This is a genomic window from Bacteroides fragilis NCTC 9343, from assembly GCF_000025985.1.
Lineage (GTDB): Bacteria > Bacteroidota > Bacteroidia > Bacteroidales > Bacteroidaceae > Bacteroides > Bacteroides fragilis.
Genome location: NC_003228.3, coordinates 1,903,157 through 2,364,529, shown reverse-complemented (window position 1 = coordinate 2,364,529; position 461,373 = coordinate 1,903,157). Strand labels below are relative to the sequence as shown.

The window sequence follows — 461,373 nt, the reverse complement described above, 5'->3', positions numbered from 1 at the left end:
ATCGGAGCTCCCCTTGATGCAGCGAATATGCTAATGGATAATAAACATATAGGCAAAATTGGAGATGGATTGTCGCTTATTTCTATTATAGATGAGGTAGGTAATGGTGAATATTGGTCAGCTGCCGGAGACATTTTACTGTTTGCAGCCGGAAAAACAAAATTAAGTCCCTATATGACTGTCATAAGTTTAGGCACATGGATGTATGAGACGGACTTGATGCAATGGAGATTAGCATGTATAAATTATAGCGATTACAAAAAAACACTAATAAAATATCGAGAATTACAAAAAAAATTTGAAAGTGGAGACAAATCTGTAGAGGAAAAGATGAATGAATGTCACAAAATACTGAATTCACATTATATAGAGATGCAAAAAAATTTAGGTAATCTAGGAGTTAAATTCTAAAATAATGAATATAAGAAATTTATTTTTTTTAGGTAGTATATTACTTTTATTGAGCTGCAAAAATAGTAAACAGCAGGAAGGGTATAATTCTATTAATATTATTAAATATATTAATATTTATAATGAAAACAACAGGATTCTAACTGCACAAGGTACTGAATATGACTATCTCTATTTTGGAGACAATAAAGATAAAGAGATCTTGGCGAATGTAAATAATTTTACAAAGACATATAGTTATGATAATGATTCTTCCTGCTATACTGTAGAGGAACCCTTGTCGGAATCATTGCTAAAAACAATGAGATACACTGAAAATACCATAGAAGAACTTGTATTGGAAAATAATAAAGACACATTTAGTTATACTTTTTCTACCTATTATGATAAGAATAAGCCTAAGTATAATAAAAGTATTATAATATTAGGAGATGAACCCTCTTCTGACTCAAGATATGAGGAATACTACTACTATGATAATAATGGAAATAATACGAAGAAAATCCATCATGATTTAAACACCGGGCAAAGAGAAGAAACCTATAAATTTAATGATACAGATTATAAAGAAGCTGTTAATCTTGTCCCTTCTTCCGATTACAAACAAAATATCGAGTGTTCATTGAAACAAACTGTTAATGATACCTTAATCACTCGGATTACCTTAAACGGTGTACTTAATAGAGTGATGAAGGAATACATTGATGGAAAAAAGAAAATTAAGGAAGAGTTGGACAATGATATGACTTTAGTCAATAAAAAAACAGAGTATGAAGAAAACGGACTGAAAGTAAACGTCAATCATACTATAAGAAGTACAGGCTACTCAACCGACAGTATCTATTATAAAGGGAACAAAAAAGTTAAGCATATCTACAATTCCGACTACAATGGTACCATAACACTTGAAATCTCAGAATATGATGAGCAAGGAAATATAGTAAAGAAAACAAAAAAACTCAGATGGCCATCAGATAAATAAAAATATTCGTTGGATGCAAACCTATTTATACTTACATAAAGAGAATATCGACCTTCCTCACGGTGTGTATCGGGGGAAATATCCGCTGAAACACTTTGATTACGGATTGAGCCGTAATGTGGGGCGTAAAGGTGAAATCACTTCCGGCGTATGCGGCGGAGAAATACGAATCGTCATTGATGGATTTGCTGACGCTACCCTGCTGGGATGGCTCTTTGACACCTTCCGTAAAGAAGATGGAGCGATTGTTACACTGGATGAACACGAAACGACCTTTGCCAAACTGCAATTTTCGGGCGCATCGGTAAGGAGCTATCGTATGAACTACGATTCGCGGGTTAAAAAAGGTGTGGTGACTATCATTGTGATAGAAGCCAAAGAGATTGTAACGGACAATGACTTATTTTTTAAAAACAAATAACTATGGGCTTTTTCGACAGGCTGTTTAAAGGAAAAGAAGTGTTTGCGGATAGACGCAATCCGGATATGGTATGCGAGATAACGCTTTGCGGGCAGTCGCACATCTTGTCCGAGTTTGATATTGCCTATGAGCCGGATAATTCCTCGAAAGAATATATGGAAGCATACGCCGTATTTTCAGAGCCGGTGAATGCGGAGGTAGAAAACTGGATAATGAGAGCGGACAGGAAAGAAAACGGGACAGTCCGATTCTATCTCAACAGCGATGCTATGGACGAAGGTGCACTGTTCGAGATAAATTTCAGTAATGCGAGCTGCGTGCATTATCACAATGTATCGCAGGGAGACACATCGGTAAAGACCATTGTGATGACTTTTCCGTCTGTCCGGATGGGAGGTGATGAATTTGAACTAAAACGATAATACTATGGCTATATACTCACTACATGAAATGGCAGGACTACTCAAAACGGGTCTTTGGCAAGGCGGTGAAGTCGAGAAGCTCGGATACATCGGGACGGCAGTTCCCCATGCTTCCCCCGCACCGGCTTGCGGGCTGACGGGAGTATATATCAGTTATGATACCATGCTGGAGAGATGCGAAGTCTCGATGCAAGGCGGCGGGTGTGAATTGTTCATTTCACAATACCACCCCTATACCGGAACTTATATGACCTATGTTCTGGAAAGCAATCTTTCCGACAGGAGATTGCTTCTGGCTAAGCTGGAGGATATACTCGCAGACCGGAGGAATCCCTACCTATGGTCGCACAACTTGTACAAAAGAAATTCATTCGGCATTGAGCGCCGGTATGACACAGGACATAGCAGTATGTGGGGCGGTAGAATAGCCGCACCACGACAAAGTAAATTCTTTGGAAGATGAAACAGAAATACTATAAACTACCGGTACGTTTGGAAAAGCTCTTCGAAGGAGATATCCGGCAACTGGAAAGATGTTCCGAACTGGAATCCATCGACCAGCACATCGAACTGTTGCTGACCACCTGTCCGGGTGAGCACCGTTTCGACCCCAAATACGGTTGTCGGATTTGGGAGTTGGACTTTGAGCGCATTGTTTCTACCGAACAATGGAAAGAACTGTTTACCGGATACGTGATGCAGGCGATTTCCACTTATGAGAAACGCATTTCCGACATCACTCTCTCGGTAAACCTACAAGAAGTCGTCAGGGAAGAAGTTCTGGATAACCGGATGATACGTAAGCGGGTAGATATTACAGTACTCGCCACATTGAATTCCACCGGTGCTCCCTGCGGTTTCGGTTACAAATTATACATGGGACCTTTATCAAACGAATAATCAGGCAGTTGAAATATAAAATTAAAACGTATGGCAAATCTATTCACAAAAGAAAGCATTAAAGCCCGGATGTTCAAACAGGCGGCAACCCTATATGACATACGAAATATAGATGGCATGGACCCCCTTATCCGACTGCTGATTGAAGCCTTGTCGGGCGAAATTTTCAAGCTGTCCGGTGATATGCACGCCATTGAAAGCCGATTGTTGGAGAAAGTCGCTTCCGCCCTTACTCCACACACGGCATTGGTTGCCAAACCCGCCCATGCTATTGCTGCTGCCCGACCATATACACCGCAAGCTACTGTATCTCCCACAGACCTGTTTTCTTATAAAAGCACGGAGATAGTGAAGAAGTATAAGATGAAAAATCTCTTCTTTACTCCGCTGCATGAAACCCGCATAATCAATGCCGAACTGAAGTATCTCGTGACGGCGGATGAATTTTGCACCATCACTCCCGAAGGAGAACGTGACGCCACTGCCCGCTTTCGTTCCGATGTGCCGGTAATGGGTCGGAAAATCAGTATCGGGATGAAAATAGGCAACAATGTAACTACTCTCAACGACTTGCCGTTATATATAGATATACCGCTTGTAGCAGATAAAAGCAGTTATCTGAAATTACTGCCGTACTGCCATTGCACGATTGCCGGTATTCCTGTAGAAATTAAAGGGGGAATCGAGTACGACCCCACACGTTCGGTCAGTGAGAAATACGATCTTGGCAGGTTGATTACGGAAGAAATAACCAGCAAATATGCTTCCCATTACCTGACATTGAAAGCTCACGGATTAAAAGTCAGAGATTTGTCACGTAGCAGAGTGCCCGAAGAAATCTCTTTCCTGCTGCCAAGTGATTTCATTGCCGAATGTGATGCGGATACTGTTTGGATAGATATAGAATTTCCCACCGCTTTTTCAAAAGAAATACTGGAACAGGTAAAGGTGCAGATGAACACTTTTATCGTAGTAAACAAATATCCGGCAAAGATTACCAGAAAGGTAGATTCCGTCTCGGCCATTCTCCCTTTGGAAAAGACGGAATTTGAATATTTCCTGTTTGTGGATTCGATTACCGATAACCACGGAGACCGGCTTAGGGAAATTTCCGGCACACAGGATGAAGGCAGAGCCGGCTGTTATTCGGTCAGAAGGGGCGGTTGCGAACGCTTCAATGCGATGGATGCCAAAGATTTTCTGAACCGCCTGACAGACCTGCTATATGACGAAAGCATGGCCTTCTCTTCGACAGACAAAGACGGGATGAAAGAGGTGATCGAGCAGATAGAGGAACGGGTAAACCAATTGGGAGATAAAAATAAAGACGGAGTCGGAGGACAGGAAATGTTGTCATATGTAGTCATTGACCAACGTTATGACAAGGATACCCGGTTAACTGTGGATTATACTCTTACTAATGGCGAATTTGCCAATGACATCTATGCGGGAGAGCCATTAAATGACTGCGCCAACTCCGATATAGACGGAGATACACTGCGGTTTGTCACTTCTGCCCGTGGAGGAAAGCCGTCCCCATCCGTAAAGCGCCGGATGGATATGTACCGATTCATGCTATTGTCACACGGCAGGATATACACGAAAGAGGATATACGCAACTTCTGCATGGCAAGGTATGGCGACAGCATTCGCTCTGTGGAGGTAAAGCTGGGGTATGTAGCCGGTAAAAAAGAAAGCGAAGGTTTCATAAGGACGCTGGACGTGTATCTACGGTTATCGGAGGGGATGCAAGGATTGGACAGGGAAGAGTTCGTTGTCAATTTGGACAGTGAGCTCAGGCGGTTGTCTCCGGAGACCTATAACTACCGTGTTTTTATTAACTCATAGTATTCACCCATAAAACATATAAACTATGGCATCGACAAACTTGGACGCTGTAAGCGTGGAGATAAAAGTAGCAGGAAAAGTCTGCGATTATGTGACAATGGAACTTTTTCAGTCGGTCAGTACACATCACCGTTTCAAAATCAAAGTGAACTACCGTCCGGACAAACCAAGCGTGTGGGCTATCGGTCCCGATGTGATATTCAAGCAACTGGGTGAGAAGGTATCCATCATCATGACCCACCATGAGAGTGGAGAAAAAACGGAATTTCACGGACTGATTTCTGATATTCATGTTGAAGGTTTCGACGGTAATCAGGGATTTGTCATACTGGAAGGGGGAAGCCCTACCATCCTGCTGGACAGAGACCCCGCTATGGACTGCTATGTAGAGCAAAACCTGAATACGATAGTCAGCGACATACTTGATAAGAGCGGGGTGAAAATGAATGTGACCAACAATCCCAAACATACGGACATCATCCCTTATGTTGCCCGCTATAAAGAGACAAGCTACGGATTCCTATCCCGTCTGCTCCGCTCTTATGGCGAGTGGTTCTATTACAACGGGGAAACGCTACAGATAGGAGACCCAGAAATAGATACGGAAAGCCGTGCAGGGTATGATGTAGACCTGACGGGAGTCAGCATCAATGCCACTATCCGTTCTCTGAATCACAGCACCTATGAGTTCGACCCCGTCAATGATAAGTTCTATTACGACTACAGTGGAACACCTAAGGGTGCTACTCTTGGTTCCCGTTCGGCTGAGAAATGCAGTGAACCTATCTTCCCTACCGAGGCAAAACTACCCTCGATAAGACCTGCGTATAGCGCAATGGATTTGGAACACTACGGGGATGCCGGATTTCACCGCAACTATTCCCAATTGTCTCAAATCAAGGCTTCAAGCCGTTACTGCGGCATACGACTGGGAGAATTGGTGGTTACCCGTGTACCCGAAAGTTTCCCAGGAGTTAAGATTACCGATTTGGGACGTTACCGCATCACGGAGATTACCCATACGGTAAACTATAAAGGACAATATAGCAACACCTTCTGTGGCGTACCGGGTGGTACGCCCATCATGCCGTGGGGAGATGCCGTGATGCCGGTAGCCTATCCGGAAATGGCGAGAGTAGTGAGCAATGACGACCCTAAAAATCAGGGACGTGTCAAAGTACAGTTCATGTGGCAGGAGGTAGATGGCGGTGAGAGCTACTGGATGCGAGTGCAAAGCCCCGATGCAGGCAAGAGCGAGCAAGTTGCCAAAAACCGTGGTTTTGTGTTTATCCCCGAGCCGGGTGATTTGGTGATGGTAGGCTTCGAACAAGGCAATCCAGACCGTCCTTATGTGACAGGCAGCCTTTTCTATAAGGCTAATTCAGAGGGAGCGGCAACGGATAATACTGTTAAGAGTATGCGGACACGCAGCGGGCATACGCTGGAGTTCAAGGATGATGAGGGTGGAGACTGGGGTATTACCCTTCGAGACATTAACGGAAATGTTATACATCTGAATAGTAAAGACAAGAATATTGATATTACTGCCCCAGAAACCATCACATTGACAGCAAAAAATGTTTGCATCAATACTGAAGAGAATGTGCAGATTACAGCTAAAAAGAACATTGATATGACGGTTGAAGCGGATATTAACAGCTCAGCTAAAGGCAATCTACTATTGCAGGCTGACAAAGATGTATTGACTGCTGCAAAAGGAAATGTCGGCATCGAGGCAAAATCAGATATCAACATGGTTGGAAAGAATATTGCAGTGGAGGGTAATTCCAAGATTACACTAAACGGGGGACAGACACAAGTCGCCGGACAACAGACGACAATACAAGGAGCTGCCAATAAAATAGAGATTATGTAAACGAAAAAAGCATACTATATTATGAAACAAATCGTTACTATAAATTTAAATCATATTTGCCCGATGGTAACAGGGGTGACACCTCATATTGGAGGGCCTATTATCGGTCCAGGATGCCCCGGTGTAATGGTTAATGGAGTTCCTATATCTGTTATGGGTGATATGTGTGTATGTTGTGGTCCGCCCGACACTATTGTACAAGGAGAACCGGGAATCTTGGTTAATGGTAAACCTATCGTATTACAAGGCTGTATGACTGCTCACGGAGGAATTATCCCTGCGGGAGTACCCGGAGTAACAGTAAGCAGTGCCAGTCCTATAGAACCAATCACGATGAATCATGTATCACCGAAAAGGAATAGATTTTTGGCTGCGATTTCTGGCAATAACTTGCAAGAAGCCATCGAAAATCAGAATGCTCTGCAAAAAAAAATGTTAGAGGAGGAACCTATGATATTTAATGTGCATTGGGAAAAAGAAGATATACATATCGCAGAAAGTCATATCAATAAAAAAGTTACAGTAAACGCTGATACTATAGGATTTAAGGATGGAGAAACTGTGAAATTTGTAATTACCCCTGAGGCTATAGATACAGCGAATGGAGAACAGGTCGAGGATATTGAGTTAACAGGAACTGTTAACAATAACCATGTTACTGTCGAATGGATTGTAGAATTAAAAAAATGAGAAGATGAAAGATGACATGATTGCTATATTTGGCTTAAAAGCATCTGGCAAAGGCAAGGAAGCACAAGGAAATAATCTATATGCCGTGGATTATGTGAGACTCTATTTATCATTATATGGAGTCTACAGCAAAAGTACCCATAAAAGTGGGATATTGGCTCCTTTAGAAGGTAATGATGTTAGTTCTTTTCCTGCTCCCAAAGGATTTCCCGATATGAAGTATGGATATTCATATCAGAGAATCCCCTTACGGAAGGGATATATCTATGCTTATTTTGAGAAACATAACACGGCAGGAATCTTTAAAGAGTATGAAGTAACCAACGAGGGAGGAATAGTCAACTTGGTATGGTCCGATATGGAAAATCCTCGTATTTCATGGGAAACGCCCAAAAAAGACAGAATGACAAATTACATTGTCCTGCGAAAACAGTATGATAAAAAAGTTTGGCTGGTCTTTTCACCCATCAGATGGTCAAAACAGTATGCAGAAAAGGTTTTGGGTAACGAGGAAGAAAGAAATAAGCGCATGCAATCACTGGAATGTGAAACTTGTTTTAAAGGAGAATACGATAATCATGGCTTTGCTGTAGAAGAGGCCAAAAGTATATTGGTTAGCCCTCCGTGGGATTATCTTACTGAATTTTCTGACAAAGTGAAGGCCGGGAATTATTTGGAATGGGAAAATGCATCATATAAGGCATATTTTGACCGATATAAAGGACAATATGAGAAAAATTGCGCTCTAAAAAAGGGCGATGCAGACAATCATGATTTTTATTTCTCTTTGTTTGACCCACAGGGAATAGCTGATATACTCTGCGCTGATATAGCCATAGAAACTCGAAATCTTCTGGTAATGGTAGAATCGATGAAGACCGGAGACATTACCAAAGCCTATAAAAAAGTGGATGCTAATGCTTTGGACGGAAACTATGACAATCCTGAGCTGGTGGCACTTATTGATATGGGTATTTTGTTATACCGTATGTCGGATGTCAAAACTGGTGTTTTCACAAAATACAAATCACATATTTCTACAGATTTATTAAAGACAATACTTTTGGTCGAACCCCGTGCAAAGTTACGCCAGAAAATTCATTATATCCGTGAGTTACTTTCTGAAATTATCATGTGCGAGGCTTACCAATTGTCAATACAAGATTACCTCGTTGAAAAAATGCCAACCGTTAACAAAGGAAAATCAAGTTTGTCGAAACACCTTAGCGGATTAGCAAATGCTCCTGAAAAAATTGATGGCTATTTGGACCAGCCTATTGGCCATTCTAAAAACCTATCAGTAACCGAAAAGAAGATTGGTAATTGTATAAACAATGTTTTGTCCAGTGAAAGTAATACTGGGAAATTGCTCAGAAAAGAGTGGAACCTTGATGAAATAGTGGATAGTGTTTCTTTAATCACTGATACACAGGATTCTGTCGGTGACATCGCAGATGCTCTGCTCGGTTATATTAGATATATCAGGGCTAATCAAAAGCTGAATTTCATATCTGAAGTTTTTCGATTTGTAACTAAGGATGGACAAATTTTTGTTAAAATTCCAGAAGGTATGTTTACTGCTGAATTAAAAAACAAGATAGATTTTTCACACCTACGTACAACAACATTGAAAGGCAAAGGTAAAGGCTTTCTTATTAAACTCAGCGATGTGACGGATGTAGATGGTAATCCTATATCCGGTTCTTTGTCGAAATTCAAAAGGACTAATTCTTCTGTTTCCGTATCTTTGGATAAATTGATGCCCGAATGGCAGAAGCAATTGGCCAAAGCTGACAATAAGGGTGAGAAGTGGGCAAAAGGATTTAAGAAGTTTGTTGATAATCCTCAATTCACGAGAGCGATGATTGGCATCACCATTTTGAAAACTTCTCTTACCGTTAAAAAAGAAGATAAAAATATAGAAGATTCTTTGGAACTTATCGGTAGTGTGCTTTTTCTTGCCGACTTGAAACAGGAATATCTTGCACGTCTTGCTCCGGCTTTAATGAAAAAAATAGGGAGAACATTAAGTATTACAACTGTTGTTGCTCTAAATGCAGCCTCCACTGTTGACGGAATATATCTTATTAAAGAAAATCAAACAGCGGCTGGTACTATAGCTATCATTTCAGGGGTATCCGGAGGTGTAGGTGGTGTGGCAATAATATTGGGCTTTTCCAATCCATACACAATAGCTTTAATTATTCTGTCTCTCTCTTCTACGATTATTCTTGAGGCTATCCGTGATACTTCGTTGCAATCGTTATTGAAAAATTGCGCATATGGTAATAATTACAAACTTAATGCTAAATCAGGGATAGAACTTTTGAATAAAGCCTTGAAGACAGAAGTAAGAAGCGATAAACTAAAATCTTTTTTATATGAACAACAAAAAACGCTAAACCAACTGTTGTATATCGAACAGCATGCTATCAGAACTGAATTAACTTTATATTATAGCTACAAAACAATAAACAGTTATCCTCATACGATACACGAATCGACAGAATTGAATTATCTTGAAATCACTATACGGATTTGGTGTATGCCTCTGTTGGACGGTGAAATTGAGGTATATTTATATGATATTGATGGGAGTGATTCCAACCCACCGGTCGAATCGTTATTTTCCGAGACTAATATCGTACAGATAGATGCCCTACAGGGCGTGGCAGTAGTCCGTTTTGAAGTGGAAGATCCTGTAAATAACACCCGCAAATTTAGAGGTGGTACGCTAAAAATTATGGTGCGGATTAAAAATTCAGAAGGCCAGTATTTACCAACTATTAACGGCATTCCACACGGTATAGCCTCCTATTTTCCGTATCAAAATAGTTTCAAAACAATAGTTACAGAAATAAAAGCAGGCGGTCAGACTCGTTATAACAAGAAGCATAAAGAGATAATTAAATATGATAAATTATATACATCGCCACCAGCAGACAGGGAAGAATTGGAAATTATGGAACAAAAAACAAAAAACAATGAAAGGTCATAAACATTCTCTTAATAAGTATCATCAATGGGCTGATGAGGTTCAAGTAGGAAAAGAGGCAGAACAAAGGGAAGAACGGAAATGGAAAAAGATTTTTTTCATTATGGCATTATGCGTTAGTTTATCATTTTGTGCTGTATTTTTTGTCACCTGTTCTCTTTTTGAAACGGCAACAATCACTAATCTTGCTCTTTCGGTAGTAATGATGTTAGTTATTACTTCTGCTTGGCTTATTATGATACTTTATTTAATAATCCCCAAGATATATCCTAAAATTCCTCTTATCAATAACGTCCAACTTAAGTATTATGGTTGTTTCGATTTCGGAAATAAATGGGTTAGTGAAAATATAGAGGTATTTAAGCAGTTTGATGACAAGAAAATCATCATAGATGCAACCTCCCCGACTCGAAATGGTGCAGCAATTTTGTATATTGCAATTTTGATAACATTGGCATTATTTGATTTCTATCCTAAAGTATATGACAACCTATTAGATGGAGATATCTGGGGGACTACTCAAGCTTATACTGTTTATCACAGAATTCTGGATGAGCGAGGTGTATTATTTACAAATAATGATAACGTCATGATAAATAAACTCTCGTTTGCAAGCAATATGGCATTAGCATCTGTTTATGCAATTTTCATTCTATTAGCACTACTTTCCGTTTTATCCCCCCGACGAACAGTTATCTTCGACCGGGAAAAGAAAACAATCACCATTCCTCCGCGTTGGAGGATACACAAAGCGGAAACTATACCGTTTTATGATGCCGTTATTACATTTGGTGCTAAAGTAGATAAAAAATCATTTAAGGGAGATGAGGAAATAGTAATAGCTAATTACAAACACCTCGTCAAGGGAGTTTCTTTGCAGTTTGCTGGTCGTACAAACGGGTATTGTTTTGCTCGTTTGATTCAAGCTTATATGACTGAAGACGATTTATCAAATCATCCTGAATTTGAAGCTTTCAAACAGATACAAGAGGAAATGAGAATAAACAAACTACGGAAAGAGGCTGAAAAGCAATAATACAATGAAAAGCCATAAAGAATATAAAAATGAATATCAACGTTGGACTGAGGAGATTCAAGCGTTAAATGAAGCAGTACAATGTGATACGAAGAAATGGAAAATTATTGGATGCTTCTTTGCCTTGTTTGCAAGTCTATCATTTTGTGGCTCATTTTTTGCGGCTTGCTTTATCTGTGAGATAGCAACAATAACTAACTTGACTTTATCAGTATGTATTACAATATTGGGATTTTGTTTTTGGTTAGTTCTGATATTTTACAAAGTAACTCCTAAAGTTTTTCCTAAAATTCCCCTCACAAACAATGATAAACTTTGGAGGTATAGTTATTTTAATTTCCGAGACAAATGGGTGTATAAATACATTGATGAATTTAAACAGTTCGATGAAAAGAGAATCGTAATAGATGCCACCAATCCTACAAGGAGAGGAGCACCAATATTTTTCCTTCTTATCGTGATTATATTGCCTTTATTGGGCATATATTCTTTTCAAGGAGGAAATAATAATTTTGCTGAAAACTACACAATCATTTTGATTAATTGTGTTTTAATATTATCAGGAATATTTAAATTCTTATCCCCCCGAAGGACAATTGTCTTTGACCGAGAAAAGAAGACAATCACTATTCCTCGCCGTTGGCTAATCCATAAAGAAGAAACGATACCATTTCAAAAGGCGGTGATTTCCTTTGGACAGGATGCTCTCCGAGGAATTGATGGCGTAGTCATAGCCAATTACCAGCATCTTGTTGGTGAAGTTTCTTTGCAGTTTGCTGGGCGTACAAACGGGTATTGTTTTGCTCGTTTGATTCAAGCTTATATGACTGAAGACGATTTATCAAATCATCCTGAATTTGAAACTTTCAAGCAGATACAAAAGGAAATAAGAATAAACAAACTACGGAAAAAGACTGAAAAGTAATGAGAGAACAAACATTTCAAATTATAAAATCATGTCTACAGAATAGAATAAGTAGATTTATTTTTCATAATAACATGCCTAAAAGTAATGATGTGATAAAACTGAAAATAGTTAATTTAAAAACAAAAGTCGAAATATGAATTCATTCTTCCAAACCCTCGCCTTCACCTACCTGCTCTACCCGATACTGGGATTGTTACTGGTAGGCTTAGGCATTTTCATAGCAAAGAAAAACGCTCTGCTGAACAACAAGCGGCTGGTAGGCTATACTATTGGTGCAATCACACTCTTGACACTCCCTGCCTTACTGGGATTCCTTGATTACGGTTTCATGCCCTACGGCTACATCTTCCTTACCATGCTGTATCTTCTTCTGGGCAGTTATAACATACGAATGATTTCATGGGTGTATAAGGACGACTACAAGTATCGCCACGAAATCATACTCACCGGTTTTATACTGGTGGTATCCATGTTGTTCTTCACCCTTGTCTTCAATCTCTGCAATGAATTAAAATACGGTCTGTGGGCATCCACCTGCCTGCTTCCATTCGTCATTGTCTCGGTATTTATCCGCACCTACCGTATCTTTATCGCCATTCCGATTCCCGTGTATGAAGTATGGAGATACACAGACGATACCGAGCAGGACGGATATTTTGACCCGGGCAGCCTGCAAGTCCTGCAAATAGAGCTATACAAACAAGAAAGTGACCGGGAACCGGTCAAGCTCAGTGTGAAAGCACCCGACGAAATGCAATTCGGCACATGGTTCCACCGGATGATTGACGACTATAATCTGAAGTCTCCACAAGCCCGGATAGACGACTATGCAGCAAAAGAGGGAGGATGGATTTTCTACCGGAAACCCACCTTGCTATCTCCCCGACATTACATAGACTTCAACCTTACCGTAAAGGATAACCGCATCCGCAGCCGTGATGTAATTGTTGCTAAACGGGTAATGGAACATAATGAGAACTAAGAATATAAAAATAAAACTACATACTATATGGCAAAGAAAAATTTAGTAAACTGGTCGGACTGTATGCCGCTGTCAGCCGCCATCTTCAACCAACATGACGATTACTTTCTGGATAGCATTCGCGATAGCATAGAAGTACGAACCAACAGTTATAACTACGGGCTGTTGCCCGCACGGCAAAACAGGGATGGCGAAAACGGCATCCGTATCAGCCAGCACGTGACCGGACACATCGAAGTGCGGCTGAAATACTGCGATGCGGTCACCGCTTCGGGTATCCGCATCCAATTTGATGCCACCGAAACGGGAAGCGAATTAGTGAAGAACTATTCTGTAGAATCGGATACCCGTAAGAATATCACGCAATGGGACATTATCCTCTCCGTGGATCCGTTCCACCGGGTAGGCTCGGGTGACCCCAATCCGGAGGAAGTTCCACCCCGCCATCCGAACGCCTTGCCCTCCTATCGGTTGTTTGTGATGCCCAAAGGAGAAATCAATATCAGTGAACTGGGTTCCCATTACCTGACCATCGGACGTATCCGCAAGGATGCCGAACGATTCATGGTAGATGCCGACTTTATCCCGCCCTGTACGACGATGAAAAGCCACCCTGAACTGCAAGAGTATCATGCCAAGTTCGGAAATATGTTCCGCTCACTGGAGAATTACAGCAAAATTATCATAGCCAAAATACATAATAGGGATAATCGCGGCGAACTGGGTGTGCACATCTCTCTGATATGTCGGGAGATGCTCCGCTACCTCGCCACCCTGCAATTCACTTATACCAATAAAGGGCTGTACAATGCTCCTATTGATGTACTGGATTCCGTATCGAGTCTGGCACATATCATGTATGTAAGTTTCAGCTACCTATCAGGGACGCAAAAGGAGGAAACGCAGAAATATTTCTACGAGTGGAGCGACGTAACGCCCGGTTCGTTCGACGAGCAACTCGCCGATACGTTGGAGATGCTGTACGAACATACGGATATCCGGGCTTCGATGGTTCGTGCCTATTCGTTTATGTACACACTTACCGAATTGTGGCAACGGCTCAGTACGCTGGAATATATCGGTCAGCATAAGGAGAATATTGTGGTATCGGAACGCACTACGGGGAACAATACTACGGGACAGAACAAAACATGGAGCATAATGGATTGATATGGAACATCGCTTACCCAAAGAGATAAAGGGGTTTCTTCCGCCCAATACAATGGACACCGACTTCAAGGCAGAGCTATACGGAGCCTTGCTGTCGGAAGCCGGGTTCGACACCGCTCAAATTATGATGGTGCGTGACGGTAATAACCTGAGCAATGTTTCGAAAGATATCCGATCGGTGAAGCATAGGAATCATGTCGGCATAGCGGAGGGGGCATACATAGAACTAAAGACCAACCGCCGGGGGATTTATGATTCGCTGCCGGAGGGATTGTTCCATGAGGCGCTCTTTCCCGGCAAGGTGAAAGATTTGGGACTTATTCTGGAAGAGATGCAGCAACATCGTAACGAAGAGTTCTTTATCCGACGTTTTTTCAGCCTGCTGGAGAGCGAAGTGGACAGAGAAGGGATACAGGCACAATTGCTCGAATTGCGGTATGATAAAAAGAACAAATATTCTGATTATGCGAAACTCTTTGCCGCTTGCTGGCCGGTCATTCATATTTTGTCCAGACAGGGGGCGTTGCTGTTCATCAAGTTCATGCCGCATATCCATTCGATCCGGGGCAGACTGGAAGAGGTAAGCGACGCACTGTCGCAGATTCTGGAAGCTCCGGTAAAGGTACGCCCCAAAATGGTGCAACGGACAATAAGGGCACAAAAACCGAACCGGCTGGGGAACATGAGACTGGGAGCAAACAGTGTGAATGTGGGGGTGCTTAATAGTGCTGAGGCTGATTTGCATATACACATAGGCGACCTGCCAACTCGGGAAGTCGAAAGGTTCCTGCCCGGCAACCGCTCCCGCAAAGCCCTTGAAATGCTGGCGGATATTTTTCTTGGCGCGTGGCAGGAGTTCGATGTGACGGTCAGCGTTAGCCCTGACGAACGCAAGACTTATTTAAAACCGACGGGTGACGCCAGTCCGTGTTACCTCAGGATAAACACTTATTTATAAGAATTATGAAAGCAAAGAACAGTGAGAAAATCATCCGTGGATATTTGGAGTTTGCCGGCGGACTGTTAATCAGTACGGCTTTGAGCATGGCACTGCTCACAGGCTTTATCCATACGAATGGAAGCGAATATAAGCTAATGGAATCCAAAACACAAGAATACGATAAGATTTACGCCAGACAGATTGCCCTGGTGGATAAGGTGGATTCGCTGTATAACTACTTGGTGCTGATGGGCAGTAACGACCGGCTGAATCAGGTGGTGCTCCAAAAAGTTATCAGTACACGCAAGATGGAACTTATCGAGGAACTGCAAATAATGGATAGCAAGGATGTACTTCTGTACAAAAAACTGGCTTCGCAAATCAACGTGTTTCTGGACACCAAAGAAGCCATACGTAAAGCGGTTATTGAAGAAAGCCTTGTGAGAAAAGACCTGATGCGGTGCATTCAGGACAATAAACAGGCTACCCGAAAGCTGACATTGGGAAACATTAGTGTAGAAAAGTAAAATAGGAAAGATATGAGCATAACCCCTAAAAATAAAAGCAGCAAAACCGTTAGCGAGCGTGAACGCTTTATCGGATTTGTATATGTGCTTACCCTGTTTATTGTTATCACAGGAGCCTGTGGATTTATTCTTTTCAAGTATGCAGGGACACGCCACATCTTCTCCAATAAAATAATGGTCATTAAAAAGATGGAGCGGCAAAAGGAATTTCAAAATATACAATCAGTACAGATTGTGAGCGCAGATACCCTATTTTCACGTATTGAACAGTTTGAGCCGGGCGTCAATGCCTCTTATGAGGAAAATGATATCAAGTTCCTGATAAACGACCTTGCCAAACAATGGGAAAGAAACAGTTTTGACAAGCGCAATAAGATGTTCTGGCATCTCGCTTCGGTATATGAAATGTGGTTTGCCGACAAGAAAGAACTATGGAGCAAGCAGGATAACATAATAAAATTCAAGAAAAATCTGGAGGAGTGCGAAGTCGGACTCCAGAAGAAGGAAGGCGAACTTAAAAATAAAGGAGGCAAGCCATGATGAATAAATTCCTAAATACGAAGGTTCTCTATATCTTTATCTCCGTTATCATACTTATTATGTTTTTTCTGCTGGTAATGAGAGCTTGCTCGCAGAAGCAGCCGATTCAGGCTACTGTAACTCCGTCTGACCCTGTCGTGGGGGAAGAAATATTTTTTTCCGATTCCACGTCGGGAGCGAGAATCTGGTACTGGGAGTTCGGAAACAACGAGACATCCACACAACGCAGCGGATACCATCGGTTCAAGCAAAAAGGGGTGTACAAAATACGACTGACCGTCAACGGAAATCTGGAACGCTACTTTGATGTGAGAGTAAAAGAGAAGACCAATGCGGAAGACCTGCATCTGGTTCATATCATAGCTCCCAAGGAAGCCATTCAGGGAGAAAATATCATCTTCCGTGGCGAAGGACACGACGAACAATGGCGCTGGGAGTTCGGAGAGACGGGGATGATTGATTCCCGTGAAAAAACGGCTCTTTATGCTTATACCGAACCCGGAGAGTACGAAGTATTGCTTAATACGGAGAATACCCGGTATCCCATCAGACACCGGATAAACATTCTGCCCTACTATTCGGAGAATGATTCTACCGATGTAATGGTGCTCATCGGTTTAGACATCAAAGAGAAGTTGCAGAACATTGCAGACGGTAAACCCTTTAATGTAAACTACAACTATGTCGTGGACAAGTATTTTAATAATAACCCGAACACGCTGGTTATTGTCAACAACAATAAATATAACGACTTTTATTCTTATTGCCAAGGACTGCACCATATCGGCAGAAAAGAAACGATTATCCAGAATGTCATCGTAGAGACGGAGGATGAAGAGAGCGGATATATTACCCAAATAACGGTTATGCAAATCGAAAAAAAGAAATGAAATGAGAAAGTTATTTGTCCTATTGATTTCTATCGTCGTTTTATCGGCTTGTGCTCCCGTACACCGCTTCACTCAACTGCGGAAGCTTCCTCGTGAATATTCTGAAAATTATTCCATAGAGGGGATAAAGGCACCCAGAAGCGCTGCCCACCGCAAACCGTGGATTGTCTATTCGGACAGGGTGGAGAATGCCGCCTATGTCAATCCGGGAGGCAGGGTAAAGTCTGCCGAGGTAGGATTACTGGATACGTTCTTAGTTATCAAGACCAAAGGAGATTATTTGCGGTTGATTAAATATAACCCCACAAATATCAAGCACAACCGTATGACCCAACGCAAAAAGGCGGAATATGTGGGCTGGATGCACCGCTCCCGACTGATACTTTCACCTTCTTCCATTACCGATGTACAGTCGGGACTGCATGACAAATTGTTGACTGCGATTACCGACACCACGGCAATCATGCAATCCGCAACTTATTTTACAACCGCCGATTCATTGAAAGTGTTTGGCGATCCGGAGCTACAGAATCAAACCGGCGTGGTGGGTATCCACGCTATTATATACGCGCTCAAGTATTCTGTTGACAGACGCAGTGTATTGGTATCGAAAACTCCTTCTCTCTCTGCCGATAAAATCGGTGAGCAGGTTATCGGATGGATTCCCGCCGTCATGCTGCAAGAAATCGGACATCAGGTGTTCACAGGAACGGCGTTTTCCAGAGTGCCGGCTTTGCAAAAGACGCTGAAATATGCTCCTATGATATATCCTTACCATACCGATTCCACCTGCTCGTTCGTCAGCGGAACATTAGAACCGGTTATTGACAAGAAGGACAACCACGTGTTCAACATCGACGGAAAGAGAATCTCTTATACCCGTGGAAATCAAATCAAGCAAGAATTGAAGCGAATAAATATCCTGTTCGCAATGGAACAGTCTTCCCGGCTACCGGAACAATACCCAATGCTGTTGAATGCCATACAGAATCTGGGACCGTTTTTTGCAGGTTCCGGTGAATCGTTCTCCTATCAATTCGGAGCGGCGGTAGCTACCCACCGGGGCATGGAGACAATTCCACTGACTGCTGATTACGAGATACTTATAGACCGATTGGTGAAAATGGCGTCACATGTAGCTGACACAGAAAATACTCCTTTGCCTGCATGGAAGGCAATGAGAAGTGCATTGGAACTTATCGGCAATACACCTGAAGCGGTTAATCTGATTATATCAGTCGGTGAAACGGGAGAACAGCAAGAGAATGCTCCCTCTTCCATTGTGAAAACCCTGAATGAAAAGAACTGTCGCCTGCTCGGTTGGCAACTGTACGCCTCGAACGACGATAAGTACAACAACTATGTGCTTCAACTTTCAAACATGATTGAACATTACGCCGAGTACCGCACTAAAAACAAGCGGAATATGATTCTGTATGCCGACCAGCTTTGCCGCAGCAACCTGCTGCGGGAAGCAGGCCCGAATTTTCTCATGCTCGACTATCCCTATGCCAGCATGACACAAGGCGGTTTCCTGTTTCCGGAGAAAGGTGAAACCCTGCCAATGGAATTGTTTGCCGGAGCGGTGGATTCCATCGTAACACAGATAAAAGCGGATCACCAACTGCTCTCTGAAAGCATAGACCGTGCATTTGCCACGGTTGGCAACGGTAAAGACCGTTTAGACAGTCTTCTGATTGCAACCTATCATCTGCCTCAAGGGGTAAAACCGAATAAGGAGTTTAAAAAAATATTTGGTGATGTTGCTCCGATATGGTATAGGAAAACAGAAAGAATTACCGTTCCGGACAGTTTGATGCGCTATTACCTGCTACTCTCCGACCCGGAACTGAAACAGACAATAGAACGCTTGGAAACACTCTGTGCCATAGAAGTGGATGTGAAGGACATGAATAAGCCAAAGAAAGGTAAAGTTAAACAGTTGTGCCGCTATTTAAGGGAAAGGGTACGCCCCGATAAGGTAGAAACTCTCGGCGCATCACCCGCAAATCCCGAAAGCAAAGCAGATACGGTGTATGTATCTACCGGAAAAATACGCCGCCACCTTTATCGCTTTTATATGTCAGAACTGCGCAACTGCCGGATCTGCAAAAATAAGCGAAAGGAAATCAGGCGATATTCTCTTTCTTATGCACACAGTCAGATATTTGGAGTTCCGGCCAACAGCCCTGTGCTTGATGACATAACGGTGAAGGATCTCAAAAAGAAAAAACAGTTAACCGACAAAGAGTTGGACGGACTTATTCAATATTTTAAAGAGAGGAAAGAAAATATGGCTAAGAAATACGGAGAAGAAAAAATAACGATGGAAGGACAAAGCTATTACTACATAGCTTCAGAACTGTTACCGTAGGAGAAAAAGTATTTTCCAAAGAAAAATAGCGTAATAAATTGTGATACGAAAAAATCATAAGCCGGCGTTTTGTGATGAAAATCCAATAGATTGCCATTTTGATGTGAAAAGCTATCCTGCCGGAACAACGGTGCATAACAACGATACGAATATCATTTACCTGATATTCTGCATGAAAGGGCATGCACGGATTACCAGCACATTCTTCCACGATGAAATTTTGTGTGCGGGAGAGGTGATGTTCGTCCCTCACGGGAGTGAATACAGCGGCGTGGCGTTAAGTGATGTTACGCTGCTGGTTCATAAATTCAATAACACAGTCTGCCGGGCAGAGAACTGTATCCTTTCCTATCTTTATTCGCACAAGAATATTGATTCCAAAATTTATTGTTGCCAAAGAAGAACGTAAGAAACATGTATATAGTTTAGTTCTTGTCACAATACTGATTAAGTTTTATTGCAAATACAAAACTTAAGCAAAAAACAGCTACACAAACTTAGTAATCTTGTAATCCAACACCACTTTATTATACTAATTTTTCACGATTAAAATAGTCTAATTCGGCCATAATGTAACGTTAAACCACAAGATTACTTTTTATTATGATTATATTACTTTATCATACCGACCATGGCAGCCACCATTGCAGCGATAGAGGCAATAGAAGTATTCATTCCTGCAACGTCCCTCGGCACAGTCTTTTTCCTATTTTCTTTGCTTGGTACTATTATTTCACATCCTGGTTCAATTGCACAAACCGCACTCTTTCTCAGACGAGACACCATTCCGTTCATATATACTACATAAATATGTCGCTTCAGTGCCCGGTTTCCGAAGCCGCCGGCCTGTTCAATGTAATAGTCAAGATTACTCCCCTTTTGATAAAGTATTGTATTAGGATACATCACGGCCCCACTGATTGTTACCGTACTGACATATTTGGGAATAAATAGTACATCTCCTTCACGCAAGACCATATCTTCGTCAGAACCCGGATTTATTAACGCTTTCTCGAGTTCTATGCCTACCGGATAAGTAGAACCGGTTTCCAAAGCGACCGGAGATATAGAATTTTCTTCACTCCCCTTGACCAACAAACGTACTACATCCTGTTTCCGCCTTATCTCATCCGCTGTCATTCTACGTATCAGACGTGCTCCTCTCACATAAGCTTCTTTCGATAATCCTCCGGCTCTTGCTATCAGACTACTCAGCCTTTCATTGCTTTTGGTTAATGCGTAATTACCGGTGAAAACCACTTCTCCTTCAACTGTTACATTGGCCTGTTTGCGATACCCCGGACTTCGACGAACGAAAACGATATCATAAGGTTCCAGTTCAAATCCTTTATCCTCCCCTATCAACAATCCGTTTGCAAGCTCAACCGTAAAACTCTTTCCAATAACATTGGAGGATAGTATACTTCCAGGATCTTTGATTCGACGCGACACATCGATCCGGACCATAGAAGCAGATTCCGGCAATCCTCCCGCTTTTACAATCAAATCCTGTATAGTCGTATTTTTAACATAAGGAAACTCACCCGGTACCCTTACATCACCATAAATGGACAAAGTTCCTTCTTTCTCAATATCTTTCACACTGGGAATGTAGAGGACATCATTCTTCTGCAAACATAGGTCGGCGGATGTGTCATCCATCATTTTTTTCAAATCGACAGGAATCATTTCATGTGTCAGATCTTCCTGTTGGCGTCTCAACAAAGCCCTGTTAAGAAAAGCGTCTCCCCGAAGTCCTTCCGCTTTGCTAATCAACTGCCTGACAGTTCCTGTTACACTATCATCCAATTGATATATGCCCGCACGATATACAGCGCCACGAATTTCGACCTTGTTTGAGAAACGTTCCAATACCGCTTCAACGGATAATTTATCACCATCGGCCAGAAGATAAGACTGATAATCGTCCTGCGCCACATTGTATACCTGTTTTGCTTTTCCGCCCATACGAAACAAACGTATGGCACTCCGATAAGCATCTCCCGTAAAACCTCCCGCATAACTCAACAAAGTAGCTACGGTTTCCCCACTTTTCATTTCATACTTCATCGGACGTTTTACCTTTCCGGAAATACTTACCAGATTCTGATAAGGAGGAACTAAAATGACATCGCCTTCCGATAAACGGATATTATCCGTCAATTTACCTTTCATAATATAATCATATACATCGACACGGGCGATCTCCTTTCCATCTCTCACAACACGAATATCACGCAGGCTTCCGATATCACTGATTCCACCGGCACGATACAAAGCATGAAATACCGATGCAAATGCCGACAACCGATAAATACCGGGTACTTTTACTTCACCCATGACATTGATCATGATGGTACGGATTCTCCCCAACGATAACTCTATATGGACCGTTTTTTGAGGAATAGCAGCATAAATCTTACTAAACTCACGTCTCAAACTTCGTTCGGCATCCTGTATATTCATTCCACTCAGGAAAATGGGACCTATACCTGCCACATGAATAGTACCTTCAGGAGAAATTATTTCCCTGACTGTATTTTCAGAAGCACCCCATACGTCTATTATCAATTCATCTCCAGAACCTAATACATAATTTTCAGGAGTAGGAATACCCAGGCTAGGCTCAAAAGATAAATTTCTGGCAGTAAATATATTACGCCCAAAAACAGCAACCTGCTTACCACGAATGACATGATCATCTTTCCTATGTTGTCTTGCTCTGCTGCCTCCTGCCAATAAAATAAACAGAGCAAATAACAATGCTCCCTTATCGTTTGTTTTTTTTAATATCATATCCTTCAGACAGCTTACTTTTTTTGCGACACAAGACACAAATCGCACAAATATTTCACTTTTCATAAGGGAGCAAAAATTTGAAACCTCTTCCCCGTAACATGACTTCCGACTCACGCACTTCTTCTACATACAGCCTATGTATACCTTCTGTTATCTGCGGTTTCAAGGATCCATGGCGAAGTATATTTAAATCGATAGAGTCACCCTGTACGGGATTCATGATAGGAGCTATTTTTATATAAGAACTATTATACATCACTCCCCCACCATAAGGGCGGGCACTATTTACAATCCATGTACCTACTCCTTTTCTTTTGACTACCATGTTATTATTTTGGATCAGATAGTATGAACTTGAGTTGGTGCTATACCACCCCGGAATTTCCAGTTTTCCTTCCGGTCTCACTTTAACATGAATAACCTTCTTCTCTTTTGCGTCTTCTGAAATAGCGATAACCCGGGCTTCTCCCTCATATTTGGGATATATCTCCAGCATCCCCGTAGAACCGTCCCATTTCATATCCATAATATCTGCGGGATCGTCCTCTTCCAGCTTAGTCAATTCTCCTCCTCCGGAAATACTTATGAATTTACTTCTAAATCGGGGAAGAAGCTGCACTACGGAATGACTTATTCCGAGTTCCGGAAAGACTACGTTGATTTTCAACCTTATGCGCTTATCATGAGAAATGATGGTAGCAAACGTTTCACCTTCCAACCAACCTTTTACTTTAAGGGTATCCATACTTATATCAGCAGTGGCTATTTGTGCGTTCTCCACATTAACTATATATTTCCCGTTTCCACCTGACAAAAGAAGTCTCTTCTCTGTCTGTTTATTCAACGACAACTCATCAACGACTCCTTCTTTTCCTATACGGATATCGGGAAATTCTTCTTTTTGTTTTTCACATGCAAAAAAGCAAATAAGACAAAAAGCAATATACAATTGGGTTATTACAGTCTTTATCATTGGCTTGTTTCCTGTTTAATTCAATTTCTATTTTTCATTTCTTTTTACGCCCAAATGAGGATACAGAATCTCCCATTCACGACCTTCTCCCTCATCAATATAAACTTCCAGGCAAAATCGTTTATAAAATCCTTCGAACTCCGGAAACTCTAAAGTATTATCTTTGGGTTCAATAGTTACTCCGTCCAATTTATAAGATACCTTGGCGTTCGGATTGGCCAGTTCATTATAATAAAGTTTCAAAAAACGTCCCTCGCAACTCCCGTCAGGAAGGATGGTACGCAAATAAGGAATACGATCTTCGGAATTTTCCGCTTCACGCATTCTTTCTGTCGCACCTCTTCGTTCGGCATATGGCGAGAACTCCTTACCCTTTACCGCTCTTACTTTAATATGATGGGTACTTCCCGGTTTGAGCTTTGTCTTTACATATGAGTTTCCGGACGTGATTGTTTCGACTTGGTCATCAAACACGACTTCCCATTTAATGGTTTCGTCTGCTACCTTGTTCCAGGAAATCTCCATTTCATTCTGATATGCTTTCATTCTTAAATTATCGGGAGCTTCCGGAACGGGAGATATGTCCGGCCCGCTCTCTTTGAGTACCATTGACATATCATCGAACAGCATATAGCCCTGATAGCTCTGTGTCCTTATCCCCATCCCCATACTATAGATATTCTCCGGTATTGTTACAGTACTTTCCACTCTTCTCCACTCATCTTTAACCGTTCTTATCGAAAGTATTTTTTCTCTGCTTTTTATACTCCCGTTATCATACCAAAACAGAGTTACTACTATTTCACGATTTCCCACACTTCCTTTGTTCCAAAAAGAGAGTGTATATTGTTTTCCTGCTTTTACCGATACGGGTTGAGCCAAGAAAACAGATCCTCCGTTAAGCCATATTTTAAGTGCATACACACCTGTACTCTCCGGACGTCTTTCCTGTACCCGCTCCGGATTTAAGCTACTTACTATACGCCAACCGGTAGGCTGTCCCGTATCTTGCCACTTTTCAAACCCTCCGTTAGGAATCACATCGATACCTGCTGTACCTTGAGCTTTAACCTGAATTATTGCCATCATGAATATGATTGCCGGTAAAAGCAATTTATGTATCTTTCTCATCTCTTATTTTTTAATATCCTCCGGTGAAACATCAAACTTCTCTCCAATACGCACCGCCAGATTGTATAACGCTCCCTCGGTCTGCTCTCTCCCTAACAAGCGTTCTTTATCCCATAAACCATCCCCTTTCTCCAATTCATGCAACAAAATCCCGGTTTCTTCGTTTGTTAGAAATGATTTTCCTTCCATATTGCGTGCAAACTGTGCAGCATAGATCAAGCCGTAAGCCTGAGAAAGAAGACGGAACGCCCGCCTGGGATTTTCCTTTAAGTTGGCCAATGTATTCGGACCGACCAGCAGATGCATAGCCCTTACCGCAACTACACGTGACAGTTCTTGCCTGATGGTATCAGCTTGCAACCGCATTTCATCATATTGGGAAGTCGTCATCAAAGCGCGCCCTTTGACAAAGGAGCGGGAGATACGCAGATGACAATCTTTTAAGGCCGGTAAGCCATCGGACTGGGCCAATGTTTTCCAGAAGTCGTAATATCCATATGCCAGATCCCAATGATGTTCCAGCTCCGTATAGTTGTGACCGGGTAAGAGCTGGGTCAGATCATTCCGTACAAGTACCTCGTTATTTTCCAATATTTGCTCACTCAAATGTATGTTGAGTATCTTGTCCAGATATATTGCTCCCATAATAGCATATTTATAAACTTCAGCTACAGCAATCCCCCTTTCATCCACATAACAGATATCTTTGTCTCCTATACCATTTCCTACATATCCTGTCAAGCCTTTCACGGCTTCCCTGTTTCTATGTTCGTAAGAAGGGATATTCGCTCCCAAGCCGGCAATACGTGCGGAAGTTTCAAACCAAGCATCAATATCTTTCAGAATCTTATCTCTATCCTTCAGATGTTTAGAAGAAGCAGAAACCTCTTTTTGTGGTTTTAACCCGAAGTTCCCTTCATGATAAATCCGGAGTGCCTCGTCATAATCCCTTTTTGTACTCATACGCGCTTCGTTCATGTATTCCGAAAAAATTCTATCGATAGGAGATTTCAAAAATCCACACTCAAGTACATTTACAGAACTCTCTCCGTTCCTTGAGAATTTATACGAAGGTTCCGGCAATACCGGGAGCTGATACGCACTTATCACTGTTTCATTTATTCCGTCGGTACATGCCACAACACTTATCAACAGACAGGACAAGAATAGACATTTCAATAAATAATTCATCTTTTTTCTATTTTTTCTTAAGGTAAAATCAAATATTCACAATACGGATACCTCAGTGGATTAATCCCCTCCTCATTTTGATATTGCTCTGTCTGCAGACTGGGAATTTCGATCAGTCCATCAGTGGAGACAGCTGTGATACTTGCTCTTATATTGGATGATCTGGGTCCCTCACCGGAAACACTCAGATACAGAGGAAAACCCGAATGTACATTAAAAGAAATTTCCAACTTCTCGCCGTTAAACATTACATTGGGTCTTAATCCGTCAGCATCCTCTCCGGCATTTCCTATATTTCTCTTTCCACAACTGATCGTCACCAATTCTTTTTTTTCATTAATATATTTCACTTTGTACTGAGCACTGACATCTTTAGTAAGATTACCATCCCAGCGTTTTTCCTGAAACGAACACATCAGGGTTATTTTATATTGGTCAGCACCATTCGGAGTTTCTGTACCGGGATATTTATAGTTCTCCAATGCCTGATCGGGATCACACAATTGTACAAGCAACTCTCCGCGCTTGTTTTCAGGTTTCTCTATCTCTTTGGATGGAAACAACTTCTCATAATCTTCATTTACTACAAAATCTTCTCTTACTGTGTTGCAGCTGCATACAAACAGCAGACAACTTATTATCCATACATGTTTCATATTTATCCTGTTGTTTTCTAATTTAAATTTCATCCCGGATTTCAGCTATAACTCCACTCTCTTCGCCATAGGGAGCAAGATGCTTGCTGACCCAATGTGTTTTTTTGCTGTAAGGGTCAACTACTTTCACAAGTTCGCAAACAAATCTCTCTCCTTCTCTACGAAAATCATAGAAGATATACGTTTCACTATAACGTATACCGGGCTTGAAAGTCAGACCGTCGGCTGTTCCCACATACCCCGAGCCCAATCCTTTTACTTTATTTCCCAACCATCCCTGAGAAGCAAAATAATCTCTCGCAAGAAACAGACGATAACGCTGATATACTTCTGGAGGTTGCTTTCCATTCACACTTCCATCCCCTCCATAAGTGACATTCATCTGTACATCGCTATGGAAATAAACTCGTCCCGCCCTACGAATGATTAGCTGAGGATTTTTCATCTTCTCAAAGAACAATTTATTGTCATATGATTTTTGGATGTCCTCCTGCCAACTTTCATCATTCTTCAATTTTGTAAAAATGATATATTCCCTTGCAGGCTCTATATATGAAGATGTTTTAAATATCAGGTTGCCATCAACATCTTTTCCCGTATAAAGGAAATCCGAAGAGCCGGTAAAGCGGTCATTCACCAAAGAATGCAGATAGGTATAAGTAGTAAAACTTAACTGCATAAATGTGTTTTGGCTCACTTCAAACTCACTTTGCAACTTTTTCGTCAGGCTCTCCTCATTATAGTCGGCCACCGTCTCTACGATCCCATTTTCGGAAAACTTCATTAAGAAATAGTGTCCACCATATCCATATTTGTTCTTGTCTTCAAATATCCCTTTGGGAAGAGTTATCAATTCATTCACATTTGTAAACAACAGAGAATCCGTCCGGGGAAAATAGGTGACAGCCCAGCCATAAGGAGCATTTACAAGTTTCTTTCTCAGTTCGCCGATATGGTTTGCATTGCGCTCTGAAGGAGACGAGTCGAAAACCTTTTCATCTTTACAGGAGAAGCAAAACACCATTAGGATAAGTATTTGAAATCCTAGTTTCATTCTTTCTTATTTTTTATTAATAAATTCCTTTACTTGCTTCATGCTTATTAATTGAAGGTAGTTAAGCGAAATCTTAATTTCTTTACTAAAGTAGTCTTCTACAAATGCTTGCTTTTCTACCAATTCTTTATATGCCTGAAGCGCTTGTTCATCATATTCTTTTTGAAGATCTTTATCCGATCCGGCATTGTAAGGAGTCTTGGCTCTGTCCAAAGCCTGAAGTAAATCCTTAGGTCCATATGTCAACTTCAAACTGATTATCTCCGCAAAATCTTTTTCAGGTGAAAGGAGAGAATGAAAGGTAAAGAAACCTTTCTTATTCGGATAACCAGCCAGAATAAACCCTCTGCGCCCTTGCGTCTCTCCTTTGAAAATCCATGCAATAGATTTAGTCGATTCGATATACTTGTTTCTGCTGATGGATAGGAATTTGCTTCTGTCATAGGGGAAAAGTTCCATAAGATGTCTGGCAAACTGGTGATGTACGCTTCGCATCAGAATGAAGACCTTATCCTCATCTTGGGGATTAAAATCGTTGACGTTATATAGAAACATCTCATTAGTCGTTGCTTCAAGATTATCTAATAGTTCCATTCCGTTTCCATCTACGTTTCTTCCTCCATACATGTATATTTTAAGAGGATTTTTTCCCAACAGAAACTTATCTCCTCCCAATTCAGGAGCTGTATAGAGGTCAATCCATAGAGTTTTGATGGTATTGAGCACACTTTTTACATTGGCAACTTCCGGCGGGTAGATATAGCTTCCATTCTGCACTGCATTCTTGTCCCACCGATATTCCACCTCAATCCCGTAAGGACGGGTGAATGTATCCAGTATCCATTTATCCAACTCTGTCTTCTCACGCTCTGTCTCACCCGCCTCCACCACACTCCGGGCAGATAGGGATGCCTCCTCTTCACAGCCCGCCAATAGGAAAGAAATAACGAGCAAATACAGACTTCTTCGAAAAAAGTATCTGAAATTCACTTTTCTAATAATTGTTTTCATATGCTTGATTTTATTCTTGAATCATCTTCTATAATACTCTATCGGGGATTAGGAACCAGTCCCCGGTTAATGGCTTCTGCCGGTATTTGCAAAAGTTTTCTGGAATCTTCTTTTTCCAATGGTCTGTAGAATTTATACTTTGAAGTGCGTTTTACCGATATATAAAAGCGGCGTATATCAAACCATCTCAAACCCTCATGTAAGAACTCCTGTCTCCTGAAACCTAAAAGTATTTTCACCAACGCCAGTTGGTTGATACTCATTCCGTAAAATGGGGTATAGATTTGATAGTTTTCACTGCTTGTCTGCGTATAAGTCGAACGGCCGCAAGAGGGATACACTCCATATTTGACAGACAAGTAAACCAACAGATTATCTATTGCTTTATCATACTCTCCGAGCATTGTATACGCTTCCATCCGGTTGAGCATCACTTCGTCAGTGGAGAATAAAACATTGGTAACATATAACCCTCTGGGACGTATCCCCGTATAGCCGGATAATGAAAGCTCGTCAAATTTGGCTATATATTGCCCGTCATCTATACGTCCGTCGTTATAGTTAAACAGAAAGAATGACTGCATCTTCATTTTCCGGAAGTTAAAGCATCCGTCTATCCCGTGTTCATTATACACCTTTTCGGCACTTTGAATGGTCACTCCATATTTTTCCGAAGGAATATTACGTGCCACTCTTGACTCCGTAGTAGTCAATAAAAGGTTGGCAGGTTCATCAACACTTGCGTATCGAATATAGAGATATTTATGATTAGAATTAAATTCTTTTTTGTACTTCTGCCAGTTTCTTAAGACCGGCTTTGGGTCAACACCGAGCACATAATCGGAGTATGAGACCACCAGGTCCCATTCTCCCTTAATCAGGTAAAAACGCGAAGCAAAAGCGTAGGCCGCTTTTTTATTGAAATGAAATTTTGGTTTAACATAATAATCGTCATTCACCAACGAAAGACCCAGTTTCAGATCTTTTTCAATCTTTTCATACACTTCCTTCACCGTTCCTCGTTCATAGTCCACCAACGCATTTTTTTCGGGCCGGGTTAAATAAGGAATACCCGGGGCTGTTGCCGATTTGGTAGTTCCATAAGGCTCAGCCCAGATGTTTACCAACATGAAATGCAGATAAGCACGCAAGAGAAACGCTTCTCCATACAAAGCTTTTACCCGGTCACTTTTAGGGTATTTACTAAGTAACTCTAACGCCTGATTAGCCTGAGCGATTCCGGCATAACATGCATTCCAATAGTTTAGCGGAGTATCCAAATCTTCCTGATCGTAATCTTCCCAATAATACATAGCTTCATTCAGTCGCGAATGAATGCCGTTAGTCCTTTCTCCCACATTGTCCGTACGCGCTTCTAAAAAAGCAAAATAACTGGCCTCGGGATATGCTCCGGCAAGCAGTTCGGCAATTTTGTCCTCACTGTCTATTTGTACATCAAAAGTAGAGTCCGGATTTGTTTCCAGATAATCCTGACACGCTGTCAGCAATAAGATTATAGTACTTAAAAAGATTGTCTTTTTCATTTTTACCCAATTAAAATTCAACATTCAATGTCATCGTATATTGTTTGGGAGTAGGCAATGAAACCCCTCCTGATCTATAAAATTCCGGATCTTGCCCATTCAGTTTCCTGTCTGAATAGATAAGGAACGGATTCGTCACATTCACCTTTACGTTCATCTGTTTGATTTTAAGATGTGAAAGGAATCTTTGAGGTAAACGATATCCCAACGAGATATTTTTCATACGCACAAAACTACCGTCAGCCACCCTGTTTTGTGAATAGTTATAAGTGTTGTAGGCTTTTTCTATATTTTCTTTTCCGATATTGCGTATCAGATCTTGAGAAGGAATTACGGGAATATTGGTTTTCCGCTCGTCACCGGGATTCAACCAACGGTTGTAGTACTCCTTGGAAAATACATTAAGATCGGCAAATGCCGGATCAAAAGAAGGATTCATCCGAATTTTATTACCTGCCTGCATGGTAACAAAACACGAGAATTCCCAATTTTTATACTTAAAAGTATTGGATATACCTCCTATATATTGGGGTTCAATAGGGCCATGGTAAATAAGGTATGATTTTGAATATTGTGCATCCAAAAAGTCAGCTCCCGAAATCTCGCTATTTGCTCCTTTGTTGGAGGGGTACAGTCCGAAATCGAAGGTCGGCAGACCATTGCTGTTAAGTCCCTGAAAATTGAAGGAGAACAGAGATCCACGTGGAAAACCCACTATGTTACCACGCCCGGTTCCGGCCACCATATCAAAAGTGTTAGGGGTATTCAGTAACCGGGTTATTTTCTGCTTCATACCGCTGATAGTGACTGTAGTAGACCAACTGAATTTGTCAGTCAATATATTTTGTGTCTGTATGGCCAGTTCCACTCCACGCGTACGCATATCTCCGAAATTAGCGTATTTGTAATACTGACCTCCCACACCGGAGGTACGAATAAGGTCTATCAGATCAAACGAGTTTCGTTGGTACACATCGAATGTCGCACTGATACGATTGCCAAACAGTCCGAGCTCAAGACCGAAGTTCAGCTCATACATTTTTTCCCATGTCAGATCGCGATTTTCCAAATGTAAAATACGCAATGCATTCTCCCTATCTTTCAAAAGAGTACGGTTGACCATCACATGCTTGAAAACTGTGGTAGAGTTAACAGCTTGTTCATTCATTTTAGCGGTTAACCCGTAACTCGTACGCAGGGCGAGCCTTGAAATGGTAGTGTGTTTTCTCATAAACTTCTCCTGATCCAGATTCCATTTGGCTCCTATATTCCAGGTTGGCAGCCAGCGGGAACGGCTATATTTACCTGCAGTATTAGCCCCTTCGTAATTGAATACTCCATTGAAAATGTATTTCTCGGCATATCCGTATGTAGCGCTGCCCGATAATGTCACTCCCCTTTCATAACGTTCGGTTAAAGAAAAATAAGTATCTCCTTCATTGGCCAGCTTTTCAAAAATCAGGGGATTGGAAAAGACCTGATTACCTCTGTCGTATTGTATTCCATAGCCTTGAAAAGGATTCATGCTGCGATCGGCATATCGTATTTCAGTAAATCCGAAAGCGCGTATGTTATGTTCACTCAGTTGCCTGTTATAATCCAAAGCCAAACGTCCCAGATAGCTTCGCAAGGAAGTTTCCGTTTTATTGAATATCCCCCCATGTGTCAATGCTACCCCGGGCAGTTGCATCGGATCGTCTTTATTCTTCAATAGATAAATGTTTTCTCTGGCTACGTAAGGAGTCTCATTGGCACGAAAAGCCTGTACCACATTGGATGCTTCAGCAATAAAATGTGAACTCTTGGTTACGGCGTGACGCACCATTGCCAAGCCTTTTACTTCAATATGATCATTGAGCCTGTATGAAAGTTCACCCTGTAATTTCAGATCCAGCACTTCTGTTTTCAGGTAATTGTTTTCATATTCATTCAGAATGTTAAACGGAGCCCAGTTATTCCGATAGAACTCTCGTTTTCCATCCGCATTATGGGGCCGTAAAGTGCGGCTTGTGCTTAAAGCGTAACTAAAAGGATTGATATCGAAATCACGTTCGAATGTTCCGATAACAGTATTTCTACGTTGAGGAATTGTTCCCGGCGAGTTCTGGTTACGTAGATTTCCTTGTGCGGATATAGTAGCCTTTATCTTATCTTCGTTCCAGTAAAAAGAGTTCTTGATGTTGGCCGTAATTCTTTTAACATGGTCGGCCAGAGTCCATCCTCTGTCATCATAAAAACCGATGGAAGCATACATTGCAGAGTTCTCCCCTCCCCCTGAAAAGGTCACAGTATGTGTATGGATAGGCCTATGTGTAAACAGTTCTTTAAACCAATTGGTGTTAGCATACTCTCTTTCACGCATGAATGCCCTTTTGACATCATCCGTATTCTCCAGATAATATTGACCGGTAGCCGGATCAATGGTATTAAGTGCCTTATACATCTGATAATATACTCCGCTGCGACGACCATATAGCGTATTTTGCAAAGAGAAATATCCCTTTCTGCCCATCTCTTGATAAACAGACATACTCTCTTGAGAATTAAGCAAATCGAAATTTGTATAAGAAGGAATAGATCGCATACTTAACTCATAAGAATAAGAAAATCTGTTCGGTGCATTTCTTTTACCGGACCGGGTGGTAATTACGATCACTCCGTTCAATGCCCGGGCACCATAGATGGAAGTTGCCGAGGCGTCTTTCAATACCTGAATATCTTCTATATCAGATGCATTCAGTCCGGCAACAGCCGAACTGATAAGGGTTACCGCATCACCGGAAGCCAATTGATCAAGTGTAAGTGAAACAAGATCCTCGTATACTGCCCCGTCTATGACCCACAACGGTTGTACATTTCCCATAATGGAAGCACCACCCCGGATATTAATCCGGGGCGCGGCACCAAAGCTACCTGTCACATTCTGTATGGAGAGACCTGCAATACGCCCTTCGAGCATACGCGACACATCCGACACACCGTTCAACTTGATTTCATCCAGCTTTACCGAAGCTGCCGCTCCCGTAAAGACCCTGTTTTTAATTTGTTGATAGCCGGTGACTACCACTCCCTCTATCTCCTGCACATTATCCTGAAGTATGATGTTCATAATGCCGGATGAGGCTTTAATCAGACGAGGTTTCATTCCTACAAAACTCACCTTCAGCATCTGTCCTTTTCGGGCCTTGAGAGTAAACCTCCCTTCTACATCTGTAATAACTCCTCGTGCAGTTCCTTCCACTATCACCGTAGCTCCCGGCAAACTTTCTCCGGTTACAGAGCGTACTGTACCTTTTATCTCTACTGCCACTTGTGCCGGACAAGTCTGAGAAAAAATTGCCATCAGCAAACTACTGATTACTATTCTTATCATTGATGAAGTATTCATTGTTTTATTCTCTATATTTCTTCGTTTTATGGTTTATCACAATTAAATTTTATAGTCAGAACTGTACATTAGCTCCTGCATAGATCCCAAAAGGATGTCCCGCTCTCAAACCCGCAGGATGGCGGGATGTAAGGTAAACCCTATTGGTCAGGTTGATTGCATTTAATCTTACTGTCAAGTATTTATTCACAAAAACATTGAGCGAAGCATCAAATATAAGGTTTGCCGGTACTTTTTCTCTCTCCGCAATCGTCCCCTGCCCGGGTGAAGTACGCATATCACTGTTATAGCGTGTACCGATATTGGCATAAAACCATTTACATTCTATACCCAACTGCATGTTCAGAGCATGCTTGAAGATGTAAGGTATTTCATCACCTCTAACCACATTACCCCATGAATGGCTTTCAAACGAATTTCTAATTTCAGTATCCGTATAAGTATAGGATACCTGCAACGGCAACCTCACATTACAGTTCTTCGGAAGAGGCTGATATTGTACCAGAAACTCCGCACCTTTTACCCGGGCCTCCCCTACATTAAACTGTTCAAGTGTTCCGGCCCCACCCGAAGCAGCCAGATCACTTCCCAGCATATTACTGTAATTATTGTAGAACCCGATTAGTTCCGCCCTAAAATTCCCGATAGCAACACGTGTACCCAGTTCCATATTCACACTGCTTTCAGGCTTTTGATATAATTCCGCGCTTGGAGGGGCAAAGCCTTTATGAATCCCGAAGAAAACAGAAGCAGCCGGCATCAATTGATAATGTAATCCTACCCCCGGAATCAGTACACGCGCATGATTCGGAGTTTCAATACGTACCTTACCCGACCGTGCCAAATCTTCTTTCGTATAGTCTTTTTTCAGTAAGTCTACATCCTCATATCGCAGCCCGGCAGTGACAGTCCACGCGTCATATCTTAATTTAGCAAGCAGGTAACCGGCTAACGCATTGGCAGAAGTAACACGGTTAGCATTCGTACCATGAATACCCTCCATAAACAGTACCATTTTCTTATTTTTCATGGAGTAAGAATCATCCCACTGAAAACGATCTTCCTCATCGGCATGATAACGAAGTCCGAACTCCAGATCGAAGAAAAACTCGTTCAGGTTGAAACGGTATTCGGCCCTGGTTTGTATACCTCTGGAACGGTAAGTTCTGTTATTGGCTCTTACCAACAGTGCTTCCTCTTCCCGATCTGTTTTCCCCGTCAAAATGTCGAAGTAACGGATATTCGTTTCCGGATCCACAAGTACATCGGCGATGGATCTCTTCTCTTTTGAAGTGATTCCTGCGCGCACATCATTCAGTTTGTACCAATTTCGGTGGAAATAGTTGTAATAGGCGTTGGTCGTTATTTTCAACTTGTTGGAAAAAGTCAGCAGATAAGTTGCTACCCACTGCCGATGATCGGTCTTAAGTTTATCCATTTGCGAACCTGCATACCTGAGAAAAGGAGTCTTCTTAAAATCATCTGCAGAGAGTCCCACATACGTTTCATCCGAATTTTCGTCTGCGTATCCGAATTTCAGTTCCAAAGCATGATTCACTCCTTTTACATGATCCGTTTTAACCCTTATTTTAGCTATAATATCATTTCTTTTAAATCCTTTGGCAGCATGATCTTCGTATTTCTTAAAACCATCTGACTGATAACGCAAATATTCTACCATATACCCGAAATGCTTCCAACTGCTTCCGACAGATGTATGCGACTTAAACGTATTTTTGCTTCCGTAAGAAATGTTCGCTTTACCGGAAAAACTGTTCGGAATAGGAGTCGATACCAAATTAATAGCTCCTCCCGTAGTGAACGGACCGTATTGTACCTGGCTACTTCCTTTCAGCACTTCGATGGCCTCCATCCGGGCTACATTGGGGAAATAATAAGCTGCCGGAGCGGAATAAGGAGCCGGTGCCGCCAGTACACCGTCCTCCATAATCGAGATGCGTTCACTTCGCTCGGCTTTCGTTCCTCTCAAACTAATGTTCGGGCGAAGACCGAAACCGTCTTCTTCATACATATTAACTCCGGGAACGGCCTTCAACATACGATTAATATCCGTATATCCCAACCTGCGAATTTCCTCAGGCGAAATATAATATGCCGATCCTGTGCGGTTTCTTGCTTTAAACTTACTCCCAAGTATCTGTTGGGACGATACCACTATCTCTTGCAATTGGTAGACAGAGTCTTTCTTCACCTGCTGTTCCTGTGAGTATATTCCTGAATATCCCAAAGAAAAGAGGATGATAAATAAAGGTTTTCTATTTGTCATATTAATATAATTGTAACATTGTCAGGGGGCTTCTATTCGATTTACCTCCACAAGAGATGCGCTTTACAGAAATCAAGCTACGGATAGCGGTATTACCTGCTTACTTAACACCCATATCGACTCTTTTTGAAAAGTTGTAGTGCCTGCATGGATAGGAAAAAAAGGAAAGCAAAACTCTAATGTTTTTAGGGTTATAGAAACTGTATTCCTTAAATCTGGTTTAGTTGTTTGTTTATTTACGGCGGCAAAGATAAAGACACTAAAATTAACCCACAATCACTATATTTAGGTATTTGTATAAATCAAAAGTTATATTAATATTGCATAAAAGCACTTGCTTATATAAAGAGTATAAGCATTATATGGCATTCAATTTATAGTGTTACGCTGGCAGTAGGATAATAGCCAATTAAGTAATATTTGTATGTTGCACCGGATCACATAAAATTGAACTTACAGTTCAAAAACGGCTTTTATCACTTAAAAAAACAGGATGACGGATGGCTCACTACAGAGATAAATCTTGTACCATTTCTCTCAGTAAAGTTCTTAACTGCACTCTTGTTTATACAGAAACTTTTCTACTTTCAGGAATTAATATTGTCGAATGGATGCAAAGCACTAAAAACTCAAAGCAATTAAGAGCATCATCAGATGGAACAAAAAAATGAAGGATCAGAGTTAGCAAGCCTCCCAACGAAAGCCCAATAGCCCCAATTAACTGTATAACAAAGCATTGCCAAGATAAAAAGCCGGAATAGGATAGCCCCCTAATCCGGCCTTTATATGATTCTTCGCTATAAATACGTATATCAGTACTCCAAATCAGGAGCAACCTTCTTACTTTCTGTTCTCAATTTGCTGGGAGTCATTCCAAATAATCTCTTACAGTAGGAAGTGAAATGAGCTTGCGAATTGAAATCAAAATCCATTGCGATCTCTTGAAAAGGAGTATCCGACTCACTTATTTTTTCTCTGATCAACTCCGCCTTCTTTTTTTGCATCCACTGATAAGGACTTTCTTTAAAACAATTTTGGAACTTACGATTAAAAGAGCGCTCAGAAGTACAATACAAACCGGCAAATTCCTTTACACTCTTTACTTTCCTATAATTATTCATTACAAAATCTTCAAAATGCCCTGTATTCCCCAATATAGAAGAAAAAAAAGTAAATAATTCTTTCTTCGTATAATATCCTCTCAAAACCAACAAAACCTCTTGTTGTTTGATAAGATGCATATGTTTACACTGCATCTTAGCATATAAATATGCGACAACGGAGTTTAAAACAGCTTGCAAAGGATCTCTTATAGGAAGCACACACATCTCTTTTTTTCTTTCCTTATAAGAAGAAAGAGAGTTCATATATACTTTGTCACACACCCTTATGTCTTTATTCCAAAATAGTAAAAGACATTTTGCATCATATATAACTTCAATTTTATTATCTACATGTTGCGGAATAAGAACCATTTTATCTTTCTCAATATGTACATTCTGATACTCACCACTATCAATAGACACCTCTCCATCAAGAAGGAAAAGAATACAAGGAGAAGCACTATTATCTATTTTACTTACACTATCTTTCTCTAAATTATAATAAACGAAACCTGTATTAACATTTATTTGATAGTTTATGCATGACAGATGTTCTTTAAAATAAAGTAATTTCATAACATCATTTTATTTAATATATAAAATTAAGCTATTAGAGGTTACTTATCATACAATAACCTTTTACATAAATTCGCCAATTATGTCTATAATTATTCATAAGATAATCTTCTTTAGCATTTCTTTTTCATAAAGTTCTAAAAGCTAGTTAGTTTTAGGCCAGATGATGATTAATCCTTCAACATTCTATTATTTCTTCAAATCATTTCATTCTATATCAAAACAACGGAACAAAAAAGGCAACAAAAACAGAATTGTTCTTGCCGCCTTTATGTTTTATACAAAATTAATGTAATACATTATTCTTCATTCGTTAACCAACCCCAATAATCTGAATTCGTCACTCTCTCAATGGACACCTTTCGATCACCCATCCTGACTTTATCCGGACCTGAAGCCGGCACCGAACTAGCATGATATCCGACTCCGCGCCATTTCAACATATGTTGAGGTACTTGTCGTTTCAGCAATGCACTATACACAGCTTTAGCGCGGCGTTTCGACAAATCTATGTTATAATTGTCGCTTCCTCTTGCATCTGTATACCCGGTTATCAAGAAATTGTTATCCGGATAACTTTTCAACAGATCTGCAATCTTATCCAAAGTGATTTCAGATTCGGAAGTAATCACATCCTTATCAAACGCAAAATGAATGTTATCGAATAAATCACAAACATGACTTTCCACCACAGCCGGCACTTCAATTCTCTTTTCAACAATTCGTTCTACAATCCTATCAACCGGACGGTCTATATATTGCACAACCGGCATAGGACGTTTTGTACTTCCACCCAAACGGAACATAATACGCATCGAAGCCTGAACAAAACGCGTTTGTTTTTTATCGACAGGCATGATGTATTCTCCCTGTAATCCTACTCCCCAATGATCGTTAAGCCAAGCTTGTACTCCGGCTCCGAAGGATAAGGGGAAATAGGATTGTTTAGATCCTATTTTCTCTTTGTTCCAAGGATTGGATGATGTCCATTCTGCTTCTCCTATAGGATCATTTTCAAACTTTCCTGCATTAATTGCATAAAAATCATGATGGAGGTAGTTAACACCTACGCGTAAATAAGGTTCTACATATTTTGATTTAAACAATGGGGTTAACCGGAATTGAAGTCCCGGACCGGCCATATACATGAAATCAAACTTACGCCCGCCTGTTTCAACTTGTTTTCTTGCCAGTCCCAATGTCCCCTGCAAATCAAGATAAAACCAAGGATTCAATTCACGAGCTGCATAGAGTTGGATACCGCCAAAAAGATGATCGATATTCATTCGATACAGATAGTTCCCATCGACCTGACGAAAATCCGAGAAAGTCACTCTGTCCCAGTTGATAAGAGCTCCACCTACCCCTATTTCCCAGGCTTTGGTTCTATGTGCTGTTTGTCTCTCCACTTTATCGTTTTGAGCATAAGTATAGAAGGGAAAGACAGTAAAAGCCAATGCTCCTATAAGAAGTCTATTTATTATTACACTGAAATTCATCTTGCTTATATTTTATTTATCTTTATAAGTTACACTAATTGCAGGCATATTTTTATATGTATTTTCAACATAATATGTACCATCATCTACTTTCTTCTTGAGAACTCCTAAAGATACACCACTGCCAGAGTTAGAGTAGATGAAAGCACTATTCGCCCCTACCGAATAGATTGTAGCTCCCAGATACGGACTAAGAGCAGCATACTCAGGTTTATTATAACTTGACTTATTATGCTCGCTTGTAGCTGTTTGCACTCCCAACGGAGAGGTATAAGTAAACTTAACATAACAAAGTAGAAGTCCCTTCGCTTCTTCCAGGGTATAATATTCAGGTTCAATGTAATCTATTCCGTTCTGTTTCACTGTTTTTACCAATTCACGCTTAGATATGATATTGAAATCAATAGTCGAAAAGTCAAATTCCCCCTGGGCTTTATTCAAGAATACATCATCTCCACTTTCAGCAGATGCCTTTGTTAAGGCTAGAGTTTTAAGTGTAGGAGGTATCTGATAAGGTGCCATCTTACATACTCCATTCCAATAAATCGTTTCTCCATAATAAGGGGTATCTTTTACTATTGAGAAATAGTTGTCTTTTCCATCCCAAAAGTCAGTTATTCCATTTTTTATACCGGCAGGGTTCTCTTTAACATATCTATTAGGATTAATAGACATTGATGTACTACTCATATTAGGTGTAGTACTTTCTATTTTTTTCGTTTTATCAAGAGATGTCGGGTCTTCCGGATTTGTAACCTGATATGCCGTAAATCCGGCATTGACATTAGGCAAATAGCTGGGCAATGTTTTCCATTCCGCACCAGGATCTGTCTTTCTCTCTACTCTAAACTGCAGGTTATGTTCATAATCAAGATATGGAGAGGTACCAATATAAATCATTCTAATCTGCATTCTGTTAGGAACATAAGTGTTTTCTGCAGATTCCTTTGTCACCTTATTAATAGTTACCTCCTTAACTTTCCCCCATCGGGCATCTATATCGTCAATTTGAGGAAGATCTTCTTTCGGAATAATAAATTCTCCCTCTTCATTAGCTGTATAAGTTTTAGCCGGATCCAAACCGGGAATTCCCTTAACCACAGCCTTCGGAGCCTTATTGCCAGATTCGTCATACACACGATAAGCTACTCCTCCATCGGTTGTACGAACATACTCTCCAAATTCTTGTTGTGAATAAAGTGCAATCACATTAGGTACTCCTTTGATAATAGTAACTTCAGCACCCGGTTTTCCCGGAACACCGGGTTTTCCATCCTTACCGTCCGCACCATCTTTACCATCCGCACCTCTCAAGAACTCCCAAAAATCACTTAAAGTTGTTTTACCACAATCCCAATCCAAAGACGGATTATGAGGATTTTTCACTTTAGGGCCAGTATTGTTACAACCCGCCTCAACACTCTCTACCCACAATTCATAGGCACTTTTCCCATTAGCACCATCTTTACCGTTAGCGCCGTCTTTTCCAGCAGCCCCGTCCTTACCGTTAATACCATCTTTTCCGTTGGCACCATCCTTTCCGTTAATGCCATCCTTACCATTGGCACCATCCTTACCGTTAATGCCATCCTTACCATTGGCACCATCTTTACCGTTAATGCCATCTTTACCATATGCACGAATACCGGTATCTTTCCCATTAATATACCAGTTCCCATTGGTACCGATTATTACCTCTGGCGATCTTCCATCTTTACCTATCGCAGCCTTTCCGGTATCTTTTCCATTGATTACCCAATTTCCATTTTCTCCAATTGTAACAGTAGGTGTTGTTCCTGCAACTCCTTCTTCACCTCTGGAAGGTTTTCCTGTATCTACTCCATCAATCAACCAATTACCATTATCCCCGATCGTAACTACCGGTGGAACAGCATCTTCTCCATTCTGTCCATCCCTACCCTGAGCACGTATTCCGGTATCCTTATTGCCAATCCACCAATTCATATTATTACCAATATGAGGTGTTTGCCCATTCTCGCCACTCGCTCCTGTCAGATAATACCAAAAATCTCTAAGATTATTCTGGGATACAGGCCACATACTTCCCGGGCGGTGAGGATTATCCAGAGCACCAGTAGCTACTTCTTCCTTCCACAGTTCAAAAGCACTTTTTCCATCCAGACCGTCCTTACCTTTTAAATACTTAAAAAAATCAGTTATTTCAGTCTCTTTCTTAGGCCAAGAAATCACTCCATTCTCTACATTCTCTTTCCAAAATTCATAAGCTGACATTCCTCTATCACCTTTCGGTCCTTTGGGCATCGTAATATCCACTTCTGTACAAGACTGCCCTAAAATAATGGTTAAGATGTAAACCATTAAATGTAATAATTTAGCATTGTTCATTTTGTTATATCAATAAATTACACAAAAGAATTATACAAACAACAGTCTAGAACACATCTATAAGTCCAAAAAAAATCATATTCAGAACTGCGTTTGACAAGTACGTACTTTTCGATGCAAAGGTAATGCCCCACAAACACATATATTTACATAAAGAAGAATACTATTTATATGTATCAGACAATTTCAGAACACGAGTCCCTGCAGCCGGTTACATATCAAATAGACACAGACCGCCTCGAAAAAAGTCAAATAAAAGACTCCGCAAAAGAACAGTATAAATCAGTTACCAACCTCTACTTACCACGAAACGACAAAAACTGTATATGCACGTCAGTCCCGAACGTTAATACCCAAGAAGCCAAGCCTGGCAGATAAAATCCTAAGAAATGAGGATTGCCAACTCTAGGGACATGCCCTACCTTTGCCGCAAACCCTAAAATATGATAAAAAGATTATTTTTCCTCCTACCTTTCTCTACGATAGTCTCGGCCAATGAGCCCGATACAATACAGGTTAAGCGTATCGATCTGGATGAAGTTACAATAGTAGCTTTTAAACAAAACACACCTAATCGTGAGCCACTTTCTATCTCTACCTTAGATAATCGCTTCCTGAAAGAGAATGAAATATCGGGAGCTAAAGACTTAAGTTCCTTACTTCCTAATTTCTATATGCCCGATTATGGGTCCAAGCAGAATTCTCCGGTTTATATTCGGGGGATAGGAGCCAAAAAGGATGCTCCATCAGTAGGCTTTTACGTAGATGGCATTCCCTATTTTGAAACGTCCGCTTTCGATATTGACTTGTCGGATATAAGTAGTATAGAAGTACTTCGTGGACCGCAAGGCACACTCTACGGACGTAATTCTATTGGTGGAACCATCAATGTATATACCCATTCGCCCCTCGATTATCAAGGTACGTATTTCCGGTTGGGATATGGCAGTTACAATGATATGCGATTAATAGCTTCGAACTATACGAAGGTGAACGAGCAGTTAGGTTTATCCTTTAGCGGTAATTATCATCACAATGATGGCTTTTTTACCAATTTGCATACCCATAAAAAGGCAGATAAACTTGATAACGGAGCCGGACGAATCGGGCTCACATGGAAACCCGCAACCCATTGGACTACCCGCTTCATAACCTCCTACGAATATTCCAATCAAGGAGGATATCCATACGGATTGTATAATGCCGACAAGGGAACAACAGAAGCCGTAAACTACAACAATGAAGGATTATACCGACGAAATCTGCTAACCTCCGGAATCAACATACGGTATAACGGCCCCCATATCAGCTTCAACAGCCAAACATCCTATCAATATATACAGGACAAGATGGGAATCGATCAAGATTTCTCGCCTCGCAATATATTCTATGGTCAAAATAAGATACGGCAACATATGTATTGCCAGGAATTTACGGTTAAATCGGTCAATAAGAGCCGCTATCATTGGATAACGGGTGCGTTTGTTTTCCGACAGACCATAAACAGGAAAGTTGACCTTAGTCGTTTTACAGATACCACCCGACACCTTACTAATAGTGGAATTCCCACACAAGGGATCGCATTTTATCATCAATCTACACTCGATCTGTTGCAAGGACTGTCTTGTTCTGTAGGGTTACGTTACGATTATGAACACGCCCGATGCGATTTTTCCAAAGTACAGCAGCCATTAAATGGAAATGGGGAAACAAAATCGCTTGAACAATTCAACCGATCGCTTCACTTCGGGCAGTTTACTCCTAGGTTCAGTATGCAGTACCTCTCTTCTCACAATCAATTGTTCTATGCCTCCGTATCCAAAGGATATAAAGCCGGAGGATTCAATGTCTCTTTCCTCAACAATGACGACTACCTTTATTCCCCCGAATATAACTGGAATTACGAAATAGGTACCAAACTATCATTCCTGAACAATCGGCTATCAGCTGATTTGAGCCTGTTCTATATAGATTGGCGCAATCAGCAGATAACCAATACTATTCCAACCGTAGGTAACGTAATCCGAAATGCCGGTCGCTCTCGTAATAAAGGCATCGAAGCCAGTTTTCAAGCTCGTCCGACGAAATCATGGATGATGTATATGAATTATGGATATACAGATGCACGATTTGTTCACTATCAAAAAGAAGAACGCGGTATCCTAAAAGATTATGGAGGTAACTATCTGCCTATGGTTCCCCGCCACACTTTCTCTTTGACAACCGGATATTCATTTTATGACATCTGTTCCTGGATCGACCGCCTTACCCTCAACGCCGGCGTATCGGTAACAGGTCCCATTTATTGGTATGAAGATAACCAAGCCAAACAAAGCCCGTATGCATTGGTCAATCTAAGAATTAGCATAAACAAAGGATGCTTTACATGGGAAGTCTGGAGCAAGAATCTCACAAATACCGACTACCTGAGCTACTACTTCGTAACCAGTAAAGCCTATGCTCAAAAGGGAAAACCCATTACCTTAGGTACATCAGTCAGCATCAGTCTCTAATCAAACGATATGAATCACATGTGTATAAACAAGCCTTCACCGCTTTCCCGGAAAACACTGAACCTCAGTACATTTTTCTGCCTATACATTGCACAAGCCATCCCGATGAGTTTCTTCTCTACAGCCATACAAGTACTAATGAGGCAAGCCGATTACTCTCTTTCTTCCATCGCCTTATTACAACTCATCAAACTCCCCTGGATATTGAAGTTTCTTTGGGCACCGCTTGTCGACCGGCATTGTATCACCCTAAAAGACTATAAACGCTGTATCATTACATCCGAAATCGTATATGCATTACTGATCCTGATGGTAGGCCTGCTCGATATCCAAACAGATCTTTACCTTATCATTGGATTAGTATTTCTATCATTGATAGCCTCAGCTACACAAGATATAGCTACAGACACACTTGCAGTGCTCTCCTTTGGTAAGTCGGATAAAAGTTTGGTCAACAGTATGCAATCAATGGGTAGCTTCGGAGGTACATTGATAGGAACAGGTATATTACTCCTCGTTCTTCAGCACTATGGCTGGCATGTGGTGATACCATGCTTATGCATTTTTGTACTATTGGCAATTATTCCGTTATTGAAAAACAAACATATGAAAATAATACCCAAAGAACCTTCGAAACGGGCACAATTCACTGATTTTATCTGGTTCTTTGCCCGTCGTAACATCTGGAAACAAATAGGATTCCTATTACTATATTATGCCAGTATTATCGGAATTTTATCGGTGTTACGCTCTTATCTGGTCGATTTGGGTTATTCAATGAAAGAGATAGGCATTATGATAGGTATCGGAGGTACCGGAGCTGCCTTCGCATCATCTTTCCTGGCCGGATTACTGGTTCGTAAAATCGGGCGATATCATTCCAGAATACTATTTGCAATATTCATCCTGCTTACTACACTCTATTTTATGTGTATTTCATGGACAGTCCCTTCATTTTCAATGCTTTGTTTAGGGATCGTCCTGCTATGGAGTGCCTATGGAATGGCAACTATTGTAGTGTATACCACTTCTATGGATTGTGTACGCAAAGGATGTGAAGGAACCGACTTTACCATCCAAACAGTACTCACACACTTAAGCGGCTTACTAATAGCCTTTCTTAGCGGGGTGGTAGCCGATAGAACCGGTTACCACGGTCTCTTTATTTTCGAAGTTATATTGGCTTCCATATCACTGATCTATATATTTTATTTCTTCAGAAAAGAATCTCAACCCATTCATTCTTAACATATATGTATACTGAAATAATCAATAAATACAATGTACCGGTACCTCGATACACCAGTTATCCACCGGCCAATTATTTTGAGCCATTTACCAACGCCCGCTACCTGGAGGCTGTACAGCAGTCGAATCAGGCTTCAGAGCGCGCATTATCGTTTTACCTGCATATCCCGTTTTGTCGGCACTTATGCCACTATTGCGGATGCAATTCGTATCCCATGGCACGTCCCGAGATTATTGAGTCATATGTAGAAGCTTTGCATCAAGAGATAGATCTGATTCTTCCCCTGTTAGATAAGGATCGGTCGATCGCGCAGATACATTATGGTGGTGGAAGCCCCACAGCCATTCCCGTTGCTTTAATCAAAGAATTGAATGCTCACTTATTATCATCATTCCCAGCCATCGACCGCCCTGAAATAGCCATTGAATGTCACCCAGGCTATCTCTCAGAAAAAGACTGGTTGCAACTTACCGAATGCGGCTTTAACCGTCTCAGTATTGGTGTGCAGGACTTTAATATCGAGGTACTGAAAACAGTCAATCGCCGCCCTTCTTTATTACCGATGGAAGATATATTTATCCTGCTACGCGAAAAGGGAATAAGTATCAACCTTGATTTTCTTTATGGTTTACCCAAACAAACTGTGGAGAACTTCACCCGCAACATAGAGCAGGCTATTCTTTTATCACCCGACAGACTGGTTATGTTCAGTTATGCCCACGTGCCTTGGATTAATAAGCGACAGTTGCTCCTGGAGAAATCAGGCCTACCCGACAACCATGAAAAACAGACAATGTTTGACACTGCTGCCGGACTATTGCATAAATCCGGTTATCAATCTATCGGAATGGATCATTTTGTACGCCCCAATGACGAGCTGAGCATCGCCATGCAAACTAAAAAATTACATCGTAATTTTCAAGGCTACTGCACCCGGCGTACTACCGCACAGGTATATGGTTTGGGCATAACCGCTATCAGTCAGCTTGAATCGGCTTATGCTCAAAATACGAAAGATATTCCCCATTACATCAAGACTATCAGTAAAGGCGAACTAAGTATTACCAAAGGTTATGCCCTTTCTCCAACCGAACAGCTCACCAGAGAGGTTATCGAAACCCTAATGTGCAATGGCTGTATCGATTGGAGAAATCTTTCAAAGTGCCTGCATGTATCGGTATCCACTTTAAAGGCTGCCACTGCCTACGATGAAAAAAAACTATCTGGCTTTGCCGATGACGGACTGATTTATTATACAGACGACTATCTTGAGATGACAACCGCAGGTTCGGCATTTGTACGCAACGTAGCGGCTTCACTTGACAAACTGATGCTCCACTCTCCACATTCATATTCAAAACCTTTATAACAATGAACCAGACAGTAACAGAAAATCATCGTTTGCGAGATACCATCATCATCGGTGCAGGTCTAACAGGTCTGACTACCGCCTATTGCCTTACCCGTAAGGGATGTGATATCGAGGTAATTGAACAGAGCCCCTGCGTAGGCGGCCAGATACGTACCTACCACGAAAATGGTTTTACGTTTGAAAGTGGGCCCAATACCGGTGTAATCTCCCACCCTGAAGTAGCCGAACTCTTGGCGGAACTATCCCCCACCTGCCGTTTAGAAACGGCCCGTGAAGCGTCCAGGCAACGCCTTATATGGAAAGGAGATCGCTTTCATTCTCTCCCCTCAGGACTGTTCAGTGCAATCACCACCCCATTATTCAGTACAAAAGATAAATTCAATATACTGGGTGAGCCCTTCCGTTCAAAAGGAAACAATCCCGATGAAACGATTGGTGAACTGATACAGCGGCGCCTGGGTATCTCTTATCTACATTATGCAGTAGACCCATTCATTTCCGGGGTTTATGCCGGTGACCCTATGCGATTGGTTACCCGTCATGCCCTGCCTAAACTTTATCAACTAGAACAAACTTATGGCAGTTTCATTCTCGGTGGTATTGCAAAATCATTTTCACATCGAAGTGAACGCGACCGGTTGGCTACACGAAAAGTTTTCTCTACTTATGGGGGACTTAGTAACCTGACAAAAGCATTGGAACAGGCCATTGGAATCAAACGATTCTCCCTGGGAGCTACTTCCACTTCCCTAATGCCATGTGAACAAGGATGGGTAGTTTCTTTCACAGATTCCTGTGGAATAGTTAACCGAATCCACTGCCGAAAGGTGATAACCACCGCACCTGCCTTTGCCCTCCCTTCACTTCTCCCTTTCGTCCCTGACAAACAGATGAATCGGATAAGTAATCTTACCTATGCCCCTGTGATGCAAGTCTCCGTGGGATTGCGTAATACTTATGGAAAAGAGTTTCATGCCTTTGGCGGATTGGTCCCTTCCTGTGAACAAAAACCAGTTTTAGGTATTCTGTTTCCATCGGCCTGTTTCGATAACCGTTCCCCCGAAGGAGGTGCATTATATTCATACTTCTTAGGCGGGACGAGACACCCTGAACTTCTAGAGAAAAGTGACGACGAAATTATCAGGTTGATAACCACCGGCCTGAATGAAATGTTAGATTATCCTGCCGGAATAGTACCTGATCTTATACGTATCTTCCGGCATAAGAAAGCCATTCCCCAATACGAAAGCAGCAGTACCGACAGATTTGCTGCGATCAATGAACTGCAAAAACAGTATCCCGGATTGGTGGTAGCAGGAAATCTCAAAGGAGGAATCGGCATGGCCGACCGCATCAAACAGGCTGTTGAAATCGCCCGAGAAAGATGAACGCTCACTTTCATCGGGCACCTACATCTATAACAGCCAGAAAGGATTCACTCCTCTCTTATAAGATTCTATCGTTTTCTTCGTAACATTTCATATTTGGATTCAGAGTGCTTTTACCATGTGGAAAGGTGCATCTTGATACAAGCCCGACTGATCTAATGCATTGTCTATATGTTCATATCCGTATTTTTCATACATACTAACAGCATTTCCAAACTGATGATAAGAAACAATATACATATACACATATCCGGCACTAACAGCACGCTGCTCTATGAATTGAAGTAAACGTTTTCCAATACCTCTCCCTCTAAGCTCCGGTCTAAAATGAAATTTCGATAACTCAGCATAACCATGTGGTAAACCTTTGGTCGGATAAAAGCCACCTCCGCCTAATATTACACCATTACTTTCCACTATCCAGTATTCTGCACCTTTAATATTAAAAGTCTGAAACATTCTATCCGTATGCGGATCATCATAAAAAGTACCGACCTTAGGAGCTCCATGCTCCTCTACTGACGCACGAAGCACCGATGCTATTGAAGCATTATCTGATTCTTCTATCGGTCGTATAACAATTGGCTCATTATTATCAACGGTAAGACCGGTCTCCACACTATTTATTATCTTATAAATAGAATCCATACAATGAACCAATCTTTGTAGTTGACGATCTTCTAAGTGTGAGAATATCCTTTCAATAGATTGATTTGCAGCAGTATTCAAGCGGTAATAAACCTCACATCCTTTTTCTGTGAGATTTACCAACCCCATACGATTATCCTTTTCCGTGCTTTTTCGAAATATATACTCTTTCTGTTCCAATTGTTTTAATAAGCGGGATAACAAGCCTTTATCCATGTTTAATTCATTGGATATATCTTTAGAACTCCTGTCAGGGTGTAAATAAACATCCTGAATAATACGCACCTCCGGAAGTCCCAATTCACTTCCTAAATAGTATTTGTTGAGTATACCTAATATTTTCGTATAATATCTGTTGAAAGACCTTATACGACTTATATATTCTTGCTTCATGGCACAAAGATAAGTCTCTTTGTTGACTTTATCAACAAAAAGACTGCATATCATAGAAGATTTTCTTTCGCATCAGGGGCATGCTGAAAAATAGCACCTACTATCTGACAATCATCCAGCTCCTTACAATCGCCACAGGTATTATATCCCTTCTCATTTACACATTTTCGAATTGAACAATAATCATTGCAATACGCAAATTTCGCTCCGTCCGTGCGACACCCCATACAATTTATGGTTGCCGGTGTAATTTCCGGTGCATTGTTCATTATGCTCCACTTTTGGGCGGTTTTCTCTCTTAATTCATTATCATCTCGGACAGTGGCTATACGGGCATCGCAATTTTCGCAATCTAATCCGCAACATGCAATTAATTGTTTCATCATTTCGGGTTTCATTATTCGACAAAAATAAGAATAAAAAACAAGAATATGAGCAGATAAGAGGCATTTGATTACCTTCTACTACGCATGATATAGATACGCACATGATCACCGCCACAATGGAAGGTAATGCTGCAGCACAGGACTTTCTCTCACATCTCCCTCTGAAAGCGACATTACCCTTTATACCCCGTGGAGTAGCGTTGCAATTTTCTGCTTTCCTTGCTCCTACGCATCTATCTTCCGAAAAGTTCGTTGCAGTCGTACTCATGACCAATTCCTTTGTTACGGTCTGCGAATGGCAGTAAACCGATAATACATAACAGCCCATCCATGACCGCCATGACCAGTATCAGCAGGGGGAGGTAAGTGATGCCTCGCAATACCATTTGTACAAAAGTATCTTGATGAAGAATCGGCACAAGCAATTCATAAGTAAACGGATTTTGGTTTATCAATTGACATGAAGTAAGCAATAGATAGATATCTCGATAAAAAAGTTCTCAAAAGTCCTTTCTTGCTGACTCCACATTTTTACAAAAAATGCAAAACAGGGATCAACCAATTGTCTTTATGCAAGAATAATGTATATTTATAAGAAATAAAGTAGAAGGAGGCAATAGGAAGTTAATATCGTAGAGACAAGAAACGAACTCACTGACAAGAGATAATTAATATCCTGAAAGCAGGAAGTTAACTTCCTGCTTTCAGGATATTAATTTCACGGAACGAAACTACATTAAATTGAAAAACAGAGAAAGAATCCAATAAAAAAGAAAGCTTTTTCTTCTGGAGTTCATTTACACACGTTTATTCTTTAAATAGCATTTTGCAATCAAATCGATTCTTCGATTTAACTTGATCACAAAAAACAGTCTAAATCCTTTCTTAAAGAACACAATCTTTAAAAAAAACAAAACGCACGAATCATGCTATTGCAAAATCCATGCGTTTTTATTCTATTCCAATCTTTCAGGCCGGAAAAAATCGTTTCTCCGCATTTTCAAAATACAAAATGACAAATCGATTACTTATCCGTTATTCCACTCATGATTTTCAATGCTGCATTCAATAAAGTTTCATTCGTATTGCCAAAAGGCAAATAAGTACTCAGATAAGAATCTTCATTGTATTCGTATGTAGGTTTGAAACCGGTGGCATAATCTGACTTTTCTTCTGCATTGTATACATTGCAAACAACCAGATTCAATATAAACCGATCCGTTGGATGAACAAAAGGCTTTGTAGCAACATATTCCCCCGCCGTTTTAGTACCTATCAATACAACCTTCATATAAGGATTAAGACAATTGATAACCATCTCCGCCGCCCCTCTGGTAGCATTGGTAGTCAGTACATAAACAGTAGACAGGTTAAGATTGGCACCGGATTGGATAAGCTCCGGATTGAATGTCAAATCCTGATTTGCTTCCACGCGTTTATCACTGTATCTCAATAGAGCCAACAATTGATTCATCTTATCAGCCGGAGCAAGCATCGTACAGAGCAACTGGGCACAATCTAAACTGCCTCCGGTGTTATAGCGTAAATCTAATACAAACTCATTTACCCCTCCTGTCTGGAAATCCCGGAAGGCCCTACGCAAATCATCATTATAAGCCTGACTGTCTGTCGTCGGCCCTGCCTTAAATTCATTATACATCAAATAGCCTACCTTTTTCCCATTCCATGGAATAATCTCAAAACGGTGAACAGGCTTATCCACCAAAGAACGTGAAGCGGGCATTGTCGTCTCTCCTATCGGCACCACCCCACCGGTTACCTCACCATCTTCACCGACAACTTCTTTATAAACACCTATCTGAAGTTGACGGGTACTTCCCTGCAGTAATTCCGATTCAACCTTTTTAGTGATATAATCTCCATTCATCATCATAATCCAATGACCACGCTGCAATCCAGCTTCTTCGGCAGGCGATCCGGGCACCACATAAGAGATTAAAGCGTTATACGCTGTATCATTATCAAGCACTTTATATAAAGTATAATCAAAACCATAGCTCGGAATAGGTTCATCCAGCAAGGAGTCGATCTTACTAAAGCCATTATCCATGGAAGCGACGGCTTTTTTCAGAAACGCTTCCGGTTTCTGAAAATAGTCCGGAGCAGCAGGTGATGGCATATCTCTATACCACAGATACTCCTGACGCATCACACTGTCTATCCAAATATCGCGTCCCGTCTCCGGATAATATTCCGGCCAGCGGTCTACACCACAGGAAAAAAGACTTGTCAGTATAAGAGTTCCCAGTAAGGGAAGTATCAATCGTTTTCCTCTTTTCATAATTTATAGGCAATCTTAATCTGCGCAAATGTAGTGAATACTTAGCTTTCATACCACAATTACGATATAAAAAGATATAAAGGAGTTTCGAAAAAAGTACTCTTCTTATCACACCAGATATAGAAGGTACTACACACAAACAAAACAAATAATAATCCCTATCTTCACAGATGGGAATTATTGAGACTCCTTTTCCAATTTCTGTTATACAAATTTTATCGGTAGGATTAAACTTTCTTCTTTTTATTGATACAATATTCTTCTAAAGAATAAAACCAATCAGTCCCTTTAATAAAAAGGGGCTGTCCCAAAAGCCAAATCCTTACTTGTTTAACTTACAATCCGTAAGTATTCAATGAAATATCATCCAATAAACTTGAGATTATTACTTTTCCTAATTAAGGAACAAGGGTGATTTCACATTTTTTACTGTTAAACAGTAAGTAGCAGTAAAAGGCTATCCGACTTTTTGGATAGCCCCATGAAAGAAACGAAATATTACTACTATCTTCACAGACCATAGTCAACATAGTAAAGTTTAGTATCCGGTACTAATCTATATCCTTGATACAACGGACATGTACTCCATAACGTGTAGAATGTGTAGTACGAACACGTATACCAGAATTGTCAGTCTTTAGTTCCAACAAGTAAGGATTAGTTCCTCCTGCATCTTCTTTTATCGTACTCCAATATGTTGTGTAAGATTCTACTTGAGCAAGACCTGTTGAGTTCAGATCTCTGTATCCACCTTTAGATGGCATAAATAAGTAATCATCTTGTTTTTCTGCGGTAGGCAATGTCACAGTTCCAAACCAATAGCCTGCTACACCATTCTTTAATCCATATACATATCCGGCACTAACCAAATTATCAAAATCCGCTTTTGATGGTGTTTTCCAACCAATCGGACATGGATCATTTAAAGGATTCCATCCGGTATAAATTTCTTCCTTATCAATATCCAAAGGATCCTTACAATTCCAATTATAATAGTCTCCTCCATTCCAAACTTTACTTATGTACTCCTGTGTAGTGGCAAATTTACCAGAGCATAAATTTCCAGACGCCCAGATTGAATTGCCTACCCAATATCCCTTTACCCAAATAGCCTTAGCCACCAAATCTGAAGTTATGTTATTGACCAATCCTCCTAAAGCATACTCTTTACCATTAATGCTCCAGCCCACATGAACCCGTCCAGAAGCTTCCAATCTGGTACCAGAAAGTTGAACAGAACCATTCTGCTCCACATGCTGTCTTAATAATTTAGTTCCTTTCGGAATAATAATATCCCTTCCTTCCTGCTTATTCACATCATATGAAAGCGTATATATCGGAGTTACAGGTTCTGGAGAATCATCGACAACACACCGAACAGTCCTAAACCAATATCTACCCGAATTAGGGGAAATAAGAAAATCTCCTCTCCCCCCTACTATAGCTACACAGGCATTAGTTGCCGTTGCAGAAGAGGAATTATAATATGCCCCAAAAGATAAATTAGTCAATCTACCGTTACTATTATCTCTCAAACCGGATACAGGAAAATAAATATTTAATAAAGTTGTACCTGCCGGTACTTCGTATTGTCCCCATTGATGAGACTTGGAATTATCCTCTCCATAGGGACCTATCGTTGTAAGTAAATCGTGATTGTTCTCTAAAGTTTTCAATTCATATCCCGATGGGGTCTTCCACTTCTTTCCAAGAGGTGCCCATCCTCTTGCAGTCATATATCTACAAATATCTCCAATTCCTTTCGAATAGTCATCAATATTCAATCCGGATAAATTATCCTCTCTATTGCTTTGATTCAATGGCGGGACTATTTCATTAATAGCATAAGGGATATTTCTAATATCATATACTTCACTAGTCGGATTAAAAGTAACCTCCGGAGTGGAGGCATCTCCTCCTAATGCAAATAAAGATCCATATCTAAAATAAAGCCCCTGATAACGTTCATGAGGTGCTCTCTGCCCCTCACTCGGGGTATCATCAAAAGTCAGTTTTGTTCCGTCCCAATAAATATTCGACCCGGCAAATTGAGGTAACGATGTTTTTAATTCGATCAAACGGGTATTCCCCACACTATTATACGCACAGATTTTTAGATCCTGATTTCCAATGCGTCTTCGATAAAACAAATATAAATCAGTACCTCCTTCTAAAGATGTCTCTATCTCAGTTCGTCTATCCAAAGAATTGACCATGGTAGCTAAACCTACGTTTCCATTGCCGGATTGGGTATCAGACTGAATATATGCACTAACAATATGTTCTCCAATTAGTACTCCATTATTACCGGATTCATAGTTGGAAAGAAAAACATTCTGTTTAGTCACAGATATATCTTTCACCAAATTACCAATTGTAACTCTAACAGTTCCTTCAGCCGAAACAGAATTAGTAAAGTTAACCTTAATATCTGTTGAGTTAGAGTTTATTGTTTGTCCGGCTACCAGTTCCATCCCTCTTGCGTTAAGCAATTCGATGGACGACGAAGGTGCCACATTCCCTCTATCATAAGCATTCGTAGTGACTGTAGTCACTATAATATCATTTTGTTCTCCGTCCGCATAAAAACAAAACTCTGAATTCGACAGGCCTAAATAATATTGGCCGTTAGCCACTAATTCATGAAAATCATCCAGCAAAGTAACCCGGCATACAACCCCTGTACCCGGTTGATAATTCACTAAAGCCTCCTCAATAGTAGCATATCCCCTATTCTCCACTGACTCTACATTGATTTTATAGCTGACATTGGGCTTATTTAATTGTGCACTACTTTTAGGACCACCAAGCTTCACGTAAAAATATCTATCAATATTATTACCAAAATGTCCTGACAAAATGATCCCATACTCTCCACCTCTATTATCTCCGGTCAAGAATGGATATACATAAACCGGACGGTCAGAAACATCCGACTTAGTAGTATTTCCCACAATATCACTAATTATCAGTCCTGAAAGACGAGTAGCAGTATCATCTTTCGTCCCATAATCAACAACCTCCTGAGGCGTCACCCTATCAATTGGAAGCATATTATCAAAATATCCCACTGACGGGACATCGACAACTGTGAATCCTGTCAATATAAAACTATTTTTCTGATTCGCTTTTGTCGCATCAATGTATAGTTTAGAAACTATTCTGCTCAAATTCACCACTTGTTCCAATGACATATTTTTCTCTATTTTATCGACCCGAATCATTGAAGTCATTGGAATCTTCTCATTAACAAAAGGAATTCTTCCCTGCGGATTGGAAAGTGGAGTCAATCCTGCACCTCCCGATGAAACCGGATCACCAAATGTCAGCAGACCGGCTATCTCATCATATGTTTTCCCACTGAAAGACTCCTTTTTACTCATAATCATTGCATCCGCATTCGCAACAAAATACAACACATGCGGTTCATTACTTACTGATAGCTGCACAATCATCTGACCGGCTATTTGTTTAGTCGGTACAGCCTCCACAAAAACAGCATCCGAAGTTGTTGCTCCTCCGGCCGGCAGTTTAAATGATAATACCCATGGATTATCAAAATCACCATCATTGTGAATTGTTGCTTTGGTAACCGGTTTATTGAAAGAACCCGATTGAAACTTTACAGCAATATTAGCTTTCCCTTCAGGTGCTTCAGGTATACGTCCTGAAGCATCATTAATAATATTTTCGTCCGTACATGCATATAAAAACATAAACAGAACGAACAGTATACTTATATAGTTCATAGATTTCTTTTTATACATAAAACAAGGACGTAATTCAATTTATACTACGGGGAGCCCATTTAGGCCTGACAACCAGATCTTTATTCACATTAGAAATAACAGCCCCTAACATATACTCTTTTCCATCCACAACCCAACCGGTATGGAGTCTACCGTCTGAAGAAGTTAAAACCTGATCAGAAAGTGTTATGCTGTTGCCAGCATCGACATATTGTTTTTTGATAAATATATTTCCTGAACTCACAGTTGTACGGGCATGTGCTTCATCTATATTATAAGTCAACATATATAAAGGCTTGATCGATTCAGGACTGTCATCTACCACACAACGAACAGGCATCAAATTCGCATCTCTAAGCACTCCAGCATGAATGAATGGAATATCATTCTGCTCTTGCTGAAACGTATATATCCGTTCTCCGCTTTTAGGGGAACTACACATATATCGGATATAACAACCTTTCTGAAAATATCCACCGCTCACACTTGCAGAGCCACTGGCGGGGAAAAAATATCGATTGTCAATTCTGATACCTTGTTCCAAGGAAGTATTTCCACTCCAATCTGAGTTTTCACCGATATCGGTCCAAATTCCTTCTGTTTTCTTTACATCAGCAGAAATAATAGCCCGCCAATCTTCCTTGGTAGGCGTTCTCCATTTCATTCCTTTCTCTGATCCGGGTGCAATACCCCTTCTTGATAAAAATATACAGATATCCCCTATATCATTATTAGGAGAGAAAGGCATATTTGACATAGACTCCGGATAATCCATATCAGTAAGATATGGAATATCACTGCTTACTGTATATCTGGCACCTGAAGCGTTCCAGATAATCTCTGATAATTGGTTATTACTTCCTCCCGAACGGGCAACTATTCCACCATACTTGAAATATACACCTTGATAATGTTCATGAGGTGCTTTTTCCCCTTTCTGAGGTACATTATCAAATGTCAATTGCTGTTTTAATTCATCCCAATAAACATTGGAACCTGCTATTCCAAGCCCATTCACTATAATCGTTCTGCGAAGTCCGGCTGCATAAATCAGTAAAGTATCCGAAGTCACGGCTGCTGTTTTACGTTTTATTGTCAGAATCCCATTTCCCCTTCCGGTTGTCTTATCATAAGAATATGTCAGTTTTGTCTTACGCATATCAAACTTAGAACTCACATTTACCACTGTACCATCCGATGAATACAAACCATCTGATAAACGAATGTTTTCTTCCGCAATATTTTTTGTTACAAAATGAACATTACTCTCTGTTTCATAAGAATAAGGAACTTCTACCTTAGAAAATTGAATCTCAACGCCGGAAACATCAATGTTGTCAGTAGCATTTCCCCAAGGCAAAGCAACAATATTATCAATCACGACCCCACTCGTAGTGATAGTGCCCATTAATTGATAATATTTATTCCTTTGAGATTGACCGATTGATAATTTATGAGTTTCCGGTACGCCATCACGAAGAAAAGTCACCTTAATATAACAAGGTATTCCTCTCCCCAGTAATTCTCCTATCAAATAATTGGAGCGTATGACAGTGTAATTCTCCGTACCATCATCAACAGATAATATCTCTATATCCCTATTTATCATTTGGTCGTATCCTAAAATTAGTCCGTCGTAATTCAATGGATATAAATAAGAAAAAGACGGATAAGAATAAAAGGTAGCCGCTTTCAAAAGAATTCTGTTTTTCGCATTACTTCTTCTCAACTTCAATTGAAGTTTAGCAGCAAGACGCTCCAACTCGACATCAATCACATTTTTCCATAATACACCATTATCAAAAGATACAGTTCCATATGAACTATTGTCTTCTCTTACCTTTACTATTACTCCCTCTCTGATCCAGGCTAATGGTAACCCTCTCTCCGATTTCCCGTAAATACTGGGTATTTGAACTCGGTTAACTTCGTCTTTTGTAGAAGCATCATTCAATTGTTGTGTCATCTCTACTGTTTCATTGGCAACAGCATACAAAGTATAATTACCAGGAATAATGGAAAAAGTAAAATTCCTATCTACCGGGTTATCGATCATCTGATTTATGACAACCTTACCTAAAGCAGACACTGCAATAAAACGGAATTTAGAAATAGTAACTCCACCCTCTACAAAAGAACGTGTGGAAAGCTCTATTTGAACAGGATTACTATTCTGAATCTGATCCATAAACTCATCTTTATCCGCAATACAACTATATATTAGTTGCAACAGAAATAATAATGGGAGAATTCTTTTTATAGCTTTTCTCATACTCTCTTTACAAACTATTTTATAATGATTAGACCTCCGGATTGATAGAAATAATTTCCCAACCATTAATCTTCATCGAGACCAAAGTCAACCCATCAAACTTGAGTTCAATTTCATAATAATCTTCTCTATCAAGATCCATCTGTTGATTATATTTAGGAGATTTCATTATCTCCTCAATAATATTCAACCCTTCGAATTCTGGTATAATATTATTTCCACGGTTATCCAAAAAATGTAAAGAAACCCAGCGGTCCTCCATTAAACGCAATATATTATATGTAAATATTTTCCCCTCACTTCTAGTATTAGAAGACAACGGAACATATATTCTTTCCAAAGCATCATTGGGTATGGCATTTCTGTAATTATACCTTCCGTTATCCGCTGAGAGAACAGGAGTATACTCCATATGCTCCAAGCCCAATACACGAAGTTCCACACGATTTGTATTCTTTGTAAAATCAATCATGTAATTAAACTCTTTTCCCGACCTCACCTCTACATTTTCTACCATTCCCACAAACAAGTCTTTTAAAGAGTCCGGAAACAAAGTGCCTTGCCTGACAGATACAACTTTCAGCCGAAAATCATTTAAGGATGTTATGAAAGGCTCAAGTCCGGATTTAAAGAACTCTTCAGCCGTACTATCGAATGTTCCGATATGATAATCAGCCAAATCCCCACCGATAGCTACAATATCATATCTGCCATCAGGCAGATTAAGTTTCATAATATTTCCGCCCGAAAGATTATATCCGGAATCAACTTTCATCGTAACAAATTTCTTTTCGGAATCGAAAACATATACTGTTACAACATCCACAGAAGAAGAAAATAAATCTTCGTTGGCAGGATTCAACACATATCTGAACTTCAAGAAAGTTCCCTGTGAACAATCATCGGTATTCTCCGAAATACACCCTGATAATAAAAAGAAAAAGAGAAAACAGATAATCTGAAACTTTATTTTCTTATCTTCCATCGCTACTAATATCTTGATGAATTAATTTTAGAAGAAGGGGCATTTTAAGATACCCCTTCAATTTAGAAATGGTTTATACTTCCGGTTTGATAAACACAAGTTCCCAACCTTTCACTGTAACTGTTACATCAACATTAACTGCATCCGGATCCGGATCAACAGTAACAGGAGGTACAGGAACATCCATAATTTTTTTAATATCAGCTAAATCCAGTTGGTATACTTTTCCATTAGCAAATTCTCCAATGTATGATGAGGAAGTATTATCTTTTAAAGCTACTACGTTCAACCAACCTGTTTTCGAAAGAGCTCCAACTCCATTCATTTTATATTCAACTTCCATAATCACATGAGGATGATATTTAGCAGCCTCTTCTTTAGTTGTCGCAGCGGCAGATAAAGAGGCAATATGGAAATCCTGTGGAAAAAAATTATAGCCATCAGCTTTGCCAGAATCAAACTTAGTAATAGGAGTCCCGATAAATGTATTGTATAAATTTGATTTAGTACCACCAGCAGTATACGCAGTCGTCCAATCAGGAGCCGAAGCTTTGGTTGTTTTTACAACAGCAGCATCTGCTCTTTTCTGTTTTACATTATTCAAATAGATTCCTTTAACCTTAAGTTCTGCCAGATTTGTGAATGAACTTCCTAAATCTCCTTTAACTTCAACACGAGCCATCTCCGGTGCTACTTCTATAGAACAGGTAGAAGTAGATCCCCCAGTAACAATTGCAGCACCTCCAACCACACGTACTGCATCAGATGTCACACCTCCCTGACGAGAATTGACATCATCAGTCTTTGTGGCAGAACCATCAATATTACCCTCTACTTCGATATAAGTAGCTGCACCGGAAATCTCAACCGTTTTACTTCCTGTTCCTGTATCCAATCCTGTAAAATCAGAAACTTGAAGTGTCAAAGTATTGACAACTCCACCATCTTGAGCAGTCTTCGCATACAACTTTACAGTTCCACTCATAGTCACCATATCTCCAGAATTAGCAATATTATCAATTGCCCTGGTATGAGCCATAGCCGGTAAATTAAGTACTACAGAAACCTTCTTAGACATTGAAACGGGAACTATTTCCTCGTTAGAACACGATGTAATCACCAGAGCAGTACATGCTACTGCCAGCATAGAATTCACTTTCATCATAAAAATAAAATTAAAAATTACTATTGTTTATTTAGTTCGTAATACACTTTTATATATCCCGCATAACGGAGTTTAGGAAAAAAGTGCTCTTTGATATAGCGATACGGTTTACCGCTTTTCAAATCCATCAGTTTACGTTCTCTACCATCTTTTATACTTATATGATCGATGATATCCAACACCTCTCTTTTATAACTTATATCAGACTTCAAAATCATCGTTCTCAATTCACTCCAATTTTCTCCTCCATTATAAAGTTCTAACTGTTCATCTTGGATAGCTGTATTCTCTTTTAAAAAATCACAAAGACCCTGGATACGGTTAGCAGCTAGCTGCTTATTATAATCGTATTTCCCCTCAATAGAAGCAAATCCTCCAATAAGTACTTTTACAACTTTCGAATCATCAGCAGCATTAAGCTTATTAATAATATCTATTATTTTAGCACAAACCTCTCTGTTATTCATGTAACCGCTATCCACTTTTGCACTGTTCCAAGGGAAATAAATCAAAAGACTATTAGCCACTTCTCCATTAGCAAGTTTTTCCTTATCTCGGATAATATCCGATTTAGAGAAAGGTTGTACAAATTTCTCCTTCTGGGAAATTTCCTGCGCAACTGTCATCGCAGCTCTCTCTGAAATAATATCATTTTCTCTGATATTCTCGGCTATTAAGGGCAAAGTATTATCAACGATATCCAATACCAATTCTCCTCTTTTCAAGGCCAATACCTTTCCACAACCACAATCATCTCCACGTAACTCCAGTCTTGCATTTCGCATCCATTCCTGAGCAGGTAAAACGGCTGAATATTGTACTGTTCTTTGTTTTTCCGGGCCATAACCTTTCAATACGAGAAAATATTGTTCTTTTTGCTCTTTCAAAGCTACCTTGCGATACTCTTTCGAAGAAACGTACCTTTGATAAGCTTTGTATTCCATCCGTCCTTTTAAAAGTATTTTGGGTAACTTTGCAACACTATCTTCACCATGCTCATAAGATATAAGTACCGGAGTATATTCAACTGAGTGATTAGTACTTACTTTGACATTTTCAATATCTATTGTCATAGTTAAGCGTACCGAATCACCATCCAATTCCATTTGGCAATCAGGTACGGATATTCGATTGTACTCTGCTTCCATAGCTCCAATATCAAAAGAGCTCCATATGATAAGCCCTAAAACAAAATATCTTTTCATATATTTTTCCATATTACACTCTACTTAATTACATAAATCAAAGACAGTCCTACCTTTGTTGGTCCGACAAAATGTTTATTACCTGAATTTATTTTCTCACTACAACGGTAACAAGGATACTTGTCATATTTTGCATAAGCATATCCCAAGCCTACCGTCACCTCCAGATTCCACCGATTAGATAAAATCCACTGATACCCATAAGAAACTCCGGTTCCAGCAAGCCATCCCTGATAACGATTATTCTTAATAAAATTTGTTTTTATTCCCCAAGGAAGAGTCCCGCTCAGATTATAAAAAGCATAATGTGTATGTAAACCAATAAAATGTCCTCTATATCTCTGGCAGGTCCAGTATCTGACTTCAGGTTGCACCATCCAGTGCTTTATTTTATGATTATCAGAGAATGTCCACGGATTATAATTCCCGGATAAATCCAAAGTCCATTTGGGACCTAATCCGAATTCCATTCCCAAGTTGATAGTAGAGGTCATGTCATACAATATGTTGGTCTTTGCAACGATATTTTGAGCATAAAGAAGGTTACACTGCCCTAACAGGACACTAATTAAAAAAGACCATATTACTTTCTTATTCATGATTATCTGAACTAATTTATTTATATATTGATATCTATCTTTTTATTTCCGGAAACCCAATGTGACCGATTCACGGATATTTCTGGGAGTATCTCCTACATAACGTTTACAGTAATTACAAAAATTCGCATATGTAGAAAATCCAAATTCATCCAATATCACTTTTATAGGAATATCTCTATCCAATAGTCGCGCTTTTACGTGTTGTGCTTTTTGTTTCATCAACCATTTGCTGGGTACTTCCGAAAAACAACTGTAAAAAAGCCGTTGAAAAGTCTTCAATCCATACCCACATTTATCTGCAAGTTCCTGCACGGTTCTGGCCTCCAAATAAACTCCCATAACTTTATCTTTAAAAGTAAGCGAAGCAGCTATCGAATGATAAAAAAAATTCACTTTTTCCTCTTTGGTATAATAAGCCCGAAGAATGAGAAATAACTCCTTTTGTTTCAATTCGTGCATGTGCTGACAGCTCATACCTGAATCCAAATACTTGACTAATAATTTTAGAAAAGTATCCAATGGAACACGAATATCAAGTGATTTAAACTCATATTTAAAATCAGTGATAAACGCTCCTAATTGTGACAAAGAAAGTTTATCACACAACTGAACGGGTATTCCATAAGAAAGAATTATTAAGTCTGCACTTTCCTTGGCGAAAATTTTGAAATCAGCAGATCTTGGCAAATAAATCATTTCTCCTTTACCAACCTCGTAACCAACACATTCATTAAAATCAACTATTAAAGCACCTTCCAACAGAAAAAAAAAATAGTTATTTTTAGCAGAAAGTTCGCACCAAGTTTTTCCCTTTTGCAATGTTAAGTGCCTGAAACCGATCTCCGGATTTCCATTATAAAAAAGACAATTCAAATGTTCATCTAAATAATTAACCCTTTTTGCTTGCCTCATTTGTTGTTTCATTATATATATCTTCATAAAACTGTTTTTAGGGAGGGGGGGGATGACGACGCACATATGTCGAATAATCAATAAAATTCTACTCTATCCACAAAACACACTTTAACACCTCATCACAGACTCCTAAACAACAGAATATATCAGTAACCCAATATATCCTGCATTTTTTTGCAAAGAAACGCAACAATAAGCTACCACCTGTTACCCGAACAAGACCTTTTATTCACTCTATAAGACACTCTAAAAAATAAAATATGCAACTCTCTATAAAACAATAATTTATATAAAAAAAGAAAAGAAGAAAAAATAGAAATCATATTTTGAATAATAATTGAAAAGAAAATAAATGAAAATTATATCGACATCAGTAAAACAAACCATTTGTCAGAAAATAAAAAAAGACACTACTTCTCTTCTCAAAAACATCTTTTCAGATTAGCTAACATAATAACACAAAAAAAACACTGAAGTATATTGGTCATAAGGTTATCATATCATCTGAATTCATAAAAAGCTTTGTTCTGCAATGACTCCTGCACAAATTAGACTAGACTGATAACCAGTAAATATACCGATACCTCCTGTAACATTTGAATATAATGAATAAAATTCTTTCCACTATCAATGGTATGTTTTTCCCAAAACAAGTAATGATGATATTTAATCGAAGTATTGGCATTAGCATTAGCCTCAAAAGCAGAATCCTCAGTTATTATTTTCAGATTCAGAACTTTATTTTGAAAACGTTGCCGGACGTAAAATATGAAAAATCCTCGCACAGTATTATCTATTTCAACGTTAATCCATGCTCTCACCGATTTTCCCGACCTATTTTCATATCATTCTTATATAATCTCCATTCACCACCTACATTTTTGCATTCCAAATTAAAAGGCTCAAACACCAACTGAATTGCTAAATCTAAATCATCGACCGGGAATATACCGGTAAAGCGCAAACTGTCACAATATCTGTTACATAACACGGTTATTCCGTATACTTCTTGGAGTTTTTTGATCACATCATTTAATGGTATATTTTCATATACACATTGTTTTCTTACCCATACCGGTTCTAATTCTTTTTGGATATTCAAAGATACTTTTCCGAGAACAACAGAAATATTCTGATTAGCTGTTAAAATCTGTCCACTGTTTAGTTTACCGTTTTCCACTTTAATCTTTCCTTGAAAACAATATGCTTTAAATTGACCGTTCTTTTGACTAACGCTGAAACGTGTACCAAGAACGGAAACCTTATATGGATCCGCATTCACAACAAAATGGCTTCCCTTATACACATCAAAATATGCCTCTCCCTTTAACTTCACTTCTCTGAAAAAACGGAATCCCCAACGATTATAGTGAAGTGAGGTATTCCTATTGAGACATGCAACAGAGTGATCTGGAAGTTCAACCAATATTCCTTCTTTTTCCGCAGAAAAAACAGTCAATTGCCCCATAGAATACCATCCCAAGACAACCACTACGACACATGCACATATAGCCACTGCAGACCAAATTCTTTTCTTTTGAACTTTTCTTTTTTTCTTCTTGATAATCTGCGAAAAGGTAGAAGTCATTTCCTGACGTTCCTCATTACTCAGATGTATCTCATTGAGTGTAACATCTTCCAACAATTCTTTTAAATCTGAATTTTGCATTCTGGTTACTTGCTCTTTTTCCATCATAGCCTGTCAATTATAAATAATACAAACAGAGAAACGGCTTCTTCTATTTTATGTTTTCTCATTATTTTCAATGCTGATGAAAGAAGATTATAAATAGATTGTTTATTGATTCCAATGGTAGTTACAATTTCTTCTATATCCATATCACGAAAATAGCGCAAATAAATAATTTCTCTTTGTCTTGGACTAAGTTTATCTAACATTTTCTGAACAAAACTACTTTTTTTCGCAATTTCAATATTATCTGAACTCTGAACCTGCTTGACTGCCAATAAAAACTCTTCTTCGCTAATTTCCTCTATAGACAGATGAGGGGCTTTTTTCAGTTGATCCAAAAGTTTGTAACGTACTGCCCGACATAAATATGCCCGTACGTTCATCAAATCATCCAAAGAGTTCCGCTTTTCATATAGAGATATAAAAACCTCTTGTATCACATCCTTTACAACACAGCTATCCCGATTAATTTTCATTCCATAAGAATACAAAAAATCTACGTGTTCAGAAAACAATAAACTCCATTCTTGTTCATCTCCACTTTTTATTTTTCTCCAGTCTATATTTTTTTTCATAAACAAAACGTATTAGAATATTATATTCCAATTATTTTCAAAATAATATATTGTTATAGAAACAACATATTACATACAGAAGTAACAGGTTAGCACATCACAATATCAAAATTTTGGTTTTAAACAAAAGAAGGCAAAGAAAGTTCTGAAAGTCGAGACGTTATTTATCCCGTATCCAATAAATCAATCTGTTCTCATTATATCCTTGATCAATATGAAAAATGGGAAATATGATTTTCATACACCATATCTCCCACTCCATATCTAATAATTATTACCTTGCCTATTCAACAATAACAGCCCGATTCAATTTAGGTCCCCCAAAACGATTATTCGTATCACCCTCAGCTTTTTTAATAAGACGATTAGCGGATATACCATATTTATTAATCAGCAAATTATACACATAATCTATTCTCTTTTCACTTAATCACTGGTTTAGTTCCTTACTACCGGTATCTTTATCTGCTGAACCAATTAAAATAAATGTTTTGTTCCGGTCTGTCTTCATTGCATTTTTCACGTAGAATTTCAAATTTACTAATTCTTTTGAGTCCAAAACCGTTTTACCTATTTCGAAGAATAAAGCTACGGGTGAAGCAACGGGCCTTAATTCTACAACCACTTCCAGATCAGCTTTTCTGGCATTTTCTAATTCTGTAATCAGATGTTGTACCTTTAAATCCAACTCTTCATTCTGAATACGAAGTTCATTTATATAATTGTTGTAACGGCTATAGTCCGCAGTTGCAACTTTACTCACAGGAGTAAAAGTTGTTTTACCCAGTTTAAAGTTTAATCCTAATGTAACAGAACTCATACCTTCTCCCTTACATCCACCGACGACTCCATCAAAATTCTGATTAACAAACATTTGTCTCGTCCCCAGTGTTAAATCAATTCTTTTATTTAGACGGAAAGTATTTAATATACCCAGTGCAGCAGCAATTTCATCATTATGCTGATTACTACCATAGGAACGTGCCCATCCAAATCCCACAATAAGGAATAAAATTCCTTGTATCCGGCAAAAGCATTCGACCAGTTCCACATAAGGTCTGTATGTATATTTAAAATTCCGAATTTTTCCTTATAGTAATTCCGGCATTGCTTTTTGGCATACCCACTTTGAGTAGTTGTCAGACCTTTAGCCTGAAGTCCAGCATATTGTAAACGCACTCCATAAGCAGGAGTTATCCATTTACCTACCGATATGTCTAATGCGGGAGACAAACGATTTCCCAAAGTTACCTTATGGTCATACTCTCCTTCATAAACATTAATACCCCCGGCTATATTTACAAACCAATTATCAAAAAAACGATTAGTTTCGTAAGTCTTATGATGCAAAATACCAGATTCTTGGTTATCCGTTTTTCTGTTGAGCTATACCACATACAGACAACAGACTTAAAGCTATTGAAATAATTTCTCTTTTCATTTATTATCCATATTAATTAAAAACATATAAAACTGCTATTCATTACTCTTTATCAGTTAGCTTCATCTTGTATCCCGGAGTAAATTTCACCACTTTTCTAGCGGGAATCACCATATTCTCCCCGGTAGATGGATTCAACACATTTCGTGCTTTACGCATTTTTATAGAAAATGTACCAAATCCAACTAAAGTCACACTCTCTTCACGAAGTATAGCCTCAACCATAGCATTCATAACAACCTCTACAATAGCAGAAGCTTCTTTTGCATTCAGGTTACCCCTCAATGCCACTTTTTTAATCAAATCATGCTTATTCATTTTAAACAAATTAAATATTGACCATAAAAATAAAGATGATATTATAATTTGGCTGCAAATTAAAGGATATAAACAATATCCGCTATTACTTAATTCCCCCAATTGATTCACTTTATGCGACACAATATGATAACAAGAAATTTTAATGTAGTTTTATCAACGATTAAAGTACTATGATAACTAAAAAAACTATCTTTGTTTTCATTCAATAACCAGATATAAATAAAACACCTTATTACTATGATCGTACAGGATTTAAATTTTGATCAAACAGTCGCCATGGCAAAAGCCAAAGCGGAAAGCATGATACAAAACGGACTTTATTCACGTTTCGGGTTATCCGAAAAAGAGAGACTGGACAAAGCCCTTCTAGGCTGTATCGGAGAGTTGGCATTCCAAAAACACCTGAAAAATCTGGGAATCCCATTCGAATTGGACCAGACAGATTTCCAATCCCATCACTCCGATGAATTTGACGTAAAAGTAAACGGTGCCAAAATTGATATCAAAGTAGCAAAGAAAACAACTGCCAACCCTCCAACCGACAATTGGACCTATGGTTATCCACAAGAGCAGCACCCCGAAACCAAAGATTACGTCGTTGTAGGTTGGGTAGACTTCAACAGAAAAGAAGTTGGCTTTTATGGTTGGATCAGAGGAAAGCAAATAATGGAATTTAAAGTTGTCACCCAAAATTCTTATGCCAAGTATCCCTATCTGACACCTAACCATGAATTCAAATGGGGATGTCTCACCAAGGATTTGAATGAGATTTTGAAGTAAAACGATTAAATTATCCTTGAAAAAGACTCTTCATTGAAGTTTTTTCATTTTTCTTCAGAAATTCGTAGGGTATTCTCCGTTTGAACGATCTTATATACAGAAAGCAAACTATTATTCACCCTTTAAACTCTGAAAAAGATGAAAACGCAATGGATAAGATCAATCGGATGTATACTGGCAGTTTTGATTCTGTCGGGCATCATGCCACTGGCTGCACAGGACAATGCGGAAAGATACACCACGATCAGTGGAGTAGTCAAAGACAAACTCAACAAAAAGAAACTGGAGTATGTCAATGTATCGATACCGGGAAGCAGTGTCGGTACCGTCACCAACGCAGACGGTGAGTTTACTCTAAAGATTCCCGAGTCGGTTCAGGCCAAAGACATTGAAGCCTCACATGTAGGTTATCTCAATTCCCGTATCCCTTTAAAAGAAGAAAATCCCACAGAACGGATTGTCTGGCTCACTCCTTATGCCAACCTGCTTAGTGAAATCCTGGTAAGAGCCAGAGATCCACGCAGCATTGTGGAAGAAGCACTTCGCAAGATTCCGGCCAATTATAGTCCCCAGAGCAACATGCTCACAGGATTCTACAGGGAGTTGGCTCAAAAAGGGCGTCGCTATATCAATATTTCAGAGGCTGTAATCAATATTTATAAAACGCCCTACAATGAAACTGCCGAACACGATCGGGTTCAGATTTACAGAGGACGCAGACTGTTGAGCCAAAAACAGAGTGACACACTGGCTGTAAAATTACTCGGAGGCCCCAATATGGCCATTTATATGGATATAGTAAAGAACCCGGACTGCCTGTTGGCTCAAGAAGACCTATTGTTCTACGAATTTCGAATGGAAGACCCGACCAGCATTGACGACCGATCCCAGTATGTCATCAGCTTCCGTCCAAGAGTAAAATTATCCTATCCCTTATGCTATGGTACACTCTACATCGATAAAGAGCGACTGTCATTCACACGCGCCGAGTTTAACCTCAGCATGGATGATAAGAATAAAGCCACTCAAGCTATCTTAAGAAAAAAACCTTTCGGACTGCGTTTCAAACCGGTAGAAGTATCATACCTGATATCATACAAAAACCTGGGAGGGATCACTTACCTGAGTTATATCCGGAACAATATCCGCTTTAAGTGTGACTGGAAGCGTAAACTGTTTTCTACCAACTATACCATCTTATCGGAAATGGTGGTTACGGACAGGAAAGAAAACAATATTACAGCTATTCCATATAAAGCAGCATTCAAACAAAATCATGTATTCTCAGACAAAGTGGATAACTTTACCAGTGACAACTTTTGGGGAGGCTATAATATCATAGAGCCTACAGAGTCATTGGAGCATGCAGTAAACAAATTAAAAAAGCAGCAGAAGCAGTAATCACTTTTTATAGTATCTTTGACGAACTCTAACTCCCGATATATCCCCCAATATGCTGAACGACGTATTTATACTTACTCAAATAAAAGAAGGCAATATAAAGGCGTTTGAAACATTATTCCGCCAATATTATACTCCGCTTCGCCTATACGCCGCCAGCATAACGGGTGTACCGGACGTAGCCGAAGAAATCGTCGAAGAATTGTTCTATGTATTCTGGAAGGATCGGGAAAAACTTGAGATTTTTCATTCTGTCAAGAACTATCTCTATCGGTCTGTACGTAACCGCTCTATCCAATATTGCGAACATCAGGATGTCAAAAGGCGCTATCAGGATGCGATTTTATCCGTTCCGGTAAATATAGCTTCACCCGATCCGCAAGAGCAGATTGAGTACAAAGAACTGCAACAAATTATAAACCGAACCCTTGAGAAACTACCGGAGCGCCGTTTGCATATCTTCCGACTACACCACACAGAAGGAAAAAAGTATTCAGAAATAGCCTCTCTCCTCTCACTATCGGTAAAAACAGTAGAGAAAGAAATGACCCGTGCACTCCGGACTTTACGAAAAGAAATTGAGAATTATATCCAGATATCATGAATCGAATCGAAAAAAACAAGACCCAAACCGATCAGGCGTGGAATAAATTACACAATCGCCTGGAGACAGACGGACTGTTACCAACGGTGACAGAACGTCGTTTTGCCACACGTCCGACCGCATGGATCGGCATAGCAGCCATTGCAGCTATTATAAGCCTATGTGTTTACCTGCCTACGGTGTTACGGACCGACCGCCATCTTTCCGGCGGTGAACTATTAGTCAAAGCAAACAAAGAAGAGAGCATACTGGTCACCACGCTTGAGGATGGTTCCGTTGTCTATCTGTCAGAGCAGACTTCACTGGAATATCCCAAACATTTTTCTAAAAAAAGAAGAGAAGTGAGTTTGAAAGGAAACGCCCTTTTTGACATAGCGGGCAATCGTGCACGTCCTTTCTTCATCGAAACCGGAAAAGTACAGATCGAGGTGATAGGTACCGCCTTTCATGTGAGAAACAGTGGCAACTCTCCATTCGAATTAGCAGTTCAGAGAGGTGAGGTAAAAGTTACTCAAAAGCAGAATGGCCAGGAAATACATGTCAAGGCCGGAGAGACCGCTACTTTATTGGGCGATGAATGGCAGTTGACTGTGACCGAGAATTCCGAACAGTTTACCCGATACATGCAAAATATGCGTTTCAAAGACGAACAGTTGGATCACATCCTGCATGCCATCAACCTTCGCCAGACGGAAATACATCTGCAAAGTTCCCCGGAACTGGGGAAACATGTACTGACGGTTTCGTTCTCAGAGGATTCTCCTGAGAAAATGGCCGAGCTAATCGGCCTTGCACTGAACCTGAAGTGCACACGCAATCAAAACATAATCACCCTCTCCGAGTAATCCCGGAATCAAAACCCCAAAACAATGAAAGCCTCGAAAAGTCTCTGCCTGCAATGCCTGTTCACCTGTCTGCTATTATTCATAGCAGCCCGGGTAAAGGCGGATGACTCCGGTATACTCGATCGTATCATCCGGTTACCGAAAAGTGAAATGACCGTTTATAAACTACTTTCTAAAATAACGGAAGAGACAGGATACCTGTTCATCTACGACAGCAAACTGGTTGACAATGAACGTACGGTAAAGTTGAAAGGTGGAAAACAGACCGTACGCCAAGCCATTTACAGTATAATTGGTAATGACAACCTTAAACTACGTTCGGTAGACAAACACATCATCATTTATCGACCGGAAACGGCATTAAGTATAAGTAAGGAAGAAGGTTTATGCAGAGACAGCACACTCTCATTCACTCTTGAAGGAACATTAATAGACCAACTATCCAGAGAGCCGATCCCCTATGCTACCGTAGGTGCCGAGGGTTCCTCCATCGGTAGTGTCACCAATCAAAACGGGAGTTTCAGGCTTCATCTGCCCGATTCCCTCCGAAACGGCCGGATTCGCTTTTCACATCTGGGCTACGTACCGCAAACCACGGATGCATCCCTACTTGCCGGACGAAACGGAACTTTTGCTCTGGAGCCTAAGGTAATTCCCCTGCAAGAGGTTATTGTACGCATTGTCAATCCGGTGCGTCTATTGAGAGAGATGCTGCAATTCAGAAAAAAGAATTATTCCAAAGTCCCTGTCTATCTGACCTCTTTCTATAGGGAGGGTATCGAGCAAAAGAACCGGTTTGTCAGCCTGACTGAGGGAATATTCAAGATATATAAGGCTTCGTCAAGTACCCCGGAAAAGACCGACCAAGTAAAGTTGTTGAAAATGCGCCGTATCACTAACCAAGCTGTAAAGGATACCTTAATTGCTAAAATGAAATCGGGTATTCATGCCAGCATCGAGTTAGACCTAATCAAAAGTTTGCCGGATTTTCTGCTTCCGGACTCCAAAGAATGTGTCTATGTCTACACTTCCAGCGACCTTGCTGTTATCGATAACCGGCTTGCCCATGTAGTCTCCTTTGAACAGCGTCCAAGTATCAAGTATCCCTATTATTGCGGTGAACTCTACATCGACTCGGAAAACAGCGCCCTGCTCCGGGCACGATTCGAGTTGACTCCGCGGTATATACATAAAGCAGCCAACATGCTGGTTGAGAAAAGAAGCCGCAACATCCGGATTATTCCCCAAAAGGTGGTTTATACCGTATCCTATAAACCTTGGAAACAGACATATTACATCCACCATGTACGCGGAGACTTACACTTTAAAATAAAACAAAAGAACAAATGGCTCAACAATACCATCCTACATACATGGTTTGAAATGGTCACCTGCAAGATAGAAACGGATAATGTCAGCCGTTTCGACCATAATGAGCGGTTGTCCGTACATACCATCTTTGCGGAAACTCCATTTGTATACGACAAAAGCTTTTGGGAAGATTTCAATGTAATTCCTCCTGAAAAAGAGTTGAGTGAAGCCATAGAGAAGATTTCATCGAAAATCGAAGAGACAGAAAATTAAAGCAATTGCCGACACTGTTTATTTCTTCAAGTTCACTCCCCTTTCGGCAATATATACTCCGCTCAGAATCAGTGCCGATCCCAATAAAGCAACTATTGTGATGGTTTCGTCGATCACAATGGCAGAGGTCAGCAAAGTAATAAGGGGAACTACATAAATATAACTGGTGGCACAAACCACTCCCAATTGTTTCACTGCCGTATTCCACATAATATAGCACAGCATCGAGGCAATCACCCCCAGAAAAAGCAGATTTAGAGCGACAACGGGCCGGAACAGGATATGTATATCCGTCTGTAAAGGATACACTAAGAATAGGGGTAAAAGAGTCACCAAACCATAAAAGAAAACTTTCCGTGTAATGAACAATGTCGGATAATGAGTATTCATCCTCCTGAGAAGCAAGCAATAAAAAGCCCACATTAATGCAGCTATCAGGGTCAGAATATCACCGGCCGGACTAAGCTGCAAAATGAAACTACCATTAAACACAACCAGTCCCACTCCGATAAGCGCCATCAAAGAACCGCCTATCAGACGTGCTTTTAATTTATCACCCTTATAGAAAAAGGGTGCCAACAGTGCAGTCAGAATAGGAGTCGTACAGATAATTAACGATACATTGGAAGCAAGCGTCATACCCAATGCCGTATTTTCGGCTACAAAATAGAGCGAACCTCCACATAGTCCGAGTCCTACAAACCGCAGTTCGTCCTGCCAACTCTTAGCCAGCAACACACGAGGAGAGAAAAACCAGATGCAAATATATGCCAATAAAAAACGGTAGAATAAAATATCGACAGGTGACAGGCCATATTTTATTAAAACTTTAGTAGCAACGAAAGTTGTTCCCCATATCATTACTGTCACCGCTGCCATCACATGATACCATCCGGCCGTTCTCTGAGTTGTTTTCATATTCTTCTATAAATTTTCTCCGCAAAGATAAGGATTGCAGCCGGAAGAAAGTCGTATCTTTGCCACTCATTTCTTATTAAATAATATCATGCAAGGAATCAAGAATCTGACTCAAGGTCCTATCAATAAACAATTGTTTAACCTGGCGATGCCCATTATGGCCACCTCGTTTATCCAAATGGCATATAGTCTGACAGATATGGCTTGGGTAGGGCGTTTGGGGAGTGAAGCCGTCGCCGCCGTCGGTTCGGTAGGTATCCTGACCTGGATGTCGGGTTCCATTTCCTTACTGAACAAAGTAGGTTCCGAGGTCAGTGTAGGTCAGTCCATCGGAGCACAAAATCATGAAGATGCCCGTAATTTCGCCTCACACAACATTACTATCGCCCTTATTATTTCACTTTGCTGGGGTGGACTGCTTTTCCTGCTTGCACGTCCCATCATCGGTATCTACGAACTGGAAGCACATATCACCGAAAATGCAATCGCTTATCTGCGCATAATCTCTACCGGATTACCTTTCATTTTTCTTTCGGCAGCCTTTACCGGTATTTATAATGCCGCCGGAAGAAGTAAGATACCATTCTACATCAGTGGTACCGGATTGGTATTGAATATCCTCCTCGATCCCCTTTTCATCTTCGGTTTCGGGCTGGGTACCAACGGAGCAGCCTATGCTACTTGGATTTCGCAAGCAGCAGTATTCGGCATTTTTATCTATCAATTACGTTGCAGAGACGCTTTACTGGGACGATTCTCTTTCTTTACCCGGTTAAAGAAAAAATATACCCATCGTATCCTTAAATTAGGTTTACCGGTAGCTACCCTTAACACCTTGTTTGCATTCGTCAATATGTTCCTTTGCCGTACAGCATCCGAACAAGGAGGGCATATCGGATTGATGACCTTTACCACCGGAGGGCAAATTGAGGCTATCACCTGGAATACATCACAAGGATTCTCTACTGCCTTAAGCGCATTCATTGCCCAGAACTATGCAGCCGGACGAACAGACCGTGTGATCAAATCGTGGCATACGACTTTGTTGATGACTTCAATTTTCGGTACGCTCTGCACCCTGCTTTTTGTATTTTTCGGAAACGAAATCTTTGCTCTCTTTGTTCCCGAACAAGCCGCTTATGAAGCAGGAGGCGTGTTTCTCCGCATCGACGGTTATTCACAACTCTTTATGATGCTCGAGATCACGACACAAGGTGTATTCTACGGTATCGGACGCACCATTCCACCTGCCATTATCAGCATCACCTGCAACTACATGCGTATTCCGCTCGCCATTCTGTTTGTCCGCATGGGCATGGGAGTAGAAGGTATCTGGTGGGCTGTTTGCGTCACTACTGTTGCCAAAGGGCTTATTCTGGCCGGTTGGTTTGCATTGATTAAACGGAAAGTGTTGTCGCGCCCGATACTCTGAAAAGAAAAAGCACAGCTTAGACAACAAAAGCACATATCTTCTTGTTTTTTTTACAAGGTAAATGACAGGCAAAACAAATAATCTGTATATTTGCCACGTTTTTATAAAATGGAAGTATCCATTTAATTATTAACTATATAAAAAGAGCTTAATTATGAAGAAAATTAAATTTATGGCTTTGTTTCTAAGCATGGCGCTTGTTTTCGGAAGTTGCGGAAGCATGAATAATACAGCTAAGGGTGGTGTCATCGGCGGTGGTTCGGGAGCGGCCTTGGGAGCTATTATCGGTGGTATTGCCGGTAAAGGAAAAGGTGCTGCTATCGGTGCTGCAGTAGGTACTGCCGTAGGTGCCGGAGCAGGTGTTCTCATTGGTCGTAAGATGGACAAGAAAGCTGCTGAGGCTGCAAAGATCAAAGACGCACAAGTAGAACAAGTTACTGATAACAATGGTCTGGCTGCCGTAAAGGTAACTTTCCCCTCAGGTATACTTTTTGCATTCAACTCTTCTGCACTAAGTGCAGCATCTAAACAATCGTTGGCTGAATTTGCCAATATCCTGAAAGAAGATCCGACAGTCGATGTAGCCATTATCGGTCATACCGATAAAGTAGGCAGCTACGAAGCTAACCAGAAAGTATCGGCCAACCGTGCATACGCCGTTGAAAATTATCTTCAGGCATGTGGCGTTAAACCTTACCAATTCAAAAAGGTGGAAGGTGTAGGCTACTCACAATACAACGAGTCGGAAACACCGGAACAAAACCGTCGTGTAGAAATATTTATGTACGCCAGTGAACAGATGATTAAAAACGCTGAAGCCGGTAAATAACGATTTCATAATACACCCCCAGGTGTTTTATGCCATGTGCCAATATACTGTTTACTCCTTCATACAAAAAGGATGGTAAGTCAGTATATTGGCACATTCGTATAACCAACAAGATCACACACAATGAAACTCCGGAAACCCTTTCGCATTCTGCGCAATCTGATCCTTTTTTTCTTTATCTCCTCGATCGGTGCCGTCATTTTCTATCGATTCGTGCCGGTATATGTCACTCCACTTATGATTATCCGCTCTGTCCAGCAACTCGTTTCGGGAGAAAAAGTGGTATGCAAGCATACGTGGGTACCATTTGATAAAATCTCTCCCAGCCTGCCCATGGCGGTGATTGCTTCGGAGGATAACCGCTTTGCCTCTCACAACGGATTCGACATGATAGAAATCAAAAAAGCGATGAAGGAAAACGAAACCCGGAAAAAGAAACGGGGTGCCAGTACCATCAGCCAGCAGACAGCGAAAAACGTCTTTCTTTGGCCACAATCTTCGTGGATACGAAAAGGATTTGAGGTCTACTTTACATTTCTGATTGAAACTTGCTGGTCGAAAGAACGGATTATGGAAGTATATCTAAACTCCATCGAGATGGGTAAAGGTATTTACGGTGCTCAGGCAACCGCTAAATATAAATTTAAAACGACAGCTGCCAAACTGACCCGGGGACAGTGTGCCCTGATCGCAGCAACTTTACCAAATCCAATACGATTCGACTCGGCACACCCCTCACCTTATATCAAACGACGCCAAGGACAAATTCTGCGACTGATGAATCTGGTTCCGAAGTTCCCTCCTGTTGATAAGGAAAAAGCGAAAGGACAAGATACAAAAAAACAAAAGAATAAGAAAAAGAAGAAATAACAACTTCGCCAAACCGCCCCGATAATGTGAGGATAATATAGAAAAAAGAGGCCACTTCTGCAAAAATCAGAAGCAGCCCCGGAGATTTATGTAAAACAGAAAATTACTGTTGAGGACCTGTACCAAAAGCCGGTGCCTCTTTATCATACCAAACACGTTCTTTGCTTAACGTCACAGGTGAATTACTCATCTCACCTTCATACGTATAGCCCTGTGCCTGATAGGCTGCAATTGTAATGTCACGGAGCAAATCAGAATCAAGAGGTTTGCTTACCGGGAAACGTCGAGGAATGACGTACTGGTCACCCAATAACGGATCAAAATCCTGATATGGCAACAAGGTACTGTTCTTCATTGGCACTCCCGAACGACGGGCGGTAACAAACATGTCCATCGGAAGCATCAGATAGTGAATATATTGCTGAATATAAACTTTCTCAAGGTCTTTACTCAAATCACCTGTCAGATGGTATGCATCATGTGACAGCATTTCATCAATCATGCCTTCTTTCAGGCTGATTGTCTTATCGTGTACATCGCCTGTGTAGGTTTTATCATAATAAGGAATATGATTCTTAGCGGAAACAAAATCATAACCACGAACAGACATCTCGACACCTGCACTCAAATACTGTTGTGCGGTCATCGGCAGATTGGCACCCAATAATTTGAATTCCGCCAGCAGGAGGTTGGTTTCACCTGCAGAGAAGTACAGTCCGTACCAGCCGTATTCTTCTTTATCCTGTACGGGAGCTACATCGGGAACATCGGGAAATGTGTAAATCAACAGACCTTTAATATTTTCGGTATTCCGGTAGGCAATCGGAGTATAGGTCTTTTTCGCACCGTCTTTGCTCAGCAAATAGAACAACTCGTTATTGGGGTCGAAATAGTCTTTGTACTCTTCCTTTTTATTGATATCCACTTGACAAGGAACTCCATAATAGCGTACCCAAGGCTCTCCGGGAGCTTTCCAGCTCTCAAAGTGTTTCTTTCCGTCCGCATCGACCGTATAGTTCACATTGGCTTCTACATAAGACGGTAAAGCTCTTTTTTGATCAAAGAAACCTTGAACTACATTAGAGTTGTAATCGTTCTTCTGGAAAAAGTAAAACAAACGAGGGTCACGATTGCTCACCATAAAATCGATTAACTGCTTAGTTCCCGCACCAACGGAAATATCATTGTTCCAGTTATTGTCTCTTTTACCTTTATTGAAAACAAAATCATCGTCGAGAGTTAAAATAAGACCGGCCGGATTCTGGGCAGCCTCATTCACAATGGCAATCGCACGAGCCTTGTCTTTATTAATCAGGCGTGCAGCAATTCTGAGTTTCAATGAGTTTGCCAGTTTAGCCCATTTATCAAGTTTTCCTCTATAAATAAAATCCTGCGCACCAAGCACGTCTTGCGGATTGTTCTCTCTCAGATAGTTAATTGTCTCGTCAAGCTGTTTCAGCCAGAGTTCGAACAATTCTTCCTGCGTATCGTATTTCGGAGTCAGAGTCCCACCATAACGGGCCATTTCTGCCTCTGAATATTGACGGGATCCATACATATCCGAGTCTTCAAGTCCCAAGTACACCAGCATCGGATTACATAAATAAGCAATATATTCGTATTTTGCTTTTTCATCATCCGACATCAGACTGATCTGATGCTTTATTTCATTCGTATAACGAAGCACCTCGTTGACCTGATAGCCACAGCCGGTCTGAGTTACCATATTCAATTTGCTCGAGTTTCCACCTCCTGAGGCAGTTGCCTGCACCCAGGTAGACATTGCATCGAAACCAGCAAACCACTGAAGATAATCGGCCGGCTGAAAACTCATGGCACATTGAGTAAATAAATAGCGTACGTTCGGTTTTGAGACTGTGGAGGGATTGGTATTCTGTCCGGCAAATTCGTCTTTACAAGACGACATCAGGAAGCCTGTACCTACAACAGCCACAGCTGCCATATATAGATATTTTTTCATCATTTGTTTCATACTAAATATCACATTAAAGGTTTAGAAATCTACATTAATAGTCATCATATAATTAGCTGTGTAAGGTTCATAGCCACGGATACGGAACTCAGAAGCCGTATTACCACGAACACTCTCAGGATTCAGATGGTTAGGCAACGAGTTATACAGATATCCCAGATTACGTGCAGAGAAGCTCAATCCCAATCCCTGGGCACCAAACTTACTTGCCACTGATTTCGGGAAGCGATACGATAAGGTGATCTCGCGCAAAGCAATATAGTTCAACTCGTGTACCCAAGTGTCGAATATCGTATTCTGTCCCCAGGCCGCACGGTTTACATGATAAGTTCCGGCATGTGTGGGTTCCAGTTTCCCTTCTGCCACCAACTGTTTGTAGGACATACCGCTTACATCCATTTTCGTTCCGTCTACAAGTGTTGCGAACGTACCATTCTTAAATACTCCGTCGGGGATAACACCATCACCATAAGAGATTCCTTTACTGTCACCGTACTGGCTGGTCCAAGACAAACCACCATGTTCGGGATCACGCCATTTTAAAGAACTCTTGATCCATCCGGCCTGTGTACCATACAAGTTAGAGTAAGAAGCTACCAATCCTCCAAAACGCATGTCAGTAGCAATATGCAGGCTCAAATTTTTCCAAGACAGAGTAGTAGATAAAGAGCCTAAAAAGTCGGGAGTCATTTTACCCACTTCCTGTACTTTTCCGCTACGTGCTTCGTAAGCTCCCCGCCAACTGTCGTCCCACTCCAACAATGTTTCTCCTTTTTCATTTTTAGCCGGAAGAATGTCGGACATCAATAATCCGTAGTCGCCACCTACTTTGGCAACCGAACCGATATGGTAATCGTAATCATTAGCATAGCCGCTCAATGCGATGTAGTCTGCTACATTTTCATGTAATGAGATAATAGTATTTTTATTCTTTGTATATGTCATTGCGACATCCCACTGCCAGTCTTTATTTTTGTACGGAGTGGCGTTTACAGCAATTTCAATACCTTTATTCTGAATATTACCAGCATTTATCAACTGAGTGTTCACACCCGAAATAGCAGGAACTTCAATCGACATGATCTGGTCTCTCGTATTTTCTTTATAATAAGTAAAGTCAAAGTTCAAACGGCTGTCAAACAAACGTAAATCCAAACCAACTTCCCAGGCATTCTTACGCTCCGGTTTCAGCTTCAAACTCTTCATTGTCTTATCGAGAGTGTTCACATAGATATTGCCATCATACATTTCTTTAGTTTCAAAGCCATATACCGAGTTCACATAATAGGGATCGGTATCGTTACCGACCTGTGCCCACGATCCGCGTACTTTAGCAAATGTAATCCAATGCGGCAAATCGAATGTTTCATTGAGCAGCCATGAACCGGATACTGACGGGTAGAAGTAAGAATATGTACCCATCCCGTTTTGATATACCAGAGAAGACGACCAGTCATTACGTCCTGTTACATCTAAATAAACCTGATTTTTCCATCCCAGATTCAAAGCAAAGACAGCAGACATCATTCTCTTTGTATTTGAAATGCTCGCTTCCGACTTTTTAGGGTTCTTTGAGTTGTCGACAAACCATTGTCCCGGTACTACCATACCGCCATCTGTATATACTTTATATGCTTCCGAACGACTTGTATAGTATTCATATCGTGCGAAACCACCTACGCTAAAATCTTGTATCTGCTTATTGACAGTAAATGTTCCGCCAAAGGTAGCCTGCTCTTTTGTGGTTTGCCCCATAGTATACTTACCGCCTTCATTTGCATATCCACTACCCAGTTGTTTTTCTTCAAACTTAGTGTAATAGTAATTCATATTGGCATCGGCTTTAAATCTCAGCCAATCCAGAATCTGCACATTCACTTCCATTTGGGGACGAACCACAGTCTCTTTCTGGGAATAATCGTATTTATCGATCATAAAAAACAAATCACGTCCCGGAACTGAACCATACTTGTCACCATAACTTGTAGATGCCAGTCCACCATGCTCACCCAGATATTTATCGCGGAAATAATTCACATCCAGCATCGGAGTCATAATGGTTCCGTTCGGATTGACAAAACGCTCTCCTACTGTTCGCGGAGAATTCTTCGGATTTGAGTTGGTGAAACTCATAGCAGCCGAAACTTCCACCCGATCACTGATTTTATGCGAACCTTTCAATAAAAACGAATAACGCTCAAATGTATTCTTTTCGCTGGTAGATCTTGCTTTCTTATAAGAAAGAGAAGTGTAATACGATGTTTTATCATTGCCACCGCGAATAGCCACATTCGTATTGGAGTTCAGCCCCAATTGATACAAATCCAGCATGTTGTTTTTATGGGGCGAATAATTGGTCCAGGTACCATCATAGTTGCGGATCGGCTGACCATCGTATTTAGGTCCCCATCCATAACTGCCTGCGCCTATTAGTGTCCGGTCTCCTTTATCATCGAGTTTGAACTGAAAAGGATCCCATACAGAACCATTGTTGTCCGTGTCTTTCCAGCCAGGCATCAACCCCACCCCATATTCAGTCTGGATATCCGGTGTCCGGTACGCATGATCGATACCAAATGTTTGTGATACAGAAACCCCGAAGCCTTTGAAGCCTTTTCCCGATTTGGTGGTAATCACCACAGCTCCGTTCAGACCACGTGAACCGTAAAGGGCAGTCGCAGCAGCACCTTTCAGGACCGAAACTGTCTCAAAGTCATCCGGATTGAGGTTCTTCAGTTCATTACCATAGTCATTGGCATTATTGTTTCCGGCATCCCAGTCCATTGTGGTATTTCCCGAAGTCGAGTTATCGAGAATAACTCCGTCGATCACATAAATCGGCTGATTGTTTCCTTTCAAAGTAGAAGCACCACGAATCTGAATCTTCGTCGCTCCGAACATACCTCCGTCTGACTGACGGATCTCGACACCCGCTACTTTTCCTTGTAAGGCGGCTACCGGAGAAATCGTATTGGCAGCTTTCAGGTCATCGCCTTTGACCTCGGTCACTGCATACCCCAAAGCTTTCTGTTCACGCTTCAACCCTAAGGCTGTCACCACTACTTCGTCCAGTATCTGGGTATCTTCTTGAAGCACAACATTAATAACAGTTTTACCGCTTACTTTTACATCCTGTTTCTTCATGCCGATGTAAGAAAACTCCAGAACTCCGTCTGCAGGAACATTAGATAAAGTGTAATTGCCATCAACATCTGTCACTGTACCGATCGATGAACCTTTAACAAGTACACTCCCTCCGATAATCGGTTCACCGGTTCCATCTTTTACAATTCCTTTCACTGTTATATTCTGCGCAAAAGCAGTAACAGACAAAAAAGATAGAACAAGCACTAACACCTTTTTCATCAATCTCACATTGATAATTTTCGAGTTATTCATTCATTTTTCTTTTTTAGTTAAACAATATGTGTTAATTTAGGTTATAATAATGGCTATAGTTCTCTTAGAACTCAGTTCTAAAACGCATTACAAGCACTTTTAAAGGGATTCTGAGAGGTGGTGAATAGCGAAGAAAAAAAAGTAGAAATTAGCATTTAAAAATATTATAGTATATTTATTGTATTTTGATACTTTATATCTATCTTTACTCCGCGAAATAAGATTGGCAACTCCTTATTTTAAAATATACAACTAAATCTGATTGACAAATGTAAAATTACAGCGTAATAAAGTGTTTAATATTGTATATAATTTACATTTTTCAAGAATAACTAAGTTCTAAGAGAACTTGGTTAATCTGTTTATATATCCATTCCAAAGGGATTTGAAAGATATGTGTCATTTCTCAAATTAACTATATACACGAGGTTTGATCACTATTTACAAGTAAAAGTTCCATCCAGATTTAGAAAACCAGAAACAATTTCTTATCCTTTTCTGAATATAAAACCAATATTTATTTACTATCTACGAAAAAGAGTCGGTAGATTTCTACCGAAACAAGATATTACAAATGTCATATACAAACCAAGCCTTATATGATAACTGCGGTGGCAGTCGAAATAAAAAGAAAAGCAAATAAGACGGGGAACGAAGCACCGGGATAAAAATAGCGGAAAGCCGGGCTTCAGGAAGCAGAGAACCGGACTTAGGAATGGCGCTAAAAAACAAAGACCGCTCCGGTTTACACCGGAAACGGCCTTTATCCACTCTATAACAATACAACTTTTAAAACGTTATGCCGGTTCTTCACATCTTTCTACATAAGCCAAAGCATCACCTTTATTGACCAAAGCACCTTGCTTGGCACATACCTCAATGATGCGTCCACTAAAATTAGCCAATACTCTATCATAAGTGTTCCATGGAGTGGCAATATAACAAAATACATCATCCGGTTCATATTTATGCCCTACTTCCGGAGGCATGGAGGGCGATTCAACATCTATTTCCCAGATAATCCTACCCTTTTCCATCGCAGTGATTGGCTCTGCCTTGGCACGCTTCATCCTTTTCACATCTTCTTCTGAGAAACCTTGTTTGGCCAATGCCGCATCCTTGGCACGTTGCAGGTCTTCTTCAAACCTCTTCTTGGCTACTCCCGATTTATAATCACGATACTGCCTGTCATGCATGGCCAGTTCAAACAGTTCTTCATCATCGGGTCCGGACTCCCAACCATTCTCCTGCATCTCTTTACGATATTCATCAAGCTGGTCGGGATAGTTCTTCTGCGGATCTTCATCTGTAAATTCGTACCCCTTCTCTTTGGCCAATGCTACAATTTCCGGATCCAACGGACCGGGTAAACGACCGCTTTTACCCAGAATCATCCCCCAGGTATTATTGTCTATCATGCTCCAGCGTTCCTCACCTTTCACACGTGCCATTACATTCATTAATGCCACATTTTTCACATACTGGCTGAATGGAGTTACCAGTGGAGGATAACCTAACTTAGGCCATACGTATTCCACTTCATCGAACAACATCACAAGCAGATCGTCAATGCTGAGTTCAGGCTGATTATTACTCTTTAATATCATATTAATACCGGCATGCACACCTTTCAAATCGGCCATCATAGACCCCATCATTCCTCCGGGCAAGCCACATTTCAGCAATAAGGAAGACATATGTTTGTTGGTCGGGTCCATAAAGTAACCAAGGAAATCATCGATGAACTCCTGTGTCATGGCACGCGCCTTCATATAGGCTTTCATATTAATTTCAGGTACACGAAAACCGGCATCTTTCAACATGGCCTGTACAGAGATCACGTCCGGATGAACTTTTCCCCAGGACATAGGTTCCATGGCTACATCAATAATATCAGCACCATTCTCACAAACTTCAAGAATGGAAGCCATTGACAATCCGGGCCCGCTATGGCCATGATATTGAATCAACACTTCGGGATGACGTTCCTTAATGGCTTTTGTCAATTGTCCTAACATGGCAGGACGTCCGACACCTGCCATATCCTTCAGACAAATCTCGGGAGCACCGGCCTCAATCAGCTTATCAGCAATAGCCGTATAATATTCTACTGTATGTACCGGTGAAAAGGTGATGCACAAAGTTGCCTGCGGAATCATTCCTCCTTCAAGTGCATAGTGTATGGAAGGAATAATATTCCTTACTTCATTCAGCCCACAAAAGATACGGGTGATATCTACTCCCTGGGCATGCTTGACTTTGTACATCAACCGACGGACATCGGCAGGAACGGGATACATCCGTAAACCATTCAGTCCCCGGTCAAGCATGTGGGTTTGTATTCCGGCATCATTGAAAGGTTTGGTAAAAGCCCGCACTGCTTTATTGGGGTTTTCACCATACAATAAATTGACTTGCTCGAACGCTCCGCCATTGGTCTCCACACGGGCAAAGCATCCCATTTCAATAATCAAAGGGGCAATTCGCACTAACTGGTCGACACGGGGTTGATACTTACCGGACGACTGCCACATATCCCGATATACGAGACTGAATTTAATTTCCTTTTTCATTGCCGTAAGTTATAAGTGATTTCACATTCATAGGTTAACTTGCTATATTACAAATATAGTGAGATATTTGACATAAAGACAAATCAGACCATCAAAAAGTTCCCATAAAAGATATGTTATATATCATATTGTCACAAAAGTAAAGGAGCAAGGAGGGGGTCCCTCACTTACTCCTTCTTTTGCACAACTAAAAAATTACACTAAATCACTACCTAAAATCAATCTTTTTATTAATGAAAAATACCTAATCAAACAAAGTCCTTCAGTTCCTGTTGCAATCTCTGACGGGTAAAAAAGATACGGCTCTTGACAGTGCCGAGTGGCAATTCTAATTTTTCGGCTATTTCACGGTATTTAAATCCGGAAACATGCATTGAAAATGGAACTTTATATTCTTTGGGCAACGCATTTACTACACGGTGCATTTCTTTCAGGTCATAGGCTCCTTCGGTACTTTCAAAACCGGAGTCCTGCGGAAGATTCAGATGGAAAAGATTATCGGTTTGGTCTACATAAGTTTGATCACGCACAATTTTACGGTAATTATTAATAAAGATGTTGCGCATGATAGTATACATCCAGCCCTTAAAATTAGTGTCTGGCATAAATTTATCTTCATTATCTAATGCTTTTAATGAGGTCTCTTGTAACAGGTCATTTGCTTCTTCGCGATTAGCAGTCAATTTATAAGCGAAGCGGAGCAACTCTTCTTGCACTCCTATTAAATCTTTTCTAAAACTTAAACTTTTCATACGTTGCGGTTTTTAAGCGGTTAATATTTCGTTTCTTTCTCGATATTGCAAGTTTAAGGCTTATTTTAGATTTCAGTAGGGTAATTTTCACCAATCTTTGGGGTAAAAACTATCAAATGATAGTTTTTGGGTGCTATTTGATAGTTTTTGGGTGTTATTTCTTAAAGAGTTAGACAGCTTTTGATAGGTTTGTTTGATAATTAATGTTTTTTATTATGTGCTTTTTGTAAATAGAGACTGAATCACATACCTTTGGATCAAGTTTAATAACGTTAAGAATCAAAAGAATTATGAACTTACTGATCATCCTGGGGATTATAATCATCCTCGCCATTATCATTGCTTCCATGTATAACTCATTGGTAAAATTGAGAAATAATCGCGAAAACGCATTTGCCGACATTGATGTACAACTGAAGCAGCGTCACGACCTTATTCCACAATTGGTAGATACAGTAAAAGGATATGCAGCTCACGAAAAAGAAACACTTGAGCGCGTCATCCAAGCCCGCAACGGAGCTGTCAGTGCCCGGACAATCGATGAAAAAATTACAGCTGAAAATCAACTTAGTTCCGCCCTCGCAGGATTGAAGATTACATTGGAAGCTTATCCGGACCTGAAGGCCAACCAAAACTTCCTTCAGCTACAGGAAGAGATTTCGGACGTAGAAAATAAGCTGGCTGCCGTACGCCGCTACTTTAATTCGGCCACAAAGGAACTGAACAATGCTGTACAGACATTCCCTTCTAACCTGATTGCCAACATGTTTGGCTTTCATAAAGAAATGATGTTCGACTTGGGCACAGAACAACGTGCCAATTTAGAAGAGGCTCCGAAAATAAAATTTTAATCCTCAGGAAAGTAAAGACACATGCAATACGTCGGAATACAGACACAACAGAGCCGGAACAATCTCCGTTCCGGTATCTTACTCATTCTCTTTCCATGCCTGGTGGCGGTATTGACTTACCTGTTCTGCTATCTGCTTATCACTTTTACCGTGGAAGACGATTATGGGCAGTACAATACACTGGCAATGACCAATCAAATGTTTATCAACCTGATTCCTTATATTATAGGAGGTGTTCTGGTTTGGTTTATCATAGCTTACTTTACCAATTCCAGTATTATCAAAGCTGCCACAGGCGCGCGTCCGCTTGAACGTAAAGAGAATAAACGTATCTACAATTTGGTAGAGAATCTCTGTATGTCGCAAGGTATGAAAATGCCCAAAATCAACATTATCGATGATGATTCACTAAACGCATACGCCAGTGGAATCAATGAACAGACCTATACAGTTACCCTATCCAAAGGTATCATTGAAAAGCTTAACGATGAAGAACTCGAAGGAGTCATCGCACATGAACTGACACATATCCGCAATCATGATGTCCGGTTATTGATTATCTCGATTGTATTTGTCGGTATCTTCTCTATGCTGGCACAAATAGCATTGCGTTCCGTCTATTACTCTTCGTGGACACGCAGTAGAAATGATAAGAATAATGGAGCCATACTTATTCTGGTTTTGGCAATGATTGTAGCTGCCATCGGTTATTTCTTCGCCACTTTGATGCGTTTCGCCATCTCACGAAAACGTGAATATATGGCTGATGCAGGTGCAGCAGAAATGACAAAGAACCCGTTGGCGCTGGCCAGTGCTCTAAGAAAAATATCCGCAGATCCCGATATAGAAGCTGTAGAACGCGAGGATGTGGCACAGTTATTCATTCAGCATCCGGGCAAACAAGCCAAAAGTGCCCTGAGCGGATTAAGCGGATTATTCGCCACCCATCCTCCTATCGAAAAGCGAATAGCTATCCTGGAACAATTCTAATAGTGCATGGCCTTTGCTGTACAAGAAAGAACACCAAAGGCCTGTCACTGCAAAATACACAGGTCTACACTACATCAAAAGTAAACAACCGACTATCTATAAAGATGAGTTGTGTAAATCTGTGCAATCTATAGTAAAAAAGAGTTTTGAAACTCTCTCTTTTATTCTTTGTGAAATCTGCTCCGACAAACACGAAATAATATTAAATCATTTGTACGCTTTGTACATTTTATCTCTTCCGATCGTTATCTTTATGTAAATATTCTCCTAAATAATCATTGATATGAAAACAAATAGACGTATCATGCTTCTGATATTGTTCATTGCAGGAACAGGTATCTTCACACTTCAGGCTCAAAACCGGGAAGAAAGGAAAGAGCTGAAGGAACAGACTGTAAAAGAGAAGATTGAATCGGAAAACTATCGGATCGACATAAATACGGCATACCCGCGTAGGGGACGTATGATTCCATTGACATCAATCTATTCCGTAACAATTCGGAATGATTCTGTCTTTTCACAACTACCTTACTTCGGACGCGCTTACTCTATCCCTTACGGAGGAGGACAGGGATTGATGTTTAATGCCCCAATCGATCAATACACCATGTCCATGGGAAAACGCGGAGCAGCAAAAATCAACTTTACCGCCAAAAGTCCCGAAGATCAGTTCAAATTCAGGATAACAATCTATTCCAACGGTTCATCCAGCATAGATGTCGATATGCAAAACCGTGAATCGATCAGTTTTTCAGGTGACTTGATATTGCCGGAATAAAGTCGTACCGACTTTATTCCCCCTTCAAGATAGGCAGGCAAATTTGGTATTTTACAGCCAAAGCGCGTACTACAAAAATGCAGCAGCCACTAATGACCTGCGTCAAGGCGGCATCTACCCCAAAACGATCGAGCCCCCAATAAATGACTCCACCGATAACACATGCCATGGCATAAATCTCCTTACGAAAGATCAACGGAATCTCGTTGATAAATACATCACGGATAACTCCACCAGCCGCACCGGTCATGGTTCCCATAATAATGGCTACCCAAAAGGCATATCCCAAATCGATCGTCTTGCTGATACCAACTACTGTAAACAACGCAAGACCAATGCTATCGAAAATAAAAAACGTATTGTGCATGTGGATCAAATGCTTCCGAAAAAAGATAACCCACAGCAGGGCCAGCGCCGAGCAAATTAAATAAATAGGATTCGTCATCCAGAATGGAGTGACATCCAATAAAACATCACGTATGGTACCACCGCCAATGGCTACAGCCACACCGGCTACATAAGCGCCAAACCAATCGAATTGTTTGGCAGATGCAAGACGAATACCACTAATGGCAAAAGCGAATGTTCCGATAAACTCCAGAATCTGGATAAAAGTCGGAATCTGAAAGATAGTTGGCATATATTAAGTTTTTTGTGTGCAAAGAAACAAATAATTCCGCAAGAAAGTGTAAATTTGTTCCTTGAAAATTGTAAGAATACAAAGATGAAGATAACGATTGTTGCCGGGGCTCGCCCTAATTTTATGAAAATCGCCCCTATCACCCGGGCTATCGATGCCGCAAAGGCACAGGGTAAACGTATTTCTTATCGCCTGGTATACACGGGAGTAGAGAATGATAACAGTTTGGACGCCTCCTTATTTGCAGATCTGCACATGAAAGCTCCCGATGCCTATTTGGGAGTAAACGGCAATAACCCGACAGAACTGACTGCGGGAATCATGATCGCTTTCGAACGTGAATTGACAGAAAACCCTACGCATGTAGTCCTGGTGGTCGATGACCTCACAGCAACCATGAGTTGTGCCATCGTAGCCAAGAAACAAAACATAAAAGTAGCACATCTCGTAGCCGGTACCCGTTCATTCGACATGTCTATGCCCAAAGAGATCAACCGTATGATTACAGATGGCTTGTCCGACTACCTCTTCACAGCCGGCATGGTAGCCAACCGTAACCTAAACCAGACAGGTACGGAAAACGAAACAGTCTATTATGTAGGGAATATCCTGATCGATACGATACGTTATAATCGCAATCGCCTGATAAAACCGGTATGGTTCTCTGTGCTGGGGCTGAAAGAACATGAATACATTCTGCTGACCCTCAATCGTCACGTACTGTTAAACAATAAGGAGAACTTACAGGAATTGATGGAAACATTGCTTAAAAAAGCAAATGGCATGCCCATTGTCGCACCGCTGCATACTTATGTACGCGACGCAATCAAAGCATTGGGGATCACCGCTCCCAACCTGCACATCATGCCTACACAGAGTTATCTCTCTTTCGGTTATCTGATGAATCAGGCAAAAGCCATCGTGACTGACTCGGGCAATGTAGCCGAAGAAGCCACTTTCCTGGGAATTCCCTGCATCACGCTCAATACGTTTGCCGAACATCCGGAGACCTGGCGAACAGGCACTAATGAACTGGTCGGTGAAGACCCGGCCGCATTGGGAGCCTGTATGGACAAACTGATGAACGGAGAGTGGAAACAAGGAACTTTACCCGAACGTTGGGACGGACGAACCGCAGAGCGAATTGTACAAATATTATTGGGGGAATAATACCATATTCCCCCTCCTTACAGGAGTCAAAAGATACACAAAAAAGGTTATATAGTCCTTTCAATCAAAAGGAATTTATTACCTTTGCAGTCTCACGATGAGATGAAGTGTGTATGAAACAACAATATTCTAAACTATTATTAGTAATCTTCCTTCTACTCTCTGCGCCACAGGCTTTCGCACAGTTAAAGGGAGTAATCACCGATTCTATTTCACATGAACCATTAATGTACATTTCCGTTTTCTATGAAGGGAAAGGAGTAGGTGGCATATCCAACGCTAACGGAGAATATAAGGTGGAAACCCGCAAAGGCTGGAATGAGCTGACCTTTTCTGCGGTGGGATATATCACCAAGAAAGTGAAGATTCCGGCGGGTGCCAAAGAACTCAATGTAGTACTCTCACCGGATGATGTAATGCTGGAAGAGGTGGTTGTAAAACCTAAAAAGGAGAAATATTCCCGAAAAAACAATCCGGCAGTAGAGTTTATGCGGAAGGTAATCGACCATAAAAAAGCTCAGAAGCTGGAAACCAATGACTATTACCAATACAGCAAATATCAGAAAATGAAGATGTCACTCAATGACGTGACACCCGAGAGTCTTGAGAAAGGGATCTATAAAAAGTTTTCTTTCCTAAAAGACCAGGTCGAGGTTTCGCCCGAGACTAACAAACTGATTTTGCCCATCTCCGTACAGGAAACATCTTCAAAAACCATCTACAGAAAAGATCCGGAAAGTAAAAAGACCATCATCGAAGGTATGAACTCAAATGGTGTAGAGGAATTCTTCTCTACCGGTGATATGTTGGGTACTATCCTTAACGATGTATTTGCCGATATCAATATCTACGATGATGATATCCGTCTGTTGCAACGCCGTTTTGTAAGTCCCATCGGAAGCGGGGCCATCTCTTTCTATAAGTTCTACCTGATGGATACCGTGATGGTAGACAAAAACAAATGTGTACACCTCACGTTTGTTCCACAGAACCCTCAGGACTTCGGATTCACCGGACACCTGTATGTGCTGGATGATTCAACCTACGCTGTAAAAAAGTGCACCATGAATTTGCCTAAAAAAACAGGGGTAAACTTTGTGGAGAATCTGGATGTCGTGCAGCAGTACGAACAACTCCCCAATGGCAACTGGGTACTGACTGATGATGATATGACCGTAGATCTTTTAGTAATGAAAGCTATCCAGGGGATTCAGGTAAAGCGGACTACGAAATATAGCAACTATGTCTTCGAACCCATCGAGCCACGACTCTTCCGACTAAAAGGCAATGTTATCAAAGAAGCGGACATGCTCACCAAAAGTGACGAATACTGGGCCGGAGTGCGCCAAGTACCGTTAACAAAAACCGAGAGTAGCATGGATCTTTTCATGAACCGGCTGGAGCAAATTCCCGGATTCAAATATGTCATATTCGGCGCAAAAGCATTGATAGAAAATTATGTGGAAACCGGAACCAAAAAACATCCGAGCAAATTCGATTTCGGTCCGATCAATACCATGATATCGAGTAACTATGTGGACGGCACCCGATTCCGCCTCAGTGGTATGACTACAGCCAAACTGAATCCTCATTGGTTCTTTAATGGATATGGAGCCTACGGACTTAAAGACAAAAAATGGAAATATGAGGGCAATGTAACCTACTCTTTCCGTAAATGTGAATTCTTCCCCTGGGAGTTCCCGAAACACTATATCTCCGCTTCTTACCGTTATGATGTCATGTCACCGATGGATAAATTTCTCGACACGGATAAGGATAACGTATTCGTGGCCTGGAAAACCACTACTGTCGACCAGATGTCGTACGTACGGGATGCTACATTGAGATATGAAATGGAAACTCTTTCAGGCTTCTCGGTCGCAGCTATGGCACGACACCGGAAAGACACTCCGGCCGGTAAACTTCAATACATCCGTAACGATGCTGCCAAAACAATTGTTCCGGACATTACCACCGCCGAATTGGGACTGACCTTGCGTTATGCTCCGGGTGAGACTTTTGTAAACACGAAACAGCGTCGGCGTCCGGTGTCGCTGGATGCTCCCATCTTCACCCTTTCTCACACCACCGGATTCAAAGGTGTATTGGGAGGAGAGTATAATTTCAATTTGACGGAAGCAAGTATCTGGAAGCGCTTCTGGCTTTCGTCTTGGGGCAAAGTAGACGTCACCCTGAAAGGTGGGGCGCAATGGAATACCGTTCCATTCCCGTTACTCATTCTGCCGGCTGCCAACCTTTCATATATTACCCAAAAAGAAACTTTCAACCTGATCAACAATATGGAGTTCCTCAACGACCGCTATGCATCGTTGGCACTGACATATGACATGAATGGCAAACTTTTCAATCGTATTCCACTAATCAAAAAATTGAAGTGGAGAGAAGTGTTCCGTTTCCGTGCCCTGTATGGTAACCTGACCGAAAAGAATAACCCGTTTAAGAGCAATAATCCGGAACTGTTCGATTTTCCGCAACGGGACGGTAGTTACACCAGTTATGTAATGGACCCGAAAGTACCCTATCTGGAAGCCAGTGTAGGTATCTACAACATCTTTAAATTGTTACATATTGAATACGTACGCCGTCTGACCTATCTGAATCACCCCGGAATCAACAAGCAAGGTATCCGGTTTATGATTCAAGTGGTATTTTGATCTGATATCATTTACACAAATAAAAGCTAAATACGATGAATTTCACTTTACATACCCTCAATGGCATAAAGCTGTGGTTGGTACTTCTTTTACTTAGTGGCGCAATCAATGTTTGCCGGGCAGATTCTCCACGACAAACCATCAACTTTAACCGGGGATGGAAATATTGTCAGGGGGATTTCGATCATGCTGCCCGACCGGGGTTCGACGATTCAGAATGGGAGAAAATAGGACTTCCCCACTCTTTCAGTACTCCATATTTCATGTCGAAGGACTTTTATGTAGGCTACGGATGGTACCGTAAAGCTTTTCCGGTAAAAAAAGAGATTCTTGGCAAGAAAAGTTTTCTTGAATTCGATGGCGTATTTCAAGAAGCAGAGATTTTCGTCAACGGACACTTGGCAGGCACTCACAAAGGAGGATATACCGGATTTTCCATCGACATATCAGCTTACCTGAAAGAAGGGAAAAACCTGGTAGCCGTCCGGGTAAACAACTGTTGGCGCCCTGACCTTGCCCCGCGTGCAGGCGAACATGTATTTAGCGGAGGTATCTACCGGAACGTACGTCTGGTAATAAAGCCCCCCACTTACATCGATTGGTATGGCACCTGGATCACAACCCCGGACCTGGCAGAGAACAAAGGTAAATCGGGAAGCGTCCACATACGGACAGACGTATGTAATGCTTCAGGAAAAACAGACACTTACCGACTCCTGACCACCGTCGTCGATGCACAAGGCAAAGAAGTGTCTTCGGTTTCCACATCCCAAGTACTGCCGGACAATGCAACTTACACATTTGAACAACAAACCAAAGAAATTCAGGCACCTCAACTGTGGCATCCCAATCATCCGGCACTATATAAAGTGATAAGCTCACTCTATCACGGACAAGAATTAATAGACCGTTACGAAACAGCATTCGGATTCCGCTGGTTTGAATGGACTGCAGACCGGGGATTTTTCCTGAATGGGGAGCACCTTTATTTTAAGGGAGCCAATGTTCACCAGGATCATGCCGGATGGGGAGACGCTGTAACCGAGACCGGAATGCGAAGAGATATCCGGTTAGTGAAAGAAGCCGGCTTCGATTTAATAAGAGGCTCGCACTACCCCCATTCACCGGCTTTTTCACAAGCATGCGATGAAATAGGAATGTTATTCTGGGCAGAAAACGCATTTTGGGGAATCGGAGGACACAAAGGAGACGGTTATTGGAATGCCAGTGCATACCCTGTAAACGAATCCGACAGGGCAGAATTCGAAAACAGCGTAAAAGCCCAACTGAAAGAGCTGATTCGCATCCACCGCAACCATCCTTCCATCATCGTATGGAGCATGAGTAACGAGCCTTTTTTCACAGCACCCGAGACAATCAATCCGATGCGTAAACTACTGGAAGAAACCGTCAAACTTTCCAAACAACTTGATCCTACCCGCCCGGCAGCTGTCGGTGGTGCGCAGCGTCCGCTGGGAGAGAAACGAATCGATAAGTTGGGCGACATAGCCGGATATAACGGTGACGGCAGCTACATTCCGGAGTTTCAGCAACCGGGCATGCCAACAGTAGTTTCGGAATATGGCAGTACTACAGCCGATCGTCCGGGAGAATATGATCCGGGATGGGGAGACCTGGCTAAGAATAATGCACAGAACGGTTTTCCATGGCGTAGCGGACAAGCCATCTGGTGCGCATTCGACCACGGAAGCATTGCCGGCAGTGCCCTTGGCAAAATGGGCATCATCGATTACTTCCGGATTCCCAAGCGTGCCTGGTACTGGTACCGGAATGCCTACAAAGGGATTACCCCTCCGGAATGGCCGCAAGAAGGAACACCTGCCCGCATCAGCCTGGTTGCCGACCGGACTGATAACATAAAAGCGGACGGAACGGACGATGTTATGTTATCAATAACCATCCTGGATGCAAGCGGAAAGCCGGTCAGCAATTCTCCGGCAGTTAAGCTCGACATTCTATCCGGCCCGGGAGAGTTTCCCACCGGAACCTCAATCCTGTTTGAAAAAGAGAGTGATATCCGTATACTCGACGGAAAAGCGGCTATTGAATTCCGGTCATATTATGCCGGAGAAACTGTTATCCGTGCTACTTCACCGGGACTGGAACCGGCCGAAGTAAAAATCCGATTCACCGGAAGCACTCCCTATACAGAGGCCTTCAAAGTAAAAGAACGTCCCTATACACGCTTCGAAACTCCGACAAAAACGGATAATCTGCAAACCTTCGGACCTAACAACCCGACTTTCTGCAGTTCGTCTGCCAACGGACATTCATCCGCTTTTGCAGCCGACGGAGACGAATCTACATACTGGCAAGCTTCAGAGAACGACCCGGAACGTTCCTGGACACTGGATACCGAAAAAGGATTGTCGATACGTCACATCCGAATCGCATTTCCGGATTTAACCCCTTATCAATACAAAGTAGAGGTATCCATGGACAGAGAACACTGGTCGCTCATACCGGATCAAACCAATAATAAGCAGAACGAGAACATTCGGATGATTCAGGTTGTTCCCGGTATACAAGGACGTTTCGTACGTATCAGTTTCACAGGAGAGAAAGCTGCTATTACAGACGTACAGGTCATCGGAACGGTAATTGACTAAAATAACAGATTTATTACAAATATATGCAGCCATTAGCGGAAAGACTTCGCCCAAAGACATTAGATGATTATATCGGTCAGAAACACCTTGTGGGACCGGGTGCTATCCTGCGCAAAATGATTGACGCAGGGCGTATCTCTTCATTTATTCTTTGGGGACCTCCGGGAGTGGGTAAGACCACACTGGCCCAGATCATTGCCAATAAGCTGGAAACTCCCTTCTACACTTTGAGTGCTGTTACCTCCGGGGTGAAAGATGTGCGCGAAGTGATAGATCGCGCCAAGAGCAATAAGTTTTTCACTCAATCCAGCCCTATCCTGTTTATCGATGAAATACACAGGTTCAGCAAATCCCAACAAGATTCGTTACTGGGAGCCGTCGAACATGGCACAGTCACGCTGATAGGTGCCACCACCGAAAATCCGTCTTTCGAAGTTATCCGTCCGCTCCTTTCCCGCTGTCAGCTCTACACACTGAAATCTCTGGAAAAAGAAGATTTACTGGAATTGCTGCAACGTGCCATTACTACCGACGTAGTGCTGAAAGAACGGAAAATCGAATTGAAAGAGACCGGTGCCATGCTTCGCTTTTCGGGAGGCGATGCCCGCAAATTACTGAACATACTGGAACTCGTGGTAGAATCGGAAACAGAAGAAACCGTAATCATCACTGATGACCTGGTAACAGAACGCTTGCAGCAAAACCCGCTCGCATACGATAAGGACGGTGAAATGCATTATGACATTATTTCGGCGTTTATCAAATCGATACGGGGAAGTGACCCTGATGGCGCCATCTATTGGCTGGCCCGTATGGTAGAAGGAGGCGAAGATCCGGCATTCATCGCCAGGCGCCTGGTCATCTCTGCCGCAGAAGATATCGGCCTGGCCAATCCGAACGCATTGTTATTGGCTAATGCCTGTTTTGACACATTGATGAAAATCGGCTGGCCGGAAGGAAGAATTCCACTGGCAGAAACAACGATTTATCTGGCAACAAGCCCTAAAAGCAATTCGGCCTACAATGCCGTCAACGATGCACTGGCGCTGGTACGCGAAACCGGTAATCTGCCTGTTCCCCTACACTTGCGCAACGCTCCCACCAAGCTGATGAAGCAGTTGGGATATGGCCAGGAGTACAAATATGCACATAATTACGAAGGCAACTTTGTAAAACAACAGTTCTTACCGGATGAAATCAAGGCCAAACAACTATGGCAACCCCAACACAATCCGGCAGAACAAAAACATGCCGAGCGAATGAAGCAACTATGGGGAAATGAAAAGAACTATTAACCATCTGCAATTGTTTTATCAGATAAAAAGTTATTCATTCAGTATTCAAGTATCTAAACTGAATACTTAACACCTAATAATTTATGAAGATAGTAGTTTTAGACGGTTATGCCGCCAACCCCGGAGATCTGAACTGGGACGAATTGAGAACTTTGGGTGAGTGTGAAATCTATGACCGCACGGCTCCCGACGAGGTACTTGAACGCTCGAAAGATGCAGAAGCGATTCTTACCAACAAGGTGGTGATCACGGCAGAACACATGGCATCCTTGCCCAACCTGAAGTATATTGGCGTAATAGCCACCGGATATAACATCATTGATGTTGCCGCAGCCAAAGAGCGTGGCATTACCGTAACCAATATCCCTGCCTACAGCACTCCCTCCGTCGGACAAATGGTTTTTGCCCATATCCTGAACATCACTCAGCGAGTACAGCATTATGCCGACGAGGTTCGTGAAGGACGCTGGACTCAGAGTCAGGATTTTTGTTACTGGGATACTCCGCTTATCGAGCTGTTGGGAAAGAAGATAGGTCTTATCGGCCTGGGACAAACCGGATACAACACAGCCCGTATCGCTATCGGATTTGGTATGAAAGTGTGGGCTTATACATCTAAATCACGTCTCCAACTGCCTCCTGAAATCCGAAAAGCAGAACTCGACCAGATTTTCCGCGAATGTGATATTGTCAGCCTGCATTGCCCACTGACGGAATCAACACGTGACCTGGTTAACACCCGTCGCCTAGAACTGATGAAGCCCAATGCCATTTTAATCAATACCAGCCGTGGTCCGCTGGTCAACGAGCATGACCTGGCAGAAGCTCTGAATAATTACAAAATCTATGCCGCCGGACTGGATGTGCTCTCCACCGAGCCACCCCGTGCCGACAATCCTTTGCTGACTGCCAGAAACTGCTTCATCACCCCACATATAGCCTGGGCTACTTCGGCTGCCCGCGAGCGCCTGATGGCTATCCTGGTCGACAACCTGAAAGCCTATATCGGCGGCAAGCCTGTGAACAACGTGGCCAAATAAAGTCAGATATCAAAAAATACAGGAATACTATCGGGGTTCAGAACATATCCCGATAGTTTCCTCAACTTTTCTTCCGCATCCATCACGGCACAAGAATAGCCGGCTACGGACATCATCGGCCAATCATGCATCGTATTGCCTACTACCAAAACCTCCCTAAGAGAAATCCCCAATCGAGCACACAGAGTAATCAGACCGTTCTTCTTACTGGCTTTACTGTCTACCACCGTCAGCAATCGTCCCTCCTGATACAATTGATACGCCTCTTCATCCAATTCGGTCAGCCACCGGACAGCTTCCCGGGTATTCGGTGCAAGCACAGCATATTTAAAGACTTTCCCCTCCCGGGTATAACGGGTCACCCTGCAACCCGGAAAACCGGCAGTCATAGGATTTGCAATCGGAACACATTCGATAGTTTCCCCGTAGCATAACAGACCTCCGTCCGCAAAAACTCCGCCCGAGAACAGGCCGAACACATTGCCAAGCCGTTTTTTAGCATGCGACACCGGTAAAGCAGTACTCAGATATAAAGGCAAACGCTTAGCCATATACTCCAATACCGAAACCGTACGGTCCGGAATCCGTCCCTGAGCATCCGTCAGCGTACCATCCACATCAAAGAAGACAGCTTCCACCTTCTTCCTTTCCGGTATGCGCCACAAAGCCCCATCCCCCATCATTCTCCTCAAGGGCGTATCGCACAAATTACTGAAAGCAATGTAACAATCACAAACTTTACGAAGGCAGAAGGGCTGAAAATCCGAAGTGGAGTCATCGTAAAAGTTTCCCATCCGTATCCCACTTCTCGGGCAAGCATACATATCCCCTTTCCGGTCGATAAAAAGTGTTTCCCTACCTCCCACACAGCCGTCCAAGCACGCCTTTGCATTTCTCCGGTCATAATCGAACAGATTGTCTATTTCACCAAAGAAACGGATATCCTCTTCCGACAGCGGCTTCCGCAATCCCTGCATGGCATTCACAAACAGGTAAACCGACGGATCCAGCAGCTGTCTCAGTTTCCGGATTTGTTCCTTTGCCGAAGGATCACCGACTGCCCCTGCACATACCCCGATGCCGGCCGCACGAAGCATCTCTACTTTGGATGCAAACTCCCCTACCCCAACCATCTCCGGGTGATAGCTCGCCCAAAACCTGAACTTAGACACATCTGCCTGCTCCGCCTCAGCCTCATCTAAAAAACGGGATACCGAAAAGGACAAATTGGTCTGGCAAGAGACTCCAATCACATGGGGCATAGCGGCCAGGCGCATGATGCCCTCTCTATAGTAGCGATGTATCATCGCTTCCCCATAAGGAATAATCAGGATACGTAATGAACCGTATTTCCACCCGCCGATACGGGAAATAAAGCGGTCCAATGCTTCCTGATCTTCTGTCGTATCGGCAGACACAGACTTTCTGCCGAACGGACAATACGAACACGTATAATTGCAATGCTCCAGACTACCTCTATAATAGATACTCCGGACAGTACTCAAAGAGGACATCGTTCTATTCGGATCAGGGATATACATATTCGGACATCAGTTTCCTCACGGCAGGTGAAATAAATGCCTGTCCGATGTAATCGGAATAAGCCATTCCTTCCTCCGTGAGACGCACTATCCGGCCAGTCTCTTCAATCCATCCACGATCTGTGAACTCCCGGAAAAGATTCCGGTCCGGCTTCTCACCAAAACGTTTTTCATACTCCGCCAAGTCCACTCCCCGGTGATACATCAGGTTCTTTATAATGAATCTGATTTGCATCTCTTCTGTGGAAAGCAAGAAACCATTAGCGGCAGTCATAAAATCGGTAGTCCGGATATAATGGTCTATTTCATCGGCTATTGCCTGCTGACGTACAGCATAGGGAGTGGCATAGTGTAAGTTTCCCAAATAACTCCGGCCTCCCGCCCCGCAGGAAAGCATCACTTCGTCACCACACGAAAATTCCGTTTCCGTTGTTTCGCGCCTGACAAAACGGCGCATGGACGTTTGTACAAATCCTTGCCCTACCAGTAACTCACGGGCAGATTTGTAGATAGCATAACCTATGTCATCCGTCGAACGTACATCGATGCGTGTACCCGGCCGGACATAAAGAGGATAAATAAACAACTCGTTGGGCCGATAAGTAAGTGCAGTGTTCAGAGAGCGCATAAAGCTCTCTACCGTCTGTCCCTCGATACCATAAATCAGGTCGAGGTTAAACTGAGGAAAACCTGCCTCCACAATATTTTCGAGTGCACCGACTACTGTACCGAGTCCGGGTCTTCTTTTCAGTTTCTTCAACTCCGTCTCATTGAAACTCTGCACCCCCATGCTCAACCGCTCCACTCCTCTCGCCCGCAACTGCCTCAAAACACTCTTTTGCGTATATTCCGGTGAAGTCTCGACAGAAGTAAACACCCGGGAAGGATGCACACCGAACAGTTCGGCCAGGCAGAACAACTCTTCCAACTGTCCTTCATCCAAAATAAGCGGAGTACCCCCTCCGACGGCAAACGAAGTAAACTTCAGGCCTTGTGCCGCCACAGACAGCTGTTCGGCCTGGCGGCGCATCGTGTGGAGATACAATGAAATGCGCTCCGCATCGCAACACTGCTGTGAAAAAAGATTGCAATAGCCACACTTATGGGCACAGAAAGGTATGTGGAAATATAAACTAGCCTCCCTTCCTTCCAGCCGTTCAAGATAAGGAGAAAGAGAGACCGGAGGAGTCAACGTACGGTAAGCCGTCTTATGCGGATAACTGTACATATAGCTGACATATCGTGAAATCTGCTGTTGTTCGTTCATTTTCTGAGAATAAAGTGTTTATAAGGCACCGTATATACTTTTTCGTGAGAAATGCAATGATACTCGTAACCATCTTCACCGTAACAGGTCCCGTGATCGGACAGGGCAATGACCAACGTGTCCGAGCGCCTCCTGAAAGCCTCGAACAGGCGGGGCAGCTGACTGTCGACATACCGTAGGGCTGCCGCATGCGACTCTTTATCGTCTTTCTTTTTTCCCTCCACGTAGTGGCAGTTCGGATAATGAATCGCCGAAAAATTGATATACATAAATACTTTCCGGTCCGCCGGATACTTTTCCAGTTTGTCGACGGCAAAGTCCACCTGATTGGCAGCACTGTTCTTATCCGTGCAACCGAAAGTCGGCAACCAATAACTCTTATTGAAATAGCCGGGAAATACCCTTCCTATATCATTCCGCTTACTGAAAAAGTTGACTCCTCCGATGCAGATTGTTTCATAACCTACCTGAGCCAGACTCTGTACGAACGTAGCCTCTTTGAAAGCATAGCTGCCTTCGGGAGGTATACGTCCCGTACCGGCCTGAAAGGGAAAAAAGAGCCACTTTCGGTTACGCAACATATGCGGCTCGGCGGGTGACGGCAAGAATCCTGCGAAAATAGCGAAGTGAGACGGATAAGTGAAATTACCGGGAGCATGCCGTTTCTCCCAACCGTTGCCACAGCTATTCAGTACAGGAGTCCCCCCGGAGGCTTCTTCGGCCACGCTGACGTCATAACGCAAAGTATCGAAACAGAGCATCAGTATATCATGCGTACCCACAATTTCATTCATATCTATGTCCGGCTTCTGATCCTGCGTGCCGGAGGGTAATTCATCTATTTCCATTGAAAAGTGATTCTATCGTTTTTATCTGATTGGCATATATCTTATTTTCCGTAAACATATCCTGATAGATATGGTCTCCCTGCCCATTGACCTCTATAATATAAGGTGTGTCCGTATTCCGGGCTATCAACACGTCTATGCCCGCATATCGCAGCCCCAAGGCCTTCATGGCAGTGATGCTCCGGCAGAAAAGCTCTTCACGAACGGAAGGAGCCAACGAAAGTTCTTCGAACAGCCTCGCTTTATTGTTCAGGTGAAGATTAGTTATGGCACCGTCACTGCAACGCACCACTACATAATCGACTTCATCCCCCCTGCAGACAACACGCAAGTCATAATTCTCACCTTCCAGCTTTTCCTTTGCCATCCATTCTTCAAGGACAGCCCCACACCGTATGACCTCTTCCGCCAATGTGGCAATCTCTTTCCGGTTCGTCAGCCTGCAGATACGTTTCGCATTACAAACGCGCCCTCCTTCCCAGGACATCGTCGTATAAGCCACCCATTCATCCCGGCGATGATTATACCTGACAGCCATAATCCCACCGGCCCCGGAACCATAACGGGGCTTCAGAAATCCTCCCCTCTTCTGCCGGCAAAGTATGGCGGCCAAATCATCAAATGTGCTAAGCGCATCCGAAAGCAACGGAGTTGTTTTCAGGCCGGCCCCGGTCAGTTTCCGCTGAGTATACACTTTATCGAGTGCACAAAGAATTGCAGCCGGTTCATTCAGAAAGTGTACACTTTCCGACTTATCCGTATCGGCCAGTCGGGACAACAGACTTCTATACTCCTCGCAGAGCAAATTGTATTTCCGAAAGTCCGCCTCCCGAAACACCGGAGGCTCCAGCTTTACAACCGTATCGCGACAATCGGGAAGAACGGCCGACAACTCGTCATAAGTGACAAAGCAGGTGTCCGCCCCAAGGCTTCTACCCGCTTTGATAAAATAGTCCGTACGCTTGGAAGTCGAGTTACTGGCAACAAGTATTCTCATCCGCTCACTCCGTAATCATCGGGTAACTGTAATCGTCATCGTATTCCTGTGAGTCGGAAACATCTATCTTCATGGGCAGCGATTTCTGCAACTCTTTCTTCATCTCGTCGCTCAGATAATTGTATTTCATATTGATAAACTTCAGATGCTTGATTTTATCCACATGATCCAGCAATAGCCGTGCCCCTTCATCCGTCAACACACCGGCGGAAATATCCATTGTTTCCAGTTGCGGCAGGATATCCGATTCAAGAAACATCTCTACAACCACATTCTGCTCTTCGGCATCGACAATGCCCAGCCATTTCAGGTTAGGGAAACGGTCTTTAGAGAACAGAGGTCTGAATACATTCATATCGCCATCAAACCCATAATCCTCCACTCCTACATAGAGAACCAGCTTTTCAAGATTCGGCAGATCGGAACCCAGGATATCTTCCACCACCGAATCGGGCAGGCCGCCACTGATAATTTCAAGTGACTTCAAGTTCGGACGCGGTTTCTTACCAATGCTCAGATTATTCGTTCCTTTGATTTTAAGGTTATTCAGCAGAGGCATCGCATCCAGCACCGGGCTCAAATCGACTTGCTCAATCCAGGAAATCTCCTGTTCCTCAAAATCTATATCCCCCCAAAACAGACCTTCGAAATGGGCGAACTTCTCTTTATTCTCCACAATGCCATCGGCAATGTCCGAGCAGTCTTCCCCTTCATATCCCCAGCAGCCTATCGTGATCTGCTTGAGTGACGGCAGTTTTTTGTCTTTCAATATCTTGTCCATCAAGTTTACGCCCTCTTCCGCTTCGTCATAGCTCAACGCATACTTTTTGGCTTCCACTTTCATTTCTTTGGCAACCTCTTCCAAGGTCTCCACATATCCTTTTTTCGTTTTTTCCGCTATCAGCTTACCGGCAGCTTTTTCGGCTTCCCCTGCCGACGAAAAATTCTTCACCTGTGTTTGTCCATCCGTCCCCAACTTACCGTAATTCACTATTACGTCAGTGCCCCGGACATCGATGCTCCAAAATTTCTGGGACTTAAAGTCCTGAAATACAAATACTCGTTTCATAGTATGTCTGTTTAATTACTGATATAAAAAATGCTTATCTGCCTTTGTTTCTCCAAAAACAGATAAGCATTACTGCAAAAATAATAAAATTCTGATACCTTATACCTTTATCCGACAAGAATCTCAATAAGCATGTCCGCCTTCGTCCATTTCCTTGGCATCGATCTTCCGGTTGTCGATGCTGCGCCAAGCATAGAAAATGTAGGCGATGACAAACGGAACGAGGATAGAAACATAGGCCATGGTCTTGAGCGTGAACTGGCTGGAACAACTATTGGCAAGGGTCAGCGAACTTTGTATGTCCGTATTCGACGGATAATAAGCCGTATTGTTATATCCGGCTGTCAGCAGCAGTGCCAGAACAGTCAGCACCGTACCGATACCCACAAACCAGATTCCTTTATCAAACGTTTTTTTCAGCAGGGTTTTGCCAATGCCAAACAACACCAGCACGACTCCCACAAGGAACACGATAAGCACCACCGGCATTTCAATAAAATTATTGAAGTATTTATAAGGCTCCATGTAGATCTCTTTTGTTTCCGGATTGACAGCATATCCATCGGCCAGCAAAGTGCGAATCACGAATGCCAGGAAGAACACCAGGAACAGGACCGTATTGGCTATCAACGAACGACGACATTTGGCGACCAACTCTTTATCAGCGATATTATTGATAAAGTAAAGAGCTCCCAAAACACGCGCCAGGAAGAACACGGCCAATCCCAGAATCACATTCCAGATATTGGTCAGCGCATCCAGTCCGTGCCAACCGTTGCCCCAATGACTGATCACAGGCATCACTTCGTTCACCATATTCCCCTTATTGATATAGAAATCCGAACCGGTAAAGAAAGTGGCCACAGCGCCTCCCAAGAGCAAGGGTCCCACCACACCGTTAATCACCAGAAAAGTCTGGTAGGTCTTCTTTCCCAACAAGTTGCCCGCTTTACTCTGAAATTCATAACTGACAGCTTGCAACACAAAACTGAAAAGAATAATCATCCACAGCCAGTAGGCCCCCCCGAAACTGGTACTATAAAACAGAGGAAACGAAGCAAAGAAAGCGCCACCGAAAGTGACCAGCGTGGTAAATGTAAATTCCCATTTGCGTCCGGTAGAGTTTACCATCATCTTACGATGCTCTTCGGTTTTGCCCAAACAAAACAGCAGAGAGTTGCCACCCTGCACAAACAGTAAAAATACGAGTATGGCCCCGAGTAGTGAGACTACCAGCCACCAATATTGTTGTAGAAAAATGTATGTACCCATAGTTTAAATAATTATTGGTTCGTGACTAATGATTAACCGTCGGTCCTTTCTTGATCTCACGGACCATAATGCCAATTTCAGCAATCAACATCACGGTAAACAAAACGAGGAAAATAAAGAAAGTGGTCTGCACAGAGCCCACATCGAGCTTAGAGATAGACACAGACGTAGGAAGCATATCCCGTATCGCCCACGGCTGACGACCACATTCGGCCACCACCCAACCGGCTTGTCCGGCAATATAAGCCAACGGAATGGTCCACAGAGCAACGTACTGCATCCATCTTATCTTCGACAAATCTTTCTTATAGGCAAAGAAAAGCACCAGGATGAAAAACAGAATGAAATATCCGCCCAGGATCACCATCACGCGAAAAGCGTAAAAGTTAAGCGGTACATTAGGTACCAACTGATTTACATCTTTAATATAGCCATAACCAAAATAAGGCACATTTTCCTGCAAAGTGGTATAAGCCTCCTTGGCGGCAGCTTCATCACCTTCTTTTTTAGCCGTACGATAAGTGGCCAGGGCAGCAATCGCTTTCTTGCCTTTTTCTATCTTCTCGGCAGCCGAAAGAGCTTTTGTACCGTCTTTCAGTTCATATCCTCCCTCAATAATATTTTTTATACCCGGCACAAAGGCATCCACCTTACGTTCGGCCAGCAGCGAAAGCATTTTCGGAATCTCGATACGGAAGAGGAACGGGTCCTGACCGTCATCATAGGTTTTCTTCTCCGGGTTCAAAAGTCCGACAGCCACCAGTCCGGCACCATTTTGTCCTTCGTAATAGCCCTCCACAGCAGCCAGTTTCATCGGCTGTGTCTGTGCGATGGCATAACCGGAACCATCACCGGTCCACACCGTCAGCAAAGAAGCCACCAGCCCGAAGACTGCACCTATCTTGATGCTCGCCACCGCAAATTCCTTATCACGCTTCTTCAGCAGGAACCAGCAACTGATGCCAATCACAAAAACAGCTCCGAGCACCCAACTTGAAAGTACCGTATGAAAGAACTTATTAACAGCCACCGGCGAAAACGCAACAGCCATAAAGTCGACCATCTCGTTGCGTACGGTGTCAGGATTGAACTGCATGCCTACCGGATGCTGCATCCACGCATTGGCAACCAGAATCCACCAAGCAGAAATCGTAGCTCCCAAGCCCGTGAGCCAGGTTGAAATGAGGTGGAATCTCTTGCTCACCTTGTCCCATCCAAAGAACATGACAGCAATAAACGTGGCCTCCATAAAGAAAGCCAAAATACCTTCAATTGCAAGAGGTGCACCGAAAATATCGCCTACAAACCAGGAATAGTTACTCCAATTGGTTCCGAACTCAAACTCCAGGATCAGCCCGGTGGCCACTCCCACGGCAAAATTGATACCGAAAAGTTTCATCCAGAATTTAGCCGTTCGTTTCCAGAATTCATTGCCTGTTTTATAATAAAGGGTCTCCATAATGGCCATAACAACCGCCAAACCAAGCGTGAGAGGCACGAAGATCCAGTGATACATGGCTGTCAGAGCAAATTGGGCTCTCGACCAGTCAATCAGTGAAGTGTCAATACTTTCAATCATATCATTAGTAGTTAGAGTTAAACGTCAGTCGTCTATTGCCCGCGTTCTATAAGTTCGCCCGCAACGTATTCTCCCTTGTCCTTATCGGTGGGCTGGCTGCTCAGAAAGTTGGGGAAGAAAAACAGGCGGAGAATGAAGAACATGATAAAGAGTTTCACAAGTATAATGAGCCACAGGGTACGTCCCAGGGTCATGCTTCGAAAGCCTTCTACATAGAAATTCCAGATGTGGAGCAGTGTATTCTTCATAATACAGGGTTTATAACATCTCAAAATTAGCGTTTATGTAATAAATAACAAAGATAGTCTTAAAAATGTTGATGAAACGAATAAAATAAACTATTCTTATGCCCCCGAAGCTTGCTTACACCCTTTATACCTTATATATATAAATTAAAATATGAAACTGCCATAATACACTCTTTGCATAGGTATATCCACTAATCGGATTTTAAGTATGGGAAGGTGTAGCCACAGAGACCTTAGGGTGTAGCCTTAAGGAGCAAAGGGTGTAGCCATCCGGCCGGGATAGCTATACCCTATTTTCGTCCGATCGTTCAGTTCATAGGCAATATCGGCAGCTCCACTTATCGACATAAAACCTGCCTTTAGCGACAAAACCTCCCCTCCCGTCTATCGCTTTTGCACATCTTTCTATTGCAGCGTACTTTTGTTTCTATAAAATAAAAAGAAGCAAGAGTATGACGAACGTAAAAAGAATCACCCTAATAACAGTCTGCCTGGCAGCTATCTTGCCCGGCAACGGATTGTGGGCACAACAGACGGAAGCTACCGGAACAACGCAAACCGCCGACTCGGTATCCATGCCCGCGCAATGGGATCTGCAGAGCTGCATCGACTATGCCTTGCAGCAAAACATCAGCATCCGTCGTAACCGGATCAATGCGCAGAGCACACAGGTGGACGTAAAGACAGCCAAAGCGGCCCTCTTCCCCAGCCTCTCGTTCTCCAGCAGCCAAAATCTGGTGAACCGTCCCTACCAAGAGTCCAGCAGCATTATCAGTGGCTCGGAAGTACTGAAGAGCAGCAACAAGACCACCTACAACGGAAACTACGGACTGAACGCGCAATGGACCGTATATAACGGCAGTAAACGCCTGAAAACAATCGAACAGGAGAAGCTTAACAACCGCGTGGCAGACCTCGATGTAGCCACTTCGGAAAATGATATCGAGCAATCGATCGCCCAGGTATATATTCAGATTCTCTATGCTGCCGAATCAGTCAAGGTGAACGAAAACACCCTGCAAGTATCCGAAGCCCAACGGGACCGTGGCAAACAACTGCTGGATGCGGGAAGCATTGCCCGGAGCGACTATGCCCAGTTGGAAGCCCAAGTCAGCACCGACCGCTATCAACTGGTGACCGCACAGGCCACACTTCAGGACTATAAGTTGCAACTGAAGCAACTCCTCGAACTGGACGGCGAACAGGAAATGCAGGTCTATCTGCCTGCATTGGGTGACGAAAATGTACTGTCGCCCCTCCCCACCAAAACGGATGTCTTTCGTTCCGCTGTGGCCCTCCGCCCGGAAATAGAGGCAAGCAAGCTCAGTGTAGAGGCATCGGAACTGGGGATCGGAATCGCCAAATCGGGATATCTGCCCAGCGTCAGCCTGACAGCCGGTATCGGTACCAACCATACCAGCGGAAGCGACTTCACCTTCGGCGAGCAAGTGAAAAACGGATGGAACAACTCCATCGGACTCAGCATCAGTGTCCCAATCTTTAACAACCGACAGACCAAAAGTGCCGTAGAAAAAGCCAAACTTCAGTATCAGACCAGTCAACTGACTCTGCTCGACGAACAGAAAACATTGTATAAAACCATCGAAGGACTATGGCTCGACGCCAACAGCGCCCAGCAGCGATATGCGGCAGCCATAGAGAAATTGCACAGCACACAGACCAGCTATGAACTGGTCAGCGAGCAATTTAATGTCGGAATGAAAAATACCGTGGAGCTTCTGACCGAAAAAAACAATCTGCTACAGGCACAGCAAGAGCTGTTACAGTCTAAGTACATGGCTATTCTGAATACACAATTGCTGAAGTTCTACCAGGGAGATAAGATAACACTGTAGACAATAAAGGAATAAAACATTTAACGTTATAACGATATGAAGAAGAAAAAGATCATTCTTATTGCCGTAAGCCTCGCCATACTGGCAGGCGGAGGGGTTTGGCTCTTTGGCGGTTCTACGGCCAAGCACAAAGTGACCTATGCCACGGCAACCGTAAGCAAAGGCGAGATATCGGAGTCGGTAACCGCCACAGGAACTATCGAACCGGTAACAGAAGTAGAAGTCGGTACACAGGTATCCGGAATTATCGACAAAATCTATGTGGACTATAACGCGGCAGTGACCAAGGGACAACTTATCGCTGAGATGGACCGTGTGACACTGCAAAGTGAACTCGCCTCTCAACGTGCCACCTACAGTGGTGCAAAGGCGGAATACGAATACCAAAAGAAGAACTATGAGCGCAACAAAGGGTTGCACGAAAAGGGGCTGATCAGCGATACCGATTACGAGCAATCGCTCTACAACTACGAGAAGGCCAAAAGCTCGTTCGAAAGCAGCCAGGCTTCACTGGCCAAGGCAGAACGCAACCTGTCCTATGCCACCATTACTTCTCCGATCGATGGCGTTGTCATCAGCCGGGATGTGGAAGAAGGACAAACGGTGGCTTCCGGATTCGAGACACCGACTTTGTTTACCATCGCAGCCGACCTGACCCAGATGCAGGTAGTGGCCGACGTAGATGAAGCCGATATAGGCGGCGTGGAAGAAGGACAACGGGCCACATTTACCGTAGATGCCTATCCGAACGATGTTTTCGAAGGAATAGTGACCCAAATCCGTCTGGGAGACGCAAGCAGTACCAGCACCAGCAGCTCGTCTACTACCGTAGTCACATACGAAGTAGTGATCTCCGCCCATAACCCGGACCTGAAACTGAAACCCCGCCTGACGGCTAATGTCACGATCTACACACTGGACAGAAAGGACGTGCTCTCTGTACCGGCACGTGCACTCCGCTTCACACCGGAGAAACCCCTGATCGGCGATAATGACATAGTGAAGGACTGTGAGGGCGAACATAAAATATGGACACGTGAAGGAAATACTTTCACGGCACACCCCGTGCAGATAGGGATCACTAACGGCATCAATACGGAAATCACCCAAGGTGCTTCCGAAGGCATGGTAGTTGTCACCGAAGCCACCATTGGAAATATGCCGGGCGGCAATGTATCGCCTGAAGGCGGACAGGAAGGCGGAGGAGAACAAAGTCCGTTTATGCCTAGCCATCCGGGCAGCAAGAAGAAAGGAAAATAAGTATGAACAAAACAGTCATCGAACTTCAGAATATCAAACGTAACTTCCAGGTGGGAGACGAAACCGTTCACGCATTGCGCGGGGTTTCGTTCACCATCACCGAAGGAGAGTTTGTCACCATTATGGGTACGTCCGGTTCGGGCAAATCAACGCTACTGAATACGCTGGGTTGCCTCGACACACCTACCAGCGGAGAATATCTGCTGGATGGAATCTCGGTACGTACCATGAGCAAACCTCAGCGTGCCATATTGCGCAACCGAAAGATAGGCTTTGTCTTCCAAAGTTACAATCTGCTGCCAAAGACGACTGCTGTGGAAAATGTAGAACTCCCGCTGATGTATAATTCGGGAGTCAGCGCTTCCGAACGGCGGCGGCGCGCCATTGAGGCGCTGCAAGCCGTAGGACTGGGCGAACGGTTGGAACACAAATCCAATCAGATGTCCGGCGGACAGATGCAACGTGTAGCCATCGCCCGTGCGTTGGTCAATAATCCGGCAGTCATCCTTGCGGACGAGGCAACCGGTAACCTGGATACACGCACTTCGTTCGAGATCCTGGTACTGTTTCAGAAACTGCATGCCGAAGGCCGCACAATCATATTTGTAACGCACAATCCGGAAATAGCCCAATACAGCAGCCGTAACATCGTGTTGCGCGACGGACAAGTCAAGGAAGACAGCACTAACCCGGACATTCTTTCCGCAGCCGAAGCACTGGCCGCTCTGCCGGTACAAGAAGAATAACAGACAGATTATTATGAACGGAACCAATTTATTTAAAATAGCTTTGCGCGCCTTGAATAACAACAAGTTGCGCGCGTTCCTTACGATGCTGGGGATCATCATCGGTGTGGCATCCGTCATCACCATGCTCGCCATCGGCCAGGGATCAAAGAAAAGTATCCAGGCACAAATCTCCGAGATGGGCTCCAATATGATTATGATTCATCCGGGAGCAGACATGCGCGGAGGTGTTCGCCAGGACCCCAGTGCCATGCAGACACTGAAACTGACCGACTACGAAACATTGCGGGATGAAACCAGCTTTCTGGCTGCGGTCAGTCCTAATGTTTCCAGTTCCGGGCAGTTGATTGCAGGCAACAACAACTATCCGTCATCCGTGAATGGCGTGGGAACGGAGTATCTGGAAATTCGACAGCTCTCGATAGACAATGGAGAGATGTTCAGCGAAGCCGATATCCAGTCGAGCGCCAAGGTATGCGTGATAGGAAAAACCATTGTAGACAATCTTTTCCCCGATGGAGAAGATCCTGTAGGACGCATTGTCCGGTTCAGCAAAATACCGTTCCGTGTAGTAGGCGTACTGAAATCCAAGGGATACAACTCTATGGGTATGGACCAGGACGACATCGTACTGGCACCCTACACCACCGTGATGAAGCGTCTGCTGGCACAGACCTATCTGCAAGGTATCTACGCTTCTGCCCTTTCGGAAGACATGACGGACAATGCTACGGAAGAGATTACCGAACTTCTCCGCCGCAATCACAAGTTGAAAGAGGCGGATGACGATGATTTCACCATCCGGAGCCAGCAGGAATTGAGCAGCATGCTCAACTCTACCACCGACCTGATGACCACACTGCTCGCCTGCATTGCCGGCATATCGCTCGTAGTAGGCGGCATCGGCATCATGAATATCATGTACGTCAGCGTCACAGAGCGTACCCGTGAGATCGGTCTGCGCATGTCGGTCGGTGCACGTGGCGTCGACATCCTGAGCCAATTCCTGATAGAAGCCATCCTGATCAGCATCACCGGAGGCCTTATCGGAGTAATCATCGGCTGCGGTGCCAGCTGGGTTGTGAAAAGTGTCGCCCATTGGCCCATCTTCATCCAACCCTGGAGCGTATTCCTGTCGTTTGCGGTTTGTACCGTCACCGGAGTATTCTTCGGATGGTATCCGGCCAAGAAAGCCGCCGACCTCGATCCGATCGAGGCAATCCGATACGAATAAGCCATCATCAGTTTACTTGTTCACCACAGAGAGCACAGAGGCAGAAAGAATTCCTTGATGTATACCGGATAGGATGACAGAAACTCTGTCTCTGTGCCCTTGTGGTAAACTAAAATTATTATCTTTGTTCCCATGAAACAATCTCTGACATCAGCCCGCCGTCCTCTGGAAATCCTGATACACATCATCAGTTGGGGGATTGTGTTCGGTTTCCCGTTCTTCTTCATCGATCGTACAGGAGACAGTATCAATTGGCATGCCTATCTGCGTCATTCTGCCGTACCCCTCTCTTTTGTCACCGTATTCTATTTAAACTATTTCCTCCTCGTTCCTCATCTCCTCTTCCGGGAACAGAAGAATAAATACATCATCTACAACATCTTATTGGTCTGCCTCATCGGACTGCTGCTGCATATCTGGCAAAGCCTGAATGCCCCGGCTCCCACTCTTAAGAAGCCGCACATGCCTCCCGGATGGATTTTTTTCGTAAGAGACATTCTAAGCCTCATCTTCACCATCGGACTGAGTGCGGCCATCCGCATGAGTGCCCGTTGGGGACAAGCTGAAGCCGCCCGTCGTGAAGCGGAGAAAAGTCGCACCGAAGCAGAGTTGAAGAACTTGCGAAACCAACTTAACCCGCATTTCCTGCTCAACACGCTGAATAATATTTATGCACTCATCGCCTTTGACAGCGACAAGGCGCAGCAGGCCGTGCAGGAGCTCAGCAAGTTGCTACGCTATGTGCTCTATGACAATCAGCAGAACTATGTACCCCTTTGTAAAGAGGTAGACTTCATTCGCAACTACATCGAACTGATGCGCATCCGTCTTTCGGGAAATGTAGAGGTCATTACACAATTCGACATACAGCCGGATAGCCGGACGGAGATTGCTCCACTGATCTTCATTTCACTGATAGAGAATGCCTTTAAACACGGCATCTCCCCCACCGAACTGAGTTTCATCCACATCCTCATCTCTGAAAACAAAGAGGAGATCCGGTGTGAGATACGCAATAGTTATCATCCCAAAACCAACACGGATAAAAGCGGATCGGGTATCGGGCTCGAACAGGTAAGGAAGCGCCTCGAACTCTCTTATCCCGGACGTTATCAATGGGATAAAGCCATCTCCCCGGATGGCAAAGAATATATATCGAAATTATTAATATTTAATCATCCATAGCCGTGAAATTACGTTGCGCCATAGTCGACGACGAACCTCTGGCACTCAGTCTGCTGGAGAGTTATGTCAACAAAACACCTTTTCTCGAACTGGCGGGAAAGTATTCCAGTGCCGTACAGGCCATGAAAGAACTTCCCGGGAACCAGATCGACCTGTTGTTCCTTGACATTCAGATGCCGGAACTCAACGGTCTGGAATTCTCTAAAATGGTAGCCCCTCGTACCCGTATTGTGTTCACTACTGCTTTCGGTCAATATGCCATCGACGGATACCGGGTCAACGCACTCGACTACCTACTCAAACCCATCTCGTATGTTGACTTCCTGCAGGCAGCCAACAAGGCGTTGCAATGGTTCGAACTGGTCCAGAAGCCCGAAGAAGTAGACAGTATTTTTGTCAAAAGTGACTATAAACTGGTGCAGGTAGAACTCAAAAAGATATTATATATAGAGGGTTTGAAGGATTACATCAAAATCTACACCGAAGATGCCCCCAAACCCATTTTGTCACTTATGAGCATGAAGTCCATGGAAGAGTTGCTTCCCCCCGCCCGCTTTATGCGTGTACATCGTTCTTTCATCGTCCAGAAAGACAAAATACGCATCATCGACCGCGGGCGTATCGTATTTGATAAGACCTATATCCCCGTCAGCGATAGCTACAAGCAGACTTTCCAAACATTCCTCGATGAGCGAAGTTGAAAGGATTTGTAGCTGATTTATCGGTAAAATGTGAGTATTTGTCGATTATTATTTATACATAAACAAAAAATATCTATCTTTGTAACAAACAGAACGGAAGTTGTGAAACTTCCAAGAATAGAATAGTTTAGTTAAGTCTAGTTTAGTTTTTGTGTTGAAGGGCTTCTACCTCAGAGGAGGATTTAGAAGCCCTTTCTATTTATCCCTTATAATTCTAATAAGGGACATCTACACTTGTTTGAGCGTATTCATCATTCTCTCTATAAATGGTTTTTCATATGTTAAAGCTTCAAGGAACACATCTGGTAAAATTCCAGTGTTAATTGTACCCAATGTTGCCAATAATGTACTATATTTAGGTCTTAATAGTTCACACCCTTTATTATAGCAGCTATTTACGTATTCTTGCCAACGCCTAACCAACATATGCCCCTGTTGTCTCTCCAAATTTGGTATACTCCAGTTATCTCCACACCCCAAATGAGTAGCAGTAGCAGGCATACCTGAAGCTTCCATAAAAATACTACACGGAATGCACGAACCAATCTTAGAAGTTCCGGAACTCAAAGCAAACTCAACACACATCTCCTGCCCTTTATTCATAGTATTTCCAAATTGCATTATAGCCTGAGTCATCCCATGATTACTTTTGAATAAAAACTTTCCATCTAAAATACCTAAAGATTCTAAGAGTTCTTTAGTAACAGTATCTGGAGTTTTTTCGCCACTTAAATATCCTGCAGGGATGTAGTGCCTTAATGACTTAAATTGTTCACCTACTTTTCTTATGCACTCTAAAGATTGATTAGTAGTTTTAGCCGCATCTTTGTAAGCAGTACTAATTTTTTCTTGTTCGTAAGTGTCAATTTCTCTATAATGGGGAGGATAGATTTCTAATTTTGAAGCTCCTATAAAAGATATAGTTTTCTCTACTATCTTATATAGCCCTCCTATATATGCTCCACGAAGAGGAGTTCCAGCAACTTTTTGTAATTGATCTACAACAACCTTAAAGTCTTTTGCCCATTGACTGAACTCATCTATCGTCATTCCACCATGTTTAGCACCGATAAAAGGCAATTGAGATTGCGGAAGTGCTTCTTTTATATCTACATGACATCCCACTTTAGCCAATAGTGTTTGGATTTCCTTATGTTCTTGAACGGTTTTCGCATTTTTACAACTAATTTGTGCATTTTCTTTAGTGATCCTCTGTCTTTCTGACATAGGCATCTCCTCACTTTCTTGAGCTAACGTTTTTTGTTCATATATAAGCTGCGTCCTTTGCGGGTTTCTTTTAACAATTGATTGGTGAATAAAACCTACTGCAATGGTAGTACATAGAACATCCGCATTGTTTGAATTTAAGATAGCCATAATATTCCTGTTTTTTTAATTAAAGTTAATGTAAGCTTACGATACAAAAGTATGCAATAAGAAAGCTGGAAGCAATTATAAATTCCTGATAAGCACATCAATCTTCCTAAGACTGGGAGATTTCTCTTGAATGGAAAAAGGAGAAAGACAAAACGCTTAAAAAATCTAACCTCACGAATCAAATAGTCCGGTTGTTTGTTCATAAGCACCTATAAAATGAAAAAATGTTATGAAGAGAATTGAAATACATAAGATTGACGTATCCAGCAGTTTGCCGATCCCATACGCCGATGAAGGTATACGGGCCGGTTTCCCGTCACCGGCACAAGACTATATGGAGCAAGCCATAGATCTGAATAAAGAGCTAATCAAACATCCGGCCAGTACATTCTTTGGACGTGTAGTAGGCGATTCGATGCGGGATGAAGGCATAGAAGAAGGAGACATTCTGGTCATCGACAAATCACTGGAATTACAGGATGACGACCTTGCCGTGTGTTTTATTGATGGAGATTTTACTGTAAAGCGGGTACGAATTGAACCTAATGCCGTCTGGTTAATACCGGCGAATCCGAAATACTCCTTGATTAAAGTAACAAAGGAGAATGAATTTATCGTCTGGGGAATAGTGACCTATACCATCAAAAAGAACAGGAGAAAAAGATAATGTTTGGACTAATGGACTGCAATAACTTCTACGCAAGTTGCGAGAGAGTGTTCAATCCGGCTTTGAACGGTAAGCCGATCGTTGTTTTAAGTAATAACGACGGATGTGTTATTGCCAGAAGTAACGAAGCGAAAGCATTGGGGATTAAAATGGGAGTTCCGGCTTATCAGATCAAAGATGATATTCAGAAATATGGTATATCTGTCTTTTCATCGAACTATACGCTATACGGCGGCATGTCCGGACGCGTGATGTCCATACTGGCAGAACAAGTGCCGGAAATGGAAGTATACAGTATAGACGAAGCATTTCTTAACCTGGAAGGGATTCGGGATATTCAGTCACTCGGAACAGACATCATAAACAAAGTAATCCGCGGAACCGGCATACCTGTTAGTTTGGGTATCGCCCCAACCAAAACACTCGCAAAGGTCGCCAATAAATTTGCAAAGAAATATCCTGCTTACAATCGTTTATGTATCATCGATACAGAAGAAAAGCGCACCAAGGCTCTGCAGCTTACTGAAATTGGAGACATCTGGGGGATCGGTCACCGGCAAGTTGCCAAGTTAGAAAAGCAGGGAGTCAAAACAGCCTATGACTTTACCGAGTTGCCCGAATCTTGGGTGCGTAAGAACATGACTGTAGTCGGAGAAAGGACCTGGAAAGAACTTCAAGGCATTTCCTGTATTGATATGGAAACCACACCACCGGCCAAAAAGCAGATATGTACAAGTCGGTCATTCGGCAAGATGGTGGAGGACATCGATACAATGTCGGAAGCAATCGCCACTCACGCTTCTACATGCGCAAAGAAACTCCGACAACAGAAAGGCTATGCAATGTCACTAATGGTATTCATCCATACAAATAACTTCCGTAAAGATTCACCACAATATTGGAGGAATACAGTTGTACATCTTCCAGTACCGACCAATGACACATTAGAAATTGTACATTATGCACTGGCCGGGCTAAAAACGATTTTCATGCAAGGCTATCAATATAAGAAAGCCGGAGTTATTATCACCGAAATAACCGATAGCACCCAATTGGGACTGTTTGATTCAGTAGATCGCGAGAAACGTAAACGTCTTCAACAAACAATAGATAAGATAAACGGTAAACACAGCCGACTCGTCAAATTAGCGATTCAAGGTACAGGGAGGAATTGGAAGCTTAAACAAAAACAGCTATCAGGGCATTATACCACTGACATCAATCAGATTATAAGCATTAATTGTACTTACCCAACTGCATGTCAACGAAAACAATATAGCTGAACTTTCGTAAGACGGAACAAGCACTTTAGATAGAATCCGATACATAACCTACCTGGAAAATTGTACTGTTCCGCATATAATTTGAGAGAAATATTGTGAAAGAAAAAGGCTGCTTAACGTATCGTCTCATCCATCCAAAAAGAAGAGTCATTCATGATATGAAAGAGTTTCCCTCTTTTCTGAAAATAGTCCGGATGCGACAATATCTTCTCTCTTAACTCATCAGCGCTATCCAAGCTTTCTATCTGATTATCAAAAAGCATATTAGCAGACACATAAGTTTTGACACAGAGATAATCCAACTCTTTTATTACGACACCAAAGAAAATTCCGGTCTTAGTATACCCGACAAAACCCTCATGTCCTTTATTAGAGCCTTCTCTGAAATCAAAAGTAAAGAGACCGCTATTTAAAAAGAAATATTTTATTTGTTCATCAAAAGAAATCCCTTCTAAGCCGTTGGGTATTAGCTGACGCTCCCGATACCTTTTCCAAAAATGAGGTTTAAAGTCAATTATAGACAGATTACTATATATATTTTTAGGATAAATAATTCCCATACCCCAATTTTCATATTTAAGGTAAGGGACAATACCGGGACATTTTCTCTCATTACGATAACGAGCCAACATTATCACATTCCACATATTACCCGATGACGATTTCCATGAAAACTGATGTATAACCGGAAATAGGACAGCTTTAATAAACTTTCGGTAGTTACTAGCCTTATTATCCAACATTTTTTCATAAAAAGCCGGATAGTCATTCTTTATTTCTTTACACACCTCTTCGGTGGTCATGGTTGGGACAAGCATCGCATACAAATTTGGACAAAGATAAAAATTAAAATTCGTTCTTATACATTTTTTCACATTTTTCTTATCACTTTTTTTAATCATAGCCACCCATATGTTTTACCTTAAAAAAACACCAACAATAAAAAAGCAATAATAGTAAAGAAGATGAATTATAATCAGAAACAGACCTTTAATCATTATTCATGGTTATTACTTATTTAGACAACGGATTAGCTAAAAAATATTGGGTAACTTTACTTTTATTATAAAACTGCAGAATCTTATTATCATTCAGTTTATCAGGGTCAATTCCACCATCACGATATTTCGCGTTTTCCGGCTTATGAAAACCTAACAGATTCCGATCCGTATATGGCAGCCAATCATTCCCTCTCAAATAAGTATGTAGTTGCCACATGAACTCGGTCCATCCCACTCCACCGGAAGCATAAGTCATGTTACTAGAATGACCATATCCCATACAGTGCATAAATTCATGTGTAATTGATTCCCAACCGCTAAAAGAAGCATAATGACCATAATAATTCCAGTGAGTTACTCCCCACACGTTTCCTCCGCCCAAACCGCCAACAGAGGGTTTAGATCGTCCACAAACAAAGTTATGCGGTTGTTTGAAACGTTTTTCTTCTGATAAATACTTTTCCGGTGTGAACTTAACACGGTTATTATCATAAAGTTCTCCACCAAATATCTTACTAAAATTTCTCATGATAAAAGCATACTCGGGAGTAGTCATCATATAGGCATAATTTGTAATAATGACCACCCACTCACGTGCATAGATGGCACTCAACTCTCGCCATGAACCACTTTCATACCCCGGTTTCCAATCATAATTTGAAAAAGAAATATTCCACTCCGCATCTATTTTAGAAAGCATTTCAAAATGCTTATCATCGCTAAGTAAACGAAATTTCATTCTCTTTTCGTTCAGGCTCGAAAGGGACAGAGTATCCACACCGTTATCCTTTTTATATATGAAATTTCCATTGATCAACGATGGCTTAAACTCAAATTGTGAGAATCCCGGTATGGAGTCCAGATAAGCAATAGGAACATACTGGGAACCACCTTCTACATAGACTTCAAGTGTGAGATCATAAACCGTCTTGGCGGAATAGCTGGTAATTGAAAGCAATTGATCATTTGCTTTTCTAATTTGAAAAAGCTCATTCACTCTGAAAGAGCGCTTGCTCTTATCAGTTACAACTGAAGTAGGTTCTTCAAGAGACAATATTTTCCGGGCATATTCAGCCGGAATTTTATCGTACGTAACTGTATCGATCTTAAAACCGGGACCATCTGATGTCATCAGATTACGCGTAACGGAAGTTGGAGGACCTTGGTCAATATCCATTTCATCGCAAGAGAAGACAACACACAATAAACATAACGAGAAAAAACTAATAATACATTCAGAAAAATTTAAAATCATTTTCATACTCAATTGTTTTTAAAGATAAATATATAATTAAAGGTCTGTTTTTTTAAAATCCGAACATTCTTACACTTTTAATTCCTTTATACTATAAAAACATTTGAAGCAAGGGGCATACTAACCCAAAAGAGGTTAAATAAAAAGGTAAAAAAATAAATAATTTTATCAGTAGTTTTAAAATAAGATACAATCATGAAGTGGTTGTAAATCAGCATTATCTTACTACTGATAAAAATGAAATCTAATATATAATTGGATGGAAACCTTGTAATCTAAAGAATATTATAAAAAGAAAGGCGGCCTGATAAGCCGCCATATCCGTTTTACAACGGTACTAGAAACATCGATACCGCTATTATATCCTATTTAGCTTCTCAGGATTTACTTCTGAAAACACTGAACAGGCCCCCGGTAATCCATACGGAAAAGACAAATGGTGCCGTTAAAGTCACTATGCCCATATGCATACCCGTTAACTGCAGAACGATAGACAGTATGATAGAAAATATCGCTTTGACTACTCCTATGCCTGTCTTATCTCCCAAGGCTATGGCACAAAGTACTCCGTTATATCCTAATAATCCCAAATTCCATGCAGCAAGATCAGTATGTGGATATAAAATCATAAATAAAGGAAGTATTGCACCGGTCAGTGTATACAGAGCATTCATACGAGAATTAATCAGGATCCCTAAAAGAAAAAATAATCCCGAAAGTATATTTCCCTGAAACATCACCTGACCGATATTTAAGCAGAATGAACGGAAAATATCCATTGTTAGTTCAGGCTTTTCCAACGATGAAGATAACAGTAAAGAAGGGTATAGATAATGACACCCAACAAGCAGAAGCCATACAACAAAAATAAAGGGTGCTGTCAGTCCCGATACTCTGTTCTGATAACGAAAACAACGCGCAACCCATGTGGAGAAAGCAGAGCCTGAGATAAGCAATAATATAGATGTAACATTGATTTCCATAAAGACTCCAATTGCAATACCAACCAATGTCCCATTAAAACCATACAATCCGTTACGAATATCCTCCTTATCATATCCGGATAATGAAGCTGTCAAAGTGCTAACGACTGTACCGAGTACAGATAAAACTGCGAGTTGCCATGAATTAAAAGCAATTCCTAATAACATCAACCCACCGGAGAGAGCATTATTCTGAAACATCACTTGCCCAATTCCACGACCTAATATTAAAATGTTTTTATACATATGTAATTGTTTTTATGCTGCAAATGTATATAATGTCAGCCGAAAAACAAAACAGGGATATTTATCACGGAAATAACATTTTAAGAATCAATATCTTACAAATAGAGGCAGCCTTATCGGGGCCGCCTCTGTTCATAAATACAAAGTACATTCGAATCTTTTATTCCGTCTTTAATCCTTTCTTGTCCAGATAGGCTTTAAACTGATGCAGATATTCGTCTGATGGTCCGTCAAAGAATGAAACACCGGATGCACCGTTATCAAATGCTTCATCCAATGCTTTCTCAAAATCGTTCTTTATATCGGGAAACATCAGTCCGGCATACACTTTCGCACGTCCGTCAACGGTCTTAACACTCTCTTGAACCGAACGCCCGATCCATTCCGGTCCTTCGTAATAAAAACCATTATAGATCATCGGGAAATAAGCATCCAGCGACCAGTTACCCCAATCCTGACGCACCATTTTCTTGGCCATAGAAGGACCGGGGAATACAGCAGCAGAAATTGCTTTCCCATCGGCTTTCACCGCTTTTGTAATTTGGTCGACAACACGACTGATCGCATCCAAGCGGAAATTGATCCATGACTGATCTTCCATCGGGTACTTTAACTCCAACGGATCACGCCCTGTTTGTTCTTTAAATTTAGTACGGCAAACATCACAATAGCAATAATCATATTCAGGATGTTCACTTGTCTGTTCTATTCCATAATTTTTCCACAAGCTGACAGGTAGAACTACATCCGGGAAACGAACATAGTCCAAATGTACTCCATCTACATAGGGTAAATGAGCTATCTTCACATAATCATCTGCCAAATATTGGGCCACTCCTTCATGGTTGGGACAAAGAAAACGGTAATAATTCACATAAGCAGGCTTATCATGCGTAGACTCCCCCTTACGATTCACCGCAAACCAATCGGGATGTACATTGAGCAATTCGGCACGATTCATTGTCCACTTCCAGAAATGAGCTTCAAGACCGGCTTCCTTACACATGCGGTATAGGTTTTCATCATATCCTTCAAACATCACCCCGCTGATGCCGCACTCTTTAAGCAGGGCAAACCATTGGCGGTAATCCGCTTCACTTTTACTCTTATTTATACGTGTCCACACCCAGTTCTTCACTTGACGCGGAGCAACCTTTTCTGTCCAAAACCGTCCCTCATTATTTATGATGTAACGTCTGCCTTCACCCGGAACAGTAATGGCTATTTGATATGTATTCCGAGTGGCTTCAACCGAGATTTGCGCACCTTGCGGGAGACCCTTCAATTCGGCATCTGTCAGGAAGAAATCCTGTTCCGTACGCAGATAATTTTTCTCTTTCGCATACCTTTCCTGTTGTACATAGAACATAGCCCAAAGCAGTTTATACACAGAAGCATTATACGGTAATGCAAAAGTATGTTCGGGTGTTCCTACTTTCTCGTCAGCAAAAAACAAATATCCCCAACGATCCGGCATATGCATATCAACTTTTCCGGTAGGTGTCCAAACCCAATTTTCTTCAGGTCCTCCTGCCTTCAGCCATTGTACACGTGAAAAATTAATTCGCCAGCAATTACCAGCTTTCAATGGATTATTGAAATTCATAGTCAATGCTTTATGTGGAATAGCCATCTCCACACTCCAATATTTATCTTTGTCCTTCGACTTATTCAGCGTACCTTCGCGATGAATGGCCAACTTTAATCCCGGACAATCCCATTGTACCATAAAGTTTCCACCGGACCGATAAGGCCTGTCCAGCATTAGGTCGAATATGACCCCACGCGCATTGGTTTCTATTTCAAAATAGTTGTGCCCGTCCCAGTCAGGATCTATGAAAACCTCAAAATCATTATCATAATAAATAATAGTATCCCGCTGTGTAAGGCGTGCCTTGATATCATCCTCCTGCAACACCGCCCCTATATAAAGATATTCATCGTCCCACAGCATCTTGGCCGTAGTTTCATATTTAGGTGTAGGAAACCCCTCCCCGCTGATATCTACAAACGGAGCTGTCGGTTTTGCCTTCTGCCACGAAGCTTCATCCAGTTTGCCATCTATTTTCAGTTTACCATCCGTACGATAACACACATATGAACGAGGTTCAGTCAGGAAACGCCCGTATTTCTGAAAAATACTTTGTGCACCGACAGGCAAACTAAAAAAGAAGAAAATAAGAAAAGAAAACTTCATAGCTAAAAAAACAGGTTGTATTTGCTTCATTATTGATTAATTTTAGTTACAGTTTCAAAGATATGAATTATTCTGAAACCTATAAAGAATTCAACCTATAATTATAATTGCAATGAAGCGAATCATAAAACATAGAACACAATGCTTTTATTTCATAGCCAAAAGATTTCTCAAAAGCCGGAAAATTATAAAGAAATGTCCCTCGAACACATCTCCCTGGCTTTTTGTACTGATGAAACTAAAACGCCCCGACTCTTTCGAGTCGGGGCCTGACATAAATTAAGTTGTGTGCTTTCTTCAAAGATTGGGAAACTATCTATTCAGTATATTCCCTCTTTCATTCAAGAATACAGCCTGTTCATGAAAATCACTCGACAATATAATCACTTTGTAGAGTTTACCCTCCGAACGACTATAAGCAATAAAAGCTTCTTTAATCAGTGCTCCTTCGCAGGATAACTCATCAATCACCGCTTCAGGAAGATTATTAACCTCAATAGGTGTAAAGTCCTCCCGCGAATCTCTTTGTTCCACTTTCGGGGACTTTTTCTTTAGAGGTTCATCTGCTTTTGCTACTGAAAATCCCAATCCCATTACTATTACCAATGCTACTAATACCTTTTTCATAATTCTTGAAAACTTAATTGTTCTAGATCTACTAACTATAACTAAACATCTGAATATTGTTATGCAATGCACATGCCAGACTTGTGTAGATCCGGATTAGATCTTCATTTTCAAAGAATTATATTATAACAGCCTTTATTGAAATAGTGGAATACGAAGAAATATTCCACATTTTCTGTAGAATTTTTCCACAGAAATCAAGTGGGTTACGTACTTTTGCGAAGTTACTTAGGCATCCCCGTATCTCATTTCTCCTCCAGCTTCTCCCTGATACGATAAAGACGAGTTATAGCCGGATTGTAGAAAGCATCGGGATAATGGGCCCTGATACACGATAAATCAGATTCTATACAAAGTTTTACATCAAAAATACGCTCCGCTTTACTCAGTTCAAGTTCCTGAGGCAACTGTGCAGTCTGTGCCCATTCCATTAATTCTTTCACACTCTGTTCGTCAAACTTATATTCCATCTTACTCTTGTTTTTCCGCAAATTTACAACTTAAAGGGCATAAAACAAAGCTCCCTCCTCATTTCCTCCCGATTCAATCCCTACTTATAGTGATTGCCTTCTTCACAATACCTAAATCAAGTGATTGCCCCGCAACACAGAACCAGCTATCTTTGCCAATACATTAATTAGTCATAATTATTACGTAAGTCACATTTAAGTGAGATAAGCCAATCCGGCCGAAGTGATTCTCCCGGATTCCATTTTGTTGAGTTGTTATTTTAATTATCATACTGTTTAATTGTTGTATGTAAATAACGTATTCAAATAGAACGAAAAACGTCCGGCCTGTGAAGGTCGGACGTTTTTTTTATTTCTTATCCGCGAATGACTTTTTCAGCAGCTGCATTATCCATAAATAGTTCCACGTTATCGGCATGATGCGCTATATAGGCGGCCGGTCCGGTATCTCCCGAATAAAAGATATCTTCTACAACCGGACTTTTCACCCTTCCTGTTATCAGGAAGATGATCCTTCGGGCATTCAAAATCGGAAGTCCTGTCAAAGCTATTCTCTTTTGACCGTTATTCGGATTAAAATTCGCCTCATATATATGATCAGTTGAAAGCAATTCCTCCTGTCCGGGAAAGATAGACGACGTATGTCCGTCATTACCCGCTCCCAGCAGCACTACGTCAAATACCGGGAACTCATTCTCCACCGGCACTTCTTTCATCACCAGCTTCGAATAGCGGGCAGCCTCCTTCTTCGGATTCTTCTCCCCCTGTATTCGAAACACATTCTCGTACGGAATAGGTACAATACTCAGCAACAACGACCGCATCATGCCATAATTACTGTCCGAATTTTCGGGAGGCACACAACGTTCATCTACCCAAAACACTTTCAGTCGTTCCCAAGGAGTGATATCCGTATATTCATTCGCCCATAAGTCAAACATCAGTGCCGGAGTGCTTCCACCACTAAACGCGATACAAAAGGTCCTGTCCGGTTCATCTAACATCAGTTTCACCAAATGTAATATCAGTGCACGTGCCGTCTCTATGGACGAAGGAAAAATGTAGGGTTTCATAGCTCGCAATATTGATCTGTGTTTGTTAAGTTCTTGCATGGATTGGTCCATTCGGCACCATGCTCATGCATCATAGCCTCACTCTCCAAAGGTCCCCAAGTTCCAGCAGGATAACCATACAACGGCGCCTCGGGATGTTCATTCCAATAACGCAGAATCGGATCGAAGAAATGCCAGGATGCTTCTACTGCATCACTCCGTGTAAAGAGGGTCTGGTCGCCCAGAATACAGTCTTCTATCAGACGGGCATAGGCATCTCCGCCGGGGACGCCTCCCAACTGATCATAACTGAAATCCATCGTTACCTGTTTGACCTCAAATCCGGGTCCCGGCACTTTCATACCAAATTTCAACACAATACCTTCATTGGGCTGCAAACGCAATATCAGCTTATTGGCTCTCGGACAATTACCACCCGCGCAATGGAACATCTGATGAGGAGTTTCACGGAAATGCACCACTATCTCAGTCACTTTTGTCGGCATCTGTTTTCCGGTCCTGATATAAAAAGGTACTCCACTCCACCGCCAGTTACTGATACCCAGTTTCATTGCAATATAAGTCTCGGTACGTGAGTCGGGTGAAATATTCTTCTCTTCCCGATACCCCCTTTTATTTCCCCCTGCCGTATATTGCCCCCGGACAATATGTTCACTCAAATCCGTTTCGGTCAAAGGAGTCAGAGACTCGTATACCTTCACCACTTCATTACGGAAATTATCCGCATTAAACACAGCGGGAGGTTCCATAGCAGTCAATGCCACGAGCTGGATCAGATGATTCTGTACCATATCCCTCAGTGCACCCGTAGTATCATAAAAACCGCCGCGTTGCTCGATTCCGAGATTCTCCACGGCGGTCACTTCCACATAATCTATATAATTACGGTTCCATAAAGGCTCAAAAATACCATTGGCAAAACGAAAAGCTAACAGGTTCTGAGCCGTTTCTTTACCTAAGAAATGATCGATTCGGTAAATCTGATGTTCGTCGAATACAGAAGCATAAATTTTATTCAGTTTCTCAGCCGATTCCAGATCATACCCGAATGGCTTTTCAACGATAATTCGTGCACGGCCTTTATTCAGATGCACCGACTTCAGGTGCAACGGAATCACACCATACAATGATGGAGGCGTAGCGAGGTAAAACAGCAGGTCATCCGGCCGGCTATCTCCGCTCAGTTCTTCAATGCGCAGGCGAAGCTGTCCGTATCCGCTTTCCAATGCCGGGTCTATTGCCAGATAGTGAAGATGTCCAACGAAAGCGTCCATCTTCTCCTTATTCTGCTCTTCCGACTTCACAAATTTCTCCATCTCATTATAAATGTAAGTCCGATAGTCCGCATCTTCATAAACCGTACGTCCCACCCCGAGAATTTCAAATTCTTCCGGAAGACGCTTGGCTACATACAACGAATACAATGCCGGCATCAACTTACGCTTCGTCAAGTCACCCGAAGCACCAAAGATAGTCATTACAAATTTACTCATATTTCTTTTTTTGCTTATACATTATACGTACCCGACTTTGTATCTCCTCCGTGTCCTGTCCAGTTTTCATGAAAAAAGACTCCTCGTAACTCATCTTTCCGCTCAAATGTATGAGCACCGAAATAATCGCGCTGTGCCTGTACCAGATTGGCCGGAAGATCAGCCGACACTAACGAATAGAAATAATTCAAAGCCGAAGAGAAAGCCGGAACCGGCAGTTCCTCACGCATGGCTTGTGCCACCAGGTTCTTCCAGCCGGACAACAGACCTTTGATCTCTTCTTCAAAATAAGGGGCCAGCAGCAGATGTTTAGGCTTTTCTTTTGCCTCAAATGCCGCAGCAATATCATTCAGGAAAACACTGCGAATAATACAACCGCCTCTCCACATCCGTGCAATCGAAGCCAGATCGAGGTTCCATCCAAATGTATCGGAAGCACGTTGCAACACCGCAAACCCTTGAGCATACGAAACCAGTTTCGAAGCATACAATGCCGAGAAAATCTCTTTTTCCGTATCTTGTTTATTATATACAGCCATCGAGTGCCTGCATTGATATTGCCGGGCAGCAGCTTCACGCAGTTCCTTCCGGGCCGACAAACTGCGTTCAAAAACGGCCGTAGCAATCAATCCCAGTGGCATACCTAATTCCATGGCATTAATCACCGACCATTTGCCTGTCCCTTTCTGTCCGGCAGCATCCAGGATCTTATCAATCAGATAGGCCCCTGTCTTATCTTTATGGCGGAGTATATTACCTGTAATTTCTATCAGATAACTCCGTAGTTTACCTTCATTCCAACGGGTGAACACAGATGCCATCTCCTCGTTAGTCATATCCAGCAGCTCCTTCATCACCCAATAAGCTTCAGCAATCAACTGCATATCACCATACTCTATCCCGTTGTGTATCATTTTCACAAAATGTCCCGATCCGGCAGGTCCCACCCACTGACAGCACGGAGTACCATCCGGCGCTTGGGCCGCAATGCTCTGCAAAATCGGTTTCACCTCTTCCCATGCTTTCTCCGAACCGCCCGGCATGATAGAAGCTCCGTTCAAAGCTCCCTCTTCTCCTCCCGAAACACCGGCACCGACGAACAGAAAACCTTTCGACTCTGCCAGTTTCACTCTTCGGTTCGTATCTTCATAATTCGAGTTACCACCGTCAATCAATATATCACCCGGAGAAAGATACGGGAAAAGTTGCTCCATCAGCTCATCCACCGGACTACCGGCACGTACCATCATCATTATCTTACGAGGCAAAGCGATCGATTCTACAAAAGCCTCTATATCCGTGAAGCCCTCTATATGCTTGCCTTTAGCCCTTCCGTTGATGAAACGTTCCACCACGCCTTCTTCCACACCCGGTACCGTACGATTATACACCGATACGCTCCAACCTCTGCTTTCCATGTTCAGAGCTAAATTTTCTCCCATCACAGCTAAACCAATCAGGCCTATATCTGTTTTATTCTGAGTTGCCATAATTGTAATATGTATCTAAATTGGTTGATTTTTTGTTCTTTTTCTTATTATCTATAACACATATCGAAAATATTTGTTCGGATAGTTTCAGAAAAAAGTATTACTTTTGTAACAAACTGCTAAAACCTCGTAATGAAGAAAATACACATAGGACTTTTGCCACGTATCATCATAGCTATTATACTTGGTATCGCTATCGGAAATTTCCTGCCGACACCTTTGGTACGGCTGTTCGTGACCTTCAACTCCATCTTTGGAGAATTCCTCAATTTCTCCATACCTCTTATCATTCTCGGACTGGTTACCATTGCCATAGCCGATATTGGTAAAGGAGCCGGACGAATGCTGCTTGTCACGGCACTCATTGCATATGGTGCCACTCTTTTCTCCGGATTTCTGTCCTACTTCACCGGAGCCGCCATTTTCCCTTCGCTCATTACTCCGGGAGCACCTCTCGACGAAGTGAGTGAGGCGCAAGGAATCCTACCCTATTTCTCTGTTGCCATTCCACCCTTGATGAATGTCATGACGGCACTGGTCCTTGCCTTTACCCTCGGCCTGGGATTGGCAAGCCTGCATAGTGACGCCCTGAAAAACGTAGCACGAGACTTTCAAGAGATCATCGTACGTATGATAAGCGCAGTCATCCTCCCGTTGCTGCCCATTTACATCTTTGGTATTTTCCTCAATATGACACACTCCGGACAAGTATTCTCCATCCTTATGGTGTTTATTAAAATTATCGGTGTCATTTTTATACTACATATTTTTTTGCTGGTTTTTCAATATTGCATTGCGGCATTGTTTGTCCGTAAAAACCCATTCCGCTTGTTGGGACGGATGCTGCCGGCTTATTTCACCGCTTTAGGTACTCAGTCATCAGCCGCCACCATCCCTGTCACACTCGAACAGACCAAGAAGAACGGTGTATCAGCCGATATAGCCGGATTTGTCATCCCGCTTTGCGCCACCATTCATTTATCCGGAAGCACCCTGAAGATTGTGGCCTGTGCTTTAGCCTTAATGATGATGCAGGGCATGCCTTTCGATTTTTCCCTGTTTGCAGGTTTCATTTTCATGCTCGGCATCACGATGATTGCCGCTCCCGGCGTTCCTGGAGGCGCTATTATGGCTTCTTTAGGCATCCTCCAGTCCATGCTCGGTTTCGATGAATCGGCCCAGGCATTGATGATCGCCCTCTACATTGCCATGGACAGTTTCGGTACAGCTTGTAACGTAACCGGTGATGGAGCCATCGCTCTGATTATAGACAAGATCATGGGAAAAAGAAAAACTCCCGAAAGCCTCTAATGGCTATCGGGAGTTCACCCTGTTTGGTTATTAATTCCGTTTTATAATGTCATAGCCTGCCCGCCTATTACACCGGCTACAGCACTTGCCACAGCAATAATCAACTTCAATATAATATTCCATCCCGTTTTCTTCATACTCTTTATCCTCCTTCCATTGTCAACAATTATTATATCAGCAATAAATTTTATCAGGCTGTCGGATCATCCACAATATCTCCACTACCCGATCCGCCATTAATTGCTCCCCCTATCGCACTGACTTTCTGGAATTCCACTCCCTGAAGCAAAGCACGGGTAGTGCCGATAGCTGCGGGACGAGTATATTCCGGAGTAAACAGACAACGAAGAGCCGCCACCTGATTCGGACTCACCTCTTCCTCTTGATCCACTCCATGCCCTTGTGTACAAGCTTTCATCGTGAAAGTGCCTAATCCCTCCAGACGTACCGAACGGCTATTCAACAATTCTTTACGCATGGCAGTCATCAAGTTACGAATCACATTATGAACATCACCCGGTGTCAACGATGATTTTTCAGCTATTACTTCAGCCAACTGTTGTGAAGTTACCATTTTTCCAACTTTCACCAGAGTCAGGTGCCACTGTTTCTTTCCCTCTTTAGTTTTCAACTGCGATTGTCTCGCTCTATAAAATAAAGGCATAATTTTTCTCCTTCTTTACTAATGTTACTACTACGTTTCATTCATGTTTCGTTGATCAACACTGCAAAGATGAAGATTTACAAATTATCGGCAAAGGAAAAAACGGTCCGGAAAGCAGTTTTCTCAGAAAAACTTATAAGACACTGATTATCTGTATCATAATTCTAAGCTCTTCGTTCAAAACAGGTTCATACACATGTACCCAATATCAGTTAAGTTTTAGTTCATCCGACAAATGCATAGTTCCAGTACAGAAAGTCTCACAATAGTAGTAATATATAGATATTATTTTTAAATTTTGCAATTAAACAATAATATTCCACCATATATAAGTAAAGCGGACTATATTACCAACCAAGAGATAATGCTACTTTTAGCGAAACGCATAAAGGAGTATAGGCTTGCCGCACGGATGAGCCAAAAGGAAATGGCGGAGAAATCCGGTGTGAGTCTTGCTACTATAAGCCATTTTGAATAAGGTGTCAATCAGAACATGACCCTAAATAATTTCATATCATTGTTGCGGATAATCGGCATGGAGCAACGTATAAGTGATTTACTGCCTGAGTTGCCCATGCCACTAATGGCACTGAAACAACTAAATAAATTCATTCCCCAAAGAGTAAGGAGAAACAATAATGATACAAAATCTTGATGTGTTTTTATGGAATCGGAAAGTGGGTACATTGGTAGCCTATAAGGAGAAATACGTAGACAAGGTAATCAGTGTTGTCAGCAACTACCAGCGATATGCGCACATAGCAGGAGTTGATGCCTATTGGGGGCATCAAATAAAAGAGGAAATCAATGACCGTATTGGGATGTTATAAGCTAAATATAAAAAATGGGAATATCAATGCTATATTGAATATGAATCATCGTAATTATTAGTTACCATTTGTTTTGTAACTCTATTATTTTTTCGACTGTAACTTCTTTTATTTTTTAGACTATATTAGATCTATGGTAGGAAGCATAATATTGACAATATCACTTCGCTTGATGCAAGCAAAAGAAACGCTTCATAAATAGAATATAGACCAAACTCAGCGCAATAATGGTACCCGACAAATACCCATATTCATTCCCCGGAAATAGAAGATACCCGGCTATAACTACTGCCTGCACCAACATATACACCAATGAAACCACTACGTGAGGAATTTTCAGCTCATTTGCCATAATCTGATACAAATGTTTCCGATGTGGCAAACCAATATTCTCATGCAACATCAACCGATGAATTATTGTCAGCACACTATCCACCCCATAGACTGCCAACAAGACAATCCAGCTGAAATTTTCCGTACGGATTATCAGCATACCGATCAGAAAGAGGATCACGAAAGCAATGCTAACCGAACCTACATCCCCCGCAAAACACTTTGCCTGTTTCCGGAAATTGAAGAAGTTAAAGACCAACACAGCACAAAGCATGGTATAAATCAAAGTCGGCTCTACAAATGGAACATATACCCCATTTATAAATGCTAATGCCGTCAGCACCACCAACGAGTATCCACCTGTAATACCATTAATACCATCCATAAAATTATAGGCATTGATAATCCCTGTGCAAACAATCAAAGCAACCACAATGGTCCACCAAGGCAAACTGAACAACCCCCATTGATAGAACATCAAAGCCATCGCCGTAAAATGAAACACCAAACGTAACCCCTGAGAAGTAGAACGAATGTCGTCTACAAAACTGATAAAAGTAATCAATGTCAGAGCCAGCATAAACCAAGGATACTCAAACTGATTCGTCAGAAAGTAAGCTAATGCGCCAAAGAAGAAAATGATTCCTCCCCCTCTCAAAGTGATCCGGGTGTGCGAACTCCGCTCGTTCGGTTTATCGATGATATTGCATTTATCAGCAATACGGAAATAAAAAAGTTCTGCCAGAAATAGCAGAACCAGGATTATTAAATAGTACATAACTTATTTAGTTTCTTCAAATGAACGAATGGTTTTAATCAACCCCTCTTTAGCTGTCACAGGCATTTTATCAATCCCGAGAGCAGCTTTGATCTTAGCATTACTTACCACATAATTCTCTGTCAGTTTACGAAGCCTTTCCGTATTCAGTGGCAAATGGAGTAAAGTTCCCAGTCCGGCACATCCTTCCATAAAGCCCTTATTCATCTTCCAGATATGGGGCTGTTTTCCCATTGCCTCACACATGATGGCAATCAACTCATTTGTTGATAAAGCTTCATCATCCCCCATGTGATAAATGCCCGTAGGTACCTCTTTAGTCAATAATCCCTCAATCACATAGCATAGGTTATCAATTGAAGTAAACGAACGACGATTTTCGAAGTCACCCAATGGCCAGGGAATTCCTTTCTTCACCACATTATACAATAGATTCAGATTTCCTTTATTCCCCGGACCATGAATCATACAAGGTCTTAATATATAAACCTGTTTTTCTGTAACCGAAGTCATCTCCCGAAAAGGAGAACACTCGCAGGAGGAGACAGTGGGAAATGCAAAATGTTCCTTTATATACTCTTCAGCTCTTATTTTACTTTCCCCATAAGGACCAATAGGAGCCGGAATAACATCCTCAGTAAGCATATCTCCCACTACACTATCAGCCGCAGCTTTTACTGAACTAAAAAATATGAATTTCTTCGCAGAAGACTCCAAAAAGAAATCAAATATCTTTTGAGTCAGACCGGTATTAATATCAAAATAAGACTGAGCAGCTGATTGTTTTTTCGTATCATGAGCCTTTCCGGCAAGATGAATGATTGCATCAAATTGGGGGAGAGTTTGTAATGGGAATGACTCTGGATCAATATCTTTCCAACAAAATGTTTTCAGTACACCTTCTCTTGTCGGACGCACGATATCAAGTCCGTAAAGGTTGTGTTTAATTTTTAAATTATTAATCAGATTAGTGCCTACAAATCCATAAGCCCCTGTAATAAGAATATTCATTTAATTCCATTATTAAAATAAATCACTCAGATTGAAAAACTTCTATTAAATTATCAATTATCTTTTTCTTTGCAAAAGATAATTGATAATATTCCTTCCCGGCTCTCCCTTTTTCATACAGCATATTTTTATCCATTCGAGATAATCTTTTCACATTGTTTGCCAACGATTCAAAATCTCCGGCATTAGCTGTAAAGCCGCAGTTTGCCTCCTTTATTATTTCATTACCAATACCATTTATCATAGAAATAATAGGTTTTCCAAAAGCCATATAAGATTGTATCTTTGATGGAATAGTTAAAGAGAAAATATTCTGGTCTTTTAAAGAGACAAGCATTACATCTGCATGAATAAACAGATCCGGCATGTCTTCCAAAGGATAGCGTCCTAATAAAAAAACAGTATCACATAAATTCAACTCTTTAACTTGCTGCTCTACAAACTCTTTTTTTCGTCCATCGCCAACAATTACCCACTTAATATCTTTATACTCTTTGGTCCGAATGGCAGCTTTCAATATTGAATCAAAATCTTGGGCCTCTCCTATATTACCAGCAAACATTACAACAAATCCATCAGGGATCAACGACTTAAAATGTTCCTTATTAATCAAAGAATCATCAGTGAACAAATCTTCAGCCCAGTTAGGAATATAACTAATTTTATGCTTATAATCTCCTTTTTGCAGTATGGACTGACTAAAGGCTTCCGACTGTATACAAATCCCATCGACTTTTTGATAGATACTTTGTACCATCTTAGTTAACATTCGATATACTAAACCAGAATTCATCTTACCCGCAGCGGACACACTTTCAGGCCACAAATCCTGAACCCAAAGATAAGCACGACTACCAAACAGCTTTTTGTGAAGTAGAGCTGCATACACCTGAGTAATAGGAGAAATTGCAAATGTTAAAGAAACATCAAACTTTCGCTTATGAAAAAGTATATATAAACAAGAAAACAATACAAAAGACAAATAATTCAATGCCAAACGCAACCCTGAACCTTTACCACGAGGTATTAACGGAACACGAATCAGTTCAATACCTTTATAATATTCTTTTTTATAGCCCCAAAAACTATATCCCTTATAAATAGCCCCTTGAGGATAATTAGGTTTTCCTGTTAAGACTGTCACTTCGTTACCCCGTAATACAAGCTCTTGCGCCAAATCATTAACACGAAATGTCTCTGGCCAGAAGTATTGGGAAACCAATAATATTTTCATAAATATAGAGTTCGGTATAGCTCCTGTTTATTCTGCATCCAATCATATTGTTCCCGAAGCATCTCTTCATATCCGGGTACAACATAACTAAATCTTGCGGACTTTGCGATCGACTTGTCTATTCCATTTCCATCAAATGGCAGGATCTCAACATCTTGTTTGTGCCATATACGGGAAAACAGATGTAACAAATCAAATTTACTTATACCAAGGCCATTACTCAGTTGTATTAAACCGGTTACTCCCTGATCGATGGCCACATCAATGGCTTTCGCCAATTCCAGAGTGGTCACACCTCCCCAAATAGCAGTCTGGAAACCATTCACACAACCATGCTGATGCATAAACCAATGAAACAAGCCTTCGCCATTCTCCTTCAATTCAGGACCTATGATAGAAGTACGGATTGTCAGATCTTTGTCATTGATTATCTCACCGAGTGCTTTGCTACGACCATAAACATCGTCAGCATCCCGGAAATCAGTTTCTGAATAGTTACCTTTTTTACCGGAGAAAACACAATCCGTACTGATATGAATCAACTTTGCTCCCACTTCATCCGATAGTTTCTTGAGCAAATGAGGGAACCATGCATTTATCAGAATAGCATTGTCCGGATGTTCTCTGGAACCTCTTATCAATACGCCAATACAATTCAGGATAAAATCAGGACGGACTTCACGAACGAGCCGACTGACAGCATCCCCATCCGTCACATCCACAACAATACTATCATCAGTCAATTGGGTACGATAAACTACATTCACAAGATCGTATTTCCCCGTACATTGCAGATAATAATAAGCCATATGCCCGGCCATACCTGTGGCGCCGAACAACAGAATCTTCTTTTTAACCATAAAAAAATAAAAAACAGGAACTAGATTTCTTTATGCCAAACCGTACGGTTGATATAATCTGTATAGGAAAGAATGATACGGACTACTTTTTTAGATACATTATCCGAAGCATAATCAGGAATAGAGTGAATTACGTCTGCACCTTCTGCATACTGGGAAGTTACAATTTCGATAGACTCCAGAATACGGTCACTATTCAATCCGGTCATGATCAGCGTCCCTTCATCCATACCTTCAGGTCGCTCGTGTGCCTGACGGATAGTTATAGCCGGAAAATGAAGAATAGAAGATTCCTCCGTGATCGTACCACTGTCAGAAATAACACAAAAAGCATTCTGTTGAAGTTTGATATACTCCATGAAACCAAAAGGTTTCATAAACTCAATCATCGGATTGGAATTAATAAAGCCAATAGATTCCAACTTTTTGCGGGTACGGGGGTGGGTGGAAACAATCACCTTTTTATGATATTTGTCCACAATGGCGTTCAGAGAAGAAAGCAGGTCGGAAAAGTTCTTCTCGGAATCCACATTTTCCTCACGATGCGTACTTACAATAAAGTAATCACCTTTTTTCAACCCCTCTTTTTCTAAAACATCATTCTCTTCTATTTCCGCCTTATGATAGATCAAAACCTCTGTCATTGGCGATCCGATTTTGATCACGGTCTCCGGACGTAACCCTTCAGCCAGCAAGTATTTACGTGCATGCTCTGAAAGAGGCATATTGATATCACTCAAATGATCCACAATCTTACGATTGATCTCTTCAGGAACACGCTGGTCAAAACAGCGGTTACCAGCCTCCATATGAAAAATAGGAATCTTACGCCGTTTTGCGGAAATCACGGAAATACAGCTATTAGTATCACCATACAACAATAAAGCATCCGGTTTCACTTGGTCCATCAATTCATCCGATTTACGGATTACATTGGCTATCGTCTCTGCGGCATTCTTTCCGGCAGCATCCAGAAAATAGTCCGGCTTACGGATGCGAAGTTCCTGAAAAAAGATTTCATTCAGTTCATAATCGAAATTCTGACCGGTATGAACCATAATATGTTCAGTGTATTTGTCCAACTCAGCCATCACACGACTCAACTTTATGATCTCAGGACGAGTTCCGACAATCGTCATTACTTTAAGCATACATCCTCCTTTATCATATCAAGTTTCAATAACAACTGTTTCATTCCGTCCACATCCAAACGATGGGTATTATGTGAATGGTAGTCCTCGAATTTAGAGACCTTCTCTTGTCCTTCCACAAAATATTTATCATAATTAAGATCACGGGCATCACAAGGTATCCGATAATAATTACCCATATCTTCCGCCTTGGCCATTTCCTCACGAGTCACTAATGATTCATAAAGTTTCTCACCATGACGTGTACCGATAACACGTACGGGGGTATCCATTTTGTAAATTTCCTTTAAAGAACGGGCTAGCGTATCAAGAGTAGCTGCAGGTGCTTTTTGGACAAACAAGTCGCCATTATGCCCATGCTGAAAAGCATAAATCACCAGATCAACTGCATCATCCAGTGTCATCATAAAACGAGTCATGTTCGGATCGGTTATTGTGATATCCTTGCCGGCCTTCATTTGCTCCACCCACAAAGGGATCACTGATCCGCGGCTTGCCATCACATTGCCATAACGGGTACAGCAGATGGTAGTTTGACCACCCTCTCCCATTTGACGTCCTTTAGCAATAGCGACCTTTTCCATCATGGCCTTACTGATCCCCATGGCATTGATAGGATAACAAGCCTTATCCGTCGAGAGCACAACTACATTCTTGACTCCATGCTCAATGGCTGAATCAAGCACATTCTCAGTACCTAATACATTTGTCCGAACAGCTTGAACAGGGAAAAACTCACAAGAGGGAACCTGTTTCAGTGCAGCAGCATGGAAAATATAGTCCACCCCATTCATCACTCCATCCACAGAACGTTTATCACGTACATCACCAATGTAGAATTTCACCTTCTTATTTTGAAGGCGATGGCGCATATCGTCTTGCTTCTTTTCATCACGGGAAAAAATACGAACCTCTTTGATATCGGAATCCAAAAATCTTTTCAATACAGCATTACCGAAAGAACCTGTTCCACCGGTAATTAAAAGGGTTTTGTCTTTAAACATCTTTTTTCTCAGTATATTTACTTATATATATTTTTTGATAATCTTCAGACATTCTTTTAGCAGTATAATATTTCTCAAAATATCGAGCTACATTTAATTTCGTATTTTTTGAAATCTGCTCCAAAAAACACAAAGCTTTATATTGAAAATCATCACCATCATCTGTTTCAAAATCTAAACCTATAAACTCTTCTGAACCAGATAAGACTTCTCTATGTGAAGGAATATTTGAAACTAAACAAGGCAATCCAACAGATAAAGCTTCTAAAAAAGTATTCGCTAGTCCTTCTACAACAGAAGCAGAAATATAAAAATCCGATGCTACAAGATAATCAAAAACATTAGTTTTAAAACCTAAAACACGAATACGTTCAGAATTGAAAGGCAATATTTGGGATAACAATGGGCCATCACCTAGTATTATCAATCCATATTCTTTAGGAAATGACTTTATAAAATTTTCAATGAGAAACATAGGTCTTTTTTCCACAGACAAGCGACCTATAAAAATAAAATACTGCATCTTTAAATCTAAAGATAATTTAGACTTTAAAACATTCTTCTCAAATACCGATATCTTAGCTTTCGCCTCAACACCATTAGGTACAGACAAGCAATGTGATGTTATACTATCAATAATTTCCCTTCTTAAAAAATCTGCACAAGCTATATTTACATCTGTTCTTTTTATTAAAAATCGACTCAATATATTTAATCCCTTTCCCCTCAATTTGCCTTGAATAGCCAACGTTTGATAACCTGGGAAAATATGAATTGTATAGAATTTCAAACTATTTGAATTTATTAAAAAAATAAATAGTAATGAACGTAAACAATGAGCATGTATAATATCAAACTTATATGAATTCATAAAATTAAAATATTGACAAAATGATTGACAAATATTTTTATAGTGCAATTCTACTACATTCAATCCTACAAGTGCTTTAAATTCTTCTTTACGTGATTTATTCTTTGAATGCCCTAATGATAAAATAGTTACATCCATCTTTTCCCGATCTAAATATTTTATAATATTAAATAGGACATTAACGGGGCCAGAATTTTCTAAAGAAGAACTAAGAAATAATATTTTTATCTTTTTCATAATAAGTAGAATAATAAACAATAATTGCAGCAATTATATATAAATGTGGAATAAAAATTGTAGTAGAAGACATTACTTGAACAAAAAAAGGTACGAAAACAAATAAAAACTGTCCTCTAGAAACCTTTATGAAAAAAAGAAATTGAAACAGTAATAAAAGTAGTCCAAGAAATCCCATTTCTACTAAAAACACCAAAAGATAATTATGGGCATATATTGAAAAAACATTCATACTATTATAATTTCCAATTCCATATAAAAATGGAAGAAGATCAATATGCTTATAATATTCTAATATTTCCGCAAACACACTTAATTTCATTGCTGTACTGGGATCACTTTCCAAATTAGATATTAAGGTAGGCATAACAGCAATAGTAATAACCAATACTAAAAAAAACAAGAATATCTGTATTTTCTTAGACATTCTCCCAATACAATACATATAAAGCCAGCCCAAAGGAATAGAAATCAATGCAGCTCTTGAGAAAGTCAATATAATAAGAACTAATAAACAACTCTTTTCTATTAACATATTCTTTTTATGCAGTAAAGACCACCAGACAACAAAAAAGTAAACAATTATTATATGAATTGCCAATCCATTCGTTTCAGAATACATCAGTCCTCCACCTTTAAACAAATAAAACCATCTATCTGCACCTACAACAACTTCATCAACTCCTTTAGGTAATGACGGATGACTCATTCTCCATAAACATTCTATTATAAATACACCTAATGAAATATAGATAAATTTATTAATTAAATTATCTATATTTCTTTTATTTAATATCGACAAATAAAATAATGCAACAACAAAATACAATGGAGCTAAAAAAGGACTTACTAAAGCACGAAAAGGCACTTCTAATAATAACTGAAATAATAACAAATATGAACTAAGTAACAATGGAAATATCGAAACCCTATTTATCGATTTTATTTTAAATTCATTACGCTTAACGCACCATAAGGCCAATAAAGATGACAAACAAAAAAAAATAACAGTAGGGGGTATAGGTAAGATAGTATGAGTAATAACGCTACAAAATGCAATTAGCGAATATGCACCGATATATGTTATATTCGAATAAGTCATTTTCTATATACTTGTTTATACTCTCCATTTAATAGAATTCGTCTAAAATATCTACCTCCCCATATTACACGAACTAATATTATAGAAAAAAAGGAAATATTAGAGAAACATATAGATAAAAGTAATCGTCGCCAATAAGGTAAAAATTTTACAGCTTTTTTATTCTCCCAATATCGTTCAGCCAAAACTGTAAGTTCTTTCAACATCTTCTTATCCCCTCCCATTATCAAAATTGCATAATATTGATTTAAGACAAAAACTGATAATGCTAATTTGAACCTTTCATCTTGCACATATGAGATAGGAGAAAAGTAAGAGAGAACTTTTTTTACAAATAAAACACGTGACAGCACAGCCTTTTTTGATGGCTTATTCATTACAGAACCCTCTCTTTGACAATATATATAAATCGGTTTATCTATAAAGGATATAGATTTTATCCGAGAAACCAATTGTAGAGTTAAAAAAGCATCCTCACCTATTTCTAAATCATGAGTGTTTTCTAAAGTTAAATACATTTGCTTATTTATTAATTTTCCTCCTAATGACATTGGGAGCTTATCCATTAAGCAATAAATAGACAAATTGTTTTCTAATTTATCTTGTGGATATTCAAAAGGTAAAGATATTAATCTACCAGAATAATCATAAGCTAATGCAGCCATAACCATTTCAACACTATTGGCATTATAGCTATTTACCAAAAGCTCTATAGCATCGGGAGTTATATAATCATCTGCATCTAAGAAGAAAAGGAATTTACCATGACAATATTTGACGCCAACATCTCTGGCTATTGACACCCCCCGATTATCTTGTTTTATAAGAAACATTTCTTTAAAAGTACGATATTTTTGTAATATATCAATCGTACATTGATCGGTACATCCATCATCTACCAATATTATCTCACATCTCTTATAAGTTTGCTCCAAACAACTACTAATACATTTTTCTAGATAAATACCAACATTGTAAACTGGAATAATAATAGAAACTATCGGCAAAGATTCCCCTAATACGTTTTCATTGTTTTTTAACATAGATTCAACTACTTAAATTAAAACACTAATCAATGTAACATTATATTCAAAGAGCATAATGGAAACTTTCGCATAAAAAATGAACTTGCAACTAATAAGCACATCTGTTTCAACGAAAATTCCGAATAAAATACACATACATATTTTATAAGAAGAATTATCTTTTCTAAACGGGGTAATGACATACAATACATAAATAGTATATTAACATATATTTTATGAGTAGAGCTTTCTTCTTTGAATTCACTTATTCTATTTATCAAATTACATACATCGGTTTTTGTTATCTTTCGAGGTAAATCAATAGAATATTTATTTAGAAAAAACGATATATTATTTCTTCTTACAAGTAAAGAGTTATAAATTTGTTGTTGTTGTTTTATGCTTGATATCTGAGAAGTAGTAACCCTATAATAAATCAAATAAACAGACAAATTATCTATATATCCACCTTTTTCAAACAGAATGCGACTCCATAACTCATAATCTTGAGCACAAGAGAAATCTTCATTGTAAGACAGTCCATTTAATTGTAAAAATTCTTTCCTGATCATCACAGAAGGATGAAACAGTGGAGAATCGCACATTGCACATGCAATGATGTTATTATATCCAGTTTTTAATGAAGCACTACTAATAACCTGTCCTTCTTTATCTATTATTTTAGCCCATGTACCTAAAACTGCTATATTAGTATTTCTATCTAAGTATTCAACCTGCATAATAAATCTATCCGGTAATGAAATATCATCTGCATCCATACGAGCTAAATACTCACCTTTAGCTACACAAATCTGACGATTCAAAGTGGCTGCTAAACCTATATTTTTTTCATTTCGTTGATATTGTATACGACTATCTTTTCTTGCTATTTCTAAAACTAACTTATCTAAAATAAAATCTTCTGGATTATCATTATATATTAAAAATTCAAAATCTCCAAAACTTTGATTTAAAATACTATCAATAGCTTGTCTTACATAAAGAGAATTCTCTTTATATATAGACATCAATACGCTAATCTTTGGATTTCGGTTATTTATTGTTGACATTTTTAGCTATAAATAAGAATATCAATAAAACAAAAAATCATAAAAAAGACAAAACAACATACTCAATTAAGATAGCCCCATTATTTTATGACAATATTCACAATTATATAAAGATAGGTTAGCTTATAAGAAATGGAATATTAACATGATTGCATTTCTTATCTAATATTATACAATCACCTGCTACTTCTTCCCCTAAAATATAAAAAAGCAAAATATCTATATAAATTAATTATTAAACTGTACTAATATAATATTCAGATTAAGAAACTTACAAATTATATCATATTGCTTCAACTCCTATACAAGTATATTCAACCCCCACACTTTGCAACTCTTGTCTATCATAAATATTCCTGCCATCGATAATCAAAGCACGATTCATCGTCTTTTTCAATACACCCCAGCTAGGCATACGAAACTCTTTCCACTCTGTAACCAGTAACAAGGCATCCGCATCAAGAACCGCATCATACATATCATTGGCATACTCTATGCTGTCCCCTATCCGCCGTTTACATTCTTCAACAGCAATAGGATCATAAGCTTTAACAAGACCGCCACAAGACAATATCTTATCTATTAGAACCAGAGCAGGAGCCTCGCGCATGTCATCCGTTTCCGGTTTAAAAGACAGCCCCCACAACGCAATACGCTTTCCCGAAAGATTTCCATCAAAATATCTGATCAACTTATTAAAAAGAATACTTTTCTGAGAATTATTAACTTCTTCAACAGCCTTAAGCACACGCATGGAATACCCATTCTTATCGGCCGTTTTTATCAGGGCTTTTACATCCTTAGGAAAACAAGAACCACCATATCCACAACCCGGATATAGGAATTTACTACCTATTCGGGAATCAGCACCGATCCCCTTACGGACCATATTTACATTTGCACCAACCAACTCACAAAGATTCGCAATATCGTTCATAAAACTAATACGAGTGGCCAACATAGAGTTTGCCGCATATTTTATCATCTCGGCAGAAGGGATATCAGTAAAGATCAAACGATAATTATTCATCATGAACGGTTTATACAAACGCTCCATGATAGATTTAGCTCTCTCAGACTCAACTCCCACAACTACCCGATCCGGCTTCATGAAGTCATCAACGGCATCTCCCTCTTTCAGAAATTCAGGATTGGAGGCCACGTCAAATTCAAGATTCAAACCGCGTTTATCCAATTCACCCCGGATCGTAGCTTTCACCTGTTGCGCTGTGCCGACAGGAACAGTACTCTTCGTTACCACCAGTACATAATGGTTCATCGTTTTACCAATCGTACGGGCAACTTCAAGCACATACTTTAAATCCGCACTGCCATCTTCATCAGGAGGAGTACCAACTGCACTAAACACAACCTCAACATCATTCAAACATGAGGCTAAGGAAGTAGTGAACTTCAAACGCCCCGCATTGTAATTGCGGTGCACCATGTCTTCAAGTCCCGGCTCATAGATCGGAATTATGCCTTTTTTAAGATTATCAATTTTAGATTCAATCACATCAACGCATGTGACGTCTACTCCCATCTCAGAGAAACAGGTACCTGTAACCAAACCGACGTAACCTGTACCAACTATAGCAATCTTCATAATTATAGATTATAAAATTCTTTATACCAACTTATTGTTTTCTTAACGCCCGCCTCCAAGGACGTATTGGGTTGAAAACCAATTTCCCGCGAAAGAGAAGAAGTATCCGCATAGGTCTGATACACATCCCCGGGCTGCATCGGAAGATAGATCTTGTCAGCTTCCCTCCCGATTGACATTTCTATAGCACGTATAAAATCCATCAATTTTACAGGACGGGAATTACCAATATTATAAATCTTATAGGGAGCACAGGACATGCTTGGATCCGCAACCTCAGCATCCCAGCACTGATTCCCTTCCGGAATAGAATCAGCCACTCTCAAGACACCTTCCACAATGTCATCTATATATGTAAAATCACGAAGCATGTTGCCATTGTTAAAGACCTTGATGGGGCGACCATGCAAGATAGCATCCGCAAATAGAAAAGGAGACATATCCGGTCTACCCCAGGGACCATATACCGTGAAGAAACGAAGACCCGTAGAAGGTATATTATATAAATGGCTATAAGTATGTGCCATAAGTTCATTCGACTTCTTGGTTGCGGCATACAGACTCACCGGATGGGCTATGCCATCTTTCTCTGAAAAAGGAACCTGTCCATTCAAACCATATACACTACTGGAACTGGCATAAACCAAATGTTTCACCTGACTGTGACGACAACCCTCGAGAACATTCAGAAAACCGTCTATATTACTTTCAACATAAGCATATGGATTCTCAATGGAGTAGCGCACTCCCGCTTGTGCGGCCAAATTGATTACTACATCAAAATTTCCATTAGCAAACAGCATTTGCATAGCCTGCCTATCCTCGAGGTTCATCCGCACAAAACTAAATCGAGGATAAACATTACTCCGTGTGAACTTATACCATGACAGTTCAGATTGAGGAACACCTAAGCTCGAAAGGCGTCCATACTTTAAATTAATATCATAATACGAATTAATATTATCCAAGCCCACAACTTCATCCCCACGTTGCAAAAGACGCTTACAAACATGCGAACCTATAAATCCGGCAGCACCGGTTACTAACACATTCATTAAGATTTTATCTTACATTCAATTTAAACCAAGATTCTGGTACAGAATCCTTATTTATAAAATTACCTGGAGCAATCACCAGCTTATCATCATATTTCGAAAGCCATGCTCCCCACCAGTAAAAAGAGCTATTCGATATTATATAATTACGAAAATGCATCATTAGAAACATATCATCTATAGTACCACTATCATCCTCCTTTTTACTTATCAAACGAACAGGATATTTTCCCGCTAGATGTTTTTCAACCCATTCTAAATCTTGTGAAAAACAAAAGAAAACAGGAGAAGTAACTTTTGATGCCATAATATCCATAGCACATTTATAGTAATCATCTTCTAACACTCCACCAGGAGCTACATCACTTTCCTGATACCGTCTAACCCCAATCATTATGGCATTCTTATCTAGCAATTTTATTTCTTCCAATTCCAAATACGATGTGTATTCTAATTTTTTTTGTATTACAAAGTCCTCTTTTATCTCTTGTTTATAATCAAGAAAATATTTTTCTGACTGCCAATATCCTTCCAGAAAAGCATTTGTAATCTTAGAACTAATTAACCTTGATTCAAAGTGGGGAGGGCGCTCTTCGCAAATATAACGATATGATGGATGAAGTATATGACAACCTAAATTACGACTTAGCCTTCTATAATAATTCCCATATGAAAAATCAAATGTTAATTTTTTATTTTCAGGCAAGTCTAATGCAAAATATGATAATAAAAGTTTCCTTTTATAAACTTCATCATTTGCAAAATCAGTAGTCAAATTAAAAGCGAATGGTACATTGTTTCTTAATGCCATGGCCTTCACCATAGCGTAAATAAACATTTGATTCCCCAATCCTCCTCGCAAAGATGATACAATCATTTCAATCTATTTATTAGTATATATAACCTATTTATAATTCTAACATAACAGCGGATCCACCAATTAGCTCGCTTTACCCCATTAAAATAATGCGTTTTCCGTTGTTTCATTTTCTCATACATTTTTAGAATCTCTATCTGTTTCATATAATAAGAAAACGAGGGGGAAAAACTATCTAAATATTTTTTTACCACATTTATATCGATTATTTGTCCTTTTTTATTTAAAGTTTCAAATACATTAGTCCTAATATCTATTTCATCTGAAATTACTCGCCATTGACTCACAATTTGCTCTGGAGACACCCTAAAATCAGCATGGTCCTCTATATGAAGTATATCTCTTTGACTGTCTCTAAAAAAGGAAAAACCTTGCCTAAAATCTCCACTACCAATCAAATCAACAATAGAGGCATAAAGATCCAAAATAGAAGCAAGCCTAGAATCTTTTACTATTTTCTTATTATTAATATTATGATAGAACATAAAAAGTTTAGTTCTTCCATCACTAAGTAGTTCTAGTTTATTTTTTTGCATGACAATTTCACTCTGCAAAGCATGCCCATGGTCTGAAAAGAAAAACGAATAGTCGTATTTATTTACGATATCTGGAGTTAGAAAATTATTTAAAGAATATAATATCACTTTCTGCCCTTCTTTAATTCCCAATGAGGTTCCTCCATAATCATCAATGGCAGAATGATAATCATCAATGGCAATTAAGGACAATGTATTTTCTGACAAATGAACAGTATCAGTAAAATCTTCAATAGTAGTAAATATACTAATATTTTCATTTTCTTTAAACTTAAACAACCCTGTTTCAATATCAGATTTAGTCGCACACAAATTTACTTTATATCCTAACCCTACTGCAATATCAAAAATAGTTTCTATATTAGGTTTCATAAAATATCTTGGCCATTTGACACGACTATCGCAGCCATTCAAATAGGGTAATAGGCCACTTTGCAAACAAGCTATACTTCTTGGAGTATCAGGTGCAGGTGTATAACAGTTAGTTAGAATTGTACCTCCTAAATTTTCAAAAAACAAATCCAACGATGTTTTCTCCATGTTATCATTATATAATGATAAATGATCAACACGTATCATATCTATAAAAACTAGTAGTATCTTCATCTTTTATTTACAAATAGACAATAAATTACGAAAAGTCTTTGAACATAAAAACAACAAAACAAAAAATGTTAATACAATAAAAACAATTTCCACAAAGAAAAGTAGCCAACTAGGATTAGAGAACTTGACACAAGAACCTATTAATAATGTAATAACCGTAACAAAAGATATTTTGGTTAACTCCACAAAAAGTTTCTTTCTAATATCTATTTTCGAAATATTAAGAATATCAACCATTTTAGGAAAGAAGAAAATGAATAGTGCCAATAATTCTACTAATATTCCAGATAACAATAAACCAATTATTCCACAAAATTTCGTTGTAAAAACAGCAATAGGTAAATACAACAAAGATTGGTAAAATAAAATCTTATTGCTTTTCTTTATATCTCCTAATGCAAAAAGAAACTGAAAACAGACCTTGTTTATAGAAGAAAAAAACAATAAAATAATGATAAAAAAATTAATTATTTTCCCTGAAAAATTGTTCTCACCAAGCCATAAATATATAAATTGTTCATTCAATAGATAAAAACCAATACATACTAAGAAAATAAAGGAAATCAAAAAATACACAATATTCAAAAGCTTTATTCTAATAGACTCCAACCCCTTAGCTGCTAACAAATTAGGAATAATAGGAGCAACAGAATATAAAAATCTTAAAACTAAAACTTTACCAAATTCCGGCACAGTTTGAGTAAATCTCAAATTTGCAGCGTCAATAGGAGAAACAAACTTAGCAGTCAAGAAAGAATTCATATTAGTCAACAATGTTTGTCCTGTTTTACCTAAAAAATTATATATAGAAAAAGAAAAGATCTCCTTAACATTATTTAAATCAAATACAATTTTTATTTTCTTTTTTCGAAATTTAAATATTACATAGCCAACACTACATGACAAAAAAACACCTCCTCGAACAACTGATGCAATTCCCAAAGCTATTAGACCATATCCATGGATAATAAGATAAATAGATATTAAAGTACCTAAACTATTGCCTAGAAGTACAATTAGCCCGATTGACTTACTACTAAGAAAAGCATATAATATAGAAGAAAAGGAATAATAATTAATAGTTAAAAATGTACCAACAAGCATTAAGCCAAAAGCTATTTTTAATTCATATAAATAATTAGCTTGCATTGTAAATATACTACCTATTAAAAGGTTAACTACTACTCCGATTATCAAAACAATTAATGAAAAAACAAACGTAAGACAAATACCTGAAACGGTATATAATCCTATTTTTTTATAATCATGTAATCCATAACAATATGCAACTTTTTGTTGTATCACATCTGAAAACCCAGGATTGATAAGAGTTAAAATAGACAATATATTACCAGTAGCTAGCCAGAAACCATATAAATCCTTTGGAATATATTTCAAATACAACGGAACCAAAATAATCCCAACTAAAATTGTATACAAAAATTCCAAGAGATAAAATACAAAATTCCATTTTACTACATTTTTTTTATCTTTCATATCCCAATTGACAATTTCTCTAGTATTTTAAAACAGCCTCCCTCATCACCTCAAAGAACCTCTCAATATCCTCCACATCAATCTCTCCCAACGCACAAAGCCGGAATGTATTCGTTGTGGAAATCTTACCCGGGTAGATCGTAAAGCCACGTTCATAGCAGTAATCATGAACCTTATCAAAATCCCAGAGGGGATCATCAGGATACAATACAGAAACAACAAGACCCGACTGCCATTCACGTTTGATCGCATACTGAAGACCAAGCTCTTGCAAACCTTTATGGATGGCTTCAAAGACCCTCTTGTGACGGGCGAATTTAGCCTCTTCACCTACTGCAAAATATTCATCAAGAGCCTGACGGGCAGCGTAAACGGTTTGAACAGGAGGAGTAAAATGCATCTCACCCGTCTTCTCAAAGTAATCGTATTGTAAATAGAGGTTACAATAGTAGGAGCGTTTCGGATAATCCCTTGAAGCACGTATCAGGGATTCATCACCTATGATAAAGGAAAGACCCGTCATGGCCTGAAGGCCTTTCTGAGCCGAAGCCATACAAAAGTCAACATTATCCTTCCCGATATCAAAAGGAATCATACCCAGGGAGGAAGTGGTGTCGACAACAAAAACGGCACCGTGCGAATGGGCTATTTTTCCGATCTCACGGATGGGGTTCAAGATACCCGTACCCGTTTCATGGTGCGTGGTATAGACCAAAGCGATGTCCGGATTGTCGGAAAGCGTCTTTTCGATTACCGACAGGTCGGGAAGTTCGTAAACGGAAAACTTCAAATCGATATGGGGAAGACCGTAATATTCGCAGACTTCCACCGCACGGGTGCTATAGGCACCGTTATTGACAACCAGAACTTTCTTATCCGCAGGAAGAAGAGAGTTCAGGCAGATATCGATATTGATCGTACCCGAGCCGCAAAACAGGACGGCCGTATGTTTGGAGAGGTCTCCATGCGCAACGCGGACCAGGTCGTCACGTAACTGTTTCATCATACCCGCAAACTCTTTCTCACGCGGACAGATATCGGGAACAACCTGCGCCAGCTTTACCGTATCCGTCGTGGTGGCGGGACCCGGATTCAAAAGGATCTTTCTTTCGATATTCATGAATGCGTATCTTTTAAAAATGCCATAAAATGCTCTTTATTCTCTACCGGAGTAGTCGTAGGGCGACCCAGATCATCACGTGAATCGATCCGGACCTTAATTTCAAGAAGAACCGGGCCGGACAGGCCGGACAGCTTCTCAAGCGCACACGAAAGCCCTTCCTTGTCGGAGGCAGTCAGTACATGCGCATAACCGCAACCTTTCGCTATCGAGGCGATATCCAGACGGAAACCGAGCGTGGGTTGACCGCCGACAGATTCATGGGCACCGTTGTTGAAAAGGACGTGCCTGTAATTCTTGGGAGAAAGATCGCCGATATTGCTGACAGCACCCATGTGCATGATAAAGGCACCGTCACCGTCAAGACAGTAGACACGGCGGTCAGGCTTCTCAAGGGCAATCCCCAGGGCAATGGAAGAACTGTGACCCATGGAACCCACAGTTAGGAAATCCCTTGCGTGCCCCTGCCCTTTCGATTCACGGTACTCGAAAAGCTCACGGGAGAGCTTGCCCGTGGTGGAAACCACAATGTCATTGTCCCCGAGGTGGTCGACAACCTGCATTAGCGCCTCCTCGCGGGACAGAGGATAGTCATTCAAGGCTTCCTGACGCAATTTATATTTTCCAAACGTATCTTTACGGATGACAATCGCATGGGGAATCGACCGGCTCTTCGCCGAGACAACCGCGTCATGGATCTGCGCCAGGGCCTCGTCTTCATCCGTATCCAGAATTATAAAAGGAATTTTCATGGCTTTCAGAAGATCAAGGGTAACCTCGCCCTGCTTCTTATGCTGGGGTTCGTCTTTTGTGCCGGGCTCACCGCGCCAGCCGACCAGCAAAAGAAGAGGAAGGCTGTACACTTTCTCGTCCGCAAGGGACAAGAGGGGATTCACCGTATTTCCCAGACCGGAGTTCTGCATATAAACCAAAGGAACGTTGCCAGAAGCCATATAATAACCGCAGGCAATGCCCACCGCGGAACCTTCATTGGCGGCGATGATATGCTTACCACGCGGAGCATGATCCGTGATATAGGCGCAAATATTCTTCAAAAGGGAATCGGGAACACCCGTAAAGAAGTCAACACCGTGATGAAGGAACGTATCGTATATCTTTTCTACACTTACCATAACCGTCTGATTTATTTAGTGCCCGGAATCAATTCCAGAATTTCCTTGATAGGCATACAAAGCGGACGGACCTCCTCGGCGCGCTCGTTTTCAAGGATGGTCCTGGCCACGTTCATCATGGCCGGGTAAGCGGCACGGAGAAGGTGGTTGGCGTAAATGACTACGTTGGCACCCCATTCGTGAAGTTCGGATTCGTGCACATGGTCATAAGTCGTCGGAACAACGACAATGGGAACATGGGCGTATTCTTTGCGGAAAGTCCGGCAGAACTCACGGATATCCTCACCCGACTTATCCTTGCTGTGGATCATGATGCCGTCCGCACCCGCCTGTACATAGGCATAAGCACGTTCGAGGGCGTCACTCATGGGTTTGCCGGCAATAAGGCTTTCGATACGCGCAATGATCATAAAGTCACCGGTGACCTGGGCATTCTTCCCTGCTCTGATCTTATCGCAGAAACCCTCGATACTATCCTGAGTCTGGATAGCGTCAGTACCAAAAAGGGAATTCTTCTTCAGACCGACTTTATCTTCAATGATTACCGCAGAAATGCCGTGACGTTCCAGAGTGCGCACAGTAAAGACAAAGTGTTCGATCTTGCCACCCGTGTCTCCATCAAAAATAATAGGCTTGGTGGTACATTCAAGGATATTGTTCAGGTCCTGTAAACGGGTGGTAAGGTCGACCGCTTCAATATCCGGTTTACCCTTACTCGTGGAGTCGGTCAGGCTGCTGGACCACATGCCGTCAAAGACCTCGCGCTTATCACCCTTCTGGACTTCAAGATTCTCAATAATCAGACCGCAAAGACCGTCGTGAGCCTCCAGGATACGGACCACAGGCTTGGCCTGGATCAGGCGGCGGAGGGACTTAAGACGTACGTCAGGGGTAGTCCCGATCGCCTTGATATCCTTGTCGAGCGAGGAGGAGTTGATGCCCCGGGTATAAGGGATCTCGATTACCTTGCCCCCCTGGGCGTTCATCACCTCAAAAACCTGTTCGCGCACCTCGCGCAACGGACCCGTTTTCCAGTCGTCACCGTGGATGATATAGTCAGGCTTGAGTTTTTCCAGATTCGGAACATAGCTCCAATCCTCCTGGGGAACAACCTCGCAAACCCCCTTGATATTCTCAACAACCTCCTTACGCTGATCATAGGTAAGGTAAGGGAGGCGTTTGTGTTCGGCGATGGCCTTGTCCGTCAGCAGACCGACGATGACATCACCGTATTTAGTAGCTTCATGAATAATATGGATCAGCCCCGGATGCATGATATCCGCGGTCATACCGACATAGATTTTCTTGTTCATATATGGAAAAGATTTGTTTTTAACAATAGCGGATGATGTGCTCCTCGGCATACGAAAGGTCGGCTTCATCATCGATTTCATACCATTTAAGACCCTCCACCCTGAGCACACGGACAGGGGAAACGGAACGGGACATGCGGAGCAGTTCGTACTCGTAACCCAGTTTAGGCTGGGACTCCAGGATGGTCGCATAATCGGCGCACATCCGGCGGTAGAAAGTATTGGAAAGTTTATGGATACCGACCAGCTCGCCTTTTGCCTCAAGGGCGTTCTTGTCTACCGAACAGGAAGTAAGGATGTGATTGCGGTCATATTCCACATAATACTGATCCTGGAACTTGGTCAGAGAAGAGACAAGCATCACATCCGGGAATTCGTCATCCAGTAGCGAGAGGATGGCCTTGCGTTCAAAAACAAGGTCCGATTCAAGCAGCAGGAAATTGTCATCGCCTATCACGTCACGCGTATTGTACAGAGTGTACATACTGTTAGTATCGGCATAACGGGGACTGAAACAGGTCTCTATCTGGGGGAAATCCGCCTGAAGGGCTTCATAAGCCTCTTTTTTATAACCCGTACCGAGGATGATACGTTCGATACCGCAGGAAAGAAGGGTTTCGATAGAGCGGATAATCATAGGTTTTCCACCAACCTCCACAAAACCTTTGGGCACAAGCTCGGTATAATGCCCGAAGCGGGTACCAAGACCGGCAGCCATGATCATTGCTGTTTTAATCATGAATTTCAGAGGGAATTAATATAAGTGAATTCAATTGTTGCTTGAAATAACAGTAAATCGCAAAAATCGACAGGACAGAAACAAATCCTGAAAAAAGGGCAGTACGCATTAGCATGACAGTCCAGGAAATGTCAGCAGAAACGAAGTTCTTGACCATAAACACACCCGTAGTGCCCAGATAGCCGAAAGAATCGGCCAAATAAATAATAAAAACAGCCGTACTAACCACCCTAAGGGAAGCAATCAGGCGTTCTATCAGGTAAGTGAAAGGAATATACCCCATATACAGACCAAGACCGGAAAGAATCATCCACCAAATAGGAGAAAGAAAACCGTACACATAAAGCAATGTGGAAAAAACCATTAAGGAACCGCCTGTGACGGCAATGCAATAAATGATATTAAGAGCCAAACGGTTATTACGGACAAACACAATCAGGAACATCAGTACAAGGACAAAAGCGGCAATGGGAACCTCTGTCTGAGTAAAGATCATTGCACCCTCAATATGGAGCTCCTTCCAAATATCGGCAGCGAAAGAGTCACGAAGCTCACGGAACACGGTCAGGGCACCGTAAAAAACAACCAGCATGCAGATTCCCCAGAAGAATTGCCTCAAAAATTTACGCCTGTCTTTACCATCCATCGGAGCACGTTTGGTACGCTGTATGATATCTTGCTCATTGGGAGCCGGAATCTGATTGAGAAGCCAGCTGCAAAGCAACATAACAGGGTATACCAACAAACCGGTGGTAAAAGGCATCCAATATTCCGACACATGCAAATTATCCATCACGAATTGTCCCAAGGTTTTCACCAAACCGGAAGAGACTATCAAAGCAACGCTCAGCCCGACATTCAATATTTCACTGATACGACGTCCTTCGATATAGCTAAAAATGACACCCCAGATCATACCCAGGGGAAGACCGCTCAGAAAAATAGAACACACCTTCAAAGGAACCGGAAGAAGTGCAAAACCCAACAAAGCAACTTCGGAAAAAGTAAGCAGCCCTATTATATAATAGATGCGGTGACCCGCTTTCATCGAAGGCAGAATACGAACACCGATGAACTTGGAAAGGGCGTAGCCGATAATCTCAGAAAGGACATACAGGATTTTGACATCGAATCCCCAAAGAATCTCACCTTCATAAATGGCTGCGGTAAATGGCTTACGGTAGGCATAGGCACAAGTATAAACCAGAAAAATCAAAACGCTGGCATAGAGAGCCAAAACGTAAAGGGGAGAACGGGAAAGAAAGGAACGAATCATTCGTGTAGTTCGCTGTACGGATATGGATTAGCTTCCAAATTATTCAAACTTTCAGCTATTTCTTTTTCAGCTTTTAAAAGTTCTCGATTGCTCCAACTTTCTATGATAGTATGCGCCTCTTTCGCCAACTCCTCTTCAAACACCTCACCATAACAATAAGTCAACAACTGGCATTTCAATAAAGTAGCAGGAAGTTGGTCAAGCACGTCCCAACAACGATTGAGAACAACTTGCTTTTTCTCCTCCTTGTCACCCTGATTATAGATGGTTGCATTGTAACCCATCAATAATGCCAGACAGATGTTTGCTTCCTCTTCGGGAGTAGCACCACGCTGAGGATACAACGCATCGGATTGTTCTAAAACTTCTTTGTTCAACTGACGGAAATGATCGGTATAAATAGGAGCACCATCCACACCTAAATAGAGTAACTCGTGCGCGAGACTCTGTAATTGTTCAATTTGAGAAGTGAGTGTATTCATAACTTAAATGACACGTAAATAACTTTTAGGAACTTTGACGCTGGCGCTCAATACACCGGCAATACGAATAACAACATAAGTTTTGTTGGCCTCGCTGGCAAGTTCGCCCTCGACACCACAGAAATCACCTTTAACTACCTGAACCCTGCTACCGACAGATAAATGGTCATTATCGAAACTGACGCCATTCGGATCTAAATCCATGACAAATATGAAGTCCTGCATCTGTTTATCAGGAACTATCAGCATAGCCCTGGTAAGCAGGTCTTTCATATAAAAAAGCTGGATATTGTATTTATTAGAAATATCACAAGCATCTTGCTTGGTAGCTTGGATGAAGATAAGATTCTTAATAACAGGGACTTCCACCCGTTTTCGACGATATTTCAACTGCCGGATGACAAACTGAGTGGGAAGATAGTAATTGAGATCAAGTTCAGTCTTCAATTTTTCAAGAGAGTCACGAATAGCAAACTCTTGTTTATCTCGGGTACGGGCGGCAAACCAATACTTCTGTTGTTCAGACATTTACGATTTATACTTGGGGAAATTTTCCTTTATTTCGGGTGCGCTTCGCGGTTTGAACGAGACATCTTTTCTCTTTCAAACCGTCAAATTTTACGAAACATTTTTAGAAGTTGAGAACGAACGAATGTGTTTCAAAAAACGTTCGTCTTTTGAAACAGCATTTTTGAGTTTTTTTTCGATGAAAAAATGAATATTGTAAAGTAGCTGAACAAAGAACTTTTTTTGCTCTATATATATTTGAGAATCAGCAACATAAAATCTTTGATAAAATTTTATCCACTAAATATTTTGTACATTAAAACAGACTCCTTACCTTTGTTCAATCAAACGAACGTTTTTTGAAACAACGCCTATATCTTAAGATAAATAACTAATAACAAGATCCTTACACTTCAAGATTCTCCCTTTAAACTAAAAAAACTCCGGTATTCTTTTATATTTATATTTTTTTATACAAACTTTGTCCTTTCATAAATTCATTTAATAACTAACATTATGGAAGAAAAAAAGTAGTTATCTCATTGAATGATAACTTAGTAACCATCGAAGTAAATGGAAAAGTAATCTTTGCGGGTAAAGCCGACTTGCAATTCAGCCTCAATCAAAAGGTTAGAGAACCACTACGCATCACAAAAGGCAAAGGAAAGCTAATGGAGGCACTTACCGAAAGCTTTATCAAAGGCGGAATCAACAGCATGGAAAACAGACCCATTGAAGAACTACAGGAAACAATAAAAGAATATCTCACCTTTGAATATCAGCGCAAAGGCATTGCTACAGAGCCTAATAAACGTTCTTTTCTATCAGAGCTGAAAAAATATGCCAGAGCATTCCGGAAAAAGCGAGATGAAAGCGAATAACCGATTGTTAAAATCCTGTAAAAGCCCCTTTCTAAAGTACTTTTACAGGATTAGTCTATTCAAAACTTATTACCGTACTTTGCCATGGGTAAAAATAAAAGCCCGACAATAACTCATTAATAAACTTTAAAAAATCAATTATGAAAAAGAACAGGAAAGCAGTATCGAAAAACGAAATGATGAAAGGAAAATGGAAAAGACAAATCATGCTCGAAAAGGACTACACAGAACAGTGCTCCGAATGGATGGCAGAACGACTGGAAGCCCTCATAGAATATATGCAATATGGACATGCAGCCGTAGCTTATATGAAACAGGACGGAACATTCAAACTGGTGAAAGGAACATTGGTGGGATACGAAAAAGATTTCGGAAAGCAGTATGATCCGATGGAAATAAAAAACACAGTGGTCTACCGGGATGTGGAGCAACAAAGGTGGATGACCTTCAAAATAGAGAATTTCATGGAATGGAGAGCGATCGTATAGGAGAATCTTTCAGTGACCAATTAATCAGTAACATAACAACTTAACAATTATGGCAACAACATACGATGGAATAAATTACTTTCCAATAGCTGTGAATTTTATGGAAGAGAACGCAATGGAGGTAATAGAAGCAAAATATGGCATGAAAGGACTCGCGATTGTACTGAAACTCCTATGCAAAATATATAAAGAAGGATATTATATTCCGTGGGGTGAGGAACAATGCCTTATTTTCGCCAACAAGACGGGAAAAGAGGCAGACGCAGAAGAGGTGCAGGGGATTATCGAGATAATGATCGAGAAAGGAATGATAGACAGGGGAAGCTATGCGGAACATAAAGTACTGACCTCTGAAGCAATACAAAAAGTATGGATAGAGGCAACCAAGCGAAGAAAGAGGAACTGGACAGCCATGCCTTATCTACTGATAAAACCGAAAGAGACATGTAATGAAGAAAAGACCGTCTGCACGCAAAATGTAGAGCAGGATGCAGGCTCTGATGCAAAAAATGCATGCAATACCGAACAAAGTAAAGTAAAGCAAAGTAGAGAATTTCCCCCCTCAGCTCCCCCAAGGGGGAAGGAAGAGGAAGTCAATGCTACGCCGGTCAGTATGCCCGGATACGCATTTAATACAATGACACACAACTACGTGGGATTAATGGGAAACCTGGAACGATTCGGAATAACAGACGAAAAAGAGATCGAAGCAATCCTGCGACTGTCAGATTACGGGAGAAAAGGAACCCCTGTATGGAAACTGATTTGCAGCACGAACTGGAGTAACATCGGAGCAAAAGGAAAATACATGATCGCAGCGTTGAACCGGGCAAAGAAAAGAAGCGGAACCTAAAAAAGAACTTTTCTGACAAACAGTACATTTTATATTCTGGAAAATGCTGTTTGCTTGCAATCAATTAAAGAACGCAGCTGTTTTCCTCCGGAAACGGACACTGATTCTCAAGGGATTGAAAAGCGATTCAAAAAGCACTAATACGAAGTTAAAATCGTGACTTCAGGAAGTTAACTTCCCGAAGATACGATTTTAACTTCGTAAAATTATGATATTAACTTCGTAAACAACAAGATGTTAACTTCGTAAACGGCATCATCCGGACATCAAAGCAATCAAAAAAGATTGTCAGACTATAGTATTTCAGGCAGTTGCCAGACTTGTATGTGACGAATCCCTTCTTTGGAGGGCAATGTGGTATCGTCCATAGAAACGACCCACTTTTCATAATTGTCTTGTATCATCTCCAGCGTGTTGTACATTTGCTCCACTTGAAAATCATCATTGAGCAGAGGTGCACATTGCAAATACACAATGCGGTCTTTCTTCCTGCCAACAAAATCGACCAGTTTGCCTCCTCGAAGCACACCTACAAAAACGGTATATCCGGCACGCCGCAGTTCCAGATAAACCTGGTTCTCAAAGCAGGATTTTCGGGAACCGGCAAAAAAAGGATACAGATGGCGCATGAATGACCAATCGTTAATATAGTATTTGCAGCTACCTAGAAGAATCTCTTTGCTGCGGATCTGATAACGTTCCACGCGATGAATCAGAGAGGTGTCTTCCAGATAGCAGATATAATTGGCAACCGTATCATAACTCGTCTTCCGGTTCTGGGCAGCAAAGTGACTGACCAGCTGACCGATGGTAATCAACTCAGCGAGATGGGTGCACAAATAGACGAACACATCTTCGAGCAGGCGGGCATCCTTAATCCGATATCGACGGATGATATCACGAAACAGAATCGTATCGCGGAGAGCGGAAATGGCTTTCCATCCGGCCTCCGCATCCGGAAGATTGAAAAGAATGGGTAGTGCCCCCTTACCCATATATTCCGCGTAATTTTTGCCGGTAGCCTCTACCCTCTCCAATATCCTATGCTCGGAAAAGCTAAAGGGAAATATCTCAAAACTGACGTAATGTCTGGCCAAAAGCTTCTCGGCTTCACCCGAAAGCATATCCTGGTTGGAACCACTGATAAACAGCTCGCAAGTATCTACAAAGTCCTGTGAATGGGAATGGACAAAATGTTCCCAGCCCTCCACTTTTTGTATTTCTTCAATAAAAATATAGACTTTACCTACCGGATGGATTTTCTCACGATAGATAAAAAGCAAGTCGTCCAGATCACGATATCCGGAAAGTACGCCCGAATCTGTGAACTTCTTACTTATATATAGAATGTTCCGTGATGAAACACCATCGGCAATCAACTGATAGATGATCTGCCGCAACAGGCATCCTTTACCTACCCCTCTCTGTCCGGTCAGGACCTTTACAAGGCGGTTACCTACATACCCGAATATACGGTTTGTGTAACTTTTACGGGCAAATTCCACTTTCGGAAGTTTTCCATTCCAGGAGTTGGATGATACCAATTCATCAAATATATCATTCATACACGAATTTATTTAAAATAAAATTCATTATATAAAACAGAATAGATATTTTAATATTAAAAAGCATAATATTCATTTCTATTTTAATAAATTACAGCAAAGATAAGTTTTTTCCGTTGAAAAAAGAAAATAATTCAGCAGATAGATTGCCCGTTCTTATGAAAATACCGAATATTGCATCGTCAAAAAGATTATAAACTCAAAACAATAGACATGAAAAAAGCTCTTATTTCAGGTATTACCGGACAGGATGGTTCATTCCTCGCCGAGTTTCTTCTTCAGAAAGGTTACGAAGTACACGGCATCCTGCGCCGTTCATCTTCTTTCAATACAGGCCGGATCGAACACTTGTACTTTGATGAATGGGTGCGCGATATGAAACAGAAACGTACAGTCAACCTGCACTACGGAGATATGACCGACTCAAGTTCACTGATCCGCATCATCCAGCAAGTACAACCCGACGAAATATACAACCTGGCGGCACAAAGCCACGTAAAAGTATCGTTCGACGTACCGGAATATACCGCCGAGGCGGATGCACTCGGTACATTGCGTATGCTTGAAGCTGTCCGCATCCTGGGACTGGAAAAACAGACACGCATCTACCAGGCTTCCACTTCCGAACTCTACGGAAAAGTACAGGAAGTGCCGCAAAGCGAAACGACTCCGTTCTATCCGCGTTCTCCGTATGGAGTAGCCAAGCAATACGGTTTCTGGATCACCAAGAACTATCGTGAAAGTTACGGAATGTTTGCCGTAAACGGTATCTTATTCAATCACGAGAGTGAACGCCGTGGCGAGACTTTCGTAACCCGTAAGATCACGCTGGCAGCAGCACGCATCGCACAAGGCGAACAGGATAAATTATATTTGGGTAACCTGGATGCCAAGCGTGACTGGGGCTATGCCAAAGATTATGTAGAATGTATGTGGCTGATCCTGCAACATGACGTACCCGAAGATTTCGTAATCGCTACCGGCGAAATGCATACCGTCCGCGAATTCTGTACACTGGCATTTGCCGAAATAGGCATCAACCTGCGTTGGGAAGGCGAAGGCGTCAATGAGAAAGGAATCGACACGGCCACCGGCAAAGTACTGGTAGAGGTCGACCCGAAATACTTCCGCCCTGCCGAAGTGGAACAATTGCTCGGTAACCCAACCAAAGCCAGAACCGTATTGGGATGGAATCCATGCAAAACACCATTCCCGGAACTGGTAAAAATCATGGTACGCCACGATATGGCCAAAGTGAAAAGAATGATTGCGACTAAACATGATTGACAGAATGGATAAAAACGCAAAAATTTATGTAGCCGGACACCACGGACTGGTGGGTTCGGCTATATGGAAAAATCTGCAGGAAAAGGGGTATACGAATCTGGTGGGACGCACACATAAGGAACTGGACTTATTGGACGGTGCGACCGTAAAGCAGTTTTTTGATGAGGAAATGCCGGAGTACGTGTTTTTGGCTGCCGCTTTTGTCGGAGGAATCATGGCCAATAGTATCTACCGTGCGGACTTTATCTATAAGAACTTACAGATACAGCAGAACGTGATCGGAGAAAGTTTCCGGCATCAGGTGAAAAAACTGCTCTTTCTGGGCAGTACCTGCATCTATCCGAGGGATGCCGAACAGCCGATGAAAGAGGACGTCTTGCTCACTTCTCCACTGGAATATACCAATGAACCTTATGCCATAGCCAAAATAGCCGGACTGAAAATGTGCGAAAGCTTCAACCTGCAATATGGAACGAACTACATCGCCGTGATGCCGACCAACCTGTATGGGCCGAACGATAACTTTGACTTGGAACGCAGTCATGTGCTGCCTGCCATGATCCGTAAAGTTCACTTGGCACACTGCCTGAAAAAAGGAGATTGGGAGGCCGTGCGTAAAGATATGAACCTGCGTCCGGTAGAAGGCATCAGTGGTGCCAACTCCAACGAAGAGATCCTCCGGATTCTCCGGAAATACGGCATTACTGAAACGGAGGTGACACTTTGGGGAACAGGAACGCCTCTAAGGGAATTTCTTTGGAGTGAAGAAATGGCAGATGCCAGTGTCTTCGTAATGGAACATGTGGACTTCAAGGATACCTACAAAACCGGTGCAAAAGACATCCGCAACTGCCACATCAATATAGGTACCGGCAAAGAAATTACAATCCGCGAACTGGCCGGACTGATTGTAAATACAGTCGGCTATCAGGGTGAACTGACTTTTGACAGCAGTAAACCGGACGGAACCATGCGAAAACTTACCGATCCGTCGAAATTGCACAACCTCGGATGGCATCATAAGATCGATATTGAAGAGGGGGTACAGAAAATGTACGAGTGGTATCTGGGATAATCATTCACCACAGAGGGCATAGGAGGATACAGAGTGATAAAATAGAAATGAAAACAGAACTTCTATATCCTCCGTGTACCCTGTAGTGAATACAGTGAAACCTGCAAAAGAAAAATTTAAATAGCTTCCAAGCTTTCAAATCTCAATTAAATAGCTATATTTGCACAATTTATCATCAAATGTGCAAAAAACAATGGAACAAAGTTTTATAGCTTACATTGAAAATAGTATTAAGAATAATTGGGATTTGGACGCCCTGACAGATTATAAAGGTGCCACCCTACAGTATAAAGACGTAGCCCGCAAAATAGAAAAGCTCCACATCATCTTTGAAGAAAGCGGAATCCGCAAAGGAGACAAAATAGCCGTTTGCGGAAGAAATAGTTCCCATTGGGGAGTTACTTTCCTCGCGACTCTCACTTATGGAGCGGTTATCGTCCCCATCTTACACGAATTCAAAGCTGATAACGTACACAACATCGTCAATCACTCGGAAGCCAAACTCCTCTTTGTAGGAGACGTGGTCTGGGAAAACCTCAATGAGTCTGCCATGCCGTTGCTTGAAGGTATCCTGATGATGAACGATTTTACGTTACTGGTATCACGTAGTGAACGACTGACTCACGCACGTGAACACCTCAACGAAATGTTCGGCAAGAAATTCCCCAAAAATTTCCGTAAGGAACATATCGAATATCATAAGGATCAGCCTGAAGAATTGGCTGTTATCAACTATACCTCGGGAACCACCAGCTATTCAAAAGGTGTAATGCTCCCCTATCGCAGCCTATGGTCGAATATGGCTTTCGCTTTCGAGGTCCTTCCACTGAAAGCAGGTGATAAGATCGTATCCATGCTGCCGATGGCACACATGTACGGACTGGCTTTCGAGTTCCTGTATGAATTTGCGGTAGGTTGCCAGATTTACTTCCTCACCCGCATGCCGAGCCCGAAGATTATCTTCCAGGCGTTTGCCGATGTGAAACCCAATCTGATCGTGGCTGTTCCGCTGATTATTGAAAAGATCATCAAGAAGAGCGTACTTCCGAAGTTGGAGACTCCTACCATGAAGCTGCTGCTTAAAGTGCCGATTATCAATGATAAGATTAAAGCAACGGTACGCGAAGAGATGATAAAAGGCTTTGGCGGCAACTTTGAAGCTGTCATTGTAGGTGGAGCCGCCTTCAACCAGGAGGTGGAACAATTCCTGAGAATGATCGACTTCCCTTATACAGTGGGCTATGGTATGACCGAGTGCGGTCCTATCATTTGTTATGAAGACTGGAAACGCTTCAAACCGGGATCATGTGGAAAAGCAGCACTCAACATGGAAGTGAAAGTCCTTTCACCCGATCCGGAAAACGTAGTAGGCGAAATTGTCTGCAAAGGTCCGAACGTAATGTTAGGCTACTATAAGAATGAAGAGGCTACCGCCCAGGTGATCGATAAAGACGGATGGTTACATACCGGTGACCTTGCCCTAGAAGATGCTGAAGGCAACATCACAATTAAGGGACGCAGCAAGAATATGTTATTGAGTGCCAGCGGACAAAATATCTATCCGGAAGAAATAGAAGATAAGCTGAACAATCTGCCGTACGTGGCCGAAAGTATTATCGTACAGCAGAATGACAAACTGGTGGGACTGGTTTATCCGGATTTTGACGAAGCCTTTGCGCATGGTCTGAAAAATGAAGACATGGAACGGGTGATGGAAGAAAACCGGATTACCTTGAACGAAATGCTTCCTGCCTACAGCCAGATTTCGAAAATGAAAATCTATCCGGAAGAGTTTGAAAAGACTCCGAAGAAGAGTATCAAACGCTTCTTATATCAAGAGGCAAAAGGATAAAAGCAGTCTCTATCTTTCTTAAAAAAACATCGATTACGCAGATTTGCATAGATTTTAATAGGATAATCCGTGCAAATCTGCGTAATTTGCGTTCTAAAAATTTAGCTTATGAAGAAAATAATTCTTGTAGCAGCTCTTCTTTCGGCTGCAGTCTGTCTGCCTGCACAGAATAAAGGCGGAAACAAAAGTGGGGGAATCAATCTTTCTTTATGGAAAAAAGCATGTACGCAACCACTTGACAGTACACAGACTACATATGTCAACCTGGGGCTTTTCTCGGCAATGTATAAGTTGCACGGTGTAGGCTTCAATGCCTTCGGAAGTATGGTACAGAACAATATGAACGGTGTGCAGATTTCCGGATTGGCCAACCTTGCGGGAGGAAGCATGCATGGAGTGCAGATTGGAGGTATCAGTAACGTAAACGGCAACAATCTGGCAGGATTGTCTGTTTCGGGACTTGTCAACATCACCGGAAACAAAGCAAAGGGTGTACTGATTACGGGTTTAAGCAACATTGCCGGAGACAATATGCGCGGACTGATGATGAGTGGTATCATGAATATCACAGGAGATAAAGCCGCAGGTGTACAATTGGCAGGCCTTGCCAACGTAACCGGTGAGGAATATGACGGACTTATGATGTCGGGATTGCTCAACGTGGTAGGAGAAGAAATGAACGGACTGCAACTTTCCGGACTTGCCAATGTAACCGGGGGACAAATGAACGGAGTGCAATTGGGACTGTTCAATTTTGCCTCTAAGGCAAAAGGTTTGCAGATCGGACTGTTCAACTATCATAAGGAGGATATGAAAGGACTTCAGCTGGGACTGGTCAATGCCAACCCGCAGACCAAGGTACAGTTAATGGTCTTCGGAGGAAACAGCACCAAAATCAATGTAGGTGCACGTTTCAAGAACAAACTCTTCTACACTATCCTCGGTGGAGGCACACACTATCTTGATTTTGACGATAAATTTTCTGCGGCATTATTCTATCGGGCAGGCCTTGAACTTCCACTCTACAGAAACTTGTTTGTAAGCGGTGATTTAGGCTATCAGCACATCGAAACATTCCGGAATAAAAAGGTGGAAGGCATTCCGGCACGTCTTTATGCCTTGCAGGCACGCCTCAACCTGGAGTATCGGTTTACGGATAAATTCGGTCTGTTCGTCACAGGCGGATACGGTGGCAGCCGTTACTATAACAAAGCCAGGACCTACGACAAAGGTGTGATTGCGGAAGCAGGAGTGGTTCTGTTCTAATTGATTCACAGCCAAACGACACAGCGTCTCACAGAGTTTATATTAAAATTATTCCTCTGTAAGACGCTGTGTTATTCTGTGGTGAACCTGATCAGACCTTCTCCTTTATCAAACCGATCCGGTATGCTACCAACAACTTCTTTAAATCCAGAATTTGCGTTACGAGCTCTTTTCCCTTATCGGTATCTTTCACCATCATTCGTTGTGAATTGAACTCGATGACGAAGGTAGTCGACTTAATGTCCTGTCCCTCTTCGATGGCTTTCTGTGTAGACTGGAAAGGGTCATGCTGCACCAACTGCAAACCATGTGAATGATATACCAGCGTATATCCGGCAATACCGGTCTCCGGCTGATAAGCTTTCGAAAAACCACCGTCGATGACCAGCAATTTTCCACCGGCTTTCATCGGCTGCTCGCCTTTAATGGTCTTTACCGGCACATGACCGTTGATGATATGAGTATGCTGCCCTGTCACTCCGAATTCTTCAAGAATCCGGTCACAGATTTCTTCTTTGTTACGCAAAGCATAATAATATCCTTTCGTCTCTTTATGCAGGCTCTTATCCGCAATGAAATAACGTTCGAACGTAGCCATCTTGTCTTTGTCGAACGAAGGGGCATCCGGTCCGCACCACAGATACCAGATGTAATCCATGGCAAAGCGTTTCTCTTCTTCATCATCTTCATCAAAATAAGCCGTACGAATCAATTGGTCTATCTTGTCCAGCAAGTTCTTCCCCCAATACTCTTTACCGCAGATATTCACGTGCTTGAAACTTCCATCCTCGTTGAGAGGCACAGAGGCATGATAAAGCAAATTGGAATTGCACACCAGATACATACCTCCATAGGTAAAGAGGCAACGCATGTGTTTTTTGAGTTTCTCGCTGTTCATAAACGAGTAATGTATCTTTTCTATCAATTCCTGCTCTTCATCAGTCAGACGATAAGGATCTGCAGGATCTACCGTAGGGAAGTTGGTATCGCGCAACGGATATTCTTTGCCTTCATAGACAAATACTCCCCGTTCAAAGTCGATTTTCTCAAGCAACTTGCGACCACCCATTCCGAACTCCGGACGACGATTAATAATGTTTGCCTCCAGCTTAAACTGAATGATGGTAATAGCTTTATGCATCTGGGTTATCAGCCTCAAGGTCTTCTCGTTATAAGTAGAATCAGCAAAGTTGGTCTTAGGTGCAAAGATGGTACAGGGATCATCCGCATAAGTATCCATCGCAAAAGTGGCAAGAGGCAAAAGATTGATGCCATACCCATCTTCCAATGTCCCCAGATTGCCGTAACGCATCGAGAGACGGATCACGTTGGCCATACAAGCTTCATTACCCGATGCTGCACCCATCCAGAGGATATCGTGATTTCCCCATTGGATATCGAAATTGTGATAATCACACAAAGTATCCATTATGATATGGGCACCCGGACCACGATCGTAGATATCGCCCACGATATGGAGTGAATCGATCGTAAGACGCTGTATCAGATTACACATGGCAATGATAAAGTCGTCAGCGCGGCGAGTGGAAATAATGGTACTGATAATCACATTGATATAAGCATGTTTATTGGGCTCGATGGTCGATTCGTGAAGTAACTCCTGGATGATATAGGAGAACTCGGCCGGCAATGATTTGCGAACCTTCGAACGGGTATATTTGGATGATACGTTCTGGCAGACCTTTACCAGCTGATTGAGAGTGATCAGGTACCAATCGTCAATATCGGTTTCGGTTGCTTTAATCAATTGGAGTTTCTCTTCCGGATAATAAATAAGCGTGCAGAGTTCTTTCTTCTCGATCTCACGGAGAGTATGGCCGAATATTTCGTTCACTTTCCGCTTCACCGCTCCCGAAGCATTTTTCAATACATGCTGAAAAGCTTCATACTCGCCATGTATATCGGTCAGAAAATGTTCGGTCCCTTTCGGAAGATTCAGGATGGCTTCAAGATTGATAATCTCTGTACTGGCAGCGGCAATGGTAGGGAAACTACGTGAAAGCAGTTGCAGATAACGCAGATCGGCAACGATACTTTCGGGGGTTATATTACTTTGAGCAGTCATATAATTTACGATTTTACGATTTACAATTTATAAATTTCGCCCGAATGGCTATAGAAGAAACATGAGCAGCACCTGGGCTATAATGACGCGAAGGAACATACTCAACGGATAGACCGTAGCATAAGCTACCGACGGATTATCTCCGGGGATGGTATCATTGGCGTAATTCAATGCCATCGGATTGGCCATACTGCCACACAACATACCGGAAACGCTGCCAAAATCGATCTTCATAATCTTAAAAGCAAAGAACCCCACAAGCACCGTAGGCACGAGGGTCAGCCCAAAGCCCAGGCCGATCCATAAAAGTCCTTCGGGACGGAATACCGTATCGAAGAAATGGGCACCTGCATCCAACCCAAGGCAGGCAAGATAAAGGGACAGCCCCAAGGCACGGAGCATCAGATTGGCACTGCGAGTGGTATAGGTGATCATGTGCAAACGGGGTCCAAAGGTCCCGATCAGGATGCCTACAATAATGGGACCGCCTGCAAGTCCGAGCCGGACAGGAGTACTGATACCGGGAATTGAGAAAGGTACGGCTCCCAGGGCCAATCCCAGGATGATACCGACAAATACAGCCACAAGATTGGGTTCTTTCAAGCTTTTGATGGCATTTCCAAGTACCTTCTCCACATTCTGGATGGCAGCCGCTTCGCCGACCACTGTCAGACGGTCACCCAACTGCAAGGTAAGTTCGGGAGTAGCCAACAATTGCACCCCGGAACGATAGACACGGCTGATATTGATTCCGTAATGATTGCGCAGACGAAGAGCTCCCAACTTCTTCCCGTTCAATTCGGGACGGGTGACGACGATGCGTTGCGAAATCAATTGGCTGTCGATAGCATTCCAATCGATATCTTCCTTGTTCCAATCCGTATTCTCCTGTTCACCGAACAGTACGGTAAGGGCCAATGCGTCTTTTTCGGATGTAACAACCAATAAGCGGTCGCCTTCTTTTATAATCTTTTCGGAAGTGGGAATACTGACATTGCCGTCTCTCCACAAACGGGAAATGACGAATTTTGGATAACTCATATGAGCGATATCCTTAATGCTTTTATTAAAAATAGCAGGGTTGTGTACCTGAAAAGCGGCAATATAGGTTTTGTTGGCATCGTCTTTTTCCTGTACTTCAAGATCTTCCCGGCGTACCAGCAATTTACGGATCAACAGAACCGCCAGAATCACCCCAATCACTCCGAGAGGATAGGCCACGGCACATCCCAAAGCTGGTGTACTGCTTTCAAGCCCCATCTGCTTCAGCGTCTGCTGGGCTGCTCCCAAAGCCGGAGTGTTAGTGGTGGCACCACACAGAATGCCTATCATATTGGGTAACGAAACTCCGGTGGTATAGCTGCAAACAACCGCAAGAAACGTACCCAGAATCACTACTGCGATGGCAAGCATATTCAACGTAACCCCTCCCTTGCGAAATGAGCTGAAAAAGCCGGGACCAACCTGCAACCCCAAGGCATATACAAAGATAATGAGCCCGAAACTCTCGGCGTAATTCAGCATCTGCGGATCAATGGACAATCCGAAGTGCCCGGCCAGAATGCCGGCAAAAAAGACAAAGGTAACGCCAAGCGAAATGCCACAAACATGAATTTTGCCCAATCCGAGCCCAATGGCGGAAATCAGGGAAAGAACGACAACTGCCTGCAAAGCAGAATGTTCGATAAAGAGACTATATAACCACTCCATGTGAATAATTTACCAATGTATCCATAAGCCAATGTATCCGTTAAACGCATAAGGATGCATTAGCGTCGGCAAAGATAGCAACTATTTATGACCTCACAAAGCTTTTATTCACCCACTTCATCCCATACCAACGACGGACAAAGATAATTCCGCGAATGTTTTCATCGAGAGCAAAGGCAACCCACATGCCGCAAATGCCCCAAGCCCAATAAATTCCAAATAAATAACCTATGCCGACAGCCACACTCCACATCACAACCAATCCTACATAGAAAGGATAATTCACATCACCTGCCGCACGGAGGGCATTCGTCGCAAAAATATTAATGGGACGCCCTATCTCGAGCACCACATCGATCAGCAATACAATCACTCCCATACGGATGATCTCCGGATTGGAAGTCAGCCAACTCAGTATAGCATGCCCGGAAGCAGCAATAATACCGGAAAGAATCAGCGTAATCATTACGGATTTCTTCATGACGTACTTACCGAGCAGAAAAGCTGCATGAGGTTTCTTCTCCCCTATCAAATGTCCGATACAGATAGCTCCTCCCTGGGCCATGGAGATGCTGAATAAATAGACGAACATGATAATGTTGACACAATAAGTACGGGTAGCCAGCGCCTCGACTCCAAGCATATTGATAAAAAAAGTAATGACCACTTGCGATGAACTGTACGAGAGCTGCTCTCCGGCAGAAGGCAGACCGACCCGCATCAAATTCTTCAATTCGATAAAAGGAAACGGACGGAAGTAGGCCAACGGGAAACGATGAATGTGTTTGCGGAACAGAATGACAAACAGAATCACCATAGATACTCCACGGCTGAAGGCTGTAGAAATAGCCGCCCCTTCCACCCCGAGTTCGGGACAGCCGAACTTACCGAAAATCAGCGAATAATTACCGATAATATTAAGAATATTGACTACTACCGTCACCAACATCGGATATATGGCTTTATTGGCACTGCGCAATGAAGCGGAAAGAGTGAGAGAAATAGCCTGGAAAAAAGCGAATGCACCCACGATACGCATGTAATCCATACCGTCGGCCATCAGTTCCGGACCCAAGCCCATCCATTGCAGAATGGTGCGGGCCATTGTAAACAGAATAAGGCTGATTATTCCACCAACCAACAAATTGACAAGCAACGACACCCCCACTACCTGAACCACCTTCTTTTCAAGCCTTGCGCCGAGGTACTGCGAGCAAAGTACGGATGTTCCCAGGTTGATCACCTCAAACACCAAAAAGGTCAGCATAATAATCTGGTTGACAACTCCGACAGCGGCTACACTATTGTCAGAGTGACGGCTCAACATAATGGTGTCCACCGCTCCCAGCATCATAATCAGTAATGTCTCAATAAAAATAGGAGCAGCCAGTTTTGCCAGACGTCTCTTTATGCTTTCCTGTTGAATTCTGTGTGTCATTTTACCTTATCCGTTTCGGGCTGCAAAGGTATCTAAAAACACTGAAAAGACGGATTGACATATATCAAGAATATATCAATCCGCCTGCAATTATCTATATAAAAGTTTAGGTTATCTCACTCCGGTAAAGTCAACATAATTATCGTGTCCATCCAGGTATCCGCTCAGCACATTCCCTCGAATCCAGACATCGTCGAGATAAGAGACATCACCGGGACCATATACCATCCGAAGGGAGTATTGCGAACGGTCCTCCCAATTCCAGGTAAAGGAGTACACCGATTCGGAATAACGTCCGTTGGGATATTCCACCCGGATATAATCTTCTCCATGGCGATCGAGATAAAAATTCAGTTCCTGATAGCAATAGTTCCCGTCGGCATCATAAAACGTATCTGCCCAGGGACGACTGCAAAGATCAAGGGATTTATTATAGTACGAACCACCGATATTGTCATCATCATAAAAGTCATCGATCTCAATCTCACAAGAAGTAAGATTTATCATTGCCACTGCCAGCAGAAACAATTTTAAGTATTTAAAAGTTAAAGTCTTCATATCGTATAGTTTTTAGTTATATCAGTTTGATGTGAACAAAAGTAGGGAAAGAAATGATTTGCATGAAAAGAAAAAACCTACATCTGCAGAGGGAATCGCCTAAATAAAAGAGGGAAACAGGACAAAGAAGGCAGAAAGCTCTAAAAAGGACACATCAAATGTTAACAAGAAAAACAGATTTACTAAATAACGTTACAAAATTACGATTTATACCCGGATAATTTGCCGATATTCTCCAAATCCGTATATTTGCAATGTGTTTTTCATAGTATTAGATTTAAGGTTAACAAAGATTGGTTGCTCGTGAGAGTAGCCTTTTTTTATGCCCTTTCCTCCGGATCAGCTTCAGACTATCCTGACCACCCTCTCCCTCCTTCTGTACACTACTGTTTCATAAGAATTTAAGAACATCTTCCTGCTAAAAGGTGCTTGTAGAAAGAAATCCCCATTTATACTTCTCCGAATGACGACAACGGGTATGGATGGAAAAGCGACTGTCATCTTACATAATTATGAAGATAAAAAGTATCCGGCCGTATTGCATGGTAACAGGCTGTGGTTACGGCCTTATGAAGCCATTGCCTGGAAGCTTACTTAGTGTAAATCTACTCTTGACGCCTCCCCTTGTTGTATTACAGGATTTCGTCAGGAACGGACCGTCAATTTATTCATGATCCTTGGGAACTGAACCGCAAAGATGACCGTACAACAAATGGCTGCCGCAGCATCCGATATTGCTTCGGCAGCATATACCCCCATCACTCCCATCAGGTATGGAAGCATAAGGGCCAGGGGAATCAACAGGATCACCTTACGAAGTAATGCAATAAAGATAGAAACCTTGGCCTGCCCCAATGCGACAAACATATTCTGGCACGCACGCTGCAACCCGAAAATAGTCATCCCCGCCAAAAAGACAGGCATCACCTGTACTACGGTTTCTATCAACTTTTCGTCAGAAGTAAAGGCCGAAGCAATCACAGAGGGAAACAAAATCATCAGCAGGATCAAAACGAGATTGAACAGAAACATAAAGGTCATCACTATTTTGAAGCATTCCTTCACTCTTTCTCGGTTTCCATGACCATAATTATAACTTACGATGGGTACGAATCCCAATGCGAAGCCGGCAAGGGGAACACTGACAAAAAGCATGGCACTCTGCATGATTGTCAATGCACTCACATAGATATCACCGAATGTCTTCAATGAACCGTTCAGCACAAATCCTACCAAGCTTTCGGTACTTGCCATAATAAACGGTGAGGCTCCCAACGCCAATATAGCTCCAACAACCTTCCGGTCCAACCTCATATAACGAGGCTCGAGCCGCAAAGAAGCACGCCGGGATGTCAGAAAGAACAATACCCAGCCAGCACTGCAAGCCTGTGAAATAATAGTGGCAAGCGCAGCTCCTTTCACTCCCCAATCAAAGACAAAAATAAACAGAGGATCGAGCAAGATATTAAGCAACGCTCCAATAACAATCGACAGCATAGCGATGCCAGGACGTCCCTGTGTATTAATAAAAGTATTCAACCCGACAGAGACTTCGACAAAAAGGGTACCGATAAGATAAATCGAAAGATAAGCCGTTGCGTACCCGAGCGTCTGTTCCGAAGCACCGGTAAACAAAAGAATCGGTTCCATAAACAAATAAGATAAGCCGGACGTCAGAAGTGTAAAAAACAGCAATAACACGAAGCCATTACCCAATATTTTTCCGGCATGGGTACGGTTGCCCTGCCCTAACGCTATGGCTGCAAGAGGCGCACCTCCCCCGGCCACAATAGCCGAAAAAGCTGAAATCAAAATAATCAGAGAACCTGCCACCCCGATACCTGCAAGTGCTTGAGTACCGATTCCCGGGATATGCCCGATATAGATGCGGTCCACAATATTATAGAGCAAATTTACGATTTGTGCAATTACCGCAGGAAGTGCCATCCTGAACACAAGTGGCAACATACGGTCCGTACCAAGCCTCTCTTCATATTTATCATTCATAACCAAGATGCAATAAAAAAGCCTTTTACGCTACCGTAAAAGGCTGATTATCATATAGTAGTGGGTACGAGAATCGAACTCGTATTACATGCGTGAGAGGCATGTGTCCTAACCGTTAGACGAACCCACCCGATTGAAAATTAGATTCAAAAAAGAGCTAAGCAATAAACTCAGCTCTTCTTTGTCATCTTAAAGTTGAGATTTGGTGCGGAAGCTGGGGGATTCGAACCCCCGGTACGGTTACCCGTACGTCAGTTTAGCAAACTGGTGGTTTCAGCCACTCACCCAAACTTCCTTTTTAACCGCATTTCCTCTCAAATGCGATGCAAAGATAGAGGGAACTTTTGAACTACGCAAATCTTTCTGCAACATTTTTTTCAAGGATTTTATGCGAAATAAGTTAACCGGCTAAGTTTCAAATGTTAAAGGAGAGAACTTTTTTTTCATACACTTCTTCCTCCGGCCGGACATCGGAGTAAAACGAATCTTTTTACTTTGAAAAATTGATTTATATCAACCGATTTTCGTACTTTTGCCCCGCAATCTATAATAACTTATCAATATATAACATAATGGAAAACCTGAAAGAGACAGTGGATATTGTTGTAAACTCCAGATATCCGGAGATGAACAGAGAGGGACGAGAACTACTGGCACAGGTCTTGATACGCAAAGAGCTGGAAAAGGGTGAAATGTTGTTGAACGAAGGACAAATAAGCCGCCACATGGTTTTTGTCGGTAAAGGGATGTTGCGGCAATTTTATTATAAAAACGGAAAAGATGTCACCGAGCACTTCTCATACGAAGGATGTATCCTGATGTGCATCGAAAGCCTGTTAAAACAAGAACCTACCCACCTGATGGCTGAAGCATTGGAACCGGCGGTAGTATATATGCTCCCTTATGACGTCCTGCAAAAGTTGCTGGAACAATCCAAAGAAATCAATGCTTTCTATCGTAAGGTACTGGAATACTCACTCATCGTATCGCAAATAAAGGCCGATTCATGGCGTTTCGAAACAGCACGCGAACGCTACAACCTACTCTTGCACCATCATCCGGAGATCATCAAACGAGCTCCGTTATCACACATTGCATCCTACCTGCTGATGACCCCGGAAACACTCAGTCGTGTTCGTTCGGGAGTACTGTAAAAAACATTTTTTGATTTATATCAAAACGTAATTCAACTACATGCTGTATTTTTGCAGCAGTTAATAAATAGGTTGTTTTTTATAGGAATAAAGATTAGTTTTTAGGTAACAATTAAAAAAACAGGCAGCGTCAACTATTTGACGCTGCCTGTTTTTTATCAGACACTTTCCATCATTCATATAGATCATGCTGTGCCATTTCTTCAAAAAGTCCGGCGAGTTTCTCTACGATCGGTTTCACATAACGCTCTCCTTTTTCCGCTGTTGCTTTTTTCGGGTTTCCTACACCACTGTCTACTGTTGCTTTGTCCCAATGACGAGGTACCCAAGCTACTTTTTCGTTCAGCGAAGCAATGGCAAACGGTTTCGATTCGCCATCACCGGCCTCAGCCAGATTCACCAGTTCCGGATGATAGTGCATCATCACGGAAGTTTCCGATTCTCCGGCATGGTCGTCAATCTCCGCTTCAAAATAGCCTTTGGGCGACACCACCTCAAACCAGTTTGCGGCAGCAATCAGAAAGTCGGGATATTCAAAAGCAAGGTCACGAATCATCCCTTTAAAATTATTCCCTCCGTGTCCACTCAAAATCAACAGCTTACGAAATCCTTGTACATGAAGGGACGATACGATGTCTTCCAGAATAGCCTGCTGGGTGGCATATCGGGTATGGATACAGAACGGCAATTCACGCTGCCCGGGATTATGCGCTCCGAAAGGTACGGGCGGCATCACCATGCAACGGACACCCGAACGGCTAAGTGCCAGTTCGGCTGCCTCCACGGCAATATCATGGGGGAGAATGCAATCGGTGAGATACGGCAAATGTAAATTATGGGGTTCCGTAGCTCCCCACGGCAAAATAATAACATCATATTTCAGCTCTTTCACCTTACCAAGGCAGGATACTGAAAGATCTACTTCTTTATTCATGGTCTTCTGTTTTTAGAATTCAAATGTGATATCACAAAGATATGAATAAAATCAGAAACTTAGTTCATAATCTTTATCCCCACAAAATAAGTCCTCGGCTGAGTCGGTCCGTAGAAGTAACCTGCATCCCGGAATTCTCCCTTGTCCAGATCCTTCTGGAAGCTATTAAATATATTCTGTACTCCTCCGTTTACCTGCATTTTGATATGATCTTTCAGCACAAAAGTATAATTCAGTTTCAGGTTGAGATCCATGAATTGCGGAGTGTGCTCCATGCGTGACTTCTCGATGTATCCGGCCATGTGCGGCACAATCATCTTACCGGTATAAGTACCCGAAAGCGAGAAATCGAAATTCTTTAATGGTGCCGACGTAAAAGTGAAATAACCGTAGTAGTCCGGCGTACGGGGCATGCGTTTCGTAGTCTGCTCTTCTTCTCCTTCACTGGTCCATACTTCCGCCCGGTTATATCTGCTGCGCTGCACCGTAAATCCCAACTGCAACTGCGCTTCGCGTCCGTGGGCTACCTTTGCATCCAGATTGACACCATATACTTTGGCCCCGCTGCCGTTCCGGCGCTCTTTTATCTTATCTCCGTTTTGGTCCTCACCGATATCTTCGAGCACAAATACATGATGTAAATCCGTATAAAACCCTTCGAGAAGAATGTTTGACTGCCAGTGCCCCATCGGGAACGACCAATCCACCGAACCGCTGAAACTGTTGGAGCGCTCTTCACGAAGTCCGTCGGCCAACCGGATCTGTACTCCTTCACCCCCCACAGCCGTTACGTGCAAGTCTTCATCGTATGCTTGTGGTGCCCGGAATCCGGTAGAGTATGTCAGACGTGCCTGCAAATTATCGTTCGGTTTATATAAGAAATTCACACGCGGGCTAAAAATCGGATGATCGATCAGGTTATGCTTGTCCAGACGTGCCCCTACAAGCATCGTCCAGCGGTTCAACCGCCATTCGTTCTGTACAAAGCCTCCGGCAATACGCACATCCTGCTGCATGTCGCGGTGATATCCCGTCATCACATCGTGTAGTGAGTTGCTCTGATACTCTACACCGCCGGTAAACGTAGCCGGAGCAAAAAGACAGCGGTCCATGTTGCCCACATACATACCTCCCACTACCCAAGTCAGATCGTTTGTCTTACCATAAGCATTCATGTCTTTCTGTGCTCCGTAATAGCTGTTGCGATCCGTATGCTGGACAGAACCGTATACGGACATTTTATGCTTCTCGCCCCAGTAACGATCGTAACTCACTCCTCCACTATTGATGATATGTTTCGTTTGTTCAGTAATATCCGCCTCGTGGGGTTGCAAATTGAACTTATTTCCTCCCCGCCGGAATTCGTTTGTCGTGTGATACTCCACATTGATACGGCTAAAATAGTTAGGACGATAATAAGCACGCATCCCAAATGTATTCATATTTAGCTTACCGAGTTCCGAAAAACCGTCTCCGTCGGCATCATAAGGATTCCGGTTACGATAGGTCTCGTACAGGGCGATGCCGTACGAATTGTCTTTTGCCACCAAAGAAACGTTTCCTCCCATATATTGCTCCCACGACTTGCCATTCATATTAGACATCGTGCTTGCCACCTGGAAAGAATTATTAATCGGGTCTTTCGTGATAATATTGATCGTTCCTCCTACGGCATTGGCACCGAACAGCGCCGAACCACCACCGCGTACCACTTCCACACGTTCGATCATGTTTACCGGAATCTGTTCCAGCCCGTACACTCCCGAGAGAGCGCTGATGATAGGACGGCTGTTAATCAGGATTTGCGAGTAAGGACCTTCCAACCCATTGATACGCACCTGTGGGAAACCGCAATTCTGGCAATTGTTCTCCACCCGAAGCCCCGACTGGAAGTTCAACGATTTAGCCAGATCAGTAGAGTTCACCGTCTCAAACAGTTTAGCGCTCATCACGTTTACGACCACCGGTGCCGCCTTTCGGCTCACCTCGTTCCGGTTGGCCGAAACCACCACTTCATCTGTCGTAAAACTTACTTCTTCCATTTGGAAATGAACCACGGACGTAGCCTCTGCACTGACCGTAATTGTTTTTTCCTGTGTTTTATACCCCATCACCTGTACACGGAGCGTATATTTACCGGCAGCCAGTTTACGGAATTCAAATTGTCCTTCCTCATTGGACACCGCACCGCGGTTGGTTCCCAAAATCATCACTGTTGCGAATGGGATACTTTCTTCAGTGCCCTTCACAATAACGTGTCCGGCAATCATATTACCTTCTTTAATCGGATTGACCGCATACGAACTCATGCTTACACAAGCAAGCACAAGCATAACTATATAATGTTTCATTCTTTTTTGTTAGCCATAAAAGACGAATCAGCAGTACCACATGAACACACTTACACACAGTGCCCGCCTTTTGGAAGCATTATGTTCACTCCCAAATACTGATTCGCAGTAGTATATTTAAATGTAAATGAGTAAAAGAAAAGAGGAGAGCATAGCCCACCACCGATTATGTGGTGAATGCGAATTTTGACATATCCCCATTTTTAAGCAAACTCTGCCGGAGGGGCCCGCAGAGAAATCACCTGCAGATGTGTTCCGGCCGTCACCGGTATACTCTCCGGTATCTCTACGGTGAACAGAATCGGGCGTTCGGGTGTAAAATCATAATGCACATCGACTTCCAAAGAATGGAATGCGGCAAAATGTGCAATAACAATAATGTTGGAAGCAGTATGCGAGTGGGTACCTTTGTAGGGATGAGAGTGAGCTATCATCACACCGTTCACGTAATGCACATGAGTAAACATTGTAATGCTTACCTGGTACGTTACGAACAGCGTCAATAACAGAAACGATAATAGAATCTTTTTGATGTGTCCCACCTACTATACTCTTATTTTGAGGCGGCAAAGATAGTCATTATTTTGATAAATAGCCGCACATTTCTTCCAGATATTTCCGATCTGTTTCATCAAAGAAATTCAATAGATCGCTGTCTATGTCCAGCACTCCCCATACCTCACCGTCTTTTATCAGCGGAACCACTATTTCCGATCGGGATAACGAACTGCAAGCAATATGTCCCGGAAAAACTTCCACATCCGGCACCAACAGCGTGGCACCCTCCTGCCAGGCAGTACCGCAAACTCCTTTGCCTTTCCGGATACGCGTGCAAGCCACCGGACCTTGGAACGGGCCCAGTACCAACTGATCCTGCTTCACCAAATAAAAACCCACCCAGAAAAAGTCAAAAGCCTCCTTCAGGGCAGCAGCCACATTGGCCAAATTGGCCACTAAATCCACCTCGCCCTCTATCAGGGATCTCACCTGAGGTAGCAAAGAGAGGTATTGCTCCTCTTTGCTACCCGATATAAATGTCAGTTCTTCAGCCATATTATTTTATTTTCCACCAAACAGATATTCATAATCTCTCTCTGCGGCAGGTTTCACCCACTCTTCTGGTACAAATTTCCATTGGTTCAGCGCACGCGGATCAAGCGTACCTTTCTTCTCGATATACTGCATCAGATAGAAACGGAGGTCCTTGTCCGTAGAGAAGATAATACGCTCTTTCAGTTTCTCCTGCGGGATTCCCGATCCTTTTGTCAGCAGTTCTCCCCCGCCGTTGCCACGATAAGAGTTCAGCGCCACTTTGTAGATATGATCCATCCGGAACGGAGAACCGTCCGCCATACTGACAATAGTCACTTTTTCTCCCTTCGGTCGGGTCACATCCACTGTGTAGATAATTCCCGCAGCCGAATCGAAATTAAAACTAAAATTCTGGAACGAAGCCCGGTCTTCGGCACCTGCCCTACGTTTTTCTTTCAGCCACAACAAGTGGTCTTCGGGAGATTTCATCCGGTTCGTCCACATATAATAGGACTCTTCCAGGAAGTCTTTAATCTCTTTGCCCGACAACTTCATCACATAAAGCATATTTTCGTACTTATACAGATTGAACATGTCGCTCACACGAATATCTCCTTTCTTTATCTCTGCATCGAAAGATAACGGAGCGGCAAACGAAATATCCGCTCCCGAAATATCGAGTTGCAACGAATGGATAAAATCAATAAATGCCGACGAACCGAAATAGGCGGGACGGGTAGACAGATCTTCTGTAAATACCCCGATCTTCTTAGATACAAACTTCTCAACCGCCCCGTATTGCAATGCGAAATGTCTCATAAAGGACTCGCTGACTCCGTATTCTTTTGTATCCGTCAGCACACCGTCTATCTGTTTGCTCACCACTTTACCGTCTTTCAACTTTAAAGTCACGTCAATGTCCGACACTACGATTCCGTTGCTTGCCGGATCGATCACCAGTACGGAGTCGCCTGCCACATTCACCACCTTCTTGCACTCCCGCGCATGGTCGTGCCCCATCAGCACCATATCAAATCCCGGTACATTCTTCGCCACATTCAGCGAAGCATTCTCGTTATACTTGCCTGACATCACAAAAGCATCTTGTCCGGCATGAAACAACCCGATCACCAGATCCGGATTTTCTTTCTCACGAATGACTTTCATCCACTTCCGTGCTGTCTCTTCCATATCGTCAAACCGCAGTCCCTGCCACAGATTCTCTGACAACCACGCGGGAATAGCCGGCGTAATCATTCCCAGCACCACAATCTTCACTCCGTCGCGCTCCAACACCCGATAAGGAGGAAGATGGGTCTCTCCCGTAGCCGTTTCAACGATGTTTGCCCCCAGCACCGGGAAATTGCACTCACCAATCCAGCGGTCGAATACAGCGCGTCCTGTTTCCACATCATGATTTCCCATGTTCCCGGCGTCGTATCCCATAAAATTCATCATCTCGGCACATACGTGAGGCGCCACTGTATCTATATAATTATAATAGTACGCCGAAGGCTGTCCTTGCAGAATATCTCCGTTATCCAGCAATATAAGGTTTTCCTTATACACCTCCCGGTTCTTTTGCACCAATGCATATACACGTGCAAGACTTCCGCCCCACTCCTTTTGTGTAATGAAGTTATATGGAAAGTAATTACCATGTACATCACTGGTCTGCACAATTTTCAGTTTCACCTCTCTCTCTTGTGCCGGCAACACACATACCAGGCAGAGCAAGAAAGCATACATACAAATCAATCTTTTCATCATAATCATGTTTTAAATTTGATTCACCACCAAATAACACTGAGTCCCACCGGGAGAATTTAAATAGGGAATGAACTCTGTAAGACTCTGTGTGACCCTGTGGTAGTCTCTTTTTCTTATAACGGGTGCGAAACCACAAATCTCGCCCCACCTTCATAATCCGGGTCGATCCAGATATCGCCACCCCATTTATCTACCGTGAGTTTACAGATTGAGAGTCCCAATCCGGTTCCCTGCGCATACTCGTTCAGCTTCTCGAACCGTTCGAACACCTGTTTCTGTTTCTCCTTCGGAATGCCGCATCCGGTATCCGCCACCGCAAACAACACCCGATTCTTCTCCTTCTCAACCTCAAACTGCAATGTGATCGTACCATTCTTGGTGAACTTCGCCGCATTGGTCAGCAGATTGATAAGCACTTGCTGTAAGCGTTGAATATCTGTCTGAAGAACAAAGGAGTCGGTCTTTGTCTCAAAAACAAACCGGTTACCCGATTCCCTGCGGGACATCTCCACCGACGATAATGCCTGCCTGCACAGTTGAACCACATCGCAGTCTTCCGGTGTCAGTATCACCTTGTTCGCCTCCAGCCTCGACAGATCGAGTATATCATTAATCAGTCGTAACAGCAGGTCGGAGTTCGACTGGATAATTCTGAAATAATTCCGCTGATCCTCTTCCGAGCTCCCACCCGAAGCCAGCACATCCGAGAATCCTACAATCGCATTCAGGGGTGTTCGTATCTCATGACTCATATTGGCAAGAAAAGCACTCTTCAGCCGGTTCGACTCCTCCGCCCGGTCCTTCGCTTCATACAAAGCAACTTGCGAACGCTCCAGATCGTCTTTCAACCGCTTTGTCCGCAGATAGAAATAGATAGAAACCAGCAATCCTATCACCAGAATGCAGAGGACACCTACGCCCACCCAAATCTGATACCGGTACTGTTTATAGAAAGAGGGTGATTCATTGACCAACTTTACCTTCATCGGCAAAGCAGCCACGTCTATCTTCTGTTCCTTCACTTTCTTACTGTCCAGCAACGCTTCCGTACCCACTACTTCTACCCGCATATTCGGATCTTCAGGATTATCCAACAACTTGACCGCCTCCTCCGCCAATCCCTTACCGAACGTCCGGAAAACAGGAACCACTCCGCCTACGGCCCAATAACCCAGACCGATGGAAGTAGCCGTAAACGTCGGTACATCCGGAATCGCCTCCATCATCGAATACGTAGCATTGCGCATAAAATAGCCTTCGTTCTTGTCCACTCTCCAAGTGCCTAACAGAACGGCCGTATGCTTCGGCAATTTCCGAAGTTCATCCACAATAGTATAAATGGTATGTTCGCGCCCGTCCAGCAAAATCAGGTTCATATCCGGAAACTGTTTCATTTCCTTTCGCACATGAGCTTGCAAAGTGACGCCACCGTAAGTATTGTCGGATATAAAAGCAATATTCTTCGTATCGGGATAGATTGCCCGGATCATGCGGATGTTCGACGCGATGTCGTATTCGTACAGAAAACCGCCGCATACCTGGTGCTTCAGACTGTCTTCATAAAAATCGGAGGATTCCGGCATCCAGTGTGCCAGATCTTTCCCGTCGTCCGGCAAAAGCACCACGTTCCTGCTGGTCAGTGCGCACATTACCGGCACTTCTCCTGTCACCGAGTCATTCAGCGACAGATAAGACGCCCACGCCTCCTGTCCGAACAGAATGATCAGCGCCGGTTCCTGGCTTCCCCGATATTTATCCAGAATATTCTCCATCACTCCCTTCCAGCGGGGAAAGTCTGAGAAACTCTTACAGTTCATGTTTTCAATGACCACTCCCCGTTTGCCCCCCAACCTCTGATATTCGTCCATAAAGTCGGATACATTGGCAGAAGTCGGATACGCTCCCGGATTGTACGAACAGATCATCAGTATGGGTTTCTCACCGGTAGCAGCATGTCCTGCCATGGGAGGACAGCAACCAATAACTAACAGAAGTAAATAAAGAATATATTTGAACGATACCGGCATATTCATCTGTTTTAGAGTGTGTGTATCCGTTTTTTTATGCCCGCAAAGATAGTAAAAGTTGATGGTTATAGCAGATTTATTGCGTACATTTGTCGCTCAATGTCCTAAAAATAGTTTATGGAAATTTTTCACAAAATGATTTCGGCAGCACTCAACCTGCCGGAAAAGCAGATCAGTAATACTCTCGGGCTGTTAGCCGAGGGAGCCACTATCCCTTTCATCAGCCGCTACCGTAAAGAAATCACCGGCGGACTCGACGAAGTGCAGATAGAATCTATCAAAACGCAGTACGATAAACTCTCAGAACTCGCCAAACGCAAAGAGACCATTCTCGGCACCATCGGCGAGCAAGGCAAACTGACGCCTGAGTTGCGGCAACGCATCGATGCCACCTGGGATGCCACCGCTCTTGAAGATATCTACCTGCCCTACAAGCCTAAACGCAAGACCCGCGCCGAAGCTGCCCGCCAGAAAGGACTCGAACCTCTGGCTCTGCTACTGATGATGCAGCGCGAGAACAACCTGGGCTCCCGTATTCCTGCGTTCGTCAAAGGCGATGTCAAAGACGCAGAGGATGCTCTGAAAGGTGCCCGCGACATTATCGCCGAGCAGATGAGCGAAGACGAACGTGCCCGTAATGCAGTGCGTAATCTCTTTGCCCGCCAGGCTGTCATCAGCGCTAAAGTAGTGAAGGGTAAAGACGAAGAGGCCGCCAAATACCGGGACTATTTCGACTTCTCTTCTCCCTTGAAACGCTGCACCTCCCATCGCCTGCTGGCCATCCGCCGTGCCGAGGCCGAAGGTTTGCTGAAAGTCAGCATTACCCCCGACGATGACGAATGCCTCGAACGGCTCGACCGCCAGTTTGTCCGTAGCAATAACGAATGTGGCCGCCAGGTGGCAGAAGCCGTACAGGATGCCTACCGCCGTCTGCTGAAACCTTCCATCGAAACCGAATTTGCCTCCCTCAGTAAAGAACAGGCCGATGACGAAGCGATCCGGGTCTTTGCCGAAAACCTGCGCCAACTGCTTCTTGCCCCACCCTTGGGACAAAAACGGGTAATGGGTATCGATCCCGGCTTTCGCACCGGTTGTAAGGTGGTCTGCCTCGATGCACAAGGCAATCTCGTACACAATGAAAACATCTATCCTCACCCGCCGGTAGACAAGAAAACCGAAGCGGCTTCGAAACTCCGCAAAATGATTGAAGCTTACAAGATAGAGGCCATCGCCATCGGTAACGGAACTGCCAGCCGCGAAACGGAAAATTTCGTCACGCACCAACAGTTCGACCGTCCCGTGCAGGTGTTTGTTGTCAGTGAACAGGGTGCTTCCATCTACTCGGCCTCCAAAACGGCCCGTGACGAGTTTCCCGATTATGATGTCACCGTCCGTGGGGCCGTCTCCATCGCTCGCCGGCTGATGGATCCGCTGGCGGAACTGGTCAAGATCGATCCTAAGTCCATCGGTGTCGGCCAATACCAGCATGATGTAGACCAGACCAAATTGAAAAAATCACTCGACCAGACAGTGGAGAACTGTGTCAACCAGGTAGGTGTCAATCTCAACACAGCCAGCAGTCATCTGCTCACCTACATTTCCGGTCTGGGTCCGCAACTGGCACAGAACATTGTAGCCTACCGCGCTGCCAACGGTGCCTTTGCCTCACGTAAAGAGTTGATGAAAGTGCCCCGCATGGGAGCTAAAGCTTTTGAACAATGCGCCGGATTCCTCCGTATCGCCGGAGGAGAGAATCCGTTGGACAACACCGCTGTGCATCCCGAAAGTTATGGGATCGTGCAACAGATGGCCAAAGATCTGTCATGTACTGTTCCTCAACTGATTGCCGACAAATCGTTGCGTACCCGTATCGAAATGGAAAAGTATATCACCCCCACCGTAGGACTCCCTACCTTGAAGGATATTCTGCAAGAGCTCGACAAACCGGGACGCGACCCGCGCGATACCATTCAGGTATTTGAGTTCGACCGTAACGTGCGCACCATCAACGACCTCCGCGAAGGGATGACTCTACCCGGTATTGTCAGCAACATCACCAACTTCGGAGCTTTTGTCGATATAGGCATCAAGGAGAACGGGCTTGTCCATCTCTCCCAGCTTGCCAACCGATTCATCACCGATCCCACCGAAGTGGTCTCCATTCACCAACACGTCACGGTGAAAGTACTGAGCATAGACCTCGAACGGAAACGGATACAGTTGACGATGAAGGAGGAGTAAACCGGTTTAAAATAATCAAAAGCCCCGGTCTCTCTTCCGGTGATTCCTGACAAGAATAAACGACAACCACTGTTGTACATACTTTTATCGGAAGAGAGTACCGGGGCAATCTGCAAACTTGTGTTATCTAATATCACTTTCCGGCCTGTGTCGCCAGATAGTCTATCAACTGTTCCATCGAAGTATCTTTGAGTATCACCCGTTTCCGCCCGTCAAGCAGATAGATAGTCGGCGTAGCGCGGATATCGTAAAGTTGCCGGGTTCGGATATCACCTGCTTTGTTCCAGCCCACGATCCATCCCTGCGGCATATACACTGCCTTTGTCGCCCACTCTTCCCTGTTTTCGTCAGGATAGATAGCCAGCACCCGCAGTGTCCCGTTTTCCACCATCTCAACGAAAGCAGGTATTTCAGCAAATAACTTCTCAAACTTCCGGCAATTCGAACAGTCCGGATCGTAAAAGAACAACATCGTATATTGGGCTTTCAGCCTGCTCATCCGACTATTGTCACCATGTACCGTGACATATGTAAAATCCGCCGCTTTCATTCCCGGGCGATTCTTATGTGCCTGCTTCAATCGGTCTGCCGGACGGATCTTCTCCCATTCCTGCAATCTGTCCGATTGCAGCATCTGTTCCAGTACCGCGATGTAAAAGTCTTCGTTGCGCATCGGTGAATTCGGCTCGTTGAGATACTTTTCTCCCAGCAGGCAAAAGCGCCGGTATGCCGTACTGTCTGCCTCCATCCGTACCATCATGGTATGCAATGCCTTTCGCCCGGTCTCAGGTTCGACATACTTCAGCGCATCGATAAAGTCAACATACAACTGCTCCGTGTCTCCACTATTCACCCATGCCGTATCACCTGTCAGATAACCATCCCAATAATGTTTCACGTAGTAGACCGCACGTTCCGCAGGATCGGTCATTATCTGTGGTAAATCCGGCCGTGTATAATGCACCACATGCAGCGTGTCTGCCGCCACCTTCTCTTTCCATTCGCTCCCGTCTCCTCCCGCACAGGCTTTCACCATCCCCAGGCCCAGACAAATCACCATCAACGCTATTGAGGATACCGTCAATATAAATGCCATTAAATTCTTCTTCGCATTCATTTTGCTTATGTTTATTTCTGCACCGCAGAATTACTCGTTCCTTATCTTCTCCACCTTCCTCGTACCACCCACCGCATAGGCAGTACATACACCTTTTTTTCATCTCCTTTCAGTATCACCGCAGGACGATACTCACCCGGCTTCAACTCCGGTAAAGCCACAACCACCTTCCCCTCAGAGTACCTATACACAAGCCTGATATCGATCACCTGTTCCGGTTTGGCATGTGTCACCAGGCACAATCTGATATTCTCCAACGCATAACGGTTCAGATTGTAACCCGAAACAACAATCGGTGCCTGCGATGTAATAGTCCCGTCTCTCAGCCCGCTCAGCGGATCGTATACTCCGGTTATCTCCGGAATGTCGACACCTCCCCACACCTCCTCGATCTTTCTTATCTCTACCATATCTTTCAAAGTTTATCGTTAACCATTTGTCGTTCATCGTTGAAAATGCTTCTCACCGGAAACCCATATTTTTTCATATCGTGCATCAGATACATCTGCCGGCTGGGTTCCACGCAGAGCGAATAACCATATACCGGGCTTTGGCTGCTCCCCGTCCAGTAGCGATGCCCATGCGGAATCACAATCCGGCAGCCGTTGATGTGACTCCGGTGTCCGCACAGCGGCAGATACACCGGTACTCCGTCGTCACTCAGAAGGCAGATATTCGTCCGGTCCTCCTCCCGTTGAAGCTCCATCGGAGCAGCGGGACTGTTCATCAGCGCCTCCATTTCGATACGCGATGGTAGCCGCCACCCCTCCGGCGAAGGGTCCAACTCATTAATCCGTGCAGGACTCTCTGCCGTGCCATCGTACCAACTGCCGCGACAGGGCATAAAGTTCTCCTCCCATCGATCAGTAGGACAGCCAAACTGAAAATACGTACCCCGATTAAGCGTGGTATCCACTTCCAACCCCAACGGGATGGCTACCTGTGCTAATTTCCCGCCTGCCGCCAGATTACGGTCCAGCCAATATTTACCCCGGATACGTACGTAACCACCTTGATAAATAAGGATATCGCGTACCACGCCCGTATCATTCACCAACGAGAGTACCGTATGACGCGCTGCCGGAAATCCACCACGCACCCGGTATCCGGCATTAGAATGCACCTTCACCGTGAACCGTCCGTCATAATGTCCTTGCAACAGTTCGGGTTCACTCACCTCCACCCAGTCCGCCGCCTTGTCACTCACGATGCGCCATGACTGATTACTGTCCACACACACGATGTACGTCCTCACTCCCTCCTCCTCCCGATAGTCCGGTGGTGTCTCTATCACCCTGCTATGGCGTGCGCAAGGATCCTCCGGCGGATATTCTATATAATAGTCAAAGCAGACACCCTGCATCAATAGCAGATCAGTTGTCTGGCTGAAAGGATATGTCCCCGTCTCGAGTGTCAGTACCAGCGAGCGCGAACGCACACTGGCAGGTTTCGCTTCAAGGTGCACTTTCAAGTTCTGGCTTCCTTTTTGTTGCAGGCCTACGGGCGGATAGACCGAATACCAACATCCGCCGTCGTTAGCGTTGGCGCTCCTCACACACCAGCATGCCTGTTCGTTGTCGGGGATAACGGTTAGCGTCACCGCCTCGTTCTTTCGCCCGGTACTGACGTAGAGCCGGCGACTGACCGTCAACGTGGGATGAATGCCCATCACTTGCTGACGCACCTTGAGCAAATGTACTCCCTCACCGTTCCCTATTTCAATGGTTGCCTCCCGTTCCACGGCAGAAAAGTTGGTACGAAACTGCACCAACAACCGGTCCCCCTCACGGCGCACGGCAAGCCAGTTGTCCGGTTCACCTTCTGCATAATGCACGCTTCCCGTATTCCATTGTTCGCTACACCCCTTCAACTCCACCGGAAGCTCCTTTGCCATTGCGTCCGTAATCACTTCAGTCGGAAGCAATGCATTCAGTGTGGCAGAATCGACTTTTTCAATTTCCTCGTCTGTTTCCGTACCGACCACTATCAACTCCAACGATGTGCCATGAATAATCTCCTGCAGTCCCGTTTCAGCAATACAGATGCCGGCATGACCGGCAAACAGGCGGGACACATCATCACGATGATGTATCCCGCTCAGGCAGAGCGCATGGGGTGTAAACAGCACACAGAAGTTCAACATTCCTTCTTGTACGGTACAACGCAACCGCCACCTTTTTCTCCGTTTCAGTACATCCGCCTCAGGGTACTTGCGCACCAGATATCCTCGTCGGTCAAAAACCAACAAGACCGCTCTCCGGCACTCTTCCGACAAATCATCCGTTCGCTTCAGAATCAGATGCACCGGCCATTCACGGGCAAGATGCACTTTTCGGTTCACCCGCCAATACTTCACGGCATTGTATGTCATCCCCGAAGCGATAAACGCCATTGTTGCTATTTCCGCTATATCCATAACTTTCGTCAGTTTGTGTTTTCCATTTTGATTTTCACCACAGTTTACACCGATTCTTTATTATCCTTTATTTAGCGAAACCACACGGAGAGAAAAAAACGAATCCATGTGAATCTGTGTATTCTGCGGTGAACCTTTACTTACTTTGCAGGAAGCGCAGTGCCCTTCCTGCCGGCACACTTCCTCCCGCCTGTGCCAAGCTCAGGTAGACTTCCGCCTTTCCCCGGTCACCTTCAAGCAGGCAAAGAATACCCATGTTACACCCGGCTTCAGGCAGGGTGGCAAAGCGTTGCAGATATTTCCGGGCACGCTCCGTATCGCGGCGCAACAAGGCTACTCCGGCAGCGTTGATGCATGCCACCGGACTATCCGGATAAAGACGCCCCGCCAAGTCCATCAAGTCATTGAATTCAGCCGAACCTACGGCATGTGCTTCTGCCAAGCGGCAGAAGTCCGCCACCGAGAATGCTTCCAGTTTGCCCGAAGTAACAACCGACACCCCTTCTGTCATGCCTATCGACGGCTGTGTCGCGATGCTTCCGTCCACGTAGGTTACCTCGTACTCAATGCGACGTAACCTCCCGAAAAAAGCCGACGACAAATAGTGGTAGGCAGTCCCACCGGCCAAATCCATCAGCATTCGTTCACGACCATCCACTACATCCACTGTACGGATAATATCGAGTACGGACTCTTTGAATGCCATCTCCGACCCAACTATCAGATCGGTCAATCCTTTCCAATCCTCCGCTATCCAGTTCACCTCAAAAGGCACTGTGCCGAAGCTTTTCTCCCGCCGAATATAATCTTTCAATGCCAGTGCTCGTTGTAAACCCAGACGTTCGTTCGCCCGATAGTCACCGTCCGGAGCCGTATAACCTGTCAAACGAATACCTTCCAGACTCACACCCGGTGTTTCTCTAAGCGGACGTGTCACAGCCAAAAGTTTGTAAACAGCTTCTACAAAGTTACGCTCATCATACTTCGTCTTCTGCCCACGACTGTAATCCAGCACGATGCTGCCACTCACAGTCTGCCGCACCTCCTCAACCTTCGGTGCCTCCGTAGCCGAAGGCGACAAAAAGCCTACCCACGAGAGCAGCATGCTGTCCGTAGGCAGGTCAACTTTCACCTCGCATACGGACAAAGGGCGTACCGAGGTAGACTTTCGAGTACCCACCGGGGTTATTTTCTGTCGTACGTTTCGTTTGTTGTTCACTGCCGACGCCGCTTTTTTTTCCGGCGAGTCGGCACCGGTCCCCGCTCCTGCCATGCCCGGAAGCAACAGCAGACACAAGACCATGCTCAGTTCTCTTTTCATCTTATCTATCTAAAATCAATTTATTAAAAGGTGTGGATAGCCCGTATAAACCTCACACTTAGCGAGCCTCTCCTATCATTTATTATCAGTCATTTTAAACCACACTTGGAGTATTATTCTGAATGGGATTCTTCGGATCATCCCCCGACGTATACCCGTTGTCGGTTACACCCGCACTCGGAACAATCTGCACATCATTGATTGTCAATGTAACATGATAGTATCCTCCTGCATTCAATGTACCGCCAAACGCAGTAACCGTGACCGTACGGACTTCACCATCTACCGTTACCGAAATGGTCAATTTATTATCAGTCAAAGATTGCGGAGGAAGTAAATATTCATAAACTTGGTTCCCGGATGCAATTTCTACATTCGGATTGTGTACATATCCCTCCGCCGCAGGGGTCCCTTCGGTAATCGTGCCGGTAGTTATATCGACTTGCCGCTGAAGATAAAAATTGGTTGAATTATTCTTCAACACTATGTTTTCGATTTTACATTTACGGCCTGACATCACATTCGTCCCCCGGACAAATGTAAGTTTCAATCGGGCATACGCATGTTTCATATCAATAAATCGCACTCCTTTATGATCATTATTTATCATGCCTGATCCATCTGCAGACGTAGCGCTACCGTAACACATATCTTTAGCTGCATCATAAATTTGGGCAACCAAAATCGCCTTCGTAGTGTTATCGGCAAATGATACAGACTGATAAGGATAATATGCGTACAGGCTCGCCGAACGGTGATCCACCAGTATTTCTGTAGTAGCCGTCCAACCGGCTGCACCGTCGTAACTATAGGGAGCATCATACTGAGGTGGATATCCATTAGCGTTCGTACGGAAAATACCCAATTTATAAATATCAGTATTGATGACTCCGCGTGTGGACACTCTCGTACTCAAAGAAGCTTCCATAACCCCGATAGGCACTTGTCTATCGGTTGGGATAGGTCCTTCTTCCTCCTTCCCGCAAGAGAAAAAGAGGAATAGACTTAATGAAAGCAAACAACATTCTAATACCTGTTTCATAGAATATACCATTTATCGTTTAACACATCTTATCGTTCTGCCATCAGGCCGCGCCCAACTGTTGTCTATACCGGCACTATTATTACCTTGCATAGCATTAAGCCCTTTGGCTGTTTTTCCGGAAGGAGTCCGGGACCAATAAAAAGCCCAAGCTCCGTTTTTCGATATAGTATTGTTTATTGTAGTAGAGGACTGATCCCGGCTTCCCAAAGCAAGCAGGAATACCCCATTGTTCCCTCCGAACCAAAAACCTTTAGGAGAGCCGCTATAGGTAACTCCCGCATTAATCAGATCTTGTAGTTGTCCATCAGAAGGTGTTTCCCAAGTACCGGGAGGGACTACTTGATAACAGGGGTCATTGGCCGTAGAATAATTCCCACTATTATATTTACCTACACCGATATCAAGAGTATTCCATCCGATGAATCCTCCTTCTGTCGCACCACCATGATAATTTGACTGAGAAGCCTCAAAGTAGAAATTAGATCCGCTTTTATAAAGATTTCCCCTTGCCCATTTATAGCTCCTCACTGAAATATAATTTGGCACAATGCTAACCGTTATCTTATAATTACCGGCTGCACTGAATATACGGCTTGTAGCACTAACCGTAATAGCGTTATTCATTTGTCCGTTACCGATTTTTAAAGTAGTAAACTTAATCGTAAGCGTACGGTTGGTTTGAGGAAGCACCTTATACACATTACTATTCACCGTGGTAGCATTCGGATTAGTCCATGCCACGTTCAATGTCCCGCTTGTCCCCGTTACAGGAAGAGTTGTCTGGCTCGCATTCCAGGTCACAGGGCTGTTGCTAAGTCCCGAGATAGTTGCCGCACACTGCTGAACCGTATTATTATTAAACTCTTTAGCCACTACACACAACTGAAGTTGGGCACACTGCCTTGAAAAACTAATGCCGCTCAACAGGCATTGCCCGCTTGCATCGGCCTTTACATCTACCCCGGTCTTCTGACACAACATGAAATCCTGGTTATGCGTCACTGTCGTCGACCAATTACCGGACAAAGCAGCCGGAGCAGAATTGGTTCCGTATGAATAGAAGACAAACGCATACGTCCCGGGCCTTAACACCCACTGTCCGGAAACAGCTGCGGGAGTGGCTGTATTCGCTACAATCGAGGCAATACCGGAAGCATTGGTACTATAAACCGCTGTACCCGCATAATTAGCAGCCGTTATGGAATTGTTTTTATAAGCTACAACCCGAAACTGCATATTGGCCATATTGCCACGCGTCTGTACCGGATTAACGGGAAGTAAAGATTCAATTGTCGTTTCTACATCATAGCCCGAATCATAAGTACTGTCCAAAGGCTGCACTATCTTTGTCAAAATCTCTCCGGAACGGGTAACCGCACCACCCGGAAACTCATCTACCCCATCCACTTTTACGTTGATAGGCACCATCTCCCCATCTCCTTCTATCGGATCATGATGTCCCGAAGGAAATCTTTCATCTTCCTCCCTGTCACACCCTGTCACTGTAAGCAAAATCAAGAACAAAGAACATGAACAAGCCATTAGGCGAATCATACTTTTAAGTATTCCCGTTTGCGTCCTGTCAATTGTGCATCTCATATTTATAATCAAAATTAGTATTCCCTTGAGTCCCGTAATCATTCACTGTCAAAGCATCCGTAAGTACCATCTGTATATCTGTAATCGTCAGAGATACATTGTAGTACGACCCGGCATCCAACGAACTGCCCAATCCCGCAATATTCAAAAAACGCACTTCGTCGTCCACCGTCACAAGAACTGTTAATGTATTGCCGGCAAGTGGCTGCGGAGGCAACAAGAAGTCATAGCTCGATTGCCCCCCAATCGCTATACTCACATTCGGATTATAAACATAACCTGTTGTCACGGCAGTTCCTTCGGTTGCACCGGCTGCCGTGGTGATATCCAAATGACGTTGCGGATAAAAATCGGTATTATTAGATTTTAAAGTAATATTCTTTATATTACATGCCTTACTCTTATCATAATTCGTTCCACGCAGCAATGTCAGTTTGAGCCGGGCATAAGCGTGTTTCATAGCTGTAAACTCCACTTCCGGAGCATCATTATTGATCATGCTTGCACTCCCCACAGGTATCCCCTTCCCATAGCACATATCTTTATCCGCACTGTAAAGTTGCGCATTCAGGACGGCTGTTGTCGTATTGTCTACAAAGGAAACGGATTGATAAGGATAATAAGCATACAAACTCACCTCTCGATGATCCACCTTCACTTCTGTAGAAGCCGTCCATCCGGTTGCTGTATACGTATAAGGCGCATCATACTGAGGAGGGTAACCTTTGTCACCGGTACGAAACAGTCCCAATTGATAAGTGGCGTTAGCAATCAGCCCACGTGTAGTCTCCGCACCGTATTCAGGAACGGCAACAGTCGATATTCCTATAGGAATCTGCCTGTCGGATAATATTTCGGATGAAGTGTCCGTTGTAATCTCTGCCCCGCATGATATACACAATCCGCACATGGCAATAAAAAACATACTATTAATTTTCATGACCAAAAACAGTTTAAAACAGAATTTGTATGTATAGTAGCCTCACCTATCAAGTCTCCCGAAGCAGTGGTTGGCGCAGGCCAGTCAATAGTAGAAACCCCATCCGGAGCAATGACGATTCCATGCGCTCCTTGTACGGTGATCTCAATCAAGTATTTTTTCCCGGCTTTCAATTGAGATAATTTAGAACGCGGAATCCCCAATGTATATACGTCACCATCCACTGTAAGGTCTACTTTCATGCCACAGTCAGCTACTCCCAGAATGGTTCCGATCGATCCTAATGTGCAAGGTACGATAAGAAAGCCCACCTCTACATAATCAGTTTCCAGTTCCGGAATCGTTTCGTCCACTTTCTCAGCGATTCCCGGCTCCGGGGTGGATGCATTGCCGGCATAAGTTCCGTTTGTAATATCCAGTGTTGTATATGTCAATACATTAGACACTTTTACTTTAGACAACTTAGCCGCTTTGGTATACAAATGCCTGTTTATCCGAAAAACGACCCAGCTATAAGCATGATCCATATTTAAGAAAGAAATATCTACAGGAACTTTACTTCCTGCAGGCTGAGCAAAACTGGTCTCATCGGTTGCCCCGGTTCCCTTCCCATAGCACAAATCCTTTGCAGCCGAATACAGTCTTGACTTTAGAGGGATGGCTGTCCGATCCGTATAATCCAATCCGTTTTCCTTATCGGCATGATAAGGATAGACTGCCCATAGGTTTGCAAAAACTCCTTCGGCCAGTGACACTGTGTTTTCATCGTCAATCGGCGTCCACTTCCCTGTCACCTTGGTATATTTACAGTTATTCCTGTCCGAGTATTTTCGGGTACTACCAGCTCCATTCGCCGCCACATCATCCGTCAAAAAGACACCGATAGAATCCCCCTCTCCTATCGTAGCACGAGTATTGACCTTATGCGGTTCGATTACACTCACGCTATTGATGACACAAGGTACGGTGGCATAATCGGGTATACCATCCGTATTGTCATCTTGGTTGCAGGCGACCAAAATCAGTAGCAAACACCAAATCCTGATCAGATCATTTAGATTATTCATTATTCTTTTTTTACGATATTAGACTTCACCATTTTCATAATTTTCATCTTTTGACGCATCTTATCGGGAATCCGTCCCAATACCAATAATAGTTATTCTTAACAGCATAGCTCTGATTAAACTCCAGATAATAGCAACGCTTACCACTGGCACCCGTACTGCTTCTGTAATACCCCGTTTCAGGCCAATAGTTTACATTATTCTTACCTCTGTTTCCCATTGCGGGCAGAAAAACCTTATTACCGCCAAAATATCCTCCCCTCTTACCATCCAGATATCCAGACCTATATCCACTATTTCCCAAATTTTGTAACTGGTTGGCAGTCGGAGTACACCATGTTCCTCGGGGAGCAACCTGATAGCAAGGATCATTATCGGAAGAAAAGGAGCTTCCTCCATACGTGTTATTAGTGGAAGAGAGAGTATTCCAGCCGAAAAAAGATCCACCTTGTGTACCACTGTGATAACCACTTTGTGAGGACTCAAAATAAAAATTACTCCCACTCTTGTAAACATTCCCTTTTGCCCACGTAGCTCCCCCCACAGTAATACCGTTTCCTGTTATCTTAACAGTTATCTTATAATTACCTCCTGCCGCAAATTGACGCCCGGAGGCATTCACCGTCACACGGTTATTATATTGTATATTACCAATTCGCAAAGTCGTGAGCTTAATGGTTAACGTACGGCTGCTCTGTGGCAGCACCTTATATACATTACTATTAACCGTAGCCGCATTCAAGCTGCTCCAGGAAAAGTTTACAGCTCCTCCTGTGCCGCCTGTTGAAAGGGCTGTCTGACCGGCATTCCAGGTTATGTTGTTACTATTCAGGTTGGATACAGTGGCTGCACATTGTTGAACCGTATTATTAGTAAAATCATTGGCCGTGACAGCCAGTTGGAGCAAAGCGCACTGACGCGTAAAGCTGATTCCTCCCAATGTAAACTCTCCTCTATCATCGGGAGCTACTACAACTTCTTCTTTCCGGCAAAGCATAAAATCCTGATTGTGCGAAACAGTTGCAGACCAATTACCGGATAACATAGCCGGTGCGCTATTCAGTCCATAAGAATAGCACACAAAAGTATATGTGCCCGGCCCCAATATCCATTGTCCGGCACTATTGACAGGAGTAGCTGTCTTGGCTACAATAGCTGCGACTCCCGAACCATTTGTCTTATAAACAGCTGTCCCCGCATAATGATCGGCAGACGAAGCATCTGTTCTGTAAGCCACCACACGAAACTGTACATTGCCCAAGTTGGCACGGGTCGACACAATATTCTCTAATGGAATTGATTCCACTGTTGTCTCTACATCATATCCGGTATCATAAGTAGAATCCAAAGGCTGTACCAGGCGGGCAACAGTTTCTCCTGAACGCGTCACTGCCCCTCCGTAAAATTGATCAACCCCGTCCACACTCAACTGTATCGGAATCATCCGGCTTTCATCCACGGAGGGATGTTCCTCCTCCGGAGACGATGGATAAAACGTATCACTGTCCTGAGTGCAACTCACTGCGAAAAGAGAAAATGCCAGGCTTAAACCAATCATTTCCATGTACCGTCTCGTTCCGCCATTTACTTTTAGTTTATCTTTCAGTTGTATCATCTTTATCCTCCGTTTATGTTATAATTCCGTATCTACCTGAGTATTTCCTTGTCCGCCAAAATTATTGACAGTAACAACCGCCGATGACAGGATGATTCCCACATCCGTAAATGTCAGTGATACTCCATAATATTTCCCCGAATCCAAAGAACTGCCTAACGTTGAAATGTCACAACTCCGAGTTACCCCGTCGACAGTGACAAGAATAGTCAGTTTACTACCGTCCAGTGGTTGCGGAGGAAACATATACTCGTATGTCACACTTTTACCGGTGGCAATATTAACGTTAGGATTATGAACATATCCGGCAGCCACAGCGCTTCCTCCGGTAGCTCCGGCAGTGGAAGCGATATCGAGGCTACGTGTCAGATAAAAATTGGCATTATTCGATTTGAAAGTAATATTCTGTATATTACATTTTTTAGTCTTATCAAATTTTTCCCCGCGGGTCAGTGTCAACCTCAACCGGGCATACGCATGTTTCATATTCAGAAACTCAACAAACGGATTGTATACACTAACCGGACCTCCACCCGAGGCTTCACCTGCTCCATAGCAAATATCCTCTCCGGCATTGAATAGCTGTGCTTGCAGGGTCAAGGTAGTGCCACCTGCCAGTCCGGCATAATTTCCGGTCGCTGTATGATAAGGATAATAGGCAAAAAAAGAAGCATTCCGATAATCTACCTTGATTACATCATCGGCTCCCCACTCTCCTCCCGAATAAATATGCTTCACATTGTATAAAGGCGCATAAGTATTGGCAGTAGTCCGAAAGACCCCTAAAGCGTATGTATTATCGTTTATTATTCCACGTGTTGAGGGCCTATCGTCAGAAGAAGCGGACACTACAGCCAGTGTCTTTTCTCCGGATACCTTATCTTCTTGTTCACAAGAGACTAATGCAAATAGGATGCAAATAAAAAATAATAGGTTTGTCTTCATACGTTTAATATTAAATTACAGTGCTCCTGATCCATTTTCTGTAGGATCCGACGCCCAATCTTCTGTTCCCACTTTACCACCATCAATAATGATCTCTGTTGTATCTTTAATAGTAGTGGCATCACCACCATCAAGGCTTGTTGATTGCCACTCTTTCGTGGTAACCTCCACTATATTAATCGGTATTCCCCCTCTGATATCCAATCGGACTACGTGGCGTTTTCCTGCTATCAACTCGCCAAGATCCGCCTGTGGCACAATCACACTGAACTCACGTTCATCGATGGTCAAAGTCAGTTTCAACCCGGACGCGAGAATCTGAGGAACAAACAGATAATTACAAGTGGTATCTCTCGCCGCTTCTCCTACCCCCAATCCCGTGTCATGCATAGGTCCGGAGGTTGGATATGAATAAGAAGTAACATCCGTTGTGTTTTGCAGGCTCCCGTCTTTTATATCGAACGTCCCGGTGTCAACCATCGATTCCCCGTTTTCCAATTCTATACGTACATTGGTTATTTTACATTGCAACGGATACCTTCCGTTACGAATCATCTCCAAAGAGAGCTGAGAATAAGGTTTCTCTAATAAAAATTCTATCTCAGGTGACAGATTAGTGACTGTGACAGCCGCATTGTCTTTAGCATACCACCAATCCGCATCCTCCGTGTAAGCTTGGTTTTTTAATGTGGTCTGTGTCTGTATATCTGCAGAAAAAGTAACTTTACCAAACGGATAATACGCACACAGACCGGCTCTTGCCCCGCCCACCCAAACAGAGGTCTCTGACGTCCATTCGTCATCGGGCTGACAAGTGTATTTCACATTACTCTGAGGGGTATAGTTAGCATCTGCTATCAAAAAAACTCCGATACTGCTCCCCTCAGGCAATGGTTGAGCAGTAGCTCTTGTAGTCACATCCGCCTTGAACGAAGTGAATACGCTTAAAGGCACCCTGTCCGTTTTTTCTGTCGGAAATAAAGTCCTTTCCTGCGAACAGGCAACCAATAATAACATCATTGCATATATGGCAGCCACAGAAGTATTTATATTCATATTGAGTTTCATAATCATGCTGTTCATTTTTGTATAATCATTAAGATTGGGGAAGCGGTTCATAATCTACACCTTCATTCAGTCTTTTCTCATCCCAGTCAGTAGTGGTTACGGTCACCGATTTAATTGCGATTCCTCTCAATTTCAAAGAGACAACGTATTTTTTACCACTCTCGAAATCAGAGAGATCGTCTATCGGAATGATCACCGTTGCCGGAAATCCACTTACATTCACTATGACGCTAAGCCCTTTAGTGGGTTCAAAAGGGTCAGGCAATAATTTTGTAGGAATCATAAGCAGATCAGCCTGGTATTTTTTATCAGGACTGTCTAAAAGATAAGGAAGGTCTTTTGTAATGTTATATCCACCCCTGAATTGTTTCTCCGTATCATCCGGATGGATGCCAACAGTACCACTCGTAATATCTATCACCGCTTTTCGAAACAATGAGTCGTTTGCCAAAGCCACTGAATTAATACTACACGTAGCCGGATAAGCATCTTCGACCCCTATATTCAATACTAAACGTGAATAAGCATGCTTAAAATGCATTTCTACAAAATATCTCTTAGCATCGACTTCCTGGTTAGCCACATAATACAGTTCTTTTGAAGGATCATAATCTTGCGTATCCATAGGAATGGTAGTACGGACATTATAAAGAGTATCAGCAGTCCCAACTGTCCCTTCCACATAGGGATAATACCCGCACACATCCGCCTTCTCGCTACCTAAATAAATGGTAGTCGCCTCCGACTCGGCTGTCCACTTACTATCACCGGAATTTAGCGTATATTTTCTGTTATTCACAGGCGTATAGCTCGTTTCGGCTGCCTGCCCGTGGCAAAACAAAGCAATGGAACTTCCGGGCGTAAAAGGTACATCTGCACGAGTCTGTGTATTGCCTTCCACAATAGAAGCAGACACTATTTCCAGCTCAGTACGGGCTGTTTTGTCTTTTCCCCCGTCCGGCAAGCCATCACTATCGCTGCACCCCAGCAATATGCAAACTAAAAAACTTATGTATAGTACTCCTTTCATAGCAGCTCAGTTTTAAATATGATTTTATTCAACAGGATATTTATTCCCGCCATTAACCTCTTCATCTTCCCATTCCAATGCTTTGACGGTAGGCACGATTTCTGTTCCTTTGATCTTTAATCCGATAACATACTTTTCTCCCTGCCTGAACTCCCCAAGTTCGGAATACGGGATCTCCACGAGCATCTGTTGACCATCTATCACAAGGCTGACAGACAGCCCGAATTCTCCTCCTTCCGCATCTGTCCGCTCAATTTTAAGCGGAACCGGAATCATCAGTACACGGCATACATAAGATTCGCCAACAGACAATGTATGAGGTGAAGCATCAGTTACTGTTGTCAAATCATAATTCCCTGTTTCCGAGGAGTGTATACTTCCGTCAACAGCTATGTTAATAGTGCCTTTTTTTATTAGATTGGAATTCTTCAAGGTTATTTTACTAATTTCACAAGGCATAAAGTAGTTCTCACGGCTGATCTTCAACTCCACCAAAGAATAAGCATGTACCATATCAAAAGTAATCGCAGGAGTAAAACCATTTATCATCGTATTCAATGCATAATAGATATCTTCAGTTTCCACATAGTCCTGTGATTGTAATGGAATGACCGTCTTGTCCGTATACGAATCTTTATAAGGGTAGTAAGCGCAGACATCAGCATCGTTACCCACTAAATAAATTGTATCATTAGCCGTCGGAGGTCCCCAATGACCTTCGCTGTAAACGTATTTACGGTTGTCAATAACTTTATATCCGCTATCCTCTTGTCCGCTTTCAGGTTCTGTGCCCGACAGAAAAATCCCTATGGCCCCTTCCGTCAAAGGTACCGGATCGGGAGCTAAACGTGTAACCACCTCCTGCTTAATGACTGCCGAAGATACCTGGAGTGGTACTCGAAGTGCAGATGCTTTCCATCTCCCGTCATCCATCTCACGGTCATCAGAACAGGCATTCAATAAAATACCTCCCACCAGGATCAATAATAAATGTTTCATAATCTTCATATTCTAATTAAAACTGGTATCATAATCACTGCCACTGCCTCCGGTCCCTGTCTGCACCTCTGTCCAATCCCTGTCAATCAGGATTTTGTCACTCATCAAAGTTAACTTTCCACCTTTGACAACCAATGACACAGTATATTTAGTACCTCTTACAAATGTGCTCAGTTTATCGACCGGAATAGTGACGGAATAATCCATGCCATCCACCGTAAGTGTCAGAACTACGCCTCCGGAAAAAGTTTGTTGGGGCAGCAGCCAGTCAAAACTCGTATCATCTGTGACCCCGATCTCAAATCCGTCTTTTAAACCGGTCGTCACAGTATGAGTATATTGAGGTGTTTGTGTTCCACTTCCTTCGGTTCCGGTACTGATGTCAACCGTATTGGCTGTGATTATATTTCCGGTAGAAGCCTTTATTTTTGCCTGCGTTATCTTACATGTGTTCGGATACGTGGCATCCCGTACCACAGACAATACCAAACGGGCATAAGCACGCTTCAATTCAAAATTTGCAGTAGGAGTCTTTTTCCAGACTTCATCTCCCCCACTGACAGCAAAACGCATATCTTTCTCCACCGCATAAGTCTGCATGGTCAGGCCGGCTTCTGTTTTCAACGAACTATTTTTAAACTCCACAGAGTTATAGGGAGCATAAGCACACAGCCTGGCATAGGTACCGCCCACATAGATCACTGTGGAAACCGGATGCCAATTTCCCCCCGGCACACGGTCATAACGAATATTATCCAATGCCGTATAATCCGCTTCGGCTAAACGGAAAATTCCTAATGTCCCTTCGGTCATCTCTACAGCAGCGGGTGCACGGGTGTCAACCTCCGCGCCGGTTACAGCCCGTACTTCAAGAGGTGCCTCTCCATTCCCGCCTTCAATGGAGTCTGCAACCTCCGCTTGCGAACAGGAGCTCCAGGCTACCATTAAAAGGCACATCAGCCACAGACATCCTGCCAAACGAAAACCCGGATTATGCGTATAAATTCGTTTCATGATTCTTCCATTTTATGGTTCGGGATTATATTCACCATCCACCGGTTGATTATCCCACGGAGTATCTTTCACACTGATTTCAAGTGCAGTTCCTTTTAACTTCAAGCTGATCTGATGAATAACACCCGCAGTCAATGCCCCTAATTTATCATGCGCAATCGGAACTGTCATCAGCTTACCGTCCACCTTCAATTCAAGTGTTACCCCCGTACCTCCGGCATTCGCCAATGTGCAGGGAATCATCAATACATTACTTTTTACAGTCCCCGATTCAGGAACCGCAATACCATCTTCGTGTTTTGCCACATTTGTCCAGTAACTGACCTTCTCCACTGTTACCGGTGTATAGCCTCCCGTTGCCAGATTCAACGTAGCAGTCTTAATAATATTTGCATTCTCTACAGTAATCTCAGTCACCTTGCATGTATTAGGATAATCCTCTCTGCTAAAGACAAATTCGATCTGCGAATAAGCATGCCCCATAGTAAATTCAACGCTCTTACCGGCAGAAGTACCGTTCACTGTTTGATTGGTTGCATATACCAAATCGATTTCAGCATCGTAAATCTGAGAGACCAGGGGAACAGCCTCTTTAGCGGATAAATCTAATTTCGTTGTTTTCTTATAAGCACATACATCGGCATCCTCCCCACCCAGGTAAATCGTTTCCGTTTTGGGTTTCCAGCCTACATTATAATCATACTGTATATTGTCTTTTTTGTCATAACCGGTTCCGGACCGGCCTTCCAAAAAAACTCCTATCGAACCTGATGTAAGCAATTCCGGCGTAACAGCACGCGTCTGCACATCCCCCGTTACAAACGCAGAAGTAATCTCCAGAGGGACTTTCGGTTCTTCTGCCGGAAAATCATCATTACCACAACCCACCAGCAAAGTCAGCGATAAAGCAGCTATTATAAATGGTTTCATATCAGACTTGGTTTTCATTACTATCCTTTTGTTACAATCAGTTATTAATCTAAAGTCGCATCGTTGTCACCTCCGGGTACAACAGAAGTATCCCACGGATATACTTTTACTCCCGAGACATCTACTCCCGTACCTTTGATCTCCAGAGAAATGGTAGATAAATATCCGGCTTTCAGAGCCTTCAAAACTTTATAGGGAATCGTCACGGAATATTCACTACCATCAATGGTCAATATCAGCCGGGTATCATCCTCAAAATCTTGTGGAGGAAACAATTTGCTGATACTCTCATCCGTACTTCCTTGGGCGATACCCGTTGTCCCCACAGCAAGCGCAGATGTATCCAGACTCCAACCGGAAGCGGTACTCCCTCCCAACTGCCCCGCATCCGCAGCGGATTTACTGATATCCATGCTACGTTCCACATAAAATGTTTTTCCACTCGTTACAGGTTGCATCACTATTCTGGTCAACTTGCACTTCTTCAACGGATAAGTGGAATGGCAAGCAATACTGAACTTCAAACCGGCATAAGCATGCTTTAGCAAGAAGGAGGCAACCGGCGTACGGTTATTGACTGCCGTAAGAGGAGCGTCAGCATAACAAAAATCATTATCCGCTGTATGATCTTTCACTGTCAGAGCAGTCACCGTACTATTAGCGCCGAAAGTGACCTTACCATAAGGATAATAGGCATGCAAAGAAGCATCCGTGCTCCCGACATATATCTTGCTTGCCAGGCTCCATGGAGTTCCGTCGTGAATGCACTCCACATCGTATTGTTGCGGAAACGTAGCGCTATAAGGTGCCGTACGGAATATTCCGATAGCGGCATTCGACAAAGTGACAGCACGTGTACCAATGCCGTTGTCCGTAACGGTTTCTACCCTGACGGGAACATACTCATCTTCCCCGCCGGTATCCACCGGGTCCATCCCTCCGTTGCCACAGGCTGTCAGCAATATTCCCATCCCGATATTTGTCAGCATCTGTTTCATCTTTATCTGCTTTCTTAAAAACATAATTATTCCTTTCTGTCTTTTTATTGCGGCACAAACGGATCACCGGAGGGGTCTTTGACCACCTCCCTTATCCATTCTTCCACCTTCACAGTCCCTATCTCTACTTCAGTAGGACGAATAATGGCATTTATCTCATATTTTGTCCCTTCCGCCAATTTTCCACTTGTACCGCAAAGGTCCGAAGCGCTGATTTTACCTTTCATCTCCTTTCCGTCTACCATCAATGTAAAAGAAAGCTCTCCGGTAAAGTCAGAAGGTACCACCATATAATCCAGAACGGCAGGAGCCGCAGTGGTCCCGATACTGATCGGAACGTTATAATTGAACGTCACTTCCCGCGCTTCTCCTTCAACAGTTCCGGTAAACAGATCCAGAATTCCGGCAATCCGTAAGGTTGCCTTGAAGGTAAATGAGCTAATCTTCCCGTCCCCGGTATACTCTCCTTTGGCAGAAGTCGGAGTCCCATCTGCTACCCCCCTGATAAAATTGAATCTCAGCAGCGCATAGGCCCTGCGTAAATTCAGTGTAATGGGCCCGGTTGAATTTGAGGCCTTAAAAGGACAATAATAAATCTCTTTCGAAGCCACATAGAGCTCACTGCTCAGCCCTACGCTACTCGCCCCATCTTCTCTATAAGGATAATAAGCCGTCAGTTCCGCCGGTTCATCGATCAACACCACCTCTTCCCCGTCTGTCTCCCAAAGTGGAGTTCCATACGTATACTTTCTGTTATGAACGGGCTCATAACCCTTTCCGGTATCTTCTTTTCGAAATATACCGATAGCATCAGTCGCAGCAGTCAGTTCGGCAGTCACCGAACGCGTAAGTACCTCTAACCGCCCCGTTGAAACACCGCCTATACCTAAAGAAGCGCGCTCCCCTTCTCCTGTTTTTCCGTTATCCGGAACAACGCAATCATATTGCGAACAGGAGAAGAGCGCCATACACAGAAGAATGCAGGATTTCTGAAAACAATCTATTTTACACTTCTTTATTTTCATCGTTCTGATTATTTTTTATGAAACCATTCAATTCACTTCTACATCCGGTGGAGTCACTATCCCGTCAGGAACTTTCCAATCCGTAGGAACAGTAACAGTTTGTATGCCTCCAAAGCTGCCGACTCCGTAAGCATCATCGGGAGTATCAGCCCCCTGGCTCAAAATATCCTTAATAATTACTGTATAAACATTGTTACGCCGCAAATACTGGACATCATCTGTATCGATATTAATATTCACCCGATACCATCCACTGCAAGAAGAAGAAGATTTTTCACATTCCAAGAGCAAACATACTGCCTGTGTCTGTTTCAGATAAGGAGTATGCAGGGTGCGCAATACTTCGGTAGCATACAAACCGCCTATGATGCTGAATTGCTCCTGTGCACTTTTCGTATTCGCGTATGTCAACGGAGTAAAAGCCGCATCCTGCGGATCATTAAACATAGGTATGTCCGGTGAAACGTTACGAAGTACAGCCGATTTCAGGAGAACCGTCCCCTTTTTATCCTCAACCACCCGTACATCTATGCGTACAGCGGCACGCAGCAATTGAACGCTCATATCTTTTCCCGCTTCTTTGAATGCGATTCCACTCATGGGCAAACAGTCGTCCGTAACCTTATAGGTCCTGTCCGTTGGTGAATACAACGGCATCTCTCCCCGGAGTCGTACCCGTACCGCATTTTCAGTCTGTCCGGCACAATAGGCATCCCAATCCATTCCGGAAAAATAGACCGAAGCATTGGCAAGTACCAATACATCGTAATCCGTGTGATTGTCAATGCTTCCGCTTCCCGGTATAGTCACCGATATTTTTCCTGTTTTAGCCAGGTGATTGCCATCTACGGTTCCGTCTAACGAGCCGGCATACAAACCGTTACCATGCTCGTCATAAATGAAGAATAAAAGTTTCACATCCTTTATCGCACTTTCTTCCGGACGGGCCACAGATATTTTCCCTCCCGTATCGGACGCTCTGGTATCCGGTATTTCAGCATCGGGAATGGTATAGTTCAGCGTACAAATGACAGGATCAGGAATTTGTATATCATGTCCCTCTTCACCTGAACAGGCTATGATCCCTATCAAGCAAAATACGCTTAAAAGCATACATCCTTGCCGCATATTTTTTTTCAATCGTTTCATGAGTCAACTAATCTATGTTTATTTTTACAGTTCATCTTCCTGAGTCCCGCCGTTTCCCCAATCATCGGGTGAACGATCCACTTGAGTCAGTTTAAAATGCACCGTCAAATTCTTTACTTTTATATAGAAATCGTCATCATAAGCCTGCCCGGCAGGAAGATCTCCGTAAGTTTTTTTAGCCTTTACGGTAAGAGTATTCCCAGTAACGGTTATTTCATAACGGTCATTGGAGATCATAGCCGATGCAGCACCTTCAGCCACCGTTACAGGCACAACCGAAGCATTACCGTTAACCGTACTCGACGTGTTAAAACTCAATTGCCAGAAAGGACCGAATGTGACATCACTGTCTATGGAAACCGACTTTTGTGAATCTGCATAGCCGGACAAAACAATCTTCTTTGTAGCCGAAGAGAACCAGTTCTCACGGTCAAAATCAATTTCGGTATTTACATCGATCCAGTCAATCACTTTTACATAGATATTCATCGGAACCCCTACAGCCGCATCGTCAGGATTGTCATAGCCCGATCCCGAGACATTCATGATTTGAAAGGTATACTTATGATTACGTAATATTTCAACCAATTTTTTCGGGTCGTCCGGATCTGTCAGGTCAATCCGGTAATAACTGACTTCCGTATCCTCTCCATACACTCCGCCTACCACCAGACGGGTAGTAGCCACTTGGGTATTGCCGGCAACAGATCCGGGCTGATCAAAACCGTTATCCGAATAATAAGTGTTTTCGTATAGATAGAGCGGCCCCGCAAGTGCCACGGGAGCCTCACTTTTCAGGAAAAGCTTATCCCCTATCGGACGGACACCCAATTTATCGGGTAAAGTTGTTTTAACGACGTTACGGGTCTTTTTCTCCTCTTCCGAACCGGCGACTGCCGTTTCATAAACCTCCTTCAACGGTGCCAGCCTACCGCTATCTGCCGGGAAATAAGCATAAAACTCACGCAACTTAAAAATCACTTTACCCTCGCTATCCAACAACTCACCCGGATTTCCCGTATGCGCTTCATCCACTTTCGCCTGGACAGCAGCTACGGAACGCAGCACCGGTACGCTAAGCGTTTTACCCACCGATTCTTTCGCTACAGTGACACCTGACAAAAAGCCGTGCATCGGCAAACAGTCAGTTCCTGTCGAATTATTTTCTACCTTAGATATCATCTTTTCCAGTAAAGCGTCCATCTTCATGCCCAGTCCTTTATAGGCACCGCTACGCACCAACTCTTCATGGCAATTCGTAAATACATGTACCTCCAATCCTTCCCCCACAGGCATAGTCACCTGAAACGTATTCTTACCGGTAACCGGTGTTCCTTCGGATACCGATTTCAGAAACAATCCGCTCTGGGAGGCTGTTCCCGGAGCAAATACCAATACGTCAATGCCGTTAATCACCGTCTCTTTACTATCTGTCTCATCAGCTCCGGAAGCATAAGTGCGGGGAACATTCACACGGAGGTACATATCCTTATCCGGGTTCTGAGGGATACTTTCGGAAGTATCATCCGAACACGAAACCAAAGCCACGGTCAGAAACACCATCAATCGACATATCAGAATTCTTTTCATGCTATACTCTCCTTTTATCAACTTGCCTACATATTACTTTCTATTGTCGCCACTTTCCAGCCATTGACACGAACTTGCATAACGGGCTTCACATAATGTCCGTCAATCACCAGATCAATGAAGTTGCCCGGAACAGAAGTCAACTCGATAGGTGCGCAATCGAATGAAGCGACCTGTTCATCACGAATAAACACATTCACTTTCAGATACTTTCCTTCTGAAGAAAAAGAACCGAACCAGGGTGTGAGCACATTTCCGGTACTTTCTTCGTAATAGCACTGGGGCTCAAGTACTACCTCATCCGCATTTGCTTTATTATTATAATCGACACCGCTACGCGTACCGTAAAGGTGGAATTTAAAATCTTCGGGTGAAGGAATAATGCTGCTTGCAGCACGCGTCGTTCCTCCTTCTTCAACGACCTGATCCTCTACTGTCTGAGGAATCATCGTTATACGTGTACGGCACACAGCACGTACAAACGGAATGGTTACAATATTGCGATTTTCGCGCAAACCGGCATCTATGGCAATGCGTCCGTACAACAGGTCGTCAACAGGTCGGCAGATTCCGCTGCCATCGGTAATTTCTTTTAATTTCACATACCCCTCTCCTATGGGAGTATCAGGAGTATCCACATAATCAATCGCCTCATCCTGTGTCCAAGCTATCAGTTCCAGGCTATCCGTATCATCAAAGTTTTTCAGGAAGCGATAAGGTTCGGTCAGTCCTATTTCATCCACGGCTATTTCCAACTCCCGATATTTATGCTTCTGTTTATAAAAATGAAGTTGCGTAGGAGTAGAAACCGTCTCAAAAAAGCGGTTGGCTCCACCATAAATATAGCTGAAATAGATGTGCATATATCCGGCACAAGCATCCATATCATCTTTAATACATGAATTCAACAGTAGGGTAACCCCTAAAAGTATCGGTAGCAATTTCTTCATTTTAGTTTCGTATTCTTCTCTTTCCGACAAGAAAAAGATATCAACCGGAGCGGACTTTCCATCCGCCCCGGATTATATAAAAAAGAGGTTCTGATTACATATTTATATTGTTAACAACATATTTCCATGGCTTAACAACTACCTGTACAAGCATGTCGATATTATCCGAATTGATAGCATCTTCAATGCTCTTGGCACCCAGTGTAGTGATGGTACCTGTTATATGATAGAATGTGTTGCGTTCGGTAATCTTCATTGAAGTTGTTTCGTCATCGCTATAGTTGGCAACATCAGCGCGATAGTAACGTTTATCGTTAGGTTTAATCGTAATAGCAGCTTCTTTCTTACTTGGATCTGTTTCACCTCTCAACGCAAGTTTATATGTCGCATTCTTTTCCAGGAACGCAACCAATGCTGCTACATTCGCACCAGTATTCCAAAAATCAGCAGCCAATTTATCATACTTGACACTTCCGTCAGTAGAAGTAGCAGTTTGGAAATCAGAATCATCCAAAGCTTCGCTCAACATCTGTTCTGTAATAGTCGGTTCAAGCAGAGTATTAGCACCGATATAAGTAGCCTGAGTAACTACAACAGTAGCACAACCGGCATTGTCGGCATAGTTAGGAGTTACATAAAAATAAGGAGAATATAACTTGTCACTCTTAACGTATACCATCGAAGCAGCTGCAGGAGTAGCTCCATCAGCCAATGCTTTTTCACCTACAACCCATGTCAGACGATATTCTTTCGCATCTGCATTGTATTCTCCCTTATTCAATGCAAGAGTCGTTCCAGGAACTTCTGCAGTACCGGGTACAGATTGGCTTTCACCTGCAAATGCTTTCAACCAACCTTCCACATCCCAGTCTTTAGCAGTTGCATCCGCACTCTGCGGGAAATACCAGTCACGAGCCTGTGCCGTGAACGGAGAAACACGTCTCGGAATACGTACTACGACAATACCATCGGGGTCTTTAGTACCTGTCGGATTTTCCCATACTGCATCTTTAATTGCCATCTTACCATAAGCCTCGTATACGGGGTTGGTAGTAACAGAGGCATTAAAGAATACTTTGGCTAATTCACGATTCAGAGGAATCGAAACTTTCACGGTAGATCCGTTCGGGATATTCGGGTTGGTAGGAATAGCCGATACACCTGCCATGATATACTTCTTACCCTGCGTCCCGTCTTTAGTAACGGTCAGATCATTCAGATAACTTTTAGAGAGATTAGAGATATACGCACGGATAGCGGCTTCCGACTTGTCACCCTGATGCGCCAATGTCTGAGCGGTAGCAAGGGTCATCTGAGGATCATTCACAACCACATAAACACTATCTCCCTGGCGTACACCGTTGAACGTACACATATTTTTCTTCGTCCCAGGAGTTGCCACATCGCCCTCACCGATTGCAGCTGCAACATCCTTATCGTCTGTATTACTATCACCAGCTACACGCTTTACAGTCCAGTCACCCACTTTTGCACCTTCATGCTGGGGATCATTCTCTTTAGCAAAGAGATAGGCTACATATACATTATTTTCAGTGCCCACTCCTTCTATCTCACCTTTGTCTGCACGGGTAGCAGGAGCTGAAGAACTGGTAAAAGCAATGCTGATAGCATCAATCAATTCACCTTTCTGACCACCTTTATCAATACCCGGTTCGTCATCATTACTACATGCAGCCATCGCAAGGGCTGCCAATGTAAACGTAAACAATTTGTTTAATTTCATGTTACTAAAAAATTTAATTATAGATATAAGTTCGAATAGTTTATACTTTTATCCGCTTTGGATATTCCTTTTTTCTCTTTCGAACTGTGAAAGGAAAAAAGCAGAGAGAAAAATGCGGATACTCCCTGTTCCATCGATCTGTCAACCGTCACTGTCTGTTTCGTTAATCAAATATTCCTTTCCATCAGTTTTTTTAATTTTATTATTACCATTCACTAATTAATTTGAACTATGTATACTATTGCATTAACTTCAGTTTCTTTCTTTCGGTCAATAATGTGGGAACAGTAGCATCGGGTATATACAACGTCATGCCACAATGTTCGTCAATGGTAAATCCCCCTACACTCTCCGGCATGAAGTTCTCCGTGGCTGCTTTATAAATGATAACTTGCTCCAGAGCCTCGTCAAAAGCAGCAGATTCTTCAACACTTCCAATCCGTTTTATATAGGCCGAAGCATCATAAAAGAGATGCCGCCCGTCCGATAAGCGGTCAAAAGCCTGCAATCCGCTACGATCTATCCATTCCCAACGCTCCACACGACTCTCGGCCGCCCGAAGTTGAACTTTCAACATTTCCAGGCCGGACGTCTGAATCACACTGATGGTAGCCGAACGATTGTCGCCTTCCATACTGTTGTAATAATCGTAATAGGCAGCAGCCACTGCCGGAAGATCCGCTTCTTTTTTATAAAGCAACGGAAACATTTGTTGATAGACAGGAGTAAAACCCGGTGAAAGCATTTCGGCTGATGAACCCACAATATATTGCGTTTTATCTTTCAGTTCGTATGCCACCTCGAGCCCGGCCATAAAACACCCTTCAAAAAGGATAAAATTAAATTGCCCGTCCGGAATGGCTGAAGCAAAATCCTGTAAACTCATCTCGTAATGATTGTCCTTGATAACCGAGCGGGTAATACCGGCCGGAACCACTGCCGTCCCCGACGGTAACCATCCGCTGGTATGGGAGAATACGATCAATCCCGGATCAACGGAAGGATACCGGGCCATAGCCTCATTGACAACCCGTGCGAACACGGAGGCACCGGCTGAATTCTCCTGTTTATACTTAGCCAATATTTTTGTTACCTTTTCTCCCTGTTCATCCAAACAAACCTCTAGCAAGCGGGTACTATCCGCTCCTTTTTTATCCTGATAAATCAATAGATGCCCCGGAAACCTGTCCCACGCCTCTGTTAACGCTGACAATTTTTCGTCGGTCTCGTCGGCTAAATCATTATCCCCTCCCATATAGACCAAAAGGGTACGATCAGACAGACGTTGCTCCAACAGGCCGTCCGCTTTCTCACCGACTACACAACCGGCAAGCAACAAGCAGAGCATATATCCTATGTAATACATTCTTTTCATATTCTTATTTTACGTATCTAATACGACATGACACCCGACGGAGTTTCGGAAAATACTCCCGAAGCAGAATTCCGAATGTTTTCCCCTTATTCAGTGCCTTCAGCCTACTCTTCCGTTGATTGCTATCACTCACAGTACGCAGGATTGAAAGAATTTCATTACGTTCCGGAAGGTCAGAAACCTCTATATCTTTCTCAAACTGTTTCCAATCCTCACCGACCCACTCGACTGCCACCTCCATACGTTCGCCATATTTATTTTCCAGGAACGCTTGAAGGGCCTTGGCACGTTTTTCAGCCAAACGTTCATTATTAGAAGTATATCCTTCGGGAGAAGAGTAACCGGTAACGGTAACTCCCGATATGGAATTCCGGTTATCCTGTTCAATAGAATCCACTTGGTTAACGAAATGCATCCATGAAGCACGGTTCAACTCATGATCGGGAAGAATACGCATTTCATTCGTAGGAAAATAAATATCAGCCTCATAACCGGCCTGAATACGGGTCACCTTCTTACGAAGGGGAATATCCGAAGCTACGGTCGACTGTCCGGATGCAACAGAAGCCAGGCGGATGGTGTCATGTATTACAATCGTATCCACCCGTTCCACAACCAACGGCGGTATATGCTCCGTATGCATGGCAAAAGGTACCAGACGGGCATCACAATTGCAATTCGTGTCGCGCATCCATACTTTAACATCGTCCATCCATGCCGCATAAGGCACCTCAGTCCGATAATGGATGCGAGGCAAAGCATGGTCTCCCTCACGCAGCACGGTGTAGGGAGTAATCTTCTCCAATCCCGAAGTTGTACCCAAAGCCCGACGCCGGCGATACATCAGATCGCTTTGGGGGCCGTTGAGCACAATGGGAGGAAGAGACAACGAATCACCGGTATTCTCCGAAGCGAGTAGCGGAAACAGATAGACCGTACAGTCCGGCGCCAGGTGCACCCCTGTCAGGTCGACAGCCAGATCGACCAGCAGAACAGAGTCAAGACGCTCCAAGCGATACACCTCAGTACGGACAGGCTGTGTAGGCCTATCTGCTGCTAACACTGTTAGAGAGATGAAAAATGAGATATTTATGAAAATTACCTGTTTGATATTCATAGCCTGTCCTCCCCTACTTTAACAGATAAATAATGGATACACCTACCTTGGTAGGCCCCAGATAATTGGTCCGGTAGTGATCGACACGTTCCCCACAAGTGGGACAATAGAATTTATCGTAATCAACATAGAGATATCCTAATCCGATATCGACGCCAATGTTGACCCGGTTGCTGATGATCCACTGGTAACCGTAGGTGAGTCCGCCACCATACAATTGCCCCTCGAGACGATAGTCTTTGAGGATACCCAAAGGGAGATTACCAAAATTAAAGATACCGCCCGTGGCATGTACACCCAGATAATGCCCCTTGAACACATCACTCAGCCAATAACGATACTCCAACTGCCCGGCAAGATGTTTCATTTTCCGGTTTTTAGCGTAAGTAAACGGATTATATTGAACAAGTCCTGCTATGCTCATCTTTGAATGGAAGGCATATTCCACACCTATATTCGGAGTAGCTGTCGCCCAATAAAGACCATTGGCAGTCAATCCCCATTGCTGGGCGTCGGCCAAAGCAGGAAATGCCCCAAGGAAAGTAACGGTTAAGACCCATATGCATAGTATTTTTTTCATATTTGCCGTTTGTTTGATAATTATGCGGCTCTTTCTTATAATGAAAGGGAGAATGACTTCATAAATATTATAATCATTTATAATACAGCAAGTTACTTCATATCCCATCTGAAAATGTTTCTGAGTTTTTTTATTTTCAGAAACAAAGAAAAAGTGTATGAATGTAATACATTGATCAATAATACATTACTTAATATTGACTCAGAAACGCTTTCAGAAACATAAAAGAAAAAGGTTGTTAAAGAGCATCACAAAACGAAATATACAATCTGTTATTAATTGATTATTAACAGATTATCATTATTGTGAATAGGTGACGGCATGTGTTTGCAGCAGTGGAGGCAGACAGATGAAAAACCGTTGAAAAAGAAACAGTAGACATACATCGTATGCTTTCTTGAAGAGGTCGGGAGACAGAAAGAAGGTGTACCGGGGAGTTTTTTATCCAAGTGAAAGAAGAAAAATAAATATTTTACATTAGAAATAAAAAAAATTAAAATAATACTTGTTTAATTAATAATTTAATGCGTATCTTTGCGACATGTATCTGAGATAAGAAGAATCTCTTGAGTAGCTCTTTCATTATAAGAAAGAGTTTTTTTTATCCCTCTTTTCCACCTCTTTACCGCAGACTATTAATCACCAACCGGTTGGCCCGGTCAAGCCGCTTAGTGTCTATGCGATCCAGATAAATGCGGGTAGTCTTCTCCGATGTGTGCCCCATACAATCGCTGATCACCGAGACGGGCACATCATTTTCGTGAGCGAGTGTCGCCCATGAGTGGCGCGCCACATAAAATGTGAGTGGCATATCCAACTGTAACCGGTCGCCCAATTCACGAATCAGTTTATTAAGCCTCCGCTGCCTGCGCCGATAATCCTGATAACGGTCACCGTTTCGAAGCATTGGAAGCAGATAGTCCGACAAAGGGCTGGCGTATCTGTCGATTAACACACGCAAATCTTTTTCAATGCGTATCTGTAACTCCTGCCCTGTCTTCTGCCGTTTGTACCGAAGATAATTTCCCTGCAGGTTCTCCTTATTTAAATAGCACATATCTACAAAAGACATTCCGCGCGTATAGAAGCTAAACAGGAACAGGTCACGGGCAAGCTGCATATCAGCATGACAAGCAGTAAGGTCGACACATTCGATCTGCGCAATCTTCTCCCGGGAGATGGCGCGTTTGGATGTCACCTCCTCTTTGAGGTTCAGCCGTCGGAAAGGCTTTTGATCGGAAAAAACCACATGATCGGCGCAGGCACGATTGTAGATGGCACGCCACTGACGGAGATAGAACGAAACCGTATTGGGCCGGTTGCCCCGCTCACGGAGAAAGGTGACAAAGCGGTCCAGCACTTCGGGAGTCAACTCCTCAAACGAAAAAGGACTGCCATCCAAAAACATCTCAAACGCACGGCGGGCGCTACGATAATTGGCAGCCGTACCCTGACGTCCCTTATTCTCCAGCCCGGCAATCACCGAGTCGGCATATACCAACACCTGGCTCAGATCATTGTGGTAGTTATAAACGTTCACAATGTCGTCCACCGTATAAGCACTCCCCTTATCCGCTTCAAGCGATCCGCAAATAGCCTCCAACTCCTTCTTTATATATATAAGGTATTCATTGGCTTCGCGGACAATGAGCAGACGACGGCGATTGCCTCCGACGTTCTCCACCATTTCTAAACGGGTGTTAAACTCTGCCTCCCAGAAACGGTAAGGCGTATAAATCTCTCTCTTCTTTCGATGGCGAATAATTTGTATCACAAGCGGATAACTGCCATCACGCCCCTCGCGCGAGCGATTGAGCCGTGGTGTAATTGATGTCATCTTCTTCTTTACTTTTAACTGGTTTACAAAAGTAAAACAACACCTGCTATCAATATGTTGGCAGCTTCCCAATTTCACTATCTTAAATAATCTTATACATTTTGTTTGCATCTCCCTCCATAAAGGGTAGGACAAATGTAACCTCCGCCCTGAAGATAACCTAAAAATCAGCGTTGCATTTTTGCAGCACCTCCCCTTTTCGGGGTGCTGCAAATGTGCAATACCGTTTTTTCACCGATGGAATGGACGATTTCTGAAGTATCACCTCTCTTTCTTTTTCTCCCGCCAAAGGTAAAAAACACCTTATCCGGCTTCCCCAGTAGGGCATGGAAACCACGGAATATCGCATAACCGGGTCTCTGAACAGTCCGGACAACATGAAAAACGACATCTCACGCCCCATGTGACAGATAAGAAAAGTATATACATTATAGAAAGACATGAAACGAATGCGTACTTGTGCTTGCTTAGGAATATAAGAATACATCCCTGCTGCATCTTTAATCAAAAGAGATTGACTTATACTTTCGATAAACGGTCGGAGCAAGAATCTGACAATTGTCAAATTGTATATCTTACCTGCGATAGAATTTGTTTTTCCTGCCCGACTGACTGGGAAGCTGGAAAAAGCCCGTAAATCAGCATTAGAAAAATACAGAAAGAAACAAAAACAAAGTACATATTACAATAAAGACAGCAAAAAGCACATAACACAGAGACAACATTAAAGAGATCGACACAAAAGAGAAACATTTTCACAGATTTGCGCCAATCAAAATTGAGAAGTAACCAGAGAAAATCCGGTACTTTCAGCCGCTTTTCAAGGAGAAAAAAGACTACTGTCGATCATCTGCCGACTTGCCGCCGACAAGAAGTTAACTTCGTATAAACAAAGAATTAACTTTCTGCCGGCAAAGAACGAACTCTTTGCAACTACGTTATTCACTTCCTATGGGCAGAAAAGTGAATAACATATTATTCAGACTCTCAAAAACATTTTCCTTTTGCATATATATACAATAAACAACTTCTATCACAAAAGAAAAAAATAGGGTATGCGTCACAAAAAAGAAAGATTTTTGAGCAAATAGAAAGCAATATTAAGTAAAGACTATCCATCCAGACCAGACACACTTATCATCAAAAATAAGGTGTATTGCTATTTAATCTTAATATCTATAGTTGCAGTACTACTTTGATATATGAAAACATAGAGATTTGCAGATTTTCATGAATAGTAGAAACCGCATTCATAGTTTATTTTTATCTTTGCAGAGGATAAGAAAATTACTTGTATCTATCTGAATGATAGATTGTAATTGAGAAGTAATAAGTTGTTGGTAACGATTTGGCAAAAGTAAAGCTGCATTGATAATCTGTGCTTTGCGTACCTTAAAACAACTTCGCTACAAAGTTAAAACAATTTAGGGACTATGCAAAAGCCAAAGGCTGTTCTTTTATTGAACAGCCTGACTCTTTCTATTTCAAAGCTTTTACCATTTGGTCTATACATCTCTTTTTTTGTTCCATATTCGGGTGAACATACAAATTTAGCGTTGTACTAATGTTCGAGTGTCCCAATATAACGCTAACAGTTTTGTAGTCGCATTTACTTTCAATACAACGAGTTGCGAAACTATGCCTAAGTCCATGAAACTTCAGTATTGGTACTCCGATCTCTTGCATAAATTGTTTGTAATAGTTTCTGTAGGTGCGTGGCTCAGTAGGCTTAGCTTCATTGGTGAGTACAAAATAATTATTATTCACAATGCGCTTCAGTGGTTTCAACAACTTTAATAGGTCTCTTGTCATTGGAATGTCTCTAATAGAGTTTTTGGTCTTAGGGGAATCTAAAATAAGTTCGGTATAACGCTCTTCCCCCTCAATCATATATACTCGTTGAATAGTCTTCTTAACGCTTATAATACCATTTTCGGTATCAATATCTTCCCATTTGAGAGCACATATCTCGCCTATTCTCATTCCAGCACAAAGACAGATGTAAATACCAAGATTGCGGAATGTAAAATTTTCTTGAATGTGTGATATGACTTTTCTATGATTACTTCTACTTAAAACCTCTATTTCTTGCCTCTCTCGTTGGGTCGGGAACTTTATATCAATCTGGGTATATTCAAAGTATCCATTCTTAACTCCGAATTTTAATATCATCTTCAGAACTATAAGAATGTCTTTGATCGACTTTTGGCTCAAGCCGGAATTTAGTTTCTCAAAAACAAACTCTTGCACATCTGCCTCATTGATTCTATCTGCCTTTCCAAAGGCTGGCAGAATGTGGTTTTCGATTAGTAGTGTGTACGCTGAAATTGTAGATGTTTTTACGTACTGTTTTTTGTCTTCACGCCATAGGCGTATGATTTCCTGAAATTGTTTCATATTTTTTGATTTTAGAATATTTGATTTATAATATATGAAAATGAATTAAGATTGAGGATTTTAAGTTGTTAATTTCCCAACTTTGCGATTTCCAGAGTTCTCGGGTGAGTGGAAAAAGTATTTCATAAGAGACATTGCAGAGGTCACGAAGGGGGCGGGTATATCTAAAGAACAACGTTCGCTTTTTGGAACTCCTTGCATTTTATATGGAGAGTTATATACAACCTATAAATCAGAGGTAATAAATGATGTCCAAAGCAAAACAGATATTGACGCGAAAAATTTGGTTAGAAGCAAAGAGAATGATGTAATAATACCATCTTCAGGTGAAACCGCTATTGATATCTCAACAGCCAGATGTGTACCTTATGACGATGTTTTGTTAGGCGGAGACTTAAACATCATAAGGTTATATCAAAATGATGGGCGTTTTCTGAGTTATCAATTGAATGGTGTTCGTAAATTAGATATTGCAAGGGTTGCGCAAGGAAGTTCGGTTATTCACCTATATGGAGAAAGTATAAAATCTCTATCTGTGTCTCTACCTGCACTAAAAGAGCAACAAAAGATAGTGTCACTTCTATCCCTAATAGACGAGCGTATCGCAACCCAAAACAAAATAATTGAGGAGTATAAAAAATTAAAGAATGCACTTGCGGAATTATTTTTTGCAAAATCTATCGAATATACTTCAATTGGTGAAATGTGTGATGTTGTTATGGGGCAGTCCCCATCCTCAGTGGCATATAATTACACAAAGAATGGGCTTCCATTGATTCAAGGAAACTTAGATATTTTCGAAGGTGTTACTTCTCCAAGAATGTGGACAAGTGACATAACTAAGCAATGTGATATAGGTGATATTATACTTACAGTGCGAGCTCCTGTCGGGGATGTTGCCAAGTCTAATATGATTGCCTGTGTGGGTAGAGGGGTTTGTGCTATTAAAGTCAAAGAATCTGGATGTAGCGAATATGTATATCAATATTTACTGTACTTTAAAGCTAAATGGGGCTCTATTGAGCAAGGAAGCACATTTTCGGCAATAAGTCGTAATGATATTCTAAATATTAACATTCCGGTTATTACAAAAAGGCTGATTGTTGCAAGTCATCTTTTAGCTTTGTTTGACAGTGAAATCAGTATAGAAGCATTAAACTTAAACGTATATACAAAGCAGAAACAGTATTTGCTAACCAAGATGTTTATATAAACATCTTGGTTAGTAAGAATGATTTTTGAGTATTCAATTTATCAAGAATAAAGTTCTCAACTGATATTTTTTGTTCGATAGTTGAAATTACTGCCGCAATTTTTTTTTGTTCTTCGAGAGGTGGTATACTTATCTTAATTCGTCCAAAGTTTGGAAAGAATAGATATATCCTTACCCCACCTTCACCAAATAAATTATAGTTGTATATCATCCTTTGCGACTTGAGTAAGTGTTGGAGCCATTCGGAAGATATATTGTATTTAGGTCTAAAGCAAACGTATAGAGAACTAATCATACAAGGATTATCTCCCTCATATTTAGCTATTGAACCAACATTTATCCTTGCGGGATTATAGGCAAAATCACCCTTGTTAATAACTTTATAAGAAGATATATCTTCACCCATCATAGTTCTTTCTTCAAACTTTTCCGACTGTGGCACAAAGCCCAAGTCATTTGTCACGGAATACATAGGGTATTGTATATGCGATTTATTTCTACGACAGAAGTTCTCAACTACATCTTTCAAAAAGCATTGTTCCCATTTACTATTAAGCCCCTTGAGTTTTAACAATTCTTGACTCTTTTTTGGATAATACAGACTTTCCGCAAGTGCATTCAAAGCAGAAATTTAATCTCTAATTAAAGGGCTTTCTGATACTCTTTTAGAGAATCCTCTGTGGCAAAAGACTTATCTGCGCTCATTTATGCAATTCTACTCGACTAATTCATTGTCATGGGGGCAGCTAAGCTATGAAGAAGGTGAAATTAGAAATCTCCACTATGGCTTAATACATAGTTTCCAAACAAGTGAAATTGATACTGATTCTTTACCAAGGATTCTGCCAGCCAACGTTCCCAAACAATACACATTATGTCAGGCTGGTGATGTGGCTTTTGCTGATGCCTCAGAAGATACGGATGAGATTGGTAAAGCCGTAGAATTTATTAGAACACACAAAGCAAGTGTAATATGTGGCTTACATACTATTCATGGAAGAGATATAAAGTGCAAAACCCTTCTTGGTTTCAAGAGGGTTGCATTCAATTCTCATTATTTCCATGACCAAATCAAGCGATTGGCTCAAGGAACAAAAGTGTTCTCTATAACTTCAAGTAATCTGTCATCGTGCTATATCTATATTCCTGATATAGTCATGCAAAAGTCCATTGTAGTTTTATTTGAAGCTTACGAAGAACAACTTATAACGAACAAAAGGTTACTAGAACAATACGAAAAACAGAAAAGGTATTTACTTCAGCAGATGTTCATATAAACATTTGTTGGAGTATAAACGCCTTTTGAGTTTGGTGATTATTTAATACAGATTCCTCTAAAGCCAATTTATCATATATTGAATCTAATAAGCGGCATATGCTGTTTTGTATTGCTAATGATGGTAATGAAATATGAATTTTTTCTATCGATACCTTGGATAAACTTGGGACACCTGAAGCTTCATTATACTTGAGCCAATCAATGGTCTTAAATAAATAATAACCGAATCTTGGTAATAATGAATTGAAATTGGAGGTATAAAAAAGCGTATCTATAGTCCAAAATTTTCCAGTTAAAAAGATTGGCTTATTAATTGTACCCTTGCGCCCAATACACACACTTTCACCGTCATATAAATAGTCATTTACAGAAAGCATATAGCCACCTGTACCATAAACTGGAATATTTCCTTCTTTAAGGTGCTTATAGTCCTTACCTGGATTGATCGTTAGTACTTGTCCGATAGTAGTTGGTTGCCAATTGCTATTTGGAATCAGAAGTTGGTTTGTAAGCCCTTTAATTAGAGATTCTAAATGAGCTATTATTTTGTTTTGGGTTGCGATACGCTCATCTATTAGCTTCAAGAACTTTCCTATCTTAACTCTTTCTGCACTATTGGGTGGGTATGCTATTTTTGAGGTTTCAATTAACCCCCAGTCGGCTCTTGGCATTTTAGAGCCACTTGATTGGTTCGCAAGACTAATAAAATATGGGGTTTGAATAAAACTATACAAAAAGGCAGGTTCAATTTTATTGCTTCTCATTACCCATATTTCAGACGAACAAACTCCTTCAAAATAAGGCAAATAGAATTTTCTAAGATATGGTCTTAGCTTACCAAATAATACAGTTCCTGGAGAGAACTTATTTTTAATGCTTTTTTGTTCTGCGGAGTTAAAGGTCTCCAACAATTCGCCCGTCCCTTGACTAATACTCTCTAATTCCACGCATATAAATTCTGTCCTATTGGAATGAGGGTTATATTTCTCCGATTTAACAGATATAACATTACCAATAATATCTTTTTTCCACTCACCCGAGAACTCTGGAAATCGCAAAGTTGGGAAATTGCAATTATTATTTTTGTTGTTCTTCATCTCGATTGTCATATTTCGTTCTGTAACAGCATTGAGGATTTACACTAAAACACTAACCCTAACTCCTTCAAATAAACATCTATTTGTCTATCCAATTCGCTTCTTTTGGCTTCGAGCATTTTTATCTCTTTCATTACAGCCTTAATATCAATCTCTTCTTCCTCCTCAAAAGTGTCTACATAGCGAGGAATATTCAGATTGAAATCATTTTCAGCAATCTCTTCGATAGTCGCCTTGTGAGAATACTTCTCTATCTCAGCACGGTTCTTATAGGTGTTAACTATTTTCTCAATATGTTCGGGCGAAAGTTTGTTTTGAGTTTTAATCTTCTCAAACCCCTTTGAAGCATCAATAAAAAGCACATCATCTCCCTCTTTGCGACACTTTTTCAACACCAAAATACAGGTGGGTATAGACGTGCCATAAAATAGGTTGGCTGGAAGTCCGATAATTGCATCAATATAATTCTTTGCTTCAATCAGATACCTGCGGATTTTACCCTCTGAAGCTCCACGAAACAAAACCCCGTGAGGAGCAACGCAAGCCATCGTACCTCCATCGTGCAAGTGATGAATCATATGCAGAATAAAGGCATAGTCGGCTTTACTTTTAGGTGCTAACGCTCCTGCACGACTAAAACGATCATCAGTATTGAATTTACTATCCGCACTCCATTGTGCTGAGAATGGTGGATTTGCAACAATTGCATCAAAAACTTCGTTTTCAAATTGATCATCTTCTAATGTATCTCCGCTTCGTATGTCGAATTTGTCATAACGCTTGTTATGAAGTAGCATATTCATTCGGGCAAGGTTATAGGTAGTCGGATTCTTCTCTTGTCCATAGATGAACTCGGCAAAACCCTCCTTTGCAACACTTAAAAGGAGTGACCCTGAGCCGCATGTAGGATCATAAACATTGCGAACTCGTTCTTTGTCGGCTGTTACAATCTGCGCTAAAACTTTTGACACTTGTTGTGGAGTATAAAATTCACCAGCCTTCTGTCCTGCTCCGGCTGCAAATTCACCAATCATATACTCGTACGCGTCTCCGAGAATATCTATTTCTGTATCCTTAAGACAAAAATCTATCTCATCAAGAGCCAATAGTAAATTGCTTATTAACTTATTCTTGTCGTCTGCAGTTTTCCCCAACTTTACAGAAGTTAAATCTACATCATCAAACAAATTTTGGAAATCATCTTCCGAGTCTGCACTCAAAGTACTATCTTCAATATGTTTGAACGATTGTCCCAAAGCTTCAAGGATAAATTTTCCATCCTTTGCATCTGTCGCAAGTGTAGAAAACAGATATTCAGGCTCCAAAAAGTAGCCAATATCTTCAATGGCGACATTACGCAACTCTTGTTTTATATCCTCGTTACCATCAGCCCAAACTGTTCTAAAATCGGTGTTGTCGTTTTGAAGTTGGTCGTTGATAAACATCTCAATCCGTTCGGAAAGATATTTATAAAATATCAAGCCCAGTCCAAAATTCATAAAATCGCTGGCATTCATATTGCCACGCATTTCGCACGCCATCTTCCATAGCTGTGCTTTCAATATTCTTTGTTGTTCTTCGCTCATAAGTCTTTTGTTCTAATTTTCAGTTTCTTCTTCTGATGGATTTGAAACTTGATTCATCTTATCCCCATCTTGCACAATAATTCGTTTTTTTAATTCCTTGCAGATTGCGTTTATTCGAGATCTAAAAAAACGATCGTAATCATTCTCTAATACACCAAAAGTTTCTATGTCAAGAATCAAATGAGTTTTCATAGTCTCATCAATATCATCATTTTGCTTGATGAATTTTTTCATATATACAGAAGGTGCTTTAGCTCCTATCTCTCGTTTATTTAAGAAATCATCGACTATCGTAATATTTGCAATATGGTTGATAAGGAAAAAATCTACTTTTTGTTTTTCCAAATATGCCTTAGGAAAGAAGTGGTGGTAATTCTTACTGTTTGCTTGTTTAAGCCAATAGTTACTTATATTAATCAATGAACCATCATTAAATGATTTTGGCTGATGATATGCGTATATACACAAAATGGCTTTGATATAACTTCTTCCCGTGCTGAAATACCCATTATTTTCTATTGATTCTTTGGAGATATCTACAGTCCAGTCATATTTGGGCAATTCGTCCTGCAATATTAAATCTATCCTTTTTATATCCTGAGATAATTTTGTTTCTACGGAGGAAGAAAACCTTCCAGACAGAGAACACCTCCAAAAATAATCTTGAAGATATTTTTGTTTTAATCCTATTGGTTTATCCACATTCTTGTAAAAGAAATAAGCAAATGGTACTATGAGAGCATTGTATGGTAGTAATTGACTAACAGGGATTCTATAGTAATTTATAAAATATTCAACAGCAGATTCAATAGCACTTACACCATTATTCCAACAATTTATGAAATCTGCTTTATTTAATTTCAATATTTCCTTACGCGTGCATTCTTTGGTTAAAAATGTAGATATACATTGAAGAACTGTTGTATCGGATATTGTTTCATAATTCAACGGACGAAGTCTATCTATAAGTTCGTTGTATTTTTCAGATAAATCAAAATTGCTTTCGTAGTCAAATGTTTTAGCCACCATTATTTCAAACAAAGTTAAATCTTTACCCCCTACATTAATTCTGGTAAAAACCTCTGTTGCTATATCAAGAGGAGCTTCTTTCAAATAAATAATCGAAAATAAATAACTTTCTATTCGTTTCTTGTACTCTTCGAGTTTAGTCAGATATTCAGGTGGGAAACTTGCTAAAAATGTAAGTCCTCCGTATAATAGTTCGGTTATTTTGATATAAGATCCTTTCGTCTTATTTTCAATATCTGTAATTGCAATTTGCTCATCTTCCTTTGCATTAAGGTCAATAAACATATTGGAATAGTCATCAATCCGCCCTCTTTCTCTTGTAATTACTATACCCTTTAGGCTTGCGAAAAGACTGGTTAGTCTTTGTTGCCCATCTAAAACAAAGTTTACAAAATCTCCATTATTAGGTTCTGGTAAAGATATATTACCTACATCCCTAACACTGCGCAATCGTTCCTTTGTCTTCCAAAAAATGAAAGTTCCAATAGGATAGCCTTTAATAATACTATCCATCAAATTCGCAGATTTTTGCATATCCCACACAAATTCTCGTTGAAACTGAGGGATTTTAATTTGGCCTTTTTCAATATCGCTAATTAAGCCTGAAAAAGTAGATGATTGCGGCTCCGGTAATTTCATATTTTTAATTCCAGCTAAACAGTTTAATAATATCTTTCATTTTGTCGATTAGACTCTTTTTTTTGGATTGAGCATCCATAAATGATAATTTAAGCGGATCAATGGCTCGTTTGATAATTTCGTTTTTAGGTTTCCCTAAATACTCATATTCAGAAATATATTCGTGCAATAGGGTACTATCAATCCCCTCCTCTGTGGCAACTTGCTCTATGGCAATAGCCTTTTGAGTGGCAATGTATTTATCCAAATCGCTCTCCATATCAGCAGGTAAATCATTGCTTTGCCGTCCGTCAATATGCAACTTGATAAAGTTGTCGATTAGGGCAATCTTAGAACGCAGTTCAGGGTTGGAGTCCATTGTGTCAAGAACCGCTTTCCTGTCTTTTGGATATGATGAAGACTCCGGCTTGAGGTCTTGAAGCAGAGCAAGAATATACATCACATTGATAATATCTCGGTGCACTAATTCTAACTCAAAATCTATATCTTGCAGAATACTTTCGGCATCTTCCTTTTCCGAGGTAATAGCAAACTCATTGGACATATCAAGGTATTTGCTTTGATAGTCCGCAAATCGTTGTTCTTCAATTGTAAGATCTTCTGCATCAAATTCATTATATCCCTTCACCTCATTTCTTAGTCTTAGCATTGCTCTGAAGAGAATGACAAAGCGGCGTTTGTCTAACTCTGATTCTAAGTTGCCAACGCTTTTTACCGTAGGGAAATAGGATAAAAATTCGGCTGCCATCTCATTGAATCGCTCAACAAGTTTTTCGTAAGGTTTCATTAAGACTACCTCTGACGATTTGTTATTGGAGTAAAGTTTTATTGCATCGTCCGTCTGTTGTTTAAGGTCTCTGAAACAAGTGATTTTACCAAATTTTTTCTTCTCATTCAGCACGCGATTTGTTCGTGAAAATGCTTGTAATAGACCGTGATAGTTGAGGTTTTTGTCGACGTAAAGTGTATTGAGTTTCTTAGCATCGAACCCCGTAAGAAACATATCGGAGACTATCAAGAGGTCGATTTGACGGTTTTTCATTCGCTTATTGATATCATCGTAGTATAGCCCGAAATGGTCTGTGTCAAATTCCGTCCCAAATGTCTCGTTGTAATCTTTGATATAGCTCTCTAAAATATCTCGGGTGTTTTGAACAGAAACAAATCCTTGCCCTAAACCTGTAAATTCGTCCTCTGATTCTTCATTTTGAGTATATGTGAAGATCGTAGCAATCTTTAAGTCGTGGTTGCGACTCTTAAACATATCGTAATATTTAATGAGCATTTTAACTCCACCAACTGCCAACATCGCATTGAAATCTCTTTCGTATGTCGAAGAGTTATAGTTGGAAAGTATAAAATCGGTTATTGAGGCTATCCTTTCATCCTTCAATAGTACTTCTGCTGTATCAATAGATTTAACCTGTTTGTCGTTTTCACTTTTTCGTTTCCATTTGCCATGATACTCCACCAAGAATCCGAGTACGTTTTCATCTGCAATAGCATCTTTGATTAGATATTCGTGAAGTCTTTCACCAAAAATATCTTTTGTTGTGCAACCATTGTTGGCATTGTCCGCAAAAATGGGGGTTCCTGTAAATCCAAAGTAGCGGATTTTGCTAAAAAAGCCTGTTATATTAGAATGCATTTCTCCGAACTGGCTGCGGTGACACTCATCAAATATCATTACAATATTTTTATCTTTTACCCCTTGTAAGCCTTTACTGTATCTATCTTTCTGAACTGCGTTATTCAGTTTTTGAATTGTAGTAATCATCAGTTTTTTCTTGCCCTGCAATGCCTTCACCAACTCTTTTGTATTGTCGGTACTATCCACTGCTCCCGGAGCAAAAGCATCATACTCTTTCTTGGTTTGGGTATCCAAATCGTGCCTGTCAACAACAAATAGCACTTTATCAATATCACTCATTTCGGCTATTAGTTGAGCCGCTTTAAAGGATGTAAGCGTCTTACCACTGCCTGTAGTGTGCCAAATATATCCGTTCTTGACAGAGTTAGCAACCTTGTCAAGCAAAGCCTCAACTGCATAAAATTGATACGGTCTGAGAATCATCAGGCACTTGTCTGATTGGTGCAACACAACATATTTGGCAAGCATTTTCCCCAGTGTACATTGTTCAAAAAACATCGCAGCAAAGAGATCTAATCTGTCAATATGGTTGTTTTTGAAATCTGCCCAAGGGAATGTAAACTTATATCCTTGATTTGGATTATTGGCGAAGTAGCGAGTGTTTACACCGTTTGAGATGACAAATATCTGAATATAGTTAAATAGTCCCTTGAATGCTGTTTTGTGGTAGCGTTGAACTTGGCTGTATGCCTGTTTAAGTTCTACACCACGTTTTTTCAGCTCCACTTGTACCAGCGGTAGTCCATTAACCAAAATCGTAACATCATACCTACATTTACGTCTACCCTCATCGGTAATCTGATTGGAAACCTGAAATTCATTCTTACACCACTCTTGTGTGTTTAGGAACTCAATCCACTTTACCGACTCATCATCACGAGTGAGTGGGAAGCGATTACGAAGTTTTTCTGCTTTTACGAATATTGAGCCACTGTCCAAATGAATCATTATTCGATTAAACTCATCATCGGTAAGCTCGATATTGTTATGTATATTAAGTTGATTACGAAAATTGACAATCAGAGCATTTTCATCTGCTATTTCAATCTTCTGATAATTCATAGAGACTAGTGTTTTTATCAAACCTTGCTCTAATGCTTGTTCTGACTGTATTGTCATACTTTCAATTTACTTTTATTTAATAATTCTCGCACATCTACATTTAGCAGAATAGCTATTTCATCTAACGTCTCTATAGAAGGTTGAATCTTATTAGAACACCATTTCGATACTGTCGAAGGATCTTTATCAAGCTGTTCGGCAAGCCACTTCCCTGTTTTTTCTTTCTCGACGAGAATTACTTTTAATCTATTTAATTTCCTCATAATCCAATCTATTAATTGGTATATGAAGCAAAGGTATTGAAAATACCAATAGCTTGTATCTATTTCTTAAATAATTATGCCACAGTTATATTCTATCGCTTTACATATATCACTATTTTAGTTCTGAGTAAGCTGAATTTACCTCGTTAAGCCTGCGACAGCATAGTGGTATTCCGACTTCGGAGGAATACCCAGCTCCCTGCAAGGGCAAGGCGCGGCGAGTTACTCGCTGCCTTCTGAGTTACTCAGAAGACACCTTGCTGAGTTCCAATGAACTCAAAATCCTCCGAATGTCGGGTTTAAAAATCAGCTTTATTTTCGGTGTACTTAGTTTGCTCAGTCAGTGAACTGTGTATGCTGATTGTATTATGCAGATTTAGAGGCAAGGAAGTTGAAGTTGCATTAACCCCATAAAAAAAGCAAGCACTCCGATGCGGCGGATGTGCTTGCTTTTAGAATTATGCGTCATTGTCGGGTTGGTCGTTTGCGTTGCAGGGGCTTTTCTCTGTGCAGGGAGAGGGAACAGGCAAGTTTTACGGCTGAAATACAACCCGAAGCGCAGCAAAGGCGTGGAGATTTCAGTCGTAACCCGTCAGGGCTTGAACTTGAATGTTCACTCGCACAGAACAACCTTTGCCCCTTCAACGAGAATGAGTACCCCGATAATAAATCAACCAATTAATAAATTGGTTTGTTGATATATCACTATTTTGATTAACCTGTTTGTAAATTGTCTTTCCTCGCAACAGACTGATTTATCAATAAACAAGTTTGTTGGTATATCTATTGACTGACTTATTTATCATTCATTTAGTAAATCAGTTAATCAATCCACCATGTCCAATCCGAATAAATACACTCGGTGTACTCTGTGTGTTTACTGCGTAGAGTTTACCGAGTATATATTCTCTGAATAACTTAGCATTCGGTGAGTTTATTCGAAAAGCGAGAGCCATTATCATATCCAGCCCAAAATAGGCAGGCAGAATGAGGTTGCCGTAAACGACTACGCCATGCTGCAAATCATCTTTAACTACACTTGATTTTAGAATTGCCCGTATATTGGATTTGATGATGGGCAATATTACCCCGAATAACTCAGTTATCTCAAAATCCTGCATCCAAACCGTTTCAGTCGGATTACTCGGTAGAGTGACTGAACCGTCCTCACTGATAGTTATCTTTTCTCTTTTCATCGGTAATGATTTTAATAGTTGATTAAATTGCCTGACAGATAAATGATTCCATCTGCTCAATCTGTTTCGACAGCTTCTCCATATCCCGGCTGACTTTCTCCGCCGTAATCTTCGCGTAGATTTGCGTTGTGCGGATGCTGCGGTGTCCGAGCATTTTAGAGAGTGTTTCGATGGGGACATCGTTCGACAGGCACACGGTCGTGGCATACGAATGTCGGCTTTGATGCCACGTAACGTTTTTGTCTATACCACAGTGCTTTGCGATTACTTTAATGCCGTTTTTGCAGTTGGGATAGCAGGGAACAGGTAACAACTTACCGTCTTTCGCCATACCCTCGTATTTCTCAATAATATGTCTGGCAACTTCCAACAGACGGATGTTGCTTTCCGTGCCCGTTTTCTGGCGTTTGGTTTTAATCCATAAATGACCGTCAAAGGATATTTCTAAATTCTCTTTCATGAGGTTCGCCATATCCGTCCAACTCAATCCGGTGAATGTGCAGAAAATGAACAGGTCACGGATGAGTTCGTAGCTTTTCTTTTTGAACGTACCATTGATGAGCAGTGTGATTTCCTCTTTGGTCAGAAAGCCCCGCTTCGTTTCTTCTTTCGTGATGCTGTACCCATAAAACGGATCACGCTGTAGCCAGCCGTTATTGATAGCCATGTAGATAATTCTTCGTAATGGCATCATGTACGACCAAACCGTATTCGTGCAATGGTCTTTCTCCGTTCTGAGAAACAGTTCAAAGTCGGTAATAAAAGCGGGAGTAAGTTCTTTGAGGGCTATATCACTGACCTTGTAGCGTTGCTTGATGAACTCGGACAAGTGGTTATACACGGTACAGTATTTCCAATAGCTACGCTCGCTCTTGATTTTACCTACCTGTTTGGCGTAATCCTCGTTGTGTTGTGCAAATACAGCAAGCAGGGTTTCGTGTTTCATTCCCATGCCTAAAAAAGCATTACGTACTTTCTCGGCGGTTACATAGTTGTCACGGTCGCATATTTCTTGATAGGTTTTGTTGATACCGACACGGATTTTGTCAAGTATCCAGTTACCTTCCTGTGCAACGGTACTCCGACCGGACAGTCTGCCTAGTTCGACGTTCCACGATTTTTCCTCTACATCCAGTTTGCAACTGAATTGGGATACTTTGCCGTTCACGGTCACACGGCACATAACTGGCACAAGCCCGTTCTTCTTTGGGGCATTGCGCTTGAGATAAAATAAGACTTTGAATGTTGATCTCATACTCTACATTTTTTGATTGCAAAATTATTACCTGTAGAGTTGTTTCTTGATACGCAAAATACTGCCAATCAGTGCAAAAGAATCGGATTTACTTCTTTTTTCATGCTATCGCTGCCATTTTCCGAAAATTCGGTTACATTGTAGGCGAATAGCGTCGAATCCATGTAAATCAACTCTTTGAAAACCATCTTGAAATCATCTGCCAGCCAAAACAAAGTAACGGGATAGTAATGTAACTTTGTCCTCACTTGGCTTTTTGTTGGTTTCGGATGGCTTGCTGCTTTTTCCTTTTTATTACCTAAATCGCTATTCATCAGTCTTATTACTGCGTTCCGCTCTTAGTCTCAATTTTATTTCCTATCTTTGCAGGCAGATATAGTGAAACAGATCCTAGGAATCCAATAAATAAGGCATATTTTGAGGTAATAACAGTTACCTTTGCTGAACTGGATGATCAAGCGCATGATAACCTGACGGTTAAGGCCCCAATATTGAAGCATAATTTGATACAGGCGATGGGGACTCTCGGACGTTATCTGTCTCAAGGAACGGGTACGACAGATAGTGTTTTCAATCGCCATTCTATTTTTAATTCGGTAGTACAAGACACTTTGGAAGGGAAAATATATGATAACAAATCTATTACTGCATAATTTTAAATCGCATAAGAAGACGGATTTGAGATTTTCAAATCTTACTGTATTGACCGGCATTAATAGTGCCGGAAAATCAAGTGTAATTCAGAGTCTACTATTGCTTAGGCAAAGTCATCAAAAAGAATACATCCACAGTTATTATACTTCATAATTTCTTTGATAGCAAAGGATACATTTTGATTTGTGGAAACAAAAAATTATTTCTTTTGAGGAATATACGAAGCATTTATATCGAAATTCTAAAATAAATTTCGATTTGATTGATAGAAAATAAGTGAACAGGACGAATCATTGTTTGCAGATGCTTTTAGAATTTTTGCTGAATTGTCGTGGGCTGATATTTATAATTCTGAAGGATTAGACTATAAGGAATATACTAATAAACAGAAAGATTCATTCGCCATCTTTCGGTCTAAAAAGATATTTAAGTTCAGGATTACTCAGAAATATCGATGTTTTGGAGAAGTTGTAAATGGAGTATTTCATGTCTTGATGTTTGATTTAACACATAAGTTAAGTGATTGATCATCCGATAAAGCAGGTATATGGTGAGCCTTGATGACACGTATGACGAACTCAGTACATTTTTAATTAATATTCACCCTCCCCCCTTCTATTTTCATTCTTTTTTGTATTTATTATAGGATAAAAAAGCCGTTTCGAAAGTCTGTCCATCAGAGTATACTCGCCTGCATGGGCTGGTTATAAACATTGATTACTGAAACCTAAAAAAACATGAATTCAAAATACCTGTCTTTGCCAAAAACAAAAAAGTACATCCAAAAGAAATATCTACAGTTCAAAGAAATAAGAAATCCGAAGCGACAAACAATTTATTTCGTCTATTACGGTACAGTGGGCTGCTTTAGTATCGGAATCATCGCCGACCTTTGTGTCTACCTGATCAGAAAAGACCTGTTACTGGCTTTATGTAACATATTATCCCTGGGGTTATTCTTACTGTTCACTTACCTGCTGATTCGGAAAAAGAAACAGATAACTTTCTTGTTGAAATGCACCTTTTATACCATACAAAGCAATATCCTAATATCAATGTACTGCCGTATCTACCTCCCACCGGAAGAGACCGGCTTCTTTTTGTCGCAAGATCTGATGATCGGTATGGTTACTTGTGGTCTGGCTTCCATCTCTGTGAGTCGACACACCGTAATGATATTATCTTTCGCCCCGATTCTTTTGTATATGTTCATCGGGGTCTATACATCATCCGAACTTTATTTGATGAGTCTGCCCAGCCTGGCAGTGGCATATATCTTTCCTCCCATCATGTTGGCAAGATTACAGGAAATACTACGAACCATGCAACGACAAAAGGCAAGAATGACATCCGAGCTAAAACTATGGGCTGCTTTCAATGCTTTGCACCTGCAACCGAGTAGCAAAGAAATACAACTTTGCTGCTTGATACTGGAAAACAAAACGACCGAAGAAATAGCAGCACTCCAATACATAGCCACTTCAACCGTGAGAAGCAACCGGAGCCGGCTCCGGCAGAAATTACAACTGAACCAGGAAACCGATCTGCAAACCTTTTTATCAGAACTGATAAAAAAAGATTTTGATTATTTGGAAAGTCCCGATTAAAACCTCTATATTTGTCGGTGACAAGAATAAACGACAGCACGCTTTAGACAGAAGTGAGCGCGTTTATGAATACATTTAATTTAAAACTAGATTTCCCCAACTTGTTGTGGGAGATAGCCGGACATAATTTCCCGTCTCTATTCGGGAAACGGGCTATATTCTTTATTTTCATAGCAATATCTTTTCAAGTATCCGCCCAACGCATGGCCATCAAGACTAATACGCTGGAATGGTTGGCGGCATCCCCCAATCTGGGAGTGGAATTCCCATTAAACGATTGGATGACAGCTGAAATTTCGGCATCGGCTAATCCCTGGAAGATTACAGATAAACTTTTCTACCGCCATGGACGCGTACAAGCTGAAGCTAAATATTGGCTTCGGAACCTGCTGGCACGCCATTACATCGGTATCACAGGATTCTATTCCATGTTCGATGTGGGAATAAACCGCAGGGCATATTATGGAGATGCCGCGGCCGCGGGTGTCACGTATGGATACAACTGGATTCTGTCACGTCGCTGGAACCTTGAGGTATCGGGCGGTGTGGGTGTGGCACGCTACAGGTTGGTGCGCTACCAACCGGGAAGCACTCATGGTGAACCGAATGAATCGGGATGGGCCCCCATACCGGTTAAACTAAGTGTATCTTTTATTTATATAGCCAAATAAATATAACCCTAATGAATATCAAAAGATTTTTGCTATTGGGGATAGTGGCCCTATACGCCATTATTCCGGCATGGGGACAAGCCCAGAAAGTAGAAATACGCGGAAGCGTAATCGATGACGAGGGAGAGCCTGCCATCTCTATCGTAATCAGAGATCAGAATGAAAAGGGAGATGTATACGGCATCACAGACCTAGACGGAAAGTTCAAGATCATGGCAGATCCCAATACGACCCTGCATTTCTCGGGATTTGCCTACGCATCAAAAACAGTAAAACTAAAAGGAAAGACAACGATAAACGTAGTGATCTCGTACGAAGCATCGATGATTGACGAAGTGGTGATCACCGCCAAAAAAGTGGTGGACAAACTGCTACCGGAACCAACCGACATCGAAATCGTCGGAAATCAATACATCATCCACCCTAAAGTAAAAATTCCCAAAGAAATGTATAAGCCGAATACACGTATCGTAGTGCAACCGATGTTGGTGAATATTACCCGTAAAACACAGAGCCTGTTCCGCCCGGCAGTGGTGACCGGAAAGGAGTATGCCATCACATTGGAACGAATGATGGAATTCGACCTGAGCAGAGACCCGTTAGCAGCTTTTCAGGAGAAAACGCAAAAGATTGATAAGAATGAAGTGATTGCCTACGTAGACTCCCTCTATATGGATAACCCGGACGATGAATGCCGGTGTGACATCTACATGTATCTGGTAGAATATAAAAAACTGGCATACAAAGATACGGTAGTGATAGCCAAAGGTACGGTAAATCCGATGCGTTTCTTTACGTACCAAGCAGATGGCATGAAAATCAGAGATGAAAAATACATCCCTAAACCTCAAAAACAACAAAGAGGCGACAGAGGAGAAGTGAAGCTGAACTTCCTGATCAACTCGGCAACGATAGACGAAAAAGATCCGAACAACCAAAGAGAATTGGAGAAAATGCGCTTGCGCCTGCAGGAAATAGAAACCGATCCGAACTCGGAATTCCTGTCGTTTTCGGTCAAAGGGGTATCTTCGCCTGAAGGTCCGTATCAATCGAATCTGAAACTGGCACAAAAACGCACGGACAGTACGCTGAAACGTATCTTTGGTTTTCTGAACGGAGGTACTATAAACGCAATAAAAGACAGTACATATACAGAAGGAGTGGTGGCCTCATGGGAAGAGGTAGCAGAATTGATGGAACGCGACTCACTGCCTACAGACAAGTTACGGGAAATCATCAATTGCTATCCGGACAACATGGCCTCACAGTACAGCCGGATCCTACGACTACCGGAATATCGGAATGTCATTCTAACGACTTACTTACCACGGCTGCGCCGGGTGGAATATAGTTTCAACTATTCGGTGATGAGATTGCTGAACGATGAAGAAATACGCATAATGTATAAACAGGACTATAAAAAATTGGTATCCTATGAATTTTGGCGGATATACCTGAATGCCGATAATGACTCTACACGCGAAGTGATCTGCCGACAGGCACTGGAACAATATCCTAAATTTATGATTATGGCCAACGAATTGGCTGCGTTGCTGATAGAACAAAAGAAAGCAGACAGCAAATTGCTGGAACCGTTTGTCAGCAGATCGGCTCCCACAGAACTACTCTGTAATCAGGTAATCGCCTTAATGGACGAAAGAGCTTATAACCGGGCGGACTCGATTATAGACTTTCTGCCGGACAACGACATGACACAAGACGTAAGAGCCATCGTTGGAGCTTACAACGGGCATTTTGAGGATGCTTATGAACGGTTCGGAACGCAAGGCGGCATAAATGAAGTGGTATTATTAATGGCCATGAAGCAAAATGAAGAAGCATGGGAAAAGGCACAAGAACTACCGGATGAACCACTCAGCTATTATCTAAGGGCGGCATGTGCCAACAGGTTGGACAAAGTGAGCGAAGCATACGCTTTCATTAAACGGGCCCTGAACGAAGATCCGTCACTGAAAGAGATTGCGCAGATAGACGGAGACGTAACCGACCTACTGCAACAGTTGGAAGATGAAAAGAAAGAACTGAAGGAAAAAGCGGAGAAAACAAAAGAAAAAAACGAAACGGAAGACACCGAAACGGAAGAGAGCGGCTTGAATGAAGAAAAAACGATAAAGCAATGAAGAATATGGAAAAGAGCTATAAAAGAATCCTGCTGCTAGGAATCGGTTTCATCTTATGCGGAACTCTGGCAGCACAAGAGCAAAAGCAAGATTCAACAGAAGGAAAAAACAATATAAAGGCCTCAGAATATTTGATGCCCAAACGAAAGGGAGCAGAAAAGTTCCATTCGAAGAGAGGATCGGAACATCTGTTTTTCTCTGTCGGATCGGGTATCGGTTATCTGTTTAACGTAGGAGGCGGACAAACCGCCCACGGGCCACGGGCATCATTCATGGCAGGTAATTGGCTGACCCCCGTCATAGGACTACGGGCCGGAGGGGAATATACACAATGGAAACAGGGAAATACGAATATGCATCTGGCAGGAGCCAATGTAGACTATTTGATCAATATCAGTGCATTTGCCGCCAGATACAACCCGAAGCGAGTATTCGAAGTGATCGGCGCTCTCGGACTCAGTTATCAGGCCACTATCGTAAAAGACCAAAAAACAATCCATTCATACGGATTGAGGGCAGGACTACAAGGGAAACTGAATGTATCGTCTGCTTTTAACCTGTTTATCGAGCCACAACTGGCACTTTATCCGGACCGGGTGGACAACCAGTCATCGTGGAAAAGATATAACCTGGCAGGATCACTAATGGCAGGTATTACTTACAAACCGGCAGGATACGCTACCCTGACTTTCCTTAAAGGAGGTTTTGCCTCGCTGGCAGCCGGTACCGGAAACACCGGAAATGTATTGTTCGACACGGAATTCGCTTTAGGTAAATGGTTCGACAAATTTAACGGGATGCGGATCAGTGCCGGTAGTAGTACCGCCTTTTTGGATAATGAAGACAGCGGTAGCAACCGCGATTTTAATATCAGCCTCAACATTGACTATCTGTGCAGCCTCACAAGGCTTTTTTCCGATCGGGACAGCCACGTGTTCAACCTGATCGTGGCAGGCGGCATCGGGAGCTATTTTCCCGGAGCGGAATCATCGTCTTCAATTATCTTGAACGGACGCATCGGACTACAGGGAGAAATCAGGCTATCGGCACATAGCGGACTCTGGCTGGAACCCCGGATCAATATATTCAAAGACAGAAGTTATCGGGCAGACCTTCAGGAACCCATACGGGGAACAGTAGGGTTAATGGTGGGAACGACGTATAAATTTTAGAATAAGATTCACCCCCACATACTTTATGCCCTCTGTTATGGAAAAATCAATATAAACATACATTGATGCAAGTGTTATAATGGCTGTTGTACAGCTTTTATTTTGTTTTGTTTGTGTTTAATAGTGCGCAACGAACTTACTGTGAAGTAAATGCGCTCTTACTTTTCCACTCTAACTTACTGTGAAGTAAATGTGGTGTTTGTTTTATCAATGTCCCAAAGTTCAGCGGAACATGGGACATTTTTTTATTGTTCGAACCACCAGATAATGAATAGTGTAAAGAGTGTTGCCAATACGGTACAAACCAACGAACCTTCAAAACCAAATGCCCCTCCATTAATCAGATTATTTGCAGGCAGGCGAAGTGAAAACAAGGTTTCACAGAAACGATTGCCACTGACTTCATAGCCAAGTACGGGCCCTTGAATCCAGTTCCAAAAGAAATGAAGCGAAACAGGAAACCAAAGATTACGGGTGTAAAGATAGGAAGCTCCCAGTAACAAACCTCCCAACACCAGATTGAGCATGGGTAAAAAAGCCACATTGGGATTCATCAGATGAAGCAACGCAAACAAAAGGGAAGAGATGAGAAGAGAAATAAATTTATTGAGACGCGTACGCAACAAACGTCCCAGAACATATCCGCGCATCATAGTTTCTTCGACAATGGCAACCATGGCGAAAAACAACCCGCTTAAGAGCAAATCGCTCCAATGCAAATGGACACCGACAACCTCAATCTGCCCGGTCAGCAGGCAAACACCAAAACCAATGGCATAAATGAGCACTGCCACCAGGAAACCGTAGAGAATATCTTTGCCACGCCCTTTCAGGCTGAATCCTAAATCGGAGAAGGGACGGCGATCCAGAAATCGCATCATCAGAAAGGTTACAATAAATACGCTCAACAACATAATCCCCTCTCCAATAAAAAAATAACCCATTCCGTACCCTCTTACTACCGAAAAAAGATTCAGAACGGAATGGAATAGGGACATGACGATAAAGAAGCTTACCAAAAAGATAATAATGCTTGCAAATGCCGGAATCCCTTTCGGAGAAAAGAATGATTCGTGATCCTGTTGTTCCATTTTGTTAATTTATTGGTTGAAGGACAAAAATAACTATATTTTTCTAAAACTCTGGACGAGATAAAGTATGATTCGCTATATTTGTCTAAACATTTATCATAAATATGAAAATAAAACATCTGTTTATAGGAATAGCCCTTACTGCCAATCTATTTGCAGCTACGGCACAAGAAGTTAAGAAAACGTATTTCGTCAGCAAACCGGGAACATTGATTTCGATGATGACGGAAGAGGAAGCGAACCAGGTCACCCACTTGACCCTGACCGGAAAGATCAATGCAGTGGACTTCAGACATCTGCGCGATGAATTTAAAAACTTACAAGTGCTCGACATAGCTAATGCGAGCATCAGCATGTACTCGGGTAAAGAAGGTACCTATCCGGATAAGTTCTATATTTATATGCCGAATTTTGTTCCGGCATACGCTTTCTGTAAGATGGAAAACGGCACTGCCAAAGGAAAATCCACTCTGAAAAAGATCATTCTTTCGGAAAAGATCAAAAACATTGAAGATGCGGCTTTTATGGGCTGCGAAAATCTGAATATATGCCAGATTAAAAAGAAAACTCCTCCTAACCTACTGCCGGAAGCATTGGCAGACAGCATCACTGCTATCTTTGTACCACTGGGAGCAAGTGATGAATACCGGCTGAAAAACCGTTGGGATAACTTTGCATTCATCGAAGGCGAACCACTGGAAGCTAAAATAGAGGTAGGAGCACTAAGCACGCTGGAAAATGAAATTCAGAAAGCAGGACTACAGCCGAAAGAAATCAACTTCCTGACCATCGAAGGCAAGCTGGATGCAGCCGACTTCAAGCTGATACGGGATTATATGCCGAATCTGGTAGCTGTAGACATTGAAAAAACCAATGCAACGGCCATCCCCGACTTTACTTTCTCACAAAAAAAATATCTGCTCCGCATCCGTCTGCCACATGGACTAAAAAGCATCGGACAACGGGCTTTCAGCAATTGCGGCCGTCTCTGTGGAACGGTAGAACTACCGGAAAGCATTACTGCTATCGAATATGGAGCTTTCATGGGATGCGACAGGTTGCGGTACGTAGTTGCTCATGGAGACAAAATCACAACGATAGGAGATAACCTTTTTGGAGAAGGAAAAAATAAGTTGATTTATAAACGATAAAAACAAGAGCTGTCAGAACTCACCACAGAGCACACAGAGTAACACAGAGTGAATTTAAATCATGGATGACCACATGAATAATCTGTGAAGAACTGCGTAATCTGTAGTGAGTTCTGACATTATCTCACTCCTCTCCTATTCATCGCTTTTTTATCCAAAAGCCTATTCCCAAAAGAATCAGTACACCGGTAAGAATAAAGGCCCAGACATTGGGTACCCGTGATTGGGCCGTCAAGGAATATTCACCCGCCAAAAGACGGTAAGCATCCACTTTCCAAACCAGATGTTCGCGATCTCTGAAAGTTGTATTGGCTGAGATCATTTGTCCGGGCATTTTAAGTTCATATTGAATCACGGCTCCGAACAATTCGATCGGACGTGTCTCTTCGTCAAAGCGTTTATCTACTTCTTGTTGCTTTTCCTTATAAAGCAGAGAAAAACAGTCGGTATGATAATGCGTATCGAGCAATTGGCAAATGAGTTCCGGATCAGGATCCGGATCATCATCTTTAGGTTGATAGCCGAGATACAATGAATCCTTAACTTCATCCAGACGGGACATATACTTCCCCCGATCTATCTCAGCGATAAAAGGCCGGATAACTTCGAAACTTAATTCATAAAGACTTCGGTTGTACCAGTCGTAAAATTTCTTTTCCAACCGATCGAGCAATTCTTTCATCTCCAATCCGTTCATTCCGCGATAGGCTGTGTCGTCACCCTGGAACCAAAGCTTCTGTTCCGATTCATTCAGGTAGTTCTTTAGAGGTACGGGTCCTTTATCTGCCAATTCCGGATAGATGCCGGTATAGGTATAATAGGTGTAGAACCAACGAAAATGTTTGGTCAGTGTCTCCTGAGGAGTCACCAAGGGACGGTACATCGGATCTTTAGGATGAACCTGCTCCGCAAACATGCTGACAGAAGGCTCTTCCCTGCCGGCACATACGTTAATCTTTCCCTCTTCTCCAAAATAATTGTGAGTACGGACAGAATCGAAACGTGTCACTACCCAACCAGAGTCCAAAGAAAACATAAAGGGGTTTTTCATCGGATCTCCGGCCATGAATGCAGAATCGGCAAAAGCATATACTTCCCTATGGGCCGAACCGTCAGGATGAATCCGGGTCTTCACCTGATAATAAGTGGTGCAAGACACCATTGAAACCGCCAACAGCAATATCGATAAAAGTTTATTCGTTTTCATATGCATCTGTTTTTAAAGGTTATTCATTCTTCATTATCTGTTCGTACCGGGTATAAAGCCGTTCCCGTTTAAGCATCTCCTTTTTCCGGCTTCGGGACGCGGAAAAGAAGATCTCCCGCTTCTCTCCTGTCATCAATCTCTCATAGCTTCGCTCATCGGTGAGTGTTTGCTCTTGATAGGGTTTCGGTATACGAGTCACCTCTGAGGATAGAATCGGATCGACAGCAACTGCCTCTGCCACCCATAAACCGAGAAGCAGGGTTGCAGCAATAGCAGAACACCAGGCAGCAAAGTTCAATCTGCGGACGGGCCTGTTCCTGAAAGGCGCTGCTTTGACAGCACGCATAATATCCTCGGTCAGTGCGTCCGGATTTTCTAAAACAGGTGGAGTCTTCTTTAATTGCTCCAACCATTTTTCGTAATTCATTTCTTCCTTTTTCATCTTTCTTTATTTATTTCGTTCAACTTCTTACGGATACTTTTTCGTGCAAGATAGAGATTGGCCTTGATCTGGACAGATGTAAATCCGGTGATCTTCTCAATTTCCTTGATTTCCAACTCCTCGATATCCCGCAATGTAAATACAAGCTTTTGCTTAGGGGTCAGTTGTTGCATGAAGTACAGGATATGGGCTTTCAGCTCCCGGTTGACTAACGTGGCTTCAATATTATCATCGGAACAGACAGGCAGTTCGGCAAATGTAATATCAGAGAGCGCACCGGCCGGAGAATGCTGCAAAGCCCGCAGACGATCATAACAGATATTACATGATACCCTGTAAAGCCAGGTGGAAAAACGGAACTCCGGCCGGTACTTATCCAATGAAAGCCAGACACGTAAAAAAGTCTCCTGCACCATATCCCGGGCTTCTTCTTCATCGCACAATAGACGGAAAGCCAAGCGAAAAACGAAAGTCTGATACTCCGCCACAAGCAAAGCAAATGCACTTGCATCTTGCCTCCTGCTCTTTTCAACCAATACCTGTATCTCATTCTGTTCCATAGCTCACACTGTATATGTTGTTTATATATGATACGCAATAAATGAAGAAAGGTAAAATAACGATGGATGATAAACTACAGTAAATGCAAACAAAAAAAACGATGAACAGGCACCCATTTATGTGCAGCCTGTTCATCGTTTATCGTTCAAAAAACGTTCATCGTTACTTATACATCTTGGCTCTCAGCTCTTTGATGTGGTCGGAAGTTATGTACTCGTCATATTCCATCATCTTGTCGATGATACCATTCGGAGTCAATTCAATCACACGATTAGCAACGGTCTGAATAAATTCGTGGTCATGCGAAGAGAAGAGGATATTACCTTTGTAAGTCTTCAGATTGTTATTGAATGCCTGAATAGACTCCAAGTCGAGATGATTGGTCGGAGTATCGAGAATCAGACAGTTGGCATTGCGCAACTGCATACGGGCAATCATACAACGCATCTTCTCGCCTCCCGAAAGAACACTAACTTTTTTCAGTACTTCCTCACCGGAGAAAAGCATACGCCCCAGAAAACCTTTCATATACACCTCGTTGCCTTCGCCATATTGGCTCAGCCAGTCGACCAGATTCAGATCGGTATTGAAATATTCGGTATTGTCCAAAGGAAGATAAGCGGTAGTAATCGTCACTCCCCAGTTGAAATGCCCGGCATCGGGTTTCATATGCCCGTTGATGATCTCAAAGAAAGCGGTCATCGCACGCGGATTACGTGAAATAAATACAATCTTATCTCCTTTCTCCACGTTGAAGTTCACGTCGTTGAACAGCACAACTCCATCTTCGGTCTTCTTACTCAAACCGGAAACTTCCAGAATCTGATTGCCCGGCTCACGTTCCGGAGTAAAGATGATACCCGGATATTTGCGGGATGACGGTTTGATTTCCTCGACATTCAACTTTTCGAGCATCTTCTTACGGCTGGTAGTCTGCTTACTCTTGGCAACATTGGCACTGAAACGACGGATGAACTCTTCCAACTCTTTCTTTTTCTCTTCAGCTTTGGCCTTCTGGTTCTGCTGTTGACGAAGAGCCAACTGGCTGGATTCGTACCAGAAACTGTAATTACCGGCAAAAAGATTGATTTTTCCGTAATCTATATCGACGGTATGTGTACATACAGAATCGAGGAAGTGACGGTCGTGGCTCACAACCAACACGGTATGTTCGAAGTTGGAGAGATACTCCTCCAACCAGGTAACGGTCTCCATATCCAAGTCATTGGTAGGCTCGTCGAGCAGCAGGTTATCGGGATTTCCGTATAATGCCTGTGCCAACATCACACGCACTTTCTCTTTACCGCTCAATTCACCCATCAATGTATAATGTTTGTCTTCTTTCACACCTAAACCGCTCAGCAACATCGCCGCATCGCTTTCGGCATTCCATCCGTCGAGTTCGGCAAACTTCTCTTCCAGTTCGGAAACTTTCAAACCGTCTTCGTCCGTAAAATCTTCTTTAGCATAAAGGGCTTCGCGCTGTTTCATGATGTCCCACAACACTGTGTGCCCCATCATTACGGTATCCATAACCGTAAAAGCGTCCCATTTAAAGTGGTCCTGACTCAACACTGAAAGGCGTTCGCCCGGACCTAATGTAATGTTTCCGGTTGTAGGATCGAGGTCACCGTAAATCGTGCGCAGAAAAGTAGATTTACCGGCACCGTTAGCACCGATGATACCATAACAATTTCCACTTGTAAACTTCAGATTTACATCATTAAACAAAACTCTTTTACCAAACTGTACCGAAACGTTAGAAACTGTAATCATTCTATTATTATTCCTTAATTTATTTATTATCAAAATAACGCGGTGACAAAGGTAGACATTTTTAGTGAATAACGAACTATCAGGAATGTGTCAATCTGACATAAAAGTATTACCTTTGCTGCGTTTTTTGGCAAAACAGACAAACTGGCAAAGTTTTTGCTGCAAAGCCAGTACATCAAAATGCCGTATTGACATGAAACTAAATCCGTTTAACAAGAATAAAAACAGAATAGATATGGATCCGAAAGAAAAGAAAACCAAGCAAGAAGAAGAGTTGAAAGTAGACGATATTCAGGATACCGTTGAAGGACAGTCGCAAAACGAAGAAGCAACTGAAGCAACCGAACCGCTGACCGCAGAGGAAAAGTTGGAAAAAGAGCTAAAAGAAGCTCAGGCTCAAATCGAAGATCAAAAAGACAAATACCTCCGGCTCTCGGCTGAATTTGACAACTACCGCAAACGTACCGTCAAAGAAAAAGCCGAATTAATTCTGAATGGTGGTGAGAAAAGTATCAAAAGCATTCTGCCGGTAATCGACGATATGGAACGTGCACTGACAACTATGGAAACAGCCACAGACGTAAATGCCGTGAAAGAGGGTGTTGAGCTTATATACAATAAATTCCTGTCTATCCTGTCACAGGATGGAGTGAAGGTGATTGAAACCAAAGACCAGCCGTTGGATACAGACTACCACGAAGCCATTGCTGTGATTCCTGCCCCGACAGAAGAACAGAAAGGTAAAATATTGGATTGTGTACAGACCGGATATACACTGAACGGTAAAGTAATCCGCCATGCAAAAGTAGTTGTGGGAGAATAACCGGAACATGAACGAACTTGCTAACATAACTAAAATCAACGAAACTAAAATATGGCAGAAAAAAGAGATTATTACGAAGTGCTGGAAGTCACGAAAGAGTCAACAGTCGAAGAAATAAAGAAAGCATACCGGAAAAAAGCCATCCAATATCATCCGGACAAAAATCCGGGTGACAAGGAAGCGGAAGAAAAGTTTAAAGAAGCAGCCGAAGCCTACGACGTACTGAGCAACCCGGATAAACGTGCCCGCTACGACCAGTTTGGTCATGCAGGAATGAGCGGAGCAGCCGGAAACGGTGGACCGTTCGGCGGATTTAGCGGCGGAATGTCTATGGACGACATTTTCTCTATGTTCGGTGATATTTTTGGCGGCCATAGCGGCGGCGGATTCGGTGGTGGTTTCGGAGGCTTTGGCGGATTTGGAGGCGGAGGTTCTCAACAGAGAAAATTCCGTGGCTCGGACCTCAGAGTGAAAGTAAAGCTGAATTTGAAAGAAATCTCTACAGGAGTTGAAAAGAAATTTAAGCTGAAAAAATATGTGCCTTGTTCGCATTGCCATGGAACCGGGGCGGAAGGAAACAGCGGTTCTGAGACTTGCCCGACCTGCAAAGGAAGCGGATCGGTCATCCGCAACCAACAGACGATCTTGGGAACTATGCAGACGCGTACCACATGTCCGACTTGTAATGGTGAAGGTAAGATCATTAAAGACAAGTGTAAGGTTTGTGGAGGAGAAGGCATCGAATATGGCGAAGAAGTAGTAACCGTAAAGATTCCTGCCGGAGTAGCAGAAGGTATGCAACTCTCTATGGGGGGTAAAGGAAATGCCGGAAAGCACAACGGTATACCGGGTGATCTGCTGATTCTGGTAGAAGAAGAACCACATCCGGAACTGATCCGTGATGAAAATGACCTGGTGTACAACCTATTGCTAAGCTTCCCCACAGCAGCTATCGGAGGTGCGGTAGAAATACCGACCATTGACGGCAAAGTAAAAGTGAAAATAGAAGCAGGTACACAACCGGGTAAAGTGCTCCGCCTGCGTGGCAAAGGTCTGCCAAGCGTAAACGGCTACGGTACAGGAGATTTATTGGTCAACGTTAGTGTATATGTGCCCGAAACGTTGAGCAAAGAGGAAAAAAGCACTCTGGAGAAACTGGAGGAATCAAAGAACTTTAAACCGAGTACTTCAATCAAAGAAAAGATATTCAAGAAGTTCAGAAGCCTCTTTGACTAATCGGCTCCGTTGCCAATTACTCTGATTTATACAGAGAGTACCCTATAAAATGTTGCCCGGACTTACATCTCCTGATGTTGCCCGGGCAATTTTATATCTGAACAAAAGAACGATTTACCTGATAAATAGACTTTTCTGCTATAATGATGGATTATCTTACGATTTAGAGACAGCCGCTTCCAACTTCCCGTCCTTGTTAGCTCAATACCCCGGATTCTGTGTCAGATTGGGGTTCATTAACCGAACCTTTTCCGGAATGGGAAATACCGTAGTATAACCATTCTTCTCACCCGAAAGTTGAGGTCTGCCCGTATAAGTGCGAGTATATTGACGAAACCGGATCAAATCTTGCCTGCGCCACCCTTCCCATGCAAACTCCAACTGACGTTCGGCCAATAGATTAGCTAATGTAGCCGTCCGGAAAGGAGCATTCACACGAGAGCGGACAAGGTTCAATTCTTCATCTCCATTTTCTCCATTACGCACCTTGGCTTCGCTTTTCATGAGTAATACATCGGCATAACGATAGAGTACAATATCATTTTCCATCAGTTTACCGTCTTTGGTGGCAGTTTCATCAATCGCATACTTTTTCATCCGCGCTCCGGCAGTCTTTTCATAAGGAGTATTAGATATATCGACATCCACCTTCCAGGGGAAATATTCCAGCTGGGTACCGTCATCGAGTGTGACGACTTTTCCTTTGAGGTCATATACAATACCGGCAAAATAACATTTGTCAAAACGAGGATCGACTGCCTCTGTATCGTATCCAAACGTACGAAGGACTTCCACAGTGGCACTTGAACCATTCTCTCCTCCCAACCCATAGGCCTTGGCATGATTGTAGTGACGGGAGCGAAAAAGATATTGCATCTGATTGGTATACAGAGTCTTGCTCATCGGGATGGTGAAGATATTCTCAACAGAAGATTCATTGTAAACAGCAAAGTTCGCTTCATAATTATCTTCCAGCCGATATCCCATTGCAGTGATGGCATCACAATAAGCCTCTACCGTCTGCCAGGCATTGAGCCGCTCGCCACCTACTTCAAAATAAATATCTTTTCCATCGGGAAATTGACCGTCGGTCCAATTATTATCCGTATATATTTCAGCATTCAAGGCAAGTTTAGCAAGTAAAAAACAGGCTACGGGACGTGTAATGCGTCCGTAATAATTGCCGGAACGATTGCTATATGCCGTTTCCAGCAAGGGTTCAGACTCCTGCAGCTCTTTCACTACAAAATCGAAAACTTCTTTGCGACTGTTCTGCTTCACTCCTTTCAAAGGAGTGGATGATGAAAGAACCAAAGGGACACGGGCAAACAAATCCATTAAATGATAATAATACAAAGCACGGAAAGCGCGGACCTCCGCCCGATAGACAGGCAGTTCTTCATCGTTATGGGTCTGCTGGTACGTATCGATCCGTTCGAGTGACTGATTGCAAAGACTGACCACCTTATATAAATATTCCCACGTGGCTTGAATGGCATCATTATCCACTCCCCACCGATGCAGGAAAAGTCCTTGCCAGAACCCGCCATCGTACCAGTCACCGCCACGTGTAGGCATAATAGCCTCATCAGTGGTAAAAGTATTCAGATCGTAAATTCCTCTGCCGGTCCCCTGCAAACCCTGGCTATCACTGTAACCTCCGATGTTATTGTACAAGGAGGCCACTGCATTATAATATAAATCTGTTAGATTCTTATAAGCATCTTCCTCAGGAATCTTATCTTTAGGATTCTCATTCAGAAAACCATCACATGAAAACAGAAAACCGAGTCCCCAAAGACAGGCGAACATACATATATAACGACTTTTCATAACTCATCCTCCCATTAAAAATTAATACTTAAACCGAGAGTATAGGTACGCGCCAAAGGATAAGCCCGTTTATCATCCACACCCAAGGTAGAATTGACTGTAGAACTGTTGATCATGGGTGACAGACCGGAGTAGCCTGTGATAGTAGCCAGATTGTTGACAGTGAACGCGAGACGGAAAGATTGCACATACTTTTTCCACTTCGCTACCGGAACATTCCATCCGACAGTAACGTAATCAAAATTGATGTAGTCTCCCTTTTCCAGCCAGTAGTCTGTAGCAGTCTGATCTTTGATATTACGTCCGGGAGCTTTCTTCATCACATTGTAATCGGGAAAAATATTCATATTCATATAGGTCAGTGAAGTGCCGTTATAGATTTTATGACCGAATGCGCCGTTCACCTGTACCGACAGATCGAAACGCTTATAGCGGAAACTGATATTGGAACCGAGTAAAGTTTTAGGGACAGCCTGTCCTGCTACATAACGATCCTCACCATCTTCAAGACTTACCCCTCCCCCATTCAGGTCGGCAATGTCATAGGTATATCCGCCATTTCCATCGGCAATAAGTCCCTTGCAATGGGGCAGATAGAAAACACCTAAAGGTTGACCTACCATTTGATAGACAATATGGTTGTATCCACCATGAAATCCGGCTCCGTCGAGACTTGCCAAACTTTTGTATTCAGGCGCCGAGATATTTTCTCCACCGTACATCCCACTTAAAGAGAGTAACTTGTTTTGCTGAAAAGTAACATTGACATTAACATTCAGTTCCATATCCTGAGTCTTCAAGGGGGTGAGGCCGACAGCTATCTCCGTACCACTATTACGCATGGAACCAATATTGGCCAAAAGAGTGTTATAGGTGAAAGGCGGTACACTGACGTTGTACAGATAGAGCATATCAGAGGTTTTAGAATTATAATAATTAAGAGAGAAAAGAAGCCGGTTGCCAAACATACCAAGATCTACTCCCGCATTGAAAGTGCGTTTTACTTCCCACTTCAAATCGGGATTGGTATTACGCATATTACCCAAAGTCACCACTTGTGAACTACCGACAGGTACCACTCCATTGGGTTTCACCAAATTAAGTGTCGTATAGGAGTCAATGCCACTCTGATTGCCGGCTAAACCGTAGCCAATGCGAAGTTTCAAATTATCGACCAACGGAATACGCTTCATGAACTTTTCCTCACTGACAACCCAGGCACCCGATACGGATGGGAAAAATCCCCATTTATGATTGGCACCAAATTTAGAAGAAGCATCGGTACGTGCATTCACCGTGAAGATATACCGGTCGGCAAACGTATAGTTGAAACGTCCGAGAAAAGATGCCAGTCGAGGCTGTTCAAAATAAGAATTTGTTCCTTCCCAAAGTCGTATGGCACCTGCCTGAAGATTATTGTAACCAAACTGATCGGTATTGAAATTGGTCACAGTAGTATAAAAGCCGCTATAAGTTTCTTTTTGCAGTTCGGCCAGTGCCAGTACATCAAAATAATGCTTGTTCCATTTCTTTTTGTAAGTCAGCATCAGATTGCCAAGCAGTGACTCCATTTTTCTGGTCCCTTTGTATGCTTGTCCATGAGCCCACACAGCCGTAGGCAGATATTGGGAGTTTTCTACAATATTATAGGTATAAGAACCGAAAAGAATCAGTTTCAGTTCACGAAATAAATTAAAAGTCAGCCGGGCATGGGTACTGATATGTGATGTAGCATCATGATCTTTCACTTCCATCCAAGCCAGTGGATTAGTGATCTGGCTGGCATTGGTAATCTGATCCCAGGAATCAGTCTCCGGATTTCGGTGATTGGGATAAGTAGGATTAAAAGTAGCAGCCGAATAGAACGTTTTTTGAAGGTCAAACAAATTATGATTCTTTTGAATAGAGCCAAACATACCCAGTTCACAGACTAAAAAATCGTCAAACACATGTTGGGTCATATTCATATTCGAAGTGAAGTTTTTCATATCTTCATTCAGAATGATACCTTGACGATCCATAAAGCCCAACGAAACACGATAACTGGAAGCATCCGTCCCGCCATAAAATGCAACATGATGATTCTGCTGCAAACCAGTCTGTTCTATCTCTTTCAGAAAATCCGTTTCATTTCCTTTGTCGAGTATGGCAACACCTTGCTGCCGGGCCAGATTACGAAATTCATTTCCGGAGAGCATTTCCAGATTTTTGTAGACAGAAGAGATACCAAAACTCCCATTGTAGCTAACCCTGGTTTTACCCCGGATTCCTTTCTTTGTCGTGATTTCAATAACACCGGAAGCACCGCGGGAGCCATATTGAGCTGTCTCGGAAGCATCTTTGAGAATGGTGAAACTCTCTATATCGGTAGGATAAATAGAAGTGAGCATACTGAGGTCACCAAATACACCATCGACAATGATCAAAGGGTCGTTACCACTGGTCAATGAAGTAGTTCCCCGCAAACGTACGGCATCCAAAGCTGCCGGTCCGTTGGTTCCTTTTTGTATGGTAAGTCCGGGAACACGTCCGCGAATCGCCTCCAGCGGATTGGTTATCTGATCTTTATTCATGCCCAACTCCGTAATTTTTTCTACTGAACCGGAAATATTTTTCTTATTTCCGGTAGCATATCCTACTGTAATAAGTGAATCAATGGGAAAAACAGGCTTATCCTGCGCCTGCAAGATAGAGGGAGTAAACATCAGAAGCAGGGCAAAAGTCAATGTCGGTATACAGATGATCCGGTGTTGTTTCATACTATTAACATTTGAAGGGTTCGCATATAAAATATAACAAAAAAAGAGAGCATCTGGTTGCCCGGATGCCCTCCTTTCTTACTCTATCTGAACAGATTATTTGCTTTCGATCAGCAATGTACCTTTTTTCAGACCTTTTCCTGTTGCTTCAAGTGTGATCTTTCCTGCTTTTTCAGTAGACTGCACAATCGCTGTCATCATACCGCTGAATACTTTCATTTTCGGGGTCTGGAATGACTCAAGAGAAGCCGGATTACCATTGGCTCCTGCACGATAAGTACCTGCTCCCTTCACCTTGAAACTGATCTCATTGTCTGCCAGCGGACAAAGATTACCCTCTTTATCGACTACCTTCACTGTCACAAATGAGAGATCTTTACCATTGGCGTCAATCACGCTACGGTCTGCCACCAACTCAATGTGATCGGGCTTTCCGGCTGTATGAATTTCCTTTTCAGCAACGGCTTTGCCATCTTTATCGTAAGCAACCACTTTTACAGTACCCGGCTCGTATTTCGTATCCATCCACATCAGGCGATAACGTTGCTGACGTTTGAAGTTGGCCACAGAAGTAGAGTCACCGCTATTGTTTACCGTAACGGAGAGATCCTTTGTACGCTTACCCTGACTTTTGCCGTTAATAAACAGTTCAGCCGAAGGATAATTGGTATATACAAATACCGGGGTAACTTCACCCTCACGTCCTTCCCAATTCCAGTGAGGCAAGATATGCAGCGTTTCCTTATCTTTATTCCAATGACTGCGATAGAGATAATAACGGTCTTTCGGAAGTCCGGCAAGGTCTATAATTCCAAACAACGAAGAGTGGCTGGGCCAATCGGTATAGTACGGAGTCGGTTCGCCTAAATAATCGAATCCGGTCCATACGAACTCACCAATGCAATAAGGCAAATCCTCATGCTGGATAAAATCGTCTTCAGGAAGATTGGACCAACCGCAATGCTCTACATCATATGATGAAGACTGATGATCGTCATACTTCTGCATCGCACGACGGACAACAGGGAATTTATAAACGCCACGTGAACTAACGGTAGAAGCTGTCTCGCTACCCAGGATGATCTGTTGCGGAAGTTTTTTGTAGTTTTCCTGATATTTGTGAGGACGGTAATTAAAACCGGCTACGTCCATCACAGCCGCCATATTATTATTGACTACTGCATCGGGAGCATCCATACCCTGAGTAACAGGACGTGTAGGATCTTCACGATGGCAGATATCCTGCAAGAAGCGTGACAGTTTCGGTCCACGGTCACCGTTCCACTGGTCGGGCACCTCATTACCGATACACCACATAACCACGCTCGGATTATTGCGATACTGATGAATCAGATTCACCAGATCTTTCTCTACCCATTCATCAAACACTTTGTGATAACCATTCTGTACTTTGGCTGCTTTCCACTCGTCAAATGACTCGGCCATTATCATCATGCCCATTTCATCACAAGCTTTAATCAATTCGGGAGCAGGCATATTATGTGAAGTACGGATGGCATTGCAGCCCATGTCTTTCAGGATACGAATCTGACGGCGAATACCGGCATCATTGGCAATACCTCCCAACGGTCCGAGATCATGGTGATTGCACACACCTTTGAACATGGTTTTCTTTCCATTCAGGAAGAAACCTTTATTCGGAATAATCTCAATGGAACGAATACCGAATGAAGTAGTATATTCATCCTTCAGAGTATTCCCCTCATATACTTTAGAAACGGCACTATAAAGATGCGGAGTATCCGGAGTCCACAAAGCCGGAGAAGTCACTACGAAATCTTGTTCGAAAACATTGTCATCGAACGGACCTCCCTTCTTTTCGTTGGCTGCCACCACTTTACCATCCTTATCCTTCAGTTCGGTAACAATACGATATCCTTCGAATGCTTTTCCGGCTGGTACATCGAGTTTGGTTTTCAGGTTTACCTTTGCAAATTCATCTTTCACTACAGGAGTAGTCAGCTGAGTACCCCAAGTAGGAATATGGGCATCTTCGTTCACTACCAGATGTACATTGCGATATAATCCGGCACCCGGATACCAACGTGAAGATTCGTTCTCGTTTTCAAGCCGAACCGCCAATGTGTTCTTTTCACCCGGTTTCAAATAAGGAGTGGCATCCACATAAAAACTATTGTAACCGTAAGGCCAATAACCGGCCTCTTGTCCGTTGATATAGACATGTGCGTGGCTCATGGCTCCATCGAAAACCAGAGTAGCCTTTTTGCCCTTACTGAATGAAGGAGCATCAAAATTGAGCCTATACCATCCCACACCGACAAAAGGAAGTCCCCCGGTACGTCCGGCATGCTCCATCGCCTCTTTCTGTCCATCCTGAGAAATGGCTACGTTCTGTTTATCATTATTAATACTGAATGGTCCGTAAATAGCCCAATCATGCGGAACGGTCACAGATTGCCACTTCGCATCATCATACGTAGAGTTACTAAAGTCTTTACTATCCTCACGAGTGAACTTCCATCCCTTCTCAAAGGTTTGTTCCGTACGGACTTGCGCACACGCCAACAGCGGCACAGCGAGCATCGAAGCAAATGCAATTTTGATTTTCTTGTTCATGATTGATTTGTTTTTATTTTAATATAAATTCTATCTTCCCGGCATGTACCAACTCCTCATGACTGATACGATAACCTGCATGTTTCTTTCCATTCAATTTTACCTCCTTAATCAGATCGGCATTATCTCCCGGACGGACAGCAGTAATGACCAGCTCTTTTTCTTTATAATATTTCGGATCCAACTGAATGGTTACTTTGTCAAACGTAGGTGTAGTCAGCGTATAATCAGGCATTCCCGGACAATCAGGATACAAACCGATCATACTGAAAATAGCCCATGCTGACATCGTACCGGTATCATCATTACCGGGAATACCGTCAGGCCGGTCAGTGAAATATTCGGCAAGCAAACGCTTCACCTGTTTCTGGGTACGCCATTCTTCTCCTTTGAAGTAACTGAATAAATAAGGATAGGCAATATCCGGTTCGTTGGCAGGATCATACAAGCCTTCATCAAATACTTTCTGCAGTTTATCCACAAACTTCTTCTTACCTCCCATCAATCGGGTCAAGCCTGCAATATCATGGGGAACATAAAATGTATAATTCCAGGAGTTCCCCTCATGAAAACCGGGACTCGGAGCAAAATTGGCTCCTTCCATCGGATCGAATGGAGAGTAGAATGTTCCGTCGGGTAAAATGGGACGTAATGTACCGAACTCCTTGCAGTAGTAATGTTTATATCCCAGCGAACGGTCGTAGAATAACTTCGCATCTTCTTTCTTTCCCAGCGCCTGGGCAAAACGTGAGAGCGCATAATCGGCTATATAATATTCCAGTGCATGCGATACAGAATTATCATACTGCTCTGTCAGGGGCACATATCCTTTCGCAATGTAATCATCTATGTCGGGACGCATTAAATTATCTTTGCCAGGTGTCGTAGCAGACTTATACATAGCTTCATAGGCTGCTTGTACATCAAAGTCACGCAACCCTTTCATCCAGGTATCCACGATAACGGGAATACTCGGATCACCCTCCATGGTAAGTGTCTCACGCCCGTAAAGCTCCCATTTGGGCAACCATCCGTGCTCCTTGTACATATCTACCATTGTACGAACCATATCCAACTGCCGATCGGGGAAAAGCAGTGTCATCAACTGATGTACATTACGGTAGGTATCCCAAAGCGAGAATACAGTATAACGGTTGCCTTTTGTCGTAAGAATCTCGCTACCTTCCATAGCCGGATATTGTCCGTTCACGTCCTGCAAAATATTCGGATGAATCAACAAATGATACATGGCGGTATAGAATACTCTTTTCTGCTCTTCGGTACCACCTTCTACAAGAATCCGTGAAAGATCATTCTGCCACATGGCACGCGCTTCGGCACGAATCTGATCAAATCCCTTTCCGGCCTGCTCTTTCTCTAAATTCAGACGGGCATTGGCTATGCTGACAAACGACACTCCCATACTGACTTCGATCGTTTCACCTTCGTCGGTATCAAACGTAAACCAAGTACCGATATCATCACCACTCATCTCTTTGGTATAAGCAGTATACAGCTTATTTTTACCGGAAGTATTATCCCACTGCGCTTCCACCGTCATCGGACGCATCTTCTTCCAATAGCCACGTGCACGAGGAGTTTTGTTAATACGCATCACAAAATAAATGGGAAATACGGCCTGCGGATTATAACAGAATGTACCGAGCAGCTTACTCCCCTCTATTTCGGTGTCACTGACAAAACGAACGGTAGCCCCGGTTTCATTGGTCAATCCTTCGCCCAGATTCAAAAGGATATTACTTTCTCCTTTGGGAAAAGTAAAACGGCTGATTCCGGTACGCAAAGTAGCCGAAACCTCATTCTTAATCCCATATTTAGTCAGAACATTTGAGTAATAACCCGGAGTGGCTTTCTCGTCTTTATAGGCACTTCCGTATTGTAAATAATCAACGTTCAATTTTCCGGTTGTGGGCATCAAAAGTAAGGAGCCCAGCTCCGGACATCCTACTCCACTCAGATTAACATGTGAGAATCCGGTGAAATAGGTATTGGTATGTTCATAAGGTGTAGACCACCACTGGCTGTCTTTATCTATTTTATTACCAACGGATTTGTCCCCCATCACATTAAAAGGAACAACCGACATCATTCCCTGCGGACAAATAGCTCCGGGGTTCGTTGTTCCGTAATTCGTCGTTCCGACGAACGGATTTACATAATCTACCGGATTCTCTTGCGCAGAAGCCACTGCTATAAATAGCCAGGCAGCTGCAAATGATACAAAATAAGGTAGTTTCTTCATTCTTTCAATACTATTATTTATTAATATATACGTTTGGTTTCACCCGCTCTGTGAGGAAGGTTATTCTACAACGATTTCGTCGGTAAACACCCAGCCTCCAAACTCTTCTCCGGCACGAGCCTGATAGCGGATGTATCGTCCTTTGGCTTCCCCATTCCATGCGTAGTTTTTAAAGACCACAGCATCCGACTTCACTACTTTATGTGTCTGACGACTCAATTCGGTGAAGTTCTTGCCATCCTCCGAAACAGAAATTATCACTTCGGTAGGCAAAAAGACTTCCGGACCTACTACCTGCATAAAATCTGCGCCAATCGAATGCAAAACAGTCGACTCACCCATATCGATAGTTACATCCAAACGATCACGGGAAATAAAGCCCTGCCATACCCCATCACTGTAAGTCCAGCTACCCCGGATTCCGTCAGTCAGGGTTTTATCGCCTTGCGCCGGATAAGACGCATTGTAAGGAGCATTATATTTAACCGTTTTGCCCAAGGCAAGATGCTGAACCGGTTTTGACGCTTCAGGCCGATTACCGATCTCCTTTTTCAAATCAAACGGATGATATCCCTTGGATTGTAGATATGCTACGGCTTTTAGAGCACGCGGGCGAAAATCAGTCCATGATTTTCGTTCGGGAGCAGACCAAGCCACTTCGGCCAACGCAAGAATACGAGGATAAATCATGTATTCACAATGCTCGTCAGTCTGGATGTATTCCGCCCAAAGATTGGCTTGGACACCATAAATCAGCTTCGCTTCATCAGGTGTAAGTGAGGCAGGGATCGGATTATAAGAGTATACCTTTTCCAAGGGCAGATATCCGCCAATAGCCTCAGGTTGGGAATAAGGTGCATCTTGATAACCATCTATATAACAATGTGACCCGGGAGTCATAATCGCCTGATGACCGGATTTTACGGCATCGATACCTCCTTGTTCACCACGCCATGACATCACAGTAGCATTGGGCGCCAGTCCTCCTTGCAAAATCTCATCCCATCCTAACAGTTTACGTCCATGAGCATTGAGAAATACTTCTACGCGATGGATCAGGTAACTCTGTAATTCATCCACATTAGCCAAATGCTCATCCTGCATGCGCTTTTGGCATTTAGGACAGGTTTTCCAAGCTACCTTACCGGCTTCGTCGCCTCCAACATGAATATATTGAGAAGGGAAAAGCTCCATGACCTCCGTCAACACATCCTCAAGAAACGTAAAGGTTTTCTCGTTTCCGACACAAAAGTCGGCATCCTTGTAAGGCTCTCCCGAACAGGACAGTTCCGGATAAGCGGTCAGAACCTCTTCTGAATGAGCCGGCATTTCGATCTCAGGAATAATGGTAACATGGCGCTCGCGTGCATAATTGACCAATTCACGAATATCATCCTGTGTATAATAGCCGCCTGAAGCCCCCGGAGCATCGAAACGACAATATTTACGTCCACCTTCATTCCACCATTTTTTCCAGTTAGCTTCCGGACGCCAGGCGGCAAATTCTGTCAATAAAGGATATTTCTTAATCTCGATACGCCACCCCGCAGCATCTGTTAGGTGTAAATGTAAACGATTGAGTTTATAATAAGCTAATGCATCTATCTGCTTTTTTACAAACTCCTTGGAGCGAAAATGCCTTGAAACATCGAGCATCAGCCCCCGGTATTCAAATCGTGGTGAATCTTGAATCGTCGTAGCCTGAACTGACCAAGTATCTCCCATTGCAGGCTGTGCCATTTGCAAAAGGGTCTGTACGCCATAGAATAATCCGGCTCCGGAAGTAGCCTGCACTGTTATTTTACGGGGAGTAACTTCTAAGGTATAGCTCTCGGGAGAGGGTAACTGAGAGTTATCCTTTGTTATCAGCAATGAGACTACATTCTCTTTGGCTTGTTTTTTGGAACTTTTAAAGTGAATGGGTAATGTCTCCAGATAATCCATCATCATTTTCTTCTCCTTACCCTTCAGATTGGTATACAACAGGGTTTCACCGGAAAATTGAAAAGTTCCGCTTCCTTGTTCCATCTGGAGAGGTATGGGAATGACAGACTGCGCTTTCATACCAGCTGTTGCTATCATCAAACCGGCTGCAAGCAAGAAAGTACAAATTCTCATTGTAGGTTTTATCATGATATGATTGGTTTTAGTTTTTTGTTTTCAATGCACAAATATAAGTAAAATGTCAGATTATCTGCAATTAGTCAATCATTATCTTAGCTATTTCCGGAGTACGGATCCCCGGCTTCAACTCACCATTGATGTTAAAGAAGGTCTGTCCCTGTCCTGTTGTCAATGCAGCACCGGCACGAGCGACATCTTGGCTCCGAACAGCCTCTTCCCATTTATCCCGACGTGTGTTGTAAATCAGGATACGGTCATTGAAACGATACCATTCAGCCGGATGCAACATATATGTTTTTGCTTCAGATTTCAAACTGTCTACAGCTGCCTGATTACCGCCGGTCACTGCTGCTTTCATCATCTCCTCGCGTTGCAGGGCAGACAAGAAAATATCTTTATTAACCCCACCGGTGCAAAGTATCAGACTGTCTGTCAGAGCTATACCTGCACCTCCACCTAAAGCTACAGGCACAGAATCACTCCCTATCGGAGTAGAGACGGGTTGCCATTGTTGCAAAGAGGGGGAATAACAGTATCCGTCAGTAGAAAGAGTTGCAGACCGCCCATCGAATGCCCCGGAAAAACCTCCCCACAGATATAAAAGTGTCTCATTCTCTTTACGCTGCCCCACACATACAGGCTGTACACGGGGAGCACCCGGAAAATCGGGAAGTTGTTGCCAGCCGGTCTCAGGGTTGCCCAGATTGAGGCAATAAAGCCCATTCGAAGGCTTGCCATTCACATTGCCTCCGGCTACAAAAAGGGTATAATCAACAACCGAACCACTCATGTTATCCATCGTACAAGGTAAAGATGGCAGCGTATCTACAATCACAGCTTGTTTATCATCACTCAAAGAAAGGCGGTAAACGGTAGATAAGGATCCATTTTCATTCGATCCACCCACACACACTATCCCTCGAGGAGTCGATACTGAGACTCCATAAGCAGCAGCAACGGGCAGCTGACCTACTTTTCGCCACACGAAAACTGAATCTGCAGAAGCGTCAGCAGCATAAATACCTTGGTAGAATTTCTTCTTCCCTCCTTCAGCTGCCGGAGTTTCCGGAAAATTACATCCGCCGGCAATCAATAATTCTCCCTGATAGATGCCGGCATAACATGCCGATACACCCAAAGAAAAACCGGGTTCTCCTTCGGGGAATCCGGTCATTTTCTGCACGCTAATCCCTTCTTCATTAGGCGCAACTTGCCGGGAGCTGCACGAAGCAGCCATCCCGGCAAGTAAACATCCAATGATAGAAAGAAAACGAATCGTTTTAGTTTCTGTCATTTCTATTTTTTCAATTCAACGTAATTTCATCTACAAATAAGAAGCCCGGATTACCTTTACCACCATGCCATGCCGGAATCGAGTGTTCCGATGTTGCAATCACTTTCACATAACGGGTTTTTACCGGATCAAAAGTCAATTTGTGCTCGTAAAGGCCATTACGATCCGTCTCTTTCATTTCAGGATATGCTTCAGAAGCTACCTTTGTAAAAGTCTTATCGTCATCTGATACTTCAATTGAGAAAGAACGTGCATCAAATACCCAGTCGCCCTTTTCAACACAAGTAGTGATAGCTACACTGGAGATCTCGGTAGGTTGTTGCAAGTCAATCGTTACATCCATATCATTTTTATAAAAAGCGATCCAACGACCTGTTTTATAATTGCCATTTCCTTTCAGTCCGTCTACTAATGTAGAAACACCACCAAATTCATATTGCTTGTTTACAGGCTGATTGGCCTTAATAGGTTTTGAAGTAGATTTACTGAAAACAATCTGTTCAGTCAGCATTTTGCTGTTTCCGGTAGGACGGACAGCAACCGCTTTCAGAGTACAACTTTCCTTGATTGTAAGAATACTATCACACACAGGAGAAGCTGCCGTAGGCTCAGTTCCATCTAATGTATAATGAATGGGAGCACCGTCAATAGTAGTCATCACTACGTCTACTGCTCCTGTGGCCGAATTAGCTACAAATTCAGATTTCACATCAAATACATGTTTGGCATAATTATATCCTTCAGCATCATAAATATTAATCAACTGCGGCAAACGGCTCAGGAAGTTATCATAATTCTTCTTTTCAGGATTAGACCATTGAACTTCTGCTAAAGCAGCCCAACGCGGCAACACCATATACTGAGCCTGAGAGAAAGTAGGAATGTATTCCGTCCAAAGATTAGCCTGTACGCCAATAATATGTTTTTGTTCTTCCGGTGTCAATGAAGAAGGCATCGGTTCGTAACCATAAACTCTTTCCAAAGGCACATAACCACCGATAGCCAAAGGTTCATTCTCTGTATCCTTGGTCTGATAGTAGTCAAAGTAAAGATAAGTGTTCGGGGTCATGATAACATCATGTTTCTGCTTGGCAGCTTCGATACCGCCACCTTCGCCGCGCCATGACATCACTGTAGCATTCGGGGCCAGTCCACCTTCCAGGATTTCGTCCCAGCCAATAATCTGACGTCCATGTTCGTTCAGGAATTTTTCTGCATGATTGATAACAAAACTCTGCAAATACTCTTCTTTTGAATGTTTAGCGTCACTCTTGATTCCCAAGGCCTTGATACGAGCCTGGCACTTCGGACATTTCGCCCATTCAGTCTTCGGACATTCGTCACCTCCGACATGGATATATTCAGAAGGGAAGATATCCATTACTTCCGTCAGGACATCATCAATAAAAGTCAGCACACTGTCGTTTCCGGCACAAAGCACCTGATCAGATACTCCCCATATTTTCCAAACCTCATACGGTCCACCTGTACATCCCAAATGCGGATAAGCGGCCAATGCTCCCTGCATATGTCCCGGAAGGTCGATTTCAGGAATAACAGTGATATAACGATCTGCAGCATACGCTACGATTTCTCTGGCTTCTTCCTGAGTATAGAAACCACTGTAAGGTTTTCCGTCATATTCACCGGAATTACGTCCGATTACAGTTTCCGATCTTTTTGAACCGATCTCAGTCAGTTTAGGATACTTCTTGATTTCAAGTCTCCATCCCTGATCTTCGGTTAAGTGCCAGTGTAAACGGTTCATGTTATGCAAAGCCATCATATCGATGTATGTCTTTACTTCGTCTACTGTGAAGAAATGGCGACCTACATCAAAATGGGCACCACGATAACTAAAACGAGGATAGTCGCTAATCTCGACAGCCGGCAATGAAGGAGTTGTACCGATAGCTACCGGAATAGACTTACGTAAAGTCTGGATACCATAGAATACACCAGCTTCAGTAGGAGCAGCAATAGTTACACCATCTGCGTTCACACTCAACTGATAAGCTTCGGGGTTTTCTGATTCCATACCCAACTTAAGCAGAATAGCACCTTTGCCCTCAGTACCTGCTTCAACGGCATAATCCTTACCTGTGGCTTTCTTCAGATAATCAGCCAGGAATTGGGCATTGCGTTGCATCTTTTCATTTCCTTCCGGATAGATGATTTTTACACTACCATTTAATGTAAATGGTTGGCTTTGAGCAGTCGTAATTTCCTGAGGTAAAGGAATTACCTGGTAATTAGCTGTAGTTTCTTTGTCGTTACACGAAGAAATAAATCCCGTGAGCGCCAGTAAACCGGCAATTTTAAAAAGATTTCTCATACAAATTATTTAATAGGTGTTAGTTATAGGTATCTCGTACATGTTTCACTGTGATATTCAAGCTTTCTCCCTTCTTAATCTCCGGAGACGTTATCGTTATTTTTTTGTTTTCACCCGGCAACAGATCGAAGAAATTATCAGTGAAACGGGCTCCTTGAACAGGAATCTGGACAAAGACATCTTTTGCCAGTTTAGGAGATGACAAGGTCAGTTCACACTTCCCATCGAGTTGTTTCACTTTCATGGAAATAGCTGTCTGAGGCAGCTCCAAATTCTTGGTTTTATCAAAGAAATAAACTTCTTCAGCCACTTTCCTACCTGATTTATCTTTCAGGCTAAGTAGTAGAAAACTGCTCTTTCGCTGTTCCGGATTCACCCAAGTGTCCAACGGTTTACGCACGATACAAGAAGAAGTATTCATCGGTACCTCAACTGCCTTGATGACTTCTTTGTCTAATGTCTTGCCATTAAAATCAATGACTTTCATTTCAAGTGTAAGCTGACTCTGCTTTTCCAACATATCGGATATCAGATAAATATTCAAGCTATCGCCTTCCTGTATTGCATTGACCAGTAACGGCGCAAAAGCACGCTTTGCCTGATAATGCAACGCTTTCCAATTGCCATAATAGTCTATACTGGACCAGGAAACTACCGGCCAGCTATCATTAAGCTGCCAATATAATGTCCCCATACAATAAGGGCGGTTACGACGATGTGCTTCCATCCCATGACGCATGCCGTGTCCCTGAAGCACAAGTCCGATATACACAAAGTCTTCAAATTTCTCAGGAACGATATAATCACGTTCCATATAGGTACGTATCAAGTCATTACCAATACTGCTTTTCTGATGCCCATTCATCACTTCCGACTCAATCTGATAGTCTTCCGGAGCAGCAAATGTAGCAATCGTCTTCATTTCCGGGAACGACTGGAAACCAAATTCACTCATAAATCGCGGTAAATCCGTGTCTAATGATTCGAATGTTTTTTTGCCGTACCACACTCCCCAATTATGACTGTCACCTATGCCCCACGACTCCGGACGTCCCCAATTTGCAAAATAAGGAGAAGAATGCTTGTAAAAACGGCCTTCATCGAGTTCCTGTACTTTGGCAGGAAGCAATCCCCGGAACAACTTATCATACCCCCGGAACATATTTTCATACACTTCCGGAGTATAGTTTTTCTGCCATCCCCAATATTTCAATCCTTCCAGAATCTCATTATTTCCACACCACATGGCCAATGAAGCATGGTTGCGCAGACGTTTGATATTATATTCAGCCTCTTCTTCTACCCGCTTCAAGAAAGTAGGATCGCTGGGATAAGCAGTACAGGCAAACATAAAATCCTGCCAAACAAGAATACCATTTTCATCTGCCAGATCATAGAAACGATCATCCTCATAAGTTCCTCCCCCCCATATACGTACCATATTCATATTGGCCTCTTTCATGTCCCGGAACAGGGTCCTATAACGCTCAGTGGTTATACAGGGAAGCAATGCATCATCAGGGATATAATTGGCTCCTTTGGCAAACATCGGGATACCATTCACTTCAAAATAAAAAGATTCTCCCTCTTTATCTTTTTCGTTTACCACCCGTATCGTACGAAGTCCGATGCGATGCTGGCGCGAGGCAATTGTTTTACCGTCACATATCACTTGTGCTGAGAAATCATATAAATGAGGTTCTCCCCATCCATTGGGCATCCAACGTACAGGGTTCTGAATATCCAACGGAATATGAATCTTATTTAAACCCGGTTTTAACGTCACGTTCTTCTTTACTGTTACTTCTTTCCCTCCTTGCAATGAATAAGAGATCAAAACCTCAGCAGATTTTTCCTTCTCTGAAATGCTATTAATTTCCAATTCATTAGAAAGTTTTGCGACTTGATCTGTCAGGCTCAACTGTTTCACATGATAATCGGCAATAGTGGCAACATCATAAAAACGAAGAGTCACAGGACGCCAGATACCGCTTGTAACCATGCGGATTCCCCAGTCCCATCCATAACTATAAGGTGCTTTTCTAGTAAATACACTAAGACGCTTTTCGTGATGATCATTATCAGCCGGATAATTAAATCCATTGGATGACCATTGTGGAAGAGTTTGTTTTATAGGAGAATGAAAATAGACATGCAGCAAATTCTCACCTTTACGTAACACCTGTTTAACAGGAACCGCATAACCCACAAACATATTATCTGATTTCAAAACCAAAGAACCGTTCAGATAAACGTCAGCATAGGTATCCAATCCCTCAAAGAAAAGCTGGGCGGCATCCCTCTTTAATTGTTCCTCTGTAACGACAAAACAAGTTTTATATTCCCAATCTTCGTCCTCCACCCACTGAATCTTTTTTTCATTGGTCCCATAGAACGGATCAGGTAGCAGTTTATGATGAATCAAATCCTGATGAACTGTGCCCGGAACAGTAGCTGGCAGCCATTTTTCTGTTCCTACCTGTGAAAACGACCAATCGTCATTCAGCATTAACACATCCGAAGTGTCTTGGTTTTGCCCATAGGCTAAACTGCAACAACATACAAGTCCATACAATAACTTTTTCATCATAAACTGCTCACTTTTTCAAGTTTATTTTCCCCAGTCCGTACGGAACGTAGATGCCGGTAAACCGTCACCGTTGACTAGATTGGCACGGGTAAAAGGTTGCCAACCGTAACGCACGTGAAGAGGATTTTTCACTTCTTTACTATATACTTTAATTTGATTTCCTACGATTTTGGCTGTGGCCGGATAATAAATATCCTCTGTTTCTGCCACTTCGAATGTCTGTAACGGCTTTCCGTCCGATGCATGCATACCCTCGGCACAATCGAATGATACATAAGCAGCGCCATCACGAAACTCTACATTACGGAACATTGGTCCCGAAGGTGTAACATTCTTCTTTCCATAAGTTTGATTCAAAGCCCAATGAGCCAAACGCTCGCCTACCGGCTGCTTATGTTTGGGATGCACATCAAGTGAATCACCCAGGTCACTCGATACCGCCATACCCGTATGAGGTATTTCATACATCATTCTACGCTGGCTATCACGGAACCAAGGCCATGACGGACGGTTGATACTTGACAACTGTACATAATAAAAAGGTAAATTCTCATTTTCCCAGTTTTTACGCCAGCTCTCAACCAAGAGCTTAAACAATTTCTCGTGTGCCTCACGATTATGTGCATTCGATTCACCCTGATACCAGATGATGCCTTTAATAGGATATTGCTCCAAAGGACGAATACCTGCCTCATATAAATAACAAGGTTCGTAAGGATGACGTTGCTGCTTATTAACAGCCTTTTTCACATTAAGAGCAGCGCGACCGCGCACCCAATCCTGAATAAAGTCATTTTGAGTCCAGTTACGTAATATAGCAGGGAACTTATACTCCAATGTACTGCGATCAACCCATGCTTCAGTAGGCGAACCACCGATCGCATTACAAATTAATCCTACAGGCACTTTCAGGCTATCCTGCAGCATTTTGCCAAAATAATAGGCCACAGCAGAAAATGAACCTGCTGTTGCAGGTGAACAAACCGTCCATTCGGTATCTTTATAATACTGCAAATGATTCAACGAATCCAATACGGATGTATCCCACTCCACTGCATCCGTACGCCAGCGTGCCTTCATATCGAACAAACGAATCTGATCATTAGCAGCCTGCGGAATATCTCTTTTAGCCGTTTTACTCCAACTCAAATAAAATTCCATGTTAGATTGTCCGGAACAAAGCCACACTTCTCCAGCCAAAACATTATTGAATGTTTGTTTCTGTTTTCCGGCAGAGACAGTCAGTGTATATGGACCACCGGCCTTTAACGGCTGAATGGTGACAGCCCAGTCTCCATTGGAAGCAGCCTTTGCAGTCAACTTCTGTTTAGCTATTGAAACAGTCACTTTTTCACCCGCATTTGCTTTGCCTCGGATAGCCAACGGCTCTCCGTGTTGAAGTACCATGTTATCAGTATACAACTCAGATAGATGTAACCCTCCAAAATCTCCTGTAATCGCCGAATATACCGTTTTTGCAAGAATACCGGCTCCCTCTACGTTAGGATGTACAGCATCCGGAAGAAGATAGGGGTAAGGATAAAGCGGTTCATGGAAATCCATTAACTGAACTCCTGCATATTTAGCTATCGTCTCAATACTTTGTTGAATTTCTCCATGCCAATCACGGGTACCTGACTCAAAACGAGGATGACGGTCAGCGATCGGTGTCAAACGGGCAATAATAATATGACATTTAGGATTAGCAACTCTGAAAGAATCAATCAACGCCAGATAATCTTTCACGAAACTGTCACGATAGTTCGGCCAATCACGTGGATCCGTATCATTAATACCCAAATGGATAACAACAATATCACCGGCAAAAGCAATTGCCTTTTTAAATTCTTCTTGCTGCATGTAAGGACGATGTCCCTTATTCAATAAGGTAGCTCCTGATTTCCCGAAATTTCCAACTTCGTAAGTCTCCCCTAGGAGTTGTTGCAACTGTGATGGGTAAGAGTCCGTTGCAGGATTCGGAAGAGTATATCCGTATGTAATACTATTCCCTACACAAGCCACTTTCACCCGCTTCTGTGCGGATAAAATGGTGCATACCATCAAGAACAGAGATAAGAATAGTATCTTTTTCATTTCTTATTTATATAAGGTTTAACAATATCAACCCATTTTAAGTAGCCTTTTCCCAGTAAATGTAAACCATCATTAGTATACTCAATATTCATTTTCCCGGTCTTCTCATCAACAAAATGAGAATAAAGATCGATATAGGTCACATTCTCTTTATCAGCAAGATACATCAGTCCTTCATTGATCTTTTTCACTTCCTGCCAGCGTGACGTATGTCCGCCAAACATCTTATAATGATCGGTTACCGGAAGTACACTTTGCAAATATAGCTTTGTTTTTGGAGAATCTTGTTTAATTTTTTGAGTAATCATACCAATACGGTTCACAATTGTATCTGCAGAAGTGCCCCGGCTTACATCATTTATGCCGATCAACAAGAATATTTTGGCGGGTTTTCCTTTCAAAATCGCATCCAGCCGATCATAAACACCCATACAGATATCACCACTGATTCCTCGGTTCTTGACATGCTTATTATTCAATAATTCACTCCATTCTCCCCCGTTGGTAATGCTATTACCCAGAAAAATGATATCTTTTGAAGTCACAGGCAACTCCTCAAACAGAGTTGCACGTTGATAATAGAACGTAGAATATTTGCGTTCCTGTGCGTTGCTCGCCATTGAGGCGAGCAACAACATCATTAATAAAATTTTCTTCATTCGTTTTTATTTTTTCTCAATCACTTCGTTTTGTCGGGCGAATAGATAAGTCCGTCCACTGCATTTTCTCCGTCAGGAGTTACAAAAACTGTAGTAAACATCCACTTCACCAACCGCACCTCGGGCATATTGAATTTGCCAACCGGCAATTTCAGGAAAACTTTATTCCAGCCTTTATTCAGATGGACGGCGATAGGTGGACGTGCCACACAATTTTCATTTCCCAACGCTATTTCATTACTCTTTGTACGATGAGTAGCTGTCCATACAGGTGGCTGTATTTCTTCATTATTGATCCAGATACGGCTGCCTTTATAGTCCCATTTACCTTGCAATGGAGCCAGGTCCATTTCCGAACGACCATAATTCTGGAATTCAGCCCACAGCCCTACTTCCTGATCTTTCGGAGAGTAAACCCATGTATAGGCATAAGCCGTATGATTCTCTTGCGGATCTTTATAGAAAGTAGGTACCATTTTCCCCCATACATGACGAAGATAGATACCCGCACCAATGGCAGGGTGTACCCCATACTCTTTTCCTTCATATAAATAAGAATCCTTCAATTCCTGTTCCGGAGGAAAGACTTTATTCAAATCTCCACCATTAGGAAATGCATCAGTAATATTCCATTTTACATTCGTCTGTTTTACATAGGCGAACGGATATCCCTTAAATGTATGCTCTTTATGCCAAAGCATACGATTCTCAAAATCAGCAAATTCTTTAAACTCCGGAGAGCCTTCAGAAGGTAAGATAGTACCATTCTTATCAAAATATTCTGTACCTCCGCCTTTCCATGCACGTTCAGCAATAGCCAGCATATTAGGATAGAAATTATTCTCAAGTATAATATTGCGTTCGTTAGCTACGTAACGGTCATTCCAGATGGCAAGAATTGTCCCTGCAATATCGTCACTTCCTTGCTCAACATTATAAATACGGCTGTTATACAATGCAATGATATCGCCAAAAGTATCAAAATGATTGAGATAATGAAACTTAGAATCAATTGCGGGAATACCTTTTTGGGCTTTTCCACGATAACTCCACAAATGCGTCATATCAATCTCGCCAGGTTTATAATGCCATCCCGGATTCCACGAAATGACTTTCTTTCCTTTGGCACGGACATATTCGACCATTTCCGGAACAAACTTTGGATTGGTAAATCGAACTTCATCCGTACCAATATGAAGATAAGGTACATCAAAAGTCTCGCAAACTTCATCTACCAGCAATTTAAGAATTTTCATTCCTTCCGGGCTCTGCATATCATGACGGAATGTACGGACAAAAGCCCCACTATGCCCCGGCATATCAAATTCCGGAATTAAAAGTATATTATGCGCTTTACAAAAAGCGACTAAATCTTTCGCTTCTTCCAATGTATAGTATTTACCCGGCATACGAGTCGTGTTCACACTGTCATTCAACATCGGAAAAATTTTACTTTGCAATCTCCATGATTGATTTTCAGTCAGATGCCAATGAAAAACATTAATTTTAAATCGTGAAAGAACAGCAATTTCACGTTTCAATTCTTCAATCGACATATACGTACGCCCTACATCCTGCATAAAGCCGCGTATTCGGAAAGCAGGCCAGTCAACAATTGAACAACCGTTGAATGTTGCCTTTTTCTTTTGTACATCCTGTAGCTGGGCCAAAGTCTGCATAGCCCAATACACACCATGCTCCGTCACAGCCTCAACCGTAACTTTGCCATTATTTACCACCAGGCGATAAGCTTCGTCTGCGTTCAAAGGTACCTCTTCTAACGAAGGTACCAGTTTCACTTCAATACTTGCACGAGCTTTGTCATCAATCACTCCACCCCTATCAACAACAAAAGCTTCCCACTCTTGCCGAAGCACCGGAGTAGAAAGCTTTGTTCTGCCCAGCACAAAACTGGAACCTAAAGGGGTAAACTTTTGCGGTTCCGGGAGCAGGTGATATTCACCTGCCCGAACCGAAGAAATTGTGCATAAGTAAATAATGAAACTGATTAAGAAAATTTGTTTGTTTCTCATCGGTATTTATTTAGTTTATGGGGGAAATCTCTCATTTAATAATGTCTTTCAACTTCACAGCCTGGAATGTCATGTGCGCCACACTACTTTCATAAAGAATACCAATCGTCTCTTTATCAATCATAGAGAGGCAAGAATAACCCCAGTTATTGCCTTCATCCAACAACAGCTGATGTTCGGGTGACCAAGTCACACCGCCATCCAAACTTATTTTAATAGTAGTATTATAGCGTCCTTTTGTCGTATTAGGATTAGAGAAAATCAATAAATCCTTGCCCAACACATTATCTTTTGCTTTCACACTGATCAAACTAGCCATACAAACAGATTCCGGCAATGCCTTACGAGAAGATTCATGTTCCGTCCATGTTTTACCCAAATCTTTTGTAATAGCCACAGCGCGGCTTCCTCCGCGATTATCACGCATATTCAACATCAACACTCCGGGTTCGACCTCAGCTACCTGGGCTTCTGTGGTGTTCGTACGTGCATAATTGTGCATCTTCCAGTTCTTGCCACCATCTTTACTGTACATAATACCGGCATTGGGCACACGTGTCGAATCGATAAACTGAGTTGGGAATACCAAAGTACCGTCACTCATAGTGATACCCCTACCCGGTCCCTGCAACAAGAAATACCAAGAAGGATCTTTCACCTGCTCTGTAATATTAATAGGTGCAGACCATGTTTTACCATCATCTGTACTTTTAGCTAAAACAAGTTGTGCTGTATGGTTCATATCCATACCCGGATGTGAACTCCACCATGCCCGCTGATTACCCATACCATGGGTCCAGGCAGCAACCACCCAAACATTATTTGTTTTTGTATCAACAAGGATAGAAGGGTCTCCTACCCCATTCTGACCGGCAGGCAGACCACCGAATTCTCCAAAAGCCAAAGGCAAACGCATTTTTTCCCAAGTTTTTCCACCATCTGTACTGCGGCTTAAACCAACATCAACATGCTCCTGCAAGTCAACACTACTGTTATAACGTACATCATAAACTCCCAGTAACGTACCTTTATTAGTAGTCACCAATCCCGGAATACGGAATGCGGCAGAATTATCGTCTCCGGCATGGCGCACTCCTACTCCCATACGGTGTTCTATCCCATTTTCTGAAACTACATCCAACAGGGCTTTTTTGCCATCCAAAGTAATTGAAGCGATATCCGCAGTCACCTTGCTGGTAAGCGAAGTGCCCGGCTTCATTTGCAAACTAATCCAGAAATAATTGATTCCGGGAAACAGTTTCTGATCTCCTTTCAGAACAACCTGATTACCGGGATTAGTCACCTCCGATTTTTTGATTGAATAAGACGGATTGGCGGCAAGTGTTTTCCCCGGAGTGTTACTGGAAATATATCCAACAGGAGCAAAACGTTTTTTACCACTATCCTGCAATGCTTCAGTACCTCCATAATAAAGCTTTATGGACTGAATTTCAGAAAGATTCACTCCTTCACCCAAGTTTAACACTACATCGTTCAGGGTCTGGCTCTCTTTAGCATCCAAACGGAGATAGAATAAGACATTATCCTGCCTTTCTATCAAAATAGGAATACGTGTTTCACGAACAAAAATGGTATCTGCTGCTTGAACTATCGGTATAGCACACAGAAAACAGAAAAGCGAAAATAGAATTACGGCTTTTTTCATGGTATCGACTAATTAATATTTATGTTATCGGGAGCAAAGATAGTATTTTTTATTATATAACGGTTATATTAATTAAATATTTTATTATATACGGTCGATTTAATAAACAAGACACTATTCGACGCAAAGCACTAAACCATCGGAAATAAACATATTCAAAGCGGTCATTGAAGACTATCCCATCAATCAGGATTTGGATTGTATTTAAAAACAAAGAGAGGGATGTTATCTCGAGCAACATCCCTCTCCTTTATCTTATTTCGGTGATCTATTGAAAACTCAATTATTCTTCAGCCACTTCCCCAATCTTAGTTGACCAATAAGGATTCTGATACAATACAGATGTCTCTGCTTTTTCATCCGGAGACAGCAATTCCATCTCACGAACCGGCACAGGATTGAGATAATGTGCCTTCTGCCAGGTATACCCATCGTATACATCATTATTGGTTTTCAAAATAGCATACGGACGCAGGTATTTAAAGGAGCGTGAAGAGATATTAGAACCTTCTTCACCAGAATCTTTAAATGTAACCTCAGCACCATTCTCATCTTTATTAGCCGATTTGTACATTTCATCCCAGAAATTACATCCTTCAGGGATATAATTTTTTGTCAGCAGATGATCCATTGAACGCCAACGTACCAAATCATCCCAACGCATCCCTTCACCAATAAATTCGCAACGACGTTCACGGCGAATATTTAATAAGGTGGCGTCTACAACTTGTCCACCCGAATATTTACCCCAATCTGTTTCCTGACTCAAATCGGTCGCATTGATTGTTTTTGTAAAATCAGGATCTACGCCTGCACGTTCACGAACGGCTCTCCAATATTGAGCTGCTTTACCTGTAACGTTACCATTCTTCATATAATAAGCTTCCAGATAATTCAGATAAGCCTCTACGCCACGATAAATAATACATCCGGTAGTCGACTCAGCTTTTCCCCATACATTCTGTGCCATATCAAAGCTGGCATATTTACGAATACGATATCCTGTCTGGTCTCTCATCTCTTCACGGTTAGATACAGGATGCGGAGCAAACATTTTCACAGTGCCCGGTTCCTCGGTCGAATATACTGGTACAAAATTGCTTTCACCAAACATAAACAACTGAAGACGGTTATCGCGATTGGCCTTCACATCATCCAATGTAGCATCCCCCTTATAAGGTGCTGCGCTACTGGCCGCATACCAAGGCAGACCATCCTGCATCAAGAAGCTTTCAACATAGCTTTTCAACAAGCCATGATTAGAACCGGACGCAATCCATGCCGGAGTACCATGCATGATAGAGAAACTACCGGTTTTTGCATACTGACGCCAGAACAACACTTCGTCATAGCCGCTTAAATCAACATTGGCATACATTTCAAAATAAGGATTCCATCCGGATGTAATAGAAGGACTAGCAGGATCTTCAACCTTTGTATTAGGGGTCAAAGTTATTTTATCTGCAACTTCTTCCGCTGCCTTCATGGCTTCTGTCAAGAAGAAGTCAACCTCAGCTTCTACATCCAATGAGAAATTAGAATGTACTTTCTTTCCCGACCAGTTATCATCTCCCGGTACACGCCCTGTACCCTTGTGGTATCTTTCAAAAGAAGCTTCATACAGTGCCACCCGGGATTTAATCAGCAAAGCTGTCTCACGATTCAAACGGGTATTATTTTTAAATCCCTTACTGTACATCATATTGGCAGCATCATCCAAATCTTTCAGGATAAAGCGGGCAACCAGATTACGAGGTTGGCGGACACCTTTTTCCATCAGCACCGTTTTGTCATCGGGCAAAACCTCTGTTACGATCGGAAAGTCACCGTAAGTACGCAATAAATTATAGTACACAAGAGCACGCATCAGATGCATTTCGCCAATATAATGACGAATATCGGCATCTGCTCCGGCAACCTCACCCGCTTCATATTTAGGCACAGCATTCTCAAAGAAGTAGTTGCAATAACGGATATTGCTGAAACTCCAGTTACCATCACTGGAAGGAACTTTCCAAAGCCCTTTTACATAGCGACTACTACGCCCTCCGGCCACCATATTATCCGTTCCACCATCGTTATTCGCTATACCTGCTCCATAACCACCATGCGAAGGAAAATAGTTTTGATACCTCGCTATGGAATAAGCGGCAAAGTGATCCACCGTTTGAAAGTAGACTTCCGGTGTGACAGAAGAAAGAGGTTCTCTATCAAGAAAGTCATTACAGGACGTGAGCGCCATTACCCCTCCCGCAACAAAACATGCTTGTACAAACAGATTTTTTATTTTAAGCTTCATAATACTTCAATTTAAAAATTAACGTTAACACCAACAGATATCACTCTTTGCAAAGGATACAACTTACCGGATCCTGTTCCGGCCAAACTTCCGGTAGCTTCCGGATCGAAAATCTTAGAAAGACTGGTTATAGTTGCCAGGTTATCACCCGAAACATATACACGTACAGAAGATATTCCGGCTTTCTCTGTCCATACCCGAGGCAATGTATAACCCAACTGAACATTCTTCAAACGCAGATATGCCCCATTCTGTAAATAACGCGTCTGAACCTTGGTATTACGATCCCCACTAAAGTTGACGCGCGGATAATATGAATTCAAATTAGCACCTAACGGGTCACCCTCCGGACGGAAGAAATCCCAATGTTCGGCAAAGCCGGTAGACTGCCACTCATTTCCTTGTCCGTTGGCTCCCCAGAAATAACATCCGTCCAGCCATAGGTCACGTTTTCCGATCCCCTGCATAAAAATGCTGAAATCGAATCCTTTCCAGGCAGCATCCAGTGTAATACCATATTTAAAACGAGGAGTCGAATTACCGATAATACGATAATCGCCCGTATCTCCTAATTTATTGGTTCCGTTACTGATTTTTCCGTCACCATCCAAATCGGCATACATAATATCACCGACACCCCAATTGGTTCCAACAGAAGATTGATCGACTTTTGCCAAATGAGCATCCATCTCTTCCTGTGATTTAGCAATACCGATTGTTGTCAATCCCCAAATATCGTTCAAATGTTCACCTTTATAATACGAACCTACATCATACGAGTCATTCGGATAGCGCAGAATCTTCTGTTGGTCATCAGAAAGTACAAATTTTGCTCCATAAGAAACTTCACCGATCCGATCTCTCCAATTTACCTCCAACTCAAAACCATACGATTTCATGTCCGAGTTGTTAATCTTCGGAACTGAAGTTCCCAACAAACTTGAAAGTTCGGGAGCCGGGCCGATCATATCATAAGTATAACGTACGAAATAGTCGAATGAACCGGATAAACGGTTATTGAAGAAAGACCAATCCAAACCGACATCCCAAGTCTCCACTGTCTCCCAAGTTTTCTTAGAGCTGACAATACCCGGATTTGTAGCATAGTTAGGACGTTCGCCATTTACTAGCCAGCCGTAATTAGACCCTACAGGCATCGTTTGATAAAATGGATACCACGCATCATTGGTATTCGTATTACCCAGCTGCCCCCAAGAAGCTCTCAACTTTAAACTTCCCATATTGATCTTTTCAGCAAAACTTTCCATAAATGGTTCGCGAGCAATATTCCAACCGGCAGAGAATGATGGGAAGAATCCCCAACGTTCTTTTCCTACGAAGCGGGAAGAACCATCATATCGACCATTAGCCTCAAACATATAACGGTCTTTATAACTCCAGTTAACACGCGCAAAGAAACCGGCTACTGAGTTGTCAGCATAACCACCATAAGCCTGCGGATCATCAGTTGCCGTATTAATAGTAGGTACCCCCGGGGTAATCAAAGTATTTTTTTCAGCCGTAATGTTTCTGGTTTTATATAACTCTGCATTAAAACCGGCCATCACTTTAAAATAATGTCCGTTATCGAACTGCTTGAAATAATCCGAATAAATATTTGTAGTATAATAATTTTCCTTCCAACTATATTCATTCACTCGAGAAGAACCTGCCGCATAAGAACCATATCCCATATCCCACACTGTATAATAAGGATCTCCGGCTACATTATAAGCATAAACAGGCAATACTTCCCAATGCTGATATTGAGTAGTGGTACGTACACTACCGTCAAGATTGATTTTCCAGTTTTTAATAGGTTCGAAAACCAGTTGCAACTGATTCGTATAAAAATCTTTCTGACTGTTTTGCTTTCCACCATTTTCCATCTGCTCCACTTCACCCTCATCCATAGGGAATCCATTCGGATCATAAGCCGGATGTACAGGCCATTTACGAGCTAAGTTATGGAAAAAGTTTCCGGTCAGATAAGAAGGACGCTCAAAATCCTCACGGGTCCATTTAGTAGAATATGTCACCTTAAACCAATCAGTGACAGCCGTTGTAATCTTACCGTTCAGCGTGTAGCGTTGAAATTTGTCTTTTCCATGACGCATCAAACCTTTCTGATCCAGGAAACTTCCGCTGATCAGGTATTGAGTCTTATCCGTACCACCATTAATACTAAGATTATGCTCCTGAGATGGTGCCCAATGATCATAGAATTCTTCAAACCAATCCGTATCTCCATTCGCGTTAGCCCATTTTTGCCAAATGCCTGCTCCATTATCAACAGTAGTAGCTTTCAGCGTTCCCTCTTGATAAGCTTTGATACGCTCCATTACAGCAGGGGCAAAAATGTCACCACCACCCTTATTGGCAGAAGCACGATTGAAGTACTGAGCAAAAGTGTAAGAATCCATAATATCCGGTACACCAATAGCGTCTGAGAAACGAGCACTACCGCTATATGACACATTGGTCTTACCGCTCTTACCACTCTTCGTTGTTACAAGAATTACACCGAATGAAGCTCTTGCACCATAAATAGAAGCGGATGCAGCATCCTTCAATACCGAAACAGATTCGATATCATTGGGATTGACAGTATTCAAATCCCCCTCAATGCCATCAATCAAAACCAGTGGGGATGAACCCGATCCATCACCAATCGTTCCGGCTCCACGAATATTCATGTTTAACGTTCCATCAAGGGCGCCACCGTTATTACCAACAGTAAGGTTCAAGCCGGGAACAACACCCTGCAATGCTTGTGAAGCATTTGCCACCGGACGCGCTTCCAACGCCTCGGCACTAACCATACCTACAGCCCCTGTAACGTTCACCTTCTTTTGCGAACCATAACCGACTACAACAACTTCATCCAAAACCTCCGCATCCTCTTTCAGCACAATATTATAAGTGCTTTCAGAGCCAACTTTAATTGTTTGTTGCTTGTAGCCAATATAGCTCACCAAGAATTGTGAATTAGGTGCCACCTTTAACGAGAACTTACCGTTTAAATCAGTAATTACTCCATTAGTGGTTCCCACTTCTACAACACTTGCCCCAATAACGGGCTCCCCAGTAACATCTGTTACCAGTCCCGAAATCGCCTTTACCTGTGCCATCACATTAAACGATAGCAAACAGCCCAACAAAATAAAAAGGACTTTTTTCATAAATTGATTTTTAGTTAATAAAAAAGGAAAATTATCTCTTCTAAACTCCATAAATATAAATACCTGAAAATGAGTACAGTCCTATCGGGACTTATCCTTTTAAATAGTAATCCCAGAATCAGATAAAAACATAATTGTTTATAATACAAACTATTACGTCTTAATAGTGAATCAAAACAACAGGGTATTTTTAGTAAAAAAACACTTATGAATTAATAATGGTGAAAAGTAGTGAAGCAATAAATATTTTTTTCTCGTCCCAATTCCTCTAAAATCTACTTTTCAATAAGCCAAAAAGAGTTATCTATATTTCAACACAAAGAAACACCTTATAACATATAATAAGGTTTTTGAATATATCCTTTCGCCCTTTTCAAGTCAGTCCAATAGTATTTTAAAACAATAATATATTACATATACCTATTCTAAGGTGAATCGCTATATATATAATATAAGAAATCAATATTATATGAGAGAGGATACCCCATAAACAATCTTTTGTGAAATCCCCAAGTGGATTATCTTAGTTTTTCAATATTATTTCGTCTATATAAAAAATATATTTAAAATATGCTTGTGAGTTTTTAATATAATATATATATTTGCAACGGTTTGATAGTATATAAATGAAAAGAAATAATAAATTTAACCTTTTTCATTTATTATTTAGGTAATGAAAATACCAAGTACCGATAGAACTTAGTTCAAATAACCAAAAACACATATAAACATCTTTATTATTAACTCAAAAAGCAATACTTATGAAGAAAACCATCTTCTTGATTTTGTGCATTTTATGTTCTCTTGGAGCCATGGCACAAAAGAAATCAATCACAGGTGTGGTTACGGATGCTAGCGGTGAATCAGTCATCGGAGCAAGTGTTGTCGAGGTCGGTACCACCAATGGTGTGATTACTGACATTGACGGTAAGTTTACGTTGTCGGTCGATCCTAACGGAAAGATCAGAGTATCTTATATCGGGTATCAGCCTCAGGTACTTGATGTAAAGGGCAAAAATTCTTTTAATATTAAATTGAAAGAAGACTCTGAAATGCTGGAGGAAGTTGTTGTAACGGGGTATGGTGGCAAACAGCTGCGTACGAAAGTGACGAACTCTATTGCAAAAGTAAAAGATGAAGCATTGAAAGTCGGCTTATTCTCTAACCCCGCTCAGGCACTCTCCGGAGCAGTTGCAGGTTTAAAGGTTACCCAAGCCTCTGGTAGCCCGGGTGCGGCTCCTAAAGTAACGCTTCGTGGCGGTACTAACTTCGATGGTTCAGGTGACCCTCTGGTTATTGTAGACGGACAATTGCGTGACGGTATGCAGGATATCAATCCGGAGGATATTGAATCCATGGAAGTCTTGAAGGATGCCGGAGCAACCGCTATTTATGGTGCGCGAGCAAGTAATGGCGTAATTTTAATTACTACAAAAACAGGTAAAGAAGGACGTCGCGAAATCAACTTCAAAGCCAAAATGGGTTTGAGCTATGTAAATAACCCTTATGATTTTTTGGGAGCCAAAGATTATATCAACGTACTGCGTACAGGCTATAGTAAATCCGGATTTACAACCTCAGACGGAGAGTATGTCTCTATTGCCCCACTTGGTAACTTGACAAGTGCTTCTCCATTCGGTACTGGTAATACACTGAATGATAAAACGATCTGGAATATTATGAATAAAACGGCAGACAATGCCTATCTGTTACAGAAAGGATGGCAAGAAATGCCGGATCCTCTGGATCCCAGCAAAACCATTTTATATAAAGATACTAATCCGGCAGATTATAACCTGAATAATCCGGCAATATCTCAGGACTATAATATCAATATGTCCGGGGGTAATGATAAGGGTACTTACTATGCAGGATTAGGTTACAACCGTCAAGAGGGACTTCCTATCAAGACATTCTATGAGCGCTATAGTTTTGTTTTGAATGCCAGTTATAAAATTACAGATTGGCTTACCAGTTCATCCAATTTCAATTATAACCGTGCAAATTGGAAAAACATGCCGGGATCACAAACCAGTGAAGGCAATTACTTCGGACGTATCATGTCTACACCTCCCACTGTCCGCTTCCAGGATGAGGATGGAAATCCAACTTTAGGTCCGGTAGCTGGTGATGGAAACCAGAATTATCAGCCCGACAAATGGTGGAATTTTAATCAGAGTGACAAATTTACCATGGTACAGGCCTTCCAGATTGATATTTTGAAAAATCTTTCTGTAAAAGGTACTGCCAACTGGTATTACTCCGAATCATTGGCTGAAAGTTTCACCAGAGACTATGAAAACACGCCGGGTCAATTTGTGAGAACACGTAGTTCTTCAGCAAGTTTCTCCAGAAATTTCTCTCAGACCTATAATGTGGTATTAAACTATAATCAAACTTTCGCTAAAGATCATAATGTGGCTGTTATGTTGGGTATGGAATATTTTGATAGATATAGCCGCAGCTTTAGTGCATCCGGTTCAGGAGCTCCAACGGATGATTTTGCCGATCTATCATTGACAGATAATGGAGAAGGGAAACGTTCCATTGATTCAGGACATAGCGATTATCGTATTCTTTCTTATTTCGGACGTCTGAATTACGACTATAAAGGCCGTTATTTACTTTCTGCTGTCTTCCGTCAGGATGGATATTCATCTTTATTAGGTGACAACCGTTGGGGATTTTTCCCGGGAGTTTCTGCCGGATGGATTTTTGGACAAGAAAATTTCGTAAAAAATGCTCTGCCTTTCCTGTCATTTGGTAAATTACGTGCGAGTTATGGTGTAAATGGTAACGCAACCGGAATTGGCGCCTATGACTTACAGGGATCTTACAATTCTCAGAAATATAATGGAAATGTCGGCTTCTTAATCGGTGCACTACCCAACCCGGGTTTGAAATGGGAGAAAACCCGTACTGCAGAAGTCGGTATAGATATGAGTTTTTTTGAGAATCGCCTGAACGCAAACTTTACCTATTATAATCGTTTAACTTCAGACAAGTATGCCAACTTAAGTTTACCTTCTACAACAGGTTTCTCGTCAATTAAGAACAATAACGGAAAATTTCGTAATAGTGGTGTGGAAATAGAACTGTCGGGAAAAATCCTAAAAACCAAAGATTGGAGTTGGGATTTGGGTGGAAACATATCGTTCAATAAAAACAAAATAGTTTCGTTGCCGGATAATGGCTTAATTCGCAATCAACAGGATGCCGCTCAAATATACAGTGGAAGGCAATTATCTGATGGCACATATGAGAAGATTTGGGTCGGCGGTAATCAGGAAGGTTATGAACCCGGTGTGTTAATTGCATATAAAGCCGATGGGCTTTATCGCAGTTGGGATGAAATTCCCGGAGACTTGGTAGTCACATCCGGTAACTATTTCGGTAAAAAGATGTATGGACCGGAAGCTTGGAAGAAGTTGAGTTCCGCAGAGCAAAAGAATGCATTACCCATTCAGCCCGGAGATGTGAAATGGAGAGATATAAATGGTGATGGTATGATTGATAATTATGATCAGGTTGTTGTGGGAAATACAAATCCGCATTGGATTGGTGGTTTCAACACCACATTGCGCTGGAAAAACTTCCAACTGTACGGACGCTTTGATTTTGCATTTGATTACTGGATCTATGATAATACTACCCCTTGGTTCTTGGGTTGTATGCAAGGAACTTACAATACGACCAAAGATGTATTCAACACTTGGTCTGAAGAGAATCCGAATGCCAAATATCCGCGATTTGTGTATGCTGACCAGCTTATGAATGCAAACTATTATCGTACTTCCACATTATTTGCTTATAAAGGTAATTATTTGGCTATCCGTGAAATATCTTTGAGTTATTCTTTACCTAAAGCATGGGCAAACAAGGCTTACTGTCAAAAGGTGGATGTGTCGATCACCGGACAGAATCTGGGATATATCACATCGGCTAATGTAGCTTCTCCTGAGGTTTCAAGTGCAGGTTCAGGATATGCTTTACCAAGAACCCTCCTGTTCGGATTGAATGTAACTTTCTAATGCTTAACTGATTTAAAAAGAAAAATATATGAAAAGAATAAAATCTACAATATTATATGGTTTACTGGTGGCATCTTCGGGGCTGTTAGTAACGTCATGTGCCGATAAATTGGATCTGTCTCCGATTGATTACTACGGAAGTGGGTCTTATTGGAAAACAGAAGCCCAGGCTACCGCCTATATAGATGGTATTCATAAGCATTTACGCGATGCGGCATGGCAACATACAATCACATTCGGAGAACTTCGTGGTGGACGTTTCATCACCGGTGCAAGTAGTGATGGCATGGGAGTTAGTAATGGTGATATTATTTTGCAAAATTTTGATGAAACACATACCGGAGTAAGTAAGTTCGGAGATTTATTCGGCCGTATTACTAACTTGAATCTTTTCATAGCACGCGTTACGGATGCCACCTATCTGTCCGATGAAATGAAAAACTTCTATTTGGGAGAAGTGTACGGTTTACGTGCTTTCTATTATTTTGATCTATACCGCATCTATGGCGGGGTACCTTTGCGTTTGACGGCTGATGTTGTTGAAGGAGTTATTGATCCTAATAAACTGTATATGGCCCGTTCGACCCCCAAAGAAGTAATGACCCAAATAAAAAGCGATTTGAATAAATCGATGGAGTATTTTGGAAATATGAATGATTTTGATCCATACAAACGTGGCAAAAAGGTGTATTGGTCAAAAGCTGCAACCGAATGTTTAATGGGAGAAGTTTATTTGTGGACTTCTAAAGTAACCACAGGAGATGACGTAGCAAATCCTGCTGATCTGACTATAGCTAAAACCCACCTTGAAAGTGTATTGAATAATTATAATCTGAAAATGCTGGATGACTTTTCACAAGTATTCAATGCCAAAAACAAGGCAAATGACGAGATTATATTTGCCATTCGTTTCTTAGAAGGTGAAGCAACCAATAGTAATGGTACATTTACTTATAATGTAGGTACCGGTAGTACCAAAAACAGATATCAAGCCAATGGTGAAGTATTTGGTGATGCTTTAGACATACAGAATACTGGCAATCAGACGTATGAATACAACAAAGCTGTTTATCAAAATTTTGATGATGCAGATACCCGTAAGGAAGCGACCTTTATCGCCTCATACAATAAAGATGGCAAAACAGGTGAGTTATCTCTCTATGGAACACATGTACGTAAAAATATAGGTTATGTAAATGCACAGGGAGCCCGTGTTTACTGTGGTGACTATATCTTCTATCGCCTGCCGTGGGTTTATCTTACTCTTGCAGAAATAGCAAACATGGAAGGAGATAATGCAGCTGTTGCCAAATACATCAACCTGGTAAGAAAACGTGCCTATGGCAATGCATGGGATGAAACTCTGTATGCATATCCGGAAACGGCAGATTTTACAACTAATGAATTGGCTATTTTGCATGAGAAAGATAAAGAATTTATCCAAGAAGGACAACGTTGGTGGGATTTACGACGTATGACTTTGACTAAGGGGGGAACACCTTTGGTTTTCTGCAAAGAAGGAAGTCTTTTGGGAGATGCCCCGATATTGAATAAATCTACAGAAGCACATAAACTTTTGTGGCCAATTGAAAAAACAATGTTGAATAAAGACCCCGCACTGGAGCAAACACCCGGATACAAATAATAATCGATAGGTATTTCTCAATATGCGATTATGGTAGAGGGCGGAATGCACGTAATGTGTATTCCGCTTTTCTTTTAAATAGCTTGTTTAGATTTCAATTATATTTCATCTTTCTTCCAATAATTTTCTCAACCAAGGTACAACCAGTTCTGATTTAAAATAATGATTGGGACCATCTACATTTACCATCCGAAAATATTCATTACGATCTAGTCCTTCAGGTAAATATTCTACATTTTTTCGTGTATCCGGATCTGAGAACTTCTTATAATGATATATTTTCACGTTGTCGGGAGTGCCTACTATAGCATACGCTTTTCTCACAAGGTCCAAGTCTCGATCTAATCCTCCTTCAGTCAGTATGATAGGACGGGGTGCCAAAGCCGCTACGATGTCCGGAAAATTAAAATTTTTCCAGAAATCAGGTATTAAATGGCGTATAGAATTAGGGAATGGACGACGTCCGTTTTTGTCAGGCATAGTCATTACTTCCGCCCGTTCTTGAGTTTGACATAAGAAATCATTGTAAACAAAAGCATAAATTGAAGTATCAAGCGTACCCAATACCATCATTGGTTCGGTTCCCAGAGAAAATCCACTTACTACAATGCGATCTTTACGAATATGCTTCTGGGTCTTCATCCAATTTAAAACCTGCATATCCAAATATGAAGCATATCCCAAATAACTCCATCCCAACTCTAAAAGATAGCGAGATACAACATCGTAATCATAATTAGAGCCCAATGTATATCTCTCAAGGTCTGAGGCTTCTCCGGCAGCCGGGTTATCTACTGCCACTGCTATATACCCTTCTTTTACAAAGTTGAGGGCTTGGGTCAGTTTCGGATCTTTGTACCGGTCATTCAATTTGGGAGCTATCCCCGGTTCACCTGCAAGTCCCTCCTTATTTCCTCCGGAACCGGGAATACACAAAATGGCAGGTACGGGCTTGTTTATATTATCAGGTATTAAAACAAGAAAAGTAGAAACGCATTTGGGAAGCGGATAAAATTCCCATTTTTCTAATCGATACCCTTCCCGCTGTTCTCTTTTTATACAGACAGGAGCTGGAGAGTTTTTTATTTGAGGAAATTTCATTATTTCTTCCATCGCATGGCGAAGTCCCTTTTGCCATTTTCGAAATTCTTTGGGAGAAAAGTCTCTATGAAAAGCATAGCGTGGCTCAGTATTTCTGAGCATGGCATGCACTACACCATAAGAACTTAAGAATCGTCCGTCCTCACGTACAGACTTAATTAAATTATGATCCTTAGGAGACCAGCCATCGGACTGAGCATATAGGCTGCCATTAAAAAACAGTGATATTCCAATTATTAAAAAAATATTTTTCATTTGATTTAAATTTTATAGATATTACAAATATAGTTTTATTTTTTCGATATACTCCTTTTTAATTGTCGAAATATACAATTAGACATATAGTAAGTGACAGGATAAAATATGATGCAAAAAGATAGCATTTTATTTATTTGGGAATCCTGTAATTTTATCACTTATCCTACAAATAGAAGATAATATGAATAAATTGGGGAATAATATACTGTATTGGTGAAAGTAATGTATATAAATTCATTATAACTACCGGAAGATATTAACTTACTAAAATCAGAATGTTAACTTTGTGTTTTCAAGAAGTTAACTTCGTGCAGATACGAAATTAATTTCTTGAAAACAAATTGTTAGTTCTCTGTCAACAGACGCTCTAAATCACTGTTAAGAGTGTGAAAAGAATCTTTTATATGTTCTATCTGACAATGAAATTAAGAAAGAAGAAATATGTGATAATATTCCTTTTTTGAAATTTTCCCAAATAAGAATAAGTCGTAAATAGGTAAAAACATTCTATTTGGTAGTAGAATGATAATTTTACTTTCCCTTTGATTTTGTGAAATGGTCCAGATTTTGTTTTTTCTATTACGGTTCCGGTCACTCCTTTGATTAGCACGATACAGGGACATCAAGATATACAAAATGTCAGCTCTGTACCAATATAGCAAATTGATAAAAGGGAGATTCAATCTACTACATATCCTCTAATGATAAGCAGACTGTGTTTATTTGATATTTAGCCAGGACTTTATTCTCTAAGTGTTCCACTTTCTTTTGGAAAAGTTCTGGCTTGAAATTCTTTTTTTGACGTTTGACTTCTGCTACAATTGCACTTTTGTTATCTAAATAAATAGCTACAATGTCAATTTCATTCTGATTGCCTTTAGGCTCCCACCACGAACCAATAAGACGGAACTCGTAACTTTCAGCATATTTTTGTTTGAAATACTGTTCCAGGATTTTTCCTGAATATGTCGGATAGTCAGCTTTTATTAATTTTCGTAAGCCAATGAAATTTTTTATTTCAATGAGTGAACGATTTCTATCGAAATAATTAAACCAGAAATGAATAAAGTTATCGCATATCCCATATCTGACAGTTTGAGAACCCTCTTTTGAAAAGACAGGACGTTGGCGCACTACTATGTTATAATCTTCAATTAATCGCTTTAGATAACCGCCCAAACTCTTTTCGCCAAGCAACGCTTCTATTTCTGTCTGAGTATTATATCCACCTGAGATAGCACTTAGGATTGAGAAATAGGTACCATAATTCTTGCCGAATTCTTCTATTAACAGATTTTTTCCTTCATCTGTAAAAGGGGAGTTGTCTCTGACCATGAAATCAATCATTCCATCAACGGTTAATACTCTGTTATCACAAAATAATTCAACGTATTTAGGAACCCCACCGGAAAATGAGTATAGTGCCAATAAATCATCATTTGTATATTGGGGATGATAGTCTTTTATGATTTTCTTTAAAACATTCAGACTGAAAGCTGAAAGTTTTATAATATTGTCAGCACGGCCAAAAAGAGGTTCCTTTTCATTATGGAAAATCTTTTCCATTAAAGAATAAATAGAACCACTCACAACGAAATTCATGTGAGTTTTTTGTCTATACTGATCCCAGATATCTTGTATATCACTATAAATCGACTTATTGATATTATAGAATTCTTGAAACTCATCTATAACCAAATTGAATGACTGTCTGGTAGCAACTTCCATAATATACCGAAAGAGAGATTTGAAAGTCGATATTTCTTCTGGCACATAAATATCAAGTGCTTGGGAAACTAAAGTTATGAATTCCCTACATAAAGATGCTTCATTTTTTCTCCCCACAAATAAATAGATAGTAGGAGTTTTTTCAAAAGCTCTCATAATAAGACTTGTTTTACCTATTCTTCTCCTTCCGGTAACTACTGTCAGACGAGAGTTCTCTTCAAAAGATAATTCTTGTATCCTTTGTAATTCAGCTAATTCATTCTCCCTATTGTAAAACTTCATATCCTTTGTTTATTAAGTCTTGATTCTGTAACGATGGTTACTGTAACCACGGTTACAAAGATAATCCTATTTTTATTATTTCAATTACAATATTTTATAAGATTCTTCTTACAGTTTGTATAATAATGTTAATGGCTAATTGTGTGCTTCTCGATATGTCATTTTATACATGTCAACTATTTTAAACTAATGAGTTATTTATTATTCTATAAGTTAATTATGAAGATTATATTTATAATATAGCATTATTTGTTTGTCTTTTATACCCTTATGCTACCATTGGATTTTATAAATAATAAGTCTGAATTTTTCTTTTTTATAATACTATTTGATATTTAATCTTTTGTATATAAGTCCTTTATGTGATATGGCTATTATGCCTTTTTTCTCCATTTTTCGCCTACCGTCCCGATAGAACTTAGTTAGTATTTTTAAACACATATAAACATTTTTATTATTAACTCAAAAAAGCAATACTTATGAAGAAAACCATCTTCTTGATTTTGTGCATTTTATGTTCTCTTGGAGCCATGGCACAAAAGAAATCAATCACAGGTGTGGTTATGGATGCTAGCGGTGAATCAATCATCGGAGCCAGTGTTGTCGAGGTCGGTACCACCAATGGTGTAATTACTGACATCTCCGGCAAATTTACGTTAATGGTCGATCCTAACGGAAAGATCAAAGTTTCTTATATCGGGTATCAGCCTCAGGTACTCGATGTAAAGGGTAGGAATTCTTTCAATATCAAATTGAAAGAAGACTCTGAAATGTTGGATGAAGTAGTAGTTACAGGCTATGGAGGAAAACAGTTGCGTACCAAAGTGACGAATTCTATTTCCAAAGTTAGTGAGGAATCATTAAAGGTTGGTGTCTTTTCTAATCCGGCACAAGCATTATCCGGTGCAGTTTCCGGTTTAAAAGTGACGCAGAGTTCCGGTAATCCAGGAAGTACGCCGACCATTGTACTCCGTGGCGGTACAGAATGGGATGGATCTGGTTCTCCTTTAGTAATGGTCGATGGACAGCTGCGTGATGGTTTAAATGATATCAATCCGGAAGATATCGAATCTATGGAAGTTTTGAAAGATGCAGGTGCTACTGCATTGTACGGTGCGCGCGCCAGTAATGGTGTAATATTGATTACAACCAAAACGGGTAAAGTCGGTAAGGCAGAAATTAATCTTAAGGCTAAAGTAGGTATGAACTATATTAATAATCCCTATGATTTTCTAGGAGCTAAGGATTTTATCACTGCCATACGTACAGCTTATGACACAACACCATGGGCTAGTAAATCATCATTGGATGGTGCCTCCGCTTATGGAACAGGAAATAAATATGGCAGCGATTTGGTTTGGAACTTATTGGTAAAGGATAGCGGAAACGAATTCCTGTTGAACAAAGGCTGGCAACAAATGCAGGATCCGCTTAATTCTTCAGTAACCCTTCTTTATAAAGATATCAAGCCTTCCGATTATAATTTGAATAACCCTTCTCTAACTCAGGATTATAATGTAAATATGTCAGGTGGTAATGATAAAGGAACTTATTATGCTGGTTTAGGATATAATAAGTCAGAAGGACTTCCCATTTCTTCTTTTTATGAGCGTTATAGCTTTATTTTCAATGGCAGTTATAAGTTGGCTGATTGGATTACCGCAAGTTCTAATTTTAATTACAATCGTGCTAATTGGCGTTCTATGCCCGGTTCGCAAGATAATGAAGGGAACTATTTCGGACGTATAATGTCTTTGCCCCCTACTGTTCGATATGAAGATGAAGACGGAAATCCTGTCCTCGGCCCTAATCATAGCGATGGAAATCAGTCGTATCAACCCGAAAAATGGCTTGTAGATAACCAAACGGATAAATTTACAATGATCCAATCGTTGGAAATCAGACCAATGAAGAATCTTGTAATTAAAGGTACCGCCAACTGGTATTATTCGGAAGGTGTCTATGAGAGCTTTACCAAAGATTTCGAAACAGCTCCGGGTAAATTCAATACAACTAGATCTTCTTCTGCCAAATTTGAGCGTGACTTCTCTCAAACTTATAACGTAGTATTAAATTATAATAACACTTTTGCTCAAAATCATAATATAGATGTTATGTTGGGTTCTGAGTACTACGATAAAAAGACAAAAGGATTTAGTGCATCAGGTTCCGGTGCTCCCACTGACGATTTTGCAGATCTCAACCTGACAGATAATGGGGAAGGGAAACGCACAATTGATTCATGGCATAGCCAGTACCGTATTCTTTCTTATTTTGGTCGTTTGAATTATGATTATCAGGGGAAATATCTGTTATCAGGGGTATTCCGTTATGATGGTTATTCTTCGTTGCTTGGAGATAACCGTTGGGGATTTTTCCCGGGAGTATCTGCCGGATGGATTTTTGGAAAAGAGGACTTCATAAAAAATGCCGTTCCTGATTTGTCTTTTGGTAAGTTACGCTTTAGCTATGGTATGAATGGTAATGCAACAGGTATTGGAGCTTATACTTTACAGGGTTCTTATAATTCTCAGAAATACAATGGTAATGTAGGATATTTGATTGGCTCTCTCCCTAATCCGGGATTAAAATGGGAAAAGACCCGTACAACTGAAGTTGGTTTGGACTTAAGCTTCTTTGATAACCGACTGAACGCAAACTTTACTTATTATAACCGTTTAACGATGGATAAATATGCTGATTTGAGCTTGCCTACTACTACCGGTTTTTCATCAGTAAAGAATAATAATGGAGATTTCCGTAACAGTGGTGTTGAGATGGAGCTATCTGGTACAATACTCAAGATAAAAGATTGGACTTGGAAAATGGGAGGTAATATTTCATACAATAAAAATAAAGTTGTTACCTTACCGGACAATGGTCAGCCAAAGAATCGTATTGGCGGTCAGCAAATTTATACCGGACGTAAAGTTTTAGATGAAGCGGGGAATCAAGTAGATGAAGTCATTTTTGTGGGTGGCAAACAAGAAGGGCAGGAACCGGGTATTTTAGTCGGATATAAAGCGGAAGGATTATATAAAGATTGGAAGGATATTCCCGGGGATCTGGTCGTAAAAACAGGAAATTATCAAGGAAAATATCAATATGGTCCGAAGGCATATGCGGCATTGTCAGATGCAGAAAAAGCGAAAGCTCTTCAGATTGAACCCGGTGATGTAAAATGGAAAGACATTAACAATGATGGTACGATCGATGCCTTTGATCAGATAGTAATAGGGAATACGACTCCTCATTGGTTCGGTGGTTTCAATACTACATTGACATGGAAAGGTTTGACGCTGTATGGACGCTTCGACTTTGCATTGGACTATTGGATTTATGACAATACGACTCCCTGGTTCTTGGGATGTATGCAAGGTGGATATAATACAACAACCGATGTATTCAATACTTGGAGCGAAGAAAATCCTAACGCTAAATATCCAAGATATGTATGGGCCGATCAATTAGGCACTGCCAATTATTATCGTACCTCTACCATGTTTGCTTATAAAGGTAATTATCTGGCAATCCGTGAAATCTCTTTGTCTTATTCTTTACCTCAGAATATCGCACGGAAATTTTATTGCCAGAAATTAGATGTATCTGTAACAGGTCAAAACTTAGGATATATTACTTCAGCCAATGTAGCAACTCCGGAAGTTTCAAGTGCTGGTTCTGGGTATGCCTTACCGCGTACTTTACTCTTCGGTATTAATGTTACATTTTAATAATTTGAAATACAAGAAATATGAAAACAATAAAATCAATAATTATATCAGGCATGTTACTGGTAGTATCTGGTGGCATAATGACTTCATGCAGTGATTTATTGGATTTATCTCCAATTGATTTTTACGGAAGTGGTTCTTATTGGACCACTGAAGCACAAGTTACCGGTTATATGGATGGCCTTCATAAACATCTGCGTGATGTAGCCGAACAACACATTTTTACCTTCGGAGAACTAAGAGGAGGAATCTATAAAAGTGGCAATGCATCTGATGGTAACGCACTGTATTACGGCAGTATTATATTGCAGAATTTTGATAAGAACAATACTGGTGTAACCGGTTTTGGTGGTCATTATGGACGTTTGGCTAATATCAATTTATTTATTGACCGTGTGACGAAAGCTGATTATGTAGATGATGCCAAGAAGAAATTTTATTTAGGACAGGCATATGGTTTACGTGCTTTTATCTATTTTGAACTTTATCGTATTTATGGCGGTGTACCTTTAAGATTGGATGTAGAAGTAATTGATGGAGTACTTGATCCCAATAAATTATATATGGCTCGTGCAACCCCCAAAGAAGTAATGACGCAAATCAAGAAAGATTTGGATCTTTCAATGGAGTATTTTGGCAATGTGACAGCTTTTGATCCATATAATCGCGGTAAAAAAGTATATTGGTCCAAAGCAGCTACTGAGTGTTTGATGGGAGAAGTTTATCTATGGACTTCCAAAGTTACTACCGGTGACAATGAGGCTAATATTGCTGATTTGGCAGTAGCAAAACAACATTTACAGAGTGTCATTGATAATTACGGTCTAAGCATGATGGATAATTTTTCAGATGTTTTCGAAGCTAAATCCCATAAAGGTAACAATGAAATAATATTTGCGATTCGTTATCTTGAAGGAGAAGCGACCAATAGAAATGTTAACTATACATACATGAACCAGGGAGAAATAGATAAGGGTGGTTTTCTTGCAGATGGAACGCCATGGAACGATCCTTTAGGATTAAAGAAAAGTGGTGCTCAATGGTGTGAGTATATTCCTGAACTCTTTCAATTATTTGACGTGGAAGACACTCGTCGTGATGCGACTTTCCTGGCTTCTTATAAAAAAGATAAAGATGGTAATTTAAGTCTTTGGGGAACTCATGTCCAAAAGAATATAGGTTACATAAATTCTGAAGGCAATCGTGTTTTTTGTGGGGATTATGCATTCTATCGCCTGCCTTGGGTTTATCTTTCATTAGCCGAAATTGCTAATATGGAAAGTGATAATTCTGGTGTTGAGAAATATATCAATCTGGTTCGTAAACGTGCTTATGCTTCCAATTGGGATGAAAATAAGCATGGGTATAAATCAGGAGATTTCACTCAAAATGAGTTGGCCATATTACATGAAAAAGATAAAGAATTTGTTCAAGAAGGGCAACGTTGGTGGGATGTGTTACGCATGACTCTGACAAAAGGAGGTAAGCATTTAGTATTCTGTAAAGAAGCTAATTTGAAAAATAATGGAGTGCCAATCTTAAATGAAGCGACAGAGAGTCACAAAGTTCTTTGGCCTATTGAACAGAATATGCTTGATAAAGATCCGTCAATAAAGCAAACTCCAGGGTATGAAGAATAACACAATATCTGCATACTTAATATGTTAGTTATATCAAATGTAATTCCTATTAATTTTTGATACTCTTTTCTTAGTAATAGCATGCCAAAACATGCTATTACTAAGAATCTTTTTTATTAGTTTGTATAAATGAATCTTTTTTGCTAACATTGTGAGTGAGTGTAAAATAACTTATTTAATATAATTATATAATATGAAAAAATATTGCTTACTTCTATTTTGTCTAATATGTATTCCCTTAATGGGGCAGTCTACTTATAAGCCGGATTGGGAGTCTATAGATAAAAGGCCGGTTCCTGCATGGTTTGAAAATGCGAAATTTGGCATTTTTATACATTGGGGATTATATTCTGTACCGGCATGGTCGCCCAAAGGAACTTATTCGGAATGGTATAAATATTGGCTTGATAAAAAAACATTGATGGGTAATGGAAATTTTACAGGAACAGAAATATATGATTACCATCGGAAAATGTATGGAGAAGATTTCACTTATGCAGATTTTGCCCCCATGTTCAAAGCTCTTAGTTATGATCCCGAAGAATGGGCTGATTTATTTGAGCACTCAGGTGCGAAATATGTAGTGCTGACAACGAAGCATCACGATGGATTCGCCTTGTGGCCCAGTAGAGAGGCATCAATCAGCTATGGCAGACCATGGAATAGTATGGAAATTGGAGCACATCGTGATTTAGTTGGGGAATATGTAAATGCATTACGTAAAACTGATATAAAAGTTGGATGTTATTTCTCTTTGAGAGAGTGGGATAACCCACTATATAATAAAGAAACAATGGATTTGTTTTATGAACGCCATTGGTTTCCGCAATTACAAGATCTGGTAAATCGTTATAAACCGGATCTGATATGGGCTGACGGTCCCGATCAGATAAATGATAAACAGTGGCAGGCCGAAAGAACATTAGCTTGGTTATATTCAGAATCTCCGGTAAAAGACAGTATCGTTGTCAATGATCGTTGGGCTAACAATACCGGTAAAAAACACGGCGATTATTACACGCGAGAATATAGTAATACTAATAGTTCTTACAATAAGCCATGGGAAGAATGTCGTGGTATAGGCTTGTCGTTTGGTTATAATCAAAATGAAGATTTGGGAGATTATACTTCGCCGAAGGCTTTAATACTGACACTTGTCAATATTGTAAGTCAAGGAGGGAATTTATTACTGGATATAGGGCCGAATGCCAATGGTAAAATACCTCCTATCATGCAGGAACGTTTGTTGCACATTGGACAATGGTTGAAAGTAAATGGAGAAGCGATTTATGGCACACGTGCTTGGGTCAATTCTTGTCAGTGGTCCAAAGGAAACAGAGAGTGGAAATCAAAAGAAAAACACTACGTCAGTGGAGATGCAATCTTGAAACAAACTGTTGATCCCGATCCGGGATATGCAGTGAAAGAGGTGTTTTTTACGAAAAAATTGGTATAAGGCGCAAAGAAAAGCAAAGTTCTACATAAATAAATGCAGGTCAGCATCTTGTATGCAGGGCGGGTTGAAGCAAGCTTCGGCATAAAAAGCCTGAAAACACCCCTTTCGGACAAAGTTCGGCTACTAAACAGCTACCGGTTCCGAAACGGGGTATATACAGCATAACAAGTTCTGTTTCATTGCTTTGCCTTGTTTTGCATAGCTCTTGGTAAGAAATAAGTAACTACCTTTAGAAACGAAAATTTTAGAGTTATGGAAACAAAGAGAAGTACGTTTGCGACCTCGTTCTACATCAAGAGATCCGCAGTGAGAAACCGGGACGGAAAAGCCCCCATCATGGTGAAAATCTCCGTTGACGGCGATGACAAGGCAGTGGGAACCAAGCTGTTCGTCACTCCCGACCTCTGGGAGAACGGCAAGGCGAAAGGCAAGTCCGCAGAGGCAAACGAGATAAACGGGCAACTGAAGGAGGTCTCCGCCCGGCTCACCAACCACTACCACCGCATCCTCCGGGAAGAGGATTTCGTCACCGCCGAGAAATTGCGCAACGCCTTCCTCGGTGTCGGCGTGATGGAGAACTGCATACTGAAAGACTTCGGGAACATGAACCGGGAGTTCGGGGCGATGGTGGAGAAAGGGCAGCGAGCCAAGTCCACCTACAACAAGTATCTGGCTGTTTACAACCATTTCAAGACCTTCCTTTGGGAGAAGAAGAAGCGCACCGACATGGCTTACAAGGAGCTGACCAAGGAGATCATCGCCGATTTCGACAAGTACCTGCGGGTGGAGAAAGGATTGAGCGCCAACACCCTCTGGATATACACTATGCCCTTGCTCAGCCTGACCGACAAGGCGTGGCGGCGGGGCATCGTTCGCACCGACCCCTTCGGCGAGTACAGCCTTGAGATGCAGGAGACCGACCGGGGCTATCTCACGGAGGAGGAGCTGCGCACCTTGGCTAACGCCGTGTTCGTCAAGAAACAGACCAGCCTCGTGCGGGACATGTTCCTCTTCGGGTGCTTCACCGGGCTTAGCTACATTGACATAAAGACGCTCACTCATGACAAGATACAGCGCATGGACTTCGACGGCGAGGAATGGATCATCACCCGGCGCACCAAGACCCGTGTGTCGAGCAACGTCCCCCTCATGGAGATTGCCAAGGAGCTGATAGAACGTTACAAAGGGCTTGCCGGGGGCGACCTTGTCTTTCCCATACCCAGCAACAGCGTGTGCAACAGGCACCTCAAACAGATAGCCAAAGCCTGCGGCATCCACAAGGAGATCGGCTTTCACCTAAGCCGCCACACCTTCGCCACGACCGTCTATCTCTGCAACGGCGGCACCATCGAGGCGCTCTCCAAGATACTCGGGCACAAGCACATTTCCACGACCCAGATCTACGCCGAGGTGACCAACAGGATGGTAAGCTCCGATTTCCGGGCGATCTCCGGCAACCTCGCCGCCATGCAGCGGAGCGTGCTGGAGAAGAAGGACAGGAAACAGGACGGGAAGCGGGTGCGCCGCTCCCTCCGGGAAACGGCTTGACGCCTTTCCCCGGCGCAGAATGCGGCAAAGGCAGGAACTTCCGATGCGGTGTTCCTGCCTTTGCTGCATTTCCCGATGCACACCCCCGTGCGTTTATGTTGGACTTTTCCCCCGTTTGCGCTTTGGGCGCATGTCCACGTAGTTCTCCTCCAGCATACGCAGCAGATCCGACTGGCGGTAGAGCGTCTTGCCCGGCAGCGATATGTACGGGATCAGCCGTTGCGTGCGGTAATCCTGCAACGTTCTCGGCGTGATGTGCAGCAGCCTGCACACGTCCTCGCCCGTGAGATAGACCTCGCCGTTCATCGCCGGGCGGAAGTGCGCCGTCACCGTGTCGATGTACCTCATTCCCTCTTCCAACGCCTCGAAGTACGCCCGTACCTCTTCCGTGTCCCTTGTGATCACTTCCATCTCACTCGTCCTCCGTCATTTCCCGGCTCATGGCTTCCACGAACGCCTCCACGTCCTCCGTCCGGTAGTAAATCTTGTGGTTGATCTGGCTGTACGGCAGCAGCCCCCGGTCACGGTAGGTCTGCAATGTCCGCTTACTGATGCCCAGTTTCTCGCACACGTCCGCCCCGTCCATCCAGTTCATCTTTTCGGGCGGGCGGTAGCGGGCGCAAAGCTCCCTCACGTGCTGCGAGAAGCAGCCGAACCGTTCCTTCATCTCCTCGAAGGTCTTTTTCTCGATGCTTACTATTTCCATTGTCCCGATACGTTTTTATTGTTATACTTCCCTGCAAATATACCGGTCTGTATATGTCCGTGTATCAAAACCGTACCGCTTGTCCTCGTTTTGCTTCACGTTTGTAGCCTTGTCACGTTCCGGGCGGTGAAAAGCAGGGAGAAGCTCTACATATCCGCACGCCCTTCCGCATATTTTCCGCCCCTTCCGTTTGCCGTGTGCCGGACATTTCGCATATTTGTAACCGACCAAACATCATCACTATGGACGAGGCTGTCTTTATCGCTTAATACACCTTCCTTGCCACTCCTGCGGTCATCGAGGAGGAGAGCCGCATCTTGGGCAAGATCGCACGCCGCCTGCGTTGCGAGTACGTCATCCGTTTCGAGGACGACGGCAAGTTCTATTTCCTGCTGGAGACCCGTTCCGGCTACGAGGAGCATTTCGCCCGGTGCGGCTGGTACGTCGTCAGCCAGACCGACTTCAACAGCCGCCTGACCATCGGCATGGGCTTGTACGAGAGCGGGAACTTGGCGGGCTTCATGTACAGGCTCGATTCCGGCAGCCGTATCCGGGCGATTCAGGAGAACAGGCATCGTGCCGCTTGGATTATAAATTAAGCGTTATTTATTCCTAAATATCAGCACTTTCTGAAATTTTGGCTTTGCATCCATCACGCTTTTAGTCCTTAAAAACTGTCTGCTGTTGTCCGGTGTCTGTCTGCCAACATCTTGGGTTCAGATGTCCGCATTATTTTTGGATTATGCAAATCATTGAAAATAAACATTCTAAGGTTAGTGCAAGGTGCAAGCTATATATAGATATATACTTGTACCTTGCACTAAATTTCAATATTTATTTTTCCGTCTATTTTCCATTATCGTTTCAAAATTTTCTTGCCCCCATTGTTTCAACTGCTCTAAATAAGGGATTAAAGTTTCTCCAAATTCAGATACATAATATTCCACTTTGGGTGGAACTGTGGGATATATTTTTCTATTTACCAATCCGTCCGTTACCAATGACCGCAAAACAGTAGATAGCATCTTTTCCGATATAGAGGGGATTGTTTTGTATAGTTCATTGAAACGTATTACTTCATTCTCATGTAGCTTCAATAAGACAACTAAAGCCCATTTGTCACCCAGCCATTCCAGTATAGGGGAAGCAGAACAATAATCGTAATCTAACTTTTTTCTCATTTTTCTTTTATCCAACAAATTGATATACAGGAAAACTAACCTAAATGTAAGTTGCTGATAACCAAGACAGTTCTTCTTTTTTTTAAGAGACCTATTAACTTTGCTGTCGCAAAAATAAATGTTATGGACTATAAAAGCAAAACGGCAAACGACAAAGAAATATCCATCTATTATTTCTCCGCCACAGGCAACAGCCTGAAATTGTCGCAGGATATTGCGGCGGCTTTTGGAGGAGCCGGTCTGTTCAGAATGACACCGTCAGCTGGAATCACCGCATCGGACTCCCGAATCGTAGGTTTTATATTCCCCGTATATATGGGCGGACTGCCCGGCATTGTCCGCCGGTTCTTGGAAAGTTATCCGTTCAGGAAAGGCGTGTACTATTTCTCCATAGGCACATATTACACGTACAAGGGCTGTGCGGTGTCCGTTGTGGACAAAATCATGTCCGGCAAAGGCGTGCGTCTGGACTATGGCTACAACCTGCCCACCGTAGGGAACTGCCTGAAGGAATACGAGGTATCTTCAGTAAGGAGGACGAAGATACTGGAACGGGCGGAGCTTTACACTTCACGAATAATCGACGACTTGAAAAAAGGCAAACGGAAAAAGCCTTTCCCGTATTGCAGGTTATCGGATCTGTTGCACAAAGGGCTGTTCAATGCCTTTTTCAGTCGCTCGCACTTGAACTTCTCCTTGGAAAATGGTTGTATGGGATGTGGTGTCTGCGAACGTGTATGTCCCGTGAACAATATTACGCTGAAAAACGGAGTGCCCCGGTGGGGAACCGGTTGCGAGGCTTGCCATGCTTGCGTACACTGGTGTCCCCGGAATGTCATTCAGATCGGGAAGTCCAAAGGGCGGCTGCAATACCATCATCCAGCTGTAAAAAGAACGATGCTGTACCGTGTGGAATGATGGGTTCCTATGCTGCGTATCCAGAGATTCCGGTCTGTTTCCCGTTTGTAGGATTCCACCGGAACCAGCCCGTTCTTGCGTTGTTCATGCCGACAGGTCATAGAAACGATATGGATGACCTTACGCATCCTTGCCATCATCTGGAAGAATCGGCGCATGTATTGGAATATCCTCATGCGTCCCTCTTTGCAGGTTATCGTGAATGGTCTAACTCGATGTACCAGCCTTCCTTGACAGGCTTGTACAACGTGGTGTCGTTGTACGTCCTGCGGTAGATCTCGTTCAGGTCGCCGTGTTCGGTGATACGGATATTCCGGCGGCTTTCCAATCCGGGATCGTAAATGAAACTCTTGGACGTTCCCGCATCCACGATGCCGTGGGAATAGTACGGCATAACGAGGCTCACATATACCGAATCCGCCGTTTCCCATTCCCTGCGGTCAACAAGGACAAGACCGCATCCAATCTCTGACAACAGGGAATCGAGCTGTATTCGGTCTGGCTTCAGCAGCCCATATACCGGGAGGTTTTCTTCGTCATTCGTTTCATGGGATGTATCGCTTTGCTCTGTTGAATCAAGTATAATGACCTCTTCCGGAGAAAGCGGCGGGTAGTGGAAACTACCTTCTGAACTCTCTGACATGATTTCGTACACCTTGCGGAACGCCGCCTCGTGCGTGGCGAAGTGGCGTATCATTTCCTCGTCGCTCGGTGGCATGGGCGGCTCTCCGCAGCTTGCGGCAAACAGGCTTGCTAAAAGCAGGATTATGGCGGGTGTTCTCATATTCTTATGTAGATGATGTTTGGCAGCGTTTCGCTTTAAGCGGCAGTGCTGTTTGTTATCTAAATCTTAATGTCTTTATTGGCAAAATCAAGGCACTATTTCGTAAACGGTTCGTTCGTTGTTCCTGAAAATGGTCTGCTCAATCTGTTTTCCGACCTTTACGATGCTGTCTATGTCAGCATTGACTTTCAGGCTAAGGACGGGAGCGTATTTCAGATGTTCGTAATCGACCGGAGTATTGTTATAGGTTGTTTCGACAATAGGATAATTATGTTCCTTTGCGAACTGTTTCAAGGTATCTATGTAGGGAAGCTGCTCTTTACCCATAGCTTCAAAATCTATGTAAAACTTTCCGTTCTCCAGCACAAAGTAGATGCAGTCCACACCATTGGAACAAATACCTATAAAATCATAATCAGTATTTCCTGCCTGCACGTTTCTCAATACATCCGGCAGTTTGTCTATCGTAATCCGGGCAGCAACCGGGATATTGGAGTTTATACCGTCGTTTTGCGTCACTCGTTTATTCCCATGCCCGCAACTCAATAAACTTAAGATAGAAGTAAATATTCCCATAATTTTTAAGAATCTCATAGTTTTATGCTTATTATTAAATAGATAATGGTTTGCAGCTTGCCGCCGTGAGGTGGCACAGGTGCTTGTTATCAGTCACTTTTATTTCAAATCTTCTTTATTTATAGTAATTATTCTATTCGGTATAAAGAATTGAGATGCTTCCACATCTATGCTGTTTGATATATAGCACTTCCAAAATTTCACGTATAGAAATTTCTTTTTGATTTTACGAAAAAACTTGGAAACCATTTGAGAAAAATCATTATTATCAGAACAGCAATAAAAACGTCCAGCAATGTATGCCATATCTTCCCTTTGAAAAGGAACTCTATATTCTAAAACTGGACTTTTCACATAGTCCAATACTTCAGCTGTTGTTCCATCATAATATTCATGTGTATAATATGATATATATTGTTGGAAAGATTTTCCGGTCAAATACATCTTCCGGTCATTAGCACAAATGTCAAAAGGAGATAAATCTCCTTTATAATGTGGGACACACAACAACTCTCCAAATACACTTCTAAGCGTATTTGCAATCATCTCATCATCATTTTTATGCGAATAGAATTCAAATTGCTTTCCCATGTTCTACTGGTTTTAATGACTGATAATATGTAATTATCCACGTTTTCCGCTATTATCTTCGCTCAATTACAAATATATATCATAAGGACGAAACTTCGGAATATTCGGTCTTCCTTTTTTTCTATGGTATGCTTAAAAGCAGTTCTGCGGGCGGTTGTTTGGGCGTTCCCCTTCGGGTCGGGCTTTCCGTTGCAAGTCCTCGCTATGCTGTGGGCTTTCCCCTGCAATCCCTAACGTGGGTGAAAGGGTTTTCACTTTCTTGCGCTTGCACCTTGGCGCACGGGCTGTCCCGTCCCGGCGTCCGTTTCCGACCATTCCGTGAGGCTGCATGGCCGAAGCCGGACATCGGGGCGGAAGGACAAACGGAACACGTCCGTCCGTGCCGCCCGAAAGAGTTCCCCGGCGTTTGTCCGGCAGCCGGAAGCTGACCGTCCTCCCATTGTATTCTCCCGCCCGTATCTCCTTGCCTTGGGAAACGGGCGTTCCCGGCTCTCCGGAAGGCTTCTTTTTCCCGCACCCGGCAAGTAACTTACCATTGACTGGAATAGACTGACAGGGCATTTTTTCCCTAAGCTGATTGGAAAAACATTGACGAAGGTAGGCGGAGGTGAAAGCAAATCCGCAAAAAATGCCAAATCTCCACCCTGCGGGTAGTATTTACCATTTTTTCAGATGGTTGCAATTCACCTTTTCCGCTATCAATGATGGTCAATGTTCTTCCCAATCAGCCAAGGGAAAAAAATTGGTTGGGGCGACAAGCGATGAAAACAGAGTAATAACGATTAAAATTTGTGAGTTATGGCAACAACGAACAGCACCATCGAAAAGATTGCACCGATGTTCACCGATTTGTTAATCAAGAAAATCGAGTGTCTGAAAACGGATTGGCAAAAACCGTGGATTGCGAGCCTTGAACAAGGTTTGCCCCGCAACATCAGAGGGACAGTCTATAACGGCGGAAATGTCTTGATGTTATTGTTCTACACCGAGTTCATGAAATTCACTTTGCCCGTGTTCCTCACGTTCAACCAAGCGAAGGAAGAGGATTTAAGTGTTTGCAAGGGCGCACGCTCGTTTCCCGTCTATTATTGGTTTAAGTTCGTGGTACACAAGGAAACGAAAAAGACAATCAAGTACGAGGAATACCGCAAGCTGCCCGCAACCGAGCAGGAAAATTACAGGGTCATCCCGCAGATGAAGTATTACAATGTCTTCAACATCGACCAGACCGATTTTGCCGAAAAGCAGCCCGAACGCTACGAGCGTATGAAAAAGGGGGAGCAACCCGAAGACTATTCGGACGGGATGATTTACGAGGCGTTGGACGAGCTTGTCTATCTGCAAAATTGGTATTGCCCCATCAAGGTGCAGTATTCGGACAGTGCCTACTATTCGCCCTCTTCCGACCATATCATTTGCCCGCAGCGTGAGCAGTTCCCGCAGGGAGCGGAATATTACGGCACGCTCCTGCACGAGATGGCGCACAGCACGGGAAGCCCCCAACGGCTGAACCGCACGTTCGGCAGCTTCTTCGGAGATGCGCTCTATGCCCGTGAGGAACTTGTCGCTGAACTTACCGCAGCCCTTTGCGGTGCGTTCTTCGGCTACGCAACCGCACCGCAGGAGAACAACGCCGCCTATCTGAAACACTGGCTCACCAAGCTAAAGGAAGAACCCGCCTTTTTGGTGGAGATATTGGGGGACGTGAACAAGGCGGCGAAGATGATTGCCGACAAGGTAACCGAACCGATAAACGAACCCGCAGCAGCCTAAGCGGGACGGTAAAGGAACAAGAGTATAAACCAACGGGCGGAGCAGTCCGCCCCACTAAAGACATAAGACGATGAAAACATTATCGGAAAAGGAATTTAACGGGTTAAACATAAAAGCTATGTTTACCGAGAAGGTGGAACAGGCAAAAAAAGAGCTGTCTCCACTCATGCAGGAGATAAGGAAGTACATGCCCCAAGCGGAATACGGCTACCACGTGGTAAGCGGTGAATACCCCGCATTTTACGGCGTGCGCATAGAGTTCACGTACAACGGCATCCGTTTTCATGTGTACAAGATAAACAAAGAGAACAAGTACAAGATAGCCGCCGACATGGAACACTTTGAATATGTCAACCGCTACGACATCGAAAGGGCGGGCAGCCAATACGAAAAGCCGTGCAATATCGGCGTGTTCACCGCCAAGAAAATAAACGATTGGATAAACTACTGCACGCAGATATACAGGCAGGTGGAGCAGGAAAATGCGGAGAATTCGAAAAAGGTAGCCGACTTCTTGAAAAGTATCGAGAACGAACCCGTAAGCTGGGAACGTAGAAACTATGCGAAAGGGACGATAACCCGCAACGGCTTGCGCTTCACTTTCTACATAGAGAAAGGACACCTCTCCTTTGAACTGTCCCTAAGTTATCGGGGAACGGCTGATTACGACACTTTCCGGCTGTTGGCTGATAACCGCTATATCCCGTAAGGAAACTATTAAACAACCACGGGCGGAGCAATCCGCCCGACAAAACCCAAGAACATGAAAACGGCATTTGTTTACAAACGGATATACCGCCTAATCCTTTGGGCTTCGGTGGTTTATTTCCTCACCACCACCGCAGGGCGGTTTTTCGCCTTGTCGCTTGTCGTGGCTCTGTTTTACTTCGTGGCACGGCTTGTTTTCGCCCTTGCGTGGCGTCTGTTTGTCGGTTTCGTGTTCGTACTGATAATCATTCTTTTAATACTCTAAAATTTACCGATATGGAAACAAGGACATGGACAGAAAACGGAACACCCGTTACCAAGGAAAAGACGGTAGCCTTTTCGGGACACCGCACCAACCGTATAGCCAAGTTCACGGCAGACCGTGAGAAACTCTTCAGGGAGGTGGCGTTCGACACGTTCGCAGCCATCGAAAGTTATTGTATCAAAAAAGGCTACGACACCTTTTTGTCGGGAATGTGCGAGGGCTTCGACCTTATCGCAGCAGAAGAAGTATTGAACCTCAAAAAGAGATACCCGCATATCCGTCTGAAATGCGTTGTCCCCTTCAAGGGACAAGCCGAGCGGTACACCCAAGCCGACAAGCAGCGTTACGACACCATTTTGGCGCAAGCCGATGAAGTGGTAACCTTGCAGGACGGATATACCGAGGGCTGTTTCCTGCGCCGTAACGACTACCTTTTGGAAAACTCCGCTTTTCTGATGGTCTATTACGATACGGTAGCCATAGGCGGCACGTTCTACACCCTCAAACGGGCAGTAGAGCAGAAAAAGAAGTTCGCGAACGTATGCTATAACCGCAGGTAGCCCCGTAAGGGCGGATTTTCCGCCCGCTACTTTCTTTCGTGAGCCGGAGCGGGGAAAGAAAGATAGCAAAGAAACCGATTGCCCGAACGGGACGGTTTATTAAAATCAAAAAGAACAACTATAAACAATCAACTTAAAAATAACAGATTATGAAGACAAAAGCAAATCAATCAGCAGCAGAGAGAAACATCACGATGGTAGCATTGGCAGACATTCAGCCGAGCGGTTTCAACCCACGCAAGCATTTCGATGAAACGAGCCTTTACGAGCTTGCCGATAGCATCAAGCAGCAGGGCGTGTTGCAGCCCATCACCGTGCGCCCCGTTGACGGGACAGACCGTTACGGGATTGTTTTCGGGGAACGCCGTTACCGTGCGTCCGTCATTGCGGGCAGGGACGAAATTCCCGCAATCGTAACCGAGTTGTCGGACGAGGAAGCCGAGGAAATGGCGATTACCGAGAACTTGCAGCGCAAGGACGTGACACCCGTGGAGGAAGCCGCAGCCTATCAGCGGCTTATCGAGAGCGGACGCCACACCGTGCAGACCTTGGCGCAACTCTTCGGAAAGAACGAGAACTACATCCGCACACGGCTGAAATTCACCGCCCTTATCCCCGAAATCGCCGCCCTCTTGGATGCGGATGAAATCACCATCAGCGTGGCGGCTGAAATCTGCCGATACGGGGAGGACATTCAGCGTGAGGTGTACGAGAAGCATTTGCAGGACGAGGGAACGTACAACAGTTGGCGGGGACTGAAAGCCGCCGATGTCGCAAGGCGCATCGAGCAGAACTTCACCACCGACCTGCAATACTACCGCTTCGACAAGACCGAGTGCGCCACGTGCGCACATAACACCAATAACTTGCTGTTGTTCCGTGATGGCGGGTGCGGGCATTGCGCCAACCGCACGTGCCTTGCCGAGATGAACGCATCCTACCTCATGGAGCGAGCCGTGCAAATCATGCGGAACCAGCCGGAGGTGTCGCTCTGCCGTGACCGCTACACTACCAACGAGACGGTGGTAGAACGGCTAACCGCTTCGGGCTACGAGGTGGAGACCCTTGACAGGTACACCGCCTTTCCAAGCTGCCCCAAAGAACCCAAAGCCGAAAATTTCAACGACCCCGAACGCTACGGGGAAGCCCGCACCCGCTACGAGCAGCAATGGGCGGACTACATGGAGCAGGAGGAGGAAATCACCCGCAGGAGCGGAGCGGGGGAAATCACCGTCTATGCCAAAATCGGGCAGAAGGAGATTACATTCTGTTACGTGGAGAACATGACCGAAGCACAGACAGCGGACGGAACGCCCGCACCCGCACCGCTCTCACCCGTGGAGAAGTTGGAGAAGCAGGACGAGCGCAACAAGGAAATCGCACTCGAACGCACGGTGGAGGACACCAAGAAACAGATTCTCGAAGCCGACATCACGGGCGGTAAGTTCAGTGCCGATGAAGATACCATGTTGTACTTCTTCCTTCTGTCCTCGCTCCGAAAGGAACACTTCGCAGCCGTGGGGATTGCGGAAGACAAGCCGTATATCACGGACGAGGACAAGATGGGGATTATCGGCAACCTCACCGTGAGGATGAAGACCATCATCCGCAGGGACTTCCTTGTAGCCAACTTCAAGGGAGCGTACGGGAACAACACCGTGGCGACCCTCTTGCTTGACTTCGCACGCAGGCACATGCCGGAGGAACTCGCCAACATCGAAAGGGAGTACAACGGGGTGTACGAGAAGCGTCACCAGCGCATCGAGGAAAAGAAAGCCGTCCTCTTGATGCAGGAACGGGCAAGGGAGCGCAAGGTAACGCAACCCGAGGAACAACCGCAACCCGAAGAGATTGCAGCCTAAGGACAAAGGGCAGGGCGGAGAAATCCGCCCGCTACTTTCTTTCGTGAGCCGTGGCGAAAAAGAAAGATAGCAAAGAAACCGATTTTCAAACTTTCAAATTTTCAAACTTATGCGAACCGTACAGAGAACCTATACACTATTCGGCATTGCGGAACTGGAGGACGAAGCCCGTCAGAGAGCCTATACCGACTGGCTTGCCAAGGGAAACGATTACCCGTATGCTTCCGAGAACTGCGACACGCTCGAAGCCTTCTGCAATCTTTTCCGTATCGTCTGCACCAACTACCGTTACGACAGTTGCACATACGCTTACCGTTTCTATACCAAGCACGAGGCGGACACAGAGGAACTTTCAGGCGTCCGCTTGCTGGCTTACCTCTATAACAACTTCCATGCGGGGTTGTACAAGCCCAAAGTCTATTGGACGAAAGACCGCAAGAAAAGACGCAGGAGCCGTATCTCCGTCACTTGCGAATGCCCCTTCACGGGCGTTGTGTCGGACGAAATCATCTTGCAACCCCTCATGGACTTCATGCGCTCGCCCGACACACGGAATTTCAAGGAACTCATGCGTGACTGTCTGGAAAACTTCTTCCGCTCGTGCCGAGACGATTGCGAGTATTGCGAGAGCGAGGAATATTTCACGGACGAGAGCCACAGGAATAATTGGGAGTACCTTATCGACGGGACACTTTTCAAGGAAACGGCATGAAGCAGGAAATCAGACAGAACGGGAAAACCGTCCTTTACAGCGGGGACGGTCATAGCATCCCCATGATATTCAACAACCTTGTCGGAAAGAACCTCAAAGGCAGGGAGTATTCGGACTATATCGCTTTCGTAGCCATTCCCGACATGGGGTTTACCTACGGGAAGATAGCGTATTATTCGGACGGAAACCTAATCGCAACGGGGGAAATCACGCCATAACATCCCCCCCTTGTGTTTCATCGCCGGAAGTCCGGGACGGGTAGCGATCCGCCCGGACTTCTTTTTTTACCCGCCCGTGGGAAAGGATTGACCCGATTTTCGGACGCACTTCTTTTTCTTTCGGTGAGCCGTGGGCGGGAAAAGAGAAAGAAGCAAAAAGAAACCCCTCGACCCACCGGATTTTTAGCCAAGCTCCACACTCATTTTTTAGCAAACCTACGGGGAAAAACGGACAAGCAGCAAGGCTGAACCTGACGGTTTTGCGCGCAATCTCCACACCTTCGGGTCGTATTCCACGCAAAAGCCTTGCATGAAGTCCGTTCTTTCCCCGTGCCCCAAAGCAAAAAATAAATGTTTCACTTTTAATTTTTTGCATTATGAATACACTGTCTTTCCCTCAAATCACCGTAAGTTACAAGGACGCTGACGCATCCAAGAGAGTTAGAATCCGCTCTTCCAAGGAGTCTTACGACATCCTCAAGACCTTCTACGAGGACTGTATGCAGCACCACGAGGAGTGCTGGGCGATGTACCTGAACGGCGCAGGCAGGCTGCTGGGCGTCTCGTGCGTCTCACGCAGCGGCATGAACAGCACGGTGGTGGACATACGCATCGTCCTCCAGACGGCTCTCGTCTCCCACGCCTCGGGAATCATCCTCTCGCACAACCACCCGTCCGGCTCGACCGTGGCGAGTACGCCGGACAACAACCTGACCAGCCAGTTGAAGAAAGGCTGCGAGGCAATCGGCATACAGCTTTTGGACCACATCATACTGACCGGGGACACCTACCTCAGCTACATGGACGAGGGGATGCTTTAAGCGTCCCCTTTTTTGCTCGCTATCCTTTTTGCACTTCTTTTCTTTCGTGAGCGGGGCGGGAAAAGAACAAGAAGCAAAAGAAACCGGAAAGCGGCAGGGCGGATATGGAAAAAGCATCCCGAAGGATGCTTTCCATTTCGTCCGGCTCACGCTACATCTTCAACCCCCGTTTCCGCTCCTGCCGGATGTCGGAGAAGGAGAACTTCCCCGTCTCCTTGTCGAACTTCACCGCCTTGTCCTTCTGCACGCCGTCCGGCGTCTCCATCCGTTTCACATCCAGCGGCTTCCCGTTGTAGAAGTCCGTCATTTGCCGGTAGCTGAACTTTTCCCCCGTCAGGCTTTCCATCAGGCTGTTCAGCGTGTAGATGCTGTCTTGGTTACGCACGCTCTCCGGCACGAACTCCGGGTGATTCTTCACTATGTCCGGGTACAGCGTCTTCGCCATCAGGCAGACCTCCGGCGAGCGTTCCGCCCACGGGATCATCATCAGCGACTCCCGGCTGTGGGCGGCGCACCTGACATACACATCGGGCGTGAGCAGGCTTTTCGGCACTCCGCCACGCCCGACGGCGGACATCCCCGACGTTTCCACCGCCACCCGCACCCGCTCCGGCGTTTGCAGGTGTACGGGCAGGATGCTGATGCACCTGCCGTCCAGCGGCAGCAGGAAGTCCGCCATTTCGCCGTTCATCACCTCCGGGCGGATAGCCACCGCCACCCCGTAGAGTTCTTCCGGGTTGTTCTCCCGGCACTCCTTCAGCACCTCCATGCACACCTCCGGGGACGGGATATGCTGGACCAGCCCCCGGTGGAAGTCGTTCCCGAATCCCGCTTCCGTTTCCAGCGCCTTCCGGCACAGTTCCGGCGTCTTCATCTCCTCGGGCACGTTCTCCAACTGCCAGCCGTCCTCTTCAACGGCGGCACGGCAGACCTCCGCCGTGCGGTCGTGCCTGCATATCATCTCCAGAGGCACCTGATACATTCTTTCTTCTCGTTCCATGTTTTTACATTTTTTCTTGTTATAAACCCCTTTAAACATCCACCGACAACACGCACATCCATCCGCCGCTCTCCTCGTCCGGCGTCCAGCACCTCGCCCGGACATGGCAATAGCCTTCATTCTTTATCCACTCCAGCAGGCTTTCCGCTTCATCGCATTCCGTTTCCGCCAGCAGTTTTCTATCCGCCTCCGAGAGCAGCGGCTTTATGTTCACGAACTCACGCACCTCCGGGTATTGCGGCAGCGTGTCCGGCACGTCGATATGCACAAAGTATTTCCGGAAATAAAACCGGATTTTCCCGCTTTTCCGTTCCACGCCCCGGGCTGGATAGGATGGCGGCACTTCTGTTTTCATCCGCCTTCCGGCATCGTGCACACGGTATCTTTGCAGCGTCAGCGTGCAGCACGGTGTCCCGTCCCTGCGCAGGTGAAATCCCCGTTCCGTCACCCGGAACAGCTCGTGCTCCACGACCCGGCGCATGGTCCGGCAGTCGTCCTTCATGTCTTCCCAGACCTCCCCGGCGGAAACCGTCTCCAGCATGGCGAGCGTTTTCTCCGACAGCAGGTTTTCCGGACGTATATTGTCCCCCGCTTGTGGAAGGACAATGTCCGTCCGCCACTTCGAGACATGCAGGGCTTCGGAAAATTCCGGTATGTCGAGGTATAGAACCAGATCATTCCGTTCCATACCCGTCCTCCTTGTCGTTGTCCGCATTGAAGTCGAACTCCAGCTCGACCGCCTGACCGTCCGAGTCCTCCACCCAGACGGTGAAGCCGCTCTGCTCGTCCGACAGCGGGGTGTAATAGAGCCGGAACGTCTCTTTCTCCAGCGGGTAGCGGTCATTGGGCAGCAGCACCGTGCCGTCGTCCAGTTTGAGCGTCCCTTCCCCGTCGAAGAGGAACCAGCGGATCGTGTACCGGGTGTCCTCCCAGCGTCCTTCCCGTTTCAGCTCGCACCGTATCTCCGCCGTCTCGTTCACTTTCAGCTCCTTCGGGACGGGCATCGTCTCCACCGTGAACGGGTATTTCGTCTGAATGTCCAGCCCGTCATTACAGGCTGCGACCAGCACGAGGGCGGCCACGATGTAGCAGCCCGTGAGTATTTTATAAATCATTGTCCTCATATATACATTATTATAATATAGCAGTTATCGAATCATAAAACGTATTCCCACGCCGACCTGCGTGTGGAACTTCCCGCAGTCGCCGCCGAACAGCACCCGTTGGCGACCGTTTACCAGCAAGACAATCTTGTCCGTCACGTAGGCGGACAGCTCCAGCGTCAGCGCACCCCCGTAGATGAAATTGTCCTCATCCGTGAGTCGGGAGCCGTCCGGCAGCAGGCTCTCGCCCCAGTTCACCGTCTCGTACCCGGCAAGGGCGGACAGCCCCAGTGCGGCGAAGAACGTCTTCTTCCGGTCTGACAGGAAGTTCAGGTAATAGCCGCCCTCGCCCGTGAGCTGGCTCGCCGGATAGAGGCAGTCCCGGTAGCCGTACCGCTTCTCCAAGTATTCCGCACCGACCACCCAATGGTGGGCGTTCTTCGTGTAGGTGCTCACCGCTATCCCGGCGTGGTAGCCGAAGCCGTCGCCGTTTTTCCAGCGCATGTTGTCCGACAGCCCGCCCGTGAGCTGTATGCCCCTCATTCCGGGCAGGCACCGTTGGGCGTGTGCCTGGTTCACATGCAGGCACACCCCGAAAAGCAGGATAATGAACAGTAACCTTTTCATCGCTTATTTGATTTTCAGTTCGTTAATCTGTCTTGCCGCCACGAGGTCGGCGTTCTCCACCCGGATGGTCTGGTGCCTGCCGCCGTCCTTCTCGAACAGCTCGATGACCAGCAGCTTGTCGTCCGGTATGGTGAACTGCGGGACGGCATACACCGTGCGCACGTCGCTTTTCCCCTCCGTCACCAGCACCTCGTTGTAGCTGCGCACCGGGTCGATCACCCGTTCCTGAATGGCGGTGCGCTTCGGCACTTTCTTGTCCACGATCTTGAACCGGATAAAGTCCGTCCGGAAAGCCACGTTCGACCTGTTCCTCGTTTCCGTGTGGAAATAGAACAGCCCGTTGTGCGAGTGGACGGATTTCAGGAGGAACTGCACCCCGAAGCGTTTGCAGCCCAAGTGCCGGATCTCCCGCCTGTCCTCTTTGTAGATGCTCTGCATGATCAGCTTCACCAAGAGCGGGCTTTCGCCTGCCAGCTCCCGGAAATGGATGTTCATGCGGGTATGCGAAAAGTCCGTCGTGTCCCCGTTCTCCAAAAAATCCTTCATCTCGATGTTCAGCATCTCCGGCTCGTGCGCATACCGGGCATTGAATGAATAGAAACTCCCGTCCTCGCAGATGACGGAAAAGTTCGTTTCCCCCGGAAACCCCTCGGTCGCCGCCTTCACCCGGATCACGTTCTCCGCACCGTCCGCTTTCCCGGCGATAATCCAATTGCTTCCCAAATCCACGTACCGCACCGCCGAGGGGAAGATGATATGCACCGTCTTGGCGAACGTCACCTGCACCCCGTGGGGCGTCACCATCTGCCAGTAGGGTAGCTTCCGTGTAATCCCCTGATACAGGTCGTTGCCCGTGGTCCGCTGTATCGTATCATTCACTTGTGCGTTCGCACCCGTCACCATGCCTACAAGCAGGGCAACCCATCCAAAAATCTTTTTCATTGTCTTTACTTTTTAATGGTTTTATAATCTGTTGATTTATTGTTGTTTGGCGTAGAGCATCAGCGGATCACCCGCTTTCAGGTGCACCTTTACCGTGCGGAACTTCTTGGCGAGGTACTGGCTGCCGCCCTGCATCAGCCCACGGGTGATGTCCATCGCCACCTGTTGCCCGGCGCTCCGTGCGAACGAGATGCTCGTTCCCAGCCCGCCGCCGATGTTCGCCATCGCCTCCTTTGCCGCTTCCCGCTCCAGTGAGGTTTCTATGCACAGCCCTTTCATTCCCTCGTTGTCATAGACCGCCAACTCCACCGGCAATATGTTACCTTGGTACTGGACGGACGATACCGTGATGTCGAGCCGTTCCCCCTGCACCTTGCCTGTACCGGATACCACCGTATTGCGTGGGATGGTCAGGTTTCCCGCCTGCAACGGTTCGAGCAGCCGGAGCTTCACCTGCTGACCGTCCATAACCGTCTGGTCTTGGTGGATGCAGGCGGCTATCGTGTTCTTCCCGAGGGCGTACCCGCTGCCCACCGCCGTGTTGAAGCCGTAGTTCCTCGGCTGGCTGTACCGCCGCATGAACTCCGCATCGCTTAGGGGCTGTTGCAGCCCCGATACCGTCCGCTCCCGTGCCGCCTGCACCGCCACGGCGGGCTGTCCCAAGCCGTTGCCGTTCTGCACGGTGGCGGGTGTCTGCACGGTTGCGCCGTCCTGCCCGTTCTGCCCCATGTACTTGGCGGCAAGCTCGTAGCTCTTCTCCATCAGTGCCACCTGATCGTCGATTCCGCCCGCCTGCCGTTCCCTTTCTTCTAACTTGGCGGTCAGCTCCTCCACCTGCCTTTTCAGCTCCTCCTTTTCCCCGTCCACCTTCGGCTCTTCGTAGAACGAGCCGAGTTTCCGGTTGATGTCCCGGTAGGCGGCGACGGAAGAGCGGCCGCCGCCGTTGCCCGAGTAGTCCCTGAACGGTTCCCGTTCCGGCTCGCTGTCCGGCAGTTCCATTTCCACCCCGTCCGCATCGCTCTCTTCGGAGAAGGCGAAGTCCTCCAGCGAGCGCACCTTCTCTGCCTGCCGCCTTTCCGCCTGCGCCTGCTCGTAGGCTTTCCGCTTGTCGCCGATGATCCCGTCGTTCTCCGGCAGGGGGATGTCGGCGTTGAACGCCCCCACGGTGTCCCGGTTCACCTCCCGCTCCTCCGAAGGTGCGAATATCAGCCACATCGAGCCGAGGAACAGCAAGCCCATCAGCGGATATACCATCAGCTTCTTCCGTTGCTGCAACTGTTTCGGCGTGAGCGGCTTGGCTGTCTTCTTTTCCTTTTTCCCGCCGCCCTTGTCCTCCTTCTTTCCGTTCCCCGTCTCCGGGGCTGCGGCATCCGCCGCCTTTACGTGCTGCGTTGCCGTTACTTTTTCTTGGTTCTGTTCTTCCATCATGTCAAAAATTTATGGTTGTCCTACATTCTGATTCTTCTCCCCGGAGGCTTCCGCCTGCTTGTCTCCCCGGCTTGCCGCTTGCCGGGTGGTTCCTTCCGTTCCCGTTTGAGCGATGCCGTGGGGCTTGCCCGGTTGTCCGCCCGCAGGTGCGCAGCCTTCCGTTCCCGGCTTGCCGCCTTTTCGGGGAACAGCCTCGCTTCCAGACCTGCCAGTTCTTTCGCCGCCCGCTCCCGAATGGCACGGTTGTGGCGTCCGATGGCGGCTTCCGGGTAGTCACGGGAGAGGTCGCCGTTGTCCTCGCTCAGGTGGTAGTCCCACCTTAGCCGGGCGATGCCGGCAAAATCCTCCATCAGCCCGTACTTCTCCACCGTCTCCTTCGGTACTTCCCGCTGACCGTCCCAGCCGTGGCGGGCGAGCCCGTGGAGCAGCGCCCGTTCCGCCTTCACCGCTTCCAGATAGTCGCCGGGCAGTATGCCGCCCGTCTTCCTCTCGTAAAGGGCGGCGGCTTGCCGCATCAGCTTTCCCCGCTCGTCCGCCTCCCGCAACTCGATCTGTTCCATGACGGTGTGGTTGTCGCCCCGCATCTCCTCGCTCCATTCCCGGCTCAGTTCTTCGAGCCTGCGGTAGCCTTCCGCCAGCCCGTGGCGGATGGCCACCGAGTCGTCCGGTTTCTCGCCTTTCAGGGCAAGCCTTTTCAGTGCGTCGAGGTCGCCCTCCCTCATGCAGCAGTTCAGCAGCCGGTGCGCCGCATCCCGTTCCGCCTGCGCTTCGGGGGATAGCGGCTGCGGGGCGTTGCGCCTCGTGTACTCGTGCTCCAGCACCTTGTATTGCGCCGCCAGACGCAGCATCGGGCTTTCCGCCGCCTCCTTCACGCTCCGGGGGATTGCCGCCCCCTCACGCATCCCGTAACGGGTCTCTTTCAAGGCGTCCATGACCGCCCGCCATTCGGGATAGCCCGTCTGGTACACGTACCGGAAGAACCTGTGTTCCAGCAGCAGCTCCGCCTGTTTCCTTGTCACCTCCGGGCAGTCCCGGTAGTCCCTGACGGACTGGAGGATTGCGCCGGCATCCGCACGCCTCTTTTTCAGCAGGCTCCCGAAATACGCCGTTACCTGCCTCATGTTCCGCTCCTCCTGCCGCTCCCGGCGGCGGAGCAGCCACTCACTCAACCTCTCCGCCAGTCCCATGCCGTCCGCTTTCAAAAGGGTTGACAATACTGTCATTGGGCAATTGCAGGCGCCTGACATGCTCTATCCCCAGTTCCTTCCCGTCGTTCCTGCCGATGCGGTAGATGGAGGCGACGGTCATATAGACCGACAGTGCGCCGAACGCCGCCAGCATCACGAGGATGATTGCCACACGCATGTCGGGCGAGATACGCCCGGCGAGGCGGCGGAGCTTCCCGTCCGCCCAGTCCTGCGCCTTTGTGATGAACTTGCCTATCATGTCCGTCAGCGTTTGAGGGTCTGCAAATCCTTGTTCTCCGTGACCTCGAAGCCCTCGATGATGAAGCCCTGCGGGTTGTTGTCGCTCCTGACCGCATCCAGCAGACGGCAGCGGGTCACAAGGCTGCGCTCCGTAACAGAGCTTTCCCTAAGGATGATCTGCCGGGCGAATGTCCGCACGCTGTACGGGTACTTGTCGAAGTCGCACCGCAGGCTGTCTATCTCTATCATCTGGTTGATGTTCCCCGAGATTATCCGGTTGTAATACCCCTTTTCCGAGAGGTCCTTGTAGTAGTTGAAGGCGCTCTTGTCCGCCAGCAGCAGCGAACGCCTGATGTTGCCCTCGATAGCCGACTTGTCGGGCGAGAGCGTGAAGAACAGCTCGTGGAAGCGGCGCACGTGTTCCCGTGCCTCCACCGGGCGGTTCTGCCGCACGTCCTGCGAGAGTGCCAGCATCAGGCTCTTGCCGTTGTCCAGCACGTAGATCTTCTGCCGCTGCGCCTCGGCGAAGCTGTACGACTTCCACAGGGCGAAGCCCGTCACCACGGCGCACAGGCTGGCGAACACCAGCGTAAAGAGCCGTATCTGCCTGAAGCTCGTTTCGATATTTTTCAAACTTTTAAATTCCATGTTTCCGGTTTTTTATTCGTTATGACTCATGTTCTTGGGACATCCGCCGCTACTTGACGATCCTTCCGGCGATGTTCCCCACGGCTGCGCCCGCACCCGCTGCGGCGACGTTGCCTATCTTCGTGGCGGTCTGGTTCATCGCACGGTTGGCATGGCTCACCCCGCCCGCCATGATGATCCAGTTGGCGACGGTCGGTATGGTGAAGTACCCGAATATCCCGATGATTAAAAAGATGATGTACACCGTGTTCGAGCTGTCCGGGATGAAGGTCGGGTCGCTCATCGCCTCGATGTCACGGGTGAGCATCAGCACTTGGATGCGTGCCAGCACCGAGCTGAACAGGTCGCTCACGGGCAGCCACATGTAGATGGAGATGTACCTCGTTATCCACTGCGTGAGCGTGCTCTGGAACCCGTCATAGACCGAGAGGGCGAACGCTATCGGACCGAGGATGGAGAGAGCGATCAGGAAGAACGTCCGTATCGTGTCGATCACCAGCGCAGCCGACTGGAACAGCAGTTCGAGCAGTTCTTGGAACCACAGCCGGATGCTCCGCTTCATGTTGTACTCCGTCCGGTCAATGTACATCACCGCCATCGTCTTCAAGTCCTTGGGCGACCAGCCCAGCTCGTCGAGCTTCTTGTCGAAGTCCTCCTTGCTCGCCAGATACGCCTTCTCCGGGTCACGGCGGAACGCCTCCCTCTCCAGCGTCTCCTTCTGTTCCCGGTATCGGTTCATGTCGAAGGTCTGTGATTCGAGCATCCCGTGGCAGCCCTTCACCACGGGCGAGAGCACCGTGTTGATCGTGCCGATGACGAAGGTGGGGAAGAAGAGGATGCACAGCCCGATGGCGAACGGGCGCAGCAGCGGGTACACGTCGATGGGCTCGGCACGGGCGAGCGCCTGCCACACCTTGGCGGCTACGTAGAACAGCGCACCCAGCCCGGCGATTCCCTTGGCTACCCCCGTCAGCTTCTCGCAGAGCGGCATCATGTCCTGATACAATGCCTGCAATATCTCGTGCAGGTTCGTGAAGTCTATCGCTAACAACATAGTCCTATATTATATTTATGTACGTGAACATTATTATATATTGCCACTCTCACCAGTAACGGTCTTCCGCATCCCCGTAGAGAGCCACCACCCGGTCGGCGTCCTTTTTCTTCTTCGCCCGCAGGTAGCTCACCGAGATGTTCTTGTCCGTGTAATACTGCACGAGGTTGCGGTACTCCAGCAGCCGCTTGTAGCTCTGGTCGATGATCGCCAGCCGCTCGGCGTCCGAGAGCGACATCCCCGTCACGTTCACCACGTTCTTCAGATCTTGCAGGATGTCCGCGCTCTCGGAGAGCAGCTTGGCGTACCCGAACGAGATGGTTGACAGCTCGTCCGGCGTGTAGTTCGGGTCGCCGAGCATCTTCTGGTAGTTGCGCACGTAGATTTCCGAGATGTCCGCCACCATCTCGATGGACTTCTTCACCTTCACGCCGCCTTTCACCACGTCATGCACCGCCTTGAGCGCATCGTAATACTTCCGTCCCTGCTCGAATATCTTCGCCGTCTCCTTGAATCCGTCCAGCGTGTGCTGTGCGGTGGCGGAGGTCTCCACGATCTCCTTGGTCGTGTTGATGATGCCCTGCGCCAGATTGCCGGGATCGTGTACGACCCACTGGGCGTTGGCCGCACCTGCCGTCAGGCACGCCACGCCCACGATGATTGTCTTTATCGTTCTCATGTCCTTACTGTTTTAGGGTTCCGTCACTCTTTCTCCTGTACTCTCCGCCCGGCGACAGCCGGATGCGGTCTTTCTCCCGGTCATAGTCCATCATCACGGCGAAGCCCGTCTCGATGAACAGCACCCCTTCCGTTTCCCGGACGAGGTAGGTTTCCGCTTCACTGCCGCCCGTGTGGTTCCTGTGCATGACCGTCACACGGTACCTGCCGTCCTCTTCCCAGAGGGTGAAGGGCGGCTTTCCGCCCGTGCTGACCCATTCGCCGCACATCTTTTCCAACCGTTCCGCATTTGTCTCCTTGCAGGAAATGACAAACGCCAGCGCCGCCGTCACCGCCGACAGCAGCAGGATTAAATTCAATCGTCTCATCTTGATTCCGTTTTTTTAAGTTTTACAAAATTTTATTCTCTCCATATCGTTTAGCCGTTTGTACATCCAGCCGTTTAACTGTTTAACCGTTTGACCGTTTAGCCGTTTGGTCAATCATCCGACCCTTCAGCCGTTCGTCCGGTCAATCAACCACCCGTCCGGCAACCTGTCCGCCGCTCCCCGCCAGCGCATCGGCACATTATTTATACTTCGTCTCCGCCAGCCGCTTGATGGCAAGCTCCAAGTCGCCGCCCAGCTCTTCCGCCAGTGCGAACACCTCTGTCTTCTCGCTCTCCTCGGTGGTATAGGTCAGGTACTCGGCAGCCGACACCTCCGTGGCGTACACCGCCGACTGCACCCCGTTCAGACCGATCCAGACCTCCTTGTACTTCCGTCCGGGATGGTTGGCGAGGTTGATGGAGAGTATCTGCGACTTCTCCTTGTCCGTCAGACCGAGCATCGACTGGATGCCGTCGAACTTGTTCATGTACTTCTTCTGGTCCAAAAGGATCTTGCAGTCCGAGTTGGTGATGATAGCCTCCTTCACGATGGGGGACGAGATGATATCATCGACTTCCTGCGTGACGACAATCGCCTCGCCGAAATATTTCCTGACGGTCTTGTAGAGATATTTCAGGTACTCGCTCATGCTCGGCGAGGAAAGGGCTTTCCAAGCCTCCTCGCAGATCAGCATCTTCCGCACCCCTTTCAGGCGGCGCAGCTTGTTGATGAAGGCTTCCATGATGATGATCGTAACCACGGGGAACAGCTCGGCGTTGTCCTTCACGGCGTCGATCTCGAAGACGATGAACCGCTTGTGCAGCAGGTCGATGTTCTCGTTCGAGTTCAGCAGGAAGTCGTAGCGCCCGCCCTTGTAATACTGCCGCAGCGTGGTCAGGAAGTTGTCGATGTTGAAGTCCTCCCGGCTCACCTTGATGTCCCTTGCAGCCAGCTCCTTCCGGTAATCGTTCAGCATGTACTCGTAGAAGGTGTCGAACGAGGGGGCGATGTCCCGGTTCTGTTGTATCCGGCGGATGTACGCCGACACCGCACTGCCCAGCTCGCCGCTCTCCGTCTTCGTGACCTTCTCGTCCTCGCCCTTCCACAGCGCCAGCAGCAGCGTCTTGATGCTGTCCTTCTTCTCCACGCTGAACTTGTAGTCGTCCGTGAAGAAGGGGTTAAAGCTGATGGGCTTCTCCTCCGTGTACGTGTAATAAATCCCGTCCTCGCCCTTGGTCTTGCGGTGGATCAGCTCGCACAGCCCTTGGTACGAGTTGCCCGTGTCGATCAGCACGATGTGGCTGTTCTGCTCGTAATACTGGCGCACGAGGTGGTTCATGAAGAACGACTTGCCGCTTCCGCTCGGACCGAGGACGAACTTGTTGCGGTTCGAGATCACCCCTTTCTTCATCGGCAGGTCGCTGATGTCCAGATGCAGCGGTCTGCCCGTCATCCTGTCCGCCATCTTGATGCCGAAGGGCGAGAGCGAGTCCTTGTAGTTCGTCTCCTCGGTGAAGAAGCACAGGGCTTGCGGGATGAACGTGTAGAAGCTCTCCTCGAAGGGGAAGTCCCCCTCGTTGCCCGGTATCGCCGCCCAGAAGAGCGTCGGCACGTCCACCGTGTTGTGCCTCGGCTTGCACTCCATCAGGGCGAGCTGGCTGCCCACCTCGTTCTTGATGCGCCTAAGCTCCTCCCGGTCGTCGCTCCACGCCATCACGTTGCAGTGGCAGCGCACCGAGGTCAGCCCTTTCGAGTGCGCCTCGTTCAGGTATTCCTCAATCCATGCCTTGTTGATCTGGTTGGAACGGGAGTAGCGGGAGAGCGAGTGCATGTTCCGGGCGGTCTGCTCGAAGCGTTTCAGGTTCTCCCCGTGGTCGTCGATGAAGATGTACTGGTTGTAGCAGTGGTTGCAGTCCAGCAGCAAGCCCACCGGGGCGGCGAACGACAGGCGGCAGTCCGAGCGGTCGGTCGAGAGCCGCTCGTAGCGGCTGTCCGTCGCCACCTTGCCCGGCAGGTCTTCCGTGTCAGAGAGGGTGTGCAGGCAGAGGATGTCGTCGCCGATGCGCATCTCCTCCGGGTTCAACTGGATGTCCTTCAGCACCGTCGTGTCGTGCTGCGAGAGCGAGAGGTACTTCTCCACGATGCCCGCCGCCGTTTCCGTCCCGGTGATCTCGTCCGTCGTGAGGCGGCGCAGCGTAACGAAACCGCTGTCGTTCATGATCTTCTCGAACTGACCGACCGCTTCGAGGAACCTCGTAACCGTCTCCCGGTCCTCGATCTCCTTGGGGACAAGCCTGCCCTTGCAGAGGGTGGAGAACGTGCTTTCCTGACGGCTCCGTGCCTTCGTCGTCTTGGTAAGGAACAGGTAGCAGAAGTGGTTCAGGAACGGGCGTTCGTTGAAGTGCCTCTCAAAGCTCCGGCTCAGGAAGCTAAGGTCGTCCCTGTCCGTTTCCGGCCGGTACTTCTCCTCGATGAAGAAGTCCTGCTTGTGCACGATGGAATACTCCGGCAGCACCTTCACCGCCTTGTGCCAAGCCGAGTGGACCGCCTCGTACTCGCTCCCCGTGACGGAGAACAGTTCCGGCAGTTCCACCCTGAAGGCGACCGTCACGTCCGCCTCCTTGCTCACGATGCAGCCGTTCTCCACCGCCAGCAGCGGGAACTTGCTTTCGAGTGTCGTCGCTTTCATTACGTTTCTCATTCTTGCCAGTGTTTAAAGGTGAATAATCGGGGGATTTTCAGGCGGTTCACCACGTACCTCGGATGCCGCCTGCGGGCGGCTGCCTTCATCAGCCCGTGCGTGCCGTACCGGGCGTTCAGCCGGAAGGTCAGCCATACCAGCAGCGTAGCCGCAGCCACGCCGAAGCCGATGCACACCCACTGGTTCACGCCCGCCATGTACAGGATGACGAACACCACGAACACGGCGAGCAGACCGCCGCAGAAGATGAAGAGGTACTGGCTTTCCAGCCCCTTGAACTCCACGTTCCTGCCGATCCCCTTGTTGATTTCCAAGTCCATAGTCCGCTGTTTTACAGGAAGAACGAACGGAGGATGGTAGCCGCCACGATCAGGAAGATGCAGGCTCCGAACCAGCTTGCGGCGACTTTGCTCACGTCCGGATCGCCGGCGCTGAACTTCCCGTACACTTTCACCCCGCCGATCAAGCCGACCACCGCACCGATGGCGTAAATCAGTTTCGTCCCCGGCTCAAAATACGAGGTGACCATCTGCGTGGCTTCGGTGATGCCCGCCTGCCCGTTTCCCTGCGCCATTGCGCCCACGGCAGCCAGTATGCAGGCCGCCGTAAAAAAGATTCTTTTCTGTTTCATTTGTCTTTAAAATTTTAATTAAACATTATGGTTGTCCATCAGCCGGGCGACACGCTCACGTGCGCCCTCGAACTCGTCCAGCATCGCCTCCCAGATGTCCGACCCCATCACGGACGGCAGCACCTCACGGGCTTCCCGCTCCGCCTTTTCGCCCGCATCGTCCGACACCAGTACCCGGCGCACCTTTTTCAGGTCATCGAAGGAGTACCCCGTGGCGAAGTCGGGGTTGCCGTCCGGGTAATAAGCCCCTAATTCCTCTTCCTCCTCCAGTGCCCGGATCTCCTCCGGCGTGGGTTCATAGTCCGTCTCCTCCTCGTCCTCCTCCGGCTCGATGTCGGAGTAGTCCGCCCCGTCGTCCTCCGTGGCGGGTTCGTCCACGGCTCCGGCTGCCGCTTCCTCCCCGTCCTCCGCTGCGAAGGGCAGGTAGGTGCTTTCTCCCATGACCGTGTACGGCTCGCCCGGTTGCCCCGGCTCCTTTCCCGTTCCGTCCGTGTCTTCGTCCGTTTCCGCTGTCCCGAATATCCCGGCGATGTCCTGCCGGTAGTATTTCCACAGCACGGCGAGGTAATAGAGCAGCAGGACGGTGAGCGATAATTTCAGTATCATGCCGTTTCCTCCTTCCTATTTAAAAGAGGTTCTCCAGTTTCCCGGCGTATGCCGCCTCGATCTCCTCCCGGTATTGCTCGAAGTGCTGCGCCAGCACGTTGTCGATGTATGCCGAGAGCGACACCTTGCCGCCCGTCAGCATCACCGAGATTTTGGCGATGCGCTCGTGGTACTCACGGCGCACATAGACCGGCTTGCCGTAGCGGGCGGGGATGTCCATGCCCTTGAGGAAGGTCGTCTCGTAGTCCGCCTGCCTTCCCTTGCGCCGTCTTGTCTCCGCCGCCTTCCCTTCCTGCGCCTTCTCTACCGGCACGGCGGTTTCCTCCTTTCCGGTTCCCGGTTCTCCCGTCCCTGCCGCCTCGCCCGCCATCATCCGCATCAGCAGCTCCTCGTCGATGGGCTTCTCATTCCGCTGTCTCTTCATAGCCTTCCAGTTTGAGGATGGTCGCTATCTCACGGGTCAGTTCGGGGATGCCGCTGCCTGCCAACATCCGCCTGTCGGGAGCCAGCAGCGTGGAGCGGAACACCGTCCGTCCCGTGCCGTCCGCCTCCTTGCGGAAGCGTTTCGTGTCGGGGATGCGGGTTTGCAGCATCGGCAGCCCCATGTCGGCGACCACCTGCCCGTACTTCTCGTACAGCCCGCTCGTTTCCCGCTTGTCGACTTGGTTCCAGAAAAGGTAAAGCCCCTTCAGGCGGCTCGTCTCCTTGCCCAGCATCATCCGTTGCAGCACGTCGAGGAAGGAGAGCGTGCTTTCCAGCACCGCCTTGTCCGCACTCACCGGGGCGAAGATGTAGTCCATCTGTGCGATCGTGCGCAGGATGCCCGCCGAGTTCACCGTGCCCGGCAGGTCGAAGAAGAGCAGGTCGTAGCAGCCTTCCGCCGCCAGCTCCCTTGCCGTGTCGGGGGCTTGTTCCACCCGGCACTTGCGCACCGGATAGGCGGCACGCCCCGGCTGCCGCATCTGTTCGTAAGCCGCCCGTTTCAGGTGTTCGTTCTCCAGTACCGCCCGGCTGTCCCGCTCCCGCATCTCGTACAGGCTGTACTGCGGGAAGTCGCAGTCGATCACCGCTAACGGACACCCCAAGCGGTAGTGCAGGTAGCCCGCCACCAGCACCGTGATAGCCGTCTTGCCGCTGCCGCCTTTCTGTGTGGCGAAAGCCACGTTCAATGTCTGTCTGTCCATATCGTCATTCTGTTGGTTATTCATCCGGCTGCCCGTGCAGCCGCTTCTCTGTTCACTCAATCGGTCAGCTTTTCAGCCACTCTGCCGTTCATTCGTCCGTTCATTCGTTCAGGCATCCGGTCATACATTCAGCCCGGCATCCATCCAATCATCCGGCTGTCCGCTTGTCCGGCTGTTCAGCCGTTTGACCGTTTAGCCGTTTAGTCATTTAGCCGTTTGGCTGTTTAGCCGATCATCCGGCTGGTTATCCGGTTGTCCGTCCGTTTGTCCGGCAAGACAATCAGCCGTTCGGCTGTCCGTCCGGTCGGCTATCCGGCTGTTTCCTTGTCTATCCGGACAGTCGTTTCACCGCTTCCACGGCGCAAAGGAATATCAAAATACCGGTAGTTTATCCGTTTGATTATCAGCGTGTCGTGCATTGTCTTTCCACCCGTAGGTTTGTCGCATCCGGGTATGGTGTCCGGACGGGAAAAGGACTGTTACTTTGCAGGCGGAAACCAAAATGGAGTAAGAATGGAAAAGAGCGGCAACCGCCCGAGGGAGTGCCCCGGCACTCCGCAGCAGGCAAGGGCATCCCCAATCTGTCCGGCAGGACGGATTTTATTTTCAAACGAAAATGGCAAGTTGTGTGCTGCGGCACTCGAAATGAATTTCGTGCCTCACCACCACCTTGCCCCCTCGATGTGGCATCCCCCTCCGGAGTCGGGGGCTGCTCACGGGGGAGAGCCGTAGGCATACGGCGTTTTCAGACCATGTTTCACTTAAAATTTTACAGGATGATGGACAACCAGAAGAAGTATGCGGGCAACCACGGGCGAAAGCCCAAGCCCGACAAGATGCGCCACCGCTACGTGTTCCGTCTGGACGACGGGGACAACGCCCGTTTCCTCGCGCTTTTCGACGAGTCGGGCAAGGCGACCAAGGCGGAGTTTATCGTTTCCGCACTTTTTGGCAGGGAGATTAAGGTCATTAAACTGGATAAGGGGACGCAGGATTTCTACATGCGCCTGACCACTTTCCACTCGCAGTTCCGTGCCATAGGCACGAACTACAACCAATGCGTGCGTGCGCTCAAATCCAATTTCTCGGAGAAGAAAGCCCTCGCTTTCCTCTACAAGCTGGAGCGGCACACCCTCGAACTGGTGGAACTCAGCAAGCGGATTTCCGCACTGGTGGAGGAGTTCCAAAGCAAATACCCCGTCCGATGATAGCCAAGATTTCGCACGGCAGCAGCCTGTACGGGGTGCTTGCCTACAACCAGTTGAAGGTGGACGAACGGCACGCCGACGTGCTTTTCACCAGCCGGATTATCGAGCCGCAGGGCGATAACCCCTACACGATAGGGCATCTTTCCCGCTCGTTCGGCGACTACCTGACAGCCAACCGCAAGACCGAGAAGCCCGTCCTGCACATCTCCCTCAATCCCGACCCGAAGGATTGCTTGAGCGAGGAGCGGTTTGTCAGCTTGGCGGAGGAGTACATGCGGCGCATGGGCTTCGGCGACCAGCCCTATATCGTCTATCGCCACAACGACATCGGGCGGGAGCACCTGCACATCGTCTCCGTCCGGGTGGACGAAACCGGGCGGGCGATTTCCGACAGCTACGAGCACGGACGTTCGATGAAGGTTTGCCGGGAGCTGGAACGGCAGTTCGGTCTTGTTCTGGCTACGCCCAAGCAGTGGAAGGAGGGGCTGCCCTTGTCGCCCGTCGGTTACGGGGACGGCAACCTCAAGGGGCAGTTGGCGGGAGTCATCCGCCCGATAGCCCGGGAGTGGCGTTTCCGTACATTGGGCGAATACAGGGCGGTGCTTTCCCTTTACGGCATCACGGTGGACGAGGTGAAGGGGGAATACGGCGGACGGGAGTATCACGGCTTGACCTATTCGGCAACCGACAGGGAGGGCAACAAGATCGGCAAGCCTTTCAAGTCCTCCGTGTTCGGCAAGGAGACGGGCGTCGCAGCCCTCGAAAGGCGGATGCACAACGCTGCCGCATGGGAAAAGACCCACAAGGAGGTCGCCGCCGCCACCGCCGGAAAGGTTGCCGCCGCCATGCAGACCGCAGGGCATGACCGGGCGCAGTTCGAGCGGGAACTCATGCGGCAGGGTATCGGCGTGGTATTCCGTCAGAATGAAACCGGGCGCATCTATGGGGCGACCTTCATCGACCATGCCGCCAAAGCCGTCTTCAACGGCTCCCGTCTGGGCAAGGAGTTCTCCGCAGGTGTGTTCAACGACCTTTTCGCCGGGCAGGAAGGCATTCACCTGCCGCAACCCTCCGCCGAAGTGGAACATCCCACCCGGCAGCAGGAGCATACGGACATATCCCAATGGGACGGACAGGATACCGGCTACCGTCCCGACCACAAGGACGGCACCACCCAGAATGTGGCGGCCGCCTTCAATCTCTTTGCCCCCGTACCCGGCGGAGCGTCCGGCGACCAGCCCGTACCGCTCCGAAAAAGGAAGAAAAAACGCAAATATGGAAGGCAACAGTAACAATGCCCATCCGCATGGCATACCGACCTCATTTTCGCAGCGTAAAGCGAACGACCGGAGTGTAGCGTTAAAAAGAAAAAGCTGTTTGAGCGAAGCGAAAAGTCCGTTTAAGTGAGAGCAGAGCCAAACATGTTTGGGCTATGCCGAACGTAGGACTTTCGCCGTAGGCAATTCTTTTTCTTTAGCGAAACGCAGGAAGAGAGTAGCTGCGAAAATGCAGTCTTGACTTTTTCTTTTTGGTATCTTTTTCTTTTGTGTCAAGACAAAAGAAAAAGTACATATACATAATAAAACGAAGTTTTATCATTAATTTTCAACGAATTATGCAAAATGAAGACGATTTGCGTGGACTCGCCAAAGTCATGGAGTTCATGCGTGCGATAAGCATTTTATTTGTAGTCATCAATATCTATTGGTTCTGTTACCAGTCCGTCCGGGAGTGGGGCATCGACATCGGCGTGGTCGATAGGATATTGCTCGGCTTCCAGCGTACCGCCGGGCTGTTCTCCAATATCCTCTGGACGAAGCTCTTCGCCGTGCTGTTCCTCGCCCTTAGCTGCCTCGGCACAAAGGGCGTGAAGGAACAGAAAATCACGTGGCGCAGGATCATCCTTTGCGGCGTGTCCGGCTTGCTGCTCTTTTTCGGCAACGGGTGGTTGCTCACCCTTCCTCTGCCGTTTCCGGCGGACACCGTGCTGTATATCGCCACCCTTACCGCCGGGTATATCTGCCTGCTCATGGCGGGGCTGTGGATGTCCCGCCTGCTGAAGACCGACCTGCTCGAAGACGTGTTCAACGTCGAGAACGAATCCTTCATGCAGGAGACCGAGCTGAAGGAGAACGAGTATTCCGTCAACCTCCGCACCCGCTTCTGGTTCAGGGGCAGGGCGTATGACGGATGGATCAACCTTGTCAATCCCTTCCGTGCGACGATGGTCTTGGGCACGCCCGGTTCGGGCAAGTCCTATGCGATAATCAACCAGTACATAAAACAGACCATCGAGAAGGGCTATTCGCTTTTCCTGTATGATTTCAAGTACCCCGACCTCTCCGAGATAGCCTACAACCACTTGCTCGCCCATTTGGACGGCTACAAGGTCAAGCCCAAGTTCTACGTGATAAACTTCGACAACCCGAGGGAGAGCCACCGCTGCAACCCCATCCACCCGGACTTCATGACCGACATATCCGATGCCTACGAGAGTGCCTACACGATTATGTTAAATTTGAACCGCACGTGGATTTCCAAGCAGGGCGACTTCTTCGTGGAATCGCCTATCATTCTGTTAGCCAGTATTATATGGTATCTCAAAATCTACAAGAACGGCAAGTATTGCACCTTTCCCCATGCCATCGAGTTCCTGAACCGCAAGTACGCCGACATTTTCCCTATCCTCACCTCGTATCCGGAGCTGGAGAACTACCTTTCTCCCTTTATGGACGCATGGGAATCCTCGGCGGTGGAGCAGTTGCAGGGGCAGATTGCCAGTGCCAAGATACCGCTTTCCCGCATGATTTCCCCGGCTCTCTATTGGGTGATGACGGCGGACGATTTCACCCTCGACATCAACAATCCCGAAGAGCCGAAAGTGCTGGTAGTCGGTAACAATCCCGACAGGCAGGGCATTTACGGGGCGGCGTTGGGACTGTACAACTCCCGCATCGTGAAGCTCATCAACAAGAAGAAACGGCTCAAATCCGCCGTGATTATCGACGAGCTGCCCACCATCTACATGCGTGGGCTGGATAACCTGATTGCCACCGCCCGAAGCAACAAGGTAGCCGTCATGCTCGGCTTTCAGGATTTTAGCCAGTTGAAGCGTGATTACGGAGACAAAGAGTCCGCTGTAATCTGTAATACCGTCGGCAATGTATTTGCAGGTCAGGTAGTTGCCGAAACCGCCAAGACACTGTCCGAGCGTTTCGGCAAGGTCTTGCAGAAACGGCAGAACATGACCATCAACCGGAACGAGACCTCCGTCTCCATCAACACCCAGATGGACAGCCTTATCCCGGCGAGCAAGATTTCCAACCTCACGCAGGGTATGTTCGTCGGTGCGGTAGCCGACAATTTCGACGAGCGCATCGAGCAGAAGATTTTCCATGCCGAGATTGTAGTGGATAACGAGCAGGTCAGGCGGGAGACCGCCCGCTACGTGAAGATACCGCAGATCATCGACTTCACCGACAAGGATGGCAACGACACCATGCAGCAGCAGATCGACGCCAACTACTACCGCATCAAGAGCGAGGTCAGGCAGATTGTCGCTGACGAAATCGGGCGCATCAAGGCTGATCCGGAGCTGTCGCATCTGATTAAGGACAAGTGAGGATAAAAATACCCCGTCGGCAAGAACAAGCCGGCGAGGTTCTTTTTATCGGGTATGGTGTTTTTCGGCATGAAGTAATGGTTAAGTGGGCAAAATACATTATTTTTGTAATGATATGGATAAGGACAATCGCAAATACCGGTTCTGCTTCATCGACTATATGTGGTATGTAGCCGAGATATGGCACGAAAGGGAGCATACCAACCTTAACGGGCGTATGCTGTTGCTCTTTTGCTGGCTCTTTGCCATACTCGTACCGCTTGGAACACCGTTGATGTTTCGCTATTTCAGTTGGATTGTTGCTTTTGCCATAGTGATGATTCTTTGCTTTCTTCCCGACTTGTTCTGTCAGCTCCGCTACACAGCCGGGCGGCGTGAAGCACTTCGTGAATATTACGGAAAGATGAAACATCCCGGCAGGAAGCTCGCCAAAATAGTCCTTATCGCTATCGCCCTGACCGTGGTGAATGTCGCACTGATGTTTCACCTCGGATTTATATGTTGGGTATAATCAATATCTCACTAATCCTCATTGTTTTCTATCTCAATTATTGGCAATAAGGGATTATATATATCATAAACAAATTTCTTTTTCCCTAAATCTGCCTTATTATAAAACACCTTATAGTTACCTTTTATAGTTAGGCTACCATATCCTATATCTTTTCGCAACTTTGAGTTTATGGCATTAGATATTTTGTTTATAATGCTATCAGGTGTTTTTGACATAATTCTTAATTCCAACATTTCTAATTCTGATACATTCTCTCTACCACCTCTACCTTCTATCACAAACTTGCAGAGTGCATCATCATAGAAATTGAAGCTATTTTCATCCTCCAACGAAAGTGTTGTTATATAGAAATGTAAGTTTTTATCTCGGTCACTTCGCACAAAACGAGCTATATCATCGGCAACTATACGTCTATTTATAATGGCATCATTTCTTTTTACTTCCAGAAAAACAGATGCATTATATTGTGTTAGTATTTCATCCGTCAAAATGATGAAATCCGGCAATGGTGTGAGTATTCTTGTGTATGTTGGCATATTAGGTATTCAATCTTTCGTAATTTGTTTTCTATCTTTTTTTTCAATTACATTATTCATAAGATTATGGATGTATTGCGATTTGTGATGTTACTGTTTGATAGCATTCCGCTTTTCAGTCGTTTTTTTGTTCGCTATCAGTTCTTTGTTTCATATTTCTTTCAAGCCATTTCTGTGCATGCTTGTTGTTCAGATCCGCAGCTTTCTTGATTAATTCGAGCCCCTTATTGGGGTTTTGCATAATTGTTTTTCCTTCCCAATAGAGAATACCTAAATCAAAAAGTCCATGCGTATTGATTTCTGTATTTTCAACTCTTGGAGAATGGTATTCTATACTACCATCGACTCCAATCATCCAATAGTCACTTGTTTTTGTAAAACCATGACCAAAAGCCCTCTTTATTATCACGTGTGAATTATCTTGCCATTGTAGCTCACTGATACCTTTGCAATAGATTTGATAACCCTTTGGAGCAAACTGAACCCGTTTTATAAGTTTCCCTCTTTTATCAGTAAAGTCAATGTATATACCATCTTTCTCATAATCATCTTCAAAATATATTTGAGCTTTCAGTTGCTTGTTAGGCGAACTCTTTGCCTTTCGCCAATATTCCCGGAAGAGTCCACCCATACTTATGATTTTATCGTAGGTATGTTCGAAAACTTCCGTATTCCATTGCATTTCATATACTAATGACATTATAGCCTGCTGACATAAATCAATAATATAAAATGACTTGTCTTTGGGAGTTAATTGGTTGAACTTGTCGATATTTACAACATTTGATACAACCTTCATATCACATGACGTTGGGTATTTCGTCTTTTGTAAATTATCAATCAAACAAACGGTTATAGAAACAACATTATCTGTTTGTGTGGCAGGAAAATAATATTCATACATTCTTGACAAGTATGCACAGTATATTCCAACCTCATTTATACAATCACGGGATTTATTCACATCCTCCGATGACTTTGCCTTAATTTCACAAACAAATCTAAAATATTTCATTTTGTTTATTTTACAATGTCCCTCTGTTTACTATAAACCCTATTTGAAATTTGTCAGTATATCGTCCTTTTCATTGGAAGACAACATTTCCAATAAATGATTGAAGCTATCGCAAACAAATTCTGCCGAATCTTCAAATTCAGGTTCAACTCCATAATAGATTTTACCGTAATTTTCCGGAGATAAATCTATGCACAAATATTGGTATCCATCTTTTACTGACATAAGAATAGGAATATGGCTATCCCAAAACAGGCGTATCATATCACAGGATTCCTTATCATCTGCCAACGCCTCAAGTCCCATCAGCTCAAATTCATTCCAACGGAATCCGCTATCGCTTTCTCCGTTAAAGTCCTCTATGGAATTAAACCATACATTATCACTTTCATTCGTGATTGTCTGAAACCGTTGTAAAAACTCCTGATAGTCCGCAGGAAGTTCGGAATACCGATTTTGTAAATCAGAGCTTAATTCTTTTCTTTCCAATCGTTCTGTAACGACGAATCCTATATTTTTCAGTGCTTCAATCATATTTTATTTTACGAATTTATAATGTTCTGTGGCTAACCAATCTTGTTTAGGGAGTTGAACCATTTGTTAATAGCATCCAATCTGTTATTCTGTTTAATGGTATCTTCATTTCTACATAATTTGATTTGCCGAATAACGGAGTTCTGCATAATTGAATCGGATTTGAAAAGCAGTTCTAAAACGGCTTCATAACATTTGGAATATCTGGACAATTCATCCAATATATTTGCGTCTTTTAGAATATACAGGTTGAAATTGTACACAAATGACTTGTAACTGAAAATCTCCGACTGTAATGCTGCTGTATCAAGACAAGTATAAAACAATTCCTTATCGTGCTGATATAGCCACATATAATCAGATGGGTTCAGGTTGTAGTGCAATAAAGTTTCCGAACGGACAAATGGAAGCCCCGTATTTGAGCCTACCAGATAACGGTATGTCTCATTGACTATTGACTCAACTATTTCAATGGATTCTGATTGTTTGTCCGATTCCCGTATTTCTGTAAATGTATCGGCAATAAGAACTTCCACATCCTGCGATTTGTAATATATACCGTTTTTTTGCCAGCGGAATCTACGGATATATTCTTCAGAAGTCGGACAACAGAATAGTAAAGTGTTTAACAATCGGTTCAGATATATTCGCTTATCTGGAATATGACAACGGTGTAACCCTATTATGGAGCCATAAGCGTATAGCTTTCCAAACTCGTTTTCCTCCGAATTTGAATTTTTAGGCATGTAATACAACCGCACGATATTGTCAATGAAATAATACATATCAAGATATTTCAATGTATCAGCCGATTCTCCATATTTGTTAAGTAAATGCCGCTCCAGTTTCTTGCCATACCATAAGTAGCCATCGGGATTTATTTGAAACAACTGATGAAACTTAGGTCTTGATAATGAAAAGTTCTTGTTTCTACTTTTCATTCGTTCCAGTAAGGCGACAATAATTCTATTCGTTATATCCATAGCTGTAATGGGATGCAGCTTTCCACTGTTAGGTAGCATAGGTGCATGTTATCCAATTACGCAATTTGTTCTATTCGGCATTTCTGACATAAGGGATAAGAAGCAATGAATGGTTCTATTTTTTGTTTCATTTCAACAAATGAAGTCCCATAAAAATACAAAGCTGTCCATTCATTCCCTTCCCAATAACTATAAAAGCTACCTATGTTCTCCATAGCTGATGTCATCTGCTCAATGACGTGATTGATGTCACAACTCTCATAAACTTCATCCGGCAATTCCGTTCCATTGCCATAATAAGCCAATCCCTCTAAAGTTCCTACTTCTATCTTAAATTCAGGTACCATACATAATAATGCTGAACCTTTGGGAATACCTATTTTATTAACAAGTTCCACCAAACGATTTATACTATCTTGTTTATCATCATTTAAGTGAATTTCTATATCACAAGATTCAATTTCTCCGGTTTGTGGATTTTGTAGTGTTCCTCCACCCATTACTTCTCCCAGATTTATTTTTTCAAGAATTTCTTGAAGAGCATCTTCCAAATCATGTCTGTGCATGGGTTGCAAACGTGAGTTCAAATTCAATGTTAGTTCCATATTTACTATTATTTTATTTGTTGGATAATGGTTTGCAGCGTTCCGCTTATTCAGTCGGTTTGCTGTTTGTTAGCAGTTTATTTTCTAAATAGCCTTTAACTTGTTATTCATTTCTTTCCTATACAGAATTGAACTAAAGGGATAAATATTATTAAGTTCCGGTTTTTCTCCATATAGTTCAATTATCCCATCTATTGATTCTAATTTTTGCAAAATGGGTATTGAAATATTTATGATATTTTCAATTAATCGTGAACGCAACTGTTCATCAATAGTCGATTCTAAATCTAATATCATTTGTGTGGAATACCCTTCAATTTCCATTATTGGGAAGCGCATTCTAATATCACATTGATATTCTTTAGGAAATAATAAATCATCGCCTTTACGTAATAAAGCCGCCAAGTTTATATAAAACATCTTTCCATACAAAGAGTGTTGGAGATTGAATACAACTATACATTCGGCAGTAGTCTTATACCACGAATTTCCTTTTCTACGAAAGCTATTCGCTTTCATTACTGGATGAACTATTGATTTGAATTGCTCTTTATCCATAATATTTAATTCTAAACTGCTAATGGTTTGACAGCGTTCCGCTTTAAGTGGTAGTGCTGTTTGTTAGTCGCTTAATTCTATATCGGTAGTGTTTTTTCGCTTGGCACAAGCATTCTACCTCTATCATCATAAAGAGTAAATATTCTTTTGGATTCAGATAAAAGCATATCCTCAAATGAATCCCAAGCTAAAAGAGATGAAGCATCTCTACGTTTACAGAAATGAACTTTTCCATCTTCAGAGTCTATATAGAGCTTCGAACCATCATATCTATATCCGCCTATGAAAAAATAAGTGTCTTTTGCATTTTTAGGTTTTTCGTAAATGTTCGGCTCAAGTAAGCCAAAAGGCGCCGGAGTTGCATTTAAATCTCGGTTGTAAGATTTTCTCATTCCATATAAACTGAAATGGTGGAAAAGATGTAATCCATTTGTATCTGTCATTAGAAACGAGCGGAATTGAGACGGAATTTCTCTTTTCAAATCTCGTTCTAACTCAACAATATCATCTTCATTTAGCGTAGCAAAGACGCAAAAATTATATGCTTCAGGAGCAATGAAAGGTGCATGACCGTATTCTTTTGTCCCGTTTTCATATTCTTTACATCCATACTTTTCAAAAGTCTGAATGTATTCCATTATTTCTGTAAATGCACTCATATTTTTTCTTTTTATTTTTCAAGCGACTAATGTCTGGCAGCGTTCCGCTTATTCAGTCGGTTTGCTGTTTGTTAGCAGTCTCATTCACAATCTTCATAACGACTATATTTCTTAATCCATCCGTTTGACGAATATAGTTCGCCTGACAAGCCATCAGAAATATTGGCTATCGAATCTATCTCTTCGTCTGGATTTGAAATTTGCCAGCCATCAAGTTCTTGCTCAAAGAGGAAAAGTGTATTATGCAAAGTTGCATCAACCATCCGTGTCGCAATCCTCTGAATTAGTTTTATGGTATCGGTAGTAAGAGATAGACTTTTTAGTTCCTCATTCAATTTTTTTATTGATGAAGCTTTTGCACCTCCATTAAGGATATTATCAAGAGTGTGTAAACTATTATCTCTCACACTCTCTATATACATTTTTCCAAATTGATTTAATACTTCTTCGTTTTCCATTTCTTCCTTTTTTTTATTGACTGCTAATGTCCGGTGGATAATCGACCTTTTCGGGGCGATTCATCCGCTTGTTATCTGCCCGCTTTATTCCTCTTCTTCGATAAAATGATTTATAAAATAATTGAATGACTGGGCGATATAACGGGTATTTGTTTCAAAGTTGTATTCTTTTGAAGCGTTTTCGTCCCACTCGTCAGTCAAGTAATAGTAAATCTTTTTATTCTTCAAGTTCAACGTATAATAGTTTCCACCCGAATCCATAGCAAAAGGCAACAGGTTGCATGGCATTAAATTCTTACTCCATATATCTTTGGCTATGACTTCAATTGTTTCAAAAGCATTGGTGCGTTCCTTTATCGGAAAGAACGCATTTATCTCAACCCAATCCAAATCCTCGTCCTGCGGTTGAAAACAATATGGTGATGGCATACCGCCGTTGAACTTTAGATAAAAATTCTTCATGGCTGCCGGAATCTTTATATTCAACTCCATCTCAAAATCCTTTATATCTTCTTTTGTTAACGGAACAGAGCAATCTGAAAGTTCAGGCATAACACATTCTTCTGCATCAGGCAGTATATCTTCCAATGCAGATTTAACAACGAGATTATCAAAGAAATCATCTGTTGAATCTGCAATCAACCGTGGTTCACCGAAAACAAAAGCACCTTCAATTTCTGTAAAACCGACAACTGGATACCCATAAATAGCCCCGTTTGTTATATTGACTGCGATTCTTTCTCCCATCCATGATATAGCAAAAATAAGGATATTTATATAATTAGAATCACTGCTCCGCTGTGCCAAGTTTTTTTCTTCTACGGTATTGAGAGCCATAAAACGCATAATTTCCACCTCATAATATCTGTTTATACAGATTGTTTGCTGCTTTGGCTTTCCTCCGTTCCATTTCAAGTAGAACTCTTTCAGTCTTTTCGGCAAGACATAACCCAAATTACTCTCAATTTCTTCAAAATCTTTGAGAGTAAGACTCTTTTCGCAATTTTCTAATTCTATTTTCATATTCATTCTTTTTATGGGCAGATAATGTTCGGCGGATAATCTCTCTTACGGAGATTTATCCATTTGTTACCGATGTGCCATTTATTTCTATTTCTTTAAATTTTAAAAACTCATTTGCCTTATACAAATGAAGTAATTGCATTTTCATATTTTCATTGACAATGTTTTTATAAAAACCGTATTTATTCCACCCTTTTAAAAAGAACCCATCTACAGATGAAGGTATTTTAGACATATCTAACACAAGTGTACTCATGCATTCAAATTCTTCTCGTTTGGAATGAATATTGTCAACACAATCAATTACTTCATTAAAAATAATTGCCATATAATCAAGTGGGAAATCTCCATGTACTGAAACCCTTTTTAAAGAAATTCCTTTTATGGAGGACAATTCGTTTATATTCAATATATCTTCTCTGACAAGAAACAAATGGCTGACTTCAGCAAATTCTGGCATTCTTATTTGCCCAAATCCAGATATACTTTTAGCGATTAGCCCCTTACCTTTGATAAGAGCTTTTATTTGATACCTTTCCGATGAAGATGAATCTATAATTCTTTGAAAATTAATTTCTTTATCTTCATATATAAACTCCCACGAATATGTAATACATTTCTTCCATATTCGATTTTCTCCATTCAAGTATATTTTATACCATTTCATATTGTCATTGTTAATCGGTAATGTTTGGTGGCTAACCGACCTTTTTCTGGGGAGGTTTAGCCGCATGTTAATCGTCTTTATTGGATTGAATGTATTATTAAAGATACTTCGTCTTTTTGGTAATGATAAGTTTTTATTATACAAGATGTTTTTTGTAGTGATAAAAACACTTTAACCGATGCTTCACAATAGGGAGACAAAGAATCAAATAGGACTAATTCAGTAGAATCCCATTTTACTTCAACTTCTTCTATCGGTTCTGCTCCAGTTACTATATCATTCTCCAGAAGTTTTTCCACCGTTAGATAATCGGGAGCATACTTCCAACGAATTATTAAGATTGCTTCATCTTTATTTACTATGCGTGTAGCCATCGGTTCATCTCCCATTACCAATAGGACATGATTGTCTATATAGATTTTCCCCAAGTAATCTGTTACGCTACATATAGCATTGTAGTCTTCTTGACCGTTCCATTGATGGGCATATTGTTGCTCAACAATGACAAATGGGCTTCCTTCTGTTGCAATCCAATTATTCATATTTTTTCTCAGCGATTAATGTTCGGTGAATAATCGACCATTCGGGGAGATTTATTCACGTGTTAGTTGCAAATTTATAACTTTGACAAAAGAATATTTAGCTCCTTTATTTCCTGCTTTTCATCATCATATATCAAAGCATTTCTATACGAATGATTACTTGTACATATCGTTCCTATCTTGGAATTTTCCTGTATGTCAGAGTTGGATACTAATAATCCGTTCAAGATACATTTACCTATATATTCGGAATGTTCCTTGAATAAGGGAATTTGTTGCAATCGTTGGACAATCTCAAAAAGTGCTGTATCTTTTTCCTTTTCTTTGATTGCAGACAAAGGTAAGAGTAAATGAAACAGTACATCTCCATATTTCTCTTTTGTAATCCTCATTAATTCCGAATATGTGAGATACTTCAAGTGAAAGTTGCCACTAACTTCCCCGATTAAAGTGTCATTCAAAAAATAATATGTACAGCAAGGATGAAATTCTATTGTCAATACAATATCGCTGCCGATAGGAAGTGTTAGAGTTCTTGGGATTTCTATTTCACCTTGATTTTCGGATGTTTTCAAATCAATTTGAGATAGCCAACACCAATATTTCTTGTACTTCTTTTCATCCAACAATGTTGGTACAAGTTCTTCATCCCATACTTCATCAAAATTCGCATCCCTTTCTTCATCAAAGGCTCGAATATGATGATGTAACATTACGTTCCAAAAAAGCGCATTTGAAAACGAATATTCTTTTTCTGATATTACATTCATTTTTATTTCGTTTTTGACCGCAACTAATGTTTGGCAGCGTTCCGCTTTTTAGTCGGTTTGCTGTTTGTTAGTCGCTTATTCCCATTCAAATGTTGATAAGTAACGAAGACCATTATAGTCCGCAATCTCTTCAACATATTTTTTAGGTATGCCAAGATGACCTTTCATGTTTTCTTTAAGAATAAAAACTTTTTGGTTTTTCTTTTTATCTCTAAAACCATTCGGGATATAGCAGAAAGTACAATTATTTGAGGCATTATTAAGGCCATTTCTATTTAATGATTTTTCAACCCAACAATCAAGTACATTATTGTCTATTATAACTGATTGAATTAATTGAACAGAATTCATTGTACATGTTTTGTCAATTTTAATTCTTAAAAACTCTGGATAATAGAATTTTATACCTAAGTCTTTACAGAACTGACAACGATGTTCGGGATTGGGACGCTTTTTGCTCTGACCGGATTCATACGCTTCCAACTCCTTGAGGTATTGCTCTTGATTAAAATACTCCATAAATTCGGTTTCATTTTTATCGGTATGCCCAATCCATGTCATATATTTCAAACCGGCAGTCGAGGCTGTTGTACCAGTCGGATTAAGTTCAAAAATAAAAGAGCCCAAGAAGGATACCGATACGGTATTCGTCGCTTTCTGCAATGATATACCCTCATGGCTATTATACATGATTGCCGCATTTGCGACAGTTATTTTTTTCGCTCTTAGTATTTCCTTGATTTTATCTGTGTCTGCCGGAATAACATTCAACAGATTCTCAAGTCCTTCAGAAGAATATTTCATAATAAGAGAATCTTCGTCATAGTCCATTACACCAAGCTCTTTACAGAACTGGCAACGAAGTTCCTTATTGTCTTCATCGTATTCTTTCCACCATTGACGGAAAGCCGATTGATCCATATATTTCTCAAAGTCAGCTTCGGAATCGAATTGACCGACCCATATCATTATCTTGCTCATTTTCTTTTTTTATTTTTCAAGCGACTAATGTTCGGTGGATAATCCTCATTAAAGGAGATTGATCCGCTTGTTATCTGCCCGCTTTATTCCTCTTCTTCGATGAAATGATTTATAAAGTAATTGAATGACTGGGCGATGTAACGAGTATTTGTTTCAAAGTTGTATTCTCTTGAAGCGTTTTCGTCCCACTCGTCAGTCAAGTAATAGTAAATCTTTTTATTCTTCAAGTTCAACGCATAATAGTTTCCACCCGAATCCATAGCAAAAGGCAACAGGTTGCATGGCATTAAATTCCTACTCCATATACCTTTGGCTATGACTTCAATTGTTTCAAAAGCATTGGTGCGTTCCTTTATCGGAAAGAACGCATTTATCTCCACCCGATCCAAATCCTCGTCCTGCGGTTGATAACAATATGGTGATGGCATACCACCGTTGAACTTGAGGTAAAAGTTCTTCATGCCTGCCGGAATTTTTACATTCAACTCAACCTCAAAATTCTTTATATCTTCTTTTGTTAGCGAAGCCGAACAGTCCGAAAGTTCAGGCATTACACCTGCTGTTTCCGTTTGTCCCTCTTCGATTTCTTCTATTGCTGGAATTGCTTTGTGCCCGTCCAAAACAACGAGATTGTCAAAGAAATCATCTATTGAATTTGCAACAAGTCGTGGCTCTTCAAAATTGAAGATTACATCTTGCATCCCCACAATAGGGTAAAGATAGATCTTTCCATTAACCAAGTCTATGGTAATCCGACCTTCATCGGTAGATTCCATAGCAAAAATAAGAATGCTATCAGATATAGCTCCTGCTTTTCTTAACTCTAATGTTTCGCCTTCTGCCGTATATCTGGGGTCATTCTTAAAATCCTTGTTATATTTGAATGGGAAGAAATCTTCAATTTCCACCTCTTGATATTTATTTATGCTTGCGGTCTGTTTCGTAGAACCTCCATTATATTGTAAATAGAACTCTTTCAGTCTTTCCGGCAAGGCATAACCCAATTTGCTCTCTATTTCTTCAAAATCTTTGAGAGTAAGACTTTTTTGGCAATTTTCTAATTCTATTTTCATATTCATTCTTTTTATGGGCAGATAATGTCCGGCAGATAAACCGCCTTCAATGTTTCATCTGTTTGTTAGCAACCTATTTTCTATCAATCTTTTGTAAAAGTTGATTGTAATACTTCTCTAACATTTTGATGTTATTTTTTCTGTCAATTTTTCCACTTTCATTATCTGTGTATGCAAACCACTTAAATAGCAATTCAACAAAAATATGTTTACCAATTTCTGTTAAAGAACTTTCCTTGATAATTGAAGGCATGATTAGGTTTCCTTCATTATCACATGGATTATCACACAAAAGCCCCTTTCCGTATGCGTAGTTTAATAAGTTCTGACAACAGACTTTCGCGTAGTCTTTATCTCTCTGACGGATTTGAGCTTCTATAAGTCCGTCAACATCAAAAATTATTTGGTCACTCATATTCTTTTTAGTTTGTAAAGTTGCTAATGGTTTGCAGCGTTCCGCTTATTCGGTCGGTTTGCTGTTTGTTACTAACGCTTTATTTTTTATTCCAATACTCTTGCATCCAACTTTCATATTCCAAAGGATATATTTCATTGGCAGAATTTAGTTTATCATTGATATTCAATTTTCGTTTGGATTTAGCGGATTCTGTTTTCAGCAGGGAAAGTCCTTCTATTAACTTTCTCGCATCATCTTTCAAACGAAACCACCTTTGCCAATCGTTTTTTGTCATTTCCGCTTCTCGTTGCTTCTGATATTCTTTACGTTTAGCCGTCTGTTCTAATTGAAGCAAGAGATTTTCATCTGCAACAAATATTGGGACTTCTTGGAAAATAAGCAGATCAGAATAATATTTAGATAAAACGTCTTTAGCCTTTTCACTGACATAAATTTCAGAGCAAAAGTCGCAAAAAATCCTATCAATGAAAATATCCAATCCTGAAAGGCTTTGTTCTACTAACTTGGCAGAACCACGTTCTTGCTCGCAATAAAGCAGTCCGTCCTTTTGAGGTATCAACGCAAATAAATTCCCTATTTGCTCCGCTACCGTTTCGTTATGTTTGCGCCGTGTAATATATTCTTCCGCATCCATACTTCCAGACGGATATATCAAAGGCTCCGGTGATTGTAAATCCCAGTTCTCCCAATCCAATTTTACAATCTTTTCCTTGTTTACCGGTTGAAGGACAAAGCCTGTAAGATTTGATTCTATAATATACTGTAAAACATCCTCCTTGACAATTAACACAGGACTTTCTCTGTTATATTGAGAGCGGTAGATAGAAGGGCAAAACGCTCCGGTTCTAAAAATCATGTGGGAGTTTGTATCTTTATCATAACAGTAAATACCTTGCCACAGCATTTCTCCATAACTTCCCCAAGGCATTATTCTATTTTTTACAGTATAATATTTCATCTTTCTTTATTTTATGCGTTAGTAATGGGTTGTAGCTAACCGCTTTATGTGGTTAGGTTATTGTTAGCAACATTCTGTAATTTATTGAAGTTAAGATAAATAGCCTTACCTAAAAAGTCATCAAAAGAAGGTGCTATATACTTAATAGAAGTTATATCTAAATCTCCCAAATCTACTCTATATATACTATTGTCAGACAAGTGAAGAATATACCCAATATCACCATCCATACCAAATGCCCAATACTCTTTTTGAAGATATTTTTGTATTCCATAGTCATGATTGTAAGCAATAACATCTTCTATAGCCCATATATAGATGTAGTTATCTCCTAATTTGCCCTCACCACCATTACTCCATAACAAAAAACTTTTGTACTGTTTTGGCAAGGTGGTATTTAGAAGCTTTTCTACGTCATCAATAGACGCAGAACTTGCACCATCCTTTTTATACCATTTACTTTCTATTACTTCCATATTGATTTTATTCCTAGTTGCTAATGTCCAGTGGATAATCGACCTTTAAGGGAAATTTATCCGTTTGTTAGTCGCTTTATTCTGCAATATAAGTTTCCAAATATTGAATACCGTTGTAACTGTCTAATTCATCCACAAATTTTTTAGGTGTTTCATATGAATCATAATTTTTCTTCTTAATAAAGATTTTCTGATTCCTTTTGTTGTCCTTGAAACCATTGGGTATATAGCACACAATACAATTTGATGGCTTTATGTGGTATTCATCAATATCGGATTCAATATACCAGTCAAGGACAAGTTTGTTATCAATCATCATTCTAACAAGATTAAAAGGATTTTCGGGTTCATCCTTAATTTCCACAGTTAGAAATTCTGGATAGTAATACTTTATATTAACGTCTTTACAGAACTGACAGCGATGTTCCGGATTGGGACGTTTCTTTGTACGACCTTCTTCGTAATCTCGTATTTCTTTCATGTACTCATCTTGATTGAAATACTCCATAAATTCTTCCCGACTTTTAGCGGTTGTGCCAATCCAAATCATATATTCTAATCCAGCATTAGACCCTTGCATTCCTTCAGGCGACAGTTCAAACTCAAACGTACCAAGATAAGTCATGGTTGTGGTATTCTCTGCCTTTTTAGGAGATATACCCTCACGACAATTATAGCAGATAACAGCATTTGCCATTGTAATATTTTTATCAGCCATCGACAGACTTATCTTTTGGGTATCAGCAGGAATAAGGTTGAGTAATCCTGCCAAGCCGTCAGATGTGAATTTCATAATAAGAAAATCCTCATCATAGCTCATTACACCAAGCTCCTTACAGAACTGGCAACGAAGTTCCTTATTGTCTTCATCGTAATCTTTCCACCATTGACGGAAAGCCGATTGATCCATATATTTCTCAAAGTCAGCTTCGGAATCGAATTGACCGACCCATATCATTATCTTACTCATTTTCTTTTTTTATTTTTCAAGCGACTAACATGTAATTATCAGCGGTTTTCGCTGTTATTTTCTTATTTAACTATCTCATTATCACTTTCAAGAATATCATCCAATGGAGTGCGGATGCTGCTCTTGAAAGTGTCGGCTATATGCACGTACATTTCCGTCGTTTTCAGTTGGTTGTGCCCCAACAGCTCTTTCACGATTTTCAAGTCCGTGCCTTGCTCGATCAGATGCGTGGCGAACGAGTGCCGCAACAGGTGGGGGTACACCCGCTTGGTGATTCCGGCTTCCTTCGCCGCCTCTTTCAGCTTCTTCGACACGATGCTCTCCGTAAACGGCTCACCCTTGTACCGCTCGAAGAGCCATTCCTGCGGCTTGTACAGCTTGGTGTACTCGGTCAGCTTCCTGACAAGGGGCTTCGACAGCAGCGTGTAGCGGTCTTTCCTCCCTTTGCCCTGCCGTACCCGTATCAGCGAACGGCTCACGTTGATGTCGTGAGGTTTCAAGTCCAGCAGCTCGCTGATTCTCAACCCGGCGGAGTAAAGCAACGAGAACATGCAGAACAGCCGGATGTCCGGACCGGTTGCGTCAAGGATGGATTTTATCTCCTCCTTGCTCAGCACGTCGGGCAGCGTCCGTTCCCGTTTGGCTCGCTTTACCTCGTAACATTTCCGTTCCTGTCCCAGCACCTTCTCGAAATAAAACTTGATCGAGTTGATGCGCAAGTTCTGTTGGCACGACGAGATCCCCCGTGTGTCAATCAGGTGTACGATGTAGGCGTTGATTTCTTCCGGTCGGATGTAGCGGAGGTTTCTTCCCGCAAAGTATTGCTGGAACTCCCTGAAATAGGCAGTGTACGCACGGACGGTATGCTCGCTGTACCGCAGTTGCCGCAGCGTTTCGGCATAGCCGGGCGGGATGGCGGGGCTGGTTTTCCCGTTTTTCTTGGGCAAGGTGTTTTTCAGGGCGGAGTAATTGATATACGCCGTTTCCACATGGCGGTCGAAAAAGCCGGACAGGTCGAAGCCTTCTTCCGGCAGGTAGGCTCTGTCGCCCTCGAACCGCACACCCTTCTCTTTCGACAGCGACAGCCGGATGGCATCGTCCTCGTCGAACTCCACTTCCACGTATTTCTGCCCGTCACGGATGGCAGGTGAAAGCGTTATTCTCGGTTTGCTCTGATAGACTTTCATACGCATCGCATGGGTGGCAATGACAGACCGTGTCCCTCATTACCCATATTTTACAAATATAGAGAAAACAACGAATTATCGCCGTTTCCCGGAGGAGAAAAATGCGTGCGGGGCATGATTTTTTGGTATTTTTCACAGGAAAGGGCTGCGACAAACCTGCGAACCGGACGACAAGTGCGGACAGCCCGCCCCGGAGTTGCACGTTCCCCGTGTTTCTCCCTCTATATTTACGCCCGGTTTCGTTTGAGAACCAATAGTATTCACCATTTAAAAACATTAGATTATGGACGAACGACCGGACAGCAGCCAGCAGTTGATGGACATCCTGCTCGTCATGGACGAGAAAGGCACGCTCCAAGCCGTCAGCGGAGTAAAGGACGGCGAGTTACAGACCAAGAATCCCTTGGAGGACAACAACGACCTCCTGCGGGTGGATCGCCACGGCGATATGTTTTCGAATTTCTTTTCCAACCTCTGGAACCAGTTGAAAGACCCGACCCGCTTCCACTTCTTCCGTGTGCCGGAAGAGGAGGTGCAGCGGGTAGCCGCCGATTTCCGGCAACGGGAGAGCCAGTCCGTCAAGACGGGCGAGCCGCTCGTTGCGCAGTACGAGGTGCAGCCGCCCGTGCAGGCGCAGCAGCAGACCCAAGCCGGGCAGCAGCAACAGCCGGAGGGTGCGCCGCAGCAGTCCGCCGGGCAGACCGAACAGAACCCGCAGTACAAGTACCGCCCGGAGGACATCGACTGGAACAGCCTCGCCGCCCTCGGCGTGCAGCGGGAGCAGATCGAGGGCAACGGGATGCTCGACCAGATGCTACGGGGCTTCCAGACTGACAAGACCGTCCGGGTGCATTTCCACTTCGACGGCATCTCGCACAGCAACGACAGCCAGCTCTCGCTCAAGCCCGGCACGGACGGCAGGCTGACCGTGTGCAGCCACGGCATCCTCGACCCGGAGAAGATGCAGAAGCAGTTCTTCGGCTACGACATCACCGACTCCGACAAGCAGGTGCTCCGGCAGACGGGCAACATGGGACACCCGGCGACTGTCACCAACCGGGCGGGCGAGCAGGTCGAAGCCCTTGTCAGCCGCAACCTCAAGACCAACGAGCTGGTCGCCTTCCCGCTCTCCAAGGTCAATATCCCGGCGGAGAAGAACGGGCATACCTTCACCCCGGACGAGATAGCCCGGCTCAAACAGGGCGAGGCGGTGGTCTGCCAGTTCCTTTCCAGAGCCAAGGAGGGGGAGCAGCCCAAACTCTACCCGGCTCCCGTGCAGTTCAGCGCAGCCAAGATGCAGATCGAATTTCTTTTCGGCGACCGGGGCAGGCTGGCGATGGATGCGTACAAGGCGAACCTGAAACAGACCGCCAATCAGGAGGTGCCGAAGACCTTCCGCAAGCAGGAGCTTACCGAGAAGTCCCGCCTCGAACTCGAAGCCGGGGGAACGGTCAAGGTTTCCGGCTTGGTGGACAAGAAAGGAAAAGCCTACCAAGGCTACATCACATGGAAGCCCGGCGAGAAGCCCGCCTTCATGTTCCCTAAGGACTACAAGGCGGCGCTCGAAGAGGGGCGTGTCAAGCCCGCCGTGGAGAACGAGGTGCAGGTGGCGGTCAATTCCGAGGGCAAGACCGTCGAGGCGACCCGTAACCTGAAAGAAGCCCTGCAATCCGCACAGCAGCGACCCACCGGGGAGCAGAAACAGCAGCAGGAGCGCAGGCAGGAGCAGAAAGAGGACCGGAAACAGGAACAGAAGCAGGAGCAGCCCGACAAGCCCAAGCGCAGCCGGGGTGTCCGCCGATGATTTCCCCCGCCATTCTGTAAATGAATTACCCGGTTATCCCGTCGCTCGGACGGGATAACTTTTGTCAAACCGTTAAAAATCAAAGAAATATGATTACAGCAGTCATCGCTGAAAAGCCTTCCGTAGCGAAGGATATAGCAAACGTGTTGAATGTCCGGGAGCGGCACGATGGCTACCTCTCAGGTAACGGCTACCTCGTTACCTGGGCGTTCGGCCATCTCGTCCAGCTCGCCATGCCCGAAGCATACGGCTACACGGGCTTCCGGCGTGAGAACCTGCCCATTCTGCCGCAGGAGTTCAAGTACATCCCCCGCCAGATACGGGAGGGCAAGGAGTACAAGCCCGACCTCGGCGTGCTCAAACAGTTGAAGGTCATCAAGGAGGTTTTCGACCGTTCCGACCGTATCGTCGTGGCGACCGATGCCGGGCGTGAGGGCGAAGCCATTCATCGGTACATCTACAATTACCTTGGCTGCCGCAAGCCCTGCCTGCGCCTCTGGATCTCCTCGCTGACCGACCGTGCCATCCGGGAGGGGCTGGACAACCTCAGACCCGGTAGCGACTACGACAACCTCTACCGTGCCGCCGAAGCCCGTGCCATCGCCGACTGGGAGATTGGGCTGAATGCCACCCAAGCTCTCAGCATCGCCGCCGGGCAGGGCATCTACTCCCTTGGACGGGTGCAGACGCCCACCTTGATGATGATCTGCTCCCGTTATCTGGAGAACAGGGATTTCACCCCGCAGACCTATTTCCGGCTGAAGATCACGGCGGAAAAGGACGGCACGCCTTTCGCCGCCATCTCTGAATTGCGTTACGAAACCCTTCCGGCGGCAAACGCCGCCCTCGCCGCTGTAACCGCAACGGGGACGGTGCAGGTTGCCGACGTGCAGCGCAGGGAGGTGAGCCAAGAGCCTCCCTTGCTCTACGACCTGACCGCCTTGCAGAAAGAGGCGAACGGCAGGTACGGCTTCTCGGCGGACAAGACCCTCTCCGTCGCCCAGTCGCTTTACGAGAAGAAGGTGTTGAGCTACCCCCGTACCGGCTCCCGCTACCTCTCGGAGGATGTGTTCGACGAGATACCCGACCGCATCGCCCTGCTGGAGCGGTACCCGGCTTTCTCCACCCATGCCGCCGCCCTGAAAGGGGCTTCGCTCAACCGCCGCAGCGTGGATGCGGGGAAAGTTACCGACCACCATGCGCTCATCATCACCGAGTGTCTGCCCGGCGAGCTGTCCGCCGACGAGCGCACGGTGTACGACATGGTAGCCGCCCGCCTGCTCGAAGCCTTCTCCGCCCGTTGCCTCAAGGACGTTACCACCGTCTCTTTCACGGCGGGGAACAGCGTGTTCACCGCCAAGGGGACGGTCGTCAGGTCCGCCGGATGGCGTGCCGTGCGGAACGAGCGGGACGAGGACGACGAGGGAACAGCCGCTTTGCCGCCCTTGCAGCCCGGCGAGGCTTTCCTCCTGCAATCGGCGGAGTGCGTGGAGAAACAGACCAAGCCCCGTCCCCTGCACACCGAGAGCAGCCTCCTTTCGGCGATGGAGCATTGCGGCAGGGAGTTGCGGGACGACGAGCTTCGGGACAGCCTGAAAGGGAACGGTATCGGCACGCCCGCCACCCGTGCCTCCATCATCGAGACCCTCTTTGCCCGTGACTACGTGCGCCGGGAGAAGAAGAGCCTCGTGCCGACCGACAAGGGGCTTGCCGTGTACCAGATAGTGAAGGACAAGCGCATCGCCGATGTCGAGATGACCGGGCAGTGGGAGACCGCCCTTGCCAAGATCGAGAGCGGGGAGATGAATCCCGACACCTTCCGCAAGGGCATCGAGGTCTATGCCGCCCAGATTACCGAAGAACTCCTGCAAGTGCAGGTATCGGTGGCGGACGGCGGACATATCCCGTGCCCCAAATGCCGTTCCGGTCGCATCCTCCTTTACCCGAAGGTCGCCAAGTGCAGCAACGTCGATTGTGGGCTTACCGTCTTCCGTGGCAAGGGGGAGAAGCAGCTCACCGACAGCCAGATTGCCGACCTTGTAACCAAAGGCAAAACATCCCTTATCAAAGGATTCAGGAGCAGGGAGGGTAAGCCCTTCGATGCGTACCTCACCTTCGACAAGGACTTCCGCATCGTGTACGGGTTCCCGCCCCGCACGGACAAGCCCAAAGGAAAGGAGCGCAGGCGATGAACGGCATCGGTTGGATCACCGTGGCGGAAGCCGCCCGGCTCTGCGGCACGGACGAGCTGCGCATCACCCTCTGGATGAACGGCAACCACATCGCCTACGCCCGTTTCGACGGCATCCTGATGATCGACGGCGCATCCCTTGCCGCCCTGTTCAGCCGCAACCGGGTCGCCACCATCTACGAGGATGTGGCGCAACAGCGGGGCAAGCCCGGCAGACCGGGCAGGCTCCGCCGCCTGCTCGACACCCCACTCGACACCTTCGGCTTGTCGCAGCGCATCGTCCGGGCGTGCCGGGAGCTGGGCGTCTTCACCGTGGAGCACCTGCTCGTCCACCTCCGCCGCTTCCGCTTCTCCCGCCTGTACTGTGTCCGCAACTTCGGCAGCGGATCGGCAGCCGAGACCCTCCGGCGGCTCCGGCAGGACGGCTTGACAGACAGCGGCAGCCCACGGGATTTCAAGGTCTTGTACCCGTAATCCCGGCAATATTCACTATCTTTGCCAGCCGATTATATAAGAAGGCGGATTTGTCTTTCCCATAACCGACTGGCAAATACTCGAAAGGATTTCGAACCTATTCTGTTCATAATATGAAGCGTTCCATTTCCCTTTAAACAGCCTTTTTACAGCTCAAAAAGGGTTAAATGCTTGAATTTGTGGACATATATTCGAAAAATATTGTATTTTTGTACCCGAAAATAGGACGACAATGGCTAAAAAGCACTCATTATCTGTTGAAAACATAGATCAGGTTGCTATTGATTTTATAGCGACAAAACCTTCATATTCAATCAAAATAACAGATTGCCAAGAAGGTAAATTAAAAAAAATAGCAATAACTCATAATAAGGAAACTGGTATCTTAAACTGTTTTATTAATGGCGGGCAAGTTTCTTATAGTACGCAAGGAAAAGCACATTTAAAAGGAATATGTGAAGAATGTTGGAACGTTATCCTTCAAAATACTTCAATTCCTTGCCCTGATAAGAAAAGCTTTACGGCAAAAGGAATAAGTGAAGAAGATTTTGATGCTTTTATAGATGTATTATCGGAAAGTGATGAAATCGAAATAACTACGGTCAATACAGATAACAATCCTGCTATCAGGAACCAATATCATTTAAAGGGGAAATATGATGCCAAGGTATCTATTATTTTTTATAATAATGGGACTTTATTTTTACAGGGAGCTGTAACAGCTTTTTATATTGAGCTTATTACAGAAATAATGGAGACAATATCTTCTGTTCCAACCGAAGTAATGGAAGACTTCTTGGCTATTCAACCTTTAGTAGGATGTGTGATAGAAAAAGATTTGAATAAGCATTTCACGAAAACTGAAAACATTGAAGGAAGTATTCTTGAAGATTTTCTGAAAACATCTATTGCTCTTGCTAACTCCGGTGTTGTGGTTGATGATTACGGGTGTTATACATTCGGTATAATGAAGGCTTTGGATGGCTTGATTAGCAAAAGACTCTTGGAAGACGCACCGGATTTTAAAGATTATGGTACATATTTTGAGAGAGGTAAAGATGGAAACTACCATTTTTTGGAGAATGTGGGAACTTACAATGGTAATCCCTCGTTAAAAAGAGCATTGGAAAAGGCGTATGACTTTTATAACAAGAATCGGCATACAACTTTCCATATTGATCGCAGGAACTTAGAAACAAGCAGAACCTTATATTATGATGAAGCGGTGAACATAATAAAGGATGGACTTGTTATTATAAATGACTTATGTACTAATTGGTAAAGAAATGAAGACAAAAGATTATCAAATAATCTCTTTAGGAGAACGAAGTTTTTTAGTAGTAGTTCTGTCATTGGAAATGACGGATTACTATTGGACTGCTCTCCAATCAGAATTGGCAAAATATAATGTTGCCGATGCTGAAGTTTATTTTGATTTTCTATACCGTAACGGATTAAAAAATAGATTTTTCAAAACTAAGCTCATGGGAGTTAGTCTATTGAATAATTCTTTGAGAAAATGTAAAGCTACACAAGAGTGTATTAGTGCTTCTGATAAATTCTTTACTTTGCATAAGGATGTGATTGAACATAGCGTATTATCGTCTATTCAAAAAACATTCTTTAGAAAGAAATTAGACAGAACTAATATTCTTCCGACAAATGTACTTTAACATTATAAAGGAATTAATATATTAGAACAAAAGGTGCATCATTGATGCACCTTTTGTTTATACTTCAAATTTAGGCATCAGTAAGACCTAAATTCAACATATCTTTGTCATTCCAACTATTTCCGTTATCTTTGCACCAGTAGAACCTGCCAAGCCTCTTGATAATGCTCAAATCGGCGGGTCGTTTTTTTATAACCCGTCATCCTTTCCTGAATGACCCAAGCCACTTTTCAGTGGCTTTTTGCATTTCATGGGCATACCCTTCCGTACACCGTCCGGATTTTCCCGTCCTCCAATACCTTGCTCGACCGCACGACCCACGTCCTGCCATCATTCAGCCCGCACTCCAGTGCCTTCTCGCCGCCGCCGACCAGTACCGGCACGGTTATCACCACGATTTCGTCCGCCAGCCCGTTATCCAAGAGCAAAGCCCCGGTTTCCGCTCCGTAAGCCGTTACCGTACCTTCGCCGTCCGCTTTTATTCCCCGCAGTTCCGCTGCCGCATCCCCTGTAACAAACCGCACCCGTTCCTTCTCCGTCAGGTCAATACAGCCGTCCGTCACGACCAAAGTCTCTTTTGCCGTGAGCGGCCAGCCCAGATGGTTCAGGTAAATGCGCAGGTAGGTTTCCTCGTCGATCAGCACGCAGCCGGAGGCGTCCACCGCCGCATCGAAATACTTGTCCGATCTGACCGGACAACCGTCAATGGATTGGTACACGTGCAAGGTAATCTGTTTCATATCAATGTATTTTTAAGGATTATGTCCGCCTCGCACCCAAAAGAACAGCGTGAACTCACGCTATTCCGAAGTAAAGGTACTGGTATTACCCGATAAGCAGAATAGGCAAGCCCACGCCGTATAAGCATACAGCATGAACATTGCGCCATTCGTCTTGCTTATCAAAAATTACCAGTTTTTTACTTCAAGACGTTCAGCGAACGTACAATATGTATATCAATCCCCGCCTGCTTCCAAGCCGGGCATGAATCTTCTATGTCACGACAGAGACCGTGCCCGAGAGCACCGCCTTCTGTCTTCGTATGGCAAAGATACGGAAACTTCCCGAATAACAAAACAATAGCCCCGCCTAATCTCACGATCCGGCAGGGCTTCATCCACTAAAAGCACCGTCAGAAAAATGTCATTCTCACGGGAACAGCCCCCTTTTCCTGCGCCTTTCCTCTTTCCGGGCTTCCTTCTCCTTGCGTTTCGCAGCCCGTTCCTCCACGTCGGCGAAACGGGTGCGGATGAACTCGTGCACGTCCTTCGTGCGGTAGAACACCTTGCCGCTGATGGTGAAGTACGGCAGCACCCCGATGGCACGGTAGCGTTGCAGCGTGCGGATGCCCACCTTCAGCAGCAGGCACAGGTCTTGGTTGTCCAGCACCTCCTCGCCGTCGAGCGTGTTGTTCTTCTTCAGCACCCTTTCCAGCAATTTCTCCGTCCGGTCGAAGCGTTCCATGATGCGCTCCATCCAGCCCTCAAACTCTTCCCTGTCCGTGTACATAGCAGTCGCCCTCCTTTTCGATGATTTCCTTTTCCCGCATATAGCGGATGTAGCCTTTCGCCGTCCGTTCCTTCACTTCCAGCATCTCCTGTATCAGCTCGCACAGTTCGATGTAGCCGTACTTCTCCTGCCGGGCGAACGCCTCCCGTGCCATCTCCGCCAGCTCCTTCTCCTTGCGCTTCTCTTTCTCCGCCCTCGGCTTCTCGCCCACATAGACGGGCATCCCGGCTTGCTTGTCCCATCTGAACTGCATCAGCGGAATATCCAGCGGGCTGCCGTCCCTGACCTTCAACGCCTTCACCACCGACACCTCCGGGTTCTCGTCCTTCTCGATGGAGAGGATGGCGGCGGACTTGCGTTGCAGCTCGCTGCCGAGGTGTCCCCGCAGCTTCAGTCCGTTCGGCACGAAATGCACCACGGCGGCGATGCACGTGCGGTAGATTCCCGCCAGCCGGTAGATCTCGTCAATCAGCGCCACGCTCTCCGCCTCGTCGTTGGCGCAGCGGATCAGGTCTGCCACCCCGTCGATGACGACCAGATGGATGCCCCCGTGCAGGTAGTGGTACCGGTCCATGCTCTGCACGATGGCGGTCAACCGCTCGCTTCTCGACATCCCTGTCAGGCAGTACACGTGCAGGTACTCCGGCATCCGCTCACGCCCGGCACGGCGCAGCAGCCGCCCCGTGTTCTTGTGGAGCTGTTGCTCGCTCTGTTCCGTGTCGTAGAGCAGCACCGCACGCCCCTTGCGGTTCGGTTCCACCCGCACCCCCAAGAGATCGGCGTCCGTCTCCCGTTCCATGATCGCCCCGGCGACCAGTGCGGCGGTGTAGTTGCTCTTGCCCGTCCCTTCGCCGCCCGTGATGCAGAGGATGTTCTCTTCCGAGCCTAACGGCACGTCCCCGGCGGTAACGATGGCGACCGCCTGTTCGGGCGGGTGGTCATAGTCGATCTCGCACGATTTCAACATCGCCAGCGTGTCCCCGTACAGCGTGTCGAGCAGTTTCAGGAACAGCCCCATCAGCTCCTCCCTCGTGTGCCCGGCTTTGAAGTAGTCCGTCACGTCCTTCTCCGCCTTCGTCCCCGGCAGCGGCAGCACCAGCCGTTTCACCCCGTACTCCGCCAGTTGCGCACGGTGCTTCTCCGAGCATTCCAGCCCCGTCTTGTCCGTGTCGTACAGCAGCACGATGTGCTTGAAGCGATAGACCAGCTTGCGCACGGTCTTCGCCGGGATGACCGAGGTCTCCGAGTTGAAGCAGATGGCGTGGAAGCCGTGCGCCGCCAGCGTCAGCACGTCCTTCTCGCCGCCCGTGAGGAAGAGCAGGTCGCCCTTCGAGGGCAGTTGCTCCAGCCCGAAGCAGTAGTTGTCGCCCGTGTGCCCGCCATAGACGAAGCGCACCTCTGACATCGGGCGATAGACCTTCACGCCCCATTTCCCCCTGTACCCGAACATCGGTTCCGCCGGGGTGGAGCTGAAGCCGAACGCCTTGCCCTCCCTCGTCTCGCCCCGGTACTCGGCGAGCGATACCGTCCCGTAGCGGCGCAGCACCTCCACGGTGATGCCCGATGCGCCCCAGTAGGCAAGCTCCGCATCCGTAAACGGCTTTTCCGTCGTCCGGTAGGGCTTCGGTTCGGGACGGTCAAAGGGCGCAGCCGCCTCTTCCGTGTCCGTTCCGGCTTCCCCGGCACCGCCGCCCCTTGCGCCCGGCACGAGCCGCAATCTCCGGCAGCCCCCGGTTCCTACTGTCCCGTCGGTCGGGATGTCCCCGTCCAGTCCGAGGCACAGCTCCCGGTCGATGGTGTGCAGCACCTCCACGAAGTCGGCGGCGTTCCGGCAGTCCAGCCCTTTCAGCTTCGCCACGAGGAAGAAACAGTCTCCCGAATAGTCCCCGTTGCCGAAGTCCTTCATCCGGTACGTACCGCTCCGGCGGTCGTAATACACGTTGCACGAAGCCTTGCTGTCGGCGTACAGCGGGTTCAGGAAGTTCCTGCCCACCCGCCACTTCACGGGCAGGTAGTGGCGGAACACGTCCAGCCCGTTACTGGTTCTTGCCAGCACTTCTTCCTTTCTTACCATAGCTGCCGTTTTTTCGGTTATGCAGGGGATGTTCCGCTATCATCCGGTCGATCTTGGCGGCGGGCGTCTCCACCATCCACCGCTCACGCAGGCTCTCGACAGCCTGCCGGGGATAGCGTATCTGCCGCCCGATCATCGAATAGGGAATGATATGCTTCTGGCGGTAGCGGTGCAGGGTGCGGTGGCTGATGTCCAGCGCCTCGCACACCTCCTTGTGCGTCATCCACTTCGGGTCGGCTTTCCGTCCCTTGGTCGCAGGGCTTTCCGCTTCCTCTTTCCGTTTGCGCTCCGTTTCCTCCCGGTTCCGGGATTCCTCCACGTAGGCGGTTATCTTCTCGATCTTCTCCACGAGCAGGCGGTAGGCGTTGCTCTCGATGGTCATTATTTCCATTGTCGTACTCATTTTTAGGTTTCTGCCGCAAATGTCGCCCGATTCGCCGGTTTTTCCTGCCACTATATTAGCACCTTGGCAAAGATTTTTTTTTCGGGGCGCATTTTCGCCCTTGCCACCGTTCCGGGCGGTAAAAAGGACCGAGACGGGGTAAAAAAGAGCGTCCGGAAGGCTCTTTCCAGCCCTTCGGACGCTCCCTTCCCGTGTCCTGCCGTCTCTGCCGCCCCGTTGCCAACTTGCTACCGGCTATCCATGTCCCGCATCTTTTTCAGCAGCCTCTCCTTCATCTCGTCCAAGAACGCCGTCGGGTTCTGTTGCCCCCGCAGCCTGCCGAAAGCGTGGTACACGTTGCCCAGATCCACGTGGAAATGCTTCTCGAACAGCGCAGCCAGCTCGCCGATCTCGGCGTTGCCCTCGTCCACGCTTCCCGTCACGTGTATGCCATAGACGAGCAGTATGGCGGCAACCTTCGTGTTCGTCCAGCGGTGTTCCTTCTCCGGCACGGCTTCCGTCTCCGTCCCCTGCGCCGCACGCTCCATCCGGCGGCTCAGGTGTACCAGCAGCATCTCCACCGAGATCAGCCGTGCCGCCAGTATGTCGTAGCCCGTGGAGAACTCCGCCTCCTCGTCCAGCACGAAGCTGCCGCTCTCGGGGCTTAGCTCGCCCTTCGCCCGCAGGAAATAGTAGCTGTCCCGGTACGTCGCCCCGCTGTGGTAATACTGGTAAAAGGGCAGGTAGCGTTCCATCATCCGCTCGGCACGCTCCATCGCCTTGCGGTAGTACGGTTCGGCGACACGCAGGCAGGCGGGGCAGCCGCTCTCTATCTGGTACACCCGGTAATAGTACAGCAGCCTGCCCGTCAGGGCGGGCTTGTAATACTTGAAGTAGAGGATCTCCTTCGCGTCCCCGGCGAACGGATGGGCGAGGGCGTACTCCTTCAGTTCCCGGTTCTTGCCTTTCAGGTACGAGACCATCTCACGGCAGACGCCTATCACCTCCTTGCCGTCCATGCCGGGGGCTGTGGTCGCCATGCGCTGATCCACCTCCTTCAGCAGCCCGTTAAAATATTCTTCCATATAAATCTTGTTTCATGTTGTTTATAAGGGCGCAAAGTTAGCGGACGGCAGGGAAACGGACGTTCTGAATCCTCACCGCCGGATTCGGATTGTCCGCCAATCGGCTCCGGACGGTCGGTTTTTCACGGCAGGGCTGGAAAAGGGAGGCTAAACGGTACGGGCGCACCGGGCGATTTCACGGATTTCGGCAGGAGTAGCCTTCAGGTGCTTCTTGCAGAAGTCCCACAGGTAGCTCGGAGTGGCGAAGCCGCACACGTCGGCGATCTCTTGAAGGGGCATGTCCGTGTCCGCCAGCAGGGAGGTCACGTGCGCTTTCCGCTGTTCCGTCAGCCAGCGGTGCGGAGTGGTGTTCAGCTCCTCCTTGAAACGCCGTCCCAGCGTATTGACCGACATGGCGCATTCCCGTGCCAGTTCCTCCACGTTCTTCACCTTGGGCAGAGCCAGTGCGATTTCTTCCCGGAACGAGCAGCCCCGCAGGTGCGGCAGGTACTTTTCCACCTCCTGCAAGTCCGCCCCGCTGAACATCGGCGGTATGCCCTTGCGGTACTCGGACGCCCGTTCACGGCGGAAGCGGAACAGCAGTCCCGCCAGACGGTTGCAGAGCACGTTCAGGTGCGGGTATTCGTCGTAGGCGTTGATGCTTGCCTGCATCCGGCAGAGGAACAGGAATCCTCCGCAGTCCCTTTCCCGGAAATACGCCTCCGCCGTTTCCAGCAGGAAGTCTGACGAGCTTCCGTGGCGGTGATAGGCGACCAGTATCAGCAGCCCGGCTTCCTCCTTCACCCGGTACGAAAGTACGGGGCGGTGTTCCCGCAGCAGCTCCACCAGCCGCACCATCCGTCCATTCTCCTGTGCGAGCCGTTCCGCCGCAATCCATGTCACCGGACGCTCCGCATCCGTTTGCGGCAATACCTTGCGTACCTTTTCCATCCATTCCCGCCATCCCTCCCGGACGGCTTCATTCATTAGAATTAGTGTAAGATTCTGTTTCATTTTGTTTCAACACGATATTAAATAATACAAATCTTACACGAAATTACAAATTGTTTGCAATAGATGTCCTGCCGACACCCCGTATCGGTCACGATATTTCCTTGAATTACAGATTCGGATTTTGCTCCATAGGTTCGGATATTCAGTCGTGAAAAACAGAAAGGCTGTGCCGGTTCCACCCGCAGAACGGCATGACAGTAAGCAGGGGGAGCCGGAAGAAAGTCATTCGCCGGTTGGTGAGTGCGTCTTTTCCACGGGATATTTACCGTCCCGTATCTCCTGCAACCTTTCGATCAGCGGTTGCTCCTTGGAATGGTTCTTTTGTTCGGCTATAATGAAGAACGATGCAAAACTGCCGATAACATACAGCCAGAACAGGCATTGACCGAGCAATTTCCGGTATTCGCCCATTGTCTCGTACTTCGCCTGCATCGCTTTCAGCTTCGCAGGACGGTAATACAGCTTTCCGGCAATCCAGATAAAAGGGGCGAGCGTCGCTGCGGCGAACAGGTAGGCAACCGGGTTGAACCTGCTCCATTCCACCTTGTCCGTCAGGGAAGAGAACCAGCCCGTCAGCATATCCCATCCCCATGCCTCGAACAAAAGATGGAGAGCCATCAGGTTAAGAAACCACAGGATTGCCATCGTCCACGTGGCATTGGAGATAACCGCCTTGTCTTTCCTTGCACGTTTGTTCTTGCTCCAGAAGTAATACATCCAGTATGCCGGTTCCTTGAACATAGCTTCCTCCTTTCCTTGTTTTCCGCTTGCTTATCCCGTTACGGAGAACAGCAACAGGGCGCATCCCGTTGCGGCGGCAACGATCAGCCCCAGCCAGAAACGGTAACTCCTTTCACCCAGCGTACCCAGCCAGAAATTCCCTTCCCAACTTCCCGGACGGGAGTACGTCCACCGCCATCCGCAGACAATCCCCACAAGCCACAGCAGCAGGATTCCCGCCACGATCAGGTAGCCGTACCTCGGATGCGCCTGCAACCACTCCGGCAGACCCTCCATAAACTCGCTTATCTTATCGAACCATTCCATAGCAATAACAGAAAAAGCCTAATTCATACCTTACGGACGAACCGTTATACATCAAAGCAAAAATAGTGAAAAGTCCAATCACTCAAAAAGTTTCACCGCAAAAATCTTTTCCGTTTGGAAGAAATACGTTTTATTTGCACCTATATAGCCGCAACGTATGAAGAAAGCCTCCCCACATAAAAGAACCAGTCGGCCGAAGCTCCCCGGATTCTTCGACCACCTCTTTTATTGGACGTGGCGCAGTTGTCGGCACGGCTTCCCGGATCGTAGTTTTGCGGTCATCAGTGTGGTCCAGTTTGCCTGCCTCCTGTTTCCTGTCGCCATCGCTTTACAGTTCTTGGGCACTCCGGCTGTCCGCTTCCTTTACGAAACAGACGACCGCCTTACGCTTTTCCCGCTGATACTGCCGTTCCCCGTATTGCTCTGGAGGAATATGCGCATCTATACCGAGGAGCGTTACCGCATGATGCACGACTATTACGGGGCGTTCCATGTATCGGTGCGGCAACGCTATCGCCTCCGTTTCCTTGTCTGCACGGTGCTTGCAGTCCTTGCCATCCTGCTTGAAATACGGCTGTTCACCCTTTATCATGACCGCTGCACGGCCATATCCTCCGGCAACAGCCATCCCGCAAGCCTCTATGTCCCATACCGGTATGACAACGGCAACGACCCCGTGCAGGAAGGCGTTTACCGCATCGTCGATGAAAAAGGGCGTATCGGATATGCGGACGAGCATGGCAATACCCTCATAGAGCCACGCTTCGCTTTTGGCTTTCCTTTCGAGAACGGGAAGGCGAAAGTAACCGACACGGGAGAACAGAAAGAAGTTCCCAGTTCGGATGGGGAATACCACTATTGGGAAAGCGATGATTGGTATTACATCAACCGCAAAGGGCAAAGGATTGAATAAAAGCCCCAAGACTGCCCTAAGCCCGACATTCCAGCCACCCCACCTGCCAAGCCCTTGCAGGGCAAACACGAAGCCGCCAAGCCCTATCGGAACATCCCGTTCATCCCACCTTTCCCCCGAAACAAACACCAAAACTCAAAACCAACTCATTTACAGCAACTTAAAAGAATGTCGGTGCAAGCCGCAAAACAGCCCTGTGTGGCTGGTGCAAGGTGCAGCTATATATATAAATATAGCTGCACCTTGCACCACAGAAATACACACTGAAAATCAACACCTTACACTTTTGGTAAAACCACGGGTGCAACCTCGTTTTTTGCACCACCTCCTGATTTTATGCTTTTCCTGTAATCCGGTAATCCCGAAAAATAAAAAATCCCCGAAACATTTCCCTTTTTCGGTCAAAATCCCTATATTTGCATCAGTTCCAAGAGCAGAGCGAAGCAATGCAGCGAAACCCGCACAGCTACCAAATCGCTACCGGCTACCGAACTTTCTACTCTTTAAGTCTTATCTACCAACCGATTACAAAAAAACGATTGTTTTTGATAAAAAAAGGGAATAATGTATATGCTATCCTGCCACGATACCCCAAAAATAAAATTGTGTTGAAAGACATACAGACAACAGGTAGGACTAAAATAACCCTATTAGGATCGGACAAAAAAGTGCAATGGAAACAAAAAGGTAATGATATTGAAGTAATCATGCCTCTTCTATATGTTGATGAACTACCTTGCGATTATGCTTGGGTACTTAAACTGGAAAAGATTTCAGAGTAAGTTCTTTTATGTTCTTTCATACACTGTCTGGATATATCGGGGTATGAAAGGTATGAGTATTGATTTTTACAGGCTGTATATATAGGATATATACGGCCTGTTTTGATTTATCGATAAGTAGGGATATTTATATTTCTCCAATAGCTTTTGTGCTAATATGGTTTTCCTCGCATGTGTATCTCCTGCAATAAGAATAGTCATAAAACTTTAAATTGGTAAAAATATACAATATCTTGTATCTGCGTAATCCATACTCTCCGAATATGTCTTGTTCACACAAATTTATAAAGATTTCAAATATACAAAAGTGTTGTTTGGTATATGTTTTAAAATAGCGTTTTTTTATTGAGTTTCAAGAATCTTTGAGATATTTTGGAATAATACCCGGTTGAGGTAGATCTTCATGTTGCTGGTACTTGTTTTAATTATTGGGTCAATAATTACGATTTGAAATTAGTAAGCTTACATACTAACTATGACTAATCGTATAATTCTACTTTCGATATTACTTTATAGCTTTATATCTGAAGATTGTATAATAATGTTAAATGCATTATTGTGATTATTGCTATACTTGCTTCTTTCTTTGTCTTTCTTTTTCGCACTCGATCAAGAAAAGCATTTTTATTATTTCATGGAATGGATTTATACCTTTTTCCTTTTTCATGGAGTATTTCTTTATTATTTTATACTGTTATGATACCATCGCTTTTTAGCTGAAATAAGTATTGAAATCTTCATTTGTTTTTGGTTTTTACAGATTCAATGTATTGATTATAAATGTGTTATGCGATAATTCTATTACGTGTTTTCTCTTCATTTTCGCCTACCGTTCCGATAGAACTTAGTTTAAATAACCAAAAACACATATAAACATCTTTATTATTAACTCAAAAAGCAATACTTATGAAGAAAACCATCTTCTTGATTTTGTGCATTTTATGTTCTCTTGGAGCCATGGCACAAAAGAAATCAATCACAGGTGTGGTTACGGATGCTAGCGGTGAATCAGTCATCGGAGCAAGTGTTGTCGAAGTCGGTACCACCAATGGTGTGATTACTGACATTGACGGTAAGTTTACATTAATGGTCGATCCTAACGGAAAGATCAAAGTTTCTTTTGTTGGGTATCAACCTCAGACAATCGATGTGAAAGGTAAAGGTTCTTTCAATATTCAGCTGAAAGAAGACTCTGAAATGTTGGAGGAAGTTGTTGTAACAGGTTACGGTGGCAAACAGCTGCGTACGAAAGTGACAAACTCTATCGCTAAAGTAAAAGAAGAGACCTTGAAACAAGGTATGTTTACTAATCCGGCTCAAGCTCTTTCGGGTGCTGTAGCGGGTTTGTCAGTAAGCCAAACTTCCGGTAATCCGGGTAGTGCTCCAACCTTAGTACTTCGTGGTGGTACAAACTTTGATGGTTCTGGTTCTCCACTTATTTTAATTGATGGTCAGGTACGTTCTTCTTTAAGCGATATTAATCCTGATGACATTGAATCTATGGAAGTTTTGAAAGATGCCGGTGCAACAGCTATCTACGGTGCACGTGCAAATGACGGTGTAGTACTTGTAACAACCAAACGTGGTAAATCTGGCAGAGCAGAGGTAAATCTGAAAGCTAAGTTTGGTTTAAACTATTTCAAAGATTCCTATAACTTTATGAATGCCGGCGATTATCTTTATTGGATGCGTACAGGTTATATGAATGCTTACGTTGGAGATATGAAACATCCGGACGGTGCCGGCATAAAAGGATGGTCTTCTTTAAGTGGACTAACGACTGCAACTCCTTACGGAACAGGTAACCTGTATTTTGACAAAGATGGTGTAACGCCATTAGACGGAAATAAGACAAGCTCCGCTATATGGAGTCCGATGCTATATTCGGATAATTTATCATTCCTGCTTGATCAGGGATGGCAAACCATGATAGATCCGATATATGGTGATAAAATTATCTATAAAAACACCAATATTGCCGACTTCAATATCAATACCCCATCATTCTCTCAAGATTATAACTTGAGTGTCAGTGGTGGTAATGATAAAGGTAACTATTATGCAGGTTTAGGTTACAATAAAAGTGAAGGTACGGCAGTGGGAAACTGGTACCAACGAATCACCTTTACTTTTAACGCAGATTATAAACTTAAAGAATGGTTGACTTCTAATTCAAGTTTCAATTTTGCGGATGCGACTTGGAATGGACTTCCTGCATCACAAACAGCTGAAGCAAACTATTTCTCACGCTGTCTTTCATTACCTCCTACGTTCCGAGGCTACAATGCAGATGGTGATATGTTGTTAGGCCCGAACTCCGGTGATGGTAATCAGCAATACAATTTCAAGCAGTTTGTCCGTGATAATAATACGGATAAGTTTACAATGAATCAGTCTTTCACAATCGATTTCATGAAAGGTCTATCATTGAAATTAGGGGCTATTTGGTATTATTCTGAAGAAAAAACAGAAGCTTTCAATAAAGATTATTTGAGTTCTCCCGGTAATTTGATTACATCTCATTCTACTTCTGCTTCATACGCACGCACTCTTGACCAAACATATAATGCAGTGTTGAACTATAATTATCAGATCAACAAAGATAACTTCTTGGATGCAATGGTTGGTTTTGAGTACTATGATTCATACAGTAAAGGATTTAGCGCTTCTGGTTCCGGGGCTCCCACTGATGACTTTATGGATTTGGAATACACTTCCAAAGAGGAAGGTAAGCGTTCCATAGACTCTTCACATTCTCGTCAACGCATTATGTCATTCTTTGGACGCGTTAATTATGACTACCAATCCAAGTACCTACTTTCTTTGGTTTTGAGACGTGACGGATATTCAAAACTGGCCGAAGAGAACCGCTGGGGAGTGTTCCCGGGGGTATCAGCCGGTTGGGTATTCAGTAAAGAAGAATTTATGAAGAATACAGCATCTATTCTTTCATTTGGTAAATTACGCGCCAGCTTTGGTTTAAATGGTAATGTAAACAAGAACTTTGTTGGTAACTATACAGTGCAAGGTGCTTATGGAAGTAATCGTTATAATGGTTCAACCGGTTTCTTATTGAGTAACATTCCTAATCCCTATTTGATGTGGGAAAAATCGAGAACTTTTGAAGTAGGTTTGGATATGGGCTTCTTAGAAAATCGAATCAATGCCAATTTAACTTATTACAATCGTCTGACCAGTGATAAATATGCTAATATCACAGTTCCTTCCACTTCAGGTGTAAGTTCGGTTACTTCAAACAATGGTGAGTTCCAGAATCAAGGTTTTGAGTTTGAATTAGGTTTCCGGATTATTGATGCTAAGGACTGGAAATGGAATTTAAACTGGAATGGTGCTTTGAACAAAAACAAGGTTGTTTCTTTGCCGGATAACGGACTTGAAAGAAATCGTCAGAGTGCTTATCAAGTTTATACAGGAAACGGAGATGAAAAGAAATGGGTCGGAGGATACCAGGAGGGCCAACGTCCGGGTGATCTCTACATGTTTGTTGCAGAAGGACTGTACAAATCTCAAGATGAAATACCCGCTAATCTGATTGATTTGACAACAGGTAACAATGGTTCTAGCGGCCGTCCTCTGTATGGTGGCGCTGAAGGTTACAATAAACTGACAGATTCTCAGAAGTCGAATGCTCTTCCCATTCAGCCGGGTGACGTAAAATGGAAAGATGTTAATAACGATGGAGTCATTGACAATTATGACATGGTAAAGGTTGGAAATACTGTTCCTAAATGGACCGGTGGTATCAATACAACTGTAAGTTGGAAGGACCTTACCTTGTCGGCACGTTTCGACTATGCTTTGGGATTCACTGCTGTAGACTGGAAAACGATGTGGATCATGTCATGTGCTCAAGGTACATACAATACTATTGAGGAGACCAAAAACACATGGACTCCGGAAAATCCGAATGCTAAATATCCGACTTATGTATGGGCCGATCAATTGGGTAAACGTAATTATTGCCGTAGTTCATCCATGTTTGCCTATAATGGAAACTATATAGCATTACGCGAATTATCACTGTCATATAAATTGCCTTCAATATTGGTTCAGAAAGCTAAGTTATCTAATGTAGAACTTTCAATAACAGGTCAGAATTTAGGTTATTTGACAGAAGCAAAGCACTTATTCTCACCCGAAAAAGCTGATAATAATGGAGGATATCCATTGCCTCGCACAGTGATTTTTGGTATTAATGTTTCTTTCTAAATATAAAAATATAAATTATGAAAAAAATAATATATATCATTTCCTTATTTGTATCATCTGTTCTTTATACGTCATGTGATGCGTTGGACCTTGCTCCCGAAGATTATTTCGGAAGTGGTAATTACTGGAATAATGAAGCCCAGGTAGAAGGATTCATGTACGGAATGCATTCTCAATTGAGAGGAAACTATGACATGTTTTATTGCTTGGGAGAACTGCGTGGTGGTACACAACGCGTTGGCAGCTCTTCTCAAAATACGAGTTTGGACTACGCTATACTGCGTACCAATACCTTAAGTCAAGATAATCCGGGATTCACTAACTGGTTTGGACTATACAGTCCTATTATGCAAGTAAATCACTTTATTCAAAAAGTTGAAAATGAGTGTGCTTTCCTAAGTGAAGCAGATAGAAAAACCTACTTAGGACAGGCATACGGTTTAAGGGCACTTTATTATTTTATGCTTTATAAAACTTATGGTGGTGTACCTATAGTCACAACTGTGGAGTTGTTGGATGGTAAAGTTACCGCAGACAAATTCTACGTTGAACGTGCTACCCCGGAAGCTACTTTATCTTTCATAAAAGAAGATATCGGAAAATCAGAAAGTTATTTTGGCACAACGGAAATAAATAACAAGCATGATAAAACAATGTGGTCCAAAGCTGCAACCTTAATGTTAAAAGCCGAAATCTATATGTGGGCTGCAAAAGTTTCCATTAATGGTTATACTGCTTCCGGAAAATCTGATTTGGAGATCGCCAAAAACGCCTTAAATGGGATAATTGGTAAATTCCAGCTATTGAATAAGTTTAGTGATGTGTTCAGTACTTCCAATAGAAACAATGCTGAGGTTATTTTCACTTTACATTTTGCAGATGGTGAGGCAACCAATTGGGGAGGTATGTTTCTTTATCAGGATGCGGTGTTCATTGGACAGGTTTACGGTCGCGATGACAAGAAAATCGAAACAGATACATTAAATCTGAAAGGTACAGGCGGCGTTTTCCGCCATGAATACACAGAAGATTTCTGGAAAAGTTACGATGAAAAAGATACTCGCCGTGATGCGACATTCTTAGAGTATTATACTAAAAAGAACAAGGAAGGTTTTGGCTGCGTCATGCAGAAAGCTATCGGTTCTATCAATTCAAATAATAACCGTATTTACGATACCGATTTCATTGTCTATCGTTATGCTGATGCTCTGTTAATGATGGCTGAAGTCGAAAATGGTCTTGGAAATCCATGTGCCGGCTATATCAACGAAGTACGTAAACGTGCATATGGCTCCGATTATGAAGCTAATAAATATACTGAAGGAAATTATGCGGAAAACGAATTAGCCATTCTCCATGAACGCGATAAAGAGTTTGTTTGGGAAGGTAAACGTTGGTTTGATGTGGTTCGTATGCATGATGCCAACGGTAAGTCTCTGGCATTTTCTGCTACGGCTAATTATCCGGCAGACAAATCGATTTTGGATCCGAGTGAAGAATACAAGCTGTTATGGCCTATTGATGTAAATGTCATGAGTGTCAACCCCTTGCTGAAACAGACCCCCGGATATGAAAAATAAAACTTAGTCAATAGGTTTTAAATACGATTATTTATTACATGTAGAAGCTGCCCCAATACTCTTGGAGGCAGCTTCTTTTTTCAGTCATATCTGAAAGTTGATATGCTTGATAATCAATTCTGATATCCCGGAGTTTGTTTTAATGCCGGATTATCTGTCAATACACTTTCGTTGATCGGCCATAATAAGCGGGTAGCAACGGCTGAAGTACGTTTAGTCACATAGTCTGCACCGAGCAATCTTAAGTCATACCAACGTTTTCCCTCAAACATAAACTCACGCATACGTTCTTTCAAAATAGCTTCCAAAGGATCTTCGTCGCCGGACATATATTTATTATCTGTATAGAAGTCTCCTTTATCATTGGGATAAGCCAATGTAGCTTTGTTGGCTTCAAAGAATTCTTTTCCATAAGCACGTTCACGGACCTGATTAATTTCGGCAGTCGGATCCTCACCCAACAATGCTTTAGCCTCAGCAAGCAATAACAGGCAGTCGGCATATCGGTAGATTGGATAATCATTCAAGAAGCTACGTTGTGAAGCTCCATCAAGTAGAACTCCCTGGTATTTATTACAAAATGGAGCAATATATTTAACTGTACCATCCTGCTGTTTCTGGTAGACTGCCGTCATAGAAGCATCTTTACGGGTGTCTCCATCGCGGAATGCTTTATTGTACAAATCATATCTTATCTGTAGACGAATCAAACCGTTCAATTGTCCTTCGGGCAAATCTTTAAATGACACTCCCTCTTTATTGCAATAAGTAGAGGTCATATATGCTTGTTGGGGCACTAGGTTCTGTCTGAATCTATCGTCCCACATATTATACTCGTCTTTAGCGTTGCGTATTGAGAAAATGATTTCAGAGTTGTCTTTATTGTTATAAGCAAATACTTTTGAGAAATCATCTTGCAAACTAACATTTGCATTGCTGACGATTGATTGCAAAGCAGTTTTGGCTGTAGTATAGTCGGCTGTACCGCCACCCATTTGGCGACCACTCCATAAATAAACCTCACCTTTTAACATCTGTGTAGCAGCCATCGACCAGTAATATCTGCCATATTTGAAAGAATAATCGCTGCCAAATCCTTTTTCGGACGCTGTAATGTCTTCTTTGATTTGTTTCATCACCTCCTCCGCAGGAGAAGCTGCTTTCGATAGATTGCTTAAATCCAAAGAAGCCCCATTCGTATAGTCAAGATAGAGGATAACATCTCCCCAAGAGCGTAGCAAATGGAAATAAAGATAAGCACGCATTCCATAAGCTTCGCCTAAGTAATAGTTTTTACCAGCTTCGGAGAGTACTGTCGTTTCCTTTGTTTTGGCTATCATCAGATTGATCTGATTGATCACTTTGTACATTCCTGCGAAGTTGCTTATTCCTGTATTCTCTTTATTGATTGTATTGAAAGGCAGACGCTCCATACCTTGAGTTGCTTCTCCTCCGAAAGGAACATCTCCGTAAATATCTGCACGAGGCTCACCTAACAAGAAAAAGTTAAAGCTGCATTCTCTAAGCAATGCGTGCAACCCCACATTAAAAGTGCTGAACTGGGCCTCTGTCTTCCAGTAATTACTATCTGCAATAGAACTGGTAGGATCAATATCCAGCGCATCACATCTTGAAAACAGCAGGAGAGAAAGCCCTGCTAACATATATGTAAATATTTTCTTCATAATGCTATTTGTATTAGTCATATATAATTAGAATGTCACTGACAAACCGAATAAAACTGTTCTCGGAGTAGGATAACGGCCGTTATCTATTCCACGGCCATAAGTCGTATCTACAGCCGGTTCAGGTGAAACGCCTGTGTATCCGGTGATATAGAATAGATTCTGACCTGTTACATAAACTGAGGCATCTGTCATGCCTACTTTACTAATCCATGTTTTAGGCAGATTATAGTTCAATGTCAGTTCACGAAGGGCCAAATAGTCACCTTTTTCATAGAAACGTGAACTGTTATTGTCAATAGCCGTAAGACCATTATTTGAACGTGTTATATTCTTCTTACTTAACTGGTCGGCATAATAGAATGCAGGCAGATCAGTATCGGTATTTGTTTCACTCCATGTTTTTTTAACTTCTTTAATGATGTTGAACGAACCTTGATATTGCCCCAATGAACGTGCTGCAAGGTCATTATAAATCGTATGTCCTAAAGCATAATCGAAACGGGCATATAAGGAGAGGTTTTTATAACCCAATGTAGTAGAGAATCCACCGGTAACTTTTGGGAATATATTTCCTACTACTTGACGGTCGTATCCATTAATAACACCATCGCCATTAATGTCTTCCCAGCAAACATCACCCGGTTCGATAGGTTGCCATCCCTCTTTTCCGGCATATTGGGCTGCAAGTCCCGGACCATATAAGTTGGCTACCTCATCGATACGATTATTGGCATATTTTTTCACATCATCCCAATCTTTGAATATGTGGTTTTGTTTATAGGCAACTAGTTCTCCCAGTTTACCACCTTCCTGACGACCGGCGATCCATTTGGTTTCATCTGTTCCATCGGCTTTTTTACGTCCGGTTGCTACTTCATAACCACCAACACGATTATTGGGGTTACCATTGTAGGGCAATTTTACGATCTTGTTTGCAACAGAAGACAAGTTGGCTGTTACATCCCATGTTAACCCTTTCGGATTATTCAGAATATTAGCTCTGACTTCCATTTCAAAACCATAATTACGCAGAGTTCCCATATTGGTCATGATTTCCGTGAAACCGGTATATCCCGGAAGAGCTTGTTTGGTTAACAAATCCTTTGTAGTACGGTTATAATAGTCGAAGATAAAGCTCAAACGATTATTTAAGAATCCGATGTCAAGTCCTGCTTCAAATGACTGACTTTGTTCCCAACGTAATCCAGTGTTTACCAAACCTGAATTGTAGAATGCGGTTGAACCTCCGTATGTTTTTGCGCCTACTTGTGAATATGCACCATATACATCAAAATTTCCGATTCCATTCACATTTCCATTGACACCATAGCTCAAACGGGGTTTCAAGTTAGAAATAACTCCTGATATCTTAGAGTCTTTCCAGAATCTTTCTTCCATAATATTCCAACCGACAGACACACCCGGGAAGAATCCCCAACGATTATCTTTCAGTTTCGAAATACCGTCATAACGAGCAACAAACGAAATTAAATATCTCATATCGTAGTTATAGTTAATACGTCCGAATCCGGAAAGAATACGATATGCTGTTTTGGTTGTTGAAGTATAAGTTCTTGTAGAGCCTGCGTTTAAGGTAGGAATATCATCAGTCGGAGAATTTTGAGTTTTAGCTTCAAAATCGAACTGATCATAAGTGAAATATTCGGTTCCTAACATTGCTTCCAGATTATGCTTTTCTGCAAAAGTATCTGTGTATGTCAGTGTTCCGTTCAACTGAATTTGATTGTATTTCTGAACATAAGCCTCAGCCTGGCGTGTATTGTCAGGAGTTGCGGAAGATTGAGCTTGATAAGATTTATTAAACTTCTCTCTCTGCCAGTCATAACGATAAAGTGAAGCATTGCCATTTAACACTAATTTTTTAGGTAAAATGTCAAGGGCAAATCCAACACTGTAGGTTGATTTATTAGTGCTGTTCTCGCTCGTCAACTTATCTCTGTAATAATCGGGATTACCGTCTCCTGTACCGAAACCGGAGGCCGGAGTTCCATCTTCATTCCAAGGATTCCATGTCGGACGTTGAGAGCGTGTACGGTAGAAAAATTCATATTGACCGATCCAGAGTTCCGGTTGAGTTGACCAAGAGTAAGTCGCATTTGCCTTTACCGTCAAAAAAGGGAATACTTTATACGAACCGTTCAATGCTCCATTGAAACGTTCGTATCCGGTACCTCTAATCTGACCATCTTCTTTGTAATAGCCTAGGCTGGCAGAGAAGGTTCCTTTATCGTTACCGCCTGTAATGTTTACATAATGGTCTTGTGTCAAAGCGCTATTATTGAAAACAACATCATCCAACTCACCTGAGTAGTCTTTATATAGAATTGTTTTTCCATCATAAAATGGGTCTGCCATAGAAGCCCAACCTTCATTCTTTAAGTTAGCGTTTTCATCTGTCAAATAACGGATGTCAAATAGATTGTTACCAATACCATATCCCATTTGTGTATCTACATTGGTACGTCCGGTTCTTTTGTAACCTAAACGATTGTAGTAGATGTAGTCGTGCGCATCGCAAAAGTCATAACCTTTACGAGCGAAATTCACACCCATTTTGAATTTATAGTTAACAGATGCTTTACCTTCTTTACCACTTTTAGTCTCAACCAAAATAACACCGCCATTGGCACGCGCTCCATAAATAGCGGTTGAAGCAGCATCTTTAAGGACTTGAATCGACTCAATATCGGAAGGATTGATATCGCTCATGCTATTGCGGACAATACCATCAACTACGATAAGTGCTTTACTATTATCACCTGTAATAGTGGCACCACCACGTAATGTAATATCCGGTTCACTACCGGGTTGACCTGTTTTGTTAACAACACGGAGTCCTGTTACAGAGCCTTGCAAGGATTGTCCTGCGTTGCTGAAAGCCGCATTTTTAAGTACCGAGTTATCCAATTTAGAGATAGCAGTAGTCAAAGTAGCACGCTTTTGTGAACCTCCATATCCTGTTATCACTACTTCATCCAACACTTCTGTGTCTTCCTTCAGTACTATATTATAGGTATTTTCAGCACCAACAGTAATCGTCTGAGATTTATACCCAATATAGCTAACTGTAAATTTAGCACCAGTAGCTATCGTTAAAGAGAACTTGCCGTCAAAGTCAGTTATGGTACCATTAGTTGTACCAACTTCAACGACACTTGCACCAATGATTGACTCACCGGCACCATCTGTAATCACACCCGTGATAGATTTCTTTTGCGCCATGGCCCCAAGAGAACATAAAATGCACAAAATCAAGAAGATGGTTTTCTTCATAAGTATTGCTTTTTAGTTAATAATAAAGAAAATTATAATTGTTTTTACTAAGTTCTATCGGGACGGTAGGCGAAAATGGAGAAAAAATACGTAATAAAATTATCGCATAACGCATTTATAATCAATAGATTGAATCTGTAAAAATCAAAAACAAATGAAGATTTCAATACTTATTTCAGCTAAAAAGCGATGGTATCATAACAGTATAAAATAATAAAGAAATACTCCATGAAAAAGGAAAAAGGTATAAATCCATTCCATGAAATAATAAAAATGCTTTTCTTGATCGAGTGCGAAAAAGAAAGACAAGGAAAGAAGCAAGTATAGCAATAATCACAATAATGTATTTAACATTATTATACAATCTTCAGCTATAAAGCTATAAAGTAATATCGAAAGTAGAATTATATGGCCAACCGTAGTTAGTATATGGCCGATATTGTGAAAAAGTAATTGAATTTATAAACACAAATAGACTGTTTCCAATCTTAAGAAGAAGTTTCGTATGTGACTTGAAAAGAATAAATAGCCTCCTCTTTATAATAAGTGTTTTTAATTACTTTTAAGGTATATAGAGTTGAAAATACCCTAATAATATTATCAGAATAATTTCCTAAAGTCTATAAAATGTGTGTGCTCTGCTTTCAGCAGGAGAATAGATTAACAATAAAAAGCCAACTGATTTATTGTCAGTTGGCTTATATTGATGGTATTTAAAGAATATTTCTAAGTGATGTCTTCAATTTCTCACTTATCATACCCTGGTGTTTGTTCCAATTTTGGGTCATTATTTAATGTATTGACGTCTATCGGCCACAACAACTTATGGGCTTCACTTTCTTTAATTAATGGAACTCTTTCATCAGGAGTCTCATTGTTGGGATAATTAGCTGCTACTGAAAAAGCTAATGATTTTCCGTTTGCATCGTGCATACGTACTACATCAAACCAACGTTTACCTTCCCAAACAAATTCTTTATCACGTTCATGTAAAATAGTTAACTCATTGTCAGCATAACTTCCATCAGTGTATGCGAATTGTGGATGCCAGTTCTTACCATAAGCCCGCTTACGTACTTCATTAACGTAATTTGCACATTTTCCTGAAAGGGCATTTTCTATTTCTGCCATCATCAATAGTACATCGGCATAACGATATACAATAATATCTGTATCAAATATACGCTGGTTGTTAGAATTGACAGAACCGATACCCTTTTTCATAGCAATGCCAAATCCTTCCTTTTGGGCACTACCATAATGATCCATGAAAGTAGCGTCGCGTCGCATATCTTCATCATCATATGAATCCCAAAGTGCCTTCTTATATTCATGAAGGAATTGCCCTACTGTCCCTTTCAAATCTAAAGTATCCTGCATTAATTTGCCATCACGGCCATAGCGTTGCCCTTCGAATATATTACCATAATAAATAAAAGGACCGGCCCAATTAGTTGCTTCTCCATCTTTAAAACGAATGGCAAAAATAATTTCATCATTTGCTTTTTTAGAGAAGACCTCTGAAAAATTATCTAATAACGAGAATTGGTTGATTAAAGGCTGGAGAGCTGTCTGAGCAATTGCCAAATCACTATTTCCTGTGGCTTGATGATCGCCTGTAGTCACTTTTGCTGACCACATGTAAACTTCAGCTTTTAACATTAAGGTTGCATATTTTGTCCACATTGCTCTATCTATAGTAACATTATTTCCAAAATTTAATTCAGAAGCCTCAAGATCACTTTTAATAAATTTGAGTATTGTTTCAGGAGTAGAACGTTCCGTATAAAGGGCATCTGCAGATATCTTTCCTCCTTCAAGCACTTTGACATCAGTAATCAAAGGTACGCCACCATAAGTTTTATATAACATAAAATAATACAATGCTCTCAAACCGTATGCCTGTCCCAAGTAAAATCCTTTTTTACTTTCACTTAAAAAGGAACATCCGTTTGACACCTCCGATATAAAATGGTTTACCTGCATAATTCTACCATATAAATCATACCAATTACTAATACCGGTATTGTCTTTAGTCAACATATTGTTTTTAATAGGATCACTATAAGACATAGATGTACCCAACGAAGATGTGCCATAACGAGATGTACCTCCACGAGCTTCCCCAAGTACATAAAACATGGTATAGGAACTTCGTAAATTATTGTGTAAGCCATTCATATATCCTTCTACTTGAGCTTCTTTAGTCCAAAAGTTACCACTGCCGTAATAATCTTCTGGCGAAAGATCTAAAGCGTCACATGAAACATACAGCAACGCTGATAAGAATAATAAAATAGATGTTATCTTTTTCATATTTGTTACAATGTTAATTTTTTAAAAGGAAACATTTACTCCAAAAATAATAGTTCGTGGTAATGGATATCCTCCATTATTACTACTGCTCTCAGGAGAGTGCATATGCTCAGCTTCTGTCAGATAGCCAAGATTTTGTCCAGTAATAGAGAAGGAAACATCGTTCATTCCAGCTTTTTTAATTAATTGTGAGGGCAATCTATATGCTAAGCTAAGTTCACGAAGAGCTAGATAATTACCATTGAAAGTGAACATAGAACTACTACGTGCATAATTACGTTTTCCTAACTGATCAGCCCACGTGTAAGTTGGATATTTGGCGTTTGGATTTTCAGGTGACCATGTATTTTTGGTATCTGAGATTGTATTATAAGTTCCCTGCATATTACCCATGATCCAAGGAGTCTTCCAATCAATTACAGTAAAGCCTAAAGCATAATCAAAACGTGCTGATAATGTCAGATCTTTCCATGATACAGTCGTATTGAAGCCACCAGTCCATTTGGGCGTTGTATTACCGACTTTCACTTGATCATATACGTCAATGACGCCATCATTATTCACATCTTTCCACTTTACATCTCCAGGTTGTATAGGTAAACCTTTACTTTTTTCCTGATCTGTTAATTTAGCCCATGCTTCCGGACCATACAAAATCTTATTGTTTGAGCTGTTATTTCCTGTAGACTTATCGATCAAATTTCCTGGAATTTCGGATTCGCTTCTGTATAATCCTTCTGCTTTGTATGCATAGATGTCACCTGGGCGCTGTCCTTCCTGATAACCTCCTACCCACATCTTCTCATAGCTGCCATCATCCAATTTGCGACCTGTATACACCTCCATGGCATTCTGACGATTTCTCTCCAGTCCATTGTATGGCAATTCCAGAATTTTGTTTATGTTATAGGCAGCGTTCAGATTGATATTCCACTTCCAATCACGTTTCTCAAGCACTTTAAAACCAAATTCCAGCTCAAGTCCTTGATTCTGTAATTTACCGTTATTTGAGGTTATACCAGAAACCCCTGATGAAGATGGCAAAGGAATAGTGGCATATTTATCTTCCGTTCTACGATTGTAATACGTCATGTTAGTATTGATTCTGTTTTCAAGAAAACTTAAATCCATACCTACTTCAAAAGTTTGTGAACGTTCCCATTGCAAATAAGGAATAGGGAGAGAACCTAATAGATACCCAGTATTGCCGTTATATTTATTACTTCCGTAAGATCCCTGCACTGTGTAATTACCGACCTAATCTTTATTTACATTTCCATTCAATCCATAACTTGCGCGCAATTTGGCAAAGGAAACTACTTGTTGGAGGGATTCCATAAATTTCTCTTTTCCGAAAACCCATCCTGCTGAAATTCCGGGAAATACTCCCCAACGGTTGTCTTTTGCTAATTTAGAGTAGCCATCCTTTCTTAATACGAATGATACCAAATATTTGCTTTGGAAGTCATAATTCACACGCCCAAAGAAAGACATAATGCGTTGGCGACTATGCCATGAATCAATATTACGTTTTCCTTCTTCATTACTTGTAAATTGAAGATCACCAAAATCGTCAGTCGGAGCACCCGATCCAGAAGCGTTAAATCCTTTTTGATAAGCATCGTAGTATTCAAAACCTAACATTGCAGCCAGATAATGATCTTTCGTAATTTGATAATCATAATTTAAAACCGCATTGTAGGTCTGATTGAGCGTTCTATCAAATTCTGCTGATGTAGAACGAGATGTATTCATGTTATTGGGACTTGACAAGTAGTCTTGATTGAATGCTTCATATTTAGCTTCATCAAAGTACCAGTTTGCTGTCAACTTTAAATTCAGTCCTTTCATTAATTTTATATCGAAGGATTGTACCATGGTAAATTTGTCGGTGTTGTTATCACGCTTAAACTTACTTAAATTGAATGACTGGTTCCCATCAGAAGAATTAGGACCTAATAACATTTCACCATCAGCGTTGTAACCACGGAATGTAGGAGGTAATGAAAGCATTCGATTGAAATATTCCACTTCACCTCTGGAACCAGGAGAAAGTCCATACCAAGTAGCATCTGCAAAATTAAACGATGAACTGGATGTAAGCCAAGGTTTGATTTTATAATCAGCATTAAACGTAAATGTTAGACGTTTATACCAATTCCCTGTAGCTGTACCATCTGTATTATTATATCCGATTCCAGCATAATAATTTCCTTTATCGTTACCTCCAGAAATACTGATATTGTAGTCTTGAGAAAGTGATGGAGTATGTAGGTTGAACGAGGCAGGATCTGTATTCTTATAAATTATTTGATCACCATATACAGGATCTGTCATGGTTTGCCAACCTTGCTTCAATAAAAAAGCCAGATCATCCGTATATTTCATTGTACTCCATACGGCACGCACGTCTTTATTTCCATCAAGTACGGCCCCGGTACTAGGATCAAAATAGAGATTACCCGTACCATAGGGAGTTGCATTATTTAGACTATTCATATCTGCTGTACCAACCCAATTACCTTTGGAATCTTTATAGATTTGCCCAGAACGTTGATATGCCGTACGCATCCAATAGATATAATCGCCGGCATTCATAAATTCATAAGGATTATTATAATAGTTGATACCGACTTTAGCCTTTACACTGACCTCACCTTTACCTTCTTTACCACGTTTAGTAGTAACTAAGATTACACCATTATTAGCGCGAGCACCATAAATAGCAGTGGCACCGGCGTCTTTTAGGACTTCCATTGACTCAATATCCTCAGGATTGATATCACTCAGACTTCCACGGACTTGTCCGTCTACTAACACTAATGGAGATCCCGTTCCGTTATAATCGGTACCACCACGTAGGATTATAGTAGGAGTAGCTCCTGGATCACCTGAGGTCTGAAGAACACGTACACCCGATACCGCCCCAGACAAAGCTTGTGCCGGATTGGAAAAGAGTCCTTTTTGTAGAACATCTTCCTTTACTTTGCCAATTGAATTGGTCACTTTGGTACGCAACTGTTTGCCACCATATCCTGTGACTACTACTTCATCCAACATTTCAGAGTCTTCTTTCAATTTAATATTGAAAGAATTTTTGCCCTTTACATCGAGTACCTGAGGCTGATATCCAACATAAGAAACTTTGATCTTTCCGTTAGGATCGACCATTAATGTAAACTTACCGTCAATGTCAGTAATTACACCATTGGTGGTACCGACCTCGACAACACTCGCTCCGATGACTGATTCACCGCTAGCATCCGTAACCACACCTGTGATTGATTTCTTTTGTGCCATGGCTCCAAGAGAACATAAAATGCACAAAATCAAGAAGATGGTTTTCTTCATAAGTATTGCTTTTTGAGTTAATAATAAAGATGTTTATATGTGTTTTTGGTTATTTAAACTAAGTTCTATCGGAACCACATCAAATTATCACCCTCAAATTACTAAATAAGCAATAGCATTACATACCTATAAATCATCTACTTAACCCCATATCAACACATTAATTATCAATGTATGATGTACGAATTTAATTCATTTAGAACAGTATCATAATAGTCATTCCCCCACTTAAAACATGAACATTGTAAAAGCAGGATAATGCTGATTATAAGTCATATATAACATCAAAGTAGTATTTTGCAGCACCAAAACATTTCCTCCTCCCCTCCCCCTTATACAGATATCAGATTACAACTCCAGTAATGATGATATAAGTTTACAACATGAGTGACAATAAAAAACCACCCTAATTATTAATATTTAATAATTAGGGTGGTAATTATATAACTCAACTATATGTTTTAACTAACTACAATTTAACTTTTGCTATCAATTTACGAATCTTACCTTGTCCTATAAGAGGAGCATGAGGATCCTCCGGATATACTATCATGAATTGCCCAGGAAGCAAATCAACAAAGGTGGTAGGTGCATCAGAGTAAAGAGCACAATCACCGTTCGCCTCATAAGGTTTCACTTCATCTTTCAGATCTTCGATAGCCTTCCAACCAATAGTCTCAATACCTTCCAACAAAATATGTACATCAATATAATCGCGATGTAGTTCCAAAACTTGCTTGTCACGTGCAACACACTCAGGATTCACGTTATTGATAAATAAATTATCACCATCTATCTCAATTCGTCCTAATTCGGCATGAAATAAATCATGTGTTTTTACGTAATCAAACAGAGTTTTAAACAGTGGGTGGAGTCTTTCCACCCGTTGACTGTTTTGCAAATTAGATACAATCATTTCCTTTTATTTTTTTATTCCATATTATCTGTCTTCGGACGCAGGAAGTAGAGTTGTACTGCCAAAGCAATAAATACAATGATAGCTAACATGGCAAAACCTAAACCCAAATTTCCTCCATCGGTCCACTTACCCAACAAATCCGTGATAAACGCTCCTGCAAATACTCCGGTCATATTCATGATACCATATGCTGTCGCACGGTACTTTGAAGAGACAAACTGACAAAGAATAGGCATATTATTAGCATCAAAAATACCATAACCGATACCGAATAATAATCCGGCTCCCACAACAGCAACAAAACTATGCCCGAATCCCAATAACAATAAAGAAGGAATAGTCAATCCCAAGCCTATTGCACCGGTATATACACGACCACGGATGTTCTTTTGTACCCATTTGTCAGAAAGGGTACCACCTAGAATCACGCCAATAAATGAAGATAATGCAATCGTGATAGTCGACATAGGTCCGGCCTGTGACATTGGAATATCAAGATTTTCAGCGAACAGAGTAGGCAACCAATTCTTAGTAGCCCAACCCGGCAAACTAGGTGCTGCAAAATAAAGTAATATCACCCAGAAAGCTATGTTACTGAACAGCAACGACAAACCTTTAAACAAGCCAGCTTTTTCACCATTCTTTGATGAAGGTTTCAAACGTTCTGTTTTAACGTGTTCTTTCTTATCTTTCAGAAATAATACCAAAACCAAAGCATAGGCAATACCAATAATACCAAACCAATGGAATGTGGTATGCCATGAGAAAGCAGCGGCAACAGTAGCTCCAAATCCACCAATAGCTTGTCCGGTATAAAGACCAGTCATGTGGATACCGACCGCTAAAGAACGTGACTTTTCAGTATGATAATCGGCAATAAGAGAAAGACCGGCCGGAATATAAAGAGCTTCGCTCACTCCCATTAATGCACGCAGCCAAAAAACCTGATTAAATGTTTCTGCAATACCCATCAAATAGGTTACAAAAGACCAGACAAAAAGACTGCCGACAATCAGCCACTTGCGATTCAATCTATCGGCAATCATACCGGAAATCGGGCTCATAAGGCCATAAATCCAAAGGAAAACAGCCATTAAACGGCCAAAATTGGTTGCCGACTGAAGTTCCACAATATCTACCTGCATAGCATCTTTCATTGTGCTAAGCATTTGTCGGTCCATATAATTGAGTAGGGCTACCCCCCAAAGGAGGGCAACCACTATCCAAGGATAAATTTTTGAGTTTTTCATGATAAAAATAAGAGGTTATTTTTCTGACAGTAATTCCTGACAAAGTGCGTAGCCTTTCGTCATCATTCTAGGAATGTGGAATGGTCCCTTAAACAGATTTCCTTTCGCAGGCTGAGAAATCGTTCCGTCACGATGGAGATACCCATACCATTCACCAAACTCTGCATCAGGAAAATGGGCATAAGTCCAGTCACTGATCTGTTTATGCATAGCCAGATATTTTTCATTTTTAGTAGCTTGATACGCATATAGAGTTGCGATAATCGCTTCGGTCTGTGGCCACCAGAACTTCATGTCATGGGCATAATCCTGTGAAGGCAGGTTTCGACAATCACGGAAATTTATAATACCCCCGTATTCTTTGTCCCAGCCCCACTCCCACGACCAATCCAGAATCGTAAGTGCTGTATCAACCATTTCCTTATCCCAATTGCGGTTCTTGGCTTCTTCCAAAATAAACCATGAGGTCTCGATACAATGACCGGGATTAATGGTACGAGTGGCGTTCGTATCTATAAACTCTCCATTGGGACCTACAGTCTCAAGCAGAGCTTTAAACTCCGGATGCATAAAGTCTTTGTGCAGAATTGCTATAGACTCCTCTATTTGCCGATCCAAAACCGGATCGTTAATAGCGGCGCGAATGCGGGAAGCTACATTGATAAGAATCATAATAATAGAATGTCCCTTCATCTGTACACGTTCACAATATTTGGGCTCCAGGATTCCCGGAGTCGAAAGGAAGTGACGGATATCATTGAACAATTTCAAAGCTTTTACAGCATAACTATGATCTCCTGATGCAATGGCATATTCGGACATTGCAATAGCAGCAAATGTTTCAGAAAAGACATAACGACGTTTACGAATAGGTAATCCGGTCTCGGTTACTTCAAAAAACATACGTCCATCCGTATCAAAACAATGTGCTTCTATGAAATCGAGAGTGCTTTTCGCAGCTGCCAACCATTCAGTATTACGCTCAATGTGATTATATGCATATGAACATGTAAAAGCAAATCTCCCTTGGAACCAAACAGATTTGGTGGTATCCATCAACTGACCATCACGGTCGACGCAGGTATAAACACCTCCGTTCTTGCGATCCCAACCATATTTCATCCAAAAGGGCATGATGTTGCTTATCATGTCATTTTTATAAGAGTCAGACCAAGTCTGTAAATATTCTGTAGTATTCATAACAATCGCAGTATTAGTTTATCTTAAAACTTATTGCAACGATCGAAGAAATGAATAGCTTCCAGCTCAGCCTTCATACGTACTTCTTCATCGTCCGTCATATTCTGGAAAGGAGTACGATTTTTACCCAAATCCAATCCTATCAACTTCATGATTCGTTTTCCACCTACGATATTTCCACGGAAATGACAAATGACATTAATAACTTCCTGAGAGAAATTCTGTAATTCACGTGCTTTCTCAAGATCACCTGCTTTCCATGCTTCTATAATACCAACCAGATTTACACCATTGTAGTTGGTAGTTCCGCCAATACCTCCCTGGGCACCTCCCATAGCTAGGCATGGAAGGATCGTTTCATCTTGTCCGTGAAGCATATCAAACTTACCCCCTTTATACAAACGACACTGATTGTATTCATACATACTTTCAAAAGTATATTTTATTCCGGCAAAGTTAGGAATACGACCGTCTACTGCTTCCAAGAAAGCAACCATTGACAAGAATGCTCCATTAAATGCAGGAATATGATAATAATAGAAAGGAAGATCGGGAGCACCGCAAGCGATTTCTTCACAATACTTCACCAGCTCTTCGACACGACCTACTTTAGGAAAAGGAGGAGCCATGGCACCAATTCCCCATGCACCGATTTTTTGAGCGTGTTCGGCAAGCTTGCGACTTGATTTTACACAGCAACTACCTACATGTACAATCACCTTAAATCCTTTAGGTGAAACTTCTACCCAACGTTCAGCAAGCTTCATACGTTCTTCATCGGTCAACATATATCCTTCACCGGAAGATCCATTAATAAATACTCCTTGCAGTCCGTTCTTTACTAACATCTTAGCATACGCTTCAATTGGTTCATAATTAACCTCTCCATTTTCATAAAACGGAGTAAAAGGGGCATTGATCAATCCAATAATCTTTTCCATGATAATTTCGTTTTTATATTAATGATATAGATTTTTAATATAGATTGGGAACAGTTTTTCATAATACACTCTTGATATCCTTAGTATATCGCTACAAATATACGCATATTTATTAAACAATCATCATATAATAAAATATTTTATTAATAAAAAGAGATTCCAAAGATCTACTTAATAAAATTCATTCACTATTATTATTAATTAAAAACAATAGAGAAACATCTTTTCACCTTATAAACCCTAAATTAATAAACAAATTAACTATCTTTGTAGATATTACCAAAATTATTAATCTATATGAAACAACATCTTTTAAAAGAAATAGAACTAGGTACCAAAAGCGCTCTTCTCAAAAAGAAAATTATTACACATTATATATATAATGGCAGTTCAACAATTACCGACCTGTCTAAAGAATTGGATCTTAGTGTCCCTACAGTCACTAAGTTTATCAGTGAAATGTGCGAAGAAGGTTATATCAACGACTATGGTAAATTGGAAACAAGTGGAGGACGGCACCCTAACCTATATGGCTTAAATCCTGAATCCGGCTACTTTATAGGAGTCGATATCAAAAGATTTGCCATTAATATCGGCTTGATCAACTTCAAAGGTGATATGATGGAACTTAAAATGAATATTCCTTATAAATTTGAAAATTCAATAGAAGGATTGAATGAGTTATGCAAACTCATTTCAAATTTTATCAAGAAGTTGACAATAGCTAAAGACAAAATATTAAATATCAATGTAAATGTTTCCGGACGCGTTAATCCGGAATCCGGATATAGTTTTAGTCAATTCAATTTTGAAGAACGCCCATTATCTGAAGTTTTAGCTGAAAAATTAGGGTATAAGGTAACAATAGATAATGATACGCGTGCCATGACCTATGGAGAATACCTAAAGGGGTGTGTAAATGGCGAAAAAGATATTATCTTCGTAAATATCAGTTGGGGGCTAGGTGTTGGAATCATCATCGATGGCAAAATTTATACAGGAAAATCCGGATTTTCCGGAGAATTCGGCCACACCAGTACCTTTGACAATGAAATTATCTGCCACTGCGGCAAAAAAGGCTGTCTCGAAACAGAAGCTTCCGGATCTGCGCTACACCGCATCTTGCTGGAACGTATACAAAATGGTGAAAACTCAATCTTATCCAATCGTATAGGAGACATTAACAATCCTATAACCTTGGATGAAATCATTGCTTCTGTAAACAAGGAAGATCTTTTATGTATTGAAATAGTGGAAGAAATCGGGCAGAAATTAGGCAAACAAATTGCCGGACTTATCAATCTTTTTAATCCGGAACTTGTCATTATCGGAGGAACAATTTCGCTGACAGGAGACTACATTACTCAACCAATAAAAACAGCTGTCCGCAAGTACTCACTTAATCTGGTCAATAAAGACTCGGCAATCGTCACTTCAAAACTAAAAGACAGAGCCGGTATTGTCGGAGCTTGCATGCTTGCAAGGAGCAGAATGTTTGAGTGTTAAAGCTCAAGCATTCGCTGTATAAATACTCGGGCCGCCTCCTCATCAGTTGCAGGAGGTGCCCAAGATGCTAAATTTTCAGGAATAAGAGGAGCAAAAGGCCCTTGCTTTATTTCATAAATAACGGTTCCAGATTCTAAGACAACGATAGTATGCCATACACAGGGAGGAATCTCAATTCCATAATGTCCCTCAGCTGGATTCAAATGAACCTTTTCCGTTACATTACCCTCATCATCAAACAGGATAGCCAACAAGCTACCTCTCAATACAAGATAAACTTCTTCCTTATCCGGATTCTTATGACGATGTGGCGGCAAGTAAGTTCCCGGCTCCAAAGCATTCAACATCCTGTGAATAGGAGCATCCATGGAGTCATGGAAATTGTAATTCATCCGCAGGCGTGAATTCTCTTTTGCCTGATCAGTCACTTTATCAAGAAGCCCTTCGGTAATCAGTTTCATTATTCCTCTTTTGAAGCTACACAATCCGTTGAGACTGTAACCAAAGCGCATCCCAACCCTTCAACTCGCAGTAACAACTTATTATTTCCTTGGCACTCAACTAGCTCAGCTTCCAATCCTTGTAATTGTCCACTTATTACTCGCACTACGGTTCCAGGAACAAACTCATTTGGCGCAAACTCGACCAGTTCGCAAGAGTGCTCTATCATAGTCTTGAAAGTCTCCATTTGAACTTCCGGTATAGAAACATATTGTCCCTTTTCCTTCAGTAAAAAAGCTACTCCATGAATACCGGCTACATGAGCAATCTCCTCAGAGGAGATGTGCACAAATAGACATCCCGGAACAACAGGAATGAAAATCTTTTTCTTGCGATTGTTCCACAAACGAACTACCGGTTGAAGAGGCAAATAGTTTTCAACGCCTATCTTATCCAGTTGTTCCTTCACTTTCTTCTCTGCTCTCGGTGCTGTATATACAGCATACCAGCAAGAAGTATTTTCTTTTATTTTTCTGGCTGTTTCTTCCATCCGTTCAATAAATCTTTAACAAAGAGAATCCATCCTATACTACCTACACCCGCTAAGAATACAAAACCAATTAAAATCATGATTTTATTAGGTTTAGCCGGTCTCAAAGGAACTGTAGCAGGTTGTACTACAGTATAAACAGGAGTTATTTCCTGTACTTTAGCTTTCGCCAATTGCAATTGTTGCGACACTTGAGTGAATACTCCATAAGCTAAATTCATCTCATTCTGCAAACGCTCTTGCTCTGTACGGAAACTTTGCATAATGATATTTTGATTACCATCCATAAAACGAGCATATTTCTGCTGCGCTTCATAGTAGTTCTCCTGAGCTTCATTAAATAGTTTCTCAGTAAAAGCCAAATCATGACGCGCTTTATTGGTACGATAATCTGTGATATAATTTTGCAAACAATGCATTACCGTATCTGTTAATGCTGCAGAAATTAATGGATCCTGCATTGTCACAGTAAGTGTAGTCACTCCTGTTTTCTTATCTACCGAAACAGATATACGATGACTCAAAGCATCCGCTATTCCAGCTTGATCTGCAGTCAAATAGAAAGGATCTATCTTTGCATCTCCCTGTTCCTCCGGTGCATCTTTAAACAAAGATACAACCCAACCTAATGCTTTGAAAGGAGCTGATGCAACCGCTCCCCACCAAGGAGCCCGTTGATATTTATCCAAGTACTCATACAGAGTTGTATTAATCTTGCCTTTCTGATCAGCAACCTTCACATCGAACATTTCCAATAGAAAAGGTGTGGAACTAACAATATCAGGATACAATTCGGGAGAAAGTGCATCTTCTCCGGTTGAACTGCCAAGATTAATACCGGCCATAGCGGCTAATGCCCCCCTGCCTCCAGTAGAAGACTTGCTACCTGTTTCCGGTGCCAGTGTTACACTTGTAGAATACTCTTTAGGAATACTAAAAGCCACTACAAGTCCTACTAACACGGCAACACCACAAACCTTTAATACTAATTTACGACCGGCCCAAACTTTCTGAGCCAACTCTATCAGATCAATTTCTTGTTCCTCAGATTGCGGAGTCGTTTTATTTATATTCTTATCTTCAGTCATAGTTATTACTACTTAAAGAGGTTAACCATCGTTGCAATCATAGTTGCTAATGAAGCAGCAGAAGTACCCATTCCTATAATTTCGGCTGCCGACATTCTCTTCTTCGGATCTTTACTTGGCACGATAATCTCACAGCCTGGTTCTATCGCTTTAGAATTTCCCGTACGTAAACGAGACACTGTTCCATTCATATAAACCACAAAAGCTCTTTTTTTCTTTGCAAGACTTGCAAAACCACCGGCCTGATTAATATAGTATTTCAAACTTTCGCCTTTCTTATATAATACTGTATTGGGATACATCACAGCACCATTGATTTTGACGGTACTTACATACTCCGGCACAAACAAAATATCGCCTTCACGTAATACCATATCAAAGTCTGACCCCGGATTAGCCAAAGCCTTTTCCAACTCAATACCGACAGAATAAGTATCAGAGACATCAAGGGTCTTAACAGAAATGGAATCAGCTCCACCCTTATTAGCCATACGAAGTGCATCCTCCTTGCGGCGCAACTCTTCTTCTGTCATTTTACGAATCAAACGGGCACCTTTCACATAAGCATCTTGAGTAATACCGCCCGCTTTAGAAATCAAATCACTAAGACGTTCGTTCTTCTTTGATAGCGCATAACGTCCACCAAATAAAACCTCGCCTCCAACTGTAACATTTTGTTGTTGATGATAAGCAGGGCTACGACGAATATATACTTCGTCAAAAGGTTCCAAATGGAAATCCTGATCACCTCCTACAAGAAAACCATCTTTCAATTCAAAAGAGAAAGTCTTACCAACTATATTACTCAATTCAGTACTTTTTGAATTTTTTATTCGTCGGGACACATCCACACGGGCTGTCGAAGCTGCCTCCAATAATCCTCCGGCTTGTAAAACAAGGTCTTCAACCGACATATTGGATGAATACAAATAAGTACCCGGATTGGCTACTTCACCATGAATCGTAAGGGTTGCTTCCTCCTTCAAATCTTCAATACTCGGAATATAAAGGATATCATTTTTCTGAAGAGGAATATCAGCTACAGTACCATTCAACAATCCCTTTAAATCAATTTGAATCATCTCATGAGTAAGATCATCATTCTCACGATCGATGATAGCACGGTTTAAGAAAGCATCCCCTCTCACTCCTTCAGCTTTCTTTATTAATTGTTTTACTGTGTTTACAGTTCCATCGATTTGGTACATACCGGCACGATAAACAGCACCACGGACTTCAACACGGTTTTCAAAACGCTCCAATACCGAATCCACAGCCAGCACATCTCCATCATCCAGTTTAAATACCGAATAATCCATTTCATCTACATTATAAACCTGATGCTCACGGCCTGTTTTACGAATTAAGCGTATAGCTTTTTTATAAGCATCCCCGGTGAAACCACCTGAATATTTTAAAATAGTAGCCATTGTCTCAGAAGGCTTCATCTCATAAAACATCGGACGTTTTACCTTACCGGTAATCTGCACTAAAGATTCATATGGATCAACAATGACCACATCACCGTCTTGCAAACGAACATCGTCATTCAGTTTCCCCTTCATTATGAAATCGTAAACATCCAGATCTGCTATTTTTTTGCCGTTACGCACAACTTTAATACTACGTAAACTACCTATCTTATTAACACCACCGGCACGATAGAGAGCATGGAATACAGAAGAGAATGCCGAGAGCGCATAAGTACCCGGAACAGCAACTTCTCCCATAATACTAATTTGAATAGTACGGATATTGCCTAACGTCAGATCAACTGAAGTATTAGGATTCGGGCCGGATATACCTGCGTAGATTTTCGCAAATTCACGACGTACCGCATTATTAGCCTCACGAACAGTCATTCCACTTAGGTAAATAGGACCAAGATTATCGACTAAAATACTACCCTCCGGAGAAATGGTTTGTCTGATTGTAGTCTGAGAAGCTCCCCACACATCTATAATCACCTCGTCTCCAGGTCCCAAACGATAGCTTACAGGAGTTGCTATATTCAGATTGGGTTCAAATGTAAGGTTCTCGTTCGTAAAAATATTATGTCCGAAAATTTGTTGAGTCGGATCCTCTTCCGGCTTCACGGTGTACTCGTCAGACCAGTCTTCCTCATTCATCATGTCTTCATCTGTCATTTCCAGATTCTCATCTCCCATTCCACGCTTGTTTTTCTGGTTGTTCGACTGACGAAGCCCTTTTATATTCTTCTGGTTCTTTTGATTTTTCTGATCTTTCAGATTTTTTTGAGAGCGATTAGAGTAATCACTTTCATCATTTTGCTGAGTACGCGTACGCGACCTTGTTGAGTTCTGGTTGTTCTGTGTACCGGTACTGCCACTTCCATTTTCATATTTTTCCTGAATGCGTTCGACTTGTTCTTTCGTAACGCCCCTTCTCATCAACTCTGTTGTAATCTGCTTCTGAGTTTTACCCATCTTTTGAGCATCTTTTACATACTGCACGACCTGATCATCGGACATTTGCTGAGCTACAGCCACTCCGGACAAGGTAAAAATCAAGAAGAATAGTGTAATAAATCTACGCATAAGATATTCTGATTAATCTTTAGTGTTCCTCTAATAAATTATAAATCGGCCACAAAGGTAATATATTATTTTCATAATATACATTTATTTCATTCCTAAGTTTTCGAAAATAGATTAAAAAGAGGCTTTATCTAATATCTCAAACTCCGAATTCTTGCTTACAAATTCAGGAACTATCTTTTTCATAGAAGCGACAATTCCCATGGTGTCAGAAGTATAGCTCAAATCTATTAACTTTTGAATTTCTTGCTTAACCTCTTCATAATCATACTCACGAACTTTGGCTATCATTATTTTTTCATGGTAGGTAGGACAAGTGAACTCTTTCACATTCAATAACTCTTCGTATAGCTTCTCACCATGCCGCAAGCCGGTAAACTCTATTTTTATATTTTTCTGCCCACTCAAATAGATCATTCTTCTGGCTAGATCAACAATCTTCACAGGATTGCCCATATCAAAAATATAGATTTCACCCCCATTACCCATACTTCCCGCTTCCAATACCAATTGACACGCTTCCGGAATAGTCATAAAATAACGTATAACTTGAGGATGCGTTACAGTAACCGGCCCTCCTTTCTCTATCTGTTGTTTAAATCTAGGTATCACAGATCCGTTCGAGCCAAGCACATTCCCAAAACGAGTTGTGATAAATTTCACTAATGCCCCATCATTGACATATTTAGATAATTGATGTGCGAGAGACTGAACATAAATCTCAGCAAGTCTTTTACTACATCCCATTACGTTAGTCGGATTGACAGCCTTATCCGTAGAGACCATCACAAACTTTTCCACACCATATTTTACAGCTAAGTCAGCCATAATACGAGTACCCAACACATTCACCTGTATGGCTTCAGATACATTATCTTCCATCATGGGCACATGTTTATAGGCAGCAGCATGGAAAACATACTGCGGACGATAGTCTTTAAAGATTGATTCCATTCGCGTTTGGTTAGTCACATCGGCAACCAGCATTTTAGCATCAATATCCCGCCAATTATCCAACAGTTCCAATTGTACATTATGCAAAGGTGATTCTGCCTGATCAACCAAAATTAATTTATATGGATTCAATCCGGCTATCTGCCTCACCATTTCACGCCCAATTGAACCGGCAGCTCCCGTAATCATTATTCTCTTTCCTTCTATATGGGAAGATATTTTTCGAATATCTACATGAATAGGGTCTCTCTGTAACAAATCTTCTATCTGAATATCCTTTATTTGCATACCTTCCTTTCCCAGATCATTGAATGGAGGAACTGTAAGAATACGAATATCCTCGGCTATCAACCGGTCAATCATACCGGAGGTTTCAAGTCGGTGCACTTTCTCAGAAGAAACAATAATAGCTTCAATTCTCTCTTCTTCTAAAATATCAAACAGAGATTCATTATTCGCATATACTCTACACCCCATCGTCTGCTTCCCTATAAAGCCTGTATCGTCTGAAATAAATCCTTTTAATCTAAAATGATTACTTCTACTAACTCGTAATGATTTAGCAATATTAATACCAGCTCCCTTCGAACCATAAACAAACACCCGAATACTATGTCTACGATCGAAAGTCATCAACTCATGGATCATTTTCACCAAAATACGCAAACAGACCATCAAGGAGAAATTGACGATATAAGCTGTAAGAATAACACTAATCGGCAATACTTCTCGTCCACTCCACCCCATCCAAAGCAAATTGCCTACACAGGTAACCAAATATCCCAAAGTTAAGGAAATGAAAATACGAGAAATATCAATAAAGGAAGAATATCGAATGACCCCTACATAAGTACGATTCAGATGAAAGAAGCACACATTGAATATTACACAAAACAGTGTTGTCCACACCCACAACGAAAACTCAAAGACTAATGCCGACAGACCTATTTGCAAAAGGCTTGCCAGAAACATTGAAAAGATCACTAAAAGAACATCGACAGCAAGTATCAGCCATTTTGAAGCAACTCGCGATGAAAGATACTTATAATAAAATCGTATATTCATAGTAATATAAAAGTAGATTTATCAGTAAATATGCAAATATGAGTTTAAATATTTGAATCTACAACTATTTTCTAATTTAATCCCTAACCTTTTTATTTTATAAACATTTCAGAGAAATTATCACGAAAAAAGTATAGATTCATTTTGTTTTTAAAAATAAAGCTGTAATTTTGCACGCCGTAAACGGTAAAGTGTCACGCCGCTATAGCTCAGTCGGTAGAGCAACGCATTCGTAACGCGTAGGTCGCCAGTTCAAGTCTGGCTAGCGGCTCTTTTATAAGACATATAAAAGGGTCATCATATATAGGGCAGTTTACAAAGCTATAAAAAAGTGAAACCGAACACATCTAAATCATTGGAAGCGTCTGATGGGGTGTCACAAAAGTATAGCTTATGGCAATATTATCCTTTACTATTCTAAAGGCAAAACCAACAGCAGGAAATATTTTCCTATCTTGTTGTGTATCTCAACAAAAAAACATCCATCCTATGTATTCATTTTTAATAACTTTATATGCAATCGTATAGAGTAACTTCCAGTAGAAGAATGGAAAAGTTATGCCCAAATGAACAAAGGTACATTAAAAGTATTCGAAACAGCCGAAGGCAATTTATCAATGACTATAATGAATCCTATTACTATAGAGCATTTTGACAAATAGATGAAAGCAAACGGCTATAGCGATGCAGGGTATCGGATCCGCCTATATCCTATTAAAGCAGGAATAAACGAAGCTATCAAAAACGGACTACTCTGATGTGAGATACAGCCATTTGCTCATACAACACTTCCGACATCTGACAGAAAGAAAATAGATCTGAGCGTAGAAAGTGCCAGAAAAAGAATCAATAACGACGTAACACACAGTAAAAGCCTATCGTCAGCAAACGATTTTCCAAAGATTCCTGAAAAGCATCAATCGAAAAGTTCACTGGTAACCAAAACATTACCAATATTACTATTACATAAAAACATTTTGTGCTCAATGGCATCAAGAACATTTCCCCCCTTGTTCTTGTTCTTTAGTTTAAGGATAATTATGTCCGCATAAAAAAAAATAGAAAAAGATGAAGCAAAAGCAGTTTTACTTTATTTATGTTTTCCTTCTGTCAATGACTTTCTTGGGTGCATGTTCCAAAGACTCTCCAAACGAATTAATTCCTAATACAATAGTAAAAATCGAGATTGATAAACTACCTGGAAAAAGAATATATTTCATAGGAGAAGAATTGGATGTATCCGATATGACATTGAAAGTATTTTATTCAAACGAAACGTCTGAAATAGTTCCTGTAAAAAAAGACGAAGTCACTGGATTCAACAGTACGGTACCCGAAAACGATCAGATTTTAGAGGTACACAAAGGCAGTTTTACCGTTACTTTTAAAATACAAGTGCTGATTAATGATATTCAAGCGATTTCAATTAAGACTTTACCTTCAAAAACCGTATATACATTGGGAGAGCCTCTCTCCCTCAGTAATATGGTACTTGAAATAAACTATGCCGATGGTACGATAAAAGAAAATTCAGCTCCATCTGCTGATTGGGTACAAGGTTTCAATTCTTCCGTACCGGCACAACTTCAAATAGTGACACTTGAATTGGATGGTAAACAAGTATCTTTTGATGTGCAAATATTACCTGTAAAAGTAGACGGAGATAAAGTTGTAAGTGTCATTGATTCCGACTTTACATCAATAACCTTCCCGGATGGTATTCGCACAATAGGATCAAAGGCCTTTGAAAATAAGAATATCAAAGCGAGTGAACTTCTGTGCCCTGCCTCTTTGAGTACGATTGAGCAGGCAGCATTTGCTTATTGCAGAAATCTGAAAATCGTCGATTTAAGCCACACATCGATTAAGGAATTGCCGGAAGAGGCCTTTTTATTTTCCGGAATAAAAAAAATAGCACTGCCTGCTTCTTTGGAAATTGTTGGAAAGGAGGCATTTTACGGGTGTACTGATCTGAATGTTATCGACATAAGCCATACTTCCGTCAAAGAACTACAGAACGGAGCTTTCGGGAAATCCGGTATATCTTCTATATCTTTGCCTTCCACTTTTAAGATTGTAGGTGCATCGGCTTTCATAGAGACAAAGAACTTGAAAGAATTGACTCTGCCCGAAGGAAGTGAAGTGATTGACCTGGAGGCCTTTTCCGGCAGTTCCATTCAGAAAGTAACCCTTCCGAATACTATTTACCACATTGACCGCTCTTTCTACAGCTGTCCCGAACTTACTACCATCGAAACTTACGGAACCCGGACAACACCTTCGCCTGTTGACAGGACGGCAGCAATAGTGAGCGAATGTTTTAACCATTCTCCTAAACTCACTGTTCTTAAAATTCCCGCAAGCATAGTTAAAATAGGAATAAGTGCTCTGAACAAGTGTCAAGTAAAAACTCTTATTTTACCCGCAAGTGTGAAGGCATTAGACTTCAATGCTTTCGGAAATGCTGTTTCGCTGGACGAAATTTCATTAATGTCGCCTACGATGGTTACTGCCGACTATTACCCCGTACCGCCAGGAATTCAAAAGATAAGAGTTCCCCAAAACCTTGTCGAAACATACAAGCAGAACAAAGCCTGGAAGCCATTCGCTGAAAAAATCGTTGCTCTTTGAGGTCTGTTTAAATTTCGCTCGAAGCTGTTTTGAGATTTGTTTTCGAAGATATTTTCCCGTTTTGTGAGCTGCATAGCGGGTTATGTGACGAATAAAAACGAGGGAATAAATCGAAAAGGAACTCAAAACAGATCGATAAAATCTATATAAAAGTTTATTCAAAAAAAGTTCAAACAGAGTCATAATATCCGCTAATGCATAAACCGTCTGCGTAAAAGTTTTACAAAGGCGGTATCATTTGCAGGCAGATAACTATATTCTATTAGTTCCTCGTTTTATGCTATACTTCCATATAATCAAATTCATTCATATATCTTCCCGCTCCTTTCATGAGCTTGAATATTCTTATTTGAAATAACTGTCGCTACAATATAACCCAATATACCCTCGAATGTGTCAACGCCGATTAGTGCACTATTTGCTTTTTTGTAATCAATGGCCGCTTTCATAATTCTACCTGTTTAATTTGCTACTTCTTGATCGATTGATTAATTTTGATGCGACAAAAATCACCCCCAATAGTTATTCTGAGAGTGTCAACAATGACTCGCTCAATATATTATTCGAAACGCCCGGCTTTAAATTTTCAATATCATGAAAAATAAGCGAAAAAGACCATCTAAAAAGCAACACCACAATTCGTTTAAGAGCTTTTGGATAATAGCTCTATTTGCGATTTTACCATTAATCTACGGAGTCTATCTCTGCACACCGGAAATTCAAGCTGTATTCTTTCAGGCAACCAAAGTATCAAGACCGAATGTTGCACGTCCCAATTATTCTCACGATGAAAATCTGAAGGTTCCGGTTTCCCAATTCCCATTAACAGAGCAGATAATTCATCACAAAGGTTATACTGTGTCTTATAATAAGGATAAAAAGATCCCCAATTGGGTAGCTTACGAACTCACCAAGCAAAAGACACAAGGGAATATAAAAAGAAACGAACGATTCATCGCCGATCCTGTCGTGAAAGGAGGTATGGCAAACAATTCTGATTATTCCCGTTCCGGATTTGACAAAGGTCATATGGCACCTGCTGCCGACATGAAATGGAGTAATGAAGCCATGAAAGAATCCTTTTATTTCAGCAATGTATGTCCGCAACATCCCGAACTTAACCGTCGGAAATGGAAAACACTGGAGGACAAGGTCCGCGAATGGGCTGTAGCCGATAGCGCAATCCTTATTATTTGCGGCCCGGTCACGAATAAAAAATCTCCGGTAATCGGCAAAAGCCGGGTGACTGTTCCATCAAAGTTCTTTAAGGTCATTCTCTCTCTTCACGGCTCCACTCCCAAAGCTATCGGATTTATTTTTAAGAATGAACGCGCAATAGCACCTTTACGAAATTATGCCGTCTCTATTGACAGCATTGAACAACTCACCGGACTGGATTTCTTTTCTTCACTCCCCGATTCTTTAGAAAATGAAATAGAAAGTCGGATAGATACCACCTTATGGAGCATCTAAACCCAAACACATCAATTGAAAGATAAGAATTGAAAAAACCAACAGTCCCCAAAAGCAAATAATAACTAAACAGATAGAAAACATTTATTATCCAAGAGCAATCATCATTGAAATCTTCTTAACTTTGGCACGATTTTATAACCATTAGATATTCTATATGAATAAGAAAAGAAAGAAAATATTTCTCAGCATACTGGCTACTTTTTTCTTCATTTGTATCGCCGGTACAGGAACAGTCTATTACTACCTATTTTACCCCCAGTTTCATCCAAGTAAGACAACTTATATCTATATAGACCGCGATGATACTACAGACTCCATCTTCAATAAAATAAGAAAGCAAGGAAACCCTCATAGCTTTAATGGCTTCAAATGGATGTCCCATTTCCGTGAATATAGTAAAAATATCCATACCGGACGTTACGCCATCAAACCCGGAGATAACACTTATCAATTATACAGTAGATTATCAAGAGGCTATCAAACTCCTGTCAACCTGACAATTGGAAGTGTCCGAACACTTGACAGATTAGTCCGCAGCGTAGGGAAACAGTTAATGATAGATTCCGCTGAAATTGCCATGGCACTATACGACTCTATTTTTCTGGAAAAAATGGGATACACAGAAGCCACCATCCCCTGCTTATTTATTCCCGAAACATATCAGGTATATTGGGATGTCAGTGCAGCAGACTTTTTAGCCCGAATGAAGAAAGAGCATGATAAATTTTGGAACAAAGACCGACTCTCAAAGGCCCAAGCAATAGGGATGACTCCTGAAGAAGTTTGCACGCTGGCCTCCATCGTAGAAGAAGAAACCAACAACAATGCAGAAAAGCCTATGGTTGCAGGATTGTACATCAACCGATTACATGCCGGCATGCCCCTGCAAGCCGACCCGACTATCAAATTCGCACTACAAGATTTCGGGTTACGCAGAATCACCAATCAACACTTAGACGTACAGTCTCCCTATAACACTTACCTGAATGCGGGACTGCCTCCGGGCCCTATCCGGATACCATCACCCAAAGGGCTGGACAGTGTCTTGAATTATGTAAAGCATAACTATATCTATATGTGCGCAAAAGAAGATTTCTCCGGTACGCATAATTTTGCCTCCAACTATGCAGATCATATGGTTAATGCAAGAAAATACTGGAAAGCGCTGAATGAAAGAAAGATTTTTAAGTAATCCCGTGATAAAATGATCTTAAAAATGTATCTTTGCCCGATATTATAACAAAATACGTGATTAACACCAAAAGAAAATAAGATATGAGCAAACAACTCTTACTTGGCGACGAAGCCATTGCGCAAGCAGCATTGGATGCCGGACTTTCAGGCGTTTACGCTTATCCCGGCACTCCATCTACTGAAATTACCGAATATATTCAAATGGCTCCTATTACGAGCGAGCGTAACATACACAACCGTTGGTGTGCCAACGAAAAGACGGCAATGGAAGCTGCCTTAGGTATGTCTTTTGTTGGCAAACGTGCATTAGTCTGCATGAAACATGTAGGAATGAACGTAGCTGCCGACTGTTTTATCAATTCGGCCATCACAGGTGTAAAAGGCGGACTAATTGTAGTAGCAGCAGATGACCCCAGCATGCATTCATCGCAAAACGAACAGGATAGCCGTTTTTATGGCGATTTCTCTTTGATCCCGATGTACGAACCGAGCAACCAGCAGGAAGCTTATGACATGGTGTACAACGGTTTTGAGTTTTCTGAAAAGATAGGTGAACCGATACTAATGCGTATGGTGACACGTCTGGCTCACTCTCGTTCAGGTGTAGAAAACAAAGCACAAAAGCCACAAAACGAAATTTCGTTCAGCGAAGACCCGCGCCAATTTATCCTGCTCCCGGGCAACGCACGCAAACGTTATAAAGTACTACTCACACGCCAGGAAGAATTCATCAAAGCATCAGAAGAGTCACCATATAACAGATATATCGATGGCCCCAATAAGAAAACTGGTATTGTAGCTTGTGGAATCGGTTACAACTATCTAATGGAGAATTATCCGGAAGGTTGCGAATATCCGGTATTAAAAGTTGGACAATATCCGCTTCCCAAGAAACAATTGATGCAATTAATCGACGCTTGCGACGAAATCCTTGTTTTAGAAGACGGACAACCATTTGTTGAAAAACAATTGAAAGGATATCTGGGTATCGGATTAAAAGTAAAAGGCCGTCTTGACGGTACATTATCACAAGACGGTGAATTGAATCCGGACACGGTTGCACGTGCGCTCGGCAAAGAGAACAGCTCGGAATTCAATGTTCCGAATATTGTAGAAATGCGTCCGCCGGCATTGTGTGAAGGGTGCGGCCACCGAGACATGTATATTACACTGACTCAAGTGCTAAAAGAAGAATACCCCACTCACAAAGTTTTCAGCGATATCGGTTGCTACACTTTAGGAGCAAACGCCCCATTCAACGCAATCAATTCATGTGTGGACATGGGAGCCTCTATTACCATGGCCAAGGGTGCCTCCGATGGAGGACTCCATCCTGCTGTTGCCGTAATCGGAGACTCAACTTTTACTCATTCGGGCATGACCGGACTATTGGACTGTGTCAACGAAAATGCCAATGTTACCATCGTCATTTCGGACAACGAAACAACAGCAATGACCGGTGGACAAGATTCTGCCGGCACAGGTCGCCTTGAAGCCATTTGCGCCGGATTAGGTGTAGATCCGGCTCACATTCGCGTAGTAGTTCCATTGAAAAAGAACTATGAAGAGATGAAGCAAATCATACGCGAAGAAATTAATTATAAAGGAGTATCCGTTATCATCCCGCGCAGAGAGTGTATACAAACATTAGCACGTAAAAAAAGAAGTAAGTAAGCCATGAAAAAAGATATCATATTATCAGGTGTAGGCGGACAAGGCATCCTGTCTATCGCCACAGTAATCGGAAAGGCCGCTCTTAAAGATGGTCTGTATATGAAACAGGCAGAAGTACACGGCATGAGCCAGAGAGGTGGAGATGTACAGTCAAATCTCCGAATAAGCGATCAGCCCATTGCTTCCGACTTGATTCCTTCGGGTAAATGCGATTTAATCATTTCACTCGAACCCATGGAAGGACTCAGATATCTGCCCTACCTCGGTCATGAGGGTTGGTTGGTCACGAATGAAACTCCGTTCGTTAATATCCCCAATTATCCGGCTGAATCAGATGTTATGGCAGAAATTAATAAACTGCCACACAAAGTCGTATTGAACGTAGATAAAGTAGCTAAAGAATTAGGGTCTACACGAGTTGCCAACATCGTTCTATTAGGTGCCACTATCCCGTTTTTAGGCATTGATTATGAAAAGATACAAGATAGTATCCGTGAAATATTCCAGCGGAAAGGCGATGCAATAGTCGAATTGAATTTAAAAGCTTTGGCCGCCGGAAAAGAGATCGCAGAAAAAACGATGAAATAACCAGAGATAATTGAATATGGGAAAAGGTGATAATGTGATTGAAACAATCGTCGCATTATCACCTTGATATATTATCCCCCCTATCTAAATAAATATCAGAAGCCATGAATACAAAATATTGGGAAGAAGAGATAGAGACCATGAGTCGCAAGAAGCTACAGGAATTACAACTCCAACGGCTTAAAAAAACAATAAATATAGCAGCCAATGCCCCTTATTATAAGAAAGTATTTCAAGAGCATGGCATTACTCCGGAGAGTATCCAGTCTCTAGACGACATCCGTAAATTGCCTTTTACCACAAAGGCGGATATGCGGGCAAATTATCCTTTCGGACTTGTTGCAGGAAATATGAAAGAAGACGGAGTACGCATCCACTCTTCAAGCGGCACAACGGGAACACCGACAGTCATTGTCCATTCACAGCATGACTTAGATTCATGGGCCAATCTGGTTGCGCGATGCTTATATTGTGTAGGTATACGTAATACGGATGTTTTTCAAAACAGTTCAGGTTATGGTATGTTTACCGGCGGACTGGGATTCCAATACGGAGCCGAACGACTGGGAGCATTGACCGTACCCGCTGCTGCCGGCAACAGTAAGCGTCAGATCAAGTTTATCACCGACTTTAAGACAACAGCTTTGCATGCGATCCCCAGCTACGCCATCCGCCTGGCCGAAGTTTTTCAGGAGGAAGGTATCGATCCGCGCAGTACCACCCTTAAAACGCTCGTAATCGGTGCTGAACCGCATACAGACGAACAGCGGAAAAAGATCGAACGCATGCTTGGCGTGAAAGCATACAATAGCTTTGGCATGACTGAGATGAATGGTCCGGGTGTTGCATTTGAATGTACCGAGCAGAATGGCATGCATTTTTGGGAAGATTGCTATTATGTGGAAATCATTAATCCCGAGACAGGTGAACCTGTACCCGAAGGAGAAATCGGTGAACTTGTACTCACTACTCTTGATCGTGAAATGATGCCACTAATACGCTATCGCACACGTGACCTTACCCGCATTTTACCGGGAAACTGTCCTTGTGGCCGTACCCATATCCGGATAGACCGTATTAAAGGCCGTAGTGATGATATGTTCATTATCAAGGGAGTAAATATATTCCCCATGCAAGTAGAAAAGATATTGGTACAATTCCCCGAACTAGGAAGCAATTATCTCATTACGCTCGAAACTGTGAACAATCAAGACGAGATGATTGTAGAAGTAGAACTGAGTGATCTTTCTACCGACAATTATATCGAACTGGAAAAGATACGCAAAGACATTACCCGCCAGCTAAAAGACGAGATACTTGTTACACCTAAACTCAAGTTGGTAAAAAAAGGCTCTTTACCTCAGAGCGAAGGCAAAGCTGTCAGAGTAAAAGATCTGAGAAACAATAAATAATCATTCAATGAACCTAAATATACCAATGTACACCATTCATAAATACATTGGTATATTAGGCACATTAAATTTATCATTATAAATCATGCAATTATTAAAAAAAAGAATCCTACAGGACGGAAAATGTTATGAGGGGGGAATTCTCAAAGTAGACAGTTTCATCAACCACCAGATGGACCCAGTGCTAATGAAGTCAATTGGCGTAGAATTCGTACGTCTCTTTGCAGGGACAAACGTCAATAAGATCATGACCATTGAAGCCAGCGGAATAGCTCCGGCCATAATGACGGGATATTTAATGGACTTGCCAGTCGTTTTTGCCAAAAAAAAATCGCCCAGAACAATTCAGAATGCGCTAAGTACCACAGTACACTCTTTCACCAAAGACCGTGATTATGAAGTAGTCATCAGTTCCGACTTCCTCACTCCGAAAGACAACGTATTATTCGTCGATGATTTTTTAGCTTATGGAAACGCCGCTTTAGGTGTCATTGATTTGATCAAACAGTCCGGTGCAAATCTGGTTGGAATGGGATTCATCATTGAAAAAGCATTTCAAAATGGGCGTAAAACACTTGAAGAAAGAGGAGTAAGAGTAGAGTCTCTTGCCATCATCGAAGATTTATCCAATTGCCGGATTACAATAAAAGATTAACTATCCAAAGAAACCTTTGTATTTTCTCTAAACAGATCATACAAAGGTTTTTTCACTTATCAATACGCTTATTACTATTGGGCGGCCGCCTCATGTGAAATACTCACATTGGGATTTAAATACTGTCCTTTACGTTTAGTCCTCCTTCCGTACTGCACAGCATGCTTCGGACAAACATGATAGCAAGCCAGGCAGGATGTACAATCCATTCCCCACACAGGCCTCCACCCTATCATCACCACGTTCCCAACCGGACATATCCTTTCACAACGTTTACACCCGATACAATCATCAGTGGCGTAAAATGGTTTTGCCGAGGTCATAAAACGATTAAAGAGCGGATTGAGTACTTTGGTTTTAAACCATGGAAAACTTCCCTCATTACAATGAAAACCTATTTTCTTTCCGGTTATCGAATCATTAATCTCTTCTACCCTGCCAACTGCTTCATCCAACTTCTTTTTCTCCAGTTCCTTCTTATCCACATCAAATCCGGGAAGCAAAACATAATTATTAGGCATAGCCACTGAAAAACCGGCATTACACTCCATTCCTTTACGAGACAATGCCCGGCGAAAGAGTTCTTCCGTCAGCCCTGTATCATCTCCGCAGGAACAGACAAAAAAGACGTATTGAGAATGATAATTAGATAAAGTAATCCAATCCAAGAACCGCAATACGCTCAACGGAGGTCCCCATGAATAAACAGGGAAAACAAAACCTACTTTTTCATCATCCGCCAACACAAACTCTTCTATTCCGTCTCTGATGGCATTCGGCATAAAAACAAGCACTTCGTTTTGTGCCTTAGCGATCTGCTCCGCAATCCATTTAGAATTTCCAGTTCCTGAAAAATAGAATATCATAACTATAATGTATATGTATTAAAGAAAACAGCATAAAAAAAGGACGGTAGTCTTTAGATGATTACCGCCCTCTTCCTTTTATTTAAAAAGCCGCACCGATGATGTGATGAAACTCCGAATGACATGATTTGAGTGCCCGTCCTCTTTGTAATCCACCGACTATAAAGTTATCCCGAAGGATGTGGCCCGCCATTGAGAAGCGAAGCTTGTCTCGGTTTTCAGTTTAATTGATGAGTTTCCCGATCCAATCAATGCGGCTAATATTTTACTACAACAAATATAGATAGTTTTTGTGAGATAAACAAGGAAAAGCGAAATTTTGTTTCTTTCTTAGACTATTTTTTGAAATGTAAACTTAGTCTTTAAGACGAAAAATGCCGGATACATTATTGTACCCGGCATTTTCTAAATCTTAAAACTGTTGAAACTTAAGCAACTTTAGCCTTAGCAACCACAGCCTTGAAAGCCTCCGGATGGTTAACAGCTAAGTCAGCCAAAACCTTACGGTTAATTTCAATACCGGCTTTGTGCAGACCACCCATCAGTTTAGAATATGACATTCCTTCCAGACGTGCAGCAGCGTTGATACGCTGTATCCAAAGAGCACGGAAGTTTCTCTTCTTGTTTCTACGGTCACGGAACGCATAAGTCAAACCCTTTTCCCAAGTGTTTTTAGCTACGGTCCATACATTTTTTCTTGCACCAAAGTAACCTCTGGTCAATTTCAAAATTTTCTTTCTTCTTGCTTTTGAAGCAACATGATTTACTGATCTTGGCATAGTTTTCTCTTTTTTGAATGTTAGCGCCGTTACTTCACGTAACGAACTTAAAGCTAAAGCATTCGGTTAATAACTTTAATAATACTTTGTACGCTTTTGATTACTTCATAGCTAAGAGTTCCTTAACCTGGCTTACATTTGTTGTATCAACAGTTGTAGAGTAGCACAGGTTTCTTTTTCTTTTCTTAGACTTTTTAGTCAAAATGTGACTGTGAAAAGCGTGCTTTCTTTTGATTTTACCTGTTCCGGTAAGGGCAAACCTTTTTTTAGAACCGGAGTTAGTCTTCATCTTTGGCATCTTAATTGTTTTTAAATTATTAAATGATATGGCAACGCACTATACCTGCGCGTTACGCATTTTTCTTACTCTTCATTATCTCCAGCCGGTTTTTCAGCTTTTACTGCAGCCGGAGTAGCTGGTTTGGGAGTTGCAGGCTTTTTCGTTGCACTTTCTTTCTTTTTCGGAGAAAGTTGAATGGTCATACGTTTGCCTTCCAACACCGGCAACTGGTCTACTTTTGCATAATCTTCCAGATCATTGGCAAAGCGTAACAAAAGCACCTCACCCTGTTCTTTAAAAAGAATGGAACGACCTTTAAAGAAAACATAAGCTTTCACCTTGTCACCATCTTCCAAAAATCCTTTGGCATGTTTCAACTTAAAGTTATAGTCATGGTCATCTGTTTGCGGACCAAAACGTATCTCTTTTACATTTACTTTTACCTGCTTAGCCTTTTGTTCTTTTTGACGCTTCTTTAACTGATACAGAAACTTAGAGTAGTCAATAATACGACAAACAGGTGGTTGGGCATTGGGAGAAATCTCCACGAGATCCAGTTCTTTTTCTTCAGCCAATTTTAAAGCCTGAAAAATGGGATATACTTTAGGTTCTACATCATCACCTACAATGCGGACTTCTTTCGCACGGATCTGTTCATTGATCCGGTATTGCGATTTCATGCTGTCATTCTTCATTAAATAACGTTTACTTCCAGTTTGTTTTTTATTGTCTACCAAATTTAATTATGTATTAAAGTAAAAGCTGTCTTTAGAACATTACCAAAATGCTGTGCTTTTACAATTGGGCGCAAAGTTACCATTTATTTATCATATTCTGAACTTCTTCGTTCAAAATTTCACCAAATTCTTCAAATTTCATGGTTCCTTTGTCCCCTTCGCCCTGTCGACGAACAGAAACTTCCCCATTTTCGGCTTCTTTCTCACCGACAATCAGCATATACGGAATACGTTTCATCTCATTGTCGCGTATCTTACGCCCGATTTTTTCATTACGATCATCTACAATAGCACGAATTTCCTTCATCTTCAGATAAGTTTTCACTTTCTCTGCATATTCGTTGAATTTTTCACTAATCGGGAGAATAACTACCTGTTCCGGAGTCAACCACAACGGGAATTTACCGGCAGTATGCTCAATCAATACAGCGACAAAGCGTTCCATAGATCCAAACGGAGCACGGTGAATCATTACCGGACGGTGTTTCTGATTATCCGATCCCATATATTCCAGTTCGAAGCGCTCCGGCAAATTATAGTCAACCTGGATAGTACCTAACTGCCAGCGGCGACCGATGGCATCTTTCACCATAAAATCCAATTTAGGGCCATAGAAAGCAGCTTCACCATATTCTATCTTTGCCTTCAATCCTTTTTCCTCACATGCTTCAATAATGGCCTGCTCGGCTTTTTCCCAGTTTTCATCACTACCGATATATTTTTCACGATTCACTTTATCGCGTAAAGAAATCTGTGCTTCGAAGTTATCGAAATCCATAGAACGGAACACAATCGAAATAATGTCCATTACACGGAGGAATTCTCCCTTCACCTGATCCGGACGACAGAAAATATGTGCATCATCCTGAGTAAAACTACGCACACGAGTCAACCCGTGAAGCTCACCACTCTGCTCGTACCGACAAACAGTTCCGAATTCGGCAATACGTAAAGGCAAATCCTTATACGAACGCGGGAAATTCTTATAAATTTCACAATGATGAGGACAGTTCATCGGCTTCAGGAAGTATTCTTCACCCTCTTCCGGTGTATGAATGGGCTGGAATGCATCTTTACCGTATTTCGCATAATGTCCCGAAGTCACATACAGCAGCTTGTTACCGATAGGCGGAGTAATCACCTCCTGATAGTCATAACGAGTCTGTATACGGCGCAAGAAGTCCTGTAAGCGCAAACGCAAAGCAGTACCTTTCGGCAACCACATAGGCAATCCTTTACCCACCGTATCAGAGAACATGAACAACTGCATCTCCTTACCAATTTTACGATGGTCGCGTTTTTTAGCTTCTTCCATTAAAGCCAGATACTCATCCAGCATCTTCTTTTTCGGGAAAGTGATACCATATATACGGGTCAGCATCTTACGATCTTCATGGCCACGCCAGTAAGCTCCTGCCACAGAAGTCAGCTTTATCGCCTTAATAGGAGCAGTTGTCATCAAGTGAGGACCACGGCAAAGATCCGTAAAATCACCTTGTGTATATGTAGTTATATGTCCGTCTTCCAATTCGGAAATCAGCTCACATTTATATGTTTCTCCACGGTCGCCAAACATCTTTAAAGCATCGCCTTTTGCAATATCCCGACGCACGACAGCCTCTTTCTTTGCAACCAACTCAGCCATCTTCGCTTCAATAGCAGGCAGATCAGCCTCTTTGATGACCGCCTCTCCCGGATCAACATCATAGTAGAAACCGTTTTCAATAGCCGGACCGATACCAAACTGAATGCCCGGATACAGTTCCTGTAAAGCTTCAGCCAACAAGTGGGCACTCGTGTGCCAGAAAGCATGCTTTCCCTGTTCATCTTCCCACTTATAGAGTACTACCGAAGCATCTTCATTGATGGGACGTCCTAAATCATAAATCTCACCGTTCACTCCGCACGCCAGTACGTCTTGCGCCAAACGCGAACTGATACTTTCTGCAATTTGCAGTCCGTTTACTCCTTCGTTATACTCACGAACAGAGCCATCAGGAAATGTTATTTTTATCATAATGTTATGTTATATTTTTCGTTATTGCACGCAAAAATAAGGATTTCTTTTTGAGTTTACTATTTTTTGTCTAAAAAATGTTATTCCGGCACCTCTGTAAATCGTTTCAGAATATTATATGCTGAAACAATACCTAACTCTCCGGCCTTACTTAAGTCAGCTATTCCGTTTTTATTGTTACCCAAGAAAATATGTGTCAATCCACGATTAAAATAAGCTTCCGCAAACTCCTTGTTCAATTCAATAGCTTTATCATAGTCGGCAATCGCCGCACGATAATCTTTCAGCATAGCCAACACATTTGCCCGATTATAATAAGCATAAACAAAATCAGGAGCCAAAGTGATCACATGATCCAAGTCACTTTTCACAATGTCGTAATCCAATGCACTGACTTCCGATTTTTGCGGAGCGGAAATACCCGGCAATGTGGCCGGTGTTGCCGAAGCGGCATTAGCTTCTTCCGCTTTTTGATATTCCAATTGCTTGCAACGCACCAAAGAACGCATAAAATAAGCGGGGAAGAAACTGTCATCCAATAAAATGGCTTGAGTCAAGTCCTCAATAGAGCTGGCAAAGTCCTGCACCAGATAAAAGTCGAGAGCACGAGAAAACCGTGTGCGCGCATCTTTGGGATTTTCAACAATAGCCGATGTATGTGTATCGATCAGTGCAAAATGGAACTTTACCTGTTCTTCGGTAAGTGGCGATTCCATATTAGTGATATACAGACGTTTGGGTAAAACACCGGCACGATTTAAATCATCAATGTATTTATAATAATGCACGGCCCGCTTCACATCACTCATCTTTTCGTAGTAAGTGAGAGCGTACATCGGTTCCATTTTAATATTCACATTACGATCCTGTACCCGGCCCCGAATGTCACTCTTATATTTTTGTTCCACCTCAGAATTATCTGCAATAACGATTTTCCGATAATTATTCATATCCTTATCAGACTTTTTACGAGTTTTATTCTCGTCTTTGTTATTACCGTTTTTATTGTCTGCCACCGATTTATCAGCATTGCTTACGCCATTCTGTTTATCGAGTTGCGCTTTCATAACTTTAAATTCATCCATTTCAGCACCTTTGCGGTCGCCAATCTTTCTCCGTGCCTCGGCACGCTGATAATACCCTGCCAGGAAGTTTGGATATACATCGATCACTTTTGTATAATCCTTGATGGCGCCCCGGTAGTCACCTGTCTGGGCACGAAGCAATCCGCGATTAAATGTAGCCATCATATTGTCCGGTTCAATCTGAAGTACAAAATCAAAGTCCTCGATAGCACGGTTGTCGTCCCCTACCTGCGCCCGGAGCAAGCCCCGGTTATAGTGTCCGATAAAGTTGTTCGGATCAATATCGAGAGCCAGGTCATAGTCACTCATAGCACCGCGCAGATTGTTCTGGTGGAAGCGTGCCAAAGCACGGTTAATATAGTTTCCGGCATTTTTAGCATTCAAATGTGTCGCGTGATTTAAATCCGATTCAGCCTCGGCATACTTCCCTTGCTGCAACCTGACGATGGCCCGGGAAGCCCAGGCATCAGGATCATATTTATCCATCTCAATGGCCGTATTAAAGTCATTCAGGGCACGCAACGTATCCTGCTGTTTCAAAGCGACTTCTCCACGCATCAAATAAGCCCTTGTATACTTCGGAGCGACTGCAAGCAATTTGCCTAAATCATCTTCAGCAGCTTTGTAATCCTCTTTTTGTATATGGCATAAGGTCAGATTGTGCCAAAGAGTAATATTCTCCGGATCAAAGTGGAGCGCTTTTTTATAATCCTCAATTGCACCATCGTATTTATTCTGCTTAATTCTTGCCAACCCACGAATCTGATAAGCCCCCACTACAAAAGGATTTCTGTCGATAGCCGCATCGCAGTCGGCTTCAGCCCCCTGGTAATCATCCAGATTGATTTTGGCAAGTCCCCTGAAAAAATAGGGTTCATACAAATAGGGTTTCGCATTAATCACCTGATTAAAATACTGAATGGAAAGGACATAGTCCTCAAAGTATAACGCGTTTCGGGCAATCATCATCACCCTGTCTGTGTTTATCTGAGCATATGCAAATGTAGGAAACAACAATAATGCTGCTAATATCTTTTTAATCATCGGCTTTTGATTACTTTTTAAGTAGAGCAAAAGTAATGCTTTTCATCTATTAAACCGGTATTACGGGCAACTTTTTATATTTTTTGATTTTTTTATAAGTCCGTTTGATAAAAAAAATTCAGTACCTCCCAACCCTCCTTAACATGAATTAACGACCTATTCCTTATTTAATTACGATTATTACGTACGTTTGTAACATAGACATAAATTGAGAAACGAATCAGATCATACGAAGATGGAAAACACTGAATAAAAAAGACTAATTGCGAATTATACCTTTTATACACCTAATTATAATCAACATGAGACAAAAATCACTTCTTTTACTGCTACCCTTTCTGCTACTATCTTGCGGAGGAAAAAAGAACAGCGGACAGTTGTCTGACACCGCAGTCCAAATCGTTAAACCCGAATTTCCACAAATTGTACCTTTTGAAACAGGCATCGAAACAGAACAAGAGATACTATTGAGTGAGATTGCCGATTCGATTCGGTACATCCCGTTGGAAACGAACAATAAATGCCTGATAAGAGGGTTAAAGGGAAGCAATATCATCCGGACAAAAGAATATTTCTTCCTACCATGGATCGATAAATTATTTCAGTACACAAAAGATGGTAAATTCATACGGACACTGGGGCGCAAAGGCGGCGGACCGGGTGAGTTTAACTGGATCATGCAGATCGATGTGGATGAAAAAAAAGGATTGGTCTACATGTTAACAACTACGGGGAAAATCAATATCTATTCTATGGAAACAGGTAAATTCATCCGTGCAATGAAAGTTCCTAATATAGAAGTAAGTGAGTTTGCGATGTTACGTGTTCAGGATACAATTGCTGCAACATTCATGCGCAATAATAACGGAAAACGTAAAGAACGTATTTACCTTTCTAATCTGAAAGGTGACACATTGAAAATTTTCAATCGTTGGGACCTATTTGACTTAAATAGTAAATATCGCTGGATGATCAGCAGTGACATAGATCGTTATATGTTCCATTACAAAAGCCATACCTGTTATAAAGAATATTATAACGATACTCTATTTACTATTACCCAAGAAACTTTGGAGCCTCGATATATATTCCAAATGGGTAAGTACTCTTTACCGATAGAGTGCAGATTTGAATATCTGAACGGCGATGGGAAGCGCTTTCAGGAAGTAGCTGCTCCTTACATCCAATACAATACCATAGAGACTGACTCTTACATATTCATGCCTTACTCTAATTGGGCAGGAGAGAAAGAGCAAGAAAGACAAATGGCTATTTACGATAAAAAGGCCAAAAACTGTTTTAAAGTATCCACAGGCCATATAAAGAATGACTTAACTCCAGGTTTGCCATTACGCCCGATAACAGCACTTGACAGCCATACGCTATTATATGTATGGGAAGCTCCTGAACTTCTTGAAAAGGCTGAAAAAACTCCTTCCATCCTCCAAATCGAACCATTAAAAGGATTGAATGAAGACGATAACCCGGTAATGATGATAGTATATTTAAAACAACCATAACACTTCCGAGCAGGACAGATACTCAGGATATTTCCTAAAAAAGTAACGGGTAAAATTGATCGATACGATCAACTTTACCCGTTACTTTTATTTCAAAGAGTCAGGCATATCACTTCACCTGCTTCATTTTATAAGAACTGCGTGCTTTACCTTTCAGCATCGTGTTCAATTTTCCTTTTATCATTTGCTTACGCAGAGGAGAGATATGGTCTATGAACATTTTTCCATCCAAATGGTCAAACTCGTGTTGCATAACCCGTGCCAGAAATCCTTCTACCACCTCATTATGTTCTACAAAATTCTCATCCATATATCTTACGTGTATCTTGCTGCCTCTCTTCACAGACTCGTGAATACCCGGCAAACTGAGACAACCTTCCTCCATAGATACTTCCTCACCCTCTACCACATCAATATGGGCATTTATATAAGCCTTGCGAAAATCTTTATATTCGGGATAATCCTCAGAAAGCACATCCAGATTAATAACAACGACACGAATAGGCAAACCGATCTGAGGAGCGGCAAGTCCTACCCCGTCAGCATGATCCATCGTTTCAAACATATTTTCAATCAGTTCCTTCAGATTCGGATAGTCCACAGTTATATCTTCCGCTACCTGTCTGAGAACCGGTTGACCATATACATAAATAGGTAAAATCATATCTTAAAATTATTCTTTTTAATTATTCTCTCTTTTTACAAACGCTTAGTTTCCAAATAAGATTGCAAAATAATAGTTGCACTAATCTCATCAACCAATGCCTTGTTTTGCCTGTCTTTTTTCTTCAGTCCGGCTTCAAGCATCGTGCGATGTGCGAGGACAGAAGTGAAACGTTCATCTACATACTCCACAGGCATATCGGGCAAACGTTTTTTTAGCGAACGCACAAAAGGCTCTATATTCTTCATATTCTCAGAGACCTCATTATTCATCTGCTTGGGCAGACCTATAATAATACGTTCCACCGATTCCTGTTTCACATAATTAGTAATGAAATCCAGAAGCTCGTGTGTAGGCACAGTTGTCAAACCGTTAGCGATGATCTGCATCGTATCACTCACAGCTATCCCTGTACGTTTCCGTCCGTAATCTATTGCTACTATTCTACTCATATTTGGATTGCAAAAATACGATTAAAATTTGGATTATCGCCTATTTAAGCAACAAAAAGGGTATCCGTTGTTCGGATACCCTTTCTAAAATTTATCGGACTATCGTCCTTATAAAGTTGTATTATTCCAGAATCACAACGCGGTTCAGGAAGTTCTTGCCAAACATATTGGCAGTACCACCGAAGCCGACGAGTTCAAGCTGATCCTTGCTTACACCTTCTTTGATAAGTGCATCATAAACAGCCTGTGCACGAGCTTCAGACAGTTTCTGGTTCCACTTAGCGCTACCGGTAGCCTTATCTGCATAACCTGCCACCTTGTATTTCTTATCCGGATTAGCCTTCAAGATCTTGGCAGCCAGCTGTATGTTAACCATACCATAATCATCGATCTTAGATTTACCAATCTGGAAGAAGATAGCACGAGGTCCGGCTACTTCGATTTCCTTCACCACTTCTTTGGTTACAGGTTTCACGTTAGCCAGTGCGTTCTTAGCATCAGCCAGATCAGACTGAGCTTTAGCCAACTCGCTTCTGTAACGATTCAACTCTTCGTTGATAGCGTTCTGATCTACCTGAGAGCCACAAGAAACAAATCTCTTGCCACCGAAAGTGTAAGTCACACCAGCAGTCAGAGAAACAGCACCATCGGTATGGGCAGAGCTGATATTACCAAACGGAGACGGAGAAACTTCTCCTCTTGCTTCAATGTTGATATCCAAGTATTTGTTGATATTGAACTGTCCAGCCAAACCAACAGAACCGTTAATCAACGCATTTACTTTATCCTGATCGCCATAAGCTTTGGCAAATGTCAAACCGGGACCTGCAAAAACAGAAACGGTGAACAAACGATCCGGGTTGTAACCGCCAATAGCATTGGACAAGTTAAACATACCGTCTGCACGCATAGTGAAGTAATGTTTATTCTTGCTCTTAATATAAGTATCGGCAGGCTGTCCATAGTTAGAATACAAAGTAGTCCATGCACCGGCTACCTGACCACGGATACCCCAAACCGGATTGAACAGTTTACCAACTGACACATTGATCAGCGGAGTTATGGCTTTACCAAAGCCATAATCAAAGTTGTCCGGGTTTACACAACCCTGAGCGCCAACACCTACACTCACAAAGATATTGTCCTTGAAGCTTTCGCTGTAGAACGTCTCTTTAGTCTGAGCAGTAGCTGCAGTAGCACCGGCCAACAATAAAGATAATATTACTAATTTACTTTTCATTGTTTTTTGTTTTTAAATATTTTCAACTCTTTTAGTTTCTTATTTGCTCCGACCCACTCGCTTACTTCAAATAGATTTTATAAGTAAGTCCGCCGGTAAAATACTTCATTCTTTGCAATTCTACCTGCGCATGCAAATGGTTGAAAAGCAAATAGGTAGCACCAAACGCAAAGTCTTTCGCATCATATTCCGCGATTACTGTCAGATCGGGGGCAAAAGATGGAGCGTAAGTAAGACCTCCGGCTAATCCATTCAAGTGGTAATCCACTCTTCGATTGTACAGATATGACAGATGTACACCTATCTTCTCCTTTCCAATTGGGATATGCTTGGTGGCTGCGACATAAAAACGGCAGAAATAGCCATTACCATCAGCAGAACCTACTTGGCCATCGCCAGACTCGGTATAGGGATCCGAAGTTCCCACTACAACAGCCGGCATGTACTTCCACAATTGTCCTTCTTTCAAAACTCGCAAACGGGCAGAAAAATACCTGTCCTGATTCGTAAACTTCTTCTTTCCGACCTTCCAATCAATCCCTATCGTCTGCGACTGAAACAACGTACATGTATAAGCTATTTCCAGCCAGGGAAAGATAGTTACGTTCAAAAAGTAATTATACGTATGGTAATCCCATGTAGGAGGAGTTATCTCCTTATTTAAAAAATTTCCACCGATCATTACCGTCTTATCCCGTTGCATCTCTGCTGACGGGGCATGAAGCAGACCGGTAGTTCCGTACGTCAACTGAGCCGAAAGTGCCAAATGACAGCAAAGGAACAAGCCTATAAGAAATATCTTTTTCATCATTATCTGCAATTTCTATACTTTCGGTTCAACTCGTACTTTTCAATTCTCAACAATTACTTTACTCTGATTAGTCGTTAGATCCACCACCGGCATTCGGGTTGAAACCGTGAGAATCATGAGAATCATGAGAATCGTGGCTGTAATAGTTAGGATAGATCATTACGCTCTTCTGATAAGAAACGATACCTTCATAATATTTGCCAGAGATCAAGAATGTCAGTTTCTTAGAAACCAATTGTCCTTTAATTGTATAACCCAAGATGCTATAACCATTCAATACACTAATCCGAGTATAACCGATCTTCTGAACAAACCCTGCATTCATGTTCAGAGCCTTAGCAGCGTTTGATAAGAATGCTTTCTGAATATCAGCTGCAACAGCACCATCAGCTCTTGTTACAGGAGCAGCAACTTCTTTTACATCACCTGTTAGTTCACAACCTTCATTATAGAAATAAGGAACCATAGCCGGAGCATCCTGAATAGGATTCGTAAATTTCACCGGAGTAATAGCAAGAATAGAACCATCAGCAAGAACTTCAGGAGTAGTTTCACCAACTTTCATTCCTCCTGCCATTTCAAGAGTCTCATCCAATGCTTTTTTCTCTTCGGGTGTAGCTGTAGTACCAGCAAGCATATCGGTTACAGTTGATTCAGAAGGTTTAGCTACTTCTACCGCCTTGTCCGCAACCTTAGTTGCTTCTCCTTCATTGATGTCAGTCTCAGGATCTGTCGGAGGAACTACCGGAGGAATAACTGCGGCTTCAACTGAAACCAATGCAACATTAACAGTAGCAACACTTGTCTGACCATCACTTACCTGATTCAGATAAACTTGTCTTTTAACAGGATAGTATCCGTCTGCTGAAACGACTAAAGCATAACCTTCTGCCTTGTAATTAACTTGCTCGTTAAAAGAGCTAGTGACAGATTTATCACCCAATGTAACTTTAGCAGTAGTCAATTCCTGGCCTGTAGTCGCATCAGTAATCGTACCAGCAATATAATACTTTGCTTCAGCTGGTTTTGTTGCTTGATCAACTTCTGCTTTCTCATAGCAGCTTGTAAACAGTGTACCGCAAACTGCCAAAACGGCTAACGCTAACTTAGCGCCATTACCGAAAAATTTACTTTTCATTTTCATCTCAATAAAATTAAAAATTTAATAATTCTGATTTTATAAAATATGGATTAAAACTATTATTTTCCATCACGTTATCACTTGCCTGAGGACTATATCCTTTACCATATATACGCTCATTACCCGCATTATATTGGAATCCGAAATTATTGGGTATCACTCTTGGGATATAACCTTTTCTCTTATATTTATACGGAGGCAATGCTATCTGGAACAAGAAGCCGCCATTCAGCCCTTTGTTACCCGCATGTTGCACCTTCATTCCATAAAAGCCAATAGAAGCGTATCGAAAATGACGAATCATATCAAAACGTGCACCATACTCTCCTTCTAAATATCTTTCCCCCTTTAAACTAAACTGCGTATTATACTTTGGCCAATAGAAATTCGCCCCAATAGAACCTGTCAAGGTCCATTTGGTTCCATGATAAAAAGCCCAATCTTCAAAGTATCCTCTTCCGGTATATCCGATACGCGCATCTACCGAAAAGCGCTCATCTTTAAAGAAGTGCTTTGCTTTCAAATCTCCTCCCCAACGAAATTTATTAAAAAAACCGACCGAAGCAGTCAGGAATGTACGCTGTGGTAAACGTACTGTCTGCGACAAAGTCACAAAACCTGGACGGATTTGCTTATACCTTTGTCCATAATCATTATAGATAGGAAAAATTACTTGTCCAGTCAGTTTCATTCCTTTCCACAAAGAAACTTCTATGGCAGGAGAAACATTAACCACTATTTCATAGACCTTAGATAAAATATAGTTTCTAAACAACAACTCCGGATACACCACTATATCTACTTTAAACAAAGAGCTATTTTGCTTCTTAATCCGTCTCGCTTGTTTCCATCCTTCTCCCAAATCATAACTTACACTCCAATCAGCCCGACTGACTTCAGCAATACTATCTCCTTTCATCGGCTGATAATAGAGGGATATCTGAGGAACATTATTGTCTAAAACTATTAACCTACATGGCTTATTTTCGGGTAAACCCATCTTCTGGATCAAATCAACCGCTTTACCTATTCCAACTCCCTCAAGGCGATAGGCTGAGTTTTGTATCACAAAAACCCGTTCTTCAGTATCTTCTGTCCACCCTACATTTTCAAATCCCATCTTAACAAGTGCGTCAACAGTGGCCTCTCCTGTTTGACAAATCCCCTTCAAAGGAAGTAAACAGAATAATATGAGTGAAATTCTGCGCAAAGTAGTGCCAATTGTTATGTTTTTCCTCATGTAAGGGCCTTTGTGATTCATTTGTTTGCTTTATAACTTAAGCATCTAAATTTATGGATGCAAAATATGGTGCAAAAATAGACACAATTTTAATAATACCAAAGAATTTTACATGTTTTTTCGCACATTTGTATCAGTTTTTTTTCATCCAAATACCTGTTTGCTTAAAAATGGACCAGAAAACCCACTTGTAATCTTAAATAATATCCACCTCCTATTTTAGAATCACTAATAGAGAGAGTTATAAGGCTAACAAATTAATAAAATCAAATCGTATTATATAGTAAGATCAAATTTTCAATAGTATATCTACTATATTACAAATTTACTAAATTCCGGTAAAATCAGGCAGTAGCTAATCTAACCAAATATATATTTATTAACCACCCAAATAAAAAATAGATAAAAAACATCAATACATATAATAATGTATTTCTTATATATAATAACACAAAGATTGAAATTATTGCATTAACAATGTTAATCATCCAAAGAGATAATCATATTTCTCGATTTACGAAGTTAACTTGATACATCTACGAAGTTAATATCCTGCATTTACAAAGTTAACTTTAACACAGGTTTAAAGTTAACTTTGTAAATGCAGGATATTAATATATAGAACGTTCATTTTCAACACATTACAAAACGAAAATTCTTTTGTAGCATTTTCTTAGCCTCTTGTATCTTTTTGAGATTCGTTTTTTAGCAACTATCTAACCTTGCTATACATCATCCTCTCAAGTTATATCCGGAATTAAATCGATAGCCTTCTCTTTACTTTCATCCACTATCTTGGCATAAATCTGAGTTGTTTGAATATTGGTATGTCCCAAGAGTTTAGATACCGTATAAAGATCGGCACCGAGAGTAATCATCATTGTGGCATGGGTATGTCGTGCCGAATGAAAAGTAATATGCTTTTGAATACCGGCTTTAGCAGCCCATTTGGGTAATATTTCATTGGTTCTTCCTAAACTGATAAGACCTTTGAACACTTTCTCTGTATCAGGTACTTTTCCGCGGACAGGAAGTTGTTTCAAAGCCTCCTTGCTCAGAGGAAGAGAGAGGATTTCCTGAGTTTTCTGTTGCGTCATATGCAGCTCCATTTTACCGACTTTTCCCTTTTTCAGATTTCCCCATGTAAGTGCCACTATATCACTATGTCTCAGTCCACAAAAACAACTGAATAGAAAAGCCTTTTTTAAAGTCGCATTATGAAAATCTGTTTGTGACAATATTTTCAATTCATCAATAGTCAGAAATGCCCGTTCAGTCCTTCTCCGCTTAGGCTTTTCCTCATTTTTTATCTTATCCATTGGATTTGAAGTTATAATTTCATCAATTACAGCACTATTCAGGCAATGATGAAAAACCTTATAATAATGAACTTGAGTATTGGCACTTATATTCTTCACACTTTTACAGTGTTTCTGAGTTGCCGTCTTCAAGTATTCAACAAAGCCAAGTATATACTTTTTATCTACCTGTCTGAGTCTGATACCCATCTTATCATAATGCTGAAGATGGTATATCAGTGTATACATAGACACTTTCCTTGAAGTTTTTTCTATATCCTTGTCTGCCAAATACTTGATATAATCTATCAGCATTATATCTTTCTTTTCCTGTTGATGGTTAAAGCCGTATACTCCATTCTGTAATTCTATAATCCTTTGTGCCTTCACTGCACTGGCCAGTTTCATGGTGCTCTGATTTAAATCTTTATCCGTCCGTGTATGCTCGGGTATTATATATAGCTTTAAAAATTCATATCGTCTTCTTCCATCCATATAAATATCTAAATATATAGACTCACAACCGTTCGACAGACGTTTAGTCCTGATCCTGACCGGTTCTTTAATCCTTACTTCTTTTTTCATATTATTTGTTTGTATGTTTTTAGTTATAAATATAGACATTATTCTGTTATAAGTAACAAACAGGTAACAAAAGTCCATGAAAAAAGATTTCTAATAAAAAGCGATCAGACAAAAACCGGTTTTCAAAATCCACTATAATTCTGATAACCAAAATATTATAAATAAAACAAAGATTCTTTATGAATCTTAATTAAAGTAGCAGCTCAGTAACAGAGATACTTCCATATAGAAGCAACCAGCCAAAGTCCTAATAGAACCGAAAAATCTACTAAAACATCAATCCAATGTATATCAATACATTAGGAAACGAAGTAAGTGATGTGATATTCTACAAATCAAACTACTGATTACCCGAAAGAAAGCCATGCCGTATTATCGTTTTGAATAACAATGTGCCGCAAATATCTCTTTATTATCAGCCATCTTTCAAAGATAGTACAGTAAATATTAGCAGACAAGACTGGGAAGTTAGTTATAATCTGGGAAATAGCTGGAACAAAGTAAAAAGGAATAAAAAAGCAAATAGCTCTTTGTATAAAGTAGATATCACAATATATCCGGAATTATCACTAAAAAACTTGGTAATCACACAGATTTATCAAGTGCTTTTCAATTTATCACCCGCCATAGAAGTCTCTTTCTGGAAAGGGATGAAATTCACGGCTCAAATGGTGATTCCGGTATATAATGACGGATATGCCAGCAGATACGATAAACTACATCCGGGTTTCCTTGAACTATCGCAAACAGTCCGTCTGCCCTATAATTTTTGGGCAACATTGGCTATCGGTAGCTTTAATAATAGCCGATATGGCATCGACTTCAACCTGATCCACCACTTTAAAGATGAACGTTTCAGTATAGAAGGCCGCATCGGGTATACCGGTACAGGATATTGGGAAGGTTTTACTATGCATTATGGAACAAAGATGCGGGCTACATGGTCATTGGGAGGAAGCTTTTATTGGCCACGCTATAATGTAGAATTAAATGCAAGAGTTGAACAATATCTATTAAAGGAGAAAGCAGTTAGAGTAGAAGCAATCCGGCATTTTCGCTATGCTTCCATTGGATTCTATGCAATGAAAGCCAAAGACGTGAAAGCCAATGGAGGATTCCGTTTCCAAATAGCTTTACCCCCTTACCGATATAAACGCAAAGGATATATTCCTCGGATCACTCCTTCCAATAATATGGGAATGTCTTATAATGCGGGAAATGAACAATATTACTATAAGACTTATCGCTCAGCACCTGACGATAACATAATGAAGAACAATAGTTTTAATCCATATTTTATAAAATCTGAATTATTAAATTTTTAATTTTATTGAGATGAAAATGAAAAGTAAACTTTTCGGTAATGGCGCTAAGTTAGCGCTAACCCTGTTGGCAATGTGCGGTATGTTCGCAAGTTGCTACGAAAAAGACGAGATTGATGTTCCCAAAGTGACCGACCCTACAGCTACGACGTACCAAGTAGCAGGTATTGTTACAGATGCTGAAAGCAATGCTGTAATGGACGGTGTCACAGTAACCAATGTCACAAACTCAAAGTCAATGACTACCGCAGCAGACGGTAAGTATGTTCTGGAAGCTAAAGTGGGAGAAACCAACGTAGTAACTTTTGCAAAGAGCGGTTATAAAACAGTGACAAGCTCGGTATTCGTTACTAAACAGGAAAACGGTTCTATCGTAGCCTATACCATCGACGCTAAAATGGAAAAAGGCAAAGAAACAAAACCGACAAAAGATGTAGAATATCAAATTGAAGGTTCTGTATTTGATGCGGAAAGCGGTGAGCCTGTAGCTATCAAAACCGCAACTATGCCAGGCATATTGACAGCAACCATTCAGAATGGTAACGAATTCACTATGTCCAATGTAGGTCTGGGTCAGCACACTATATATATCACTGCTGACGGATACAAACCGGCTACTGCCGACGTTGTGATCAGTGAAGTAGCCGGGCCGGAAGGTGAAGGTATTTTCATTGCAAAAACTTCGGTAACTGTTGCTATGCAGAAAAAAGAAGTAGAGGTTGCCCCTAAATACTATTTGGCAGGAAATATCTACAATCAGGATGGTGGCATGGTTACTAAGGCTGAAGTAACACTGAACATGTCAGGATACGAAGTAACAACTACTGCTTCCAACGGTTTCTACAAATTCGAGATTCCTGCCGACAAAGTAAAAGGTCTGACTAAAGCAACTGTAACAATCCGTCATAACAGCTATAAGATCTATGTATATACTGCATTTATAGCACCGGTAGACAATGGCCAAGTATCTAACACCACAGTCAATGTAACTCTGATACTGAAACCGGATACAGAAAAACCGAATGATGACGATAATGTATTTATCGGTGGCAATGTAGAGATTGAAGTTCCAACAGAGAATGCTGTTGAAGCCGCACCGGAAAAAGCAGAAGGTGAAAAAGTTCCAAGTAAATCTGCTGTAGAAGAATCAATTAACAAGGTTTTGGAAGCTGCTGGATCGGACATCAAGATTACTCCGGCACAAGCAGAACAGGTGGTTAACACTATGGAAAAATATGTAGCCAACGGTACTTTGACAGAAATCGATAAGGTAGCAGTTCTTCCGATCGAGAAAGAAACGACCTTCAAACTGGAATCTAAAGTAATTGATACTAATAATGATAAAGAAGAAACCGTTATTGACGAAATCGTTCTTCCGGCTAACACTATAATCATTTTTACAAGTGGCGTAGCAAGCACCCTGAACATCAGCCGTACTGACGAAGGTAAAGAAGGTGCTTCTGTCCGTGAATACGACGGTACTCCAACCGGAACTATTTTCGTAACTCCGATGGAAGTGAAATTTACTCCTGCAGTTGTCGTAGCGCAAGGAGAAACTCCTGAAGTTGCATTGGCTACTCTTTACTTCAATGAAAAGACTAATACTTGGGAAGCTGAAGAAAACTATGCTACTTACCAGAACGGAGTATTTGTTGGCAATGTTCACCACTTCTCTAAATTCAAATTCGGTTTCGAAGAAGCCGACAGCAAAGCTACGGCTGAAGCAGCCTTGGATTCTATGAAATTCGACAAAGCATGCTACACTGAAGGTGAAACTGCCAAAGTAAAAATGGAAATCAACTGGAAGGGTGGTATCAAGTGCGAAGGTGGTGCTTCTGTAGAAGAAATTATCAAGAAAGCACATTCCACACTAACTACAACTACTATCAAGATGGTCAGCGCAGCTTTGGAAGAAGCTATCAAAGACGATAATGCCAATGTTACTCCGGGAGCTGCATTTACAGACAAAAAGTTCACATATGAACTTGAAGTACCAGCTTATACTCAGTTGACAGGATTCGACGTAACAAGAAACGTTATCAAGACTACCTATGTATTGCCGTTTGCTGTTTACAATAAAGCAACGAAAGCAATCGAAAAGAAAACAGCTGAAGTTACAATCAGCAAGATTTCTTCAGTAGTTGTTAGAACGATTGAAGCGATCGGTCATGGACATGGTCATGGTCACGGCGATGACCTGAATGCCGGTGGTGGTATTATCATCTCTGAATAACCGAGAGAATAAAATGTAGTAATTGAAATCATTGAACCGAAAGCGTAGAGAATGTATACAGTAAATTTAAAACGAATCTTCATAGTATCGCTATTTATAGCTATACCCTTTATGCTTTCGGCTCAATTGACCTACGGTACTACAGGATTGCTGCATGCTCCCTCGGCAGAAATGCAGAAGGACAAAACAGTCATGCTGGGTGCAAACTTTATGAATAAGGAGATAACTCCTCCAACGTGGTACTACCACACGTACAATTACTACCTGAATGTAACCATTTTACCTTGGATGGAAGTAGCATATACCTGTACTTTATTTAAGGCGGAAGCTCTTGGATTAAAACCTTATGGTTACTCAGGCTTTACGAATCAGGACCGGTATTTTTCTCTCAGATTACGGGCACTGAAAGAAGGGCAATTCTGGAAATACATGCCCGCTGTTGTAGTAGGCACTTCCGATCCTTTTACCTCGTCCGGCAATGGAGTTGTGGCTCCGACGGAAGGTAACGGATACTTCAGTCGTTTCTACATCGCAGCCACCAGGCATGTCCAATTAGGAAGAGAGACAGTGGGAGTACACCTCTCCTATCTTTATAACAAAAGGATAGAGTACAAACTGAATGGGATCGCGGCAGGTATCAGTTATAACCCGTCTTTCCATCCGCAATTGAGATTAATTGCCGAATATGATTCGAAAGATTTTGCGTTAGGTGCCACCTATTTGCTTTTCAACCATTTGCATGCACAAGTGGAACTCCAAAGAATGAAATATTTCACAGGTGGATTGACTTTCCAGTTCCGCTTGTCCGGAAAAGATGGAATGAAAAAGCAAAAACGAAACAAAGAGTTAAAACAAAAAATGAAATAACATGAAAAGTAAAATAGCAATATTGTCTTTACTGTTGACAGGCGCAGCCGTCTCAGCCTCAGCGCAGACAAAAGAGCATTATTATAGCGAAAAAGCTAAAGATAATATCTTTATCAGCGTGGGTGTAGGAGCACAGGGATGTGTCAACCCCGACAACTTTGATTATGGCTTTGGACATGCCATAACTCCACTGATACACGCATCAGTCGGTAAACTGTTCGACCCTATTTGGGGGATCCGTGGCCAGGTAGCAGGATGTTGGAGTACATTATACTCCGAATATGGAATGCCGGAAGGCGAATACAATAAGATGAAGAATAAAAAATACTTCACTCTACGTGCCGACGGATTGTTCAACTTGTCAAACGCTATCGGAGGCTATAATCCCGATCGCTTGTTCACTGTATCCGTATTCGCAGGTCCGGGACTTACGTTTGCCAAGGCCTATGGCAATCAAGATAAACTGAATGCGCTGATTAATGGTTCTGTCGGTTTGATGGGACAATTCAACATCAACAAATATTTGGATATCAATGTAGAAGCAAGAGGTGAAGTCTCTCCTTCTCTCTTCGGACATTATAGTTCTGCCCGTACTGACGGTGCTGTTTCTCTGACAGCAGGTGTGACTTACACATTCGGTGGCAAGAGATTCGTGTCTTGCGGTGCACAGGTAGACCAAAACGCTATCAACGAAGAGCTGAATCGTTACAGAAGTGAACTGTCAAAGGCGCAATCGGACTTAGCCGATGCCAAAAACGCGCTGGCTAACGTAAAACCTGTAACGAAAGAAGTGGTGAAAGAAATCGAAGTAGCCGGCCCTCGCGCAGTCTTCTTCCAGATTGGTAAATCCAAGATCGACGACTATGGTATGGTTAACATCCAACTGGCCGCTAAGATCTTGAAAGCCAACCCGGATAAGAAATACAAAATAGCCGGTTATGCAGATAAGGCTACAGGTAGTGCCAAGTGGAACCAGAAACTGTCTGAGGCCCGTGCTCAAGCCGTTTATGACGCTCTTATCAAAGAAGGCGTAAGCAAAGATCAACTGGAACTCATCGGTTTTGGTGGAACAGCCAACATGTTTGGCAAGAACTTCCTGAACCGTGTTGTAATTTTAGAATAATAGGGTTTCGATTCCCAATAGGGCGGGAAAGTTTTTGGCTCTATACTTTAAAGAGTGCGTCGCTGAGACGCACTCTTTTTTACTCTTCCGCCATCACTGTTATACGTTCTTTCTGAATTTGAAAGAAGAAAATTATCCCCCCCAATTTATCCATCATTTGTTTTTATTATAAAAAGTAGAGATTGTAAATCTATATCCGGTATATAAACCTTAAAGCGATAACATGGACAATCGGACAGAGCAATATTCACTTCGGGAACTATTAGAAAGCATCACAGAAAATATTAAAACCAAGCGCCTGGCTGACGTTTTTCGTTTCATTTCATTCCATCCCGGTGAGATGTATGGATCACATCAGCATTTACGTATCGAAATAAACTATGTGAAAAAGGGAAGCTGCATTCTCCATCCGGATCATGAGAGTATCACTTTTCGTGAAGGAGAAATTATGATTATCACTTCGGACATCAGTCATCTGTTTGAAGCCGGAGCAGATGGTACGACCTTGATGCAATTGGAATTCCTACCCGAAATCTTTTCCCATTTCAGCTTAAATGCCACAGTCGATTCGAACGGCTCTGCCCTGCTATGGACAAATCGATTTAAGATTAAAATAGAATAAGTCGACATAACAGTAGTTATAGTAGTTATTGATACACTGCACAGACAGGCAAAACCGCAGCAGCCAGATTCGGATTTATAGAAAAGTATATTAAACTCTTAATTCCTAAGGCTGAAAGTCCGGTTGCCACATAAAGCTACCATAACTACTGTTAGCTTGAACTCAACTTAAAACCTGTTTAAATTTTACCCGGAAAGAGACCAGAAAGAAACTCTAAACGGGTCAATAAACCCATATAAAATTTAATCTAGAAAAATTTAAGCAGGGACTTAATAGATCAGTTTTACATTGTCAATGTAGAGCGAATTTCCCGGTGAACCGATATAAGCACCACCATGACTGGATGTAAACTGAAGTATCATATGCGTCGGCACATCATCAGCTTCCCCCCACGCCACTTCATGAATCGGCACACTTTCGCCCTTACTGTTTACCGTAAAATATTCAGAGGCCTGAAGTCGCATCATGTGTGCTTTATACGCCGGATCTTTCGTGATATCACCATACATGATATCGTATTTTGAACCATTTTTCCAATCAGTCGAATGATAGTAATAGTTCACCATTGTCCCGATGCGTTTAGCATACACATTGCCTTTGGCATCTTCCCAACGTTTCTGTAGCAATAAAATAACAGCCGGAAAATCCTTACCCGGCACATCCGTTATCTTACTGAATCCCGTTGCACGTATACGGTTTTCACGATCGGACATTTTCACTTTATAGTCGAACTGAATAGCCGACGGACGGTCAGTGAACGGTATTCCCATCTGCAACATCTTATTCGGATTCTTGGTACTCTTAATCGGTTCATGAACCGTTCCCAAAAACATAGATCCGGCAGCAAGTACGGTGATATCTACAATACCAAGTACTTTTACACTCTCCATACGAGTATCCAGACGGGCACAGAAACCGTCTCCTCTGGTTTCGGGAAATACCGAAGTATTGGTTTTGGTAATACCCGACACACGTGCCATTACGTTAGAAGTTCCCCAGGGTGAACCACCTTTATTTGCATAAGGCTTCGCACCCACAATGGTTTCGGTAGGGCCAATGGCATATACTTTTTTGGTATTTCCGCCAATAATGCCCGACTCTTTTATTTCACGCGTCACCCATTGATCCATATTCCCAAAAGGGAGTATCTCTACTTTCTGCTGCGCTACAGCAGAAGCTGAACACAAAGTTAGCAGACTTGCCACCCACAGGCGATATGTCTTCTGAATCATTTTTCCTCCTTTTTTTATAAACTATAATCCCATTGTTTCAGTGCAAAGTCCCAATGATCTTGCACTAACTGCACAGTACGGTCATCGTACTTATATTTGTTCTTTTTATATCCTTTTTTACCTCCCACATATTTCTCTATCGAGCCGCGCGCTTCGGCAAATCCCGGAATATCCAAAGCATGATAAATATTCTCAGTCATTCCCATAGCGTCTGCCTCAAAGTCTTCAAACTTCACCTCCATCAGGTTTCCTTCAGGAATGAATTGCTTATCGGCCTCGTATTTATGATACAATTTGGCATAAATAGAGAGTATATTGTTCTCCAACTCAGCCGGAGTGATATCCTGCAGCTTCAAGGGTTGAATCGTATTAGTAAAGAAACTACGGGTAGACTCAAATACAGTATACGGATTACGCATCAGATAAATAAATTTCGCATTGGGGAACATTTTTACCAATTCCTTCACGCGTCCCGTGTGAGGGGGATTCTTGCTAAGAAACTGAGTACCCTGCGTATTCCACAAAGAGATCTTAATCAATTTGGTAAAAGTCTCCTCAAAAACCTTCAATTCCGCTTCACTGATAGTATCGAAAAGCAAGTATTTATCTGCATATTCCTGCTGATATCTTGGCAAGAACCAGAAATTATAGTAGGTATAAGGCATCATGTTGGCAAGGGCAAACTCTTCCTCCTGCGGCAAATCGACAGCCAGCTCCATATTATCCGTTGGCCGCTTATCCGGCATCAGCCAACTCATGTTCTTTTTAAAGAATGGCTGTCCCCACATCATTAAATGCGGAAATACAGTCTGATAAGTGGTGTTATAGCCAAAATGTGAATCGCACGAAAAAACATTGTGTACAAAAGTAGTTCCGCTACGCCAGTGACCAAGGATAAAGACCGGATCGTGTTCCAACGGCTTATTTGCCAGCAGCTTCTCATAACGTTTATCCTGAAGTGGAGCCAAAGTAGACAGTAAGCGACAAACTGCCTTTGTCAGACGATATTTACCTGTATAAGCCGCATCGATCTCCCTTCCTCCGGTAATAGCTTTAAATGTCCGCCAGTCTGCCCCTACTAAAGTATTTATCGGAAGTTTGTTAAATTCAAGTAATCCCATAATAATGTGTTCATTGTTAATGTGCCGACAAACTGCATGCAGCAGGCATATCGGCACACCGAATAATCATTTACTTCTCTATTCTGACTTCGAAACCTTGTTCACTTAATGATTTTACCGCCTTCTCAATAGCTTCATAATGTTCAGGAGCTATGCCCAGTTCAGGCAGATTCAAAACCGGAAAATCATCGGCAATATTCATGTCTTTCTTTTCCACACGATCGATAATCATTCCCACAGCACTGGTATTATTGGTTATCGGATCGATCAGGATAAACGAACCGCACGATTTATTCTTCCGGTACGGATCAAAGAACAGTTCTTTAGCTGTAGTAAACACCACACGTGCAATTTCGTTCAAAGACAAAAAGGGAACAGACGAATGTTCCATCGTATTGACATCCACTTTATATTTTATGCTGTCGATACGCGTGCGGCTGACATTCGTTGTCTGCTTAATAAAGAACGATTTGTTGATATCCATCGGTTCTTCATCCATCCACACCAACATTGCTTCAAAATTACGGTCCACAACAGGCAAATTATCCGGATGAACCAACATTTCCCCTCTTGAGACATCTATCTCGTCTTCAAGTGTCAGTGTGACCGACTGTGGGGGAAAAGCATAATCCAGCTCACCATCAAAAGTAACGATACTCTTCACATGAGATACTTTACCGGAAGGCAAAGCCATTACTTTGTCTCCCTTGCGTATGATTCCGGATGCCACCTTACCACAGAATCCCCTGAAGTCGAGGTTCGGACGAAGTACATACTGTACCGGAAAGCGGAAATCACTAAAGTTATTATCGCTGTCGATATGGACTGTTTCCAGAAAATCGAGCAAGGAAAGTCCTTCATACCACGGAGTTCTTTCCGACTTATCCACCACATTGTCTCCATCGAGTGCGGACAGTGGAATACAAGTCACATCGGGAATCCCCAAGGGAGCTACAAACTTCTTATACTCTGCTACAATCTCATTGAAACGCTCTTCCGAAAAATCTACCAGGTCCATCTTGTTGACAGCCAACACTACATGCTTGATTCCCAACAGAGATACCAGAAATGTATGACGTCTTGTCTGAGTAATTACTCCCATACGGGCATCTACCAGAATAATAGCCAGATTGGCGGTCGAACCGCCGGTTATCATATTACGGGTATACTGTTCGTGCCCCGGAGTATCAGCAATGATAAATTTACGGTTATTGGTAGAAAAGTAGCGATAAGCCACATCAATCGTAATGCCCTGTTCACGCTCTGCTTTCAAGCCATCCAGCAACAAGGCATAATCAATGTGTTCGCCGGCATTGCCCAACCGCTTGCTATCACGCTCCAATGCATCAAGCTGATCCTCATACAATTTTTTGCTATCGAACAGCAAACGTCCGATCAATGTAGACTTTCCGTCATCTACCGAACCTGCTGTCAACAGACGAAGCAAATCCTTCTGTTCGTCCTTATCCAGAAATGCTTTTATATCTAATTTATCTGCCATAGTTGTAATGTTTAAAAATATCCTTCGCGTTTCTTCTGTTCCATGCTACCTTCCTGGTCGAAATCGATAACACGGGTCGTACGTTCGCTCTTAGTGGTAGTCATCATCTCTTCAACAATCTTCTCAATGGTGTCGGCCTCACTTTCGACAGCACCGGTCAACGGCCAACATCCCAATGTACGGAAACGTACCATTTTCATTTCGATCTGATCACGATATTTTTCCGGCAGACGTTCATCATCAGCCATAATCAAGTTACCGTCCATCTGCACCACAGGACGCTCTTTGGCATAATACAACGGTACAATCGGAATATTCTCCAAACGAATGTACTGCCAGATATCCAGTTCGGTCCAGTTACTCAACGGGAATACACGTATACTTTCACCCTTATGTACACGGGCATTGTAGATATCCCACAATTCGGGACGCTGGTTTTTGGGATCCCATTGATGGAACTTATCACGGAAAGAGAATATACGCTCTTTAGCACGCGATTTCTCTTCATCGCGGCGAGCACCTCCGAAGGCAGCATCAAATTTATATTTATCCAACGCACGCAGCAAAGCCTGTGTTTTCATCAAGTCTGTATGCACCTTACTGCCATGCGTAAAAGGCCCTACCCCTGCATGAAAAGCTTCCATATTGCTTTCCACAATCAGATTCCAGCCATACTTTTTGGCATATTCGTCACGGAACTGAATCATTTCCTTAAATTTCCACTTTGAATCGATATGCATCAAAGGAAACGGTACTTTGCCCGGATAAAAAGCTTTTTCGGCAAGGCGTACCATAACCGAAGAATCCTTCCCGATGCTATACAGCATGACCGGATTCTCAAACTCCGCCGCCACTTCGCGGATAATATGGATAGACTCGGCTTCGAGTTCTTTCAAGTGGCTTAACTTATATTCTTCTTTCATTTTTATGATTATTTCTTCATCTATATTTTATTCATGTCTGCTTACCCGAGGCAACACAATTTCCAGCAATCGATTGACAGACTCCTCAAGTGACAATACGGAAGTGTCAAGTGACAAAGCCGGATGTTCGGGAGCTTCGAAAGGGGCGGATATTCCGGTAAAGTTTTTTATTTCTCCCCGACGAGCTTTGGCATACAATCCCTTTACGTCCCGCTTTTCACATTCGGCGAGCGGAGTGCTGACAAATATTTCCAGAAAGTCATCCGGTCCGACAATGCGGGCAGCCATCTCACGGATATCGTTGTTAGGGCTGATGAAAGCAGCAATTGTAATAATGCCTGTATCAATAAAAAGTTTCGAAACCTCGGCTATACGGCGTATGTTTTCTACCCGGTCAGTTTCGGAAAAGCCCAGATTATTGTTGATGCCTGTACGGATGTTATCTCCATCCAAGATACGACACAACAATCCGCGTTTATGCAGTTCGCGTTCCAAAGCGATGGCAATGGTACTCTTACCCGATCCGCTCAACCCGGTAAACCAGATCATCACACCACGCTGTTTCAAGAGTTCTTCTTTATCCTGCCGGGTCAGCATCCGGTCGAATATCGGATATATATTATTATTTTCTTCCATTATAATATGTTAGATGTTGTTTCAATTACTAAAACGGCCAGATTAAAGGGATCAGAAATATGGAAATCAGGAATGTTATAAGATTTAATGGCAATCCGATCCTGACAAAATCCATAAACTTATAGTTGCCGATACCCTGTACTATTAAATTTGTCTGATAACCGATCGGTGTAGAAAAACTGGCAGATGCAGCCATACAAATGACCACAAAGAACGGTGTAGGGTCGACACCCAACTGGACCGAAAGCGACAGAGCCAACGGAAAAGCCAATGCAGCAGCGGCATTGTTTGTTATCAGCTCCGTAAACAAATTGGTGATAATAAATAAAACTGCCAGTAATACATGCGGGCCATAGTCATGGCTCATGCCGATTATAAATCCTGCAACCTTATCGGCCACACCCGAATTTACCATTGCTTTACTGATAGCAAAAGCACAAGCGATCGTAATCAAGATATCCCAGGAAATATATTTAGTGTATTTACGTGCCGGAAAAATTTTAGTCCAAGCCATGATAATGGTAGTGACAGAAACAAAGAAGAACATATCCAACTTCATGTCCGGAAACATTTCTTTCACTACCGGAAGCTCACCGATAGTAGCACCGGCAATCATCAGGATCAGCAGAATCAATGCAAACCAACGTTTTCCTTTTCCCGGTATCGGTTCATTATCATTTCCGTTAGCCAACAGCACAAACACGGAAGATTCTCCCCAAGTGGGTATGAACGTGTCATCCGCCATTACCACCAACGTATCTCCTTCACGCAAGATCACTTCTTCAAGGTTGTTGATGAACCGCTGTCCGTTACGTTTCTTTATTTCTTTAACTTCGGCACCATAGTGACGTTTAAAATTAAACTCTCCCAAAGTTTTGTTGATACCCGGGAAACGGGCACCAAGTACTGCCTCCACGCGGTGAAGCTTATCGCCTTCTTCTACTTCTTCATCGGGCACAGCTGTATCGGGGCGTGCATCCGGAAGCAGTTTCTTAGAAAAAGCAAACAGATAAATAATACCGGCTATTGCAATAAAGATACCCACTTTGCCCAATTCGAACATGGTAAATCCTTCATGACCGGATTCCAATATCATTCCATGCACAACCAGGTTGGTAGATGTACCGATCAAAGTGCAGATACCTCCCAATATAGTTACGTACGAAAGAGGAATTAGAAATTTAGTGGCAGGTAAATGGACTGTCCGTGCCCATCGTTTAATAATCGGGGCAAAAATGACAACTACCGGAGTATTGTTCAGAAAAGCGGAAATAAAAGCGACCGCAGGCAATAAGCGTAATTGTGCCCGGAAGACCGTCGTCCGTTTCTGAGGAAGCAACTTCTTGACAACCTGCCCCAACGCTCCCGACTGCCTGATACCTTCACTGACCAAAAAAAGCAGGGCCACGGTTATCATCCCTTTATTACTGAATCCTTCGAGCATTTCCTTCGGAGTCAAAATACCCGCACAGAGAAACAACACCACTACAGAGAAAAGTATCATGCCGGGACGCATTTTGTCCAAGATCAAAGCAATTACCATCCCTAATAAGGATAACAGCACAAATGCAATTTCAAATGTCATAAACGCAAACAATTAGTGGTTTACCTTCTCTTCTCAACAATAAACCAGGGATTCAGTAAATCTTCTTTATTATACTGCAAAGGAACATCTTTTTTATCCGCCTGATAAATTTCCATTCCCGCAGCGCGCGCAATGGCATGCCCGGCAGCAGTATCCCACTCCATCGTAGGAGCAAAACGGGGATAAACATCCGCTTTACCTTCGGCAACCAAACATATTTTAATAGAACTGCCGCTGGAAATCAACTCGACATGTTTGTGTTCTTGCTTCACCGCATCAATGTACGCTTCGGTCTCCGGAGTCAGGTGTGAACGGGAAGCCACTACTACAAATCGATCCCGCTGCAGGTCTTGCGGCAACCGTACGGAAGCAGCTACCAGCTTATCGAGTGTTGCATCGTCTTCTAAAGTCGTAATGCCCGACAGCTTGTAGGCACCGATTTCCTGACCGGCAAAGTAAAGTTCTTTTTTGACCGGTAAATAAATCACTCCGATAATGGGAACTCCGGCTTTCACTAACGCAATATTTACCGTAAACTCACCGTTTCGCTTGATAAACTCTTTCGTACCATCCAATGGATCGACAATCCACATCACATCCCAATTGCGACGGGTATCATACTCTAAATGTTTCCCCTCTTCGCTCAGTACGGGAAAAGGAGTTTCGTTCAGAATGGTGGCAATTGTTACGTGTGCTTTCCGGTCAGCAATAGTCAAAGGAGAGTGATCCGCTTTCCGCTCTATTTCGAAGTCCGAAGCCGGATCGGTATAAATAGACAATATTTCCTCCCCCGCCTTCAGGGCTGCATCAACAGCGACAAATAAGTATTTATGTTCCATTTTATTACGCTTTAACGACCTTGTTTCCTACAAGGCATAATATCCCCCATTTAATAGAGGTACAAAAGTAAAAACTTTATCTCTTTAAAAAGTTTTTAAACAGCTAATTATAACTTCTTTTAGTAGAAAAGGGCAAAACTCTAAAAAACCTTTCATCGCTGATGCCGGTTGAGTACATCACTAATTAACATTGTTAAGTCTTTGCTCCCTATTATTGGTTCTCTATACACAAATAACACCTCTTTTACATTCAAACAACAAGTCTTTTGAATGTAAAGAAGCAGATTTAACACAATGTTAAACCTAAGCTTTCCAAAGCTTCAAACAAACAATTGTAAATATCTGGTTCCAAAACAAATAGAATATCAAATCATTCTCCGTTCGAGTTTTTTCTTCCTCAGGTTCCCAAAGAGACAGTTGTTATTTAAGTAACCATATACTCTTTCAATATTTTTCCAATAGTATAAAATTATCTCAAGTCATGCCGTTTTTATATTAATCTTTCAGATTATGCATACAAAGCATTCACATATCCTTGCGAATATATTTTTTTTTCATAACTTTACATCATTCTATCAAAAAGGACTATAAAATTATTCAAAACCATCAATAATAACTAATCATAATCCCTACCACAATGAAGAAAAGTATTATTCTGTTATTCATCAGTTTACTTTTATCCCCGCTATGCATAAAGGCACATCAACCCGAATTCTCCACTGCCGGATTTTTCCGGCTGGCAGACTCCGGACGAGACGTCTATTCCATGAATCCTGCATGGCGTTTTTATAAAGGAAATTGCCCCGGAGCTGAAACCGGAAATTTCGACGACCGGTCATGGACAGTAGTTTCTCTGCCTCATGGTATCGAATATCTGCCTACAGAAGCAAGCGGCTGTATCAATTACCAAGGCGAAGTCTGGTATCGCAAACACTTTACACCGGATGCGGCATTGAAAGGTAAAAAACTTTTTTTACATTTTGAGGCAATTATGGGCAAAAGCAAAATATACGTAAACGGTAAATTGCTAGCCGAACATTTCGGTGGTTATCTGCCGGTGGTCGTCGATGTAACTGATGCATTGGAATTTGGAAAGGAAAACCTGATCGCCGTATGGGCTGACAATAGCAATGACCCCAACTATCCTCCCGGAAAACAACAGGAAGTGCTGGACTTCACTTATTTCGGAGGAATATATCGGGATTGCTGGTTGATAGCACACAATCAGGTATTCATCACCGATCCGAATTATGAGAACGAAGAAGCTGGCGGAGGACTATTTGTCGCTTATAACAATGTATCGGACCACTCTGCCGAAGTATTACTGAAAATACAGATTCGCAACTCCGGGAGAAAAGCTTTCAAAGGTGTAGTCGAATACGAACTTCAGCAACCGGACGGACAACAAGTGGCTTCTCTAAACTCCGTCATCCGGATCAAGCCCGGAAAATCAACCTATTCATCAGATAAGCTGACCGTAAAGGGTCCGATGCTATGGAGTCCGGAAAATCCGGCATTATATAACCTGATCGTTCGTATCCGTGACGAAAAGGGCAATCCGATAGATGGTTACCGGCGCCGGATCGGAATACGCAGTATCGAATTCAAAGGAGAAGATGGATTCTGGCTGAACGGTAAACCTTATGAAGCTCCGTTAATCGGAGCCAACCGGCACCAGGATTTCGCAATTGTGGGCAATGCGGTACCTAACAGTATTCACTGGCGGGATGCCAAAAAGCTGAGAGATGCCGGAATGAAAGTAATTCGTAATGCTCACTGCCCGCAAGACCCGGCCTTCATGGATGCTTGTGATGAATTGGGATTATTTGTAATCGTCAATACCCCGGGCTGGCAATTCTGGAATGATGCCCCGGTCTTTGCACAGCGGGTATACAGCGATATCCGTAACCTGGTTCGTCGAGACCGCAATCATCCTTGCGTATGGATGTGGGAACCGATCTTGAACGAGACATGGTATCCGGCAGATTTCGCCCGGAACGCACATGACATTGTAGAGGCAGAATATCCATATCCCTATTGTTATAGCGGATGCGATAGCGAAGCCAAAGGGAAAGAACATTTCCAGATACTTTTTACCCATCCGCTCAATGGAGACGGAGGAGCCTATTCGACTAACGATATCAAGAAACAGCTGACTTACTTCACACGTGAATGGGGTGACAATGTGGATGACTGGAACTCGCACAATTCTCCCAGTCGCGTAGCACGCAACTGGGGAGAGCAGGCCATGCTTATACAAGCACAGCACTATGCCCGTCCATCCTACAAATACACCAGCTATGATGCTCTTTACCGCACTCCGCGGCAACATGTAGGAGGCTGCCTCTGGCACTCGTTCGATCATCAGCGCGGCTATCATCCCGATCCCTTCTACGGAGGTGTCATGGACGTATTCCGCCAACCGAAGTATTCTTATTACATGTTTATGGCACAACGGTCGCCCATAAAAGAAGAGCGCCTTTTCCAAACCGGTCCAATGGTTTATATCGCCCATGAAATGACACCGTTCTCCGGCAAAGATGTCACCGTCTATTCGAACTGTGACGAAGTAAGACTCACTTATCTCAAAGGCGGACAAACGCAAACCTATGTACATAAACAGGAAAAAGAAGGAATGCCCCACCCCGTCATCACATTCGAGAATGTATACGACTTCATGAAAGATAAAGCACTTTCACGCCAAGGTAAACAAGCTGACGTTTACTTATTGGCAGAAGGATTGATTGACGGTAAAGTAGTCGCTACCCACAAAGTGGCTCCGGCACGACGTCCCGAAAAGCTGCTCCTTTGGGTAGACAATGAAGGAACAGACCTGAAAGCCGACGGTTCTGACTTCGTCACAGTCATAGCTGCCGTTGCCGACAAAGATGGAAATATCAAACGCTTAAACAACTATACCATCAAATTTCAAATAGAAGGTGAAGGACGTATTTTAGGCGGAGCAGGCAATTTGGCTAACCCGGCCCCTATCCGTTGGGGAACAGCCCCGATATTAGTTCAGTCTACTTTGAAACCCGGAAAAATAAAAATCACAGCCAGTGTCTTGTTCGAAGGCTCGCAGATGCCAAGCAGTGCCGTGCTGGAATTGGAAAGTAAACCGGGAGACTTCCCCCAGATATACGACCGGGAAGAGTCAGCACTTATTCCGAACTTCACCGGACAAGAGGCAGCAAACGCCCTGGCTCCAAAATCAGAGGCGGCATTGGAAAAAGAAAGACTACAGAAAGCTGAAAATGCTGCCAAGCTAAAAGAAGTAGAGCAACAGCAGGAAGAGTTCGGTGAGAAAAAGTAATCATATTCCTATTTACTAAAGGAGAAATGTGTCAAAACTCACCACAGGAGACACAGAGTAACACAGAGCCGATTTTAAGTTATTGATTATTAATAAAAAAACTCTGTGATACTCTGTGTTACTCCGTGGTGAAAAGAGTTATGACTTTACCTTTGCACCGACAGATATGCTTGATGCCTTATAGGGCGATATCCTTTAGATCAGATTCCCCTGCCCTACTTAAAACAACTGTTTATATAGGCATGAAAAGAATTACAGCCTTATCTTTTTTGCAATAAAAAATGTATAGCCATAATACTCTTTATACTTATGGTACAGTTCTTCTTCAATGGATTGAAGCATACTAAATTCCTCAGCAATTTTATTTCCGGCATATTTAGTTAAAAAAATCTTCTGAGCTGCAACTTTGGGGGTAAAGTAATGATCTGTCCAACAATTTTCAGGCAGAATAAATGTAGCGACAGGAAGATAGCCTGCCTTGTGAATTTTGGCTACTTGATTAGGAATCGTATCGATTTCGGGATATGCATCCATCCAGAAGTCATTGATTTCCGCCGGACGTTCGTCCGTAAACCATGAACATTCAGAAACTGCAAGATACCCTCCTTTCTTCAAATACTTACGCCATTCATTCAATCCCCGTTCAAAACCAATATTATAGATAGCCCCTTCCGACCAAATCAAGTCTAACTCTTCATTTCGGAAAGGAAGATCATCCATGGAACCGACAATGCCTGTCACCCTGTTTTGCAAGCCCGACTGTCTTGCATTACGATTGAAAATATCAATAAAGCCGGAAAGAAAATCGAGTCCTGTAACCTGCCCCGTCACATGACCGGCCAATACCATGGTCTGACCTCCGGTTCCACAGCCGATATCGGCGATAAGGGATTTTTCAGTGAGATTATCTATAAAACTCAATGCTTTCAATGTTACCTCAGGACTTCCGGGACCCTGTCGTTCCATATTGGAAAAAAAATCGCAGATTAAATTAAGTTCGAAATCGTGAATTGTTTTATTTTCGTTACTCATTATCTTAATATATTTCGCATACACGAAAAGCATAGTAATACTTTCAGCATTGCATGCAGATTAAACTTGAATTATAATAATAAAGAATTGCTCCCGAAAAGAGTTTTCCGAGAGAAGACGAAAGGACAATCTGTTGCAAAAAAACAGATTGTTTACAAAACCAAATCCGATCTAAGAGTATTTGTCATGCCGCAAAGATACATAATATTTTGAGAACCTGTTTTAATGTTATCAATAAAAAGTGTATCTACCCAAGTGGTGAAACAAAAAAGAAGGCATCCTTCACAGGATACCTTCTTTACCGGGAGACAACATCCGTCACTCCCGAAATTACCAAAAAGATTTTTTTATTAATAGATTCTATATAACAACCAGGCGCCCTGGAAGTCTTTTCTACTAGGATATTTAGCCTTGAAAGCATCACGTGCCTGCGCAGCAGAAGCCCTATCGGCAAATGTATTTACAATCACACGATACATAGCTGTCTCAGCATTAAAAGCAATGGTTGCATTATAACCTTCTTTGTCCAGAAAATCTTTCAGACCTTCTGCATTTGCTTTCAAACCGAAGCTACCGCATACTACGCTATAATCTTTCAATCCATCAGCACCTGAAACAACTGTTACCTTTTCCTGACGAACGCCTGCAGCATTATCAACAGCCTTTTTAGTTTCTACCGGAGCAGCAACTACCGGAGTAACTTCTACGGGAGCTTCTACCTGAGGCTCAGCCAATTCCTGTTGTTTAGCTTTCTCGTATGCCTTTTTATAAGCGCTTTCGCTGGATTTACATGAAGCAAATGCCAAGGCAACGCATACGCCCATCCCTAATACTACTAATTTTTTCATAATCTATACACATTTAGTTAATAATCTTGTATCCATTCTTTTGAAGGGGACAAAATAATAGAATTTTTATCACCCCACAAAACAATCTTCCTAAAAAACACTTTTTTAGATACCTCAGCAGTCTTTTTTCTTATAAGAAATCGTACCGGTTGCCTGATAAGTGGGCATCACCAGCACTTCTGCTATCTGTATATGTTCGGGAGCAGAGGCAGCATAATAAACTGTTTCAGCTATGTCGTCTCCAGTCAACGGACGAATACCCTTATAAAAAGCATCGGCAGCATCCTTATCTCCACGATAACGGACAACCGTAAAATTAGTTTCCACCATTCCCGGTTTTATGTTTGTCACACGAAGCGGAGTATCTACCAAATCAATACGCAAACCGTCCGAAAGTGCTTTGACAGCGGCTTTAGTGGCGCAATATACGCTTCCGCCGGGATAAGCCGCATCACCAGCTATCGAACCGATATTGATGATATGCCCGTGTCCGCGTTCCACCATTCCGGGAACCACTATACGCGTCATAGCCAACAAGGCTTTTATATTAGTATCAATCACAATATCCCATTCGTCCAAGTTTCCCTCAAATTCTTTATCTACACCAATCACAAGACCGGCATTGTTCACCAATACATCAATACGTTTCCACTCTTCTGGTAAAGAAGCCAGCGCCATGGTCGCTGCATTCCGATCACGTACATCAAACGGCAACAGGCAGATACGTACTCCGTATTTAGCTTCCAGTTCTACTTTCAACTCTTCAAGTTTTGCCACGTTACGGGCATTCAGAATCAAATCCGAACCTTGCGAAGCAAACTTACGCGCACATCCTTCACCAATGCCACTGCTTGCTCCCGTTATAAAAACGATTTTACCTTTCATTTCTTCTTATACAAATTTAGATTACTTATATAATGAAAGGCAAAAGTACGCTTAAACCTCCGATGATATGCCCTTCACCTTAGTTAAATAAGATTAAAGCATTACAGAAAAAAGGATTTACGTCTTACGATTACCCTATCTTTGTGCTATATAACATAACAGAGCCGAGAGGCTCATTCAATTATTGTACATGACATTTGAAAATTTGAATTTGATAGAGCCTATCTTAAAGGCTTTAAGACAAGAGGGTTACACCTCTCCCACCCCAATACAAGAACAGTCAATCCCCATTTTACTTCAAGGAAAAGATTTATTAGGTTGTGCTCAAACAGGTACCGGTAAAACAGCTGCTTTTTCTATCCCTATCTTGCAAAAATTGTATAAAACCGACCATCGTAAAGGTATCAAGGCACTTGTGCTGACGCCAACCCGGGAACTTGCAATTCAGATAGGTGAAAGTTTCGAAGCATACGGACGGTATACCGGTCTGAAACATGCCGTAATCTTTGGAGGAGTAGGACAGAAACCACAGACTGACGCTCTACGGAGCGGTATTCAGATACTGGTTGCCACTCCTGGCAGATTATTGGATTTGATATCACAGGGATTTATCTCCCTGAGTTCACTTGATTTTTTTGTATTGGACGAAGCAGACCGTATGCTGGACATGGGATTTATCCATGACATCAAACGCATCCTGAAACTGCTACCGGCCCGAAGACAAACTTTGTTTTTTTCGGCGACCATGCCACCGGAAATAGAAACGTTGGCAAATTCGATGTTGACTAAACCGGAGAAAGTGGAAGTGACCCCGGCCTCTTCGACTGTGGACATCATCTCACAGCAGGTCTATTTCGTCGAGAAAAAAGAAAAAAAGGACTTGCTGATCCATCTGTTGAAAGATACATCAATCGAGTCGGTACTTATCTTTACGCGTACAAAATACGGAGCCGACAAATTGGCACGTGTACTGACTAAAGCCGGTATCGGAGCTGAAGCGATACATGGTAACAAAACTCAAAATGCACGCCAGCGTGCTTTGACCAATTTTAAGAACCATACCCTTCGCGCCTTGATAGCAACCGACATTGCTGCACGCGGCATCGATGTAGACCAATTATCACACGTAATCAATTACGAGTTGCCCAATGTTCCGGAAACTTACGTGCACCGCATCGGTCGTACCGGACGTGCCGGACATGAAGGAGTGGCCATCTCTTTCTGCGAATCAGAAGAACTGCCCTACTTAAAAGATATCCAAAAGTTGATAGGGAAAAACATCCCGGTGGTAAAAGACCACCCGTTTGTCACGACCGAAGGTATCAAGGCCCAGGAAGAAAAGCAGGAAGAAATCAAGGTTAAAGCCAAAGCCAACAAAACATACCGCGGGAGCCGGGCTAATGGCGACTTCTGGAGACGGAAAAAGCAAAAAACAAATCAACCGTCTTCCACCAAACAGGAAAAAAGGAAATAGATACTCTCGGATTCAGACAAAAACAATCCTGCCCGAAGGGTATGCCACCATTCACCACAGAGTAGTACAGATCAAGCTTAATCTATTGATAACTAATAACATTTATCTGCATAGGCCTGTATAATCTGTGGTGAATGAGAGTTTCAGCACATCCTCCCAAACGCCGCCCGGCATTTACATTAAGATTACTTCTGATTTTAAGCTGAGTATTTTTTTTCTAAAAAAATTAAGGCAAACAGAACAAGTTTTCAATAAAAATGTTAGCTTTGTAATATGATCATTTAAAAACAAAAGATTATGAAAGGACTTAATGTATTAGCAGCTTTTCTGGGTGGTGCAGCCGTTGGTGCAGCCCTGGGTATTTTATTCGCTCCTGAAAAAGGAGAAGATACTCGTCACAAAATCGCAGAGATTCTTCGCAAAAAAGGTATCAAGCTGAATCGTAACGAAATGGAAAACCTCGTTGATGAAATTGCAGCTGAAATCAAAGGCGAAGTAATTGACTAAATGAACAAGATCAAAACAGAGCTATCATGTTTACAGACGATAAAAGCATTGAAAATATCCAGCAGCTGTTTGCTGAGTTCAAGAAGTTCCTTGTACTCCAGAAAGAATATACCAAACTGGAATTAACGGAAAAGTTAACTATACTCTTATCCACGTTAATAATGATTTTAGTGCTCACTATCTTAGGTATGGTAGCCCTGTTTTATCTGCTTTTTGCCCTGGCTTATATTCTTGAGCCGTTAGTAGGCGGTTTGATGGTAAGTTTCGGCATCATAGCAGGCATCAATGTTTTATTGATTGCCATCATTTATTTTTTCCGCAGGCAACTTATCATTTCGCCGATGGTAAATTTCCTTGCAAACCTATTTCTCAACGACTCCAATAAAAAATGAAGCAATGAACAACAGCACACCTACTCCAAAGAAAATTACGCTGGAAGACATTGCTCAGCGTAAACAAGAAGTGTTGCAGGAAATCTGTGACCAGAAACAAGCCATGGCGGATACCACCCGCCGAATTTTCGCCCCCCTTGCACCTGCCGCCTCCGGTGGTAATGCGTTAATGCGCTCTTTCAGTACCGGTATGGCCATTTTTGACGGTGTCATGCTGGGTATGAAAATGATCCGTAAAGTTCGCGGACTCTTCCGAAAAAGATATTAAAAAAACACCCGGACATACATCATTGCATATCCGGGCGTCTAATATAAATACGTTGAAGAATGTCCTTACACGTATGTTTCCAATAACTTCACATTCCCTTCTTGAGGCACAATGGTCAATTCCTGAGTAGTGGCAGGAAGCAAAACAGTTTCTCCTGCACCCAGTCGCACTTCGTTGCCTTCATTATCTGTCATCAGGCAAGAGCCTTCTATACAAATAAAGATTACGAATGAATCCAGCTCCGAATAATCACAGCTGATCTGTTCACTCATATCATAAACCGAAGTCGTGAAATAAGGACATGCCACCAACTCAACCGGTTCATCTTTCAAAGGTTCATATTTGGTACGATAGTCATCGAGCACTTCATAATTGATCGCATCAAGTGCCTGGCTGGTATGCAATTCACGTGTTTTTCCATTAGCGTCTTTACGATTAAAATCATAAATACGGTAAGTGATATCCGACGTCTGCTGAATTTCGGCAATAAATGCCCCGGCACCAATACTGTGAATACGCCCTGCAGGCAGGAAGAAAACATCTCCCGGATGAATTTCATATTCCTGAAGAACATCTGTAATTGTATTATTATGCACGCGGTCTTTATATTCTTTCGGTGTAATCTGTTCAGAAAATCCCGAACGCAGTTTGGCTCCTTCGTCAGCACCCACTACATACCACATTTCAGTTTTACCTTTTGAGTTGTGGCGTTTTTTAGCCAGTTCATCAGTGGGATGCACCTGTATAGACAAGTCTTGCTTCGCATCAATGAACTTTATCAGCAAAGGAAACTCATTGCCAAAACGGGCATAGTTTGCTTCGCCTACCAGTTCCTCACGGTATTTTTTCACCATATCGGTCAGTGTAAGGCCTTTATCCGGGCCGTTAGCTACGACAGATTCGTTGTTCTCTACGCCGGATATTTCCCAGCTTTCCCCAACTCCCTTCAAATCATCATTCAAATGCTTGAACGGGATAATTTTGTCGCCCCCCCAAAGCGTCTGCTTCAGAATGGGTTCGAATTTTAACGGATACATTTTTGTTTTTCTTGTTATAAACTTAGATTAAAAACTCATGATTTTAACAATCAAGGGACAAACATACGAAAAATATCAAATAATACACAAAATCCGGGCTTTTAATTAAAACTAACATGAATTTTTTATCTTCGCATTACAACTTAGGATGCTTTCACGGAAAACGCTAAACTTTCCTAAATCGCCGAACAGATTTACAAAGAATAATTTGGGAGAACGAAAGAATTTCCCTTTATTTGCAAGAAATTTTAATAATACCAGACATGATTAACACATTCCCAACTGAAGGAAATCGGTCAGGGCTCAGCCGGAAAGATTTTCAAAAGGATATAAACGATAAGAAAACCGATTTGTTTATCCTCAAAAACAAGAAAGGAATGGAAGTTGCCGTAACAAACTACGGATGCGCCATTCTATCTATCATGGTTCCGGATAAAGACGGAAAATATGCCAATGTTGTACTCAGCTATGGTACACTGGATGCACTGATGCACGGACCGGAACCTTTCTTAAGTACCACTATCGGACGTTATGGCAATCGCATCGCCAAAGGTAAATTCACCCTGTATGGCGAAGAACATAGTCTCACGATCAACAACGGTCCCAACTCACTTCATGGTGGCCCCACCGGATTTCACGCCAGAGTATGGGATGCCGAGCAACTTGAAGAAGGGGTGATCCGATTCAACTATACTTCCGCTGACGGAGAAGAGGGCTTCCCCGGTAATCTGGAAGTTGAAATGACTTATCGCCTTGAAGAAGAAGAGAATGCGATTGTCATCGAATACCGTGCCACTACAGACAAAGCAACAGTCGTAAACCTGACCAATCACGGTTTCTTCAACCTGGCAGGAACAGCCAATCCTACTCCGACTGTAGAAAATAACATCGTCACAATCAACGCAGATTTTTATACTCCGATCGATGAAGTATCCATCCCGACAGGAGAAATAGCCAAAGTGGAAGGAACTCCGATGGATTTCCGTACCCCACATACTGTTGGCGAACGAATCAATGACAAATTCCAGCAACTTATATACGGTGCCGGCTATGACCATTGCTATGTATTGAACAAGGCAGAAACAGGTTCTCTCGACCTGGCAGCTACCTGCAAAGAGCCCAACAGCGGACGCATCATGGAGGTATATACCACAGAAGCCGGCGTACAATTATACACAGGCAACTGGCTGGGCGGCTTCGAAGGAACAAACGGAGCTACTTTCCCCGCACGAAGCGCTATCTGCTTCGAAGCTCAATGCTTCCCCGACACACCGAATAAAGCACACTTCCCGTCGGCTACTTTACTGCCGGGCGATGAATACCAGCAGGTAACCATCTATAAATTCGGAGTTGAAAAATAAATAAGGAAATAACTAACCTCATTTTTATAACTAACAACTTTTTAAAAACCATGACACAACAAAAAAAGAATTATGTGTTGCCTATTGCAATGATGTTTGCGCTTTTTGCAATGATTTCATTCGTAACAGGACTTACTAACCCGCTCGGACTTATTGTAAAAGAGCAATTCCAGGCTGCCAACTGGATGACGCAGCTGGGTAATGCAGCCAACTTCATAGCTTATGCCTTTATGGGACTCCCGGCAGGTATGATGCTCAAAAGAATCGGTTACAAAAAGACAGCCCTTACTGCCGTAGCAGTAGGATTTATCGGAGTCGGCATTCAGGTGCTTTCGGGACAGATGGACTACCAGCCCGGTGAACTGACTGTATTTTGGATCTATCTGACAGGTGCTTTTGTTTCAGGTTTCTCTATGTGTATGTTGAATGCAGTAGTAAACCCATTGCTGAATACACTTGCAGGTGGCGGTAAGAAAGGTAATCAATTAATTCAGTTCGGTGGTTCTCTGAACTCTATTTCAGCTACAATCGTTCCGGTATTGGGTGGTTACCTGATCGGTACTATCAGCCAGGACACACGTATCAGTGACGCTAATCCGGCATTGTTCATTGCTATGGGTATCTTTGCTGTCGTATTCATCGTGTTGGCTATCATGGACATCCCCGAACCTCACAAAGAAAGCGCCAGTGATCATAAAGTAAAAGACACTCACAGCCCGCTTTCATTCCGTCACTTCGTTTTGGGAACAGTTGCCATTTTCGTATACGTAGGTGTGGAAGTAGGTATTCCTAACTTTATCAACCTGTTCCTGACTACTTCACCTGATGCAGCCGGTGCCAAAGGTTTCGGTATGGATACAGCTATGGCAGGTTCAATCGTAGGTACTTACTGGTTCCTGATGATGATCGGTCGTCTGTGCGGTGGCGCTTTGGGAGCTAAATTCTCAAGTAAAACTCAGTTGACAGTCGTTTCTTCACTGGCTTTGATCTTCTTGCTGATCGGTATGTTTGCCCCCAGCGCAACAACAGTAGCTATGCCTGTATTTAAAGGAGGTGCCAGCATCGGTTTCGGTATGGAAACAGTACCTGTAGGAATCATGTTCTTCGCACTTTGCGGACTCTGTACATCTATCATGTGGGGTGGTATCTTCAACCTTGCAGTAGAAGGACTGGGTAAATATACGGCAATGGCTTCCGGTATCTTCATGGTAATGGTTTGCGGTGGTGGTATCCTGCCGTTGATTCAGGGTGCAGTAGCCGACGTGACCAGCAGCTACATTGCAAGTTACTGGGTAATCTTCGCTGCCGTAGCATACATGCTGTACTATGCACTTGTAGGTTGCAAGAATGTAAATAAGGATATTCCTGTTGAATAAAACTTAAATAATAACTTTTTAATACCAAAACGATCATGGATATAGAACACGTAAGAAGTCGCTTCATCAAACATTTTGATGGAACTACAGGATTTGTATATGCCTCTCCGGGCCGTATCAACCTAATTGGTGAGCACACCGACTACAATGGCGGATTTGTTTTCCCGGGAGCTATCGATAAAGGTATGATCGCCGAAATCAAGCCTAACGGCACAGATAAAGTAAACGCTTACTCTATCGACCTGAAAGATTATGTAACTTTCGGATTGAACGAAGAAGATGCTCCACGCGCCAGCTGGGCAAGATATATATTCGGTGTGTGCCGCGAAATGATCAAACGTGGCGTTGACGTGAAAGGATTCAATACCGCTTTCTCCGGAGATGTGCCATTGGGTGCCGGAATGTCTTCATCGGCTGCTTTGGAAAGTACTTATGCCTTTGCGCTGAATGACCTGTTTGGTGAAAACAAAATAGACAAATTCGAATTAGCTAAAATCGGTCAGGCTACAGAACACAACTATTGCGGTGTGAACTGTGGTATTATGGACCAGTTCGCTTCTGTATTCGGTAAAGAAGGTAGCCTGATTCGTTTGGATTGCCGCTCTTTGGAATACCAGTACTTCCCGTTCAAACCGGAAGGTTATCGTCTGGTATTGCTGGATTCGGTCGTTAAACACGAATTGGCTTCATCGGCATACAACAAACGTCGTCAGAGCTGCGAGGCTGCTGTGGCTGCCATCCAGAAAAAACATCCACATGTAGAATTCCTGCGTGACTGTACAATGGATATGCTGGCAGAGGCAAAAGCTGATATCAGTGAAGAAGATTACATGCGTGCCGAATACGTAATCGAAGAAATTCAGCGTGTACTCGATGTATGTGATGCCCTGGAAAGAGGAGATTACGAAACGGTAGGTCAGAAAATGTACGAAACTCATCATGGCATGAGCAAACTTTACGAAGTAAGCTGCGAAGAACTCGACTTCCTGAACGACTGCGCTAAAGAGTGTGGCGTAACCGGTTCACGCGTTATGGGCGGCGGCTTCGGCGGTTGTACTATCAACCTGGTGAAAGACGAATTGTATGACAACTTCATCGAGAAAGCTAAAGAATCATTCAAAGCTAAATTCGGCAGAAGCCCGAAAGTATATGATGTAGTTATCAGTGACGGTTCAAGAAGACTGGTATAAAGATTCAAAAACTAATATTCAGAAGACAAGGCACATCCTAAACAGATGTGCCTTTCTTTTTGTTATGTAAAAAAGCTATCTTTTTATGGTAGATAAGTCCCACTAAAAGGTTATCTTTGCGAAAAATCTGAAAAAACTAAATTAATCAATAGATATGAACGATAGTAAACTTATGAATCGTGCGGCTGATAATATCCGCATATTAGCTGCGTCGATGGTGGAAAAAGCCAATTCGGGACACCCCGGAGGCGCCATGGGCGGTGCTGATTTTGTGAACGTACTCTTCTCTGAGTTTTTGGTATACGATCCGCAAAACCCACGCTGGGAAGGTCGCGACCGCTTTTTCCTCGACCCGGGACACATGTCACCGATGCTTTATTCCGTATTGGCTTTCACCGGAAAATATACATTGGACGAATTAAAGCAATTCCGTCAGTGGGGCAGCCCTACTCCGGGACACCCTGAAGTGAATGTAGACCGTGGCGTTGAAAATACTTCCGGCCCGCTGGGACAGGGACACACTTATGCAGTAGGCGCAGCCATTGCAGCCAAATTCCTGAAAGCCCGCTTTGGCGAAGTAATGAACCAGACTATTTACGCATATATATCCGATGGAGGTATCCAGGAAGAAATCTCTCAGGGTGCCGGCCGCATTGCCGGTACACTCGGACTGGACAACCTGATCATGTTCTACGATTCAAACGACGTACAGCTTTCTACCAACACAGAAGATGTAACAACGGAAAACGTAGCCATGAAATATGAAGCATGGGACTGGAAAGTAATCACAATCAACGGTAACGATCCTGACGAGATACGCAAAGCTCTGACTGAAGCCAAAGCTGAAAAGAACCGTCCGACCCTGATCATCGGTAAAACGACCATGGGTAAAGGAGCACGCCGGGCCGATGGAAGCAGCTATGAAGCCGACTGCGCGACACACGGCGCACCATTGGGCGGAGACGCATATGTGAATACAATCAAGAACCTGGGTGGAAATCCGGAGAATCCATTCACCATTTTCCCCGAAGTAGCCGAACTGTATGCCAAACGTGCGGAAGAACTGAAGAAGATTGTTGCTGACAAATATGCAGCAAAAGCAGAATGGGCAAAAGCAAACCCTGAAAAGGCAGCTAAACTGGCCGAATTCTTCTCTGGAAAAGCCCCGAAAGTAAACTGGGATGCCATTGAACAGAAAGCCGGCGGCGCAACCCGTGCCGGATCTGCAACCGTATTAGGAGCATTGGCCACTCAGGTAGAAAATATGATCGTTTCATCAGCCGACCTGTCTAACTCAGACAAGACAGACGGATTCCTGAAAAAGACGCACGCATTCAAAAAAGGAGATTTCAGCGGCGCTTTCCTTCAAGCAGGAGTTTCAGAGTTAAGTATGGCTTGTATTTGTATCGGTATGTCTCTGCACGGAGGTATCATTGCTGCATGCGGCACATTCTTTGTGTTCTCAGACTACATGAAACCGGCCCTGCGTATGGCTGCCCTGATGGAGCAACCGGTAAAATTCATCTGGACTCATGATGCGTTCCGTGTAGGAGAAGACGGACCTACTCACGAACCGGTAGAACAAGAAGCACAAGTACGCCTGCTTGAAAAACTGAAGAACCACAAAGGACACAACTCTATGTTGGTACTTCGCCCGGCGGATGTGGAAGAGACAACCATTGCGTGGAAACTTGCAATGGAAAACATGTCGACTCCTACAGCACTGATCCTTTCACGTCAGAATATCGTTAACCTGCCCGCAGGAACCGATTATTCACAAGCTGCAAAAGGTGCTTATATCATTGCCGACGCCGATGAAAACCCGGATGTGATCCTAGTAGCTTCGGGTTCGGAAGTTTCAACGCTGGTGGCCGGTGCCGAACTTCTGCGCAAAGAAGGTGTGAAAGTACGTATTGTTTCCGCTCCGTCCGAAGGGTTATTCCGTAATCAAAGCAAAGAGTATCAAGAATCCATACTTCCTGCAGGAGCCAAAATCTTTGGTCTGACAGCCGGACTTCCGGTGAATCTTGAAGGTTTGGTAGGTTCCAACGGTAAAGTGTTCGGTCTTGAATCATTTGGTTTCTCGGCACCCTACAAAGTGCTGGATGAGAAACTGGGATTCACCGCAGAAAACGTATACAATCAGGTAAAAGCAATGCTCTGATCAATCATTAAATGTGCTAATGCGCTAATCCGGCAGGATCAGTGCATTAGCACATTCATTATATTAGCACATTAAAAAGGACATGAAGAAAATTGGAATTTGTTGCGACCACGCCGGTTTCGAATTGAAAGAATACGTAAGGGGCTGGCTGGAAGCAAAAGGTTGGGAATACAAAGACTTCGGAACTTACTCGACAGACAGCTGTGACTATCCCGATTTTGCCCATCCATTGGCACTGGCTGTTGAAGCCAGCGAATGCTATCCGGGAATTGCCATCTGTGGTAGCGGTAATGGTATCAGCATGACATTAAACAAACATCAGGGTATTCGTGCCGCACTCTGCTGGACAGCAGAAATCGCACACATGGCACGCCTGCACAACGATGCCAACGTATTGGTTATGCCCGGCCGTTATATCAGCACGGAAGAGGCGGATATGATTATGACGGAATTTTTCTCGACAGAGTTTGAAGGCGGACGCCACCAGAAACGCATTGATAAAATTCCTGTAAAGTGAGAGTCTCCCCTATCGACCTCCATATCACATCGATAGAAGACTGACTTTAATAACAACATGGGAGTGTATCAAGGGTTCACTGCAAATTAGCGAACTTTTGATACACTCCCCTTTTTATAGCCCCCTCGCAAATGCCCGGGAAGGATACAATAGCCTCTATTCATCCTCAGAACAGTACCAGATTGACAAATACCTATTTTATTTCCCCCCTCTATTTTTTTCTGTTTTCCTATTTTTCACAGTAGAGATGAACAGGTTAAAAGATAAAAAGCTATCTTTGTGACTCAATAATCCGGAAAATCAAAAGATATGGATCAACTGAAAACCATCAAAGAGCTTATCAATCAAGGAGATATAGAAAATGCGCTTCAAGCACTTGAAGAATTTCTCCAGACTGAACCCGTCGGTAAAGACGAAGCTTACTATCTGATGGGAAATGCTTACCGCAAGTTAGGAGACTGGCAAAAAGCCCTCAATAATTATCAATCCGCCATTGAACTCAATCCCGACAGCCCGGCTCTCCAGGCACGCAAAATGGTGATGGATATATTGAACTTCTACAATAAAGATATGTATAATCAATAAACGTAATAAAAATAGATTATGGCAAAAATCAAAGGAGCAATCGTAGTCGACACAGAGCGTTGCAAAGGGTGCAACCTGTGTGTGGTAGCTTGTCCGCTCAACGTAATATCCCTCGCCAAAGAGGTGAATGTGAAAGGGTATAATTATGCCCAGCAGATTCTTGAAGATACCTGTAACGGATGCAGTTCATGCGCAACCGTATGTCCGGACGGATGTATCTCTGTTTATAAAGTAAAAGTAGAATAAAAGAAAAGAATATGGCAGAAGAAGTTGTATTAATGAAAGGAAACGAAGCCATCGCCCATGCGGCCATCCGCTGTGGTGCCGACGGATACTTCGGATATCCTATTACTCCGCAATCGGAGGTGTTGGAAACTCTTGCCGAACTGAGACCTTGGGAAACTACCGGCATGGTAGTCCTCCAGGCGGAAAGTGAAGTGGCAGCTATCAATATGGTTTATGGCGGTGCCGGAAGCGGCAAAATGGTGATGACCTCATCATCAAGTCCCGGTGTCAGCCTGAAACAGGAAGGTATTTCTTATCTGGCAGGTGCCGAGCTTCCATGTCTGATCGTAAACGTGATGCGCGGCGGCCCCGGTTTGGGTACTATCCAACCAAGCCAGGCCGACTATTTCCAGACTGTAAAAGGTGGAGGACACGGTGACTATAAACTCATCGCATTGGCTCCGGCTTCTGTTCAGGAAATGGCAGACTTTGTCGGACTCGCTTTCGAACTTGCGTTCAAATACCGTAATCCGGCCATCATCCTTGCAGACGGTGTTATCGGACAAATGATGGAGAAAGTGGTTCTTCCTCCCGCAAAAGCCCGCCGTACGGATGCGGAAGTCATAGCACAATGTCCATGGGCTTCTACCGGAAAGACAAAAGACCGTAAGCCCAACATCATCACTTCGTTGGAACTGCGTCCGGAAGAGATGGAGAAAAACAACCTCCGCTTCCAGGCAAAGTACAGAGTAATTGAAGAAAACGAAGTACGTTTTGAAGAAATTGACTGCGAAGATGCAGAATATCTGATTGTAGCTTTCGGTTCAATGGCACGTATCGGCCAGAAAGCAATGGAACTGGCCCGTGAAGAGGGGATTAAAGTCGGTATGCTTCGCCCCATCACTCTATGGCCGTTCCCGACGAAAGCGATTGCCGAGTATGCCAATAAAGTAAAAGGTATGCTGGTAACCGAGCTGAATGCCGGACAGATGGTAGAAGACGTTCGTTTAGCAGTGAACGGAAGAGTGAAAGTTGAACATTTCGGCCGCCTGGGAGGAATTGTTCCCGATCCGGACGAAATAGTAACTGCATTGAAAGAACAATTAATCAAATAACTACAGTACGATGAATCCCGATAAAATAAGAAACGTATTGAACATACTGTTTATGATATTGGCTCTGGCAGCTATTATCACCTACTTCGTTGCGAAGGACGACTTTAAGGTGTTTATCTACGTATGCGGCGCGGCAATTTTTGTCAAGCTGATGGAGTTTTTTATACGGTTCACCAACAGATAAGTATCCGGGCCTTGAAGCATTTTAAGTCTGCGTAGTTTAAGACACCCGAACTTAGAACAAGCAAGCCCGGTCACTTAAAGATAAAAAAAAGAAGTTATGACGAAAGAAGAAATAATCAAGCCCGAGAATCTGGTTTATAAGAAACCGACTCTGATGAACGACAATGGCATGCACTATTGTCCGGGTTGCAGCCACGGCGTTGTACATAAACTGATTGCCGAAGTAATCGAGGAGATGGGACTGGAAGACAAAGCAGTCGGTATCTCACCCGTAGGTTGCGCTGTATTTATCTACAATTACCTTGACATTGACTGGCAGGAAGCTGCACACGGACGTGCGCCGGCACTTGCCACTGCCATCAAACGTCTTTGGCCGGATCGCCTGGTGTTCACCTATCAGGGAGATGGCGACCTTGCCTGCATCGGTACGGCAGAGACTATCCACGCATTGAATCGTGGTGAAAATATTACGATTATCTTTATCAACAATGCCATTTACGGTATGACCGGAGGCCAGATGGCTCCTACTACCCTGATGGGAATGAAAACCGCCACTTGTCCTTATGGACGTGATCCGGAACTCCACGGATATCCGTTGAAGATAACTGAGATTGCTGCCCAACTGGAAGGTACAGCTTACGTAACCCGTCAGTCGGTACAATCCGTTCCGGCTATCCGGAAAGCTAAAAAAGCAATCCGTAAAGCTTTTGAAAATTCAATGAACGGAAAAGGCTCCAACCTGGTAGAAATCGTTTCGACCTGTAGTTCCGGCTGGAAAATGACTCCGGAGAAAGCCAACAAATGGATGGAAGAACACATGTTCCCCTTCTATCCTCTTGGCGACTTGAAAGATAAATAATAAGTTAATATCATTAAGATGAAAGAAGAAATAATTATAGCAGGATTCGGTGGACAGGGTGTACTGTCTATGGGAAAGATTTTAGCCTATTCCGGACTGATGGAGGGCAAAGAAGTGACCTGGATGCCGGCTTATGGTCCTGAGCAACGTGGCGGAACAGCCAACGTTACAGTCATTGTAAGTGACGACAAGATCTCTTCACCGATCTTGAGCAAATATGATACAGCTATCATTCTGAATCAGCCTTCACTGGAAAAGTTCGAAAGCCGTGTGAAACCCGGAGGTATCCTGATCTACGACGGATACGGCATTATCAACCCGCCTACCCGCAAGGATATCAAGGTGTACCGCATCGATGCAATGGATGCGGCCAATGAAATGAACAATGCTAAAGCATTCAACATGATCGTGCTGGGAGGATTGCTGAAACTTCGCCCCATTGTCACTTTAGAAAATGTAGTGAAAGGTTTGAAGAAAACTTTGCCCGAACGCCACCATCACCTGATCCCGATGAACGAAGAGGCCATCAAAAAAGGGATGGAACTGATCAGAGAAGCTTAAACTGACTGAGAATTGAGAATCGGAATTTAAAAATTATTAGCTATGCCACAGGCAGAGATAGCGGATAATTTTTAAATTTCAATTCTCAATTCTCATTTTAATAAGTATCTTTGCGGCTAATTATGAGACGAATCCTACTTACATATATACTCCTTGTTGTAGGTTTGCTGACCGCACAGGCACAGTTCAACCCTACACAACAAGTTGATCCCCGTACCGGCAGAGATGCCAACGGCAACCAGATAGACCCGGCCATGCGGGTTCAGGAAGATAGTACAGACGTTGAGATACAGGGACTTCCTCCGACACTTTATATGTGGCACGTCAGCGAAAACCTGGGGACGATTCAAAGAATCCCGGCTGATACCGCAACCCACATGTTTCAGAACACCAACCTGGTAGAAGGTCTGACAGGACATTATAATTATCTGGGCAATTTAGGTTCTCCCCGTCTGTCCCGCCTCTTCTTTGAACGTCGGGACGCGGAACCGACCATCTTTATGGAACCTTTTTCAAGCTTCTTCATACGTCCCGACGAATTCAACTTCACCAACAGTAACGTGCCCTTCACCAATCTTACCTACTATAAAGCCGGTAATAAGATCAATGGAGAAGAACGGTTTAAGTCTTACTTTTCTGTTAATGTGAATAAACGGCTGGCATTTGGTTTCAACTTCGATTACCTGTACGGACGGGGATATTATAACAACCAGAATACCTCTTACTTTAATGCCGCACTTTTCGGAAGTTACATTGGCGACCGCTATGAAGCCACTTTACTGTACAGCAACAATTATCTGAAGATGAACGAGAATGGCGGTATCACCGACGACCGTTACATCACCCGTCCGGAAGAGATGGCGGAGGGAAAAAAGGAATACGAATCGCAGAATATCCCTACCCTGTTGAGCAAAAGCGCCAATCGTAACAAAGACTTTTACATATTCCTCACCCAACGCTATAAACTGGGATTCACGCGTGAAGTGGAGAAAGCCAAAGATGACACAACCAACACTCAAAAGACAGAGTTCGTTCCGGTCACCAGTTTCATCCACACGATGAAAGTGGAACGCAGCCGCCACCAGTTTACTTCGGAGGACGAACTGTACAAAATTTATCCGGAGGCTTATATCCAACCCGGAAACAAATTGGTGAATGACTCTACCAGTTATATCGGAGTCAAAAACACATTGGGAATCGCACTGCTCGAGGGTTTCAATAAATATGCCAAAGCCGGGCTGACAGCTTTCATCTCGCATAAGTTAAGCAATTACCGGCTTATGGACCGGGACTCTGTAAGCGTGGATAAATACAGCGAACATGAAGTCTTTGTCGGAGGTGAACTGGCCAAACGCCAGGGAAAAACACTCCACTACCGCGCCATGGGTGAAGTGGGAATCCTGGATAAAGCGATCGGGCAATTCCGTGTCAACGCCGACCTCGACCTGAACTTCCGCTTATGGAAAGACACGGTCAGCTTTATTGCCCGCGGATCCATCAGTAACACTCTTCCCGCATTCTATATGCGTCATTATCACTCCAAGTACTTCTATTGGGACAATGACAATATGGAAAAAGAATTCCGTACCCGACTGGAAGGTGAGCTGAACATAGAACATTGGCAAACCAACCTGAAAGCCGGAGTGGAAAACATCAAGAACTATACGTATTTCAATCAAAAAGCATTGCCCCAACAGAATGGAGGTAATATCCAAGTGCTTTCCGCCACTCTGTCACAAAACTTCCGCCTGGGCATTCTTCATCTGGACAATGAAGTGACCTGGCAAAAGTCGAGCAACAACACCGTGTTACCCCTGCCCGAACTTTCACTATACCATAACCTCTATATCCAGACAACACTGGCTAAGAAAGTGCTTCACGTACAATTGGGAGCCGACGTACGCTATTTCACCAAATATTATGCTCCGGCATATACTCCCGCCATCCAGCAGTTCCACTTGCAACCGGAAGACGACCAGGTAAAGATTGGCGGTTATCCGATCATCAATGTATATGCCAACCTGCAATTGAAACGTACGCGCCTTTTCGCGATGATGTACCACGTCAATCAGGGAATGGGTAACTCGAATTATTTCTTGTCACCCCATTACCCCATCAACCCGCGCCTGTTTAAGATTGGTGTTTCCTGGAACTTCTATGACTAACTGCCGCCATGAATCTACTGAGACCTAAGTATCTGAAATACGTTGTATTGGGACTGATATCAGCCCTCGTTGTCACCTGTTGGCCCCGCAAAGAGAAGCCCAAAGGACATCCGCGGGATTATGCCGAGATCAAAGAAAGCGGCATTCTTCATGCTGCAACAGAATACAACTCCATCAGCTTCTATGTGGATGGAGATACGGTTTCGGGATTCCATTACGAACTGATAGAGGCGTTTGCGCGCGACAAAGGTTTACAGGTACAGGTCTCTCCGGTGATGAGCTTCAATCAACGGCTGGAAGGGCTGGCCAACGGAACGTATGATGTAGTGGCTTATGGCATACCGGCTACGAGTGAACTGAAAGACTCGCTGCTCCTCACCTCCCCTATCATTTTAAGCAAACAAGTCCTGGTGCAACGCAAAGTCGGAGAAAACGATTCACTTGCCATCAGAAGCCAACTCGACCTGGCAGGCAAAACATTGAATGTCGTCAAAGGATCTCCCTCCATCCTGCGTATCCGCAACCTGAGCAATGAAATAGGCGATACGATCTATGTTAACGAAATAGAGAAATATGGTTCCGAGCAACTGATCGCAATGGTTGCTCACGGAGACATCGATTATGCCGTATGTGACGAGGGCATCGCCCGGATGGCTGTGGACTCGCTACCCCAGCTCGATATCAATACCGCCATCAGTTTCACGCAATTCTATTCATGGGGAGTCAGCAAGCAATCTCCCGCCCTACTCGACAGCCTGAATACATGGCTATCCGACTTCCGAAAAAAAGGAGAATACCAGTCCGTTTATCGCAAATATTACGGGAAACAATAACCGGCTTTCTTCCCTCCTCCCGTCTCTTTTAAAGATAACAGTTACCAGTTGTACAACTGGTACAGTACGAGTTGAGCAACTGGTCGTGTACGAGTGGTACAACTCGTCGTGCATGAGTTGTACACCCGATGCTATCACACTAAGGGACGAACGCGAACGATCTCTATCAGGATAACTGTAAATCATTCTTTGCTTTCGGCAGAATTGAGTATATTTGCGGAACGATAAATAAAAAGATATGAGCAATAAGATTATAAAATGGGGATTCATTGGTTGCGGAGAGGTGACCAAATACAAAAGCGGACCTGCTTTTCAGAAAGTAGAAGGCTCCAAAGTAGTGGCAGTCATGAGCCGTGACGGTAAAAAAGCCAAAGCCTATGCTAAAGAGCGGAACATACCGAAGTGGTATGACGACGCACAAGAGTTAATAGACGATCCGGAAGTAAATGCCGTATACATAGCCACTCCGCCCTCTTCACACGCCACTTATGCCATCATGTCCATGAAAGCCGGAAAACCGGTTTATATCGAAAAGCCAATGGCACAGACTTACGAAGAGTGTGCCCGCATCAACCGCATCTCACAAGAGACGGGAGTCCCTTGTTTTGTAGCCTACTACCGGCGTTACCTGCCTTACTTTATGAAAGTGAAGGAACTGGTGGACAAAGGTACGATCGGCAATGTAATCAACGTACAGATCCGTTTTGCACAGCCCCCTCGCGATCTGGACTATAACAGAGAGAATCTGCCCTGGCGTGTACAGGCCGATATTGCCGGAGGAGGATACTTCTATGACCTCGCACCACACCAGATCGACCTTCTGCAGGAGATGTTCGGCTGCATACTCGAAGCCAGTGGCTATAAAAGCAACCGTGGCGGACTCTATCCGGCAGAAGATACACTGAGCGCATGTTTCCAGTTCGACAACGGATTGGTAGGGAGCGGTTCGTGGTGCTTCGTAGCCCATGATTCGGCCCGCGAAGACCGTATCGAAATTATCGGCGATAAAGGCATGATCTGCTTCTCCGTATTTACCTATGACCCGATTGCCCTCCATACTGAAAGAGGACGTGAAGAAATAGTGGTAGAAAACCCTGAACACGTACAGCAGCCCTTGATTCAGGCCGTAGTAGACCATCTTCTTGGAAAATCCACCTGTTCGTGTGATGGCGAAAGTGCCACAACGACTAACTGGGTGATGGATAAAATATTGGGAAAGATCTGATAATGAACGATGAACGATCAACCATAAACGATAGAGATCGTCTTACCTCACACTACATTCCACCTGTCAGGATACTACTTATTGTTGATCGTTCATCATTTTTTTATCTTTTCCATGTCACGTTTTCCTTCCTTCTCCGTCTTGCTTATGTAAATGGAACTAAAACAATTCAAAATAGCCGTTCTTCCACTCCGCGACAAACTGCTTAGTTATGCGCGGAAGTTGACAGATGACCACTCGGATGCCGAAGATGCCGTGCAGGAAGTGATGCTGAAGTTATGGAACCTTCGTCCGAAACTGGACGAATACCATAGCATTGAGGCCCTTGCCATGACTATGACCCATCATACCTGCATGGATATCCTCAGAGGGAAACATCCCGACAACCTATCGCTCGACAGCGTACAGGCTGCCAGTCCGGTCGCCACCCCCGAACGCTTGCTTGAAGAGAAAGACGAATTCAGCCTGATGCGACATATCATCAGTACACTTCCACCTCTGCAACAGACCATCCTCCGGATGAAAGATGTAGAAGAGTACGAAACCGAAGAAATCGCCGAGATAACAGGATGCAGCTCCGAAGCCATCCGCAGCAATTTATCCAGGGCACGGAAAAAAGTAAGAGACATTTACCTGCAAACCATACAACAAAGAAAAAGGAGAAACGAAGCATGAATATAGAAGAATTATTGAACAAGTATTTTGAAGGGGAAACCACCTGCGAAGAAGAACGTGAGCTCCGCCGTTTTTTCACCCGGGGCATCATACCGGAACATCTGCAGATGTACCGCCCGATGTTTGCTTTCCTCAACGAAGAGAACCGGCAGAGCAAGACTGCCGTCCCCGAAGTTCCGAAAACTTCTGTCCCTCTACGCCGCCGTCTACTTTACATATTCAGCGGAATGGCTGCCGGAATATTGCTTATATTGGGTATTGCCGGTCTCAACCGACATTTCAACACCTCAACCGCTAATTATGTAATCATTGACGGGAAATGCTATACCGATGCCAAACTGGTACGCGAACAAGCCATGATCGCGTTTCGTGATGTGAGTATCAGCGAGGAGGAAGTATTCGCTACGCTGTTCTCCGAATAAAAAAAGAAAATAATAAAAGAAACGAAGTATGAATAAAGTCATTCGCACCACATGGATTATCCTGCTACTTACTGTCGCCTCCGGCATGGCAAGAGCACAACAGGGACTACAAATAGCTTCCGTATTCCAGAAATACGGTAAACAAAAAGGAGTGACTATGGTAGAGCTGTCCAACGAAATGCTGGAAACCTACCAGATGACTCTCTATAAAAGCCTTGTCTTTAAAGACGTTGAAGAAGCACTGCCCACCATTCTCAACTGTCTGGATGCTGACAAAAAGAAGGCAAAGAAAGTGAAGGAAGTGGTGGCAGGCGGACAAATCCAGTCCGGCTATTATCAATTGCCCCAGCTAAAAGAAGATGTCAACCGGTTCATCCTGTTCAAAACCGGTAAAAAAGGCTCGGCTACCCTGATTTACATCGAGGGCGAGTTGGATGCAGACGATCTGGTAACCATGTTATTTATGAAAAAAAACTAAACATTATAAGAATATGAAACACATTTATTTATTACTGTTTATGCTGATCCCGATGGCGGGAATGGCTCAAGAAGGCATTTCGCAAGACACGACTCTTTACGTCAACGGACGCAAAATCCTGATTAAAGAAAACGAAGGGAAAATAAAGGTAAAACTTTACGAACAGTCTTCGCACGGCGATACGATAGAGAACGATCAGATTTTTGAGGGAATCTATACGGACGGACAAACTACCGAACGCCGCACGGCATTCACTGTCCCCTTCGTCAAAAGAAAGAACCATTATCGGTTCGACCCGCATATTGCCGGATTCTATATGGGATACACACGGCTCTCTGACGGCATCAACTTCAATACTCCGGACGGACTGAATATAAACGCCAACAAGTCCTGGGAAATCGGTTTCAATCTGTTTCAAGGCTCCCTGACACTCTCACGTGATCGCCAATGGGGCATAACAACCGGTTTAGGCTGGGGATACCGCTCTTTCCGCCTGGGCAACAACTATGCCTTCAGACAAATAGAGGGAGTCACCGGCATTGTTCCGGGTGTTCCCGACGAGGAAGTGTATACCAAAAGCCGGTTACGCTATTTCTACTTCCGCATTCCGGTAGCCCTGGAATGGCAAAAAAGATTCAGCCACAGCAATGCTCACGGTCCTCTATTCTTTTCAGCCGGACTTGAAGCGGAAATCCGTCATGGAGCCAAGTCGAAAGCAAAGGTCAACGGACATAAAAAGAATCTGGACAGCGGCCTGAATGTCCACCCGGTAGGCATTAACCTCCTGGCACAAGCAGGTTACGGTGACATCGGAGTGTATTTGCGCTACTCTACCTACAGCCTCTTCGAACACAAAAAAGGTCCCGAACTTTATCCCTACTCTTTCGGTCTGTGCTGGTATTGGTAACAGGAAGCCCGACGGATGGCAACCATATATCCGCCCGACGGCATCAACAGTCCGACTATTCAAAAAGAATAAGCTGATTTCTCTGCCGGAAAAAACAATCTATCGTTCATATTGTTTATATTTGCAAAAAACGTATAACAATATTAACGATAGATTTTTTATATCACATGACCAAAGAAGAACTAATGAGGAAAGCCATCGAACTTTCCAGAGAAAATGTAGCAAACGGAGGAGGCCCCTTCGGAGCTGTCATTGCAAAAGATGGAGAAATAGTGGCCACAGGCGTCAATCGCGTAACAGCCTCATGCGACCCCACTGCCCATGCAGAAGTAAGCGCTATCCGCGCGGCTGCCTCAAAACTGGGAACTTTTAACCTGAGCGGTTACGAGATTTACACCTCTTGCGAACCCTGTCCCATGTGCCTGGGTGCCATCTATTGGGCCCGATTAGACAAGATGTACTATGGCAATAACAAGACAGATGCCAAAAACATCGGATTCGACGACTCGTTTATCTACGATGAATTGGAACTGAAACCGGAGAACCGCAAGCTGCCATCCGAAGTATTACTCCACGACGAAGCAATCAAAGCTTTTGAGGAGTGGATGGAAAAAGAAGATAAGATAGAATACTGATAAACAAGAATCCCCGTAGAACACTGCATCGTCCTTCGGGGATTTCTATACACACAAAAGTTATAATTTAATTGCTTGGGAATCTAATTAGAAACGGAGACCTAAAGTAAACAGCACTTGGCTACGGGTATTAGTCACTTTGGTTGTTTCCGGTGTCAGCACCGTAGTTGCATTGTTTTCTTCATACTTATTTACGAACGGATAAAAATCTTCATTATAAGTAGAGAACTTATAAGCCAGATCTGCATAAAATACAGAACCGCGATACCCGATACCCAAAGTATAGTTGCTCAGAGCCTTCGTATTTGCCCAGTCAGTATCTGTCTGGATAGAATAATAAGGCAGATCCTTGAAAGCATCTCCATGGAAAATAGCCGAAGTATAATTATATCCGGCACGCAGCGCAAACTGCGGGATCACTTTATATTCAAGACCAAGACGGAGGGTATTCACACCTTTCATCATAGGTCTCGTGCTATTTTCAAAAGTAAACTCAGAGCTTGAACCGGTCGGTCCTCGGAATTTCATCGTTGAATAATCCTGATATTCGTATTCGGCACCTAATGCCAGACTTGTACCAATGGTATAACCTAAACTTACGTTATAAGTCCACGGAGTCTGTAACCGGAATTCACGCACCATATCTCCATTTCCGGGTAACTTATCACGCGTATCCACCGACCACTGATCTATCTTTCCTGTCTCAACGTTCAACACATCCGATTCTACACGGGCACTGGTCTTATAATCCAGATTATAGAACGTAGGGGTGTGAATGGCCAAACCGATACGGAAGGGCGAATTTTCAAACGGACGGATAATCGTACCCAACTTAAGATCGAAACCCGAACCTCTTACCTTATTCCAACTCCTCAGATTGTAATTCTGCGGTGCATTTGCTCCTGTATACGCTTCGGAATAATAAGTGTACTTGCTATAATCAACCGCATATGCCCCGAGAGTCAGTCCAAGATAGAACCGGTCGTTGAAATTGAAAGCAACATTAAAGTCGTACTGGTCGATTCCGCCACGCTCTTGCGAGTGGAAATTGGCGACACCGTCATCATACATACCATAATAATTACCCGGTGTCGTATACAGAGGTTTACCATTTGCATCGTATCTTTGATTTCCATCCTTATCCACATATGGAGAATTCGGCTTGCCGGCTGCATTCATTTTATCAGTTGTGATATCACTAATCAACCAACCGTCATATCCCAATATGGAAAGCCATCCTATCTCCGGATCATCATAAGGATAATCTCCCCATTTGGTTATGCCACTGGCTTGTTGGGCCATCTGATAGGTTTGCGAACTGTTACCGAGTCCTCCCTTCATATTCATATTCTTATAGAAAGACTTGGCTTTATGGTAGTTAAATCCAAAATTCACATAACGCAAAGAAGTTTCATTGCCAATCTTAGATGCAAATACAAACCCCAGATTATCAAAAGAACCTTGTATTTTATCCGACTTAAATTTATCTCCCAAATATTTGCTTTCCGTCCCGTATGAGGAAAAGCCGAAAGAAGTCATAAAATCATTGCTGCGATAGATACCGATACCGGCAGGATTCGTTCCGATTGTAGAGATATCACCTCCTAAAGCTCCCATGGCGCCACCCATACCGACAAAACGGGCGGTTCCGTTCAAGTCCTTTCCTGTTATCTTGGCAGCATCGTACACAGTCTGTGCACTTATCGGGGCTGCTGCTACCAACAGCCCCAAAGTTGCTAAAGTAATTATTTTTTTCATCGTCAAATGCTTTTTTAAGTTAATACCTCCATTATCATCTTCTACCCCTTGAAGAGCCGCCACCGCCACCGGAAGAACGGGAAGAACCACCACCGCCACCGGTAGAATAACTACGTGAACTGCTACCTGAAGGTGAAGAATAACTGCGCGTAGACGAACTGCTGCTACGAGAAGGAGTACTGTTGTATGAACGACGAGTGGTACTCTCATTGTAACTACGCGAAGGAGCCGTAGAACTGCCACGAGTATAAGTAGAGCTGCTTCTTGTACTTGCCCTTCTGCCTCCTTCCGAGTAAGACGGAGAACCTGTAGTAGTGCTTCCGCCGCGAGTTCCTTCATAAGAAGAACTACTGCGTGTACTACTTGGACGGGTATAGGTACTTCGACGTGAAGAAGAAGCATCTGTACGCGTAGTAGATCCCGGACGTTCACCGACTACACGCGTTCCTATCACACGTCTGGCAGAGCTCTCTCCTCTATTGTAAGAAGATGTCGCTGACGAACGAACGGAAGAACCGCTATTGGAGCGTACCGCACCTGAACTGTAACGGCGAACGGTCGAAGAGTTGCCATAACTGCTTCTCACAGCAGACGAACCACGACGGGTATAGGTATTATATCTTCCTGCCCAGCTGCCGCCGCCACCCCATCCGGGATGATAGTGATGATGGTGTCCCCAGTAGCCGCCGCCATACCAGCCGCCCCAGTAACCACCCCAATAGCCACCCCAATAACCGGGATAATAGCCACCCCAAGCATAATAAGGTGAAGACCAGCCCCATCCCCAGCCCCATCCGGAACCATAAGAGTTGTAACGCCAATCCCACCATAAGCGGTTGGTAAATGTCGGGAATGCATAAGCATAGAAACCGTCTGTATAAACATTCCAATCCCAGGAATTGGTTCCATAAACAATGTCCCAGTAAAGCGGGCTGCTAATGCTTACCGCAAAACGGGGATTACGGAAACGAATGATGCGTTCAGCGTACTCGTAGTCATCCTGTGAGCCATTGAACCCGTTCACCCATTCACCATCCGGATCGGAGACAGCTTTTTCTTTTACGTATAATGTATCGTCCTCCATTGCGAACTCGTTATCTTTGGCATCGTAACGGCGGTTATACTCATCCACATCACGCATATCGCGTTTGTTTCCTTTACGGTCCTGAACTACTACCGTAGTACCCGGAGACGTATAAATGTTCGTGGTGACAACTTTTTTTTCCGGTTCCTTCTTCACAGGAGTCTTTTTGGCTTCCTGCTTTTTTTCCTTAGAAGGTACGAAATAAAGGTCGTCATTATTGCTTTGCGCCATCACAAGTAGTGGGAGGCACAGGGCAAACAGCGATAATAACACAATCTTTTTCATATTTCCGTGGTTTATTGGTTTCTTAATCTTTTTATTCACGTTACAAAGATAAGCAAGGTATTCACGCTGCCGGATAGATTTTCCCCAAACAATAATAGGGATTTCCCTATTTATCTTATATTAAACAAAAACAGCACTAATACTCAGCAAACTATTTCATTATCAATTAGTAATAGTCAGTAAAGAGCTGTTACTTCTGAGGCTATTTAATTGCCGAAGACACATTTACATTATCAATTTATTGTAGAACAAATTATGGCAAATCTATTTCCGACAATTGTCCCTGGAAAAATATTAAGAGACAATACACATAAAATATGAATAGCTCTTTCGCACAATTATGAAACTCGCTATATAGTGACTGATCTAACAGTGAATTCCATACAAGAGTTCAAGAATGGATATATCATTAAAAGAGCAGACACTTCTTATCTCAATAGCAAATTAAGAAACGAGAAAATACGCTCTGATACAATAAGAATAAGGCTATCCTTTGTAAGAGCAATCATGAGATTTACTCTACAATGCCGATTTATCACCTACGTCACATACCCTTTTGCATCATATAAATAGATGAAATTAAAGCAACACGAGATACTGATTTGAAAAAAATCTAATTCGGATACGAGACATTTTTATGCTATCATATTATCTTGGCGGCATTAATATAGCTGACTTAATAAATTACAATTTCTAAAATGCAACGGAAAACTAATATATCAATAGGTATTTTATTTTTATCGGCATTTTCTTTATCTTCTTTAGATGGACCTGCCTTTCTTTTCTTACCTTTTATTTCAGTCATTGGAGTGTGTGTATGAAAAGAAGCAACCACTTTTGCTGTGGCAGGCACACCATTTATAGAAGGAGATTTGTCTCCAAGGCTTATATTTCCTCTTGCTTTTCCGTCATTCTTCACTGCCATACCATATCGTTTCTTACCTATGTAATATTGCTTTTTCACCGGATCATAATAAATCCAGAAACCAACTTCTTGTCTTTGGACCTCTGTGGAACGCTTAAGCATATCACTCCAGGCTTCTTCCAAAGCCTTTTTTACAGTTGCATCCTTAATGACTTCTTCAGGTTTAGGCAAAGAGCCTGATTGCTGTGGTGAAGATAACGGAGATGAACCGCCTCCTTGAGGAGAAAAAAGTCATCAAGTCCGGGAAGGGCTTTCGGAGATTCAGAAGGCATATCCCCAAAAGGCCATTTAAACGGGTTTTCAGAAGATGTAGGACGTCTACCGATTACTGTCACTTCGGGTAACGAAAAACCGGCACCAAAAAGATCGTCTTTAACATATTAGACACGTCATACATGGGAAGCTATAGTGTTAAAGGCGACTAATTCAGTCGCCTTATTCTTTATAAGACCTTGTTTACTCTTTTTTTTCGGCTGTGTTGATAGAGAATACAATAATAGGAGCATTATTCTCTCCCTGATTCTCTATTTCTCCTGCATATGAATCTAATGTAAAAGATTCTAAATTATATAAATACTTCCCTTTAACAATCGAATAAACGATATTTATTGTGTGGTATTTATCGTCTTTAAAAATTTCTGGACAATAAAATTCAATTTTCACATTATATCTATCTTTCTCTTCATTAAAAGTTATTGGTAAAGACAAATATCTATGTCCTTCTCTTCCCAGCATAACGATTGGACGTTCAAGCCAACTCTCTTGTAAGTCATTAGAACTGATCAAGGTCTTTATTCGATAACTTGACGAAGCGAGTTCTAATCTAGAGTTAATAATAACTGTTTCTAAGTTATCAAGAGGATAGGTAGTCTCCAAAGAAGAGATGATTTGCATATCTATATTCATACTGTATGAATATGGTGGAGTATCTGGTTGGTGGCAGGCAATCATAAAAATTGATAATACAGATAATAATAATAATTTTTTCATAATGTTGTTATTTATTAGGTGACACTTTAATAATTTCTCTATTTAAATGATAGCTGACATCATGAGTTCTATTATATATGTTGTCAAAAATATACCATCCATTTCCCCCATTTTCACCCCATCCCCAATTCATATGAAGAAATTCAGAGGTATCATAGGTACCATTGGTGAAAAAATAATCAGGTTCTTCCATATCGGGTATATTGAATTTACTTCCCCAAACTAATGATGCATATTGTGTCTGGCGTACTTCATAACCATCGCATACCCATGCATGACCTTTAGTGATTATATCAAAAAAAATTGCTTTTCTGTCTCCTCCCATAAAAACAGGTCTGTTGTTTTGTATTTCTTGAATTGTCTCACTTCTTTTGTAGTCCATTAGTGTTGCAGAATAATTCAATTTTTTGAATGCTTTTACAGCGTTGCCCATCGTAGCTCCCGTGGCTTTATCTTTGTAGGTTACTTTTGAGAAACTACGAATGTCTTTGATAAACTTTTTGAAAAATTCATCATCTTCCATATTCGTATTACATCTCAATGGAATATGTGTCCAACTATATGTAACGGGCCATTCATAATATTTGGCTATCTGCGCAATTGCAATTGGTACGCAACCAGCCAACTTATTGGGGGCATCTACATTAAAGGGAGAGCGTTGATGCCAACTCGTTTTTAGTAATGGTCCAATCGTTTTTATTGGATATTTTTTTATTAACAGTAGGTTTACTTTCTCACAGTTATAGTTTTGATCCGTATGATTACAGATGTCTCTGATGTATCCATCAGCCCTTTCCTTAGAAAGAAAATTTCGGATTGCGCCCAAGTCATGGCATTCATAACCCTTGTTAGTCCAGATCTTTTTTTGCTCCTCTTTTTTAATGGACATTGCATAATCACTTAAGGATCTTGTAGAAACATCACTTAGCTTTTCTGTTTTTAAATTTTCAAACTCAACCCATTTTTTCCTATATTTATCTATGATACTATCTGGCTGTATTTCGTTATATTGCATAATTTTCTTATACTCATCTAATAGAATGGAGGAACCATCGTTATAAGACTCTTGCAGAGAAAAAGAGCCCACATCGGAGTATGCGATTACAGGATAGTATTTTTTAGTTGCACTAATAATGGTGTAACCTTTTTGATCTTGATAATTGATAATATACATCATCGGTTTTCCATTATTATATAAAGTAAAGATTTCTTTTATCCGTTTGGTAGGTTCATTTAACGAATTCCTTGTTAAATGATGATTTTTTCTATTGAATATTTCTGCGACTATACTAGCATCTTCTGTATTAATATTGATTTTTTCTCTGTCAATACCCAGTTGAGTACTCTGTCTTTTATAGGCATCCAGAGGTGTCGGGTCTGGCAGAATCAACTCTTCTTGGGAGCAAGAAAATAACATAAAGTACAGTATTGCCAATATTGCATATAGAATAGTATTTTTGTTCATTCTAATGATTTATGTAAGTTATAGTTTAGATTTTTATTTTCGTCTCTATATTGTAAGATATAGATAATATAGATTTTTTATGGTGGTTTGATAGATGAATAGAAATAACAAAATCTAAATGAAAAATAAAATAAATGTCGATTAGACTTCATAGTATCAATTATTGAAAATTTATTTTAAATAACAAAAACTTGGATCAAAAAGTTCATTTATGATTTGTTTTTCAGCAAATGATAAAAGTCAAATACATTATTAGACAACAGATTATCAGTTTACTGCTTTTACAAAAAGCCCTAAAAATCAGTAAGTTTAAAGAAAACTAGCAGATCTTCATATGAGGAATACTGAATCCAAAAACTTAGCCAAAAACAACCAGTCACCGACAATATCATTACAACATGAAAAGTTTTTTCCATTGGAGAGCTTATCTGCAAAGACTTTTGTTGGACTCCCCTATATCATCAGAACATCCGAAAAAAAAGAAAGAGATTAAATTCATTAATAAAAAAGACTTAAATCATATATTTTATAAAGACAAGTAAAGGATGGTAAATCGCCAATACCTACTCTTAGGTATTTATACATAAAACAGAGATCTAAAGCTAAATACTATATAATAAAGAGCAAGGAGTAAAAATACATTCTCTAAAATCTTCCAGATGAAACAAATCCCCACTTCTTAGTGATAAGAAGCGGGGAAACGTCAACAAATTACAATTAAACCTTATATCCGGGAGAACTGACAAAAGAAGACATAACAACACATATATTGTCCTCCCCCTAAAGAGGCCTGTGATTACCTCTTACTACGTTCAAGATTAAAAAGAGATTGAACCTCCGTTTCACAACGTATAGGCTTATCATAAGACTACTGATTCGTGGAAATGTAAAACAATCCCGGAAGATCCTTCTGATTAAAAAAACTTTGATTATAATTGCGAGAATAATCAGCCCTGATCTTTAAAAATCAGGGCTATAGAAAGTAGAGTGTAAATGAAAGCCTCTCATTTAATCGCTTTATTCTTTCACTATCTCACCTTTCTCATTCAAAAGAACAGTTACATCTTCCGTAGATTGATCTTCCTTGATTACAGTCACAATCACTTTATATACCTTACTGGTTTCTCTTTCCGAAACGAAAGCCTCCTTTATCGAAGCACCTTCATAATCTTTGGCCAATGCATTGATAACAGCAGCAGGAAGTTCCTTTGCGGCTATTTGTGTAAATTCGTCCTGAGGAGTTTGCAGAGTTTGTTCTACTGCTAAAGTGTCACCCGATACACTGGCAAACGCTACTGATGTTCCTAATCCCATAATCATTGCTAATGCTACTAATACCTTTTTCATAATCGTAATTTTTTTGGTGTGAATAATTAAAACAACTTTTATGCTAAATAAAAAGCAAAGGGCATGCCAAAATGTCCAAAGAGCATAAATCAACTATAAAACAACAAGTTATGATCAAGACAATAAAAAAGTTTGGGGAATAAACACACACTTTGGGGAATAAATACACAAAAAAACTCCGAGACTTTCGACCCGGAGACTTACACTTCAGTTAAATAACAAAGTTTGCTTCTACATGACCAAAGATAGTATTTCTTTCTGAACCAGTTATTGCCATTATTAGAAATTACGACATATTGGACGCGCCACACATACATGGGAAGCTATAGTGTTAAAGACGACTTATTCAGTCGCCTTATTCATTTCTTCTGTTATCGTTCTAATCTGATACAGCGATTAATCGCTAGGTTGTAAAATGGGCCAGAATAATGCTGCCTGATATCGCAGATATTGGCAGGAACGTACAGAGAAGTATCGTATATATGTTCTGACTCGCTAAGACCTACTTCTTGAGGCAATTGGACTATCTGCGCTCACTGCATAATAGCCTGTTCTTTAACTTAACAAATCTCAACCCGATAAAAACAATGTTTACTTTGTTTCTATCCCTTTAAATCGTACTTTTGCAAATAAAAACACCTATGAAGTACTTTGAGTTCACTTTTGATACACATCCTTGCACCGAAACGGTGAATGATGTGCTTGCTGCCGTGTTGGGCGAAGCCGGATTCGAGAGTTTTGTCGAACGGGAAGGCGGACTGACCGCTTATATTCAGCAATCACTTTACAACGAAGAGACATTGAAAACAGAGCTGGCAAATTTTCCTGTGCCGGATACGGAAATTTCTTATACGTTTGCCGAGGCCGAAGACAAGGACTGGAACGAAGAATGGGAAAAAAATTTCTTCCAACCGATTGTGATCGGAGACCGTTGTGTGATTCATAGCACATTTCATCAGGACGTGCCTAAGGCAGAATATGATATCCTGATCAATCCGCAGATGGCATTCGGAACAGGACACCATGAAACGACAAGCCTGATTATCGGAGAATTGTTGGATAGCGAACTGACCGGCAAGTCGCTGCTGGATATGGGCTGCGGAACTTCAATACTGGCTATTCTTGCACGGATGCGGGGAGCTAAGCCTTGCACAGCCATCGATATCGACGAATGGTGTGTACGCAACTCGATAGAGAACATCGAACTGAACGGAGTGACAGATATTGCCGTCTCGCAGGGGGATGCTTCGGCATTGCAAGGGAAAGGGCCATTCGATGTAGTAATAGCCAATATCAACCGCAATATCTTACTGAATGACATGAAGCAGTATGTAGCATGCATGCATCCGGGATCGGAGTTATTTATGAGCGGATTCTATATCGATGATATTCCGGCTATCCGCCGGGAAGCAGAAAAGCACGGACTCACCTTCGTACACCATCAAGAGAAAAACCGATGGGCAGCAGTAAAGTTCGTACTTTAACACACACAGGCCTGCCATAGAGTAACACACGAACGACATAACAGTCAGTCCTGTGCTACTCTGCGGTATGACCGGATCAAACTTCAAATTCCTTTTTCACCTGCCTACACCAGTCTTTTATTCGCTTATCAGTCATTTCCGACTGATTTTCGATGTCAATGACCAATCCACACCATTTATCACCTTTCAGAGCCCGGGAACGCTCGAAACTATATCCGTCTATAGAAGTAAAACCAACAAGCGTAGCTCCATCATTCTCAAAGACTTCGGCAAGCAGTCCGACACCATCGGCAAAGTTCTCGGGATACTTCACCTGATCGCCAAGCCCGAAGATAGCCACTTTCTTCCCTTTCAACTGCAAGGTGCGGAGTTCGGGCAGAAGCTCGTCCCAATAAGTAGGCAGTTCGCCATCGAACCAGGTGGAAGCACCGACTATGAAATTATCATAGGCTTCAAAATCATTCTGCCAGGCATTTTCGATGGCTACAGACTCGGCAGAAGTACCAAATTCTTTTTGAATCTTTTCAGCCACCCAAGAGGTTTTATCGGCTTTGGCAGCATAGAATATTCCTATCTTTTTCATGATTGATCGTTTTTTTAATTAGAACTCCAGCAACTCTTTGGCTGCTTTATATATCTTTTCATCATTCGGCAGGATAGCCCGTTCCAATATCGGATTGAAACCTACCGGAGTAAAGGTGGAGCCCACACGTTGTACCGGGGCATCCAGGTAACGGAACATTTCCCCAGCAATCTGCGCTGCAATTTCGGCACCGAATCCGGAGAAGACTTTGTCTTCATGCACCACCATCACTTTACCGGTTTTCCGTACGGAAGCAAAAATCGCTTCTTTATCCAACGGAATCAGCGAACGGAGATCGATAACTTCGACACTCCCCACCCCTTCCCGGGCAAGACGTTCGGCAACATCCAGACAAAAATGGGTAGTATTGCCATAAGTAATTATAGTCAGATCGGTTCCTTCGCGGCGGATACGGGCCTTACCAAAGGGAACTTCAAACTCTTCGGGCACAACGGCAGCAGCCTCTACTGAGTTGTAAAGCGCTTTGGGCTCCAGATAAAGAGTGAATCCCTTGGAACGCATACTGGTGCGGAGCAGCCCGGCAGCATCGTCGGCAAACGATGGACAAACAATACGGGCACCGGGTAAAGTCGTAAGAGCCCCTTCAAGGTTCTGCGAATGATACAATCCACCGCCAATGTATCCACCCGAAGCAAGGCGAAGTGTAATATTGGGAGTAAACTTACCATTGCTACGCCAATACTCATGTGTACACTCAACGTACTGTTCGACAGCAGGCCAGAAGTAATCGGCAAACTCAGCGCCTTCAATAACCACATGTATTTTAGGATCGAAACGGCACATTCCGTTGGCCGTTCCCACAATATAATCTTCGGCTATCGGAGCACTGAACACACGGGCATCACCGAACTCCTGTTGCATCCCCTTGGTGACATTGAATACGCCTCCTTTATCTTTATTGGCCACGTCTTGTCCCCAGATAAAGGTATCAGGATTGCGGCGAAACTCCTCTTTGAGCGTTTCATTAATGGCGTTCACCATGAAACTCTTCTCACCTTCGACAGGCCCCGGAAGTCCGTCTTTATACTTTTGAGGAATATACGGTTCGGGAAGGACAAAGTCATAAATGCTCTCCGGAATCGGATCGGGTGCAGCCAACGCTTTACGATTGGCGGCAGCCAGTTCTTTCTTGGCGGCAGCTTCTATCTGTTGGAGGTCCTCTTCGGTCAGGCGCTTGTAGCGCAACAGCATCCGACGGAACTTCATCAGCGGATCGGCTTCCTTCACGTATGCCAACTCATTCTCGTCGCGATAGAGAGTATGCTTATCAGAGTTGGAGTGCGAACCGATACGTACGCAATTGGCATGTACTATAACCGGAGTACGGTTGGCTATAGCAAATTCACGGGCCTCGGTCATGGCATTCATCGAGTCAAATACATCCTTTCCATTGCAATGAATGATGCGGAGGTTCTTAAAACCGGAGAAGTTATCGGCCACTTTACGATTGGCAGTCTGATCCTTTTTAGGGACGGAAATGCCATAACCGTTGTCCTGAAATACAAAAATAACCGGAAGACGTTCGTTGCTGGCCCCGTTGATAGCTTCATAGACAAATCCCTCGGATGTGGCAGACTCACCATGTGAAGTAATGGCAACCCCCTTATGCCCATAATAAACCATGGCACGCCCTACGCCTGCCGCATGAAGATCGTGCGTACCGGTAGCAGAAGAGATATTCTCGATGTGCCATTCCGGTTTGGCAAAGTGATTGGACATGTGACGTCCGGCACTACCCGGGTCTGTAGCTTTTGAAATACCGTTCAGAATCAGTTCCTCCGGAGTCATTCCGGCAGAAAGCACAGTGAGCATATCCCGGTAATAAGGAAAAAGATAGTCCTCACCAAGAGTAAAAACCTGCCCGATAGCAAGCTGGATGCCGTCATGCCCGGCATAAGGAGCATGATAGGACCAGCCAAGAGATTGCAGCAAATAGGCGGGTGCCTTCTCGTCGAGCGCACGCCCCAAAGTCATTAAATGATACCACTTGCGGAGAGTCTGTTCGTCAGTGGTTTTTATATCGTATTTCTTCATATTTAAAGTGGGTTTAGGATTTTCACCACAAATCACACAGATGATCACAGTTTAAGGATAAAGATCCCCAAACAAGTTCCGCAACGATCCGGGAGATCTGTGGTGAGACTGATTTATTATTCTGTAAATCTCCGATATGGCAACTATTCTTTCCAGTTCTCCAGATAATCGGCAATGAAGTGCAGGAAGTTACCTCCCAGCGAACCATCCACCACACGGTGATCATAAGAGAGTGACAAGTACATCTTATGGCGAATGGCTATCACATCTCCTTCGGGAGTCTCCACCACAGCCGGCTTTTTCTCAATGACACCCACTCCGAGAATAGCCACCTGCGGCTGATTGATGATCGGAGTTCCGAACAACATCTTAAACGTACCGAAATTGGTGATTGTAAATGTTCCTCCGTCGATATCATCAGGCATCAGCTTATTAACCCGTGCCTTTTTCGCCAACGAATCGATAGCTACGGCAAGTCCGTTAAGATTCAAACGATCGGCATCATGCACTACGGGAACAATCAAGTTTCCATCATCTTGCGAAACAGCAATGCCCACATTGATATGTTTCTTATACAGGATGTTGTATCCGTCCACCGAGACATTTACCTGAGGATAGGCAGCCAACGCCTGGGCAGTGGCCTCAGCAATGGCAGGCATATAAGTCAGCTTCACACCTTCACGACGGAAGAAAGCATCTTTGGTCTTTTCGCGCCAACGCACCAGCCGGGTGACATCTACTTCGACCACATTAGTCACATGCGGAGAAACCTTTTTCGACATCACCATATGGTCGGCAATGATGCGACGTACTCGATCCATCTCCTTGACTTCTACCGATGCATCTGAAGAAACGGCAGAAGCAGATTGTCCATGCTGAGCCTGAGGAGCCGCAGCGGCAGCCTTCTTTTGTACTTCTGCAGAAGGAACAGGAGAAGAGCCCGAATTATTTGCCAAAACCGTCGAAACCACCGTAGTAGAGACGTCGGCTGCCGGAGCACCTTTCTTCATCTCGATGTAAGTGCGGATATCTTTTTTGCTCAGCCGGCCTTCATAACCTGTCCCGGGAATCGAATCCAGTTCTTCCTGAGAAATCTTCGCCTCCCGTGCCAATTGAAGTACTGCCGGCGAATACCAACGTTCCACTTTGGGAGCGGCTACTTCCGCCTGAACTTTCGGAACAGACGCAGTGTCCGACACCTCGGCAGCCTTTGGAGCAGACGCCGTTTCTACAGAGCCTGCGGTTTCCGATGCTTCTCCGGAACCTTCTCCATCCATATCTACAATGGCAACTACCGTACCTACCGGTACCGTATCGCCTTCTTTAAACAATATTTCCACCACTTTTCCGGCAACGGGAGAAGGGATCTCCGCACTGACCTTAGCAGTATTCACCTCGAAAAGTACGTCGTCCTCATTGACCACGTCACCTACCTGCACCGACCATGATAAAATGGTTCCTTCGGTAATACTTTCGCCCAACTTGGGCATTTTTATTTCGAATCTTGCCATATACACAATTATTTATTCTTTCACTTGTACAAGTAGAACAAGATTGTGAAAAAGAAAGTTTTAAGTTAATGTTTTTTTAAGTAATCGCCTGGATAAGAAAGCCGTTTAGTGGCTAAAAACATAAATCAATCTCGCGCATCCTTTAAATATCCGTTCTCACGCATTAGCAAGAAAGCAAGCAGATTCCATAGCAAGCATAACGCATTATCAATAATTACTTTACTTCTTTCTAAAGTATCTTTATCTCAACCCGGGTATGCGGGACGAGATAAGAACCTAACCATTTTCACTAAAGATACTAAGAAAAACAAACTGCTTTAAATGGTATAAACAGATAGGATAACAGATACATCCTATCTGTACATCAAATACAAACGATGAATCGAGCTTGCCAAATCGAGGGTGGAAGATGGAAGTACACTTTTCGTATGAGAAGGCTGAATTTTGAAAGGAAAATAGTTCTCCTCCACCGGATACTGAATAATCAGACTGCTTGGTGATATTCACGTCAGTTACAGATGATGTTGTATTTACTTTCCCGTAACCCCTCGATAATAGCCAGTTCCTCCTTACTGAACGCTTCGGCAATCGAAGGACCTGCAAAATAACGAAAAACCCACTCCCGGAATTTATCTGTAGATAGAGCCGGATGCATATACTCTTTCAGATTCGTCACTTCGCTACGTACCGAACGGACAGCAGGATGTACGGCAACCTTTTCCTCAAGTCCTTCTACCTCAAGCAACTTGTTCAACAACGCCAGATTTGTATCATACAGCAGTGTGCAATGATACATTGCACGATTGCGATGTACGCATTGCGCACTGCCCGAGACTTTTCGCCCGTCGACATAAATACCCAATCGTTCGTCGCCTCTCACTGCAACTCCGGCGGCAGTCAACATTTCAACCGTTCGCTCCAGATAAGTTTCGAAACGCGCCAGACGGGTAGTTTCAATGAACGTAAGATTGATGTTGCCCAAATCGTGATATACGGCACCGCCACCGGAAAACCGCCGGAATACAGGAATCTTGTTTTGTTCCGCCATCGTCCGGTTCACTTCCGTTTCCACCCGCTGATGCTTGCCTATAATTACGGACGGAGCACTTTGCCAAAGCATGAATACATCTTCTGTACCCTGCTTCAACAAATACTCTTCAGCCGCCAGATTGAAACCGGCATCTGTAAAAGAGCTATTTATAAACCGCATCAGGCAAACAGTGTCTCGTGATAAATTTCACCGACTGTCGGGTGCGGGAAAACACTCTTTCTAAATTCATCGACCGTATATCCTCTCTGGATAGCAATGCCTGCCACAACAATAATTTCCGAAGCCGGATTGCCCAACATGTGGCAGCCGACAATCCGATCATTATGATCGATAATCAGTTTACACAGTCCGTTCCCCAACTCGTTTTCGGCAACAAAACGCCCCGAATAAACCATCGGTAGTTTTTGTATCCGATAATAAATACCCTTAGCTATCAGCTCCTCCTCCGTTTTACCCACACCGGCCAGTTCGGGATTGGTATAGACTACGCCCGGAACACAATCATAATCCATCCGGTCATCTATTCCCAAAATATGATTAATGGCAACTTCTGCTTCACGAATAGCCGTATGTGCCAATAAAGAAAAGCCGGTAATATCACCGCAAGCATATACACGTGGATGAGAGGTCAACATGTGTTCATCTACAACGACCCCATTCCGGTGCAACTCAATATTCAGTTTATCCAATCCTACTTGGGTGATATTCGCTTTACGGCCTACGCTCACTAAAATCCGGTCGGCATCGATAAACGAACTCTTTCCATCCTTTTCCACTGTTACTCCTTTATCACTCACCTCGGTTACTTTCGTGTTCAGATAGAAATTAACCCCTTTCTTTGTATAGTCAGCACGCAACATCGCACTGGTTTCTTTATCCATTGCTCCAAGAATCTCCGGCATCATCTCGATCACTTTCACCCTAACGCCCATGCTGTTAAAGAATGAAGCAAACTCCATTCCGATCACTCCGCCTCCAATAATGGCGAGCGATGATGGAAGAACAGTGCTATCCAGCGCCTCTCGTGAGGTCCAGTAATCCACGTCCGAAAGCCCCTTTATCGGAGGGATCACGGTATCCGATCCGGTACAAACCAACAGATAGGTTGCCTCGTATACCTCTCCATCACAGCGGATATGGAATCCTTCTTCACCTTCGCCCTCTATCACCGCTTCCTTATCTACAATAGTCACTCCGTAAGAGTTTACCGTCATTCTCACTCCGCCCGTCAACTTCTGCACCGTTTTGTTTTTCCGGCCGATGATTTTTTCCATATCAAATGCAGGAGCCCCCTCTACCGAGACACCGTATTTCGGCGCACTCTTAATACCGTCCAGCACCTTGGCGGAATAAAGCAGGGCTTTGGTAGGAATACATCCTTCATTAAGACACACACCGCCCATTGCTTTTTTCTCAAACAAAACAGCACGCAAACCGTTAGCTCCTGCTCTCTCGGCAGCAGTATACCCGGCAGGTCCACCACCGATAATAGCTATATCATATCTCATAATCGTATATTTTTTTAGTTATTCATATGATTAACAACAAAAAAAGATAGAGCTTAGTTTTAAAAGACCGTTTTTTTACAATGGCCCTCATAAGGTAAAACAGTTACTTTTGCTACACAAAGTATAAATCATAATAAAACTGTTCACTAATAAAGAAATACCTACCGCTACAGGGAAAGAGCAAAGAGCCGGTTACGAAGATCGATGACATTCCAAACAAAAAGATTATCTACAGGCAAATTCTATTATAGAATGAATAAGCAGTCACACCTCATTCATCTTTATCAATATGATCGTTTCCTTTTACTCTGTCCCCCTTTACCCGTATAGAAAACAGGGCTTATTAATCAATTTTAGATAAGGGAAGATATTTTTCTGATAAATTATTTGTCTATTAAGCGACAAGCCTGCATATTTGCGCACTTTTGAAACCTACTATCTGTATTTACGGAAAGTCGGGATACAAAAAGCTTTCAGGATATCATCCGTCTGATATGAACGGATAATATCAAGATAGAGCTAACTATAAAAATAAAACAGTATAAAGAATCCATTTTAGTAATATGAAGAAATTGCTTTGTCCCCAGTGTAAAATAGCCGGTATGTATGTAAAAAACGATCAGGGTGAACGTCTGTTAGTATATATTGCCCAAGATGGAACAGTCGTACCCAAATATCCGGAAATCCCAATCGAAGGATTCGATTTTACGGAAGTATATTGTCTGGGCTGTTCCTGGCATGGATCGCCCAAACAACTGACAAGATTCTAAGCGATACGCCACCATCCTGTGCTAATAAGCCAAAACTTCACCACAGATTAACAGATTACACAGAGAAACACTATTATCACTTATCTCTTGCTATATAGTTGTGTAATCTCTCAATCTGTAATGAAGCAGGCTTTAGGCATGGATAAAAACCTCATATAGCCGTAGAGTTAAGGGTGCAGGTCAATTGTCCCACTGCCTGAAATCAATCCACACCATCTTCGACATTTTGAGATCCGTCCTAGCCGAATCGTGCCCATAGCGAATGCCGCAGTTATAGTGTACATACGTCTTTTGTAAATCGATGGCGTCTGTGATAGCCACAGAAACGACTCCGGGCTGTGCGTCCGACTCTAGAGAGTAAATGCACTGCTGTTGATGCAACTTCATACTGTTGTTGATGTGATTTAAATAATTCTGGCGAAGGGTCCAGCCTCCCCATGTCACATAATTGGGTGTCATCGCTTGTGCAGCGTCTATCCAACGCAATCCCTGACTCGTTTCGTAAACAAAGGCTTCCGCCCTGTCGTAGAACTCTCCGGGAATAAACTGCCAAAGTTTGCTGTACAGCCCGTTACCAAACTGCCCCTTGCAGGAATAGTCCATCGATTTAGTCTTGTAAGACACTTCGGTAGACGATTCTTTACCAAACGACACTTTGAACGCCTCCCAAGGTTTGTCTTCCAGTTTGGTGGGCGATACGGAAACAGACACTTTCCAGAAAGAGTTCTCGGTATAGCTGGCACCGTGATTCACCGTCTGCGGCTGATAACTGATCTCCCTGAAAATTCCTCCGTCCGAATGAACGGTTATCTCACTGGAAGCCTCCCGCATCAAATTCCAGATGTAAGCATAGACATTGGCACCTTTGGGAGTGGTATAGTCTTTGATATTGGCAGTGAAGCCATTTCCGGCATTATTCGTGAT

Annotated in this window: 391 protein-coding genes, 3 tRNA genes and 5 pseudogenes (2 of these 399 only partly in view); 145 read left to right on the top strand and 254 right to left on the bottom strand. The window is 42.9% G+C overall.

The features are described 5' to 3' along the window. The 20 genes from BF9343_RS09450 to BF9343_RS09355 form a co-directional block, all read left to right on the top strand. Positions 1–411, top strand: partial view of a hypothetical protein gene (locus BF9343_RS09450; protein WP_010992803.1) — the 3' end only. It extends 456 nt beyond the left edge of the window; only the last 411 of its 867 coding nucleotides appear in the window; its start codon lies off the left edge, out of view; it ends in the stop codon at positions 409–411. Positions 412–415: 4 nt separating this feature from the next. Continuing rightward, positions 416–1,393 (top strand): hypothetical protein, encoded by a 978-nt coding sequence (locus BF9343_RS09445; RefSeq protein WP_005787090.1) that lies wholly within the window; start codon positions 416–418, stop codon positions 1,391–1,393. Between the two features lie 13 nt (positions 1,394–1,406). Beyond that, entirely contained in the window at positions 1,407–1,814 is a 408-nt protein-coding gene (gene tssD, locus BF9343_RS09440) for a type VI secretion system tube protein TssD (RefSeq protein ID WP_005787089.1), read from the top strand. 2 nt (positions 1,815–1,816) lie between these two features. Continuing rightward, positions 1,817–2,236 (top strand): type VI secretion system tube protein TssD, encoded by a 420-nt coding sequence (gene tssD, locus BF9343_RS09435; RefSeq protein WP_009292156.1) that lies wholly within the window; start codon positions 1,817–1,819, stop codon positions 2,234–2,236. 4 nt (positions 2,237–2,240) lie between these two features. Further along, a complete protein-coding gene (locus BF9343_RS09430; protein ID WP_010992802.1) occupies positions 2,241–2,699 on the top strand; it encodes a hypothetical protein in 459 nt (152 codons plus the stop codon). Next, positions 2,696–3,136, top strand: a complete 441-nt coding sequence (locus BF9343_RS09425; RefSeq protein ID WP_005787083.1) for a GPW/gp25 family protein — start codon at positions 2,696–2,698, stop codon at positions 3,134–3,136. The genes BF9343_RS09430 and BF9343_RS09425 overlap by 4 nt, the downstream gene beginning before the upstream one ends. A gap of 30 nt (positions 3,137–3,166) precedes the next feature. Then, the gene (locus BF9343_RS09420; RefSeq protein ID WP_010992801.1) at positions 3,167–4,984 is read left to right on the top strand and encodes a type VI secretion system baseplate subunit TssF; all 1,818 of its coding nucleotides are present in this window, start codon (positions 3,167–3,169) and stop codon (positions 4,982–4,984) included. A gap of 25 nt (positions 4,985–5,009) precedes the next feature. Next, positions 5,010–6,860 carry a type VI secretion system Vgr family protein gene (locus BF9343_RS09415; RefSeq protein ID WP_010992800.1) on the top strand — a complete coding sequence of 617 codons (1,851 nt, stop codon included), beginning with the start codon at positions 5,010–5,012 and terminating at the stop codon, positions 6,858–6,860. Between the two features lie 21 nt (positions 6,861–6,881). Further along, positions 6,882–7,550: a PAAR domain-containing protein gene (locus tag BF9343_RS09410; protein ID WP_010992799.1), complete on the top strand. Its 669-nt coding sequence runs from the start codon at positions 6,882–6,884 to the stop codon at positions 7,548–7,550. A 4-nt stretch (positions 7,551–7,554) separates the two neighbouring features. Further along, positions 7,555–10,548: a toxin VasX gene (locus BF9343_RS09405; protein WP_010992798.1), complete on the top strand. Its 2,994-nt coding sequence runs from the start codon at positions 7,555–7,557 to the stop codon at positions 10,546–10,548. Next, positions 10,535–11,581, top strand: coding sequence for a hypothetical protein (locus BF9343_RS09400; protein WP_010992797.1), 1,047 nt, complete (start codon positions 10,535–10,537; stop codon positions 11,579–11,581). The genes BF9343_RS09405 and BF9343_RS09400 overlap by 14 nt, the downstream gene beginning before the upstream one ends. A 4-nt stretch (positions 11,582–11,585) precedes the next feature. Then, a complete protein-coding gene (locus tag BF9343_RS09395; protein WP_010992796.1) occupies positions 11,586–12,506 on the top strand; it encodes a hypothetical protein in 921 nt (306 codons plus the stop codon). A gap of 136 nt (positions 12,507–12,642) precedes the next feature. Next, positions 12,643–13,491, top strand: coding sequence for a TssN family type VI secretion system protein (locus BF9343_RS09390; protein ID WP_010992795.1), 849 nt, complete (start codon positions 12,643–12,645; stop codon positions 13,489–13,491). Between the two features lie 27 nt (positions 13,492–13,518). Next, complete coding sequence (locus BF9343_RS09385) at positions 13,519–14,661, top strand: hypothetical protein (protein WP_010992794.1); 1,143 nt, start codon at positions 13,519–13,521, stop codon at positions 14,659–14,661. Between the two features lies 1 nt (position 14,662). Continuing rightward, positions 14,663–15,619: a type VI secretion system baseplate subunit TssG gene (locus BF9343_RS09380; RefSeq protein WP_010992793.1), complete on the top strand. Its 957-nt coding sequence runs from the start codon at positions 14,663–14,665 to the stop codon at positions 15,617–15,619. Positions 15,620–15,624: 5 nt separating this feature from the next. Further along, a complete protein-coding gene (tssO, locus tag BF9343_RS09375) occupies positions 15,625–16,128 on the top strand; it encodes a type VI secretion system TssO (protein ID WP_005787050.1) in 504 nt (167 codons plus the stop codon). 12 nt (positions 16,129–16,140) lie between these two features. Next, positions 16,141–16,668: a type VI secretion system transmembrane protein TssO gene (locus BF9343_RS09370; protein ID WP_005794693.1), complete on the top strand. Its 528-nt coding sequence runs from the start codon at positions 16,141–16,143 to the stop codon at positions 16,666–16,668. Beyond that, positions 16,665–17,558, top strand: coding sequence for a PKD domain-containing protein (locus tag BF9343_RS09365; protein ID WP_010992792.1), 894 nt, complete (start codon positions 16,665–16,667; stop codon positions 17,556–17,558). The genes BF9343_RS09370 and BF9343_RS09365 overlap by 4 nt, the downstream gene beginning before the upstream one ends. A 1-nt stretch (position 17,559) precedes the next feature. Further along, the gene (gene tssR / locus BF9343_RS09360) at positions 17,560–19,932 is read left to right on the top strand and encodes a type VI secretion system protein TssR domain-containing protein (RefSeq protein ID WP_010992791.1); all 2,373 of its coding nucleotides are present in this window, start codon (positions 17,560–17,562) and stop codon (positions 19,930–19,932) included. 40 nt (positions 19,933–19,972) lie between these two features. Further along, positions 19,973–20,341 (top strand): hypothetical protein, encoded by a 369-nt coding sequence (locus BF9343_RS09355; RefSeq protein ID WP_010992790.1) that lies wholly within the window; start codon positions 19,973–19,975, stop codon positions 20,339–20,341. 203 nt (positions 20,342–20,544) lie between these two features. On the opposite strand, the gene BF9343_RS09350 is transcribed toward BF9343_RS09355, so the two are convergent. From BF9343_RS09350 to BF9343_RS09290, 13 genes are all read right to left on the bottom strand, one after another. After that, positions 20,545–22,728: an SLBB domain-containing protein gene (locus BF9343_RS09350; RefSeq protein WP_010992789.1), complete on the bottom strand. Its 2,184-nt coding sequence runs from the start codon at positions 22,726–22,728 to the stop codon at positions 20,545–20,547. A 55-nt stretch (positions 22,729–22,783) separates the two neighbouring features. Continuing rightward, positions 22,784–23,704, bottom strand: coding sequence for a hypothetical protein (locus BF9343_RS09345; RefSeq protein WP_005800363.1), 921 nt, complete (start codon positions 23,702–23,704; stop codon positions 22,784–22,786). 27 nt (positions 23,705–23,731) lie between these two features. Then, complete coding sequence (locus BF9343_RS09340; protein ID WP_010992788.1) at positions 23,732–24,835, bottom strand: carbohydrate binding domain-containing protein; 1,104 nt, start codon at positions 24,833–24,835, stop codon at positions 23,732–23,734. 3 nt (positions 24,836–24,838) lie between these two features. Continuing rightward, positions 24,839–26,026, bottom strand: coding sequence for a DUF4856 domain-containing protein (locus BF9343_RS09335; protein ID WP_010992787.1), 1,188 nt, complete (start codon positions 26,024–26,026; stop codon positions 24,839–24,841). Positions 26,027–26,043: 17 nt separating this feature from the next. Further along, positions 26,044–26,682 carry a hypothetical protein gene (locus tag BF9343_RS09330; protein ID WP_010992786.1) on the bottom strand — a complete coding sequence of 213 codons (639 nt, stop codon included), beginning with the start codon at positions 26,680–26,682 and terminating at the stop codon, positions 26,044–26,046. Positions 26,683–26,704: 22 nt separating this feature from the next. Then, a complete protein-coding gene (locus BF9343_RS09325) occupies positions 26,705–27,736 on the bottom strand; it encodes a DUF4302 domain-containing protein (RefSeq protein ID WP_010992785.1) in 1,032 nt (343 codons plus the stop codon). A gap of 6 nt (positions 27,737–27,742) precedes the next feature. After that, positions 27,743–28,747, bottom strand: coding sequence for a putative zinc-binding metallopeptidase (locus BF9343_RS09320; protein ID WP_010992784.1), 1,005 nt, complete (start codon positions 28,745–28,747; stop codon positions 27,743–27,745). A gap of 38 nt (positions 28,748–28,785) precedes the next feature. Then, positions 28,786–30,291, bottom strand: coding sequence for a RagB/SusD family nutrient uptake outer membrane protein (locus BF9343_RS09315; protein WP_005787024.1), 1,506 nt, complete (start codon positions 30,289–30,291; stop codon positions 28,786–28,788). 10 nt (positions 30,292–30,301) lie between these two features. After that, the gene (locus BF9343_RS09310; protein ID WP_010992782.1) at positions 30,302–33,679 is read right to left on the bottom strand and encodes a SusC/RagA family TonB-linked outer membrane protein; all 3,378 of its coding nucleotides are present in this window, start codon (positions 33,677–33,679) and stop codon (positions 30,302–30,304) included. A gap of 55 nt (positions 33,680–33,734) precedes the next feature. Continuing rightward, positions 33,735–35,966 (bottom strand): TonB-dependent receptor family protein, encoded by a 2,232-nt coding sequence (locus BF9343_RS09305; RefSeq protein ID WP_008659723.1) that lies wholly within the window; start codon positions 35,964–35,966, stop codon positions 33,735–33,737. 812 nt (positions 35,967–36,778) lie between these two features. Beyond that, complete coding sequence (locus tag BF9343_RS09300; RefSeq protein WP_005794714.1) at positions 36,779–37,645, bottom strand: helix-turn-helix domain-containing protein; 867 nt, start codon at positions 37,643–37,645, stop codon at positions 36,779–36,781. Between the two features lie 299 nt (positions 37,646–37,944). Then, positions 37,945–39,144 carry an OmpA family protein gene (locus BF9343_RS09295; protein ID WP_008659719.1) on the bottom strand — a complete coding sequence of 400 codons (1,200 nt, stop codon included), beginning with the start codon at positions 39,142–39,144 and terminating at the stop codon, positions 37,945–37,947. 12 nt (positions 39,145–39,156) lie between these two features. Beyond that, positions 39,157–41,484: a collagen-like domain-containing protein gene (locus BF9343_RS09290; protein ID WP_041926210.1), complete on the bottom strand. Its 2,328-nt coding sequence runs from the start codon at positions 41,482–41,484 to the stop codon at positions 39,157–39,159. 470 nt (positions 41,485–41,954) lie between these two features. On the opposite strand from BF9343_RS09290, the gene BF9343_RS09285 reads away from it, so the two are divergent. Genes BF9343_RS09285 through hemG form a run of 4 tightly spaced genes read left to right on the top strand, consistent with a single transcriptional unit; the run spans position 41,955 to position 48,033 of the window. Then, on the top strand, positions 41,955–44,024 hold the full coding sequence (locus BF9343_RS09285; RefSeq protein WP_010992780.1) for a TonB-dependent receptor: 2,070 nt from the start codon (positions 41,955–41,957) through the stop codon (positions 44,022–44,024). 9 nt (positions 44,025–44,033) lie between these two features. Further along, positions 44,034–45,272, top strand: a complete 1,239-nt coding sequence (locus tag BF9343_RS09280) for an MFS transporter (RefSeq protein WP_010992779.1) — start codon at positions 44,034–44,036, stop codon at positions 45,270–45,272. Between the two features lie 5 nt (positions 45,273–45,277). Continuing rightward, a complete protein-coding gene (gene hemN / locus BF9343_RS09275; protein ID WP_010992778.1) occupies positions 45,278–46,642 on the top strand; it encodes an oxygen-independent coproporphyrinogen III oxidase in 1,365 nt (454 codons plus the stop codon). 2 nt (positions 46,643–46,644) lie between these two features. After that, positions 46,645–48,033, top strand: coding sequence for a protoporphyrinogen oxidase (gene hemG, locus BF9343_RS09270; protein WP_010992777.1), 1,389 nt, complete (start codon positions 46,645–46,647; stop codon positions 48,031–48,033). 102 nt (positions 48,034–48,135) lie between these two features. Here hemG and BF9343_RS09265 read toward each other — a convergent pair whose 3' ends face one another. From BF9343_RS09265 to BF9343_RS09190, 16 genes are all read right to left on the bottom strand, one after another. After that, positions 48,136–49,074 (bottom strand): bifunctional helix-turn-helix transcriptional regulator/GNAT family N-acetyltransferase, encoded by a 939-nt coding sequence (locus tag BF9343_RS09265; RefSeq protein ID WP_224223165.1) that lies wholly within the window; start codon positions 49,072–49,074, stop codon positions 48,136–48,138. Between the two features lie 50 nt (positions 49,075–49,124). Beyond that, positions 49,125–49,457, bottom strand: coding sequence for a DUF3795 domain-containing protein (locus tag BF9343_RS09260; RefSeq protein ID WP_032528255.1), 333 nt, complete (start codon positions 49,455–49,457; stop codon positions 49,125–49,127). A 236-nt stretch (positions 49,458–49,693) separates the two neighbouring features. Next, positions 49,694–49,915 (bottom strand): hypothetical protein, encoded by a 222-nt coding sequence (locus tag BF9343_RS09255; RefSeq protein WP_122133277.1) that lies wholly within the window; start codon positions 49,913–49,915, stop codon positions 49,694–49,696. Positions 49,916–50,484: 569 nt separating this feature from the next. Further along, positions 50,485–51,762: a S41 family peptidase gene (locus tag BF9343_RS09250; protein ID WP_010992773.1), complete on the bottom strand. Its 1,278-nt coding sequence runs from the start codon at positions 51,760–51,762 to the stop codon at positions 50,485–50,487. A 551-nt stretch (positions 51,763–52,313) separates the two neighbouring features. Further along, a complete protein-coding gene (locus tag BF9343_RS09245) occupies positions 52,314–55,511 on the bottom strand; it encodes a fibrobacter succinogenes major paralogous domain-containing protein (RefSeq protein WP_010992772.1) in 3,198 nt (1,065 codons plus the stop codon). A gap of 34 nt (positions 55,512–55,545) precedes the next feature. Beyond that, the gene (locus BF9343_RS09240) at positions 55,546–57,783 is read right to left on the bottom strand and encodes a hypothetical protein (protein ID WP_010992771.1); all 2,238 of its coding nucleotides are present in this window, start codon (positions 57,781–57,783) and stop codon (positions 55,546–55,548) included. A 28-nt stretch (positions 57,784–57,811) separates the two neighbouring features. Beyond that, entirely contained in the window at positions 57,812–58,768 is a 957-nt protein-coding gene (locus tag BF9343_RS09235; protein ID WP_005786989.1) for a FimB/Mfa2 family fimbrial subunit, read from the bottom strand. A 73-nt stretch (positions 58,769–58,841) separates the two neighbouring features. Then, complete coding sequence (locus BF9343_RS09230) at positions 58,842–59,933, bottom strand: hypothetical protein (RefSeq protein WP_010992770.1); 1,092 nt, start codon at positions 59,931–59,933, stop codon at positions 58,842–58,844. Positions 59,934–59,953: 20 nt separating this feature from the next. Continuing rightward, the gene (locus BF9343_RS09225; RefSeq protein WP_005786984.1) at positions 59,954–61,150 is read right to left on the bottom strand and encodes a DUF3868 domain-containing protein; all 1,197 of its coding nucleotides are present in this window, start codon (positions 61,148–61,150) and stop codon (positions 59,954–59,956) included. Between the two features lie 8 nt (positions 61,151–61,158). Further along, entirely contained in the window at positions 61,159–61,737 is a 579-nt protein-coding gene (locus BF9343_RS09220; RefSeq protein WP_005786983.1) for a DUF3575 domain-containing protein, read from the bottom strand. A gap of 42 nt (positions 61,738–61,779) precedes the next feature. Further along, positions 61,780–62,679 carry a helix-turn-helix domain-containing protein gene (locus BF9343_RS09215; protein WP_010992768.1) on the bottom strand — a complete coding sequence of 300 codons (900 nt, stop codon included), beginning with the start codon at positions 62,677–62,679 and terminating at the stop codon, positions 61,780–61,782. 793 nt (positions 62,680–63,472) lie between these two features. Then, the gene (locus tag BF9343_RS09205) at positions 63,473–64,351 is read right to left on the bottom strand and encodes a FecR family protein (RefSeq protein ID WP_010992767.1); all 879 of its coding nucleotides are present in this window, start codon (positions 64,349–64,351) and stop codon (positions 63,473–63,475) included. Then, a complete protein-coding gene (locus BF9343_RS09200; RefSeq protein ID WP_005786975.1) occupies positions 64,348–64,923 on the bottom strand; it encodes an RNA polymerase sigma factor in 576 nt (191 codons plus the stop codon). The genes BF9343_RS09205 and BF9343_RS09200 overlap by 4 nt, the downstream gene beginning before the upstream one ends. A gap of 430 nt (positions 64,924–65,353) precedes the next feature. Continuing rightward, positions 65,354–65,923 carry a hypothetical protein gene (locus BF9343_RS23930; RefSeq protein WP_224223166.1) on the bottom strand — a complete coding sequence of 190 codons (570 nt, stop codon included), beginning with the start codon at positions 65,921–65,923 and terminating at the stop codon, positions 65,354–65,356. After that, positions 65,848–66,273, bottom strand: coding sequence for a hypothetical protein (locus BF9343_RS23925; RefSeq protein WP_224223167.1), 426 nt, complete (start codon positions 66,271–66,273; stop codon positions 65,848–65,850). The genes BF9343_RS23930 and BF9343_RS23925 overlap by 76 nt, the downstream gene beginning before the upstream one ends. A gap of 133 nt (positions 66,274–66,406) precedes the next feature. Further along, positions 66,407–66,682, bottom strand: coding sequence for an HU family DNA-binding protein (locus BF9343_RS09190; RefSeq protein WP_005786971.1), 276 nt, complete (start codon positions 66,680–66,682; stop codon positions 66,407–66,409). Between the two features lie 240 nt (positions 66,683–66,922). Between BF9343_RS09190 and BF9343_RS09185 the strand changes: the two genes are divergently transcribed. The 5 genes from BF9343_RS09185 to BF9343_RS09165 all read left to right on the top strand — a co-directional run bounded on the left by BF9343_RS09185 (position 66,923) and on the right by BF9343_RS09165 (position 71,899). Then, positions 66,923–67,465, top strand: a complete 543-nt coding sequence (locus tag BF9343_RS09185) for a hypothetical protein (protein ID WP_005786969.1) — start codon at positions 66,923–66,925, stop codon at positions 67,463–67,465. Positions 67,466–67,603: 138 nt separating this feature from the next. Beyond that, a complete protein-coding gene (locus BF9343_RS09180) occupies positions 67,604–68,866 on the top strand; it encodes a carboxypeptidase-like regulatory domain-containing protein (RefSeq protein WP_010992765.1) in 1,263 nt (420 codons plus the stop codon). A gap of 52 nt (positions 68,867–68,918) precedes the next feature. Beyond that, positions 68,919–69,470, top strand: a complete 552-nt coding sequence (locus BF9343_RS09175; protein WP_010992764.1) for an RNA polymerase sigma-70 factor — start codon at positions 68,919–68,921, stop codon at positions 69,468–69,470. Beyond that, the gene (locus BF9343_RS09170) at positions 69,467–70,315 is read left to right on the top strand and encodes a FecR family protein (RefSeq protein WP_005818022.1); all 849 of its coding nucleotides are present in this window, start codon (positions 69,467–69,469) and stop codon (positions 70,313–70,315) included. Before BF9343_RS09175 ends, BF9343_RS09170 begins: the two co-directional genes overlap by 4 nt. A gap of 24 nt (positions 70,316–70,339) precedes the next feature. Then, the gene (locus BF9343_RS09165; protein ID WP_005794770.1) at positions 70,340–71,899 is read left to right on the top strand and encodes a carboxypeptidase-like regulatory domain-containing protein; all 1,560 of its coding nucleotides are present in this window, start codon (positions 70,340–70,342) and stop codon (positions 71,897–71,899) included. A gap of 18 nt (positions 71,900–71,917) precedes the next feature. Here BF9343_RS09165 and BF9343_RS09160 read toward each other — a convergent pair whose 3' ends face one another. After that, on the bottom strand, positions 71,918–72,817 hold the full coding sequence (locus BF9343_RS09160; protein WP_005786960.1) for a DMT family transporter: 900 nt from the start codon (positions 72,815–72,817) through the stop codon (positions 71,918–71,920). A gap of 88 nt (positions 72,818–72,905) precedes the next feature. On the opposite strand from BF9343_RS09160, the gene BF9343_RS09155 reads away from it, so the two are divergent. The 3 genes from BF9343_RS09155 to mtgA all read left to right on the top strand — a co-directional run bounded on the left by BF9343_RS09155 (position 72,906) and on the right by mtgA (position 75,948). Further along, positions 72,906–74,249 carry an MATE family efflux transporter gene (locus tag BF9343_RS09155; protein WP_005786958.1) on the top strand — a complete coding sequence of 448 codons (1,344 nt, stop codon included), beginning with the start codon at positions 72,906–72,908 and terminating at the stop codon, positions 74,247–74,249. Between the two features lie 154 nt (positions 74,250–74,403). After that, entirely contained in the window at positions 74,404–75,078 is a 675-nt protein-coding gene (locus BF9343_RS09150) for an OmpA family protein (RefSeq protein ID WP_005786956.1), read from the top strand. A gap of 123 nt (positions 75,079–75,201) precedes the next feature. Then, complete coding sequence (gene mtgA, locus BF9343_RS09145) at positions 75,202–75,948, top strand: monofunctional biosynthetic peptidoglycan transglycosylase (protein WP_005786953.1); 747 nt, start codon at positions 75,202–75,204, stop codon at positions 75,946–75,948. A 103-nt stretch (positions 75,949–76,051) separates the two neighbouring features. On the opposite strand, the gene BF9343_RS09140 is transcribed toward mtgA, so the two are convergent. The 4 genes from BF9343_RS09140 to BF9343_RS09125 form a co-directional block, all read right to left on the bottom strand. Beyond that, positions 76,052–77,941, bottom strand: a complete 1,890-nt coding sequence (locus tag BF9343_RS09140) for a SusD/RagB family nutrient-binding outer membrane lipoprotein (protein ID WP_005786951.1) — start codon at positions 77,939–77,941, stop codon at positions 76,052–76,054. A 21-nt stretch (positions 77,942–77,962) separates the two neighbouring features. Continuing rightward, positions 77,963–81,340: a SusC/RagA family TonB-linked outer membrane protein gene (locus BF9343_RS09135; RefSeq protein WP_005786949.1), complete on the bottom strand. Its 3,378-nt coding sequence runs from the start codon at positions 81,338–81,340 to the stop codon at positions 77,963–77,965. Positions 81,341–82,137: 797 nt separating this feature from the next. Next, complete coding sequence (locus BF9343_RS09130; RefSeq protein WP_010992763.1) at positions 82,138–83,913, bottom strand: oxaloacetate decarboxylase; 1,776 nt, start codon at positions 83,911–83,913, stop codon at positions 82,138–82,140. A gap of 248 nt (positions 83,914–84,161) precedes the next feature. Beyond that, positions 84,162–84,665: an RNA polymerase sigma factor gene (locus BF9343_RS09125; RefSeq protein WP_005786945.1), complete on the bottom strand. Its 504-nt coding sequence runs from the start codon at positions 84,663–84,665 to the stop codon at positions 84,162–84,164. Positions 84,666–84,955: 290 nt separating this feature from the next. On the opposite strand from BF9343_RS09125, the gene BF9343_RS09120 reads away from it, so the two are divergent. The 3 genes from BF9343_RS09120 to BF9343_RS09110 all read left to right on the top strand — a co-directional run bounded on the left by BF9343_RS09120 (position 84,956) and on the right by BF9343_RS09110 (position 87,284). Then, entirely contained in the window at positions 84,956–85,516 is a 561-nt protein-coding gene (locus BF9343_RS09120) for a LemA family protein (protein ID WP_005786942.1), read from the top strand. Positions 85,517–85,537: 21 nt separating this feature from the next. Beyond that, complete coding sequence (locus tag BF9343_RS09115; RefSeq protein ID WP_005800413.1) at positions 85,538–86,506, top strand: M48 family metallopeptidase; 969 nt, start codon at positions 85,538–85,540, stop codon at positions 86,504–86,506. Positions 86,507–86,789: 283 nt separating this feature from the next. After that, on the top strand, positions 86,790–87,284 hold the full coding sequence (locus BF9343_RS09110) for a DUF4251 domain-containing protein (RefSeq protein WP_005794782.1): 495 nt from the start codon (positions 86,790–86,792) through the stop codon (positions 87,282–87,284). A 13-nt stretch (positions 87,285–87,297) separates the two neighbouring features. Here BF9343_RS09110 and BF9343_RS09105 read toward each other — a convergent pair whose 3' ends face one another. After that, on the bottom strand, positions 87,298–87,924 hold the full coding sequence (locus BF9343_RS09105; RefSeq protein ID WP_010992761.1) for a trimeric intracellular cation channel family protein: 627 nt from the start codon (positions 87,922–87,924) through the stop codon (positions 87,298–87,300). An 84-nt stretch (positions 87,925–88,008) separates the two neighbouring features. Here BF9343_RS09105 and wecB (BF9343_RS09100) point away from each other — a divergent pair, with 84 nt between their 5' ends. The 5 genes from wecB (BF9343_RS09100) (at position 88,009) to BF9343_RS09080 (ending at position 96,734) form a co-directional block, all read left to right on the top strand. After that, the gene (gene wecB, locus BF9343_RS09100) at positions 88,009–89,094 is read left to right on the top strand and encodes a non-hydrolyzing UDP-N-acetylglucosamine 2-epimerase (protein WP_005786937.1); all 1,086 of its coding nucleotides are present in this window, start codon (positions 88,009–88,011) and stop codon (positions 89,092–89,094) included. Positions 89,095–89,207: 113 nt separating this feature from the next. Further along, entirely contained in the window at positions 89,208–91,769 is a 2,562-nt protein-coding gene (locus BF9343_RS09095) for a DUF5686 and carboxypeptidase-like regulatory domain-containing protein (protein ID WP_005786936.1), read from the top strand. Between the two features lie 35 nt (positions 91,770–91,804). Then, positions 91,805–94,399 (top strand): glycoside hydrolase family 2 protein, encoded by a 2,595-nt coding sequence (locus BF9343_RS09090; RefSeq protein ID WP_010992758.1) that lies wholly within the window; start codon positions 91,805–91,807, stop codon positions 94,397–94,399. A 23-nt stretch (positions 94,400–94,422) separates the two neighbouring features. Next, complete coding sequence (locus BF9343_RS09085) at positions 94,423–95,694, top strand: replication-associated recombination protein A (RefSeq protein WP_010992757.1); 1,272 nt, start codon at positions 94,423–94,425, stop codon at positions 95,692–95,694. An 83-nt stretch (positions 95,695–95,777) separates the two neighbouring features. Continuing rightward, positions 95,778–96,734: a D-2-hydroxyacid dehydrogenase gene (locus BF9343_RS09080; protein WP_005786931.1), complete on the top strand. Its 957-nt coding sequence runs from the start codon at positions 95,778–95,780 to the stop codon at positions 96,732–96,734. Between the two features lie 2 nt (positions 96,735–96,736). Here the strand turns inward: BF9343_RS09080 and BF9343_RS09075 are convergent, their stop codons facing one another. From BF9343_RS09075 to BF9343_RS09040, 8 genes are all read right to left on the bottom strand, one after another. Continuing rightward, on the bottom strand, positions 96,737–98,275 hold the full coding sequence (locus BF9343_RS09075) for an STM4011 family radical SAM protein (protein ID WP_041926209.1): 1,539 nt from the start codon (positions 98,273–98,275) through the stop codon (positions 96,737–96,739). After that, a complete protein-coding gene (locus BF9343_RS09070; protein ID WP_005818042.1) occupies positions 98,262–99,542 on the bottom strand; it encodes an STM4012 family radical SAM protein in 1,281 nt (426 codons plus the stop codon). Before BF9343_RS09070 ends, BF9343_RS09075 begins: the two co-directional genes overlap by 14 nt. Then, the gene (locus BF9343_RS09065; protein ID WP_005794789.1) at positions 99,539–100,390 is read right to left on the bottom strand and encodes an STM4013/SEN3800 family hydrolase; all 852 of its coding nucleotides are present in this window, start codon (positions 100,388–100,390) and stop codon (positions 99,539–99,541) included. The genes BF9343_RS09070 and BF9343_RS09065 overlap by 4 nt, the downstream gene beginning before the upstream one ends. Then, positions 100,377–101,387, bottom strand: coding sequence for an STM4014 family protein (locus BF9343_RS09060; RefSeq protein WP_005786924.1), 1,011 nt, complete (start codon positions 101,385–101,387; stop codon positions 100,377–100,379). The genes BF9343_RS09065 and BF9343_RS09060 overlap by 14 nt, the downstream gene beginning before the upstream one ends. A gap of 4 nt (positions 101,388–101,391) precedes the next feature. Next, positions 101,392–102,456 carry an STM4015 family protein gene (locus BF9343_RS09055; RefSeq protein ID WP_010992754.1) on the bottom strand — a complete coding sequence of 355 codons (1,065 nt, stop codon included), beginning with the start codon at positions 102,454–102,456 and terminating at the stop codon, positions 101,392–101,394. A 123-nt stretch (positions 102,457–102,579) separates the two neighbouring features. Then, positions 102,580–103,728 (bottom strand): cytochrome d ubiquinol oxidase subunit II, encoded by a 1,149-nt coding sequence (gene cydB / locus BF9343_RS09050; RefSeq protein ID WP_005786920.1) that lies wholly within the window; start codon positions 103,726–103,728, stop codon positions 102,580–102,582. Between the two features lie 25 nt (positions 103,729–103,753). Next, positions 103,754–105,307: a cytochrome ubiquinol oxidase subunit I gene (locus BF9343_RS09045; protein ID WP_005786918.1), complete on the bottom strand. Its 1,554-nt coding sequence runs from the start codon at positions 105,305–105,307 to the stop codon at positions 103,754–103,756. 32 nt (positions 105,308–105,339) lie between these two features. Continuing rightward, complete coding sequence (locus tag BF9343_RS09040; RefSeq protein ID WP_005786916.1) at positions 105,340–105,555, bottom strand: DUF4492 domain-containing protein; 216 nt, start codon at positions 105,553–105,555, stop codon at positions 105,340–105,342. A gap of 452 nt (positions 105,556–106,007) precedes the next feature. Here BF9343_RS09040 and BF9343_RS09035 point away from each other — a divergent pair, with 452 nt between their 5' ends. The 6 genes from BF9343_RS09035 to BF9343_RS09010 all read left to right on the top strand — a co-directional run bounded on the left by BF9343_RS09035 (position 106,008) and on the right by BF9343_RS09010 (position 112,537). Beyond that, positions 106,008–107,411 carry a TolC family protein gene (locus BF9343_RS09035; RefSeq protein ID WP_010992753.1) on the top strand — a complete coding sequence of 468 codons (1,404 nt, stop codon included), beginning with the start codon at positions 106,008–106,010 and terminating at the stop codon, positions 107,409–107,411. 36 nt (positions 107,412–107,447) lie between these two features. After that, positions 107,448–108,671, top strand: a complete 1,224-nt coding sequence (locus tag BF9343_RS09030) for an efflux RND transporter periplasmic adaptor subunit (protein ID WP_005794794.1) — start codon at positions 107,448–107,450, stop codon at positions 108,669–108,671. A gap of 2 nt (positions 108,672–108,673) precedes the next feature. Next, positions 108,674–109,417, top strand: a complete 744-nt coding sequence (locus tag BF9343_RS09025; protein ID WP_005786909.1) for an ABC transporter ATP-binding protein — start codon at positions 108,674–108,676, stop codon at positions 109,415–109,417. 13 nt (positions 109,418–109,430) lie between these two features. Continuing rightward, positions 109,431–110,651, top strand: a complete 1,221-nt coding sequence (locus tag BF9343_RS09020; RefSeq protein WP_005786907.1) for an ABC transporter permease — start codon at positions 109,431–109,433, stop codon at positions 110,649–110,651. 132 nt (positions 110,652–110,783) lie between these two features. Continuing rightward, entirely contained in the window at positions 110,784–111,836 is a 1,053-nt protein-coding gene (locus tag BF9343_RS09015) for a sensor histidine kinase (protein WP_005786905.1), read from the top strand. 2 nt (positions 111,837–111,838) lie between these two features. Next, the gene (locus BF9343_RS09010) at positions 111,839–112,537 is read left to right on the top strand and encodes a LytR/AlgR family response regulator transcription factor (protein WP_005817185.1); all 699 of its coding nucleotides are present in this window, start codon (positions 111,839–111,841) and stop codon (positions 112,535–112,537) included. 228 nt (positions 112,538–112,765) lie between these two features. On the opposite strand, the gene BF9343_RS09005 is transcribed toward BF9343_RS09010, so the two are convergent. After that, the gene (locus BF9343_RS09005; RefSeq protein WP_005794799.1) at positions 112,766–113,914 is read right to left on the bottom strand and encodes a hypothetical protein; all 1,149 of its coding nucleotides are present in this window, start codon (positions 113,912–113,914) and stop codon (positions 112,766–112,768) included. Positions 113,915–114,143: 229 nt separating this feature from the next. On the opposite strand from BF9343_RS09005, the gene umuD reads away from it, so the two are divergent. Together umuD and BF9343_RS08995 are read left to right on the top strand one after the other, a co-directional pair. Then, complete coding sequence (umuD, locus tag BF9343_RS09000; protein WP_005817184.1) at positions 114,144–114,581, top strand: translesion error-prone DNA polymerase V autoproteolytic subunit; 438 nt, start codon at positions 114,144–114,146, stop codon at positions 114,579–114,581. Further along, complete coding sequence (locus BF9343_RS08995; protein WP_010992752.1) at positions 114,581–115,864, top strand: Y-family DNA polymerase; 1,284 nt, start codon at positions 114,581–114,583, stop codon at positions 115,862–115,864. Before umuD ends, BF9343_RS08995 begins: the two co-directional genes overlap by 1 nt. Before the next feature lie 113 nt (positions 115,865–115,977). On the opposite strand, the gene BF9343_RS08990 is transcribed toward BF9343_RS08995, so the two are convergent. From BF9343_RS08990 to gnd, 9 genes are all read right to left on the bottom strand, one after another. Then, positions 115,978–116,766, bottom strand: a complete 789-nt coding sequence (locus BF9343_RS08990; protein WP_005786892.1) for a hypothetical protein — start codon at positions 116,764–116,766, stop codon at positions 115,978–115,980. A 112-nt stretch (positions 116,767–116,878) separates the two neighbouring features. Continuing rightward, entirely contained in the window at positions 116,879–118,126 is a 1,248-nt protein-coding gene (locus BF9343_RS08985) for a hypothetical protein (protein ID WP_005786888.1), read from the bottom strand. A 371-nt stretch (positions 118,127–118,497) separates the two neighbouring features. Next, positions 118,498–119,349: an urea transporter gene (locus BF9343_RS08980; RefSeq protein ID WP_010992750.1), complete on the bottom strand. Its 852-nt coding sequence runs from the start codon at positions 119,347–119,349 to the stop codon at positions 118,498–118,500. A gap of 160 nt (positions 119,350–119,509) precedes the next feature. Then, the gene (locus tag BF9343_RS08975; protein WP_010992749.1) at positions 119,510–121,576 is read right to left on the bottom strand and encodes a sugar-binding protein; all 2,067 of its coding nucleotides are present in this window, start codon (positions 121,574–121,576) and stop codon (positions 119,510–119,512) included. A gap of 282 nt (positions 121,577–121,858) precedes the next feature. Continuing rightward, on the bottom strand, positions 121,859–122,173 hold the full coding sequence (locus BF9343_RS08970; RefSeq protein ID WP_005786878.1) for a hypothetical protein: 315 nt from the start codon (positions 122,171–122,173) through the stop codon (positions 121,859–121,861). Positions 122,174–122,418: 245 nt separating this feature from the next. Next, positions 122,419–122,643, bottom strand: coding sequence for a DUF6965 family protein (locus BF9343_RS08965; protein ID WP_005786876.1), 225 nt, complete (start codon positions 122,641–122,643; stop codon positions 122,419–122,421). A 356-nt stretch (positions 122,644–122,999) separates the two neighbouring features. Further along, entirely contained in the window at positions 123,000–123,716 is a 717-nt protein-coding gene (gene pgl / locus BF9343_RS08960; protein WP_005786873.1) for a 6-phosphogluconolactonase, read from the bottom strand. Next, entirely contained in the window at positions 123,713–125,209 is a 1,497-nt protein-coding gene (gene zwf, locus BF9343_RS08955) for a glucose-6-phosphate dehydrogenase (RefSeq protein ID WP_005800449.1), read from the bottom strand. Before zwf ends, pgl begins: the two co-directional genes overlap by 4 nt. Before the next feature lie 14 nt (positions 125,210–125,223). After that, positions 125,224–126,699, bottom strand: a complete 1,476-nt coding sequence (gene gnd, locus BF9343_RS08950) for a decarboxylating NADP(+)-dependent phosphogluconate dehydrogenase (protein ID WP_005786870.1) — start codon at positions 126,697–126,699, stop codon at positions 125,224–125,226. A 132-nt stretch (positions 126,700–126,831) separates the two neighbouring features. Between gnd and BF9343_RS08945 the strand changes: the two genes are divergently transcribed. Further along, entirely contained in the window at positions 126,832–128,010 is a 1,179-nt protein-coding gene (locus BF9343_RS08945) for a dicarboxylate/amino acid:cation symporter (RefSeq protein ID WP_005808836.1), read from the top strand. A gap of 41 nt (positions 128,011–128,051) precedes the next feature. Here the strand turns inward: BF9343_RS08945 and BF9343_RS23640 are convergent, their stop codons facing one another. After that, positions 128,052–128,147: a smalltalk protein gene (locus BF9343_RS23640; RefSeq protein WP_005786866.1), complete on the bottom strand. Its 96-nt coding sequence runs from the start codon at positions 128,145–128,147 to the stop codon at positions 128,052–128,054. Positions 128,148–128,200: 53 nt separating this feature from the next. Beyond that, entirely contained in the window at positions 128,201–128,674 is a 474-nt protein-coding gene (locus tag BF9343_RS08940; protein WP_005786864.1) for an HU family DNA-binding protein, read from the bottom strand. Between the two features lie 364 nt (positions 128,675–129,038). Here BF9343_RS08940 and BF9343_RS24180 point away from each other — a divergent pair, with 364 nt between their 5' ends. Next, positions 129,039–129,152, top strand: a complete 114-nt coding sequence (locus BF9343_RS24180) for a helix-turn-helix domain-containing protein (protein ID WP_155726297.1) — start codon at positions 129,039–129,041, stop codon at positions 129,150–129,152. Between the two features lie 160 nt (positions 129,153–129,312). Next, positions 129,313–129,504 (top strand): hypothetical protein, encoded by a 192-nt coding sequence (locus BF9343_RS08935; RefSeq protein WP_005786862.1) that lies wholly within the window; start codon positions 129,313–129,315, stop codon positions 129,502–129,504. A gap of 160 nt (positions 129,505–129,664) precedes the next feature. Here BF9343_RS08935 and BF9343_RS08930 read toward each other — a convergent pair whose 3' ends face one another. The 22 genes from BF9343_RS08930 to upbY form a co-directional block, all read right to left on the bottom strand. After that, complete coding sequence (locus BF9343_RS08930) at positions 129,665–130,615, bottom strand: MraY family glycosyltransferase (protein WP_010992748.1); 951 nt, start codon at positions 130,613–130,615, stop codon at positions 129,665–129,667. A 3-nt stretch (positions 130,616–130,618) separates the two neighbouring features. Next, on the bottom strand, positions 130,619–131,626 hold the full coding sequence (locus BF9343_RS08925; RefSeq protein ID WP_005786859.1) for an NAD-dependent epimerase/dehydratase family protein: 1,008 nt from the start codon (positions 131,624–131,626) through the stop codon (positions 130,619–130,621). 22 nt (positions 131,627–131,648) lie between these two features. Beyond that, complete coding sequence (locus BF9343_RS08920) at positions 131,649–132,860, bottom strand: glycosyltransferase family 4 protein (protein ID WP_005776619.1); 1,212 nt, start codon at positions 132,858–132,860, stop codon at positions 131,649–131,651. After that, positions 132,857–133,720, bottom strand: a complete 864-nt coding sequence (locus BF9343_RS08915) for a dTDP-4-dehydrorhamnose reductase family protein (RefSeq protein ID WP_010992747.1) — start codon at positions 133,718–133,720, stop codon at positions 132,857–132,859. The genes BF9343_RS08920 and BF9343_RS08915 overlap by 4 nt, the downstream gene beginning before the upstream one ends. Before the next feature lie 20 nt (positions 133,721–133,740). After that, positions 133,741–134,871, bottom strand: a complete 1,131-nt coding sequence (wecB, locus tag BF9343_RS08910) for a non-hydrolyzing UDP-N-acetylglucosamine 2-epimerase (protein WP_005817161.1) — start codon at positions 134,869–134,871, stop codon at positions 133,741–133,743. Then, positions 134,859–135,875 carry a polysaccharide biosynthesis protein gene (locus tag BF9343_RS08905; protein ID WP_005817159.1) on the bottom strand — a complete coding sequence of 339 codons (1,017 nt, stop codon included), beginning with the start codon at positions 135,873–135,875 and terminating at the stop codon, positions 134,859–134,861. Before BF9343_RS08905 ends, wecB (BF9343_RS08910) begins: the two co-directional genes overlap by 13 nt. After that, positions 135,868–136,983, bottom strand: coding sequence for a glycosyltransferase family 4 protein (locus BF9343_RS08900; protein ID WP_010992746.1), 1,116 nt, complete (start codon positions 136,981–136,983; stop codon positions 135,868–135,870). Before BF9343_RS08900 ends, BF9343_RS08905 begins: the two co-directional genes overlap by 8 nt. Next, positions 136,955–138,085 (bottom strand): polymerase, encoded by a 1,131-nt coding sequence (locus tag BF9343_RS08895; RefSeq protein ID WP_005817155.1) that lies wholly within the window; start codon positions 138,083–138,085, stop codon positions 136,955–136,957. Before BF9343_RS08895 ends, BF9343_RS08900 begins: the two co-directional genes overlap by 29 nt. Further along, a complete protein-coding gene (locus BF9343_RS08890; RefSeq protein WP_010992745.1) occupies positions 138,082–139,128 on the bottom strand; it encodes a glycosyltransferase family 2 protein in 1,047 nt (348 codons plus the stop codon). Before BF9343_RS08890 ends, BF9343_RS08895 begins: the two co-directional genes overlap by 4 nt. A gap of 29 nt (positions 139,129–139,157) precedes the next feature. After that, the gene (locus BF9343_RS08885; protein WP_010992744.1) at positions 139,158–140,180 is read right to left on the bottom strand and encodes a glycosyltransferase; all 1,023 of its coding nucleotides are present in this window, start codon (positions 140,178–140,180) and stop codon (positions 139,158–139,160) included. A gap of 283 nt (positions 140,181–140,463) precedes the next feature. Next, positions 140,464–141,786 (bottom strand): UDP-glucose dehydrogenase family protein, encoded by a 1,323-nt coding sequence (locus BF9343_RS08880; protein WP_005817149.1) that lies wholly within the window; start codon positions 141,784–141,786, stop codon positions 140,464–140,466. 2 nt (positions 141,787–141,788) lie between these two features. After that, positions 141,789–142,841, bottom strand: a complete 1,053-nt coding sequence (locus BF9343_RS08875) for an NAD-dependent epimerase (protein ID WP_005817148.1) — start codon at positions 142,839–142,841, stop codon at positions 141,789–141,791. A gap of 7 nt (positions 142,842–142,848) precedes the next feature. Further along, positions 142,849–143,718, bottom strand: a complete 870-nt coding sequence (locus tag BF9343_RS08870; RefSeq protein WP_005817145.1) for an alpha-1,2-fucosyltransferase — start codon at positions 143,716–143,718, stop codon at positions 142,849–142,851. Further along, the gene (locus BF9343_RS08865) at positions 143,715–144,860 is read right to left on the bottom strand and encodes an alkaline phosphatase family protein (RefSeq protein ID WP_005817142.1); all 1,146 of its coding nucleotides are present in this window, start codon (positions 144,858–144,860) and stop codon (positions 143,715–143,717) included. Before BF9343_RS08865 ends, BF9343_RS08870 begins: the two co-directional genes overlap by 4 nt. Positions 144,861–144,863: 3 nt before the next feature. Further along, positions 144,864–146,357, bottom strand: coding sequence for an oligosaccharide flippase family protein (locus BF9343_RS08860; RefSeq protein ID WP_005817140.1), 1,494 nt, complete (start codon positions 146,355–146,357; stop codon positions 144,864–144,866). 19 nt (positions 146,358–146,376) lie between these two features. Beyond that, positions 146,377–147,477, bottom strand: a complete 1,101-nt coding sequence (locus tag BF9343_RS08855) for a 2-aminoethylphosphonate aminotransferase (RefSeq protein WP_010992743.1) — start codon at positions 147,475–147,477, stop codon at positions 146,377–146,379. Next, entirely contained in the window at positions 147,474–148,610 is a 1,137-nt protein-coding gene (gene aepY, locus BF9343_RS08850) for a phosphonopyruvate decarboxylase (RefSeq protein ID WP_005817136.1), read from the bottom strand. The genes BF9343_RS08855 and aepY overlap by 4 nt, the downstream gene beginning before the upstream one ends. Positions 148,611–148,621: 11 nt before the next feature. Next, on the bottom strand, positions 148,622–149,923 hold the full coding sequence (gene aepX, locus BF9343_RS08845; protein ID WP_005817134.1) for a phosphoenolpyruvate mutase: 1,302 nt from the start codon (positions 149,921–149,923) through the stop codon (positions 148,622–148,624). A gap of 19 nt (positions 149,924–149,942) precedes the next feature. Beyond that, positions 149,943–150,662, bottom strand: coding sequence for a phosphocholine cytidylyltransferase family protein (locus BF9343_RS08840; RefSeq protein WP_010992742.1), 720 nt, complete (start codon positions 150,660–150,662; stop codon positions 149,943–149,945). After that, positions 150,655–151,938, bottom strand: a complete 1,284-nt coding sequence (locus tag BF9343_RS08835) for a DUF5690 family protein (protein ID WP_010992741.1) — start codon at positions 151,936–151,938, stop codon at positions 150,655–150,657. Before BF9343_RS08835 ends, BF9343_RS08840 begins: the two co-directional genes overlap by 8 nt. Next, complete coding sequence (locus tag BF9343_RS08830; RefSeq protein WP_005817126.1) at positions 151,935–152,420, bottom strand: UpxZ family transcription anti-terminator antagonist; 486 nt, start codon at positions 152,418–152,420, stop codon at positions 151,935–151,937. Before BF9343_RS08830 ends, BF9343_RS08835 begins: the two co-directional genes overlap by 4 nt. A gap of 3 nt (positions 152,421–152,423) precedes the next feature. Beyond that, on the bottom strand, positions 152,424–152,948 hold the full coding sequence (gene upbY / locus BF9343_RS08825; protein ID WP_005786813.1) for a capsular polysaccharide transcription antiterminator UpbY: 525 nt from the start codon (positions 152,946–152,948) through the stop codon (positions 152,424–152,426). A gap of 521 nt (positions 152,949–153,469) precedes the next feature. Here upbY and BF9343_RS08820 point away from each other — a divergent pair. The 3 genes from BF9343_RS08820 (at position 153,470) to BF9343_RS08810 (ending at position 155,149) form a co-directional block, all read left to right on the top strand. Further along, positions 153,470–153,808, top strand: coding sequence for a hypothetical protein (locus BF9343_RS08820; RefSeq protein WP_005786811.1), 339 nt, complete (start codon positions 153,470–153,472; stop codon positions 153,806–153,808). Positions 153,809–153,948: 140 nt separating this feature from the next. Then, complete coding sequence (locus tag BF9343_RS08815) at positions 153,949–154,296, top strand: SH3 beta-barrel fold-containing protein (protein WP_005786809.1); 348 nt, start codon at positions 153,949–153,951, stop codon at positions 154,294–154,296. Between the two features lie 49 nt (positions 154,297–154,345). Next, the gene (locus BF9343_RS08810; RefSeq protein ID WP_005794855.1) at positions 154,346–155,149 is read left to right on the top strand and encodes a DUF4373 domain-containing protein; all 804 of its coding nucleotides are present in this window, start codon (positions 154,346–154,348) and stop codon (positions 155,147–155,149) included. Between the two features lie 293 nt (positions 155,150–155,442). Here the strand turns inward: BF9343_RS08810 and BF9343_RS08805 are convergent, their stop codons facing one another. Then, on the bottom strand, positions 155,443–156,714 hold the full coding sequence (locus tag BF9343_RS08805; protein WP_010992740.1) for an ATP-binding protein: 1,272 nt from the start codon (positions 156,712–156,714) through the stop codon (positions 155,443–155,445). A gap of 213 nt (positions 156,715–156,927) precedes the next feature. Between BF9343_RS08805 and gmd the strand changes: the two genes are divergently transcribed. The 4 genes from gmd to BF9343_RS08785 all read left to right on the top strand — a co-directional run bounded on the left by gmd (position 156,928) and on the right by BF9343_RS08785 (position 162,194). Continuing rightward, positions 156,928–158,001 carry a GDP-mannose 4,6-dehydratase gene (gene gmd / locus BF9343_RS08800; protein WP_005786803.1) on the top strand — a complete coding sequence of 358 codons (1,074 nt, stop codon included), beginning with the start codon at positions 156,928–156,930 and terminating at the stop codon, positions 157,999–158,001. Positions 158,002–158,005: 4 nt separating this feature from the next. Next, on the top strand, positions 158,006–159,076 hold the full coding sequence (locus tag BF9343_RS08795; RefSeq protein WP_041926321.1) for a GDP-L-fucose synthase family protein: 1,071 nt from the start codon (positions 158,006–158,008) through the stop codon (positions 159,074–159,076). A gap of 193 nt (positions 159,077–159,269) precedes the next feature. Continuing rightward, entirely contained in the window at positions 159,270–160,928 is a 1,659-nt protein-coding gene (locus BF9343_RS08790) for an AMP-binding protein (RefSeq protein ID WP_010992738.1), read from the top strand. A gap of 108 nt (positions 160,929–161,036) precedes the next feature. Then, the gene (locus BF9343_RS08785; protein WP_010992737.1) at positions 161,037–162,194 is read left to right on the top strand and encodes an LA_2272 family surface repeat-containing protein; all 1,158 of its coding nucleotides are present in this window, start codon (positions 161,037–161,039) and stop codon (positions 162,192–162,194) included. Between the two features lie 91 nt (positions 162,195–162,285). Here the strand turns inward: BF9343_RS08785 and BF9343_RS08780 are convergent, their stop codons facing one another. From BF9343_RS08780 to BF9343_RS08765, 4 genes are all read right to left on the bottom strand, one after another. Next, complete coding sequence (locus tag BF9343_RS08780) at positions 162,286–164,280, bottom strand: fructose-1,6-bisphosphatase (RefSeq protein WP_005794862.1); 1,995 nt, start codon at positions 164,278–164,280, stop codon at positions 162,286–162,288. 48 nt (positions 164,281–164,328) lie between these two features. Further along, positions 164,329–165,990, bottom strand: coding sequence for a putative transporter (locus BF9343_RS08775; RefSeq protein WP_010992736.1), 1,662 nt, complete (start codon positions 165,988–165,990; stop codon positions 164,329–164,331). Positions 165,991–166,075: 85 nt separating this feature from the next. Then, positions 166,076–167,428: an MATE family efflux transporter gene (locus BF9343_RS08770; protein WP_005786791.1), complete on the bottom strand. Its 1,353-nt coding sequence runs from the start codon at positions 167,426–167,428 to the stop codon at positions 166,076–166,078. Between the two features lie 111 nt (positions 167,429–167,539). After that, on the bottom strand, positions 167,540–167,986 hold the full coding sequence (locus BF9343_RS08765) for a hypothetical protein (RefSeq protein ID WP_005786789.1): 447 nt from the start codon (positions 167,984–167,986) through the stop codon (positions 167,540–167,542). A 463-nt stretch (positions 167,987–168,449) separates the two neighbouring features. Here BF9343_RS08765 and BF9343_RS24110 point away from each other — a divergent pair, with 463 nt between their 5' ends. Beyond that, positions 168,450–168,584 (top strand): hypothetical protein, encoded by a 135-nt coding sequence (locus tag BF9343_RS24110; protein WP_255021165.1) that lies wholly within the window; start codon positions 168,450–168,452, stop codon positions 168,582–168,584. Between the two features lie 47 nt (positions 168,585–168,631). Here BF9343_RS24110 and BF9343_RS08760 read toward each other — a convergent pair whose 3' ends face one another. The 3 genes from BF9343_RS08760 to BF9343_RS08750 all read right to left on the bottom strand — a co-directional run bounded on the left by BF9343_RS08760 (position 168,632) and on the right by BF9343_RS08750 (position 170,288). Next, positions 168,632–169,993: an MATE family efflux transporter gene (locus tag BF9343_RS08760; RefSeq protein ID WP_005786787.1), complete on the bottom strand. Its 1,362-nt coding sequence runs from the start codon at positions 169,991–169,993 to the stop codon at positions 168,632–168,634. Positions 169,994–170,051: 58 nt separating this feature from the next. Beyond that, a tRNA-Glu gene (locus BF9343_RS08755) sits at positions 170,052–170,123 on the bottom strand. 78 nt (positions 170,124–170,201) lie between these two features. Beyond that, positions 170,202–170,288: transfer RNA gene (locus tag BF9343_RS08750), tRNA-Ser, on the bottom strand. A gap of 277 nt (positions 170,289–170,565) precedes the next feature. Between BF9343_RS08750 and BF9343_RS08745 the strand changes: the two genes are divergently transcribed. Beyond that, positions 170,566–171,147 (top strand): Crp/Fnr family transcriptional regulator, encoded by a 582-nt coding sequence (locus tag BF9343_RS08745; RefSeq protein WP_005786786.1) that lies wholly within the window; start codon positions 170,566–170,568, stop codon positions 171,145–171,147. Between the two features lie 172 nt (positions 171,148–171,319). Here BF9343_RS08745 and BF9343_RS08740 read toward each other — a convergent pair whose 3' ends face one another. The 6 genes from BF9343_RS08740 to BF9343_RS08715 all read right to left on the bottom strand — a co-directional run bounded on the left by BF9343_RS08740 (position 171,320) and on the right by BF9343_RS08715 (position 179,261). Next, on the bottom strand, positions 171,320–172,081 hold the full coding sequence (locus BF9343_RS08740; RefSeq protein ID WP_005794868.1) for a creatininase family protein: 762 nt from the start codon (positions 172,079–172,081) through the stop codon (positions 171,320–171,322). 59 nt (positions 172,082–172,140) lie between these two features. After that, entirely contained in the window at positions 172,141–174,432 is a 2,292-nt protein-coding gene (locus BF9343_RS08735; protein ID WP_010992735.1) for a TonB-dependent receptor, read from the bottom strand. Between the two features lie 203 nt (positions 174,433–174,635). After that, entirely contained in the window at positions 174,636–174,974 is a 339-nt protein-coding gene (locus tag BF9343_RS08730; protein ID WP_010992734.1) for a hypothetical protein, read from the bottom strand. Between the two features lie 37 nt (positions 174,975–175,011). After that, positions 175,012–175,485, bottom strand: coding sequence for a GAF domain-containing protein (locus BF9343_RS08725; protein ID WP_005786777.1), 474 nt, complete (start codon positions 175,483–175,485; stop codon positions 175,012–175,014). Between the two features lie 6 nt (positions 175,486–175,491). Continuing rightward, positions 175,492–177,231: a bifunctional metallophosphatase/5'-nucleotidase gene (locus BF9343_RS08720; RefSeq protein WP_005794875.1), complete on the bottom strand. Its 1,740-nt coding sequence runs from the start codon at positions 177,229–177,231 to the stop codon at positions 175,492–175,494. Positions 177,232–177,347: 116 nt separating this feature from the next. Beyond that, positions 177,348–179,261, bottom strand: a complete 1,914-nt coding sequence (locus BF9343_RS08715) for a sensor histidine kinase (protein ID WP_005786772.1) — start codon at positions 179,259–179,261, stop codon at positions 177,348–177,350. 117 nt (positions 179,262–179,378) lie between these two features. Here BF9343_RS08715 and BF9343_RS08710 point away from each other — a divergent pair, with 117 nt between their 5' ends. Continuing rightward, complete coding sequence (locus tag BF9343_RS08710) at positions 179,379–181,502, top strand: Tex family protein (RefSeq protein WP_010992732.1); 2,124 nt, start codon at positions 179,379–179,381, stop codon at positions 181,500–181,502. Between the two features lie 133 nt (positions 181,503–181,635). Here BF9343_RS08710 and BF9343_RS08705 read toward each other — a convergent pair whose 3' ends face one another. The 27 genes from BF9343_RS08705 to BF9343_RS08575 all read right to left on the bottom strand — a co-directional run bounded on the left by BF9343_RS08705 (position 181,636) and on the right by BF9343_RS08575 (position 213,370). After that, entirely contained in the window at positions 181,636–182,619 is a 984-nt protein-coding gene (locus BF9343_RS08705; RefSeq protein ID WP_010992731.1) for a DUF5106 domain-containing protein, read from the bottom strand. 41 nt (positions 182,620–182,660) lie between these two features. Next, on the bottom strand, positions 182,661–183,029 hold the full coding sequence (locus BF9343_RS08700) for a hypothetical protein (RefSeq protein WP_005794883.1): 369 nt from the start codon (positions 183,027–183,029) through the stop codon (positions 182,661–182,663). Positions 183,030–183,034: 5 nt separating this feature from the next. Continuing rightward, a complete protein-coding gene (locus tag BF9343_RS08695) occupies positions 183,035–185,035 on the bottom strand; it encodes a BACON domain-containing protein (RefSeq protein WP_010992730.1) in 2,001 nt (666 codons plus the stop codon). Between the two features lie 136 nt (positions 185,036–185,171). Beyond that, on the bottom strand, positions 185,172–186,356 hold the full coding sequence (locus BF9343_RS08690; RefSeq protein ID WP_010992729.1) for an OmpA family protein: 1,185 nt from the start codon (positions 186,354–186,356) through the stop codon (positions 185,172–185,174). A 94-nt stretch (positions 186,357–186,450) separates the two neighbouring features. Then, positions 186,451–187,398, bottom strand: coding sequence for a fimbrillin family protein (locus BF9343_RS08685; RefSeq protein WP_010992728.1), 948 nt, complete (start codon positions 187,396–187,398; stop codon positions 186,451–186,453). A 12-nt stretch (positions 187,399–187,410) separates the two neighbouring features. Beyond that, positions 187,411–188,943, bottom strand: a complete 1,533-nt coding sequence (locus BF9343_RS08680) for a hypothetical protein (RefSeq protein ID WP_010992727.1) — start codon at positions 188,941–188,943, stop codon at positions 187,411–187,413. 40 nt (positions 188,944–188,983) lie between these two features. Continuing rightward, the gene (locus BF9343_RS08675) at positions 188,984–189,940 is read right to left on the bottom strand and encodes a fimbrillin family protein (RefSeq protein WP_041926208.1); all 957 of its coding nucleotides are present in this window, start codon (positions 189,938–189,940) and stop codon (positions 188,984–188,986) included. Next, positions 189,937–191,007, bottom strand: coding sequence for a fimbrillin family protein (locus BF9343_RS08670; protein ID WP_010992725.1), 1,071 nt, complete (start codon positions 191,005–191,007; stop codon positions 189,937–189,939). The genes BF9343_RS08675 and BF9343_RS08670 overlap by 4 nt, the downstream gene beginning before the upstream one ends. Positions 191,008–191,050: 43 nt before the next feature. Further along, complete coding sequence (locus BF9343_RS08665; RefSeq protein ID WP_010992724.1) at positions 191,051–192,622, bottom strand: fimbrillin family protein; 1,572 nt, start codon at positions 192,620–192,622, stop codon at positions 191,051–191,053. Between the two features lie 18 nt (positions 192,623–192,640). After that, positions 192,641–193,567 (bottom strand): fimbrillin family protein, encoded by a 927-nt coding sequence (locus tag BF9343_RS08660; protein ID WP_010992723.1) that lies wholly within the window; start codon positions 193,565–193,567, stop codon positions 192,641–192,643. A gap of 15 nt (positions 193,568–193,582) precedes the next feature. Beyond that, positions 193,583–194,641 (bottom strand): fimbrillin family protein, encoded by a 1,059-nt coding sequence (locus BF9343_RS08655; RefSeq protein WP_010992722.1) that lies wholly within the window; start codon positions 194,639–194,641, stop codon positions 193,583–193,585. Positions 194,642–194,663: 22 nt separating this feature from the next. After that, entirely contained in the window at positions 194,664–195,665 is a 1,002-nt protein-coding gene (locus BF9343_RS08650) for a fimbrillin family protein (protein WP_010992721.1), read from the bottom strand. 24 nt (positions 195,666–195,689) lie between these two features. Next, a complete protein-coding gene (locus BF9343_RS08645; protein ID WP_172579063.1) occupies positions 195,690–196,664 on the bottom strand; it encodes a fimbrillin family protein in 975 nt (324 codons plus the stop codon). Between the two features lie 12 nt (positions 196,665–196,676). After that, positions 196,677–197,678, bottom strand: coding sequence for a fimbrillin family protein (locus BF9343_RS08640; protein WP_005800512.1), 1,002 nt, complete (start codon positions 197,676–197,678; stop codon positions 196,677–196,679). Positions 197,679–197,690: 12 nt separating this feature from the next. Next, entirely contained in the window at positions 197,691–198,626 is a 936-nt protein-coding gene (locus BF9343_RS08635; RefSeq protein WP_010992719.1) for a fimbrillin family protein, read from the bottom strand. A gap of 26 nt (positions 198,627–198,652) precedes the next feature. Further along, positions 198,653–199,597 (bottom strand): fimbrillin family protein, encoded by a 945-nt coding sequence (locus BF9343_RS08630; protein ID WP_010992718.1) that lies wholly within the window; start codon positions 199,595–199,597, stop codon positions 198,653–198,655. Positions 199,598–199,650: 53 nt separating this feature from the next. Then, positions 199,651–200,631, bottom strand: a complete 981-nt coding sequence (locus BF9343_RS08625; RefSeq protein ID WP_010992717.1) for a fimbrillin family protein — start codon at positions 200,629–200,631, stop codon at positions 199,651–199,653. Positions 200,632–200,658: 27 nt separating this feature from the next. Then, positions 200,659–201,759 carry a hypothetical protein gene (locus tag BF9343_RS08620; protein ID WP_172579071.1) on the bottom strand — a complete coding sequence of 367 codons (1,101 nt, stop codon included), beginning with the start codon at positions 201,757–201,759 and terminating at the stop codon, positions 200,659–200,661. Positions 201,760–201,804: 45 nt separating this feature from the next. Then, positions 201,805–203,370: a fimbrial protein gene (locus BF9343_RS08615; RefSeq protein WP_032575238.1), complete on the bottom strand. Its 1,566-nt coding sequence runs from the start codon at positions 203,368–203,370 to the stop codon at positions 201,805–201,807. Between the two features lie 26 nt (positions 203,371–203,396). Then, positions 203,397–204,320, bottom strand: a complete 924-nt coding sequence (locus BF9343_RS08610) for a FimB/Mfa2 family fimbrial subunit (RefSeq protein WP_005794914.1) — start codon at positions 204,318–204,320, stop codon at positions 203,397–203,399. Positions 204,321–204,414: 94 nt separating this feature from the next. Further along, positions 204,415–206,064 (bottom strand): DUF5029 domain-containing protein, encoded by a 1,650-nt coding sequence (locus BF9343_RS08605; RefSeq protein ID WP_010992713.1) that lies wholly within the window; start codon positions 206,062–206,064, stop codon positions 204,415–204,417. A gap of 238 nt (positions 206,065–206,302) precedes the next feature. Beyond that, the gene (locus tag BF9343_RS08600; RefSeq protein WP_010992712.1) at positions 206,303–207,439 is read right to left on the bottom strand and encodes a clostripain-related cysteine peptidase; all 1,137 of its coding nucleotides are present in this window, start codon (positions 207,437–207,439) and stop codon (positions 206,303–206,305) included. A gap of 4 nt (positions 207,440–207,443) precedes the next feature. Then, positions 207,444–208,556 (bottom strand): DUF3868 domain-containing protein, encoded by a 1,113-nt coding sequence (locus tag BF9343_RS08595; protein ID WP_010992711.1) that lies wholly within the window; start codon positions 208,554–208,556, stop codon positions 207,444–207,446. Positions 208,557–208,569: 13 nt separating this feature from the next. Beyond that, positions 208,570–209,244 (bottom strand): DUF3575 domain-containing protein, encoded by a 675-nt coding sequence (locus BF9343_RS08590; RefSeq protein ID WP_008659543.1) that lies wholly within the window; start codon positions 209,242–209,244, stop codon positions 208,570–208,572. 514 nt (positions 209,245–209,758) lie between these two features. After that, the gene (locus tag BF9343_RS08585; protein WP_010992709.1) at positions 209,759–210,973 is read right to left on the bottom strand and encodes a site-specific integrase; all 1,215 of its coding nucleotides are present in this window, start codon (positions 210,971–210,973) and stop codon (positions 209,759–209,761) included. A gap of 160 nt (positions 210,974–211,133) precedes the next feature. Then, positions 211,134–211,481 carry a hypothetical protein gene (locus tag BF9343_RS08580; protein WP_224223168.1) on the bottom strand — a complete coding sequence of 116 codons (348 nt, stop codon included), beginning with the start codon at positions 211,479–211,481 and terminating at the stop codon, positions 211,134–211,136. A gap of 971 nt (positions 211,482–212,452) precedes the next feature. Next, positions 212,453–213,370, bottom strand: a complete 918-nt coding sequence (locus BF9343_RS08575; protein ID WP_010992707.1) for a tyrosine-type recombinase/integrase — start codon at positions 213,368–213,370, stop codon at positions 212,453–212,455. An 82-nt stretch (positions 213,371–213,452) separates the two neighbouring features. On the opposite strand from BF9343_RS08575, the gene BF9343_RS08570 reads away from it, so the two are divergent. Beyond that, positions 213,453–214,583 carry a restriction endonuclease subunit S gene (locus BF9343_RS08570; protein WP_010992706.1) on the top strand — a complete coding sequence of 377 codons (1,131 nt, stop codon included), beginning with the start codon at positions 213,453–213,455 and terminating at the stop codon, positions 214,581–214,583. Here BF9343_RS08570 and BF9343_RS08565 read toward each other — a convergent pair. Next, complete coding sequence (locus BF9343_RS08565; RefSeq protein ID WP_010992705.1) at positions 214,576–215,205, bottom strand: restriction endonuclease subunit S; 630 nt, start codon at positions 215,203–215,205, stop codon at positions 214,576–214,578. The genes BF9343_RS08570 and BF9343_RS08565 overlap by 8 nt on opposite strands. A gap of 85 nt (positions 215,206–215,290) precedes the next feature. Between BF9343_RS08565 and BF9343_RS08560 the strand changes: the two genes are divergently transcribed. Beyond that, positions 215,291–215,860, top strand: coding sequence for a restriction endonuclease subunit S domain-containing protein (locus tag BF9343_RS08560; RefSeq protein WP_050757547.1), 570 nt, complete (start codon positions 215,291–215,293; stop codon positions 215,858–215,860). On the opposite strand, the gene BF9343_RS21605 is transcribed toward BF9343_RS08560, so the two are convergent. From BF9343_RS21605 to BF9343_RS08535, 5 genes are read right to left on the bottom strand one after another with little or no spacing between them, the layout of a single operon-like run. Then, on the bottom strand, positions 215,853–216,959 hold the full coding sequence (locus BF9343_RS21605) for a restriction endonuclease subunit S (protein WP_050757546.1): 1,107 nt from the start codon (positions 216,957–216,959) through the stop codon (positions 215,853–215,855). The genes BF9343_RS08560 and BF9343_RS21605 overlap by 8 nt on opposite strands. A 44-nt stretch (positions 216,960–217,003) precedes the next feature. Then, positions 217,004–218,545 (bottom strand): type I restriction-modification system subunit M, encoded by a 1,542-nt coding sequence (locus BF9343_RS08550; RefSeq protein ID WP_010992702.1) that lies wholly within the window; start codon positions 218,543–218,545, stop codon positions 217,004–217,006. 12 nt (positions 218,546–218,557) lie between these two features. After that, on the bottom strand, positions 218,558–220,213 hold the full coding sequence (locus BF9343_RS08545; protein ID WP_010992701.1) for a DUF262 domain-containing protein: 1,656 nt from the start codon (positions 220,211–220,213) through the stop codon (positions 218,558–218,560). Positions 220,214–220,217: 4 nt separating this feature from the next. Beyond that, positions 220,218–222,983 (bottom strand): type I restriction endonuclease subunit R, encoded by a 2,766-nt coding sequence (locus BF9343_RS08540; protein ID WP_010992700.1) that lies wholly within the window; start codon positions 222,981–222,983, stop codon positions 220,218–220,220. Further along, positions 222,980–223,189 carry a helix-turn-helix transcriptional regulator gene (locus tag BF9343_RS08535; protein WP_041926205.1) on the bottom strand — a complete coding sequence of 70 codons (210 nt, stop codon included), beginning with the start codon at positions 223,187–223,189 and terminating at the stop codon, positions 222,980–222,982. Before BF9343_RS08535 ends, BF9343_RS08540 begins: the two co-directional genes overlap by 4 nt. A gap of 460 nt (positions 223,190–223,649) precedes the next feature. Here BF9343_RS08535 and BF9343_RS23635 point away from each other — a divergent pair, with 460 nt between their 5' ends. Then, positions 223,650–223,871, top strand: a complete 222-nt coding sequence (locus BF9343_RS23635; protein ID WP_133123826.1) for a hypothetical protein — start codon at positions 223,650–223,652, stop codon at positions 223,869–223,871. 136 nt (positions 223,872–224,007) lie between these two features. Here BF9343_RS23635 and BF9343_RS08530 read toward each other — a convergent pair whose 3' ends face one another. From BF9343_RS08530 to BF9343_RS08520, 3 genes are all read right to left on the bottom strand, one after another. Then, a complete protein-coding gene (locus tag BF9343_RS08530; protein ID WP_010992699.1) occupies positions 224,008–224,385 on the bottom strand; it encodes a hypothetical protein in 378 nt (125 codons plus the stop codon). Between the two features lie 22 nt (positions 224,386–224,407). Then, the gene (locus BF9343_RS08525; RefSeq protein WP_010992698.1) at positions 224,408–225,640 is read right to left on the bottom strand and encodes a site-specific integrase; all 1,233 of its coding nucleotides are present in this window, start codon (positions 225,638–225,640) and stop codon (positions 224,408–224,410) included. A gap of 68 nt (positions 225,641–225,708) precedes the next feature. Beyond that, positions 225,709–225,954 carry a hypothetical protein gene (locus tag BF9343_RS08520; RefSeq protein ID WP_010992697.1) on the bottom strand — a complete coding sequence of 82 codons (246 nt, stop codon included), beginning with the start codon at positions 225,952–225,954 and terminating at the stop codon, positions 225,709–225,711. 313 nt (positions 225,955–226,267) lie between these two features. On the opposite strand from BF9343_RS08520, the gene BF9343_RS22435 reads away from it, so the two are divergent. From BF9343_RS22435 to BF9343_RS08495, 5 genes are all read left to right on the top strand, one after another. Continuing rightward, complete coding sequence (locus BF9343_RS22435; RefSeq protein ID WP_224223169.1) at positions 226,268–226,447, top strand: AAA family ATPase; 180 nt, start codon at positions 226,268–226,270, stop codon at positions 226,445–226,447. 584 nt (positions 226,448–227,031) lie between these two features. Continuing rightward, positions 227,032–227,901 (top strand): helix-turn-helix transcriptional regulator, encoded by an 870-nt coding sequence (locus BF9343_RS08510; RefSeq protein ID WP_005786708.1) that lies wholly within the window; start codon positions 227,032–227,034, stop codon positions 227,899–227,901. Positions 227,902–227,966: 65 nt separating this feature from the next. After that, complete coding sequence (locus BF9343_RS08505; protein WP_032593852.1) at positions 227,967–228,572, top strand: DUF3575 domain-containing protein; 606 nt, start codon at positions 227,967–227,969, stop codon at positions 228,570–228,572. 11 nt (positions 228,573–228,583) lie between these two features. Beyond that, positions 228,584–230,713, top strand: a complete 2,130-nt coding sequence (locus BF9343_RS08500) for a tetratricopeptide repeat protein (protein WP_010992693.1) — start codon at positions 228,584–228,586, stop codon at positions 230,711–230,713. A gap of 5 nt (positions 230,714–230,718) precedes the next feature. Then, positions 230,719–231,885 (top strand): hypothetical protein, encoded by a 1,167-nt coding sequence (locus tag BF9343_RS08495; protein ID WP_010992692.1) that lies wholly within the window; start codon positions 230,719–230,721, stop codon positions 231,883–231,885. 245 nt (positions 231,886–232,130) lie between these two features. On the opposite strand, the gene BF9343_RS08490 is transcribed toward BF9343_RS08495, so the two are convergent. Further along, positions 232,131–232,976: a CPBP family intramembrane glutamic endopeptidase gene (locus BF9343_RS08490; RefSeq protein WP_010992691.1), complete on the bottom strand. Its 846-nt coding sequence runs from the start codon at positions 232,974–232,976 to the stop codon at positions 232,131–232,133. Positions 232,977–233,080: 104 nt separating this feature from the next. On the opposite strand from BF9343_RS08490, the gene BF9343_RS08485 reads away from it, so the two are divergent. Next, on the top strand, positions 233,081–234,127 hold the full coding sequence (locus BF9343_RS08485) for a leucine-rich repeat protein (protein ID WP_005794961.1): 1,047 nt from the start codon (positions 233,081–233,083) through the stop codon (positions 234,125–234,127). A gap of 139 nt (positions 234,128–234,266) precedes the next feature. Here the strand turns inward: BF9343_RS08485 and BF9343_RS08480 are convergent, their stop codons facing one another. From BF9343_RS08480 to BF9343_RS08465, 4 genes are all read right to left on the bottom strand, one after another. Beyond that, positions 234,267–235,334: a hypothetical protein gene (locus tag BF9343_RS08480; RefSeq protein ID WP_041926204.1), complete on the bottom strand. Its 1,068-nt coding sequence runs from the start codon at positions 235,332–235,334 to the stop codon at positions 234,267–234,269. A gap of 19 nt (positions 235,335–235,353) precedes the next feature. Further along, complete coding sequence (locus tag BF9343_RS08475) at positions 235,354–235,776, bottom strand: hypothetical protein (protein ID WP_005786694.1); 423 nt, start codon at positions 235,774–235,776, stop codon at positions 235,354–235,356. Then, positions 235,773–236,336: an RNA polymerase sigma factor gene (locus tag BF9343_RS08470; RefSeq protein WP_005786692.1), complete on the bottom strand. Its 564-nt coding sequence runs from the start codon at positions 236,334–236,336 to the stop codon at positions 235,773–235,775. Before BF9343_RS08470 ends, BF9343_RS08475 begins: the two co-directional genes overlap by 4 nt. A 163-nt stretch (positions 236,337–236,499) precedes the next feature. Beyond that, positions 236,500–238,113 carry an ABC-F family ATP-binding cassette domain-containing protein gene (locus BF9343_RS08465; RefSeq protein ID WP_005786690.1) on the bottom strand — a complete coding sequence of 538 codons (1,614 nt, stop codon included), beginning with the start codon at positions 238,111–238,113 and terminating at the stop codon, positions 236,500–236,502. A 235-nt stretch (positions 238,114–238,348) separates the two neighbouring features. On the opposite strand from BF9343_RS08465, the gene BF9343_RS08460 reads away from it, so the two are divergent. Both BF9343_RS08460 and dnaJ read left to right on the top strand, forming a co-directional pair. Next, positions 238,349–238,936, top strand: a complete 588-nt coding sequence (locus BF9343_RS08460) for a nucleotide exchange factor GrpE (RefSeq protein WP_005800555.1) — start codon at positions 238,349–238,351, stop codon at positions 238,934–238,936. A gap of 51 nt (positions 238,937–238,987) precedes the next feature. Beyond that, entirely contained in the window at positions 238,988–240,172 is a 1,185-nt protein-coding gene (gene dnaJ, locus BF9343_RS08455) for a molecular chaperone DnaJ (RefSeq protein WP_005786685.1), read from the top strand. A gap of 201 nt (positions 240,173–240,373) precedes the next feature. On the opposite strand, the gene BF9343_RS08450 is transcribed toward dnaJ, so the two are convergent. From BF9343_RS08450 to BF9343_RS08385, 14 genes are all read right to left on the bottom strand, one after another. Further along, a complete protein-coding gene (locus BF9343_RS08450) occupies positions 240,374–242,005 on the bottom strand; it encodes a RagB/SusD family nutrient uptake outer membrane protein (RefSeq protein ID WP_010992689.1) in 1,632 nt (543 codons plus the stop codon). A 14-nt stretch (positions 242,006–242,019) separates the two neighbouring features. Continuing rightward, positions 242,020–244,764: a SusC/RagA family TonB-linked outer membrane protein gene (locus BF9343_RS08445; protein ID WP_009292023.1), complete on the bottom strand. Its 2,745-nt coding sequence runs from the start codon at positions 244,762–244,764 to the stop codon at positions 242,020–242,022. A 96-nt stretch (positions 244,765–244,860) separates the two neighbouring features. Then, positions 244,861–247,362, bottom strand: a complete 2,502-nt coding sequence (gene galB, locus BF9343_RS08440; RefSeq protein WP_005800559.1) for a beta-galactosidase GalB — start codon at positions 247,360–247,362, stop codon at positions 244,861–244,863. A gap of 13 nt (positions 247,363–247,375) precedes the next feature. Further along, positions 247,376–249,625, bottom strand: a complete 2,250-nt coding sequence (locus tag BF9343_RS08435) for a GH92 family glycosyl hydrolase (protein WP_005800561.1) — start codon at positions 249,623–249,625, stop codon at positions 247,376–247,378. 60 nt (positions 249,626–249,685) lie between these two features. Beyond that, the gene (locus BF9343_RS08430; protein ID WP_010992688.1) at positions 249,686–251,758 is read right to left on the bottom strand and encodes a glycoside hydrolase family 20 protein; all 2,073 of its coding nucleotides are present in this window, start codon (positions 251,756–251,758) and stop codon (positions 249,686–249,688) included. 67 nt (positions 251,759–251,825) lie between these two features. After that, positions 251,826–253,043 carry a cyclically-permuted mutarotase family protein gene (locus BF9343_RS08425; protein ID WP_010992687.1) on the bottom strand — a complete coding sequence of 406 codons (1,218 nt, stop codon included), beginning with the start codon at positions 253,041–253,043 and terminating at the stop codon, positions 251,826–251,828. Positions 253,044–253,053: 10 nt separating this feature from the next. After that, a complete protein-coding gene (locus BF9343_RS08420; protein WP_010992686.1) occupies positions 253,054–255,378 on the bottom strand; it encodes a glycoside hydrolase family 20 protein in 2,325 nt (774 codons plus the stop codon). 19 nt (positions 255,379–255,397) lie between these two features. Next, positions 255,398–257,968 (bottom strand): beta-mannosidase, encoded by a 2,571-nt coding sequence (locus tag BF9343_RS08415; RefSeq protein ID WP_010992685.1) that lies wholly within the window; start codon positions 257,966–257,968, stop codon positions 255,398–255,400. A gap of 21 nt (positions 257,969–257,989) precedes the next feature. Then, complete coding sequence (locus BF9343_RS08410) at positions 257,990–260,062, bottom strand: GDSL-type esterase/lipase family protein (protein ID WP_010992684.1); 2,073 nt, start codon at positions 260,060–260,062, stop codon at positions 257,990–257,992. Beyond that, positions 260,059–260,721 (bottom strand): SGNH/GDSL hydrolase family protein, encoded by a 663-nt coding sequence (locus tag BF9343_RS08405; protein ID WP_005794991.1) that lies wholly within the window; start codon positions 260,719–260,721, stop codon positions 260,059–260,061. The genes BF9343_RS08410 and BF9343_RS08405 overlap by 4 nt, the downstream gene beginning before the upstream one ends. A gap of 20 nt (positions 260,722–260,741) precedes the next feature. Continuing rightward, a complete protein-coding gene (locus BF9343_RS08400; RefSeq protein ID WP_010992683.1) occupies positions 260,742–262,754 on the bottom strand; it encodes a family 20 glycosylhydrolase in 2,013 nt (670 codons plus the stop codon). A gap of 31 nt (positions 262,755–262,785) precedes the next feature. Beyond that, entirely contained in the window at positions 262,786–264,420 is a 1,635-nt protein-coding gene (locus tag BF9343_RS08395) for a sialidase family protein (RefSeq protein WP_010992682.1), read from the bottom strand. Positions 264,421–264,703: 283 nt separating this feature from the next. Then, positions 264,704–266,719: a RagB/SusD family nutrient uptake outer membrane protein gene (locus BF9343_RS08390; RefSeq protein ID WP_010992681.1), complete on the bottom strand. Its 2,016-nt coding sequence runs from the start codon at positions 266,717–266,719 to the stop codon at positions 264,704–264,706. A gap of 11 nt (positions 266,720–266,730) precedes the next feature. Continuing rightward, positions 266,731–269,901 (bottom strand): SusC/RagA family TonB-linked outer membrane protein, encoded by a 3,171-nt coding sequence (locus BF9343_RS08385; protein ID WP_010992680.1) that lies wholly within the window; start codon positions 269,899–269,901, stop codon positions 266,731–266,733. 761 nt (positions 269,902–270,662) lie between these two features. On the opposite strand from BF9343_RS08385, the gene BF9343_RS08380 reads away from it, so the two are divergent. Beyond that, positions 270,663–273,932 (top strand): SusC/RagA family TonB-linked outer membrane protein, encoded by a 3,270-nt coding sequence (locus tag BF9343_RS08380; RefSeq protein WP_010992679.1) that lies wholly within the window; start codon positions 270,663–270,665, stop codon positions 273,930–273,932. Between the two features lie 28 nt (positions 273,933–273,960). Further along, a complete protein-coding gene (locus BF9343_RS08375) occupies positions 273,961–275,577 on the top strand; it encodes a RagB/SusD family nutrient uptake outer membrane protein (protein ID WP_010992678.1) in 1,617 nt (538 codons plus the stop codon). A 105-nt stretch (positions 275,578–275,682) separates the two neighbouring features. Here the strand turns inward: BF9343_RS08375 and BF9343_RS08370 are convergent, their stop codons facing one another. Continuing rightward, entirely contained in the window at positions 275,683–276,933 is a 1,251-nt protein-coding gene (locus BF9343_RS08370) for an alpha/beta hydrolase family protein (RefSeq protein WP_010992677.1), read from the bottom strand. A 690-nt stretch (positions 276,934–277,623) separates the two neighbouring features. Further along, positions 277,624–278,946 carry an ATP-binding protein gene (locus BF9343_RS08365; protein ID WP_005792081.1) on the bottom strand — a complete coding sequence of 441 codons (1,323 nt, stop codon included), beginning with the start codon at positions 278,944–278,946 and terminating at the stop codon, positions 277,624–277,626. 479 nt (positions 278,947–279,425) lie between these two features. On the opposite strand from BF9343_RS08365, the gene BF9343_RS08360 reads away from it, so the two are divergent. From BF9343_RS08360 to BF9343_RS22415, 4 genes and pseudogenes are all read left to right on the top strand, one after another. After that, entirely contained in the window at positions 279,426–282,677 is a 3,252-nt protein-coding gene (locus tag BF9343_RS08360; RefSeq protein ID WP_010992675.1) for a SusC/RagA family TonB-linked outer membrane protein, read from the top strand. Positions 282,678–282,697: 20 nt separating this feature from the next. After that, complete coding sequence (locus BF9343_RS08355) at positions 282,698–284,317, top strand: RagB/SusD family nutrient uptake outer membrane protein (protein ID WP_010992674.1); 1,620 nt, start codon at positions 282,698–282,700, stop codon at positions 284,315–284,317. Between the two features lie 241 nt (positions 284,318–284,558). Beyond that, positions 284,559–285,764 (top strand): annotated as a pseudogene (locus BF9343_RS08350) (alpha-L-fucosidase); the annotation flags it as partial. Positions 285,765–286,025: 261 nt separating this feature from the next. Next, positions 286,026–287,321 (top strand): site-specific integrase, encoded by a 1,296-nt coding sequence (locus BF9343_RS22415; RefSeq protein WP_005789089.1) that lies wholly within the window; start codon positions 286,026–286,028, stop codon positions 287,319–287,321. 93 nt (positions 287,322–287,414) lie between these two features. Here BF9343_RS22415 and BF9343_RS08335 read toward each other — a convergent pair whose 3' ends face one another. Next, the gene (locus tag BF9343_RS08335; RefSeq protein ID WP_009041186.1) at positions 287,415–287,732 is read right to left on the bottom strand and encodes a helix-turn-helix domain-containing protein; all 318 of its coding nucleotides are present in this window, start codon (positions 287,730–287,732) and stop codon (positions 287,415–287,417) included. 1 nt (position 287,733) lies between these two features. Continuing rightward, positions 287,734–288,027: a helix-turn-helix domain-containing protein gene (locus BF9343_RS08330; protein WP_010992672.1), complete on the bottom strand. Its 294-nt coding sequence runs from the start codon at positions 288,025–288,027 to the stop codon at positions 287,734–287,736. A gap of 317 nt (positions 288,028–288,344) precedes the next feature. On the opposite strand from BF9343_RS08330, the gene BF9343_RS23630 reads away from it, so the two are divergent. Continuing rightward, positions 288,345–288,626, top strand: coding sequence for a hypothetical protein (locus BF9343_RS23630; protein ID WP_172579061.1), 282 nt, complete (start codon positions 288,345–288,347; stop codon positions 288,624–288,626). Positions 288,627–288,854: 228 nt separating this feature from the next. Here BF9343_RS23630 and BF9343_RS08320 read toward each other — a convergent pair whose 3' ends face one another. Further along, positions 288,855–289,208, bottom strand: coding sequence for a winged helix-turn-helix transcriptional regulator (locus tag BF9343_RS08320; protein WP_004326138.1), 354 nt, complete (start codon positions 289,206–289,208; stop codon positions 288,855–288,857). Positions 289,209–289,331: 123 nt separating this feature from the next. Between BF9343_RS08320 and BF9343_RS08315 the strand changes: the two genes are divergently transcribed. After that, positions 289,332–290,126: an EFR1 family ferrodoxin gene (locus BF9343_RS08315; protein WP_004326137.1), complete on the top strand. Its 795-nt coding sequence runs from the start codon at positions 289,332–289,334 to the stop codon at positions 290,124–290,126. Here BF9343_RS08315 and BF9343_RS23625 read toward each other — a convergent pair. From BF9343_RS23625 to BF9343_RS08295, 5 genes are all read right to left on the bottom strand, one after another. Beyond that, entirely contained in the window at positions 290,084–290,302 is a 219-nt protein-coding gene (locus tag BF9343_RS23625) for a hypothetical protein (RefSeq protein WP_172579062.1), read from the bottom strand. The two genes, BF9343_RS08315 and BF9343_RS23625, sit on opposite strands and share 43 nt — an antisense overlap. 17 nt (positions 290,303–290,319) lie before the next feature. Then, on the bottom strand, positions 290,320–290,910 hold the full coding sequence (locus BF9343_RS08310) for a DUF4948 family protein (RefSeq protein WP_004326135.1): 591 nt from the start codon (positions 290,908–290,910) through the stop codon (positions 290,320–290,322). A gap of 87 nt (positions 290,911–290,997) precedes the next feature. Beyond that, positions 290,998–291,504 (bottom strand): hypothetical protein, encoded by a 507-nt coding sequence (locus BF9343_RS08305; RefSeq protein ID WP_004326134.1) that lies wholly within the window; start codon positions 291,502–291,504, stop codon positions 290,998–291,000. Positions 291,505–291,585: 81 nt separating this feature from the next. Then, on the bottom strand, positions 291,586–292,077 hold the full coding sequence (locus BF9343_RS08300; RefSeq protein ID WP_004326133.1) for a hypothetical protein: 492 nt from the start codon (positions 292,075–292,077) through the stop codon (positions 291,586–291,588). Between the two features lie 132 nt (positions 292,078–292,209). Continuing rightward, positions 292,210–292,638, bottom strand: a complete 429-nt coding sequence (locus BF9343_RS08295; RefSeq protein WP_010992670.1) for a hypothetical protein — start codon at positions 292,636–292,638, stop codon at positions 292,210–292,212. 237 nt (positions 292,639–292,875) lie between these two features. On the opposite strand from BF9343_RS08295, the gene BF9343_RS08290 reads away from it, so the two are divergent. The 7 genes from BF9343_RS08290 to BF9343_RS08260 all read left to right on the top strand — a co-directional run bounded on the left by BF9343_RS08290 (position 292,876) and on the right by BF9343_RS08260 (position 298,175). Further along, positions 292,876–293,850 (top strand): ArdC family protein, encoded by a 975-nt coding sequence (locus BF9343_RS08290; protein WP_010992669.1) that lies wholly within the window; start codon positions 292,876–292,878, stop codon positions 293,848–293,850. A 70-nt stretch (positions 293,851–293,920) separates the two neighbouring features. Further along, positions 293,921–294,559 (top strand): hypothetical protein, encoded by a 639-nt coding sequence (locus BF9343_RS08285; protein ID WP_010992668.1) that lies wholly within the window; start codon positions 293,921–293,923, stop codon positions 294,557–294,559. A 54-nt stretch (positions 294,560–294,613) separates the two neighbouring features. Continuing rightward, entirely contained in the window at positions 294,614–294,823 is a 210-nt protein-coding gene (locus BF9343_RS08280) for a hypothetical protein (RefSeq protein WP_032532203.1), read from the top strand. Between the two features lie 11 nt (positions 294,824–294,834). Further along, complete coding sequence (locus tag BF9343_RS08275) at positions 294,835–295,383, top strand: SLOG family protein (protein WP_041926203.1); 549 nt, start codon at positions 294,835–294,837, stop codon at positions 295,381–295,383. A 149-nt stretch (positions 295,384–295,532) separates the two neighbouring features. Further along, a complete protein-coding gene (locus BF9343_RS08270) occupies positions 295,533–297,245 on the top strand; it encodes a ParB/RepB/Spo0J family partition protein (RefSeq protein ID WP_010992666.1) in 1,713 nt (570 codons plus the stop codon). Positions 297,246–297,354: 109 nt separating this feature from the next. Continuing rightward, complete coding sequence (locus BF9343_RS08265) at positions 297,355–297,957, top strand: hypothetical protein (RefSeq protein ID WP_004326128.1); 603 nt, start codon at positions 297,355–297,357, stop codon at positions 297,955–297,957. Further along, entirely contained in the window at positions 297,954–298,175 is a 222-nt protein-coding gene (locus BF9343_RS08260) for a DUF7688 family protein (protein WP_004326125.1), read from the top strand. Before BF9343_RS08265 ends, BF9343_RS08260 begins: the two co-directional genes overlap by 4 nt. Here the strand turns inward: BF9343_RS08260 and BF9343_RS08255 are convergent. Continuing rightward, positions 298,165–298,551, bottom strand: a complete 387-nt coding sequence (locus BF9343_RS08255) for a hypothetical protein (RefSeq protein WP_041926202.1) — start codon at positions 298,549–298,551, stop codon at positions 298,165–298,167. The two genes, BF9343_RS08260 and BF9343_RS08255, sit on opposite strands and share 11 nt — an antisense overlap. 1 nt (position 298,552) lies before the next feature. On the opposite strand from BF9343_RS08255, the gene BF9343_RS08250 reads away from it, so the two are divergent. Then, positions 298,553–298,996, top strand: a complete 444-nt coding sequence (locus tag BF9343_RS08250) for a JAB domain-containing protein (RefSeq protein ID WP_010992665.1) — start codon at positions 298,553–298,555, stop codon at positions 298,994–298,996. Between the two features lie 151 nt (positions 298,997–299,147). On the opposite strand, the gene BF9343_RS08245 is transcribed toward BF9343_RS08250, so the two are convergent. The 18 genes from BF9343_RS08245 to BF9343_RS08160 form a co-directional block, all read right to left on the bottom strand. Then, positions 299,148–299,996 carry a hypothetical protein gene (locus BF9343_RS08245; protein ID WP_041926201.1) on the bottom strand — a complete coding sequence of 283 codons (849 nt, stop codon included), beginning with the start codon at positions 299,994–299,996 and terminating at the stop codon, positions 299,148–299,150. Between the two features lie 31 nt (positions 299,997–300,027). Next, positions 300,028–300,684: a hypothetical protein gene (locus BF9343_RS08240; RefSeq protein ID WP_010992663.1), complete on the bottom strand. Its 657-nt coding sequence runs from the start codon at positions 300,682–300,684 to the stop codon at positions 300,028–300,030. Further along, on the bottom strand, positions 300,671–301,120 hold the full coding sequence (locus BF9343_RS08235; protein ID WP_004326117.1) for a DUF3872 domain-containing protein: 450 nt from the start codon (positions 301,118–301,120) through the stop codon (positions 300,671–300,673). Before BF9343_RS08235 ends, BF9343_RS08240 begins: the two co-directional genes overlap by 14 nt. Positions 301,121–301,144: 24 nt before the next feature. After that, positions 301,145–301,726, bottom strand: coding sequence for a conjugal transfer protein TraO (locus BF9343_RS08230; RefSeq protein ID WP_010992662.1), 582 nt, complete (start codon positions 301,724–301,726; stop codon positions 301,145–301,147). 3 nt (positions 301,727–301,729) lie between these two features. Further along, the gene (gene traN, locus BF9343_RS08225) at positions 301,730–302,668 is read right to left on the bottom strand and encodes a conjugative transposon protein TraN (protein WP_010992661.1); all 939 of its coding nucleotides are present in this window, start codon (positions 302,666–302,668) and stop codon (positions 301,730–301,732) included. A gap of 36 nt (positions 302,669–302,704) precedes the next feature. After that, positions 302,705–304,096, bottom strand: a complete 1,392-nt coding sequence (gene traM, locus BF9343_RS08220) for a conjugative transposon protein TraM (RefSeq protein WP_010992660.1) — start codon at positions 304,094–304,096, stop codon at positions 302,705–302,707. Between the two features lie 20 nt (positions 304,097–304,116). Next, positions 304,117–305,283 (bottom strand): hypothetical protein, encoded by a 1,167-nt coding sequence (locus tag BF9343_RS08215; protein ID WP_041926200.1) that lies wholly within the window; start codon positions 305,281–305,283, stop codon positions 304,117–304,119. Further along, complete coding sequence (locus tag BF9343_RS08210; RefSeq protein ID WP_004327369.1) at positions 305,258–305,542, bottom strand: TraL conjugative transposon family protein; 285 nt, start codon at positions 305,540–305,542, stop codon at positions 305,258–305,260. Before BF9343_RS08210 ends, BF9343_RS08215 begins: the two co-directional genes overlap by 26 nt. Positions 305,543–305,547: 5 nt before the next feature. Then, positions 305,548–306,171 (bottom strand): conjugative transposon protein TraK, encoded by a 624-nt coding sequence (gene traK / locus BF9343_RS08205; protein ID WP_004327368.1) that lies wholly within the window; start codon positions 306,169–306,171, stop codon positions 305,548–305,550. 49 nt (positions 306,172–306,220) lie between these two features. After that, on the bottom strand, positions 306,221–307,225 hold the full coding sequence (traJ, locus tag BF9343_RS08200; protein WP_004327367.1) for a conjugative transposon protein TraJ: 1,005 nt from the start codon (positions 307,223–307,225) through the stop codon (positions 306,221–306,223). A gap of 49 nt (positions 307,226–307,274) precedes the next feature. Further along, on the bottom strand, positions 307,275–307,904 hold the full coding sequence (locus BF9343_RS08195) for a DUF4141 domain-containing protein (protein WP_009041281.1): 630 nt from the start codon (positions 307,902–307,904) through the stop codon (positions 307,275–307,277). Between the two features lie 4 nt (positions 307,905–307,908). Continuing rightward, positions 307,909–308,271, bottom strand: a complete 363-nt coding sequence (locus BF9343_RS08190) for a DUF3876 domain-containing protein (protein ID WP_010992658.1) — start codon at positions 308,269–308,271, stop codon at positions 307,909–307,911. Positions 308,272–308,470: 199 nt separating this feature from the next. After that, entirely contained in the window at positions 308,471–310,972 is a 2,502-nt protein-coding gene (locus tag BF9343_RS08185; RefSeq protein ID WP_010992657.1) for a TraG family conjugative transposon ATPase, read from the bottom strand. Next, positions 310,969–311,292 (bottom strand): DUF4133 domain-containing protein, encoded by a 324-nt coding sequence (locus BF9343_RS08180; protein WP_004327363.1) that lies wholly within the window; start codon positions 311,290–311,292, stop codon positions 310,969–310,971. Before BF9343_RS08180 ends, BF9343_RS08185 begins: the two co-directional genes overlap by 4 nt. An 11-nt stretch (positions 311,293–311,303) precedes the next feature. Next, complete coding sequence (locus BF9343_RS08175; protein ID WP_004327362.1) at positions 311,304–311,603, bottom strand: DUF4134 domain-containing protein; 300 nt, start codon at positions 311,601–311,603, stop codon at positions 311,304–311,306. A gap of 18 nt (positions 311,604–311,621) precedes the next feature. Continuing rightward, the gene (locus BF9343_RS08170; RefSeq protein ID WP_010992656.1) at positions 311,622–312,209 is read right to left on the bottom strand and encodes a hypothetical protein; all 588 of its coding nucleotides are present in this window, start codon (positions 312,207–312,209) and stop codon (positions 311,622–311,624) included. Between the two features lie 19 nt (positions 312,210–312,228). Beyond that, positions 312,229–312,633, bottom strand: a complete 405-nt coding sequence (locus tag BF9343_RS08165) for a DUF3408 domain-containing protein (protein WP_010992655.1) — start codon at positions 312,631–312,633, stop codon at positions 312,229–312,231. Continuing rightward, positions 312,614–313,393: a ParA family protein gene (locus BF9343_RS08160; RefSeq protein WP_010992654.1), complete on the bottom strand. Its 780-nt coding sequence runs from the start codon at positions 313,391–313,393 to the stop codon at positions 312,614–312,616. The genes BF9343_RS08165 and BF9343_RS08160 overlap by 20 nt, the downstream gene beginning before the upstream one ends. A gap of 12 nt (positions 313,394–313,405) precedes the next feature. Here BF9343_RS08160 and BF9343_RS22400 point away from each other — a divergent pair, with 12 nt between their 5' ends. The 7 genes from BF9343_RS22400 (at position 313,406) to BF9343_RS08140 (ending at position 318,734) form a co-directional block, all read left to right on the top strand. After that, positions 313,406–313,597, top strand: a complete 192-nt coding sequence (locus tag BF9343_RS22400) for a hypothetical protein (RefSeq protein ID WP_032537824.1) — start codon at positions 313,406–313,408, stop codon at positions 313,595–313,597. A 192-nt stretch (positions 313,598–313,789) separates the two neighbouring features. Beyond that, a complete protein-coding gene (locus tag BF9343_RS22395) occupies positions 313,790–314,125 on the top strand; it encodes a hypothetical protein (protein WP_010992653.1) in 336 nt (111 codons plus the stop codon). 47 nt (positions 314,126–314,172) lie between these two features. Next, positions 314,173–314,601, top strand: a complete 429-nt coding sequence (gene mobA, locus BF9343_RS08155; protein WP_004327358.1) for a conjugal transfer protein MobA — start codon at positions 314,173–314,175, stop codon at positions 314,599–314,601. After that, positions 314,598–315,893: a conjugal transfer protein MobB gene (gene mobB / locus BF9343_RS08150; protein WP_004327357.1), complete on the top strand. Its 1,296-nt coding sequence runs from the start codon at positions 314,598–314,600 to the stop codon at positions 315,891–315,893. Before mobA ends, mobB begins: the two co-directional genes overlap by 4 nt. Then, positions 315,877–316,008: a hypothetical protein gene (locus BF9343_RS24105; RefSeq protein WP_256375873.1), complete on the top strand. Its 132-nt coding sequence runs from the start codon at positions 315,877–315,879 to the stop codon at positions 316,006–316,008. The genes mobB and BF9343_RS24105 overlap by 17 nt, the downstream gene beginning before the upstream one ends. A gap of 208 nt (positions 316,009–316,216) precedes the next feature. Beyond that, the gene (mobC, locus tag BF9343_RS08145; protein WP_010992652.1) at positions 316,217–318,223 is read left to right on the top strand and encodes a conjugal transfer protein MobC; all 2,007 of its coding nucleotides are present in this window, start codon (positions 316,217–316,219) and stop codon (positions 318,221–318,223) included. Positions 318,224–318,338: 115 nt separating this feature from the next. After that, entirely contained in the window at positions 318,339–318,734 is a 396-nt protein-coding gene (locus BF9343_RS08140; protein ID WP_041926199.1) for a hypothetical protein, read from the top strand. Between the two features lie 11 nt (positions 318,735–318,745). Here BF9343_RS08140 and BF9343_RS08135 read toward each other — a convergent pair whose 3' ends face one another. The 19 genes from BF9343_RS08135 to BF9343_RS08045 all read right to left on the bottom strand — a co-directional run bounded on the left by BF9343_RS08135 (position 318,746) and on the right by BF9343_RS08045 (position 333,156). Next, the gene (locus BF9343_RS08135) at positions 318,746–319,273 is read right to left on the bottom strand and encodes a hypothetical protein (RefSeq protein ID WP_004327354.1); all 528 of its coding nucleotides are present in this window, start codon (positions 319,271–319,273) and stop codon (positions 318,746–318,748) included. Between the two features lie 115 nt (positions 319,274–319,388). Then, positions 319,389–320,288 carry an SEL1-like repeat protein gene (locus BF9343_RS08130; protein WP_004327353.1) on the bottom strand — a complete coding sequence of 300 codons (900 nt, stop codon included), beginning with the start codon at positions 320,286–320,288 and terminating at the stop codon, positions 319,389–319,391. Positions 320,289–320,327: 39 nt separating this feature from the next. Further along, positions 320,328–320,822 carry an SMI1/KNR4 family protein gene (locus BF9343_RS08125; protein WP_004327352.1) on the bottom strand — a complete coding sequence of 165 codons (495 nt, stop codon included), beginning with the start codon at positions 320,820–320,822 and terminating at the stop codon, positions 320,328–320,330. A gap of 32 nt (positions 320,823–320,854) precedes the next feature. Next, positions 320,855–321,805 carry a hypothetical protein gene (locus BF9343_RS08120; RefSeq protein ID WP_032532248.1) on the bottom strand — a complete coding sequence of 317 codons (951 nt, stop codon included), beginning with the start codon at positions 321,803–321,805 and terminating at the stop codon, positions 320,855–320,857. A gap of 56 nt (positions 321,806–321,861) precedes the next feature. Continuing rightward, positions 321,862–322,410 (bottom strand): hypothetical protein, encoded by a 549-nt coding sequence (locus BF9343_RS08115; RefSeq protein WP_004327350.1) that lies wholly within the window; start codon positions 322,408–322,410, stop codon positions 321,862–321,864. An 84-nt stretch (positions 322,411–322,494) separates the two neighbouring features. Then, positions 322,495–322,968: a DUF4304 domain-containing protein gene (locus tag BF9343_RS08110; protein ID WP_004327349.1), complete on the bottom strand. Its 474-nt coding sequence runs from the start codon at positions 322,966–322,968 to the stop codon at positions 322,495–322,497. A 77-nt stretch (positions 322,969–323,045) separates the two neighbouring features. Then, positions 323,046–323,627 (bottom strand): SMI1/KNR4 family protein, encoded by a 582-nt coding sequence (locus BF9343_RS08105; RefSeq protein WP_004327348.1) that lies wholly within the window; start codon positions 323,625–323,627, stop codon positions 323,046–323,048. A gap of 80 nt (positions 323,628–323,707) precedes the next feature. Beyond that, on the bottom strand, positions 323,708–324,085 hold the full coding sequence (locus BF9343_RS08100) for a hypothetical protein (RefSeq protein WP_004327347.1): 378 nt from the start codon (positions 324,083–324,085) through the stop codon (positions 323,708–323,710). Positions 324,086–324,169: 84 nt separating this feature from the next. Beyond that, positions 324,170–325,114 (bottom strand): SMI1/KNR4 family protein, encoded by a 945-nt coding sequence (locus BF9343_RS08095; protein WP_041926198.1) that lies wholly within the window; start codon positions 325,112–325,114, stop codon positions 324,170–324,172. Between the two features lie 49 nt (positions 325,115–325,163). Then, positions 325,164–325,775: a hypothetical protein gene (locus tag BF9343_RS08090; protein WP_041926317.1), complete on the bottom strand. Its 612-nt coding sequence runs from the start codon at positions 325,773–325,775 to the stop codon at positions 325,164–325,166. A 77-nt stretch (positions 325,776–325,852) separates the two neighbouring features. Further along, positions 325,853–326,317: an Imm21 family immunity protein gene (locus BF9343_RS08085; protein WP_010992647.1), complete on the bottom strand. Its 465-nt coding sequence runs from the start codon at positions 326,315–326,317 to the stop codon at positions 325,853–325,855. A 74-nt stretch (positions 326,318–326,391) separates the two neighbouring features. Beyond that, entirely contained in the window at positions 326,392–327,087 is a 696-nt protein-coding gene (locus BF9343_RS08080) for an Imm19 family immunity protein (RefSeq protein ID WP_010992646.1), read from the bottom strand. 75 nt (positions 327,088–327,162) lie between these two features. Beyond that, a complete protein-coding gene (locus tag BF9343_RS08075; RefSeq protein WP_009017660.1) occupies positions 327,163–328,068 on the bottom strand; it encodes an immunity 22 family protein in 906 nt (301 codons plus the stop codon). Between the two features lie 83 nt (positions 328,069–328,151). Beyond that, positions 328,152–329,147: an SMI1/KNR4 family protein gene (locus BF9343_RS08070; RefSeq protein WP_041926197.1), complete on the bottom strand. Its 996-nt coding sequence runs from the start codon at positions 329,145–329,147 to the stop codon at positions 328,152–328,154. A gap of 67 nt (positions 329,148–329,214) precedes the next feature. After that, positions 329,215–329,556, bottom strand: a complete 342-nt coding sequence (locus tag BF9343_RS08065) for a hypothetical protein (protein ID WP_004295473.1) — start codon at positions 329,554–329,556, stop codon at positions 329,215–329,217. A 79-nt stretch (positions 329,557–329,635) separates the two neighbouring features. After that, positions 329,636–330,517: a hypothetical protein gene (locus tag BF9343_RS08060; protein ID WP_007558986.1), complete on the bottom strand. Its 882-nt coding sequence runs from the start codon at positions 330,515–330,517 to the stop codon at positions 329,636–329,638. Positions 330,518–330,561: 44 nt separating this feature from the next. Further along, positions 330,562–330,993: an SMI1/KNR4 family protein gene (locus tag BF9343_RS21600; RefSeq protein WP_010992644.1), complete on the bottom strand. Its 432-nt coding sequence runs from the start codon at positions 330,991–330,993 to the stop codon at positions 330,562–330,564. Positions 330,994–331,069: 76 nt separating this feature from the next. Then, on the bottom strand, positions 331,070–331,963 hold the full coding sequence (locus BF9343_RS08050) for an immunity 22 family protein (protein WP_005681356.1): 894 nt from the start codon (positions 331,961–331,963) through the stop codon (positions 331,070–331,072). Positions 331,964–332,025: 62 nt separating this feature from the next. Next, a complete protein-coding gene (locus tag BF9343_RS08045; RefSeq protein ID WP_013545831.1) occupies positions 332,026–333,156 on the bottom strand; it encodes a tyrosine-type recombinase/integrase in 1,131 nt (376 codons plus the stop codon). A 277-nt stretch (positions 333,157–333,433) separates the two neighbouring features. Between BF9343_RS08045 and BF9343_RS08040 the strand changes: the two genes are divergently transcribed. From BF9343_RS08040 to BF9343_RS08020, 5 genes are all read left to right on the top strand, one after another. Further along, positions 333,434–334,954 (top strand): DUF4099 domain-containing protein, encoded by a 1,521-nt coding sequence (locus BF9343_RS08040; RefSeq protein ID WP_010992642.1) that lies wholly within the window; start codon positions 333,434–333,436, stop codon positions 334,952–334,954. 89 nt (positions 334,955–335,043) lie between these two features. After that, entirely contained in the window at positions 335,044–337,146 is a 2,103-nt protein-coding gene (gene topB, locus BF9343_RS08035) for a type IA DNA topoisomerase (RefSeq protein ID WP_004327336.1), read from the top strand. Beyond that, positions 337,143–337,619 carry a hypothetical protein gene (locus BF9343_RS08030; protein ID WP_004327334.1) on the top strand — a complete coding sequence of 159 codons (477 nt, stop codon included), beginning with the start codon at positions 337,143–337,145 and terminating at the stop codon, positions 337,617–337,619. The genes topB and BF9343_RS08030 overlap by 4 nt, the downstream gene beginning before the upstream one ends. A gap of 232 nt (positions 337,620–337,851) precedes the next feature. Next, a complete protein-coding gene (locus BF9343_RS08025) occupies positions 337,852–338,901 on the top strand; it encodes a type II toxin-antitoxin system RnlA family toxin (RefSeq protein WP_004327332.1) in 1,050 nt (349 codons plus the stop codon). A gap of 4 nt (positions 338,902–338,905) precedes the next feature. Continuing rightward, a complete protein-coding gene (locus BF9343_RS08020; RefSeq protein ID WP_004327330.1) occupies positions 338,906–339,292 on the top strand; it encodes a type II toxin-antitoxin system RnlB family antitoxin in 387 nt (128 codons plus the stop codon). A 248-nt stretch (positions 339,293–339,540) separates the two neighbouring features. Here BF9343_RS08020 and BF9343_RS08015 read toward each other — a convergent pair whose 3' ends face one another. The 8 genes from BF9343_RS08015 to BF9343_RS07975 form a co-directional block, all read right to left on the bottom strand. Next, complete coding sequence (locus tag BF9343_RS08015; RefSeq protein WP_004327329.1) at positions 339,541–340,032, bottom strand: dihydrofolate reductase family protein; 492 nt, start codon at positions 340,030–340,032, stop codon at positions 339,541–339,543. A gap of 409 nt (positions 340,033–340,441) precedes the next feature. Next, on the bottom strand, positions 340,442–340,801 hold the full coding sequence (locus BF9343_RS08005) for a helix-turn-helix domain-containing protein (RefSeq protein ID WP_004327328.1): 360 nt from the start codon (positions 340,799–340,801) through the stop codon (positions 340,442–340,444). After that, positions 340,776–342,875: a bifunctional DNA primase/helicase gene (locus tag BF9343_RS08000; protein WP_010992641.1), complete on the bottom strand. Its 2,100-nt coding sequence runs from the start codon at positions 342,873–342,875 to the stop codon at positions 340,776–340,778. The genes BF9343_RS08005 and BF9343_RS08000 overlap by 26 nt, the downstream gene beginning before the upstream one ends. After that, positions 342,838–343,266 carry a helix-turn-helix domain-containing protein gene (locus tag BF9343_RS07995; protein WP_041926196.1) on the bottom strand — a complete coding sequence of 143 codons (429 nt, stop codon included), beginning with the start codon at positions 343,264–343,266 and terminating at the stop codon, positions 342,838–342,840. Before BF9343_RS07995 ends, BF9343_RS08000 begins: the two co-directional genes overlap by 38 nt. A gap of 239 nt (positions 343,267–343,505) precedes the next feature. Next, positions 343,506–344,342: an RteC domain-containing protein gene (locus tag BF9343_RS07990; protein ID WP_004327325.1), complete on the bottom strand. Its 837-nt coding sequence runs from the start codon at positions 344,340–344,342 to the stop codon at positions 343,506–343,508. A 147-nt stretch (positions 344,343–344,489) separates the two neighbouring features. After that, positions 344,490–345,335, bottom strand: coding sequence for a helix-turn-helix domain-containing protein (locus BF9343_RS07985; RefSeq protein ID WP_010992639.1), 846 nt, complete (start codon positions 345,333–345,335; stop codon positions 344,490–344,492). Between the two features lie 222 nt (positions 345,336–345,557). Further along, positions 345,558–346,076, bottom strand: a complete 519-nt coding sequence (locus BF9343_RS07980) for a hypothetical protein (RefSeq protein ID WP_004327323.1) — start codon at positions 346,074–346,076, stop codon at positions 345,558–345,560. Positions 346,077–346,106: 30 nt separating this feature from the next. After that, on the bottom strand, positions 346,107–346,382 hold the full coding sequence (locus BF9343_RS07975; protein WP_010992638.1) for an immunity 17 family protein: 276 nt from the start codon (positions 346,380–346,382) through the stop codon (positions 346,107–346,109). Positions 346,383–346,668: 286 nt separating this feature from the next. On the opposite strand from BF9343_RS07975, the gene BF9343_RS07970 reads away from it, so the two are divergent. Together BF9343_RS07970 and BF9343_RS23620 are read left to right on the top strand one after the other, a co-directional pair. Beyond that, positions 346,669–347,295, top strand: a complete 627-nt coding sequence (locus tag BF9343_RS07970) for a WG repeat-containing protein (RefSeq protein WP_224223171.1) — start codon at positions 346,669–346,671, stop codon at positions 347,293–347,295. A 533-nt stretch (positions 347,296–347,828) separates the two neighbouring features. Beyond that, positions 347,829–348,077 (top strand): annotated as a pseudogene (locus tag BF9343_RS23620) (alpha-L-fucosidase C-terminal domain-containing protein); the annotation flags it as partial. Positions 348,078–348,182: 105 nt separating this feature from the next. On the opposite strand, the pseudogene BF9343_RS23915 reads toward BF9343_RS23620, so the two are convergent. Next, a pseudogene (locus BF9343_RS23915) lies at positions 348,183–348,278 on the bottom strand (adenylate kinase); the annotation flags it as partial. A 705-nt stretch (positions 348,279–348,983) separates the two neighbouring features. On the opposite strand from BF9343_RS23915, the gene BF9343_RS07960 reads away from it, so the two are divergent. Together BF9343_RS07960 and BF9343_RS07955 are read left to right on the top strand one after the other, a co-directional pair. Beyond that, positions 348,984–352,307: a SusC/RagA family TonB-linked outer membrane protein gene (locus BF9343_RS07960; protein WP_005804576.1), complete on the top strand. Its 3,324-nt coding sequence runs from the start codon at positions 348,984–348,986 to the stop codon at positions 352,305–352,307. Between the two features lie 17 nt (positions 352,308–352,324). Beyond that, positions 352,325–353,887, top strand: coding sequence for a RagB/SusD family nutrient uptake outer membrane protein (locus BF9343_RS07955; protein ID WP_010992635.1), 1,563 nt, complete (start codon positions 352,325–352,327; stop codon positions 353,885–353,887). 113 nt (positions 353,888–354,000) lie between these two features. Here BF9343_RS07955 and nanU read toward each other — a convergent pair whose 3' ends face one another. The 8 genes and pseudogenes from nanU to BF9343_RS07915 all read right to left on the bottom strand — a co-directional run bounded on the left by nanU (position 354,001) and on the right by BF9343_RS07915 (position 368,846). Beyond that, a complete protein-coding gene (nanU, locus tag BF9343_RS07950) occupies positions 354,001–355,572 on the bottom strand; it encodes a SusD family outer membrane lipoprotein NanU (protein WP_005786643.1) in 1,572 nt (523 codons plus the stop codon). Positions 355,573–355,599: 27 nt separating this feature from the next. Next, a complete protein-coding gene (locus tag BF9343_RS07945) occupies positions 355,600–358,869 on the bottom strand; it encodes a SusC/RagA family TonB-linked outer membrane protein (protein ID WP_010992633.1) in 3,270 nt (1,089 codons plus the stop codon). 747 nt (positions 358,870–359,616) lie between these two features. Further along, positions 359,617–361,185 (bottom strand): RagB/SusD family nutrient uptake outer membrane protein, encoded by a 1,569-nt coding sequence (locus BF9343_RS07940; protein WP_008659443.1) that lies wholly within the window; start codon positions 361,183–361,185, stop codon positions 359,617–359,619. A gap of 21 nt (positions 361,186–361,206) precedes the next feature. Next, positions 361,207–364,536: pseudogene (locus BF9343_RS07935) on the bottom strand (SusC/RagA family TonB-linked outer membrane protein). 469 nt (positions 364,537–365,005) lie between these two features. Further along, entirely contained in the window at positions 365,006–365,452 is a 447-nt protein-coding gene (locus BF9343_RS07930; protein WP_010992632.1) for a YhcH/YjgK/YiaL family protein, read from the bottom strand. A 14-nt stretch (positions 365,453–365,466) separates the two neighbouring features. Then, positions 365,467–366,705, bottom strand: coding sequence for an MFS transporter (locus BF9343_RS07925; RefSeq protein WP_005793004.1), 1,239 nt, complete (start codon positions 366,703–366,705; stop codon positions 365,467–365,469). Positions 366,706–366,720: 15 nt separating this feature from the next. Next, positions 366,721–367,905, bottom strand: coding sequence for an AGE family epimerase/isomerase (locus tag BF9343_RS07920; protein WP_010992631.1), 1,185 nt, complete (start codon positions 367,903–367,905; stop codon positions 366,721–366,723). 23 nt (positions 367,906–367,928) lie between these two features. After that, positions 367,929–368,846: a dihydrodipicolinate synthase family protein gene (locus tag BF9343_RS07915; RefSeq protein WP_005786611.1), complete on the bottom strand. Its 918-nt coding sequence runs from the start codon at positions 368,844–368,846 to the stop codon at positions 367,929–367,931. Positions 368,847–369,143: 297 nt separating this feature from the next. On the opposite strand from BF9343_RS07915, the gene BF9343_RS07910 reads away from it, so the two are divergent. Then, positions 369,144–370,352: an ROK family transcriptional regulator gene (locus tag BF9343_RS07910; RefSeq protein WP_005786608.1), complete on the top strand. Its 1,209-nt coding sequence runs from the start codon at positions 369,144–369,146 to the stop codon at positions 370,350–370,352. Here the strand turns inward: BF9343_RS07910 and BF9343_RS07905 are convergent. The 5 genes from BF9343_RS07905 to BF9343_RS07885 all read right to left on the bottom strand — a co-directional run bounded on the left by BF9343_RS07905 (position 370,349) and on the right by BF9343_RS07885 (position 377,008). Further along, positions 370,349–370,813, bottom strand: a complete 465-nt coding sequence (locus BF9343_RS07905; RefSeq protein WP_005795020.1) for a WbuC family cupin fold metalloprotein — start codon at positions 370,811–370,813, stop codon at positions 370,349–370,351. The genes BF9343_RS07910 and BF9343_RS07905 overlap by 4 nt on opposite strands. Continuing rightward, positions 370,813–371,343 (bottom strand): UpxY family transcription antiterminator, encoded by a 531-nt coding sequence (locus BF9343_RS07900; RefSeq protein ID WP_010992630.1) that lies wholly within the window; start codon positions 371,341–371,343, stop codon positions 370,813–370,815. The genes BF9343_RS07905 and BF9343_RS07900 overlap by 1 nt, the downstream gene beginning before the upstream one ends. Further along, entirely contained in the window at positions 371,319–372,431 is a 1,113-nt protein-coding gene (locus BF9343_RS07895; protein WP_010992629.1) for a Wzz/FepE/Etk N-terminal domain-containing protein, read from the bottom strand. The genes BF9343_RS07900 and BF9343_RS07895 overlap by 25 nt, the downstream gene beginning before the upstream one ends. A gap of 8 nt (positions 372,432–372,439) precedes the next feature. After that, positions 372,440–374,989, bottom strand: a complete 2,550-nt coding sequence (locus BF9343_RS07890; RefSeq protein WP_010992628.1) for an SLBB domain-containing protein — start codon at positions 374,987–374,989, stop codon at positions 372,440–372,442. A 114-nt stretch (positions 374,990–375,103) separates the two neighbouring features. Continuing rightward, positions 375,104–377,008 carry a polysaccharide biosynthesis protein gene (locus tag BF9343_RS07885; protein WP_010992627.1) on the bottom strand — a complete coding sequence of 635 codons (1,905 nt, stop codon included), beginning with the start codon at positions 377,006–377,008 and terminating at the stop codon, positions 375,104–375,106. A gap of 198 nt (positions 377,009–377,206) precedes the next feature. On the opposite strand from BF9343_RS07885, the gene BF9343_RS07880 reads away from it, so the two are divergent. After that, a tRNA-Thr gene (locus BF9343_RS07880) sits at positions 377,207–377,279 on the top strand. 797 nt (positions 377,280–378,076) lie between these two features. Further along, positions 378,077–379,639: a leucine-rich repeat protein gene (locus tag BF9343_RS07875; RefSeq protein WP_010992626.1), complete on the top strand. Its 1,563-nt coding sequence runs from the start codon at positions 378,077–378,079 to the stop codon at positions 379,637–379,639. Between the two features lie 302 nt (positions 379,640–379,941). Here BF9343_RS07875 and BF9343_RS23615 read toward each other — a convergent pair whose 3' ends face one another. Further along, positions 379,942–380,088 (bottom strand): hypothetical protein, encoded by a 147-nt coding sequence (locus BF9343_RS23615; RefSeq protein ID WP_164088332.1) that lies wholly within the window; start codon positions 380,086–380,088, stop codon positions 379,942–379,944. A gap of 145 nt (positions 380,089–380,233) precedes the next feature. Here BF9343_RS23615 and BF9343_RS07870 point away from each other — a divergent pair, with 145 nt between their 5' ends. The 6 genes from BF9343_RS07870 to xpt all read left to right on the top strand — a co-directional run bounded on the left by BF9343_RS07870 (position 380,234) and on the right by xpt (position 386,638). After that, the gene (locus BF9343_RS07870) at positions 380,234–381,112 is read left to right on the top strand and encodes a DNA/RNA non-specific endonuclease (protein WP_010992625.1); all 879 of its coding nucleotides are present in this window, start codon (positions 380,234–380,236) and stop codon (positions 381,110–381,112) included. 157 nt (positions 381,113–381,269) lie between these two features. Continuing rightward, positions 381,270–382,307: an endolytic transglycosylase MltG gene (mltG, locus tag BF9343_RS07865; RefSeq protein ID WP_010992624.1), complete on the top strand. Its 1,038-nt coding sequence runs from the start codon at positions 381,270–381,272 to the stop codon at positions 382,305–382,307. 83 nt (positions 382,308–382,390) lie between these two features. Further along, entirely contained in the window at positions 382,391–383,983 is a 1,593-nt protein-coding gene (locus BF9343_RS07860; protein WP_005786589.1) for a thiamine pyrophosphate-dependent enzyme, read from the top strand. A 3-nt stretch (positions 383,984–383,986) separates the two neighbouring features. After that, positions 383,987–384,571, top strand: a complete 585-nt coding sequence (locus BF9343_RS07855) for an indolepyruvate oxidoreductase subunit beta (protein ID WP_005786586.1) — start codon at positions 383,987–383,989, stop codon at positions 384,569–384,571. 104 nt (positions 384,572–384,675) lie between these two features. Next, positions 384,676–385,983, top strand: a complete 1,308-nt coding sequence (locus BF9343_RS07850) for a phenylacetate--CoA ligase (protein WP_005786583.1) — start codon at positions 384,676–384,678, stop codon at positions 385,981–385,983. Positions 385,984–386,068: 85 nt separating this feature from the next. After that, positions 386,069–386,638, top strand: a complete 570-nt coding sequence (gene xpt, locus BF9343_RS07845; RefSeq protein WP_005786581.1) for a xanthine phosphoribosyltransferase — start codon at positions 386,069–386,071, stop codon at positions 386,636–386,638. Positions 386,639–386,712: 74 nt separating this feature from the next. Here xpt and BF9343_RS07840 read toward each other — a convergent pair whose 3' ends face one another. The 6 genes from BF9343_RS07840 to BF9343_RS07815 all read right to left on the bottom strand — a co-directional run bounded on the left by BF9343_RS07840 (position 386,713) and on the right by BF9343_RS07815 (position 393,446). Next, positions 386,713–387,504 (bottom strand): EFR1 family ferrodoxin, encoded by a 792-nt coding sequence (locus tag BF9343_RS07840; protein ID WP_005795042.1) that lies wholly within the window; start codon positions 387,502–387,504, stop codon positions 386,713–386,715. A gap of 428 nt (positions 387,505–387,932) precedes the next feature. Then, positions 387,933–388,283, bottom strand: coding sequence for a 50S ribosomal protein L20 (rplT, locus tag BF9343_RS07835; RefSeq protein ID WP_005786577.1), 351 nt, complete (start codon positions 388,281–388,283; stop codon positions 387,933–387,935). Between the two features lie 100 nt (positions 388,284–388,383). Then, positions 388,384–388,581, bottom strand: coding sequence for a 50S ribosomal protein L35 (gene rpmI, locus BF9343_RS07830; RefSeq protein ID WP_005786574.1), 198 nt, complete (start codon positions 388,579–388,581; stop codon positions 388,384–388,386). Between the two features lie 65 nt (positions 388,582–388,646). Next, complete coding sequence (gene infC, locus BF9343_RS07825) at positions 388,647–389,258, bottom strand: translation initiation factor IF-3 (RefSeq protein ID WP_008768315.1); 612 nt, start codon at positions 389,256–389,258, stop codon at positions 388,647–388,649. Positions 389,259–389,376: 118 nt separating this feature from the next. Next, positions 389,377–391,317, bottom strand: a complete 1,941-nt coding sequence (gene thrS, locus BF9343_RS07820) for a threonine--tRNA ligase (RefSeq protein WP_005786570.1) — start codon at positions 391,315–391,317, stop codon at positions 389,377–389,379. Positions 391,318–391,397: 80 nt separating this feature from the next. After that, positions 391,398–393,446, bottom strand: a complete 2,049-nt coding sequence (locus BF9343_RS07815; RefSeq protein ID WP_005786569.1) for a tetratricopeptide repeat protein — start codon at positions 393,444–393,446, stop codon at positions 391,398–391,400. A gap of 302 nt (positions 393,447–393,748) precedes the next feature. Between BF9343_RS07815 and BF9343_RS07810 the strand changes: the two genes are divergently transcribed. Then, complete coding sequence (locus BF9343_RS07810; RefSeq protein WP_005786567.1) at positions 393,749–394,966, top strand: 6-bladed beta-propeller; 1,218 nt, start codon at positions 393,749–393,751, stop codon at positions 394,964–394,966. A 109-nt stretch (positions 394,967–395,075) separates the two neighbouring features. Here the strand turns inward: BF9343_RS07810 and def are convergent, their stop codons facing one another. The 7 genes from def to BF9343_RS07775 all read right to left on the bottom strand — a co-directional run bounded on the left by def (position 395,076) and on the right by BF9343_RS07775 (position 402,397). After that, on the bottom strand, positions 395,076–395,630 hold the full coding sequence (gene def, locus BF9343_RS07805; protein ID WP_005786565.1) for a peptide deformylase: 555 nt from the start codon (positions 395,628–395,630) through the stop codon (positions 395,076–395,078). Positions 395,631–395,665: 35 nt separating this feature from the next. Then, complete coding sequence (gene ruvX, locus BF9343_RS07800) at positions 395,666–396,082, bottom strand: Holliday junction resolvase RuvX (RefSeq protein ID WP_005786562.1); 417 nt, start codon at positions 396,080–396,082, stop codon at positions 395,666–395,668. Positions 396,083–396,203: 121 nt separating this feature from the next. Next, complete coding sequence (locus BF9343_RS07795; RefSeq protein ID WP_005786560.1) at positions 396,204–397,322, bottom strand: OmpA family protein; 1,119 nt, start codon at positions 397,320–397,322, stop codon at positions 396,204–396,206. A gap of 61 nt (positions 397,323–397,383) precedes the next feature. Continuing rightward, a complete protein-coding gene (locus BF9343_RS07790) occupies positions 397,384–398,133 on the bottom strand; it encodes a YjbH domain-containing protein (protein WP_005799579.1) in 750 nt (249 codons plus the stop codon). Positions 398,134–398,200: 67 nt separating this feature from the next. Continuing rightward, the gene (locus tag BF9343_RS07785) at positions 398,201–399,277 is read right to left on the bottom strand and encodes a DUF3869 domain-containing protein (protein ID WP_005786556.1); all 1,077 of its coding nucleotides are present in this window, start codon (positions 399,275–399,277) and stop codon (positions 398,201–398,203) included. Between the two features lie 10 nt (positions 399,278–399,287). Continuing rightward, positions 399,288–400,535: a hypothetical protein gene (locus BF9343_RS07780; protein WP_005786554.1), complete on the bottom strand. Its 1,248-nt coding sequence runs from the start codon at positions 400,533–400,535 to the stop codon at positions 399,288–399,290. A gap of 719 nt (positions 400,536–401,254) precedes the next feature. Further along, positions 401,255–402,397 carry a site-specific integrase gene (locus BF9343_RS07775; protein WP_005786550.1) on the bottom strand — a complete coding sequence of 381 codons (1,143 nt, stop codon included), beginning with the start codon at positions 402,395–402,397 and terminating at the stop codon, positions 401,255–401,257. Between the two features lie 371 nt (positions 402,398–402,768). On the opposite strand from BF9343_RS07775, the gene BF9343_RS07770 reads away from it, so the two are divergent. The 5 genes and pseudogenes from BF9343_RS07770 to BF9343_RS07750 form a co-directional block, all read left to right on the top strand. Beyond that, positions 402,769–403,722, top strand: a complete 954-nt coding sequence (locus tag BF9343_RS07770) for a hypothetical protein (RefSeq protein ID WP_224223221.1) — start codon at positions 402,769–402,771, stop codon at positions 403,720–403,722. Between the two features lie 10 nt (positions 403,723–403,732). After that, positions 403,733–405,952: a carboxypeptidase regulatory-like domain-containing protein gene (locus BF9343_RS07765; RefSeq protein ID WP_005795055.1), complete on the top strand. Its 2,220-nt coding sequence runs from the start codon at positions 403,733–403,735 to the stop codon at positions 405,950–405,952. Between the two features lie 51 nt (positions 405,953–406,003). Beyond that, positions 406,004–406,819 carry a YjbH domain-containing protein gene (locus BF9343_RS07760; RefSeq protein WP_005795056.1) on the top strand — a complete coding sequence of 272 codons (816 nt, stop codon included), beginning with the start codon at positions 406,004–406,006 and terminating at the stop codon, positions 406,817–406,819. A 1-nt stretch (position 406,820) separates the two neighbouring features. Next, complete coding sequence (locus BF9343_RS07755) at positions 406,821–407,942, top strand: OmpA family protein (protein ID WP_032575208.1); 1,122 nt, start codon at positions 406,821–406,823, stop codon at positions 407,940–407,942. Between the two features lie 223 nt (positions 407,943–408,165). After that, positions 408,166–408,528: pseudogene (locus tag BF9343_RS07750) on the top strand (cupin domain-containing protein); the annotation flags it as partial. Positions 408,529–408,833: 305 nt separating this feature from the next. Here BF9343_RS07750 and BF9343_RS07745 read toward each other — a convergent pair. From BF9343_RS07745 to cysQ, 7 genes are all read right to left on the bottom strand, one after another. Continuing rightward, on the bottom strand, positions 408,834–409,796 hold the full coding sequence (locus tag BF9343_RS07745; RefSeq protein WP_005786539.1) for a PCMD domain-containing protein: 963 nt from the start codon (positions 409,794–409,796) through the stop codon (positions 408,834–408,836). Between the two features lie 14 nt (positions 409,797–409,810). After that, the gene (locus BF9343_RS07740) at positions 409,811–410,917 is read right to left on the bottom strand and encodes a sulfotransferase family protein (RefSeq protein ID WP_005795060.1); all 1,107 of its coding nucleotides are present in this window, start codon (positions 410,915–410,917) and stop codon (positions 409,811–409,813) included. Positions 410,918–410,987: 70 nt separating this feature from the next. Beyond that, positions 410,988–412,418: a sulfate adenylyltransferase subunit CysN gene (cysN, locus tag BF9343_RS07735; RefSeq protein ID WP_009291996.1), complete on the bottom strand. Its 1,431-nt coding sequence runs from the start codon at positions 412,416–412,418 to the stop codon at positions 410,988–410,990. 11 nt (positions 412,419–412,429) lie between these two features. Continuing rightward, positions 412,430–413,341, bottom strand: a complete 912-nt coding sequence (cysD, locus tag BF9343_RS07730) for a sulfate adenylyltransferase subunit CysD (RefSeq protein ID WP_005776455.1) — start codon at positions 413,339–413,341, stop codon at positions 412,430–412,432. Between the two features lie 27 nt (positions 413,342–413,368). Further along, the gene (gene cysC, locus BF9343_RS07725) at positions 413,369–413,977 is read right to left on the bottom strand and encodes an adenylyl-sulfate kinase (RefSeq protein ID WP_008659391.1); all 609 of its coding nucleotides are present in this window, start codon (positions 413,975–413,977) and stop codon (positions 413,369–413,371) included. A 28-nt stretch (positions 413,978–414,005) separates the two neighbouring features. Next, positions 414,006–415,562, bottom strand: coding sequence for an SLC13 family permease (locus tag BF9343_RS07720; RefSeq protein WP_005786530.1), 1,557 nt, complete (start codon positions 415,560–415,562; stop codon positions 414,006–414,008). Positions 415,563–415,582: 20 nt separating this feature from the next. Further along, on the bottom strand, positions 415,583–416,401 hold the full coding sequence (gene cysQ, locus BF9343_RS07715; protein ID WP_005786528.1) for a 3'(2'),5'-bisphosphate nucleotidase CysQ: 819 nt from the start codon (positions 416,399–416,401) through the stop codon (positions 415,583–415,585). Between the two features lie 637 nt (positions 416,402–417,038). Here cysQ and BF9343_RS07710 point away from each other — a divergent pair. After that, the gene (locus BF9343_RS07710) at positions 417,039–419,714 is read left to right on the top strand and encodes a glycoside hydrolase family 2 protein (protein WP_010992619.1); all 2,676 of its coding nucleotides are present in this window, start codon (positions 417,039–417,041) and stop codon (positions 419,712–419,714) included. 252 nt (positions 419,715–419,966) lie between these two features. Here the strand turns inward: BF9343_RS07710 and BF9343_RS07705 are convergent, their stop codons facing one another. The 3 genes from BF9343_RS07705 to BF9343_RS07695 form a co-directional block, all read right to left on the bottom strand. Next, positions 419,967–420,779: a class I SAM-dependent methyltransferase gene (locus tag BF9343_RS07705; RefSeq protein ID WP_008659386.1), complete on the bottom strand. Its 813-nt coding sequence runs from the start codon at positions 420,777–420,779 to the stop codon at positions 419,967–419,969. Positions 420,780–421,096: 317 nt separating this feature from the next. Then, positions 421,097–421,594 (bottom strand): SPOR domain-containing protein, encoded by a 498-nt coding sequence (locus BF9343_RS07700; RefSeq protein ID WP_005786521.1) that lies wholly within the window; start codon positions 421,592–421,594, stop codon positions 421,097–421,099. Between the two features lie 114 nt (positions 421,595–421,708). Further along, positions 421,709–422,479: an SDR family NAD(P)-dependent oxidoreductase gene (locus BF9343_RS07695; protein ID WP_005786519.1), complete on the bottom strand. Its 771-nt coding sequence runs from the start codon at positions 422,477–422,479 to the stop codon at positions 421,709–421,711. Between the two features lie 190 nt (positions 422,480–422,669). Here BF9343_RS07695 and BF9343_RS07690 point away from each other — a divergent pair, with 190 nt between their 5' ends. From BF9343_RS07690 to BF9343_RS07675, 4 genes are all read left to right on the top strand, one after another. Then, complete coding sequence (locus BF9343_RS07690; RefSeq protein WP_005786517.1) at positions 422,670–423,953, top strand: DEAD/DEAH box helicase; 1,284 nt, start codon at positions 422,670–422,672, stop codon at positions 423,951–423,953. A 297-nt stretch (positions 423,954–424,250) separates the two neighbouring features. After that, positions 424,251–424,460, top strand: coding sequence for a YtxH domain-containing protein (locus tag BF9343_RS07685; protein ID WP_005776445.1), 210 nt, complete (start codon positions 424,251–424,253; stop codon positions 424,458–424,460). Between the two features lie 26 nt (positions 424,461–424,486). Further along, a complete protein-coding gene (locus tag BF9343_RS07680; protein ID WP_005786515.1) occupies positions 424,487–424,852 on the top strand; it encodes a phage holin family protein in 366 nt (121 codons plus the stop codon). A gap of 4 nt (positions 424,853–424,856) precedes the next feature. After that, positions 424,857–425,120, top strand: a complete 264-nt coding sequence (locus tag BF9343_RS07675) for a hypothetical protein (protein ID WP_005800631.1) — start codon at positions 424,857–424,859, stop codon at positions 425,118–425,120. Between the two features lie 65 nt (positions 425,121–425,185). Here the strand turns inward: BF9343_RS07675 and BF9343_RS07670 are convergent, their stop codons facing one another. Then, positions 425,186–426,157 carry a type I phosphomannose isomerase catalytic subunit gene (locus BF9343_RS07670; protein WP_005786511.1) on the bottom strand — a complete coding sequence of 324 codons (972 nt, stop codon included), beginning with the start codon at positions 426,155–426,157 and terminating at the stop codon, positions 425,186–425,188. A gap of 263 nt (positions 426,158–426,420) precedes the next feature. On the opposite strand from BF9343_RS07670, the gene BF9343_RS07665 reads away from it, so the two are divergent. The 19 genes from BF9343_RS07665 to BF9343_RS07580 all read left to right on the top strand — a co-directional run bounded on the left by BF9343_RS07665 (position 426,421) and on the right by BF9343_RS07580 (position 443,633). Beyond that, positions 426,421–427,518 carry an aldose epimerase family protein gene (locus BF9343_RS07665; protein ID WP_032575204.1) on the top strand — a complete coding sequence of 366 codons (1,098 nt, stop codon included), beginning with the start codon at positions 426,421–426,423 and terminating at the stop codon, positions 427,516–427,518. Between the two features lie 50 nt (positions 427,519–427,568). Further along, positions 427,569–428,894, top strand: a complete 1,326-nt coding sequence (locus BF9343_RS07660) for an MFS transporter (RefSeq protein WP_005786507.1) — start codon at positions 427,569–427,571, stop codon at positions 428,892–428,894. Positions 428,895–428,929: 35 nt separating this feature from the next. Then, the gene (gene galK, locus BF9343_RS07655; RefSeq protein ID WP_005800633.1) at positions 428,930–430,084 is read left to right on the top strand and encodes a galactokinase; all 1,155 of its coding nucleotides are present in this window, start codon (positions 428,930–428,932) and stop codon (positions 430,082–430,084) included. A 154-nt stretch (positions 430,085–430,238) separates the two neighbouring features. Then, positions 430,239–432,248, top strand: a complete 2,010-nt coding sequence (locus tag BF9343_RS07650; RefSeq protein ID WP_005786503.1) for a transketolase family protein — start codon at positions 430,239–430,241, stop codon at positions 432,246–432,248. Between the two features lie 82 nt (positions 432,249–432,330). Beyond that, on the top strand, positions 432,331–432,765 hold the full coding sequence (gene rpiB / locus BF9343_RS07645) for a ribose 5-phosphate isomerase B (RefSeq protein WP_010992616.1): 435 nt from the start codon (positions 432,331–432,333) through the stop codon (positions 432,763–432,765). A gap of 309 nt (positions 432,766–433,074) precedes the next feature. Further along, positions 433,075–433,350: a tetratricopeptide repeat protein gene (locus BF9343_RS07640; protein ID WP_005786499.1), complete on the top strand. Its 276-nt coding sequence runs from the start codon at positions 433,075–433,077 to the stop codon at positions 433,348–433,350. Between the two features lie 18 nt (positions 433,351–433,368). Next, positions 433,369–433,596 (top strand): 4Fe-4S dicluster domain-containing protein, encoded by a 228-nt coding sequence (locus BF9343_RS07635; RefSeq protein ID WP_005776432.1) that lies wholly within the window; start codon positions 433,369–433,371, stop codon positions 433,594–433,596. An 11-nt stretch (positions 433,597–433,607) separates the two neighbouring features. After that, positions 433,608–434,690 carry a 3-methyl-2-oxobutanoate dehydrogenase subunit VorB gene (locus BF9343_RS07630; protein WP_005786497.1) on the top strand — a complete coding sequence of 361 codons (1,083 nt, stop codon included), beginning with the start codon at positions 433,608–433,610 and terminating at the stop codon, positions 434,688–434,690. 10 nt (positions 434,691–434,700) lie between these two features. Further along, positions 434,701–434,874 carry a hypothetical protein gene (locus tag BF9343_RS22380; protein ID WP_005776430.1) on the top strand — a complete coding sequence of 58 codons (174 nt, stop codon included), beginning with the start codon at positions 434,701–434,703 and terminating at the stop codon, positions 434,872–434,874. Between the two features lie 96 nt (positions 434,875–434,970). Then, positions 434,971–435,732: a thiamine pyrophosphate-dependent enzyme gene (locus BF9343_RS07625; RefSeq protein WP_005786495.1), complete on the top strand. Its 762-nt coding sequence runs from the start codon at positions 434,971–434,973 to the stop codon at positions 435,730–435,732. Positions 435,733–435,750: 18 nt separating this feature from the next. Continuing rightward, positions 435,751–436,293 carry a 2-oxoacid:acceptor oxidoreductase family protein gene (locus BF9343_RS07620; protein WP_005786493.1) on the top strand — a complete coding sequence of 181 codons (543 nt, stop codon included), beginning with the start codon at positions 435,751–435,753 and terminating at the stop codon, positions 436,291–436,293. Positions 436,294–436,415: 122 nt separating this feature from the next. After that, positions 436,416–438,458, top strand: a complete 2,043-nt coding sequence (locus tag BF9343_RS07615; protein WP_005795080.1) for a putative porin — start codon at positions 436,416–436,418, stop codon at positions 438,456–438,458. A gap of 8 nt (positions 438,459–438,466) precedes the next feature. Next, the gene (locus tag BF9343_RS07610) at positions 438,467–439,291 is read left to right on the top strand and encodes a transporter substrate-binding domain-containing protein (protein ID WP_008659359.1); all 825 of its coding nucleotides are present in this window, start codon (positions 438,467–438,469) and stop codon (positions 439,289–439,291) included. Between the two features lie 238 nt (positions 439,292–439,529). Beyond that, positions 439,530–440,516 (top strand): Gfo/Idh/MocA family protein, encoded by a 987-nt coding sequence (locus BF9343_RS07605; RefSeq protein ID WP_005786487.1) that lies wholly within the window; start codon positions 439,530–439,532, stop codon positions 440,514–440,516. Between the two features lie 153 nt (positions 440,517–440,669). Continuing rightward, complete coding sequence (locus BF9343_RS07600) at positions 440,670–441,191, top strand: RNA polymerase sigma factor (protein WP_005786485.1); 522 nt, start codon at positions 440,670–440,672, stop codon at positions 441,189–441,191. Then, the gene (locus tag BF9343_RS07595) at positions 441,188–441,613 is read left to right on the top strand and encodes a hypothetical protein (protein WP_008768304.1); all 426 of its coding nucleotides are present in this window, start codon (positions 441,188–441,190) and stop codon (positions 441,611–441,613) included. Before BF9343_RS07600 ends, BF9343_RS07595 begins: the two co-directional genes overlap by 4 nt. A gap of 28 nt (positions 441,614–441,641) precedes the next feature. After that, complete coding sequence (locus tag BF9343_RS07590; RefSeq protein ID WP_005786482.1) at positions 441,642–442,091, top strand: DUF6108 family protein; 450 nt, start codon at positions 441,642–441,644, stop codon at positions 442,089–442,091. A gap of 13 nt (positions 442,092–442,104) precedes the next feature. Further along, positions 442,105–442,998, top strand: a complete 894-nt coding sequence (locus BF9343_RS07585) for a hypothetical protein (protein ID WP_005795086.1) — start codon at positions 442,105–442,107, stop codon at positions 442,996–442,998. Positions 442,999–443,165: 167 nt separating this feature from the next. Beyond that, the gene (locus BF9343_RS07580; RefSeq protein WP_008768302.1) at positions 443,166–443,633 is read left to right on the top strand and encodes a nucleoside deaminase; all 468 of its coding nucleotides are present in this window, start codon (positions 443,166–443,168) and stop codon (positions 443,631–443,633) included. Positions 443,634–443,720: 87 nt separating this feature from the next. Here BF9343_RS07580 and BF9343_RS07575 read toward each other — a convergent pair whose 3' ends face one another. The 7 genes from BF9343_RS07575 to BF9343_RS24260 form a co-directional block, all read right to left on the bottom strand. After that, positions 443,721–445,391: an OmpP1/FadL family transporter gene (locus BF9343_RS07575; RefSeq protein ID WP_005786476.1), complete on the bottom strand. Its 1,671-nt coding sequence runs from the start codon at positions 445,389–445,391 to the stop codon at positions 443,721–443,723. A gap of 34 nt (positions 445,392–445,425) precedes the next feature. Further along, complete coding sequence (locus BF9343_RS07570; RefSeq protein WP_005786474.1) at positions 445,426–446,760, bottom strand: hypothetical protein; 1,335 nt, start codon at positions 446,758–446,760, stop codon at positions 445,426–445,428. Between the two features lie 676 nt (positions 446,761–447,436). Further along, a complete protein-coding gene (locus BF9343_RS21595) occupies positions 447,437–447,856 on the bottom strand; it encodes a hypothetical protein (RefSeq protein ID WP_224223172.1) in 420 nt (139 codons plus the stop codon). 285 nt (positions 447,857–448,141) lie between these two features. Next, the gene (locus BF9343_RS07560) at positions 448,142–448,675 is read right to left on the bottom strand and encodes a hypothetical protein (RefSeq protein ID WP_010992613.1); all 534 of its coding nucleotides are present in this window, start codon (positions 448,673–448,675) and stop codon (positions 448,142–448,144) included. A gap of 7 nt (positions 448,676–448,682) precedes the next feature. Further along, a complete protein-coding gene (locus BF9343_RS07555; RefSeq protein WP_005795105.1) occupies positions 448,683–450,140 on the bottom strand; it encodes a C10 family peptidase in 1,458 nt (485 codons plus the stop codon). A gap of 1,017 nt (positions 450,141–451,157) precedes the next feature. Continuing rightward, positions 451,158–451,487 (bottom strand): hypothetical protein, encoded by a 330-nt coding sequence (locus BF9343_RS07545; RefSeq protein WP_010992612.1) that lies wholly within the window; start codon positions 451,485–451,487, stop codon positions 451,158–451,160. Between the two features lie 371 nt (positions 451,488–451,858). Then, on the bottom strand, positions 451,859–452,005 hold the full coding sequence (locus BF9343_RS24260; protein WP_374937092.1) for a hypothetical protein: 147 nt from the start codon (positions 452,003–452,005) through the stop codon (positions 451,859–451,861). A 123-nt stretch (positions 452,006–452,128) separates the two neighbouring features. Between BF9343_RS24260 and prmA the strand changes: the two genes are divergently transcribed. Then, complete coding sequence (gene prmA / locus BF9343_RS07540; RefSeq protein ID WP_005795115.1) at positions 452,129–452,971, top strand: 50S ribosomal protein L11 methyltransferase; 843 nt, start codon at positions 452,129–452,131, stop codon at positions 452,969–452,971. 76 nt (positions 452,972–453,047) lie between these two features. On the opposite strand, the gene BF9343_RS07535 is transcribed toward prmA, so the two are convergent. From BF9343_RS07535 to lpdA, 5 genes are all read right to left on the bottom strand, one after another. Beyond that, complete coding sequence (locus BF9343_RS07535; protein ID WP_005800645.1) at positions 453,048–453,554, bottom strand: flavodoxin; 507 nt, start codon at positions 453,552–453,554, stop codon at positions 453,048–453,050. A gap of 18 nt (positions 453,555–453,572) precedes the next feature. Continuing rightward, positions 453,573–455,609 carry an alpha-ketoacid dehydrogenase subunit alpha/beta gene (locus BF9343_RS07530; RefSeq protein WP_005786467.1) on the bottom strand — a complete coding sequence of 679 codons (2,037 nt, stop codon included), beginning with the start codon at positions 455,607–455,609 and terminating at the stop codon, positions 453,573–453,575. Between the two features lie 143 nt (positions 455,610–455,752). Next, positions 455,753–457,120 carry a dihydrolipoamide acetyltransferase family protein gene (locus BF9343_RS07525; RefSeq protein ID WP_010992611.1) on the bottom strand — a complete coding sequence of 456 codons (1,368 nt, stop codon included), beginning with the start codon at positions 457,118–457,120 and terminating at the stop codon, positions 455,753–455,755. 508 nt (positions 457,121–457,628) lie between these two features. After that, on the bottom strand, positions 457,629–458,330 hold the full coding sequence (locus tag BF9343_RS07520) for a lipoate--protein ligase family protein (RefSeq protein ID WP_010992610.1): 702 nt from the start codon (positions 458,328–458,330) through the stop codon (positions 457,629–457,631). Beyond that, positions 458,330–459,679: a dihydrolipoyl dehydrogenase gene (gene lpdA / locus BF9343_RS07515; protein ID WP_005786461.1), complete on the bottom strand. Its 1,350-nt coding sequence runs from the start codon at positions 459,677–459,679 to the stop codon at positions 458,330–458,332. Before lpdA ends, BF9343_RS07520 begins: the two co-directional genes overlap by 1 nt. Positions 459,680–460,242: 563 nt before the next feature. Here lpdA and BF9343_RS07510 point away from each other — a divergent pair. Next, a complete protein-coding gene (locus BF9343_RS07510) occupies positions 460,243–460,449 on the top strand; it encodes a hypothetical protein (protein WP_005786459.1) in 207 nt (68 codons plus the stop codon). A 180-nt stretch (positions 460,450–460,629) separates the two neighbouring features. Here the strand turns inward: BF9343_RS07510 and BF9343_RS07505 are convergent, their stop codons facing one another. Continuing rightward, positions 460,630–461,373, bottom strand: the 3' portion of a protein-coding gene (locus BF9343_RS07505) for a hypothetical protein (protein WP_005786457.1). The gene runs 849 nt beyond the window's last position; 744 of the gene's 1,593 nt are visible here — the last part of the coding sequence; the start codon falls outside the window, past its right edge; it ends in the stop codon at positions 460,630–460,632.

Coding starts and splice junctions, on each gene's coding strand:
- BF9343_RS09445 (WP_005787090.1), top strand. CDS start 416: ATGAATATAAGAAATTTATTTTTTTTAGGTAGTATATTACTTTTATTG.
- tssD (WP_005787089.1), top strand. CDS start 1,407: ATGCAAACCTATTTATACTTACATAAAGAGAATATCGACCTTCCTCAC.
- tssD (WP_009292156.1), top strand. CDS start 1,817: ATGGGCTTTTTCGACAGGCTGTTTAAAGGAAAAGAAGTGTTTGCGGAT.
- BF9343_RS09430 (WP_010992802.1), top strand. CDS start 2,241: ATGGCTATATACTCACTACATGAAATGGCAGGACTACTCAAAACGGGT.
- BF9343_RS09425 (WP_005787083.1), top strand. CDS start 2,696: ATGAAACAGAAATACTATAAACTACCGGTACGTTTGGAAAAGCTCTTC.
- BF9343_RS09420 (WP_010992801.1), top strand. CDS start 3,167: ATGGCAAATCTATTCACAAAAGAAAGCATTAAAGCCCGGATGTTCAAA.
- BF9343_RS09415 (WP_010992800.1), top strand. CDS start 5,010: ATGGCATCGACAAACTTGGACGCTGTAAGCGTGGAGATAAAAGTAGCA.
- BF9343_RS09410 (WP_010992799.1), top strand. CDS start 6,882: ATGAAACAAATCGTTACTATAAATTTAAATCATATTTGCCCGATGGTA.
- BF9343_RS09405 (WP_010992798.1), top strand. CDS start 7,555: ATGAAAGATGACATGATTGCTATATTTGGCTTAAAAGCATCTGGCAAA.
- BF9343_RS09400 (WP_010992797.1), top strand. CDS start 10,535: ATGAAAGGTCATAAACATTCTCTTAATAAGTATCATCAATGGGCTGAT.
- BF9343_RS09395 (WP_010992796.1), top strand. CDS start 11,586: ATGAAAAGCCATAAAGAATATAAAAATGAATATCAACGTTGGACTGAG.
- BF9343_RS09390 (WP_010992795.1), top strand. CDS start 12,643: ATGAATTCATTCTTCCAAACCCTCGCCTTCACCTACCTGCTCTACCCG.
- BF9343_RS09385 (WP_010992794.1), top strand. CDS start 13,519: ATGGCAAAGAAAAATTTAGTAAACTGGTCGGACTGTATGCCGCTGTCA.
- BF9343_RS09380 (WP_010992793.1), top strand. CDS start 14,663: ATGGAACATCGCTTACCCAAAGAGATAAAGGGGTTTCTTCCGCCCAAT.
- tssO (WP_005787050.1), top strand. CDS start 15,625: ATGAAAGCAAAGAACAGTGAGAAAATCATCCGTGGATATTTGGAGTTT.
- BF9343_RS09370 (WP_005794693.1), top strand. CDS start 16,141: ATGAGCATAACCCCTAAAAATAAAAGCAGCAAAACCGTTAGCGAGCGT.
- BF9343_RS09365 (WP_010992792.1), top strand. CDS start 16,665: ATGATGAATAAATTCCTAAATACGAAGGTTCTCTATATCTTTATCTCC.
- tssR (WP_010992791.1), top strand. CDS start 17,560: ATGAGAAAGTTATTTGTCCTATTGATTTCTATCGTCGTTTTATCGGCT.
- BF9343_RS09350 (WP_010992789.1), bottom strand. CDS start 22,728: ATGATATTAAAAAAAACAAACGATAAGGGAGCATTGTTATTTGCTCTG.
- BF9343_RS09345 (WP_005800363.1), bottom strand. CDS start 23,704: ATGATAAAGACTGTAATAACCCAATTGTATATTGCTTTTTGTCTTATT.
- BF9343_RS09340 (WP_010992788.1), bottom strand. CDS start 24,835: ATGAGAAAGATACATAAATTGCTTTTACCGGCAATCATATTCATGATG.
- BF9343_RS09335 (WP_010992787.1), bottom strand. CDS start 26,026: ATGAATTATTTATTGAAATGTCTATTCTTGTCCTGTCTGTTGATAAGT.
- BF9343_RS09330 (WP_010992786.1), bottom strand. CDS start 26,682: ATGAAACATGTATGGATAATAAGTTGTCTGCTGTTTGTATGCAGCTGC.
- BF9343_RS09325 (WP_010992785.1), bottom strand. CDS start 27,736: ATGAAACTAGGATTTCAAATACTTATCCTAATGGTGTTTTGCTTCTCC.
- BF9343_RS09320 (WP_010992784.1), bottom strand. CDS start 28,747: ATGAAAACAATTATTAGAAAAGTGAATTTCAGATACTTTTTTCGAAGA.
- BF9343_RS09315 (WP_005787024.1), bottom strand. CDS start 30,291: ATGAAAAAGACAATCTTTTTAAGTACTATAATCTTATTGCTGACAGCG.
- BF9343_RS09310 (WP_010992782.1), bottom strand. CDS start 33,679: ATGAATACTTCATCAATGATAAGAATAGTAATCAGTAGTTTGCTGATG.
- BF9343_RS09305 (WP_008659723.1), bottom strand. CDS start 35,966: ATGACAAATAGAAAACCTTTATTTATCATCCTCTTTTCTTTGGGATAT.
- BF9343_RS09300 (WP_005794714.1), bottom strand. CDS start 37,645: ATGAAATTACTTTATTTTAAAGAACATCTGTCATGCATAAACTATCAA.
- BF9343_RS09295 (WP_008659719.1), bottom strand. CDS start 39,144: ATGAATTTCAGTGTAATAATAAATAGACTTCTTATAGGAGCATTGGCT.
- BF9343_RS09290 (WP_041926210.1), bottom strand. CDS start 41,484: ATGGTTTACATCTTAACCATTATTTTAGGGCAGTCTTGTACAGAAGTG.
- BF9343_RS09285 (WP_010992780.1), top strand. CDS start 41,955: ATGATAAAAAGATTATTTTTCCTCCTACCTTTCTCTACGATAGTCTCG.
- BF9343_RS09280 (WP_010992779.1), top strand. CDS start 44,034: ATGAATCACATGTGTATAAACAAGCCTTCACCGCTTTCCCGGAAAACA.
- hemN (WP_010992778.1), top strand. CDS start 45,278: ATGTATACTGAAATAATCAATAAATACAATGTACCGGTACCTCGATAC.
- hemG (WP_010992777.1), top strand. CDS start 46,645: ATGAACCAGACAGTAACAGAAAATCATCGTTTGCGAGATACCATCATC.
- BF9343_RS09265 (WP_224223165.1), bottom strand. CDS start 49,074: ATGAAGCAAGAATATATAAGTCGTATAAGGTCTTTCAACAGATATTAT.
- BF9343_RS09260 (WP_032528255.1), bottom strand. CDS start 49,457: ATGAAACAATTAATTGCATGTTGCGGATTAGATTGCGAAAATTGCGAT.
- BF9343_RS09250 (WP_010992773.1), bottom strand. CDS start 51,762: ATGAAAAGAGGAAAACGATTGATACTTCCCTTACTGGGAACTCTTATA.
- BF9343_RS09245 (WP_010992772.1), bottom strand. CDS start 55,511: ATGAACTATATAAGTATACTGTTCGTTCTGTTTATGTTTTTATATGCA.
- BF9343_RS09240 (WP_010992771.1), bottom strand. CDS start 57,783: ATGAGAAAAGCTATAAAAAGAATTCTCCCATTATTATTTCTGTTGCAA.
- BF9343_RS09235 (WP_005786989.1), bottom strand. CDS start 58,768: ATGGAAGATAAGAAAATAAAGTTTCAGATTATCTGTTTTCTCTTTTTC.
- BF9343_RS09230 (WP_010992770.1), bottom strand. CDS start 59,933: ATGATGAAAGTGAATTCTATGCTGGCAGTAGCATGTACTGCTCTGGTG.
- BF9343_RS09225 (WP_005786984.1), bottom strand. CDS start 61,150: ATGGAAAAATATATGAAAAGATATTTTGTTTTAGGGCTTATCATATGG.
- BF9343_RS09220 (WP_005786983.1), bottom strand. CDS start 61,737: ATGAATAAGAAAGTAATATGGTCTTTTTTAATTAGTGTCCTGTTAGGG.
- BF9343_RS09215 (WP_010992768.1), bottom strand. CDS start 62,679: ATGAAGATATATATAATGAAACAACAAATGAGGCAAGCAAAAAGGGTT.
- BF9343_RS09205 (WP_010992767.1), bottom strand. CDS start 64,351: ATGATGGAAAAAGAGCAAGTAACCAGAATGCAAAATTCAGATTTAAAA.
- BF9343_RS09200 (WP_005786975.1), bottom strand. CDS start 64,923: ATGAAAAAAAATATAGACTGGAGAAAAATAAAAAGTGGAGATGAACAA.
- BF9343_RS09190 (WP_005786971.1), bottom strand. CDS start 66,682: ATGAATAAGCATGATTTGATTAAAAAAGTGGCATTGAGGGGTAACCTG.
- BF9343_RS09185 (WP_005786969.1), top strand. CDS start 66,923: ATGATCGTACAGGATTTAAATTTTGATCAAACAGTCGCCATGGCAAAA.
- BF9343_RS09180 (WP_010992765.1), top strand. CDS start 67,604: ATGAAAACGCAATGGATAAGATCAATCGGATGTATACTGGCAGTTTTG.
- BF9343_RS09175 (WP_010992764.1), top strand. CDS start 68,919: ATGCTGAACGACGTATTTATACTTACTCAAATAAAAGAAGGCAATATA.
- BF9343_RS09170 (WP_005818022.1), top strand. CDS start 69,467: ATGAATCGAATCGAAAAAAACAAGACCCAAACCGATCAGGCGTGGAAT.
- BF9343_RS09165 (WP_005794770.1), top strand. CDS start 70,340: ATGAAAGCCTCGAAAAGTCTCTGCCTGCAATGCCTGTTCACCTGTCTG.
- BF9343_RS09160 (WP_005786960.1), bottom strand. CDS start 72,817: ATGAAAACAACTCAGAGAACGGCCGGATGGTATCATGTGATGGCAGCG.
- BF9343_RS09155 (WP_005786958.1), top strand. CDS start 72,906: ATGCAAGGAATCAAGAATCTGACTCAAGGTCCTATCAATAAACAATTG.
- BF9343_RS09150 (WP_005786956.1), top strand. CDS start 74,404: ATGAAGAAAATTAAATTTATGGCTTTGTTTCTAAGCATGGCGCTTGTT.
- mtgA (WP_005786953.1), top strand. CDS start 75,202: ATGAAACTCCGGAAACCCTTTCGCATTCTGCGCAATCTGATCCTTTTT.
- BF9343_RS09140 (WP_005786951.1), bottom strand. CDS start 77,941: ATGAAACAAATGATGAAAAAATATCTATATATGGCAGCTGTGGCTGTT.
- BF9343_RS09135 (WP_005786949.1), bottom strand. CDS start 81,340: ATGAATAACTCGAAAATTATCAATGTGAGATTGATGAAAAAGGTGTTA.
- BF9343_RS09130 (WP_010992763.1), bottom strand. CDS start 83,913: ATGAAAAAGGAAATTAAATTCAGTCTCGTATATCGGGATATGTGGCAG.
- BF9343_RS09125 (WP_005786945.1), bottom strand. CDS start 84,665: ATGAAAAGTTTAAGTTTTAGAAAAGATTTAATAGGAGTGCAAGAAGAG.
- BF9343_RS09120 (WP_005786942.1), top strand. CDS start 84,956: ATGAACTTACTGATCATCCTGGGGATTATAATCATCCTCGCCATTATC.
- BF9343_RS09115 (WP_005800413.1), top strand. CDS start 85,538: ATGCAATACGTCGGAATACAGACACAACAGAGCCGGAACAATCTCCGT.
- BF9343_RS09110 (WP_005794782.1), top strand. CDS start 86,790: ATGAAAACAAATAGACGTATCATGCTTCTGATATTGTTCATTGCAGGA.
- BF9343_RS09105 (WP_010992761.1), bottom strand. CDS start 87,924: ATGCCAACTATCTTTCAGATTCCGACTTTTATCCAGATTCTGGAGTTT.
- wecB (WP_005786937.1), top strand. CDS start 88,009: ATGAAGATAACGATTGTTGCCGGGGCTCGCCCTAATTTTATGAAAATC.
- BF9343_RS09095 (WP_005786936.1), top strand. CDS start 89,208: ATGAAACAACAATATTCTAAACTATTATTAGTAATCTTCCTTCTACTC.
- BF9343_RS09090 (WP_010992758.1), top strand. CDS start 91,805: ATGAATTTCACTTTACATACCCTCAATGGCATAAAGCTGTGGTTGGTA.
- BF9343_RS09085 (WP_010992757.1), top strand. CDS start 94,423: ATGCAGCCATTAGCGGAAAGACTTCGCCCAAAGACATTAGATGATTAT.
- BF9343_RS09080 (WP_005786931.1), top strand. CDS start 95,778: ATGAAGATAGTAGTTTTAGACGGTTATGCCGCCAACCCCGGAGATCTG.
- BF9343_RS09075 (WP_041926209.1), bottom strand. CDS start 98,275: ATGTATATCCCTGATCCGAATAGAACGATGTCCTCTTTGAGTACTGTC.
- BF9343_RS09070 (WP_005818042.1), bottom strand. CDS start 99,542: ATGAACGAACAACAGCAGATTTCACGATATGTCAGCTATATGTACAGT.
- BF9343_RS09065 (WP_005794789.1), bottom strand. CDS start 100,390: ATGGAAATAGATGAATTACCCTCCGGCACGCAGGATCAGAAGCCGGAC.
- BF9343_RS09060 (WP_005786924.1), bottom strand. CDS start 101,387: ATGAGAATACTTGTTGCCAGTAACTCGACTTCCAAGCGTACGGACTAT.
- BF9343_RS09055 (WP_010992754.1), bottom strand. CDS start 102,456: ATGAAACGAGTATTTGTATTTCAGGACTTTAAGTCCCAGAAATTTTGG.
- cydB (WP_005786920.1), bottom strand. CDS start 103,728: ATGGGTACATACATTTTTCTACAACAATATTGGTGGCTGGTAGTCTCA.
- BF9343_RS09045 (WP_005786918.1), bottom strand. CDS start 105,307: ATGATTGAAAGTATTGACACTTCACTGATTGACTGGTCGAGAGCCCAA.
- BF9343_RS09040 (WP_005786916.1), bottom strand. CDS start 105,555: ATGAAGAATACACTGCTCCACATCTGGAATTTCTATGTAGAAGGCTTT.
- BF9343_RS09035 (WP_010992753.1), top strand. CDS start 106,008: ATGACGAACGTAAAAAGAATCACCCTAATAACAGTCTGCCTGGCAGCT.
- BF9343_RS09030 (WP_005794794.1), top strand. CDS start 107,448: ATGAAGAAGAAAAAGATCATTCTTATTGCCGTAAGCCTCGCCATACTG.
- BF9343_RS09025 (WP_005786909.1), top strand. CDS start 108,674: ATGAACAAAACAGTCATCGAACTTCAGAATATCAAACGTAACTTCCAG.
- BF9343_RS09020 (WP_005786907.1), top strand. CDS start 109,431: ATGAACGGAACCAATTTATTTAAAATAGCTTTGCGCGCCTTGAATAAC.
- BF9343_RS09015 (WP_005786905.1), top strand. CDS start 110,784: ATGAAACAATCTCTGACATCAGCCCGCCGTCCTCTGGAAATCCTGATA.
- BF9343_RS09005 (WP_005794799.1), bottom strand. CDS start 113,914: ATGGCTATCTTAAATTCAAACAATGCGGATGTTCTATGTACTACCATT.
- umuD (WP_005817184.1), top strand. CDS start 114,144: ATGAAGAGAATTGAAATACATAAGATTGACGTATCCAGCAGTTTGCCG.
- BF9343_RS08995 (WP_010992752.1), top strand. CDS start 114,581: ATGTTTGGACTAATGGACTGCAATAACTTCTACGCAAGTTGCGAGAGA.
- BF9343_RS08990 (WP_005786892.1), bottom strand. CDS start 116,766: ATGATTAAAAAAAGTGATAAGAAAAATGTGAAAAAATGTATAAGAACG.
- BF9343_RS08985 (WP_005786888.1), bottom strand. CDS start 118,126: ATGAAAATGATTTTAAATTTTTCTGAATGTATTATTAGTTTTTTCTCG.
- BF9343_RS08980 (WP_010992750.1), bottom strand. CDS start 119,349: ATGTATAAAAACATTTTAATATTAGGTCGTGGAATTGGGCAAGTGATG.
- BF9343_RS08975 (WP_010992749.1), bottom strand. CDS start 121,576: ATGAAGCAAATACAACCTGTTTTTTTAGCTATGAAGTTTTCTTTTCTT.
- BF9343_RS08970 (WP_005786878.1), bottom strand. CDS start 122,173: ATGAAAAAGGTATTAGTAGCATTGGTAATAGTAATGGGATTGGGATTT.
- BF9343_RS08965 (WP_005786876.1), bottom strand. CDS start 122,643: ATGGAATATAAGTTTGACGAACAGAGTGTGAAAGAATTAATGGAATGG.
- pgl (WP_005786873.1), bottom strand. CDS start 123,716: ATGAAACCCTACATTTTTCCTTCGTCCATAGAGACGGCACGTGCACTG.
- zwf (WP_005800449.1), bottom strand. CDS start 125,209: ATGAGTAAATTTGTAATGACTATCTTTGGTGCTTCGGGTGACTTGACG.
- gnd (WP_005786870.1), bottom strand. CDS start 126,699: ATGGCAACTCAGAATAAAACAGATATAGGCCTGATTGGTTTAGCTGTG.
- BF9343_RS08945 (WP_005808836.1), top strand. CDS start 126,832: ATGAAGAAAATACACATAGGACTTTTGCCACGTATCATCATAGCTATT.
- BF9343_RS23640 (WP_005786866.1), bottom strand. CDS start 128,147: ATGAAGAAAACGGGATGGAATATTATATTGAAGTTGATTATTGCTGTG.
- BF9343_RS08940 (WP_005786864.1), bottom strand. CDS start 128,674: ATGCCTTTATTTTATAGAGCGAGACAATCGCAGTTGAAAACTAAAGAG.
- BF9343_RS24180 (WP_155726297.1), top strand. CDS start 129,039: ATGCTACTTTTAGCGAAACGCATAAAGGAGTATAGGCTTGCCGCACGG.
- BF9343_RS08935 (WP_005786862.1), top strand. CDS start 129,313: ATGATACAAAATCTTGATGTGTTTTTATGGAATCGGAAAGTGGGTACA.
- BF9343_RS08930 (WP_010992748.1), bottom strand. CDS start 130,615: ATGTACTATTTAATAATCCTGGTTCTGCTATTTCTGGCAGAACTTTTT.
- BF9343_RS08925 (WP_005786859.1), bottom strand. CDS start 131,626: ATGAATATTCTTATTACAGGGGCTTATGGATTTGTAGGCACTAATCTG.
- BF9343_RS08920 (WP_005776619.1), bottom strand. CDS start 132,860: ATGAAAATATTATTGGTTTCCCAATACTTCTGGCCAGAGACATTTCGT.
- BF9343_RS08915 (WP_010992747.1), bottom strand. CDS start 133,720: ATGGTTAAAAAGAAGATTCTGTTGTTCGGCGCCACAGGTATGGCCGGG.
- wecB (WP_005817161.1), bottom strand. CDS start 134,871: ATGCTTAAAGTAATGACGATTGTCGGAACTCGTCCTGAGATCATAAAG.
- BF9343_RS08905 (WP_005817159.1), bottom strand. CDS start 135,875: ATGTTTAAAGACAAAACCCTTTTAATTACCGGTGGAACAGGTTCTTTC.
- BF9343_RS08900 (WP_010992746.1), bottom strand. CDS start 136,983: ATGAAAAAGATAAAAATATTATTTCTTAGTTCTTCTTTAGAAAATTCT.
- BF9343_RS08895 (WP_005817155.1), bottom strand. CDS start 138,085: ATGACTTATTCGAATATAACATATATCGGTGCATATTCGCTAATTGCA.
- BF9343_RS08890 (WP_010992745.1), bottom strand. CDS start 139,128: ATGTTAAAAAACAATGAAAACGTATTAGGGGAATCTTTGCCGATAGTT.
- BF9343_RS08885 (WP_010992744.1), bottom strand. CDS start 140,180: ATGTCAACAATAAATAACCGAAATCCAAAGATTAGCGTATTGATGTCT.
- BF9343_RS08880 (WP_005817149.1), bottom strand. CDS start 141,786: ATGAAGATTGCTATAGTTGGTACAGGTTACGTCGGTTTGGTTACAGGT.
- BF9343_RS08875 (WP_005817148.1), bottom strand. CDS start 142,841: ATGAATGTGTTAGTAACCGGTGCTGCCGGATTTATAGGTTCGCATGTT.
- BF9343_RS08870 (WP_005817145.1), bottom strand. CDS start 143,718: ATGATTGTATCATCTTTGCGAGGAGGATTGGGGAATCAAATGTTTATT.
- BF9343_RS08865 (WP_005817142.1), bottom strand. CDS start 144,860: ATGAAGATACTACTAGTTTTTATAGATATGATACGTGTTGATCATTTA.
- BF9343_RS08860 (WP_005817140.1), bottom strand. CDS start 146,357: ATGAAAGATAAAAAAAATGTAGTAAAATGGAATTTTGTATTTTATCTC.
- BF9343_RS08855 (WP_010992743.1), bottom strand. CDS start 147,477: ATGAATATCGAAAGAAAGATCCTTTTGAATCCGGGTCCCGCCACCACG.
- aepY (WP_005817136.1), bottom strand. CDS start 148,610: ATGGTAAGTGTAGAAAAGATATACGATACGTTCCTTCATCACGGTGTT.
- aepX (WP_005817134.1), bottom strand. CDS start 149,923: ATGAACAAGAAAATCTATGTCGGTATGACCGCGGATATCATGCATCCG.
- BF9343_RS08840 (WP_010992742.1), bottom strand. CDS start 150,662: ATGATTAAAACAGCAATGATCATGGCTGCCGGTCTTGGTACCCGCTTC.
- BF9343_RS08835 (WP_010992741.1), bottom strand. CDS start 151,938: ATGATTCGTTCCTTTCTTTCCCGTTCTCCCCTTTACGTTTTGGCTCTC.
- BF9343_RS08830 (WP_005817126.1), bottom strand. CDS start 152,420: ATGAATACACTCACTTCTCAAATTGAACAATTACAGAGTCTCGCGCAC.
- upbY (WP_005786813.1), bottom strand. CDS start 152,948: ATGTCTGAACAACAGAAGTATTGGTTTGCCGCCCGTACCCGAGATAAA.
- BF9343_RS08815 (WP_005786809.1), top strand. CDS start 153,949: ATGAAAAAGAACAGGAAAGCAGTATCGAAAAACGAAATGATGAAAGGA.
- BF9343_RS08810 (WP_005794855.1), top strand. CDS start 154,346: ATGGCAACAACATACGATGGAATAAATTACTTTCCAATAGCTGTGAAT.
- BF9343_RS08805 (WP_010992740.1), bottom strand. CDS start 156,714: ATGAATGATATATTTGATGAATTGGTATCATCCAACTCCTGGAATGGA.
- gmd (WP_005786803.1), top strand. CDS start 156,928: ATGAAAAAAGCTCTTATTTCAGGTATTACCGGACAGGATGGTTCATTC.
- BF9343_RS08795 (WP_041926321.1), top strand. CDS start 158,006: ATGGATAAAAACGCAAAAATTTATGTAGCCGGACACCACGGACTGGTG.
- BF9343_RS08790 (WP_010992738.1), top strand. CDS start 159,270: ATGGAACAAAGTTTTATAGCTTACATTGAAAATAGTATTAAGAATAAT.
- BF9343_RS08785 (WP_010992737.1), top strand. CDS start 161,037: ATGAAGAAAATAATTCTTGTAGCAGCTCTTCTTTCGGCTGCAGTCTGT.
- BF9343_RS08780 (WP_005794862.1), bottom strand. CDS start 164,280: ATGACTGCTCAAAGTAATATAACCCCCGAAAGTATCGTTGCCGATCTG.
- BF9343_RS08775 (WP_010992736.1), bottom strand. CDS start 165,990: ATGGAGTGGTTATATAGTCTCTTTATCGAACATTCTGCTTTGCAGGCA.
- BF9343_RS08770 (WP_005786791.1), bottom strand. CDS start 167,428: ATGACACACAGAATTCAACAGGAAAGCATAAAGAGACGTCTGGCAAAA.
- BF9343_RS08765 (WP_005786789.1), bottom strand. CDS start 167,986: ATGAAGACTTTAACTTTTAAATACTTAAAATTGTTTCTGCTGGCAGTG.
- BF9343_RS24110 (WP_255021165.1), top strand. CDS start 168,450: ATGACGACAACGGGTATGGATGGAAAAGCGACTGTCATCTTACATAAT.
- BF9343_RS08760 (WP_005786787.1), bottom strand. CDS start 169,993: ATGAATGATAAATATGAAGAGAGGCTTGGTACGGACCGTATGTTGCCA.
- BF9343_RS08745 (WP_005786786.1), top strand. CDS start 170,566: ATGGAAAACCTGAAAGAGACAGTGGATATTGTTGTAAACTCCAGATAT.
- BF9343_RS08740 (WP_005794868.1), bottom strand. CDS start 172,081: ATGAATAAAGAAGTAGATCTTTCAGTATCCTGCCTTGGTAAGGTGAAA.
- BF9343_RS08735 (WP_010992735.1), bottom strand. CDS start 174,432: ATGAAACATTATATAGTTATGCTTGTGCTTGCTTGTGTAAGCATGAGT.
- BF9343_RS08725 (WP_005786777.1), bottom strand. CDS start 175,485: ATGGCTGAAGAACTGACATTTATATCGGGTAGCAAAGAGGAGCAATAC.
- BF9343_RS08720 (WP_005794875.1), bottom strand. CDS start 177,231: ATGAAAAGATTGATTTGTATGTATGCTTTCTTGCTCTGCCTGGTATGT.
- BF9343_RS08715 (WP_005786772.1), bottom strand. CDS start 179,261: ATGCCGGTATCGTTCAAATATATTCTTTATTTACTTCTGTTAGTTATT.
- BF9343_RS08710 (WP_010992732.1), top strand. CDS start 179,379: ATGGAAATTTTTCACAAAATGATTTCGGCAGCACTCAACCTGCCGGAA.
- BF9343_RS08705 (WP_010992731.1), bottom strand. CDS start 182,619: ATGAATGCGAAGAAGAATTTAATGGCATTTATATTGACGGTATCCTCA.
- BF9343_RS08700 (WP_005794883.1), bottom strand. CDS start 183,029: ATGGTAGAGATAAGAAAGATCGAGGAGGTGTGGGGAGGTGTCGACATT.
- BF9343_RS08695 (WP_010992730.1), bottom strand. CDS start 185,035: ATGGATATAGCGGAAATAGCAACAATGGCGTTTATCGCTTCGGGGATG.
- BF9343_RS08690 (WP_010992729.1), bottom strand. CDS start 186,356: ATGAAAAGAGAACTGAGCATGGTCTTGTGTCTGCTGTTGCTTCCGGGC.
- BF9343_RS08685 (WP_010992728.1), bottom strand. CDS start 187,398: ATGAAACAGGTATTAGAATGTTGTTTGCTTTCATTAAGTCTATTCCTC.
- BF9343_RS08680 (WP_010992727.1), bottom strand. CDS start 188,943: ATGGCTTGTTCATGTTCTTTGTTCTTGATTTTGCTTACAGTGACAGGG.
- BF9343_RS08675 (WP_041926208.1), bottom strand. CDS start 189,940: ATGAAAATTAATAGTATGTTTTTTATTGCCATGTGCGGATTGTGTATA.
- BF9343_RS08670 (WP_010992725.1), bottom strand. CDS start 191,007: ATGAATAATCTAAATGATCTGATCAGGATTTGGTGTTTGCTACTGATT.
- BF9343_RS08665 (WP_010992724.1), bottom strand. CDS start 192,622: ATGATACAACTGAAAGATAAACTAAAAGTAAATGGCGGAACGAGACGG.
- BF9343_RS08660 (WP_010992723.1), bottom strand. CDS start 193,567: ATGAAGACAAACCTATTATTTTTTATTTGCATCCTATTTGCATTAGTC.
- BF9343_RS08655 (WP_010992722.1), bottom strand. CDS start 194,641: ATGATTATGAAACTCAATATGAATATAAATACTTCTGTGGCTGCCATA.
- BF9343_RS08650 (WP_010992721.1), bottom strand. CDS start 195,665: ATGAAAGGAGTACTATACATAAGTTTTTTAGTTTGCATATTGCTGGGG.
- BF9343_RS08645 (WP_172579063.1), bottom strand. CDS start 196,664: ATGAAACATTTATTATTGATCCTGGTGGGAGGTATTTTATTGAATGCC.
- BF9343_RS08640 (WP_005800512.1), bottom strand. CDS start 197,678: ATGAAACGAATTTATACGCATAATCCGGGTTTTCGTTTGGCAGGATGT.
- BF9343_RS08635 (WP_010992719.1), bottom strand. CDS start 198,626: ATGAAAACCAAGTCTGATATGAAACCATTTATAATAGCTGCTTTATCG.
- BF9343_RS08630 (WP_010992718.1), bottom strand. CDS start 199,597: ATGCTGACAAATATCGGGATGGGAATATTGCTGACAGCCTGTGGCAAC.
- BF9343_RS08625 (WP_010992717.1), bottom strand. CDS start 200,631: ATGAAAATAAAGAAGTGTAAAATAGATTGTTTTCAGAAATCCTGCATT.
- BF9343_RS08620 (WP_172579071.1), bottom strand. CDS start 201,759: ATGCGGCAAGGATGTATGCTTTTAAGCGTATTTTGCTTGATAGGGATC.
- BF9343_RS08615 (WP_032575238.1), bottom strand. CDS start 203,370: ATGAAAAGAATTCTGATATGTCGATTGATGGTGTTTCTGACCGTGGCT.
- BF9343_RS08610 (WP_005794914.1), bottom strand. CDS start 204,320: ATGAAGAAATTGCTACCGATACTTTTAGGGGTTACCCTACTGTTGAAT.
- BF9343_RS08605 (WP_010992713.1), bottom strand. CDS start 206,064: ATGAAATTAAACAAATTGTTTACGTTTACATTGGCAGCCCTTGCGATG.
- BF9343_RS08600 (WP_010992712.1), bottom strand. CDS start 207,439: ATGAAAAGAATGTATTACATAGGATATATGCTCTGCTTGTTGCTTGCC.
- BF9343_RS08595 (WP_010992711.1), bottom strand. CDS start 208,556: ATGAATATCAAACAGGTAATTTTCATAAATATCTCATTTTTCATCTCT.
- BF9343_RS08590 (WP_008659543.1), bottom strand. CDS start 209,244: ATGGGATATGAAGTAACTTGCTGTATTATAAATGATTATAATATTTAT.
- BF9343_RS08585 (WP_010992709.1), bottom strand. CDS start 210,973: ATGACATCAATTACACCACGGCTCAATCGCTCGCGCGAGGGGCGTGAT.
- BF9343_RS08575 (WP_010992707.1), bottom strand. CDS start 213,370: ATGAAACAATTTCAGGAAATCATACGCCTATGGCGTGAAGACAAAAAA.
- BF9343_RS08560 (WP_050757547.1), top strand. CDS start 215,291: ATGCAATTCTACTCGACTAATTCATTGTCATGGGGGCAGCTAAGCTAT.
- BF9343_RS21605 (WP_050757546.1), bottom strand. CDS start 216,959: ATGAAGAACAACAAAAATAATAATTGCAATTTCCCAACTTTGCGATTT.
- BF9343_RS08550 (WP_010992702.1), bottom strand. CDS start 218,545: ATGAGCGAAGAACAACAAAGAATATTGAAAGCACAGCTATGGAAGATG.
- BF9343_RS08545 (WP_010992701.1), bottom strand. CDS start 220,213: ATGAAATTACCGGAGCCGCAATCATCTACTTTTTCAGGCTTAATTAGC.
- BF9343_RS08540 (WP_010992700.1), bottom strand. CDS start 222,983: ATGACAATACAGTCAGAACAAGCATTAGAGCAAGGTTTGATAAAAACA.
- BF9343_RS08535 (WP_041926205.1), bottom strand. CDS start 223,189: ATGAGGAAATTAAATAGATTAAAAGTAATTCTCGTCGAGAAAGAAAAA.
- BF9343_RS23635 (WP_133123826.1), top strand. CDS start 223,650: ATGCGTCATTGTCGGGTTGGTCGTTTGCGTTGCAGGGGCTTTTCTCTG.
- BF9343_RS08530 (WP_010992699.1), bottom strand. CDS start 224,385: ATGAAAAGAGAAAAGATAACTATCAGTGAGGACGGTTCAGTCACTCTA.
- BF9343_RS08525 (WP_010992698.1), bottom strand. CDS start 225,640: ATGAGATCAACATTCAAAGTCTTATTTTATCTCAAGCGCAATGCCCCA.
- BF9343_RS08520 (WP_010992697.1), bottom strand. CDS start 225,954: ATGAATAGCGATTTAGGTAATAAAAAGGAAAAAGCAGCAAGCCATCCG.
- BF9343_RS22435 (WP_224223169.1), top strand. CDS start 226,268: ATGATAACAAATCTATTACTGCATAATTTTAAATCGCATAAGAAGACG.
- BF9343_RS08510 (WP_005786708.1), top strand. CDS start 227,032: ATGAATTCAAAATACCTGTCTTTGCCAAAAACAAAAAAGTACATCCAA.
- BF9343_RS08505 (WP_032593852.1), top strand. CDS start 227,967: ATGAATACATTTAATTTAAAACTAGATTTCCCCAACTTGTTGTGGGAG.
- BF9343_RS08500 (WP_010992693.1), top strand. CDS start 228,584: ATGAATATCAAAAGATTTTTGCTATTGGGGATAGTGGCCCTATACGCC.
- BF9343_RS08495 (WP_010992692.1), top strand. CDS start 230,719: ATGGAAAAGAGCTATAAAAGAATCCTGCTGCTAGGAATCGGTTTCATC.
- BF9343_RS08490 (WP_010992691.1), bottom strand. CDS start 232,976: ATGGAACAACAGGATCACGAATCATTCTTTTCTCCGAAAGGGATTCCG.
- BF9343_RS08485 (WP_005794961.1), top strand. CDS start 233,081: ATGAAAATAAAACATCTGTTTATAGGAATAGCCCTTACTGCCAATCTA.
- BF9343_RS08480 (WP_041926204.1), bottom strand. CDS start 235,334: ATGAAAACGAATAAACTTTTATCGATATTGCTGTTGGCGGTTTCAATG.
- BF9343_RS08475 (WP_005786694.1), bottom strand. CDS start 235,776: ATGAAAAAGGAAGAAATGAATTACGAAAAATGGTTGGAGCAATTAAAG.
- BF9343_RS08470 (WP_005786692.1), bottom strand. CDS start 236,336: ATGGAACAGAATGAGATACAGGTATTGGTTGAAAAGAGCAGGAGGCAA.
- BF9343_RS08465 (WP_005786690.1), bottom strand. CDS start 238,113: ATGATTACAGTTTCTAACGTTTCGGTACAGTTTGGTAAAAGAGTTTTG.
- BF9343_RS08460 (WP_005800555.1), top strand. CDS start 238,349: ATGGATCCGAAAGAAAAGAAAACCAAGCAAGAAGAAGAGTTGAAAGTA.
- dnaJ (WP_005786685.1), top strand. CDS start 238,988: ATGGCAGAAAAAAGAGATTATTACGAAGTGCTGGAAGTCACGAAAGAG.
- BF9343_RS08450 (WP_010992689.1), bottom strand. CDS start 242,005: ATGAAAAGTCGTTATATATGTATGTTCGCCTGTCTTTGGGGACTCGGT.
- BF9343_RS08445 (WP_009292023.1), bottom strand. CDS start 244,764: ATGAAACAACACCGGATCATCTGTATACCGACATTGACTTTTGCCCTG.
- galB (WP_005800559.1), bottom strand. CDS start 247,362: ATGAACAAGAAAATCAAAATTGCATTTGCTTCGATGCTCGCTGTGCCG.
- BF9343_RS08435 (WP_005800561.1), bottom strand. CDS start 249,625: ATGAAGAAACTACCTTATTTTGTATCATTTGCAGCTGCCTGGCTATTT.
- BF9343_RS08430 (WP_010992688.1), bottom strand. CDS start 251,758: ATGATAAAACCTACAATGAGAATTTGTACTTTCTTGCTTGCAGCCGGT.
- BF9343_RS08425 (WP_010992687.1), bottom strand. CDS start 253,043: ATGACAGAAACTAAAACGATTCGTTTTCTTTCTATCATTGGATGTTTA.
- BF9343_RS08420 (WP_010992686.1), bottom strand. CDS start 255,378: ATGAGAAATCTTTTTAAAATTGCCGGTTTACTGGCGCTCACGGGATTT.
- BF9343_RS08415 (WP_010992685.1), bottom strand. CDS start 257,968: ATGATGAAAAAGTTATTGTATGGACTTGTATGTTGTTGCAGTTTAGCC.
- BF9343_RS08410 (WP_010992684.1), bottom strand. CDS start 260,062: ATGAAAAAGATACTATTCTTATCTCTGTTCTTGATGGTATGCACCATT.
- BF9343_RS08405 (WP_005794991.1), bottom strand. CDS start 260,721: ATGAAGAAAATTTTATTAATGATGTTGTTGCTCGCCTCAATGGCGAGC.
- BF9343_RS08400 (WP_010992683.1), bottom strand. CDS start 262,754: ATGAGAAACAAACAAATTTTCTTAATCAGTTTCATTATTTACTTATGC.
- BF9343_RS08395 (WP_010992682.1), bottom strand. CDS start 264,420: ATGAAAAAAGCCGTAATTCTATTTTCGCTTTTCTGTTTTCTGTGTGCT.
- BF9343_RS08390 (WP_010992681.1), bottom strand. CDS start 266,719: ATGAAGCTTAAAATAAAAAATCTGTTTGTACAAGCATGTTTTGTTGCG.
- BF9343_RS08385 (WP_010992680.1), bottom strand. CDS start 269,901: ATGAAAAAAGTCCTTTTTATTTTGTTGGGCTGTTTGCTATCGTTTAAT.
- BF9343_RS08380 (WP_010992679.1), top strand. CDS start 270,663: ATGAAGAAAACCATCTTCTTGATTTTGTGCATTTTATGTTCTCTTGGA.
- BF9343_RS08375 (WP_010992678.1), top strand. CDS start 273,961: ATGAAAAGAATAAAATCTACAATATTATATGGTTTACTGGTGGCATCT.
- BF9343_RS08370 (WP_010992677.1), bottom strand. CDS start 276,933: ATGAAAAATATTTTTTTAATAATTGGAATATCACTGTTTTTTAATGGC.
- BF9343_RS08365 (WP_005792081.1), bottom strand. CDS start 278,946: ATGAAGTTTTACAATAGGGAGAATGAATTAGCTGAATTACAAAGGATA.
- BF9343_RS08360 (WP_010992675.1), top strand. CDS start 279,426: ATGAAGAAAACCATCTTCTTGATTTTGTGCATTTTATGTTCTCTTGGA.
- BF9343_RS08355 (WP_010992674.1), top strand. CDS start 282,698: ATGAAAACAATAAAATCAATAATTATATCAGGCATGTTACTGGTAGTA.
- BF9343_RS22415 (WP_005789089.1), top strand. CDS start 286,026: ATGGAAACAAAGAGAAGTACGTTTGCGACCTCGTTCTACATCAAGAGA.
- BF9343_RS08335 (WP_009041186.1), bottom strand. CDS start 287,732: ATGGAAGTGATCACAAGGGACACGGAAGAGGTACGGGCGTACTTCGAG.
- BF9343_RS08330 (WP_010992672.1), bottom strand. CDS start 288,027: ATGGAAATAGTAAGCATCGAGAAAAAGACCTTCGAGGAGATGAAGGAA.
- BF9343_RS08320 (WP_004326138.1), bottom strand. CDS start 289,208: ATGAGAAAAAAGTTAGATTACGATTATTGTTCTGCTTCCCCTATACTG.
- BF9343_RS08315 (WP_004326137.1), top strand. CDS start 289,332: ATGGACTATAAAAGCAAAACGGCAAACGACAAAGAAATATCCATCTAT.
- BF9343_RS23625 (WP_172579062.1), bottom strand. CDS start 290,302: ATGAGGATATTCCAATACATGCGCCGATTCTTCCAGATGATGGCAAGG.
- BF9343_RS08310 (WP_004326135.1), bottom strand. CDS start 290,910: ATGAGAACACCCGCCATAATCCTGCTTTTAGCAAGCCTGTTTGCCGCA.
- BF9343_RS08305 (WP_004326134.1), bottom strand. CDS start 291,504: ATGAGATTCTTAAAAATTATGGGAATATTTACTTCTATCTTAAGTTTA.
- BF9343_RS08300 (WP_004326133.1), bottom strand. CDS start 292,077: ATGGGAAAGCAATTTGAATTCTATTCGCATAAAAATGATGATGAGATG.
- BF9343_RS08295 (WP_010992670.1), bottom strand. CDS start 292,638: ATGCCCTGTCAGTCTATTCCAGTCAATGGTAAGTTACTTGCCGGGTGC.
- BF9343_RS08290 (WP_010992669.1), top strand. CDS start 292,876: ATGGCAACAACGAACAGCACCATCGAAAAGATTGCACCGATGTTCACC.
- BF9343_RS08285 (WP_010992668.1), top strand. CDS start 293,921: ATGAAAACATTATCGGAAAAGGAATTTAACGGGTTAAACATAAAAGCT.
- BF9343_RS08280 (WP_032532203.1), top strand. CDS start 294,614: ATGAAAACGGCATTTGTTTACAAACGGATATACCGCCTAATCCTTTGG.
- BF9343_RS08275 (WP_041926203.1), top strand. CDS start 294,835: ATGGAAACAAGGACATGGACAGAAAACGGAACACCCGTTACCAAGGAA.
- BF9343_RS08270 (WP_010992666.1), top strand. CDS start 295,533: ATGAAGACAAAAGCAAATCAATCAGCAGCAGAGAGAAACATCACGATG.
- BF9343_RS08265 (WP_004326128.1), top strand. CDS start 297,355: ATGCGAACCGTACAGAGAACCTATACACTATTCGGCATTGCGGAACTG.
- BF9343_RS08260 (WP_004326125.1), top strand. CDS start 297,954: ATGAAGCAGGAAATCAGACAGAACGGGAAAACCGTCCTTTACAGCGGG.
- BF9343_RS08255 (WP_041926202.1), bottom strand. CDS start 298,551: ATGCAAAAAATTAAAAGTGAAACATTTATTTTTTGCTTTGGGGCACGG.
- BF9343_RS08250 (WP_010992665.1), top strand. CDS start 298,553: ATGAATACACTGTCTTTCCCTCAAATCACCGTAAGTTACAAGGACGCT.
- BF9343_RS08245 (WP_041926201.1), bottom strand. CDS start 299,996: ATGGAACGAGAAGAAAGAATGTATCAGGTGCCTCTGGAGATGATATGC.
- BF9343_RS08240 (WP_010992663.1), bottom strand. CDS start 300,684: ATGGAACGGAATGATCTGGTTCTATACCTCGACATACCGGAATTTTCC.
- BF9343_RS08235 (WP_004326117.1), bottom strand. CDS start 301,120: ATGAGGACAATGATTTATAAAATACTCACGGGCTGCTACATCGTGGCC.
- BF9343_RS08230 (WP_010992662.1), bottom strand. CDS start 301,726: ATGAAAAGGTTACTGTTCATTATCCTGCTTTTCGGGGTGTGCCTGCAT.
- traN (WP_010992661.1), bottom strand. CDS start 302,668: ATGAAAAAGATTTTTGGATGGGTTGCCCTGCTTGTAGGCATGGTGACG.
- traM (WP_010992660.1), bottom strand. CDS start 304,096: ATGATGGAAGAACAGAACCAAGAAAAAGTAACGGCAACGCAGCACGTA.
- BF9343_RS08215 (WP_041926200.1), bottom strand. CDS start 305,283: ATGGGACTGGCGGAGAGGTTGAGTGAGTGGCTGCTCCGCCGCCGGGAG.
- BF9343_RS08210 (WP_004327369.1), bottom strand. CDS start 305,542: ATGATAGGCAAGTTCATCACAAAGGCGCAGGACTGGGCGGACGGGAAG.
- traK (WP_004327368.1), bottom strand. CDS start 306,171: ATGGAATTTAAAAGTTTGAAAAATATCGAAACGAGCTTCAGGCAGATA.
- traJ (WP_004327367.1), bottom strand. CDS start 307,225: ATGTTGTTAGCGATAGACTTCACGAACCTGCACGAGATATTGCAGGCA.
- BF9343_RS08195 (WP_009041281.1), bottom strand. CDS start 307,904: ATGAGAACGATAAAGACAATCATCGTGGGCGTGGCGTGCCTGACGGCA.
- BF9343_RS08190 (WP_010992658.1), bottom strand. CDS start 308,271: ATGAGACGATTGAATTTAATCCTGCTGCTGTCGGCGGTGACGGCGGCG.
- BF9343_RS08185 (WP_010992657.1), bottom strand. CDS start 310,972: ATGAGAAACGTAATGAAAGCGACGACACTCGAAAGCAAGTTCCCGCTG.
- BF9343_RS08180 (WP_004327363.1), bottom strand. CDS start 311,292: ATGGACTTGGAAATCAACAAGGGGATCGGCAGGAACGTGGAGTTCAAG.
- BF9343_RS08175 (WP_004327362.1), bottom strand. CDS start 311,603: ATGAAACAGAAAAGAATCTTTTTTACGGCGGCCTGCATACTGGCTGCC.
- BF9343_RS08170 (WP_010992656.1), bottom strand. CDS start 312,209: ATGATACTGAAATTATCGCTCACCGTCCTGCTGCTCTATTACCTCGCC.
- BF9343_RS08165 (WP_010992655.1), bottom strand. CDS start 312,633: ATGAAGAGACAGCGGAATGAGAAGCCCATCGACGAGGAGCTGCTGATG.
- BF9343_RS08160 (WP_010992654.1), bottom strand. CDS start 313,393: ATGGACAGACAGACATTGAACGTGGCTTTCGCCACACAGAAAGGCGGC.
- mobA (WP_004327358.1), top strand. CDS start 314,173: ATGGACAACCAGAAGAAGTATGCGGGCAACCACGGGCGAAAGCCCAAG.
- mobB (WP_004327357.1), top strand. CDS start 314,598: ATGATAGCCAAGATTTCGCACGGCAGCAGCCTGTACGGGGTGCTTGCC.
- BF9343_RS24105 (WP_256375873.1), top strand. CDS start 315,877: ATGGAAGGCAACAGTAACAATGCCCATCCGCATGGCATACCGACCTCA.
- mobC (WP_010992652.1), top strand. CDS start 316,217: ATGCAAAATGAAGACGATTTGCGTGGACTCGCCAAAGTCATGGAGTTC.
- BF9343_RS08140 (WP_041926199.1), top strand. CDS start 318,339: ATGGATAAGGACAATCGCAAATACCGGTTCTGCTTCATCGACTATATG.
- BF9343_RS08135 (WP_004327354.1), bottom strand. CDS start 319,273: ATGCCAACATACACAAGAATACTCACACCATTGCCGGATTTCATCATT.
- BF9343_RS08130 (WP_004327353.1), bottom strand. CDS start 320,288: ATGAAATATTTTAGATTTGTTTGTGAAATTAAGGCAAAGTCATCGGAG.
- BF9343_RS08125 (WP_004327352.1), bottom strand. CDS start 320,822: ATGATTGAAGCACTGAAAAATATAGGATTCGTCGTTACAGAACGATTG.
- BF9343_RS08120 (WP_032532248.1), bottom strand. CDS start 321,805: ATGGATATAACGAATAGAATTATTGTCGCCTTACTGGAACGAATGAAA.
- BF9343_RS08115 (WP_004327350.1), bottom strand. CDS start 322,410: ATGGAACTAACATTGAATTTGAACTCACGTTTGCAACCCATGCACAGA.
- BF9343_RS08110 (WP_004327349.1), bottom strand. CDS start 322,968: ATGGATAAAGAGCAATTCAAATCAATAGTTCATCCAGTAATGAAAGCG.
- BF9343_RS08105 (WP_004327348.1), bottom strand. CDS start 323,627: ATGAGTGCATTTACAGAAATAATGGAATACATTCAGACTTTTGAAAAG.
- BF9343_RS08100 (WP_004327347.1), bottom strand. CDS start 324,085: ATGGAAAACGAAGAAGTATTAAATCAATTTGGAAAAATGTATATAGAG.
- BF9343_RS08095 (WP_041926198.1), bottom strand. CDS start 325,114: ATGAATATGAAAATAGAATTAGAAAATTGCGAAAAGAGTCTTACTCTC.
- BF9343_RS08090 (WP_041926317.1), bottom strand. CDS start 325,775: ATGAAATGGTATAAAATATACTTGAATGGAGAAAATCGAATATGGAAG.
- BF9343_RS08085 (WP_010992647.1), bottom strand. CDS start 326,317: ATGAATAATTGGATTGCAACAGAAGGAAGCCCATTTGTCATTGTTGAG.
- BF9343_RS08080 (WP_010992646.1), bottom strand. CDS start 327,087: ATGAATGTAATATCAGAAAAAGAATATTCGTTTTCAAATGCGCTTTTT.
- BF9343_RS08075 (WP_009017660.1), bottom strand. CDS start 328,068: ATGAGCAAGATAATGATATGGGTCGGTCAATTCGATTCCGAAGCTGAC.
- BF9343_RS08070 (WP_041926197.1), bottom strand. CDS start 329,147: ATGAATATGAAAATAGAATTAGAAAATTGCCAAAAAAGTCTTACTCTC.
- BF9343_RS08065 (WP_004295473.1), bottom strand. CDS start 329,556: ATGAGTGACCAAATAATTTTTGATGTTGACGGACTTATAGAAGCTCAA.
- BF9343_RS08060 (WP_007558986.1), bottom strand. CDS start 330,517: ATGAAATATTATACTGTAAAAAATAGAATAATGCCTTGGGGAAGTTAT.
- BF9343_RS21600 (WP_010992644.1), bottom strand. CDS start 330,993: ATGGAAGTAATAGAAAGTAAATGGTATAAAAAGGATGGTGCAAGTTCT.
- BF9343_RS08050 (WP_005681356.1), bottom strand. CDS start 331,963: ATGAGTAAGATAATGATATGGGTCGGTCAATTCGATTCCGAAGCTGAC.
- BF9343_RS08045 (WP_013545831.1), bottom strand. CDS start 333,156: ATGCGTATGAAAGTCTATCAGAGCAAACCGAGAATAACGCTTTCACCT.
- BF9343_RS08040 (WP_010992642.1), top strand. CDS start 333,434: ATGGACGAACGACCGGACAGCAGCCAGCAGTTGATGGACATCCTGCTC.
- topB (WP_004327336.1), top strand. CDS start 335,044: ATGATTACAGCAGTCATCGCTGAAAAGCCTTCCGTAGCGAAGGATATA.
- BF9343_RS08030 (WP_004327334.1), top strand. CDS start 337,143: ATGAACGGCATCGGTTGGATCACCGTGGCGGAAGCCGCCCGGCTCTGC.
- BF9343_RS08025 (WP_004327332.1), top strand. CDS start 337,852: ATGGCTAAAAAGCACTCATTATCTGTTGAAAACATAGATCAGGTTGCT.
- BF9343_RS08020 (WP_004327330.1), top strand. CDS start 338,906: ATGAAGACAAAAGATTATCAAATAATCTCTTTAGGAGAACGAAGTTTT.
- BF9343_RS08015 (WP_004327329.1), bottom strand. CDS start 340,032: ATGAAACAGATTACCTTGCACGTGTACCAATCCATTGACGGTTGTCCG.
- BF9343_RS08005 (WP_004327328.1), bottom strand. CDS start 340,801: ATGTACACGGACAGGGAAGAGTTTGAGGGCTGGATGGAGCGCATCATG.
- BF9343_RS08000 (WP_010992641.1), bottom strand. CDS start 342,875: ATGGTAAGAAAGGAAGAAGTGCTGGCAAGAACCAGTAACGGGCTGGAC.
- BF9343_RS07995 (WP_041926196.1), bottom strand. CDS start 343,266: ATGGAAATAATGACCATCGAGAGCAACGCCTACCGCCTGCTCGTGGAG.
- BF9343_RS07990 (WP_004327325.1), bottom strand. CDS start 344,342: ATGGAAGAATATTTTAACGGGCTGCTGAAGGAGGTGGATCAGCGCATG.
- BF9343_RS07985 (WP_010992639.1), bottom strand. CDS start 345,335: ATGAAACAGAATCTTACACTAATTCTAATGAATGAAGCCGTCCGGGAG.
- BF9343_RS07980 (WP_004327323.1), bottom strand. CDS start 346,076: ATGTTCAAGGAACCGGCATACTGGATGTATTACTTCTGGAGCAAGAAC.
- BF9343_RS07975 (WP_010992638.1), bottom strand. CDS start 346,382: ATGGAATGGTTCGATAAGATAAGCGAGTTTATGGAGGGTCTGCCGGAG.
- BF9343_RS07960 (WP_005804576.1), top strand. CDS start 348,984: ATGAAGAAAACCATCTTCTTGATTTTGTGCATTTTATGTTCTCTTGGA.
- BF9343_RS07955 (WP_010992635.1), top strand. CDS start 352,325: ATGAAAAAAATAATATATATCATTTCCTTATTTGTATCATCTGTTCTT.
- nanU (WP_005786643.1), bottom strand. CDS start 355,572: ATGAAGAAAATATTTACATATATGTTAGCAGGGCTTTCTCTCCTGCTG.
- BF9343_RS07945 (WP_010992633.1), bottom strand. CDS start 358,869: ATGAAGAAAACCATCTTCTTGATTTTGTGCATTTTATGTTCTCTTGGG.
- BF9343_RS07940 (WP_008659443.1), bottom strand. CDS start 361,185: ATGAAAAAGATAACATCTATTTTATTATTCTTATCAGCGTTGCTGTAT.
- BF9343_RS07930 (WP_010992632.1), bottom strand. CDS start 365,452: ATGATTGTATCTAATTTGCAAAACAGTCAACGGGTGGAAAGACTCCAC.
- BF9343_RS07925 (WP_005793004.1), bottom strand. CDS start 366,705: ATGAAAAACTCAAAAATTTATCCTTGGATAGTGGTTGCCCTCCTTTGG.
- BF9343_RS07920 (WP_010992631.1), bottom strand. CDS start 367,905: ATGAATACTACAGAATATTTACAGACTTGGTCTGACTCTTATAAAAAT.
- BF9343_RS07915 (WP_005786611.1), bottom strand. CDS start 368,846: ATGGAAAAGATTATTGGATTGATCAATGCCCCTTTTACTCCGTTTTAT.
- BF9343_RS07910 (WP_005786608.1), top strand. CDS start 369,144: ATGAAACAACATCTTTTAAAAGAAATAGAACTAGGTACCAAAAGCGCT.
- BF9343_RS07905 (WP_005795020.1), bottom strand. CDS start 370,813: ATGAAACTGATTACCGAAGGGCTTCTTGATAAAGTGACTGATCAGGCA.
- BF9343_RS07900 (WP_010992630.1), bottom strand. CDS start 371,343: ATGGAAGAAACAGCCAGAAAAATAAAAGAAAATACTTCTTGCTGGTAT.
- BF9343_RS07895 (WP_010992629.1), bottom strand. CDS start 372,431: ATGACTGAAGATAAGAATATAAATAAAACGACTCCGCAATCTGAGGAA.
- BF9343_RS07890 (WP_010992628.1), bottom strand. CDS start 374,989: ATGCGTAGATTTATTACACTATTCTTCTTGATTTTTACCTTGTCCGGA.
- BF9343_RS07885 (WP_010992627.1), bottom strand. CDS start 377,008: ATGAATATACGATTTTATTATAAGTATCTTTCATCGCGAGTTGCTTCA.
- BF9343_RS07875 (WP_010992626.1), top strand. CDS start 378,077: ATGAAGCAAAAGCAGTTTTACTTTATTTATGTTTTCCTTCTGTCAATG.
- BF9343_RS23615 (WP_164088332.1), bottom strand. CDS start 380,088: ATGAAAGCGGCCATTGATTACAAAAAAGCAAATAGTGCACTAATCGGC.
- BF9343_RS07870 (WP_010992625.1), top strand. CDS start 380,234: ATGAAAAATAAGCGAAAAAGACCATCTAAAAAGCAACACCACAATTCG.
- mltG (WP_010992624.1), top strand. CDS start 381,270: ATGAATAAGAAAAGAAAGAAAATATTTCTCAGCATACTGGCTACTTTT.
- BF9343_RS07860 (WP_005786589.1), top strand. CDS start 382,391: ATGAGCAAACAACTCTTACTTGGCGACGAAGCCATTGCGCAAGCAGCA.
- BF9343_RS07855 (WP_005786586.1), top strand. CDS start 383,987: ATGAAAAAAGATATCATATTATCAGGTGTAGGCGGACAAGGCATCCTG.
- BF9343_RS07850 (WP_005786583.1), top strand. CDS start 384,676: ATGAATACAAAATATTGGGAAGAAGAGATAGAGACCATGAGTCGCAAG.
- xpt (WP_005786581.1), top strand. CDS start 386,069: ATGCAATTATTAAAAAAAAGAATCCTACAGGACGGAAAATGTTATGAG.
- BF9343_RS07840 (WP_005795042.1), bottom strand. CDS start 387,504: ATGATATTCTATTTTTCAGGAACTGGAAATTCTAAATGGATTGCGGAG.
- rplT (WP_005786577.1), bottom strand. CDS start 388,283: ATGCCAAGATCAGTAAATCATGTTGCTTCAAAAGCAAGAAGAAAGAAA.
- rpmI (WP_005786574.1), bottom strand. CDS start 388,581: ATGCCAAAGATGAAGACTAACTCCGGTTCTAAAAAAAGGTTTGCCCTT.
- infC (WP_008768315.1), bottom strand. CDS start 389,258: ATGAAGAATGACAGCATGAAATCGCAATACCGGATCAATGAACAGATC.
- thrS (WP_005786570.1), bottom strand. CDS start 391,317: ATGATAAAAATAACATTTCCTGATGGCTCTGTTCGTGAGTATAACGAA.
- BF9343_RS07815 (WP_005786569.1), bottom strand. CDS start 393,446: ATGATTAAAAAGATATTAGCAGCATTATTGTTGTTTCCTACATTTGCA.
- BF9343_RS07810 (WP_005786567.1), top strand. CDS start 393,749: ATGAGACAAAAATCACTTCTTTTACTGCTACCCTTTCTGCTACTATCT.
- def (WP_005786565.1), bottom strand. CDS start 395,630: ATGATTTTACCTATTTATGTATATGGTCAACCGGTTCTCAGACAGGTA.
- ruvX (WP_005786562.1), bottom strand. CDS start 396,082: ATGAGTAGAATAGTAGCAATAGATTACGGACGGAAACGTACAGGGATA.
- BF9343_RS07795 (WP_005786560.1), bottom strand. CDS start 397,322: ATGAAAAGTAAATTAGTAATATTATCTTTATTGTTGGCCGGTGCTACT.
- BF9343_RS07790 (WP_005799579.1), bottom strand. CDS start 398,133: ATGATGAAAAAGATATTTCTTATAGGCTTGTTCCTTTGCTGTCATTTG.
- BF9343_RS07785 (WP_005786556.1), bottom strand. CDS start 399,277: ATGAAAATGAAAAGTAAATTTTTCGGTAATGGCGCTAAGTTAGCGTTA.
- BF9343_RS07780 (WP_005786554.1), bottom strand. CDS start 400,535: ATGAATCACAAAGGCCCTTACATGAGGAAAAACATAACAATTGGCACT.
- BF9343_RS07775 (WP_005786550.1), bottom strand. CDS start 402,397: ATGAAAAAAGAAGTAAGGATTAAAGAACCGGTCAGGATCAGGACTAAA.
- BF9343_RS07765 (WP_005795055.1), top strand. CDS start 403,733: ATGAAAATGAAAAGTAAACTTTTCGGTAATGGCGCTAAGTTAGCGCTA.
- BF9343_RS07760 (WP_005795056.1), top strand. CDS start 406,004: ATGTATACAGTAAATTTAAAACGAATCTTCATAGTATCGCTATTTATA.
- BF9343_RS07755 (WP_032575208.1), top strand. CDS start 406,821: ATGAAAAGTAAAATAGCAATATTGTCTTTACTGTTGACAGGCGCAGCC.
- BF9343_RS07745 (WP_005786539.1), bottom strand. CDS start 409,796: ATGATTCAGAAGACATATCGCCTGTGGGTGGCAAGTCTGCTAACTTTG.
- BF9343_RS07740 (WP_005795060.1), bottom strand. CDS start 410,917: ATGGGATTACTTGAATTTAACAAACTTCCGATAAATACTTTAGTAGGG.
- cysN (WP_009291996.1), bottom strand. CDS start 412,418: ATGGCAGATAAATTAGATATAAAAGCATTTCTGGATAAGGACGAACAG.
- cysD (WP_005776455.1), bottom strand. CDS start 413,341: ATGAAAGAAGAATATAAGTTAAGCCACTTGAAAGAACTCGAAGCCGAG.
- cysC (WP_008659391.1), bottom strand. CDS start 413,977: ATGGAAGAAAATAATAATATATATCCGATATTCGACCGGATGCTGACC.
- BF9343_RS07720 (WP_005786530.1), bottom strand. CDS start 415,562: ATGACATTTGAAATTGCATTTGTGCTGTTATCCTTATTAGGGATGGTA.
- cysQ (WP_005786528.1), bottom strand. CDS start 416,401: ATGGAACATAAATACTTATTTGTCGCTGTTGATGCAGCCCTGAAGGCG.
- BF9343_RS07710 (WP_010992619.1), top strand. CDS start 417,039: ATGAAGAAAAGTATTATTCTGTTATTCATCAGTTTACTTTTATCCCCG.
- BF9343_RS07705 (WP_008659386.1), bottom strand. CDS start 420,779: ATGCTTTTCGTGTATGCGAAATATATTAAGATAATGAGTAACGAAAAT.
- BF9343_RS07700 (WP_005786521.1), bottom strand. CDS start 421,594: ATGAAAAAATTAGTAGTATTAGGGATGGGCGTATGCGTTGCCTTGGCA.
- BF9343_RS07695 (WP_005786519.1), bottom strand. CDS start 422,479: ATGAAAGGTAAAATCGTTTTTATAACGGGAGCAAGCAGTGGCATTGGT.
- BF9343_RS07690 (WP_005786517.1), top strand. CDS start 422,670: ATGACATTTGAAAATTTGAATTTGATAGAGCCTATCTTAAAGGCTTTA.
- BF9343_RS07685 (WP_005776445.1), top strand. CDS start 424,251: ATGAAAGGACTTAATGTATTAGCAGCTTTTCTGGGTGGTGCAGCCGTT.
- BF9343_RS07680 (WP_005786515.1), top strand. CDS start 424,487: ATGTTTACAGACGATAAAAGCATTGAAAATATCCAGCAGCTGTTTGCT.
- BF9343_RS07675 (WP_005800631.1), top strand. CDS start 424,857: ATGAACAACAGCACACCTACTCCAAAGAAAATTACGCTGGAAGACATT.
- BF9343_RS07670 (WP_005786511.1), bottom strand. CDS start 426,157: ATGTATCCGTTAAAATTCGAACCCATTCTGAAGCAGACGCTTTGGGGG.
- BF9343_RS07665 (WP_032575204.1), top strand. CDS start 426,421: ATGATTAACACATTCCCAACTGAAGGAAATCGGTCAGGGCTCAGCCGG.
- BF9343_RS07660 (WP_005786507.1), top strand. CDS start 427,569: ATGACACAACAAAAAAAGAATTATGTGTTGCCTATTGCAATGATGTTT.
- galK (WP_005800633.1), top strand. CDS start 428,930: ATGGATATAGAACACGTAAGAAGTCGCTTCATCAAACATTTTGATGGA.
- BF9343_RS07650 (WP_005786503.1), top strand. CDS start 430,239: ATGAACGATAGTAAACTTATGAATCGTGCGGCTGATAATATCCGCATA.
- rpiB (WP_010992616.1), top strand. CDS start 432,331: ATGAAGAAAATTGGAATTTGTTGCGACCACGCCGGTTTCGAATTGAAA.
- BF9343_RS07640 (WP_005786499.1), top strand. CDS start 433,075: ATGGATCAACTGAAAACCATCAAAGAGCTTATCAATCAAGGAGATATA.
- BF9343_RS07635 (WP_005776432.1), top strand. CDS start 433,369: ATGGCAAAAATCAAAGGAGCAATCGTAGTCGACACAGAGCGTTGCAAA.
- BF9343_RS07630 (WP_005786497.1), top strand. CDS start 433,608: ATGGCAGAAGAAGTTGTATTAATGAAAGGAAACGAAGCCATCGCCCAT.
- BF9343_RS22380 (WP_005776430.1), top strand. CDS start 434,701: ATGAATCCCGATAAAATAAGAAACGTATTGAACATACTGTTTATGATA.
- BF9343_RS07625 (WP_005786495.1), top strand. CDS start 434,971: ATGACGAAAGAAGAAATAATCAAGCCCGAGAATCTGGTTTATAAGAAA.
- BF9343_RS07620 (WP_005786493.1), top strand. CDS start 435,751: ATGAAAGAAGAAATAATTATAGCAGGATTCGGTGGACAGGGTGTACTG.
- BF9343_RS07615 (WP_005795080.1), top strand. CDS start 436,416: ATGAGACGAATCCTACTTACATATATACTCCTTGTTGTAGGTTTGCTG.
- BF9343_RS07610 (WP_008659359.1), top strand. CDS start 438,467: ATGAATCTACTGAGACCTAAGTATCTGAAATACGTTGTATTGGGACTG.
- BF9343_RS07605 (WP_005786487.1), top strand. CDS start 439,530: ATGAGCAATAAGATTATAAAATGGGGATTCATTGGTTGCGGAGAGGTG.
- BF9343_RS07600 (WP_005786485.1), top strand. CDS start 440,670: ATGGAACTAAAACAATTCAAAATAGCCGTTCTTCCACTCCGCGACAAA.
- BF9343_RS07595 (WP_008768304.1), top strand. CDS start 441,188: ATGAATATAGAAGAATTATTGAACAAGTATTTTGAAGGGGAAACCACC.
- BF9343_RS07590 (WP_005786482.1), top strand. CDS start 441,642: ATGAATAAAGTCATTCGCACCACATGGATTATCCTGCTACTTACTGTC.
- BF9343_RS07585 (WP_005795086.1), top strand. CDS start 442,105: ATGAAACACATTTATTTATTACTGTTTATGCTGATCCCGATGGCGGGA.
- BF9343_RS07580 (WP_008768302.1), top strand. CDS start 443,166: ATGACCAAAGAAGAACTAATGAGGAAAGCCATCGAACTTTCCAGAGAA.
- BF9343_RS07575 (WP_005786476.1), bottom strand. CDS start 445,391: ATGAAAAAAATAATTACTTTAGCAACTTTGGGGCTGTTGGTAGCAGCA.
- BF9343_RS07570 (WP_005786474.1), bottom strand. CDS start 446,760: ATGAAAAAGATTGTGTTATTATCGCTGTTTGCCCTGTGCCTCCCACTA.
- BF9343_RS07560 (WP_010992613.1), bottom strand. CDS start 448,675: ATGAAAAAATTATTATTATTATCTGTATTATCAATTTTTATGATTGCC.
- BF9343_RS07555 (WP_005795105.1), bottom strand. CDS start 450,140: ATGAACAAAAATACTATTCTATATGCAATATTGGCAATACTGTACTTT.
- BF9343_RS07545 (WP_010992612.1), bottom strand. CDS start 451,487: ATGAAAAAGGTATTAGTAGCATTAGCAATGATTATGGGATTAGGAACA.
- prmA (WP_005795115.1), top strand. CDS start 452,129: ATGAAGTACTTTGAGTTCACTTTTGATACACATCCTTGCACCGAAACG.
- BF9343_RS07535 (WP_005800645.1), bottom strand. CDS start 453,554: ATGAAAAAGATAGGAATATTCTATGCTGCCAAAGCCGATAAAACCTCT.
- BF9343_RS07530 (WP_005786467.1), bottom strand. CDS start 455,609: ATGAAGAAATACGATATAAAAACCACTGACGAACAGACTCTCCGCAAG.
- BF9343_RS07525 (WP_010992611.1), bottom strand. CDS start 457,120: ATGGCAAGATTCGAAATAAAAATGCCCAAGTTGGGCGAAAGTATTACC.
- BF9343_RS07520 (WP_010992610.1), bottom strand. CDS start 458,330: ATGCGGTTTATAAATAGCTCTTTTACAGATGCCGGTTTCAATCTGGCG.
- lpdA (WP_005786461.1), bottom strand. CDS start 459,679: ATGAGATATGATATAGCTATTATCGGTGGTGGACCTGCCGGGTATACT.
- BF9343_RS07510 (WP_005786459.1), top strand. CDS start 460,243: ATGAAGAAATTGCTTTGTCCCCAGTGTAAAATAGCCGGTATGTATGTA.